Source organism: Sulfolobus sp. A20, from assembly GCF_001719125.1.
Taxonomy (GTDB): Archaea; Thermoproteota; Thermoprotei_A; order Sulfolobales; family Sulfolobaceae; genus Saccharolobus.
The window spans coordinates 1,436,640-1,898,012 of record NZ_CP017006.1 but is presented as its reverse complement, the minus strand read 5'-3'; the positions used below and the strand labels follow the sequence as shown (position 1 = coordinate 1,898,012).

The 461,373-nt window shown below is 34.5% G+C and carries 440 protein-coding genes and 3 pseudogenes (2 of these 443 running past the window's edge); 210 read left to right on the top strand and 233 right to left on the bottom strand.

Translation table 11 applies throughout. The annotated features are described in order from the left end of the window. The 4 genes in view from BFU36_RS09800 to BFU36_RS09785 are tightly spaced (at most 6 nt apart) and all read right to left on the bottom strand, a layout consistent with a single transcriptional unit that may run on beyond the window. Positions 1 to 643, bottom strand: the 5' portion of a protein-coding gene (locus tag BFU36_RS09800; RefSeq protein WP_069283838.1) for a DNA double-strand break repair nuclease NurA. 452 nt of this gene lie to the left of the window's left edge; 643 of the gene's 1,095 nt are visible here — the first part of the coding sequence; the start codon lies at positions 641 to 643; its stop codon lies beyond the left edge, outside the window. Continuing rightward, complete coding sequence (locus tag BFU36_RS09795) at positions 640 to 1,347, bottom strand: hypothetical protein (protein ID WP_069283837.1); 708 nt, start codon at positions 1,345 to 1,347, stop codon at positions 640 to 642. Before BFU36_RS09795 ends, BFU36_RS09800 begins: the two co-directional genes overlap by 4 nt. Next, positions 1,334 to 4,384 carry a hypothetical protein gene (locus tag BFU36_RS09790; protein WP_069283832.1) on the bottom strand — a complete coding sequence of 1,017 codons (3,051 nt, stop codon included), beginning with the start codon at positions 4,382 to 4,384 and terminating at the stop codon, positions 1,334 to 1,336. Before BFU36_RS09790 ends, BFU36_RS09795 begins: the two co-directional genes overlap by 14 nt. A 6-nt stretch (positions 4,385 to 4,390) precedes the next feature. Further along, a complete protein-coding gene (locus BFU36_RS09785) occupies positions 4,391 to 5,995 on the bottom strand; it encodes an ATP-binding protein (RefSeq protein ID WP_069283831.1) in 1,605 nt (534 codons plus the stop codon). Positions 5,996 to 6,261: 266 nt separating this feature from the next. On the opposite strand from BFU36_RS09785, the gene BFU36_RS14090 reads away from it, so the two are divergent. Further along, positions 6,262 to 6,408, top strand: a complete 147-nt coding sequence (locus BFU36_RS14090; RefSeq protein WP_197490527.1) for a hypothetical protein — start codon at positions 6,262 to 6,264, stop codon at positions 6,406 to 6,408. Between the two features lie 74 nt (positions 6,409 to 6,482). Next, complete coding sequence (locus BFU36_RS09780; protein WP_069283829.1) at positions 6,483 to 7,061, top strand: hypothetical protein; 579 nt, start codon at positions 6,483 to 6,485, stop codon at positions 7,059 to 7,061. Here BFU36_RS09780 and BFU36_RS09775 read toward each other — a convergent pair. Continuing rightward, positions 7,047 to 7,700 (bottom strand): 16S rRNA methyltransferase, encoded by a 654-nt coding sequence (locus BFU36_RS09775; protein WP_069283828.1) that lies wholly within the window; start codon positions 7,698 to 7,700, stop codon positions 7,047 to 7,049. The two genes, BFU36_RS09780 and BFU36_RS09775, sit on opposite strands and share 15 nt — an antisense overlap. Before the next feature lie 41 nt (positions 7,701 to 7,741). Between BFU36_RS09775 and BFU36_RS09770 the strand changes: the two genes are divergently transcribed. From BFU36_RS09770 to BFU36_RS13615, 3 genes are read left to right on the top strand one after another with little or no spacing between them, the layout of a single operon-like run. Beyond that, a complete protein-coding gene (locus BFU36_RS09770) occupies positions 7,742 to 8,062 on the top strand; it encodes a ribonuclease P protein component 4 (RefSeq protein WP_069283824.1) in 321 nt (106 codons plus the stop codon). Further along, positions 8,016 to 8,276: a YhbY family RNA-binding protein gene (locus BFU36_RS09765; RefSeq protein WP_069283822.1), complete on the top strand. Its 261-nt coding sequence runs from the start codon at positions 8,016 to 8,018 to the stop codon at positions 8,274 to 8,276. The genes BFU36_RS09770 and BFU36_RS09765 overlap by 47 nt, the downstream gene beginning before the upstream one ends. After that, positions 8,269 to 8,754 carry a DUF371 domain-containing protein gene (locus tag BFU36_RS13615; RefSeq protein WP_083216383.1) on the top strand — a complete coding sequence of 162 codons (486 nt, stop codon included), beginning with the start codon at positions 8,269 to 8,271 and terminating at the stop codon, positions 8,752 to 8,754. The genes BFU36_RS09765 and BFU36_RS13615 overlap by 8 nt, the downstream gene beginning before the upstream one ends. On the opposite strand, the gene BFU36_RS09760 is transcribed toward BFU36_RS13615, so the two are convergent. Together BFU36_RS09760 and BFU36_RS09755 are read right to left on the bottom strand one after the other, a co-directional pair. After that, on the bottom strand, positions 8,677 to 9,423 hold the full coding sequence (locus BFU36_RS09760; RefSeq protein WP_069284710.1) for a methyltransferase: 747 nt from the start codon (positions 9,421 to 9,423) through the stop codon (positions 8,677 to 8,679). The genes BFU36_RS13615 and BFU36_RS09760 overlap by 78 nt on opposite strands. 61 nt (positions 9,424 to 9,484) lie before the next feature. Then, complete coding sequence (locus tag BFU36_RS09755; protein ID WP_069284709.1) at positions 9,485 to 10,483, bottom strand: NAD(P)/FAD-dependent oxidoreductase; 999 nt, start codon at positions 10,481 to 10,483, stop codon at positions 9,485 to 9,487. A 48-nt stretch (positions 10,484 to 10,531) separates the two neighbouring features. On the opposite strand from BFU36_RS09755, the gene BFU36_RS09750 reads away from it, so the two are divergent. After that, positions 10,532 to 10,921 carry a hypothetical protein gene (locus BFU36_RS09750; RefSeq protein WP_069283820.1) on the top strand — a complete coding sequence of 130 codons (390 nt, stop codon included), beginning with the start codon at positions 10,532 to 10,534 and terminating at the stop codon, positions 10,919 to 10,921. Here BFU36_RS09750 and BFU36_RS09745 read toward each other — a convergent pair. Beyond that, positions 10,899 to 11,969 (bottom strand): MFS transporter, encoded by a 1,071-nt coding sequence (locus tag BFU36_RS09745; RefSeq protein WP_069283818.1) that lies wholly within the window; start codon positions 11,967 to 11,969, stop codon positions 10,899 to 10,901. The two genes, BFU36_RS09750 and BFU36_RS09745, sit on opposite strands and share 23 nt — an antisense overlap. 138 nt (positions 11,970 to 12,107) lie before the next feature. On the opposite strand from BFU36_RS09745, the gene BFU36_RS09740 reads away from it, so the two are divergent. From BFU36_RS09740 to BFU36_RS09725, 4 genes are read left to right on the top strand one after another with little or no spacing between them, the layout of a single operon-like run. Continuing rightward, positions 12,108 to 12,857 carry an NAD(+)/NADH kinase gene (locus BFU36_RS09740; RefSeq protein ID WP_069283816.1) on the top strand — a complete coding sequence of 250 codons (750 nt, stop codon included), beginning with the start codon at positions 12,108 to 12,110 and terminating at the stop codon, positions 12,855 to 12,857. Continuing rightward, positions 12,841 to 13,320, top strand: coding sequence for an NOB1 family endonuclease (locus tag BFU36_RS09735; protein WP_069283815.1), 480 nt, complete (start codon positions 12,841 to 12,843; stop codon positions 13,318 to 13,320). The genes BFU36_RS09740 and BFU36_RS09735 overlap by 17 nt, the downstream gene beginning before the upstream one ends. A 37-nt stretch (positions 13,321 to 13,357) precedes the next feature. After that, positions 13,358 to 15,058 (top strand): AMP-binding protein, encoded by a 1,701-nt coding sequence (locus tag BFU36_RS09730; RefSeq protein WP_069283813.1) that lies wholly within the window; start codon positions 13,358 to 13,360, stop codon positions 15,056 to 15,058. Continuing rightward, a complete protein-coding gene (locus tag BFU36_RS09725; protein WP_069283811.1) occupies positions 15,039 to 16,172 on the top strand; it encodes an aminotransferase class V-fold PLP-dependent enzyme in 1,134 nt (377 codons plus the stop codon). Before BFU36_RS09730 ends, BFU36_RS09725 begins: the two co-directional genes overlap by 20 nt. Here BFU36_RS09725 and BFU36_RS09720 read toward each other — a convergent pair. After that, positions 16,162 to 16,536, bottom strand: a complete 375-nt coding sequence (locus BFU36_RS09720; protein WP_231961120.1) for a hypothetical protein — start codon at positions 16,534 to 16,536, stop codon at positions 16,162 to 16,164. The genes BFU36_RS09725 and BFU36_RS09720 overlap by 11 nt on opposite strands. A 35-nt stretch (positions 16,537 to 16,571) precedes the next feature. On the opposite strand from BFU36_RS09720, the gene cobT reads away from it, so the two are divergent. Beyond that, positions 16,572 to 17,609, top strand: a complete 1,038-nt coding sequence (cobT, locus tag BFU36_RS09715) for a nicotinate mononucleotide-dependent phosphoribosyltransferase CobT (RefSeq protein WP_069283808.1) — start codon at positions 16,572 to 16,574, stop codon at positions 17,607 to 17,609. A 55-nt stretch (positions 17,610 to 17,664) separates the two neighbouring features. Here the strand turns inward: cobT and BFU36_RS09710 are convergent, their stop codons facing one another. From BFU36_RS09710 to BFU36_RS09695, 4 genes are all read right to left on the bottom strand, one after another. After that, complete coding sequence (locus BFU36_RS09710) at positions 17,665 to 18,378, bottom strand: hypothetical protein (RefSeq protein WP_069283806.1); 714 nt, start codon at positions 18,376 to 18,378, stop codon at positions 17,665 to 17,667. Between the two features lie 25 nt (positions 18,379 to 18,403). Next, entirely contained in the window at positions 18,404 to 19,459 is a 1,056-nt protein-coding gene (locus BFU36_RS09705; protein WP_069283804.1) for a radical SAM/SPASM domain-containing protein, read from the bottom strand. A gap of 24 nt (positions 19,460 to 19,483) precedes the next feature. Next, positions 19,484 to 20,047 carry a hypothetical protein gene (locus tag BFU36_RS09700; protein WP_069283802.1) on the bottom strand — a complete coding sequence of 188 codons (564 nt, stop codon included), beginning with the start codon at positions 20,045 to 20,047 and terminating at the stop codon, positions 19,484 to 19,486. Between the two features lie 129 nt (positions 20,048 to 20,176). Continuing rightward, positions 20,177 to 21,226, bottom strand: a complete 1,050-nt coding sequence (locus tag BFU36_RS09695; protein WP_069284708.1) for a glycosyltransferase family 2 protein — start codon at positions 21,224 to 21,226, stop codon at positions 20,177 to 20,179. A gap of 51 nt (positions 21,227 to 21,277) precedes the next feature. Between BFU36_RS09695 and nucS the strand changes: the two genes are divergently transcribed. Then, entirely contained in the window at positions 21,278 to 21,997 is a 720-nt protein-coding gene (gene nucS, locus BFU36_RS09690) for an endonuclease NucS (RefSeq protein WP_069283801.1), read from the top strand. A gap of 68 nt (positions 21,998 to 22,065) precedes the next feature. On the opposite strand, the gene BFU36_RS09685 is transcribed toward nucS, so the two are convergent. The 5 genes from BFU36_RS09685 to BFU36_RS09665 are packed head-to-tail and all read right to left on the bottom strand — an operon-like array spanning position 22,066 to position 26,749. Further along, positions 22,066 to 22,728, bottom strand: a complete 663-nt coding sequence (locus BFU36_RS09685) for a hypothetical protein (protein WP_069283799.1) — start codon at positions 22,726 to 22,728, stop codon at positions 22,066 to 22,068. A 1-nt stretch (position 22,729) separates the two neighbouring features. Continuing rightward, entirely contained in the window at positions 22,730 to 23,365 is a 636-nt protein-coding gene (locus tag BFU36_RS09680) for a TenA family transcriptional regulator (protein WP_069283797.1), read from the bottom strand. Between the two features lie 5 nt (positions 23,366 to 23,370). Continuing rightward, the gene (locus tag BFU36_RS09675; RefSeq protein WP_069283795.1) at positions 23,371 to 24,090 is read right to left on the bottom strand and encodes an SDR family NAD(P)-dependent oxidoreductase; all 720 of its coding nucleotides are present in this window, start codon (positions 24,088 to 24,090) and stop codon (positions 23,371 to 23,373) included. A 12-nt stretch (positions 24,091 to 24,102) separates the two neighbouring features. Next, entirely contained in the window at positions 24,103 to 26,049 is a 1,947-nt protein-coding gene (locus BFU36_RS09670; protein ID WP_069283793.1) for a thioredoxin domain-containing protein, read from the bottom strand. Positions 26,050 to 26,089: 40 nt separating this feature from the next. After that, positions 26,090 to 26,749 (bottom strand): hypothetical protein, encoded by a 660-nt coding sequence (locus BFU36_RS09665; protein WP_143576934.1) that lies wholly within the window; start codon positions 26,747 to 26,749, stop codon positions 26,090 to 26,092. A 170-nt stretch (positions 26,750 to 26,919) separates the two neighbouring features. Here BFU36_RS09665 and BFU36_RS09660 point away from each other — a divergent pair, with 170 nt between their 5' ends. From BFU36_RS09660 to BFU36_RS09650, 3 genes are all read left to right on the top strand, one after another. After that, positions 26,920 to 27,780 (top strand): hypothetical protein, encoded by an 861-nt coding sequence (locus BFU36_RS09660; protein WP_069283789.1) that lies wholly within the window; start codon positions 26,920 to 26,922, stop codon positions 27,778 to 27,780. Between the two features lie 117 nt (positions 27,781 to 27,897). Continuing rightward, entirely contained in the window at positions 27,898 to 28,380 is a 483-nt protein-coding gene (locus tag BFU36_RS09655) for a hypothetical protein (protein ID WP_069283787.1), read from the top strand. An 88-nt stretch (positions 28,381 to 28,468) separates the two neighbouring features. Continuing rightward, positions 28,469 to 28,870, top strand: a complete 402-nt coding sequence (locus BFU36_RS09650) for a transposase (RefSeq protein ID WP_231961301.1) — start codon at positions 28,469 to 28,471, stop codon at positions 28,868 to 28,870. A gap of 189 nt (positions 28,871 to 29,059) precedes the next feature. On the opposite strand, the gene BFU36_RS09645 is transcribed toward BFU36_RS09650, so the two are convergent. Continuing rightward, entirely contained in the window at positions 29,060 to 29,656 is a 597-nt protein-coding gene (locus BFU36_RS09645) for a Holliday junction resolvase-like protein (protein WP_069283785.1), read from the bottom strand. Between the two features lie 482 nt (positions 29,657 to 30,138). Continuing rightward, positions 30,139 to 30,705 (bottom strand): DUF5591 domain-containing protein, encoded by a 567-nt coding sequence (locus BFU36_RS09640; RefSeq protein ID WP_069283783.1) that lies wholly within the window; start codon positions 30,703 to 30,705, stop codon positions 30,139 to 30,141. Positions 30,706 to 30,799: 94 nt separating this feature from the next. Here BFU36_RS09640 and BFU36_RS09635 point away from each other — a divergent pair, with 94 nt between their 5' ends. Beyond that, positions 30,800 to 32,038, top strand: a complete 1,239-nt coding sequence (locus tag BFU36_RS09635) for an NADP-dependent isocitrate dehydrogenase (protein ID WP_069283781.1) — start codon at positions 30,800 to 30,802, stop codon at positions 32,036 to 32,038. Between the two features lie 625 nt (positions 32,039 to 32,663). On the opposite strand, the gene BFU36_RS09630 is transcribed toward BFU36_RS09635, so the two are convergent. The 9 genes and pseudogenes from BFU36_RS09630 to BFU36_RS09590 form a co-directional block, all read right to left on the bottom strand. After that, positions 32,664 to 33,080, bottom strand: a complete 417-nt coding sequence (locus BFU36_RS09630; RefSeq protein ID WP_069283779.1) for a type II toxin-antitoxin system VapC family toxin — start codon at positions 33,078 to 33,080, stop codon at positions 32,664 to 32,666. Then, the gene (locus tag BFU36_RS09625; protein ID WP_069283777.1) at positions 33,071 to 33,322 is read right to left on the bottom strand and encodes a hypothetical protein; all 252 of its coding nucleotides are present in this window, start codon (positions 33,320 to 33,322) and stop codon (positions 33,071 to 33,073) included. The genes BFU36_RS09630 and BFU36_RS09625 overlap by 10 nt, the downstream gene beginning before the upstream one ends. A gap of 210 nt (positions 33,323 to 33,532) precedes the next feature. Beyond that, the gene (locus BFU36_RS09620) at positions 33,533 to 33,880 is read right to left on the bottom strand and encodes a hypothetical protein (protein ID WP_069283775.1); all 348 of its coding nucleotides are present in this window, start codon (positions 33,878 to 33,880) and stop codon (positions 33,533 to 33,535) included. Positions 33,881 to 33,933: 53 nt separating this feature from the next. Beyond that, positions 33,934 to 36,225, bottom strand: a complete 2,292-nt coding sequence (locus BFU36_RS09615; RefSeq protein ID WP_069283773.1) for a hypothetical protein — start codon at positions 36,223 to 36,225, stop codon at positions 33,934 to 33,936. 242 nt (positions 36,226 to 36,467) lie between these two features. Beyond that, entirely contained in the window at positions 36,468 to 37,076 is a 609-nt protein-coding gene (locus tag BFU36_RS09610) for a hypothetical protein (RefSeq protein ID WP_156770074.1), read from the bottom strand. Between the two features lie 328 nt (positions 37,077 to 37,404). After that, positions 37,405 to 39,758 (bottom strand): annotated as a pseudogene (locus tag BFU36_RS09605) (M1 family metallopeptidase). 242 nt (positions 39,759 to 40,000) lie between these two features. Continuing rightward, positions 40,001 to 40,660, bottom strand: coding sequence for a hypothetical protein (locus tag BFU36_RS09600; protein ID WP_069283769.1), 660 nt, complete (start codon positions 40,658 to 40,660; stop codon positions 40,001 to 40,003). Positions 40,661 to 40,737: 77 nt separating this feature from the next. Further along, positions 40,738 to 41,178, bottom strand: coding sequence for a DUF973 family protein (locus BFU36_RS09595; RefSeq protein ID WP_069284707.1), 441 nt, complete (start codon positions 41,176 to 41,178; stop codon positions 40,738 to 40,740). A gap of 727 nt (positions 41,179 to 41,905) precedes the next feature. Further along, positions 41,906 to 42,346, bottom strand: coding sequence for a DUF973 family protein (locus tag BFU36_RS09590; RefSeq protein ID WP_069284706.1), 441 nt, complete (start codon positions 42,344 to 42,346; stop codon positions 41,906 to 41,908). A gap of 251 nt (positions 42,347 to 42,597) precedes the next feature. Between BFU36_RS09590 and BFU36_RS09585 the strand changes: the two genes are divergently transcribed. Continuing rightward, a complete protein-coding gene (locus tag BFU36_RS09585; protein WP_069283767.1) occupies positions 42,598 to 43,272 on the top strand; it encodes an IS6 family transposase in 675 nt (224 codons plus the stop codon). Between the two features lie 345 nt (positions 43,273 to 43,617). On the opposite strand, the gene cutA (BFU36_RS09580) is transcribed toward BFU36_RS09585, so the two are convergent. From cutA (BFU36_RS09580) to BFU36_RS09565, 4 genes are all read right to left on the bottom strand, one after another. Continuing rightward, positions 43,618 to 45,807 carry a glyceraldehyde dehydrogenase subunit alpha gene (gene cutA / locus BFU36_RS09580; protein ID WP_069283765.1) on the bottom strand — a complete coding sequence of 730 codons (2,190 nt, stop codon included), beginning with the start codon at positions 45,805 to 45,807 and terminating at the stop codon, positions 43,618 to 43,620. Between the two features lie 31 nt (positions 45,808 to 45,838). Beyond that, positions 45,839 to 46,204, bottom strand: a complete 366-nt coding sequence (locus BFU36_RS09575; protein ID WP_069284705.1) for a DUF2203 domain-containing protein — start codon at positions 46,202 to 46,204, stop codon at positions 45,839 to 45,841. Positions 46,205 to 46,269: 65 nt separating this feature from the next. Next, entirely contained in the window at positions 46,270 to 47,100 is an 831-nt protein-coding gene (locus BFU36_RS09570; RefSeq protein WP_069283763.1) for a hypothetical protein, read from the bottom strand. 326 nt (positions 47,101 to 47,426) lie between these two features. Then, positions 47,427 to 47,819, bottom strand: a complete 393-nt coding sequence (locus tag BFU36_RS09565) for a hypothetical protein (RefSeq protein ID WP_069283761.1) — start codon at positions 47,817 to 47,819, stop codon at positions 47,427 to 47,429. 749 nt (positions 47,820 to 48,568) lie between these two features. On the opposite strand from BFU36_RS09565, the gene BFU36_RS09560 reads away from it, so the two are divergent. Together BFU36_RS09560 and BFU36_RS09555 are read left to right on the top strand one after the other, a co-directional pair. Beyond that, positions 48,569 to 48,994, top strand: a complete 426-nt coding sequence (locus tag BFU36_RS09560; protein ID WP_069283760.1) for a DUF973 family protein — start codon at positions 48,569 to 48,571, stop codon at positions 48,992 to 48,994. Positions 48,995 to 49,138: 144 nt separating this feature from the next. Next, entirely contained in the window at positions 49,139 to 50,653 is a 1,515-nt protein-coding gene (locus BFU36_RS09555) for an APC family permease (RefSeq protein ID WP_069283759.1), read from the top strand. Between the two features lie 18 nt (positions 50,654 to 50,671). On the opposite strand, the gene BFU36_RS09550 is transcribed toward BFU36_RS09555, so the two are convergent. Further along, entirely contained in the window at positions 50,672 to 50,974 is a 303-nt protein-coding gene (locus BFU36_RS09550) for a hypothetical protein (protein WP_069283758.1), read from the bottom strand. 272 nt (positions 50,975 to 51,246) lie between these two features. On the opposite strand from BFU36_RS09550, the gene sul7d reads away from it, so the two are divergent. The 3 genes from sul7d to BFU36_RS09535 all read left to right on the top strand — a co-directional run bounded on the left by sul7d (position 51,247) and on the right by BFU36_RS09535 (position 57,801). Continuing rightward, positions 51,247 to 51,441 carry a Sul7d family chromatin protein gene (gene sul7d / locus BFU36_RS09545; RefSeq protein WP_069283757.1) on the top strand — a complete coding sequence of 65 codons (195 nt, stop codon included), beginning with the start codon at positions 51,247 to 51,249 and terminating at the stop codon, positions 51,439 to 51,441. 580 nt (positions 51,442 to 52,021) lie between these two features. Further along, entirely contained in the window at positions 52,022 to 55,954 is a 3,933-nt protein-coding gene (locus tag BFU36_RS09540; RefSeq protein ID WP_069283755.1) for a protease pro-enzyme activation domain-containing protein, read from the top strand. Further along, positions 55,951 to 57,801, top strand: coding sequence for a peptide-N4-asparagine amidase (locus BFU36_RS09535; RefSeq protein ID WP_069283752.1), 1,851 nt, complete (start codon positions 55,951 to 55,953; stop codon positions 57,799 to 57,801). The genes BFU36_RS09540 and BFU36_RS09535 overlap by 4 nt, the downstream gene beginning before the upstream one ends. Here the strand turns inward: BFU36_RS09535 and BFU36_RS09530 are convergent. From BFU36_RS09530 to BFU36_RS13875, 4 genes are all read right to left on the bottom strand, one after another. Further along, positions 57,722 to 58,738, bottom strand: a complete 1,017-nt coding sequence (locus BFU36_RS09530) for an amidohydrolase family protein (RefSeq protein WP_069284704.1) — start codon at positions 58,736 to 58,738, stop codon at positions 57,722 to 57,724. The genes BFU36_RS09535 and BFU36_RS09530 overlap by 80 nt on opposite strands. Before the next feature lie 58 nt (positions 58,739 to 58,796). Next, positions 58,797 to 60,086 carry a glutamine synthetase family protein gene (locus tag BFU36_RS09525; RefSeq protein ID WP_069283750.1) on the bottom strand — a complete coding sequence of 430 codons (1,290 nt, stop codon included), beginning with the start codon at positions 60,084 to 60,086 and terminating at the stop codon, positions 58,797 to 58,799. Positions 60,087 to 60,411: 325 nt separating this feature from the next. Continuing rightward, complete coding sequence (locus BFU36_RS09520) at positions 60,412 to 61,167, bottom strand: hypothetical protein (RefSeq protein ID WP_069283749.1); 756 nt, start codon at positions 61,165 to 61,167, stop codon at positions 60,412 to 60,414. Between the two features lie 323 nt (positions 61,168 to 61,490). Further along, complete coding sequence (locus BFU36_RS13875; RefSeq protein WP_156770073.1) at positions 61,491 to 61,655, bottom strand: hypothetical protein; 165 nt, start codon at positions 61,653 to 61,655, stop codon at positions 61,491 to 61,493. Between the two features lie 181 nt (positions 61,656 to 61,836). On the opposite strand from BFU36_RS13875, the gene BFU36_RS09515 reads away from it, so the two are divergent. From BFU36_RS09515 to BFU36_RS09505, 3 genes are all read left to right on the top strand, one after another. Then, entirely contained in the window at positions 61,837 to 62,208 is a 372-nt protein-coding gene (locus BFU36_RS09515) for a hypothetical protein (RefSeq protein ID WP_069283747.1), read from the top strand. 97 nt (positions 62,209 to 62,305) lie between these two features. Continuing rightward, positions 62,306 to 63,517, top strand: coding sequence for an MFS transporter (locus BFU36_RS09510; RefSeq protein WP_069283745.1), 1,212 nt, complete (start codon positions 62,306 to 62,308; stop codon positions 63,515 to 63,517). Positions 63,518 to 63,555: 38 nt separating this feature from the next. Beyond that, positions 63,556 to 64,791: an NAD(P)/FAD-dependent oxidoreductase gene (locus BFU36_RS09505; RefSeq protein WP_069283743.1), complete on the top strand. Its 1,236-nt coding sequence runs from the start codon at positions 63,556 to 63,558 to the stop codon at positions 64,789 to 64,791. On the opposite strand, the gene BFU36_RS09500 is transcribed toward BFU36_RS09505, so the two are convergent. Together BFU36_RS09500 and BFU36_RS09495 are read right to left on the bottom strand one after the other, a co-directional pair. Continuing rightward, a complete protein-coding gene (locus tag BFU36_RS09500; RefSeq protein WP_083216381.1) occupies positions 64,788 to 65,330 on the bottom strand; it encodes a hypothetical protein in 543 nt (180 codons plus the stop codon). The genes BFU36_RS09505 and BFU36_RS09500 overlap by 4 nt on opposite strands. Positions 65,331 to 65,467: 137 nt before the next feature. Beyond that, entirely contained in the window at positions 65,468 to 65,761 is a 294-nt protein-coding gene (locus tag BFU36_RS09495; RefSeq protein WP_069283741.1) for a hypothetical protein, read from the bottom strand. A 239-nt stretch (positions 65,762 to 66,000) separates the two neighbouring features. On the opposite strand from BFU36_RS09495, the gene BFU36_RS09490 reads away from it, so the two are divergent. Both BFU36_RS09490 and BFU36_RS09485 read left to right on the top strand, forming a co-directional pair. Beyond that, the gene (locus BFU36_RS09490) at positions 66,001 to 67,098 is read left to right on the top strand and encodes a VIT1/CCC1 transporter family protein (protein ID WP_069283740.1); all 1,098 of its coding nucleotides are present in this window, start codon (positions 66,001 to 66,003) and stop codon (positions 67,096 to 67,098) included. Positions 67,099 to 67,112: 14 nt separating this feature from the next. Further along, entirely contained in the window at positions 67,113 to 68,099 is a 987-nt protein-coding gene (locus BFU36_RS09485) for a hypothetical protein (RefSeq protein ID WP_069283738.1), read from the top strand. 144 nt (positions 68,100 to 68,243) lie between these two features. Here BFU36_RS09485 and BFU36_RS09480 read toward each other — a convergent pair whose 3' ends face one another. From BFU36_RS09480 to BFU36_RS09470, 3 genes are all read right to left on the bottom strand, one after another. Continuing rightward, positions 68,244 to 69,092, bottom strand: coding sequence for a DUF929 domain-containing protein (locus BFU36_RS09480; RefSeq protein ID WP_069283736.1), 849 nt, complete (start codon positions 69,090 to 69,092; stop codon positions 68,244 to 68,246). Between the two features lie 169 nt (positions 69,093 to 69,261). Beyond that, a complete protein-coding gene (locus BFU36_RS09475; protein ID WP_069284703.1) occupies positions 69,262 to 69,855 on the bottom strand; it encodes a hypothetical protein in 594 nt (197 codons plus the stop codon). Positions 69,856 to 69,863: 8 nt separating this feature from the next. Then, positions 69,864 to 70,250, bottom strand: a complete 387-nt coding sequence (locus BFU36_RS09470) for a helix-turn-helix domain-containing protein (RefSeq protein WP_069283734.1) — start codon at positions 70,248 to 70,250, stop codon at positions 69,864 to 69,866. Positions 70,251 to 70,407: 157 nt separating this feature from the next. Between BFU36_RS09470 and zfx1 the strand changes: the two genes are divergently transcribed. After that, positions 70,408 to 70,722 (top strand): zinc-containing ferredoxin Zfx1, encoded by a 315-nt coding sequence (gene zfx1 / locus BFU36_RS09465; RefSeq protein ID WP_069283733.1) that lies wholly within the window; start codon positions 70,408 to 70,410, stop codon positions 70,720 to 70,722. A gap of 127 nt (positions 70,723 to 70,849) precedes the next feature. Next, a complete protein-coding gene (locus BFU36_RS09460) occupies positions 70,850 to 71,155 on the top strand; it encodes a hypothetical protein (RefSeq protein ID WP_069283731.1) in 306 nt (101 codons plus the stop codon). A gap of 16 nt (positions 71,156 to 71,171) precedes the next feature. On the opposite strand, the gene BFU36_RS09455 is transcribed toward BFU36_RS09460, so the two are convergent. The 4 genes from BFU36_RS09455 to BFU36_RS09440 all read right to left on the bottom strand — a co-directional run bounded on the left by BFU36_RS09455 (position 71,172) and on the right by BFU36_RS09440 (position 74,775). Continuing rightward, positions 71,172 to 71,939 (bottom strand): winged helix-turn-helix transcriptional regulator, encoded by a 768-nt coding sequence (locus BFU36_RS09455; protein WP_069284702.1) that lies wholly within the window; start codon positions 71,937 to 71,939, stop codon positions 71,172 to 71,174. Between the two features lie 70 nt (positions 71,940 to 72,009). Next, positions 72,010 to 72,543 (bottom strand): hypothetical protein, encoded by a 534-nt coding sequence (locus BFU36_RS09450; RefSeq protein ID WP_231961115.1) that lies wholly within the window; start codon positions 72,541 to 72,543, stop codon positions 72,010 to 72,012. Positions 72,544 to 72,623: 80 nt separating this feature from the next. Continuing rightward, positions 72,624 to 73,796, bottom strand: a complete 1,173-nt coding sequence (gene agl3 / locus BFU36_RS09445) for a UDP-sulfoquinovose synthase (protein ID WP_069283727.1) — start codon at positions 73,794 to 73,796, stop codon at positions 72,624 to 72,626. A gap of 52 nt (positions 73,797 to 73,848) precedes the next feature. Continuing rightward, positions 73,849 to 74,775, bottom strand: coding sequence for a lactate/malate dehydrogenase family protein (locus tag BFU36_RS09440; RefSeq protein ID WP_069283725.1), 927 nt, complete (start codon positions 74,773 to 74,775; stop codon positions 73,849 to 73,851). A 97-nt stretch (positions 74,776 to 74,872) separates the two neighbouring features. On the opposite strand from BFU36_RS09440, the gene BFU36_RS09435 reads away from it, so the two are divergent. The 5 genes from BFU36_RS09435 to BFU36_RS09415 are packed head-to-tail and all read left to right on the top strand — an operon-like array spanning position 74,873 to position 79,003. Further along, positions 74,873 to 76,183, top strand: a complete 1,311-nt coding sequence (locus tag BFU36_RS09435; protein WP_069283724.1) for an MmgE/PrpD family protein — start codon at positions 74,873 to 74,875, stop codon at positions 76,181 to 76,183. Continuing rightward, entirely contained in the window at positions 76,158 to 77,015 is an 858-nt protein-coding gene (gene prpB, locus BFU36_RS09430; RefSeq protein WP_069283723.1) for a methylisocitrate lyase, read from the top strand. Before BFU36_RS09435 ends, prpB begins: the two co-directional genes overlap by 26 nt. 24 nt (positions 77,016 to 77,039) lie before the next feature. Continuing rightward, the gene (locus tag BFU36_RS09425) at positions 77,040 to 77,468 is read left to right on the top strand and encodes a CBS domain-containing protein (RefSeq protein WP_069283722.1); all 429 of its coding nucleotides are present in this window, start codon (positions 77,040 to 77,042) and stop codon (positions 77,466 to 77,468) included. Next, entirely contained in the window at positions 77,468 to 78,601 is a 1,134-nt protein-coding gene (gene gltA / locus BFU36_RS09420) for a citrate synthase (RefSeq protein ID WP_069283721.1), read from the top strand. The genes BFU36_RS09425 and gltA overlap by 1 nt, the downstream gene beginning before the upstream one ends. Positions 78,602 to 78,634: 33 nt before the next feature. After that, complete coding sequence (locus BFU36_RS09415) at positions 78,635 to 79,003, top strand: hypothetical protein (RefSeq protein WP_069283720.1); 369 nt, start codon at positions 78,635 to 78,637, stop codon at positions 79,001 to 79,003. Here the strand turns inward: BFU36_RS09415 and BFU36_RS09410 are convergent. Beyond that, the gene (locus tag BFU36_RS09410) at positions 78,986 to 79,498 is read right to left on the bottom strand and encodes a DUF429 domain-containing protein (protein ID WP_231961114.1); all 513 of its coding nucleotides are present in this window, start codon (positions 79,496 to 79,498) and stop codon (positions 78,986 to 78,988) included. The two genes, BFU36_RS09415 and BFU36_RS09410, sit on opposite strands and share 18 nt — an antisense overlap. A gap of 29 nt (positions 79,499 to 79,527) precedes the next feature. On the opposite strand from BFU36_RS09410, the gene tpiA reads away from it, so the two are divergent. Next, the gene (tpiA, locus tag BFU36_RS09405; RefSeq protein WP_069283718.1) at positions 79,528 to 80,214 is read left to right on the top strand and encodes a triose-phosphate isomerase; all 687 of its coding nucleotides are present in this window, start codon (positions 79,528 to 79,530) and stop codon (positions 80,212 to 80,214) included. On the opposite strand, the gene BFU36_RS09400 is transcribed toward tpiA, so the two are convergent. Next, positions 80,206 to 80,532: a hypothetical protein gene (locus BFU36_RS09400; RefSeq protein WP_069283717.1), complete on the bottom strand. Its 327-nt coding sequence runs from the start codon at positions 80,530 to 80,532 to the stop codon at positions 80,206 to 80,208. The genes tpiA and BFU36_RS09400 overlap by 9 nt on opposite strands. A gap of 593 nt (positions 80,533 to 81,125) precedes the next feature. Between BFU36_RS09400 and BFU36_RS09395 the strand changes: the two genes are divergently transcribed. Further along, positions 81,126 to 81,575: an EVE domain-containing protein gene (locus tag BFU36_RS09395; protein ID WP_069283716.1), complete on the top strand. Its 450-nt coding sequence runs from the start codon at positions 81,126 to 81,128 to the stop codon at positions 81,573 to 81,575. Here the strand turns inward: BFU36_RS09395 and BFU36_RS09390 are convergent. From BFU36_RS09390 to tenA, 3 genes are all read right to left on the bottom strand, one after another. Further along, complete coding sequence (locus tag BFU36_RS09390) at positions 81,565 to 81,912, bottom strand: hypothetical protein (protein ID WP_069283715.1); 348 nt, start codon at positions 81,910 to 81,912, stop codon at positions 81,565 to 81,567. The genes BFU36_RS09395 and BFU36_RS09390 overlap by 11 nt on opposite strands. Before the next feature lie 77 nt (positions 81,913 to 81,989). Beyond that, positions 81,990 to 83,144 (bottom strand): alanine--glyoxylate aminotransferase family protein, encoded by a 1,155-nt coding sequence (locus BFU36_RS09385; protein ID WP_069283714.1) that lies wholly within the window; start codon positions 83,142 to 83,144, stop codon positions 81,990 to 81,992. A gap of 13 nt (positions 83,145 to 83,157) precedes the next feature. Further along, positions 83,158 to 83,829 (bottom strand): thiaminase II, encoded by a 672-nt coding sequence (tenA, locus tag BFU36_RS09380; protein WP_069283712.1) that lies wholly within the window; start codon positions 83,827 to 83,829, stop codon positions 83,158 to 83,160. A gap of 118 nt (positions 83,830 to 83,947) precedes the next feature. Here tenA and BFU36_RS09375 point away from each other — a divergent pair, with 118 nt between their 5' ends. The 3 genes from BFU36_RS09375 (at position 83,948) to BFU36_RS09365 (ending at position 87,165) form a co-directional block, all read left to right on the top strand. Further along, positions 83,948 to 84,673, top strand: coding sequence for a protein-L-isoaspartate O-methyltransferase (locus BFU36_RS09375; protein WP_069283710.1), 726 nt, complete (start codon positions 83,948 to 83,950; stop codon positions 84,671 to 84,673). A 402-nt stretch (positions 84,674 to 85,075) separates the two neighbouring features. Next, positions 85,076 to 85,804 (top strand): ABC transporter ATP-binding protein, encoded by a 729-nt coding sequence (locus BFU36_RS09370; RefSeq protein ID WP_069283708.1) that lies wholly within the window; start codon positions 85,076 to 85,078, stop codon positions 85,802 to 85,804. After that, entirely contained in the window at positions 85,801 to 87,165 is a 1,365-nt protein-coding gene (locus tag BFU36_RS09365) for a permease (RefSeq protein ID WP_069283706.1), read from the top strand. Before BFU36_RS09370 ends, BFU36_RS09365 begins: the two co-directional genes overlap by 4 nt. Before the next feature lie 10 nt (positions 87,166 to 87,175). Here BFU36_RS09365 and BFU36_RS09360 read toward each other — a convergent pair whose 3' ends face one another. After that, positions 87,176 to 90,061, bottom strand: a complete 2,886-nt coding sequence (locus tag BFU36_RS09360) for a hypothetical protein (protein ID WP_231961112.1) — start codon at positions 90,059 to 90,061, stop codon at positions 87,176 to 87,178. A 536-nt stretch (positions 90,062 to 90,597) separates the two neighbouring features. Here BFU36_RS09360 and BFU36_RS09355 point away from each other — a divergent pair. Beyond that, the gene (locus BFU36_RS09355) at positions 90,598 to 90,792 is read left to right on the top strand and encodes a hypothetical protein (protein WP_069283704.1); all 195 of its coding nucleotides are present in this window, start codon (positions 90,598 to 90,600) and stop codon (positions 90,790 to 90,792) included. 181 nt (positions 90,793 to 90,973) lie between these two features. On the opposite strand, the gene BFU36_RS09350 is transcribed toward BFU36_RS09355, so the two are convergent. Further along, entirely contained in the window at positions 90,974 to 91,468 is a 495-nt protein-coding gene (locus BFU36_RS09350) for a zinc ribbon domain-containing protein (protein WP_069283702.1), read from the bottom strand. A gap of 289 nt (positions 91,469 to 91,757) precedes the next feature. Here BFU36_RS09350 and hsp14 point away from each other — a divergent pair, with 289 nt between their 5' ends. Further along, entirely contained in the window at positions 91,758 to 92,132 is a 375-nt protein-coding gene (gene hsp14, locus BFU36_RS09345; RefSeq protein ID WP_069283700.1) for an archaeal heat shock protein Hsp14, read from the top strand. Positions 92,133 to 92,143: 11 nt separating this feature from the next. Here hsp14 and BFU36_RS09340 read toward each other — a convergent pair whose 3' ends face one another. Together BFU36_RS09340 and BFU36_RS09335 are read right to left on the bottom strand one after the other, a co-directional pair. Beyond that, positions 92,144 to 93,622 carry an AarF/ABC1/UbiB kinase family protein gene (locus BFU36_RS09340; protein ID WP_069283698.1) on the bottom strand — a complete coding sequence of 493 codons (1,479 nt, stop codon included), beginning with the start codon at positions 93,620 to 93,622 and terminating at the stop codon, positions 92,144 to 92,146. Positions 93,623 to 93,639: 17 nt separating this feature from the next. Then, the gene (locus tag BFU36_RS09335) at positions 93,640 to 94,545 is read right to left on the bottom strand and encodes a mechanosensitive ion channel family protein (RefSeq protein WP_069283696.1); all 906 of its coding nucleotides are present in this window, start codon (positions 94,543 to 94,545) and stop codon (positions 93,640 to 93,642) included. A gap of 106 nt (positions 94,546 to 94,651) precedes the next feature. Between BFU36_RS09335 and BFU36_RS09330 the strand changes: the two genes are divergently transcribed. Beyond that, positions 94,652 to 95,905, top strand: coding sequence for a TM1812 family CRISPR-associated protein (locus BFU36_RS09330; protein ID WP_069283694.1), 1,254 nt, complete (start codon positions 94,652 to 94,654; stop codon positions 95,903 to 95,905). 42 nt (positions 95,906 to 95,947) lie between these two features. Here the strand turns inward: BFU36_RS09330 and BFU36_RS09325 are convergent, their stop codons facing one another. The 9 genes from BFU36_RS09325 to BFU36_RS09285 all read right to left on the bottom strand — a co-directional run bounded on the left by BFU36_RS09325 (position 95,948) and on the right by BFU36_RS09285 (position 105,033). Continuing rightward, positions 95,948 to 96,568 (bottom strand): hypothetical protein, encoded by a 621-nt coding sequence (locus BFU36_RS09325; protein ID WP_069283692.1) that lies wholly within the window; start codon positions 96,566 to 96,568, stop codon positions 95,948 to 95,950. Positions 96,569 to 96,924: 356 nt separating this feature from the next. Continuing rightward, positions 96,925 to 97,992 (bottom strand): hypothetical protein, encoded by a 1,068-nt coding sequence (locus BFU36_RS09320; protein ID WP_069284701.1) that lies wholly within the window; start codon positions 97,990 to 97,992, stop codon positions 96,925 to 96,927. A 65-nt stretch (positions 97,993 to 98,057) separates the two neighbouring features. Further along, a complete protein-coding gene (locus BFU36_RS09315) occupies positions 98,058 to 99,263 on the bottom strand; it encodes a glycosyltransferase (protein ID WP_069283690.1) in 1,206 nt (401 codons plus the stop codon). After that, a complete protein-coding gene (locus tag BFU36_RS09310) occupies positions 99,260 to 99,916 on the bottom strand; it encodes a DUF5752 family protein (protein ID WP_069283684.1) in 657 nt (218 codons plus the stop codon). The genes BFU36_RS09315 and BFU36_RS09310 overlap by 4 nt, the downstream gene beginning before the upstream one ends. A gap of 110 nt (positions 99,917 to 100,026) precedes the next feature. Then, entirely contained in the window at positions 100,027 to 100,233 is a 207-nt protein-coding gene (locus BFU36_RS09305; RefSeq protein ID WP_197490526.1) for a hypothetical protein, read from the bottom strand. Between the two features lie 186 nt (positions 100,234 to 100,419). Continuing rightward, a complete protein-coding gene (locus BFU36_RS09300; protein ID WP_069283680.1) occupies positions 100,420 to 100,923 on the bottom strand; it encodes a DUF4382 domain-containing protein in 504 nt (167 codons plus the stop codon). Positions 100,924 to 101,011: 88 nt separating this feature from the next. Beyond that, entirely contained in the window at positions 101,012 to 102,658 is a 1,647-nt protein-coding gene (locus tag BFU36_RS09295) for an ABC transporter permease subunit (RefSeq protein WP_069283678.1), read from the bottom strand. Next, the gene (locus BFU36_RS09290; protein ID WP_069283676.1) at positions 102,659 to 103,603 is read right to left on the bottom strand and encodes an ABC transporter ATP-binding protein; all 945 of its coding nucleotides are present in this window, start codon (positions 103,601 to 103,603) and stop codon (positions 102,659 to 102,661) included. A gap of 5 nt (positions 103,604 to 103,608) precedes the next feature. Next, positions 103,609 to 105,033, bottom strand: a complete 1,425-nt coding sequence (locus BFU36_RS09285; protein WP_069284700.1) for an extracellular solute-binding protein — start codon at positions 105,031 to 105,033, stop codon at positions 103,609 to 103,611. A 283-nt stretch (positions 105,034 to 105,316) separates the two neighbouring features. Here BFU36_RS09285 and BFU36_RS09280 point away from each other — a divergent pair, with 283 nt between their 5' ends. Together BFU36_RS09280 and BFU36_RS09275 are read left to right on the top strand one after the other, a co-directional pair. Beyond that, a complete protein-coding gene (locus BFU36_RS09280) occupies positions 105,317 to 106,210 on the top strand; it encodes a S1C family serine protease (RefSeq protein WP_069283674.1) in 894 nt (297 codons plus the stop codon). Between the two features lie 58 nt (positions 106,211 to 106,268). Next, a complete protein-coding gene (locus tag BFU36_RS09275) occupies positions 106,269 to 106,736 on the top strand; it encodes a peroxiredoxin (RefSeq protein WP_069283672.1) in 468 nt (155 codons plus the stop codon). 1 nt (position 106,737) lies between these two features. On the opposite strand, the gene BFU36_RS09270 is transcribed toward BFU36_RS09275, so the two are convergent. From BFU36_RS09270 to BFU36_RS09220, 11 genes are all read right to left on the bottom strand, one after another. Continuing rightward, positions 106,738 to 107,145: a PH domain-containing protein gene (locus BFU36_RS09270; RefSeq protein ID WP_069283670.1), complete on the bottom strand. Its 408-nt coding sequence runs from the start codon at positions 107,143 to 107,145 to the stop codon at positions 106,738 to 106,740. Further along, positions 107,087 to 108,058, bottom strand: coding sequence for an ABC transporter ATP-binding protein (locus BFU36_RS09265; protein WP_069283668.1), 972 nt, complete (start codon positions 108,056 to 108,058; stop codon positions 107,087 to 107,089). The genes BFU36_RS09270 and BFU36_RS09265 overlap by 59 nt, the downstream gene beginning before the upstream one ends. Beyond that, on the bottom strand, positions 108,051 to 109,022 hold the full coding sequence (locus BFU36_RS09260) for an ABC transporter ATP-binding protein (RefSeq protein WP_069283666.1): 972 nt from the start codon (positions 109,020 to 109,022) through the stop codon (positions 108,051 to 108,053). Before BFU36_RS09260 ends, BFU36_RS09265 begins: the two co-directional genes overlap by 8 nt. Positions 109,023 to 109,025: 3 nt before the next feature. Continuing rightward, positions 109,026 to 109,922 (bottom strand): ABC transporter permease, encoded by an 897-nt coding sequence (locus BFU36_RS09255; RefSeq protein ID WP_069283664.1) that lies wholly within the window; start codon positions 109,920 to 109,922, stop codon positions 109,026 to 109,028. Beyond that, complete coding sequence (locus BFU36_RS09250) at positions 109,915 to 110,946, bottom strand: ABC transporter permease (RefSeq protein ID WP_069283662.1); 1,032 nt, start codon at positions 110,944 to 110,946, stop codon at positions 109,915 to 109,917. Before BFU36_RS09250 ends, BFU36_RS09255 begins: the two co-directional genes overlap by 8 nt. A gap of 115 nt (positions 110,947 to 111,061) precedes the next feature. Continuing rightward, positions 111,062 to 113,170, bottom strand: coding sequence for an ABC transporter substrate-binding protein (locus BFU36_RS09245; RefSeq protein ID WP_409349241.1), 2,109 nt, complete (start codon positions 113,168 to 113,170; stop codon positions 111,062 to 111,064). Between the two features lie 209 nt (positions 113,171 to 113,379). After that, complete coding sequence (locus BFU36_RS09240; RefSeq protein ID WP_069283658.1) at positions 113,380 to 114,327, bottom strand: AbrB/MazE/SpoVT family DNA-binding domain-containing protein; 948 nt, start codon at positions 114,325 to 114,327, stop codon at positions 113,380 to 113,382. 192 nt (positions 114,328 to 114,519) lie between these two features. Beyond that, the gene (locus BFU36_RS09235) at positions 114,520 to 115,530 is read right to left on the bottom strand and encodes an aminobenzoate oxygenase (protein ID WP_069283656.1); all 1,011 of its coding nucleotides are present in this window, start codon (positions 115,528 to 115,530) and stop codon (positions 114,520 to 114,522) included. 115 nt (positions 115,531 to 115,645) lie between these two features. After that, a complete protein-coding gene (locus tag BFU36_RS09230) occupies positions 115,646 to 116,014 on the bottom strand; it encodes a hotdog fold thioesterase (protein WP_069283654.1) in 369 nt (122 codons plus the stop codon). Between the two features lies 1 nt (position 116,015). After that, positions 116,016 to 116,765: an enoyl-CoA hydratase-related protein gene (locus tag BFU36_RS09225; RefSeq protein WP_069283653.1), complete on the bottom strand. Its 750-nt coding sequence runs from the start codon at positions 116,763 to 116,765 to the stop codon at positions 116,016 to 116,018. Next, a complete protein-coding gene (locus BFU36_RS09220) occupies positions 116,746 to 117,528 on the bottom strand; it encodes an enoyl-CoA hydratase/isomerase family protein (protein ID WP_409349222.1) in 783 nt (260 codons plus the stop codon). The genes BFU36_RS09225 and BFU36_RS09220 overlap by 20 nt, the downstream gene beginning before the upstream one ends. A 73-nt stretch (positions 117,529 to 117,601) precedes the next feature. Between BFU36_RS09220 and BFU36_RS09215 the strand changes: the two genes are divergently transcribed. From BFU36_RS09215 to BFU36_RS09205, 3 genes are read left to right on the top strand one after another with little or no spacing between them, the layout of a single operon-like run. After that, on the top strand, positions 117,602 to 118,765 hold the full coding sequence (locus BFU36_RS09215) for a thiolase domain-containing protein (protein ID WP_069283651.1): 1,164 nt from the start codon (positions 117,602 to 117,604) through the stop codon (positions 118,763 to 118,765). 4 nt (positions 118,766 to 118,769) lie between these two features. Next, positions 118,770 to 119,165, top strand: coding sequence for a Zn-ribbon domain-containing OB-fold protein (locus BFU36_RS09210; protein WP_069283649.1), 396 nt, complete (start codon positions 118,770 to 118,772; stop codon positions 119,163 to 119,165). Further along, positions 119,158 to 120,456, top strand: a complete 1,299-nt coding sequence (locus tag BFU36_RS09205) for a phenylacetate--CoA ligase family protein (protein ID WP_069283648.1) — start codon at positions 119,158 to 119,160, stop codon at positions 120,454 to 120,456. The genes BFU36_RS09210 and BFU36_RS09205 overlap by 8 nt, the downstream gene beginning before the upstream one ends. A 56-nt stretch (positions 120,457 to 120,512) precedes the next feature. Here BFU36_RS09205 and BFU36_RS09200 read toward each other — a convergent pair whose 3' ends face one another. Beyond that, complete coding sequence (locus tag BFU36_RS09200) at positions 120,513 to 120,875, bottom strand: DsrE family protein (RefSeq protein WP_069283647.1); 363 nt, start codon at positions 120,873 to 120,875, stop codon at positions 120,513 to 120,515. Between the two features lie 392 nt (positions 120,876 to 121,267). Between BFU36_RS09200 and BFU36_RS09195 the strand changes: the two genes are divergently transcribed. From BFU36_RS09195 to BFU36_RS09175, 5 genes are all read left to right on the top strand, one after another. Continuing rightward, a complete protein-coding gene (locus BFU36_RS09195) occupies positions 121,268 to 121,501 on the top strand; it encodes a sulfurtransferase TusA family protein (protein WP_069283645.1) in 234 nt (77 codons plus the stop codon). A 10-nt stretch (positions 121,502 to 121,511) separates the two neighbouring features. Next, positions 121,512 to 122,669, top strand: a complete 1,158-nt coding sequence (locus tag BFU36_RS09190) for an NAD(P)/FAD-dependent oxidoreductase (protein ID WP_069283644.1) — start codon at positions 121,512 to 121,514, stop codon at positions 122,667 to 122,669. A 1-nt stretch (position 122,670) separates the two neighbouring features. Next, positions 122,671 to 123,051, top strand: coding sequence for a DsrE family protein (locus tag BFU36_RS09185; RefSeq protein WP_069283643.1), 381 nt, complete (start codon positions 122,671 to 122,673; stop codon positions 123,049 to 123,051). 2 nt (positions 123,052 to 123,053) lie between these two features. Continuing rightward, positions 123,054 to 124,178, top strand: coding sequence for a DUF1641 domain-containing protein (locus BFU36_RS09180; protein ID WP_069283641.1), 1,125 nt, complete (start codon positions 123,054 to 123,056; stop codon positions 124,176 to 124,178). A gap of 67 nt (positions 124,179 to 124,245) precedes the next feature. Beyond that, a complete protein-coding gene (locus tag BFU36_RS09175; protein ID WP_069283638.1) occupies positions 124,246 to 124,596 on the top strand; it encodes a hypothetical protein in 351 nt (116 codons plus the stop codon). Here the strand turns inward: BFU36_RS09175 and BFU36_RS09170 are convergent. Together BFU36_RS09170 and BFU36_RS09165 are read right to left on the bottom strand one after the other, a co-directional pair. Beyond that, on the bottom strand, positions 124,593 to 124,829 hold the full coding sequence (locus tag BFU36_RS09170) for a helix-turn-helix domain-containing protein (protein ID WP_069283636.1): 237 nt from the start codon (positions 124,827 to 124,829) through the stop codon (positions 124,593 to 124,595). The two genes, BFU36_RS09175 and BFU36_RS09170, sit on opposite strands and share 4 nt — an antisense overlap. 73 nt (positions 124,830 to 124,902) lie before the next feature. Continuing rightward, entirely contained in the window at positions 124,903 to 125,319 is a 417-nt protein-coding gene (locus BFU36_RS09165; RefSeq protein WP_069283634.1) for a rhodanese-like domain-containing protein, read from the bottom strand. Positions 125,320 to 125,462: 143 nt separating this feature from the next. Between BFU36_RS09165 and BFU36_RS09160 the strand changes: the two genes are divergently transcribed. From BFU36_RS09160 to BFU36_RS09120, 9 genes are all read left to right on the top strand, one after another. Continuing rightward, the gene (locus tag BFU36_RS09160; protein ID WP_069283632.1) at positions 125,463 to 126,857 is read left to right on the top strand and encodes a SelD-related putative sulfur metabolism protein; all 1,395 of its coding nucleotides are present in this window, start codon (positions 125,463 to 125,465) and stop codon (positions 126,855 to 126,857) included. A gap of 213 nt (positions 126,858 to 127,070) precedes the next feature. Beyond that, entirely contained in the window at positions 127,071 to 127,919 is an 849-nt protein-coding gene (gene cutB / locus BFU36_RS09155) for a glyceraldehyde dehydrogenase subunit beta (protein ID WP_069283630.1), read from the top strand. Further along, entirely contained in the window at positions 127,919 to 128,410 is a 492-nt protein-coding gene (gene cutC / locus BFU36_RS09150) for a glyceraldehyde dehydrogenase subunit gamma (protein ID WP_069283629.1), read from the top strand. Before cutB ends, cutC begins: the two co-directional genes overlap by 1 nt. After that, complete coding sequence (cutA, locus tag BFU36_RS09145; protein WP_069283627.1) at positions 128,407 to 130,656, top strand: glyceraldehyde dehydrogenase subunit alpha; 2,250 nt, start codon at positions 128,407 to 128,409, stop codon at positions 130,654 to 130,656. Before cutC ends, cutA (BFU36_RS09145) begins: the two co-directional genes overlap by 4 nt. A 110-nt stretch (positions 130,657 to 130,766) precedes the next feature. Then, on the top strand, positions 130,767 to 131,093 hold the full coding sequence (locus BFU36_RS09140; protein ID WP_231961110.1) for a hypothetical protein: 327 nt from the start codon (positions 130,767 to 130,769) through the stop codon (positions 131,091 to 131,093). Next, positions 131,086 to 131,574, top strand: a complete 489-nt coding sequence (locus tag BFU36_RS09135; protein WP_069283625.1) for a hypothetical protein — start codon at positions 131,086 to 131,088, stop codon at positions 131,572 to 131,574. The genes BFU36_RS09140 and BFU36_RS09135 overlap by 8 nt, the downstream gene beginning before the upstream one ends. A gap of 82 nt (positions 131,575 to 131,656) precedes the next feature. Then, complete coding sequence (locus BFU36_RS09130) at positions 131,657 to 132,091, top strand: rubrerythrin family protein (protein WP_069283624.1); 435 nt, start codon at positions 131,657 to 131,659, stop codon at positions 132,089 to 132,091. Further along, on the top strand, positions 132,091 to 133,278 hold the full coding sequence (locus tag BFU36_RS09125; protein ID WP_069283622.1) for a heterodisulfide reductase-related iron-sulfur binding cluster: 1,188 nt from the start codon (positions 132,091 to 132,093) through the stop codon (positions 133,276 to 133,278). The genes BFU36_RS09130 and BFU36_RS09125 overlap by 1 nt, the downstream gene beginning before the upstream one ends. Continuing rightward, positions 133,271 to 133,840, top strand: a complete 570-nt coding sequence (locus BFU36_RS09120; protein WP_069283621.1) for a DUF3501 family protein — start codon at positions 133,271 to 133,273, stop codon at positions 133,838 to 133,840. Before BFU36_RS09125 ends, BFU36_RS09120 begins: the two co-directional genes overlap by 8 nt. Positions 133,841 to 134,481: 641 nt before the next feature. Here BFU36_RS09120 and BFU36_RS09115 read toward each other — a convergent pair. From BFU36_RS09115 to BFU36_RS09105, 3 genes are all read right to left on the bottom strand, one after another. Further along, entirely contained in the window at positions 134,482 to 134,823 is a 342-nt protein-coding gene (locus tag BFU36_RS09115; protein ID WP_083216379.1) for a DUF4898 domain-containing protein, read from the bottom strand. 111 nt (positions 134,824 to 134,934) lie between these two features. Further along, a complete protein-coding gene (locus BFU36_RS09110; RefSeq protein WP_069283618.1) occupies positions 134,935 to 135,738 on the bottom strand; it encodes an ABC transporter permease in 804 nt (267 codons plus the stop codon). Further along, a complete protein-coding gene (locus BFU36_RS09105; protein ID WP_069283616.1) occupies positions 135,729 to 136,664 on the bottom strand; it encodes an ABC transporter ATP-binding protein in 936 nt (311 codons plus the stop codon). Before BFU36_RS09105 ends, BFU36_RS09110 begins: the two co-directional genes overlap by 10 nt. 198 nt (positions 136,665 to 136,862) lie before the next feature. Here BFU36_RS09105 and BFU36_RS09100 point away from each other — a divergent pair, with 198 nt between their 5' ends. Further along, positions 136,863 to 137,312 (top strand): hypothetical protein, encoded by a 450-nt coding sequence (locus BFU36_RS09100; protein ID WP_069283615.1) that lies wholly within the window; start codon positions 136,863 to 136,865, stop codon positions 137,310 to 137,312. An 80-nt stretch (positions 137,313 to 137,392) separates the two neighbouring features. On the opposite strand, the gene BFU36_RS09095 is transcribed toward BFU36_RS09100, so the two are convergent. From BFU36_RS09095 to soxA, 9 genes are all read right to left on the bottom strand, one after another. After that, positions 137,393 to 139,600 carry a cation-translocating P-type ATPase gene (locus BFU36_RS09095; protein WP_069283613.1) on the bottom strand — a complete coding sequence of 736 codons (2,208 nt, stop codon included), beginning with the start codon at positions 139,598 to 139,600 and terminating at the stop codon, positions 137,393 to 137,395. Next, positions 139,593 to 139,757: a YHS domain-containing protein gene (locus tag BFU36_RS09090; protein ID WP_069284698.1), complete on the bottom strand. Its 165-nt coding sequence runs from the start codon at positions 139,755 to 139,757 to the stop codon at positions 139,593 to 139,595. Before BFU36_RS09090 ends, BFU36_RS09095 begins: the two co-directional genes overlap by 8 nt. A gap of 96 nt (positions 139,758 to 139,853) precedes the next feature. After that, positions 139,854 to 140,339: a TRASH domain-containing protein gene (locus BFU36_RS09085; RefSeq protein WP_069283611.1), complete on the bottom strand. Its 486-nt coding sequence runs from the start codon at positions 140,337 to 140,339 to the stop codon at positions 139,854 to 139,856. Between the two features lie 212 nt (positions 140,340 to 140,551). Continuing rightward, on the bottom strand, positions 140,552 to 141,238 hold the full coding sequence (locus BFU36_RS09080; RefSeq protein WP_069284697.1) for a phosphatase PAP2 family protein: 687 nt from the start codon (positions 141,236 to 141,238) through the stop codon (positions 140,552 to 140,554). A 615-nt stretch (positions 141,239 to 141,853) separates the two neighbouring features. Next, a complete protein-coding gene (locus BFU36_RS09075) occupies positions 141,854 to 142,048 on the bottom strand; it encodes a hypothetical protein (RefSeq protein ID WP_069283609.1) in 195 nt (64 codons plus the stop codon). A 2-nt stretch (positions 142,049 to 142,050) separates the two neighbouring features. Continuing rightward, positions 142,051 to 142,173: a hypothetical protein gene (locus BFU36_RS14405; RefSeq protein WP_255446811.1), complete on the bottom strand. Its 123-nt coding sequence runs from the start codon at positions 142,171 to 142,173 to the stop codon at positions 142,051 to 142,053. Positions 142,174 to 142,179: 6 nt separating this feature from the next. Further along, positions 142,180 to 143,886 carry a proton pump complex cytochrome B SoxC gene (gene soxC, locus BFU36_RS09070; RefSeq protein ID WP_069283607.1) on the bottom strand — a complete coding sequence of 569 codons (1,707 nt, stop codon included), beginning with the start codon at positions 143,884 to 143,886 and terminating at the stop codon, positions 142,180 to 142,182. Next, on the bottom strand, positions 143,879 to 145,405 hold the full coding sequence (gene soxB / locus BFU36_RS09065; RefSeq protein WP_069283605.1) for a proton pump complex quinol oxidase subunit SoxB: 1,527 nt from the start codon (positions 145,403 to 145,405) through the stop codon (positions 143,879 to 143,881). The genes soxC and soxB overlap by 8 nt, the downstream gene beginning before the upstream one ends. Further along, a complete protein-coding gene (soxA, locus tag BFU36_RS09060; RefSeq protein WP_069284696.1) occupies positions 145,402 to 145,911 on the bottom strand; it encodes a proton pump complex quinol oxidase subunit SoxA in 510 nt (169 codons plus the stop codon). Before soxA ends, soxB begins: the two co-directional genes overlap by 4 nt. A gap of 1,247 nt (positions 145,912 to 147,158) precedes the next feature. On the opposite strand from soxA, the gene BFU36_RS09055 reads away from it, so the two are divergent. From BFU36_RS09055 to BFU36_RS09045, 3 genes are read left to right on the top strand one after another with little or no spacing between them, the layout of a single operon-like run. Continuing rightward, positions 147,159 to 148,085 (top strand): Rieske 2Fe-2S domain-containing protein, encoded by a 927-nt coding sequence (locus BFU36_RS09055; RefSeq protein ID WP_069284694.1) that lies wholly within the window; start codon positions 147,159 to 147,161, stop codon positions 148,083 to 148,085. Between the two features lie 5 nt (positions 148,086 to 148,090). Beyond that, the gene (locus BFU36_RS09050) at positions 148,091 to 148,525 is read left to right on the top strand and encodes a hypothetical protein (protein ID WP_069283603.1); all 435 of its coding nucleotides are present in this window, start codon (positions 148,091 to 148,093) and stop codon (positions 148,523 to 148,525) included. Position 148,526: 1 nt separating this feature from the next. After that, entirely contained in the window at positions 148,527 to 148,928 is a 402-nt protein-coding gene (locus BFU36_RS09045) for a hypothetical protein (RefSeq protein ID WP_069284695.1), read from the top strand. Positions 148,929 to 148,951: 23 nt separating this feature from the next. Here the strand turns inward: BFU36_RS09045 and BFU36_RS09040 are convergent, their stop codons facing one another. Both BFU36_RS09040 and BFU36_RS09035 read right to left on the bottom strand, forming a co-directional pair. Continuing rightward, on the bottom strand, positions 148,952 to 149,515 hold the full coding sequence (locus BFU36_RS09040) for a DUF1404 domain-containing protein (protein WP_069283601.1): 564 nt from the start codon (positions 149,513 to 149,515) through the stop codon (positions 148,952 to 148,954). Positions 149,516 to 150,052: 537 nt separating this feature from the next. Then, complete coding sequence (locus BFU36_RS09035; RefSeq protein ID WP_069283599.1) at positions 150,053 to 151,252, bottom strand: mandelate racemase/muconate lactonizing enzyme family protein; 1,200 nt, start codon at positions 151,250 to 151,252, stop codon at positions 150,053 to 150,055. Between the two features lie 189 nt (positions 151,253 to 151,441). On the opposite strand from BFU36_RS09035, the gene BFU36_RS09030 reads away from it, so the two are divergent. Then, positions 151,442 to 151,927, top strand: coding sequence for a hypothetical protein (locus BFU36_RS09030; protein ID WP_069283597.1), 486 nt, complete (start codon positions 151,442 to 151,444; stop codon positions 151,925 to 151,927). Continuing rightward, positions 151,924 to 152,448 carry a hypothetical protein gene (locus tag BFU36_RS09025; RefSeq protein ID WP_069283595.1) on the top strand — a complete coding sequence of 175 codons (525 nt, stop codon included), beginning with the start codon at positions 151,924 to 151,926 and terminating at the stop codon, positions 152,446 to 152,448. The genes BFU36_RS09030 and BFU36_RS09025 overlap by 4 nt, the downstream gene beginning before the upstream one ends. Here BFU36_RS09025 and BFU36_RS13870 read toward each other — a convergent pair. After that, positions 152,420 to 152,596, bottom strand: a complete 177-nt coding sequence (locus tag BFU36_RS13870; protein ID WP_156770072.1) for a hypothetical protein — start codon at positions 152,594 to 152,596, stop codon at positions 152,420 to 152,422. The genes BFU36_RS09025 and BFU36_RS13870 overlap by 29 nt on opposite strands. Beyond that, the gene (locus BFU36_RS09020; protein ID WP_069283593.1) at positions 152,593 to 153,594 is read right to left on the bottom strand and encodes an ABC transporter permease; all 1,002 of its coding nucleotides are present in this window, start codon (positions 153,592 to 153,594) and stop codon (positions 152,593 to 152,595) included. The genes BFU36_RS13870 and BFU36_RS09020 overlap by 4 nt, the downstream gene beginning before the upstream one ends. A 95-nt stretch (positions 153,595 to 153,689) precedes the next feature. Here BFU36_RS09020 and BFU36_RS09015 point away from each other — a divergent pair, with 95 nt between their 5' ends. After that, entirely contained in the window at positions 153,690 to 155,780 is a 2,091-nt protein-coding gene (locus BFU36_RS09015; RefSeq protein WP_069283588.1) for an ABC transporter substrate-binding protein, read from the top strand. Positions 155,781 to 155,826: 46 nt separating this feature from the next. On the opposite strand, the gene BFU36_RS09010 is transcribed toward BFU36_RS09015, so the two are convergent. Beyond that, entirely contained in the window at positions 155,827 to 156,699 is an 873-nt protein-coding gene (locus BFU36_RS09010) for an ABC transporter permease (protein ID WP_069284693.1), read from the bottom strand. A gap of 652 nt (positions 156,700 to 157,351) precedes the next feature. On the opposite strand from BFU36_RS09010, the gene BFU36_RS09000 reads away from it, so the two are divergent. From BFU36_RS09000 to nagA, 4 genes are read left to right on the top strand one after another with little or no spacing between them, the layout of a single operon-like run. Beyond that, on the top strand, positions 157,352 to 158,305 hold the full coding sequence (locus BFU36_RS09000) for an ABC transporter ATP-binding protein (RefSeq protein WP_069283584.1): 954 nt from the start codon (positions 157,352 to 157,354) through the stop codon (positions 158,303 to 158,305). Next, complete coding sequence (locus tag BFU36_RS08995; protein ID WP_069283583.1) at positions 158,286 to 159,272, top strand: ABC transporter ATP-binding protein; 987 nt, start codon at positions 158,286 to 158,288, stop codon at positions 159,270 to 159,272. Before BFU36_RS09000 ends, BFU36_RS08995 begins: the two co-directional genes overlap by 20 nt. Positions 159,273 to 159,300: 28 nt before the next feature. Next, positions 159,301 to 160,266 (top strand): SIS domain-containing protein, encoded by a 966-nt coding sequence (locus BFU36_RS08990; RefSeq protein ID WP_083216378.1) that lies wholly within the window; start codon positions 159,301 to 159,303, stop codon positions 160,264 to 160,266. Continuing rightward, positions 160,263 to 161,354: an N-acetylglucosamine-6-phosphate deacetylase gene (nagA, locus tag BFU36_RS08985; RefSeq protein ID WP_069283581.1), complete on the top strand. Its 1,092-nt coding sequence runs from the start codon at positions 160,263 to 160,265 to the stop codon at positions 161,352 to 161,354. The genes BFU36_RS08990 and nagA overlap by 4 nt, the downstream gene beginning before the upstream one ends. On the opposite strand, the gene BFU36_RS08980 is transcribed toward nagA, so the two are convergent. Further along, the gene (locus tag BFU36_RS08980) at positions 161,343 to 163,799 is read right to left on the bottom strand and encodes a GH116 family glycosyl hydrolase (RefSeq protein WP_069283579.1); all 2,457 of its coding nucleotides are present in this window, start codon (positions 163,797 to 163,799) and stop codon (positions 161,343 to 161,345) included. The two genes, nagA and BFU36_RS08980, sit on opposite strands and share 12 nt — an antisense overlap. Continuing rightward, positions 163,796 to 165,751: a GH116 family glycosyl hydrolase gene (locus tag BFU36_RS08975; RefSeq protein WP_069283577.1), complete on the bottom strand. Its 1,956-nt coding sequence runs from the start codon at positions 165,749 to 165,751 to the stop codon at positions 163,796 to 163,798. The genes BFU36_RS08980 and BFU36_RS08975 overlap by 4 nt, the downstream gene beginning before the upstream one ends. A 51-nt stretch (positions 165,752 to 165,802) precedes the next feature. Between BFU36_RS08975 and BFU36_RS08970 the strand changes: the two genes are divergently transcribed. Continuing rightward, positions 165,803 to 168,160, top strand: coding sequence for a M1 family metallopeptidase (locus BFU36_RS08970; RefSeq protein WP_069283575.1), 2,358 nt, complete (start codon positions 165,803 to 165,805; stop codon positions 168,158 to 168,160). A 749-nt stretch (positions 168,161 to 168,909) separates the two neighbouring features. Here the strand turns inward: BFU36_RS08970 and nrfD are convergent. From nrfD to BFU36_RS08935, 7 genes are all read right to left on the bottom strand, one after another. Further along, a complete protein-coding gene (gene nrfD / locus BFU36_RS08965) occupies positions 168,910 to 169,947 on the bottom strand; it encodes an NrfD/PsrC family molybdoenzyme membrane anchor subunit (protein WP_069283573.1) in 1,038 nt (345 codons plus the stop codon). Between the two features lie 72 nt (positions 169,948 to 170,019). After that, positions 170,020 to 170,415: a DUF2299 domain-containing protein gene (locus BFU36_RS08960; RefSeq protein ID WP_069284692.1), complete on the bottom strand. Its 396-nt coding sequence runs from the start codon at positions 170,413 to 170,415 to the stop codon at positions 170,020 to 170,022. 3 nt (positions 170,416 to 170,418) lie between these two features. Next, positions 170,419 to 170,937, bottom strand: coding sequence for an HAD hydrolase-like protein (locus tag BFU36_RS08955; protein ID WP_069284691.1), 519 nt, complete (start codon positions 170,935 to 170,937; stop codon positions 170,419 to 170,421). Next, positions 170,934 to 172,445 carry a ferredoxin family protein gene (locus BFU36_RS08950; RefSeq protein ID WP_069283571.1) on the bottom strand — a complete coding sequence of 504 codons (1,512 nt, stop codon included), beginning with the start codon at positions 172,443 to 172,445 and terminating at the stop codon, positions 170,934 to 170,936. The genes BFU36_RS08955 and BFU36_RS08950 overlap by 4 nt, the downstream gene beginning before the upstream one ends. Positions 172,446 to 172,503: 58 nt before the next feature. Next, positions 172,504 to 173,250, bottom strand: coding sequence for a lipopolysaccharide assembly protein LapB (locus tag BFU36_RS08945; RefSeq protein ID WP_069283569.1), 747 nt, complete (start codon positions 173,248 to 173,250; stop codon positions 172,504 to 172,506). Between the two features lie 80 nt (positions 173,251 to 173,330). Then, a complete protein-coding gene (locus BFU36_RS08940; RefSeq protein WP_231961108.1) occupies positions 173,331 to 174,215 on the bottom strand; it encodes a hypothetical protein in 885 nt (294 codons plus the stop codon). Beyond that, on the bottom strand, positions 174,190 to 174,825 hold the full coding sequence (locus tag BFU36_RS08935) for a hypothetical protein (RefSeq protein ID WP_069283567.1): 636 nt from the start codon (positions 174,823 to 174,825) through the stop codon (positions 174,190 to 174,192). Before BFU36_RS08935 ends, BFU36_RS08940 begins: the two co-directional genes overlap by 26 nt. A gap of 226 nt (positions 174,826 to 175,051) precedes the next feature. Between BFU36_RS08935 and BFU36_RS08930 the strand changes: the two genes are divergently transcribed. The 4 genes from BFU36_RS08930 (at position 175,052) to BFU36_RS08915 (ending at position 183,047) form a co-directional block, all read left to right on the top strand. Beyond that, entirely contained in the window at positions 175,052 to 179,422 is a 4,371-nt protein-coding gene (locus tag BFU36_RS08930; RefSeq protein ID WP_069283565.1) for a twin-arginine translocation signal domain-containing protein, read from the top strand. Between the two features lie 8 nt (positions 179,423 to 179,430). After that, positions 179,431 to 180,264: a 4Fe-4S dicluster domain-containing protein gene (locus BFU36_RS08925; protein ID WP_069284689.1), complete on the top strand. Its 834-nt coding sequence runs from the start codon at positions 179,431 to 179,433 to the stop codon at positions 180,262 to 180,264. A gap of 17 nt (positions 180,265 to 180,281) precedes the next feature. Next, on the top strand, positions 180,282 to 180,938 hold the full coding sequence (locus tag BFU36_RS08920; RefSeq protein WP_069283563.1) for a molecular chaperone: 657 nt from the start codon (positions 180,282 to 180,284) through the stop codon (positions 180,936 to 180,938). Positions 180,939 to 181,325: 387 nt separating this feature from the next. After that, on the top strand, positions 181,326 to 183,047 hold the full coding sequence (locus BFU36_RS08915; protein ID WP_069283562.1) for a protein kinase domain-containing protein: 1,722 nt from the start codon (positions 181,326 to 181,328) through the stop codon (positions 183,045 to 183,047). Between the two features lie 6 nt (positions 183,048 to 183,053). Here BFU36_RS08915 and BFU36_RS08910 read toward each other — a convergent pair whose 3' ends face one another. Further along, positions 183,054 to 183,446, bottom strand: a complete 393-nt coding sequence (locus BFU36_RS08910) for a HEPN domain-containing protein (protein WP_069283561.1) — start codon at positions 183,444 to 183,446, stop codon at positions 183,054 to 183,056. A 629-nt stretch (positions 183,447 to 184,075) separates the two neighbouring features. Here BFU36_RS08910 and BFU36_RS08900 point away from each other — a divergent pair. Then, on the top strand, positions 184,076 to 185,914 hold the full coding sequence (locus BFU36_RS08900; protein WP_143576907.1) for a DUF4352 domain-containing protein: 1,839 nt from the start codon (positions 184,076 to 184,078) through the stop codon (positions 185,912 to 185,914). A gap of 698 nt (positions 185,915 to 186,612) precedes the next feature. After that, positions 186,613 to 188,151, top strand: coding sequence for an APC family permease (locus BFU36_RS08895; RefSeq protein WP_069283556.1), 1,539 nt, complete (start codon positions 186,613 to 186,615; stop codon positions 188,149 to 188,151). Here the strand turns inward: BFU36_RS08895 and BFU36_RS08890 are convergent. From BFU36_RS08890 to BFU36_RS08850, 9 genes are read right to left on the bottom strand one after another with little or no spacing between them, the layout of a single operon-like run. Continuing rightward, the gene (locus BFU36_RS08890; RefSeq protein WP_069284688.1) at positions 188,148 to 188,552 is read right to left on the bottom strand and encodes a thioesterase family protein; all 405 of its coding nucleotides are present in this window, start codon (positions 188,550 to 188,552) and stop codon (positions 188,148 to 188,150) included. The two genes, BFU36_RS08895 and BFU36_RS08890, sit on opposite strands and share 4 nt — an antisense overlap. Positions 188,553 to 188,563: 11 nt before the next feature. Next, on the bottom strand, positions 188,564 to 189,229 hold the full coding sequence (locus tag BFU36_RS08885; RefSeq protein ID WP_069283554.1) for a cobalt-precorrin-7 (C(5))-methyltransferase: 666 nt from the start codon (positions 189,227 to 189,229) through the stop codon (positions 188,564 to 188,566). A 1-nt stretch (position 189,230) separates the two neighbouring features. Next, positions 189,231 to 190,220, bottom strand: a complete 990-nt coding sequence (gene cbiG, locus BFU36_RS08880; protein WP_069283552.1) for a cobalt-precorrin 5A hydrolase — start codon at positions 190,218 to 190,220, stop codon at positions 189,231 to 189,233. Then, positions 190,217 to 191,005 (bottom strand): precorrin-4 C(11)-methyltransferase, encoded by a 789-nt coding sequence (cobM, locus tag BFU36_RS08875; RefSeq protein WP_069283550.1) that lies wholly within the window; start codon positions 191,003 to 191,005, stop codon positions 190,217 to 190,219. Before cobM ends, cbiG begins: the two co-directional genes overlap by 4 nt. Beyond that, on the bottom strand, positions 191,002 to 191,673 hold the full coding sequence (locus tag BFU36_RS08870; RefSeq protein ID WP_069283548.1) for a cobalt-factor II C(20)-methyltransferase: 672 nt from the start codon (positions 191,671 to 191,673) through the stop codon (positions 191,002 to 191,004). The genes cobM and BFU36_RS08870 overlap by 4 nt, the downstream gene beginning before the upstream one ends. After that, entirely contained in the window at positions 191,670 to 192,272 is a 603-nt protein-coding gene (cbiT, locus tag BFU36_RS08865) for a precorrin-6Y C5,15-methyltransferase (decarboxylating) subunit CbiT (protein WP_069283546.1), read from the bottom strand. Before cbiT ends, BFU36_RS08870 begins: the two co-directional genes overlap by 4 nt. Continuing rightward, positions 192,269 to 193,321 (bottom strand): cobalt-precorrin-5B (C(1))-methyltransferase CbiD, encoded by a 1,053-nt coding sequence (cbiD, locus tag BFU36_RS08860; protein WP_069283545.1) that lies wholly within the window; start codon positions 193,319 to 193,321, stop codon positions 192,269 to 192,271. The genes cbiT and cbiD overlap by 4 nt, the downstream gene beginning before the upstream one ends. After that, positions 193,318 to 194,064 (bottom strand): precorrin-3B C(17)-methyltransferase, encoded by a 747-nt coding sequence (locus BFU36_RS08855; protein ID WP_069283544.1) that lies wholly within the window; start codon positions 194,062 to 194,064, stop codon positions 193,318 to 193,320. Before BFU36_RS08855 ends, cbiD begins: the two co-directional genes overlap by 4 nt. Positions 194,065 to 194,068: 4 nt before the next feature. Then, positions 194,069 to 195,073, bottom strand: coding sequence for a precorrin-8X methylmutase (locus BFU36_RS08850; protein ID WP_069283543.1), 1,005 nt, complete (start codon positions 195,071 to 195,073; stop codon positions 194,069 to 194,071). A gap of 166 nt (positions 195,074 to 195,239) precedes the next feature. Between BFU36_RS08850 and BFU36_RS08845 the strand changes: the two genes are divergently transcribed. The 7 genes from BFU36_RS08845 (at position 195,240) to BFU36_RS08815 (ending at position 202,534) form a co-directional block, all read left to right on the top strand. Continuing rightward, positions 195,240 to 195,983 (top strand): zinc ribbon domain-containing protein, encoded by a 744-nt coding sequence (locus BFU36_RS08845; RefSeq protein ID WP_069283542.1) that lies wholly within the window; start codon positions 195,240 to 195,242, stop codon positions 195,981 to 195,983. A gap of 107 nt (positions 195,984 to 196,090) precedes the next feature. Next, positions 196,091 to 196,522: an archaellin/type IV pilin N-terminal domain-containing protein gene (locus BFU36_RS08840; protein ID WP_069283540.1), complete on the top strand. Its 432-nt coding sequence runs from the start codon at positions 196,091 to 196,093 to the stop codon at positions 196,520 to 196,522. Between the two features lies 1 nt (position 196,523). Then, positions 196,524 to 196,901 (top strand): hypothetical protein, encoded by a 378-nt coding sequence (locus BFU36_RS08835; RefSeq protein WP_069283539.1) that lies wholly within the window; start codon positions 196,524 to 196,526, stop codon positions 196,899 to 196,901. Positions 196,902 to 196,940: 39 nt separating this feature from the next. Then, a complete protein-coding gene (locus BFU36_RS08830; RefSeq protein WP_069283538.1) occupies positions 196,941 to 197,369 on the top strand; it encodes a hypothetical protein in 429 nt (142 codons plus the stop codon). Positions 197,370 to 197,422: 53 nt separating this feature from the next. Then, positions 197,423 to 198,973, top strand: a complete 1,551-nt coding sequence (locus tag BFU36_RS08825; protein ID WP_069283537.1) for a type II/IV secretion system ATPase subunit — start codon at positions 197,423 to 197,425, stop codon at positions 198,971 to 198,973. Next, a complete protein-coding gene (locus BFU36_RS08820; RefSeq protein ID WP_409349221.1) occupies positions 198,966 to 200,936 on the top strand; it encodes a type II secretion system F family protein in 1,971 nt (656 codons plus the stop codon). Before BFU36_RS08825 ends, BFU36_RS08820 begins: the two co-directional genes overlap by 8 nt. Positions 200,937 to 200,989: 53 nt before the next feature. Beyond that, complete coding sequence (locus BFU36_RS08815; RefSeq protein WP_069283535.1) at positions 200,990 to 202,534, top strand: hypothetical protein; 1,545 nt, start codon at positions 200,990 to 200,992, stop codon at positions 202,532 to 202,534. On the opposite strand, the gene csa3 is transcribed toward BFU36_RS08815, so the two are convergent. Beyond that, positions 202,531 to 203,145, bottom strand: coding sequence for a CRISPR-associated CARF protein Csa3 (gene csa3, locus BFU36_RS13610; RefSeq protein ID WP_083216377.1), 615 nt, complete (start codon positions 203,143 to 203,145; stop codon positions 202,531 to 202,533). The two genes, BFU36_RS08815 and csa3, sit on opposite strands and share 4 nt — an antisense overlap. A 93-nt stretch (positions 203,146 to 203,238) precedes the next feature. Between csa3 and BFU36_RS08805 the strand changes: the two genes are divergently transcribed. After that, positions 203,239 to 204,324 carry a M28 family peptidase gene (locus BFU36_RS08805; protein WP_069283534.1) on the top strand — a complete coding sequence of 362 codons (1,086 nt, stop codon included), beginning with the start codon at positions 203,239 to 203,241 and terminating at the stop codon, positions 204,322 to 204,324. Here BFU36_RS08805 and BFU36_RS08800 read toward each other — a convergent pair. After that, on the bottom strand, positions 204,310 to 205,086 hold the full coding sequence (locus BFU36_RS08800) for a hypothetical protein (protein ID WP_069283532.1): 777 nt from the start codon (positions 205,084 to 205,086) through the stop codon (positions 204,310 to 204,312). The two genes, BFU36_RS08805 and BFU36_RS08800, sit on opposite strands and share 15 nt — an antisense overlap. Positions 205,087 to 205,567: 481 nt before the next feature. On the opposite strand from BFU36_RS08800, the gene BFU36_RS08795 reads away from it, so the two are divergent. The 4 genes from BFU36_RS08795 to BFU36_RS08780 all read left to right on the top strand — a co-directional run bounded on the left by BFU36_RS08795 (position 205,568) and on the right by BFU36_RS08780 (position 208,431). Next, complete coding sequence (locus BFU36_RS08795; protein WP_069283530.1) at positions 205,568 to 205,960, top strand: hypothetical protein; 393 nt, start codon at positions 205,568 to 205,570, stop codon at positions 205,958 to 205,960. Positions 205,961 to 205,986: 26 nt separating this feature from the next. Beyond that, the gene (locus BFU36_RS08790) at positions 205,987 to 206,247 is read left to right on the top strand and encodes a DUF504 domain-containing protein (RefSeq protein ID WP_069283529.1); all 261 of its coding nucleotides are present in this window, start codon (positions 205,987 to 205,989) and stop codon (positions 206,245 to 206,247) included. A gap of 816 nt (positions 206,248 to 207,063) precedes the next feature. After that, complete coding sequence (locus BFU36_RS08785) at positions 207,064 to 207,336, top strand: hypothetical protein (protein ID WP_069284685.1); 273 nt, start codon at positions 207,064 to 207,066, stop codon at positions 207,334 to 207,336. 54 nt (positions 207,337 to 207,390) lie between these two features. Next, positions 207,391 to 208,431, top strand: coding sequence for an AIR synthase family protein (locus BFU36_RS08780; protein WP_231961106.1), 1,041 nt, complete (start codon positions 207,391 to 207,393; stop codon positions 208,429 to 208,431). Between the two features lie 6 nt (positions 208,432 to 208,437). Here BFU36_RS08780 and BFU36_RS08775 read toward each other — a convergent pair whose 3' ends face one another. Then, positions 208,438 to 210,138 (bottom strand): MFS transporter, encoded by a 1,701-nt coding sequence (locus tag BFU36_RS08775; protein ID WP_069283527.1) that lies wholly within the window; start codon positions 210,136 to 210,138, stop codon positions 208,438 to 208,440. Positions 210,139 to 210,284: 146 nt separating this feature from the next. Next, a complete protein-coding gene (locus tag BFU36_RS08770; RefSeq protein WP_069283525.1) occupies positions 210,285 to 210,668 on the bottom strand; it encodes a hypothetical protein in 384 nt (127 codons plus the stop codon). A 113-nt stretch (positions 210,669 to 210,781) separates the two neighbouring features. On the opposite strand from BFU36_RS08770, the gene BFU36_RS13865 reads away from it, so the two are divergent. Further along, positions 210,782 to 210,940, top strand: coding sequence for a hypothetical protein (locus BFU36_RS13865; RefSeq protein ID WP_156770071.1), 159 nt, complete (start codon positions 210,782 to 210,784; stop codon positions 210,938 to 210,940). A 32-nt stretch (positions 210,941 to 210,972) separates the two neighbouring features. On the opposite strand, the gene BFU36_RS08765 is transcribed toward BFU36_RS13865, so the two are convergent. After that, a complete protein-coding gene (locus tag BFU36_RS08765; protein ID WP_069283523.1) occupies positions 210,973 to 211,581 on the bottom strand; it encodes a YkgJ family cysteine cluster protein in 609 nt (202 codons plus the stop codon). Between the two features lie 231 nt (positions 211,582 to 211,812). On the opposite strand from BFU36_RS08765, the gene BFU36_RS08760 reads away from it, so the two are divergent. Then, positions 211,813 to 212,175, top strand: a complete 363-nt coding sequence (locus tag BFU36_RS08760) for a sulfolobus mercury resistance protein, MerI (RefSeq protein ID WP_069283521.1) — start codon at positions 211,813 to 211,815, stop codon at positions 212,173 to 212,175. On the opposite strand, the gene BFU36_RS08755 is transcribed toward BFU36_RS08760, so the two are convergent. Both BFU36_RS08755 and BFU36_RS08750 read right to left on the bottom strand, forming a co-directional pair. After that, a complete protein-coding gene (locus BFU36_RS08755) occupies positions 212,172 to 213,008 on the bottom strand; it encodes a M48 family metallopeptidase (protein ID WP_069283519.1) in 837 nt (278 codons plus the stop codon). The genes BFU36_RS08760 and BFU36_RS08755 overlap by 4 nt on opposite strands. A gap of 376 nt (positions 213,009 to 213,384) precedes the next feature. Next, positions 213,385 to 213,699, bottom strand: a complete 315-nt coding sequence (locus tag BFU36_RS08750) for a GYD domain-containing protein (protein ID WP_069283515.1) — start codon at positions 213,697 to 213,699, stop codon at positions 213,385 to 213,387. Between the two features lie 136 nt (positions 213,700 to 213,835). Between BFU36_RS08750 and BFU36_RS08745 the strand changes: the two genes are divergently transcribed. Both BFU36_RS08745 and BFU36_RS08740 read left to right on the top strand, forming a co-directional pair. Next, positions 213,836 to 214,969: a thiolase family protein gene (locus BFU36_RS08745; protein WP_069283513.1), complete on the top strand. Its 1,134-nt coding sequence runs from the start codon at positions 213,836 to 213,838 to the stop codon at positions 214,967 to 214,969. After that, positions 214,966 to 215,241, top strand: a complete 276-nt coding sequence (locus BFU36_RS08740; protein ID WP_069283511.1) for a hypothetical protein — start codon at positions 214,966 to 214,968, stop codon at positions 215,239 to 215,241. Before BFU36_RS08745 ends, BFU36_RS08740 begins: the two co-directional genes overlap by 4 nt. 205 nt (positions 215,242 to 215,446) lie before the next feature. Here BFU36_RS08740 and BFU36_RS08735 read toward each other — a convergent pair whose 3' ends face one another. Together BFU36_RS08735 and BFU36_RS08730 are read right to left on the bottom strand one after the other, a co-directional pair. Further along, positions 215,447 to 215,767, bottom strand: a complete 321-nt coding sequence (locus tag BFU36_RS08735; protein WP_069283509.1) for a TA0938 family protein — start codon at positions 215,765 to 215,767, stop codon at positions 215,447 to 215,449. Next, positions 215,764 to 216,678, bottom strand: coding sequence for a C2H2 type zinc finger domain-containing protein (locus BFU36_RS08730; RefSeq protein WP_069284684.1), 915 nt, complete (start codon positions 216,676 to 216,678; stop codon positions 215,764 to 215,766). Before BFU36_RS08730 ends, BFU36_RS08735 begins: the two co-directional genes overlap by 4 nt. Before the next feature lie 157 nt (positions 216,679 to 216,835). Here BFU36_RS08730 and BFU36_RS08725 point away from each other — a divergent pair, with 157 nt between their 5' ends. Further along, positions 216,836 to 218,029, top strand: a complete 1,194-nt coding sequence (locus BFU36_RS08725) for an MFS transporter (RefSeq protein WP_069283507.1) — start codon at positions 216,836 to 216,838, stop codon at positions 218,027 to 218,029. Between the two features lie 691 nt (positions 218,030 to 218,720). Here the strand turns inward: BFU36_RS08725 and BFU36_RS08720 are convergent. After that, the gene (locus BFU36_RS08720) at positions 218,721 to 220,496 is read right to left on the bottom strand and encodes a S9 family peptidase (RefSeq protein WP_069283506.1); all 1,776 of its coding nucleotides are present in this window, start codon (positions 220,494 to 220,496) and stop codon (positions 218,721 to 218,723) included. Positions 220,497 to 220,747: 251 nt separating this feature from the next. On the opposite strand from BFU36_RS08720, the gene BFU36_RS08715 reads away from it, so the two are divergent. Both BFU36_RS08715 and BFU36_RS08710 read left to right on the top strand, forming a co-directional pair. Next, positions 220,748 to 222,151: an MFS transporter gene (locus tag BFU36_RS08715; protein WP_069283504.1), complete on the top strand. Its 1,404-nt coding sequence runs from the start codon at positions 220,748 to 220,750 to the stop codon at positions 222,149 to 222,151. A 232-nt stretch (positions 222,152 to 222,383) separates the two neighbouring features. After that, positions 222,384 to 223,244 carry an SMP-30/gluconolactonase/LRE family protein gene (locus BFU36_RS08710; RefSeq protein ID WP_069283502.1) on the top strand — a complete coding sequence of 287 codons (861 nt, stop codon included), beginning with the start codon at positions 222,384 to 222,386 and terminating at the stop codon, positions 223,242 to 223,244. An 11-nt stretch (positions 223,245 to 223,255) separates the two neighbouring features. On the opposite strand, the gene BFU36_RS08705 is transcribed toward BFU36_RS08710, so the two are convergent. Together BFU36_RS08705 and BFU36_RS08700 are read right to left on the bottom strand one after the other, a co-directional pair. Continuing rightward, positions 223,256 to 223,969 carry a purine-nucleoside phosphorylase gene (locus tag BFU36_RS08705; RefSeq protein ID WP_069283500.1) on the bottom strand — a complete coding sequence of 238 codons (714 nt, stop codon included), beginning with the start codon at positions 223,967 to 223,969 and terminating at the stop codon, positions 223,256 to 223,258. Between the two features lie 81 nt (positions 223,970 to 224,050). Then, positions 224,051 to 224,395 (bottom strand): helix-turn-helix transcriptional regulator, encoded by a 345-nt coding sequence (locus tag BFU36_RS08700; protein WP_069283498.1) that lies wholly within the window; start codon positions 224,393 to 224,395, stop codon positions 224,051 to 224,053. A gap of 1,175 nt (positions 224,396 to 225,570) precedes the next feature. Between BFU36_RS08700 and BFU36_RS13605 the strand changes: the two genes are divergently transcribed. Further along, on the top strand, positions 225,571 to 225,774 hold the full coding sequence (locus BFU36_RS13605; RefSeq protein WP_231961105.1) for a transcriptional regulator: 204 nt from the start codon (positions 225,571 to 225,573) through the stop codon (positions 225,772 to 225,774). A gap of 10 nt (positions 225,775 to 225,784) precedes the next feature. Continuing rightward, on the top strand, positions 225,785 to 227,149 hold the full coding sequence (gene merA, locus BFU36_RS08695) for a mercury(II) reductase (protein ID WP_069283496.1): 1,365 nt from the start codon (positions 225,785 to 225,787) through the stop codon (positions 227,147 to 227,149). Here the strand turns inward: merA and BFU36_RS08690 are convergent. Continuing rightward, on the bottom strand, positions 227,146 to 227,526 hold the full coding sequence (locus BFU36_RS08690) for a PaREP1 family protein (RefSeq protein WP_069283494.1): 381 nt from the start codon (positions 227,524 to 227,526) through the stop codon (positions 227,146 to 227,148). The two genes, merA and BFU36_RS08690, sit on opposite strands and share 4 nt — an antisense overlap. After that, a complete protein-coding gene (locus tag BFU36_RS08685) occupies positions 227,483 to 227,869 on the bottom strand; it encodes a PaREP1 family protein (RefSeq protein WP_069283493.1) in 387 nt (128 codons plus the stop codon). The genes BFU36_RS08690 and BFU36_RS08685 overlap by 44 nt, the downstream gene beginning before the upstream one ends. A 131-nt stretch (positions 227,870 to 228,000) precedes the next feature. On the opposite strand from BFU36_RS08685, the gene BFU36_RS08680 reads away from it, so the two are divergent. The 7 genes from BFU36_RS08680 to BFU36_RS08650 all read left to right on the top strand — a co-directional run bounded on the left by BFU36_RS08680 (position 228,001) and on the right by BFU36_RS08650 (position 237,192). After that, complete coding sequence (locus BFU36_RS08680; RefSeq protein ID WP_069284683.1) at positions 228,001 to 229,215, top strand: Zn-dependent hydrolase; 1,215 nt, start codon at positions 228,001 to 228,003, stop codon at positions 229,213 to 229,215. Positions 229,216 to 229,462: 247 nt separating this feature from the next. Next, positions 229,463 to 230,809 carry an aspartate aminotransferase family protein gene (locus BFU36_RS08675; protein ID WP_069283492.1) on the top strand — a complete coding sequence of 449 codons (1,347 nt, stop codon included), beginning with the start codon at positions 229,463 to 229,465 and terminating at the stop codon, positions 230,807 to 230,809. A 3-nt stretch (positions 230,810 to 230,812) separates the two neighbouring features. After that, positions 230,813 to 231,883: a saccharopine dehydrogenase NADP-binding domain-containing protein gene (locus BFU36_RS08670; protein WP_069283490.1), complete on the top strand. Its 1,071-nt coding sequence runs from the start codon at positions 230,813 to 230,815 to the stop codon at positions 231,881 to 231,883. Between the two features lie 293 nt (positions 231,884 to 232,176). Next, complete coding sequence (locus tag BFU36_RS08665) at positions 232,177 to 234,333, top strand: ABC transporter substrate-binding protein (RefSeq protein WP_069283488.1); 2,157 nt, start codon at positions 232,177 to 232,179, stop codon at positions 234,331 to 234,333. A gap of 30 nt (positions 234,334 to 234,363) precedes the next feature. Beyond that, the gene (locus BFU36_RS08660) at positions 234,364 to 235,374 is read left to right on the top strand and encodes an ABC transporter permease (RefSeq protein WP_069283486.1); all 1,011 of its coding nucleotides are present in this window, start codon (positions 234,364 to 234,366) and stop codon (positions 235,372 to 235,374) included. Next, on the top strand, positions 235,367 to 236,257 hold the full coding sequence (locus tag BFU36_RS08655; RefSeq protein ID WP_069283485.1) for an ABC transporter permease: 891 nt from the start codon (positions 235,367 to 235,369) through the stop codon (positions 236,255 to 236,257). Before BFU36_RS08660 ends, BFU36_RS08655 begins: the two co-directional genes overlap by 8 nt. After that, positions 236,257 to 237,192: an ABC transporter ATP-binding protein gene (locus tag BFU36_RS08650; RefSeq protein WP_069283484.1), complete on the top strand. Its 936-nt coding sequence runs from the start codon at positions 236,257 to 236,259 to the stop codon at positions 237,190 to 237,192. Before BFU36_RS08655 ends, BFU36_RS08650 begins: the two co-directional genes overlap by 1 nt. A 108-nt stretch (positions 237,193 to 237,300) precedes the next feature. On the opposite strand, the gene BFU36_RS08645 is transcribed toward BFU36_RS08650, so the two are convergent. Then, positions 237,301 to 237,765: an Lrp/AsnC family transcriptional regulator gene (locus BFU36_RS08645; RefSeq protein ID WP_069283482.1), complete on the bottom strand. Its 465-nt coding sequence runs from the start codon at positions 237,763 to 237,765 to the stop codon at positions 237,301 to 237,303. Between the two features lie 173 nt (positions 237,766 to 237,938). Between BFU36_RS08645 and BFU36_RS08640 the strand changes: the two genes are divergently transcribed. Beyond that, the gene (locus BFU36_RS08640; RefSeq protein ID WP_069283480.1) at positions 237,939 to 239,261 is read left to right on the top strand and encodes an aspartate aminotransferase family protein; all 1,323 of its coding nucleotides are present in this window, start codon (positions 237,939 to 237,941) and stop codon (positions 239,259 to 239,261) included. On the opposite strand, the gene BFU36_RS08635 is transcribed toward BFU36_RS08640, so the two are convergent. Continuing rightward, entirely contained in the window at positions 239,258 to 240,592 is a 1,335-nt protein-coding gene (locus BFU36_RS08635) for an aspartate aminotransferase family protein (RefSeq protein ID WP_156770070.1), read from the bottom strand. The two genes, BFU36_RS08640 and BFU36_RS08635, sit on opposite strands and share 4 nt — an antisense overlap. A 95-nt stretch (positions 240,593 to 240,687) precedes the next feature. Further along, complete coding sequence (locus BFU36_RS08630; RefSeq protein ID WP_069283476.1) at positions 240,688 to 241,662, bottom strand: metallophosphoesterase; 975 nt, start codon at positions 241,660 to 241,662, stop codon at positions 240,688 to 240,690. 1 nt (position 241,663) lies between these two features. On the opposite strand from BFU36_RS08630, the gene BFU36_RS13860 reads away from it, so the two are divergent. The 3 genes from BFU36_RS13860 to speB all read left to right on the top strand — a co-directional run bounded on the left by BFU36_RS13860 (position 241,664) and on the right by speB (position 244,563). After that, positions 241,664 to 241,807 (top strand): hypothetical protein, encoded by a 144-nt coding sequence (locus tag BFU36_RS13860; RefSeq protein ID WP_156770069.1) that lies wholly within the window; start codon positions 241,664 to 241,666, stop codon positions 241,805 to 241,807. A gap of 149 nt (positions 241,808 to 241,956) precedes the next feature. Further along, entirely contained in the window at positions 241,957 to 243,564 is a 1,608-nt protein-coding gene (locus tag BFU36_RS08625; protein ID WP_069283474.1) for an APC family permease, read from the top strand. Positions 243,565 to 243,645: 81 nt separating this feature from the next. Then, positions 243,646 to 244,563 carry an agmatinase gene (speB, locus tag BFU36_RS08620; protein WP_069283472.1) on the top strand — a complete coding sequence of 306 codons (918 nt, stop codon included), beginning with the start codon at positions 243,646 to 243,648 and terminating at the stop codon, positions 244,561 to 244,563. Here the strand turns inward: speB and BFU36_RS08615 are convergent. The 6 genes from BFU36_RS08615 to BFU36_RS08590 all read right to left on the bottom strand — a co-directional run bounded on the left by BFU36_RS08615 (position 244,560) and on the right by BFU36_RS08590 (position 251,254). Further along, positions 244,560 to 245,474, bottom strand: coding sequence for a metallophosphoesterase (locus BFU36_RS08615; protein ID WP_069283470.1), 915 nt, complete (start codon positions 245,472 to 245,474; stop codon positions 244,560 to 244,562). The genes speB and BFU36_RS08615 overlap by 4 nt on opposite strands. An 8-nt stretch (positions 245,475 to 245,482) precedes the next feature. Beyond that, positions 245,483 to 247,042 (bottom strand): amino acid permease, encoded by a 1,560-nt coding sequence (locus BFU36_RS08610; RefSeq protein ID WP_069284682.1) that lies wholly within the window; start codon positions 247,040 to 247,042, stop codon positions 245,483 to 245,485. Between the two features lie 67 nt (positions 247,043 to 247,109). After that, positions 247,110 to 248,435: an aspartate aminotransferase family protein gene (locus BFU36_RS08605; RefSeq protein ID WP_069283468.1), complete on the bottom strand. Its 1,326-nt coding sequence runs from the start codon at positions 248,433 to 248,435 to the stop codon at positions 247,110 to 247,112. A gap of 490 nt (positions 248,436 to 248,925) precedes the next feature. Next, on the bottom strand, positions 248,926 to 249,816 hold the full coding sequence (folK, locus tag BFU36_RS08600; RefSeq protein WP_069283466.1) for a 2-amino-4-hydroxy-6-hydroxymethyldihydropteridine diphosphokinase: 891 nt from the start codon (positions 249,814 to 249,816) through the stop codon (positions 248,926 to 248,928). Beyond that, the gene (locus tag BFU36_RS08595) at positions 249,813 to 250,544 is read right to left on the bottom strand and encodes an SDR family oxidoreductase (protein WP_069283465.1); all 732 of its coding nucleotides are present in this window, start codon (positions 250,542 to 250,544) and stop codon (positions 249,813 to 249,815) included. The genes folK and BFU36_RS08595 overlap by 4 nt, the downstream gene beginning before the upstream one ends. A 44-nt stretch (positions 250,545 to 250,588) precedes the next feature. Then, positions 250,589 to 251,254: a uracil-DNA glycosylase gene (locus tag BFU36_RS08590; RefSeq protein ID WP_069283464.1), complete on the bottom strand. Its 666-nt coding sequence runs from the start codon at positions 251,252 to 251,254 to the stop codon at positions 250,589 to 250,591. Positions 251,255 to 251,722: 468 nt separating this feature from the next. Between BFU36_RS08590 and tldD the strand changes: the two genes are divergently transcribed. The 7 genes from tldD to BFU36_RS08555 all read left to right on the top strand — a co-directional run bounded on the left by tldD (position 251,723) and on the right by BFU36_RS08555 (position 261,652). Next, positions 251,723 to 253,063, top strand: coding sequence for a zinc metalloprotease TldD (gene tldD / locus BFU36_RS08585; RefSeq protein ID WP_069283463.1), 1,341 nt, complete (start codon positions 251,723 to 251,725; stop codon positions 253,061 to 253,063). Next, the gene (locus BFU36_RS08580) at positions 253,056 to 254,312 is read left to right on the top strand and encodes a TldD/PmbA family protein (protein ID WP_069283461.1); all 1,257 of its coding nucleotides are present in this window, start codon (positions 253,056 to 253,058) and stop codon (positions 254,310 to 254,312) included. Before tldD ends, BFU36_RS08580 begins: the two co-directional genes overlap by 8 nt. A gap of 310 nt (positions 254,313 to 254,622) precedes the next feature. Further along, complete coding sequence (locus BFU36_RS08575) at positions 254,623 to 257,343, top strand: ABC transporter substrate-binding protein (protein ID WP_069283459.1); 2,721 nt, start codon at positions 254,623 to 254,625, stop codon at positions 257,341 to 257,343. 12 nt (positions 257,344 to 257,355) lie between these two features. After that, positions 257,356 to 258,402: an ABC transporter permease gene (locus BFU36_RS08570; protein ID WP_069283457.1), complete on the top strand. Its 1,047-nt coding sequence runs from the start codon at positions 257,356 to 257,358 to the stop codon at positions 258,400 to 258,402. Further along, positions 258,402 to 259,757, top strand: coding sequence for an ABC transporter permease (locus tag BFU36_RS08565; RefSeq protein ID WP_069283455.1), 1,356 nt, complete (start codon positions 258,402 to 258,404; stop codon positions 259,755 to 259,757). Before BFU36_RS08570 ends, BFU36_RS08565 begins: the two co-directional genes overlap by 1 nt. 1 nt (position 259,758) lies before the next feature. Further along, positions 259,759 to 260,697 carry an ABC transporter ATP-binding protein gene (locus tag BFU36_RS08560; protein ID WP_069283453.1) on the top strand — a complete coding sequence of 313 codons (939 nt, stop codon included), beginning with the start codon at positions 259,759 to 259,761 and terminating at the stop codon, positions 260,695 to 260,697. After that, positions 260,669 to 261,652, top strand: a complete 984-nt coding sequence (locus BFU36_RS08555; RefSeq protein ID WP_069283451.1) for an ABC transporter ATP-binding protein — start codon at positions 260,669 to 260,671, stop codon at positions 261,650 to 261,652. Before BFU36_RS08560 ends, BFU36_RS08555 begins: the two co-directional genes overlap by 29 nt. Before the next feature lie 4 nt (positions 261,653 to 261,656). Here BFU36_RS08555 and BFU36_RS08550 read toward each other — a convergent pair whose 3' ends face one another. Further along, a complete protein-coding gene (locus tag BFU36_RS08550) occupies positions 261,657 to 261,842 on the bottom strand; it encodes a hypothetical protein (RefSeq protein ID WP_069284681.1) in 186 nt (61 codons plus the stop codon). Positions 261,843 to 262,067: 225 nt separating this feature from the next. Between BFU36_RS08550 and BFU36_RS08545 the strand changes: the two genes are divergently transcribed. The 11 genes from BFU36_RS08545 (at position 262,068) to BFU36_RS08495 (ending at position 274,364) form a co-directional block, all read left to right on the top strand. Then, positions 262,068 to 263,414 carry an MFS transporter gene (locus BFU36_RS08545; RefSeq protein ID WP_069283449.1) on the top strand — a complete coding sequence of 449 codons (1,347 nt, stop codon included), beginning with the start codon at positions 262,068 to 262,070 and terminating at the stop codon, positions 263,412 to 263,414. Positions 263,415 to 264,130: 716 nt separating this feature from the next. After that, a complete protein-coding gene (locus tag BFU36_RS08540) occupies positions 264,131 to 264,391 on the top strand; it encodes a hypothetical protein (protein WP_069283446.1) in 261 nt (86 codons plus the stop codon). Between the two features lie 32 nt (positions 264,392 to 264,423). Next, positions 264,424 to 264,663, top strand: a complete 240-nt coding sequence (locus BFU36_RS08535; protein ID WP_069283444.1) for a hypothetical protein — start codon at positions 264,424 to 264,426, stop codon at positions 264,661 to 264,663. A gap of 238 nt (positions 264,664 to 264,901) precedes the next feature. Next, positions 264,902 to 266,092, top strand: coding sequence for a hypothetical protein (locus BFU36_RS08530; protein WP_069283442.1), 1,191 nt, complete (start codon positions 264,902 to 264,904; stop codon positions 266,090 to 266,092). Positions 266,093 to 266,141: 49 nt separating this feature from the next. Continuing rightward, positions 266,142 to 268,628, top strand: coding sequence for an ABC transporter substrate-binding protein (locus BFU36_RS08525; protein WP_069283440.1), 2,487 nt, complete (start codon positions 266,142 to 266,144; stop codon positions 268,626 to 268,628). Between the two features lie 94 nt (positions 268,629 to 268,722). Continuing rightward, complete coding sequence (locus BFU36_RS08520; RefSeq protein WP_069283438.1) at positions 268,723 to 269,706, top strand: ABC transporter permease; 984 nt, start codon at positions 268,723 to 268,725, stop codon at positions 269,704 to 269,706. A 7-nt stretch (positions 269,707 to 269,713) separates the two neighbouring features. Next, the gene (locus BFU36_RS08515) at positions 269,714 to 271,282 is read left to right on the top strand and encodes an ABC transporter permease (RefSeq protein WP_069283436.1); all 1,569 of its coding nucleotides are present in this window, start codon (positions 269,714 to 269,716) and stop codon (positions 271,280 to 271,282) included. Then, positions 271,279 to 272,265: an ABC transporter ATP-binding protein gene (locus BFU36_RS08510; protein WP_069283434.1), complete on the top strand. Its 987-nt coding sequence runs from the start codon at positions 271,279 to 271,281 to the stop codon at positions 272,263 to 272,265. The genes BFU36_RS08515 and BFU36_RS08510 overlap by 4 nt, the downstream gene beginning before the upstream one ends. Continuing rightward, positions 272,240 to 273,211 carry an ABC transporter ATP-binding protein gene (locus tag BFU36_RS08505; RefSeq protein WP_069283432.1) on the top strand — a complete coding sequence of 324 codons (972 nt, stop codon included), beginning with the start codon at positions 272,240 to 272,242 and terminating at the stop codon, positions 273,209 to 273,211. The genes BFU36_RS08510 and BFU36_RS08505 overlap by 26 nt, the downstream gene beginning before the upstream one ends. Continuing rightward, a complete protein-coding gene (locus tag BFU36_RS08500; RefSeq protein ID WP_143576825.1) occupies positions 273,192 to 273,893 on the top strand; it encodes a hypothetical protein in 702 nt (233 codons plus the stop codon). The genes BFU36_RS08505 and BFU36_RS08500 overlap by 20 nt, the downstream gene beginning before the upstream one ends. 198 nt (positions 273,894 to 274,091) lie before the next feature. Further along, a complete protein-coding gene (locus tag BFU36_RS08495; RefSeq protein ID WP_069283426.1) occupies positions 274,092 to 274,364 on the top strand; it encodes a hypothetical protein in 273 nt (90 codons plus the stop codon). 4 nt (positions 274,365 to 274,368) lie between these two features. Here the strand turns inward: BFU36_RS08495 and BFU36_RS08490 are convergent, their stop codons facing one another. Then, positions 274,369 to 274,767, bottom strand: coding sequence for a HEPN domain-containing protein (locus BFU36_RS08490; protein ID WP_069283423.1), 399 nt, complete (start codon positions 274,765 to 274,767; stop codon positions 274,369 to 274,371). A gap of 828 nt (positions 274,768 to 275,595) precedes the next feature. Then, a complete protein-coding gene (locus BFU36_RS08485) occupies positions 275,596 to 277,647 on the bottom strand; it encodes a xanthine dehydrogenase family protein molybdopterin-binding subunit (RefSeq protein ID WP_069283421.1) in 2,052 nt (683 codons plus the stop codon). Between the two features lie 86 nt (positions 277,648 to 277,733). Between BFU36_RS08485 and BFU36_RS08480 the strand changes: the two genes are divergently transcribed. Continuing rightward, positions 277,734 to 278,087 carry a hypothetical protein gene (locus BFU36_RS08480; protein WP_069283419.1) on the top strand — a complete coding sequence of 118 codons (354 nt, stop codon included), beginning with the start codon at positions 277,734 to 277,736 and terminating at the stop codon, positions 278,085 to 278,087. Here BFU36_RS08480 and BFU36_RS08475 read toward each other — a convergent pair. From BFU36_RS08475 to BFU36_RS08465, 3 genes are all read right to left on the bottom strand, one after another. After that, positions 278,084 to 278,281, bottom strand: a complete 198-nt coding sequence (locus BFU36_RS08475) for a hypothetical protein (protein ID WP_069284680.1) — start codon at positions 278,279 to 278,281, stop codon at positions 278,084 to 278,086. The genes BFU36_RS08480 and BFU36_RS08475 overlap by 4 nt on opposite strands. A gap of 77 nt (positions 278,282 to 278,358) precedes the next feature. Further along, positions 278,359 to 278,883 carry a hypothetical protein gene (locus BFU36_RS08470; protein ID WP_069283417.1) on the bottom strand — a complete coding sequence of 175 codons (525 nt, stop codon included), beginning with the start codon at positions 278,881 to 278,883 and terminating at the stop codon, positions 278,359 to 278,361. Positions 278,884 to 279,089: 206 nt separating this feature from the next. After that, entirely contained in the window at positions 279,090 to 280,055 is a 966-nt protein-coding gene (locus tag BFU36_RS08465; RefSeq protein ID WP_069283412.1) for a glycosyltransferase, read from the bottom strand. Between the two features lie 47 nt (positions 280,056 to 280,102). On the opposite strand from BFU36_RS08465, the gene thrS reads away from it, so the two are divergent. The 3 genes from thrS (at position 280,103) to BFU36_RS08450 (ending at position 283,101) form a co-directional block, all read left to right on the top strand. Further along, positions 280,103 to 281,734: a threonine--tRNA ligase gene (gene thrS / locus BFU36_RS08460; protein WP_069283410.1), complete on the top strand. Its 1,632-nt coding sequence runs from the start codon at positions 280,103 to 280,105 to the stop codon at positions 281,732 to 281,734. A gap of 109 nt (positions 281,735 to 281,843) precedes the next feature. Then, positions 281,844 to 282,311, top strand: coding sequence for a methylated-DNA--[protein]-cysteine S-methyltransferase (locus BFU36_RS08455; protein ID WP_069283408.1), 468 nt, complete (start codon positions 281,844 to 281,846; stop codon positions 282,309 to 282,311). Between the two features lie 88 nt (positions 282,312 to 282,399). Continuing rightward, the gene (locus BFU36_RS08450; RefSeq protein ID WP_069283406.1) at positions 282,400 to 283,101 is read left to right on the top strand and encodes a nucleotidyltransferase family protein; all 702 of its coding nucleotides are present in this window, start codon (positions 282,400 to 282,402) and stop codon (positions 283,099 to 283,101) included. Positions 283,102 to 283,107: 6 nt separating this feature from the next. Here the strand turns inward: BFU36_RS08450 and BFU36_RS08445 are convergent, their stop codons facing one another. The 4 genes from BFU36_RS08445 to BFU36_RS08430 are packed head-to-tail and all read right to left on the bottom strand — an operon-like array spanning position 283,108 to position 285,668. Beyond that, positions 283,108 to 283,293, bottom strand: coding sequence for a hypothetical protein (locus BFU36_RS08445; RefSeq protein ID WP_231961100.1), 186 nt, complete (start codon positions 283,291 to 283,293; stop codon positions 283,108 to 283,110). Between the two features lie 48 nt (positions 283,294 to 283,341). Beyond that, entirely contained in the window at positions 283,342 to 284,088 is a 747-nt protein-coding gene (cobB, locus tag BFU36_RS08440) for an NAD-dependent protein deacetylase (protein WP_083216374.1), read from the bottom strand. Between the two features lie 45 nt (positions 284,089 to 284,133). Then, positions 284,134 to 284,916: a hypothetical protein gene (locus BFU36_RS08435; RefSeq protein ID WP_069283401.1), complete on the bottom strand. Its 783-nt coding sequence runs from the start codon at positions 284,914 to 284,916 to the stop codon at positions 284,134 to 284,136. Between the two features lie 47 nt (positions 284,917 to 284,963). Then, positions 284,964 to 285,668 (bottom strand): sulfocyanin, encoded by a 705-nt coding sequence (locus BFU36_RS08430; RefSeq protein ID WP_069283400.1) that lies wholly within the window; start codon positions 285,666 to 285,668, stop codon positions 284,964 to 284,966. Positions 285,669 to 286,021: 353 nt separating this feature from the next. Here BFU36_RS08430 and BFU36_RS08425 point away from each other — a divergent pair, with 353 nt between their 5' ends. The 3 genes from BFU36_RS08425 (at position 286,022) to sucD (ending at position 288,627) form a co-directional block, all read left to right on the top strand. Next, entirely contained in the window at positions 286,022 to 286,690 is a 669-nt protein-coding gene (locus BFU36_RS08425; protein ID WP_069283398.1) for an endonuclease III domain-containing protein, read from the top strand. A gap of 75 nt (positions 286,691 to 286,765) precedes the next feature. Then, complete coding sequence (locus tag BFU36_RS08420) at positions 286,766 to 287,779, top strand: succinate--CoA ligase subunit beta (RefSeq protein ID WP_069283392.1); 1,014 nt, start codon at positions 286,766 to 286,768, stop codon at positions 287,777 to 287,779. Next, positions 287,776 to 288,627, top strand: coding sequence for a succinate--CoA ligase subunit alpha (gene sucD / locus BFU36_RS08415; protein ID WP_083216373.1), 852 nt, complete (start codon positions 287,776 to 287,778; stop codon positions 288,625 to 288,627). Before BFU36_RS08420 ends, sucD begins: the two co-directional genes overlap by 4 nt. 629 nt (positions 288,628 to 289,256) lie before the next feature. Here the strand turns inward: sucD and BFU36_RS08410 are convergent. The 5 genes from BFU36_RS08410 to BFU36_RS08390 all read right to left on the bottom strand — a co-directional run bounded on the left by BFU36_RS08410 (position 289,257) and on the right by BFU36_RS08390 (position 294,620). Further along, positions 289,257 to 290,348 (bottom strand): hypothetical protein, encoded by a 1,092-nt coding sequence (locus BFU36_RS08410; protein ID WP_069284677.1) that lies wholly within the window; start codon positions 290,346 to 290,348, stop codon positions 289,257 to 289,259. Between the two features lie 19 nt (positions 290,349 to 290,367). Beyond that, on the bottom strand, positions 290,368 to 291,660 hold the full coding sequence (locus tag BFU36_RS08405; protein WP_069283390.1) for an NAD(P)/FAD-dependent oxidoreductase: 1,293 nt from the start codon (positions 291,658 to 291,660) through the stop codon (positions 290,368 to 290,370). A gap of 128 nt (positions 291,661 to 291,788) precedes the next feature. Beyond that, positions 291,789 to 292,652, bottom strand: a complete 864-nt coding sequence (locus tag BFU36_RS08400) for a fumarylacetoacetate hydrolase family protein (protein WP_069283385.1) — start codon at positions 292,650 to 292,652, stop codon at positions 291,789 to 291,791. Between the two features lie 51 nt (positions 292,653 to 292,703). Further along, positions 292,704 to 293,513: an amidohydrolase family protein gene (locus tag BFU36_RS08395; protein WP_069283382.1), complete on the bottom strand. Its 810-nt coding sequence runs from the start codon at positions 293,511 to 293,513 to the stop codon at positions 292,704 to 292,706. A gap of 261 nt (positions 293,514 to 293,774) precedes the next feature. Beyond that, complete coding sequence (locus BFU36_RS08390) at positions 293,775 to 294,620, bottom strand: hypothetical protein (protein WP_069283381.1); 846 nt, start codon at positions 294,618 to 294,620, stop codon at positions 293,775 to 293,777. A 60-nt stretch (positions 294,621 to 294,680) separates the two neighbouring features. Here BFU36_RS08390 and BFU36_RS08385 point away from each other — a divergent pair, with 60 nt between their 5' ends. Next, positions 294,681 to 295,574, top strand: a complete 894-nt coding sequence (locus BFU36_RS08385; RefSeq protein ID WP_069283379.1) for an ABC transporter ATP-binding protein — start codon at positions 294,681 to 294,683, stop codon at positions 295,572 to 295,574. After that, positions 295,567 to 296,400 (top strand): ABC transporter permease, encoded by an 834-nt coding sequence (locus BFU36_RS08380; RefSeq protein ID WP_069283376.1) that lies wholly within the window; start codon positions 295,567 to 295,569, stop codon positions 296,398 to 296,400. The genes BFU36_RS08385 and BFU36_RS08380 overlap by 8 nt, the downstream gene beginning before the upstream one ends. A gap of 5 nt (positions 296,401 to 296,405) precedes the next feature. On the opposite strand, the gene BFU36_RS08375 is transcribed toward BFU36_RS08380, so the two are convergent. Together BFU36_RS08375 and BFU36_RS08370 are read right to left on the bottom strand one after the other, a co-directional pair. Further along, positions 296,406 to 297,644, bottom strand: coding sequence for an NAD(P)/FAD-dependent oxidoreductase (locus tag BFU36_RS08375; RefSeq protein WP_069283374.1), 1,239 nt, complete (start codon positions 297,642 to 297,644; stop codon positions 296,406 to 296,408). A 274-nt stretch (positions 297,645 to 297,918) separates the two neighbouring features. Continuing rightward, positions 297,919 to 298,632, bottom strand: coding sequence for a DUF72 domain-containing protein (locus BFU36_RS08370; protein ID WP_069283372.1), 714 nt, complete (start codon positions 298,630 to 298,632; stop codon positions 297,919 to 297,921). A 266-nt stretch (positions 298,633 to 298,898) separates the two neighbouring features. Here BFU36_RS08370 and BFU36_RS08365 point away from each other — a divergent pair, with 266 nt between their 5' ends. Together BFU36_RS08365 and BFU36_RS08360 are read left to right on the top strand one after the other, a co-directional pair. Continuing rightward, positions 298,899 to 300,014, top strand: coding sequence for a hypothetical protein (locus BFU36_RS08365; RefSeq protein ID WP_069283371.1), 1,116 nt, complete (start codon positions 298,899 to 298,901; stop codon positions 300,012 to 300,014). 97 nt (positions 300,015 to 300,111) lie between these two features. Next, the gene (locus tag BFU36_RS08360; protein WP_069283369.1) at positions 300,112 to 301,851 is read left to right on the top strand and encodes an AAA family ATPase; all 1,740 of its coding nucleotides are present in this window, start codon (positions 300,112 to 300,114) and stop codon (positions 301,849 to 301,851) included. On the opposite strand, the gene BFU36_RS08355 is transcribed toward BFU36_RS08360, so the two are convergent. Continuing rightward, positions 301,813 to 303,411, bottom strand: coding sequence for a hypothetical protein (locus BFU36_RS08355; protein WP_069283366.1), 1,599 nt, complete (start codon positions 303,409 to 303,411; stop codon positions 301,813 to 301,815). The two genes, BFU36_RS08360 and BFU36_RS08355, sit on opposite strands and share 39 nt — an antisense overlap. Before the next feature lie 373 nt (positions 303,412 to 303,784). Here BFU36_RS08355 and BFU36_RS08345 point away from each other — a divergent pair, with 373 nt between their 5' ends. The 3 genes from BFU36_RS08345 to BFU36_RS08335 are packed head-to-tail and all read left to right on the top strand — an operon-like array spanning position 303,785 to position 308,966. Beyond that, positions 303,785 to 304,597 carry an FkbM family methyltransferase gene (locus tag BFU36_RS08345; protein ID WP_069283362.1) on the top strand — a complete coding sequence of 271 codons (813 nt, stop codon included), beginning with the start codon at positions 303,785 to 303,787 and terminating at the stop codon, positions 304,595 to 304,597. Between the two features lie 23 nt (positions 304,598 to 304,620). Continuing rightward, complete coding sequence (gene glgX / locus BFU36_RS08340) at positions 304,621 to 306,777, top strand: glycogen debranching protein GlgX (RefSeq protein ID WP_069284676.1); 2,157 nt, start codon at positions 304,621 to 304,623, stop codon at positions 306,775 to 306,777. Then, positions 306,774 to 308,966 (top strand): malto-oligosyltrehalose synthase, encoded by a 2,193-nt coding sequence (locus tag BFU36_RS08335; RefSeq protein ID WP_069283360.1) that lies wholly within the window; start codon positions 306,774 to 306,776, stop codon positions 308,964 to 308,966. The genes glgX and BFU36_RS08335 overlap by 4 nt, the downstream gene beginning before the upstream one ends. A gap of 2 nt (positions 308,967 to 308,968) precedes the next feature. On the opposite strand, the gene BFU36_RS08330 is transcribed toward BFU36_RS08335, so the two are convergent. Next, positions 308,969 to 311,071, bottom strand: a complete 2,103-nt coding sequence (locus BFU36_RS08330; RefSeq protein ID WP_069283358.1) for a xanthine dehydrogenase family protein molybdopterin-binding subunit — start codon at positions 311,069 to 311,071, stop codon at positions 308,969 to 308,971. Between the two features lie 312 nt (positions 311,072 to 311,383). Here BFU36_RS08330 and BFU36_RS08325 point away from each other — a divergent pair, with 312 nt between their 5' ends. Continuing rightward, positions 311,384 to 312,013: a TenA family transcriptional regulator gene (locus tag BFU36_RS08325; protein WP_069283356.1), complete on the top strand. Its 630-nt coding sequence runs from the start codon at positions 311,384 to 311,386 to the stop codon at positions 312,011 to 312,013. Positions 312,014 to 312,065: 52 nt separating this feature from the next. On the opposite strand, the gene crn1 is transcribed toward BFU36_RS08325, so the two are convergent. The 5 genes from crn1 to BFU36_RS08300 form a co-directional block, all read right to left on the bottom strand. Further along, on the bottom strand, positions 312,066 to 312,602 hold the full coding sequence (gene crn1 / locus BFU36_RS08320) for a CRISPR-associated ring nuclease Crn1 (protein WP_069283354.1): 537 nt from the start codon (positions 312,600 to 312,602) through the stop codon (positions 312,066 to 312,068). Between the two features lie 26 nt (positions 312,603 to 312,628). Then, positions 312,629 to 313,126 carry a hypothetical protein gene (locus BFU36_RS08315; RefSeq protein WP_069283352.1) on the bottom strand — a complete coding sequence of 166 codons (498 nt, stop codon included), beginning with the start codon at positions 313,124 to 313,126 and terminating at the stop codon, positions 312,629 to 312,631. A gap of 101 nt (positions 313,127 to 313,227) precedes the next feature. Next, on the bottom strand, positions 313,228 to 314,157 hold the full coding sequence (locus BFU36_RS08310; protein ID WP_069283350.1) for a metallophosphoesterase: 930 nt from the start codon (positions 314,155 to 314,157) through the stop codon (positions 313,228 to 313,230). A gap of 148 nt (positions 314,158 to 314,305) precedes the next feature. Then, on the bottom strand, positions 314,306 to 315,085 hold the full coding sequence (locus BFU36_RS08305) for a dienelactone hydrolase family protein (protein WP_069283348.1): 780 nt from the start codon (positions 315,083 to 315,085) through the stop codon (positions 314,306 to 314,308). Positions 315,086 to 315,161: 76 nt separating this feature from the next. Beyond that, positions 315,162 to 316,970, bottom strand: coding sequence for a protease pro-enzyme activation domain-containing protein (locus BFU36_RS08300; RefSeq protein ID WP_069283346.1), 1,809 nt, complete (start codon positions 316,968 to 316,970; stop codon positions 315,162 to 315,164). A 254-nt stretch (positions 316,971 to 317,224) separates the two neighbouring features. Here BFU36_RS08300 and BFU36_RS08295 point away from each other — a divergent pair, with 254 nt between their 5' ends. Next, complete coding sequence (locus tag BFU36_RS08295; protein ID WP_069283345.1) at positions 317,225 to 317,698, top strand: peroxiredoxin; 474 nt, start codon at positions 317,225 to 317,227, stop codon at positions 317,696 to 317,698. Here the strand turns inward: BFU36_RS08295 and BFU36_RS08290 are convergent. Genes BFU36_RS08290 through iorA form a run of 3 tightly spaced genes read right to left on the bottom strand, consistent with a single transcriptional unit; the run spans position 317,695 to position 321,930 of the window. Then, positions 317,695 to 319,518, bottom strand: coding sequence for an AMP-binding protein (locus BFU36_RS08290; RefSeq protein WP_069283344.1), 1,824 nt, complete (start codon positions 319,516 to 319,518; stop codon positions 317,695 to 317,697). The genes BFU36_RS08295 and BFU36_RS08290 overlap by 4 nt on opposite strands. A 19-nt stretch (positions 319,519 to 319,537) precedes the next feature. After that, entirely contained in the window at positions 319,538 to 320,104 is a 567-nt protein-coding gene (locus tag BFU36_RS08285) for an indolepyruvate oxidoreductase subunit beta (RefSeq protein ID WP_069284675.1), read from the bottom strand. Continuing rightward, positions 320,092 to 321,930, bottom strand: coding sequence for an indolepyruvate ferredoxin oxidoreductase subunit alpha (gene iorA, locus BFU36_RS08280; RefSeq protein ID WP_069283343.1), 1,839 nt, complete (start codon positions 321,928 to 321,930; stop codon positions 320,092 to 320,094). The genes BFU36_RS08285 and iorA overlap by 13 nt, the downstream gene beginning before the upstream one ends. Positions 321,931 to 322,073: 143 nt before the next feature. On the opposite strand from iorA, the gene BFU36_RS08275 reads away from it, so the two are divergent. Next, the gene (locus tag BFU36_RS08275; protein ID WP_069283342.1) at positions 322,074 to 322,982 is read left to right on the top strand and encodes a hypothetical protein; all 909 of its coding nucleotides are present in this window, start codon (positions 322,074 to 322,076) and stop codon (positions 322,980 to 322,982) included. Here BFU36_RS08275 and BFU36_RS08270 read toward each other — a convergent pair. From BFU36_RS08270 to BFU36_RS08250, 5 genes are all read right to left on the bottom strand, one after another. Beyond that, positions 322,969 to 323,403, bottom strand: coding sequence for a Zn-ribbon domain-containing OB-fold protein (locus tag BFU36_RS08270; protein ID WP_069283340.1), 435 nt, complete (start codon positions 323,401 to 323,403; stop codon positions 322,969 to 322,971). The genes BFU36_RS08275 and BFU36_RS08270 overlap by 14 nt on opposite strands. Beyond that, positions 323,404 to 323,901 carry a Zn-ribbon domain-containing OB-fold protein gene (locus BFU36_RS08265; protein WP_069284674.1) on the bottom strand — a complete coding sequence of 166 codons (498 nt, stop codon included), beginning with the start codon at positions 323,899 to 323,901 and terminating at the stop codon, positions 323,404 to 323,406. Between the two features lie 10 nt (positions 323,902 to 323,911). Then, the gene (locus BFU36_RS08260) at positions 323,912 to 325,090 is read right to left on the bottom strand and encodes a thiolase domain-containing protein (RefSeq protein WP_069283337.1); all 1,179 of its coding nucleotides are present in this window, start codon (positions 325,088 to 325,090) and stop codon (positions 323,912 to 323,914) included. Next, entirely contained in the window at positions 325,087 to 326,220 is a 1,134-nt protein-coding gene (locus tag BFU36_RS08255; protein WP_069283335.1) for a thiolase domain-containing protein, read from the bottom strand. The genes BFU36_RS08260 and BFU36_RS08255 overlap by 4 nt, the downstream gene beginning before the upstream one ends. Before the next feature lie 100 nt (positions 326,221 to 326,320). Next, entirely contained in the window at positions 326,321 to 327,439 is a 1,119-nt protein-coding gene (locus BFU36_RS08250) for an acyl-CoA dehydrogenase family protein (RefSeq protein WP_069283334.1), read from the bottom strand. Positions 327,440 to 327,519: 80 nt separating this feature from the next. Here BFU36_RS08250 and BFU36_RS08245 point away from each other — a divergent pair, with 80 nt between their 5' ends. Further along, the gene (locus BFU36_RS08245) at positions 327,520 to 329,379 is read left to right on the top strand and encodes an AMP-binding protein (protein WP_069283333.1); all 1,860 of its coding nucleotides are present in this window, start codon (positions 327,520 to 327,522) and stop codon (positions 329,377 to 329,379) included. On the opposite strand, the gene BFU36_RS08240 is transcribed toward BFU36_RS08245, so the two are convergent. After that, positions 329,374 to 329,997, bottom strand: coding sequence for a helix-turn-helix domain-containing protein (locus tag BFU36_RS08240; protein ID WP_069283332.1), 624 nt, complete (start codon positions 329,995 to 329,997; stop codon positions 329,374 to 329,376). The two genes, BFU36_RS08245 and BFU36_RS08240, sit on opposite strands and share 6 nt — an antisense overlap. A 115-nt stretch (positions 329,998 to 330,112) precedes the next feature. Between BFU36_RS08240 and BFU36_RS08235 the strand changes: the two genes are divergently transcribed. From BFU36_RS08235 to BFU36_RS08215, 5 genes are all read left to right on the top strand, one after another. Beyond that, positions 330,113 to 331,591, top strand: coding sequence for an MFS transporter (locus BFU36_RS08235; protein WP_069283330.1), 1,479 nt, complete (start codon positions 330,113 to 330,115; stop codon positions 331,589 to 331,591). Between the two features lie 50 nt (positions 331,592 to 331,641). After that, positions 331,642 to 332,115, top strand: a complete 474-nt coding sequence (locus BFU36_RS08230) for a flavin reductase family protein (RefSeq protein WP_069283328.1) — start codon at positions 331,642 to 331,644, stop codon at positions 332,113 to 332,115. A 47-nt stretch (positions 332,116 to 332,162) separates the two neighbouring features. Next, positions 332,163 to 333,107 (top strand): 3,4-dihydroxyphenylacetate 2,3-dioxygenase, encoded by a 945-nt coding sequence (gene hpaD / locus BFU36_RS08225; protein ID WP_069283325.1) that lies wholly within the window; start codon positions 332,163 to 332,165, stop codon positions 333,105 to 333,107. Continuing rightward, a complete protein-coding gene (locus tag BFU36_RS08220; RefSeq protein WP_069283324.1) occupies positions 333,108 to 334,583 on the top strand; it encodes a 4-hydroxyphenylacetate 3-hydroxylase family protein in 1,476 nt (491 codons plus the stop codon). It abuts the gene before it with no gap. 171 nt (positions 334,584 to 334,754) lie between these two features. Continuing rightward, positions 334,755 to 335,228, top strand: a complete 474-nt coding sequence (locus tag BFU36_RS08215; RefSeq protein ID WP_069283322.1) for a hypothetical protein — start codon at positions 334,755 to 334,757, stop codon at positions 335,226 to 335,228. Positions 335,229 to 335,493: 265 nt separating this feature from the next. On the opposite strand, the gene BFU36_RS08210 is transcribed toward BFU36_RS08215, so the two are convergent. Both BFU36_RS08210 and BFU36_RS08205 read right to left on the bottom strand, forming a co-directional pair. Further along, a complete protein-coding gene (locus tag BFU36_RS08210) occupies positions 335,494 to 336,282 on the bottom strand; it encodes a class III extradiol ring-cleavage dioxygenase (RefSeq protein ID WP_069283320.1) in 789 nt (262 codons plus the stop codon). 293 nt (positions 336,283 to 336,575) lie between these two features. Then, entirely contained in the window at positions 336,576 to 336,920 is a 345-nt protein-coding gene (locus BFU36_RS08205; RefSeq protein WP_231961097.1) for a DUF4898 domain-containing protein, read from the bottom strand. A 468-nt stretch (positions 336,921 to 337,388) separates the two neighbouring features. Between BFU36_RS08205 and BFU36_RS08200 the strand changes: the two genes are divergently transcribed. Next, the gene (locus BFU36_RS08200) at positions 337,389 to 338,816 is read left to right on the top strand and encodes an MFS transporter (RefSeq protein ID WP_069283314.1); all 1,428 of its coding nucleotides are present in this window, start codon (positions 337,389 to 337,391) and stop codon (positions 338,814 to 338,816) included. Between the two features lie 432 nt (positions 338,817 to 339,248). Here BFU36_RS08200 and BFU36_RS08195 read toward each other — a convergent pair whose 3' ends face one another. Beyond that, entirely contained in the window at positions 339,249 to 340,508 is a 1,260-nt protein-coding gene (locus BFU36_RS08195; RefSeq protein WP_069283312.1) for a Glu/Leu/Phe/Val dehydrogenase, read from the bottom strand. A gap of 686 nt (positions 340,509 to 341,194) precedes the next feature. On the opposite strand from BFU36_RS08195, the gene BFU36_RS08190 reads away from it, so the two are divergent. The 3 genes from BFU36_RS08190 to BFU36_RS08180 all read left to right on the top strand — a co-directional run bounded on the left by BFU36_RS08190 (position 341,195) and on the right by BFU36_RS08180 (position 344,170). Then, a complete protein-coding gene (locus BFU36_RS08190) occupies positions 341,195 to 341,596 on the top strand; it encodes a vitamin K epoxide reductase family protein (protein WP_069283310.1) in 402 nt (133 codons plus the stop codon). 362 nt (positions 341,597 to 341,958) lie between these two features. After that, positions 341,959 to 343,473, top strand: a complete 1,515-nt coding sequence (locus BFU36_RS08185) for an acyl-CoA synthetase (protein WP_069283308.1) — start codon at positions 341,959 to 341,961, stop codon at positions 343,471 to 343,473. 175 nt (positions 343,474 to 343,648) lie between these two features. Then, positions 343,649 to 344,170: a class I SAM-dependent methyltransferase gene (locus BFU36_RS08180; protein ID WP_069283306.1), complete on the top strand. Its 522-nt coding sequence runs from the start codon at positions 343,649 to 343,651 to the stop codon at positions 344,168 to 344,170. On the opposite strand, the gene BFU36_RS08175 is transcribed toward BFU36_RS08180, so the two are convergent. From BFU36_RS08175 to BFU36_RS13855, 4 genes are all read right to left on the bottom strand, one after another. Continuing rightward, complete coding sequence (locus tag BFU36_RS08175) at positions 344,153 to 345,385, bottom strand: amidohydrolase family protein (protein WP_069283304.1); 1,233 nt, start codon at positions 345,383 to 345,385, stop codon at positions 344,153 to 344,155. The genes BFU36_RS08180 and BFU36_RS08175 overlap by 18 nt on opposite strands. Position 345,386: 1 nt before the next feature. Next, complete coding sequence (locus BFU36_RS08170; RefSeq protein ID WP_069283303.1) at positions 345,387 to 346,667, bottom strand: MFS transporter; 1,281 nt, start codon at positions 346,665 to 346,667, stop codon at positions 345,387 to 345,389. A 271-nt stretch (positions 346,668 to 346,938) separates the two neighbouring features. Next, on the bottom strand, positions 346,939 to 347,733 hold the full coding sequence (locus BFU36_RS08165) for a hypothetical protein (protein ID WP_069283302.1): 795 nt from the start codon (positions 347,731 to 347,733) through the stop codon (positions 346,939 to 346,941). Positions 347,734 to 347,899: 166 nt separating this feature from the next. Beyond that, positions 347,900 to 348,046 (bottom strand): hypothetical protein, encoded by a 147-nt coding sequence (locus BFU36_RS13855; protein ID WP_156770067.1) that lies wholly within the window; start codon positions 348,044 to 348,046, stop codon positions 347,900 to 347,902. A gap of 250 nt (positions 348,047 to 348,296) precedes the next feature. Here BFU36_RS13855 and BFU36_RS08160 point away from each other — a divergent pair, with 250 nt between their 5' ends. Further along, the gene (locus tag BFU36_RS08160; RefSeq protein WP_069283300.1) at positions 348,297 to 349,073 is read left to right on the top strand and encodes an MBL fold metallo-hydrolase; all 777 of its coding nucleotides are present in this window, start codon (positions 348,297 to 348,299) and stop codon (positions 349,071 to 349,073) included. A 203-nt stretch (positions 349,074 to 349,276) separates the two neighbouring features. On the opposite strand, the gene BFU36_RS08155 is transcribed toward BFU36_RS08160, so the two are convergent. Next, positions 349,277 to 349,813: a class I SAM-dependent methyltransferase gene (locus tag BFU36_RS08155; protein ID WP_231961095.1), complete on the bottom strand. Its 537-nt coding sequence runs from the start codon at positions 349,811 to 349,813 to the stop codon at positions 349,277 to 349,279. Between the two features lie 159 nt (positions 349,814 to 349,972). On the opposite strand from BFU36_RS08155, the gene BFU36_RS08150 reads away from it, so the two are divergent. The 3 genes from BFU36_RS08150 to BFU36_RS08140 all read left to right on the top strand — a co-directional run bounded on the left by BFU36_RS08150 (position 349,973) and on the right by BFU36_RS08140 (position 352,263). Then, positions 349,973 to 350,929 carry an acetamidase/formamidase family protein gene (locus tag BFU36_RS08150; RefSeq protein WP_069283298.1) on the top strand — a complete coding sequence of 319 codons (957 nt, stop codon included), beginning with the start codon at positions 349,973 to 349,975 and terminating at the stop codon, positions 350,927 to 350,929. A 240-nt stretch (positions 350,930 to 351,169) separates the two neighbouring features. Beyond that, the gene (locus tag BFU36_RS08145) at positions 351,170 to 351,880 is read left to right on the top strand and encodes a creatininase family protein (RefSeq protein WP_069283295.1); all 711 of its coding nucleotides are present in this window, start codon (positions 351,170 to 351,172) and stop codon (positions 351,878 to 351,880) included. After that, the gene (locus tag BFU36_RS08140) at positions 351,877 to 352,263 is read left to right on the top strand and encodes a putative metallopeptidase (RefSeq protein ID WP_069283293.1); all 387 of its coding nucleotides are present in this window, start codon (positions 351,877 to 351,879) and stop codon (positions 352,261 to 352,263) included. Before BFU36_RS08145 ends, BFU36_RS08140 begins: the two co-directional genes overlap by 4 nt. A 343-nt stretch (positions 352,264 to 352,606) precedes the next feature. Here BFU36_RS08140 and glcS read toward each other — a convergent pair whose 3' ends face one another. Continuing rightward, positions 352,607 to 354,301 (bottom strand): glucose ABC transporter substrate-binding protein GlcS, encoded by a 1,695-nt coding sequence (gene glcS, locus BFU36_RS08135; protein ID WP_069283291.1) that lies wholly within the window; start codon positions 354,299 to 354,301, stop codon positions 352,607 to 352,609. A gap of 327 nt (positions 354,302 to 354,628) precedes the next feature. Here glcS and glcT point away from each other — a divergent pair, with 327 nt between their 5' ends. The 3 genes from glcT to glcV are packed head-to-tail and all read left to right on the top strand — an operon-like array spanning position 354,629 to position 357,399. Next, on the top strand, positions 354,629 to 355,486 hold the full coding sequence (gene glcT, locus BFU36_RS08130; RefSeq protein ID WP_069283289.1) for a glucose ABC transporter permease GlcT: 858 nt from the start codon (positions 354,629 to 354,631) through the stop codon (positions 355,484 to 355,486). Next, complete coding sequence (glcU, locus tag BFU36_RS08125; protein ID WP_069283287.1) at positions 355,483 to 356,334, top strand: glucose ABC transporter permease GlcU; 852 nt, start codon at positions 355,483 to 355,485, stop codon at positions 356,332 to 356,334. Before glcT ends, glcU begins: the two co-directional genes overlap by 4 nt. A gap of 3 nt (positions 356,335 to 356,337) precedes the next feature. Then, positions 356,338 to 357,399 carry a glucose ABC transporter ATP-binding protein GlcV gene (gene glcV, locus BFU36_RS08120; RefSeq protein WP_069283012.1) on the top strand — a complete coding sequence of 354 codons (1,062 nt, stop codon included), beginning with the start codon at positions 356,338 to 356,340 and terminating at the stop codon, positions 357,397 to 357,399. 6 nt (positions 357,400 to 357,405) lie between these two features. Here glcV and BFU36_RS08115 read toward each other — a convergent pair whose 3' ends face one another. After that, positions 357,406 to 358,749: an MFS transporter gene (locus tag BFU36_RS08115; RefSeq protein WP_069283285.1), complete on the bottom strand. Its 1,344-nt coding sequence runs from the start codon at positions 358,747 to 358,749 to the stop codon at positions 357,406 to 357,408. A 157-nt stretch (positions 358,750 to 358,906) separates the two neighbouring features. On the opposite strand from BFU36_RS08115, the gene BFU36_RS08110 reads away from it, so the two are divergent. After that, positions 358,907 to 360,043, top strand: coding sequence for an MFS transporter (locus tag BFU36_RS08110; protein WP_069283283.1), 1,137 nt, complete (start codon positions 358,907 to 358,909; stop codon positions 360,041 to 360,043). A 24-nt stretch (positions 360,044 to 360,067) separates the two neighbouring features. On the opposite strand, the gene BFU36_RS08105 is transcribed toward BFU36_RS08110, so the two are convergent. After that, positions 360,068 to 360,481, bottom strand: coding sequence for a hypothetical protein (locus BFU36_RS08105; protein ID WP_069283280.1), 414 nt, complete (start codon positions 360,479 to 360,481; stop codon positions 360,068 to 360,070). Positions 360,482 to 360,515: 34 nt separating this feature from the next. Here BFU36_RS08105 and BFU36_RS08100 point away from each other — a divergent pair, with 34 nt between their 5' ends. After that, positions 360,516 to 360,707: a hypothetical protein gene (locus BFU36_RS08100; protein WP_069283279.1), complete on the top strand. Its 192-nt coding sequence runs from the start codon at positions 360,516 to 360,518 to the stop codon at positions 360,705 to 360,707. Between the two features lie 515 nt (positions 360,708 to 361,222). Here BFU36_RS08100 and BFU36_RS08090 read toward each other — a convergent pair. The 5 genes from BFU36_RS08090 to BFU36_RS08070 form a co-directional block, all read right to left on the bottom strand. Continuing rightward, a complete protein-coding gene (locus tag BFU36_RS08090) occupies positions 361,223 to 362,617 on the bottom strand; it encodes a selenium-binding family protein (RefSeq protein WP_069283275.1) in 1,395 nt (464 codons plus the stop codon). Between the two features lie 35 nt (positions 362,618 to 362,652). Further along, on the bottom strand, positions 362,653 to 363,078 hold the full coding sequence (locus BFU36_RS08085) for a PaaI family thioesterase (protein ID WP_069283273.1): 426 nt from the start codon (positions 363,076 to 363,078) through the stop codon (positions 362,653 to 362,655). Between the two features lie 75 nt (positions 363,079 to 363,153). Beyond that, positions 363,154 to 365,154 (bottom strand): acetate--CoA ligase, encoded by a 2,001-nt coding sequence (gene acs / locus BFU36_RS08080; RefSeq protein WP_069283271.1) that lies wholly within the window; start codon positions 365,152 to 365,154, stop codon positions 363,154 to 363,156. A gap of 197 nt (positions 365,155 to 365,351) precedes the next feature. After that, positions 365,352 to 365,819 (bottom strand): GNAT family N-acetyltransferase, encoded by a 468-nt coding sequence (locus BFU36_RS08075; protein WP_069283269.1) that lies wholly within the window; start codon positions 365,817 to 365,819, stop codon positions 365,352 to 365,354. Beyond that, positions 365,807 to 367,090: an NADP-dependent malic enzyme gene (locus BFU36_RS08070; RefSeq protein ID WP_069283268.1), complete on the bottom strand. Its 1,284-nt coding sequence runs from the start codon at positions 367,088 to 367,090 to the stop codon at positions 365,807 to 365,809. The genes BFU36_RS08075 and BFU36_RS08070 overlap by 13 nt, the downstream gene beginning before the upstream one ends. Positions 367,091 to 367,503: 413 nt before the next feature. Between BFU36_RS08070 and BFU36_RS08065 the strand changes: the two genes are divergently transcribed. Genes BFU36_RS08065 through BFU36_RS08055 form a run of 3 tightly spaced genes read left to right on the top strand, consistent with a single transcriptional unit; the run spans position 367,504 to position 369,041 of the window. Continuing rightward, positions 367,504 to 368,328, top strand: a complete 825-nt coding sequence (locus tag BFU36_RS08065; RefSeq protein WP_069283267.1) for a DMT family transporter — start codon at positions 367,504 to 367,506, stop codon at positions 368,326 to 368,328. 30 nt (positions 368,329 to 368,358) lie between these two features. After that, positions 368,359 to 368,691, top strand: coding sequence for a hypothetical protein (locus tag BFU36_RS08060; RefSeq protein ID WP_069283266.1), 333 nt, complete (start codon positions 368,359 to 368,361; stop codon positions 368,689 to 368,691). Then, on the top strand, positions 368,688 to 369,041 hold the full coding sequence (locus tag BFU36_RS08055) for a hypothetical protein (protein ID WP_069283262.1): 354 nt from the start codon (positions 368,688 to 368,690) through the stop codon (positions 369,039 to 369,041). Before BFU36_RS08060 ends, BFU36_RS08055 begins: the two co-directional genes overlap by 4 nt. Here BFU36_RS08055 and BFU36_RS08050 read toward each other — a convergent pair whose 3' ends face one another. The 10 genes and pseudogenes from BFU36_RS08050 to sat form a co-directional block, all read right to left on the bottom strand. After that, positions 369,042 to 370,160 carry a 3-hydroxyacyl-CoA dehydrogenase gene (locus BFU36_RS08050; RefSeq protein ID WP_069283260.1) on the bottom strand — a complete coding sequence of 373 codons (1,119 nt, stop codon included), beginning with the start codon at positions 370,158 to 370,160 and terminating at the stop codon, positions 369,042 to 369,044. It abuts the gene before it with no gap. Between the two features lie 6 nt (positions 370,161 to 370,166). Next, positions 370,167 to 370,595 (bottom strand): annotated as a pseudogene (locus BFU36_RS08045) (Zn-ribbon domain-containing OB-fold protein); the annotation flags it as partial. Between the two features lie 20 nt (positions 370,596 to 370,615). Next, the gene (locus tag BFU36_RS08040; protein ID WP_069283258.1) at positions 370,616 to 371,803 is read right to left on the bottom strand and encodes a thiolase domain-containing protein; all 1,188 of its coding nucleotides are present in this window, start codon (positions 371,801 to 371,803) and stop codon (positions 370,616 to 370,618) included. A gap of 24 nt (positions 371,804 to 371,827) precedes the next feature. Further along, positions 371,828 to 373,441 (bottom strand): long-chain fatty acid--CoA ligase, encoded by a 1,614-nt coding sequence (locus BFU36_RS08035; RefSeq protein WP_069283256.1) that lies wholly within the window; start codon positions 373,439 to 373,441, stop codon positions 371,828 to 371,830. 36 nt (positions 373,442 to 373,477) lie between these two features. After that, on the bottom strand, positions 373,478 to 374,680 hold the full coding sequence (locus BFU36_RS08030; protein ID WP_069283254.1) for an acyl-CoA dehydrogenase family protein: 1,203 nt from the start codon (positions 374,678 to 374,680) through the stop codon (positions 373,478 to 373,480). A 189-nt stretch (positions 374,681 to 374,869) separates the two neighbouring features. Beyond that, a complete protein-coding gene (locus BFU36_RS08025; RefSeq protein WP_069283253.1) occupies positions 374,870 to 375,808 on the bottom strand; it encodes an alcohol dehydrogenase catalytic domain-containing protein in 939 nt (312 codons plus the stop codon). Positions 375,809 to 375,842: 34 nt separating this feature from the next. After that, a complete protein-coding gene (locus tag BFU36_RS08020) occupies positions 375,843 to 376,643 on the bottom strand; it encodes an XdhC family protein (RefSeq protein WP_069284673.1) in 801 nt (266 codons plus the stop codon). A gap of 89 nt (positions 376,644 to 376,732) precedes the next feature. Further along, a complete protein-coding gene (locus BFU36_RS08015) occupies positions 376,733 to 377,296 on the bottom strand; it encodes an acetate uptake transporter (protein WP_069284672.1) in 564 nt (187 codons plus the stop codon). 866 nt (positions 377,297 to 378,162) lie between these two features. After that, entirely contained in the window at positions 378,163 to 378,468 is a 306-nt protein-coding gene (locus BFU36_RS08010; RefSeq protein ID WP_069283251.1) for a DUF6955 family protein, read from the bottom strand. Next, positions 378,465 to 379,706 carry a sulfate adenylyltransferase gene (sat, locus tag BFU36_RS08005; protein WP_069283248.1) on the bottom strand — a complete coding sequence of 414 codons (1,242 nt, stop codon included), beginning with the start codon at positions 379,704 to 379,706 and terminating at the stop codon, positions 378,465 to 378,467. Before sat ends, BFU36_RS08010 begins: the two co-directional genes overlap by 4 nt. A 104-nt stretch (positions 379,707 to 379,810) precedes the next feature. Here sat and BFU36_RS08000 point away from each other — a divergent pair, with 104 nt between their 5' ends. The 6 genes from BFU36_RS08000 (at position 379,811) to BFU36_RS07975 (ending at position 385,819) form a co-directional block, all read left to right on the top strand. Beyond that, positions 379,811 to 380,521 carry a phosphoadenylyl-sulfate reductase gene (locus BFU36_RS08000; protein ID WP_069283247.1) on the top strand — a complete coding sequence of 237 codons (711 nt, stop codon included), beginning with the start codon at positions 379,811 to 379,813 and terminating at the stop codon, positions 380,519 to 380,521. 186 nt (positions 380,522 to 380,707) lie between these two features. Next, entirely contained in the window at positions 380,708 to 382,402 is a 1,695-nt protein-coding gene (locus tag BFU36_RS07995; protein ID WP_231961296.1) for a nitrite/sulfite reductase, read from the top strand. A 10-nt stretch (positions 382,403 to 382,412) separates the two neighbouring features. Further along, a complete protein-coding gene (locus BFU36_RS07990; protein ID WP_197490555.1) occupies positions 382,413 to 383,081 on the top strand; it encodes an SAM-dependent methyltransferase in 669 nt (222 codons plus the stop codon). A 447-nt stretch (positions 383,082 to 383,528) separates the two neighbouring features. Further along, positions 383,529 to 384,398 carry a sulfurtransferase gene (locus BFU36_RS07985; RefSeq protein WP_069283239.1) on the top strand — a complete coding sequence of 290 codons (870 nt, stop codon included), beginning with the start codon at positions 383,529 to 383,531 and terminating at the stop codon, positions 384,396 to 384,398. Next, positions 384,395 to 384,643, top strand: a complete 249-nt coding sequence (locus BFU36_RS07980; RefSeq protein ID WP_069283237.1) for a hypothetical protein — start codon at positions 384,395 to 384,397, stop codon at positions 384,641 to 384,643. The genes BFU36_RS07985 and BFU36_RS07980 overlap by 4 nt, the downstream gene beginning before the upstream one ends. 66 nt (positions 384,644 to 384,709) lie before the next feature. Continuing rightward, positions 384,710 to 385,819, top strand: a complete 1,110-nt coding sequence (locus BFU36_RS07975) for an NAD(P)/FAD-dependent oxidoreductase (RefSeq protein WP_069283235.1) — start codon at positions 384,710 to 384,712, stop codon at positions 385,817 to 385,819. Positions 385,820 to 385,904: 85 nt separating this feature from the next. Here BFU36_RS07975 and BFU36_RS07970 read toward each other — a convergent pair whose 3' ends face one another. Then, the gene (locus BFU36_RS07970; protein WP_069284671.1) at positions 385,905 to 386,264 is read right to left on the bottom strand and encodes a DUF1059 domain-containing protein; all 360 of its coding nucleotides are present in this window, start codon (positions 386,262 to 386,264) and stop codon (positions 385,905 to 385,907) included. 86 nt (positions 386,265 to 386,350) lie between these two features. Between BFU36_RS07970 and BFU36_RS07965 the strand changes: the two genes are divergently transcribed. From BFU36_RS07965 to BFU36_RS07955, 3 genes are all read left to right on the top strand, one after another. After that, on the top strand, positions 386,351 to 386,554 hold the full coding sequence (locus BFU36_RS07965) for a DUF1059 domain-containing protein (RefSeq protein WP_069283228.1): 204 nt from the start codon (positions 386,351 to 386,353) through the stop codon (positions 386,552 to 386,554). Between the two features lie 7 nt (positions 386,555 to 386,561). After that, positions 386,562 to 387,332 (top strand): winged helix-turn-helix transcriptional regulator, encoded by a 771-nt coding sequence (locus BFU36_RS07960; protein WP_069283226.1) that lies wholly within the window; start codon positions 386,562 to 386,564, stop codon positions 387,330 to 387,332. Between the two features lie 460 nt (positions 387,333 to 387,792). After that, positions 387,793 to 388,320 (top strand): hypothetical protein, encoded by a 528-nt coding sequence (locus BFU36_RS07955; protein WP_069283224.1) that lies wholly within the window; start codon positions 387,793 to 387,795, stop codon positions 388,318 to 388,320. Here BFU36_RS07955 and BFU36_RS07950 read toward each other — a convergent pair. Together BFU36_RS07950 and BFU36_RS07945 are read right to left on the bottom strand one after the other, a co-directional pair. After that, positions 388,306 to 389,700: a 4Fe-4S binding protein gene (locus BFU36_RS07950; protein WP_231961091.1), complete on the bottom strand. Its 1,395-nt coding sequence runs from the start codon at positions 389,698 to 389,700 to the stop codon at positions 388,306 to 388,308. The two genes, BFU36_RS07955 and BFU36_RS07950, sit on opposite strands and share 15 nt — an antisense overlap. A gap of 89 nt (positions 389,701 to 389,789) precedes the next feature. Continuing rightward, the gene (locus BFU36_RS07945) at positions 389,790 to 390,866 is read right to left on the bottom strand and encodes a hypothetical protein (protein WP_409349220.1); all 1,077 of its coding nucleotides are present in this window, start codon (positions 390,864 to 390,866) and stop codon (positions 389,790 to 389,792) included. Positions 390,867 to 390,969: 103 nt separating this feature from the next. On the opposite strand from BFU36_RS07945, the gene BFU36_RS07940 reads away from it, so the two are divergent. After that, positions 390,970 to 391,761 carry a DUF929 family protein gene (locus BFU36_RS07940; protein ID WP_069283218.1) on the top strand — a complete coding sequence of 264 codons (792 nt, stop codon included), beginning with the start codon at positions 390,970 to 390,972 and terminating at the stop codon, positions 391,759 to 391,761. A 19-nt stretch (positions 391,762 to 391,780) separates the two neighbouring features. On the opposite strand, the gene BFU36_RS07935 is transcribed toward BFU36_RS07940, so the two are convergent. Genes BFU36_RS07935 through BFU36_RS07920 form a run of 4 tightly spaced genes read right to left on the bottom strand, consistent with a single transcriptional unit; the run spans position 391,781 to position 395,488 of the window. Continuing rightward, on the bottom strand, positions 391,781 to 393,322 hold the full coding sequence (locus tag BFU36_RS07935) for an APC family permease (RefSeq protein WP_069283216.1): 1,542 nt from the start codon (positions 393,320 to 393,322) through the stop codon (positions 391,781 to 391,783). A 49-nt stretch (positions 393,323 to 393,371) separates the two neighbouring features. Then, entirely contained in the window at positions 393,372 to 393,917 is a 546-nt protein-coding gene (locus BFU36_RS07930) for a hypothetical protein (protein ID WP_069283214.1), read from the bottom strand. Between the two features lie 4 nt (positions 393,918 to 393,921). Next, a complete protein-coding gene (locus BFU36_RS07925) occupies positions 393,922 to 394,662 on the bottom strand; it encodes a hypothetical protein (protein WP_069283212.1) in 741 nt (246 codons plus the stop codon). After that, positions 394,619 to 395,488 carry an ABC transporter ATP-binding protein gene (locus BFU36_RS07920; protein WP_069283210.1) on the bottom strand — a complete coding sequence of 290 codons (870 nt, stop codon included), beginning with the start codon at positions 395,486 to 395,488 and terminating at the stop codon, positions 394,619 to 394,621. The genes BFU36_RS07925 and BFU36_RS07920 overlap by 44 nt, the downstream gene beginning before the upstream one ends. Positions 395,489 to 395,815: 327 nt before the next feature. Here BFU36_RS07920 and BFU36_RS07915 point away from each other — a divergent pair, with 327 nt between their 5' ends. Next, positions 395,816 to 397,108 (top strand): APC family permease, encoded by a 1,293-nt coding sequence (locus BFU36_RS07915; protein ID WP_069283208.1) that lies wholly within the window; start codon positions 395,816 to 395,818, stop codon positions 397,106 to 397,108. 70 nt (positions 397,109 to 397,178) lie between these two features. Here BFU36_RS07915 and BFU36_RS07910 read toward each other — a convergent pair whose 3' ends face one another. The 6 genes from BFU36_RS07910 to BFU36_RS07885 form a co-directional block, all read right to left on the bottom strand. Continuing rightward, positions 397,179 to 397,826, bottom strand: coding sequence for a hypothetical protein (locus BFU36_RS07910; RefSeq protein WP_069283206.1), 648 nt, complete (start codon positions 397,824 to 397,826; stop codon positions 397,179 to 397,181). Between the two features lie 250 nt (positions 397,827 to 398,076). Further along, positions 398,077 to 398,466 carry an alpha-E domain-containing protein gene (locus BFU36_RS07905; RefSeq protein WP_069283203.1) on the bottom strand — a complete coding sequence of 130 codons (390 nt, stop codon included), beginning with the start codon at positions 398,464 to 398,466 and terminating at the stop codon, positions 398,077 to 398,079. Continuing rightward, positions 398,459 to 399,256 carry a transglutaminase family protein gene (locus tag BFU36_RS07900; protein WP_069283202.1) on the bottom strand — a complete coding sequence of 266 codons (798 nt, stop codon included), beginning with the start codon at positions 399,254 to 399,256 and terminating at the stop codon, positions 398,459 to 398,461. Before BFU36_RS07900 ends, BFU36_RS07905 begins: the two co-directional genes overlap by 8 nt. Beyond that, the gene (locus tag BFU36_RS07895) at positions 399,244 to 400,557 is read right to left on the bottom strand and encodes a circularly permuted type 2 ATP-grasp protein (protein ID WP_069283200.1); all 1,314 of its coding nucleotides are present in this window, start codon (positions 400,555 to 400,557) and stop codon (positions 399,244 to 399,246) included. Before BFU36_RS07895 ends, BFU36_RS07900 begins: the two co-directional genes overlap by 13 nt. A 326-nt stretch (positions 400,558 to 400,883) precedes the next feature. Then, on the bottom strand, positions 400,884 to 401,966 hold the full coding sequence (locus tag BFU36_RS07890; RefSeq protein WP_197490525.1) for a hypothetical protein: 1,083 nt from the start codon (positions 401,964 to 401,966) through the stop codon (positions 400,884 to 400,886). A 146-nt stretch (positions 401,967 to 402,112) separates the two neighbouring features. Continuing rightward, entirely contained in the window at positions 402,113 to 403,147 is a 1,035-nt protein-coding gene (locus BFU36_RS07885; protein WP_069283196.1) for a DEAD/DEAH box helicase, read from the bottom strand. Positions 403,148 to 403,371: 224 nt separating this feature from the next. Here BFU36_RS07885 and BFU36_RS07880 point away from each other — a divergent pair, with 224 nt between their 5' ends. The 3 genes from BFU36_RS07880 to BFU36_RS07870 all read left to right on the top strand — a co-directional run bounded on the left by BFU36_RS07880 (position 403,372) and on the right by BFU36_RS07870 (position 406,072). Further along, positions 403,372 to 404,625 carry an MFS transporter gene (locus BFU36_RS07880; protein ID WP_069284670.1) on the top strand — a complete coding sequence of 418 codons (1,254 nt, stop codon included), beginning with the start codon at positions 403,372 to 403,374 and terminating at the stop codon, positions 404,623 to 404,625. A gap of 227 nt (positions 404,626 to 404,852) precedes the next feature. Beyond that, positions 404,853 to 405,191, top strand: coding sequence for a DUF2173 family protein (locus tag BFU36_RS07875; protein WP_069283194.1), 339 nt, complete (start codon positions 404,853 to 404,855; stop codon positions 405,189 to 405,191). Between the two features lie 92 nt (positions 405,192 to 405,283). Beyond that, positions 405,284 to 406,072, top strand: a complete 789-nt coding sequence (locus BFU36_RS07870) for an aldose 1-epimerase (protein ID WP_069283192.1) — start codon at positions 405,284 to 405,286, stop codon at positions 406,070 to 406,072. A gap of 252 nt (positions 406,073 to 406,324) precedes the next feature. Here the strand turns inward: BFU36_RS07870 and BFU36_RS07865 are convergent, their stop codons facing one another. The 4 genes from BFU36_RS07865 to doxD form a co-directional block, all read right to left on the bottom strand. After that, the gene (locus BFU36_RS07865) at positions 406,325 to 406,693 is read right to left on the bottom strand and encodes a PaREP1 family protein (protein ID WP_409349219.1); all 369 of its coding nucleotides are present in this window, start codon (positions 406,691 to 406,693) and stop codon (positions 406,325 to 406,327) included. After that, on the bottom strand, positions 406,653 to 407,036 hold the full coding sequence (locus BFU36_RS07860; protein ID WP_069283190.1) for a PaREP1 family protein: 384 nt from the start codon (positions 407,034 to 407,036) through the stop codon (positions 406,653 to 406,655). The genes BFU36_RS07865 and BFU36_RS07860 overlap by 41 nt, the downstream gene beginning before the upstream one ends. 67 nt (positions 407,037 to 407,103) lie before the next feature. Then, entirely contained in the window at positions 407,104 to 407,607 is a 504-nt protein-coding gene (locus BFU36_RS07855) for a TQO small subunit DoxA domain-containing protein (RefSeq protein WP_069283187.1), read from the bottom strand. After that, positions 407,601 to 408,143, bottom strand: coding sequence for a thiosulfate:quinone oxidoreductase large subunit (doxD, locus tag BFU36_RS07850; RefSeq protein ID WP_069283185.1), 543 nt, complete (start codon positions 408,141 to 408,143; stop codon positions 407,601 to 407,603). The genes BFU36_RS07855 and doxD overlap by 7 nt, the downstream gene beginning before the upstream one ends. Positions 408,144 to 408,320: 177 nt before the next feature. Here doxD and BFU36_RS07845 point away from each other — a divergent pair, with 177 nt between their 5' ends. Together BFU36_RS07845 and BFU36_RS07840 are read left to right on the top strand one after the other, a co-directional pair. Continuing rightward, positions 408,321 to 410,303 carry a DEAD/DEAH box helicase gene (locus tag BFU36_RS07845; protein ID WP_069283183.1) on the top strand — a complete coding sequence of 661 codons (1,983 nt, stop codon included), beginning with the start codon at positions 408,321 to 408,323 and terminating at the stop codon, positions 410,301 to 410,303. Positions 410,304 to 410,341: 38 nt separating this feature from the next. Continuing rightward, positions 410,342 to 412,021: a thermopsin family protease gene (locus BFU36_RS07840; RefSeq protein ID WP_069283181.1), complete on the top strand. Its 1,680-nt coding sequence runs from the start codon at positions 410,342 to 410,344 to the stop codon at positions 412,019 to 412,021. Between the two features lie 26 nt (positions 412,022 to 412,047). Here the strand turns inward: BFU36_RS07840 and BFU36_RS07835 are convergent, their stop codons facing one another. Together BFU36_RS07835 and BFU36_RS07830 are read right to left on the bottom strand one after the other, a co-directional pair. Then, a complete protein-coding gene (locus BFU36_RS07835) occupies positions 412,048 to 415,875 on the bottom strand; it encodes a protease pro-enzyme activation domain-containing protein (protein WP_069283179.1) in 3,828 nt (1,275 codons plus the stop codon). 464 nt (positions 415,876 to 416,339) lie between these two features. Beyond that, positions 416,340 to 417,644 (bottom strand): MFS transporter, encoded by a 1,305-nt coding sequence (locus tag BFU36_RS07830; RefSeq protein ID WP_069283177.1) that lies wholly within the window; start codon positions 417,642 to 417,644, stop codon positions 416,340 to 416,342. 249 nt (positions 417,645 to 417,893) lie between these two features. On the opposite strand from BFU36_RS07830, the gene BFU36_RS07825 reads away from it, so the two are divergent. The 3 genes from BFU36_RS07825 (at position 417,894) to BFU36_RS07815 (ending at position 421,068) form a co-directional block, all read left to right on the top strand. Continuing rightward, on the top strand, positions 417,894 to 419,369 hold the full coding sequence (locus BFU36_RS07825; protein ID WP_069284668.1) for a glycogen/starch/alpha-glucan phosphorylase: 1,476 nt from the start codon (positions 417,894 to 417,896) through the stop codon (positions 419,367 to 419,369). 141 nt (positions 419,370 to 419,510) lie between these two features. Further along, entirely contained in the window at positions 419,511 to 420,305 is a 795-nt protein-coding gene (locus tag BFU36_RS07820) for an ATP-binding cassette domain-containing protein (RefSeq protein WP_069283175.1), read from the top strand. Further along, positions 420,286 to 421,068 (top strand): hypothetical protein, encoded by a 783-nt coding sequence (locus BFU36_RS07815; RefSeq protein WP_069283173.1) that lies wholly within the window; start codon positions 420,286 to 420,288, stop codon positions 421,066 to 421,068. The genes BFU36_RS07820 and BFU36_RS07815 overlap by 20 nt, the downstream gene beginning before the upstream one ends. A 410-nt stretch (positions 421,069 to 421,478) precedes the next feature. On the opposite strand, the gene BFU36_RS07805 is transcribed toward BFU36_RS07815, so the two are convergent. From BFU36_RS07805 to BFU36_RS14400, 4 genes are all read right to left on the bottom strand, one after another. Next, complete coding sequence (locus BFU36_RS07805; protein WP_069283169.1) at positions 421,479 to 422,138, bottom strand: helix-turn-helix domain-containing protein; 660 nt, start codon at positions 422,136 to 422,138, stop codon at positions 421,479 to 421,481. Between the two features lie 145 nt (positions 422,139 to 422,283). Continuing rightward, a complete protein-coding gene (locus BFU36_RS07800) occupies positions 422,284 to 422,526 on the bottom strand; it encodes a sulfurtransferase TusA family protein (protein ID WP_156770046.1) in 243 nt (80 codons plus the stop codon). Between the two features lie 106 nt (positions 422,527 to 422,632). After that, positions 422,633 to 423,583 carry a glycosyltransferase family 2 protein gene (locus tag BFU36_RS07795; protein WP_069283167.1) on the bottom strand — a complete coding sequence of 317 codons (951 nt, stop codon included), beginning with the start codon at positions 423,581 to 423,583 and terminating at the stop codon, positions 422,633 to 422,635. Between the two features lie 147 nt (positions 423,584 to 423,730). Next, positions 423,731 to 423,862, bottom strand: a complete 132-nt coding sequence (locus BFU36_RS14400; RefSeq protein ID WP_257784667.1) for a hypothetical protein — start codon at positions 423,860 to 423,862, stop codon at positions 423,731 to 423,733. Positions 423,863 to 423,910: 48 nt separating this feature from the next. On the opposite strand from BFU36_RS14400, the gene BFU36_RS07790 reads away from it, so the two are divergent. The 7 genes from BFU36_RS07790 (at position 423,911) to BFU36_RS07760 (ending at position 431,956) form a co-directional block, all read left to right on the top strand. Beyond that, positions 423,911 to 424,504: a class I SAM-dependent methyltransferase gene (locus BFU36_RS07790; RefSeq protein WP_069283165.1), complete on the top strand. Its 594-nt coding sequence runs from the start codon at positions 423,911 to 423,913 to the stop codon at positions 424,502 to 424,504. Between the two features lie 153 nt (positions 424,505 to 424,657). Beyond that, complete coding sequence (gene thiC, locus BFU36_RS07785; RefSeq protein ID WP_069283163.1) at positions 424,658 to 425,941, top strand: phosphomethylpyrimidine synthase ThiC; 1,284 nt, start codon at positions 424,658 to 424,660, stop codon at positions 425,939 to 425,941. 29 nt (positions 425,942 to 425,970) lie between these two features. After that, complete coding sequence (locus tag BFU36_RS07780) at positions 425,971 to 426,531, top strand: ATP cone domain-containing protein (protein ID WP_069283161.1); 561 nt, start codon at positions 425,971 to 425,973, stop codon at positions 426,529 to 426,531. Between the two features lie 250 nt (positions 426,532 to 426,781). Continuing rightward, a complete protein-coding gene (gene ilvD, locus BFU36_RS07775) occupies positions 426,782 to 428,458 on the top strand; it encodes a dihydroxy-acid dehydratase (protein ID WP_069283159.1) in 1,677 nt (558 codons plus the stop codon). 22 nt (positions 428,459 to 428,480) lie between these two features. Continuing rightward, the gene (locus BFU36_RS07770) at positions 428,481 to 429,881 is read left to right on the top strand and encodes a carboxypeptidase M32 (RefSeq protein ID WP_069283157.1); all 1,401 of its coding nucleotides are present in this window, start codon (positions 428,481 to 428,483) and stop codon (positions 429,879 to 429,881) included. Between the two features lie 979 nt (positions 429,882 to 430,860). Continuing rightward, positions 430,861 to 431,238, top strand: a complete 378-nt coding sequence (locus BFU36_RS07765) for a GIY-YIG nuclease family protein (RefSeq protein ID WP_069283155.1) — start codon at positions 430,861 to 430,863, stop codon at positions 431,236 to 431,238. A gap of 22 nt (positions 431,239 to 431,260) precedes the next feature. After that, positions 431,261 to 431,956 (top strand): DUF3834 domain-containing protein, encoded by a 696-nt coding sequence (locus tag BFU36_RS07760; protein ID WP_069284667.1) that lies wholly within the window; start codon positions 431,261 to 431,263, stop codon positions 431,954 to 431,956. A 149-nt stretch (positions 431,957 to 432,105) separates the two neighbouring features. Here the strand turns inward: BFU36_RS07760 and BFU36_RS07755 are convergent, their stop codons facing one another. From BFU36_RS07755 to BFU36_RS07750, 3 genes and pseudogenes are all read right to left on the bottom strand, one after another. Continuing rightward, entirely contained in the window at positions 432,106 to 432,825 is a 720-nt protein-coding gene (locus tag BFU36_RS07755) for a PD-(D/E)XK nuclease family protein (RefSeq protein WP_069283153.1), read from the bottom strand. Between the two features lie 166 nt (positions 432,826 to 432,991). After that, positions 432,992 to 433,108 (bottom strand): annotated as a pseudogene (locus BFU36_RS14260) (hypothetical protein); the annotation flags it as partial. 175 nt (positions 433,109 to 433,283) lie between these two features. Further along, the gene (locus tag BFU36_RS07750) at positions 433,284 to 433,472 is read right to left on the bottom strand and encodes a hypothetical protein (RefSeq protein WP_143577233.1); all 189 of its coding nucleotides are present in this window, start codon (positions 433,470 to 433,472) and stop codon (positions 433,284 to 433,286) included. Between the two features lie 142 nt (positions 433,473 to 433,614). On the opposite strand from BFU36_RS07750, the gene BFU36_RS07745 reads away from it, so the two are divergent. After that, complete coding sequence (locus BFU36_RS07745; RefSeq protein ID WP_069283145.1) at positions 433,615 to 434,358, top strand: ATP-binding cassette domain-containing protein; 744 nt, start codon at positions 433,615 to 433,617, stop codon at positions 434,356 to 434,358. After that, positions 434,324 to 435,385, top strand: a complete 1,062-nt coding sequence (locus BFU36_RS07740; RefSeq protein ID WP_069283143.1) for a hypothetical protein — start codon at positions 434,324 to 434,326, stop codon at positions 435,383 to 435,385. The genes BFU36_RS07745 and BFU36_RS07740 overlap by 35 nt, the downstream gene beginning before the upstream one ends. Before the next feature lie 406 nt (positions 435,386 to 435,791). Here the strand turns inward: BFU36_RS07740 and BFU36_RS07735 are convergent, their stop codons facing one another. Then, positions 435,792 to 436,529 carry a Rossmann-like domain-containing protein gene (locus tag BFU36_RS07735; RefSeq protein ID WP_083216368.1) on the bottom strand — a complete coding sequence of 246 codons (738 nt, stop codon included), beginning with the start codon at positions 436,527 to 436,529 and terminating at the stop codon, positions 435,792 to 435,794. Between the two features lie 96 nt (positions 436,530 to 436,625). Between BFU36_RS07735 and BFU36_RS07730 the strand changes: the two genes are divergently transcribed. The 3 genes from BFU36_RS07730 (at position 436,626) to BFU36_RS07720 (ending at position 439,881) form a co-directional block, all read left to right on the top strand. Then, on the top strand, positions 436,626 to 437,441 hold the full coding sequence (locus tag BFU36_RS07730; protein WP_069284666.1) for a DUF1028 domain-containing protein: 816 nt from the start codon (positions 436,626 to 436,628) through the stop codon (positions 437,439 to 437,441). A 354-nt stretch (positions 437,442 to 437,795) separates the two neighbouring features. Next, positions 437,796 to 439,472 (top strand): MFS transporter, encoded by a 1,677-nt coding sequence (locus BFU36_RS07725; RefSeq protein ID WP_069283139.1) that lies wholly within the window; start codon positions 437,796 to 437,798, stop codon positions 439,470 to 439,472. Next, a complete protein-coding gene (locus BFU36_RS07720) occupies positions 439,453 to 439,881 on the top strand; it encodes a MarR family winged helix-turn-helix transcriptional regulator (RefSeq protein ID WP_069283137.1) in 429 nt (142 codons plus the stop codon). Before BFU36_RS07725 ends, BFU36_RS07720 begins: the two co-directional genes overlap by 20 nt. Before the next feature lie 259 nt (positions 439,882 to 440,140). Here BFU36_RS07720 and BFU36_RS07715 read toward each other — a convergent pair whose 3' ends face one another. After that, complete coding sequence (locus BFU36_RS07715; RefSeq protein WP_069283135.1) at positions 440,141 to 442,018, bottom strand: hypothetical protein; 1,878 nt, start codon at positions 442,016 to 442,018, stop codon at positions 440,141 to 440,143. Between the two features lie 258 nt (positions 442,019 to 442,276). On the opposite strand from BFU36_RS07715, the gene BFU36_RS07710 reads away from it, so the two are divergent. The 4 genes from BFU36_RS07710 (at position 442,277) to BFU36_RS07695 (ending at position 446,025) form a co-directional block, all read left to right on the top strand. Beyond that, positions 442,277 to 442,726: a hypothetical protein gene (locus BFU36_RS07710; RefSeq protein WP_069283133.1), complete on the top strand. Its 450-nt coding sequence runs from the start codon at positions 442,277 to 442,279 to the stop codon at positions 442,724 to 442,726. A gap of 31 nt (positions 442,727 to 442,757) precedes the next feature. Beyond that, the gene (locus BFU36_RS07705) at positions 442,758 to 443,726 is read left to right on the top strand and encodes an NAD(P)/FAD-dependent oxidoreductase (protein WP_069283131.1); all 969 of its coding nucleotides are present in this window, start codon (positions 442,758 to 442,760) and stop codon (positions 443,724 to 443,726) included. Positions 443,727 to 444,167: 441 nt separating this feature from the next. Further along, a complete protein-coding gene (locus tag BFU36_RS07700; protein WP_069283129.1) occupies positions 444,168 to 444,812 on the top strand; it encodes a peroxiredoxin in 645 nt (214 codons plus the stop codon). A gap of 169 nt (positions 444,813 to 444,981) precedes the next feature. After that, the gene (locus tag BFU36_RS07695) at positions 444,982 to 446,025 is read left to right on the top strand and encodes an NAD(P)-dependent alcohol dehydrogenase (RefSeq protein ID WP_069283128.1); all 1,044 of its coding nucleotides are present in this window, start codon (positions 444,982 to 444,984) and stop codon (positions 446,023 to 446,025) included. Positions 446,026 to 446,028: 3 nt separating this feature from the next. On the opposite strand, the gene BFU36_RS07690 is transcribed toward BFU36_RS07695, so the two are convergent. Then, positions 446,029 to 446,760 (bottom strand): transglutaminase family protein, encoded by a 732-nt coding sequence (locus BFU36_RS07690; protein WP_069283127.1) that lies wholly within the window; start codon positions 446,758 to 446,760, stop codon positions 446,029 to 446,031. 65 nt (positions 446,761 to 446,825) lie between these two features. Between BFU36_RS07690 and BFU36_RS07685 the strand changes: the two genes are divergently transcribed. Further along, on the top strand, positions 446,826 to 447,089 hold the full coding sequence (locus BFU36_RS07685) for a hypothetical protein (protein ID WP_069283126.1): 264 nt from the start codon (positions 446,826 to 446,828) through the stop codon (positions 447,087 to 447,089). A gap of 392 nt (positions 447,090 to 447,481) precedes the next feature. Further along, positions 447,482 to 447,895 carry a secondary thiamine-phosphate synthase enzyme YjbQ gene (locus BFU36_RS07680; protein WP_069283125.1) on the top strand — a complete coding sequence of 138 codons (414 nt, stop codon included), beginning with the start codon at positions 447,482 to 447,484 and terminating at the stop codon, positions 447,893 to 447,895. Between the two features lie 7 nt (positions 447,896 to 447,902). On the opposite strand, the gene BFU36_RS07675 is transcribed toward BFU36_RS07680, so the two are convergent. The 3 genes from BFU36_RS07675 to BFU36_RS07665 all read right to left on the bottom strand — a co-directional run bounded on the left by BFU36_RS07675 (position 447,903) and on the right by BFU36_RS07665 (position 450,586). Then, positions 447,903 to 448,214 carry a winged helix-turn-helix domain-containing protein gene (locus tag BFU36_RS07675; RefSeq protein ID WP_069283123.1) on the bottom strand — a complete coding sequence of 104 codons (312 nt, stop codon included), beginning with the start codon at positions 448,212 to 448,214 and terminating at the stop codon, positions 447,903 to 447,905. Between the two features lie 220 nt (positions 448,215 to 448,434). After that, positions 448,435 to 449,637, bottom strand: coding sequence for an amidohydrolase family protein (locus BFU36_RS07670; protein ID WP_069283121.1), 1,203 nt, complete (start codon positions 449,635 to 449,637; stop codon positions 448,435 to 448,437). Between the two features lie 211 nt (positions 449,638 to 449,848). Then, entirely contained in the window at positions 449,849 to 450,586 is a 738-nt protein-coding gene (locus BFU36_RS07665) for a ParA family protein (protein ID WP_069283119.1), read from the bottom strand. A 154-nt stretch (positions 450,587 to 450,740) separates the two neighbouring features. Between BFU36_RS07665 and BFU36_RS07660 the strand changes: the two genes are divergently transcribed. Further along, a complete protein-coding gene (locus BFU36_RS07660) occupies positions 450,741 to 451,226 on the top strand; it encodes a hypothetical protein (protein ID WP_069283117.1) in 486 nt (161 codons plus the stop codon). A gap of 424 nt (positions 451,227 to 451,650) precedes the next feature. Continuing rightward, positions 451,651 to 452,781, top strand: coding sequence for a transposase (locus tag BFU36_RS07655; RefSeq protein WP_231961089.1), 1,131 nt, complete (start codon positions 451,651 to 451,653; stop codon positions 452,779 to 452,781). 313 nt (positions 452,782 to 453,094) lie between these two features. Here BFU36_RS07655 and BFU36_RS07650 read toward each other — a convergent pair whose 3' ends face one another. From BFU36_RS07650 to BFU36_RS07635, 4 genes are all read right to left on the bottom strand, one after another. Then, positions 453,095 to 453,619 (bottom strand): hypothetical protein, encoded by a 525-nt coding sequence (locus tag BFU36_RS07650; RefSeq protein ID WP_069283116.1) that lies wholly within the window; start codon positions 453,617 to 453,619, stop codon positions 453,095 to 453,097. Next, complete coding sequence (locus tag BFU36_RS07645) at positions 453,616 to 454,029, bottom strand: hypothetical protein (RefSeq protein WP_069283114.1); 414 nt, start codon at positions 454,027 to 454,029, stop codon at positions 453,616 to 453,618. The genes BFU36_RS07650 and BFU36_RS07645 overlap by 4 nt, the downstream gene beginning before the upstream one ends. Before the next feature lie 27 nt (positions 454,030 to 454,056). Next, a complete protein-coding gene (locus BFU36_RS07640; RefSeq protein ID WP_069284665.1) occupies positions 454,057 to 455,703 on the bottom strand; it encodes an AMP-binding protein in 1,647 nt (548 codons plus the stop codon). A gap of 287 nt (positions 455,704 to 455,990) precedes the next feature. Beyond that, a complete protein-coding gene (locus BFU36_RS07635) occupies positions 455,991 to 457,277 on the bottom strand; it encodes an MFS transporter (RefSeq protein ID WP_069283112.1) in 1,287 nt (428 codons plus the stop codon). 213 nt (positions 457,278 to 457,490) lie between these two features. Here BFU36_RS07635 and BFU36_RS13845 point away from each other — a divergent pair, with 213 nt between their 5' ends. The 3 genes in view from BFU36_RS13845 to BFU36_RS07620 are tightly spaced (at most 59 nt apart) and all read left to right on the top strand, a layout consistent with a single transcriptional unit that may run on beyond the window. Continuing rightward, a complete protein-coding gene (locus BFU36_RS13845; RefSeq protein ID WP_069283108.1) occupies positions 457,491 to 458,582 on the top strand; it encodes a CaiB/BaiF CoA-transferase family protein in 1,092 nt (363 codons plus the stop codon). Positions 458,583 to 458,609: 27 nt separating this feature from the next. Beyond that, a complete protein-coding gene (locus tag BFU36_RS13840) occupies positions 458,610 to 459,398 on the top strand; it encodes a DMT family transporter (RefSeq protein ID WP_069283107.1) in 789 nt (262 codons plus the stop codon). 59 nt (positions 459,399 to 459,457) lie between these two features. Beyond that, positions 459,458 to 461,373 carry the 5' portion of a xanthine dehydrogenase family protein molybdopterin-binding subunit gene (locus BFU36_RS07620; RefSeq protein WP_069283106.1) on the top strand. The gene runs 406 nt beyond the window's last position, so only the first 1,916 of its 2,322 coding nucleotides appear in the window; the start codon lies at positions 459,458 to 459,460; its stop codon lies beyond the right edge, outside the window.

Below are 461,373 nucleotides of genomic sequence, written 5' to 3'. Positions count from 1 at the left end.
AGTAACTTTCTCTAGCTTTACTCAAAACACTGAATCCATTACTGATAAACTTTTTCGTCATAATTCTATGAGAGAAATTCTTAACTATTCCAAAGATTTTCTTTCGGTTATCCAATAGATTTTTTATGAGGAGAGATCTATACATTGCCAGCTTACCCAAGCTCATAATCCCCTCTAAATCTATATCCTCTTCATAGTAAGTAGGTGGATCAACAATAGGACCATCAAGAAAAATAACATCACACTCTTCACATGTCTCAAGTAATCTAGTTTCTAGACTTAACATAAATAAGATAGACTTGTTAGAAATGATATTTTTATCATAATAATTTTCTATTATTCTAAAATCTTCTAATATACTTGATGGAATTCCTTTATTATCCTTTAAGTGTCCGATAATTCTCACTGCCCTCGCGATAATTAAAGTTATATCCGATAATTCAATTTCGTACTTACTACCGTCAATACTACAAGCAACGTGGTTCGTGTTATCTTTAGCTTCTAAAAATTTGATATTTATATCAGTACTACCATTTACTATGTCATCATATATTAAATTAACGAAAGTCTTTAATTTACTTAGTTGTTCTATATCTCTATTAGCCATTTCATTTATCTTAGCCAAAATATCATTTATATTCAAAATCTCACCTGAATTGTAATACCCCTCTCCGTTAATATCTTTATTACTTTATATATACTTTCTAGATTATTTCTATTTATTTTAACTTCTCCTTTCTCTAGTAGCTCTAACAGTAAATCGAGCTCTGATGGACTTAAACTAATATTCTCATTATTTTCGTTTATTCGCTCAATAGTAAGTTTCCGTATATCTTCTAAGTATCTAATTGCTTGTCTCTCAATCTCACTTAATTTCGATATCGACCTATCTGATGGTACCGGAAACGTCTTTACTTCAACAGGAAGTCTTAAAAATTGTACTAATACTCTAGCAAATATACCCAATTTATTATTTATCTCGTTAATATTTTTAATTTTCTCACTTATTAGCCTGTTCAGCTCATTGTTTATTTCACGTTCTAAGATTTCTAATCTGTTCTTAATATCAGAGGCTAATATTATTATTCTCGTTGGATCGTTGGTATTAGATATTTCGCTAATCAATGTTTTCACCTCATTAAGACCCTTAATGAAATCGTTAGAAACGATGTCCTTGCTTTTATCTTCCAAAACCTTAACTAACTTTAAGGAATTTTCAATAGATTCCTTACTTTTTTCTAACTGTTCTATGAGCTTACTTAATTGATAATCCTCTTCTTTTAATTTATCAAAGTCCAACTCCTGCTCTAAGTCGGTTAACTCATTAATCAATTCACGCAATTTCATGACTCTTTATCACCTCGTGTATTTCGCTAATGAGTTGAGATATTTTCTCTCTCTTCTTTTCAATACTATCCCTTAATCTCGGTAACTCGGGACTAATCTTCTCCAATTCGCCTATCAAAACTTCCAGATCTCTTAGCTCATCCCCTATCTTAGCTAACGAAGTTATTCTCTCCACGACGGTTCCGTTCAACTCATCTATCGATACTCTAACGCCTTTTAACGTTTCACTCATAAGCTTAAACAATAGTAAATATAGATTAAGATCTCCTTCTAAGTTAATTGCACTGATCAAGTAATCTAGATGTTTCTTAAATAGCTCAGTCTCTTTGCTCTCATTTATTTGCTGAACTTTTTTAGATAATTCGACCATATATCTTTCAAAATTTGTTTTTATTGAATCAATCAAATTTCTAATCTGTTTAACTTCGTCTATTTCCTCATTTATCTTAATGTATTTAGTAGCTTTAATTACTATTTCCAATTTATTTTCAATATCATTCACTATTCTTTCTGCCTCATTTACAGCAGCCTCAGTTTGATTTAACAAATCCAAATAAACCTTAGATAATGAAAGATAGCAATAGCATAATCTAACGTCTTTATAAGTAATGCATCCCCTCTTATAACTTTCTAAAACTTCTTTCATTTCAGTTAAGCTTCTAATACCTGCACCTCTTCTCTTGGCTGTAATGAAATAGCCATAGGTTAAGTATGGGTTATTGAGTTTTTCGCTTATTTTTTTAACGTGATCAACCAGCTTCTCGTATACTTTAGAATAATCTAAATTCCTAGCAACTTCTCCAGAAACAATAGATAAATAAGTTAGAAAGTCTAAGGTTGGATTCTGACCTATTTTAGTATCTGGGCTAAATATTTGATAAGAGAAAATTAGCGGATTCGCTTTACTAATATCTTTCCTCTTATCTATAATATCTGCAAAAAACAAAATATAGTTAACTAGCATATCTTCTGCATTATCTTTAAATTTTTGCCTCATAAAGCCGGCTAATAGTTTAGAAAAGTTATTTACATAGTCGCCTAGATAATTGCTAAAATCAACGTAGTTAGCCATGGTCTTTAGAACGTCGTTAGATACAAAGTAGTTGATTATATCTTCTTTGAATGTTTCAGCAGTCTCTATGTCCTCCAAATGAAATTGTTTACTGCCGTAAATTCTAAACTTCTCATTAACTATTTCATTTACCTTCTCAAAAATCACTTCTACATTACTCACTTCCTTATTAGGATAAAATATCAGCCAATTAATTGATTGAATTAACCTTTTATTTTTAGGAATTGGTAACTTTCTTACTTTAATATTACCTAAAATTTTAGAAATAATAACATTTATAGAGTTCTTGACATCGCCTAACCTTAAGTCAATTGCCTCAAACCTTACTCTACTATTACCGTAGATTTTTGAATACAGCAAATATAATAACTGTCTTTTTTTAGGAGTTGACAAATCTATTTTAACGAATGGTATTGCTAAAGAATTTAAAAATTCCATGAGTTTAGTATGATCCGTATCAAGATCAATAATAATACAACCGTGAATGATTTCATTAGACTCCCTAATTTCTTCTATTATTTCGTCTATCTCATTAGAGTCTGTAGCTTTGACTAAAATAACCGAAATAATAACATTATCACTTACTTGAACTTTCAATAATCTTGAATATCTCCCTACCCGCTCCTTGTCTAATATTTTAATGTTATTTAACTCTATAAAATTCTCTATAGCTTCCATTTGCTTATTTATATCAGTGATACTATTATTTACAAATTCTAATGCCTTATCTCTAATCTCTCTGGACTTAAATTCAACTATTAATCCTCCAACGTTAGTATTCACTAGACTTTCAAAGAAACTCCATTGCAATGCGTATGCTTCACTTTCGTAGAGCGGAATTAACTTACGTATTTTATCTTTTATTTTACTAGTATCGACTCCTTCAAATACCACTTTATCTATTTCATCAGAGATAAAAACACTTATCTTATTGTCATTAATCGTTAGTATAAAGTCCTCAACATATCCAACATCTGATCCCTTAGGAAATAATTCTAACCACTTCGAGTAAGGTACTAAAAAACCTTTTACTATGTTCTTTTCGATAGGTTTTATAATTAAGTTCTTATCGGAAAATATCCTACTCATTAGAACTCTTCGAAGCTTTCTTAACTCATTCTCGTCAAGCGAGTTCTCTAAATTTGTTAAGCTATCAAGCTTTACAGTCTCACCCTCAGCGTTTAGTTGAAGACCCTTATCAGATCTTGCTAGCTCATTAAATATCTTATCTACATTAGGATAATTTGTACAAAGGATATCATTAAAGAACCTCACATACTTTCTTCTTTCTGGATCTATAACCCAAAACGGCAAATCCATATATTTTAATATGTCACTATCCTTAACTTCAGATATCTTCAACATGCATTTCAGCATTGTGAGAAATTCCAATTTAGAGGGATTTTGAATAACTACTTTCCTTATCCTACTTGTCAAAGCTGGATACGTCTCTGGTAAAAGTGAGTACAAATGCCCTCCAACACCAAATATTTTTGAATATGCGCTGGGCGTCATAGATAAATATACTACCGAATTGCCTTCAGAATTTGCTAATTCCTTAATGTTATCCCAAAATTCTTTCATTTCTCCATCATACTCGCTATAATAATCAATTAGACTCTCAACTTCATCAATCAAATATACTCCGTTTTTGAAGTTAAGAATAGCTTTAGGGTTTTGGATTATTTCCTTAAACGATGTCTTTATTACGCTAGCATTATTGCTTCTAGCATATTCTTCTATGATATCTAGGAGAGAACTCTTTCCTTGTCCCCAGTCTGCTACTAAAGCTACTATTTCTGGCGATTGCTTATATACGCTTATTCTCTCGATCTCATCTTTAGCTTGCTTAAAGAACTTTAGCCTATCTAAATATTGTTGAGATTCATCAACTACGCATGAAAAGATTTGATAAATGTAAGAGGGATCTGAAGCGGTTTCGCTAACTCTTTTACTACAGCTCACACTCTATCACCTTTCGCTTAATACAATATCAAGTCTCTCCACATTACCAGCGTATGATCCCAACCTAGAATCCCAAGGTATTCTCACTAGCACGGGGCTTTTCATAACTGACATCAGACCGCTCACAACCACATAACCAGTATCAAGACTAGTTAAGTTCTTAACTAGAGATTCTGGTAATCCTCCAGAGGCTGACATAACATACCTTACATCTTCATGATATATTCTATGAAAGAAAAATGTATTAATCATAGATAAAACGTACTTGTCTATGAAAGCCGGTCTTTGGCTTACCAATATTAGGGAAATACCAAACTTCCTACCTTGTGTTGCTAGCGTAACAAGGATATCCTTTGTTAGGTTAGCATTTATTGGGTAATCATTAGACGGGATATAGTTTTGAGCTTCTTCAATAACTAGACCGATAAACCTCTGAGAGCCGTTATACTTTGACTTTGTAAGATAATTATAGACTAGTCTAGCTATGTAACTTACCACTAATTGTTTTGTCGTTATGTCTACTCCAGGTGAGCCCTCGGCCGAGAAGTCAATTATTGCTAATCCCTTATTTCTCCACAATACCTCTAAAGTGTTTTCACTGAACGAAGCAGAATAATTTACCAATTGCAACCTATTTATTACTTTATTTCTAAAAATTTCCAAAGCACTAATTATTCCTCTAGCAGTGCTCGTAGTTATTCCGTAATCTTTAGTTTGAGCCATTGCATTTATTTCTTCCTTCATTATATCTATGCCATTTGTTGTACCAAGTAATCTATTGTACTCATCAGAGTTATGAAGTGCTAATATTTGCTCAAGAAAATTTAGCTGTAAATTATTATAATTCGACTGACCATATTTTAATGACATTATGAACTCAGCCAGTTCACGAGGTGTAAACATCGATAAATCTATCGTTAATCTAAAATCATTAGATTCCTTAGGATCTCTTAGTACATACCTTTTGACCCATCCTCTCCCTTTAGAGACTAAATCCATATTTATCGACACTAAATCCGTATAGTCTCCATTAGCGTCAAAAATCACCATAGGTATTGCAACTACTTTATCACGCAATTTTATGTTAGAGAACTTGTGAATGATATATCTCATATTATAGCTCTTTCCGCTCCCTGTTTCCCCAAATATTCCAATGTGCATTGTTATTGAATTTAGATCTAGTAATAGAGGTATATCTGAGCCGGCTAAAAATCCGTAGTCGATCAACCCATCCTTATTTTTAATACCATAAAACCAGAGTAATTGATTTTCATCTTTAATCTCAGGTAATCTTTTAATTATCGAACCGGGTCTTGGAGTGGAATTATGATTGTATTTTCTGATTATATGTAAGTTTACTTTTATAACAGTATTCATATTTAAAATGTCGTAAACAGAAGGTTCATTAATTATGTTTTTGACAATTTCTCCCTTTTCATCAAAGAATTCATTAATAAATTCAAAATTTTCTACTCTAGTTAGAGTCAATTTTTTGGAATCCTCGACCATAAATAATTGTCCTATACTGATTTCCTCATCAGATCTTAAAAGCCCTTGAAGTGTATTTGCCTCACTCTTCTGAAGAATTACTCCTATGCCCTCTCCTTCCATTATATTATTTGCTTAAGTACTATTTCCCTTTTAAGTGATCATACCACTTTAGTTTTCTGACCTCCTCCCCGCCTTAAAAGGCTAGGTTTGCTGTTCTTTTTATCACGTGATAAAACGACCTTCTCCCTTTGTTGCAATTCACAACGAGATAAATTAATTACTATAATTTAATCGAATTGCCAGGATATTTTTATTAAATATAATTTGTAGTAAATAATGGAGTAAAAGTTATAAACCAGAATTAATACAATATTCTATGATATAATATGACTGAGAAAAGTAAGCGTGATATAACGTGGGTAGACTTAATTAAATCTCTTATCACTGGAGAGAACTGGTATCTAGGATGGTTTATAGTACTTCTAATATTATTTGTAATATTCGATATTATAGCTTTCACACCACATCATTAATTTTTTAAGGCTCTCAACTTCTTTCTCGGGCTAAATATAAATAGGTATCCCTATAATTTTTATTTGGGTACAATATGCCAAGAGTTAATATAGCTGCAGAGGCTGACATAATAGAGCAACTAGAGAATGAGGCAAAAAAGAGAGGATATACAATATACTCCCTGACCAATACAGCTCTGAAAGCTCTTTTAAAACTGTTAAAGGAAAGTGAAGATCCAAACATGTTAGAAAGTCTGGTTGACTATTATCTAATATCAAAGGCATTGGATATCGTACCAGTGACCACGTGGTACTTGGAGAACTTGACTAAATTAGCTTATGAAAAGGATAGTAAGCAATATGAAACTTTATGTGAGGAAGTTGGTCAACAGATAGGTTCATTTTTAAAATCTAAGGCTTCTACCATTGAGGAATTACTTAACTTTTATACTAACATTAGAGAAATTCTACCTATCAGAAATGTTGTAGTCAAAAGTGATGGAGACTTGATGGAGTTTAGAGTAACTGGAATAGGGTTTAGTACAGTATCTACTTTGTGTGCGGGAAGAATATTTGCAAAAATCGCCGAGGCTTATAATTTAAAGGTAGTTAACGTTGAGGCAATTCCGGGAGGGATAGTCATAATAAGGGGAAAATTTTCAGGGCCAGTCTAGAACCATGTTACAAGCTGAAAATATTCTGCAAATAACTTGATTTGTTTCTAATGGAAATTTACTTATTGAATAAGCTTTTTTAGCCATCTTTACAACATAATCTGAGAAATCCCCATGCGGGAACGCACCTATTCCTAAAATCCATTTATTGTCCAACTTACATAACTCCTCAGGCTTAATCTTTTCTCCTTTCTCTGTTAATAACACTAAGTTAAATTCCATTAACAAATCCTCTAATTTTAAATTAAGAATTTCCATTAAAGGCTCATTTGATCCTGGAGGAACCTTCCCATATCTTAATAATTGCTCCATCAATCCTACGAACCTTGAATAGTTTTTAGGGGGTCTCATATTAGGGTTCACTTTTATGATTTTTGACTCAATAGTATGAATGTATACATTTCCTTTAACTGTAGGATCGGTTAGTATTAATAATAAAGCTTGATGCACTATATCTGGCCTTCCTCTCTTGTATTTATTTTCCAAACTCTTCATTGCATGATAATGTAAAGAGATGTCTAATAGCGTATCTTCAGGTTTCTTCCCTCTTCTCTTTGCATTCTTTATTACTGAGGGATGATCTACTATTTCTCTAGGAACTAACTCTATAGCTGATTCTAATAGAATGATATTAACCATTAGGTTATTTTTAAGATAAGAGGATTATAGTATTTACTGTAATGGTAAGAAAGAAGACTATTAAGGCAAGAATCATAGAGCTTATAAAGCTTTCAGTAATTATGGCTAAACAAGGGAATCTCGAATTAGCAAGGAATTACATAAGATTAGCAGTAATGTATTCTAGAAAGGGAAAGGTAAAGATACCATTAGAGTATAAAAGAATGTATTGCAGGAAATGTTACACTCCTCTAATTCCAGGGTTGACTGAGAGAAGAAGAATAAGATCAAAGATTTTAATTAGAACGTGTCTAAATTGTAATTGGCAACGGAGATATGTACTCACAAGAAATAAGAGATCTAATAAAGCAGGTCAAAAGTAAAACGGCTGATGTAAGAATAGGAAAGAACGGACTAAGTGAAAACATATTAAATGAAATAAAAAGAAGATTGGAATATCATAAAGTTGTAAAAGTGAAAATTGGTTACAATATAGAAGAAGATAGAAGAGAGTTTGCAAAGAAAGTAGCATCCCTTGTTGGAGCTAAACTTATAGAAGTGAGAGGTTATACATTTATATTAGCTAAAATTGATTGAAGTTGAAGAGATTATAATAAAAGGTCATAAAAACGTAAAGGGAACCCACAAGACTACCTTCGAAATAACTAGGGATGACTATCTAACACCTAAAGGGGATTGCATAATAGGTATTCTTGCCAGTAAAGGTAGTGCAGATTTATCCCAAAAATTTAAGGAACTTGTAAGAAATGATAATACCTTTATCTACGCTGTAATAAAAGTAGAAAACTTAATTGATATCATACATGGGCGTGGATCTTCGCAACTTGAATTAAACAGCTCAAGAAAAATGGTGTTTAGAAAATCAAATTATGTTGAAGGATCCACAGTGATGATACGTTCTGATAAGGCTGCAAGGGATATAAACCGAATGATAATTCAAGAATTGAAGAAAGGTAAAACTGGCATAGTTTATCTTTTAGCATCTGACAAGACCCTTGAAGATAAAGAGATTCTTAGAATAGTCCTTAATCTTAATCCATTCAGTATTTCCTAATTTATCTCTAGCATCTTCTTCTGAGTTAGTTAAAATGTAAAATACAACGTCTTTAGATACTCTACATAGCTCATGTTTATGATATACTACCATTGTAGGATTGTCAGCAAACGTTATTTCGAAAGCTTTATCCCTAAATGGTAGAAAATTAGCATCATAATTTACGATATCTACCATTCCCTTAAATTTATTCAAGCTAAGTGATTTCTTCAACATATACAAACCATTTATGTTAATATCCCCTGCTATAACATACACCTTCATCTTATGAATTATATTAAGGGCTATCGCACCGTAGCCGGTATAAGCATCTAAGATAGTCTTTTGGTTATTGATCATCTCTAGATTTTTTGCTCTATCTCTGGATAAAGAAGGATTAACGTAGACCTCTAACAAATTTACATAGAACTTTACCCCGTTCTCTTTATATATGGTATCAGATTTTTTCTCACCATATAAGAATTCTAACTCATTTGTTCTGTACTCTCCACTCACTCTTTTCTTCAAATAAACAGCTTTTATTCTTGGGTGATTTTCTATAATCTTCTTCGCTAATTTTACATAATCTACTTCAACATCCTTTGGAGTAATTATGGCTATATCTCCTATGATATAAAAGCTTCTAGCGCCCGGAAATGTTAAGCTAAGCCTTTCAGCCCTCTTCTTAATCACAATTTGATTTAGAAATGTTGATTTTTATACGTTACGTAATAATATGATGAAAAGAAAATCACTTAGCTTTAAACTTATCCATTTCTGAACTATGACCAGCAAACAATGAAGCATTGGGCTCTACATATTTCTTAGCTACACTTACCGCAATTGCCGCTTGTCCAAATCCAGTTGCTATTAATGCTAACTTGGGTGAGCCCTCTACCTGTGCAATATCACCTGCTGCGTATACACCAGGTAGGTTAGTCTCCATTTTACCATTTACTACTATATCCCTGCCTTTCATGGTTACTCCCCATTGAGGCATCTTTCCTAAGTCGCCCTTATATCCTATACTTATAATTATTGCATCAACGTCTAACACTTTCTCTTCCTTTGTCCTGTTGTCAAATATTATTGCTTGAGTAACTCTATTGCCATCACCTTTCACTTCTTTAAGCTCATGCCACGTATAAACAGTAGCAACACTGAATAGTTCTTTTACACTTCTCTCATGAGCCCTAAATTGGTCTCTTCTGTGAATTAACGTTACTGATTTGGCTAGCGGAGCTAATGTTAAAGCCCAGTCTACAGCTGAGTCTCCTCCACCTACAACTAATACTCTTTTTCCTTCAAAATCTTTTTTCCTTCTGACAGAGTAATATACTCCTCTGTTCTCATAATCTATTTCTCCCTTTGCCCCTAGCCTAGAGGGAGTTATTTTTCCAATTCCAGCTGCTATGAGTATGGTTTTTGTCTTATAAGATCCTTTATCGGTCTTTACGGTCCACATATTATCATTACTTTTCTCTATCCAATCAGCCCACTCGTTTATTCTGATATCTGGATTAAACATTTTTGCTTGCTCAACAAGTCTTTGTGCTAGATCATACGCTTGAATACCTGGAAACCCACCAACATCATATACAATTTTCTCAGGATATAAAGAAATTAATTGACCGCCTAATTCATCTTGTGCATCTATTAGTAAAACTTTCATATCTCTTAAACCAGCGTAGAATGTTGAAAAAAGGCCTATAGGACCTCCACCTATAACTACCATGTCATATTCGACCAAACTCTTTTGCACCCGTAACCATCTCGTACTTATACTATTTAAATTTTAATGCAAATTTATATTACCGATTACCTAACATTAAATGTGATTCAATCGTTTCAATTATTTGCTTTAATTTTGATAATTCCATTACCTATTCTATCATATTTGTGGTTTAGGTATTACAATATAATAATAACTGAAGGTAAAAAATATGTTGGTGAAAAATATACTGAAGAGGAGATTCTACTATTACCATCTTCCAGCAAAAAAGTGAAAATATCGGGAAAAACAGTAATAATTGTAAATGGTGTTAATGCGTGGATTACTATAAGGGTAAATGGAGGACCTAAACAAAAGGTTTTCAAAATAAGGCTTTTAAATAGTTCTGGGGAACTAGAACTCATTAATGAAAGTAAAGTATTTCAGCTAAAGGTTATACTGAGACGTTCCGCCTAACCGTAAATATTAGTAAGAGCATCAGGATACCTATAACATTCACCACGTACCACATATAGAAACCAGAATAGGAGGCAATTAATTGAAAATTCATACCTATTAGAATATTTATGGAGTTTACTAATGCTAAACCTACCGTAGTGTTAGCACCTTTCTGAAGTAGGGCAATAATCGAATACATGACAGATAATGCTAACTCATTAAATATTCCTATAATTATAATTCCTATAATATATAAATTTGTATAAAAAATTAAAGATGGCAAAGATCCAAGTAGAGATGAAATTATAAAGAGATTAAACTTACTTATTCCCCTTCTGTCGGCTAGAAATGCAAGACTCCCCCCTATCATTGAAGATACTAAAAGTAAAGATGTAAATAAGCTAGAATTAATTAGATTTATATGAAGATAATAGTACGCAAAAGTAGGGTATAGTTCACCAATTGCGTAATAAATCCCCCAAATCCCAGCAAAGGCAATTCCAATTATTAATATCCTATAGTCTTTAACAATTTTCCAATTAGGTTTCAAATTAGGATTATTTATATTTAATAGCAATGAAATAAATGATATTAAAGAAAGTATATAAAAATTAAGTTTTCCTCCAAGTATTAATGACCAGTTGAGCCCAATTAATCCTCCTAAGGCAAAGGCTGAGTTATAAATTCCTAACACTAGACCCGGAGAATTACTATTCAAAAAGGCTAAGATGCCTCCCCCAGTTGAAAAGAACATAGACGCACCTATTCCATCAATTAAATAGGAGATTAGGACAAGATAAAACGAGTTAGAAAAGCTTATAAATAATGGCGATAGTGACATTATACCTAAACCTAATAATAAAGTATTTCTTAATCCTAATTTGCTAGAAATATATGCCGATGGTAATTGCATAATTCCGGTACCAAGAAAGAAGGAAAAAGGTATTATACCACTTAAATCTACTGGAATATCGAATTTAGTTATAAAGTATGGAATTAATGGAGCAAGATAGAACCAATGAATTGCATAAATTATTCTAGCAACGATTATCCTTATTCCCTTCATAGTTTGTTATCCAACAATTAATTAACTAACATATAAAAGTTAGCCTTTTTTGCATCACTCTTACTATACTCGTTCTAAAGAAACAGAATAACTTAGCTTAAGAATATTATAAGCTTTAAATTAAATTGGAAAGTGAACATGAACATAAAAATAGTTACCAAACCTTCACTACAGACTTCTCCTACAGTAGAAAAAATAGCTAAGATTGCTGAGAACTTAGGATTTAACATAACGAATAGAGACTTCGATTACGTTGTAGCGATAGGGGGAGATGGAACTTTGTTAAAGGCTGTAAAAGAAGGTAAACCTATTATTACAGTGAGAGCTGGAAGAAGAGGTCTCTTAATGGATATTCCAATTGATAGAGTTGAAGAAGCTTTAACGAGACTAAAGAAAGGAGATTTCAAAATAGAGGAATACATGTTGCTTGAAGTGATGGTAGATAATAAGAACGAGCTAGTTTTTAATGAAACTGGAATTCTTTATGATAGACCAGAAGCTATAAAGGTAAGTATATCCTTTGATAATGAAAAGGCTTCCGTTGAAGGAGATGGAGTATTAGTCTCTACTCCACAAGGAAGTAGTGGATGGGGATTATCAATCACAAACTCTCTGCTATATAAAGACTTAAATGCTATTGAAATAATTTTCGTTAATCCGATCTTTTACTATCTAAAATCTATTGTATTACCTCCGAAAAAAATAGTATTGAAATTAGATGACAAAGGCTACATGCAGACAGCCAGGGTCGTTGTCGATGGCGAAATCTTTACTTTGATAAGAACTAACCAAGAGATAATAATTAAACCCTCAGAGAAAAAGGCGAAAATATTAAGGTTTTATAATTTAGATTTAATAGGAGAAGTGTTACATGCATATCGTGTTTGATACTGGAGCGTTCTTAGCCGGACTGCAATTGTCACTAGATAGAGTATATACTACACAAGAAGTTATAGAAGAGATTAGAGACAAAGTATCAAGATTTAATTTAGAGGTTTCTATTTCTTCTGGCAAAGTAATTGTAATGAAACCTTCTATAACTAGCAGGAGAAAACTAGATAAAATATTGCTAAAAGATCTGAACGAGAGAAAATTATCGCAAACTGATAGGTCAGTTATAGCATTAGCAATGGATTTATATCCTGCTATGGTGTTTACAGATGATTTATCCGTACAAAACGTATTAAAATACCTAGGAATCAAATATTCTTCCATTAGAGTAAACAGTACTGTAACTAGCGTTTATAAATTTAAATATATCTGTAAAAATTGCAAAAGAGAGTTTAATGTCCTATATTCAGAATGTCCAATATGTGGTGGAGAGATCATTAAAGTAGTTAATAATACTTAAAAGAAAAATAAATTAGTTTGACTATGAAGAAGACTATATGGACTATGTAACACTTTATAACTATGCCTTACAGAAGCCAGACAAATATTGGGAGAGCTATGCTAACAGATTATACTTCGAGAAGAAGTGGGAAAGAGCAATTCAAAGAAACGAAAAATTACCGATAGCTAAGTGGTTCGTAAATGGTCTAACAAATATATCTTATAATTCATTATCTCATAGCGGTAAGGCGATAATATTCTACCACGAGAACGGCAAAAGAAGAGATTTAACCTTTAATGAGCTAAACGATTTAAGTTCAAGAATAGCCGGATTACTACTCGATAAAGGTTTAAAGAAAGGTGATAGGATCGCAATTTATATGCCAAATATGATAGAGACTATAGCAACAATATTGGCTTCAGCAAGACTAGGAGTAATATATTCATTAATATTTGCTGGATTAGGAATTCAAGCTATTAATAATAGATTAAATGACCTTAAACCGAAGCTGGTAATTTCCACAGATAAGACTATCAGAAGGGGAAAAGAAATCAAGTTGTATACGGAACTGTCTGACATAATAATAAAAAGGAATGACGAGTTTGATTATGATAGAAAGTACGATAATTTTGAGTGGATAGAAAGCAATGAGCCATTAAAAATAATGTATACTTCTGGTACTACAGGTAAACCTAAAGGTATAATTTTGCCTCATGGTTCATGGATGGTTGGAGACTATACGGTTTTTGACTTAATGTTCTCTTTGAAACCTAATGATATAGTCTTAACTACTACAGACGTAGGATGGATAACCTTCTCAAGGATCATGTATGGGACTTTAACTCATGGTTCAACATTAGCTTTCTTAGAAGGAGCACCAGATTTTCCAGATAATAGATTAGCTAATATAATTGATGAGTTGCAACCTAAAGTATTATTCACCTCCCCTACTCTTCTTAGAAATTTACAGAAATTAAATGTAAAACTACCTAAAGTGGAGTTTGTAGCTACTGCGGGAGAGATAATGGATGAGACAGCATGGAAATATGCGTTAAGCTTTTCAGATAAGGTAACAGATGTTTACGGGCAGACTGAGCTAGGATATGTAGTAGGTTATCCATATAGTCTAGAAGGAATATCCCCTAAAGTAGGTTATGCAGGATTACCTTTCCCAGGTTCAGTAATGGACACTTTAGATGAAGCTGGCAAAAGTGTTAGACAAGAAGTAGGCTATTTAGTGTCTAAGACCCCATTCCCTACGCAATTTATAGGAGTTTGGAATGATAACGAGAAATTCTTAAGTTACTTTAAGCGGTTTAACTATCACGATACTGGAGACTTAGCCATAATTGATGCTGAAGGATATATAAAAATTGTTGGAAGAAACGATGACATGATTAAAGTGGCTGGGCATAGAATTACCAGTGGGGAAGTGGAAAGTGTAATAAACTCCATTAATGGAGTTGTTGAGTCGGCAGTAGTTGGTATTCCAGATGAGATAAAAGGTGAGAAATTAGTGGTATTTTATGTAGGAAGTGCTGAGGAAAAAGAAATAATATCTAGTGTCAAGAAGTTATTAGGACCAATATACGTTATAGATAAAGTATATAGAGTTGAAAGACTACCAAAATCGAGAAGCGGTAAAATAGTTAGAAGGATTTTAAGAGATATATTATTGGGAAAAGAAGTAGATGAAACTATATTAGAGGATGGAGAAGTAATAAAGGAGATTAAAAATGAAATTTCAAGATCCTAAAGAATTTAGGGATTTAGTCCCAGTAACTAGGAAATATATTTACCTAAACCATGCCTCTATATCTCCAACTCCTTTACCAGTCTTGTTTGAAGCTTATAGATACCTTTATGAAGTCTCATATAGAGGAAGTATAGCAGTCAATGAGGAAGAAGTTAATGATTTGTTTAACTTAAGAGAGAAAGTAGGCAAATTGATAAATGTTAGCCCAGAAGAAGTTTCATTTATTCCAAATACTAGTTATGGCGTTAACGTCGTAGCTCATGGCTTAGATATTAGACCAGGTGAAAACGTAGTCACTGATAACTTAGAATTCCCAACTGTGGTCTTTCCCTTACTAAAGTTAGCTAAAAAAGGTGTAAAGATAAATATTATCAGAACTAATCCTAATACTTTTGAAGAGGATATATTATCAAATATAAACAAGAATACTAGATTAGTTGCATTAAGCCACGTAAGCTTCAACACTGGTCTAAAAGTTGATGTAAAAAAGATAGTGAAAGAAGCTAAAGAGAATGGTTCTTATGTATTACTTGACGTTATACAGAGTGCAGGTGCAGTAAGAATTAACGCTAAGGAATTGGACGTAGATTTCATAGTAGCAGGGAGTTATAAGTGGTTAATGAGCCCTCAAGGTTCAGGATTTCTATATATTAAAAAAGGTCTCATTGAAGATCCACCATTTTACGGCTGGAAATCATCAAAGAACTACTTAGAGTTTAATTCTAATGAATTTATTTTAGAAGAAGGTCCTAGAAGATTCGAAATTGGAACTATTGATATGTCAGCAACGCTAGCTTTAGCAAAATCTTGTGAAATTCTTTCCGAAAATATGGATTTAGTAGAGAGTTCAGTATTAACTCTCTCAGCAATTACTATTAAACTAGCTGAAGAACATGGGTTCGAGGTAATAACTCCTAAGGATAGAAGGGCAGGAATAATAATATTAAAAGTAAATAAGGCTAGAGAAATAGTGAATTCATTAATTAACGAAAACATCGTGGTATCTCCGAGAGGAGAAGGTATAAGAATCTCTACGCATTTCTATAATACAAAAGATGAAATAAACAACGTTATTGAAAGGATATCTTACTATAACAAGAAATTTAACTCATAAGAGATCTTTTCTCTTTCTTGTATCTATTTATACTAATTATCGCCTCTTCTATATCCTCCATAATTCTTACTAACATCCCATATAAAATCTCATCATCAATCTTATCTAAGTTTTCCACAAGCGAATATATGTCCATTAATTCTTGGGCCAATAGGGGTGAGATAATGTTCATCTTCATTAACTTCCAAATAGCGTCTTCATACGAGCTATAAGAGATAACAATAGAAATTTCATCTCTTAGTACCTTTATCATTCCCAATATACCTTGCTTCACTCTTTCCTTTAATTCTTGATTACGCTTAAACTCTTCTAACTTAACCAAAGTCCCATCTTCAACCATCTTATAATATTCCCAGAAACTCACAAGCTTTTATTTGAACGCCTATCTTAATATTCATAATGATACCATCGATTAAGGAATACAATGGAGCGATAGCAGATGAGTTTAAGAGTGATTTTTTGTACCTTTTAACGATAGGCACTACAGATCTCAGTCTGGTCCCCGGGCTAACTATAGCCGGAGCTACGCCAGAACTAACTCATTTTACGCCTGCTGCAGATGCAGAGTACGTGATTCTGGGAAAATGTAAAAGTATAAAGACCATTCCGGTTAGTCCTTCTGGAATTCCAACGCCTGCTCTAATTACTAGGGCGTCACTATCATTTATAAATCCCGTTAAATTAGTAGTGAATGCTGGAAGTAGAATAATACCTAAAATTCCCTTCATAGATTTACAAGGAGAACCTGGAAAAGATATAAGAAAAGGAGCTATATCGGTTGAGAGTTTAGAAAGAGTCCTAGAGAACGGAATGACATTAGGTGAAGAACTGTCAAATTATTTTAAAACTATTCTCATAGCAGAATCCATACCAGCAGGAACTACTACTGCTATGGCAACTCTATTAGCTTTAGGCTATGACGCAATGGATAAAGTAAGTTCAGCTTCTCCAGAAAATCCTAAGGAATTGAAAAGGAGAGTAGTAGAAGAAGCATTAAAGAATCTACCTAACAGCTTAGAGGGCAAAATAGCTAAAGTTTCTGATCCTGTGTTGATAGCAGTAGCGTCTATCGCTCTAGGGTTTAAGGGCAAAATAATGTTAGCTGGAGGAACCCAAATGGTAGCTGCAGCAGCAATCATTAAGGCTTTAGATAAGAATAAATTAAAAGACATTACTATAGGTACTACAAGATGGATAATTGAAGATAAATCGGCGGATATGTTGGGATTAGTCAAACAAGTTGATGTAAAATTAATGGCAAGTATGATAGATCTTTCGCTCTCGAGTTTTGATGGAATTAAATCTTATGAAAAAGGCTTTGTCAAAGAAGGTGTGGGAGCTGGAGGTGCATCCATAATGGCATTTATAAGAGGTGTATCTAATCAAGAATTAGTTAAAAGAATAGATGAACAGTATAAAAAACTAATAAATAGTTAAGCAGATTACAAGAAAGCCTTGCCCCTTAGGGTGGGGAGTAGGTCAGATTTATAAATTATATATTTTGTGAATCTTTCGGCAAAATTTTGGAGAGTACAAAGTCCTTACTAACTTCCATTACAACATGTATTGAATTAACTAAATCTGATATTACAAAGGGGGCTGAGAATAAAATTACCTTTTCGTCACATGACAAAATCGAGAATGAAACTTTTTTATCAATCTGAATAACATTTAATTTTTCCTTAATCTTATTCCTAACTTGATTTACTTCTTGCATTAGATTTTGTAGATTTTCCCTTAATATATTAATTTGCGAAATCATTTGCTTTCTCCTCTTAAACGCGTAATAATTTATTAGAAGTATTGCGACTACGGAGAGTAATACTATGTAGTAAATATTCAATACCATGTGTTGCATATTTAAGATAAAATATATCATAACATCTGCAATAACGATTAATACGGATATAATTACCCCTAAATATATTAACCGATTATACGTTCTTTGGGCATTACTCAATTCACTATTAAGCTTCGCTTCTTCGTCCTTTTTATAAACTTCTCTTTGTACGCTTAACCAACCCGCCCAATTCTTATCACTAGTTATTATCGTTGTTTTTACACCGCTAGCAGCCTTTAATAACAATTCCTTAGCAGCCTCTTGGTCCATTTCATAAGTAACTAGTAATATTGAAGAAGTAGCAGTGTTTAACATACTTTTAATCATATCTAATAATTTTTCTCCTTCATAAATTTGAAGGCTCATCCATTATATATACTAATACTAGTTTTTAAGGAATTACCTCTGTTGAGTCCAGTATTGGGTTGTAATACAGATCATTCAATTTTATTCTGCTTTTAGCAATTAATTCTTTAACTTTGGGAATTATAGATAATACTATCCTAAGATATTCCTTATTTACCTCGTCAACTACTTTAAACCCTTCTTCACCCCAATATCTCTCCTTCTGGGCGTACAGACATCTTCCACCACAATAATCTCTGAATTCACAATTTTTACAATCTTGAGGCAAAGGATCTTCCATAATTCTGAAGCCATTTTTGACGTTACCTAACTCTGCCCACTTCTCTCTAACTGCAATAGGGCAAGAAAGAACTCTACCATCTGGAGTAACTGTCACTGAAGAATAACCAGCACCACAAGGTGATCCTTTATATCCTCCGAAGAAGTATGCACTTATTACACCTAGAATAGGTATTATCTTAATTATCTCTCCTTCTTCTAGTTTTGACAAGAAAAATTGTACTAACTTCCTAATGCCAGGTAAGTATGAGGAATATGCCCAGCTCTTAAAATCCCATTCTTCACTCCATATTACGTCTAATTGCCAATGAACTTTGTCAAATAATTTGAGATTAATTAGATGCATTACATCTTCATAAATATCAGTATCTTGAGTTACAGCCATTCTGGCGATTGTTTCCACACCGAGACTTTTTAGATGTTTAGAAGCTCTTAATACCGCATCATAGATGCCTTTTCCCCTATGCTTATTAGTTATTTCCTCTCTTCCATCAATCGAAAGGAGGACAACGTTAATTCTCTTCCAATATTCATCTGGTAAAAGCTTATATAAAGTGCCGTTTGTTTGTATACCATATCTCCTAGCTTTAATATTATCTAGAACGCTCATTATGAATTTTGGGTTTAGTAGAGGCTCTCCACCATAAAAAATTATAGTAGAGTCTCTATCTTCTTCTATCATCTTCTTTAAGCTTAATACATCATAGTTTACAGAGTATGGCACGATCTTTTCAGGGAATGATCCGCCACAATAATCACAAGCTAAATTGCATTTCCCTGTTGTCATTAAAATCCATAGCATAATATGAGAGATGAAAAACAGTTTTTATATATTTTTAGCGTAATCTAAAGCTTTCTTTAATGAGATATCCTCTTGCGTTCTTTTCACATCATAATATAATTTTAATGCATAGTAGAGTAATTTAATGTAATCATTTAAAGAAGTGTAGATTAGAGGTCTCTTTATTTCAATCTCTATTACTAAGGAATCGTCTAAAACCTTATAGATGAAACCCTTATTGCTCACTACTGAATTAATCAAGTCAACTCCTGTAATCAGATCAAGATCCAAGCTAGGCATCGTTACGATTTTATTTCCCTCTATTTTAATGTCAATTGAATCCCTCCATCTCTCTGATGCATATAGCACTTCTTTTAATTTATTTACTGAATATAAGTAATGAGAAAACGCTTCCTTAATATCATCTTCTATGTCCTTGTAAGGATATATTATTAAACCATAATCACCATTAAATTCCTCAGCTAAATACAACTCCTTGCTGTTATTTTCTCTCATCGTAATCCAATTATCCTTCTTATCTTCTATTAAGAACCTAGATATTACCTCTCTAAATGAATATATGTTTAAGTAAATTTCAACTATATTCATGGTCTCACTCAGCAGTGGTCCTAATATCACCCTAACTCATGAGTACTCGGCTTCATCATCTCAGCATCACGCCTACAATCATCAAATCATAAGGGGTAGAACTTCAGCATACAGTAATAAATTAAGTTTCTAACTTAAAGGTTTAACTATGTACTTTCTACCTCTCCAATAAACTTCCCTCCTATTCCAATTATATATTAACAAGAATAGTGCATATGGTATTGCAAGTATAGTCATCAACGACGCTATCATCGCATTTTTTGGATAATCTATTCCTCTTATTACGTTTTTAACTATCCATAAAATATAAGGAGTAAACGTTACAAGATTTAGAAACACTATGGAATAAACTAAAATAAACGTGAAGAAAGTCCCAGCAACTAAATATGCCTTAGCCCCCCTTGGCGAGTAAGCTAAAATAGTAATTATCTGCCTACTAGACCACTTAACCAAATCCTTTTCGTCATAAACGTTCAAGGGAACACAGTTCATGAGAAAACCAATTTTCCCATTATTACGTTTCACAATTCTGGTTAAAGTACAATCATCACACCACTCCTTTGAAAGTTCATCAATAACGTCTTTGTTGAAGAAACTCTTCCTAAACGCCATCGAGCCTCCCCATAGAAATCTTGAATTTTCTAACGATTGGGACTCGAAACCTAAAGTCCAAAACCCAGCCCTTAGCAAATTACTTAAACTCAACTTAGAGGGGGAGGGCCATGAGAAGGTGGTAGTAGCGGTAAATTTATCGAGAGGTCTAACTAACTTATACAGCCAATCCTTTGGGTACCAAGTATCAGAATCAGCAAAAACTATTACATTATATGAAGCGTACTTTAAACCAGAGAGCTGAGCTTTAATCTTACCACTACATGCTTCACAATTATAATCTGAATATACAACCCTTACATTATACTTTCTTAAAACCTTCTCTACATCATCTCCTTTATCGACCACATAAATAACCTCGTAGGGGTAAGGATAATTTTGTGATAAAAGGGATAAAATATTGCCCTCTAACCTCTCATCCTCCCCCTTAATAGGAACTATTATTGAGACACTGTCCAAAAAATTGCCTTCTATTCTCCTCATCTTAACCTCGTTAATAATTTGCAAAATTATTAGCAAATTTACCAAAATGACAAGAAGGTAGAGAATGACAATATAAAATTCCATCATTGATGAGAAGTTCAATAAAATATATAAGAGTTACTACGTAGTAATACTGTGTTTACGGTATTACCAGAGCCAGAGGTTTATCAAGCCTACACTTTTCTATCTCAAAAAGTGTATAAAGAACTGATAGTAGTTTTTGCAGATTGTGAAATAGCTTATAGGGGAAGGGCAGAATCAAAAGCTTCATCGTCCCCAAGATTAGTCATTATAAAACCTGATGGAACTATTGTGATCCATGAAAGCGTTAAAAGAGAACCCATTAACTGGCAACCACCTGGTACTAAAATCACGATAATGGAAGATCCTTTAAAGATAATCGCAGAGAGAACTAGACCAAGAGAAGTAATAGAAGTTTATCTCCATAAAATTTACTACATAACATCCTCCCTAGTTATGAATGGAGATTTCATCATCAAGGGTAGAGAAATTGATATTGTGGAAAAAATTATGAGAGAGCCAGAAATCATTGAAAGAGGTTTTAAGCCAATTCAAAGAGAATTCAAAACACCTTATGGAAAAATAGATCTTCTAGGAATTGATAAAAATGAAAGGTACGTTATAGTTGAAGTTAAGAGAAGTAAAGCGCAATTACAAGCTGTATCCCAACTTTATCGTTACTATTTATATTTTAGACAGAGTGGGAAGAACAATGTAAGGGGTATTTTAGTAGCCCCTGAAATAACTAAAAACGCACATGACTTATTAACAAAATTAGGGTTAGAATTCATTAAAATTGAATCTGATAAAGGGAGGATAAACCTCGCCCCTTAAAGGCAAAGCTTACCTCCTCCCCGCCCTAAAGGGAGAGGCTTGTCGTTCTCTTTGTCAGTTAATAACAACTAACTTAGTTTGTTCCTTAGAAATTTTAATAACTCATCGTATTTCTCATTGAACGTTCTGAACCCATATAATTTTCTTTTGAATTCGTCTACACTTGAAGATAAAAATTCGATACAATCTTCAGATATAAGAAAATAATCTGACTCATAAGTACTATCTAAGTTTATTACACTCTTTATACAACCTTCACGCTTATTTCCTAACGTTATCTCAATCTTCTTCTTCACGCTTAGTTGAGCTGACTGCGATGAAAAATCGTTAGTTAGTCTTATCACTAGATTATCAACACTAATGTCTAGACACTTAGAAGGATTTACATTTAAATTACAGATAAGAGATAACATTTCCGCTATCAATTTAGTTGGAATATTATAATTAATACTAAAATTGTATAACATGCTATTTACGTCCTCTTTAATCTCGTTAAGGAGAGATAAAACCTTGCCTCTAGCATCGTTTCCCTTAATAACCCTTAAATTATGCATGTCAAATAACCTATTTCCATCAAACGACACTCTCACACCCTCAGACGAGAATATGGAAAGGTTAAATACGTTATCCCCTTTCAGCTGAAAATCTAAGACATACTTATTTCCATTAATGTTAAATTTTATTTCATCAGAACGACACTCTAATGAATAACTAAGCTGGCTTATCCACAAATTAATACACCGTTTGATCTTTAGCTAGAGAAGAGTCCCAAAATCCTATTTCAAATCTTATACTCCTTTCAAATATCTTTAAAGTTCTATCATTTACAACTATCTTATCTAAGGAGTCTAAAATAGCGTAAACTCTCCTCTTATAATCTTCTGATGCATAAAAGGAAGCCCATAACTTAAACACTTCATTCTTACTTTCAATCACATAATCTCCTATCTCACTATATCCCAACATACAAGGTGTTACTGCAACAAGAAACTCCTCCCAGCCTATGCTGGCATGGTAATATAAATGTCTAGTATAAGCATAATTAATTAAATTATACCCAGTTTTCTCTATTTCCTCTTTACTTATGTTAAGCAATGAATATAACCTCTTATTATTTTCCATACCTTTATCCCTTGAACTAAAAACTGAATTGAGTATCTTAACTACATCTTCTACAGGTCCCTTACTCGATGCCAATAATAAGGCTCTTAACATTCCCTCCACATATTTTGAATCTTGAATCAAATAGTATCTAAAAATATCTAACGGTAAGTTGCCTTCTCTCATTCTGACGACGAACTCATGCCTAACATACTTTTTCCATAATTCTTCAGTACTTCTTAATAAATATTCAATTCTGCTAGTCATCGATTTCACCTAAGCCTAGAACCACCATCCACGGGTATAACAACGCCATCTACCCATTCTGCCTCATCAGATAACAACCATATGACTACTCTAGCAAAATCCTCTGGTGGTGCTTTCGGGTCACCTAATTTCCTAAGAGATTTCCAATCCCTTTCTGGAACGAAATCTCCTTCAATATATGTTGGGGCAATACCATTAACCCTTATCCCTTTTCCTAACAACTCCGAAGCTAAGACTTCGACCGCTTTCGTTAGCCCAGCTTTAGCTATTGCATATGATAATTGCTTTGGAGATGATTTCATCAGTCCGCTTAGAGACGAGATTAATATCACACTAGAACCTTCTCTCAGATATTCTAGTGATGACTTAACCGCGTACAACGGTATCTTTATATGATTTCTTAACATTTCTTCGAGACCAGAAAAATTTTCAATATCGTCCTCAATATATCCTCCTACTGTAACGACCAAATGATCTATTCCACCTAATTTAGATGCGCAATCATCAATTACTTTCTTAGAACTAGTCATCGATGATAAGTCGCCTACTACGTACTCGATCTTACCATATTTCTCTAAATTACCCTTCATCTTCTTTAACTTATTCTCATTTCTGGAATTAATACAAACCGAGGATCCTTCTCTCAAAGCAAAATACGCTATTGCATAACCTAAACCTTCACTAACACCAAGAATTACAGTTTTCTTATTTTCTAACCTTCCCATAATATAAAAAATTCATAGCTTAGTTTTAAGCAATTGTTTAATACTCGATTCATCTGATACTGGCATGCTACAAGTATTACCTATACATACGTAAGCCCTACTCTTTCCGGCATTATATCTCAACATTGCTCTAATTACTGAACTAACATAATCCTTTCTACTGTCATCAACTCTCTCCACAACCTTAAATGGATAATACGTGGTTAAGGCTACCCTATGAAGCTTTTCAGCTAAGCCATCCTTCTCATCAACTACTACCACATGAGCTAGACCATTAACATAAGAGCTTACGGAGTTTATTATCCCAGCTATGAATTGAGCATTCTCATTAGTTAGTGTTGGTGTAATTGACCTAATCCTTTCCTCATCCACCTTGAACTCATCAGATAAAAGCGATAGCTTAAGCAAACCCCTAAGATACATAGAGCTAGATGACTCATTAGGAGTATCCATGAAGTTCTCCGGCTTAAACTCTGAGATAACCTTCCTCCCTAAATCAATAGCAGCGTCATAATATTTAGGATCACATAAAACCTCATAAGCAGATATAATTGACAACAAGGAAGAAGTGTAATCCTCTAACAAGCCATCTTTACCTCCGCCTAACCTCCTACTAATGATACCCCTATTACTCATTATCTTATCTACAACCCACCTAGCCTCATCTATTCCTTTTCCAAGTATTACTGAAGAATATAACAAAGCTTCAGCTATTTTAGCATTAGTATAAGTATAAACGCTATCATCCCTATATGGCATTTTTCTATTTTTCTCTCTATAATGTAGTAACTTTCCTCTTACTTCATTAACCTTATTTAATACCTCTTCCTCTCCTAACTTTAACAATTTAACTAGATCCCTCAGCCCATATTTTCTTAAAAGTACCTTCCTACCTTCTACATCTACTGTATCATCTAAATCAAATATTTTTAACGCAAAATCAAAGTCTTTGCCAAGTGCCTCTCTTAACTCATTCTCAGTCCAAGTATAATATTTTCCTTCAATTCCTTCACTATCAGCATCTAGACTATTAGCAAATCCAGAATCCTTAATGTATAATTCTCTTATTACAAAATCCACAGAATTCTTTAGCCCATCTAAAATTTCTACGTCTAATGTGGCTATATAATAGTTAAAATAATCATAAATTAACTCCGAATTATCTATTAATAATTTCTCGAAATGAGGCAACTTCCACTCTCTATCCACAGTGTATCTGTGAAATCCCCCTCCTACTTGATCGAAAATGCCACCATAATACATTTTCTTAAGAGTGAAGCTACCTAACTTTTTCCCTAAATCGTCACCTTTAACCGCTGAGTAATTTAGGAACAATAAGTCAACCATGGTGTGAGGAAATTTTGCACCATAACCTAAACCACCATATTCTATATCATAGTATGAAGTTATATATGAGAAAGCATCGTCCAATAAATTACGACCTAAACTATCAACACTCTTGTATACAACTCGTATATCAGATAAACTTAAAGAACCAGACTCAATTTTTTCCCTTTCCTCTCTCCAAACTCTCATAATTTCTAATAGAACCTTCCTAAATCCTATCCTCCCATACATGTCCTCTGGAGGGAAATAAGTTCCTCCAAAGAATACCTTCTTATCCGGAGTCATGAAAACTGTTAAAGGCCAACCAGACTCTCCTGTTATAGCCATTACCGCATTTTGAAGTACTCTATCAACATCTGGCATCTCATCCCTATCTACTTTAATAGGAATAAAGTTCTCGTTTATAATCTTAGCTATTTCTGGATTAGAGTACGTATTCTCATCCATTACATTACACCAGTGACACCACGAAGCTCCTACATCGACTAAGATAGGTTTATCTTCTCTCTTAGCAATCTGAAATGCCTCGTCACTCCAAGTGTACCAGTTCACGGGTTGTTCCACTGCCTTCCTTAAATATCCACTATTAGAATTACTTAATCTCTCATTCATTAGAATATTTTTAGAACACATACATATTTAAAATTTCTTATTAGGCATTAGTATCTTGTTCTTTTTTAGAATATATTTTATATAATAAGAAAAAACCTACAGCTACCAAACTGAGAGCTATGTCAGTGTAATTTGTATAAGTATAACTCTTCGGCACTTCCGGGTTTACAAAAGACGAATTGCTGAAATAAGCTATAATAGAAGAGTTGCCATTTACATCATATAAAATGACATTACTGGTTTCACCGTTAGACCATTTTACAAGATTACCTTCAGCTTGAAGAAGAAGAGTAGAACCATTATAAGTTTTGATAATAGTTGAGTTTGAAATCCTAATTACACTTCCATTAGGAAATTCTACATCAACATAACCTTTTCCTATATTTTTGACTAACAGATAAGAGTATATTGGAATAACGTATATTGACAAATTATAAGAAGTATTATTCCCTAACGATAAATTGACCGCGTTCCTCTCAACTCCGTTAATAAAAACTTTAGTAGAATAAGGAGAAATAACAGTAACACTTACAGTTACGTTGCCACTAATAACGAAGCTCTCATTTTCACTCGCTATATCTACCCCTTGATTAGTAATTAACATTACTGCTACAGGAAACGGACTACTAATCCTAACGTTAAGTGTAGCACTATTATTAACTAAAGTTGATGAGAGAATTATTGAAACAATTATAAGCATTATTACACTTAATCTTCTCATGGTAAGGGTTATATTAATTATATTAGGGAGTGTAAAACATAAGTAAAAGTGTAGATGAAGAAACCAACCTTACCTGAGGATGATGAGGGGTTGTTTCACGGATTATGAAACTATTGGTTAAAAAGCCGGTATTACCAATATAACCTGTCATGAAGATAATACTCGGAATGCCAGACCTGAAAGTCCCGGTCTGGGAGTTCAATACTCCATTAATGATAAACCAGTTAAACTGGGATAGTGTTTCTTGGAGTAATGAGACGTGGGTTGACTCTGGTGGGTACCAAATAATGGTAAAAGGCATATCTGTAAATCTAGACAATGTTGTGGAAAAGTATAAGATTTTAAATGCCAATTACTACATGAGCCTCGATATCCCCTCTTCCCCCTGTGGGAAACCATCTGACCTAAACTTTAAACACTTTGAGTACTTATACTCTAGATTAGAGAAAAAGGTAATACCAGTAGTCCACGCTTATGACGTAGAAAATATTAAGAAGGCAGTTGACTTCTACTCTCAATACACTGACATAGTAGCCTTTGGGGGAATTGTACCACCTTCACTAAATGGGGGAGGGGGTAAAAAATTAGCAATAGCAATGTATAGGCTTTTGAGAAAACTATGGAAAGGAAAAATACACGTTTTAGGTGCCGGTTCCCCTTTCATGCGTAAACTATTCTACGATGCTGATAGTGTAGACACGTCAACTTATAGGGTTAAAGCTATTCACGGGATGATAATCATACCGGGAAAAGGCGAAAGATACGTTGGGGAAAGAAAAATAGTTTGGAAGGCTAGAAGGGCTACGCAAGAAGAAATAGAAACACTCTTATCATTCCTAGAAAGGACACACTTTCCGTTCCAGCCTAGACTCGAAGACTGGGTAAGTAGAGCATTAATAAACGCGTGGGTACTCTTACACTCAGAATATGAAAAAGATCACCCTCTGATAAAGTATACTAAAAGTTTAAAAGAACCAGAGGAGGAGTTAACCGAATTGTGCAAGACTTAGATTCTTTTTTGAGCTGAGCTCCAGACGTTGATAGAATCCTCGCCATAGCAGGGAGGAAGTCACTCAGGGTGGTACGACAGTATTGGCGACACGATTTAAAGAGTTAAAAATCTTTAAATGCTCAGACCTCGAAATCGAAGTCAGAATGAAGATGAGGCATGTAATGATGGTAAAATTCCAAGACAGCTCGTCAATAATAGAAAAGGTAAGGGATATAATCATTGTAATCGTATCGATAATAATTGCGTATTTCATGTTTTAATTTTTAGTGGTTCTTCATCAGTTAATATTCCATCAAATGCTCAAATTATCTCAGATATCGATAATGCTTTAAGATTAATCATCGGCCTGCTTATCATAGTTGCAGCAGCCATCACAGCGTGGGTAATATACAATTTTTCCCCAGATCTCGATTATAGTCTAGAAGTAGTCGACCCCCTGCTAATCGTAGTTGCAGCGGTTTTTATAGTATGGGCAATATACACTATTTCAAATCCCGTTTATTTAGGCGTTGCTATAATTATTATAGTTACACCATTCTCAATCGCGCATTTCATAATAAAAAAGTACTTAATAGAGAAATTCGAAGAATGGCCTTGAATTAGCTCAATAGTTGAAATAATAGACTGTTCCTTATCTTCTACACGGTTCTACCGTAAAGGCTGGCTTCTTCTATTTTCAGAATAAGATAGCAGAACTAGACGGGTTAAAGGCTGAAGCTGAGAGAGCCCAAGAAACTGAAGCTAGGGAGGAAGTGTTGAGAGAAAGGGAAAGAGTCTTCACTAAGCTCTACCGTAGGGTCTTTCACTATTATAGGACTTTAGCCTCTCATCTTGCTAAGACGTTATGGCAGTTAGGAGTCTTAACAGTCTATCTCGGATATCCTTATTTTATCTCTCAAGATAAGGGTAATAAGTTCACTATGAACATCTGGTCTTATCGTAAGTTGATTGAGACAATAGTGTATAAGCTCTATGAGTATATGGGATATAAGGTATTTCTCGTGTCGAGTATAACACTTTGCGTTTCTGTGTTTTTCACGACGTTAAGATTGAGAGGAAGCCTAGGAGAGTTATTAACTGCCCTTTAGGTCATAAGCTTCACAATGACGTTAATGGTGCTTTTAACATAATGAAATTAGGAATAGGGAAAATCATGAACACGCTAAAGAAGCCTCTTTCCTTTTTAGTTTCTTCAAACGGAGTAATAAAGGGAAGTAATGCTTTAGACCTTGGCAAAACCCCCCGCCTTTAGGGCAGGAGGAGGTCAGGAAAAAAGACTAACTTTCTTCAACCTCTCTTTCCACTTCCTCCCTCAACCTCTTCTTCGTTTCCTCCAAGACTTGACTGAAGTTTATAACCTCATACCTCACCCTCTTCGCGTTCACTGCGTCCCTCACTTTCCTCTCGTTTGTGTTCAGGTTCTGGTTCCCAGTCTTCACCTCGAAGAAGATTATCTCTACTTCCTTGTCGTCAGACAGTCCCTTGAAAGCTATGAAGTCCACAGGAGATCCGAGGTGCCTGAAGTCTTTCGGATTTACATTATAACGGTCTGCGATGAGAAAAGGGGCAAACTCCTCACCAATCCTCCCTAAGATCGTGTTCGCCGACTTCAACAAGGCGTCCTTCCTTATCTGTTTCTCGTACTCAAGCTTCCACTTCTCAAGTTCAGCCTGAAACTTGACCTGAGTATTCTGCTCTATCTGCTTCCTGAGCTGGTCAGAGTGTTGTTGGACCCACTGTTGAAACATGGTCTGGGTCTGTTGCTCGGCTTGTTGCTGGATCCTCTTGATCTTCCTAGAATAATACACTAGGGTCGCTACTAGCACGAGAAAGAGAATGAGGGCTAAGATGCTACCAATATCGACTATTGCCATTAAATTCTTTTTCCTGTCTAATTTTAAAAAGATATGGGTTTAAAGAGACGAAAGCCTCACCTTTTAGACTGAGGATTTCAACAACTTTGTAATATTATTATAGTTGCATTACTTACAATAATAAAGCGAAAAACGAAAAGTATTTAAATGAGTTTCTGAAGAAGAAGAATTGGGAGTGGCGAGGGATGATGAACGGCTGACACGCAGACCCCATGAAGAGTAACCCGACAGCTGACCCGCCACTCCCTAATTTTCCTATGTTGTTTAAGGTAAAAAAGGTTTTCTCTTTTTGAATAATCTCGAGTAGACCTTCTCTTATAAAAAGAATTAGCTTTTAGATCACTGCTGACTTCCTCTATGCCCTAAATGGCGTTTCGTTGGTTCCCTCTATTGGTTCGGGTCTATATGTCGGGAAGGCTCAGAGAACCCTCCCATCTGCACATAGAAATGATTTTTAGACTTAAAGACTTCGCCATCCCTTTTCATTCAGGCTTTAACAGGGAGTTAAGTACTTCGCTTATCGTCCTAAACACTAACCTCCCATATGGGTATAATTCAATTTTAACCCCGGATAACTCGCTAGCCCTTTTTACCACGTTATAATGATGCTTAGGTAAAATCCCCACTATCTTTTCATGTAGCCTGGATATCTTCATTAAAGGATTAACTAGTAATCTTACAAACTCTTCTTTTTCCTCTTTGCTCATTAAGGAGGGAGGGTAGTCGTAAGAGTTAAAGGGGTAGCACTCCTCTAACTCCCTGGGGACTAGCAACATGGGCTCAGATACTGAATAGACCTGCACGACGTCCTCAAGATCGTATTTCCTTAACAACGCATACGCCAGCCTATGAGTAGCTGACCTAGAGTAAGGCTTAATAGAAGTACATGGTAGAATTATAGCTATCTTTTTATCTGAATTCCAAAATTCCATAAAATACTCATGCCATTTCTTGACCACAGGGTGATTAAATAGGTCATTATCTTTTTCCTTTTTTATTTCAATAAATTCCTTAACATTTAAGAAATTATATAACTCATTGCAATTCATGTCCTTATATGATTGGATAAAGGAAATTAAAAACGTGAATACAGTTGATAAGTTAATCGTTTAATTTTAATTTTGCCTCGAAGTTTATGATATTATGCAAAGGATTCCAGAAGATGGAGAACCAATCAAGTTTGAAAACGGTAAATGGATAGTCCCTAAAAGACCTATTGTGCTATATGTAGAAGGAGATGGAATAGGACCAGAAATAGTTCAATCAACTATTAAAGTAATCAACAAGGCTGTTAGTAAGGCTTATGGCTCTGATAGGGAAATAAAATGGGTTGAAGTTCTAGCTGGAGAAAAAGCAGAGAAATTAACAGGAAACAGATTCCCTAAAGAATCAGAAGATCTTATACAGAAATACAGAGTTGTACTTAAAGGACCTCTAGAGACTCCTATTGGTAAAGGTTGGAAATCAATTAACGTAGCTATTAGGCTTATGTTAGACTTATACGCAAATATTAGACCAGTGAAGTACATATCTGGTATAGAAAGTCCATTGAAGAATGCTGATAAAGTGGATATGATAATCTTCAGAGAAAATACTGATGACTTATACAGAGGAATAGAGTACCCATATGATAGTGAACAAGCGAAGAAGATAAGGCAATTCTTAAGAAATGAATTAAATGTAGAAGTGGAAGACGATACCGGTATAGGAATTAAAGTGATAAGTAAATACAAGACTCAAAGAATAGCTAGAATGGCTATCAAATATGCTATTGAACACAAAAGGAAAAAAGTCACTATAATGCATAAAGGAAATGTGATGAAGTATACAGAAGGGGCCTTTAGGGAATGGTCATATGAAGTAGCTACAAAAGAGTTCAGAGATTACGTAGTAACTGAAGAAGAAGTGACCAAGAACTATAATGGCGTCCCACCCCAGGGAAAAGTAATAATAAACGATAGAATTGCTGATAATATGTTCCAGCAGATAATTATAAGGCCAGATGAATACGACGTAATCTTAGCCCCAAATGTTAATGGAGACTACATTTCAGATGCAGCTGGTGCATTAGTAGGAAACATTGGAATGCTGGGAGGGGCAAATATAGGTGATACAGGAGGAATGTTTGAGGCAATACATGGAACGGCTCCAAAATATGCTGGTAAGAACGTAGCAAATCCGACTGGAATAATAAGAGGCGGTGAATTAATGTTAAGATTTATGGGATGGGAAAAGGCAGCTGACTTAATAGATACTGCAATTATGGAATCTATAAAGCAAAAGAAGGTAACCCAAGATATTGCTAGATTTATGGGAGTAAAAGCTTTGTCGACCACAGAATATACGGACGAATTGATAGGAATAATTGACACACTAAGTTAAAGAGAATACAGTATTTTTCCTCTGTTTCCACACCTTTACATACCCTAAGTGAACTACTCTTTTTCTCTTTATGTTAGACCTAGCTTTTTAAAATGAGACAATATGTGAAAAAATGAAGTCCTCGCTATTTATTTTAGTCAAGAAGTGAGACTGTGTGCATTTCCTGCGTTTCAAATTAATTTTAACCTAAATCTTGATAATTCATTATACAAAGTTGTGTAATGTTAATGATAAAGTATGAAATAAAGAAAACAGAGGAAAAACACAGTGACAAGATTATGGTATTATCCTACCATTGAAGTGATAATACAGCTCGTGTATCATTTTAACATTTTCTTCAAATAATAATAGATAACTATCTTCTTTAGGGTATAAAGATATGAAGAATCGAAGGAAATTTACTGTAAAACCGGGGAGTAAAATTGTAAGGTGATGAGAGTCTCGCAGGGCGGGGATAGAAAAAGAGTCAATATTGTTGAGATGGGTTCTTGACTTCCCCTAAAATGAGAGGGGAAACAGTGAACTGCTAAGGGAACTTTACTGCAGTGAGGAAGTCAGTTTCAGTTAGGCTTTACTCATTTTGTAAAATTGGTTTATGTTAGTAATTTATTTTCAATGAATTAGTTTAAGGTAAATTAAAATCGGTAATATGTTTGACAAATTTCATATCTTTAACTTTTCTTAATAATTTTTCATCTGCAGTATAAACTTCTTCATTAAGTATTTTACCTAGTGCAACATATGACGCGTCATATATTGTTATTCCGTATTTGAGTGATAATGTTATTAGGTCAGGGAGAAGGTGATATAAACTATAGTATGTTATTTGAAAATCTTCAATTACCTTAGATATTTCAATTAGTTCAAGTTCACCTAAACTATAGGTATATTTTAATGCATTTATTACTTCAAAAGGTAGTATACATGGAGCTGACAAATCTATTAATCCTTCAACGTATGCCTTCTTCAGTCTATTTGCATCGTCGCTATATTTCTCGTTAGCAAACCATTTGACAACTACTGAAGCGTCCACTATTCCCAATTTTTATCTCTCCATTCTCTGATTGTCTCTTCTGACCTCTCACCTTCAAGATATCTTGAAAACTCTTCCGCTTTTAATGAAGCTCTTTTTATCCTTTCTACGTCTTTCTTCTTTTTCTTTTTCTCCTCTTCTTCTATTACATTGATTATACTCCTTCTTATTATCTCGCTCCAATTTATATAACTTAATTCATCCATTTTTCTCTTAAGCTCTTCATCAATTCTTATAGTTATAACAGGCATCAATAGTAACACTAACTTTTTTATATAAAAAACTTTACGCGTCGTACTTATATGTATATACGACAAATTGCAAGGTGATGAAAGTCTCGCAGGGCGGGGATGGAAAAAGTTTCTTAAAAGTTAATATTGTTGAGATGGGTTCTTGACTGCCTCTAAAATGAGAGGGGAAAAACAATGAACCGCAGAGAGAACTTTAGTGGAGTGAGGAAGTTAGATAGAGTACTCTAGATGTTTCATTTCATCCCTTAATATTTCCTTTATTTCGACATCTTTTTCAACATCAAAATTTTTAACATAAAAGTCAATCGCTCCCTTCTCTACAATTTCATTCATTTTCTTAACAGCGCTCATTCCTAAAAGTGATGTGAGTACTCCCAATACTAAAAAAATAACATATATTGGACCTTCTAACAAGGATCTCCTGTATCTTTTAAAATACTCCCAATGCCTTTTCTCATTCTCATAAGCTTCTTTAAAAAAGGAGTATCTTATAGAGTACCCTTTAGCAAGCCCTGTAGCTCCTGCTTCTCCTAACAATGCTAACAAATACTTATCCATATCTCTGATTACTCTAACGGAAATTAAATGATCGTATAAAATGTTGTTAAAAATTAGGTTAACCTTTTTGCTCTTATCCTATTTAGTAAGGAGATGAATATAACTAGGAAGAAGGACAAGGTGTTAGTTATCAAAGCTATCGTCGTAGGGTTAAATTCATTTTGGTTTGGTATAACTCTACCAAAAGGGGAATAGGGATAAGGAATTGTGGTTATATTCTTGGTCACGTAGCTTCCTTTAATAGTTATAGGGATTAGCCAAATATTCAAGAAATAGGCTATGTTATGACCAACGTAATACAAGTAAAAGTTTTTACTAAAATACATCTTGCCTAAGTAAGTGAAGTTAAGCGAAACCTTTCCGGAAGCTGAAATTGAAAGATTATATGTCCCATTTCCTACAACGAAATCGCCGCTTCCAGGATAGGAGACGAAAGAGATCACCACGTAGTAATAACCTTCTTTTATTTCCTTATGCAATAGTGATGGTGAAGAAACACTAATTATGGGTGCATTAACATAAGTATTCGTTATGCCAATATCATATACGTTTAGATCAATAGTATCGGTGAAATTTGAAGGGAAATCTAGGTGCTCTAAACGAAAATGAAGAGGGGCGATATTGTTTTTTATCGCATAAAACACTAATTCATCAGCAGTAGTATTACCAATATATCCTCCAACATATGACCCGTTTACAAGCAAGTAAGGAGGCAAAACATTTGGGGTTAAATTCATATCAATTATTTCTTGTAAACCTTCTGGATAATTGAATATAAGGTATATTGGCGAATTTAAATAATACGTGAAATCTTGGTTCCTAAATATTAAGTAATATGTATTATTAAATACTAGGCTCATATTATCCTGGCTCTCAAAATACTTAACAACACTATTATTTTCAGGTAATACAACGTACTCCACACCCAGTGTGTTCAAGATTTTGGCTATTTTAGTAGTGTTGAAGATTAATGAGAAAGGTGGGGAATATTCATTGGGCAATGGGTAACTTATGTTAAAGGCTAATACATTTCCTTGAGAGTGTTTCAGTAAGTATTGAGCAACCTGGTTTAACGGTTCTGGGATCTTAACTGGATCGTACCAACCGAAATAATTTCCAGTAATTATTGCAGGAGAGGAAAACGTTAACTGACTGATAGTCACAAATACTATCAATAATGGGGCTATCTTATTGTTAGTAACGACGAAATTATAAGCTACTAATGAAAAAAGGAGGAAAAGTGGGCATAATATCATCTCACTAATGTATGTCGGTAAAAATAGCCAAAGATATTTGTAAGCCCAAGTATTAGCCAAATATCCCCATACGGGGTAGGAGATATTTAAGGTTATTATTTTATTGAAGAAAACGAAATATGAAGATATGAAGAAGGATAAAAACAAATAAAGGGCTATGAAGTAATTACTAAACCTATTTTTCTTCGTAAAGATATAGCCCAAGAGAGAGAACTCAATAATTGCAAAGGATAAAATGTACTCTAATTCGGCATTTCCTAGATAAAAGGGAACCAGCGGTCTGAATAGTCCTAAACCCCTCAAAGAATCAAGTAATGGAAAGGTATAGTAATTTAACCATAGTTGTATTTCAGATATTCCTTGCCCTATTGAATTATATTGATTAAAATTGAAAAATAGTAAAATAAAAGTCCTAATGTTAATCAACAGATAATAGGGTATTGAGAGAAAGAGCGTCTTAAACTCTTTCCACCTAAGAAATAGGAAAGTTAACGTTATGAGAAAAGTGAACACAAAACCTCTGGGATCCGTGGTAGTCAGGGATTCGAATAAGGCTAGAAGTATAGGGTTCCTCTTATCCAAAGAGTAATCTATACCAGCTATTAAGGCTGGCATAAACGCGTAAAATCCGGCATAATCAGACCAATGGCTGAAGTAAAACGCAGTAGGAGTAATTGCGTAAAGGAACGCTGTTGTTAGGGATACTGATATCAGTTTATAGTAGTTACTTCCTATATCTTCCTTAATCTTCGTATTATATATCTTCTTTATGAAATGTCTTGAAGCCCAGTACATCGAGGGAACGGCTAAGGCAAAGGGAAATAGAAGATACTGGATCCAATAGAAAATCATTGGAGAGATAACATTGAAGTAGAGTAGTAATAAGAGCGGAATTAAGGAGTTATCCATTATCGCTGGAAAAGATAAATAAGACTCAGCTGTTTGCCAAGAGTTCAAATAAAATGGTGGGATGGAATCCCTTTGATATATAAAGCCAACGTGAAATGCAACATCTCTAATTGCGATTATAGGCGTGATGATTGTGAGTATAACAACTAATGCTAACTCTATAAGAATTTTCCTATTCATGCATATAAATATTGTGATAAAGTATTAAAGTTTTTAATTAGTTTCACCCTAAGCATTATTATTGTGGGAAGTTCACTAAAGCTCTTTATAGTCACGCTAATCTCTAGTATATAACCTTGATGCTATAGAGGTAATCATGGAGATGATAAATTAACAGATTTCTTAGATAAATAGAATTTTAAGGATTAAAGATTATCTTTGTATTTGAATTTTAAACTGTAATAAAATCTGGTAACACCCCGTTAGTACTTTCTCATCAATTTCCTCTTTATAACTATCAGAATCGGTATTGCTATTATATTAAATAATACTATGTAAGATCCTATAGTATTTGTGAGAGAAGAGGGAAATAAATTACCTAAATATGTTATTCCACTCGCTGGTCTTAAATTAGGTGGTAAAATAATTTTCTCTTCACTATTGATCAAATTTGAACTAATTAGAGTATAGGTGGAAACACTTACTACTTCACCGTTCTCGCCTATTTGATAAATTACGATCCTTGAGGGAACACCTGTCGAATTTACGTAATAATAGTACCTTAACCCAACGTAACCTATGTAGCTCACACCTTCATAAACGTAATAATTCCCCGTTTCATTTACTAGGGTCAATGGGATCTGTCTATCTACTACTTCCTTACCTGGATGTGGAATGTAGTAGAATAGCATAGGGCAAGTGAGATTATCGAAAATTGTTGAGGGAGAGGATATTTCTGAAAAGTTTAAGAAAACCGTTGTGATGTTAAACTCAAATGTACCGTTACTGTAAACATCAGTTACCTCTTCGATTACCAGATTGTCAACAAACGACTTGGTAGAGACTATATAGGTTTGTACATGATACTCCACAAAAGCGTGAGGGAATATCAATAAAATAAAGATGAATGGAATAAAGCCCATTGAAGGGTTTATATGTTAATAAAAATTAAAAATTTTCTTCTTCTATTTAAAAACTAAGATTATTTAGTTTAAGACCACTTCTAACTAATCCCGTTATGAGGGCGTAGATTGAGTTTGGAATATGAAGAAAGCCCCACTAGTGGGAAAGAGGTCACGTGAGGTGCTTTTAACTGAGCATCAGAACTAGAGTATGAGATAGCAGTAGATACATACTTAATACATTAAATATTCAGTACGAATCTAATAGGATAAAAATTGTTAACATATTATAATGCTATTACTTCAGCTTTGAATATGCTTTTAACATCTCTAATCCCATCTTAATTCCTCTCGAACCCTCTGGCATCTCTATATTATTAAAGAACTCCTCAACCTCCTTTTCAATTCCAATTCCTATTAATGGTATAGCTTCGCCTAGTCTCCTACCTAATATTCCAGTCCCCTTATATGCTTCCCTCAAGAAGTTAAAGTAAGTCTTAATCCAGTTGAAAGTCGCTTCTCTAGCATAGGGATTATACGATACTACACTAATAACATACGGCATATCTTGTTTTTTGACCTCCCCGGTCAATATTAGACTGAGAGAATTAACTACTAAATACGGCTTTCTAAATAGTAGTAAAGCTGTTAAGTACCTTAGCTTCTCTTCATCAAATTTTTCCCTTCTGTATCTACTTAATAACTCGTCCATAGCGTTCTCTTCGTAAGTAATAGCATATGCCACACTAACTCCTTGCTTCATATCAGCGTCAAGATTATCATAAAACTTAAACAACTCTGATAATCCTAATGAGAAGTATTCATCCATAAATGCTAATCTATATAATATGTTAGAGTAAGTAATCTTTCCTAAGTCTGTCTTATCATTCCTCCAATTCCTTAATTGAACCTTGTGGAATTTCTTAGCTATCTCACCATATTTACTAGGATTAATAGCGTAAAGCGTACTTAACTGATTAGAGATCTCATTTACTGCCATAAATTCTCTATCATTAAAGAAGTTGTTGATAATCTTCTCATACTCATTATAACTAATTTTCCCAGCTAATAGAAAAGCCCAATAGTCGTTTATTATTCCCCACTTATCCAGTTCAGAAAGTCTAGCGTTAAGGAAGAGATCGGTATTGTATAGAACTCTGTAGAAACCTGTCTTATCCAGGTTAACCTTAATACTCCTTATATCCTCATCTATATTGATTACAGCCTTCTCCTTATCCAATAGGTAAGTCATACTCTTTCCATTCACTTCCATGGTTATAGGGACCTTGTAAATTAAATTTTCAACATTGCCAAGCAGAGAGAATCTTTCCTGTTCGAGAATTATGCTTCTATTAGTTACACTGACTCTTAACATTGGGTAGCCTTGTTTTGTTATCCAATCTGATACTACATCATTAATGTTTGAACCATAAGACGATGAAATACTACTCCAAAAATCAAAACCCCTAGCATTAGAAAAGGAAAAAGACTTAAGATAAGAAACAACACCCCTCCTAAAAAACTCACCACCAACAAAAGACTCAAACATCCTCAAAACACTAGCACCCTTACCATAACTAATATCATCAAACATCTGCTCAACATCACTAACAGAAGAAACATCAGACCTAATAGGATGGGAAGCCGTTAAGGAATCCTTCTCTAAAGCCCTAGAAGTTTGACTCAACACAAAGTAGTTCCAGAACTTCCACTCTGGGTGTAATTCTGCTAAAGCCTTATGACTCATGAAAGTAGCAAAACTCTCATTAAGCCAAAGATCATCCCACCAATACAGAGTAACCAAATTACCAAACCACTGATGAGCCAACTCATGAGCAACAACCTCAGCAACCCTAAACCTCTGCTGAGAAGAAGAAGAATCATCAGCCAACAAAGCAGTCTCCCTAAAAGTAATAGCACCCCAATTCTCCATAGCCCCCATAAGCGAACTCTGGCACAGCTATTAAGTGAACCTTTGGTAGTTGGTATGGTATTTCAAAATACTTTTCGTAGAAATCTAAGACCTTCCTAGCAATGTTCATTGCGAAATAACCCCTCTTAGACTTACCCTCAGTAGTTGCAAGAATAATAGTAGGCACCCCCACTACTATCAACAACCTCCTCAAAATCACCAATGCCTAAATATAACAAATACGTAGACATCCTAGGAGTCTCATCAAACTCATAAACAACCTTACCACCATCATCCCTAAAACTAACAATAGGCATATTAGAAATAACCTTCAAACCCCTATCAACCCTAACAAACAACTTAAACCTAGCCTTCATATAAGGAACATCAAAACAAGGGATAAAACGCCTAGCATGAGAAGCCTCAAACTGAGTAGTAACAATATAACTTTGGTCGTATTTAGCCTTGTATATTCCTACCAAATGAGTGTCTGAAACTATCCCCTCAAACTCTATTTCTAGCTCGCCTGAAAACTTCCCTGATTTAACGTTTAACTTATTCTCAGATTGTGAGTATTCTACCTCCTTCCCATTAACCTTTACACTATTTATCTTAAGGTCAACTGCATCAATTGACAATACTTCTTGTTCGTCATTCTCCAAATAAATTTTCTCTATCCCCTTATACTTTGCATTCTTGAAATCGAAATCGAGAAAGATCTCATATCTATCTAATTTCATGAGTAAATATAGGGTAAGTCGGATTAAAGGATTTTCCATTAGCTCATCTCAATAAATGTGCTACGCCACATAGATGTTGTGCTAATTTACAGCTGACAGAATGGAGCTTTTTAAGATTGTAATCGTAGTTTTCTAAATTCTAGATTATAACCCAGTATTGACACTAAGACTTAGATAAAAGAACGGCACACCTCGCCCTTTATAGCAGGGAGAAGGGAAAAAAGTGTGTTTATATCAGATACCTACGTCTTCAAGCTCTTTGAAGATGGTCTGATCAAGAGCAATATTATTAGTAAGACAAAAACTACTACAACAAGTATTTCGAATATTTTAGGGACTACCCTAATCACTGAGTTCAGAAAAGAGTACTTTAAAGTGCTTTGAGCTAACGAAAACCCACTCAAGTAAGGTCTAGCTACACTATGATTGACCACATTAGTTAACCACAGTAAGTAAGTAGCATTGCTTACTACGATATTACTAGGGGAGATCTGAAGGGACTCAGCCTTAACGGCTATTCCGTAATTATTGAACCACATCTTAAATAATAATTCAACACCTTGCACGTATGAAACTGAGTAGTATTCGTAAAGATCGTTATACGTTCCGTTAAAGTAAAAAGGAGAATTTGCCCTAGTTACATTATGCCCTAGTAAATTTGGTGAGATGTAGAAGAACGTAGCGGGTATGGATGAGTTTTGCACTGAAAGGGAAGGAGCATAGTAGTAAGAACCATTAAGTACATAAATCGTAAAATTAACGAGAGCAGTTCCGTTTGAGTAAACAGAAACTATCTGTTGAGACAATATAAACTTTATAATACTGATTGAACCATTAGGTAGGACTGACCTTACAGTTTCATTGTATAGTAGAAAGTCTCCGGGTGAAAGAGGAGAAGTCATAGAAGAAGTAGAATTAATATATATGATGGAGAGAAATATGAAAAATATTAAAAATAAAAAAATAATTGATTTCATTTTCATTGTGCTACTACCGCTACTTGCACTGTCGCACCATCAGATAGTCCTAAAGATATCGTATAAGTAGAGCCAGGCTGTAAATTAGAACTAGTACCAAAATCTATACTCACCGTATTAACTCCCGCGGTAAGAGATGCACTAGATTCACCGATAACAGTTATGTCACTACTTCCTACACTTATAGTAGTTCCTACAATACTCGCTGAGACTATTTGAACATTACCACTACTCTTTAAGACAAAAGTAGCACTACCACTACTTGAGCTTATTGTTCCAGTGCCTATTTGTGTTACTGTTGGTGTTCCTCCAAATGCTCCAAATAGTCCAAATGCGAAACCAACAACTACTAAAGCTATTATTACACTAGCAATTACTAGTATTAAAGCAGTTACAGCACCACTAATAGCCCTCCTACTTTTCAACATCTTCCTATTACTCATCAAAAAATAGTAAAGAAAAAGTTCTATATAAACATTACTCATAATAAACCATGTGTGGACAACAATTTCATCTACCCCCATATTCCAACTTATGCCAATAGGTTTCGAGTAAGTTGTGTTGAAGAATATTTTTAACCATCTCTTTATCGTGTTCCCTGTTGAGTTCCATGTGGAGTCCATATTTACTAGTTTTAGGCCTCTGAACACTTACTAAGCTCCTCTTGCCAAAAGTTTCAACATTATGTTTAGACCAAGAGAATACCTTGTAGCCTTATCGTGTAACTTTATCCCTCCAATTCTCAAGCTTAATTTAACATTACGTAGACGTGAAAACCACTCCTACATGAAGAATTAGCCCAGACCCGTAATGCCTAACTCACCATTAACCCTCAAAACCTCATCAACGGGTAAACAATCCTATCCTTAACATCAGGCTTAAGCTCATAATTGACGCTAGGTAACTTGTGAAAAGCAAGTGAGGTAGTAAAGCCCTTTAGCCTAGCAAGTAAAAGGCTAATACGATCTCATCCAAGGAGTGAAACCTAGGGTTAAAAGGGTAGGGATAATTTGGGAAATCAAACCTATTCTCGTCCTAATAAATAACCCTAAAAATACTTTTTCATAATAAAGAAAATTTAATTTTTATCAAAAAACAAACTTTTGTCCACACATAAAATACTGCAAAAATTTTAAGATTAAAATAAAAAAGTTCAAATTACCTTTAATTTTATTGTGCTACTACCGCTACTTGCACTGTCGCACCATCAGATAGTCCTAAAGATATCGTATAAGTAGAGCCAGGCTGAAAACTAAAACCATTAGCATTAGCAGTAGAAAAAGTTATACTCACCGTATTAAATCCTGCGGAAAGAGATATACTAGATGCTACACTTATAGTAGTTCCTACAATACTTGCTGAGACTATTTGAACATTACCACTACTCTTTAAGACAAAACTAGCAACATAGTAGTTATTATTACTACTACCTGGGCTTATTGTTCCAGTGCCTATTTGTGTTACTGTTGGTGTTCCTCCAAATGCTCCAAATAGTCCAAATGCGAAACCAACAACTACTAAAGCTATTATTACACTAGCAATTACTAGTATTAAAGCAGTTACAGCACCACTAATAGCCCTCCTACTTTTCAACATCTTCCTATTACTCATCAAAAAATAGTAAAGAAAAAGTTCTATATAAACATTACTCATAATAAACCATGTGCGATTATGTTGCAGTTTTGAAGATATGAAATAGACTGTAGAATGTATAAATGCAATGTAGGAGTAAATGATTTGAATTTAGCGAAATCTAATGTGTGTGTGGACAACAATTTGGTTGTTTTGATATAAATTGAATTTTCTTTATTGTGGAAAAGTGTTTTTAGGGTGAGGGCGAGTTATTTTATTAGGGCGAGAACATGAACATATTCGATTTCCTCGCCCTCACCCAAATTATCTCTACCCTTTTAAAGTATATAAATGTTAAGCCTAGGTTTCATTCCTTAGACGAGATTGTATTATCCTTAACCTCTTACTTGCTAGGCTTGTCGAGTTGGAGGACTTCATTGCCCCACACTACCTTACTCTACTATTTTCACAAGTTGGCTAATGTTAATTATGAGCTTAAGCTTGATGTTGAGTATGGTGATTGTTTGCTCGTTGATGAGACTAAGGTTTTGAGGGTTAATGGTGAGTATTACTACTTATGGGTTGTTAGGCATTGTGAGTCTGGGCTTGTTGTGTTCTTCATGTTAACTAGTCTTAGGAGTGGTTTCCACGTTTATGTGATATTAAATGGCATTAAGCTTGAGAATTGGAGGGATAAGGTTATCTTCCTACACGATAAGGCATCAGTCTACAAGGCATTTTCTTGGTTTAATGCAAAACACGAGGTTGAAACTTTTGGCAAGAGAAGCTTGGTAGAACTAGTTTTTAGGAGCTTAAAACATAGGCTAGCAAGCATGGACTCACACTTCACGTGGAACTCAACAGAGAACACAATAACGAGATGGCTAAAAATATTCTTCAATACAATTTACTCGAAATCTATTAGCATAAGTTGGAATAAAATTGAATTTTATGGGGATGGATGAAATTGTTGTCCACACACTCTAATGTGAAACTAGGTTAGTTGAGATTTTTATACCCATATAATGGCATTATAAACAGATATCTAGCTGTTGCGTACATTTTTAAATAGAGCTTCTATTCCCTAAGTATTTTACTTAGGATATACTGGCTCGGGAGGAGGAAACTCAGCTTCAATAGTATATTCTAAATTTTATAAGTGTTATAGGGCAATAGGAAATTAATAGCATTTACGCATATAACTTTAGGTGAATTAAAAGGCCTCTTATATCATCGTTTATATTTTAATCATAAACAAATTAAAAACGTATAGGAAAATTTTTGATACATTATTAAAAAGATCTTCTTTATCAAATAATATCTTCCATCTTTACGGGCAATTTCAACATCCTCTTTCCTACAGCTTTCTCTATAGCTCTGATTAATGCTGGAGGTGTTCCTATTGTTGCTCCTTCTCCTATACCCTTAGCGGGTATGGGAGCGTCTGATTTGCCTTCTTCCATATACTCCCACTTTATGTTAAAAGCTTCTACAGCAGTAGGTATAGCATAGTCTGAGAGGTTACCGGTTAACAAGTTTCCATCTCTATCATAAACGATCTCTTCTAATACTGTTTCACCAAATCCTTGAATTACTCCTCCTATAACTTGACCTTCAGCCAACATTGGGTTAATTACTAATCCTATATCATCTATTGCATAATAGTCTAGAACCTTAACCTTACCTTCTTCATCTACCTCTACCATGACTACATGAGAGCCATAAGGATAAGTTAAATTATCGAATCCAAAGTATGCTGTAGCCTCTAATCCAGGCTCTTCCCTATGTACCCAAATCCCTCCCAGATCTGCCATGTTTGCATTAGCTACTTCCTTTAAACTCATTTCTTTCCCGTTCTTAGGATTAATGACTTTTCCATCTTTATATACTAACTCTTGGACATCTGACTTCATGAACTGCGCAGCTAGCCTAAGTATTTTATCCTTAAGTCTCCTACTGGCTAAAACAGCCGCATTACCTGCTAAGGTTAAACTTCTACTGCCATAAGTTCCAAATCCCTCTCCTATCAAAGCAGTATCCCCCCAGATTACCTCAACATTATCTACGCTTATACCCAACTCGTCAGCTACTATTTGGGCTATACCAGTAGCAGTACCCTGTCCATGGGGTGCCGCTCCTATAATGACTTGAACTTTCCCATCAGCCTTAACTCTAACTGAAGCACTCTCCCAAGGTCCAAAATTATTTTGTTCTAGGTAGAAAGAGAAGCCTACGCCAACTCTCCTGCCTTTTTCTTTTAATTCCCTAGCTTTCTCTTCAAATTCCCTATATGCTTTTTCAGCTTTTTCCAATAATTTTAGATAGTTGCCAGAATCGTACTTTAGTCCCAATGGATTGACGTAAGGTAACTGTGTTATTAAATTCCTCTTCCTAATATCTATTGGGTCCATTTTAAGCTCATCAGCTAAGATATCCATAATCCTCTCATAAACGAAGGCAGCCTCAGGCCTGCCTGCTCCTCTATATTGATCTAAGGGTGTCTTGTTAGTGTAAACACCATAAACATTGACCTTAACGTCTCTAACTTTGTAAGGACCAACTATCATTGTCGCAGCAATGTCAGCTAAATAGCTTCCGTGAGATGCCGCACCTAAATCAATTATTATATCATCAACAATAGCCGTTAATGTACCATCCTTTTTAGCACCAAATTTTACCTTATGGATTTGACCTCTTCCATGATACATTCCCTTTATGTCCTCACTTCTAGTAGCAATCCACTTCACTGGTCTCCTATACATTATGCTAGCTTGTACTGTAATTAGCTCTTCAGCATAAGGAAACAACTTAGCACCAAAAGCCCCTCCTACATCTGCTTGTATTACCCTTATATCACTAACCTTATCTCCAAAGACTGATAATAAATACCTCCTCATATAATGGGGAGATTGCGTAGAGGAATAGATGAGTAAGTTACCTTCTTGATATACTGACAAAAGACCTCTAGTTTCCATCGGTGCTGGATAAACTCTACTGATCTCCAATTTCTCCTCTAAAACTACATCAGAGCTAGAAAGGGCTCTTTCAGCGTCTCCACTCTTATATTCTTTCCTATATACTAAGTTACTTCTTCCCTCTACCGCTTTCTTCTCGTCTTTTAATGCATCTTCTGGGTCAATCACTGCAGGTAATTCCTCATAATCAAATTGAATTAAATCCGCAGCGTCTGCAGCAGTATACCTATCGCTTGCTAAAATAGCAGCTATAGGATGACCAACGTATAATACTTCATCCTTAGCCATGGGGAAGTTATTTGGTCTATTCTCGAATTTTATCGTTAACCCTGTTATTACTCCTAATACACCATTTACTCTTAAAGCGTCTGAAACGTCAATTTTCTTAACCTTTGCATGAGCTATAGGGCTCCTCAAAATGTATAAATGGACTGTACCCGGGTATTCTATATCATCAATATATCTTCCAGAACCCGTAATTAACTTTAAGTCTTCTTTCCTTTTGATCCTTTGACCAATGACCATAGTTCAAAATAATGACCAAATCTAAATAAGCTTAACGTAAACTTAAGATATTTTCTTTACCGGTTATCCTCTTCCTACCTATGAACCCCTCATCTGTATAATGCCAATACATTATGTCTTTCTCGTCAATTTTCCAGCACAAGAAAGCTGGTTTATCATTTATTATCGCAGGAAAGTCAACTAATCCTATATCTATATCCCTAATAATTATCCCTTTAGAGATTATCTCATCTATGATCCTTTTAGTCTCAATCGCATAACTTTGTAATGCGGATTTATCTCCAGTAATAAGTAGCATCTCAATCTGATTTTTTATTTCTCTGAGTTGAAGCAATTTCTTCCTAAGCCAAAGCAAATTTTCCCTAGCTGTCTCAAGGTCAAAGTATAAGTATTCCACATTATATAATATACTCTTCAAAGTTTAAATAAGTTCATAATAGTTTTTAACTGGGGAGTAAAAAGCTAGTAGAAAGAATCTGACACTAATACTACATTAGCCTTTGCTGATAATATCAAATTCTTTAGGAACAGCTTGCCCTCTTCACTTAGATGAACTTCAGGGTCCTCTATAATAATTACATTTCTCTCATTAGAAGTCTTTAACAAAAACATTATTGGAAATAAGCTTAGGATCTCTGGAGGAGCATTATAAATAATTTCACTATCACAGAAAATATCATTATCCCTCACATAAACCTGGTGACCTAAGATTTCTTCTCTATAACCTAGAGGGATATTTATCGCATTTATGAAATCTGAGAGTAAACCAAAGGTCTTAGGTATGCCAGAGGCTCCTTCAAATTGATATGGCAAAAATTTATAAAATGCTGAAATAAGACCTGCCCTAGTAGCCAATATTATAAAGGGTTTCTTCCTATCTAGATTAGAAAAATAAAACGAGTCAACCTTCATAAGTCCCCTTATCCCCCTATCATCTTCACTCAGCTTAGGCGTCTCCTTTATCTCAAGGTGAAGAGATATATCATTCTTGCTCACTTTTCCACTTAACTCAAGCTTATTCAGATCCATTCGAAAATCAACATTAAAACTGATCTTCGCCAAATCTATTTCATTACGAATTATATTAGTAAATTGTCTCTCAAACTCCTTTTTCCAATCACTTATAGGTTCAGTTGATTTGATCCCATAAAGTCTAGGGATTGAGTATAGGGTTTTTAACAAGTAGTAGTAAAATCTACCTACGACGTATTTCTTCTCTCCTCCCTTTATCAAAACTAGTTTCTCATCCTTAACTACATACTGTTCATTCTCAAGCCTTATTATAGTCTCCATTACAGTCTAAAGTATAAAAGAGAATATTAAAGCTGTATAAAGAGCTAATTCTTCGTCATAAACTCTAATGTTTTGATTAAACTTAAGCTTTTAAAGAGATTAACTAACTTTATTCTCTTTGATAATGAATACAGCTCTTAAATTTTTCTTTATGGAAAACCATTTCATATATAGATGAAGAGAATATTGATAAAAACTTCAACAATTTAGTGAATTTTTCTGTCTTTATATCAAGGGGGAATATTATTTTAATTATGGTTTAATGTAATATAATAAGTTATAATAACTTTTTATGCTAATTATGAAATTGATATAAGTCTTCAAACTTACACTAATTGAGCGGATACTGGTAAGTAAACTGTGCTCTGTCCATTATTAACCTCTATTATAATTTCTACTGAGACAGGCTGGGAGGAGAATCTGAAATTAGTATTGATTTCATACGTATTAATACCTTGAGATAGGCTGATGCTTTTTTGAAGTTCATAAACAGTTCCATTATATACCACTTGTATAATTTTAGCATCCTGAAAGGTGTTTCTTAGAGTTACTTGTATAGTGCCATTAGTATAAGCATACGCTGTGCCCACTTGCCTAACTTCTCCGCTAGGGTAAAAGCTAAGAAAGTTAAAAGCTATTGATACTACCCCGATTACCATTACGACAGATACTACCAACAGTATAATCATAACCAGAGATTCACTTATTCCTTTTTCCATATAGAAGATTATCCCGGGATGTATATATAAATTAATATGTAAATAGAATATGCTTAGTATCTTCAAATTTAGCTATTAATACTTAATATTTAGGAAAAAACTTATATAGAAATTTAAACGATGGTGTTCATTATATGCTTTTGATAAGCGGAATTGATTGATAGAGGTATTACGAATGGTCCAAGAATAGCCTAACAGACTTTGTAAATATTTGTAATTATACAAATTGTGATACCAAGAGAACTAATAAAGAATTTTAGCCTCTGTACTTATAGAGGATTAAAGCTCCTTATAGGATATAGATAACGCTGTATAGTACTATTTTCTCTATATTAAACTGCGACTTCTTAACCATCTCTTCTGTCTTTCAGATCTGACTTCCTCCCCTTAGAGCGTATCATTGGTTTTTACCATCCTTTCGTGTTTACATCTCTCATGTGTCGAGAGGTGCAGAGAACCCCTCCCATCTACGTACTGAAATGTTTTTGACTGAAAAAACTTTTACCCCTTCCCTAAGGGTGAGGCTTTCATCACTTTGTAACCACGGATTAATGAGAGAGCATACTAAGCGAGAAGTTGGCAAATATGCATCAAGATTTTCGACAAAATATCTGCAAATTCTAGCGTAGACTTGATACTTAGAGGACGTCCTTAGTCTCTTCTCTCATATATCCTCCTTATCGTAAACGATCTACTTATTGTTTATTATGAGTAATGTTTATATAGAACTTTTTCTTTACTATTTTTTGATGAGTAATAGGAAGATGTTGAAAAGTAGGAGGGCTATCAGTGGTGCTGTAACTGCTTTAATACTAGTAATTGCTAGTGTAATAATAGCTTTAGTAGTTGTTGGTTTTGCATTTGGACTATTCGGAGCATTTGGAGGAACACCAACAGTAACACAAGTAGGCACTGGAACAATAAGCCCAGGTAGTAGTAATAATTGTGCTACTGCTACTTTCGTTTTAAAGAGTAGTGGTAATGTTCAAATAGTCTCAGCGATTATTGTAGGGACAACATATAGTGGAACTCCCACTACTATCGATTTAACTGCAGGACCTAATACGGTGACTATAACTTTTAATGGTTTTACTCCACAGGCTGGCTCTACTTATACGATATCTTTAGGACTATCTGATGGTGCGACAGTGCAAGTAGCGGTAGTAGCACAATGAAGATAAAATCAATTTTTTTTTATTTTTGTTCTCATTATTTTCTATTAATGAATTAGCACGTTTTATGCTCATTTTTATTATAAGCTATTTTCCGAACTCATTTTCTGAAGATAAATTTAAATTTTTTAATCATAAGTCTAACTTATGGCTAAGGGTAATGTGAAATTATTTGTTAGGGAGACTTCTGGTCTGGTCAAGAACGTATCTTTGCTTGACGCTACTATGCTTAATGTAGCTAATATGGGTGCTGGTTTGGCAATATTCATTGGTATAAGTCCTTATATAGTAAAGGGTGCTGTATTATGGGTAGCATCCTTACTTACATTTTTGTTCACCTTACCTTTAGTAGTACTTTACACTTACTTCATTCAGAGGATTCCTAGGACTGGAGGTGATTACGTATGGTTGTCTAGGAGGTTAAACGGTCCACTAGGGGCTATAATGGGAATTGCTTTAGCTTTTAATATGCCACCTTTCTTTGCGTTGTCAGCTTTCTTTTCAGTATCTGCTATTAGTACGGTTTTATCAGTAATCGGTTCATTAGACTCTCAACCTTATCTAGTTAACTTAGCGAATAACGTGTTTACTACGAGTAATGCTTATTTAGCTTATGGGCTGGCTGCATTAGCTTTTACAATTATTATCTTAATAAATATTTTTAGACCTAAATGGGGTTATACTTTAACTTCTGCTTTAGGCATATTATCCTTATTGGGCACGTTAGTAGCTATCCTAGTTATAGCGTTTAATGTCAGTGATTTTCATGTGGTGATACAACCTTTTTTAAAGGCTTTTAATCTTACAGCTACACCATATACTGGTCCTAGGTTTAGTTGGTCTTCAACGATTTATATGATTCCTTATTTTGCTTCCTTTGCATACATTTGGCTATATGCAGGGCCTGCTGTTGCCTCAGAGATCAAATCAAAGAGAGGAGTTAGATATAATCTAATTCTAGGTAGCGTGTTGACATTAGTATTTATCACAGTTCCTTTCTTATTGATGGATTTAGCAGGGGGATATGGTTTTAATTACTCGCTCTACCCTACTTACACTTATAATTTCTGGTCAGTTAGTATAGCATTAGCTAAAAATTACGCTTTACAGTGGTTTTTGGGTATAAGTTTAATTGCTTGGGAGTTCTTCGTAATGGCTTTTGGTGTTGTTGTTTTTGCTAGATATGTTTTTGCGTTTTCCTTCGATAGACTATTCCCTGAGGTTTTCTCGAGGTTAAATAGAGAGGGTTCTCCAGTTTATGCTCATCTCTTGGACTTTGCCGTCACCTTAGTATTCTTGGCTGTGCCGATAATTAGTCCTAATGGTTATGAAGCGTTGTATAGCTATACTCCTTTAGCTATTGCTTACCTTATCTTAGTTAGTATTGCAGGAGTTCTTCAATCGTTAAAGGAGAAGAATGCTGGTATGCTTATATCTTCAATCCTCTCAATACTGTTCATGGGTTTCATGGGGTACTATGCGTTTACTAACCCATACTTTGGAGTGATCACTTCAGAAGGTCAGCCTTATCTTCCGGGCATAGCATATATACTTAGCCTAATTGGTTTAGGGGCAGTGATTTTCCTCTCGTCTTACGTTTATAGAATGAAGAAGAACGGGATAGATATAAGACTAGTTTATAAGGAGATACCCCCTGAATGATGTATTAGTTTTTTCGCTTTAGTTTTTAAGGATGGTTGGTTTATGTTCTGTAAACACGTGCGTGTAAAAGTGATATGCTGAGGAGAAAGTTTTTCCACAGACACAATAATATTTATCTTTTGCATATTTTAGTAAATACCTTCTGCTCTCTCCATACAGTTTATCTAGGAAATTGTTCAGTTCTCTTTTTCTCTTCAACATATCTTCTTCTTGTAGGACGTGATCCTTTACTGCTAGTAAAAATGGATAGTAGGATAGCCTTAAATTTGCGCTCTTTTTCTTGTTTTTCATTATTTTGTTTAAAGCTTCAACCATAGTCATAGCTCTCTATATGAGAGTATTCTTTATTATTAAATTTATATTTTTCCCAAATGGTAACGTTATATCAAAGTACTTATTTATTTTTTCAATAATTTTTTCAGTAAATTTTTATATTAGATAAGAAAAATTTACCTTCACGTAAGTGATCGTTATTGAGTTATTTCGGCTAAGGTACTAACTTTAGTTTATCTTAAGGCTTTTCTTTAAGTTGTACTAATCTGAATAGCGTAAAGTTTATTTATGTGAAACCTTCAAGAGTATTTTGAGGAAATATGGCAACGGTCAGGTTTAAGTACAAGGGAGAAGAGAAGTCTGTAGACACTAGTAAGATAAAGAAGGTTTGGAGAGTTGGCAAGATGATAAGCTTCACCTACGATGAGGGTGGAGGAAAGACTGGTAGAGGAGCTGTTAGCGAGAAAGATGCTCCAAAGGAACTGTTAGATATGTTAGAAAAACAAAAGAAGTAAAAGCTAGAAATAAAATAACTGAATCATAAATAATTTTTTATAAGTGATACTTATTTTTCTTCCCGCTGTTTGATCTTCTCCTTTCAGAGTATTGCCTCTTAGATTTATTCTCAAGATTTATTCTCAGAGCGAGTTAATTTTTTGGCGAGAATAAAATTAGTTATCCTATACTTATGAACATAAACTACTTAACACTCTCCCATATGAGGAATTGTCTACAGTTTAACTATAGTGAATATTAATGAAGGATAAGTCTTTTAAGCAGGTTAAAAGGATTTTTAAACCACGAACAACTATCAGAGTAATTTCCGCACAAATGGGGATAGTACTTTAGACCTCAGCAAGACCCTAGCTCGTAAGGAGGTCGTAGTCTTGATGTTGGTATAGCTAGCTCACCTGGCTTTAGCAATGATGTCTGGAAAATAATTTAAATGATAACCTTTATGGCTGTTGAGGTGTTAATGAAGATATGGTAAATTAAGGAGATTTTTGTCGTTCACTCCTAAATAACAAATTTTCAGCTCTTGTGTAGAATTTTATTTAAGTAATCCTTTTATATGTATAAAAATTTAATAATATTATGGAAGGTACTACTCTAAAAGGTATAATATTATCAGCTCTAACATTATTTATTTTACTTCCTACGTCTCTAATTGTATATTCTTCAGTGGGAAATACTTACATATCTCCTACCTATTCTCAATCCCAGGTCATTTCAACGTTAAATTATAATACGCCAATTTACCTTTATATCTTTATTCCTCCTAAGAACCTCAATTCACTTTATTTGATGGCACAAGAGGTTGCTAACCATCAAGTTAAGCCTCTAGCCAACTCTCAATTAATTTCTATGTTTTCGCAGGAGAATAAAGTCTCTCAAGTAGTAAGCTACTTAGAGAGTAAGAACTTTACTGTATTGTATAAAGGTCCGTTTGAGGTCATCGCTGAGGCAACTGCTCTTCAAGTCTCTTCAATTTTTAACACTAAGTTAATCCTAGTTAAATCGCTAAGTGATGGAGAAATATATTATAAACCAGAAGGTAAAGTCAGTATACCTCCAGAACTTAATAACGTCTTGATAGGAGGTCTAACTAATTTCACTAATGTTCAATTACCTATGATTCAATTGGGCAAGATCGTTAACGGTAATTTGTTGTTGGGTAATCAAGTATCTTCATCTTTCACCTATACGTTCCAGTTCTCTGCAACATGGTATACTCCTCAAGATATTGAAGGAGCGTATAATATCACTCCACTGTTCAACGCTACAGCGGATAAGAAAGTTACTATTGCATTAATTGAAGCTTATGGTGATCCAGAGTTATATCAAGACGTTAAGATATTTGATCAGCATTTCCATTTACCTCCTGCTAATATAACTATTTTACCTATTGGTAGATACGAACCTCTCAATGGGCTAATTACGGGCTGGTATGGGGAGGTAGCGTTGGATGTAGAAATTGCTCACACTACTGCTCCTTATGCTAATTTGCTTGTAGTAGTTGCCCCCTCAGCTTCAATACCTGCATTGTGGTCCGGTATTAATTTGGTAGTCAGTGAGGACTTAGCTCAAGTGGTATCTATGAGTTTTGGTCTACCAGAGATTTTATTTGGAGCGTCAGGCTTTTATGCGTTTTTCGAGGGACAACCATTTCCAAATTATCCTTACTTAGACTATTATTTTGAGATTGGAACTGCTGAGGGTATTTCTTTCTTTGCCGCTTCTGGTGATCTAGGAGCTTATAACGATCTTCCCACAGTATATGGTGCTGCAAGCTATCCAGCATCTTCACCTTTCGTAACAGCAGTTGGAGGAACTACTCTATTCCTTAACGTGACTTCAGGTTATATTTCGAATTACAATTCTACTGCAACTTATGGCTATGAAACTGCTTGGAGTGTTAACCCATTATATTTTGGTGAGGTAGAAGGTACTGTGTCGTCTGGTGGTGGGTATAGTACTCTATTTCCTTCTCCTTGGTATCAGTTTTACATTACTCATAGCGATTATAGAACTATACCAGATGTTGCAGCTGATGCTAACCCATATACTGGTTTTGTGATTTATGCCTTAGGACAAGAGGTAGTAATAGGCGGAACTAGTTTAGCTACGCCACTATGGGCTGGGATTATTGCAGATATTGATGGTTATTTAGGCCATCCATTAGGTTTAGTTAATCCGTTACTTTACGAAATTTATCAAAATTCGACATTATATCATGAGGTATTTCATTCAATCAATTTTGGTTATAATGGATATTATTATGCTAATGGATCTTATAATCTAGTTACTGGATTAGGAAGTCCTAATGCTGGTTTACTAGCTAGTACAATTAAGCACTTGATAAGTAAGAGTTTAAGCATATCAGTAAGTACTTTTGAGCCTGGGGTTTCTCAACCATGGTATTTCTATAATTCAACGTTTACGATAACTGCTTATATTTCATATCCAAATGGTACTGAAGTCAGTTCTGGTTCGTTTAATGCTTACATTTATACTCTTAATGGCTACTTAGCTACTGTTCCATTAAGCTATAACGGAAGTTATTGGATAGGTAACTTTACAATATCGAAGGGATATCCTCCTAACTTATGGGAGATTATAGTGAATGGTACTTCTGGGTCATTTGTGGGTACTGGTATTGTGGAGATAGATGTTGGAGAATCAATAAACATTATTCAACCTATTCCTTATCCTTATAACATACCATTACCCTATAATGAACCTTTCCCGATAGAAGCTTGTGTTTACTATCCAAATGGAACACCAGTAGCTAATCAGAGCGTCACTGCCTATCTAATAAGAAATGGTCACATAGTAGCTTCAGTTCCTTTAATTATGTCATCTCCGGGGAACTATCAAGGGGCTTATGCTTTATTACCACCTTTACCTCAAGGTACATATTTGCTTGTAATCAATGACTCTTATGGTTCAGCCACTTCTTATGTATATTTTGGAGAGTATAATTTCGGTGGTGTTTTAACTCCATTAAATGATGGGTTACCTGCTGCGTCTCCAGGGGAAAACGTTACTTTCATTGATTTAGTAGAAACGATAGAGTTTACGGGTCTGTTTACCTCTAATGTCAATGCATTTGTGTACAATCCATCTGGCAAGCTGGTAGGGGAAGTTCATTTAATTCCTGCTCCAGATACTATTCAGTTTGGAGTATATTTACTATTTCTTTTATATGAGGGTAATTTTACTGTTCCAAATAATGCTACTCCAGGGTTTTATAATGTAGTAATTCAGTCTGTTACTAATACATCTGTTGGTCTTGATATTTCCAATTTTACTACAGCCTTTTATGTCTCTCCCGCTAATCTGAATTATAATGTAAAGGTAAGTGATACGGTGTATGAAGGGCAATGGATTAAGATTTTTGCCAATATTACATATCCCAATGGTACTGAGGTAAAATATGGTACTTTCACTGCTACTCTATCGCCTACTCAGTTGAATTATGAGTCCTTGATTATAGGTTTTGAGATAGGTGTTCCTCTTCAATACAATTCCACACTTAATGAATGGGTTGGAATTTATGAATTACCTTCAATTTTTAATGGCTCAATATTCCAAGGTTCAAATCAATATGCCTTATCTGGTCCATGGAACGCTATAGTGTCTGGAATTTCAGGTAATGGTTATAATCTTTATTCAAATAACTATTACTATTTTAATGTTCTACCATATACCTTCTTAAACCAATTACTAATTTCTAAAAGCAGTGACTTACCTTTACTCGCTGAGATAAACTCTTCAGCTTACATGTTATCTTCAATTGCCTCCAATAACATCACCATAATGGGTACAAATGTAGTATTGAATAATGATGTAATAGGTCAACTCGTAATCAAGGACTCGTCAGTCACAATTCTATCTTCAAATATTAAACAGTTGATAGTATTGAATTCTACTGTTAATGTAGTGAAATCAAATATTGGAGGTAGACAAGTGGCTATTATAGCCAATAGTTCTACTGTAAACATAGCTTCATCAGTCATTCAAAATTCCCAGTATGCGTTTTCACAGTCTAATTCGATAATTAATATGAATGGTGTAAGTTTATCTAACGTAACTACTTTATCAACAGTTACACCTCCTAAACTAGCCTATTTACCTTCAAATATTACAGTAGCTCAAAAATCAATTATAGTGAATATAACTGGAGAATATTTGAAATTGATTAATATATTAGTAAATGAAGAGCCTATCAAGTATAATATAATTTCTTCTTCTCCATCAATGATAAGTATTAGTATTCCATTTAACGCATCTACTTTGCCAGACGGGGAGTATGTTTTTACAGTTGAAGTATCTGATGGTTTACCCTATAATTTGACCTTTAACGTCTACAATAGTTATCATACAGTAATGTTAAATGGGAATATTCTATCATTACATAGCTCAGTATTTGAATTAACTATTTTAGCTATAGTATCTTTAGTAATAGCAGTAATAGCTTTAGTATTATCATATATCATAACGAGGAGGAGGGGTGGTGGAAGATGAATGTAAGGGTATTGATACTAATTTTGATACTAGTCTTCGGAACGCCTTTAATCTCTGCTATTACTTTTTCTCAGCAACAGTCCTTAAGTAAGCCTATGTTTTTAGGGAATATAACTGCATTAAACAGTGGAAGAATACTGTATGATCCCTCATATTACTCATTCGAAGCCTATCAAATTCTTCCACCTAATGTAACTCCTATAAAGGTAAATATAGCAACGAATGCTATCTTTAATAATAGTGGTCTAACTCCTTATATTGTCCACGTATATATACCTCCCGGCAACTATAGTATGGAAATACTTAACGTAAGTATAAATGAGTCTGAGGGTGCACAATATGATAGAGCTGCCTACATTTTCGCGGATGGTGTACCAATTTTTTGGGGGTCTACTCAAGAAATGTTAAATTCGACAGCCTCTGTAGATGTTACGCTTTTCGAGAATTTGTTAAGGGGTAATGTGACTTTCCAGCTTGTCATAGAGAACTTTTATGATGCAAAAATAGGAATTACTGGAATATACAAGATGAATGTGACTTTATATCTTTATCCCGGAACTCCACCAAAAGGATTGCCAAACTATTTTATACCATTATTTTTAAACAAATATAATTACTCCTATATAATCCTGAACTCATTAAATGATTATATTTCTCAAAATGTGACAATTCCTAATGGTACTTATAGGTTAGCTATGCTACTATATGAAGAGGGAGGTGGATTAGATGAGTTTTGGTATGCTAATGAACCTGCTACGAGAGAAATACAAGTGTTTTACAATGGCAGGTTAGCAGGGATAGTAAATCCCTATGAGACTATATACACTGGTGGAATTAATTTGCTCTGGTGGAAGCCATTAACTTCAATTAACACACTATCTTTTCATAGCCCATATATTATAGATCTAACGCCGATGTTAGCTTTAGGTTCATCAGGTAATGTAGCTGTTACTGTAACTAATTTAGAAGAAGCATATCTGCTAACTGGCACTCCCGCATATGATTGGGATATTGCATCTGTCTTATTATTATGGGTCAATTCATCAAATCCGCTAGTCAAAGGTACTTTATTATCTCAATATTCGAGATTCATGGACTCATCACCTATATTTAATAGTGGTCTTCTAGGAGAATATTACCAAGAAGGTGGGTCATATTTACTTAACTATTCAGCAGTATTAAAGTTTGAACATGGTATAGAATATTCAGATGTAGTCCAAGAAGGCAGATTTTACGCTTATCAGACGTTTAACCAGATTTACGAAAAAGCTTACCTAGGTGAGAATTTCATGGAAAGGGCTATAGAGATGGGTAATTTATATAATTCTACATTATATTATCACGTGTATTATCCAATATTCTTACAATTTTCTGCAGTTGAAATACCAATAACTAATCCCCATGTAATACCGTTTAACTTAAGTTATTATCAAAACGGTACTTTAACTCTAGGATTATACTATTACTATGAGAACATATTTAATGGGCAAAACACAACTATAAGGACTTCCGAAAATTTGACTGCTATAGGAGGGTTCGGAGGTATTATAGAGGTAATAAACAAATATGGTGGAGCTATCTTAGTATCATTAACTTCAAATAATGCCTTAACTACAAAAACTTTAACGAATTATTTCTTGATTAACGGTAAAGGCTATGAGGAAATCTTCTCTGCTCAAGGTCTTCAGAACTCTACTACTAATTTAGCAGGATATTATGTATATCATAGGGTTCAATTCATTTCAATTAATGTAGATCCCTCATCTTCTAGTCAAATCTATACAGAATTTTTGCGTTATCATATAGGAACCTATTTATTAGCTCATTACCGTCTTCTTCATCTATAATCCCTTTTTCTATTAATTCATTTTTTACCTTCTGAATCCCCTTTTTTGCTAATTTAGCACCAAGCCAAGCTATTTCTGGAATGCTAAAAGTATCGGAACCATGCATAACCTTATTGAGGGGGGCTACTTCAAATATCTCCCTCAGCACGTTAAATGCTGTTAAAGGTGCAAACGGAATTATTTGTGAGGTATCTAAGTAGACTGAGGGGAAAATATATGACATCCAGGCTGATTCCCTATGATATGGATAGCCTGAGTGAACAAGGACTACCTTTCCTTCATACTTCCTTACTAAATCGGTTAAGTACGAAGGTCTTGATAGGTCAAATTTTATGTCCCTATCCCCAGCCCCAGTGTGAATCTGAATTGGCACGTCTAACTCTTTACCTATTCTTAATGTTTCACAAACTAAATAATCTCTGAAGCCTTTAGCTATTCTACCGTACCAATCTTTATCTTCTTTATTAAAGTCTTCCCTTGCCTTGTTAATGTTACACACAACTTTTAAACCAGTCCTATACGCTATAATTGTTTTAAAACCAGCATATCCTTCGTTCTTTATTTTTTCTCTTAACTTCTCCTCAAAATACTCTAAGGCTTTATCAAAGCTTAGGGAGAAGAGCTCATTCACAATACTCTCTATTCTAAAGAGAAGTTTGATCTTAACCGGTATTTCAATTTCTTTTTTCCCAAAGCCTACATCTATTACCATTCCTTCTATTCCTGCATCATTAAATAGAAATTTTATGTAATCTACTGGATCATTCCTAATAAGTTTGTTCCTTTCTTCTATGAAATTATCACCGAGAAGCTTCTTCAATTCCTTCCTCAGATATAAATAAAATGGTCTTAATTTGTTCATTGTAAAAACATCAGCATTTATTTCATCTTCTCTCCATGACTCAGCGGTCTCCATAATTAATTCTTTTTCATTCATTATCTTTGCCGAAAACCAATGAGAATGGGAATCTATTATTTTCATTAAATAAGTTTAGTTATAAGTGCTTATATACTTCATATTCCCAATCAGTTACTAGACTTTCATATTCTTCTACCTCAGCAGTTTTTACTTTTATGAACTCTTCTATTATAGGTCTTCCTATTCTCTCTATGAGTCTATTGTCCTTCTTCAATTCATTCAAGGCTTCTCTTAAATTCCTAGGTATATCCTCAACATCCTTTCTGTAGTAAGCGTTTTCATTTATTGGTTCACTAGGCCTAAGCCCTCTTTCTATTCCATCTATTCCGGCTTCTATTACAGCGGTGAGAAGTAGATATGGATTAGTAGATGGATCTGGTACTCTATACTCTATTCTTCTGTCTAGATGGGAAGACCCGGGGTAAGGTGTGGGTATCCTAATCATGGCAGACTTATTGTTATAACCGTATGTTATCTTAGTTGGAGCCCATGAGCCTGGTACTAGTCTTTTATAGGAGTTTATAGTGGGGGAAGCTATAGCAGTTAACGCTTTTGCGTGCTCCAATAATCCTGCAATAAAACTATACGCTAATTCGCTAAGCCCGTACTTATCATTTGAATTGTAGAATACGTTCTGATTATCTTTCCAAGCACTTATATTTAAATGTAAACCAGATCCGGCTAACTTGTTAAACGGTTTTGGCATAAAATTTGCCTCTACTCCATATTTTTTACTGATTTGCTTCGCCACTTCTTTAAATATTACGACTTCATCGGCACTCCTCAACGCTTCTTTATGTAATATATCTAGCTCATATTGCCCCGGTCCATATTCCTTTATTACTCTTAAAGGCTCAATACCTATTTCTCTTATTGTCTTAGCTATTTCAGGTATTATGGGATTTGTATAATAAGCTGAAGGGTCGAAACATCTAGCATCATCAAAGGGCTTTTTATCTTTTACTAGATAAAACTCTATTTCAAATGCTGACTTAAAGGTGAAGTTGAACTGTTCCTTAATTTTATCTAAAGTTCTAATTAACGTGCTTCTAGGATCGTACTCCCAAGGCTTGCCTTGCCTATACAAATTACAAATTACCATTGCTGAGGGTGGAAAGACTGAGAAAGTCGTAATATCTGGCATTAAAAAGACATCCTCATCTTGTGGTCCGAAACTTCCATAAGGACTTATATAGTCCATAGGAGTGAAACTCATCATTGCCATAGTTAAGCCAATTCCAGTTTTAATTAACTCACTTACGTGATCAATATATGCTCCTTTAGATCTGATATATCCATCTAATCCTACCCATGTAAATCTAAGGATTTCAACTCCTTTATCCCTTAACTCTTTTTCAATGTTCATTAAGGTTAAATAGTCTCCGAGAGTATATTAGTCTTGTTCATTCATTTAGATATACATATTGCTATTTCTGACTTCCTCTCTGCCCTGAAGGGCGAGTCTTTTCTCACCTTTGTAATGGATTTACCTAAATTTAGTTTCTTATTTCTGCACTATACCGTATTGTTTATCCCTTTACTCTTTTCTAAGATAGGAGGAATAGCTTCTTCCTCGTTAAGTTTTGCAACCTAAATTATCTAATCTTTATTGATATAATTATATAAAGAATACTATTATTAATATTATTTCTTCATACTTATCTTTAATAAATCCAATTATTTAGAGAAAATTACTGTTGCACAAAATTTGTGTTAACTTCCTCTGGTTCATTATACCACTTCACTTTCTCCCCTACCTTAGCTCTTAATTTCCATTTCATGCTTTTAGGATGACTCTCAACGATATTTCTTAGCTTTAATAATTTTTCTTCGATGATATTCTTATTGGGATCATTCTTCAAGAAGTCTATAATTCTATCTTGATTTATGGTAAATGTTTTATAAAAACCCCAATCGTCTGAAAGTATCTTTGCGACATAATTTGCATTTAGAGTAGTTTCGTCATCCTTATCTCCTATATTTATATCATACAATAATGCAGATATATCCTTTTTATCGTTTTCAGTTAAATTAACTATCTGCATTTTTGTTAATAGGAGATCTGACGTTGGTATTGTATATTTCATTATTCTTAACCTATCTTTTAGGACTAGCTTATGACACATAACAAACTCGTCAAGGAAAATGTCTATTGTGGAATTTATTACAGGGTCAAAAAACATTAGTCTGGTATGTCCATGTAAAGCGTTAAATCTCTTATTCGGGATTAGGTTTAGGCTCTCAAGAAGTTTGGAAATTTTACTGCTTTGTTCTGATAATCCAAAATAGTCTGCATCTTTGTAAGTTCTAGTATAGATCTCTGATCCCTTCTTTGCAATTAGCGCAATTGCTGCTCCTCCTACCAATCTTAATGTAATGCCGTTTTCCTCAGCTTTCTCTATTAAGGTAATAGCCCTATTAAGTAGTTGCTCTTTTGTAATAGCCATAGGAATAATGTAATTCGATGTTGTAATAAACTTTATCATTAAATTAAACTGACATTGTGAATGCTTTTCAGCAAAAACAAATTTATAAATTATCACTTTGATTAGTACTCCTAATTTTATAGATAAAAGAAGTTTATTGTCATGTTTTCGATTCCTTAATTATTCAAGGTTGAATAAAAACATAATGTAAATCCACATGAAACTTTATAAAAACTTAACATAATCTTAGTTACTTTTAAGTACATGAGACATTTATAAAAGAAAAACAGTTTTCGAAGGTAGGTTGTTCTTTTCAGCTAAAATGATTTTACTATTCGCTATAATTAAATTATGTGGAGAAAAACTTGTGTGTGGACAACAATTTCATCCACCCCCATATTCCAACTTATGCTAATAGATTTCGAGTAAATTGTATTGAAGAATATTTTTAGCCATCTCGTTATTGTGTTTCTTGTTGAGTTAAGTGTTAGGAAATCAAACTCATTCATCTTCTCGCCCCAATAGATGAGTTGCCTCATGCAAAATACTTTTCCACAATAAACAAAATTCAATTCATATCAACCAAATTGTTGTCCACACACAAAAACTTTAGAGGAAATAACGGACTCTAAAAATATTGTTAGCTTTTATTGCCCAAAAGCTTATAAAGGTATATTAGGTTAGTTCACTATGGAACCGCTAATAGCAATAGATCTGAATTCCAATATTAATTTAGAACAGCTTCAAGAGGGCCTAAGAAAGTTCTTTGAAAATTTCGGCTCATTGGACATTGTATTCTTGATAGACGATGACAGTATAGTTGAATTAGATGGAAAGCTAGTCCAAACTTTCTATAATATGAATGATCTTATAGAAAGTTATAAAATATTGAAGGAATTGTCAGAGACAAAGTCTAATAGGCTCAAGGTGACTAGTGTCATAAGATTAGAGAGAGAGTTGAGGAGATTTCCTCTAATAATTATAACAAACAGAAAGATAATAGGTCTTGAGAAGAATCTAGTGTTCGTTTATGATGGGCATAACGTTAAAATGAGATATTGATACGAAACTGAATAGTGGACTTATGTTATTTGCTTTGTCACTTTCTTTCGATAGTTAAGAAGATAACTTTTTAACAAAGTATAAAAACTGAGTCCTTATGAAAGCTGAGAATTGGAGTAATGTGGTAGGGGGGTTTATCTCTTGGGTTATGGATGGTTATGATCTAGGTGCAGTTGTCATAACTTCGTCGATATTAGGTATACTATTCTATCCAACTCTAAAGCTACTAGGTTCAGTATTGCCCATTGTTTTTACAATCATGTCACGTCCAATAGGTGGTTTTGTTTTCGGCTATATTGGAGACAAGTTAGGACGTAGATCTAGTTTATTAGTTACAGTATTAGGCTATTCATTATCGATAGGATTAACAGCAATATTACCTACTTACGCTCAAATAGGTGTTTTAGCCTCAATATTTTTATCATTATTGAGATTTCTTCAAGGTATATTTATAGGAGGAGACGTAGCAGGTAGCTTCACGATAGTAATGGAGAGTATAAATTCCTATAGGGGTATTTTCTCTGGTCTTATGCAGTCTGGGGTGTTAATTGGTTTCGTAGGCGTAGATAGTCTTTTCACATATTTAGCTTCTACGACAGGGAGGGATTTCATTTCATTCTACTGGAAATTAATTTTCATTATTGGTGTAATACCAGCAATACTAGCTGTTCTAATAAGGTTTAAAATGTCTGAGCCTAGCGTGTGGGCTAATATAAAGCATGATATAAACCCACTCAGAGGCTTAAGACAGTTACCTCAGCCACTACTAGTTATGATAGGATTTTGGTTAGCAATATATGCTGGTCCGCAGCTAGTTCCCACAATTTTTGGGCAAGTTATGAAGTTATCTCCTTCATATTATGGCTATCTTGTCATATATATGAATCTGATAGGAATAGCCTCCATGCTAATTTCTGGACTATTTTCTGACTTTATTGGAAGGAAAAAAATGGGAATTTTAGGAATAGTTTTATCAATTATTGGAGGAGTTATTTTCTATCATTTCTTGCCTGTCTATAGAAATTTACTTTACCTAACATTATTATTTGGATTTTTAGTCAACCTGCCGTCAGCTATAACACCGGCTTTTCTATCAGAGAGATTCAAGACATATGCTAGAGCATTAGGCATAGGGACTGCTTATAATGGAGCATATATAATAGCCGGTTGGGCTCCATTACTAGTTTCTGCACTTTCTCAGTTTATGAGCCCATTTAATTCAGCTACAATAATATTCGCTTTAGGCAATCTGATAGCGTTAATAAGTTTGGCTGTAGGTCCTGAGACCTATAAAGTATCGTTAGGCTGAAGAAAGATTATTATTTTTCTTTTCGAGCTAATATTACTATGAGAATAGGAGTTATAGGATCTGGTCCAGCTGGAGTATCCGCTTCCCTTGAACTAGCTAAGAGAGGTCATAAGGTTACTTTGGTAGAGAAAGAGGATAGACTAGGCGGAACTTGTGTATTATATGGTTGTATCCCATCTAAGGCCATGCTTAACCCTATTCACCTATTAACCTCAATGGAAAAAGTCGGTAAGAGAGACGTCTCCTTTAGCCTTGATGAACTGAAGAAGTTAGGTAAGGAAGCCTCTTCAAGAATTTCTAAAGGTGTAGAATATTTGCTGGAAGATAATGGCGTAGAGGTTGTTCATGGAAATGCTTCTCTTAGGTCGGGAGTATTAAACGTCAATAATGAATCATTAAATCCAGATTATATAATTATAGCTACTGGTACTTATAGAGAAAGGACTAGAGGAATTATTTATTCTGAGGATTTACCTTATTTGGATAGGGATTTCAACAGTGTAATTTTGGTAGGAGGAGACGTAGGTGGTATAGAGTTTGGATGGTTATTGAGGAAAATTGGGAAGGAGGTATTTTTGATAGATAAGCAAAATTCTCTTTTACCTTATCTGGATAAAGACATTAGTAATACGATAACTAATTATTTCTCCAGAATAGGAGTGAAATTGTATTTAGGCAGGATTGTCAAAGAGATGAAGGAAAACGAGGTAATATTAGACAATGGCGAGCGGTTAACAGCTGATGTAGTTTATATGACTTTCGGGAGAAAACCATCTATTGATGGCTTCGAAGAGATTAAGCATAACCCTTTCATACAAGTTGATGAATATTTGAGGACAAGTTTGAGTAATGTATTTGCCGCTGGGGATATAATAGGTACTCATACTGCTCATGAAGCTTCCTATGCAGGAAAAATAGCTGCTTTAAATATTGTGGGAGAGAGAAAGGTATTCAATACTCTAGGTATTCCTAAAGTGGTTTACACTCATCCAACAATCGCCTATGTAGGAAGGATGGAGGGGCAATGCGTTAAATTCTCCTTGTCGAACTTGGGAAGGGCAATAGTGGAAAAGGAGACTGATGGTATACTTAAGATTTGTGTAGAAAACGATAGGATTGTTGGTGCTCAAGCGTTTATGAAGGATGCTGAAGAGGTTATTTCTCTAATTTCCCTTATGATCAGGTTTAATATGAGTGTAAACGAGCTAAAAGATTTCGTAGCTCCTCATCCATCTTATATTGAGGCTATAACTGAAGTATTAAGTAGAATTTAGAGCATATTTTTGAATTTTGCCCTTACTCTTAGCTCTTTACCCATTTTTGTTATATCATAGGTTATTCTAATGTTACTGCACTCTCTGGTTACTTCTAGGTGAGACTCGTCTATGAACTTTATATTTGGTTTATTGCAAGTCCTAATGTCTACGTAATGGGAGAGCATTTCATCTAGTTGATTCATGTTACTTATAATAAATTCAGTTTCAATTGAATCTCCTTTTATCTTAGTAAAACTTCCATGTTTACTGGATAAGTAGGATGTGATTACGCATATTAAGCTACCAATTATGTTGAATAATATAACAACACCATGAAATAAGCTATTAATAAAGCTAATTTTTATAAAATTAATTAATATAAATGAGGTTAGAAGAGAAAGCATAATAGAGTAAACTGCGCTAATAATTATCGAGTATCTATAGTTGGTTTTGAAGTAGTAACTAAATAATAGTCCAGTAAGAAACGGACCTAATAGTGGAATCCACCACAGCACTAAAGGAGCTATGAAAGTAATATATTTGAGGTTAAAATTCATCAAATCACTTTATAATCCATTTTATTTAAACCTTTATACCAGTTGGACTTCATATAAGGTTTGATTTTTAGTATAACAGCAAAAAGTTTCGAGAGTTATTATAGATGTAAGGTTATTGTGAAATAACACGATATATCCTAACCAATGTAGGCTATCTCCTTAACTGTATTATCGTCTAAATCCTCAAAGTATACTTTACCATCCTCTCCTATTACTATGTATCCTACTTTTCCTTCACACTTGTAAGGAAAGGCTAAAATTCCTTTAGTCTTTAACCCTGAGACTGCAAAAACTGGCAATAAAGAATCATCGATATTTAACGCTAAACATGTGGGTATTAGTTTGAAAAGTTCGTTTAATACATTATTTAATAGCTCTTCATATTCGTCTCCCAATTGTTTTAATCTTTTAGCTTTATCTAGTAAGCTCATAAGATTTTAATTGAAAAATTTGCTCATATTTTTTGTGTTTCCATAATTTAACAGCTTCTTATGGGTTAGATACAGCGTTATTCATTGCTGAACCATTGATAATTTCAGAAAATTGTATTATACTATTATAAAATGATTGTCAGATAAAAAGCCTTAGTTATGATCAACTTATAGTGAATACTAACTAGAAGTTATTATAAGTTAGTCTTATATGGGAGAAAGACTATATCTATAATGAAATGCAACGATTGGACAGTCTTATATTAAAGAACTATAAGGAAGAGATGTTTGATTACGAGGTTTATAGGAAATTGGCTAGAATCGAAAAGGATGATAAGTTAAGAAGAACCTTAACAAAACTTTCTGAAATGGAAAGATCTCACTCTGAGTTCTGGAAGGAAATTGCTGATAAGAGAGGACTAAGGACTAAAGGGCTATCATTTGTTGACAAACTAAAGATAGGTTTTTACTCTATTATAAGAAGATTGCTAGGTACCAATTTGACTATAATGCTTCTAGAAGCTGGGGAAGAAGATGACGTGGAGAAATATAAAAAATTAGCAGAAATGAAGGAATTTGAGGAAGAGAAATCTAGATTAGAATCAATAATGTTAGATGAGGCTGTTCATGAAAAGGTTCTAGGAAATGTTGAGGCTAAAAATGTTGGTGATTTTGTATATGGGATAAGTGATGGTTTAGTTGAAGTTTTAGCAGCAGTTTCTGGATTGTCTGGAGCGATTTCTTCTCCTATCTTCGTTGCGGTAGGAGGTTTAATAATAGGAGCTTCGGGGACATTATCAATGTCAATAGGAGCTTACTTATCTACTAAATCAGAGAAAGACGTTAAGGAACAAGAACGTAAAAAGTTAGAACTAGAGAAAATTGTTGATCAGCGTCAAATTGAGCTAAAGCTAATAAATTTCTTCACAGAATTGGGTATAAATAGAAATATAGCGAAGAAAGTTTCTCCTTCTTTGGTAGATGTTGCAGAGGACATTTTATATCCTAAAGTCAAAGATAACCCTATCAAGAGTGCTTTAATAACAGGGGCGTCATACATTACTGGTGCTATAATACCAGTTATACCTTATATTGTAGGTCTTTCTGGCTTAGCCGGGGTTATTTCGTCTTATGTTATAGCCGGCTTAGCTACATTTGTGGTGGGATCAGTTATAGGATTATTAAGCGGAGTTAAACCTTTTAAGAAAGGTTTACAAATGACAATATTAGCCTTACTAGCTGCTTTAGCTACACATGGCTTAGGGTATCTAGCATCTAAGTTTTTACCTCATTACTATATAATATTACGAATCTCTAAAGCTTTAAATTTTAGTTAATTCTATTGTTCTCTATGCCATTATTTGGTAAAAAGGTTAAGGTTGTACATCACATAGATCACCTTCATATAAACATGAAGATGGCGATAAAGACTATTTTAGACTCTTATTTACCTGATATAATTAGAGGATATGGATTAAAATATGCTGATCCTAAATGGGGTGAACCTATATTCATACCTTATGGTTATCTTGATGGGGAATACAAGGATCCAATGGAAGCCTTTTCAAAAATATTAGAAGAGTTAAACGAAAGGAAGAGCGACGGATTACCCAAATTTAAAGAGTGGTATCCTAATAATCAATTTTATGACGTATATAGATTCGTTCAATACTCTGTACCTGGTACGGAAGAGGGGTATACGCCTGGTATAGCAGCTGATCCATTAATGAGCTATAATTATTTCAAGGAAGGGTTAGAGGAGGTAAAAGCTGAACTACAAGGTAGAGTGATTGTTGCAAATCCTCTATTATCTTCTATAACTAACTTTATCTTCCTTGATCCAATAATGCCTAAAAGAAACGAAATAATAGATGCTTATGTGTGGTTTAACAAATATTTTCATGAGGAGTACGATAAGGATAAAATGTACGATGAAAAATTAGGAAGACATTATATGAATTTAATATTCGATTTCTTAGAAAGTTTTGGGAAAGATAGACGAACTTCCAAAATAGATGATGGTGATGTACTATTAATACCTTCAATTATATGGCCTAAGAACAAGGTTTTCGACTGCAATAACTCTATCCAAGAATGTTGGAGAAATTCCTATTTATTTAAATCATCTATGTTTCATGAAATTGAAGCATTACCAGTTATTTTAAATAACGTTTTGATAGACAATATAGTAAATAATTATGCTAATAGATTTAAAAAAATTATTATTATAGGTAATAAGAAAATGCCTCAGTTAGATAGATGTGAAGATTGTCCTAAGTCTTTAAAGTCACTAAAGATCGTGAAAGAGAATCAATATTCTAAAGTGTTTATGCCTTAAAAAGTAGAAATAGTTTTTAGTTAAGCATATTTACAAGGTGGGGATAGCCTTAAACCTTAAGGACGGGGAGGAAATCAGAAAAATGTATAAAATTTTTCCTTAACAAAATTAATAAAATCCTTATTATTTATAGTAGGACCACATTCATAACATTGCTTCACGTATTGTGTTATATAACATCTGATAAGAGTCATATATTGATTTATAAACATTTGCATAAATTCCCGATGGTGCTGATTTTCCTGTAATATATTGATATAGCAGTGTAGAATTTAGATCGGCTAACTGTGTAGGAGAAATATTGTTTGGATACCCTATGTCCACCCAAGTTCCCCCTGGGCCACTGATTATTATAAGTGTTACAATATGAGGAGGATTACCTGCATTAACTACGTTTATCATATTCCCATTTATGTTATAAGTGCTATTTATTTCGTAAAATACGGTCAAATTATAAACCCACGATGGGGCTAGTTCTTTAAGTTCTTGTAATCCAAAGCTTACAATATCATTAGTTGGTATTGGTGTATCATTTGTTGTCTCATTTAGATAATTACCATATATGTAAATTGGATGAAAGTAAACTGGTAATATTTTGGTATTATTATATGGCGTGTAATTTGTAAATATCAATCCAGGTATTCTGGCCCCTAAACTACTCTCGTAAATTGAATAGTTAGTCTTTACACTAACGTTGCCAAAGTGTTCTAACGCTAAATACAAGGGCCAGGAAGAAGTTGCTCCATTGGGACATCCGTACCAACTTATGAAATATATTTGAACTGAGTTGTTTCCTGCAAAATTTTGATTACTGACTTTATATATATTAAATAATGGAGTGTTAGCATTAGCTACTGGAACCGAATTTTTAGATGAATGAATATAGGGAAATACTACTAAAATTACAATCACGGCTATTAAAACAGCAAACGGAATATATAGTAGGTTACTCTCTTTTTTCTGCTTACTTTTCTTTTGTTTTGGCTTAGCCATTAATATACATGATAAGCTTAAGAATATATTTGTTTTGCGAAGTTCATGATGAAATATTTTTTATATGATACTACAATTTATAGAAATAATGATGAGTTTGCCGAGTTTTGAAAGATGAAATGATATAACCGCTGATTTACGAATTTCACCATAAATTCTTAGTATATTCCTATATCCTACAGATCCTCATATCTAAGTCTTCGTTTAATTCTTTGCATTCAAGACGATCAGAATTTAGAAATAGTTTGTCTAACTTTTTTAATTGATTGTCAATATAAGGAACCTTATATGCTGTTATCATATACCATATGTTTTGTTTGATTTCATGTATAATTAGCCTTGGCGTCATCTCTTTAAGTACTTTGATGATATGTTCTACATTAGACCCTGTACCAGTGACTCTAAATTCCTTTATTACCACATCGCCTTGAGTTCCATCAATTTCGTACCCATCAACGTAAAGTGTAAATAAAGCTCCTAGTTTGAGTATTAATGAAAACTCTTTAGGCTCTAGTTCAATTTTGTATTTATTAATGTAATTAAGCCATCTATCTCTTTTTCTTCCTCTAGTTTTCATCCTTACTAGAGCCTGTAAGCTTAGTGAACTTAGGATGTCATTTATATTAAAAGAGATAAAATCTTCATCCCTATATATCTCAATTCCTTTACATTTAACTTCAGAAAGTGTCCCATCACATAAGTAGGAGAATTCTCGCAAGGGAGGTATAAATAGATCTTCTAATGTCTTTACCTTTAATTTCATTTTATCAATTACCACCATAGAGTGAGGTCTTCTAATAACATCATTTCGATTAACGACATTGAAATAAGTAATGGTAAAATATCTAAATACTCCTCAGGTATTTGTGACGGGTCGAGTTCACCATTAGCAATCATATTTTTGATTTCATTAGCCTTATTCTGTAAATTATCATAAATTTTCTTGGCTTCTTCCAACCCTCCCGCAGTTAGGTCATAAACAGTTTTTTTAAAGAATATTCCTTTATCCCTCTTTATAACATATCCTTCCTTCTCTAGATGTTTTAAAGTTGCATCTATTTCATACTTGTCTTCGTCCTTCAATGATTTAACTATCTCGTCAATAGTAGACTCACCATGATGGTATAGAAAAGCTAATATTTTGTCTCTGAGATTCATAGCTATATTATCTCATTTTCCTAATTTAAGTGTTATCATAGTGATTTATATATTGTCTTAAATATAGTAAAATTATGAAAAATCTTTTAAAATCTCCCGAACAGTTTAGGGGAAGTATTAATTATCTTAGTATTGCATATGAATAATTGGTGAGAAAATGGGAATAGACCCAAACTACCGAACAAGTAGGCAGGTCGTAGAGGAACACTCTGGGCATAAGGTATATGGTCCAGTAGAACCTCCAGGAAAATTAGGTATACATGGAACGATAGTGGGAGTGGATTTTGATTTATGTATAGCAGACGGCTCGTGTATTACTGCATGCCCAGTTAACGTATTCCAATGGTTTGATACTCCAGGCCATCCAGCTTCAGAGAAAAAAGCTGATCCAGTCAATGAACAAGCATGTATATTTTGTATGGCGTGTGTAAACGTTTGTCCAGTAGCAGCAATAGATGTTAAACCACCATAACAAGGAAGTTTCTTTTTACATCTTTTCCTTTTTTAGTTATAGAAAGTCTAGGTCTCTAATTATATTAGGTAATTGTGTAATATCGAGATGTTTATTTTATAAAGTATAATTGCTAAATTCACTATTCATGGAGCCATTCTATTTCAAGTCATATGATAAAGTAGTGGGCATAGCACATGATGTAAAGGAATTAGAAGCTGAAATGGAGAGAATAGGAAAGACAGATTCTGCTTGTGTCGAATGGCATTTGAAGGAAGGTCATATAGTATCTTGGTTAAATTATATAGGAGAAAGAGGTTTAGCTGAGATGTTGAAGGGTGTTAGTAACGTAAAAGAGGCTCTAGCCAGAATAAAGGAGTACGAGACATTAAAGTCCAAAAATGTAGGACAAAAGGGTAACAAATATTATAGGAAGAAGGTATATAAGTTCTAATTTTTTCTCATTAAGGTCAAGTAAAATCATATTTTGTTGATATCATGACTTCTGCTTCTTTATCAAATTCTTTTCTAAACTTTATCGTTAGATCCCTAGCTTCCTCAATGCTGTCCACAACGTTTACTATTATTCCAGCTTTCTCATCTTCAACCTCAGTGAACATATACTTACCGAAAAATCTTTTGGCATCATCAGTTTTTTTAGTAAATACTGCAAAAATTGACAGTCCAGATTTATTTAAATCTATTATTGGTATTAATCTGACATATCTCTTTCCAAATAAATATCTTAGATGTCTTCTAACAGTTTTAGAGGAAACTCCTAACTCCTCAGCCAGTTCTATAGGTTTAATCAATGGCTTCTCTTTCAAGATGCTCAATAATTTTAGATCGAACTTAGATGGACTGTAGGGCATCTGCGTAGGAACGTATATCATTCTAGGCTCGCCTAATTTTTCGCTCATCTTACTTATCTTATCTTCTAATTCAACTCTGTTCTTAGCGTCTATTTCATAAACATTTAACTCCTCAAGGCATTCAATCTTAGCTATGTAGTCACCTTCCCAGTCATTAATGTTACTAAATGAAACGTATCCGTGATATCTCCCTAAAAAGTTAGGATTTACGTATAATACAAATCTTTTTATAACTTCTCCAAACAGTCTCTCCATTCTATAACTTACGGCTGGTGGAGAAATCCCTAATATCATTGCTATTCTCCTCTGAGGAGTTCTAGCGTCCTTCAGCAGTATTTTCAATATGCCTTTATCTATCGAATCCATAATTATATATCTCATTAATGTTTTATATCCTTTTCTTACAAACATGCTTTAAAAGTTTACACAATATTTCTTATTTATCAGTCAGCTTTTTGATCCCTTCTAATAAAGAGTTTAAGTTTCTTTGATTAAATGGCACTCTAATTATAGTATAATCTCCAGAATATATTCCATATAAGAAAAGTATTACGTCTTTCTCATAAAGGAAGGTGTAAATTAATGCTTGAATTAAGTCCACTTTCTTTAGGTCAGAGTTACTTTTAACTTCTACTACGATTTCATCAGAGCATAGATCTGCTTGACCAGTAACCCTTACGCCATAAATTCTTTCCACTCTTTTATCACAGTAAGAGAATCTCGACTTACTGGTTAAGTCAGATAATATTTTTACAGCATTATTCAAATTATAATTAAATGGATCGTAAGAATCATTTTTTCTTGCTTTTCCTTCTATTAGATAGGACTGTAAGTAATCATGAAGTATTTGCCCTAACTTTCCGTTGCTTGGCATCTTCACTTCCAGCGTATAGTTCTTAGAGACTATCTCATATTCTATGTCCTCATACCTAATAACGTAGCCTAATCTTCTCTTTAGACTACTTTCCAACGAACTATAAGTGATACTACAAGTTTAAATATATTTATCAAAAAATTCCTAATAGTTAAAATCTCAATTTGAAATTAGTATCACTTATTCTCTCTACCTTTCCTCCAATCAGTCTTAGGCATTACAACACGTTTGAAATTTTCCAACCTACTCTTGAACGGAATTAAATCCTCAATTATAAACTTTATCTCATCCTTCATCTTCTTCTTAGGTCTAAAACCTAATGATGGCAAAATATTAGTTTCAACATTATAGTAATGTTCTTCCTTCTCTATCCTTGGATTCTTAACGTTTTGTATATTAATCTTCATCCCTAGTGACTCACCTACTTCCTTAACCATTTGCGCGATTTGCATAACACTATAAACTTCATGAATTTGATTCACTACTCTGTACTCTCCTTGTTTGGGTGGATTTTCTAGTAATAATGTTAATGCTTGCATACTGTCTTCTAGTGATATGAACCCTCTTGTTTGTCCTCCCTTACCATAAGGTGTTAAAGGCAAGCCTAATACTGCTTCCACACAATACCTATTTACCACTGTACCCCATACTTCGTCAAAGTCAAATCTTGTTCTCAACTTATCATCTATAATTTCTTCGGTTCTAGTTCCATATACTGGTCCTTGCATTATATCAGTTATCGTAATTCCCCAAACTTGATTAGCCCATAATAAGTTGTAGGAATCATATACTTTAGACCAATGATACCAGCTACTTGCCCACTTAGGGAATGGTATTTTATCCTTCTTTCCATTTATTTCCACTTCCACGAAGGGTCTTTCTAATATATCATAATTTGGTGTACCATATTCTCCCATCGTGCCCATTTTAAGGATGTGGACGTTAGGGTCTACTTTAATTATAGAATATATTAAATTTATCGTACTAGTGAGATTATTTATGAAAGTGTAGTTAGCGTGATCAACATCTATCATCGAATATGGTGCGGACCTTTGTTCTGCGAAATGTACGATAGCATCAGGCTTATGCCTTTGGATTATCTCATGAAGCTTATAAAAATCTTTAACATCAGCTTTATAAAAAGTTATATCGACGTCAAGTATCTTCTTAGCAAAGGACACCCTTTCCTCTGGATCCGGTAAGGGAAATGCGGAATCAGATCCCACCTCCTTTACTGCATTTCTGGTATAGAGGTTATCGATCCCTATTACTTCATGCCCTCTTTTAGCTAATCTTAGTGCTAAAGGCCATCCTAAATACCCATCTATTCCTAAAATCAGTACTTTCATCATAAATATAACGAGCGTGTGAATAAAAAACTTATGTTGTAAGCAAATAATTTTATTGCTTAATCGTCTGTAATAACTGATCTAAATTCTCTTTGTAAACCTTGTAGAAATCTTCAATAGCTTTATCAAGCCTCTGTCTATCAGCTTCCTCTAATGTAGACTCTATGCTAGGTCCAATTGTTGCGCCAACAACTATAGGTACACTTATATGAACTATTTCTCCTTTATAAGTTCTAGGAGTAGCTATGCTCATGACTCTCCCTTCATTCAGCACTACTGATCTTATGATATCTTTAATTATTGTAGCTGGTCCCCAAGTAGTTCCTCCCATAACTCTTATTATTTCTCCCGGAATAGTTTTAACGTAATTTTCAACTTCTTCTTTAGTAATACCCTTTGCTACTTCATCAAATGGCTTTCCATTAACCTTTACGGTGCTCCATAGTACTACCGCATCTTCTCCGTGCTCTCCTCCAACGTATCCAGTTATCCTATTCACTGGTACCTTAAGCTTCTTTGCTATGAACGACCTCATTCTCATGGTTTCTACCTGGTCTCCAGTACTAATGGTAAACTGCTTAGAGAATCTCATAAATACTGATGCCATCATGTCAACTGGATTAGCTACCATAATGTAAAGAGCTCCAGGATTCTTGGGAGTTAATTTTTGCCCTAAATCTATCATTATTTTAGCATTATCTACGAATAAATCTCTTCTGCTCATACCAGGTTTCCTAGGCTTTCCGGCAGTAATTACTATTATATCGGCGTTATTAACATCATCCAAGGAGTTAGTTCCCATCACTTCTGTCGGGAGACCTCTTGTTGCTAGAGCATGTCTTAATTCATGTTCAAATTTTTCAGGCAACTCCGGAATAATATCGTATAATATGGCTTCTTTAGCCAGTCCGTCAAAAATAGTGGAATAAGCTATTGTCTGTCCAATTTTTCCTACTCCTATAAAAGCGATTTTTAACATTTTATCACAAGTATAAGTATGCGTTCTAAAGTATATTAATCTTATTCAGGTGAAGAATCAGCCTAAATTTTTTTACTTTCATTTCATTCTACTTTTTATGGAAATAGCAGAAAAAATAGCTGATTTTGTAACTTCGTTTAGCTACGAAGACCTAGATGAACCAATTATTAAAGAAGCGAAAAGGAGAATTATAGATACTATAGCTGTAGCTAGAGGTGCGCTTAATTCTCCACCACATTTAGTAAATAAGGAAGTGAGCAAATATTTTCGTGGAGATACTCCACTTCTCTTTGGAGGTAATAGTACAGTGGATTTTGCCTCATTTTATAATACGTTTTTAATAAGGTACCTCGACTTCAATGATACCTACTTATCTAAAGAACCATTACATCCAAGTGATATGATAGGGGCCTTTCTGGCTGTTGCATCAACATTCGACCTAGATGGGAAGAAATTAATAGAGGCGATTGCAGCAGGGTACGAGGTAGGGGTAAAACTATGTGACGCCACTTCGTTAAGGAAGAAAGGCTTCGATCACGTTACTTTTTTGCAAATAGGAGCTGCTGCAGGTTTAGCTAAGTTACTTGACCTAAATAAAGAACAGACAGTTAACGCAATCTCTTTGACCTTAGTACCCAACATCGCATTAAGAGAGACTAGGTCTGGGGAATTGTCAATGTGGAAAGCCGGTGCCGCAGCTGATGCTTCTAGGAAGGCTACGTTTGCCGTAATCTTGGCTAAACATGGATTAACAGGACCTGCTAAACCTTTTTCTGGAAGAATGGGTCTAATAAATATTATAGCCAAGGACTTTGACACATCAGCATTTGATAAATTATCTAAAGGAGGTATTCTTAGCACTAGCCTTAAGAAATATCCAGTTGAATATCACGCTGAAGCAGTAGTAGAAGCTGGTAAAAAGATATCGACTAAAACTGATAAGATTACTAAAATAGAAGTTGAAACTTATGAAGCTGCTAAGACAATCATAGCGGATGAAGAGAAGTGGAATCCCACTAATAAGGAGACCGCTGATCACAGCTTGCCATATATCTTAGCATATACAATACTAAAGAAAGATTTCTGGCTTGAGGCATATACTAAAGATTCCATATTTGATAATAAAGTAAGAGATTTAATGAAAAAAATAGTAGTTTATGAAAAGGAAGATTACACTAAAGTTTACCCAAGAGAATTGCCAGTTAAGGTCATAGTATATACGAACGATGGGGGAAAGGAAGAGGTTGAGATAAGGAATCCGAGGGGTTATTATAATAATCCTATGACAGACAATGAGCTAGAGGAGAAGTATCTAAAACTAAATGGAAGAAAGGAAGAGTTAAATATTTTGTGGAGGATTGAAGAGTTAAAGGTGAAACAAGTTGTCACAAGTATTAAGGGAATCTGAATTTCTTATAGTTCCAGGCGTGTTTAATCCTTTTACTGCTATTCTAGCTAAGAAAGTAGGTTTTAAAGCGGTTTACTTATCTGGAGGAGCTTTAACGTCATCTTACGGCTTACCAGATATAGGATTAATCACTTTAGATGAAGTAGCTGAGATGGTTAGAAGGATAAAGGAAGTTGTTGATATTCCAATTATTGTAGACGCTGACACAGGCTTCGGTGAAGCCATAAACGTTTATAGGACCGTTAAAGTATTAGAAAAAGCTGGTGCTGACGCGATACAGATAGAGGATCAGAGAATGCCTAAGAAGTGTGGACATTTAGAGGGCAAAGAGGTAGTAGAGCCCTTAGAAATGGTTCAAAAAATAAAGGCTGCATTAAAGGCAAGAAAAGATACTCTTATAATTGCTAGAGTTGATTCAAGGGGAGTAATTAATCTAGATGATGCTATTGAAAGGGCTAAAATTTATCTTGAAGCAGGTGCCGATGTGATTTTCCCTGAGGCTCTTACTAGTAAGGATGAGTTTGCCAAGTTCGCTAAGGAAGTTAAGGCTCCTCTACTAGCTAATATGACAGAATTCGGTAAAACACCTTATATTAAAGCTCAAGAATTCAAAGAGATGGGATATAAATACGTAATATTTCCGGTTACGTTATTCAGAGTAGCAGCTAAGGCAATGAAAGAGGCTTTAGAAGTCTTACTAAATGAAGGTTCACAAATTAATTTATTAGATAAAATGATAACTAGGCAAGAGCAATATGATATCATTGATTATTTCTTCTATGAGAGAATGGATAAAGAACTTGGGAGTATAAAAATTCTTAGAAAGCTTTAAAATTTTATGTTCTAAGTTTAAATTATGATGATAACTTCTGAAAGTTTAATAAAGAAACCACCTATTGTAGTTAAGTTAGGAACTAGAACCATTGATGCAGTTAAAGTTATGTATTCGAATAACATAGGCTCAGTCGTTATAGTGGATGACAGAAATCGTCCTGTAGGTATCTTTACTGAAAGAGATCTCATGCGTGCTATAGCTAATAGGAAGGACCTTAATGACCCTGTAGAAAAACTTGGAACTTATGGGAATTTGATTACAGTAAAGAGAAATTCTCCAATAGGGGAGGTAGCTGAGAAGATGATCAAGAATAATATTAGACATGTAATAGTTATAGGGTCAGAAGGAGAATTAGTAGGAGTTATTTCAATCAGAGATATCATAAATGAAGAACATGTGTTAAATTTTTTGATTAAATCTGAATCAACATGGGAAGGGGGTACAGATTAATGAGTATAGTTAGTAAAGGTTTAGAAAATGTTATAATCAAGACAACTAGCCTTACTTTTATAGATGGTGAGAAGGGAATATTGAGATATAGAGGTTATGATATTAATGATTTAGTTAAATATGGAAGCTATGAAGAAACTATCTATTTAATGTTATATGGAAAGTTACCGACTTCGAATGAATTAGAAAAATTAAAACAAAAAATAAACGAGGAGTATGAAGTTCCTCAAGAGGTTATTGATGCAATATATCTTATGCCGAGGGACGCTGACGCTATAGGCTTATTAGAGTTAGCCACAGCTGGATTAGCTTCTCTTGATAAGAACTTTAAGTGGAAAGAGAATGATAAAGAGAAAGCTGTAAGCATAATGGCGAAGATGTCGACAATCGTGGTTAACGTATTTAGAAGAAAGGAAGGGAATAAACCTAAGATACCCGAACCATCAGACAGTTACGCTAAGAGTTTCTTAGCTGCTAGCTTTTCTAAAGATCCTACACCCGAAGAAATTAACGCTATGGATAAGGCATTAATATTGTATACTGATCATGAAGTACCTGCCTCTACTACAGCTGCACTAGTTGCTTGTTCAACATTATCAGATATGTATTCTTCTTTAACGGCAGCATTAGCAGCGTTAAAAGGTCCATTACATGGAGGAGCAGCTGAGGAGGCGTTTAAACAATTCCTAGAAATAAAAGATCCCAATAACGTAGATAACTGGTTTAATGAGAAGATAATTAAACAGAAGAATAGGCTAATGGGGTTTGGGCATAGAGTTTATAAGACGTATGATCCAAGAGCAAAGATATTTAAAGAACTTGCTACTACATTAATTGCCCATAATAGTGAAGCTAAAAAGTACTTTGAAATAGCTCAGAAACTTGAAGAGCTAGGCATTAAGAACTTTAGCAGTAAGGGAATATATCCTAACACTGATTTCTACTCTGGTATAGTCTTCTACGCACTTGGATTCCCAGTATATATGTTCACGGCTCTCTTTGCCTTATCGAGGACATTAGGTTGGCTAGCTCATATAATTGAATACGTAGAAGAACAGCATAGACTAATAAGACCTAGAGCTCTCTACATAGGACCCGAATCATTACAATATGTTCCTATAAGTAAAAGATAAACTTTTATTTTTTGTTTACAGAACATTATTGCTATGGCTTTAGCTGGAGCGTTAGCTTTCATAATAGCTTTCATAATTGTCTGGATAATTGTCTCAATACCTACATGGATAGCTGGAAAGATAATAACACCTAGGACTACTACCTTTGGAAGAGCAATGTTGGCAACCTTAATAGGAGCAATAGTGTTTGACATATTTTCTTTTATATTCTCCTTTATATCACCAATAATTGGCGTAATCATTGGCTTTATAGCGTTTCTGGGATCGTATAAGGTGATTTTTGATACTGGATGGTTGCAAGCTTTAGGTATTGCAATATTAGCAATAATAGTAGCTGCAATAATCCTACTTATTTTGGGGGCATTAGGCATAGCATTACCTCACTTAGGTCCTTTCACATAAAACAAAGGTATCAAAATCTTTTTTCTTCAAACTATAACGAAACTTTTTTGGAAGTAGATAAATTGTTCCGTCATCTGCACTAATTTCCTCTACATCAGAATTATCATACTCCATTGCCGTTATCGCGCATATCGCAGCATCCACATAATCTTTTATACTATGAAGATCTTTCCAATTTAAGCCAATATTTTTTAATGAGGAAGTAGGATGAGTTTCTATTACTTTAAGTTCTTTAGATAACCTTATTGCTCTATCTACTAGACTAACCATGAAAGAAGGTGGTAATACCTTGAATCCTCTCTTAATCATCTCCTTATCTACTTTTCTGAACCCTTTAGAGTGAGATAATGGAGAGTCAATTGCAACTATCTTTGATTGTCTACATATTTCCAGAATTTCCCCATCAGTAGTAGCCTCGATAATCTTTATTTCCTTTCCACGCAGTACGCCTATTGCTGTTTTCCTCTTCACAGCTAGGTCTATTCCACAATACACTTTTTATTTTACCTCTTTTTCTTAAGTATGTGAAACTACCTATTATATTAATTAACTACAAGGTATATGATAACTCTTATGGAAATAAAGCTATTGAATTAGGAAAGAAAATAGAGAAAATAAGTAAAGATCACTCCGTAGAGGTTATACTTTCCGTGCCATCTACAATGATATATAGGATGTCTCAAGAAATTGACTTACCAATTTACGCTCAGCATGTTGATTCAAATAGTTTAGGTGCTTTCACTGGTACTATACCACCAGAATTGATCAAAGATGCAGGGGCAAAAGGTACATTATTAAATCACAGTGAGAAGAGGATGAGAGCTGATGAAATAGATGATGTTTTAAAAAGACTAAAGAATCTCGGTTTAGAAAGTGTTTTATGCGTAGATAGATATGAACTGGTATACCCATTCAGTCTTCTTAAACCAAATGCTATACTTATTGAACCTCCAGAACTTATTGGAACCGGTATCTCAGTATCGAGGGCTAAACCAGAAGTAATAACTAGAGCTGTAGAAGAAATAAGTAAAAACAAAGATGTATATCTGATAGCTGGTGCTGGAATTACGAACGGTGAAGATGTTTTTAGGGCAATAAAACTAGGAGCTCAAGGGATTGGAGTAGCTAGTGCAGTAATGAAAGCCAAGGAACCAGATAAGGTAGTTGAGGATTTAATTATTAGTGCACTAAAAGCGATGGATTTAAGCTAATAAGATATTATGTAGTTTATAAATTAATGAATTTGCTCCGAATTCATTAAGTATGATCTCTTCGCTCTTTTTTACTCCTACAATCGAATATAAGCTAACTAAAAATATAAATGATGAAATAAGTTCACTTTCTCCGCCTGCATCATGGTAGATTTCATCATATTTAAGTATATTGATTGTTACATTTCCATCTTCGTATTTTGATAATCCGTCAACGACTTTCAAGTTAATTTGCTTTACGAAACTTTTTATGCCATATTTTTCCAATACTACATTTATTAAATTTATTATACATTCAGTATCCTTACATCCTATCATTAAAACTACCTATCATCCTTAAAATATTAATGATTTTTCATACTGATAAATAGAGCGATAATACTAAGAGCTAAAGCCAATAATGAAAGTCCCAACGCTAAAAAGGGTAAAATTAAAAGTTTGTTCATTATTATAAAGATACTCATAAATGATTAAAAATCTTAAACGCCCAAGCTTTTTCAGTTTTACTTAAATTAGTCTGAACTTCTTTCCCACCCTAAAAGATAAGGCTAGCCGTTTCTCTGTCATGTCTAAAGTTATTTCATTGGTTTACGAGTGGATTTGTATTGTAGCCTATAATAACGTCAAGTATAAATAAGGTATACTTCTGTAACGTCAATTTAATATTCTCTGTCACTTATTATGAGATAATACCATATATTAATCAAATAAATTTTATTGTTATGAGAGATTAAATATAAAGGACAAAATATTACTATAATTTTTCTAGAAATTGAAGAAAAAGGAAGTAAGGAATATGACAATTATCTAGTAAAACAAAAGGTTAAATATTATTTTTCGTATTATCAAGGCTATTTCGTAACGGTTGAAATTTAGGTAAATCTTATATTCTCAAAATATAATAGCTTTCTGTGACCTACTGGTTAGTGCCAATTCAAGAAGATATGTGGGAAGTTATAAGGGACAAGGGGATATATGGTTATAAAGAGAATCTACAAGATTATATTAAAGAAGGTGATTATATAATAATTTACGTTAGTAAGTATTATGCTAAACGTTATGGCGGAAAGATAGTGGGAATAGTTAAAGTACTGTCTGGCTGGTATGAAGACCATACTCCCGTTTATCCTGAGGAGACGGTAAGAAATAGAGGTATTTATATATTCAGAGTAAAAGTGGAACCAGTAGTAACTGGTGAATGCGATATGAAAAAAATATTGGATAAAATACGTTTCATTGAGGATAAGGGTCAGTTAGCTAAATATCTGAGGAATGCCCCTGCTAACTTAAAGAGACCTGTTCCAGAGTATGATGCCAAGATAATTGAAGAGTGCCTCAAAGAATCAATACTCAATATTTGATTGTTTCTAGTTTCGATATGAACATTTGTAGTAAGTCATAAAGGGTTGATATTAGTTTACCTATTATATACTTATAGATGAAGAATATCAGATATCTTATATTTATTATCACTAACAATCTTTTAGCTACTTTCTCTTGGTTTAAAATTATATCCTTCAGTCTAGAGTCAGTTATAAAGTTCTTAATTTTTCCAATGACTCCTAGTAATTCCTTTATAGTGCTCTTTAAGTTTCTTATACTCTTATTCTTTAATCTAGATATTACGCTTTCATAATAATGTTTAAGTAATTGATAATCCAATAGGTCAGTATAGGTAACATTGTTCTCAGTAGTCATATTTATATTATTGCTTAGTATTACCATAAAAAGTGTGAATGATGATATTTTCGGGGAGTTGGAAAGATGACGTACTTTCAGCGAGCTGATGAGATGACATCCTGTACTGCTTTAACTCCTTCTCCAAACCTTATTGGTTCACCTAGTTTTCTTAAAACCCTTTCTATAACACTTATTGCTACTACTGCATCATTAGGCGTTACCCAACCCATATGGCCTATCCTGAAATACCTAAAAGCAGGATGCACACCTGGAGCAAATTCAACTCCCTCATTTATTGTCTCAGCTAAAACTTTCTGAGGATCTGTTTTTTTAAGTACAACTCCGGTTACTGTATTACTATATGACGCCGGTTTCTTAGCAGTTATTTCAAGTCCTAAAGCTTCAACTCCAGCTCTTATAGCGCTAGAGACTAACGCGTGCCTTTTAACCCTGTTTTCAATTCCTTCCTCTCTTATTAGATCAAACGCTTTAGCTAATTGCAGAATTACGTGAACTGGTAAAGTGGAAAAATATGAAGCTTTTCCTTCTTCCATATTTCTCATTACTGGTAGCCAATTTCTTAAATTCAGATAATAACCAGCAATTGAATCCTCGTTATTTAAAAGTTCATTAGCCTTTGGTGATAGTACTAATAACCCTAACCCAGCTGGACAACCTAAGGCTTTCTGGCTAGCTGTCAAATATACGTCAATATTCCACTCTTCAGCCTTTACTTCCTCAGCTCCTACACTAGATACTCCGTCTACAACTACTAGATCTACGTACTTTCTTATCTTTTCCACAACCTCTTTTACAGGCTCTCTAACTCCGGTACTAGTCTCTACGTGTGTTAAAGTTACCATCTTATAATTCTCTTTTTGCACTTCTTCTAATACTAAATCTTGATTAACGTATTCACCAGGTAAAGGTCTTACTACTTTTACACTTACCGGATATCTCTTGAAAATCTGTTCCCATCTATCTCCAAATACACCATTAGATAATACTAGAACTTTATCATCTTTTTTAAGCAAAGATGTTACGCTTTCCATGGCAGAAGTCCCTCCACCCGGTATTATGAATGGTTGATATTTTTTACTAACACCCATAACGTATCTTAGCCCTTCAAGAGACTTTCTGAAAGCTTCTACGAACTCTTTAGAAGTAAAGCCTACGTTATTATCCAATCCAGCAATAAGCACATCTTCTTTTATTGTAGTTGGACCTACGTGTAGTAAAAGCTTATCCATAAGATAGGCTTAACTACACTCCTTTATTCTTTTCTACATTAAATGGAAATTTTTCTAATCTGTAAGCTGAATCCCAAAACATGTATTCGTAAACTGAAGCTGTTCTAAAATGTTTTTTTAATTCGTTAAACTCTTTCTCACTCACATTTTCATTATCTAAAATTGATATCACTGCTCTAACTCCTCTTTCATATTCTTCTCCACCATACGTATCAATCCACTTTTGATAAATCGGGTTCTTAGATCCTTTCTTTAGTAATTCTTTACCAACTTCCATATAAATCCAATAACAGGGTAACACAGCTGAGACTACCTCAATGAAAGGTCTAGAATATGCTACCGCTAATAGATAGGATGTATATGCTAGATTGGTAGGACTCATTTCATAGTTTTCTAGATTGACTCCAAATTCCTTAATGTAATATTTATGTAGAGCTTTCTCAACCTTAATAGCATCTTGTATATGTGTAATGAATAATGCAGAATGTTCCTCGCTATCAGCTTTAGCTGATAACAGAGCTAAAGCTTTAGAAAATTCCCTTAAATACATGTAATCTTGGACTATGTAATATATGAATTTCTCTTCATCAAGATTACCATTGACTAATTCTACTAGGAAAGGATGGTTGAGAATAGAATTGTAAATATCTAAAATGGAGCTCCAAAGCCTTTCACTATTTTTCATATGGAAATTTACGTTAAGGGATATTAAAAATCTTCAGAGCCGCGACGACTTCTTCACTAAGTCTAGTTGCAGGCCTATCATCATATAATATATTTTTAAAAAGGAAGTATATATAAATATGAGTGCAAGAAACAACATACTGAGCTCAATACGGAATCCAAGGCTAGCAAAGGCTTTCATGAAAGTTAATAGAGAAGACTTTTTGCCAGACGTTTTAAAGAAATTTGCCTATGATCCTGCTTATGTTAACGATGCATTTCATATAACCCCAAACATAACTACCACTGCGTTAAGCTTAGGTATTTTAATGTTAGATGTATTAGATTTAAGAGAAGAGCATAAAGTTCTTGAAGTCGGAACCGGAATAGGTTATTATACAGCTTTAATTGCTGAAATAGTTGGAGACAAAAACGTAGTAAGTATTGAAATAGACGATTATATGTATGATTATGCTAAAAGGCTTCTATCACCTAGGTATCCAAATATGATTTTAATTAAGGGTGACGGTAGTTTAGGGTATGAGAAACTTTCCCCATATGATAGAGCAGTGATTTGGGCGGCTTCTCCTACTATACCTTCTAAAATTTATGATCAATTGAAAGATAAAGGTATAATGGTTTTACCGATAGGATGTGGTAAGGTTCAAGGATTGTATAAAATTGTAAAGGATGGTTATGAGCCTAAACTACAGAGATTAGGGGATGTAGTATTTATGAAAATGAGAGGAGTTTTTGGTTTTTATGAAGATGATAATAATCAAGGTCTAGAAAGAAGGCTTAGGAATTTAGAAGAAAAAGTAAGTAAAATTCTTTCAAAATTAAAAATCGACACTGATTCAACATAGTTAAACTAAAGTATTAATGAGACAATTAGCCTTCGAGATGATAAGTGAACTATTACCACGTTTAGGCCCAATTTAACAATAAAATGTCAAGCCTCGCCCTTTAGGGTGGGGAGGAGGTCGGCTCATTTAGCCCTAAGTGATAAGTAAGATTGACTCCATAAAAAATAGACTAGTTTTGATAAGAAGTATTTCATCTGAATTAAAATTATTTATCATTAAAATTAATTCATTAAAGTAATAGTTCTTCTGTACTAGTTATAGAGACATGGCATTGTTCAAAGATTGCTTGTTTAATATAGATATCAAAACGTAAAATGTATATTTCTTGATTAAAAATCTAAGGATCGATATATTTAATGCTTTTTATAAATTTTAATAACCAGTAGAGAGAATAGGTGTATAATGCTATTGGATGTTAAGAACTTAACTGTAAAGTATGCCTCATTCGTTGCCGTAAACTCCTTATCCTTCTCAGTCAATAATGAGATTTATTGTTTGTTAGGCCCAAATGGAGCTGGAAAGTCTAGTACTCTTAGGGCTATAATGAATATGGTGCCTTTTGAAGGAGAGATAAAGATCTTAGATAAAAGTAATAAAGACAAGGAAGTTAAAAATTTAGTAGGCTATGTTCCAGAGCAAGTTACGCTTTATGAATATATGACTCCAGCCGAAATATTTAGCTTTGTAGCTAGCCTAAGAAAGATAAATGATCTAAATAGAATAAACGCGTTAGTTAGGGCGTTTTCTCTAGAAAATTACATGAACACTCCAATAGCGTCATTGTCAATGGGAAATAAGCAAAAGGTTTCGATAATACTTTCACTATTACACGAACCGAAATTATTAATCTTAGATGAACCGTTCAACGCATTAGATGTTCTATCAGTGAAAGTGTTGAAGGAAATAATTTTAAACCACGTGAAAGCTGGAGGTGGAGTATTATTTTCTACACATATCATGGAAGTAGCTGAAAAGATATGCAATAGGATTGGGATAATAAATAAGGGGATAATGATAATGGAGACTAGCTCTGAGGGAATAAGGGAAAAAGGTAAATCATTAGAGGAAATATTCCTAACAATAACTGGTTTAGAAGAGCAGGTAAAAGAGATACTAAAGGGATTAGAATGAGCGATGTCGAGAAAAAAATCTACGACATTGTTTACAGACAGATAGTATATCTTATTTATACTAGTAGATCCTTTGGTCTAACTCCTAGAGCTGATGTGATAAATAGGGTAAGAAGGAGCGCTACTACCATAAAACTAAGTAATATCATTGCTTATCTAATAGCAACGTTAATTTCTGGATTTATTTCAAAATTTTCTGAAAATGCACCCTTAGCATTTACTTTTTTGGATCTAATAATTTTTGCAAACATGATAACCTCAGGTTTAAATGTAATTTTTTTCGTAAATAATTATGATTTGAGGACTTTTTTACTTACATTACCTCTAACCGAATCACAAGTGAGTAGAGCGATTGTTAGAGGAGTTTTTGAATTCTTTTATCAAGGCTTTCTGATATCTGTGATTTTATCTCCAATTACAACTTTTGTTATGACCTCATCTATTCTCCAAGCTCTTCTGGTTGAACTCGAAGTCTTATTTTTCTTTTCATTGTCGTTTTCGCTGGTCTTATTCTTAGGTAAGAGAATTAAGTTAGGTATCGCATCTACTCTCTTTAGAGTAGGAACTTCGTTTATATGGATTCTTTTTGTGATTTTTCCATCATATCAAATAATTTATAAATCTATCCTGCCCATATATTTTCTGCCAATATTCCCGTTTGATTTTGTGAACACTTATGGCTTCTTACTTTCCATTGTATATGTTTTCTTATCAATTTTGTCCGTTTATAGGCAAGTTGCAAGTTTTGCGAAAGCGAGAATCGAGGTAGCAAAATTCACTAGATACTCAATTAAGTTACGTAAACCCATTTTCGCTTATCTTTACAAGGATGTTAGAGGGTTAATCAGAGTACCTCAAGCAAGTTTCTTATTAGCTATCCCGATATTTGCCATAATATTTACTCTAATTCTTCAGCAATATTCAATATTTTACTTAATTTTTATGATAACTACCTCTTCTATTACAATGATATTAATAGAAGCTTCTGGAATACAACTTCTTTTAACTCTTCCATCAGGTTTAAGGAATTCGTTCCTATCAAAACTAATAATAATAAGTTTAATATATTTTATAAGTGCTTTAATATTTACATTTTTTACGGGAAGATTAACTGGAATTATATTATTACCGTCAACAGTAGCCAGCATAGAGACCAGCTTATTAATATCATATAATAGCGTGCTTAAGGGAAGAGGAATTAGAATAGCAGATCCGATTTCGTTAATAATAAGAGAAATTGAAATAAATGCAATAGTTGGTATAGCTATTGTTTTACTATACATCAATTTGTTGTTGTCTATACTATTTTCATTAATTACATTAATAATAATTAATTTGATTGTAACTAAAAAAATAAGATAATTAATTTAAATTATATTTTAGGTCTTCTTAAAATAAGTATCAGAATTGCAGCTATTATTATTGCTATTACTAAGATTATACCGCCTAGAAAGACACTGCTTATATTTTTAATAAACGTTTCTGTTATCGGTTGACTAACAGTTATGGTTTCCCCGTTACTCACGTTTTCTGTACCAACCCATTTTCCTTGAAGATATATAGGTAAGCTTTCCGTTAATGTTACTTCGCTTCCAACCGGTAACCATTCTGAAACTCCATTTATTGTAACTAAGTATTCCTTTATTGGAGATACTTCAACGTTTAAAGGAGACGTTACATTGTATACGTATTGGGTAGTATTGTAGAGAATTCTTTCATTGCTTGTTATATTGATATACTGCGGTATTTTTATTGCTTGGCCATTATTTACCCACAGTTCACTAGTATTTATACTTAAATTATTTATATATATTACTATTGGAATATTTATCTTAACTAGGAATTGTTCTACAGTGACTACAGAGATATTTATGGGCTCATTAACCGTGAAATTCTGTGGCGAGATTCTCAAAACTACGTACCTAACGTCGGAGGTTGGATAATACGTATTATTCAAAATTACTATTGAACTACCTTTATTATACCACCCTGAAGAGAAAGTAATTAGAGAAGTATTTACAATAGCTTTTATAGGAATATTGGAAACTAGTCCGATATAGTATTGTATTATGTAATATACATCTAACCTTATTGGTTCATTGACACTTATTATGTTTTCGAGGACTTTCGATCCGTTAATTAACAAAACACTTAGATATTGCCTTTCAAGCTGATTGATATACCATATTCTATATATGGTAAATTGTGTTCCATTATTGTACCAATTGGTTTGTAATGTGACGTTTTTACCATTTGAGGAGACGTAAACTGGGTAATTTGAGAATAATTCCAAGTAGTATTGCGTTATCGTAGATATAGAAATATTTAGCGGAGTAATAACAGTAATATTGGATGATGGTAATATTTTAACAATTATTAATCTTGTTACATTATTAACATAATGTGTTACATTAAGTATTTGTAGTCTAGTACCATTATTAATCCACATAAATGAGGATAGGCTTTGGTTTGTGCCATTTATTAACGCGTAAACCGGTATTGGGGACTTAACAATTACTGGAAATTGTTTAACTACGTAGATTCTTAGAGCTATTGGTTTATCAACTACGAACGTGCTTGAAGGTGATATACTAGTGATTATGTATCTGTATTGATTGTTTGGTCCATAAATTGTTATATTTTCTACTTGTATTACCGTACCCGTATTGAACCAGTTACTCTTTAGGCTTTGGTTTGTGCCATTTATTAACGCGTAAACCGGGATTTGTGACACTAGACTTAAATAATATTGTATGAGTTCTTGTACGTAAAAAGTATATGATCTATTTACAATTATGTAGGTAGCTGGAAGTATTCTCGTGTATATGATTCTGGTTTCATTATTTAAATATAGAGTAATGTTAAACACTTTGATAATCGTTCCACTATTGTACCAATTACTTTGTATCGTTGTGTTAGTTCCATTTATTGAACCATAGAGGGGAAATTGTGACGTTACATAAACATAGTATTGTAGTACATAATTAACTGTCAAATTGACTGGAGAGTTTAATACAAATTGCTTAGAAGGATTTACGGAAATAATATAAATTCTGGAATCATTTGAATAATAAGTGTATGGATTAATTGATATTGTTGAAGAAGAATTATACCATCCACTAGATAAGATGGTAGTAACCCCATTAACTGTGGCATTAACATTGATGTTTATACCCACGTAATATTGTAATTGGTAATAAAGTGTTAGATTCCCTACTTTTAACGCCTTTATAGGGGTTTGATTGATCAAGTAAATTCTGCTTAAACCATTAACTATTTCTGTAGGAACAGTAATATTACTGCCAGGATTTACGAATATTAAGGAAGGCATATAGGTGGTTATCTTTTGATAATTAGAGTAATAAGTTACGGGGAGTTTTTCATTAAAATTACCTCCAATTATTTTGTAATTTATGAGAATTGGATAAAGACTGCCAGTAACATAGTATATGCCATTAGACGTCTCGAAAGCTCCACCATAAGTTAAGTTATAAAAAGTATAATTATTTGAAGGAGAGAAATCACTAATAGAATAAAACAAAGTATTTACGTTACCAGAAGAGTTATAAAATTCATTTACGCCCAAAGAAAAGTAACCAGAGAAACTGGGTAGTTTGTATATTACTCCTTCCTCACTACCATAATACGGTCTTAAATGGTACCATTCTGTCATTAACCCAGTAAAGTATCCGTGGTTAACTAAATTAAGACTAGTTACTATTTGGCTTCCATTAGCTGGAACTAAAGCTATAGCCTTAGAATGAGTTACCGTATCATAAGCACATAATACCATATTTCCGCTTAAGAAATACATTTCTAACATTATTTCATCTCCACCCTGAACTACTCCATTAAAATTCAATAGTACTGGTCCTCGGACTGGGCTTCCGTTGCTAGCCCATACCATATAAATCATGTGGAATCCCGGATCAAACGTTCCATTACTAAATGGCCAATTGTAAGCTATACCTAATTGATACCACCAGTCAGTGTTAGTTACAGCATTTATTAAGTAAGCAGGACCATAACCTGATGTACTAGACTGCGCAATAGCATAAACGTAGGCTGTGAAGTTTGTACTTACTGGATAAGTATTAAGCATCATGAATAACTGTTCATCGTAGAAATTTAGCGGGGAATCACCATTTACCATTGATAATGGTAGAGGTTTGCTCAAATATGGTGTATGACTTATGCTTAATATTGATAATTGTGGCATAATTAAAAGTATTAATGCAACTAATTCCCATCTCATCATTTGATTTTTTAATATACAAAAAGATTTAAGCGTTGTGGTAAATTGCCGTTAATTTAAAAATTCTTGAATACAGTCATAGTCTCGTATTATAAATTAACTATAATAAAATATTGAGAGTGTAAACGTATAACATAAAAATATATATTAATAATAATCTAAAATTTTATACATATATAGTAAGATTAAATATAGTATTTTAATGTAAAATTAAAGTCAGAATTCATGCATTAGCAACCTTATCGTGAAGGATGACCTAAAGGTAGTTTTGCTGAGTATCAAGCACATTTTATGTAGTTCACTAACTTTCTTCAAGCCCTAAAGGATGACGCTTTCCTCATGTTGTAAGAAGTATTATCTAAACTTTTATAGATAATACGACGAAATTAATAAATCTTATCCATAATACTCCTATTGTTATTAGGAGGATTAATGACTAGGAATTGTATTACCTTGAAGATATATAAACTCCATAATACTTGCTATGTGTTTAATGAAAGTAAAATATATATTTGTGAACAATAATATGATATATGAGTATGATACCAATAATCATTTTTATAAAAATTTCGTTTGCAATATTAGCTCTAATAATGGCGTTCTTCGGAGCAACTTATGTAGGTATAGCACATTTTAATTTATTTCCAAAAATTAGGAGAGATCTATATACTATCGGTACGATGTTAGTTGTGATTGCAATAGTGTTTATCACACTCACATTTATGATGCTTTAATTTTTTATAATACTCGTCCTTGGAAGTGCTGAAATGACATAATTAGAGCTCTAGAGCGTAGGATTAGAATGTACAAACTATACATTAGAGCAGAAATAAAAAACTTAATATTTTCTCAGCAGGATTAATATATTGGGTGCTGATAAGGGCTCGGCTTGATAGATGATGATCCCGAGCCATTCTAACTGAGTTTATACCCACAATTTGAACAGAATTTAGCAGTTGGGGGATTAAGTACTCCGCACGAAGGACATCTTAATCCTTGGGTCATAGGTTGTTGTGGTATTGAAGTTTGTTGTGGTATTGATGCTTGTTGGGGAGTTTGTTGGTAATAAACTGGCATGTCAAATAGTCCATCATTGATTTGCTTGTCTATATTAGTGAATAATTTGTGGTTTATTAACTCTCTGCCTAGAGGACCAATGTGCTCTTCCTCAACAATTATCTTAAAGTCAGTGGGTTGTCCTGTTACTCTGATAATAATATTTTCGACATGGTGGAGATGTCCTTTTTTCATTGCTCTTATGGTATAGTCATAGTATGTCATTCCAGGCATCATCGGAGGCATTGGATTTTGCATCATGGATGACTCCCATCCTTCGCTTAGTAGTAAATTATTTATTTCTTGTACTAATAAAGGTATATTTATGGATCTACCTGTATATATCTTTTGCATGGGTATATTATTGTAGAATTACTAATAAATTTTTCCATTCAATATAATTTCGTTAAAATGTCAAGATGTCTTTTCTGTTCAATATATTATGTAAAGTTTATCATAAAATTTATATATTAAATATTGTTCCATAAAAATTACTGTAGAAGCTAACTAGAGCTGTAAATTTTATAAGAAAACCTTTATAATGAATTGCAGGAAATAGAAGAATATGAGAAGACTAATAAGATGGTATATGATTTATAGGCTATTAAGGGCTTTATGGCAATGGAGGAGAAGGTGATAATTTTTGATGGACGTAATTATGAGAGAGATAGGTAGAAAATTAAATGAATTAAGTAGAGAGTTTTATGAGTCAGTGGCACCGCCTATTGATATTTATGAGGAAGGAGGAGAGCTAGTTATTATAGCTGATTTAGCAGGCTTTAGCAAGGATAAGATTAATGTAAGACTAACGGCAGATAATGTTCTAACTATATCTGCGACTAGAGATATTCAGTATATTGGGACTAAGTACGTAACACAAAGACCTCTTAAAATTTATAGGCGAATTAACTTACCGGCTAAAGTTAAGAAGGATGCTCAAGTTTCTGCTAAATATGATAATGGTGTATTAACTATCAGAGTACCTATAGAGGGGGCTGTTTCAGTCAAAATAGAGTAATTTTTTTAAACCTACTTTTTACCATAAATGGAGATAGCTAATACGATTATAAGTAAGGTTAGTATGATATTTTTGGTTAGGATATAAACTATTATCGATACAATTATTATGATTTGTGGTAAATAATCAGTTATTGAATTTTTCTTCCTTGTTTGTGTAATTTCTGTTTGATATTGTGGATACGATAGAAGAAAGTTCCTAAACCTATTAATTAGTCCATTTAATAACTCTCTCGCTTGCTCAATTACAACTTTCGTAGTATATCCTTCCTCTTCTAGAAAAGTTATGGATGATTTTACGAAATCAAAATTACTATCTATTTCCCTACAAGTGCCTTCTAAAACATTTATCATTCTAAATGGTAAGACTAACCTGGACGGCATTCTTAAGGGAAATTTGAAGAAAACTTGATCTGCTAGTTGTACAAAATCTTGTAACTCTAGCTCACTTATTTCTATACCTTGCATGGACTGCATAAATAATTTTAATCCCATAGTTAGCACTCTCCTATCGGCAAATGGTTGTATTGCTCCTAATTCATCTAATACTCTGACCAAAGCTTCAGCATCCATTCTTACCATTGCTACATACGCTCTTAACAATAAGGTCCGAGTTTTTTCATCAATTCTACCACTCATTCCGAAGTCATATAAGATTATATTTCCCTCATCGTCCACTGCAATATTACCGGGATGAGGGTCTGCATGGAAGTACTCCTTATTCAATAGCATGTACATGAATAATCTGAAAACCCTATAAGCTAGAATATTCTCATTAATTATTTTTCTGGCAGTGTCACTAGTTACTTTATACCCTTTTATATACTCCATCACTAGAACTCTTTTAGTAGCTTTGATAACGTTAGGAATTCTCAAGGATGGGTAATCAGACAGTTCTTCTCTTATCTTATTTAAATAAAACGCCTCTCTAGTATAATCCATTTCCTCAAATATTCTTTTAGAGAATTCGTCCATGAAAACCTTTATTATTTCTAAGAAACCTTCATCAAAAACTAGTTTAAGTAAAGGAAATAATCTCTTCATAACTTCTATATCTTCACTTACTATTTCTTTTATCCTAGGTCTATTTACCTTTATAGCTACCTTTTTACCTTTATACTCTCCTAAGTACACTTGTCCTAATGAAGCAGAGGAGATGGGTTCCTCACTAACAATGCTTATTTCATCACCTAAATCCTCCTTTAGAATTTCCTTTACATCGTTAAATGGTGCTGGTGGTACCTCGTCTTGAAGCCTAGATAACTCTTTTATGTAAGTTTCAGGCATTATATCTGGTCTTACAGATAAGATTTGACCGAATTTTATAAATGTTGGACCTAGCTCTATCAAAGTATCTACAAACTTCTTAGCTTCTTGACTAACTTCTCTTTCATCTATTGATTTGTCCTCTAAGATCATTTGTCTAAATCTTCTGTAAGCTAATATCCTAGGGGCTAGTTTAAAGAATACTTTTAGTAATCTCCTTATCACATATATACTAAACTTTCCTAAGTATTTACGGCTTTAGTCTTCTCTAATAATTGTTTCTGAATATTTATTAATTTCCTAAGCACTTGATCTCTTATTGGCTCTTCATATTGTCCCTTAGCTAATGCATCAACTACGATTACGTAAGTACTTAAGGTTGTTTCAATAACCCTTACTACGGGTTCTCCGACAAATATGTCTAATTCTGATAATTCAGACTTTACTTTGGTTATAAAAAGATCTGGGTCGATATCTTTACTGACCTCAAATCTAGTTCTTACTCTTCTATAGTCTTCGTCATGAACAAGAACTGCAGCTTGTATCATAATGCTGTTAGGAATTTTCATGATAATATTATCATCTGTCAGTATGGTAGTCCACATTAAAGAAATATCTTTGACTACGCCAGTATACCCAGGAATTAAGAAATCATTATTAAAATACTTAGGAGGAAAAGTTGGAGCTATCAATCCATATTGCCAAGTGGTAAAAGTTATTCTATCTCCTACTCCGAACGGTTTACTTATGAAAAGTACTATGCCTCCAAATATATTAGATAGCACGTCTTGTGATGCTAATCCTAAAATGAGACCAATAGCAGTGCTACCGAATAGTATACTCGTAATGCCTATTTTAAATAATGATAAAACTGCAATAATAGAGATTGTATATCCTATTACTCTTATCATTAGAGATAAACCTTCACTTACTGTAGCTCCAAGAAGCCTAGATAACTTCTGTGATTTGATAAAATCCGAAATTAAGCTCGTTAACACTATTCCAGTTGTCAATATTAGAATAGCATATATAATTAGTGAGATACTTAGTGTAATTAAGTGTAAAATATTAGATAAAACGAAGACTACGGATATGGCTATTACTAATATAATAAATAATGTTAATAATCCGGCAGTCCATCTCCTCATACTAACTAATAACTAAGCCTTGGTTTTTATATGTTTCTTACCTATGCTTTGCCTTTTAAAAAAGATTCAAGAATAGCTTTAAAAATTATAATGAATACAATAGTAAATGAAAATATTAATCATAGCACCTTTAACGGATCTTTCCCAAAGGGTTGAAAAATATATCCCATTAGATATAATTAATTGGGGAAGATCTCCCGTCGAGATTGAATCTAAATATTCATTTCTAGCTGAAAAAACATATTTAAAGCAGGATAAACACGATGTTAAAGTTTTAGTTTTAATTCCCTCAAAACTGAGAGATAAGCAGAATATCACCTTTAACACCTATGAAGAATTATTAAATAAACTATATTCTTTATTTAGAGATCAAGAGATAGAAAAAATAGATGTAATACCATTTGAGGATACGGTAAATTTGGGTACCTCACTATTCTTTAGTTATGTTAGTATTTACAAGACCTTAAGAGAAACCCTACCAAATTTAATTTTGCTTGATATTTCTCATGCAGAATCAGCTTTTTCCTCCCTGGTTCAGCAAAGCCTAGAGGTTGCTATGAATGATATTTTACTTACGTATTCTGAAAAAATGTATTTTGGAATAATCTCTTCTAAAGACACAGGAGAAATACAGACTATTTCACATTTTGTTAAAGATGTTAATAGCGTTAGTCTATTTCAATATTTGTTGCGGGAACTAAAAATATTTAGAACAGAGAAACAAGTTAAACTGCCTCAAATAATGGGAAGGTCTGAGATAAAGAAATTCGCCTTTAGTATTACTAATTGCTTTCCGCTTCTAGCCCTTCACTCGATAGAAGATGTAAAAGATCTAATGAGTGAAGAAGAGTTTGAAAAGTTTCTAATGAGTAATATGCAGATTAAGGATGGAAAAATTTATTTTGATGTTGAGTTGCTCGAGGGGGCTACGTACTACGTATTGGGCGTACATTTAATTAATAGATATAGGGCTAAGAACCCCTATTCCATAGAGAACTTAAGGAATATTCTAACTATCTCACCATTGCCTTGCAGAAGAATCGGTAATGAGATATTAGACGATTTATTAGCTTCTATTAATTATCTTTTAAAAAATGTAAAAATAAGTGGCGAGTATAGTCTTAGTTCAATATCCTCTTTACTTAGATTAACAGTCGGTGAAATTGCTAGAGAAAAAGAAAATATACTTGATTTGATAAGAAGGCATAAAAAGGATTGTAGTGATGAGGTAAACTTAAATGGATTAGGCTTAGATCCAAACTCAACTATCATAAATATAGAAGATAAAATTACTATCTATTATTCCTCTGAATGCATAGATAAGATTATGGGAAAAATAAGGGATTTTCTCAATGAGTAATTGGAGAGATTTATTAGCGATCTTCTTAAATGCATAAAAAGATCAACTACACAGAGAAAAAGAAATACATATTTGAGATTTATCACATCGATCACTCAGTCTTATGATATCAACATAGTTTTCTGAAAATCTTTGTATCATATCATTCAAATACGAAAGCAAGGTGACGTTATTTGTTGGTGAAAATATCTCAATACTTCTAATATCTTCTTCTCTCCCTAATACTCTTAATTTCAATTCACTACCAAATAAACTAGATAATGAAATGATAATACTGCCTAATATTCTTTTCAGCGATTTACATTTTTCGCTCTCACTCTCAACAATAATATCCAACTCTCCTAGGCTACTGTTTATGTAAGATATGATCTTATCGGAAAGGAGTTTTATCATTATTTTATCATTATTTTTCATTAAAAAAATTATTAGATCATTAAAAAAATTTGAGTTAATAAGATATGTTAATCCAATTATCGACTCTTTGAAGTTTAAATCTATAATATCTAAATTACTGTCGATTAATTTTATCGCGCTTTCAATTATTTTATCTGTGCAACGATAAGACTTCTTCATATTCAGTTTCGTGCATATCCTGTCCAGATCCTCCCATATTTTGTTTCCAATCCTCCAGCTATGCGAGGAAGTTTCTGAAGGAGAACTCATATAGGACTTTCGTTTAATTTACATATTATAAAATTTTTCATTAAGACTTTTCTATGTTTAGTATTATCCTCATTCGATAATCAATAGTTTGAGGTTACCCTATATTATATAGTATTTCTACTTAAGCCTCAATTAATATTGATAATGCTTTAACTTTATATTATGTTAGTTTAGTGTTAGGATATCAAAAGATTATACGTAGTTTCTTCTAGTTCATAAATGTAATTTTACCGTAACCACGCATGTTATAACTTAAATATATCTAAGTTTTTTCCTTGAATGCTAAATATCTTGTACAGCTATTAAGCTTAAGGGTACACGCTTATATGAGCATACTTTTAGCTAGTTTTAGATATCTATTGTAAAAATATCTCTGTATCAATCCTTAATCTAACAAAGTTATTATTGGATTCGATTTTTGCAGACTCTCCAAAAATAAAATGTAGAAAGTTTAGGATATATTGTGAATTTTCACTACCAACAGGATATATAATTAATTCTTTAGGATTTATTCGTATTAACTTTAATTTCTGATCAATTAGATATATTAATAATTCTATGTTTCTCTTCATAATTTCTATATCTAATGCTCGATAGTTGATTTCCGGGTGAGTGCTAGTTCTAGGAGCGAGAATATGACTGGTTTTTCTTAATTCCACAAATAGATCATATATTTCGCTTAGCCTATATAATACATCATAGAAAAATAGATTTTTTTTATACAATATCTCAAATATATTTAAAGCTTGATATAATATAATATTGTTTATGGATTTTGGGTTATTTATGTTTAACATAAACTTTTTCACTATATCATCTCTTTTAAAAATTGTTTTATCGCTTATTCTCACACCGTGTTGATTATGCTTAGAGAAGTCTATAATTTCTTGAACTTGTGCTTCTATTTTTACAAAATTATCTTCATATACGATTTTACCTAAGTTGAGGATCTCTATAAACAGATCGATCATTTTGAATGAATATTTAATCACATTTTTATCTATATTATTATCTATCCTTATCTTGTAACTTATTGTTTTACCATTTCGAACAACTTCAAAATTAGATTGTAAGTATGGGAAAAAGTATTCTATTAAATGTCTTAAATGATGCGTGTTTAAAAAGGAGAAATACTTCTTTATTATTGATTCAATTATTTCCTCATAACTATCAAATTCAAATTTTGAGATTTGTGATGTATGAACGAACGTAAAATTGTTATTAATCAAAATATAAGGTATGAGAAAGCACGCATCAATTCCAATTAGATAGTTATCCCTTTGTATCATATTGATAATATTATTAAACACATTATCGTAGAACTCCTTTTCATCCTTTAGTTGGTACAGGCTGATTAACAAATTGGCTCTATCTCTAAGTATCTCACTGATTGGCGTTAGCTTCGTCGACTCTGATTTTTTCACTAGATAACATATACTTAAATATTTATAAGCATTTTTGCATCCATCTGATAATATTTGTAGAAAAATCATTCCGAGAATTTATTTGCCACATATGATATTGTCATTAAATAATCTCTCAGCTCTCTAGTAATCAAGAAGTTTCTTCTCACATGTTCCTTAGCTCTCCTCCCTATTTCCTCTCTAACTTTTTTGTTTCTTATAAGATAGATAATATAATGCGAAGCACCTTGTGGGCTGTTTACCAAGAATCCAGTAATCCCATTAATGACTTGTAATGGTATTCCCCCAGTGTTTCCTCCTATGACAGGCTTCTTTTTCCACATGGCTTCACTAACAGTCAATCCAAAACCCTCCTTTATTGACTTTTGCATTACCACCGTTGAAGCTCTTTGAAAGGCGTTTATTTCTAAATCACTATAGGGTGGTAACAATAATAAATGAATGTCCTTATCACCTTGTGAGGCTTTAACAACTTCATTATATACTTTTTCACCTTCAGGATCATCAGTAGCTGGACTTCCAACATATAATAATTGAATATCCACATGTCTCTTTGCCATTTTATACGCTTGAATGACACCTAAAGGATCTTTAGCGTAATCAAATCTAGATACTTGCGTAACTAAAGGTTTTTCCTCAGACAAATCAAACTTATGTAATATCCTTAATATTGTAGTATCCGGAATAGGCCTATTTTTAATACTCAAGGGATCTATTGAAGGAGGAATTATGAACTGAGGAATTTCTAGATCATCTCTTCCGAATGACGGTACTGATATGATCGCGCTATCATATTGGGAAATATATTTTTTCAAAAAATTCCACACAGGCTGATAAGGGTTTGAAATATCAATATGACATCTCCAAATCCATTTGCTATTGCCTTTCTTAAATCTTACAAGTCCAGCTGGTTGAGGATCATGTATAAACATTATATCGTAATCCATTGGTACCTCAGATAGGTTAGCCTCTTGCCATTTATCATATATTTTAAAGTAATCCTCTGTTATATTACCTACGCCGTTTTGTAGTGCGTTGTGAAAAGATTTCGTAACATTAAAAAAATCGCTATCCCCCTTAATTACCTTCCAATCTACATTGAGCCCTAATTCCTTCATCAATGGAACCATTCTGTTCAATATTTCAGCAACTCCTCCTCCTGCCTTTGTTGAGTTCACGTGTAAAATAGACAAATCCTTTATTTTTTCAGCAATTCTGAATATTGCATCCAGCTCGTGTTCCCCTATAAATTTCTCATATTTTTCTATCATTTTAACAACCCCCTCTCTAACGTTTTGATTATATCTTTCCTAAGAATTTCTTCATTAACGTACGTTTGAGGATCTAATTTGCTCAAAGCCTCAGCTACATCTGTCAAACCAAAATTCATTTCTATCCATTCAGAGAAATCATTTCTCTTAGAATATCCTAAGACCCTTTTTGCCACAAAATGCCATACTAGGGATCTAGATGGAATTTGCTGTATTAAATCAAGAAATTCTGCTAAAGTATTTGCGCTATAATTTGTTTTATATACTATTGGTCTGCAAGAAATGAAAACAAAGGGATATAACGCTATTTTATCATCTGCTCTAGGCTCCAGAATTTCAATTAGATCTTTTCTAATATCTTCAACGGTTCTAGGCTCTGCTCCGGGGATGTCAGAGACTAACTCAGCCAATTCCTTATAGCCAAGGTTTTCGGCTATCCAGTGAGCGAAATCATTTGAGTATTCTTCAGGGATTAAGTGAGAGGAGAAAATGGGATGAAAAACGTGATAAAATAATGAGTACTTATCGGCGTTTCTTATACCTATTACCAGCTCTCTCAAGTTTTTAGCCTTTAGCTTAGAGTATATAGGTGGATAGTAAGCTCCATAGAATTCAAAAGGCATACCTTTTCCTTTAGAATCTAAATCCATCATATACATTTATATGTACATAAACTTTTATTAACCTAACTTCATATCGTATCGTCGAATAATTTTTACCTAATTTGAATAAATTCTTTTTTCTCAGATAAGTAAGAACTTATCTAACTTATGACTACCTCTTCTGCTATATAATTACGTCTTAATAAATAGACTGCTCTTTTCTTCAGCTCTACCTTTATTTCTGAGTCCTTTAAGTTAGTTGAAAGGTACCATAATACTAAATGTTTTTCATCACCTTGTAATGCTAACCTTCTATAATGATGAACTACGTTCTTGCTAACATAATTACAAATTTCACACTTGCTCAAGTGAGATTTTCTAAAATGCTTCTTAAGAGAGGTAATTGAATAAGCATTAGTATTACACGAAGGACAAATATATTGCATAAGATGCCAAAAGGAGTTTATATTTAAAAGTGCTATTAATGTTACAATAGCTTGTCAATTTCAAAAAAATGGAACAGCTTAATTTAGAGTTTTTATTTTGCTGAAAACTTAACTAATGACTTGAGCTGTAATAGACGGGCTTATTATCACTTGACCGTTAGCGTATGCGATATGTGGGAAACTAATCAAAAGTGATTCAGTAGAACCTCCTTTCAAATCCATACCATTTATAATATGTATTTTAAGAACTTCACTAGGCAGTTTAGCTGAAACGTTAACATTTCCTATAGTAACTTGTGCAGCTGATATTTGCAAAAATATTTCATTATATTCACCTGCTGGTATTCTAGCTGAAGTTAAGAACGTCATATTTGAACTGAGTAATACGGTTATTGTCTTATTAGATATTGTTATCCAAGCTGAACTGTTGGTTGAATTAGTTCTATGTATCATGATTGATGAAATTGTTAGGTATATTTTTAGCAACTGTGAACTACTAGGAGCATCTTGCAAGTATATTTTTACTGTTCCAGTAGAAAAATAATAGTAACCATATAACCCTCCAGCTATTAGTATTATTAAAATTACACCTGCAATTAATAGTTTATTCATCAATTCAGTATCAGTGTTTCTTCCTTAAAAAGTCTATCGTTATCTTTAAAGTTTCATTGAGTGAAATTTCAGTATATTATAATCATAGCTATACAAACTTTAATCCTCCCTCATATCCTCCTCTTAATACTCTATCTAATGCTATTAAGGTCAAAATCATAACTGGAAATGATGCAACAAGTGCTGAAGAAGCCAATAGCCCCCAGTTTATACTTTCGTTTCCTATAGCCAGTAATGCAAATATTGTTATAGTTTGAGCCCCTTGTGGAGGAAAAGAAAAATTATACGGAGTTTGAGTAAATATTAATGGATAAAACAATAAATGCCAATTGAATATAAAGGATAATAAAAGTACTGAAAATAAAGTAGTCCTAGATAAGGGCATTATTATTCTAGTCAGCTTTCTCTTAATCGAGAAAACTTCTGCAGCGTCTTCATATGCTTTAGGGAATCCTAAGAAATAGTTAAAGAATAACCAAACTGCGAAAGTTGCAGTAAATATTGGTGTTGAAATTATTAATGCCTCCCAAGTATTCAGCAAATTTGTATTGGAGAAAAATATATACAGTGGTATTACGAAGGACGTAGAGGGTAAAGAATATAGGTAGATTGAGACTGGTAACAACCATCTTAATTTCCCCTTAGATATCTCATAGGCTGAAGGTAGTGAAAGTAATACGGTTATCAATGAGGCAGAAATTGCTACTATTATACTTGAGATCATGTAAGGTATAGAACTTAAAATTGCTTGCATAAAATACTTTGCAGTAAGATCTTCTGGTATTATAATTGGAGGATAGCGGAAATCTAAGGATGCACTTCTAAATGCGACTAAAAACATCCAGTAAATAGGGAAATCCATGAAAAATGTGACAATAGCAAGAAATATAAATATAATTACTTTGAATATTTTATCCGGTATTTTTATATTTAAAGATAACCATCCAGATTTCTTACTTCTCAACAACATTAATAGTGCGATAGATGGTATAGTAGCGAATACACTAAGGATAGCTGCAGCTAAAGCTCCTCCAGAGAAGTTACCTAAAGAAAACATTTCGTCATACACTAAAAGCGATAATGTAGTTGTGGAATATGATGGACCACCTGAGGTTAAAACATATGGCAAATCAAAGTTACCTAAAGCTATTATAAACTCTAAGAGAAACGATATCCAGAAAGCTTTTCCAGCCATCGGTAAAGCTACTCTAAAATAGTATTCAGATAATGGAAGATTATCTATTTTCGAAGCTTCCTTAACATAATTAGGTATTGATCTTAGAGTAGATAACATGATTAAAAAAGGCATTGGTATTGAAGACCAGATACTTACACCGGTTACCGCAATTAGGGCTGTTGAAGAGAAGTAAAGTGGGTCATATCTTAATCCAAATAAATAAGAAAACCAACCATAATTTCCGTAGAGGCTTATTGTCCAAATTAGTGCAGAAGAAGTAAAAGGAATCGTGTAAGGTAACATAACCAAGAGAGAAATTAGCCTCTTCCCCTTACTTAACATATCTACGCCTACTGCCAAGAAAGTTCCAATTATAGAGGAGAAAAATGCTGTTAATAAAGAGAAATATAAAGTATTATATACTATTTTTGGGAATGGTACTAGAGAAAACCCAGTAAAAGCCTTATCAAAATTTACTCCTAAGAAAATAAACGTATATATGAAAGGAAGGAAACCAAAAGCGATGATATAAACCAAATAAGGCGAGGAGTACTTCATTCATTCTAACCTCTTTATACTAATCAAATTGAACTTAATTTCTTGATTAATTTTGAGTTTATTCTTAGAGAAAGCCCTTATTTCTTGATCATTAAACGATATATATATCAAGTATCTATCCCCCCAAAATTCTACGTCTTTTACTACACCCTTATACCTCCCCTCGCCCAAAATAACGTCTTCAGCCCTAATACCTATTTTCCCTTCTAAGCCTATCACCTTACCATCCATTATGCTCATAGGTGGATTTCCGAAGAAAGACGCGACGAAGGAGTTAACAGGATTTTGGTATATCTCTTCTGGTGATCCGATTTGGATGATCTGCCCCTTATCGATTATCGCTATCTTATCTGCTAACGCCATCGCTTCAGTCTGGTCGTGTGTAACGTAAAGGGTAGTGATTGAGTTCTCGATCTGAATTTCTTTGATTAATCTTCTCGCGGACATCCTTTGTGGTGCATCTAAATTTGATAACGGTTCATCCATTAAAAATACCTTTGGTTTTCTAACTAGAGCCCTTGCTAAACCCACTCTTTGTTGCTGCCCACCAGACAACTCTGAAGGATATCTGTCTAGTAACTCATATATTCCTAATCTTTTAGACACTTCAATAATTATGTTCTCTCTCTCTGACTTATCAAAACGCTCTATAGGCATCGAAAGATTTTCATAAACTGTCTTATTAGGATAAAGAGCAAAGTTTTGAAAAACCATTGCTATATCTCTTTTTCCAGGTGGCAAATTAGTAACATCCTTATTATCTATTAATATTTTCCCACTATCCACTTTCTCTAAACCTGCAATGCAACGTAAGAACGTAGTTTTCCCAGAACCAGAAGGACCTAATATTATAAAAAATTCTCCCTTTTCTACTTTTAGGCTTACTTCCCTTATTGCATAATTACTACCATATTTTTTAGACAGTCTCTCTATCTCGACGCTCATAACTTTTACCCATAATACGATGCTTCTGCTTGGACCCAATCTGAGGCTGCTGTCTGTAAAGCTTGTTGAGCTGATGTTTGACCGGTTAAGTAATTATAAACTTGACTATTGAAGTCACTAATTAGTGAGATATAAGTAGGTGGAATATTAGGTGGGTTAGCCCAAGCGTTTAACGACGCATTATAAACCGCTGAAAGCCATTCCCTCTCATAAGTTGGTAGTGAAGTATTTGATATTAAATTTAGGAAAGCTTCTTTCGATACTGGGAACTTGCTGAACTTTAGAAAAGCGATAGTTTGAACCTTAGGAGAGACTAAGAAAGCTAGAAATTCTTCTGCCAATTCTACGTGCGTAGAATATTTACTTATACCTAAGAAGTCAGTCCCGGTTTCAGCATAGCCTCCAGGCAATGGAGCCAAGTAAGTGTCTTGTAACTGAGACGTGTTAAATGATGATAGCTGACTGGTAAAGAGGAAAGCTCCAGCAGCATCTGGATAAAATTGCGCTAGATTATCATAGCTTATTTGAATTGAAGACGGAGAAGGTTCATAACTTATTAGTGATTTGTAAACTTCTAAAGCTTCTAAGCCAGATGTCGAGTTAAAGGACGGAAGGGGGAAGGAGAAACCAGGGGGTATGTAACCTTCAAACATTATGTTAAACCCTGGAATACCTCCGACTAAACCATGGTTCAGTGTATTATTTCTAGCATAATACCACCCAAAAACAGCTGGATAAGCATCTATGATGCCATGAGCTACGTGATCATCTATCAGAAAACCATATTTAGTGATATTGTGGGATACTAAGAATTGATCAGCATCTAATACATCAGTCCAGTTTTGCCATGTAGATGGATTAAAACTTATATGATATTCTTGATAAAATTCATTAGCTAAAGTAGCGTTTTGAAATATAGAAGGTTTGTAAGCCATTAAGTAAACTGCTGTTTCATATGCTATTCCAATTGTTATATTTTTACCTAGAGTAGAGTTGTAGATAATTCCTCCAAATGCTTCTTGTGGTCCTATGAGATCTGTCATATTAAATAATGAAGTATTTAGGGGTAACAAGTATGGAGCTACTCTTTGGGCAGAGGTTGACGTGAAACCTATTATATCATACTCACTTGAATGGCTTTCTAGCGCGGAAAGTTCTTGATCAATATAATTACTGAATGGATACGTAATGACCTTAACTGTTACGCCAGGATGCTCTTGTGAGAATAATTCGCCTGCATATTGAATAAATTGAGCTGATTCACCTGAAAAAGTAACCACAGTGAGGGTAACACTAGATGTTATAGCAGGCGAGGTAGTAGTTGAAGTAGTGGGCTTATGGGATGTTAGAACTAAGTAAGCACCTAATATAGCTATGATGACTATTATAACTATTATTATGGCGATTATACTTTTAGAAATTCCCTTCATTTCTTGTTTCCTTCTCACATAATGCTTAAATTTTTATCTATCCTTATCAACTCTACTCCCGTTTTGTATTGAATTTAAAATTACTTGTATCTAACCTTAGAAGAAACATACTATAACGAAATTTCGAGTTACTAATCTTTGTATTTCTCCGTTAGATGAAATTTAGTAACGGATCTATTTTGCAACAAAACTATGCCGAATTAAGTTCCGGATTAAGAAAAATAGCTAGCTTCTAAGAAACACATAAATAAATACGATTCTTGCGTAATAGTTATGATAAATTATGTATGAAGATTTAGTGGAAAAGGTAACTCCAGCAGTAGTTACAATATTGACTAGACAAGTTACATTAGATGAATTTTTTACACCTCAAGTCGCTGAAGGTATAGGTTCTGGCTTCTCAATAGAGAAAAATCTTCTAATAACGTCCTATCACGTTATTGAAAGCGCTAGAGATATAATAGCAATATCAGAGGATGGTTTCAGAGATGATGTAGAAGTTGTTGCTGTAAATCCTTTTCATGATTTAGCAATATTGAGAACTAGTCTTAGTTTACCCTCTCTTAAGTTATCAACTAAGTATAGAACGGGAGAAGTTGTGTTAGCAGTAGGTAATCCTTTAGGGTTATATAGTGTTAGCATGGGAATAATCAGCAGTGAAGAAAGGACTATTATGTCTCCAATCGGATCTCCAGTTTATGTTATTCAAACTGATGCAGCGGTAAATCCGGGGAATAGTGGTGGTCCATTAGTCAACGAAAAAGGTGAGGTTGTAGGCGTAGTGACAGCGATGATTAGAAATGCTCAAAACATTGGTTTCGCAATACCGTCTAAGCTAGTTATAAGTTTCGTTAATAACGTTATGCGATTTGGTAGATACGTAAGACCTTATATCGGCATATCAGTGACGAAACTAAATAAAGCTTTAGCAACGTATCTGGGTATAAAAAAGACTAATGGGTTACTTGTCGTAAATGTAGATCCAGCTGGAAGCGCTTATAAGTATGGGATAGAAAAGGGTGATGTTATATTAAAGATAGATGATATGGATATTACCTCACCTAGTGATCTAATAGCAATATTAGAAAATAAAGTAGGTTCTTATATAAAGGTGAGGGTATTAAAGGATTCCAGAGAAGCGGAAATTAAAATACCTGTGTTAGCAGTTAATGCTTAAACATTTTAAAATTTTCCATATTTAGCTTTTTATATTCTGAATCATATACGAGTGTAGTATGGTAGAAGTAGGAGATAAAGCACCAGAAGTAGAATTAGTAGATACTGACTTGAAAAAAGTAAAGATACCCAGTGATTTTAAAGGAAAAGTAGTCGTATTAGCCTTTTATCCAGCAGCCTTTACCTCAGTATGTACCAAGGAGATGTGCACTTTTAGAGATTCTTTAGCAAAGTTCAATGAATTTAATGCTACTGTGATTGGTATAAGTGTAGATCCTCCATTCAGTAATAAAGCGTTCAAAGAGCAGAATAAGCTCAATTTTACAGTACTTAGTGATTTTAGCAGAGAAGCAGTTAAAGCTTATGGAGTAGCTGGAGAATTACCAATATTGAAGGGATATGTTTTAGCTAAGAGATCGGTATTTGTTATAGATAAGAATGGGATAATCAGATATAAGTGGGTTTCTGAAGATCCTGGCAAAGAGCCTAATTATGAAGAAATTAGGCAGGTTATTTCTAAACTATAAGTTAAGATAACGAATTTTTAATTTTTTGAAAGAATTCATCAGGATTTTTTATATCCATCAATACGGTTATCTTACCAGAATTTGGTACTATATATATCGATCCACAGCCTAATCTCCTCGCTATAGGACCTTGAGAAACAAAAATATCTTTCAAATCACTAAGCTTAACCCTTTTTTCTGAGAAAGCTGACTTCACTACTACTTCATTTCCATAAATACAATAAGTATGGTTCTTAAACCACAAAATTATCATGCAGAGTATTACATACCAAATGACTACAAATATTAAGTAATTAATTATGCTAGTAATCTCTAAAAATAATGAAAAAATTATTAGTATAATTGTACCTTCAACTAGAAGTCTTCTTCCAGTTGGTTTCGTACAACCAACAAGCGACTTTTCTCCCATTTACTTCCACCAAGGGAGGTTCATTATTTTTACATACCTCCATAGCCATAGGACATCTAGGGTGGAACCTACATCCTTTAGGAGGATTTATTAAGCTGGGTACTTCACCAGATGGTGGTTTAAGTTGTTTTCTATTTAAATCTGGTACTGAATTTAATAAGGCTTGGGTATATGGATGCATTGGTTCAGAAATCACTTCACTACTATTTCCCTCTTCTACTAGCTTCCCAGCATACATAATTATTACTCTATTTGATATAAATTTTGCAACAGAAATATTATGTGTAATGAATAAATATGTTAAATTTCTCTCTTTCTGAAGATCAGCAAGTAAATTTAATATCTGCGCCTGAACTGAAGCGTCTAAAGCTGATGTAGGTTCATCTAGTATAAGGAACTCTGGCTCCTTAGCTAATGCCCTTGCGATAGCAACTCTTTGTAGCTGACCACCGGAAAGCTCTCTAGGATATTTATCCTTAACGTAATCGTAGTCTAGTCCAACTTCTTTCAACAATTCCTTTACCTTTTGATCATTTTTACTCTTCATACCTTCCTTAACAATGTCTTTAACTCTCATTCTAGGATTTACAGAAGTAGCTGGATTTTGAAATACCATGTGTACTTTCTTCCTAACGTATTCTTCATTACCATTGTTAACCGGTCTTCCCATGAAAAATAGATGTCCTTCAGTAGGTTTTTCTAATGTTGCTAAAATCTTACCTAAGGTTGTTTTACCAGATCCGCTTTCTCCTACTACACCTAAAGTTTCCCCCTTTTTAATCTCTATCGAAATACCATCTAACGCTTTAACATAAATTGGTGGTTGCTTACTTATTGATTCTAGAATTCCTCTTTTTTTAGCTAGATAGTATTTCTTAAGTCCAACAGTTTTATAGAGAATGTTGTCACTCATATAACCAACACCTCACCCTTCTACCATTCTTTTCTATTAGAGGAGGCTCCTTTTGTCTGCACACATCCATCACTTTATCGCACCTTGGATTAAATTTACAACCTAATGGTAAAGCAAAGAACGAAGGAGGATTACCTGGTATTGCACTCAGCCTTCCTTGATCTTTACTTCCCTTGGGTATACTAGCTACTAATCCTTGTGAATAAGGATGCATCGGAGACTTTAAAACTTCCTCTATATTTCCATCTTCCATTATTCTGCCTGCATACATTACTATTATCCTATCAGCTATTACATAAGCCAATGAAATGTCATGAGTTATGAAAAGGATGCTTGTACCTAACTCCTTATTTAATTGCTTAAACAAATTCACTACTTGTGCTTGTATTGTTACGTCTAGTGCGGAAGTAGGTTCGTCAGCTATAAGTAATTTAGGCTTAAGGAGCAAAGCCATTCCAATGACAATTCTTTGAACTTGACCACCAGAAAGCTGATGTGGGTATCTGTCAATTATTGCATATGGGTCCGGTAACCTTAAATCCTTCAATACCTCTATAACTTCTTTCATCAAATCTTCTTCACCTACTTTTTTCCCTTCCCTTTGGTGTCTAATTTTACATGCTTCTAGTAGCTGAAAACCAACCTTTTTAACAGGATTCAGACTATTTAGTGGGTTCTGAAATATCATGAAAACCCATGTTCCTCTATACCTCTGTAGCTCACTCTCTTTTAACTTAGCTAAGTTCACATTATCTATTATTATATCTCCACTAATCCTAGAATTTGGGGGAAGTATTCTAGCTATTGCATGACCAAGTGTAGACTTACCAGATCCACTCTCTCCTACTATACTTACTATCTCTCCCTTTTCTACTTCTATACTCGCATTATCTAAAACCTTTACCCATCCGAGTAATGTATTGTAATAAACGTTCAGATTTTTTACCTGGAGTAACAACTTCATCACCTAGTAAACAATTCTACCTGCAATTACGTCCTGTAATCTATCACCAAGCAATACAAATCCCACAACTATAATTAATATAGCTAAACCTGGAAAAACTGCCCACCACCAATATTGCGGTAAGCCGGATAAACCGTCAGCAGCCATAGCACCTAATTCTGGTATTGGTGGAGTTACTCCAATTCCTAGAAAAGCTAGCGTAGAATAGGTTAAGATTACATTTCCAAAGTCTAAAGCTGCATACGCTAATATAGGATCGATAGAGTTTAAGAATATATATCTGTAAAGTAACTGAAATGAAGATACGTTACTTAACTTAGCTGCGGATATATAGTCCATATTTTTTATCCTTAATGTTTGTGCTCTGTAAAACCTAGCGTACGTCGGCCACCAGACTACTGCTAAGCCCAATATCACAGCTAAGAACGTTGCTCTCAAGGGAACTGTTATTGCTATGACTAATATTAATGCTGGCAAAGATAAGAACGCATCAGTTACTCTCATCACTATTTCATCTACTATTCCTCCCAGATATCCCGCTAAAATTCCAAGTATACCCCCTATAACTATTGCTGAAAAAACTACCACCACAGCTACGAGAGCATCCCTAGGCATCGCATATAGCATACGTGACAATATATCCTCTCCTTCTGCATTTGTGCCTAAGAGGAATTGGGAAGATGGGGGTTGGAAAGCCAAGCTGAGATCATATTTAAACGGATTATGTGGTAGCAAAATATAGCCTAATTGTGGGTTCTTGAGATATCCCGATAGTATTTCTAGAATACCTTGAATAAAAGACCATACTAGGAATAGTAAAACTATTATAAGCCCTAGTAATCCAGCCTTGTCTCTGATCAGTGCCTTAAGCATGAACTTAATTCCATAGCTTTCACTCAACTATCCTCACCCTAGGATCAAGTACTCCATAAAGAATATCAGCTATCAAATTAGCTATTATAATTGAAATTCCTACTATTATGGTAGTTCCTAACACCGAAGTATAATCTAAACCTTCAATTGCTTGTGTAATGAAGTAACCCATTCCGTGATATTGAAATACATCTTCTATCACTACAGCTCCAGCGACAGAATATCCAAATAATAAGGCAATTAGTGTAACTAAAGGTATTGAAGCGTTTCGTAATACTACACCATAAACTACTCTTCTTCTACTTAACCCCTTCATGAAACTTAATCTCGCAAAATCTGACTCCATATAATCTAGCATAGAAGCTCTCGCAATTCTAGTTACAATTCCAAACGTTACTAAAGCTATCGCAATTACTGGTAGAACCATATGATGTACTAGGCTCGAAAGATATGGCCAATCAGCAGATAATATCGCATTTAGCAAAGGAAATGGAGTTAATGGCTTCGGTGGGGTAAGAGTGGGATTTACGGTACCTGTAGCCGGTAATAATCTCAAATAATAGGCAATTACCAATTGAAGTATCGTAGCCACAAAAAAAGGAGGAGATGCCCAAGTAACTAAGTAAACTCCACGTACCAAATAATCTAATGGATTATTTCTATTAGATGCAGCTATTGCCCCAGTTATGAGTCCAATAATTACTGACAAGATAGTAGCTGGTATAACTAATTCTAGGGTCCTCGGGAGATACTTTCCTATCAAATCTATAACTGGTACCTTGTAAGTCGGATCAATTCCTAAATTTCCGTGAAAAACATTTATGATATAATTGACTATTTGCACGTATAGTGGTTTATTTAAGCCATACTCCTTAGCTACTTGCTCCAACTGAGTATAAGTAGCATGAGGTCCAGTGTATAGTCTAGCTAGCGCTAATGGATTAGGTGCTATCACGTGAATCATGATAAAAACAAGTATAATTAGCAATAAGAGCGTGATTAAAGCATTTATAATTCTTCTAATAATAAAGAAGACAATATTTAATGACATACCACGCTCATTTTAATACAGTTTAAAGCCATTAATATAATTTACTAGGTATATTAAGCTGGCTTATAAGTTATGGACATATTATTATAGAGAATTAGAATAATAAAAAAATAATTTAGAATCCAGGTCCTCCTCTTCTTCTAAGCAATACAACAACAGCTACTATTACGATGATCACAACTACGATACCAATAGCAGCATATACTAATGTCGAATTATTACTTGTGCTTGTAGATGTCATTGATGGCATTGTCATAGTACTTGTTGTTGTACTAGTGGTAGTTAATGGTGTAGGGCTCGTTGTAGTAGTGGTTTGAGTTATGGTTACAGTGTAAGGTTGATAGTACATTAGATTATAGTAATATCCAATAAATGGATTATACACGAAATTCTTTACATATGGTTGCACGAAATAGTAGTTTACTGGGTTAGGTAAGTAAACATAGGGAACTTCTTGATACAGTATCTTATATACTTTAGCAACCTCTAATGTCTGTTGTGTCTGGTTAGTTAAGAATGGTAATGTATTGTATATCTGTTGTAATGTTGAAATATTAACCCATGCCAAATTGCCAGATATTCCTCCATATAGTACATCGGTTTGTGCTATTAACTCTTGGAATATAGGGTCTGGCCAGTCTGGATACCATCCTAGATCAACTATGGCTGGTGTCCCACTTGGAGTAACCCAATTATCAGTTACCGATGGTAAAACATATTTTATAGAAGTAGAAATTCCTATTCTTTGTAAATTCTCTTGTATTATAGTCAGTTCTTCTTGTTCTAACTCATTAACGGGTGCTAAAGCATAAATGGTAAGAGTCGGTAATTGGCTACCATTTGTATCGCCTATTGCTGTTCCATTTGGCAATACGACATAGAAATGACCTTCGTATCCAGCTTCATTTAAGTAGTGTAATGCTAGTGATGGGTTATAAGTGAATGGATGTAAATCATCAAGTTGCATTACTTCATTATAAACTGGGAATACTGGAGAAATTGGACCTAAATAGTTTATGGCAAGCGTTTGGTTCTGGAATTTGAATATGCTTAATAATGCAGAGTAGTTAATTGCATAAGCGATAGCTTGTCTGAAGGGAGTAATATTAGTTGGGAACACTTGCATGTTTAGTGAGAGATAGAAAACCGCAGCTTGATAGCCTAAATTAAGAAATACCTGGTTAAAGCTTACATATTTATTATATTCATATGCTGAGTACATCTGCTGAAGGAAGGGTAGGGAAACGTATGAAATTTGTGCTTGATTCGTTGCGAAATCTTCAACTCTATCAGTATGAGATAAACCGTACTTGATATCAATAATAGGTATGTGAGCTGGCTCTGCTACTGTTGGTATATTAGCTATATTTTGAGCCCAGTAATGAGGATTCTTGACAAGTAAGATCTCTGATAGACTAGGTCCTACATACTTTATTACGTATGGACCAGTTCCGTTCATTCCGTTATCATTTATATATGAATTTGCACTGTTTGGTTGTACTCCTCCGTGTTGGTCTACGTATACTGGGTTTACTATTGCTCCCCACCAGTTTGCCAAGTCTAGTAGGAAGTCTCTGTAGGGTTCTAGTGTGTTTATTTCTACCTCATATGGTCCTTTAACAACTACTGCTTGGTATGGGTATTCCATTATCTTCTGAATTGTTTGATTGTTTGCGTTGAAGTGTGATAGGATAGATGCTAGGACTTGTGCAGCTAATGTAGCATTTTTAGTAGTTGGTAAACCGGTAACTTGTTGGATTGCATTAGCTACTCCCCAAGGTAAAGCATAGCCAGTTTGACCATACTGTGTGGCATTAAATAATAGTTCTATATAGTTTGATACACCCGGACCTTGACCCATCAATATTGTCCTATATAATGAGAACCATACTGTTGACGCGTTGACTTGTACTCCGTCTGGGAAGTAAACTCCTTGTCTTATGAAGAACGTCCAGTTCTCGTAATTAGATGTGCTCCAATTCTGAGCTATTACCGGAACTACTTGCAAATAATTAGAGCCATTATATTCTACGAGTTCCTGGAATATAGCATTGAACAATGGTCCGTCCTGCACATAAAATCCAGTTGCAGGATCTAGTGCGTCTGGTGGAACTGTCTGTGATACATCAACAAGTATCGAACTATTAGATGGTGCTATAGTTATCGTGGTTGCTGCACTACTTTGAAGCAAAAATATAGGTGATATTAGGAATCCTACTATCATTATTAATATTGGTAAGAAAGCTTTGATGTTCTGGGACATAACCTATCCCATTCTTTTTTCCTTTAGAAATTTAAAAAGTTTATCCTAACGAATTATTGACATTTATTTATCGTTCAATTTTTTAGGGAAATTATTTGAAAATAATTTATTAAAATGTCAGATTAAGTTAGGTTAAATATATAAATGGTTAAATTATTAGAAAACAGTTTTCATAGTTTTACACTCTTATGAACTCCATCATCCATTAGAGCTACACAGTAACTGCCTATTCTGACTAACTCCTTTCCGAGTTCTTTACATTCACCATCTAATGAATCCGCTATCTTGCTAATCTCTTTCATCTTGTCCCTAATTTCCTTAATATAGTTTAAGTTTTGGTTAAAGAAGACTTCTAAGGAGTCTTTGAACATTAGAATGAGCTGAGAAACTATATTTTGGTATTCATGTGAAATATTAGTACATATTGAAAGAATTGTTGATGTGGTTCTTATATGTGACAACATTCGTCCCATATCTCTCATTGCGATCGCGTAAAGAATTAGATCCCTAACTGACGTGATTTTATTTTGTTCAAATCTTTCCTCTTCTTGAGAGACTAAAGCTATCTCTCTGATTAAAATGTTATATACTCTATTCAAATCTTCAGATCTATTTTTAAGATCAATAGCCATCTGTTTATTCGGTTTAGCTATAACTTTTTCTAAATCTTCTAATAAGGTTAGAAGTTTTAATGAAAAGTTTTTCATTTCCTCGATTATGTCAAGGTTTAAGTTATCTTTTACCTTAAGTCTAATATAATTGAAACTTTCATTTTCTACTTCTAATCCAGGTAAATATAGTTGTAATTTTTTCAACTCATTCTTGATTTCAATTGGAATAACAGAGTCTGATGTAAGTTCTATTTGAGACACTCCTTGCATGTAATACACGTTTATAAGGTATTTTATAGTATCGATATCATTGCCACTGTTTTTCAAGTCGATTGTCTTTTTATCATTATATGTTCTAAAAGGTTTTACTACCAATTCTCCATCTCTTTCAATTACTATAACCTCGCTTTTTGCATCTAGACCATTTCGTCTAACCCAATCTGGAGGTAATGTAATAATGTAACTTCCACCTTTGATTTTCTGAATTCTCCTTAAGTTCTTCTCCATTATTTATATCACTTGAGTACTTAGTAAAAAAGTTTATTATGTGAAAATTTTTACAAAAAAACGATAACTTAACTATTTATCTAATTAAAATGGAAACAAGCATATAATCAAGTATTTCAATTAAAATTGAAATATAAGATTAGAAAACTACTTCATGAGTATGGCGTGCCAGTCCCTTTCTAGCTAATATGATTAGAACATGACTGCAACTAATTCGTCTTCTTTAATTTCTACGTCCTCTTCCCCGTTAATACCTATCTCTGGCATTGATGGTACTTTAACGTTAAACCTCTTTAGATTTCCGGCTACTCTTGAAACAGCTTCTCTCCATATCTTCTCTCTCTCCTCTATACTAGGTAATCCTAATCCTGCTGAATTAGCAATTTCCTCCATTTTTTGATGAACCTCTTGATACCATGGTGGTAATTTCCAAAACTCTTTAGGGGCCTTGTAGGTTATTAGAGATAAGAATACAAAACCCGCCCTTATTTGTTTAGTTACAAACTTTTTCTTTTCATCGTTCATTTGAGCTATGTTGTTAGTTAATATAAGGTGTGTAAAGGCATAGTGTCTGGTCTCATCGACCGTTAACCTCTTAAACGCTTCACTAAAAGCAGGTATCCTACTTTTATCCTTCATCCCACTGAAAACTGAAACAGCTGCTGCTTCGCCCATCATGAATGAGGTGAACAATATGTCTAAAGTATACTTGTTGTATGCTTCTAAATATCCCTTCCAATACCTAGAACCATTCCACCAGACCCACTCGACGTTAAGCATAGCTTTTCTTTCTAAATCGTCTTGAGGCTTAAAGTTAAATGGGAATCCTTTCATAGCCTTCTCTATTGCAAGCCCGCATAGTATGTTATGTCTATTCTCATCAAAGGTTATGGTACTCAACAAAGCCTTTACCGTAACTGGTAGTTTCTTCTCGGCAGCTTTGACTAGTGCATAAGCGAATACTGGAGTTGCGTTATCAAAGTTAGATAATAATGCCCACCAATAAGCTAAGGCTAGTCTTTGCTTTCTATCTAAACCAGAGATAATTTCCTCATATCCCTTCCAATCTAAATCCTCTTCGTCCCATTGCTCTTTTTTAGCCCTTCTATATAGTTTCATAGCTTTTTCATCGTCAAAGTTCCACATGGGCGGATATACGTTGTCAGTGGGATATATTGGATCATTTTCATAATTTATATCCATCAGATCACCATATATATGTATTTTTCATGACTTATAAGGATTTCGGTTATAAAATATAATTTGCATACTATTGAAAAATAACATTAATTCACTTTTTTATAAGAGGAGTAATCAATTACTTGTCCAGATGGTAAGCTAGTGCTGTCAAATAAGCAATGGTTTTTCCTTCAGAGTTTTTGACTACTATCCTATACAAAGATGTGGTTTTACCTTGGTTTTCTTCAAATGCTTCTGCAACTATTTTTTCTCCTTTAGTAGCTGGTCTCCTAAAGTCTACATCTACATGAAGAGCCACTGAATCCCGTGAAAAATTACTTACATACTCAAATGCCGTATCAGCTAAGGCGAAAATGAAGGATCCATGAGCGAATCCATGCAAATTAAGTACGTTCTCAGACACTATTGCAGAAACTCTAACATATCCTTCCTTGATTTCTTCCAAATTAATATTCAAAAATTTTGTAAATGGGCTATCTTTGGGCATTTCATATTCCCTTAAACTTAGGCTCTCTTTTTTCTCTAAAAGCCATTACTCCTTCCTTAAAGTCTTCAGTCTTGCCTAAGTAACCTTGGATTGATGATTCGTATTCAAGGAAGCTCTCCAAATCTCTATACAAAACTAAGTTAGCCATTTTCTTTCCTGCCACGTAAGATTGGTACGGTCCATTTACAATCTTTCTTGCAAGGTTTTCAGCGTCCTCGATAGGATTTTCACTAACCTTTAATATCCCCCACTTTTCCGCTTCCTCAGCAGTGAACTCTCCACCTAATACAGCCATCTCATAAGCCTTCTGATCCCTAGCTAATTTCAGTAGAAAGTAGGCTACTCCAGTGTCTGAAGTTAAACCTAATCTTTGAAAAGCTGTCACGAATTTAACATCCTTTTTAGCGAATCTGAAATCAGTTGATAAGGCAATACCTATACATGCACCAGCTGCTACTCCATTTATAGCAGATATGTATATTTTATCCGAGAATCTGATTTCTCTTATTATGGGGTAGAAGGTTTGCCTCAAATCGTCAATTATATCTTCAGGCATTTCGGTAACATCAGCCCCAACGCAGAAAGCCCTTCCTTCACCTGTTATAATTACTGCTCTAGCTGTAGAATTTGAATTAACCTCTTTAATTTTGCTAATTAGCTCTCTTCTCATTTCTAAGTTTAGTGCATTTAATTTTTCCGGTCTACTCAAAGTGATTATTGAGTACCCATCTTTATTTTCCACTTTTATCATCTTCCCACCTCGGTTTTCTCTTCTCAAGAAACGCTCTCATGCCTTCCTTTGCCTCTTGAGTAGTTAACGTTAGATAAAAATTCCTTCTCTCAATATCTAAACCTTGCTGAAGTGTAGTCTCCCAAGCTTTACTTACAGCTTCTTTCGCTAACATTAATGAGATCATTGGTTTTTCTGCTATTTGTTTACCTAACTTTATAGCTTCATCAAGTAGAGAGTTATCTGGTACTACTTTATTTACTAGACCATAAGCCTCAGCTTCTCTGGAACTTATTAGCTTTCCAGTTAATACTAATTCCATAGCCCTATATTTGCCAATTGCTCTAGTAAGTCTTTGCGTCCCCCCTGCCCCCGGTATTATACCTAAGTTTATTTCGGGCTGACCTAGTTTAGCAGACTCTGCTGCAATAATTATGTCGCATGCCATTGCAAGTTCTAGTCCTCCCCCAGCTGCAACACCGTTTAATGCAGCTATAATTGGTTTTTTAAAACTTCGCAATTTTTCCCATAATGGCATATGACCTTTTTTGATAATGTATTCAAGAGAAGTCTCGGACATCTCTTTTACATCTGCTCCTGCTGAGAAAGCCTTTCCATTACCGGTAATTATTACTACTTTTATGCTATTGTTGTTCTCAATTTCCTCCAAGGCTTTTACCAATTCGTCAACCATTTGAAAGTTTATAGAATTTAATTTATCTGGTCTATTCAATTTTATAATTCCTATATTTTCCCTAACTTCTACTTGTATTGTATTATACATATATATGCTATTCCCCCACATATAGTTTGCCCATTAAAGTTTATATAGTTTAATATCTACAAAATGTTTAGTTATGATAAGAAGAGTAGGCATCATAGGAGTTGGCAATTCTAAGTTTGGAAGAAGAGATGATGTTTCTGTACAAGAGTTAGCGTGGGAGTCTATTAAGGAGGCGTTTAACGATAGTGGTATAACTCAAAGAGACGTTAATTTTGTAGTAGTAGGAAGTACAGCTTACAGAGGCATTGAGTTATATCCTGCTCCCCTAGTTGCGGAATACTCTGGATTGACAGGAAAGGTGCCTATGAGAGTAGAGGCTATGTGTGCTACTGGACTAGCCGCAGCTTTAACTGCGTATACTGCTGTAGCGTCGGGATTAGCAGATATAGCAATGGCTGTAGGGGTTGATAAGATGACAGAAGTTGATACTTCAACTTCATTGGCAATAGGAGGAAGGGGAGGAAACTATCAGTGGGAATATCATTTTTATGGAACTACATTCCCTACATATTACGCTCTTTACGCTACAAGGCATATGGCAGTTTATGGAACCACTGAAGAACAAATGGCTTTAGTTGCCGTGAAGGCACATAAATACGGTTCATTAAATCCTAAAGCTCATTTCCAGAAGCCGATAACAGTAGACGACGTTTTAAAATCTAGAGTTGTATCGTGGCCAATAAAACTTTTAGATTCCTGCCCAATTAGTGATGGTTCTGCAACCGCGATTTTTGCATCTGAGGAGAAAATAAAGGAGTTAAAGATTGATACGCCGGTGTGGGTAACTGGAATTGGATATGCCAACGATTATGCTTACGTTGCTAAAAGAGGAGAGTGGACAGGGTTTAAGGCTACTCAATTAGCGTCTCACCAAGCGTACCAGATGGCAAAAATAAATCCAAATCAAGTTGAAGTTGCTACAGTACATGACGCATTTACTATAGCAGAAATCATGGGTTACGAGGATTTAGGATTCGTAAAGAAAGGTGCAGGAGGTAAATTTATTCAAGAGGGTCAAAGCGAGAAAGGCGGTAAGGTGGGAGTTAATTTGTTTGGAGGTTTAAAAGCTAAGGGTCATCCTCTTGGAGCCACTGGCTTATCAATGATATACGAAATAACAAAACAGTTAAGGGATGAGGCTGGTCCTTTGCAACAACCATTAAAGAATTATGTAGGCTTAGTTCATAACGTTGGTGGTACCGGGCACTTCGCTTATGTTATGATTTTAAGGAGGTGAAAAAATGCAGGTTGATGCTATTCCCTTAAATTTGAAATATAAGATTAAATATCCAGAAGAGTTTCTCGAGGCCCTAAAGAGAGGAGAAATACTAGGAACTAAATGTAAGAATTGTGGCTCAGTTTATTTTCCTCCTCAGAAGGATTGTTTTAATTGTGGTAAGAGCGAGATGGACTGGATAAAATTACAAAGTAATGAAGGAGAAATTATGACTTACAGTATAGTGTATCAGAAACCACAGGGATTCGAAAACTATGATAACTATGTCATTGGAATTATAAGAACTAATGATGGAAATAACTTAATGGCATGGATAAAAGGTGAACCCAAGGTTGGAGCTAAAGTTAGAATAACCTCAGATGGGGTTAGGCTAATTGCAGAGGTAGTAAATCATGTTTGAATACGATGAGATAAATCCTAAATCTTTAACTAAGGATGAAATAAAGTACATTCAAAATTTCAGGTTAAGGAGATTAATTAGAAAGGTTTATGAAAGTTCCAGTTTTTATCACAAGATATTTAAGGAGAAAGGACTAAAACCAGAGGACGTTAGAAGTATAGAAGATTTGGCAAAAATCCCATTTACTACTAAGGACGATTTAAGGAAATATGCTTATCCAGATGGAGGTGAATTCTTGACTGTACCTTTTGATGAACTAGTTGGATGGCATATGACCTCAGGCACTACTGGAGTTCCTACAGTAAACGCTTACACGTGGAAGGATATACAAACCTGGACTAATCTAGTAGCGAGATCTCTAACTACAGCTGGTGTTAATAAGAGAGACATAGTTATGAACATTTATGGTTATGGTCTCTTTACTGGAGGTATAGGTTTACATCAAGGTATACAGAGAGTTGGAGCTAAGGTAATACCATGGAGTACCGGAAGAACTGAGGCTTTAGCTAGAGCACTAAAGGAATTTAAGGCTACAGTAATCACGGGCACTCCATCTTACGAGTTACTAGTTGCTGAGACTCTTGTGAGGCTAGGTATAGATGTTGAAAAAGATTTAGAACTAAGGCTAGCAATACCGGGAGCTGAAGCTATGTCTAAAGAGATGTTAGAGAGGATAGAAACTGAACTAGGCTTAAAAAAGAGAGGAGGGAAGGCTTTAGAGATTTATGGCTCAACAGAGGCTTTAGGACCTGGTGTAGCTCAAGAATGCCCTTATGACGATCATGAGTGGATGCATATTTGGACTGATCATTATGTGATTGAGATAATTGATCCAGAAACTGGCGAAAGAGTTTCAGAAGGCGAAGAGGGGGAATTAGTTATTACTACTTTAACTAAGGAAGCTATGCCACTAGTTAGATATAGAACTAGAGATGTAACAACTATGATTGAGAGCGATGATGAAATACCTTACCCTAAGATACATATGTTAAAGGGAAGAATAGATGATGTAATATTCTATAAAGGTGTTAAATTATTTCCCACTGCAATTAATCGGGTCATAATGGAGCATGAGGAAATATCAGAATACCAAGTTATTATTGATAAGAGTACTAGAGATCATAGATTAATAATTAAAGTAGAAACTGAAAAACCATCCGAAGAATTAAGAGAAAAATTAATAGAAGAAATTAGGACAGTTGCATTTGTTACTCCAGAGGTGGAATTTGTAAGTAGAGGAGAGCTACCTAGATTTGAAGGGAAGTCAAAAAGAGTAGTTATTAAGGAGTGATGGATATAATACGAAGATATGAAAAATGATTACTCTCCTCTTTAAGGATAAAAGAATTATGATATTATTATTTGAAAACCCTTGTCGACTAAGTCTGTAAAGGCGTAATGATGTTCTTCATCGCCGATTAACTGAATACTTTTTGGTAATTTATCCTTTATGTTAAGGTGAGGGGGAGAGGCACAATATCCACAAGCTCCTAAGATTATTCCTTTTTGTAACGCACGTTCGTAAGCCGGTTTTAATCCCTTGTAAGGACTGTCACTTATAGGAATTTTAGTGCCTAAACCATCAAAGTAAACGTAAACTTCATGACCCTTCTCTTTTAATTCTACAGCATAGTGTAACGTATGTGCAGCTTTAATAGATTCCGCAAGATTACTTGGATCATTAAGTATTATGAATAATAACTTACTCATAGTGCATCATCTTCTGCCTTACTTATATATAAAGTTTTCCCAAAATCTTGCCCACCGTGTATTATTATAGAAAATATTAGAAAGCTCAAATTAAAATTAGAGATCTATTTCCAATAAGTCATGTGAAAACTACACTTAACTCTTGAATAGATATGGAGTTGCAAATCTATAATTCAAAGGACTCAAAAAGTTTTGTAAATGATATTTTAAAAATTTTTCAGTAATGAGCAATAGTTTAAGATACAAACAGTTTAAATATACTTTTATTGTTATTGGGATATATATTTAGATAAAACTAAATTAAATAATAATATTCTCCAATATATATATTCTTGATGAAAACGTAATATTTAAAAACAACTAAGTAATATATAATATTAGGGATTGGAAAAATGAGCTCCTTAAAGATATATAAAGAATTAGATCTAACAAGTTCATCATGCGCTGGGCCTATTGGAGAACTCTCTAGTGTTATTGATGAGTTAAGAGAAGGTGAAGCTGTTAAAGTTATTCTAGGAGATGAAGCAACTAAGAAGGATATTACATTATGGGCAAAGAAAAGAGGCGTGAAGATTGTTCAAGAATCACAAGAAGGTAACAAATACATTTTATTAGTTTCGAAATAGGTGAAATGGAATGGCTAAAAGGATTATAATTGCAGGAGGAAATATAGGCGGTACGATAATAGCGAATAGACTAGCTCAGAAATTACATCATGAAATTCATAAAGGAGAGGTAGAACTAGTTGTTCTTAATAAAACTGACGAACATATATACTTACCTGGTCAATTGTTAGTGGCTTATGGATTAGAGACACCGGGCGAACTGGTAAAGAAAGAAAGTGAACTATTAGACTCTAGTGTTAAGTTTATACATGGGGAGAAAGGTACAATAACGAAAATAGATCCTGCGAACCATACTGTTGTTACAGCAGATGGTGTATCCCATAGTTATGACTATTTAGTGATTACTACGGGTGTAGAATACACGTGGGATGAGATTCCCGGTTATAGGGCAGGATCAGTTTCATTTTATGAATACGATGATGCTGTAAAAATGAGAGAGGCAATAGAGAAGTTCCAAGGGGGAACGGTAGTAGTAAATACTGCTAGGCTTCCTCACAGATGTCCTGTAGCACCTTTAGAGAATACTCTAATTCTAGATGATTATTTAAGAAAGAGAGGAATTAGGGATAAGACGAAAATTATCTATACTTATCCAGTACAAGGAGTATTCGGTAGACCAATAACTAATAAGTTCATGTTAAAGTTATTTGAGGAAAGAGGGATAGAGGTTCACTCCCCATTTACCGTAACAAGTGTTAATCCGTCAGAGAAGATAATAGAGTCCCAAGAAGGTGAAAAAATTAAGTATGACTTATTAATAGGGATACCTCCTAACATGGGAGCTAAGGTAATAGGAGATTCTGGAATTGGTGATAGAAGAAGATGGATACCAACTGATAAATTTACACTTAGAATGAAAGATCACTCTAACGTTTATGTAATGGGTGATGCAACAGATTTGCCAGTGTCAAAAGCTGGTTCAACAGCAGACTTTGAATCTTACACTGTAGCCCATAATATCGCTAATGACATTAAGGGTAACTTAGGTGTAAAGCACTATGGCGGAGACGTATTATGTTATATAGCCACTGGAACTGACCAAGCTACGTATATTAGATTTAGTTATACTATGAATGAAAGCCCACCACCACCTTCTTACGTGCACTGGTGGGGTAAAATAATGTACAATAAGATGTATTGGACTGTTACAGCAAAAGCTGTGGTGTGAAATGAAGACTGGTATAATAGTGGGCTCTAATGAGAGGTCGAGATTAGCTTATGCTGCAATGACATCGGTGATTATATCATCAATGGGAGATGAAGTTTATGTTTTTTTAACTATGGATGCAGTTAGAGCTTTTACCAAGAACCCCGAGGTAAAAACTGAAGATATGTCATCTAAGACTATGGTGGAGAAAAAAGAAGAGGATTATATAGGCTTATTTAGGAAAGCAAAGAAGAGTGGAAAAGTTAAGATTTACGCTTGTTCCTATGCAAGTAAATTGTTCAACTATGCTAAGGAGGATTACATAGATTTAATTGATGAGATAGCCGGTATAACTACATTTGCAATGGATGTGGAAGGAGGACAAATAGTCTCGGTGTGGTAAATATGCAAGTCATCAACTTAGAGAAGTTAGCATCAAAGATTGATGAGAAGAAGATAGAAGAATTAGCTGAGCTTATTGATCTGACTCCTGCCTTAAATGAAGTCCTAAAGAAAGTCAATGAGCTGAAAGAGTCCGGGGCTCTTGATGTTTTAGTTAATTATGCTTATATTGGTAAGACAATGCGAGATATGTTGAATGATGACGCTATACAAAACCTAGGCACAATTACCTCATCCCTTCTTGAAGTAGGTAAGGTTATTTCACAGCCTGAAGTCTTTCATGATACGATGAAAGTCATTCATAATATGAGCACTTTATCTGATGTTTTGGATAAGGTAAAGATGATGAAGGATGATGGAACTTTAGATGTTCTAGTTAATGCCTCGTACACTCTTAAAACCATGAAAGACATGTTAAATGACGAAGCTATTCAAACTATAGCAAGTACACTCTCTGGCTCACTAGAACTATTAAAGGTAGTTAGTAATCATTTAGATCCATTAAAGCAGGTATTAGAAAAGTCTTCAACGATTTCAGACTTAATTAATAGGTTAGAGCAAATGAAGAGTGATGGTACATTAGATGTTTTAGTTAATTATGCTTATATTGGTAAGACAATGCGAGATATGTTGAATGATGACGCTATACAAAACCTAGGCAAATATGTTTCCAATCTTCTTGAAATCATGAAGGAAATGGATGACACAACAATACATTCAATAAAGAGGGCTATGAAGAGATTAAACTTAGTGAACGACGTATTAGAAAAAGTTGAAGAATTAAATAACAACGGAGCTTTAGATGTAGTACTAAACTTAGCATATGCTGCTAAGACTTTAAGGGATATGTTAAATGATGAAGCTATTACTCACATATCAGAATATGTTTCACAATTTCTGGAAGTCTATCCTAAGGCTATGGACTTTCTGGAATACACGTTTAGTGAAGTGCCTTACAAGATAATGAGGGCTATGACGTCAGAAGAAGTTAAAAAGAGTTTGGAATCCCCTCCTCAAGTTTCTATAGGTGGTCTAATCAGATTATTATCAGATCCAGAAGTTCAGAGAGGACTAGGGGTTTTATTTACTCTAGTTAGAGCTATAGGCAAAGAGTTCACACCAAGATAATTTTTCCTAATTTTTCTAAATATGTTGATCACAAAATATTTAAGAGAAAGATGAAAGAGTGAAACCTATGAGAATAGCTTTAACGTACGATAGAAATCAAGAATTAAAACCTCTAGATCAGGCAGAAATTATAGGAATTATAGATGAGGAGAAGAAAGAAGTAGAACAGTACGAGAATCCTGGTATAGGTAGCAAGGAGGCAACAATGGCAGTTATTCTAGATTTAAACGCCGATGCTATAGTTGTAAGGCAAAAATTCTTATGCCCAGGTTCTTATATGATGTCATACGGTAGATTGAAATATATGCCTACCGGTTATAATAATTTAAAAGAAGTTCTTGAACACTTAGAGGAGATAAAGAAGAATGTAAAAGAAGAACTAGATGAGGAAATGTATGCTGAGGAAATGGAATATTAGTCATTAAAAAGTTTGTAGCATTCTTCAACTTCTAAAAGTGAATATATTCTTTCTCTGGCATCATCTAGGCAAGGTAACGTTTTTACAACTCCTTTTTCTTTAAGAATCTTTAGGGCATAATGTAACGTTCTAGTAGGTAAATGGGTTTCCTCTCTCAGTTCCTTAAATCTTACAACTTTCTTTTCCAGTAGTATCTTTAATACGAGTTTAGCAGACGGGGGTAGTCTCTCCATCAATTTTATTTTTATTACGTCTTTTTTAAGACTATCGATAAGTGCAAAGAATATGTAATAAATAACTTGTCTTTTATTTAGTCTTTCCTAAAAGTAGCTTATACCATAAAGTGCCATTATCATCTATACCCTTATCTACCTCGTATCCCATTCTAATCCATAACTCCATCCCACCTAGCATGTTGTAAACCTTATATCCCTCAAAGAGATAAGGTTTATTAAATATTAACCAAGTAGATCTATTAGCATGTTCACATACTATTGCGAATGAGTTAGTGTTAATTTTGGTAAGGAATAGTGGTAATAAATCATCAATATAGTCTAAAGGTATCAATACTGATCCAGGTATGTGATGATCTTCGTATTCCCAAGGCTGTCTTATATCAATTATTTTAATAGCATTACTTTTAATAAGTCTTCTAACTATGGATGGCGGAACACTTTGGATGTTAGCATAATATGGAGTTCTCCTCTCAGTTATTTGGGTCACAATCTATGCCTTACACATCAAGAATATAAGTATGTCGGAATTTTGTGTTTTCTAAACTATTTTTATTTATAATAATAGATATGATATCTGTTAAAAATTTATCGGGAAAGTTTTTAACCCCGTTAAAGATAAACTAGTACTTGATGTCTATTGATAAATTAATTGATAAGTTTAGAGAGAACCTAGAAAAGTATAAAAAAATGGGATTGAACCCTTTATCTCTAGCAACTGGTTGTGCAGTTAAAGTTGACTTAATAGATACAGTCTATCCGGCTTTAGGGAAAATCAATTCAGAGTTGGCTAAAAGAAATATTGAAATATTACCAAGAGAAGATGCCGATATTTTTGTAACAAGAAAAAATATCACAGTAAAAAGAGTGATAAATTCTGGAGAATTTGATGCCGACAGAGCAATAAGCTTAATTCAAGTAAACCAAGAAACTGCAGGAAGTCCAGAGAAATTCGCTGATTTCTTAATAAGAGTCTATACTTCAATCAAAACCTCTAGGAAATTAACTATAGGAAAAGGGCACTCAATTGTAACTACTAATCCTAAAGGAGAAGTTGCTGTACTAGATTTATTCAGACTTGATGGAGAAAAAGAGAAATCATACACGGTTGCTAATAATGATACAATTCAAATTGTCGATCCCTTAGATGATCCAGGTTCACAAATGCAAGTCGATGTGGGAGTGTCTAATTCGTTTAATGACTTATTTACGAAAGGTGTATTTCAAGATTTGAAGATGATTCCAGTAGCTGATGCTCCAATCGATGAGTTAAAGACCCAGTTACTCAACAATTTTATTAATTATTCTAGGAAATATTCCATCGAATTATTAGATGATATACAACCCAGTACTAAGACATTAATGATAGGAGCTACGACTATAGGGAAATCGGATCATGAACTGCCAACATTCTATAACAAGGTTAATGAGAAGATGGAAATATTAGTTACTAGACCAGTGGGAGAGTTAACTCCAATTAACGTTTATATGTGGCTACTTACGGTACCAGAGCTGATAGAAAACCTAGAAGAGAAGGGAATAACAATAAGTAGGGTTGAAGAGGTTAAAAAGAAAGCCATAAACTTCATGAGAGTTCCCAACATTGAAGTGGCTAAAATCATTTACGAATACTTACCTAATTTTGGGCATCCTTTTGAAGAAGAGTCTCATATAGCTATGACTACCGACGTTACTGGACCAGGGTTATTTGTTATAAAGGAATTCGCCCAAAAGGCTCAAGTAGATGTAGAATTAACTGAAATTCCCGTCTTAGATCCTGATATTCATGAATTCGCAACTGAGAACTTCATTATTCCAAATTCAACTGCTGGCACTAATGGTGCTATAGTAATCTTTGCTCATAAAAAAGTAATAGAAGATTTATATGATGAGTTGAAGTCTAAAGGCTACGAACCCTACATTATTGGTAAAGTTATTGGAAAAGGAGAGGGAAACGTGATTGTACCATCAACCATTACTAAATTTATTCATAGGAATAATGTATTGAGACAATTCAAGATAAGATGAAATATTTCTAGTTCTAAATATTTCTTATTTAACATATTTATACTTACTTACTCGACAAAGTATGTTTATTGAAAAATTTTTGATAGAGTACTTATTAAAGTTGAACTTCTTAATTAAGAATTCATATTGGGAGAAAAAGAATTTACTCAAATTTTACTTTAATTAAACACTTTTAACTCGATAAAATAAATACTCAACACGCATATCTAACATGTGTACCCACCAGATTTTACATATGTGCGTGTAAATAGTGTGGATGAGGCAACAAAATTTTTGGATTCGCAAGACGATGCCAGACCCTTAGCTGGCGGTCAAAGTTTAATACCCATGTTAAAACTTCGTGTAATTTCACCTAATTACATAGTTGATCTGAACCCAATTAAAGACCTTAGTTACGTTAGAAGTGGTTTTAATTCAACTAAAATTGGAGCCTTAACCAGATACTATGAAGTACTTAAGAATGATACTATAAAGATAAACGTTCCTCTCTTATATCAGGCAGTTAGATTAGTTGGAGATATGCAAGTGAGGAATTTAGGAACTATAGGAGGTAGTGTAGGAAACGCTGATCCTTCTTCAGACGTTCCTACTGTTTTAACAGCTCTAGACGCTGAAATAGTCCTCACATCTTCTTCTGGTAGTAGGTCAGTTAAGGCTTTAGATTTCTTTAAGGGAGCTTTCACTACTGATGTAAAGAAGGGAGAACTGATAACAGAAATAGTATTACCTAATTTAGAGGGTTATTATACGACTTACAAGAAAGTTGTGAGAAGGGCTGGAGACTATGCATTGGTATCTTTAGCTTTAGCAATCAAAATGAAAGGAAGGGATATAGAGGATATTAGATTAGCGTATGCTGGAGTTTCCGATAAACCGTTTAGGCCAATAGAAGTAGAAAAAGGTGCAATAGGTAAGTCATTAGATGATTCTTTAATAGAGGACATAGTAAGTAAGGTTTCTAGTCAAGTTAATCCCCCCTCTGATACTAGAGGGAGTTCGTGGTATAGGAAGGAAGTTATGAAGGTTATAACTAGAAAGGCTTTAAAGGAGGTGATGGGCTGATGCAAGTCGTTAACAAGGGAGACAAAGTTAAGGTTAGAGTTAAGGTTAATGGGGTTTGGTATGAAAGGTATGTTAGTCCTAGGATGTTGTTAGTGGACTTCATTAGGGATGAGCTAGGTCTAACCGGAACAAAGGTTGGATGTGATACTACTACTTGTGGGGCTTGTACAGTATTACTTGATGGTAAGTCAGTTAAATCTTGCACAATTTTTGCTGTCCAGGCTGATGGTTCTGAAATCACTACTATTGAAGGCTTATCAGTCGATTCTAAATTACATCCAATTCAAGAAGCATTCAGAGATAATTTTGCTTTACAATGTGGTTTCTGTACTTCTGGAATGATAATGCAAACATACTTTTTACTAAAGCAAAATCCTAATCCATCGGAAGAAGAAATAAGGGATGGTTTACATGGGAATATTTGCAGATGTACCGGTTATCAAAATATAATTAGGGCGGTAATAGATGCGTCCAAGAGGTTGAGAGCATGAGTTATGTCGGAAAATCGGTTAAAAGATTATATGACGAAAAATTCATAACCGGAAGGAGTAATTATGTAGATGATATAAGAATACCAGCATTATACGCTGGCTTCGTAAGAAGTACATATCCACACGCCTATATTAAAAGAATAGATGTTAGTGATGCCTTAAAAGTCAATGGAATTGTAGCTGTTCTAACAGCAAAAGAAATAAATCCATTATTGAAAGGAGGTATAAGACCCTGGCCTACGTATATTGACCTTAAAGCTTTTAGATATGTTGAAAGAAAAGCTTTCCCAGAAAATAAAGTAAAGTATATAGGAGAACCTGTAGCGGTTGTGATAGGACAAGATAAATATGCTGTTAGAGATGCTATCGATAAAGTGGTAGTGGATTATGAACCTATTAAGGCAGTAACTAAAATGGAAGAGGCTGAGAAGGATCAGGTCATAGTACATGATGAGTTGAAGACTAATATTTCATACAAGATACCGTTCAAAGCGGGAGAAGTAGAAAAGGCATTTAATGAAGCAGATAAGGTAGTTAATGTTGAGGCGATAAACGAAAGATTAATTCCAAACCCTATGGAACCTAGAGGTATAATATCTAGATATGAAGGAGGAACGTTAAGTGTATGGTACTCTACTCAAGTTCCTCACTTCATGCGCTTAGAGTTCTCTAGGATCTTTGGTATACCAGAAAGTAAGATAAAAGTTTCAATGCCAGATGTAGGAGGAGCTTTCGGTAGTAAGGTACACTTAATGCCAGAGGAGTTAGCTGTAGTTGCATCATCAATTATTCTCGGGAGGCCAATTAGGTGGACTGCAACAAGAACCGAAGAGATGTTAGCTAGTGAGGCGAGGCATAATATATTCAAGGGAGAAGTCGCAGTTAAGAAAGATGGGACAATATTAGGTATTAGAGGCAAACTACTCTTAGATTTAGGGGCATACATAACAGTAACTGCAGGCATACAGCCATTAATAATACCAATGATGATACCTGGACCATATAAAATACGTAATTTAAGTCTAGAGAGTGTTGCAGTATATACTAATACTCCACCTATAACTATGTATAGGGGAGCTAGTAGACCAGAGGCTACTTACATAATCGAGAGGATAATGAGTACTGTAGCAGACGAATTAGGCTTAGATGACGTTACTGTTAGAGAGAAGAACCTAGTGACAGAACTACCTTATACAAATCCATTTGGAATGAGATATGATTCTGGAGACTATGTTGGAGCATTAAAAGAAGGCGTAAAAAGGCTGCAATATTATGAATTGAAGAAATGGGCTGAAGAAGAGAGGAGAAAAGGACACAGGGTAGGTGTAGGATTAGCGTTTTACTTAGAGGTGTGCAGTTTTGGTCCTTGGGAGTATGCAGAAGTCAGAGTAGATGAAAGAGGAGACGTTTTAATAGTAACCGGCACTACACCACATGGGCAAGGTACTGAAACTGCAATCGCCCAGTTAGTAGCTGATGCCTTCCAAATACCAATCGAAAGGATAAGAGTTATTTGGGGAGATACCGATGCAGTACCTGCCAGCATGGGAACTTATGGCTCAAGATCAGTAACAATAGGTGGTTCCGCAGCGTTAAAAGCTGCCGAGAAGATACTAGATAAAATGAAGAGAATAGCTGCGTCTACTTGGAACGTAGATGTTCAAGAGGTTCAATACGAAAAAGGAGAATTCAAATTGAGGAGTGATCCAAGTAAGAAGATGAGCTGGGATGATGTAGCTAATTTAGCTTACAGAAGTCATGAACCTGGTTTAGTAGAAAAACTGATCTATGAGAATGACGTCACTTTTCCATATGGTGTTCATGTAGCTGTAGTTGAAGTAGATGAAACCGGAATAGCTAGAGTAGTGGAATACAGAGCTTATGATGATATAGGGAAAGTAATTAATCCTGCCTTAGCGGAGTCACAAATCCACGGGGGAGGTGTACAAGCAGTCGGTCAAGCTTTATATGAACAAGCTATACTTAATGAAAACGGTCAGTTAATAGTAAGCTATGCTGATTATTATGTTCCTACAGCAGTGGAATCTCCCAAGTTTACATCAATCTTTGCTGAACAGTATCATACATCCAATTATCCGACAGGTAGTAAAGGTGTTGGCGAAGCTGCGCTAATTGTAGGTCCTGCGGCTATCATTCGTGCGTTAGAAGATGCTGTTGGAGCGAGATTTACCAAAACTCCCACTACACCAGAAGAGATCTTAAAGGTCATTTTAAGTAAGAAATAATATAATTTTTTAAATAAAATTTTATTTTATTCAATACATAGTAAGATTCTTGCTATTTTTTAATTATTTGGAGTAAAATTTTTTAACTTGATTAGCGATATTAATGATTAGTGGGAAATTTGGTACCTATTATTAATATTCCTGGCGTTATTGCAGTTTATAAGCTTGAGGGAGATAAAATTATAAAAATTGATGGTGAGGATGTTAATATCGACTTTAATAAGTTAGTTAGTATAATATTTGAGAATATTAGGATAGGTAAGGAGGAGGCAAAAGAGCTATCATTTCTAGAACCTCTTAAAGGTTTCGCGATGATTTTGGATAATTTAGGATTAGTATTCATTGATGGTTACATAATTTTTACTGACGCAAGGGCTACAAATTGGGATATGTTAATTAAAAATGCATTAAGGGGAGTAGTGATAAGAAATGGTTAGTATAAAAAGGGGAATAGATAAACTGAAGGGGTATGTAGGCCATATTAAGATTGATGAACAAGGGAAGATAATAGAGAGTAGGAATGTTGAAAATCCTGCTAAATTAGCTGAGGTCATTAATTTTAATCTTAAGAGAGGAAATGAAGAGGCAAGAGAGCTGGGATTTAATAAGATGAATGGTTTTGCGATATTCGGTGAAAAGGAATCATTAGTCTTTATGAAAGGATTAGGTGTAGTTGTAGATTCTCAAAAAGTTGATTGGCAGGATGTGTTCACGTATTATACATTTAATGTAGCGTTTTGTGCTACTGGTGTTGTATTAACTGTTTTATCATTAATATTGTTTTATATAGCAATATTTACGAACTTCATGTATTTTCTAGCTCCGGAACCTCGATTCTATATACCTACTATTCTAATAATTATTGGAGTATTTTTCTTAGCTATATCTAAGTCTAAGCTGGCTTATAGATTAGAATAGTTTTTCTCTAATAAACACTTCTATATAGTAATGAGAGAAACTTTTAAAAACTATCGATACTAATTCATTATAGCGTGAAAACATGAAAGAGCTTAAAGGAACCAAAACTGCCGTGAATCTAAAAAATGCTTTCTGTGGAGAAGCAATGGCAAATAGAAGATACTTATATTTTGCAAAAAGAGCTGATGAAGAAGGATATCCCGAATTAGCGGGATTGTTGAGAAGCATAGCTGAAGGAGAAACCGCTCACGCTTTTGGGCACTTAGACTTCATAAGACAAGGAGGAATAGGAGATCCAGCAACTGATAAACCAATAGGAACTTTAGAGCAAATGTTAGAGTCTGCTATAGCTGGAGAGACTTATGAATGGACCCAAATGTATCCAGGCTATGCTAAAGTAGCGAGAGAGGAAGGATTTAATGAGGTTGCAGAGTGGTTTGAGACATTAGCTAGAGCAGAAAAGAGTCACGCAGAGAAGTTCACGAACGCCCTTAATATGTTAAAGGGAGGCAAATAATGTATTCTTTAAATCCAAGTAATCCTTCTTTTTTTGACTCGAATAAGTTATTATCTGAGTTTATAAGACAAGCTAGTATATGTCACGGCTGTAGAAGGTGTTTTAATTATTGTGACGCATTTCCTACGTTATTTGAATACACTGATAAGAAACAACCTAAAAACTTAACATTAGATGATCTCTTTGATGTAGCATCTAAGTGTTTCCATTGTAAGATGTGTTATGTCAATTGTCCTTACACTCCTCCCCATGAGTTTAGCATGGATTTCCCCAGCTTAATGGAGTGGAGCTGGCTATACTACAAGAAAAAGAGAGGGTTAACTCTCAGAGACTTTCTTTTTGAAATGTTAGATGGGGTTGCTTTAGCTAGACCGTTAGCTAAAAATATTATGGAGAAAAGTAAAGAGCTCTTAGGAATTCATAGAGAGGCACCTACATTACCGGTTGCAGAAAAGGGTTTAAGAGAAAAGGTAAAACCCAAGAAAATTGATAATCCCAAAGCAAAAGTAGCATTATTTCCAACATGTCTAGTCGAAAATTTCTTTACTGAAATAGGAGAAGATATAATTGAAGTTTATAATAGTTTAGGTATAGAAGTTGTAATACCCAGATTTTTGTGTTGCGGAGCACCTATGCTAGACTCTGGAGATATAGATAGATTAAAGAAAAACGCTGAATATAACCTTTCTCTTATTAGGCAGCTTATAGAACAAGGTTATGATATAGTATCTCCTATTCCTACGTGTACTTTGATGATTAAGGAATATGAAAGGGTATTAGACCAAAAAGTTCCCAAAGTTTATGATGCTTTGGAATACTTATTAAAGCTCAAAAATGATGGTAAAATAGACCTAAAGGGAAAATTCGAGAAGTCTGTTTACTATCATCCTCCATGCCATCTAAGATATTTACAGCTAGGTTATCCTGGTGTAAGACTATTAAGACAAATGGGAGCTAAAGTCGAAATATCCGATAAGGGTTGTTCTGGTATTGATGGTGGGTGGGGTTTAAGGAACTATGATACAGCTAAGAGAGTTGGAAGTAAAATGATGGAATCATTTAAACAGAGTAGTGCGAATGTTTTTTCAACGGAATGTCCGTTAGCTGGACTTCAAATAGAAAAAGCTTCGAATAAGAAGCCTTTACATCCAATTCAAATCTTAAAAGAGGCGATGAAAAATGGTTAAAATAACTTTAGATGAAATTTTACCATGGCAGACTTATGAAAAGGTCAGATTAGATAGGATAAGAAGAATTGTAGAAGTTAAGAACAAGAGAAGGATAGAGTTAGGAGATAGATTATCTTTATTATTTGAGAATAAGGATACCATTCTACATCAGATTCAAGAAATGGTTTATCTAGACAAAAAGGATAGAAAGGAAGATATCTTAGAGGAGATTAAAATCTACTCTACGCTATTACCATGTGATGGAAAGATAAAGGCATCTCTGTACATTTACGCTCATGATTTTAAGGATTTAGATTGGGTTTATGATAACCTCAAGGGGATATATAATTCGGTCTTCTTAAAAGTAGGAACCAAATTAATTCAAGGAGACCCTGAGGGAGGAAGGGAGCAGGGAAGAGAATTTTCAACAGTTCAGTATTTAACTTTTGACTTACAAGGCGAAAAGAGTACAGACATGGAAGTGCATGTAGTTCATGAGAAGTATAGGTACTCTGCTAAAGTGGATAAAAGCTTAGCGGAGCAATTGATAAAAGAGGCATATGATATTTGTGAAAAATAATAAGGATTTTTTATTAAATATTTTTATAATGAGCTAAAATGATTATTTATATTTTTACCGAGTTTATGAATCTACAAATTATAATCGATTTAATGGTTAGCTTAATCATTTCTAAGCTAAGCGATTTGTTTTCCTAAACCTAGACATACTTGACAATTAAAAATAATACTTTCATCTGTGCTTTTCATAATGTTAAAGTTAAGAGAAGGCCTATTGTAAACTACTCTTAAAGTCATAAACTGCGTTTAGACGTTAATTGTGCTTTAAATATTATGGAACTGGGAATAGATAATGTCATTAACACGTCCAACAAGGCTCTTTACTTTATCTCTATAACATAGTAACTCTTGAAGGGTAGTAACACTTTAGACATAGCCCTTTAGGGCGCAGAGTAGATCATTATGGGAAAAATATTCCAATTACAATTATGCAAATGATTGTAAGTAATTTTATTGTAGTACTAAGTTTACTCACATTCTCTGTTCAAATTTATTAGACAGTTGTCTAGTACTTAGTATTGCAATTATTTATAAGTATATGAGAGTAATAGTTAATGTGATGTAAGATGTTATATAGAGAAAGTATAGATTTAGATGAGTTTTTAACTATAGAAGCATTAGGTATTTATTAATTAAAATATTTTATCTAGTAGATTCAGTTAAACTATCTAAATTCTGTTTAGTTACTTTATCAGTAGAAGAGCAGTATCCTATGTACATTTTTTGATTAATGTTTTTACTGTACATAATGGTGAGTGATGAGGCAGGTCTAACTTTACTTATTGCCTCCTTAATCTGATTGACTAAACGGTTCCCATCTAAAGGTAATACCACTAATATGTTTGTCACATTCTTTGGAAGGATTAATTCTAGGAATTTTTGATAGTCCGAAACTATGCTGATATTATATGCCCTAAAATTAAATATATTTAATGTTCTTGCAATTTTTATGATGTGATCTTCAAGTTCAGTATCAGACATCATGTCTTATTGCCCCGCTTATTAGTAAATTTTGGATGGATGGTTTAAAAATCTATATGTAGAAACAACGTTTAATTATACATCCAAATCTACATTTGTATAATATAATATTCTTTAATATTCACTAAGACTTCCTTTCTCCCTAGCTTTTTTAAACGCATAATTATATGATAATACTCCTAAGGGGATTAAAATCAAATCAAAAATTATCAAGATTATAATTGTATTCCCTAATTTTGAAATCGACAGTCCTTCAAGTGTAGACTCTCTTAATCCCTGTAGTGCCCACGTTAATGGTATCGCATAACTAATGTATCTAATGTATATTGGTAGAACAGTAATAGGAAATACTGTTCCTGCTAGTAAGTTAGTGAAAGTGTTAAAGAATAGTGAAATGGGATTACCTTGTTTGGTTATCATGGTTACAGCTCCCGCGAGCATTCCTATTCCTAGAGTAGATATAAGTAGTAGAACAAGTATTAATAGAGTGCTTAAAATATTAATGTGGTAATCAGCTCCTAAAGCGTATCCTATTGCGAGTATTACGACAGCATTAACGGTATTTAATACTAATCCCCATAAAGCAGAATATAATAGAAAACCAATGGTTCCAGTTCTAGAAATTACATAATACTCTATAGTTCCATAAAGTTGTTCATTTCTCAGTCTCTGGCTTATCGTAGAAATTACAGACGATACATAGCCTTGAAAAGCTAAGCCTACCGTAAAGAATGCTGTATAATCTTTAACTCCTATTTCAGTAACTAATCTATTTCCTAAAGAAGTTCCTACAAAATAATAAGTAAACACTGGCAGAACCCAGCCTAATACCGTTAGGACAGTTTGAGTTCTGTATGAAACCCATACTCTAAATCCTCTAAGGTATAGGAAAGAATATAATTTTCCACTTATTCCCATCCTCTACCCCACCTCCCACCTCTTCTAACGGCTTCTAACCTTGCAGAATCCTCAACGTCTCCTATGAGATAAACGTAAACATCCTCTAATGAAGGATCTTCTTCTTTGATAATTCTGTAGTCCTTAAGTTCATCTAATTCCTTTTCCGGAACTCTCAACACATAATAGTCTCTGCTAGTTTCTATCACATATTTTCCTAACGCAGTAGGATAGTCGCCTACCTCTACCTCAACTACTTTACCCAAATAGTTCTTAAGAGTTTCTCTTGTCCCTTCTACTAAAACCTTACCTTTTTTGAGAAGTATAATTTTTTCAGCTAGTTCCTCTATGTCTTTCATATAATGTGAAGTGAGCAAAACAGTCTTTTCTCTACTAATTCTCCTCACGAGATCTCTAAACATTCTTGCTGAAAGAGGATCCAAACCTAATGTAGGTTCGTCAAGCAATAAAATTGGAGGATCAGTTATTAATGCTCTTGCTAAGGCTAGTTTCCTCTGCATCCCTGTACTAAACTTCATATATGGTATATTAGCCCACTCTGATAATCCTACTAACTCTAATAACTCATTTGCCCTTTTTTTAGCATCTGATAATGATAAGTTCTGTAAACTGGCGAAAAATATTAAGTTCTCCAATGCTGTCAATCTGTAGTAAAACAATCTTTCACTAACAGTTACCAAGCCTATGGATTCTCTAACTTTCTTCTCTTCTCTTGTCACGCTATACCCATTTACTATTGCATCCCCTGTTGTGGGTATTAATAGTGTGGAGAGGATCTTTATCAAAGTAGTCTTACCAGCACCGTTTGGTCCTACAAGGGCTCCTATACTTTTCTTCTCGATTTTAAACGTTACGTCATCTAATGCTTTAATTACTTTTCTTCTTATTTTAAAGATCTTTGAAATGTTGACAACTTCAATCGTCATTAGTTAAATATTTGACGATATCGAAATTAAACTTTTCTTATATAAGCTTAACATTTTACTTATCAGATGTGATAAGATCATTGGTTTGATAATCGATATAATTTCAATTGTATCACTCGTATGATAGTTATAATAGGGTATAAGTATAAAGTAGTTATAATAGAAAGGTTTAAAAACTCCTAGGAGAATATTTTATGTATGACCAATGAGAGTATAAAATACTTAGCAATAAAGATGTTAGCGGATAAAGCATATGTAGTAGATGCTATTTATAGTTATCTAGTTGAAGGAGAAAGACCTAGCGTATTAGCCCACAAATATAACATAACGAAGCATACGATCAGAGGAAATATTATGAGATTCGTGGAGAAAGTTGGAAGTGAAGGAAAAGCTAGAAAGTTAATAAAGTTGATAAAGGAGTCAAATGCAAAAGTGAGCCCTATAGTTTACAAGACAGATACACTTTATACATGCTTAATATGTAACGAGAAGATAGATGAAGCTAAGTTAGAGAAACATATTACTACTAAACATAAGGCTGAGTTACAAAGAGCAATTAATTATATCCTCTCAAAAGTAGAAGCTAAGAAGAAACAAGAGGATTCTGCTAATAATAAGAAAGAAATTGTAGTCAATGCTCAGAGTTAAAGTTTTTAAGTTATTCAAGGTAAGTGTTTTATAATATCTTCTGTTCAACTTTATTTAACTTATTATGAAGAGTGCAGTATCTATATGGGAACTAGGGACCATAAGCTAACTATTACACTACTAAAGCTCATAGCTAGTGCAGCATATTCCGGAGGTAGGAATATATAAGGATATAGTAAGCCAGAAGCTAACGGTACCATTATTATGTTATATCCAAAAGCCCATGCAAGATTCTCCTTTACTTTTCTAATAGCTAAATTAGATTCACGGAAGAGTTCTTCAATATCTTTCAATGACCTAATAATCACTTTTCCTGCACTCTTAGCTAATTCTGTTCCGCTGTATATGGCAACACCAACATCAGCTTCTTTTATCGCTATCGCATCGTTAACACCATCTCCTACAAACATTACCTTATAACCCTCATCTTTGAATTTTCTAACTAGATCAACTTTATCTTCCGGGGTAAGACCTTTATAATACTTAATGCCCAACTCATTCGCTATCTCTTCAACTTGTTCACTATGATCTCCCGTGGCTATAACAACGTTAATTTTCTTATACTTGAGAAAGTTTATCACGTCTTTAGCTTCTTCCCTAATCTTATCTCTAACACTTAGTATTCCTCCCGCCTTATTATTTACGCAAATGAGTATATCCCCTTCTTTATCTTCAACATTCCACTCACAATTATTTAGTACGAAATCCTTATTTCCAACAATTACATCATTTCCGTTAACTCTCGCATATATACCTCTACCAGGAAATTCTTCAAATGTCTCAACTATCCCATTAATTGTGGGAAAAGCCCTAGCTATGGGATGGTTACTCTTTGACTCAGCTATAGAAGCCAATTCAAAAGCCCCTTCAATGAATTCCTTTTTGCTCACTATTGAATACTTTCCTTCAGTAATCGTACCAGTCTTATCAAATATGACTAAGTTTACGTTCTTTAGCTCCTCTAGAACGTTACCGTCCCTAAAAACTATTCCTCTCTTTAATGACCTATGAACTCTAACTAATATAGCCATAGGGGTCGCTAATCCCAAAGCACAAGGACAAGCTACAGCTAAAACGGCTACGCTAAATAGTAGGGAAGATATTATCGTGGAATGTAGTAAGAATCTCCACGTTAGAAAAGTTATAATGGAAATTGTAATTATGGTTGGTACAAATACTTCAGAGACCTTATCTACTAAACCTTGTATGGATACTCTAGCGTTATAGGCTTCCCTAACAGTTTGGGTTAATTGCATTATATAACTTCTATCCCAATTCCTTGTAACGTAGATTTCTAGATAACCATTAGCTAAAACACTTCCCGCTAATACACTGTCACCCTTCTTCTTTAATACTGGTTTCTGTTCCCCAGTTAATATTGATTCGTCGACTTCTCCTTCTCCATTATCTATAATTCCATCAGCGGGGATTCTCTCACCTGATTTCACTATTATCACGTCGCCAACATTTAACTTACTTGAATCAACTAATCTCCCATCCTTTAACCTAGCCTTATATGGTTCTACGATGATATCAGAACTCATCCTAGCTTTGATGTAAGCCTCTAAAGTCTTGCCAATTAATACGAAAGTAATCAGTAAAGCTGAGTCCATGAAGAACGGATGATTAGGTAAAAATATGCTGGATATCCACATTACATTTGATGATAATGATACTAAAACATCCATGTTAGTTGATTTATTTTTCAACGCTCTATACGCTCCTCTATGAAACCTCAGACCAGAGTAATATACTACTGGTATAGATAAAAATAATGAGTAGTGTGTGAATACGAGAGATAGAATCGAAAAAATAATACCAACAATTAATCTTCTTGATAAGTCTTTAAATTCCCTATAAGTTATATCCTTCTCGCTTTTCTCAGAACTTAATATCTCTCCCTTAATCTTAGCTTCTCTCAGTATATCTTCTTTGGTTATAACTAAGGGATTGTATTCTATCGTTATAGTACCTAGGCTTGCATTAGAATTTACATCTATTACTCCTTTAGTTTCGATTAATTTCTTCTCAATTTTTGGTAATTCCTCTGGATTGACTTCAACTCTAATTGTAAATCTATCAGTTGCAACATCATAGCCAGCCTTTCTTACCGCCCTTATCAAGTCCTTTACTCTAACGCTATCTGATAATATGACCTTAGCTGTACCAGTAGCTAAGTTTACTTCAGCATCCCTTACACCTCTTACACTTTTTAATGATTTTGATACTGTTAACACGCACGTTGCACAATGCATTCCTATTATTTTTAGCTCCTCCTCTTTATCCATTGGGCATTCCCTTAGGTCCTCCCCTTAAGTACTCCTCTGGATTTTTCTGAAATTCTCTAAGACAACCTGCTGAACAGAAATAATACATCTTTCCCTTATACATTGTCTTATATTTGCTCTTCTCGTCTACTTCCATTCCACATACTGGATCAATCATAAGATAATATATAGAGTATGGCATTAAGATTTTTATCTTGCGTCATATTGAACGTAAAACTAAAAATTTACGTGCAAAATGAACACATAATTAGCTCTATTTACTAACGATCCTACGTGCAAATTTTTTCTTTATTCCCTCTAGGCAAGAACTACAGCACGCATAGTAAACCCTCCTACCCATTCTAAACGTTATTGGGCTATCATGTATTTCTTTTCCGCAATAATCACATTTTAATGTAAAATCATTCCTAGCTAAGAAAGTAATCTCTTTACCTTTTATCTGACTCAATTTGATTTGCAATTCGTCTAGCGTGTTAGCTCTAACTAGATTCATATACCTTCCATCGAGCAATTTATAGCATTCACCATTGCACTCTTCTGATATAACGAAGCCAATGAACGATTCAGACATAAATTCAATAGTAAATTTAACCCCCTTTTCCCTTAGTCTTGTTATGAGTTTAGTTGCAGTGCTTCTACTTACGTTTAGTCTTTTAGCTAGCTCGCTTGCGCTTATCCTAGAATCTTCTCTTAAAATTTCAAGCGCTCTATACTCTAAGTCAGAAAGTTTCCTTCTCACGTTATAATATATTTATAAGATAAGATAAATTTCTTCCCTCTCTAGATATGTAAGGTATAATAATTCTGTATGGAAGCTTAATTAGATTTAATGGGGATAAACGAGGAAGAGTCTGATTGTCTCTCATGCTATAGTTCTAAGCAAATCTTAAAAAAGTCCTTTTAAATATGATAAATAACTAAGGATAATTAGCAGTAATTAATAAACTTTTACTAATCAATTTGACAATAATTAGTTTTATCATTTTTTCTGTAAATACTATTCTTGTGAATTGAGTTAAGTACACTTACAGAAACTTTATAGTATATTTTATTGATAAAGTTCTCAAGGTTTATGGCAGTTAGTCCTATTGCAATTCCAAGTATCCATCCAGCTAAAACATCTAAGGGCCAATGTACTCCCACATAGACTCGAGAATAACTGACTATTAAAGCTTCAACTAAAAGTGGAATTGAAATATAATATGGTAATGTAAGGAGCACAATTACAGCTCCTACACTCACGATTAGTGCATGGCCAGAAGGATAAGAGAAATCTGTAGGCTTAGGGACCAGCAAATTTACGTGACTTAGTTCTAGAAATGGTCTAGGCTGAGCCATAGCATATTTTGAGATCTCTCCTAAGATAATAGCTATTATGAATCCACCTACGAGTAGTAATGAAGATCTTCTATATTTACCACCAACTATAAACAATATGGCTGTTACAGGTATCCATATATATTCCCTCCCGTACTTGGAGAAGAAAACCATGATTGGGTTTAACGGAGAAATCTGAGCATCATTAATGAGATGAAAGAGGTAAACGTTCCCTGGAAAGCTCTTTTCACCTATCACTTTAATAATTGCCGAAATTACCAAATAAATGGCGTATATTATGAAAACATATTTCCACTTTATGACCATGGACATCTTCTCTATACCTTAGAGTTATATAAAATTACTCCAAAAAATGATTTTTAGAATACCGAATTTTATTGTTGATAAACTGCTTAAATTACCCACTATACGTTAAGACTAGAAACGTAGGATAACTAACTCGTTAACGATAGAGGGCTTTAAGATTTTAACTTTTTCACTATTATTATATTAAGATTTTGTAATAGCATAAAATTGCCTAATTCAGATGATATTTTATAATGATTGCTTATAGATATTTAAGCGAGAATTCCACTCGCCAGCTCGTAAATTTCATAAAGCTTGTTAATTGCCTCTAGTCTTAAAAGAGGAATAATCTATCAAAAATTTTCTTCATTATAAACCTCAATTCACCCTTCCTCATGAGGGTTTATACTATGTAAAAATTTTGTTTATACAATATCAAATAAGTTATTATCTATACTTAAGATGGATAAAATTATTTAGGAAGCGTTATCTATTTAAAGTCATTGCTAAATATTGTTCAATTTAATAGCGAATATGATAGATTTTATTATATAGTACCGAAGCTAATAAGCAAAAAATGTTAATTATTTACGCGTATTAGTTATCAAAAAAATAGAATATATCTTAAATTTATATCTTATTTATACCCCTAAACAGAACTAGAAAGACTATTGCTGTTAATATCATGTAAATGCTAGCCATTATGATGCTTGTTAATCCATCACCTATTGCTCTGGAAGAGACAAAATCCAATGGGACTGATATTGCTATAAAAAATATAGCTACAATACCTGCAATAACTCCTGCTAATGATACTTTATTCATCTTCACCTCACCAGTATTGTGATTAACCTAACTGAGTCCCACAGAAGGTTATACGCCATAAATCCAGCCATGAATGCTGTAGCGCCTAGTATTAAACTTAAAATGGCTATTCCTAGCCTAGTCATCGAGCATCACTCCTTAACGTAGACCTCATAATGATATAATTGAACTCCAATACCCCATAACATAAGTATTACACCTAAGTCCATTCCTGCGTACGTAGCCTTAGGTCCTATACTTGGTAAGGTCCACATCAATCCTAGTAAGAATAGTGAGACTACAAAAATTACTATTATTCCATAAAAGGCAGCCCTCTTCTTCCAGCTGTAACCAACTTGACTACCTACTGCTGCAATGGGCTTTCTACCTAAAATATAAGCTGCAACTCTCCTTAGCATATATGCCACAAATAATCCTAGAGGGATTAAGATTATGCCGTTAACGATTGTTGGAAACTCAATAAAGTTGAATAATGTAGCAGAGAAAGATAAAGCACCAACAGCACCCAATAATATCTCTAATGGCGTAATGTTCATTTTAATTACCTTAGTAGTGTTATGAGCTTTTACCAAGTTAATATTCCCTCCCCCTGCATTATTTGTATTGCCTTTGGTGGGCCATAGATAAACTATTAAGCCTATTATTACTAATGGTGGACCTAAGTATTCTATCTGGGCAGTAGTTGGTTCTGGAACACCAGGTTGTAAGTATCCCCATATAGATAGTTCAATAAGATATATTGCTAGTGTGCTCATTATCCAAGTCCAGAATTTCCTTCTGGCTACACTAATGTAGTCTGAAGGATCTAAGAATGGCAAAAGCATAAGTATTACTAAACCTACTACTAATATTGCCAATACTAGTATCGGCGTAATCGGCATTCCGTTAGGCAATAAGAAGTCTACGAACTTGTATAAGAATAAGAAGAACCATGGAGGATAAGGCTCTACACTAACTGCTTGAGGAGATCCTGCTTGTGGTGCCGGATGAGGATTAATAACGATGGGTAAACCATTTATATTTGCTAATAAGTTGGGTACAAATAATATTATACCCCATGTTAATAGAACTATGGATAGCATGTATACAAAATTCCTAGGCCACCATTCATTAAACCTCATTTGCTCCTCTTTAGTATAATATGCTGGGACCTTAGGCTTATCACTACTTCTAGGCGTCATTCCATACCTCTCAGACAGCATGAAATGGAATAGGAATACAACACCTATTAAGAATACTAGAATTATGTGCCAACCTAACAGCCTATCAAATAACTCAGATCTTACTAATGGATTAGATGAGAGTGCCGCACTTCCACCTGGACCAAATAACCAGCCAACTATCGTTGAAGCGCCGGGTATTCCGGTTCCCACAAGCAATTCGCTTCCTATATCTATTGCATTCACACCTAGTACATCACTTACCAAACTATATCCAAAGAACGAAGCACCTAGTGTTAAAGCAAGTAAAATTACGCCAGTTACCCATTGTAGTTCTCTAGGCTTTTTATATGCTCCTTTATAGAAGTTTCTGAACATATGGATATAGGCTAATAGGATCATAATGTATGCTCCATATAAGTGACTAAATAATAACACAGGACCATAAGGCACGCCGTTAATTATACTTTGAGTAGATTGATAAGCGAAAGCAGGTTGATAATATAATAGTAAGAATAGGCCCGTAATTACAGTATATGCAAATGAAGCTGCGACCATGGCACCTAGCCAGTAGGATATATTGTACATATAATCTGGAGTTCGAAATAATGGCGCTTCATTAATTCCTACTCTATCTAAAATGGTATCTATAATTCCTTTTTTCTCTTGTTCAACCAACTTTTTTCACCTCATTTCCATTAACCTGCATAGTAAGGGAAGAGGAAGGTGGAGGAGCTGAAAAAACTGTTTGCTTAGACGCATAAGCCAGTGCATCGAATATTCCTACGAATAACGTCACAAGTAACCCGGGTATTCCCACTTCAGCCAAGAAAGACTCTATAAGGTTGTACGGCTGGAAAATTATCGGATAGGCTATCATTCTTCTTAAGAATCCTAAATAACCTGCGACAGACATTGCATAACCTACTCCTATGAATGGCACTGTCCACCAGATCATTCCTACTCTCATCCACTTTGAAGCTTGCTCACTAAAGTTATATCCAGTAAGCGTGCTTTTTATCATATCCAAGAATACCGTGGTAAAGCCCATGACTATGAGGGTCCAGATCATTAAGTGAAAATGTCCGACTACGTAATATGTGTTATGAAATATTGCATTTATTGAATTTTCTGGTAAAACTAATGCTTGAACTCCAGCTAATATGAATCCAATAAGTGCAATTAATGCTCCCATCCCTACTGGGTCTTTCCAATTATACTTCTGGGAAGTCAATATAGTTAAGCCTAAATTCATCACCGTTAAACCGGAACCTGAGGCTAGAATTAGGGTAGATAAATTCACCCAGATTCTTAACCCAATAGGTAATGGCCAAGTCTGTAGGTGATGTACCCAAATTAACATAGTACCTATCGACAATAGATAAATATTCCACCTAGCCCATTTTTCACTAAATAATGGTCTTCCAGCATATATTGGTATATAATAGTATAATGCGCCAAATAATGGGAAGGGAACGTAATAAACTACAGGATGACCATAGAACCAGAACAATAATGCCCATAGTAAAGGATTTACTGGAATCCCTGCGAAGAAGTGTAAAACATACCATAATGTGGATGCTGCTAAAGCAGGGAGAGTTATAGCAATAACTATTGCAAATGCTACACCATATGCTGCAAATATGTTTAACCTTTGATCCTTTGGCTTTGTAGCATACGCGTCAACTATCAACGTAATAAATGATGCGGTTTGTAAGACGAAAGCTAAAGTAAGGACTAAGTATGCCATTCCCATTAAGGCTGGAGTGGTATAGAATAGAAAAGCGTGAAACTGACTATTGGATTCTATAGCTAGCGGAGGATACATATACCATCCCATATCCGGACTTCCTGCCATGGCTATACCTAAGAAGAGGCTTGCTAACCAGAAGTATAATGCCATTAATTTTGTATGAACTATTGATAGCTTACTTTTATACATAGAAAAAGCAATAACTGCAGCAGCAGCAAATGGCACAAATGCTAACATACCTGCCCATCCATGAATAGTTAAAGCGCTATAGTACAACTCTCCTACGTTTGGAGAGTTATGGGGATAAGTTAGGAATGTTCTAAGATTCATAGCTGCTATTCCTAGAACACCTAGCCAAAATATAGAGCCTATAGTATATAGCCAAACTACACCTAGGGTATCTTTTGGAATTGCCACATTTTTAATCCTATCCATTAAGCTCATGGTACCACCTCCAGAGTTCCAGTCATATATGAAGAGGCATATCCATCATATTCAGCATTTCTCCATGTGTAATTGCCGGGTTGATTAGGGGTTACAAAATATACATAACTCGTTATCCCGGGAACGTTATTCACATTTATTATTCCATTCGGCAACCTTAAATAAAACCCAGTGTCTACTTGGGGAGAGTTAATTATTAAAATAACTGGTTCACTTTCATTGGCAATTATCACACTGGGTGTCCAGTTATACTGAGTTGCCGTTAGATTTACTATTAACATACCATTTATTACTTCAGAGTACTGCCCTGGGGGTGGTGGGTGAGAATCGAAATACTTTACTGCTTCTTGAGCTTGTTTTGGTAATCCCGTAAAACAAGGTAAACCATATCTTAAACTGAAACTCTTTCCAGTTAGAATATAGTAGACGTTCCAACTAAAGAATACTGCTACCAAAATTAACATAACTATAAACCACGCTTCTTCAGCATGTTCTTTAATATCCAAAAACATCACCTTAAGTATACATCAATGTTAGGGTTTATAAATCTTTATTTTTAAACAATTACATTATGACACATTTCTTGAGCTTAGTAATTAAAAAATTCGGAAAACTAACTTGTGTGCGGGCAACAATTTGGTTGATATGAATTGAATTTTCTTTATTATCGAAAAGTATTTTGTGTGAGGCGACTTATTTATTGGGACGAGTAGTTGAATGAGTTTGATTTCCTAGCACTCACCTAACTCAACGAGAAACACAATAGCAAGATGGCTGAAAATATTCTTCCAAAATAGACTCTTGCACAAGTAAAAAAATTTTACAGTTGGACGAAATTGTTGTCCACACACTGACTAAACTAGAAAACCATTATGTTGGTTTTATAGATTTAATGTAGAAAAATAAATTAACGTATTTATTTAGTTAATATTTTAAAGTTGGACAAGAAAAGGTCAGTGCTTATATATATTTATTTGTTTATTTATTTTCATATTCATAATAAATAAAAAATAAACGCGTTATACCAATTATTAATTTAGCTGACTATCATCGTTCAATAACACCTTTAGAGACTGAAGAAGATTGAATGACTATTTAAGTACTAATAAAAAATAGTTTAACTACGCAATATTAATCTAAAGCTTATTAACTGCAGTATGATTAAATAAGAGCATTAAGGTCTGATATTAATAAATATTCATTTAAATGAGACTACGACGTTTAAATATGGCATTTACCATTGTAAATCTATAAGGTTTCTCTGATACTCGATAATTAAGCGAATGAATAAGTTTAACAAATTTACTAACCCTTATGAGGACTTTATTTAGTAACATTTTACCTATTAGGCACAATAAAAAATTAATAGAGGATGTACAATAATATAACTCTCGTACCTAACAACTTTTACGACGGCTACACTATTAGATACGATCTGTTTAGGATATATTGTAAATTTAACATCTTTCATATTTATTTAGTTTTTAGTTACAAATTGTTATAACAATGTTGGAAAATTTTCCATATTAACCATAGACCTATTGCTTGTATTATTAAAATTGAGTTTCATGTCTATGCCATCAATTAAGACAATCACTTAATTGATTCATTGCAAGCCGTAAGATATTTATTATTCAAATATGACAATGAAACTTTTAAAATAAAATTTTTAAGGATTAGAGCGAAATATGGATTGGTGAGAATTACGGCTAAGGGAATTCCAATAATCAAGCGTGATGACTTAATATTCTCAATGAAGCTTATAAGGAAAATGAGAAACCCTAAGACCAGGTTTGATGAAAAGGAGTTTGTGAAGAAGGGTAGGGACTATTTATTTAATTATGCAGAGAAGAACGTTGGTCCTTTAGATCCTAGTAGGAGGGCTTTCTTGAAGGGTATTTTAATTGGGATAGGTGCTGCGGCTGTTCTAAGCGCAATACCTGTAATTTCTTATTTAAATCAGCCTCAAATATCATTAAGCAAGTTTCCTTGGATAATTATAGTGGATTCTGATGGGCAACCTATAAAGGCTTCTCAAGTTCCAGTCAATAATCCTGAAATACTATTATTCCAATACCCGATGGAGGGTGATATAACCTTCCTCTTAAACTTAGGTGATGAAAATGACAATCCAATTGAAATTCCCCCAACTACAGTTACCATTCCAGAAAATGGTGAAACTTACACATTTCCAGGAGGAGTAGGACCTCATAAGTCAATAGTCGCGTACTCAGCAATATGTCAGCATTTAGGATGTACTCCACCGGAAATTCACTTCTACCCGCCCAAATATATGAAGGTTGGATTACCTACTCCCAATTATATACCTTCAGTTGCATTGCAAGCAGCTCAGCAGGCAAATGCACCCGCTATTATACATTGTGACTGCCATGGATCTACTTATGATCCTTATCATGGAGCATCTGTATTAACCGGACCTACTGTTAGGCCATTACCTTACGTGCAGTTGTACTGGGACTCTAATACTGATTTCCTCTATGCAGTTGGAATGAATCTTAAAGCACCTCCAATTCTAGGACATTCTAGCGATTTGCAAGGTTATGCTTATCTATCATCTTACGATGAAAGCACTGGATGTCCAAAAATGCTTTTAAGCTCTAATCAAACTCCATCAAACTGCTACACGAAGCTTGAGGATGATGGAAATACGTTTGAGTGATCTTTATGGCATCCCCCATAGATACTATTTATCAAAAATATAACGAAATGGCAAAGCTTATGTCAAAGATGAATTATATCCCAGCTATTGCATCTGCTCAAATACTAGTCCTTCTTTTTTTATATGCAGGAGGGATGTTGATGGCAGTATATAACTTACCTTTAGAAGGAGTTCCTCTTATTATGCATTTATACGGAGCTATACTAGTTGCTTTACTAAGCTTAGGATTATTAGCAGCTGCTGTGAGGTATAAGGATAGGGGGATAATCATAATTTCCTTCCTTAACGTTTTGTCAGTATTATTTGCAGCCTTTGCAGGATCGTTTTATTTTGGAGGAATAATTGATATATCATATTTACTGGAAATGGGTATGGGATTTGTCTTAGTACTTATTACTGCGTCTGGATGTATTATATATGCAATTAGGAGGGGAGAGTAAGATGGCAGTTACTCAAGCTAGAATAAGACCAAGCAGGTTAATGCTATATATTTCTCTAGTTGAAACTGTGCTATTGAGCGGATTGTTCTTTGCTGGCCTTTCTACATTATTTTATGATAAGTTTCCATTGAATCAATACTCTGAAGCTCTAATATTATCCAGCCATATAGTTATGGCTATGCTTGTAGCATTTTTTGGAGTCGCAATTTTAGCTCAAGGTGTAAGAGAAGGTATGAAAAGTGTTTACTTGCTTTCAATTCTAAACATGATATTCATAGGAATTGCTGCAGCGGGTGGTTTAGCATTTTATGGCACTCTGGATCCGGACTATTCATATCTAATGGCATTGGGCTTCTTTGGCTCATTATTCTGCACTTCATCTATACTATTTTATGCGATATAAATTCTAAAGTGAAGTTTTATTTTTTACCCTACTAAACTTTTTATATATTTAGACAAAACATACGCAAGGAATACATTCATAGCGATAAACATAGCAATTCCTGCTAAAGGCAAAGATGACGGTGGATAAGGAGAGAAGCTATACTCTGCGTTAGAGTATATAGGATCAGAAACTATGAATATTATAGCTAGAGCACTATCTCCTAACATCCAGAGGGCAAATAGTGAAATCCTTAGTGAGAACCTTATGTATCTAATAGAAGAACCAGCTAAAAGTCCACCTAGAAACAATGTTATTTCTAAAACAGCCCTATAAAGTATGAAAGCGGCTCCTAAAGAAAAGAAATATGGGACATGCCATATTATAGCGGGTATTAGTCCTATAATAAGGCTAGGTATACCTCCTCTGAAATAGTTATAACCTATATAAATCCCTGAAAAATACACTAAGTAATGTGAAATCATGTAAATTGCTGGGCTCTTAAATTCTAAACTTTCAACATAGGGATTAAAGGCGATTACGAGTAGTATCATTGGTAATATTAGAGGTTTAAGGGATAACTTCTTATCTTTAATCAGGCTTATCATCTGTGAATATAATCTTTTTTCATTAATTTATTTGTTATCGTCAAATAGTCGATCTTCGTCATATACACAATTTGCCATAATGTTATTCATGTTTTTCCCATCAACTACTGTGTTAATTCCATTAGTTGAATAAAATTCTGCTTCTCTTCAACCACTGTAGGTAATGTGATTTAAGTCTTTTATATAAATTTTTTCTGATAAGTGTGTATATGACAATAATATGATGCAATCATCTAATTTATAGCTATTTATTTGAGGAGCAAAATATCTTGCTCACTTAGCATGTCCTAACATAAGTTTTCCACGTCGAACACGCGATCTATTAGGTTAGAGTAGCGGTTGTTCACACTTGTTTTCCAGTTATCTTTAAAAATTTTTTATTTTATCGTTGTATTATATTTTCACTTTTTAACGCCCTAAAAAATTATCGGTAAATTCTCCTTGATTTCTCCCTTATTATTGAATTTAAATATAAATCATGAAATGAAATAAAAAGTTTTTATAAAATACACGCTTATAAAAGAAATTGTTTAACGTCTATGTTATAGAATCCTTTGAGAATCCTCTCCACGTTCCCTTAACTACCCAAACAGGCTCATTTGGGTTAAAGTACTCTTCCCCTTTAACCTTTAGCTCCTCTACTAATTTCTCATTTACATCTACACCTATTCCAGGCTTATTAGGTACAATAGCATATCCATCCTTTATTGGAGTACCATCAAAGATTAGCTCCCTTTTCCACTTAGGAAACCAGTCATAAAACGACTCCTGAATGTACAGATTAGGTATTGATGCGTCTAGTTGAAGTGTTGCTGCATTTAATATAGGTCCTTGTGCGTTATGAAAAGCCATCTGAACGTCGAAAATTTCAGCTACTCCTACAACTTTCTTAGCCTCAGTAATTCCACCAATTCTATATAGGTCAATCTGAAGGTAATCTACCAGCTCTTCTTTTAAGAATATTAAGGCTTGATGCTTATTTATTATTCTTTCTCCTAGTGCTATTTTTAGGTTTGTGTTTTTTCTGTATTTTTTTAGTCCTTGTATGTCTTCTGGGTGTACTGGTTCTTCCATGAACCCTGGGTTGTATTTTTCTAGTCTTTTTGCTATTTTTATTGCTGAGTTTGCGTTGAATCTTCCGTGGTGTTCTATTAGTATTTCTACCTCTTCTCCTACTGCATCCCTCACTGCTTTTACCCTCTCCTCAGCTTCCCTTAAACCTTTCTCATCAATATTGTCGAAGTAGTCTCCAAAGGGGTCAAATTTTAAAGCCCTATAACCCATCTTAACCACTTCCTTAGCCCTATTATAAAAATCATCTGGAGTAACACAATTCTCATACCAACCATTAGCGTAAACTTGAACCTTATCCCTAAACAAACCACCAAACAACTTATAAATAGGAGAACCAAACTCCCTACCAATAACATCCCAAGAAGCAATATCAACAGCACTCAAAGCAGTAACAGACTCAAGAGAAATGGTATGATTAAAGTCGTGTTTATACCACTCGAATCTGTTTTTCTCGATATCAAAAACATCTTTACCTTTAAGCACCTTATTTATTTTCTTCACGAAGCTTGAAACAGCTTCAGCTCTTAAAGCACTTACAGTCTCTCCCCAGCCAACTCTTCCGTCGGTAGTAGTGAGTTTTACTAATACCATTAATGAAGCCCATTGGGCACTAGTAACTTCTCTTCCTATAATATAAGCCTCGATTTCAGATATCTTCGTCATACATAAATGCTAATCATTCTTTATTTTAAGTGTTCTCTTTATCTATTAATAGTTGTCATAGCTCAACATAAAGTTCATTTTGAATTTTTGATGTGAAAATCAATCTGATAATAATTTTTACGTTCTTTAGAAGTATTTGCCTATTAATTTGGATAAAGAATTTTTAGGCAAGTAACCACAAATAGTTATGTGAAGAGAAGGACAGTTTTCATGATTTTTCTCGTGTTTCTGTTACTAGGTATAGGTTTAACCTTGTTTACGTATCTATATACTTCAGCTATAACTAGTAAAGTATCTAGTTATATCTCATTATCAGAAGCTAGTGCTCGCTCATATTCCATTTTTACTAAAGCAGGGGATACAATAATAATAAAGGGAAATTCTACTAATCCAGTTGACATTTACATAATAAGCCCGGAAATAGTACCGTTGGCTAACTCAGTTACTTCGTTTAGAATATCGTTTTTGTCTCACATAAATGGTAATCTATATATTCAATTTAGAACTCTCCCGTATACTAACTTAACTAAAGTCTCGCTGGAAATTTTGGTAATTAATACTTGGTTTGAGGGAATTGGATATCTGATATCTGCATTATTTATCATTATTAGCTTATTTACATTTGGGTACTACAGATCTTTAAGTAAAAGCGTAAGGAGGGTGAAGAAGAGATGAAGAGTGTAGCTACTCCTTTCTATAGGGTAAGTGACGATTTATTTATAGATGCCTATTTCATAGATAAACTAACTAGGAGTTATGAGAGAATTTTACTGATAAGGCGTGATGTAGTATTAGAGAATGCAATGGTTGAAAAACCATTGGAGCCTATTCCTATACCAAAGGTAAAAGAGCTAATGGAGGAAGGATATAATGATTTAAATAATATGGAGGGAAATAGAAGAAATATTGACGGTATTGATACCATTTTATCTATTTTCTATAATCCAGGTTATTATTTAAGAAAGCAGGAGAAGGAGATTACCTTATCTTCTATTCTCAGAATATACGAGTTAGCATACAAAATGGTTCTAAGTAAATTAAGTAATAATAAGAATATTGAACTAGTATATTCTAAAATACATTTTATTAATTCTAGTATAAATTTTAATGGTAAAGAAGATGTGGTATATAACTATCTTTTTAATACTGATAATAGGTTTAAAAATGCTATTTTGAGTGTTTTATCTGAACAATAGCATATACTATTAAGAAGATTGATAATATTAGGACTACTAGTTGTGGGAAAAGAACTTGTGCCCCCCTATAGATTATTATTGAAAACAGATCTAAGAGTAGTAATGTATAACCTATAGCTAATAATGTTTTATAGCTCTCTAACATCATTCCTCACCCACCTTAACTCTAGGATCTAAGAACGAGTAAGTAAGATCTGCTATTAGATTTCCAACAATTACTGCTACAATTAGGATGATAAAAACTCCCATCTCGGTTGGATAATCATTTGACGTTATTGCTGTTATCAATAAGTTGCCCACTCCAGGATAAGAAAAGGTTTGTTCAACAAATAAGGATCCACCGAATGAGAATCCTATGGCTATTATTAGACTAGTGTAAAGGGGTAATATTGCGTTTTTACCAATATATTTGCTTTCGATTATATTTTTCTTCACTCCAGAAATCTCAGCAAAATTTACGAAATCTTCACCTAATACGCTTATAGTATTAGCCCTCATATGTAATATCCAACCTACTAGATTAACTAAAGTTAGGGTAACTATCGGAAGAAAAGCATGATATAACACGTTGATAATAAATGGCAAGTTTAACCCCGGTGTTACTTTAATACTATAGGCCCCTCCTGTAGGAAAAACGTGGTAAATGAAGCCCAATACAAACACAAGAAGGGCAGCATATACGTAAACCGGTACAGCCCTAAGAATGGATAAAGATACGGTAGAAGTTGAGTCCGTTTTACTTCCTCTAATATAGGCTAACTTCTGACCTAATCTTATCCCTACGAAGAAACTTATTATTATTGAGGTGGTTACGATAAATAAGGTCCAAGGGAGGGCTTGCGCGATTATCTCTGCCACCGGTACATCAGTTACTATCGATACACCAAGATTTCCATGAAGAATATTGCCAATGTAATTCACTGCGTTGATAAAAGGGTTTCCGTGAGGTCTTAGCGTATTTAGATATTGAACTAGTGATGCATAAAGCCCAGGTTTTTGGGCGAAATCTTGAGGGTTTATGAATTGCATGATGTAGTTGGCTGGAGAATACGGAGAATACTCTAACAGAGCCCAACTTATGACTACCGTTACAAATACTGCAATAATCACTGAGGCAATTCTTCTAATCAACCATTTATAATTCATAAATACTAATACTTTTGAGTAGATATAAGTGTTTTCCTATCGTATAATGAAGTTGTGATAAATTTTATTAATAGGTTAAATGGATATAATATCTTATGAAAAAAGAGTTAATATCAGAAATAGGTATATTGTTTTCAATTTTCGTAGTCTTAATTTCTTTAAGCGGTACACTAGCTATGTCTCAGACTTCAGCTTTCCCATCAACGCTAACGCTATCCTTTTATAACTCAAACATCGAAGCATACTCATCTTTTGCTACTTATAATCCAAACATATTTGCAGGAGGATTAGGTGGCAATACCTACGGTCTTCTGTACGCGTATTCTGCCATTGTGAACGTTACAAATTCCCAGATGATACCAGGATTAGTAGTATCTTGGAACTTTTCTCCATCCAATTGGCAACAAGTATGGACTACACAGCCTATAAATGTAACACTGGTTATTAGAAATGATACTGGCTGGAGTAATGGCCAGCCAGTAACTGCATATGACATATTAGCTGACTGTTTAGTGTTAGACATGTTCGGAGCCCCTCCTTTCCCTAATTATACTGTAATAAATAATTATACTATAGTTGAGACTTGGCCTAAAGATACGTTATCACCAATTTTATATACTTGTACATTAATAAATACGGCTGGACTGGGTTCTGTAGCACTGATTATACCTTATTCTGTTTGGAAACCAATAGTCAATCAGATATTAGGTAACTGGACTAAAATACAGAATACCAGTAACATGAAGTTGGCTAAACAAATAATAAATAACATTAGAACGGAAATAAAGAATTTCAGACCTAATCCCACAACGTATCCCTATAGTGGTCCGTTTTACCTTGCACAGTTATCTTCAAGTGAGATTGTACTTGATAAGAATCCTTATTATTTTGACGCTAAGTATATACCATTTAATCAAGTCATACTATATCAGTATGGACAATCGGATTTAGCTACAGCAGCGATAACAAGCGGGCAAGTATCCTTAGACTGGGCCGGATTTACTGGGCTATCTCCAACACAATTAGAATCTTTGCCTACAACTCTAGAGCTGATCAAGATACCACAGCCTTTTGGATGGGCACTAGCTTACAATTTGAAAGATCAATGGTTAAGGTATTATCAAGTTAGGGCTGCTATCGCATATATACTAAATAGGAGTGCTATTGCAGCTGTAGGCGGTCCGCTAACAGCTCCAGTGTCAATTCCTAACGCAATTCCGAATGAGAGCTACTATTCATTTTTAATGTCTCCTCAGTATTTGTCTTCACTTAATCCTTATAATGTTAATTTCACTAAGGCAGCTCAATTACTAGAGAGTGTAGGCTTATATCAGAAGAATGGTCAATGGTATTATCCTAACGGTACTCCATTTACTCTTGTTATAGGTGCTGGGGCTCCTCCACCTCAAGCGTTAGCTATGATGGAGGAAATTCAGAAGGAATTAGAAGCTTTTGGTATTAGTGTACAATTAAACATTTACTCGGTAGTAAGTCAGTGGCATCAAGCATGGCAGAATGGTACAGGTTATGATCTATGGTTTGAGAACTGGGGAAGCTCCTATTCCCCAGAAACTGCTCCATGGAGTCTAGTTCTGTCGTATTTTGGTGGATATCCATGGAATGTTACACAGTGGGATGAAAACTTAACTCTACCTAACGGTACCGTAATAGATTTCTATAAACTTCTTCAAGAGACTGAATCTCCTAATACAACTCAACAATTGATACAAGCTAATCAAGAGTTATCCTATTACATGAATCAGTACTTATTACCGGTATTACCATTAGTAGAGGTTGATAATTATGTAATTGTCAACCCATCCTTGTTATTAGATGCCCCTCCAGCTAATTCATGGATATGGCAGGAGTCAGAATATGGGATAGGGGGTACGGCAATGTTACAAGCTCTCATAGACTACTGGTATGTTCCGCTTTATAAGAGTACTATCGTTACTACAACTTCTGTAGCTACTACGACTGCAACTACTACAGCAACTGTAGCCACTACAGCAACTGCAACTACTACTTCTGTAGCCACGTCTACTGTTACTACAACAGTGCCAACAACTAGCACTGTAACAGTAACTAAAGCTGTTTCAAACACGCTTGCAATAATAGCTGCTATCATAGTGGTTATTATAGTGATAATTATAGCAGTAGTAGTTTTGCTAACAAGAAGAAGGTAAATATTCACGTAAAATATAAAAGACAAATTTTTAAAAAAGACTTTTTTTAATAGGTTCTAATTCTAGGGTTTGCAATCTCATCTATTCCGTAACTTAGTAGTATAAGACCTGACATGAAACCTATTATTGCTAAAGTTGGGAAGAAGAAGTAGAATATGGCTTTTCCACCTAATGCAGCTCCATAAGAAAGGGCTTGTTGTATCATAGCACCCCAATTATTTGGATTATATGGTAGGACGCCTAGGTAATATAGACCAACCTCAGAGTATACAGCTGATTCAACATTAAATATATAATGTATTGCAATGTAAGAACCTAAGGACGGTACTATTTCTCTGAAAATTATATACCTTCTAGTTAATCCCAACACCTTCAGTAACTCAGTTGCCGGTGAACTTCTCACGACTAGTACTTGCGATCTTACTGACCTAGCTAGACCAGCCCAACTGGTAACGCTTAGTATGAGAGCGAGGAAGAAGGGATTGCTTGTTCTGAATGCACTAGCTATTATTACGGTTAGTATTATACTAGGTAAGGTTAATACAATGTCAGTTATTCCCATTAGAATATTATCTATTATACCTCCAAGATATCCTGCGGTTATTCCCACAGCTATTCCTATTAAGGTCGCGAAGAGACCAGCCAAGAAGCTTACTTCGACTACCGATTTAGCTCCTTGTATGAGTTGTATTAATATACTTTCCGCAAAAGGTCCAGTGCCAAAAATTAGGTAAAAGTTTGAAAGTTGCGGAGGCATAAATATGGTCTGAGAGCTAGCTTGCAATGAGTAAGTTTTGGGAAACACTTCTTGTCCTATAGCAGCAATTAAAATATAGAAAACGGTTATTATTAATCCAACTCTCGATTTCCTATTTTCCCACATTAGATACAAATATTCCAGAAATTTGTTCCTCATAATATAATATGGTTTACCTATACTTTTTAATCTTTCCATAAACTGATCTACTACTCCTTAAGATTTTTCATGGAAAGATAATTACAAAATAAGCAAAGCTTCACCCTTTAAAGTGGGGATGAAAAGTGTGTAAACTCCTTTCTTTTCATTTTAGGGGTAGGGGAGCTAATAAGAAGGGTAGGTTAGGAATTAAGACTACAATTAGCCTTATGATTCCCTTATCCCTCCCTACACAACATTGTTGAAAGATATGAGATGGGTTTAAGATATGTACCTATTTGGTTGAAAGAAAATAAACTGAAGAAGAACTTAGTTAAGGAAGTTCATAAGGCAACTTATCAAGTTTTGAAGGAAAGGTTTAACCTACACCCTAAGCTTGCTCAAGACTGTTATAGGGATGCTTTAGTAATATATAAGTGTTGGTTAAAAATCCTAAGAGGGGTAGGATCCTAGGGTTCGTAAAGCGTCTGTATGGTTAACTCCCAGTATTTCATATAAATTAGATCTTGGGGGAATGATTGTGTGGATTAGGCAAGTTGGTGAGTTACCAATCCAATAACGTTTCTAAAGGAATTAATCACAGCATTTATCATTCAACTAGCTTTTTAAATCAACAGAAAACGTTTATAGTATTATATACATATTATAGTTTCATATGTTATTAGAAGTTTTAAACTTGAGTGTAGTCTATTCAACAAACGATAAGATCATTAAAGCTGTAAATGATGTGAACTTTGATTTAGAAAAAGGCGAGATTTTAGGAATTATAGGTGAAAGTGGATCTGGTAAAAGCACTTTGGCTCATGCTATTATAAGGGCTATAAAACCTCCCGGTAAAATAGTTTCTGGTATGATACTCTTTAACGGAACAGACTTGTTATCGGTTAGCCTAGAGGAGTTTAAGAAGATAATGTGGAAGGAAATTTCATTTGTTCCTCAAGCTAGTCAAAATGCCCTTAATCCTGTTATAAACGTTTATAGTTCATTCAAATATATAGCTGAAAGCCATGGATTGAAGGATGAAAGTGTAATGAGGGAAAAGGTCAATGAGCTAATTAAATCAGTAGGACTAGATCCTAAAAGAGTGCTTTCTATGTATCCTTTTCAACTTTCTGGCGGGATGAAGCAGAGAATTATGATTGCTTTAAGTTTACTTCTAGACCCGAAGCTCATAATAATGGATGAGCCGACGAGTGCATTAGACATGCTTAATCAAGAATTAATTCTTAGGCTAATTAAAGAGATAAATAGAGAGAGACAAATTAGCATAATTTTCATTACTCATGATATATTAAACGTAGCTCAAATAGCTGATAGGTTATTAGTTATGTACAGAGGTTATGTTATGGAGGAGGGGAAGGCTGAAAATATCATTAAAGATCCTTTGAATCCTTATACAAAACTGCTTATATCATCAATACCTCCCGTGAGAGGAGAAATAAGACCAATAAGTATCAAAGAGGATGCTAGTAGTCTTCCAATAAGTGAGAGTTGTCCATTTTTTAGCAGGTGTGAATATGCCTTCGATAGATGTAAGGAATTGCCTCAGCTTATAGGGGTTAAAGATAGAAAGGTTAGGTGTAGGTTATATGAATCTAATGGAGCTTAATGGAGTTTCAGTAATCTTTGAAGATAGGTCAGGTATTTTTAAAAAGAAGGAATTCTACGCATTGAAAGATATTTCTTTAAATATTCAAGAGAATGATCTATTAATTGTTTTAGGTGAGAGCGGAGCTGGCAAGACGACATTAGGAAGAGTAATGGTAGGGTTGCAAAAACCTACTAAGGGTTCACTAATCTATAAGGGATATAATGTGTGGAAGAATAGGAGGAAAATTTATGCTACTTACAGAAGAGAAGTTCAATTAATTCCACAAGATCCGTATTCAACTCTTCCATATAATAAAACTGTAGAAGAGATCTTATCAGCTCCTATCAAGAGATGGATGAAATTAGATAAAGACAAGATTAGAAAAAGGATATTTGAATTGCTTGAAATGGTTAAACTAACTCCACAAGAGGAGATCATTAATAAGTTTCCTCATCAGTTATCAGGCGGACAGAGACAAAGAATTAATATTGCGAGGAGTTTGTCACTTGACCCTAAGTTGATTATTGCTGATGAACCAGTCACGATGGTAGATGCATCTTTAAGGTTGGGTATACTTAATATTTTAGCAGAGATAAAGAATAGATTAAATTTATCAATGGTTTTTATAACACATGATATACCTATAGCTAGATATTTTTATCATTTGGTTAATAAAGGCAAGACAGTAATAATGTTTGCCGGTAGAATAGTTGAAGAAGGAGATTTAGAGGAAATATTGAGAGACCCTCTTCATCCTTATACTAAGGATCTGATAAAGATAACTCCTAGCATCGAAAATGTAATATCTGAAAGAAGAGTAATCGGAGAAAACGTTAAGGTAGACTATACCAGAGTTGAGGTAGGTTGTCCTTATAATCTTAGATGCCCTTTTGTGATGGAAATGTGTAGGAAAAACGAACCTAGTTTAATAAATACTAATGCAAACCACAAGGTTTCTTGTTATCTTTACGGGAAAAACAATTAAAAGGTAGGAGAACAAAAAGTTGAATAGAATGTTTTTCATGCATAAGGAAATTTATGAAGAACCTAAGGTAATAACAGACACTCTGAATGAGGTATATAATAATTATTATAAATATAATCCTCTCATTAGGGACTCTAAAAACATTTATGTAGTAGGTAGTGGTACTAGTTTTCACGCTTCAATGTATTTTGAAATGTTATTTAAAAATGCTAAGGCAATACAAGCTTCAGAGTTTACAAAGAGAGGTTTAGATATAAACGAAAATACACTTGTAGTAGGTATAAGTCAATCTGGTGAAAGTGTTGACACCGTAAATGCAGTAACATATGCCAAGAAATTCGGTGCCAAAATACTAGCGATCACTAATACACGTGATAGCACTCTTTACAAAATAGCAGATCAGCGTATATTAACTAAGGCGGGTGAAGAGAGGGCAGTAGCGGCAACTAAAAGCTACATCGCTCAGCTAGTTTCTATAGCTACTCTTTACTCGTTATATAATAAAAATCATGAACTATTGGAAGAAATAAAAAATCTATCAATGAAAGTTTATGAAATTTTATCCATGGAAGGATTATTTAGGAAGTATGGGCAATTCTTAACGGAAAAGATAGTGGTTTTGGGCTCTGGAATTTTATTCTCTACCTCATTAGAAGCCTCATTAAAGTTGAAAGAGACAGCGAATCTTCTGTCAGAAGCTTATCCATCCAGAGAATTTCTGCACGGACCGATGCAAATTCTAGATCCTCAGACTACTGTAATAATTTTAGGAAACAGTGAAGACGAGATTCAAGTTATAAATAAGATTAAACACTATGATTCAAGATTGATTAGAATATGTGAAGGATGTGAGATAAATATTCCGTTAACTAATGAATTATTGAAGCCAATACTCTATATCATCCCAGTTCAACTTATAGCTTTTTATAAAGCATTAGCTAAGGGTCTAAATCCAGATAAGCCAGAGAAGTTAGTTAAGGTAGTTAGAGAATGATATGTATAAGAGGGTTAGAGATTATAACTCCCTTAGAGACGTTAAGGGATGACATAGTAATTTATGATAATATAATCTCAAGAGTTGGAAGCAGTGGCATATGTAAGGAGGAGATAAGGGTTCCTAACAGTAAGTACGCGATCCCTGGTTTGATTGATATTCACACTCATGGAATAGGTGGGGTTTTAGTTAATGAGATCGCTACTGTTGAAGATTATGAGAGGATGAAGAGTTTTTATTATTCTCATGGAGTTACCACCTTTATTCCCTCTACTATTTCAGACTCTATTGATAGACTGATAAAAGTCTCTAAAATTCTTCACGAAGCCAAAAGTCCTGGAATTCACCTAGAAGGTCCCTTTTTAAATCCAAAGAGAAGAGGAGCTCATAAATTTTTGAGTGATAGGTACAATAACCGAATATTAGAAATTTCAAAACTTTTTAAAATAAAGAGAATTACTATAGCTCCCGAAATCTTAAAAGATAATGAAATAGAAGAATTAGCGGAAAACTTCGAAGTATCACTAGGACACACTGATGCAGATGCAACAATTACTAGGGAAGCAATAGGGCTTGGAGCTACTTCTATAACACATTTATTCAATGCTATGAGGGAATTTCATCATAGAGATCCGGGCATAATAGGAGTTTCACTAACTACTCCCATATACGTGGAAATAATAGCCGATTTAGTTCATGTAAGTGATATTGCAATAAAACTCGTTAGTATGGCTAAAAGTGATGACAGAGTTATTCTAATTACTGACTCTTTACACTCAGCAGGGATAAGTAACTTAGGAAGTTATTATCTATATGATGAAGAAATAATCTGTAATAGCGCTTGTTACTCCAAGGAGGGAAAGCTGGTAGGAAGTAATATAACTCTTGATGAAGGCATTAGGAGAGTTTCAAAGTTTCTGGGAATTAAAAAGGCTATAACATATTCCACTTATTCTCCCGCTAGTCTTTTAGGGATAGACGCCGGAGAAATCATAAGGGGTAAAAAAGCTGATCTCGTTGTATTAGATGAAAATCTAAAAGTGTTGTTAACTATGAAAGAAGGGAGAGTAGTATATTCATCTAATTAGGATTTCGTCACCATCCTTTATTCTTAAGGGAAATCTAGTTTTTTCTCCATTTATTGTTATGTCACCTATCGGAAAGTTTGTTTCGATTGCATTAACATCAGCAACTCCATCTTTAGTTTTTATAACCTTTATTTTTATTAGTCTGTTCTCTTCGTCGTAGTCTATTATCCCCCAAAAAGAGGGTAAAAGTATTATCCATGTGAAATTTTTCTTCTTAGGTCTTATCTTAAGCAGTTTCCTCCCTCCATCATAACTAATACCAGCATACGCCAAGGTTATTGAAAATGCAGATAATGGTCTACTGTAATATGCCCCCCACTCAACATGTTTCCAAAACATTCCAGCTGTCTCATATCTATCGTAGACTTCTTTGAGAATTTTAAGAGCTTCATCTTCCATACCAAGATAAAGTAGATGAGAAGCGAAAGCGAACTCAACTCCAGTCCATGGAGTATCCATCTGACTTCCAACCCTGTTGATTAATCCAGTATTGTTAAAGTAAGGAATATTTCCCACTTCTGATGGTCTAGGCTTATTTATATATCTTCCATTTATTAATCCTTCTCCTTCTATGAAATTGTTTTTAAATATTTCACTCATAATTTTTCTCTCCTTATCCTCATCAAAACAACTCTCCCCAACTAATCTACAATACCAAACTCCCATTAACTGTGATGATAAACAAGCTGTATCTCTGTAACCGCTCTCCGGATCATACCACAAATCATAATATTTTCCATTCCACAATTTATTCAAACCATTTTCGGCTTCTTCTAATAATTTCTGTTTTCCTAACAACTTAATTGCTGAATACCATAATATTGAAGTATATGATACGAAACCTATCATGCTCCAATCATCAAATGTCTGATAACTTATTTCTGAGGTGGTATAGCCTAGTAATGATCTAGCATTATCTCTCATATCTTGATTTCTGAAGAAGTTAAAGGTAGTTTTCCATTCTTGATCTATTCCAGCTGGAGTGAAGTGATATGGTAATCCGTCCTTTAAATGAGTCCTTACGATAGATTGAATAACCTCTTCAGTAGTCTTCATTAGAGAAGTATCACCAGTATATCTACTATACAAGTATACCATTAACAAATACTTTATTGAAGCGTCTAAAAGGTGGTACCCTTGTACCGATCTTCTATTAGGTATTCTGAAGAAATGTGGTATCCTATCCTTTGGATCTTTACCGGTTTTCTTAACAATATCCTTGACTGTTTCGACAATTTTCTTAAAATCAGATAGCAAAGATGGATCTTTCAAAATCGCTCTCTTATACTCTATAAAATTTTCTAGGATCGAATTTGCTATTATTACAAATTCTTCCGTATTATAATCTAGTCTAAACTTGTAAAGTTGTTCCAATAAGTTCTTTAATAGATCAGGATAAAGAATCAATAGTGCGGGGGCATAATGAAAAGCTACATCAGCGGTATTGAAAGCTCCTCTTATAGGTCCGTCAAAAACATCATCATAATATCCCTCCCATATACCTACTGAGAAATCTTTTGTAATTACTGTAATCTTCTTTAACGCTGAAATTTGTGAGCTTATTAAATCAGCAACATAGTTAGGGATATTTTTTGTGTTATAAATACTATTGATAAATTGAAGTGTTTTTTCTACTAAATAATTCATGTTCTCCTTAACGTATATAGCTACTTGTTCTGAATCCTTAAAGAAATTCTCATAGTAATGTCCTAGAACATTCCCATCGTTATCTCTGTAATTTGGGAAATACCATGAGAAAATAATGTTAGACTTAGGTTTAAAGTTTAGAAAGACATAATCCCCCGTTCCTTGATCCTCTACTATTCCATCGTTTCTAAAATCGGCAAAAGCACCTCTTAAATCATTTATCCTACCAACGTTTATAGTATTATCAGACAAAATTGTTAAATTACCATTATACGTCGGGCTATTTTCATTAGTTTCGTCAGAAGATATTGTTAAACCATTTTTAATCTTCCTTAATGAGAATTTAAAGGGAAATTTAAATACTAAAATCGATTCTCCAATTAAGTTGGAATCGACTATGAATGCAGGTATTGATGAATTCTTCAAATCTAATGGAATGGTTGGAGATAAGAATGTAATTCTTCCATAATTATCATAACTAAGTTCTGCTATAGCTCCTTTTCCCTCAAACAGAATTTTTCTCGTGGGTCTAACCCATGGTGTGTTATATGGACTAGAAGTTAGTAAGTAGTTGGTAGAAGCTAGTATTCTAACCTGTCTTAATTTCTCTATTCTAGTTAAAAATACCATATCTTCTGGATTCATTAATTTCTCGTTTCTATTAGTTAGTGAATATGATCCTACGTTAAAAATTGTAGGATCGTAAAATAGACCATCAGATCTTATTTCTACCGTGCCAGTCCCCAATCCTCCCAATGCAATACCGCTAGACAAATTATAAGAATACTCATATTTCATATCAATCCCTTTCTTTCCAATGCTAGTCTAACTAACCATATAGATGTGCTACCAATATAGGACATTAATCCTACGTATTTTCCATCTATTGCATCAATTCGAGACGATTGGTTCCATGGGTTTAATCTTTTTATAGTTTCCCACTCCCTTCTAGCAATCTCTAAACCTTCCCTAACCATCCCTCTCAATATCATGTGAGCGGATATAGCAAATGACACTCTAGGCCAACATGATTTTAACTGATCGTAATTTACGTTTACACTCCCATCCAAATTTACAGCGTTAGTTAGGCAGAAGTTTGATGATTTATAATTTAGTTCGTAAATGCTCTTCAAGGCTCCAACTATCTTATCCTCCTCTACAATAGGAGGTAGGTCGAGTATATCACACCAAAATTGACCTAGCAATTGGGAGTTCAAACAAGATCTGTCCTCTTCTTCTCCCTTCTTCCACATTATAAAATACCTTCCGTTCCACATAGAGTCTAAAGTCTTCTTTCCACACTCCAAAATTTTGTAATATTTCTCATCAACCTTTTTTCCTAAAATTTCAGAAACTCTAATAAATGCGTTTAAACTGCATAAGAACATAGAAGCAACGTATGAAGAAGTTCCATACATGTGGGTACCATCATAGGAGTTGTCGTATCCTCCTTTTGAGTCTGGTATACAATCTCCGTCCTTGTCCTTGTAAATTAGCCAATCTATTATTTCCTTCATCTTAGGATAAGCGTTTTCCAAAATTTTTACATCGTTAGTGAAGAAGTAGTCTCTAAATAACATTAATATGAAAGTAGGTCCTAAATCAGTCCACCAATAAGGATAAGATGCTCCATAAATAGGATCTTCAATACTATCTTCTCCTAAGTCATGGGGAACTTCCCCATTATTTATGAAGTTGAGGAAATAAGAATCAGCCTTTAGCACTAGGTCTTTATATAACTTATGGAGAGTGAAGCCTAAACCATCAAATGTGAGTGAGCCTATAGTGTTCATTAGCTTACTTACGTAAGGGTCTTCGTAAACTGCAAATCTTCCATCCTTAGTTAACCAGCTATTTGAAACCAGTACATATAGGCTATTCAGCATTGCGTCACCTAGCCAATCCTCTGATTCGATTCCTAAATAAGGTTCTAGGTTTAATGCGTATTCAGCAACTTCAACAGAGTTTTTAAAGAAATTCTCATAATAATGCCCATAAGGATAATGATATGGTCTCCCGTTGAAGTACCAAGATAATATAAATGTTTCTTCTCCATTAACGTCTTTCCAAACTATTCCTCCGATTTCCTCCCTAGCATAAGGCTTTATTTCGTATTCGCTATCGTGATTCTCTAACTTGTAGAAGTACGTTATATCCTCTGTCATTCCTCTTTTTCCAGGCTTATAATAAGCATAATTTGTCATCACATTACAGTCTTTACACCCCAGAAATATTTCTCCATAAGATGGGTCTGTTTGCAGTGCCCTCTTGTTCTTCATTATCACACCGTTAATTTTACCCTTATACGGTATGTTAACTCTACCGGCTCTTTTACTGCCAGTGACGTTTGGAAATGAGATAGCAAATCTGCCATTTGCTATAACCCTTATCTTAATAGCAGGAATGGCAGAATCTTTTACGTTATCTTTTATTAAGATAGAGTATACCTCCACCTTACTCACGTCTTGTAGAGGTATGTAATAGGAAATTTTAGGATATTCTACTTCTACGTCGAAGTCCTTTATATGCGTGTAAGGTGGTGGAGATTCTATGTTTTTACCCGGATTTAATTGTAGAAATACTGGGTTATCCCTCATATAATACACTATATGAAACCCTCTAACTACTTTTAAAGGATTAGACCAATTGTTCATAATAGTAATGTCTCCGATTGTTAAGTCTCTATAGAAGTTTATCTTACCAGTACCTATTCCTCCCAAGGGTACACCAAAGTATTCCTCCAACCTCAATCTAAATCCCCTACAAATAATTTTTTATGTATATAGCTATTTTAAAGATGTATGATTACCTTATATAGATATGAAATCTTTCTCGACTTCAATGGACCTGAATATTATGGCAATGAAAAAATCCAGATGGTTTCAGATGAGGATAAGTTAGAAATTGATAGTGTTGGAATAGAAATTTTGGAAGTTAAGGCAGACGGTAATAGTGTAAGATATGATGTAAATAACGATAAGTTAGTAGTATATTCTAAGGTAGGTAAGGAATTAGAAATAAGGTTCAAAGGGAGAGCCTCTGATAAATCAATAGTAGGTATTTATATCGCACCATATGACAATAATAAAAAGTATATTGTTACTACTCAGTTTGAGGCTTCTCATGCTAGGCGTTTTATTCCTTGTTTTGATGTTCCTTATATGAAGGCTAGGTTTAAGTTGTTTGTTAGGGTTGATAGGGGTTTGAAGGTTATTTCTAATATGCCTATTGTTAGTTTTAGGGATGATGGTGGTAAGGTTGTTTATGAGTTTGATGAGACTCCTAGGATGTCTACGTATTTGTTATATTTAGGCATTGGTGATTTTGAGGAGGTTGTTGATAGTAGTAGGGTGCCTACTATTATTCTTGCAACTACTGAGGGTAAGTCTAAGAGGGGTTATTTCGCAATGAACATTGCTAGGAAGGTCTTAGATTTCTACGAAAAGTATTTTGAAATACCATACCAACTACCAAAGGTTCACTTAATAGCTGTGCCAGAGTTCGCTTATGGGGCTATGGAGAATTGGGGTGCTATTACTTTTAGGGAGACTGCTTTGTTGGCTGATGATTCTTCTTCTTCTCAGCAGAGGTTTAGGGTTGCTGAGGTTGTTGCTCATGAGTTGGCTCATCAGTGGTTTGGTAATTTGGTTACTCTGTATTGGTGGGATGATCTTTGGCTTAATGAGAGTTTTGCTACTTTCATGAGTCATAAGGCTTTAGCAGAACTACACCCAGAGTGGGATCCGATAGGCTCTTTTATATATAATGAGACGCTTAGTGCCTTAGAAGAGGACTCTCTCTTCTCCTCTCATCCTATTAGGTCTGATGTTTCTTCTGTTAGTGATGTTGAGCAGATGTTTGATGATATTAGTTATGGTAAGGGTGCTAGTGTTTTGAGGATGTTTGAGTCTTTTGTTGGTGATGAGTTTTTTAGGAGGGGTGTTGTTTCTTATCTTAAGTCTTTTTCCTTTTCTAATGCTAGGGGTTTTGATTTTTGGAGTAGTATTTCCTCATCTTATGGTTCAAACATTAATGATGTAGTATCAGATTGGATAACAAAACAAGGCTACCCCATAATCTTTGTTGACATAAGAGATAGCTCAATTGAATTTCGCCAAAGGAGATTTACTCTATTGGAAAATAATGATAATACTATATACAAGGTCCCATTAACGTTTGAAACAAATGGAAAGTTTAGTACTTTGCTCATGAAGGAGTCATATTATAAATTAAGTGTAGAAGGAGGGATAGAGACTATAAAAGTTAATGTAAATAGGAGTGGTTTCTATAGAGTATTCTATAGTTCCTTAGAGCCAGTGTTTAAAGCTAATCTCAACAGATATGAGGAGCTAGGATTAGTGAATGATTACTGGAATTTTGTCCTAGCTGGTCTTTTTAAAGTGGATCAATATCTTAATATAGTCAAGAAATATGAATATACTAAAAATTCATTCTTAACAAGCGAAATTGTGTCTGAACTCCTCACTTTGTATAATATAAATAAGAATAAATACTATGACGCGATAAGAGAGTTTTTGACTAACCAAGTAAAGATCTATAAGGATTTGAAAGATGACTTAAGCAAAATGGCTTATTCCACTCTAATGAGTTCCTTAGCTTCTATTGATGAGGATTTTGCATTGGGCTTATCTTATCTGTTTCAGGAAAATGACAAGTTAGATAGTAATATTAAGGAAGCTGTCGCGATAGCTTATGGTGTTGCAACGTCAGATTTTTCAACATTACTGAATAAGTATATTTCTGCTAATATTGACGAGGAAAGATACAGATTTCTAAAAGGTATGGTTGCAATAAGAGATAAATCAGTAGTCGAAAAGATTATAGAATTGATATTTAACAGAACTATAAAGTTTCAAGATGCTAGATTCGTGTTTAGCTTATTGGCACATAATCCCTTTGTTAGGGAGGAAATCTGTAATTTCATTATCGATAACTCTGAGAAGGTTAAAGAATTTGTTAACAGTATTGGTGGGGGTCCTTGGGTTTTCGGTTATTTACTTAGGGGTACTATGACGATGTGCGGTATTGATAAGCCAAAGGAGATTCTTGAATTTCTTGAGAGGATAAAATATAAGGAGATCGAGAGGCAGGTTAAATCCACTGAAGAACTTATACAAGTTTACTCCAAATTAAAATAGATTTTTTTTGAAAGCGTTCATTTATAAGATTGAAGACTATCATAGTTGTTTTTCACTTCTTAAATCTTCATATTAAACTATTCTTTAATTTATACTCATTAAGATGTGTGTAAGTTATATCTTTAATTTTTATAAAAATTTATTAAATTAAGAAGAACGAGGATAAGACTTCTTTAGAACGATAGTCATTAATGCTCAAGATGAATTATCTCCATTACTTACTAAGAAGTTTTGGTTAATGATAAAATAAATTTCAGATTAGAGATTACGCAGTAACATTTTAGTAGGATATTGATATTCGCGCCAATTAACGCAAATTGATTATAATTACTAAAGGCAATACAGATGAATTTTATATCATAGTGCCGTTACATAGGTATAAAATATTAATTACAACCAGCTTATTGACGAATTAGATTTTACAAAATTTAAATCCTCATGACTATAATATATTAACAAATTTTATAATTTATTTTATACCTTCAAATGGTCATTATAATTCTGTATTTACCATTTACAAAATGTTGCAGAATTTTTCTCTATGATAGTTTTCTCTTCGTAAGACGCTCTCAAAAATAAATATTATATCACGCAACAAGGATAGAAATTAATAAATTTGGCACCATTGATTAGAAGTTCTTATTTAGCTAATATAAGTTACGAAAAAATTCATTAATTAGTATAGTTTATTTGTATTGAATTGGTTTTCATGATATAGTTAAAAAAATTTTATAAACAAAAAAGAAAAATTAACTTCTCCATCCGAACGAACCAACAGGTATAGGTTGATTACTAGTAGTTTGAAATGGAGTCATCGGAGCTAGCTGATATGCGTATTGCCCAGCAAATAATACATCGGCTCTAGTATAGAATCCCGCTATAAGGGCTAGAATAGCAACAACCAAGATTGCGTATTTAATATATGCTGGAAAGTCTACAATAGATTGTCCTCCGGTCGGTTTAACCATTCTCCATAACATTAAGTTTCCTACGCCAGGGATAATGAAAGTTAAAGCTAAGAAAGCTAAATCTATGATAAATGTTACAGAGGATAGCATATATTCGTAAGCTACTTGATCGAATACGTAGATAAAATTAACGTTAGCCATAAATAAGAACCACGTTGCCAGTTCTGCTATTGCAGAATACATTAAGATTTTTGCGGTTAACCTTCTCGCTCTTATTCCCTCCTCTCCTCTATCTATTAAGCTCATTATGTAACTCCAAGCAGCACCTCCTACAGTTCCAGACGCTAAAAACAGAGCTGGTAATCCTCCATTATTCCAAAATGGTATTCCAGTAGTTGCAGCTAATTCAAATCCGCTATACGTAGTCGAAAAAATGCCCGCAATTAGTCCCAGTATGGCTAATGTCCAATTAGCGACTACGTTTTTATTATTAAGCACTTTTAGTACCATGAACAGAAATGAGAATAATAGTAGACCTCCCACAAATATTATACCTCTCGCCATCCATGAATGGGTTAATTCAAGAAGAGCGTTAGCCGGAGCGAAGAATCCTCTGACTGGATTCCCTAAGTGTATATCGAAAGTTACTAGAGCTAATACTGTGAATATGAATGCGAATATTGAATTCCTTTTGACAAGATTAGGATATTTGCCACTTAACTCTAAAGCACCCGTTATAGCCATTAACATTCCTCCTAGTCCAGTAAAATAGAGAGCTAACGCTACTGTTATATCCCACACTGGATACTGATTAATCTGTATTATTGGCGAGTTTATTCCGAAGTTGGTACCAGGTGCTGGTGCAGTAAATAGACCCATTAAATAGAAAATCACATTAGATTATAAATAAACCTTAATTTCACTTATTTGATATTACTAAGTATACATATTTCAATCATATATAAGGTTATACGCTAGAAAGCCTGCATTCTTCACTAGCGTTACAGCATTAATAACCTCATTTTTAGTTAAACCCTCAGAGTAAAGCAACTTAGCAATCTGTATCAAATTGGGCTTATCTGGAGGGTTCATAAATGCCTCTACGTTCATCTTAGCTAGTTCTATCAAAACTCTCTTTATTTTTTCCGAGGTAACCCTAGAAATATCCAGTTCAATTAACATTGTTACTATATAATATTTGGAATTGGCGTTAGGTCTTATAATAGATACCGCAGGAGCATTACCTACTGGTGGAGAAACTGTTACATGAAAATATAATCCTTCGCCCTTGCCTTTTTCAACCTTCATCCCTAATTCTTTAAACAAGTCTACGATGTCAGAATCCATCACTTAACTACACCTCAATGCCGAGTCACCTATTTTAGAGTCGACATAAGATTTGGAAGTTATCTCAACCAATTTCTTGAGGCTGTTTACACTACTCTTTTTACCATCTCGGTCTAAAAAGATCGTTTTTAAACCAAATGATTTTGCAACACTTATTGAGAGATCATTAGCAGTTATAAAATATCCAGTTTTAAGGTTAGTGATTTTTAATAAATAATTGAAATAGTTTGGATTATTGGTGAATGCTTTAGGTTCTTCAGCGGATATTACATTACTAATGAATGCATCAATGTTGAACTTATTTAATATATCATACGCGGTCTTCTTTGGCAAGTTAGTTGCAATATATATTCTACCCCTATAGGATAACTCTTCTAGATAATATATATCATCATATGGAGTTACGTCATCTACATTAATTTCTATTCTGTAATATTTGTCTGAAGATTTTATCTGATCTATAATTGTATTAGAATTAGGTAACTTCACTAATGTGTTTATAAGAGTTATGATGTAACTCATTTCTTCATCAACACCTTTTCTATCCATCTTTTAGTTAATATCTTTTGTTTACACTCGTTGCATACATCAGTGTAATCCTCTAAATCTTGTATCCCTAAACTCGATAACATTTCACCAACCCTGCTCTTTATCCTAAATGAATCTAATGGCTTTCCACAGTATCTGCATTTAACAATCCTAGATGTAACGACTAATTTTTTACCCAGATCCTTTATTTTCACAAATCCTTTTACATATACTGCCTTTTCTGGGCAGTTTCTAACACATCTCTGTGAACCTATGCAGTAAGAAAGATCATAATATAGATTGGAAGTTTCGGGATTATTTTTCATGTCGAAGACTAACATCTGACATGATCTCACGCAAACGCCACATAATACACATTTATTAGGATCTACTATAACTTCGTACACACCGGGAATTTCATCCTCCTCATTTAATACCATTCTTTTACTAACCTCTGATAACGACCAAAGCATTAGGCTTCTTCTCCTACTCCTACTTAGAGGGAGATCTTGAGGAATGTAACTCCTCTCAAGATTCTGAGAATTGGAGATACCTTTTAATACTAGTTCAAGTTCTTTGAAGTCTTCTACATACGGGAAATTTATTTCAGTACCCGGAAATTTTTTCATCATAGCTTCAGCCCTCAATTTTGCGATATCTCTCAATTCGCATTTATTATCTGGTGAAAATACAACGGGATAAAAGCCGGAGGCAAAGATTATCATTAAGAATGAATCGTGAACTGACGAAATACATGGGGCTATTAGGGGATAAATATGTATTCCGTCTAATTGAGGAATCTTTCCAATTTTATTGCATGTAATTAAAACAACGCTTGGCTTATCATTTGGGGCATATTTAGCTAAAGCATTCAAGTATGCTATTATTTGGTCAGTAGTAAAATTGGGTACTTCCAAATAACCTAAAAACGACATTCCAGAACAGAAACCACAAGCCGAACACGTCTCTGGATTAGAAACTTGTGGTCCTTCCGGCGTTTTAGTAACTAACTCACATAAAGAGGATAAATAGTTCATTTCTCTTTCGAAGCTTATTTCTTGATATAATACTGGATAGGGCTTATAGTAGTACAACTTTCCCCTTAGTAATGATCTTCTCGATAAATTCTTAGATCTTACTGGCTGAACTCTTTTAGCGAGAAAAGATAATGAAGCCTTGCTTATGTATGCTAATATCAATGCCTTAGCTTGTTCCTTACTTTCTAACCATTCAAGATAAACATGTTCGATAGATAATGGATTAATAGCTGTTAGATCATCAATATTTCTCAGAAAATCTGATATATCTTTATTTTCCCTTTCACTCACAATCACTAATGCTTGTATGTCATTATCTCTAAGATCATTAACTACATAGTCTCCATATTCAGCAGCATATGACAACTCACCCTCGCTGAATATTTCTTTGAGGAGCTCATCTCCTAAGTATTCTCTGCCCTTTTTTGACACTAATAAACCAACGTTTAGCCTCATTAGTGACATATAAGTAAATCTATGAATTGTCATGTAATAAACATCTATTTTCAGAAAACTGATATTACTATTTATTCATATTTTTCAACGATTCATAAAATTCTTTAATCTTATGGTTATTAGGATCTATACTTATCGCCTTACTAATATCATTCATTGCTTTATCATATTCCTTGTTCATATACTCAGCCAGTGCTAAATAATAGTAATACTCTGCTGAGGGAGAAATGCTAATTGCTATTTTAAACTCACTTACAGCTAACCTGAAATAGCCAGTTTCCAAATATATCTTACCCTTCAAATAATGTAATAAATGATCTCTATTATTATACTCTAATGCCCTATTTATCTCATATAATGCATCTAAGTATTTGCCAGTCCTATAGAAACATTCAGCCCTCATCATTCTACTCTCAACATCATCTGGCTTTAGTTTATTTACGAAAACTAATACTTCATAAGCCTTCTCGTATTCTTCCATCTTGAATAAAATTTTTGCCTTAAGTTTGTTATAATCATATGAATACGGTATAATTGATAACGCCTTTTCAATTTCATCTAGAGCTCTATTCAACTCATTTTCCATAAAAAATATCAGAGCTAATTCATAATATAAATAGTGCGAATATGGAAATTTCTTTATACCCTCCTCTAATTCTTTTATAGCATTTTCTTTATCTCCTAAGTTATAATAAGCTTTGCTTCTCAGGACATATGCATCTGGCACTTGAATCTCTTTGAGCGTTTTAATCACTTCTAAATTCTCTCTTTTCTCAAGCAATTTTTCAGCTTCCTCAATTATATCTTCTTCCATCTAAACAACCTTTGTGTGTAGAGTTTAAAATGATTAGTAAATATGGATAACTATTCATATCGAAAAGATGAAGGGAAAATTTAAAAAGTATATTTTGGGGGAGTAGAAACCTTTACCTTATATATGTTTAAACCCAAGCTTGTTGCCTTATCACAAATTCTCTCTATACCTACTTTATCCCCTAAAACTAGACCTAGAAAAGGACTAGCTAAAGGGTTTTTCATTATGTTACTAGCGATTAATAAAATTTTCCTATCACGTATAGGTAACTTATTTATTCCAACCAGTTTTTTCTTCATATCTGAATTAAATCCTATATCATCAGCAAAAACTACGTGATCCTCATTTTCCTTTATCGCTTCTCCCAATTCCTTGTAAACTTTTGACGATTTTCGTATTATCTTATCTTTCTCTTCCCTTATGTAGTTTATATCAACATTATTAATATATCCTAGTAAATATCTATTATATAATGATATAAACGCCAATTCTCCTAACGTACCTATTATGCAACAATCCGTAGGTTCAAAATTACCAAATTTTGCCCTTCCCTCACCTATACCCCAGCCAAATACAACGTCTTCTCTCTTAAAGTATATATTATCAACTGCTCCTTTAATTATTATTGGATTCAACACTAATCCTTTAAGTATATCCTCATAAACTTCTGACAAAGGATCTAGGCTTAAATCAACAAATCTTAGCGTAGATGCTGAAACTAGTGAATCTTTTTGTAATGAGATTTCCCTTTCTATGGCTAAACTATGTTTAGGCGAGAAGTAATAAATTAGAATTTGTGAATTTTTATCAAACTTTTCCATTTTAACGGGAGATTTTATTAATGTTATTTTTACTCTCTCACCTTTATTGCCATGGTATATATCTGATTGCTTGCCTAAGTCACAAGTGACAAGGAGAGTTGAAGGATTAAACCCTAATTCAATGTAGTTTTTGTAGTAATTCATTATTCATCTTACCTAAGTATTTTGATATTTCTGGGCAATAATAATTTAATTTTACACCTTCCTTTCTACATCTAGCAACTAATGCGTAGGGTTTTCCTTCATTATCGTACGATATTATTGCTTTACAGCCGTTACTTAAATCAACTGATGGAAAGAAATTCAAGAAGATATCCGCAATTACCCTTTTACTCTCTTCTCGAAGACTCTCTATTCTATTATATAACATTGTAGCCACAGTTACTGGTTGATTAAAACATATTGTAAAGGGGGACAGCTTAAGTGACTTAAGCACTTTACAAATATCTTCTAAGAAACTTTTGAGATCCTCTTCATTACCGTTATAATTCCAGAACTTTTTAAGCAACGACAGACAACTCTTCTTAATATTTTCCTTGTTCGTATGAAGATATGTGATTACCACACCTCTTGGAGTTATTGCAAATCCCTTATCGTTCTTCCTTATTAAACCTAATTCAGCTAGTCTGTTGAAAACTCTCCATGATGTAGCGTTAGGAACACCAGTTATCTTAGAGAATTTGTAAGAGGTCAAATTTAAATATATTATAAACTCTTCAAGCACCATAATATCTATATCGTCTAATTTAATCATTACATTCTATTATTCTCGTCCAATCTTAAAAACTTAATTTATATAGTCTAATAAACCCTTATTTTAACTTATTTCAAAAGAAAGAGATTTTAATATATTAGTTTAAATGAGTAGAGCTTAAAAAAACCTAACTTTACCGTTATTAAAAATATGAACAACTGGTAATATCTACATTTTGAAGTGAATCTTTAAAAAACTTAAGTAAAATTAGTTTTTTAGATTAGGAATGAGCCAATTAAAGCTGACTAGACGTGATTTTCTGAAGATTAGCGGAGCTGTTGCTGTAGGTACTGCTTTACTTTTCGAGGCTCCACCAGTAATAGATAAAATTTTCTCATCAGCTACTAATGACGTTCAATATACACTAAATTATCCCTCAGATGAAATAGTTTATACGAATTGCTTTCAGTGTCTAGGTAGGTGTGCTATTCAAGTTACTAGAACACCAGAGGGTTATCCCAGATTTGTTACTGGAACAATTGGCTGGCACATAAATGATGGTGGTGTTTGCCCAAGAGGAGCATCAGACGTTTTCTATTACTTCACACCAGCAAGATTAAGATATCCATTACTAAGAGCTGGTCCAAGAGGCTCGGGTAAATGGGTAGCTATAGATTATGATACTGCTTATGATATAATAGTTAATGGGGCAAATGCTAGTTCTTGGTCTAAACTTGGATTAAATCCTTCTGAACTAGGAATAGGTAACTTCCCGGGACTACTTAAGATAAGGGAAACGAATCCCCATGGATTAGCATTCTTCCAAGGTAGAGACCAATTAATACCGGGTATAACTGCAGGTTTCTTTGCGGGTAATTTCGGTACAGCTAATGCTGGAGCTCACGGCGGATTTTGCTCAATGAACGTCTATTCTGCTGGAGTTTACGTAACTGGAGCTCCAGTATGGGAATATGCTGGACCAGATGAGGAAAGATCACAATACTTTATACTAGCTGGACTAGCTGGAGACCACTTCCCTAACTGGATGAGAAGAATAATAGCAAGAATTAGGGAGAATGGAGGAAAAGTAGTTACAATAGCCCCAGAAAGGTTTGGATTCTATAGTGTATCTGACGAACATCTGTATGTTAACCCCGCTACGGATGGAGCACTAGCAATGGGATGGATAAGGGTATTAGTTGACTTTCATTATTACGTTTATAAAGTATCTAAAGGGCAAACTGTCTTAAATCCAATAACGCTACAACCAGTTTCACCTGTATATGATCCAAGTACTGGACAGTTAATTATGCAAACTATCTCTCCAAGTGGTCAAGTAGTGCAATTACCTCAGTTTGGAGATATACCAGAGACCGCCGTATTTCCGCATATAGATGAGGAGTTTCTAAGGTATTATACTAATTTATCTTGGCTCGTCATAGTAAATCCAAATCCTCAAAACGGAGATGCACTAGATCCTACTGATCCTACAGCAGGAAGCAATGTGGGCTTACACGTTAGAATGCCAGTGAATAACCCGTTATACGCAAAACCTCAGAAGATAACTGCGACTACCTCAAGCGGTAAGACTGTTTCGATATCTTTCCCTGCTCATCCTTGGCTCGAAGCTGTTATGGGTAATGATGGTAATGTTTATGCTTTTGTAGACACTCCTTGGCAGAAGGGCGTGTTTCCGATACTGACGCTAGACGAGTTACCATCCAATATGTTGTCTCAAATAGTTCAAGTTCCATACAAACTGAAGAATGGACAGACTGTCAAAGTTCCCGCAATACAGATCACTGTCCCTGTATCACCTAACAGCAATAATACCATCACGTTAACAGTTACTACAGCCTTTGAACTACTGAGGGCAGAATTAATGAATTATGATCCTTATACGCCATATGATCAACCTGCGCAATATGGTGCACTTAATGTAGCAAATGTAACGGGCATACCTCATAATACAGTGGTCAGAATAGCTAATGAAATAGCTACAGTTGCCTTCCAGAAAGCTATACAACAGCCAGCTAAATGGGTAGATTATTTAGGGAGATATCACGATTACGTGATTGGTAGACCAGTTTCAATATACTTTATGAGAGGTCTAGCTGCCCATGCAAACGGTTTCATGTCTGCTGCTTCGCTCTACTATTTAGTATTAGTTGTAGGTGCTTGGGATAACCCAGGGGCTGATTTGTATAAATATCCATATCCTCACTACTTCCCAGGGCATGCAGTACCTCCTCATCCATTAGCTAATACTCCATCAATAGACCCAGATCTAGCTTCATTAGGTGTTAAGCCTCAAGCCGGAGGAAGAGCAGGGTTCTTGAAAAATGAGTTAATTTACAATGATGGAACTGTGGATATAGCTAGTGTAAGTGTAGTGCCTGCAGGACCGTATGGCTTTCCAGATGGTCCAGATGACCTAGTTATCTATAAGACTGGAAGGCCATTATTAGTAGATAGAGCATATAGTTGGGAAATACCATTAACTACTCAAAGGTCAATTTCAGCTGTTGCTTATACGACTCATTATATTAATAAATATGCTAGTGCTGGAATATTCCCATATCAGATACAAGCAATGATGTGGTATATCACAGCACCCTACTGGAATAATGCATATACTTTAACTGATTTACTACAAAAAGTCACAGATACCGATTCTAATGGAAACTATTACATTCCTTTCACAATAAGTATAGACTTATTCATGCAAGAGACTAATAACGTTGTTGACCTGATAATCCCAGACTTATCGTTCCTTGAGATTTACGGATTCCATTCCACTTTCGATAGGCCCACTAGTCTTCCACAAGGTCCTTCTGACTCACTAAATTGGCCTTCATTGCCTTCTTTGTATCCCGTGCTAGCTGCAGGCGATTTTCTCCTTACTTTAGCGTGGCTATTAAGAGCTTATCCAAATCAAAAAGCAAATCCAAATCTATCTATATCTCCTTCTAATAATCCTCATTACACTACACAAGATCCAGTGACAGGTCTCCCTCTAGTAAGCCCTATTACGATTCACGATCCAGTAACTGGTCAACAAATCTTAGCTCAAGGGCAACCCGGACTGATATCATCCGGAATGTATATACTGAAAAGTGGAACGCTTTTAGCAGGATATGGTAGTAACTTTGAGTACATACTAACGAATGAAGAAGGGGCACAATCACCCAATCCTCAACAATTAAAACTGTATGCATCTTTTGTACCGAATGGTGCTGACCAAACTACTGTGATAAACCAAATTCTATCCCAAGTACCATCTGGTATGCAATTCTCTACCGCGACAACTTATAAGATTTCCGCAGGTAATAGGAGCAGTGGAATTGAACACTACTTTAGGATACCAGTTAAGTTCCAACCCCTATTACAAGCAATGTTTCAAACGATTATTGAAAATTATGCAAGCGGACAAATGACGTTAAACGATATTAATCCTGGCATGGTGAAAGTAGGTAAAGGAGGGGCAGTATATGTATTGCCTCCATCAATAAGATACATGAGAAATGTTAATATGTTCTATTTCAGAGGCTGGGGAGCGTATATGCCTGGTGGTTACGGCCCTATTGGCTTGCCTTATGTCCACAGAATTTATTTAGAGTATTTGCAAAAGTTTAGGTTAGCTGCAGCTGGAAAATGGAAGGGATATAATGCAGCATATTATTACTACTACAAGCTCACTGGAAACTCTAAGTTCTTGATACCGTCAGTCCTTCCGAACGATAGTTATGGAAAAGCACTGCAGAAAAATCTTTTAGACTATCACAGACCATTTGGTGGTTTCTACCCACCACCCACGTGGCAATCTGATATAACACAAGATGGAATAAACTTATCAGAATATCCATTAACCTTCTTCGTTAGGAGACATGATAGAACTTATCACAGCTGGTCCTTTAACGTACCTTGGCTTACCGCAATAATGCCTTATACGCCAGTGATGTTAAGTAAGGCTGATCCTTACGTCAAGTCAATGGGGATTAATAATGGGGATTTCGTCATATTTGAGGCAGTAAATGAACCTTGGAGTGGAGGATTAAGAACTCAATTAACGGGAATAGCATTTCTAGACGAGGCTACTAGACCTGGATCAGCATGGGTTGTAGTATCCGCTCAAGCTCTACCAGGGTTTAGAAGTCAGACTCCTGATTCACCGCAAGTAAAATACAGTATCCTTAATAACTGGGCTAATATATCATACATGCCTCCATCTAGAGGTGGGCAATTAAGCCCAGAGACAGATAATGCATTTCCTATAATGAATTTAGATCCCATAACTGGGCAGACTGCATGGCATGATTCTAGAATTAAAATTGTTGGAAAAGCCACGGTAAATAAGGTATCTGTAACAGCTAATAGATTCATTTACATGGGGCAGAATTTCAGTAGTCAAGACATTCTTAGTGTAATTTCGTCTCAGTTAAGCGGAGGGCAGATAAGTGTGAGTAATGCTCCTGCTATACCAGCATTTGCACAACCCGTAAATGTTCCACACTTAAGATTTAACGCTAATACGATTCAAAACACTTCAATATGGAGCTTTGTAGCTCCTAGCTCATTAGCTCAGAACGGTTATGTAATCGGTAATTATAAGGTAAGATATGGTTTTGCATCTGAGTCTACTTCGTCAGCGGGGTGATAATAGTTATGTCCTCCTCCAATCAAATAACCTTAAATATATATCAAAATGGAGTAGAGTATCAATTACCCTTTAAGCCAAACACTAATTACGCTATCATTACTGATTTGAATAAATGTTTTGGATGCGGAGGTTGTCAGATGTCGTGCAAGGAATGGAATACTTCTGGTATGTTCGGTCCATTGCCCGATATAAATCCCTATGGAGATCTAGACGTAATGTTCTGGCTTAGAGTATTATATATAGAGGTAGGAAACTGGCCTCAGACTAAGGTTTATAATATTCCGATAAATTGCTTCCACTGCTTAAATGCCCCATGTGTACCAGTTTGCCCAGTAGGAGCCACATTTAAGAGGATTGAAGATGGAATAGTTCTAGTAGATTATACTAAGTGTATAGGATGCAAGTACTGTATATATGGTTGTCCTTACGGAAATAGGCTGTTCGATCCTATAGAAGGTGTAGTAAAGAAGTGTACTCACTGTTTTGATAGGATTTACGATCCTAATTTGCCTCCAGAAGAAAGAATACCCGCATGTATCCATGGATGTATGGTTCAAGCTAGAATTTGGGCTAATATATTAGATCCTACAGATCCAGGAACAATATTGTTTGTTGATAAAGGTGGTTTCGTATTGGGTCCAGAAACGGGTGCTAATCCAGCTAGCGGATATTTACCTTGGAGAAGTGAGTATGCAGCTGACGAGGATGTCGAATTGTTATCTCAGGCTGAATATTATAATGTTTGGACTGGTAATGGTGTAGTTCAGTTAGGAGCTCAAGGAGATAATTCGACGTATACTGAAGGGAATGGTCAAGGAACTAACTCTAGTCAAGAATAAAAGGTAGGTTATTTTTTATGTTTGAACAGACCATTTTAAGGTTCCATATTTACGATTTATTTTCTGAAATTTTTTTGTACAAGATTGATGATAGACAATATCAGCAAATGATTGATAAGATCAATAAGGCAGAGGAAAAGTTAGGAGATTTAGTAAAGGAAATTGCAAAGGTCGATTTATCAGAAATCAGACAAAAGTTTTTCGAAAAGAAGAAGAGTGACTACTTAGTAGAGTACTCAACACTTTTCTTAACTGGTTTGGGTTATAAACCATTGACTCCGGTAGAAAGTAAAAGATTTTTCGTAATTAGCGGTGAAAAGATAGCTCTATTTAAGTATCAAGATATAACTAGATTTTATGGTTCTAGGAGATTATTAATAAAATTTGGAGATAACTTCGTTCATGAACCAGACCATATATCAACAATTTTAGCATTTATGTCGTACTTAGTTAAGGAGGAATATGAGATCAGAAAAGAAAATAGAGACTTATTCAAAATACTAAGCGATGAGTATAATTTCATGACAACCCATATAATCAGCTGGATACCGGACTGGGCTAATGACGTAATAAATGATAATAGAGCTGATATATTTAAGGTAGTTTGTAAAAATCTAAATAATTGGATAGAATATGACTATAGGGAGATATCAAGGAATATTCCAAGGATATAGTACACATGGTTAATTAATCAGCCTATAAGATTGATTATATTATTAATTTAATCTACAGTATTAAAAATCTTAACGTTCAAATTAAGTTTTAGCAATGTGCTTAAATTCGATGGTATCCATCCATATGTTTTCAATTTTAAAAAATAGTTAAGTCTATTTGTAGAGCTTTTTCCGATATTAGATAGGTTAAGGATAGAATTCTTAAGCCAGCTTTAAATTCAGAGTTGTTAAACTTAAATTATTTTCATTAGGCATTCTATTAATACGAAATTATAATTTATGACGTAGTAACGGTGATACTCAAAATAGGCCAGTTTTCTATTGGTCTAATTTAAAGGTCTCATGTTGGAGAAATATAAAAGTGATTAAACGATAAAATCAAATAGGATGGCTAACAAGACGATAGCAAAAATAGGAATAATTATATCAATTGTAATTCCCTTGGTAGGTTACTTAATTTACGGCATAGCACTTGGAAGTCTTATATCAATAGCTTATTCTTTCTTGGCTGGACTTTTCTTCTCTTTTGCACTTTATTCTCCTCTTTTCTTTAACTCGATATTTGCGTATTTATTCTCAATTATTTCCCTTCTTCTTGGTTCCGTCTTTCTTTATAAGGCTTATAGGGATAGTAGGAAAAAATATTCAATAATCCCCTTTTCACTGTCTCTTGTACTATTAATTCTTTATATATATAATGAGTTTATTGTAAAGCCAGAAGTAATAAGCAATGAAATATTAGTGTCACTCATAATCTTGTCTTATGAAATAAGCAATGCCTTACAGCTTTTGGCATGGCAGGGGGTTAGAGTAAACGTTTCTAATTATAACCAGCCGAGGAGAAGGGATAACAAATTCAATAACAGAAGTGTAATTTTTAGAGCTTACGGCTTACCCAGAGGTGTTAGATGGGTTGTTACAATTAATAACGTTAACAAGTACTATACCGATTCCCAAATATTGAAGGTTAATTTAGATAAAAGGAGTAGTAGTTTTAACACGTTTCGAGTAGACACTTTGCAAATAGGTAATGATAAATACATACCTAATCCCAGTGATGGTATAATACGTGAACCAGTAATTGATATATACTTCACAAAGCTTACTCATTTACCATCTGTTAGCAACTGGGACCCAAAAATTTGGATAGGCAGAAACATAGGGGAGTATAAGGTAGAGGAAATAATTGGGATAGGAGGAAGCTCTTACGTACTAAAGGTTAGAAAGGGTGACAAATTCCTAGCCATGAAAATACCTAAGATAGAAGGGAGTAAAAGTGGGCAGACTAGGATTAACGCTGGTAATATAGTTTTAGAATTAGGAAAGGAATTCATCAGTCTTCAAGAGATTTCATTAAAGAGCAATAATATAGTTCAGCTTTATGGGATTAGTGAGATTAGTATAGATAATATAATGAGGATTGAAAAAGGAGATTCTTATCTATATTTGACTAAACCTCCCTTTATAGTAATGGAACTAATGGAAGGAGGAAGCTCTTATGAGCTTATGAGTAGTGTAACTTATCGCTCTAGTGAATGGTATAAGGTAGTTGCGGTAATTATGAGAGAAGTAGCTATGGCTTTAGATATAATTCATTCAGCGGGGTATGTTCACTTAGACGTTAAACCTCAGAACATATATTTCGATAAGCCAGTTGGTAGGGATGAGAGGGAAATTTTTCACAATCTATACACGGGAAGGGTAGCTGTGAAACTTGGCGATCTAGGGTCAGCTAGAAGAATAGGAGAGAAATTTGATCAATTCACAGAATTTTATTGTCCATATGAACAAATAGTTAGCGCTATCCTAAAGACTGATGGTGCAAAACCCTCAATGGATATTTTTGCACTAGGTTCCTCCATGTATAAGTTACTAACTGGATCTTATGTTTTCCCCGACAATTATTACAGTTTAATTGAAAAAGCGATAGATGACTATACAAGAGGAGGAAGGAATTACATTATCTACTTAAGCCAAGCTAAAAACTATATAGTATTACCAAAAATAGTAAATGTTCCAATATGGTTTTCTAATTTACTTTATAGAACATTAAATCAAAATATAACAGCAAGGCAAATATACGAGGTAATTAATAATAATCTAAGATAATTTTTACTAAGTTATTCCTTTTTTCACCTTATTAATAATTTCAAATATCCTTTCTGCGAATAGCATCAACTCTTCTGCCTCTTTTTTATTACTCTCTAAGGGGATAGAATAGCCTAACCTAATTCTAATTTCATTTAAAGTTTTTATAAGGTTCTTTTCAGTTACTCTTATCCTATCTAACTCATCAATGCTTAGTAATCTGCTCGTAGCTCTTAGCAATGCATCAAAGTCGAAATACCACGGTAGTTCGTTCCACCTCTCTATTATGCATGCATTAAGAAATAGATATAGAGCTTCTTCGGTAGCATAAATTGAAATATCATAATAGCCATTATCGTAATTAAATTTAGCTGCCTTCAAAAAATTATATGCCCTCTCATATAGCTGGCTTACATTCATTAGTAATATTCAAGTCTTTGTTATACATAAAAATATTCTTCATATTGCAAAGTGAGGAAAACCTTTCCCTTCAAGGCGGGGTTGTGAAAAGTATACAAAACTCTTTCCTCCATATCCATAATCTATGAGCAAAGGGGTCAGAGACAAGGGTGGGGTCAAAATCAGAGGCACAATTTCGATGAAGATTTCCCTCACCTCCCCTCTGCTCAGCCTTGTTCCAAACTATGAAAAAGGGTAGTTTTCGTCCTTGAATGGTTGAGAGAAAATAAGCCAAAAAAGTTGTTAAAAGACACGCATAAAGGTACCAATAGTAGCCTTAATTTCAATTTCTTTTATTGTGATCTAATCAGACGACAAATACGTAAGTTGACTACGAGGAAAATAAGTTGATCAAACGACCTACCCAAAGAGAAGCATATGAAAACACTATAGGTGGAACTAAAGAGTGATGTAGATGTCTCATATTATATGTATGTTAGGGCAATCCAAGGTGAACTTGTTGTGATAAGTGGAGGATCTGAAAATTCCTCTATTTTTCCCATACCTCTTTTAAAAACGTACTATTTTAAACATAATAAAATTTTTAAATTTCATGGTCTATTAATAAAAAAGACATAGAGGTGAAGAAGATGAGCAAGACACCCATTATTATAATAGATTTGGTGTTATTAGTAATACTTTCTCTCTTCTTCCTATTGTCACCCCTATTACATAAACATGTTACAGAATCAACTTCAACCACTACGTCTACTTCAACAGCCCCTATTTCCTCAGTCACAACTACTACGGCCCCTCCTCCAACCACTACCACCTCAGTTCCTCCTCCAACTACTACTTCAACAATTCCTCCTCCCCAAGTTAAGCTATTACAACTCAACGTCAACAACGTCATAGTAGATCATGAAGACGCTTTAATGTATGCCAACCAACTCATGAGTAACTCAACATACAACTACACCTTTGTAAATGAACTAAAACAAGGCGAATTCGTCATCGTTAACATTTCAATAGTCGACATATCAAACCAAAACGTAACACTATATTATTCAAACTTCAGCATAATTACCAGTAATGGTACTTATGGCAGTGTAGTTGTCCCAACTACTGCCTTCTACGACCTAAACGAGACTGGTGTCTCCCTAACTCCTTTATTCCAATCTACATCTAGTAGTGTTAAGCTCATACCATCTTATGGCGTGAGTGGGAAGCAAGTGATATTCGTAGTCCCCAAGGGCTCAACTATAGAGGGTATAAAGGTCGTAGAGAGAGGTATATCAGTGGGGAGTACTGCAATAAGCAGTTCTACTTTACACTACTTGTCAGTTATAAAGCTGAACTTCATAAGTAACGATTCAAGTGTCTGTATTTCATATAACTCCTCTAACCCAATATATACCATCAGCAACGTATTAAATATCAAAGGAGATATAGTGAACGAACATATCACAGCCACTGTAGCCCTCACAGCTGTAAATATCTCACCCAGCTTCAACTTCACGGTCACTAAGGGGCTAATAGGGAAAGAGCTACCTCTGGTAAGTATTAATTCTGAATTCCTCTCATATTATTATGTGCCTTCTTCAACACCCATCAGCCTTACTATATACTTGCCACCAGAGAACTATGAGGGGGACATTAACATTTCGTTCTATTTCACGTATATACCATCGTGGAGCATAAAGGTTGACGCTTTCATTAACGATACCGCAGAGGCTATGTTTGTCCAAGAGTTTGGCGACTCGTACTTTGTCTATAACATCTCGGTCAGTTTTGTGAATCCCGTCAGCAGTGAGGCTGGAATAGAGGCTCAAGACTTCGTTTTAGTCACCAGTGCCGGCACCTTTAATACCACATATGTTGGTAACACACATTTAGCCACAGTTACAAACGATCTCTACAGCAGCTCCGTACTTAATGGCTCAAAACTCTCCTACCAGTTAGTCTTCTTTGTGCCTGTTAAGGCTAAACCTTACTACCTAGTCTTCAGAAGCCAAAACGGGATAGTTATGGACAAGATTCCTGTACAAGGCATAAAGCCTATATACTTCAGCCTTATAGGTACCATATGTAAAGTTACCAACACTACGTATGTATATATTACAACTCCACCATACCTTTTTATATATCTTTACTCAGGAGAGACGTTTAACATAACAGGTTATACTAACCTCTACGCGGGGGTATATAACTACTCGATAGTAGGTATCAGCGTCACTCCGCCCTTCAAACTGGTAGGGACATATCCTAAGCTGATAGGGGTTTTATTTAATGAGGACGTGCAATTTAATGTGGAAATTATGGCACCTAATGTGTCTTATTATGGAAATCTGACCTTGAAGTTCTACGTCGTGTATAACATCCCACCATATCAATCCTCATCTAATCCCGCCGCGGTAACAAACATTCCAACAATTTGCTTGCCAGCTATTATCCCTCTAGCTGTTAGAGAAAAAAAGAAAGCTGAGTAAATAGCCTAATAGGTTGAATTAACCTAAAACTTTTTAATCTTTTTCTAATCCTTTGCACCATAAGGAAGTAAATCCTCTTTTTATGTTTTTTGGGGAACTCATACGACTGCGGAAAAGCCTCTAGGCTATTGTGAGAAATGCTTAACTATATCTCCTCATCTACTGAGTAAACTTAACACTCTAATAAAAGGGTTAGGGGCGTAGGGGTATCTGAGTCAACTTTATCGTCAGATCAAAAAGGAGAAATAAATGGTTTATGTCTTTTATGAAGATAATTGTCACTGAACTCCTTTTGTCCCTAAAGTGAAAGGCTTTCCCTACTTTGTAATTTAAGTCACACAAACACCTTTAGTAGTAAATGAATGAAAGAATAGCAAACTTCTCCCTTTAGGGCGAGGAGAAAAACAGTATAATACGTTAGGCTAGAGTATATCTATCTAGTTTCGCTAATATTCTTTGTTTTCTAATGATTTGTGGTGAAGATAGGTATTATCTTTACTCATAACAGCATTATGTAAGATATCTATAATTTATTTGAAATTATATAATTTAAAATAAATACTATATTACACTAATACTATACATAAGAGGTTCTTATGAATTCTTGTTTACTTTGCTAAGTAAATATATCACTACGTTAGCAGTTTAAATTTTCTTGCTTAAGGTAATTTTATAAAGCGTAACTAGTTAAGTTTGACATGGAAAAGAAAACTATATTTGTTAGGGAAACTTCTGGTCTAATTAAGCAAGTATCCTTGATCGATGCTGTAATGTTGAACATAGCAAACATGTCCATAGGTATAGCCTTGTTTCAGTCGATCTCTCCATATATTACAAAGGGCGGTGTGTTATGGATAGCTTCTCTGATTGGACTAGTCTTAGCTCTTCCACAAGCCTTAGTCTATACTTTTTTTAATAGGAAAATCGGGAGGACTGGCGGGGATTATATATGGATTTCGAGAAATCTGGGAGGTTCATTAGGAACTATTTTCGCAATAGCTTATTTGATAGAATCAACAGCCTTTTATGCTTTAATTTCATTCTTTTCGGCATCAGCTATCAATTCAGCTCTTCTTACAATAGGCTATTTAAATCATCAAAGTTCTTTAATATACGTAGCTCAAAATATCATTGTTAATCCCTACATTAATCCAACCTTTAATCAAAGGTTAATATTTTACGGAATATCATCGATAGCCTTTATAGCAATAATTTTGATCAATATTTTAAGATCGAAGTGGGGATTTAAGCTTGTTACTGGGTTAGGAATATTCTCTATGCTAACCGTAATTTTAGGTATGATAATAATAGCAATTAATTCATCACATTTTGGTTCTTCCATAACTCCATTATTAAATGATTTCAACGTTAGTGTACAATCAAACTTACCTAAGACAATACTCCCCACTTCAGTATCTTTAGGAGCTACTCTTTTCTTATTACCACTGTTTGCCTTGTATACGTATCCGTGGATGAATGCAGGACCTGCAGTATCCTCAGAATTTAAGGGAGGCAAAGTTTCAAAATACAATGTACTTATATCCTTACTATTAACGGGAACGTTTGTTACGCTGGGATTTTTTGAAATGGATGCTGTTGCAGGATACTACTATAATTTAAATGCCTACCCATCTGCTATATACAATTTCTGGACTGCGGCTATAGCATTATCTAACAATTATGTAATAGAGTGGATATTAGGATTAGGATTAATCTTATGGAATTACTTTGTATTAGCTTATGGTGTAGTAGTATTTTCTAGATACGTTTTTGCCTTATCTTTTGATAGAGTATTACCAGAAATATTTTCAAAACTCAATAAATATGGCTCACCAGTTTATGCTCACACTCTTGATTTAGTATTAACTTTGGTATTACTTCTAGTACCAGTTTTCTCGCTGAACGCTGCATTAGCATTATATGGTGCGTCAATAGTCGGTATGTTATATTTCTTGGCAGTTGGAATAGCTGCAATAGTATATGGTTTGAAAAATAATAATTCCATGATGATTACTGCTGGATTTCTGATGGCTGGATATTTCGTTTACTTAACCTATGAAGCTGGAACTAATCCATTATTTGGCTTTACTACCTCAAGTGGAATTAATTATATTACATTAGCTTTTGTACTAATATCGTTTATAGCTGGAGTAGTAATATGGTACGTTTCAAAAACTATTAATGCAAGAAAAGGTATTGACATTTCAATAGTGTTTAAAGAAATTCCACCGGATTAAGTTACCATTATTTTGCTCAAGATATCTTTTGGAACCTCTGTAGATTTCCAAATTTTTGGATTTATTGCTATTTGGGTTAAGTAACCTTCAGTTGTAAGCTCTCCATTTCTGTATATTTTTAATTCAAATTTAATGATTTTATTGGATATGATCTTAGGGCTTAAAAGTATTGTTAAGTTGTCACCTAACTTTACCGGCTTATGATATATTGCTTGTGACTCGATTATAACAAACCACAACTCATCATTCACAATGGGATAGGGGATACCCACCTTATCGTGCATGAACTTCTCTATCGTGTTGGTAAAAAATCTATAATACGCAGCGTAGTGGGCAATTCCTTGGGCATCTGTATCATATATTCTTACGACCTCTTGAAAGACGTATTCAACGCTCTGCATACTAAAATTATTCATTTAGAAAATATAGCCATTATTGTTAAGTCGCTGAAGTTATGAGAGTCATTTATTAGTGAAATTAAGTTATCATAGTATCTTAAGCTCTCATTTTCATATGTTAACTTCTCAAATACAGCAACTCTACAATTTAATCCATTCTGGTATAGATATTTAGCTACTCTCTGCGGACCATCATTGTAAGGTTCTGGTATTACAATTGCTACTCTACCCATTTCTAATATTTGTAAAATATTCCTTAAGTAATCAGATATATCACCTCTCACATGAAGGGTGACAAATCCGATAAAGTTCATATCTAATCCTAACTTTGCTAAAAGTACATTTAGGGAAGAAACTCCAGATATTATTGTTACCTTTACGTTCTTATCTGCACAAATGTTTCTAATCTTCTCTACGAATTGCCAATCAGAAACAGAAGGATCTCCATGATTTAATATTGCTATGTTTTCTCCTTTAGCTTTTTCAACTACCTGATTTAATTGTTCTAATTCATTCTTATAATCCAATATTACAATTTCCTTACCTTCCAAGATGGGTGAAAATCTATCTATTACACCTTTCCATCCAACTACTATCTTGCTATCTTTTATAGCTTTGTAACCTTTTAATGTTAAATACTCTGGATCCCCTGGACCAACACCGATAATGTAAACGACCATTTTAGTCAGACCTCCCTTCGTAACTTGCCACGGCAATTGTTACATTTTTCCCAATTGCTACTTTTCGTAATATTAATTTAGATTTCTCTCCTCCAGCTATTAAAGCTGAGATTTCAGCAACTCCCTTAAGTCCCAGCTCTACAAGAGTTTTACTAGGTGGAGTTAGACAAGGGTTAGTAAAACTGTTTATTTCTTTCTCACTTACCAGCCTAAACTTAACATTTAGTTCTTCAGCAATCTTGCTTATCCCTTCCCTTATCGACGCAATTACTCCTATTCTGTCTTTGCCTACGTTAAGTCTCTCTAATATTTTGTCTATTCCGTTTTTAATTTCGTCTAAATTGACCTCTTTTTTAGACCCAATACCTATAGCTAGTTTCAAGGGTTTTAATTTTACAACTACCTTATCGTCATAAGTCTTTTCTCGTAATGATATTATGTATTTGCATGAAGAGTCATTTATTACTATATTTTTAGGTAAATCTAAATTTACGTTTTCGTCAATACAAACTATCTCGTCTCTTAATAAGGCTGAATTTACTTTAACTATCGCTTCAGGGTTCTCTATCTTAGCAATAAGCATCTCAGCAATTTTTTCGACGCTTATTTTTCCCTTAAGTTCAGATGCAGTAGTAATTATTGGATTAGCATTTAAAATATTGGAAAGATCTTTCGTAATATCGTTTGCCCCCCAATGTCCGCCTAATAATGGTATAATATAATTAATCTTATCATCGATGCATATTACTGCAGGATCCTCAGTCTTATTCCTAGCGTACTTACAAGAAATTCTTACTGCTCCCTCCAGTGCCATTACGAAAATTACTGCGTCGAAGCATTCCCAAATATTTTCTAAATTAACGTCCTTATATCTATAATGTACTACTGGTACCTCAACCCCCTTTAGCTTTTCTTTTATTATCTCTCCAGCCTTATATCCATCTTCGGAGGCTGAGATTATCGCAATTCCTTTCCATAATCTCTCTATCAATCCTCTTCAACCTTCCATGGTCTATAAGAGTGATTATGCTTGGGATCATATACACTAGATCTTACCATATTCTTTATCGTCTCTGGAGATGCTGCCAATCCAACAATTATCACTGAATCCCTATATATTTTAGCTTCTCTTACTTTGGCTACTATGTCAGCTAAGGTACCTTTGATTATCTTTTGTTCTGGCCAAGTCGCCCTGTACACCACAATCACTGGAGTATCATCAGTTAGACCTCCCTCTTTTAACTCATTAACTACTCTATCAATTACGTGTATTCCAGTATAGATAACCATAGTCGCACCTATCTTAACCATTTTTGCAAAGTCCCTTATTGAACCTTGCATTGGCACTCTTAAGGAAGCTCTAGTAATGATAACAGTTTGTGCTAGTTTAGGGACTGTTAGCTCTATTGGAATTACTGAAGCTGCAGCCAGAGCTGCAGTTATCCCTGGAACTACTTCATATTTTATACCAGCAGCTTCTAAAGCCCATATTTCTTCAAATAAAGCTCCGTAGATTGAAGAATCTCCAGACTTTATCCTCACCACTAATTTTCCTTGACTTGCATTCTTCACCATTAATTCAACAATATCATTTAAGGTAAGAGGTGCACTATTATGAATTTCAGCGTCCTTTCGAGCCCATTTTAGAATTTCTGGATTAACAAGTGATCCAGCGTAGATTATCACATCAGCAATTTCAATATATTTTTTTGCTTTTACTGTAATTAACTCTGGATCTCCCGGACCGGCTCCAATGAAAACTACCTTTCCATTCATCTAGTTTCACCTTTTCTCCTAATTGCGATAATCATAGAAAAATAATCTTTATCTTCTACATTCATACTCAAGGGTACAATTCTCTCTTCCTTCATGAAACATCTCTTAGCGTAAAGCAAATCATAATCATCACCTAGTATTTCTATTAATTCCTTGAGGTTTTCATTAGCTTTAAGAATTATAATAGTCTCAAATTCCTTAGATTTTTTAATTAAATCAAGTCTTGATGCCGGGATGATTGCTATAGAATCTTCTGCATTTGCTAATGACAACTTAGCCCTTGAAGCACAAGCGGTTATTGAGCTAACACCAGGAATGATTTCTACATCAGGGTTACAAGGCATTTTAACCCTGAAAAACGTACTATATAAAGTTGGGTCTCCTAATGTAACAAAGGCGGATTCTCCTTCACCCATTTCTTCACATATCCTCTTCCCTATTTCCCGTAATACTTCATCGTTTACGTTCTTGGACATTGGAAATCCTAACAAAACGATTTTTGTATCTCGACTAACGTAATTTTTAACAATTGTCTCAGCTAAACTTCTATTCGTACCCGTGGAATATGGTATGAATACTGTTTTTACATCAGATAGCGCTTTCATGGCTTTGACTGTAATTAGTTCATTGTCACCTGGACCTAAGCCTATAACGTAAAGTTTTTTCATCTCTTTTCACCAGCAATAATAAATATGGGGTTCCTTGATATCATTGCCGTGCCTACCTTAGTTCTCATACCCTTGGCAATTATTACCTCAGTTATTTCTATATCATTAAACCCAATACTTTCCATAGCCGAAATTGCTTTGTTTACGGTCTCTATTAAAATAGCATCTAGTACTACTCTACCATTTTCATTTAATATTAACCATGATGCCTTTAATATTTCGTCTATCTTTTCAGACCCTCCTCCGATGAATATCTTATCGAACTTCTCGTTTAGGGTAAGTAGCACCTCGGGTGCTTTGCCTAAAATCAACTGTATATTATTATCTTGTAAATTGAATCTTTCAATGTTTCTTTTGGTTAACTTAATTGCCTTCTCTTCCTTATCGATACCATAAACCTTACCTTCTCTTCCAACTAGCAAGGAAGCTTCAATAGTTACGCTACCAGTACCGCATCCTATATCTAAAAATCTGTCACCCCTTTTTACTCTGAGTTTCGATAGTGCTAAAGCCCTTATCTCTTCCTTAGTCATTGGTATTTCTTCTTCCCTTTCAAAATAGTCGTCTGGTATCCCAGGTACGTTAAATTCCCATTTCATTCACAACCAACCCTACATAACTCTTCTTCATCATAATCAAAGATAATTACACAAAAAGATACCTTATCATTTATTTTTCTAATCCTAGATAAGATTCTCTCTGCAACGATCTTCATTACCACTCTTCTCTGTTCTTTAGTCATGTAACTAAACGCCTCCTCTACTGAGGAAGAATTGGCGATTTTGATTAAAGTTTCATGATCAACTACGTTGGAAAGTAACGAGGCGTGAGTCAAAGATTCTATTCTAGCATCTCCAAACGAGTTATGAGTGTTAAAGATGCCCGCGTAAACTTTGAGAAGCTTTGCTGGTAATCCAGCTAATATGATTCTCTGAAATAGACTAGAAGCTATCCTTATTGAATCGCCTATCCTATCACCTACTTTTACAACCGTATTTTTATCGAAAATCTTAGATGCTAGCTTAGCTGCAGTATTACCTGGTGCTAGTACTACGTGCTTGTGTGAAGTTTTTATTGAATTTAGCTCACAACTAATATGCTCGATGTAATCCTCATCACTTACCGGGGTTTCTATTCCAGTAGTTCCTAGAATAGAAATGCCTTCAACTACACCTACCACCTCGTTCATGGTTTTCGGTGCTATCTCCTTTCCATTAGGAACTTGAATTATTACCTTAACTCCTCTGTCAGTAACTTCTCTAATAGCGTTTTTAATCATCTCTTTCACTATTGGATTTATCGCTCTCTCTCCTATTCCTATTTTTAACCCTGGCCTAGTTACTATGCCTACTCCTTCTCCTCCTTCTATCTCAATTTCGTTCCCATTAAACTTTACACAAGATTGTATTATTAGGCCATCTAATATGTCTGGGTTATCACCAGAGAACTTCTTAACTTCGGCGCAACAGAATTCATCTCTTTTCTCCACACTCTCTACGGGAATCTCTAGCCTTAAACCTATTGGGGTGGGAATAGTTACCGATTTAGGGATTTCGTTTCTGACTAGTAAAATAGTTGAGGCTTTAGATGCAGCCGCAGCTGCCGCACCAGTAGTTATTCCAAATCTCTTTAACGTGTTTATTATCATAGGTTATACTTCCTCTCGTATCCTCTTGGAGTTATCATGTAGTTCTTATATCTATACGTTAAAGAGTTTCCTATTATCATAGTAGTCGTCATACCTATTTCTTCTAAATGTTCTTTCCAAGAGGATAATGTAGTGATAATCACTTTCTCCTCATCTCTGTATGCACTCTTTACAATTCCAACGGGAGTATCTGGTTTCCTATGTTTCGACACTATTTCCATGCTCTGGAGTAATAGCTTCTTATTTATTAAGTTATAAAATACTATCGTAAAGTCACCCTCTGACGCTTTTGTAACCTTTTTCAGAATTTCATCAGCTGGTATTAGTAAATCACTTAGACTTATGACCACGAAGTCTAGGGAAAGTGGACTACCCAATTTAGCTGCTGCAGCTAATGCAGCCGTTACTCCTGGAATAACTTCTACCTCAAGGTCTATTTTCTTCTTCGCAATAATGTCAAACACTAATCCAGCCATTCCATAAATTTGAGGATCTCCGCTAGATACTAATGCTACATTATTGTTATCTTCGAGGGCTTTTTCTATTGCAGTATTAGCTCTAAATATCTCCTCTTTCATCCTTGCCCCTATAACCTCTTTTTTACCATTTAATACATCAGAGATCAGCCGTAAGTAAGTATTATAGCCTATAATTACATTTGCTTTCTCTAAAACTTCTTGAGCTTTGATCGTTCTTTGTTCCTTTGAACCTGGTCCAATCCCGACTATGTAAAGCTTACCCATGATTTCACGCCTCTAATGCCATTTTAATTATTTCATTAATTATCGCAACCGCTATTCCACTTCCCCCATAAGTATTTGAAACTACTACTGAGGGTATATTACTATTGACTAGAGCTTCTTTTGCCTCTGCAGCGTTAGTAAAGCCGGGTGGAGATGCTACTATAAATGGTATATCTTTTCCTTCTCTCACTAGTCTAATAGCTTCAATTAAGGCTGTGGGTGCATTCCCTATTACTACTAATTTTCCATCTTCTTTGCTTAATCCAAGTCTCATAGCTGCAGCTGCTCTTGTAATTCCTAAATCTTTAGATAACTTCTTTACCTCATCATCATCTATTAGGCAAATTACTTTATTCCATCTTATACCTGCAGCGACCATTTTAACGTCCGTTAAGATTTCTACTTGTGACTTTATCGCTTCAATCCCAGCGTCTATGTTGTTCACTTTAACGTATTTTGCAATTTCTGGATTCCCAGAAGCAAATACGGCCTTAGCTATAACCCTTTTCTCCCTTTCATCGTTTATAACTAAACTTTTTAGAATTTTGTTCATACTCTCTTCCTCTATTTCTGTAGGATCTTCAATAAAGTCATCTAATGACGGAAAGAGGTTAATCGCTCTAGATAATCTATAAAATAAAGATAAAGCTACTAAGGGAGACGATGCTAAAGGTTCAGTTACGTAAACTTCTATAATACTATCATTAATCTGTGTCCTAGTCCAAGTGTTTAACTTATTTACTTTAATGTAATTCATGATATCTTTAAATACGTGATTTCCTCTCCCTAAGAACACTAAACCAATTATTACTCTTCTAAATCCGCGTTCTACGATAACGTTCAATAACTCTCTCCAGTCTGGCTTAGAAAATTCATTGTAAGTTAAGAAGATTGGTAAGTTTATTCTCTTTCTTATATAGTCTATCATCATTTCTATGTCCTCATTATACGTTTCTCTGCGAGATCCATGACCGACGAGCATGATAGCGGTATTGGATAAGTTATCCATACGAATATATCCCTTCACAAGTATAAAAACGTTTAAACAGTAATGATAGCTTTTAATCTTGATCGTCAAGATAGCTAAATAGATGAGGAAATAGTGCTGTGCCGCCGCCTCGATTGATGAGATACCGGGCGCAAAACTGATAAACTTTAGTTGAGTAACTATACTAATGGCAAAACAGTGTCCTCGATGTGGATATTTAAACCCTGATACTGCAAATTTTTGCTCTAACTGTGGCTATCCCTTACCGCTAACTTCCTCTCCTCAACCTAATTTGCCTCCTCCAACTCAGCGAGATAGGTTAAGCGAAGCATTTAATATATTTACAAAGAATCTTGGAATGGTAGTACCATCAATTATTTTACTGATAGTGGAGATAGTGCTGGCTGTTATATTCTCAGTATTAACTTTAGGGATTTTCTTTGTTTCGCCTATAGCTAGTATAATTTTAGCTGTAATATTTGCCATAATTATGGGGTTGATAAGTGCGATTTTATTCTCTGTAGTCGTTCACACTACTATGTATATGGCAAGTGATGCGAGTAATAACTTACCAATAAATGCTAGCAACTCTTTCTCCAGAGCTAGATCTACTTTATCTCACTTATATTCTATTGTAGGTATTTTAATACTATTAGGAATACTGGGAGGGTTAAGCAGATCATCAGCTGTAGTATGGTTCTTAGTTGGACTAGTAGGTATATTACTATACATAATGTCAGCTTCAGTAGTATTAGGTAAACCTATGAGTTTGACCAGTTCTATAGATTGGTATATCAAGGCTTTTAATAGAGACGCAGGCTCAGCAATAGTTATCTTCATCGGTTCTCTGCTTAGTTTAATACCAGTAATCAATGTCTTTACAATACCTTATACTTCTATCTTATCTTATTTACTTGTCAGAGATTTATAGTGATTTTTATAAACTAAACAAGTTTTTCTAATTTAATATCAATGACTTACGTTCTATCAATTCCACGCTTTAAATATATATTCTAATGTTAAGTGAATAATATTATAATGAATAAGGGAATATCAGAAGCTATAACTGTAGTTTTTTTGATTTTAATTACACTTGTTGCTGTTGCTATAGTTTCTATTTACTATCTACATGTAGTCAGTCTCCATCAATTGAGCTTATCAGAGGAGCTAAGTAATCAATATAAAGATATAGGTCAGCTTTTGACAGTGGTCTATTATTATCAAAAGGGGGGTTGTAGTTATTTCTTTGTAGAGAATATTGGAAACGTCCCAATAAATGTCACTCAAATTTATTTGAATTCAACACAAGTTAGTTCTTCCACACACTTAAGCTATGTAATTTATAATTCAACTAATACAAAGATCAATGTACTTTATCCCCAGTTAGTCTATGTGATCTTAGTCCATGCTAATGTTACTTCTATCATAATTAGAACATCAAATGACAATTTAATTCAATTGGTGGCATAGAATGAGAGGGCAAGCTTCAGTAATAGCCATGATCGTTGTGTTCTTTCTGCTACTCTTAACGATTAGCCTGACGCTTTACGTTACAGCTTCATATCTAAGTCTGCAAAAAGAGTACCTCACTATATCCCAAATAAAGGCAAATCAAGCTAAGGAAAATCTTCTCATAAGCTACTCAGATGGCTCTCTCTCGATATATAACGCTGGTACTGTTGTCACTAAGATTGTTGCAATTTTGTTGATTAATCCCACTAATGTTACAATACAACCGGAAAACGTTAGCATTTCCCCTAATCAGAATATAATAATACATGTCGGGCATGCTCAATCTTACGTAGTAGTTACCTCATATGGGAATAGTTATTATGTTAAATTGAATTAAACGAAAAAGTAAAAAGTAAAAGCCAATATACTATGATATATGAGCAGTAAAAGGCAAAGAAAAGGATTAGAGAACGCATTAGTTACGGTTCTTTTAATACTCATTGCTATAGCTGCAGTAAGTCTGATAAGTTATTACTTTTTTGGTTTGTTAAGGCACAGTTTCGTTAGCAGTGACATTAGCATAAATAATGTTCAGATGGTAGGTGGTATAGTTACTGGGGATATTCTAAATCAAGGAAATAGTAATATAACTGAAATAATTATACAAGTCCATATTCCTGGGAATTCAACTCCTATAGTCAGCTACGCTAATTCTAGTTTGAATATTTCTCCAGGGCAGACGTATTCATTTGTTATAGGTGTTAAAAACGCAGTAAGCGGAAATAACTACGTGATAATCGTCACTGTGAAGTATAATAATGGAAATACTTATTCAACATCTATAGAAGTTACTGACAACGGCTAAAAATAATCATTTTTAAGTTAATGGTTTTATATTTGTCCTTTTTAATATAATATATGGCACTTATTCGCAAAAAGAAATCAGATAATAAATTTGATGAACTATCATATTATTTGCAATCAATAGATGATTCGGGTTTGATTACTCTACGAACTAATTTAGATGGATTTAACGTTTTAGACCACTATACTCTAACTTCTTATAACGTAGATGTTTACATTGCAGAGAGGGAAGGCATAGGATATTATTTAGTAAATGAACCTCCCCTGAGTGATAGGGAAAATAGGATATTAATGGCTTTATTGGATAGCCTTATTTATAGCCCCACTACAGCTTTCTCTTCTAAGGAAATTAACGTAAAGGAGTTGGAAAAGGAGATTTTAAAAATTTCAGCCAAGTTAGGGGTAATTTCTCAAGTTAAGGGCAATTTAGGAAAATTTTTATATTACATTTTAAGGGAGATAAAGTACTCAGTTTTGCAAGTTCCGATGAGTGATCCATATATTGAAGAAATTGAATTAGTATCACCATATAAACCAGTATCGGTAGTCCACAGTAGACATACTGAATGGCCTAGACTTGAGACTAACATTATCTTGAATAGCGAGATAAGAGTAAGGAGATTAGTTGAGCGTTTATCGTCTTTAGGCGGGAGAAGTGTTAGTACAGCTATGCCTTTGCAAGATTTCATGTTACCTGAAGGTCATAGAGTAGCAGTAAGTTACGGTGAGGAGATAAGTAAAGGAACTACCTTTAACGTAAGAAAGTTCCCTGAAAAACCTTTAACTATAGTTGATCTAATATACAAGTATAATACGTTAAGTGAATTAATGGCAGTTTATTTATGGATAATAGCTGAGGCTAAGTTGTTTATGTTTTTGGTAGGTCCAACTGGAAGTGGAAAGACTACCACATTAAATTCATTGCTAATGCTCCTCAACCCTCTATCAAAATACTTAACAATTGAAGATACACCAGAGCTGAAACTTCCGCATAAGTATTGGATTCAGTTCTACACTAGACCATCTTCTTATGGTAGTGGGAGGGAGATTACGTATTATGATCTAGTTAAACTTTCACTGAGGTATAGACCAGACTATATAATCGTAGGAGAGGTTAGAGGTAAAGAAATAGAATGGTTAGTGCAAGCTGTGGCTAGTGGTCATGGGGGACTCACGACCTTTCACGGCTCAAATCATGTTGATGTAATAACTAGGATAAGTGGGTTATTAGGTCCAGATCTTTCACAACAGTTTAGACAATTAATCTCAGTCGTCGCTTCAATAAAGAGAATAGAAGAGCATGGAAACAAAAAAGCTAATAGGAAAATAGTATCGATAGTTGAGAACGTTGGTAATGATTTTAAGGAGATCTTTAAGTACGATTATAGTAAGGACTTTTTCATACCAAATAGTCCAGAGGAGTTAAATAGTGTTCAATTAGATAAGGCGAGAGAATTGTTAGGTTGGACTAAGGAAAGATTATATGAAGAAATTGATAGGAGGATCTTACTTTTGAGGAGATTAGGTGAAAAGGGTATATCAGACTATGATGAGTTAGCTAAGGCTTTAGTAAGGTATTACGTAAACGGTGATAGTATTGGATAGAGGGGGAAAATTAAAATTTGCTAATATAGTATCATACGATTTAATTTTAGTGATACTTTCTGGAGTATTAGACTTAATCTTAACTCTTTTTAAGGGTCATTTCCTATACGTTTTCTCCAGTTTATTTAGATATATTGTGATAAGCTCTTCAGTAGCTCTTGGCGATGCTTTGGGATTTCTTTTGGTATTGCAGGCCTCGTTACTAGGGCTTTTCATAGGAGGAATTGTACTCTTAGCTATTACGTTTACTGTTAATTACACTAGGGTTAGAGGTGAGTATGAAGCTGGAGTTCCGATTTCAACTATACTTCAATCTAGAATAATAACTAGTAGTAGATTAAGTAATCTAGCGTATTGGATAAGGCGTAGAATTGAGAGATATGTTAACGCTAGTGCAGATTTAAAGAGCCCACTGCAAATAGGAATTAGCTTTACAGCTTACTTTCTAATATCATTACTAATTGTTATCCCGTTATCAATTGCCTTGGCATTAGCCTTACTCTCTCCTATTCCTTTCGTACTTCTCCTAGTCCCTATAATTTTTCTACTTTATCCAGACCAGGCTTACAAAAGCAGAGCAAGAGAGATGAGAGATAATCTACAAGATGAACTACCATTTTTTGTTGTTCTAATCACAATAATTTCAGCTGGGGGGAGTAACATTTATGAAGCCATGAAGAAAGTCGTAGAGTTTCCATTGTTTAAAGCCATAAGGAAGGAAGCATTACTAATCTTAAGGGATATAGATTTCTTTGGGAAATCTCCTTTAGACGCTTTAGAGCACAGAGCTAGAATAACGCTAAACAGGGACTATTCGTGGTTTTTAGCTGGATATACTTCAATAATCAGAAGTGGAGGTGAGATTGAGGCTTATCTTTTTCAAAAAGCTAGAGAGTTTTTAAATTGGTTACAATTTAGGTGGAGAGTTTATTCAGAAAGGACAGCCTTTCTTGGTGAATTAATAGTGATATTATTCCTAATTTTTCCGATGTTTCTTATAGCCTTAGCCTTTTTCACGAACGGTGCTGTAATAGTGTTTCTACTCGTAATACCCATACTGTTTGGCACAATTCTTTACGCTATAACGACTGCTAACAGACCTAGGTATATGGACGATATAAGGTTAAGTATTATTCAAGTTCTCATAGCGTTCTTAGCATCATTCGTAATAGGTGGTATTGTAGAAGTATTTATAGGAAAGATTTTCTACACAATTGGATTAAGTTTATTTACTTTTAGCTTATTATTTACAATATTCTCATATAAACAAGTTAAGGAGATAAGTGATGTAGAAGCCTCACTTCCCCAATTTTTGCGTGATGTTACTGAGTTTAGGAAGATAGGTTATGATATGGTTAGGGCTATAAGAACTTTAGCAGAAGAGAAGAGATATAGGGCTGAGTTTAATAGGGTTTTAAATGAACTTGTAAGGCAAAACAACATGGGAATACCTTTAACTAGAGCTAAAATTACAACACGTAGTTGGCTAGGAAAGTTTGCCTTATCTACAGTTCAAATACTAATAGAGAGTGGAGCCGTTAGACCTGATCTTTTAGAGTACTTAACTGAGTTTACCCAGAACTTTATCGAATCTAAGAGGGAGGCATTTTCAAGAATGAGAGCGTATCAAGTTTTAGGAGTTTTAACACCCATACTTCTAATCGCTACAATATTAATTTCAGTAGTGATTATGGGTTCTTTTACCTTATTTGATGTTCCCGGTACTTTCGGTATACAATTTCCTAACATAATTAGTCAAGTAATATTATCTCCAATTAACTTACTAGAGATGTTCTCTTTCATATTCATGTCTTCATTTACGATAGGATTATTGGTTACTAAGGCGTTATACGGAACTGTGAAGTACATGATATTACCAACTATAACTTTAGCAATAGCCTTACTTTCCGTCCACTTCTTTAACGTGTTAGAGCCTATAATACTAAAACTATTTTCTATATAGTTGAAAGAAAAATAATAATATTTATACTCTCTTAATGTATATTTTTATCATAGATGCAGGATACTCTTGGATTAATTGCTTTAGCAATAGTTGTTATCATTTTATTTTCAGTTGTCACTGGAGTTATCATCTTTAACGCCCAAAATGAAAGAGAATATTTAAGCTCTCAAAATGTAGAAAATAACCAAATACTTTCCAAAGCTAAAGTCGGTTATTACTGGGTGGTTGAGGAATTAAAGAATAACACAATATCGTTTATACCTCATGTTTATCTACTTGACATGGAAGGAGTTTACACTATTACAAACGTATTTGAGTATTCCTTCAATGGATTATATCGTATGTTTCCCGTGAAGAGTTTAGTGATATTCACTAACGGATCTATAACTAAGCAAGGAGTAGTTTTAAGTCCCGGTCAAGCAATAGTTATAAGACCTAACATTACCACAGGTCAAATAATATTTGTCACTGAGAGTGGCTCTACCTTTAGTTTAGTCCTATTCCCCCCATCCACTAAGACGTTACAAGCTGGAGAAACGAGCCAAAATTACACTGTTTTTCAAATAGGTAACGATAGTATATTGACTATAAAAAGCAGTTCTTCAAATCTGTTAGGTCCTAAAAATGTCACTAGTGTAGAGTTAATATACAATAAAACGCCTCCATTATTTAATAGTACAATTCCGCCTACTGGTACTCCTCCGACCAGAATTGTGGTAAATTATTATACCGTTAATGTTAAGTATTTCGAAAATGTTACTGTAATTAAGGCAGTCGATATAAGGGATAATAAGGTTTATTTGATTTATGCTGGTCAGGCTAGTTGGAATGGTACCGTTTATGCTAACTATTATCAGAATGGACTGCTAGAATCTCAACCAGTTGGGAGCTTTCATATTTATTACAATACAACTTACAATTACTATTCTTATGGTCCAGTTAATTATCCTGACGGATATGTGATTAATATCAATGTCAGTGAGAGCGGTTATGTTCCATTAAGTATGACAGTTTACACTTATAATGTAACTAATCAGAGCGGGTATTATATAGTAGGAAATTATAGTGAATTATGGGTTAAGCCAACGATTAATAACGTGGAAAAAATACATTCAATTGGTAATAGCTATCTATATTATTACTATTATGTATATAGTATTAACTATAATTATAGCAGTGACAATTTCATGAGAGTAGGAGGATCAAAAATATTTCTAGGATGGCTAGATATGAACGTATCAGTGCTCTTAAAGGGAAGTTCAATTAACCAGTTAAACTTATCTTCGTTTAATATTGAGTATAACGCATCTGAAGGGGAATTCACTAATTTGCCTATCATACTTAACATAACATACAATGTTTCCTCATATTCTCCGCCATTTCTTTTAAACTTCTCATTTACTAATCAGTCCTTACCAGTGATGTTCAATGCCACTGAGAACTTTTTGAATAACTCATTTTATATATACGGACTACCCATAGTGGTTCCGACTAATGATAGTGTTTTGAACGTAAATTATGGTGGATATCCTTACATAGTAGTGTTCTTTATAATAGAATTAAACGGTAAGGTAATAGGAGAAAACTTTCCCTCCTAGTATACTTGTGATATTATTTCTCCTTTCTTGGTTAATTTTATCTCCTTTCCTTTTTCTAAATAACCCTTTTCAGCTAAATTATTAATCTTCTTTGATACCGTAGACAGTGGTATATTCGTTACCTTTGCTATATCTCTGACTTTCTTATGACCACCTTTTATTGCATTTATGATTTCCACTTCCTTTTCGTCTAGCTCATCATTTACTATTTCCTTTAACTCGAACGTAACGACACCAGTTAGGTTTTCTGCCTCAATCTCAACCTTGGCGTCATATCCTAACATTAAAAACGTAGCCAATATTTCGAAATTTAATATTCTCATGCCACTTGACAAGTTTAGTAAGAAATCTCTCTTTTTTATAGATAATATTTTCTTAGATATTTTTACAATTGTAGATATTAGGTCAAGCTGATTAACCTCTAAGATTTCTAAGGGTATAGAAGCTTCATCTAGTAGCTTCTTAAAATTATTTATTGCTTCCCTAGTCTTAGGATTCTCCTCTCCCTCAGGTTTAATTAATATAACCTTATCTATGTTATTTTTACCATTCCTAAGAAAGCATCTTACGAGAAATTTTTCCTCAAATCCGATTGCAGATATCAATATCATTGAAATACAACTAAGTAACAAAATTATAAATGTTTCTTGAAATCATGAACATGTTCAAAAATGTTTATTAATATATTTTGATAGCTTAATTTTGTGCTAGAGTTAACGTCCAAAATATATAGGTTAGGTGAAATAATCCACGGCTCAGAAAAGGAGAAAAAAGCACTAAAAATGATAAAGGATAGCCTAGAGTTTGATGAGGGAATAAGCATTAGACAATTACCAGTAAACACGAAGGAATGGGCTATAAAGTTTCAGAAACTCTTGATTAATAATAAAGAAGTTGAAGACTTTACGTTATTTCCCTATTCTCGTGGAAGTGTTAAGGGGAGAGTGGGTAGTAATATTTTGCAATTTTCTTTTCCAAATCATCCTTTTAAGGTAAAGGATCTGTACAAGGTGGCAATAGAGCAAGGAGCAGAAGCACTAATATTTTATGAGAACTCTTTAAAGAGAAGGATCACTTTAGGAGATGTAAATATCCCCATCTTGATGATACCCCAAAAGCTAGAAAAGGGAACTGTGATAGAAATAGAGGCTGAATCTGAATTAAAAGATACTATATCTTACAATCTTGAAGTAGAATTGAGAGAAGGAAAAGACGATTATATTTTAATTGGTGCTCATATAGATCATTGGCTAACCGGCTATCATGATAATTTGTTTTCCGTTGATACTTTACTTTCTCTTATTTATAGTAAAGAAATAATGGTAAGAAATCATGGTATGAAAGTAGTCTTCTTCTCTTCAGAGGAAGGTCCTAGGTGCTGTGCTGGTTCATTTCAGTATCCTAAGGATGGTGTAAGTATTGCAATAGTTTTAGACGCGTTATTTCCTAATAGAGTTGTCTTCTCTGCAATACCTAGCTTATGGGATTTCTCTAAATATTTTAAGCTAAAAAGGATAGAAATGCCAACACCTTTCTCAGACCACTTTAGCTTTATTCAACATGGTATTCCGGCTGTAGTACTTTACAATGATGATCTAATCCCATATTATCACTCTGATAGGGATGTGGAATTTAATGAAGATGAACAATATAAGTTAAGCATTATTGGTAGTTTAAGGAAAATGTTAGAAGAGGTAGATAAACATAGTGTTGATGAGCTGAGGCTAAATAAGTTTGGTACGAATAAGATTTTACCAGATTATGTTAATCTAACCTCAATGTTTGGTTAGTGTGGAAGTTAAGATATAATTATAATATATTATCATTGATGTTATAATAAGTGCATCATACGGAATAGGATTGATAAGTGTTAGTAATATCGTTAAAGCTAGTGCAGAGTAAATATATCGTAATAATCGCTTAGATGATAATATTCCTAAAGCTGAAAATCCTAATGATAATACAACAGCAGAGTAGAACCAATCTGTATAATTGAAAGCAGTTGGTGGAAATGCCGCTACTCCTATTAATGGAAAGATCTCTCTAAACGTTAATCCTCTTAAGTAGTGAATGAGATAAAACGCTAACATTTCAGCCATCATTGGGTAGAAGAACCAATAACTGTTTACGGAGTTATAGAATGCATCATAAGGGGTAGAAAAGCGTACACTCCCGAATTCTGCTAATCCGAACGTAGTCCCCATTAATATTTCATTTATTACTACTAATATTGAGAAAAATACTACATGTATCCTTTGACCATTAAATCTTATTTTAGCAATTTCTTCAGCTATTATAAAAAAATACGCCAAAGCGGAAATCATTATTGCCATGTTAACTCCGAAAGCTATAGCCAAAGAAGTTGATGATGGCGAGAAAAGATATATCGATGCACCTATAAACATTGTAAGCATCATTGCAAGAGAGAAATATATGAAGAAAACTCCAATGTACGTCTTTATTTTCTCCATATAATATAGTATTATAACTATGATTGCTACCATTAAAGATGCAACTAAAAATAGTGAAATTAATATTAGTAGGTTTATCATGTATAATGAAATATTACATTAAGCGTTAAAAGTCTTATTCAGGGCTTCTAAATTTCACAAAGTGATGAAAGCCTCGCCACTCATGGTGGGGAGGAAGTCGGAAACACAAATATTCACTGGTAGTTATGATACGTATTATTTTAAAGTAATTTTCTAGGGACGGATGTTAACCATATCGGAATTTTTGTATAGTAGTAAGTAAAATTTATATCATTTATGTTAATGTGTTATTTCACTATTATACTTTTCGCATATACAACAGTTGTTATTACGTTAAGATTTCGTATTATTGTAAGCGATCAGAATCTTATGGTTGTTTAAAAATAATTCTATACTCAAGTCTAAAAAGTATTCTTGAAGAAAACCAATTGCTTCAATAAAACTATTTATAAAAAATTAGAGAAATAGTAATAAAAAGATAACCTTTTACCGTTGATGAACTTACGAAAAATTTTAAATATGAATATTATACAATACTAATATGAATCCTTTTAAAAAGGAAAAAATTTATCCTAAACAAGTAGACGTAAACAAATTAGTAAATGAATTCTCAACATATCTTCAAAGCAACGGCTGGAAAGTACAACAAAAAGTAGAAGGAAATAAGGCAATTTTACAAGCACAAAAGGGAGGTATACTACGCGATATTATAGCTGCAGATAGAGCTCTAACTTTCACCTTTGAGAATACACCTCAAGGATTGAAAGTAACGGCAGGAATAGGGAAGTGGATACAGAACTTAGCTGTTACAGCTATTGAGGTACTATTACTTTCTGAATTATTTCTAGTTGTAGATGTTCCGGAAATGCTGTGGAATGTTCATGTAGAGTCAGAACTTATGAAGAAGATAGATCAATTAGTAGCATCAGCTTAAAAATAACTTTTTCCAACTCTAATTCAATGAATATAAGAGATGCCATAAATAGAGTTATTTGGAAAGAAAAAGAAAGGATAAGCGAATACGTATTAATAATCAAAGATAGGATAAGCTCTACAGGTATAAGTGAGATACCTTTTGAAAACATTGACAAAATAGATAGAAACTACATATATTTAAATGATGATACAATAATCCCAATGCATAGAGTCTTAATGATAAAGAGAAAAACCGATTGTAAAGTGGTTTGGAAAAGAGGAGACGACAAGTTTTCTGAAAGTTAAACTGTATGTGGACAACAATTTCATCCACCCCCCATATTCTAACTTATGCCAATAGATTTCGAGTAAATTGTGTTGAAGAATATTTTTAGCCATCTCGTTATCGTGTTCCCTGTTGAGTTTCATGTGAAGTGCATACTTGCTTAAGCTTCTGAACACTTACTAAGCTTGCAAAAAGTTTCAACATCGTGTTTAGACCAAGAGAATGCCTTGTAGCCTTATCGTGTAGGAAGATAATATTATCCCTCCAATTCTTAAGCTTAACATTACGTAAACGTGGAAACTACATGAAGAATACAACTAGCCCAGACTGGTAATGCCTAACAACCCATCTCACCATTAACCCTCATCAACGAGTAAACGATCCCCTCCTTAACATCAAGCTTAAGCTCATAATTAACATTAGCCAACTTGTGAGGAGCAAGGTAGTGTGAGGAAATGAAGTCCTCCAACTTGACAAGCAAGATGTTAAGGCTAATACAATCTCATCCAAGGAGTGAAACCTAGGCTTAAAAGGGTAGAGATAATTTGGGAAATCAAACCTATTCATATTCTTGCCGTAATAAATAACCCTAAAAATATTTTTTCATAATAAAGAAAATTCAATTTATATTAAAACAACCAAATTGTTGTCCACACACGAATATTTAAAGAAAAGGGTGAAAAGACAATAGTGTATCAGACCATTTCGAAGAATTGGATCAGTATTGCTAAAATTTTATTATATGCTTAATAAAGTATAAACTAAAATATATGAATATTTGGTTAATTCAATCTACTTTGATAAAATTTTTATTCTTCAAAGAGAACTTAGTATCTATGAGCAAAAGGGATATATCAAATACTGGTAGATTACCTATAATACCAACTAATCAAGTATTTCCAGGTTTACCCTCGCCTTCTAACATTTCTACTTACGATCAAACAGAATTAATGTTAAGATGCAAATTATGTAATCAGATTCTATCGGTTAATAAAGCATACGAGCATCAAGCTATGCATAAGGATAAGGGAGAAGATCCTTGTTTTACGATAGAGAGTGTGCAAATATCGAATAAGAGGAGTATATGGTACTCTAATGAGATAATTTAAGGAATTTTTTATCCTTTCTTTTTGTCTAAGTTGCAAAAACGATAAAAACTATATATGCTTTTACACTTTATGAGATTAGGCAAGATAAACCAAGAAATTTTTAACAAGATTATATATCCACATCTAGGCTTCTTGCATAATGAAGTAATAGTCAGACCTCAACATGGAGTGGATACTGGTGCAATTGACCTTCAAGACGGAAGAGTACTAGTAGTAAAAACTGATCCCGTTTTCATAGTTCCTCAATTTGGTTTTAAGAAGGCTTCGTGGTTTGCTGTTCACATATTAGCTAGTGATGTCATGACTTCTGGTATACCTCCAAAATATGCTCTTATTGATCTTAATCTACCCCCTAAAATTGGAGATAATGAGTTTGAAGAGATGTGGATAGGTATTCATGAAGCCTTAAGTGAAATAGGTGTTATGGTGGTAGGTGGTCATACTGGAATATATGAAGGTACAGATTACCCTATGGTTGGTGGATTTACGATGTTCGGTATAGGCGAAAAGGAGAAATTAGGAATGCCCTCAAAGGTTCAAGTAGGTGACGATATACTAATGACTAAGGGACCAGCGATTGAAGCTACTGCTCTATTAGTTAACCTTTATCCAGAATACTTCAGAAACAGGTTAGATAAGGAGGTCTTTAATGAAGCCTATAATCTATACTGGGAGATGAGTTGCTGGAAAGATGGTTTAATTGCCTCCAATGTAGGAATACATTTAATGCACGACGCAACTGAGGGAGGAGTGTTTGAGGCATTAGTTGAGATATCTATAGCTAGTGGAAAAGGTATGAAGATTTACGAGGATAAGTTATTTATGAATAGGGCTGTGAGAGAAGTTACTAAATTAGTAAATATAGATCCTTGGGTATCTATAAGTGAAGGTACTATGATTATAATCACTAACAAAGGAGATGAAGTTAAGAAAAGATTAAATGAGCAAGGAATTAGGGCTGAAATAATAGGTAAAATAGTAGATGATGTCAAGGAAGTCAACTTAGTTAAGTCTGACGGTAGTAGGCAGAAAATCGACACTCCTAAAGAGGATCCATTTTGGAAAGTATTCTTCGAATTAGCTAATAAAAAATGAAAAATTTTAACTGTTTTTCTCTGTTTGAGATATAGTACTTGCTTTCATTAGATCTCTCTCATATATTATCGCTTTTCCTCTTAATGCCGAGGCTATAGCTGCACTAAAAGCTAATGCTGAAGCTACAAAGAACGCTATCCTCAGTGACTCCATAAAGGCTGGTGCTACCACTGTTGGGAACCAATATGTACTAGTTATTGTATTTATAGTGGTCGCAGGTATTGAGCTGGTTATAGAAGATGGGAGAGTTGACAATATTGAGCCCACCGGATTATATCCCAAGAATGCTGCAAAAATTGCTGCAGTAGGTGGAATTTTAGCCATTATTGGCGCTAATTGAGGTGCTCCTGCAGCGTTGAGAGCAGATGTTAGTGCTGGTGGTAATGCAACGTATAGCACATCTATTACTATTGTGAAGAAGATTCCTATGCTTAGTGTACTTCCAGTGTTAGTTAACATAGCCCTTATACCAGATGCTGAACCTCTATGTTGTGGTGGAGATGCGTTCATTAATGCTGCTGTATTAGGGGATACGAAAAGCCCATTTCCTACTCCTATGAAGAATACGATCAATGCGAAGTCTATATAGTTGAAATTATAAGGTAACAACGTTAAAGTGAGAAGCCCTATGCCCATAATTACTAAACCCAATGTAGATAAAGGTCTAGCTCCATAACGATCAGAGAGCCTCCCTGCTATGGATCCCATGATTCCAAAGCCAGCTAATAGTGGTAGTAAGTATATTCCAGCCCAAAATGGAGTTACCTCGTAACTATAGCCGTGTAAAGGTAACCATATAGCTTGAAGCAACAATACTAACATTAACTGTAACCCACCAAAAGCTAATTGTGCTAATAGTATTGACGTGGCAGCTGCTGAGAAAGCTCTCACTTTAAATAATTCTATTCTAAACATAGGATCCTTAATTTTTTTCTCAGCTAGGAGAAAGGCGGCAAATAGAGCTAAACCCACTACTATACTCGTTATAACAAATGGATTACTCCAACCAGTCGCTTGAGTACCATAAGGTAGGATACCATAAGTAATTCCTATAAGTATTAGTATCAATGCTACGGCATATAGTATATTTCCAACGTAATCTATTTTTTGATTTCTATTAGGTTTACTCAGTTGTTTCAATGATTTATATGACCATATCGTACCTGCTATTCCTAAAGGAACGCTAACTAGGAATACATCACGCCAATATATGGAGGCAAGGATTCCTCCAATTATTATCCCTGCTACTCCTCCAAAAATTCCGATAACGCCATTTAGCCCTAAGGCAAACCCTCTCTGGTTTGGAGGAAAAGCTTCTGAGAGGATTGCTGTACTGTTAGCCATTAGGAAAGATGCTCCAACACCTTGAAGTATTCTGTAAGAGATTATCTGAAGGGCTGCTATGCTTCCCTTACCTGGAGTGAGGTATAGTAAGATGGAAGCGACAGTAAATATTGCAAATCCTATATTGTACATTCTAACTCTTCCAAAAATGTCAGATATTCTACCAACGTTCACAACTAATATTGCTGATACTATACTATATCCGAATAATATCCATAATAGATACTGAAATGATGTGAATGGATTGATGTTAATACCCCTAAATATAGCAGGCAACGATATTAGTACAATATTAGCGTTCATAAAACCCATAAATACTCCAAGACTTGTGTTAGATAACGCTATCCATTTATACTGAACCATATGGTTAGGAAATTAACTTTAAACTATTAAAACTTTTTCCCCTTGATTATTAAAGCTTTTTTAAAAGACAATAATTTGTTATTATAAATTAATGTCAGCCTTCCCTTTCTCTTCATCAAGTTCTGTAGCGGTCTATCTCCTCATCCTCATTGTATAATATAGATTAATGTTGACATTATAATAAGTAAAATGTCTAGGATAAACGCTATTAATGCCGGACCAGTAGTTACTGGTAAAGGTCTTCCTATAATAGGTGCTGGTAGTATTCTGGTTAAGGTTAACAATAAGTAATTTATCCACCAATATACTATCTCAATTATATAGATAATTTTTAGAGTTACTAATCTAAATAATAGTATAAAGAGTATACCAGCTATAATTGCAAGAACTCCGTCGGCAAGGAAAAACACTCTTATTCCAAAAGGTAGGAAAGATATATTGTATAGCGGTATATGAACAAAAGCCCAGGCAAAGCTTAGTATTCCTGCTATAATACTTAAAACTAACGATAATCTTGAGACTTGTGTCATATAAAGCAACAAGTGGTTTGTTACTAATTAAATTTTTTCCCAATTCATGTATTTAATTGAAAGAATAATATTAGGAAAAAATTTAAAAGAAGTAGTGTCAGAAATAAAATTAAATGAGAATAAATAAAGTTGGAGTTATATTGCTAGGAATATCTATAGCTATATTGATAATAGGTGGCGTATTTTTTGGTATGGCAGCAGTTTCTCATACAGCTATGACTACCTCTGCTCATACGGCTACTCATACTGCAACATATACTTGGGGAGGATAAAGGGTAAGTCTTAAATGATAAAATCTATTTTATTATTTCTTTTTTTTCATTATTGCTTGGTAAAGTTCTTTAGGAGTAGGTTTTCTTCCAAGGCATTTCTCTAAGTCACTGATTATTGCATTAAGAGTTTCTTTTACTTTCTTTCCTGCGATGCAGTATTCTGGCACTTTGAAGTCTGGTATACCTTTTCCATCGTAATTATTAATAATCTCTCTTTGTTCATCTTCAGTAGCAAATGGAAAAGATAAACAAGCATAAGGTTTAAATCTATGGATAGTACAGACCCATCCTTGTTGGAATGGGCAAGGTCTAGGTAATAAATAAATGTTGTCTACTCTCCTCAATTTCTCAAGTTCTTCTCTATTCATTCTTTTAGCTAATTCCTTGTAATCAAATTCATAGACTGGTATAGGATAACCAGATTTGCAACATTTCCCACCACATTTTTCACATTCTTTTGAGACGTCGATAAAAACATTCATAGAAAGTTGATAAATTAAAGAATATAGTCCGAATTTTACTTGTGGAAAATTCTCATATTTTTCTAGTATATTAAGTAGTTTTTCAAAACTTTTTAGATCACCTCCTAATGATCTTTTGGCAAGCTGATTAATGTAATCAAAGTCAATTTTCTGGCTCATAGTTTAACTATAGTTATAGGAGAAAGATAAACTCGTTTTTAATAATATTTTATGAATGAAAAAGGAAGTATCAGTGTGAAAGAAGTAAGATGAAAACTGGGTTTAATCCGTTATCTTAAATTTAGAGGTCTTTGGTTATTAGTGTGTATATAATATTTATATAATTGTAGATAAATAAAAACTAGATAAGGAGAAGAAAGTTTATATATTTTAAAAAGTATAAGTAAGACTATGTACAGGACAAATAAAGTGTATGAAAATGAAAACGTGGAAAAAGTTGTTTTAAACATTGACGATGAGGAAATTGAAATACTCAACAGTAATAATGAGAGTATTGGCAAAATTACTTCCAAGCAAATTGTTAAAACAGCTTTAAAGAGAAAGTCACTCAGGTTTAGAATAAAAGAAGCCCTAGAGGAAAAAATAGATGAAAATGAAAAGTTGCCTAGTTTGAAGGATATCTACTTTGATCAACATTTGCTTCTATATGGCAAGAGGGCTGAAGAAGTCAAAACACTAGGAGTTTCATGTCCAATATGTGGAGTAGAAATAGACGAATATGGTTATTGTGGATGTGGTAGTGGTTCGGCCTAAACGTAGTACAATTTTTGTCCTTCATATTTACTTAAATATTCTAACCTTTCTTTTAAGCTGGGATGAGTTCTAAAGGAAAATGGGCTAGATTTTTCTATATTATTATGCAATATAAAATCTTTTGCAAATAATATTTGAATTGGCATTACATATCTGAGCATATTTACTGGTATATTTCTGCTCAAGTATCCGATTTTTATTAAAGAACTCTCAAGCCAATAGGCTAGTGACGGGTCTTTCTTTACTACTGTTAAGTCAGCTCTTCTTTCTACCTTTCTATGTACGTAAAAGACTAGAGGTAATAGAAGCAAGATGTAAACAAGTATCAATAATGTTATAAAATAGATAGGAATGAAATTCAGTAAAGCCGAGTAAATTAAGTTGACGCATAAAATTGTTACTAACATTGTTTCTGGGTCGAAATTTCTTATGTGGGAAATCTCGTGGGCTAATACAGCTGTTAATTCCTCTGAAGTTAAGGCATCTATTAGTGGAAGTGTTATAGCAATTCCTCTAAATAATACGTTGCCAAAAGCAAAAGCGTTTAAGAAATTATCATTAATAACGTACACTTTAGGTTTTTTTACTTCGAATTTATTAGATAGATTTTCAATTAGTGATATTAGATAGGTATCATTAGCCTTTTTCATCTTAAAAGTTATGATCATGATAAATGGTGAGACGAGATACCATAGAAAGAAGATTAGGAAAATTTGAAGTATAAGGAAGAAAGGTATGTTTAAGGTTAAAGTTGATACAAGCAGAGCTATAACGAAGATTGAAAAAAATGATACCAGATAGTATTTCCACCAGTATGTAGTTACTGAATTCACATAAAAAGTATATTATCATGGCTTAAAATCTATATCTGATATATTTGATGAAAAGACTATCTTGCAATTGTTAGTAAAAACGCAATTGATTGGAAGTTCTCCTCTATCGCCCTTAGAATTAGGCCTTTATAATTTTCTGACTTCTTCCCCCTTAAGGAGGTTCCCCTCATTGATTCGGGTTTACATCTGAGGGGCAGTCGAGAGGCTCAGAGAACCCCTCTGGGTAGAGGGGAGGTAGGGGGAAATCTTCAAACTGTAGCTCTGATTTCGTTCCCACTCTTTTTAGCCCCCCTCATCCATAAATAGAAGCATGAAAAAGAGTTAAATACTTTTCATTCCCGCCATAAATGGCGAGGCTTTCCTCACCTTTGTAAAACTATTTATGTGGGTGTCCTATAGTGGGAGTTGACTTCAAGGCTTTAATAGCATCATCAACTGCAAGTGCTAAATAGGTCTTAGTCCTTACTGTACCTCTACTATTTAATTCGACTAGAGCTTTCAAAAAAGCTTCAACATTCTCTACTTCCACAATATTAATAAAATCAATGTCGCCAAACACCACATATTGTTCTCTCACTTTAGCCCCTATTTTAGCCAGTTCCTCGTTCACTTCCTTAATCCTTTCAGGTTTGTCTGCTATAGTCTCAGCTCCTTTATCCGTTAAGCTTGATAAAACAATAAATATAGCCATATATGTTGATCGTATACCTAGTTTATAGATATTTCTTAGATAGAGATCCAGTCTATTTAAAATGATAGACGAACTTAATTTATATTCTCTAAATATAGAATTTAAATTTATATTCTATTACTAAAGTTGAAATTGAATGGTTGCAATTATCGATGTGAAAATAACTCGATTCGGTAAGAGAAAAGAGAATGTATTAGATCTAGCAGCTGAGGTCTCTCTGCCCTTAGTTCAAAAGTATGAAAATATAGACTTTGCAATAATATCTAATAGTTATTCTGGCGAGTTTAACTCGATATCAGGTTTAAATAATCTAATAACAACTTATATAGGCAAGGATAATTTACCTTCAATAAGAGTAGATAATACAAGCGGAAGTGGAGGTTCAGCTATATTAGTGGCTAAATCATTACTTGACTCTAAGGTAGCTAATTCGGTCTTAGTTATTGGAGTCGAGAAAATGTCTGAAAGGAATACTAAGCAAATAACTTCGATAATAGCTTCATTACTACCATATGAAGAAAGAAGAGCTGGATTAACTTTGCCCTCATTAGCCGGATTAATGGCAAAAGAATATATGAAGAAGTATAACGCACCCAGAGATGTTTTTGCACTAGTAGCTGTAAAAAATCACTATAACGGTTCCCTTAACCCATATGCTCATATACAATCTAAAGTGACTCTGGAAGAAGTATTAAAGTCCCCTATAATAGCGGATCCCTTAACACTTTATGAATTTACACCAATTAGTGATGGAGCTTGCGCCATAGTTATGACGAGAGATGAAGATGCTTACAGCTATAATAAAAAACCTGTCTTCATAAAAGGTATTGGAACTTATGCTGATTCATCTTCAATATCGGAGAGAGAAGATATACTTTCTATCAAAGCCGTTAAAGTAGCTGGGGAGATGGCTAGGAAATCGTCAAAAATAGAAAAAGTGGATTTTGCTGAATTACACGATATGGCAACTGTTTTAGAAATTGTTGAGGCTGAAGAATTAGGACTGCTCAAGAAGGGTGAAGGTTGGAAAGCGTATCTAGATGATTATACTTCAATAAATGGTGAAATACCTATAAATACTAGTGGAGGTCTTAATTCTAAAGGTCATCCAATAGGGGCTAGTGGTGTAGCCCAAGCTATTGAAGCTTTTTATCAAATAAGGGGAGAAGCTGGACAGAGACAAGTTAAAAATGCTAGAACTGGACTCTCATTAAGTATGGCTGGTTTCGGAAATTCAGCCACTGTAATAATATATGGTGATGAGCCATGATATATGTATGTAAGAACTGTAACTATACCTTTTGGGTAAAAAGGGCTAGATGTCCTAAGTGTAACTCATCTGAATTCAGTGAAATTAAAGCAAACGAAGGTGAAGTAATACAGTCGTGGAAATTAAATGCTACTCCAGATGGATTCGAAAATTCATACTTCTTACTCCTAGTTAAAATCGGAAACGCCAGAGTATTTTGTCGTTCTTTAGAACATCCAAGAAGTAATAAGGTAAGGATAGATGAGAATGGGTTATGCAGAGAGATTAATTAATTTACTTAAATTCTTATATAATTTTTAAAGATATTATTCCTAATTTTTTGCAAAGCGAGGAAAGCCTCCCCTTTAAGGTGAGAGCAAGCTAGGAGAAATTTCAATCAGTAAGAATTCTAGTTTAGAATGCTTCTTCCTATATTACTGAGATTAAATTCTAATAAAATTAGAAGCATTTTTGGATGCCGGTTAAAGTTCTAAAATATTAATTTAACTCTTTGAAAGTGCCTATCCCTCCTTCATCGTCAAATTTGACGTAGAATTTATACTCCTTTCCTTGTCGTTTTGCTGTACAAGTTCTTCCAGTGTAATAATTACCGTTAATTTCTAGGTCATCAATTCTATCCCAATTATTTCTCTTTTTAACCTCTTTAATCATGTTAGTGAATTCTAATGCACAAAAGTCACAGCAGAAAAACAGTTTTTCATTATCTATTTCTTCGTAGTACTCTCCCCAAGTAGCCCCACACAGTGCACAACCTTTTTCCTTGGTTCCCGCTTCCTTTCCATTAACGATTATCCTCATCCCTTAAACACCACCTTAACCAGATTAGGTTCTATTTCAAATCCTCTCTCTAATCTAGCTAATAAGTATTTTGAAAAGGCATCAAATGACTTCAGAACTACGACCTGAACTTCTTCCTTCAAGTTTATCTGATCTGCGTATTTCTCCACCATTTCTAATGCTTCTCCAGCATGTGATATATCAGCTTCATAGCCTTCTCTTAAGAAATCTTTAACTTCTTTCGGATATTCATCTGAGGTCAATATAGAGGGATTAAAATAAGTTAACTTGGCTCCGTACTTTGTCAGTGATCTATCTGCAACTAACTCTAAACTGTGCATTGAAGCCATAGTTATCAGCCAATTCCTAGTTTTAGCTATGTTTACCCACGTTCTTATAGCAGATTGAGTCGCAGGAAGTGGAGGTGTGGATAGGATTTTGTCTCTAGGCATCCCTAATGACTCTCCCATTCTCAACAGTAATTCATAATGTGATGGTCTATTACCATATCCTATAAACTCTACTTTGATATTTTCTAACTCATAATGCAATACGTCATCTTTATCAGTATTAAAGACAATTGATGATAGTACTTTCACCCAATTCTTTAAGAAATGTTGATGTTCAATGACGTAACCTAGTAATACTCCTCTAGTAGGCTTCTGCATTGCTATCATGAATGGATGAGGATTATCACCATAAAATTTGTCTATGAATCTTTTTCTTATCCACATTGCTAAACTTTCAGGCTCATTAAAGAAACTTTCTAACCTACGTTGAAGCTCTTCTCTTTCTATCCTCTTTATGGAAATATTCCTATTTAACCACATTACGTGAGAGGGTTCACTTTTTGAGTTAGCCATTTCATCTATATGTTTCGTTAATTCTTCCCAAGAACTAAATTTAATTTCACAAGATGGGCATATAGGCATATAACCTAATGTATCTTTAAACGTGTTATTAAATTTAATCCTCAAACTTAAGATAAAATAAAATCATTTCATTTATATTAACTCTTTTTTCGAATTAGTTAGTTAGAAAGAAAAAGTTTAAGTATTTAATTAACTATTCGTAAATTAGGGGATTTTTTTGAGAGATGACTATGGCTATGTCTTTCTTTTAATATCACGTGTTGCTAGAAGCGTAGGAATAATTTACATAACGCTTTCTTCTTCATTATATCTATCAGCATTAGGAGTAAAACCAGACGTAATAGGAGTAGTGTTCTTGGGAGCAATAGGGTTTTCCTCTGTTCTTACGTTTTCATTAGGTATGATAGGTGACAGGTATGGGTATAAGAAGATTTTAATAGCGACTGAGACATTAGCCTGTGTTGCTTCCCTAATTTTGGGTACTGTAGTCTCTAATTACTATTTAATATTTACAGCTCTAATTATAGGTGGAGTAGGTGGAGCAGCAGGTGGAATTAGAGGGGCTTTTTCACCTGGACTTACCGCGTTAGTAGCAAGTAACTGGAAAGATGAGAGAGAAAGAATTAAGAGAATGAGCTTTTTGATGTCAGCTTCTTCCTTTTCTGGTATAGGCGGAAGTATACTATTAAGTCTTAGAGCCTATATAAACAACACTATTCAAGGGTATAGAATGTTATATTTGATATCCTTTATATTATTATTAATTTCTACAATTTCACTTTTCTTCGTAGGAGAAGTTAAGAGACCCAGAAAGACGTCCAAGATAATGTCAATTTCCAGCTTTAAATACATTTCAAAAGTTATTATATCTAATTCAATAACTGGATTTGGTTTAGGACTAGCAATTCCCCTTTTACCATTGTGGTTTAACTTAGCTTTTCATGCTAACTCATTTATGATTGGATTAGTATTTACTATGTCTTATCTATTCACAGCAGTAGGTTCGTTAGTATCCAATAAGATTAAGGCAGAACCACTGCGTGTAGCTTCAGTGACTAGAATATTAAATGGAGTATTCTTAATAGCCATGGCGCTGTCACCGTGGTTTCCATTAGCTGCGTTAATTTATATTATTAGAGGGCTAAATGCCGGAATTGGTTCTCCTAATAGAACGATGGTAAATGTAAGGGGAGTTTCCGCTGAAGATTTTGGTACTGCCTCAAGTATTCAAGGTATAGCTACTAGGCTATCTCAAATGAGCTCTGGACTGAGCGGATATCTTTTAGAATACGCTTTGCCATTACCACTAGAAGTTGGTGGAGTTCTCCAAGCTATAGGAGGGTATGTATATATGAAATTGTTATCCACGACAAAGAGTTCTAGTAGTTATAAGGATTATAAAACTGAATAGACAATTTATTATGTTTAAGCAGTATTCCTATCTTGACTTCCTCCTCACTCTTAAAGGTGAGGCTTTCCTTACCTTGTAAACTTCTTTATAAAAACTTTTAACTAGACCTATGTGAGACTTATACGCGGATATAGTGTCGTTATATGGGTATAAAAAATACCGATTACGCATTAGATTTTGCTAAATTAAAAATCCTCATGACTACTACTAATTAACACATTTTGTTCTATACCTTCAAAACATCACTATAGACTTGCCTAAAAATATCCCAGAGAGGATCATTCAACGCATTAAGGATAAACAATAGGACAGAATCTATAAGTCTACACTCAAATCTCTTAAAAAGGCTTATTATCAAGAAGGCTAAAGATTTTTGATGTTCCAGTAATCCTTGTTAACCCTTCTCGTTGTCTTTGTCCTAACTTAAAGATTATCTACTCACCTAATGGGGGCTTTACTCTAAGGATAGATTTACAAAGTAGGGAACACTCGCCCTTTAGGGCGGGGAGGAGGTCAGAGTTTAGGGACAAACATAATCTTAGAGGAATAAACTTAAGTAAATCCAGCTTGAATGAGGTTGCAACCAAGTTGATGAGAGAAGGTTACAAAATAAGGAAGAAAAAATGGAGTTTTATCATATAATGAGCAAAGCTATTCATATTTATAAATAAAAATTTTATTTAGTGAAATATTACGTAAGGTATTTCTTAAACCACTCTAATTTAGTATTTAGTCTATCTACCATATTCTTAGGTTTTCCTCTTCTAGCGTGTTCATGACTATCCCCTTGATATCTAACTAGCTCAGTAGGTACACCGTTCATTTTTAATGCCACGTAGAATTGCTCTGCTTGTTCAATAGGACATCTGTAATCTTCTTCCCCATGAATTAGCATAGTTGGTGTTTTAACGTTCTTAACATAGTATATGGGGGACATCCTCATTAGCTTTTCAATACCTTCTTTACTCCATGGGTCATCAATTCCAGACTCTATTACATTAAACCAAAAACCAATATCGCTAGTGCCACACATGCTTACTAGGTTTGATATCCCTCTTTCGCTGATTGCAGCCGAAAAAATATTGGTTTGAGTAACTATCCAATTAGTCATAAATCCTCCATACGATCCTCCAGTAACCCCTATCTTTCCCTTTAGATTATATTTTTGTTTAACAGTATTAACGAAATTTATTATGTCCTCCATGTCTTTCCCTCCCCAATCGCCTACACATGCTTTAGCAAATTCCTCTCCGTATCCTTGACTACCTCTAGGATTAGTATATATTATATTGAAACCATTTGATATAAAGAACTGAAATTCTATGAAGTAGGCATATCCATAAGCCATATGAGGTCCCCCATGGATAAACACTATTGTTGGAGCTTCTGGATTTTTAACTACGTACCATCCTTCTATTTCCATACCATTAGAGTTAATGGCTAGTCTCTCTGGAGTTTCCCCCTTAATGTTAGGATTTGGGTCGTATTCAACATCCTTGTACTTTAAGATTACTGGTTTCTCGGGTGTTGAGTAAAAATACGCTAGTCTTCCATCCTTATAATCGAATCCCCTTACAACTATGTTTCCACTAGTTACTTTATCTACTTTACCATCAGATATTTTATAAATATGGCTTGTTCCACCTTCTTGTCCTAATGTGATTATTTCATCCTTATCAAATACTAACTTATCCTTAACTCCATCGAACAAATCCGTTAAAACCTTACTCCCGCAAGTCTTTCCACATAGATAACTCTTCTCCTCTTCCGGTAAGCTAACTTCTAGAACCGCCCAAGGAGTTAGCCCTTTTCTGTGCCCTAGATACGCAATTTCACCTTTTTGATTCATTGCGATTGCTTGAATTACACCCTCTCCCTTAGTTATTTTCTTCAGTTCTCCCGTGTTTAAATCAACTTCATATAGGTCAGCTAAACCATAATCATCACCATCTTTAGTCGCAGAAATTACTATCCTATCCCCGTTAGTGGCTAAATCAGTAACATCGAAGTTTCCATTAACTATATTCCTTAACTGTTTACCGTCAAATAAATAGAGCGTCTGTCTAGTCCTAAGTAATCCCCTATTATCAAATCTATATTTTAACTTCTCAGTTTTGAAGGGCAAAGTCTTATCTACCTTTTCCTCACCAATGATTAGTACACCTTGTCGATGAAAATCATATTTATATATTTTACCTAAGCTTACTAAGTTCTTGGGCTCACCAAACTGAGAACCCTCTAAAAGTGAAGATTGATTCTCAGATGTTCTAACGAAGTATATTTTATCTTCATAAAACTTAGGCAATGACTCATTACCTTGAAACGTTATCCTATTCAAATTCATGTAAATTGAAGACTTATACTTATCCTCCTCTATCCACGTCTCTACGTGAAGCAGGCTGTACATTTTATCCATTATATAGATGTCTTGTATAACCCTTAACGAGTATGCTTCTTCTGGCTTCATTACCTAATTAATTTAGCTTAACAATATATTTCTTGATTAAACGGCTATTGGATAAGAGAAAGGCAAAACTCTCCATTAAGGGTAGGGAAGAGATAATTTCTTTAACTAGGAAAGTTATTATATTTATAATTTGCGAAAAATGTATTAATGAAATAAAAACTTTTATATTTTTAAGTAATTATGTATAGTCACTATTTTAAAAGATCTATAAGTTAACTTTTTAACTGTATTTTATCTAAACAATAATCGCTATGAACACTAAGCTCATACTATTTGTATTAACCTTAGGTTCTATGATGGCAGCAATAGATACGACTATCGTATTATTGGCATTACCCACTATTACCGTTGACTTACATACTGATTTACTATCATCAATATGGATATTAATAGCATATTTACTAGTACTGTCAATACTCTCTACTCAAGCTGGTAGAATAGGCGATCTAAACGGTAGAGGTAGAATATACAATATGGGATTTGCCATCTTTACTATAGCTTCAGCGTTATGTGGTATCTCTACTAACATTCTATTGCTAATATCATTCAGAGTTTTACAAGCTATCGGAGGTTCTATGTTAACAGCTAATAGTAGTGCAATCATAGCTGATATATTTCCCCCTAATCAAAGGGGAAGAGCTTACGGTATAACGTCACTAGGTTGGAACATTGGAGCATTAGTAGGAATAGTCTTAGGAGGTATCCTTACTACCTTTTTAGGCTGGAGATATATTTTCTATATCAATGTACCAATAGGGATTATAGCAGTACTCCTTGGATTGAGGGAAATTAAAGATATAAATAAGGTTAATAGTAAACTTGACATTACCGGTTCAATTATCTTAGGCATTTCTTTAGCACTGATCTCGTTGGGAGCTATATTCATAGTTAGTTACGGTGTGTCAATTTTGTACATAGTAGAAGTAGTAGTAGGAATTTTGTTAATTCCTTTATTCATATATAATGAGATGAGAGCCAGAATGCCAATAATAAACCTTAATGTCTTTAAGATAAGGCTTTTATCATATTCATTATTAGCCTCACTCCTACAAGGAGTAGGAGCTCTCTCTTTGAATTTCTTGCTCATAATGTATTTACAAGGAGTTAGAGGATTGTCACCACTAAGCTCCTCTTTGTTACTTACGCCGGGTTATGTTATAGCAAGTATATTAGCACCATTTATGGGTCGAATAGCCGATAAAGGAAAACCAGGATTATTAGCAGGAATAGGATTGTCCCTAATTCTGGTATCTCTAATACTTTATTATATTACGCTAACTCCCTTCACCCCATATTACATTATTTTAATAATTTCAGGCATAACCGGTATTGGTTCCGCTATGTTCTGGCCTTCTAATGCTACTGCAATAATGTTTAGCGCTCCTAGGGAATATTACGGCTCAGTCTCTGGTATTTCCAGAACATTAGGAAATGTAGGAACTACCATAAGCTATGTTTTAAGTATATCTGTAGCAACTTTGGTAGTTCCCAGATATGTGGCATTTGAGATATTCTTAGGAACTAACGTTCTAGACGGAAAGGTTAGCATGGCTTTTGTAAATGGATTGCATTTTGCATTCTTAGTATCATCAGTAATAATATTTGTCTCAATCATTCTATCTATTTTAGGCGGTAATACTAAGGTAAAACAGTAAAGAAACATTTTCTTAACTCTTTCAACTTTTTATTGTTTTTAATAACTTAGAAATATGAATAATCTCAAAAGTTGAAGATAAAAAATTAAGACGGAATAGTAGGCGTTAACGATTTTGAGACGATCGCATTTAGTCATAGAAAAATTTTCAAAATATTTAATGAATGCATTCTCTAGATAGTTAATTGTCGTTAAAACATTTTAATTTATACTCTTACTTAACTTGAGCTATAATGGAAACTAAACTAATCGTTTTAAGTAACTATAAGGCAATCTTAGGTGAGGGTCCAGTTTACGACAAAGAGCTAAACAAGCTGTTTTGGGTAGATATTGAAGGTAAAAAAGTAATCACGAATGATTTGAACAGCGGTGCTGAGGTAGTTTATGATATGCCAGATTTGGTCTCTTCCCTATGTGTAATAGATGATAAGAGGGTAATTGCTACAATTAGGCACACATTCTATATAGTAGATCTATCTAAAAATTCGTTTACAAAAGTAGCTGAAGTCGAAAGTGACATGGAGAGTAATAGGTTTAACGATGGCAAATGCGATAAATTAGGTAGATATTGGGCGGGAACCATGAACATGACGGAAAGAAAGCCCACTGGCAATTTCTATAAGTTAGAGGGTAAGAAGGTTACAAAATTATTAGAGGGCTTAACGATATCTAATGGTTTAGCGTGGGATAGCGACGATAAGGTGATGTACTTAATTGATACTCCTACAAGAAAAGTATTCGTATTCGATTTTGACTTAAATAAAGGAGAAATATATAATAAGAGAGTTGCTGTAGATTTCGGAAATGAACCGGGGAATCCAGATGGCATGACAATAGACGAGGAAGGATTAATTTGGGTAGCCCATTGGGGAGGTGGTAAGGTTAGTAGATGGAACCCAAAAAATGGAAAAAAGGTCGATGAAATTAAAGTTCCTGCTACTTACGTTACTTCAATAACCTTTGGAACTCCGGAAATGAGCCAAGTGTTCATATCAACTGCAGGTAAGAGCCCAGATCCCTTGGCAGGAAAACTGTTCACAGCTGAGGTAAACGTAAAGGGATTACCAAATTATAGATTTAAGTTAGAACAGTAATGGTCTTTTTCCTAACCTTTTGTCAAAGCCTCTAAAACTGCATTAGCCCCATCCATGACTTTCTTCTCTAATTCTTCCTTACTTATCCATAAACCTCCCTTAACCAAATTATCACTTATCACTACTACACTAGCACTCCTCCACCCCTTCATTTTACTTAAAGCGAATAGAGTGGCACACTCCATTTCGACAGCCACATTGCCTCTAAAGCTCCACTTCTTTGCAAACTCCTCATCTTCCGCGTAAAAAGCATCACTACTAAAAACGTTGCCTAAGTAAAATTTCAAACCATTCTTATGAAAGGTAGATACTATCTTGTTAGTTAATTCAAAGTCAGGATTTGCGCACAAACATGCACTATCTCTAACGTACTGATAGAATAATCCTCCTTGATTATACGAAGCTCCAGTGACTATCACGTAGCTTCCTATATCTATATAAGGCACGAGAGAGCCTGCAGTCCCATATCTTACAAAAGTGTTTGCACCCAACATTGCTAATTCTTCTAATACTATCGCTATAGACGGACCACCTATACCGTGTGTTGCTATACTAACATTCTCATCATTATATTTTCCAGTATAAACCAGAAATCCCCTATTTTCATTAACCAACTTAACATCTTTTAATAGTGTAGACAATAGTTTAACTCTTCCAGGATCGCCTGCTATTAATACTTTCTCAGCTATTTCTCCCTTCTTTGCCAATATGTGAACTGGATTCATGGTATGAGTTTTGTAAATAATAATTTAAAATCAGCTTTGGCCTAGGAATCTCATTAATTCAAGGATAGCCGGCGTTCATCATCACTGTTTAACCTTTATACCTTTCTCTTCTTCTAAAACTTCACATGACAATATAGATTGGCTATGGTTTCTAACGTGATTTATAGCTATCTTAATTAGCTCAATAACTTCATCACTACTCAGTGAATAATATGAAAACTTTCCTTCTTTTCTAACCTTAACAACTCCGCAATTCCTTAAGCAAGACAAGTGATGAGAAATTAAAGATTGTGATTTTTCCAATTTTTTACTAATCTCATCAACAGTAGCTTCTTTTTTGTCCAATAGAAATAATACTATACTCAGTCTAGTCCTATCGGCCAATGAGGAGAAAAGCATGTCCAACTCCGTCAATAATGACTCCATATATTAAGGTAAGAATAAAAAGATTAATTAATCTTTCTAAAGTCATATGGAGTGTGGATATAATGCAATCATAAAGGTATAAATTCTGGTTGTAGTCTTATTTCAAACGTATATGAGTGTTTTACTGCTTTGTTTCTCTTTTATCTTTTTCTCTCATTGACGAGTTTATGCTCTAGTTTACCGGGTTTTGTGTGTTTTCTCAATGTAGCACGTTGTAATTATAGCTTATCCATGCATCTTAGTTTCCTTAGAAGTTTTTCTCGTCTTTACCTAGATATATTACCTTGGCTGCTTATTATTTTGAATATCTACTTCTATAATCCTTTATGTTCAAGTCTATTAATTTTAATATTGCCTTAGAGGTCTCACAGTTCAACAAACACTTGCCATACCCAAGTGAAGGCATTACCCCTATTTAGAACCCTTGAAATAGCATATTCAAGGCTAACTCCTTAACACGCTTATGCTTTACATCCTTAAGAAACTTTCTATATACCCCCTACTTACCCGTAACAAAGGGATGGCCATTAAAAATAATGCATATCCATATAAACCTTCTTCTTACTCCTTTTACCCATAAGTAATACTAAAGGGGTTAATGTTTTTTAACTTCATAACGGCGCTATATCTACACACATTCATATTATGCAAAACTTTATTGGGCATATATTATTACATCTGTAGATATGAGAATATTTTCATATATTAAGACCGCTTTACGACTTATGTTTTCCACTGTTTATTGCAATACTACTCATTTTAACTCTTGAGCTAGGATATTATTTTCTTTTTTATTTTTTGGTTATCTAATATTTAGAGGCCTCTTTCTATATTATATAGCAATGATATCCGTTATACTTTCAGTATTTATGGGAATGTCCCTTGATTTTTTACTATTTATTCTTTCCCTGGAGAAATTTGAATATCTAAGTCAGTAGTGGGATTAATAATTTCAAATATATTACCCAGTACTTTGTGCTGCTCCTCTATATTACAATGTTGAGGAAAGCGTCTATAGCGGGGAGGAAGTCAGTTTAAAAGGATCTCTCTAGAAATTATGATACCAAAATTGTCATCTGCGTATTAGATCTTATCTTATGTTAATTCATGAACGTAAATTCATATGTTCATATGAAGAATAAACTTATATATATTTTATGTAACAGTAATATTAGGTGAAATGCATGGTAAAACTGAGGATTAACATGAGGCAAGGGTCAGATTTGAAGTGTGAGAATTGTGGAGTAGAGTTAAAGGAGGACAATATCTATGTTAGGCTGATAAATGGGCAAGACCATTACTTCTGTTGTTCTCATTGTGCTGATAAGTACGAAAGTAGATTAGGTAACTTAGATGGGGACGGTTGTTGTTCTCTTTAGGTGACAATTAGTGGAGGATTTAGTAGTTATAGGCTATGGAGCAGCAGGTTTCGCAGCGATAATTAGGGCTAATGAATTAGGGGTTAAACCAGTTTTAGTAGGGCATGGAGAGATAGGTGGCACTTGTGTTAATGTTGGCTGTGTTCCATCAAAGAGAATGCTTAGAATAGGAGAACTATATAATTACGCTTCTAAAATATTAGGTAATCAAATCTATCCGGACTTTTTTAAATCATTTGAAGATAAAAGTGACATAGTATCTAAATTACGTAAAGAAAAATACGAGAACGTTCTGGATAGTTATGATGTAAAGTTAATTAATGGTAAAGCACATTTCATATCTCCCAATTCGATTAAAGTAAATGGGGAAGTCATTGAAGCTAAGAAGTTTATTATATGTACTGGGTCATCTACTTATATACCAGATATCAAGGGTTTAAGGGAAGCTGGATACTGGACTAATATAGAAGCGTTATCTCCAGATAGGAAAATTGAATCCCTAGCAATAATAGGTGGGAGAGCATTAGCCTTAGAGTTTGCCCAAATGTATAAGAGGTTAGGGGTTGATACTATTATATTGCAAAGGAGTAAGTTAATAATTCCAGATTGGGAACCAGAAATATCGTTAGTAGTAAAAGAGTATTTGGAGGAATATGATCATATCCCCATTATGATAGATGTTAGAGTTAAGGAAATAGTTAAGAAAGAACATACCAAAGTAATAGTTACTGATAAAGGAGAAGTAGAAGCGGATGAGATATTACTCGCAACTGGGAGAAGACCGAACGTGGACTTGAATCTACCCTCTGCAGGCGTTGAGCTAAATGAAAGAGGGGGAATAAAGGTTGATGACGAGCTAAAAAGTAGTAATCCTAACATTTATGCCGCAGGGGATGTGATAGGAGATTTAATGTTGGAATCTTTAGCAGGAAAAGAGGGTGCAATAGCTGCTGAAAATGCTATTCTTAATTCTCACAGAAAGATTGATAGACTTAGTATTCCTCAAGCGATATTCATTGAACCTAACGCTGCCAGAGTAGGATTAACCCAAATAGAGGCTGAAAAAAAGGGATATCAGATAGACTATAGAGTAGTTAAAATGGATAATGTAGCTAAGGCTAGAATATTGAGAGAAAGTGAAGGGTTAATAAAGATGGTTATTGATAAAAAGTTTAGAACTATTTTAGGGGTTCAGATGTTTGGTAAATACGCTGCTGAGGTAATAAATGAAGCAGCTCTAGCAATTAAGTTCAGGGCTACTATAGATGATATAATAGATACCATTCACGTCTTCCCCACAATGAGTGAAAGTCTAAAAATAGTTGCCATGTCCTTTGTTAGAGATGTAAGCAGAATGAGTTGCTGTGTAGACTAATAAAATTGCAACAGCTTTTCTATCTCATGTACTAATAAAGACAGTTCTTTGACTCTCTCTTTTTTAATCTTCATTTCATGAAAGCCTAAGATATGTAAGTACCAAGCAGCTCTCCATATTCTTATAACTTCATATTTATTAGTCTTCCTAGCTATTAGTCTTGCAGCCTTAAATAGTATACTCGACTCCCAAGTTTTCCTCCTTCTAACTTTTTCCATTATTTCTTTTATGTCTAGTATTTTTACTAGTAGTTTTATTGATTCTTCTGCGGCTTTATAATATTTTTCGGATGCTTGTGTAATATCACCTTTAGATAATAGATCATCAGCCTCTTTAAGCCATTCCAGAATTAACGATCTCGTCTGCGATTCTGACAAGTTTCCTCACTTCTTTAGCTTCATTCTCCAATTCATCTACTGATAGGTTAGCTGTAAGTATTGCTACAGCTGACATCCAATATTCAAAAACTTCACTTTTCTTTACTTTTTCACTTATTTTTTGTACTGCCTCATCCAATGTTCCCAAATCCCAATATCCATCTTTCTCAACTTTTTCCATTATTTCTTTTATGTCTAGTATTTTTACTAGTAGTTTTATTGATTCTTCTGCGGCTTTATAATATTTTTCGGATGCTTGTGTAATATCACCTTTAGATAATAGATCATCAGCCTCCTCTATGAGAACATCAGAGGCAGTTAGTATCTTACTACTTTCTCCCATCTCAACAATATATTATCTCGAAAGCTTATATACTTGTACCTTTTTCCCAAAACTTAGTGATGGTTGACTAATTTAATTTCCTAAGAAGAAATAATATATATTTCCTAGTAAAAGTTATTTCTATGACCTTAATAAACACTCAAAGATTTCTAAATACCTTCCATTCTATGACAAACATAGGGTGGACAGAAGAAGGCGTAATGAGGATAGCTTTAAATGAGTATGACATTAAGGTTAGGGAAGAAGTTATTAAGCTCTTGTCCAGTATTGGGAGTGAAATTAATATCGATGACGGGGGTAATATAATTAGTAAGGTAAAGGGTAAGTCAGATGAGCTAATAGCAATAGGTTCACATATGGATTCCGTACCTTATGGTGGGAGGTTTGACGGATTTTATGGAGTAATGGCTGGATTAGAGATTTTGAGAGGGATTACAGATCATAAGGTTAGATTAAACCATTCTCTTTGTCTTATAGACTTCACTAATGAAGAAGGAGCTAGATTCCAACCTTCATTATTAGGTTCTGGCTTAACTACTGGGGTTTTTAGCAGAGATTTTGTTTATTCCAGAACCGATAAGAACGGAATATCTTTCGAAAAAGCGTTAATCACTTCAGGTTTCATGGGAGATAAAAGTAATAGACTTGAATATAATAAGCCTAAATATTACATAGAGTTGCACATAGAACAAGGGCCTATATTGGAGGAAGAAGGTTATCAAATAGGCATACCTTTAGGAATAGTTGGTTTAAGCGTATACGAATTTACATTTAGGGGACAGTCGAGTCAAGCAGGACCAACTCCCATGAGCAGGAGAAGAGATGCGTTAATTGGTGCTTCTAAGTTCACTACAAGAGTTAGAGACTTGGTAAGATCTAAGGGGGACAGTGTAAGAGCAACTGTGGGTATTATTAATGTTTTACCGAACGTTTATAACGCTATTCCTAGGGTAGCAACTCTTACATTAGATGTGAGGAGTATTGAGAAGAATGAAAGGGAAAAGACGATTAATGAGGCGATAAATATTGCCAAGGAGATAGCTGATGAAGAAAAGTTAGAAGTCAGTTATAGACACTTGTGGACTGCTGAGGGTGTAGATTTTGACAAAGAAGTCATTAATGCAATAGAAAGAGCATGTAAGGAGCTAAATATAAGGTATAAGTTTATGTATAGTTGGGCTGGTCACGATGCCCAGTACATGACTAGAATTTCTAAGGTTGGAATGATTTTTATTCCTTCCCATTTAGGGATAAGTCACGCTAAGGAAGAGTTCTCCTCAGATCAAGATATGACCAATGGTTTGAACGTCCTAGAAAAGACAATTAACATATTGGGCGAGTCCTAAAAATGCTTTTAAAAGCATTTTCTTATTATGTAGTCAATTTATATTTCTAAATGGTTAAATAAATAGTTAAGTTATATAATACATTCTTCTCTCATGAAAATATATATACCCTATCGGATATTATATATTATAAGGGTGGTTGAATTGAGACCATCGAGAAAAGTTGTAAAATACTCTCATATACTGTTCACGTTTTTAGAAATGTATATGTTATATTCTCCGTAGTGATTAATTTTCGGTGATTCTTATGGTAGTAGACGAGTACAAGAGACGTACTTTAAGATCTCTATCTCTTTATAGAGAAGCGAAAACTGTGATGCCTCTAGGAGTTTCTAGTAATTATAGGTATTTTGACCCTTACCCAATATACCTATCTAAGGGTAAGGGGAGTAGAGTATGGGACGTTGACGGCAACGAATACATAGACTTCAACATGGGTTTTGGTGCATTAGAGGTTGGTCATGCTAATCCTAGGGTTGTTGATGAGGTTAATAGGGCTGTTAATGATGGTAGTATTCTTGGCTTTGAGTATGAGAAGAGTGTTGAGTTAGCTAAAATCATTAAGAATAGGTATAATGTTGACATGGTTAGATTCTCATCAACCGGTACTGAAGCAACAATGCACGCAATAAGACTAGCAAGAGCATACACAAGAAGAAAAAAGATAATAAAATTCGAAGGACACTACCACGGCTCACACGACCAACTACTAATAAATAATACTCCTCCAAATCCTAATGGTCAAAGGGTAATATCGTCTTTAGGCATAGTAGATGAATTAGTTAATAATACTTTGATTGCTGAGTGGAATAATTTGGATTCTGTTGAGAAATTAGTTAAGCAAAATAGGGATGATATTGCCGGTATAATAATGGAACCCGTCCCAATGAACATGTTCTTGTTAACCCCGGATGTTGATTTTCTTAAGGGTATCTTTGATTTGGCTGATGATTATGGTTTTGTTGTTATTTTTGATGAGGTTAAGACGGGTGGGAAGTATTTTAGTGGTGCTTCTGGTTATTATAATTTAAAGCCTGATATTATCACCTTGGGTAAGGCTATTGCTGGTGGTTTCCCCTTGAGTGTTATTGCCGGTAAGAGGGAGATTATGGAGTTGATTGGACCGGGGAAGGTCGCACATGGGGGAACATTTAACGCAAACCCAATATCAGTAAGAGTAGCAATAGTAACACTAAAAGAAATACTAACAGAACAAGGTTTCTATAGAATGAATATGCTAAATTCTGAGCTAGTAAAGGGTTATAAGGATATTTCTGAGGACTTAGATTTAGATTTAGTAGTAAATAGTTGGGGAGTTAGCGGGACTGTTATACCAGCAAGTAATCAGCCTAGAAATTATAAAGAGATAGTCAGTTACAGTGATCTTAAGGCTTATGCTGGATACTTCTATTCAATGTTAGTTCAAGGAATAATACCGATGGCATTTCAAGAGCAATGGACTATTTCAGTGTCTCATAGTTTAGGGGACATTTATGCCCATCTAGAAAGAGCGTATGAATCCCTTAGAAAGATAGATGAGTTAAAAAACGTGAATGAACTCATTAAGATGTCTAGTATTGAAGAAGTGTGGTAAACGATGAGAGTTAGCGTAATCGGAGGTAGTGGACAAGTCGGTTCAGTTACAGTTAAGGATTTGTTAGATAATAACATAGATGTAAAGGTAATTGACGTAGTTAAACCTAAACTGGACGTAGAGTACGTTTACGGTGATTTAAATAATATTGATGAAATTGCAAGAAAAATAAAGGATAGTGACTACGTTATAAACACTGCCCAATATTATTTCAATCTAAACGCAATGGAAGCGTGTTTAAGAGCAGGGGTGAACTATGTTGATTTAGGCGGATTGTTCTGGATGACATTAAAACAGTTGGATAAGAATAATGAGTTCGAGAAAAATGGACTACTAGCGCTTATAGGTATGGGTGCGGAGCCAGGTATAACGAATGTAGGAGCTAGATATCTAGTTGACAAATATGGAATACCTAGAAGGATCAGAATAAGGAACGGCTGGAGGTCCCTTAGTTCCAGTTTTAAATTCAATTGGAGCGTAGATACACAAATGGACGAAATTACGATGGACGCTCCGGTTTGGGAGGATGGAAAATATGTGTATTACAAACCGTTAAGTATGAGTGAAGAAGTCTATTTTCATGAACCGGTTGGTAAAGTAAAGACGTACTTAACCATACATAGTGAGCTAGCTACTTTCCCATTTTCTTTCAGAGGAGTGAAATACGTTGATTGGATGGAAGGAGGTGATGGATTCGAAGTAGTTGCAAATTTAGGTAGGATATTCGGAGATGATGCAGAAGTTTATGGGATAAAGGCTAGGAAATATTTAAAGGAACTTTTAAGGTTAAAGAACTTAATAGGTGCTCAAGGGGATGAGTGGGAGTCAGCTAAGGTTATTTTTGAGTATGACAGCACTTCAGTGGAATTTGAGGTGGTGATACCACCTAAAGGTGGATTTGATGGAACTCAATATGGAGCTGGAGTTCCATCAAGCATAGCTGTTCAAATGAAAGTTAGTGGAAATGGTGTCTTACCACCAGAAAAAGTAGTAAGACCGGACGTTTTCTTCAAGGAACTAAGGAGGAGGGGTTTTGAAATTTATGTTATATATAGAGAGAATCTGGGAAACTAACGTGACCTTTAGTAATATTGTTGTAAAATTTTTTAGACGCGACGCTTTTGGACACGCGATTTGCCTTTAAACTACCTTAATTTATTCATGAATAGGTCAGTGCTGTTGGAATTTAAACGAAATACGTCATTTGATCAGCAATAAATGTATGTGCTCATGAGATTTGATTGAAAACTATCCAACAAATCCTCTTAGTTTGATTAATTGATTAGTAGTTTTTGACCTCTTATTAAAAAATGTTTAACATGAATACATGAAATAAGTTTATAAACGATTTTATTAAGTTAAAACTCATGAAATACTCCTCAAAAAAATTTCTTGGATTTTTACTTACTTCTGTTACCTTATTTACTATTTTGCTTGTTAGCATCTCTGCAGTATCAACTATAGTTCACTCACAAACTATCATTATCCAACCCAAAAATTCCTCAGAGTTAATAGACGTAGCTTGGACATATCCTCCTGATGCATTAGATCCTGCAACGGGATTTTGTGATCCAGATCAAGTTATTTTTAACGTAGTTTACCAACAATTAGTTGAGCCAAATGTAAGTAATCCATTACAAGTTGTACCAGGGTTAGCTTATAATTGGACTACTACTAACTATCAAAATTGGACATTTTATTTAAGAAATAATGCATACTTTAGTGATGGTGTTAAGATAAACGCTACAACAGTTTGGTTCTCTTTTTATAGAACGATATTAATGGGTCAGGGTCCCGGTGTAAATAATTATATTAACTTGTTGTTTAATAGTACACAGTACGAAGACACAGGTTTTGCACTCCCTTGGGGAGTAGGAAATGCGATTGAAAACGTAACTGGTTTGCCCACATCTAATAACGCTAATTTAACTGCCACAATTCTAGCTTCAATACTTTCTCACTTTAACGCTAACAATCAAACCATCTTAAAAATAATGGAATATCCTTATCAAGCTGTAGTGGTTAAGGGTCCTTATGAAGTTCAATTTAACCTATTACACCCCTATAGGTATTTCATATTAGACATAGCTTATTGGTGGGGAGCTATACAAGATCCTGTGTTCATTGACGAACATGGAGGAGTTCAAGCTAATACTCCCAATTCATATATTGATGAATACGGTATGCCGGGTAGCGGTCCATATATGATAAAGTCGGTTGGTTCATCCTATTCAACGGTTGTGCTCGTTAAGAATCCTAATTATTGGGGAAATAACGTAACAGGTTTACCACCTGAGCTACAACCAGCTCATATACCAGTAGTGATAATTTACTATGGTCTTTCCCATGAAACTAGACTAGAAGACTTCGATAATAATTTTGCCCAATTATCTTATGTAAGCCCTCAATACTTGGGCTATCTATACAATAACTATGTCTACAAACAGTACGTGAGCTTCAATCAAGTGTTCTATTTAGCGAATGAGATTCAAGGGTGTATTGATTATATTGGTATGAATACCCAGGTTTATCCCACTAATATAACAGCTCTTAGGCTAGCAATTGTTCATGCAATTAATTATACAGCATTGTTAGATTTATATGAATTTAATGGTACTTTACTAGCTAGGGAAGCTTTAGGACCAATTCCTTCCACTTACCCAATATATTATAAAGTACTTAATATAACTCATTTATCACTTTATAGCTATAATATCTCTTTAGCCTTACACTACTTAAATGAAGCGGGATATGAGGGTGACTTTTACGTTACCTTACCTAATGGGACAATAATAGGTAATCCGAAGGGTAATCCATTACCAACTCTGGATATTTACATAACTGTATCACGTCCGACTGCAATATTAGAAGAGGAGTTACAGATAATTCAAGAAGATTTAGAAAAAATAGGTATCCCAACGGCTATAAAATCAGTATTACCTTCAGTAATAGACAGCTGGACTAACGCTCAAGTATCACCTAACTTGGCTTATGCGATATACTCAGCGGACTGGCCGGATCCAGTATTCCAGCAACTATTGCCTCTGACGGATGCATTCTTTGGAGGTATTAGTGGGAATTGGGCTTGGGTGAACTTAACTATACTACAAAACATGTATAATACTCTTCCCTTCATTACTAATCAAACACAACAGCTTCAATTGGTTGCACAAGCTTATAAAATCATATACAATTACGCACCTTATATATGGATGCCTACACCAACCTTGTATTATCTCGTTCAGCCCTATGTGAAAGGGTTTGTAGCACAAGAACTAGCTTACTACTTCTATAACATGTTGTATTATCAGCCCATAACATTTACTTTAGTATCCCCAACTACGTCAACTACTACTAGTGTTTCAACGACTTCTTCTACAACTATAACAACTCCTACCACAACACTGACAACAACTACTACACATAGTTCTTCATCTATAACATTAGATGTAATAATAGCTGTAATAGTAGTGATAATAGTAATTATCGTTGGAATAATATTGTTCTTGAGGGGAAGAAGGTGAAAGGTAACGCAAGGGAACCTATTTTTATTTATCATTAGGCGTATCATAAATGCAATAATAACTATTATAATGTTAATAGTAGTTATTTTTATACTTATTCACGTAATTGCACCAAATCCACTAACCTTAGCAAAAATATATTCTGGTAATCCTCATCCAACTTATGCGCAATTAATAGTTATAGAGAGGAAGTACGGTCTGAATAAGCCACTATATGTTCAGATAATTAATTATATTTCAAATTTATTTCATGGAAATTTGGGAATGGATCCAGTATATAAAGTTCCAGTTGTAAACCTATTATCAAAATATATTCCCAGAACTCTAGAGATAACGATACCAGCTACAGTTTTATCAGTCATAATTGGCTTAGTAACCGGGGCTATAGGAGCGTCAAACAGAGGTAAGGTTTTGGATTATTTCGTGAGAGGAGTATACTTGGTAACTTGGTCATCTCCAACGTTTCTTATAGCAACTGTTCTTCAGCTAGGAGTAGCATATTACCTCAAGTTACTCCCACCTTATGGAATAGTGAATCCTGCTTTAACATCTCCATCTAGAATTACGGGTTTTCCACTTATAGATTCGGCAATAGCCGGAGATTGGGTTTATTTCGTTAGCGTATTAAGGCATATGATATTACCAGTAACTTCTCTTGCAGTGGCTAATTTTGGTATAGTTACTAGACTTTCAAGATCTTCAATGCTCGTCCATATGAACTCCGATTACGCGAAATTAAGTCTAGTTAAGGGTTTAAGTAGGAGAAGAGTAGTTTATGGAGTCGTGCTAAGGAATGCCTCAATACCCATAGTGACGTTAATAGCATTGTTATTTGGCTCATCGATAGCGGGCTCAGTTGCAGTCGAAGATATTTTTCAGTATCATGGAATGGGCTGGTTTATAACTAATTCCTTACTAAACCTCGACTATGTAGGTATTTTATCGACAACGGTCATTGTAGCGGTATTCATAATTGTTGCTAATCTGGTAGCAGATATTCTATACAGTGTGCTAGATCCTAGGGTGAGAGTAGGTGGTTAGTAAATATAAAACCATTTTAAAATTAATAGTGAAAGACCCCTCTGGATTATTAGGATTGTTAATAGTTCTTGTGTTCATTTCATGGTCTTTGATTCAAGGCATTATTGAGTTAATATCACAATATACTAGAAATCCTAGACTTGGATATTTACTTCTTCCTCATAATCCATTTGCAGTTAATCCTTCAGAGGCTCTTCATCCGCCTAATATAAATTATATAATGGGAACTAATGGGGCTGGAGAAGATGTCTTTTCAAGGATACTTTATGCATTGCCAAGAGACGCTTTAGTTGCTATAGTCGTCGTTTTTTCTTCAATTCTGGTCGGTGGAATAATAGGTATTATTGCTGGATATATTGGAGGTGTAGTTGATGAAGTTTTTATGAGGATAACTGACGCTTTCTTATCATTGCCTCCTCTGATTTTAGTAATAGCTATTTCAGTCCCACTTAAAGCTAGCTATCTAGGAGTAATTTTAGGTTTATCATTAGTATGGTGGCCGACATATGCTAGATTATTTAGAGCCCAGACATTAGAAGTTAAAAACACTGATTATATAATTTCTACAACAATATACAAAGTATCCAGATTCAGATTATTTTATAAATATATATTTTTAAACGTGATAGATCCAATAATAGCTTATGCTACACTAGACTTTGGAAACGTTATACTAACGTATTCTACTTTGGCATTCATAGGGATAGGAATAACTCCACCAATACCGGAGTTGGGAGAAATGGCTTCTAATGGCTTATCAGGATTACCAGAAGCTTGGTGGTGGCCACTATTCCCTGGGCTAACAATACTGTTAATAGTTATAGGATTTTCATTGTTGGGAGATAGAATTCAAGAAATAATTATGGGCGAAGTGATGTATTGATGGATATTTTTGTAGGTAAGAATATAAGGAAGTATTATCCTCTGGGAGGAAGGGGTGTACTAGAGCGTATTTTTTTGAAGGATCATATTTTCCTTAAAGCATTAGATGGCGTTTCAATAAACATAATTAAGGGGGAGACTTTAGGAGTTATAGGAGAGAGCGGTTGTGGAAAAACTACTTTAGCCAAGATAATAGCGACCATTGAGAAACCCAGTGAAGGAGAGCTCTATTTCATGGGTAAGGACGTATTTAAAAATATTGAGTTAGTTAGAAAGAACATAGGGATAGTGTTTCAGAATCCCTTATCTTCTCTTAATCCTAGAATGACAGTTGAGGAAATAATCACAGAGGTGTCTAAAGATATTAATAGAACTAAAGAATTGTTAGAGCTTGTAGGATTAGCTTACGATTATGTAAAGGACAAGTATCCTAATGAGTTATCTGGAGGACAAGTACAAAGAGTCTCGATAGCTAAAGCCTTAGCTAAAAATCCAACTCTTCTAATTCTAGACGAGCCTACATCAGCCCTTGACGCGTCAATCCAAGCACAAATACTTAACTTGCTATTAGATTTAAGAAAAGAATTAAACATCACTTATCTTTTTATTACCCATAATATAATAGTTGCAAATTACATTTCAGATAGAATGATTGTATTATATGCGGGTAAAGTAGTTGAACAAGGTAAGAGCGATGAAATATTAGAAAGACCTCTTCACCCTTACACTCAACATCTAGTCTCATCTGTACCTAAGCTTTATAGAAAAGATTTATCACCTCCTTTAGGAGAAGCCCCTAGTTTAATAAATCCTCCTAAAGGATGTAGATTTCATCCGAGATGCCCATATATGATGGATATTTGTAAAATTGAGGAACCTCCTAATGTTAAGGAGAATGGCAGGATCGTATCTTGCTGGCTTTATTATAAGAGGTAATATCCATAAATAGAGAATATGCAATATATTAAAATTATGGCGTACTTATAAATTACCAATTTTTCCTGCATCACATTTTTTACTGTCTTCATTTATCTAAAGTACTATTTACCATAAGACTGTATTTGGTGTTTCTTTTATTACCTTTACTACTACTTGAGTACTAGATCTTTCAATTTCTGGTAAGTTCATTAACCTCTCTAGGAAATTTCTCATGAACTCTTCTCTATTTCTGTATCTTGCCATCACAATGAAGTCAATATCTCCTAAAACGAAGTAAACTCCCCAAACACCTGGTAATTCAGCTATTTTAGAGCCTAAATTAACGTGGTAGTCCTTTCCGTACTTAGCTCTAATGAGGCTTATAACCGTGTAGTCAAAATTCAATAAGCCAGGATCAAGATGTGCATAGTATCCTTTTATTATTCCCAAGTTTTCAAGCCTTTTTATTCTATATGCTATTGTCGATTTAGGAACTCTTAGTTTTTGTCCTATTTCTTCTAAGGAATACTTAGCATTGTTTTGAAGCATCTTTAAAATCTCAAGGTCTATTTTATCTATTTCCAATGCCATAATAAATGAGATATATTACAAATATATAAAGATTATATTGAACAGAGTTCCATTATCACCCATCATAATTATCTGAAAAACAATCAGCATCCTACTTTTCAAACGATCCATCATATAACGTCCAACTTGAACGTAATACAAGTTTATAATCCATTTTACTTAGAACAAATATTATGGAGGAGAAGAAGATTATTAAGGATCATACGTTTAAGACGTGGAGTAAACAAAGAGGTTGGGATCCTATTATCGTCTCAAGCGCTAAAGGAGTCTATTTCTATGATAACGAGGGTAAAAGGTACTTAGACTTCTCATCACAATTCGTTAACGTTAATTTGGGTTATGGAAATGAAAGAGTAATCAGTTCAATCAAAGAGCAATTAGATACCTTACAATATATAAATCCCTCTTTTGGGGCTCAAATTAGAGCAAAGGCAACGAAAGCATTAATTGAAGTTATGCCTAATAGTATTAGAAAGTTCTTCTTTTCGACTTCTGGTACTGAAGCTAACGAGGCTGCAATTAAAGTGGCGAGGATTTACAAGAAACCAGCATATAAGATATTAGCCAGATACAGATCTTATCATGGTTCTACGTTAGCTTCTATATCAGTTACCGGAGACTATAGGAGGTGGTTTGTTGAGCCAAATATAATGCAAGGAGTAGTTAGAATACCAGAGCCCTACTGTTTTAGATGTCCTTTAAAGTTGAAGTACCCAGAATGCAACATTGCTTGTGCTAATTACGTTGAATACGTTATTAAACAAGAACACAATGTAGCTGGAATAATAATTGAACCTATTACTGGTACTAATGGAGTTATCGTGCCTCCGAAAGAATACATGCCATTAATAAGGAAGATAGCTAAGGAAAACGATATTTTGTTTATAGCAGATGAGGTAATGACAGGCTGGGGTAGAGTAGGAGAGTGGTTCGCCGTAAAATTATGGGGAATAGAACCGGATATTTTAACCACAGCCAAAGGTGCTTCAGCATCTTATGTTCCAATAGGTATCACTGGATTTACAAAAGAAATCGGCGATTTCTTCGAAGAGAATATATTTCCACACGGTCATACATTCGAAGCACATCCGGTCTCCCTCTCTGCTATACCCGCTGTAGTTGAAGAATATAAGAGATTAGATCTACTAGCTCACGTGAAAGCTATGGGGAAGTATCTAGGAGAGAGATTAAATGAACTGAAGAATAGGCATATTAGTATAGGAGATGTAAGAGGAGTTGGATTGTTCTGGGCTATAGAGTTAGTTAAGGATAAAAACAACAGTCCATTTGGCGATTACGAGGATAAGTATGAAGGTAGACCAACGTTAATTGATCTTATAACGAAGAAGTTATTGGAGAAAGGTGTTTATGTATATAATGGTCCGTCTTGGTTAATAATTTCTCCACCTCTTATAATAAATAAGGAAGAGATAGATGAAGGGGTTAATGCTATTGACGATGTTTTAAAAGAAGCGGACAAGGAATTTAGAGGCTAAAAAGCCTCAAATATGCTTCCCTCAGTTTTCTGAACCTTAGCTAATTTAATAGCTTCATTTGAAGCTTCCAGATGTTTATCTATCTCCTCTTCTGTATGCATTACCGATACCGTCCACTGCTCATTGAAACCCGCCATTGGTAATATTCCCTTATATATCATATAGTAGAAATATGTGAACCAAGATTTAAAGTCTAGTTTTATGAATTCTCTATAATTTTTTGGAGCTTTATCACTAAAGTAGATCATCCCACTAGGTCCCCAGTGTGTTACGGCTAAGTCTACTTTTAGATCCTCTGCAATATCTTCATATCCTTTCTTTAGTTTTTCACTCAGTCTGTGCATATGATGAAAAGCTTGTTCTGTTAGTATTTCTTTTAGTGTTACTATTGCTACTCTTACTGATATTGGGTTTGCGTTAAATGTTCCCCCATGTGCGACCTTCCCCGGTCCAATCAACTCCATAATCTCCCTCTTACCGGCAATAACACTCAAGGGGAAACCACCAGCAATAGCCTTACCCAAGGTGATAATATCAGGCTTTAAATTATAATAACCAGAAGCACCACTAAAATACTTCCCACCCGTCTTAACCTCATCAAAAATAACAACAAAACCATAATCATCAGCCAAATCAAAGATACCCTTAAGAAAATCAACATCTGGAAGTACTAGGCCCATATTCATTGGGACGGGTTCCATTATTACACCGGCTATATCATCCCTATTTTGCTTAACCAATTTCTCAACAGAATCCAAATTATTCCACTCAGCAATCAAAGTATTTGAAAGTGTTTCTTCTGGTATTCCAAGAGAAGTAGGGACACGATTCTCTAGCTTTATGGGATTAACGTTTATTAGTAGTTGGTCGTGTGAGCCGTGGTAGTGTCCTTCGAATTTTATTATCTTTTTTCTTCTTGTGTATGCTCTTGCTAGTCTTATTGCGTGCATTGTTGCTTCAGTACCGGTTGATGAGAATCTAACCATGTCAACATTATACCTATTCTTAATGATTTTAGCTAACTCAACACTCTTCTCATACTCAAAGCCAAGAATACTACCATCATTAACAGCCCTATTAACCTCATCAACAACCCTAGGATTAGCATGACCAACCTCCATTACTCCGAATCCTAATATGAAGTCTATGTATTCGTTGCCGTCAACGTCCCATACTCTACTCCCCTTACCCTTAGATAGGTATATTGGGTAAGGGTCAAAATACCTATAATTACTAGAAACTCCCAAAGGTAAATGAGTTGACGCCTCGTTGAAAATATGCTTTGACTTTTTAGTTTTACTTTCATACATATTGATGGGATCGTATCTCAATTCGACCACCTAAGTATAAGATATCATTGATTTTTATATTAAAATTTTGCTAACGATAAGTATGTTTATTATCTAACAATTAATTAGAAAATAAATTAACCAATTACAAATTGATGAACCTTTATCTTGTTATCTTCTAGGACTATATAGGATGCGTGAAGAATTCCCAAATTGTATTCACTACCCGGGTTTAGTACTGTAGTTTTGCCAATCTTATCAAAGCCTCTAGATTCATGGATATGCCCATGTAGACCCAAAATGGGTTGTATTTCTTCCTCAATTTTTCTTACAGCCTTTGATCCAACATTTGTCATTACTATTTCCCCTCCTCTTACCACTGGCTTAAGATTACTATCTAATAATGGCGCGTTATCTAAGTTAGTTCCATACGGCGGTGCATGCAGATTAAATATTGCCTTCTCCGGTCTTTGTAATTTACTTACCTCATTTTTTAAGTATGAATATATTTCCTCTTCACTCATTTCTCTAGGCGTATTCCAAGGAGTGGGATTGACGTATCCAAACGTTATCATTTCGTAACCGTTAATATCTATAACCTCTCCTTCACACTTCACTAATCTTTCGCTCTGTTTGATTGCGTCAAACATGTATAAAGGATCATCATTTCCTAGATTGGTATATATCACTAGATTTGTTCCTTTTAACTTCTCTTCTGCTATTCTGCTCCATTCGTTTAACCTTTCCAATATTACCTTCTTAAATTCTTCCTCTAACTTATTTTTATCTTCTTCTAACTCATGGTATTCTTTCTCGTCAACTATTGTATAATAAGTTCCAATTGACTTATAATGTTTTATTATATCTTCTAAGCCTTCTCTCCCTACAACCTTATCCAAAACCTTGAATTTGCCTTCACTTAGGGCTAATATTGGCACTAAAGATTTTCCAGCTAAATCACCCCCAATTATCAAGACATCAGCCTTTGTCATCAATGCCGTGTTAAGAAATTTTCTAAATGCGGTCTCTGATCCGTGTAAATCTGTGGTAAATAGTATTTTAAGATTTCCTAGCCTATTCGTCTCAGGTTTATTTTTCTTGAAGAGCCCCATTATGATAATTAGTTTTATACCATTAGTTAAAAACTTTTCTAAAGATAAGAGTAATTACGTTGAAAGTAACTTTATGTACATATCAGTAACGTATCTCTCATACATTGATGAGTTTTTAAACTATTTAATAAAAGGGATTATATGATCAAATGAATTACATAAAGATTGGTGTCTTAAATAACTTTTTAAAAATTTTCGAATAAAACGATTTCGGCTAGCAATATTGTTTTAAACACTTTACTAAGCTTTGTCTATTTAAGTTTTTAAACCATTCAATAGTTATTAAAAAATGAAATGTCAAAAAGCAGTTCTGATAAAAATCAATCATTGTTTATTAGGCAATCCTCCGGGTTAATAAGAGAAGTAAGTCCTTGGTCATCATTTTTTGCAGTATTTGGGTTAGTAACGGGAGGTATACCTATTCTTATATTGACTTGGCTTTATTTGTCCCCAGGTGCAAATTGGACTTTATCGTACTTGATAACACTAATTCCTACATTAGGCATGGCATTTTTGTTCTATATTGCCGCAGTCTCAACTCCTAGAGCGGGTGGAGATTACGTTTTTAATACCAGGTCTTCACATCCTATTGTAGGTTTTGTAAACTATTGGGGATTATGGATAGCCTTCGCATTATCTTTAGGATTGTACAGTTATCTAGGGGCACAATGGTTTGCTTATCTCTTTACCGGGATTGGATTGTACTACGATAATGCTTCCTTAGTTAATATAGGTACGTTTTTTACGTCAACTTTGGGTAGTGTGATTGTAGGGATAGTAATTTTAGGCGTCAGTTCAATTGTATCCTCTACTGGAAAGTATGGTTGGAGGTTCATATTATTAGCGGGGTTAATCTCAATTATAGCTACTTTAATAACATTTGTTGAACTAGGTTTAATCAATCCCGTGAAGTTTTATTCATCTTTGTCATCTTTTACCGGAGTTTCTGACGCTTACAAAGATGTTGTAAGCTCAGCTACTTCTAACGGTCTTTCATTCGTATCTCCATTACAAGGGGCGCTACTCGCAATTCCAGTAGTATGGTATTATTACGTGTGGTATAACTTGCCAGCCTCTTGGAGTGGTGAAATGAGAAAGGTGAAAGTTAATGCTTTATTATCAATAATTCTAGGGATACTTTTTGTAGGAATATATTATATATTGTATACTTTTCTTAATTTTCATGCCTTTGGCGAGAATTTCTTAACCTCATGGTCTTATATTCTAGCAAATAATGTAAATAGTTCAGTAGTCTATGATAAGTTAGGGTCAATAGGCGTATTCTCACCTTTCTTTGCTCTATTAGTTAATCACAATATAGTTATCTACATTCTAATGTGGATTGCATTATGGCTACCCAACTTCTATAGTCTGTCACCATTAACGATAGCGTTAACTAGATATCTTTTCGCTTGGTCTTTTGATAGGATATTACCAGAGAGCTTAGCAGACGTGAATGAAAGGTTCCACATTCCATTAAAGGCTACGATAATTTCTATAGGAGTCGGTATATTAGGTCTATTACTTTACGCTTTCGTCCCTGCTATTTCTATCGTAGATGTTACAGTAGTCTTTGAAATTAGTTATGCTATTTTTGCTTTTACCTCAGCCTTAATGCCATTTATAAAGAAAGATCTATTTAATCGTATCGTCCCCGTTAAGATGAGAATTGGAAGAATCCCAATAGTATCGCTCATAGGTTTTCCAGTGTTTGGGTTCCTGCTATATGCATTGACTATGACATGGGGAAACCCCGTTTTGTTACCTATAAATGTGCCAACACTAGTTTCATTAGGGGTGATTTATGTAAGTGGAATAATAATTTTCCTTACATCTTACTTCATTAATTCGAGGCGAGGAATACAAATGAAATTATTATTTAGTGAAATACCACCAGAGTGATATTGAATTTTATCATGATAACTTCCGTTTTTATACCTTCCTCAGTTAATTTCAAATATTTAGATAACAGAAGAATCAATCATGAGGCAGATAGATGCTTTAAAATCCCCTCGGTTTACTCAAATCTCCACTTTTGCAAGATTACCAATATGTAAAGAAGATGAGGAAATTAAAGCTGGATTTATAGGTATTCCATTTGATGATGCTACAACTTATAGACCCGGAGCCAGATTTGGTCCAATGGGTATTAGACAAGGTTCGAGACTACTAAGACCATATAATCAGTTTCTAGACACATATCCTTTTGATAACTTAAATGCTTGTGACATGGGCGATATAAATATAATTCCAGGCTATATTGAGGATACTATGAGAATAATAGAGAATAGTATATATGATATGTTGAATAAAAGAAATTTCGTGCCATTCATAGCTGGTGGTGATCACTCAATAACTTTACCAATTTTGAGAGCATTATACAAAAAATATGGTAGCCTTAACGTAATTCATTTCGATTCTCATTATGATTTCTGGGACTCTTACTGGGGTAAGAAGTATACTCATGGCACATGGCTTAGAAGATCATTAGAAGAGGGTCTAATTAATAAAGCGATACAAGCAGGCATAAGAGCTTCAACCTTTTCTAAAGAAGATTTGGATGATAAGAGAAAGCTAGGAATAAGGAGTTATACTATAAGGGACTTAAAATATAATACAAGAGCTGTTATTGACGAAATAAACTCACTAGAAGGTCCTACATACTTTTCGATAGATATAGACGTTGTTGATCCTGCCTTTGCACCAGGTACTGGTACTCCAGAAGTTGGTGGATTGAGTAGTTTCGAGATAATCGAGATCATTAGACAGTTAAGGTTTAATAAGCTAGTTGGATTTGATGTTGTTGAGGTTTCCCCACCCTATGATCTAAGTGAATTAACTACTATGTTGGCTGCAAACATTATATATGAAGGAATGAGCATCCTTTCCTTAACTCTTTAACCTTGGTAGATACCTTTATTTACAATTTTATATTTGACCGAAAAACTCTCCACATTTTTTCTAATCGTTATTACCGCATATTTAAGTATATTCTCGAAATAGAGACTACCAGGATTTATTAGTACTGTTCCGTTTATACTATCAATACCTGAAGATTCATGAATATGTCCATGTAACCCTAATAAAGGATTATATCTCTCTATTAGTTCCCTTAATGAGGTAGACCCCACATGAACCCATCTCCCATTAATATAAGCGTTATCTAGTTTAGTATTATAAGGAGGGACATGAAAGTTCAAAATAATATTTTTTGTGTTAATAATTACCTTGTTGAGTAATTCAATTCCTTTATTATATATTGTATACTCTGGCACCACCCTAAATGACTTGTAAGGAGTTTGATTAGTAAAGCCATAACTTATTACCATAAGGGGAGATGAGGAACTGTCAATTTCAGTTAATCCTTCAAATTCTATTTTATAAGACTTAAATACATCATCTATTATGAAAGGATCATCATTCCCTACGCTCCATATAACCTTTGTATCCTTGAGTTTTTCATTAACCAAGGATATCCAACGTTCCAACTGGCTTTTTGCTAGATCATAAAAAAGCCTCATTATCTTCTCATTGCTCGATTCAATATCATTAACCTCTTCTTTAGATTCTGAAATGTAAATGTAATAACCATTCTTCTGATAACTTTCTATATCCTCTTTGGTTACAGATTCATTACCAATGTAATACTCCTCTCCTCTCTTTAAAATTATTATCACTCCCTTTCCAGCAAAGTCTCCTCCTAATATAAGGTAATCTGCCTTAATAGCCTTAGTTACATTTAAAGCTTTCCTAAATACGATCTCATTACCGTGAAAATCAGAAGAAAAAACAATTCTTATATCTCTTGCCATTTTTCTTCCTACTCCGGTGGTATTTCTTTAAATATTAAATCGAAATCTATTCCTTGTCTAGCCCTAACAAGCTTAGCGACGTAAAAAATGGCAAATAGTACTATTATTGATCCAGCCAATATTGCATATCCTACTAGGGTGTCTGCACCTATAGCTGGAACTGTTAAGTATTGATAAAATGTGTAGATTAGGTACACTATAGCTAGGCTAGCTATTATTCTCATGACCTTATTTCCTTTTTCCGTCTTTAATACTGCTATAGATACTACAGTCATAGGGAAAATTATCAGTATAGCTACTGCTACGCTTGAAAGTAAGAACGCTCCAGCTGAAGTAACCGGTAAGCTAAATACTATTAGACCAATTAGTCCAGCTATCATCGAAAGAATGATTGCCTTAATTGGAACATGTCTCTTCTCACTGACCTCTCCGACAAAGTCTGGCATTATTCTGTCCATCGCATAAGATAATAGCAACCTGCTTCCTACGAATGAAGCTGCAGCTAGATACATTAGGAGTTGCACAATACTCGCTAACGCGAATAATACTCCCAAAACTACATTACCGCTTGAAATTCCCTCAATCAAATCTAAATAAGGAGTAGGTATTGGAAGACTTGACTGAACTATACTTAAATACATCATCTTTGTTGTAAATCCGTATCCTAACTGGTAATACTCCAAGGCTAGGGCAGCTGTAAAGATGAACCCGGTTATTAATAACGTGCTTAAAATACTGAATGGCATGCTTCTTTTTGGATTTCTAACTTCTCCTGCAATATAAACCGTGTTTATTATATAAGAAAATCCCACTACGTAAACTGGGTTTAATGACAAGATGTTGTTTAAGCTATAATAAGCTGGTACCGCAACGCTAGACGATGTAACATTATTATATAGGTTAGAAACATTAGCATAGACTAATGCGAAGTTATTTAACCTGGATATAGCCAATGTATGAGGTATAACTGCTTCAACTATTATCATACCGATAGCAGCTATAAGAGCTAAAGGTATGGCAACCCACTGTAATGCTCTATAAACCTTATTTCCAAAAATCGAAATTAGTGACATTACTATTATTTCAACAGCTCCTATAGCCATTATTAAGTAAGTGTTGGAATCAATAGCAGAACCCAAGGAGATTAATGCGTAGTTGTGAGTATAGTAGCCTAAAATAGTTAATAAAGGAATTAAGCCAAAGGTTTGGAGTGTTATTCCGGTTATTCCCATAAACAATGGTACTGTAGCCAAGAAATATCCAGCATTACCGACAAAGCCTAAGGCAGGATGTAAGTTTCTGCTAACGTAAACGTAATCTGCAGCTACCCTTGGTATTTTAGATCCTATGTAGGAGAACGTTAAACCTACGAACAAAAACCCTATAAGAGGTAATATCAAACCTAATAGTGGACTTCCTCCTACTAGTGGTCCAGTAGACGCTACATAGTATGTAGAGAACAGTAGTCCTAACAGTGCTATATTAAACCAGAGTGCATCTATCAAACCGAATTCTCTGACTAACCCAGAAGATTCTCTTAGGAACGCACCTCTTTTAGTTTCCGGCATGTGTCTATCTGGATTAAATGGGTATATAAATTTTAAAGCTAAGAAGTTAAAAACTTTACAAAAATCTTTATAAATCATTTAAGGTTTCTTGTAAAATTTTCAACGATTCATCAAGTAAACTCTCAGGAATAGTTAAGGGTGGCATTAATCTTATTACATTATCCCATCTTCCAGCCTTGTATACTAATAATCCTCTTTTCAGTGATTCATCTATCACTTTCTTTGTCCCTTCGCTCCAAGGAGATTTTCCATCACTTACTAGCTCTATCCCTATCATGAATCCTAATCCCCTTATATCCCCTACGTGTTGATTACTTATTCTCGTGGATAACTCTTTTAAGATCTTATTGCCTAATCTTTGAACCCTTGATAGTATATCATATTTTTCTATAAATTCTAATGAAGCTAATCCCGCAGCTAATCCTAAAGGATTTCCTCTGTAAGTCCCTAAATGAAAACCAGTAGGCAATTTATCTAAGTCGTGTCTAAATGCTACCATCGATAGTGGAATTCCCTCCCCTACTGCTTTCGAAATACATACAATATCGGGTTTTATTCCTTCCCATTGATAAGCCCACATTTTTCCAGTTCTTCCCATACCAGTCTGAACTTCATCAACAATTAGTAATATTCCATATTTATCAGCTATCTCCCTTAGTCCTTTTAAGAAACCCTTCGGGGGTATTACGTAACCTCCTTCCCCTTGTATTGGTTCTACAAGTATACCTGCTACGTCGTTTCCCAGATAGCCTGGATTCGATAATGCATATTCTATTAAGCTTAATACGTCATTTAGGCAATCTTTAAATGGACACCTATAGGGATAAGGATAAGGAAACTTCACAACTCTATTATCAAAAAACTCTTGGAATTCTCTATACTTATTTGCCCCCGTAAAACCCAGCGTACCAGCTGTAATTCCATGATAGGAACCCTCAAAGGAAATGATTGTCTTCTTGCCTGTAATCCACCTAGCTATCTTTACGCCAGCCTCGACGGCATCAGCACCTGTCGTGGTAAAGAGCAACTTAGCTTTAAAATCAAGTGTTGATAATAACTTCTTACTGAAATTTGTCCTTATTTCTGTTGGAACCTCAAGAGTGTGCCAAACTTTGTTTAATTGTTCTTCAACAGCACTCTTTACGTAAGGGTTGTTATGACCTAAATTTATTACAGATATTCCGGTTACCATATCAATGTACACGTTTCCATCTACGTCTACTATTGTTGAACCTTGTGCCCTATCTACAGCTATCTTAAAATATTTAGGATAGTTTATTGCTGAAGTCTCATACTCTTCTTGCTGTTTAAGTATTTGCAAAGACTTTGGACCAGGTGGTGAAACCTTTATTAAAGGAGCGTTAAGTATGCTATTATCTAGATTTTCCATAATTACTTCTCCTAACTTAAGATTAAAAAGTGTATTTGAAAAGTGCTTAGTCCTGCATCAGCTTATCTAGATTGTGCAAGAGTGTGAAAAAGTTGTCAGTAGAGTCTAGAGGCAAACTCTACTTTATATATAGTACTGACCTTCTCCCCTAGAGGGTTCCCTTAGAGCGGTTCACATGTTTATGGTTAACTAACTTCTTTTTCATCGCTTCACAGCTAGTGGACATTACCAACCACTTTACTTGTCCAGTGATAGTTCTTCAGCTAAATTACCCCTATCCCTTTTTCCTCACCCTCCTCGAGACTAGTATTGAGGAGGAAGGACACGTTCTCACTACTCATTTTTGACTTTCCTCAATAATAATCCTTCACTAAAAACATTACCCTGCCTTAAAAGGCGAGGTTTGCTGTTCTTTTTTTATCAAAGCGACCATGATATCTTTAACACTATTTTAGGCTAAACGGGTAATAATTATTGATGAAAATTAAAGGGATTAAAAATCTTCTAATATTTCTCTTCTTAACTTCTCAGTATAATCATATAATGGTGTCATATCAATGTTTTCACTGAATTTTTTCACTATTTCCTTAATAGACTTGTTAATTCCGGGTATTACTAAATCCTCATTTAGTTCGTATAATGGCAAAGCTAAGAAGGGTCTTTTCTCGATTTCGGGGTCTGGTATTACTAAATCCTTACTATTTACGATAAGATTACCATATAGTATTAAGTCTAAATCTATCGTTCTAGGGGCGAATTTATCATTAGGATCTCTTACCCTTCCTAGCTCCTTCTCAATACCTCTTAAGATATTGAATTTAATGTTATATGGGTCTAGTGAAGCATTAGTTTCTACAACACAGTTGTAAAAGTTAGGCTGGCTAATGAAGGGAGGAAGTGGCTTAGTCAAATATACAGTTGATATTTTTAATGCTCCTAACCTCTCTTTCAATAACTTAAGAGCCTTTTTGATATTTTCCTCTGGCGATATGTTAGACCCTAAGGCTATGTAGGTTTTAGCTAAATTATCTTTCCTTCTCATTTTTACTTCAACTGAAACGTTTTTGGCGTAGCTTAGTGCTCCTGGTTTACTAACTCTTACTCTGACTTTCCTAATTCTGTGATCTTGTAGCACTACTTTACCTATCTTATAAGTTAATGTCTCTAGCAAATTGAAGGACGAATTCTCAACGTAAGATATTATTTCCTTCTTAATAACTTTATAATCTATCGTATCATTTATCGAATCTGTTATTACACTTTTTGATAAATCGGACCATATATCTACATTAATTGATACTTCTTGTTTCTCTATTCTCTCATTAGGATTAATACCTATTACAGTTTTAACTCTCAAATCTTCTATCGATACTTTATAGATCATAATATCACTCTAGGTTTTAAATGTTCTCCTCCATCAACATAAATTATCTGTCCTGTAATGAAGTCACTCTTGAGGAGAAAGATTACTGCACTTACAATTTCACTAACAGATCCATACTTCTTCAATGGAACTGCATCTTTTAGGGATTCTAAGTAAGAATAATCTTTTCCCTCGGGTGGAAGGATAATCCCCGGTGCGATAGCATTAACTGTAAAGTTGGGTGCTAATTTTAAAGCGAGGGATAGGGTAATAATCTCTAATAACTTTTTACTTAAATAGTAAGCGTATCTCTCAAAATTATAACCAGATACTATTGAATCTAAAACATTTATTATTTTCCCCTCCTTAGTATGAGAAACAAATTTTTTTATAAGAAAAAGCGGAGCCCAACTATTCAACAAAACTGTATTATTTAGATCATTGATAGTTATCTCCTCGAATGTCCTGAGTGGAAATATTGAGGCATTGTTAATTAGAAAATCTATCTCACTAACGATATTAAATCCTTTTTCAATTAGAGTCGAATATTCTTGAGACAAATCACCTTTTATTAGCCAGCAATCCACACCATGACTTTTAATTTCCTCTCGAGTCTTAATCGCATCTTCTTCTGAGGTATTATAATGTAGTAATATGTTAACTCCCTCTTTTGCCAAGCCTAGTGCTATTTCCCTTCCAATCCTTCTAGCACCACCAGTTATTAAAGCAGTTTTATTTCGGATCTCCATATTATTCTATCGATGCCTTAGAATATAAATCGAGTATTCAAAGATTAAGACGAATTGTTTGTAAGTTTCTTAGCCATATTGAAAATTTCTACAAGCATATCTATTGTTAATCTTCCAGTCTTTACGTTTCTGGGACTCGGGTGATAAGATCCAATTAACCATATAATGGATGAGTCCTTTTTCTCAATTTTTATTAATTTTCCATGAGAAAATTCTATAGAATTAGGAACCTTATATCCTAATTCCTTAAATACCTTTAATAGAGAATCCCAGGCTAATCTTCCTAATGCTATGAACACTTTAGCGTTTTTCAACATTTCCATCTCTTCTTTCAAGTAGTCTAGACAATTGTTAACCTCAGAAGAGTTTGGTTTATTGTTAGGAGGGGCACATTTAACTGAGGAGGTAATATAAACGTTATAAAGTGTTAAACCATCACCTTTATCCTTTGAGAAAGGCTGATTTGACAACCTAGAATAATATAATGCTTTAGTTAAGTTGTCTGAACTTTCATCCCCGGTAAACATTCTCCCAGTTCTATTCCCTCCATGAGCTGCAGGAGCTAAACCCACTATCACTATCTCGGCGTTAATATCCCCATTCGGAGGAACAGGTTTTCTCCAATAGCCCTCTGGGAATGAATTCCTATACTCAACTAGTCTTTGACATTTATTACAGTTTATCAACCTATTTATGAAATCGTTCCACATGAATATTATATGTTGTTAAAGTAATCTAAAAAATCTTTTAAGGATAAAGCATCTCGCAAGTTTTCTAATTTAAGCTTTATTCTGGTGAATCCGACTTTCACCCCACCCTAAAGGGCGAGGGTTCCCCTAGAGCGGTTCACAGGTTTATCACCTTCATGACTAGTGGGCGTTTTTGACACCCATCACGCTTCATTTGTCCATTGGTAGACCATTAGCTGGGTCTTCAGCCAAATTATCCCTATCTCTTGGGTGACACTCCACCTCCTTGGTACTCGGGGACATGTATTGAGGAGGGACACACACGTTTAGCCCCTTTTGGGTCTTCCTCCCCTCAATAACATTCCTTTACCGAAAATAAGAACTTTTACCCCGCCTTAAAAGATGAGGCTTATCGCTCGTTTTGTCATAATAATTTAAGCAACCTTCAAGGGAAGTTTTATTATGTTACAAAGTTAATGTCAGAATGTCATGTATGAAATGTTGAGTAAAGCTGAAAAGTTAGGTGCTTCGTTTGTCGACTTACGTCACTATAAAGTCAACTCTATTTCGATACTGGTTACCGAAAATAGGCAATATATTCCTACTAACGGTATGGATGAAGGTTATTCGTTGAGGGTGATTTATGACGGAAACTTTGGTTATTACAGTTTTGTGATGCCGAGGGGAGATGAAGCTGAAAGGGCTATTAAAAGCGCTTATGGAAACGGAAAGACAAACATAGTTTACTTACCTCCTAAACATGACGAGGTAAATATAAAACAAGAGAAAGTAGTGAACAAGAGTGTAGAGGAGATAGTCAAAGATCTTGAAAAAATTAAGAATGAGCTAATTAAAGATAAAAGGATTAAAAGTATTACGATAAGGTACAGTCAAGATGACGTTTATAAGGAGTATTATAGTACGGAGGATAGGGAAATAACCTTACAATATTCATTAAGTAGCATATCAATTTCAGCAGTGGCTAAGGAAGGAGATATTACAGCATCATCTTATGTATTCAATAGAACTTTTCGTGGATATGCATTGGAGATATTTGATTTAAATGAAATGATCTCAATTCTCAAGAGAAGATTGGAAGGTCAAATTAAAGGTGGTCTCCCGAAGAGCGGAGAATATGATGTTATCTTAGCCCCAGAAGTTGTTGGAGTGTTCACTCACGAAGCCCTAGGTCATCTAGCTGAGGCTGACCTAGCAGTAAATGGCATATTAAATCCCTTAAGGGGTAAGAAAATCGCACCAGATTTCGTCTCTGTAGTAGACTCTCCTTTAGTAAATGGTTATGACAATGCAATAGGGCTAACTCCTTACGATGATGAAGGAGTAGAGGGTAGGGATGTGAAAATTATAGATAAGGGAATAGTTTCAGAGTTCCTCCTAGATAGGTTTTACTCAGCCTACTTTGGAGAGAGACCTACTGGTAATGCAAGAGCAGAGAGCTTCAGAAGCCCAATGATAATAAGGATGAGAAATACTTATATGATGCCAGGGGATTGGAGTTTAGACGAGATGATGAAGAGTATTAAGGACGGTTATTTTTTAGTCTCCACTTTAGGAGGGCAGACCAGCCCAGACGGTACTTTTCAGTTTGGAATTCAAGAGGGATATAAGATAGAAAACGGAGAGATTACCGGGTCTTTAAGAAACGTTGGAATTTCTGGTTATACAATAGAAACTCTGAGTAAAATATCGGCAATATCAAAAGAATTTAATTTCAGCTCAGGCTATTGTGGAAAGCATGGACAAAGTGTTCCAGTAGGTGACGGTGGTCCATATGTTAAAGTCAGAATAAAGGTGGGAGGGATTGCTTGACAAGATATTATCAAAAGCTAAATCCTTAGGCTATTCAGCTGAAATTTTTTATATGAGGAGGGATGAATATTCACTAGAATTAGAGAGACAATCACGTTCGAGAGAGTTAACGGAAGAAGGTTATGGTTTAAGAGTTTTTAAAGATAAGAAAATGGGTTTTGCATATTCTACGGTTTTAAGCGAGTCTCTTTTAGATAGGGCAATCAAATCGTGGAAGGTATCTGAGGCAGATAATTCAAATGAGATCCCTAGAGGGGATAAGGTTAATGTAAAAATACCCTTATATTACGACTTTGATAAAGTTGAGGTTTGTAAAGAATTTATCCAATCGTTTAATGATATGAAGGTGAATTTTGTAAACATAACTTGCGAGTCTTACATTAATGAAGTAGGAATAGTGAATACTGAGGGTTTAGATCAGAGAGAATCGAGATCCGGAATTGTTTTGTCGGTATTTGCTAATTATAAAGATGGTAATGTTGTAACCCCAGAAATTCATGAGGTTAAATCGTCTAGAAGACCTTCCTTTGAAATAGTAGAAGAGATGAAGAGAGATTTGGAATTTAAGGTCAATGTAAGTAAGAAAAGAAGCAAGTTGGAAGATTTGATTAGCAAAAGAGGAGGGAAGTTAAGCGTTGTAATCTTTACTCCCAAAGCCTCTTCTATTCTCATAGGTCCGTTATTGGCTCATGCTGTAAGTCAAGAGAACGCATATAGGGGTAAATCTAGCATTAAAGAAGGTATGGAAATAAATGCTGGGCTCAAGATTATTGACGATCCCACCATACCCAATTCAATCTATAGTAGGTCATTTGATGGTGAAGGATTACAATCTAAGGTTAATGTTATAATAGATAATGAAGTGAAGATGTTTTTAAATAATTGGTATTGGTCTTTAAAGGCTGGTAAAGAACCTACAGCGTCGGCCGCAAGAAGTTATACATCAATTCCCTATATATCACCGACGAACATAAAGATAGAGCATAGGGAGAAGCTGAGCGAGGATGAAGATTACCTTGTGGTGGATGAGATTCAAGGAGTTCACACAAGTAACTTTGATACTGGAGAGTTTAGTGTAGTAACTTCTGTTTCGTGGTTTTCTAAAAGCAATGAAGGCGTTAGAGAGACTACACTCACGGGCAGTTTAGTTAACTTATTAAGAGGTATAATAGCTGAAAGCAATAACGTTAAACAATATCGTAATATAATAACCGGTGATCTGTTAATCAGTGGCTTAAGCGTATCTTAAGAAGTTTGTATTATGAATTATCTTTTTGTATCATTATATATTTTCGTTATTATTAAAAATATCCCGAATATATATTGCTTAAATTTTAGTAGTCGTATTTAGAGCGATTTAAGCCTATACTGTCATTTTTAAAATAAGCGTAGAATATTTAATAATAAGTATTTCGAGTATGGAAAATCTTATCATTACTATATAAGAATTAAAATATGCATGTTATCATTGTACTGATAAAATCGAATAATGAAGCAACTTTTCATCCGGATAAATTTTTATACTTTACTCTCGAGTTTAGTTTTGAGATGAATAAGGGATGAAAGCTGGTAACAAATTTGGGAAAGTATTGTCACTTTTAGTATTATTTGCCATGTTAATTAGCTCCCTATACGTAGTGTCCCAATCTGCCAACTCCTTACCGGCATCCACGTCAATAACAATTATATCATATAATGGTAATGATGCAAATGGAATACTAGCGTTTGAACATGGGCAAATAGGGTTTTATGCTTATTCCGTTCCACCCTCTGAATACACTGCTTTACCACCTGGAGCCAAAGCTTATCTGATGCCAGCAACCTATTATGATGTTCTAGTTAATCCTTTAAATACTAGTTTCGGCTTTAATCCTTTCCAATTTCAAGAAGTAAGATTTGCGCTTAATTTTATCGTGAATAGAACATATTTTGTAGACAACATCTTACACGGTTACGGAATACCGTCAATTACACTATACGCTGGCGAGCAAGATGTTTTACATCTTCAAAATACTCTTGCTAAATATGCGTATATACATTATAACTTTACTTATGCTAATGAGACTATATATAGAGTGTTAACTGCTCATGGAGCACAGTATGTAAATGGAAAATGGTATTATAATGGTAAGCCGATTGTAGTGTATGTTTTTGTCAGAACGGATGCTACAGTAAGGCGTGAGTATGCTGAATATTTCATTACACAATTGGAGAAATTGGGATTTACTGTACAACAAGTACAAGGTAATTTGCAAAAAGAAATTTCATTTGTTTACGGTAGCGATCCAGCAAATACAACTTGGGATATATTAATCGAGGCATGGGGAGGAACTTATGGTTATTATGATGCTGGTTTAGCAGAAGGTTTGTACGGAACTTTAGCTGGTGATGCTCCATTTACATCCTATTATGGATTATCTTTTGGAACATATAATGATTCTAAATATGAGCCTCAATTATTACTTAAAGAAGCTAATGAGATAGACAACTGGTCATTAATTTTGGCTCAAAGTCAGTTTACTAGTGAGCAAGAGTACTATCAGTTAGAAAATGATATAGTAAATGTGGGAATAAATATGTCTGTTAGAATTGGTTTAGGAATAAGTTTAATACCTCAGTATGTTCTACCTACGATTTCAGGTGTTTATCCCAGCTATGCTCAAGGGACTCTACTTAACTTCCAAACTTATCTTGAAATTGCTAATGGAAGCTATCCAAATGTTACCATAGGTGTTAGATATTTGAGCCAAGGCTCAGCCAATCCTGGTGTAGGTTTCACAGATGCTTACACTGATGAGATAGCTAATGGACTATTTGCTCCACAGTATTTATATGTCCCCGGATCTGGCTATCAAATACCTTACATTTATACTTATAAGATAGTGTCCCTAAGCCCCAACTCTTCAGCAGTAAAAGTGCCAACTAATGCACTCTGGTGGAATCCATCAAAGCAAGCAGTAACTTATGTATCACCTAATACTACTGCTCAGATGGCTGTAATATATAATCTCGCTCCACTGTTTAATAATGATAAATGGGCTGATGGACAAAGTATAACTATGGCTGATATAATTTATCAATACATTATTGCATCCGAAATGTCACTAAACAGTAGTAACCCAATTTATGATTCTGAGGCATCTTCTGCCTATGGTCCGGGATTACAAACTATCAAAGGATTTAAAATTATTAATTCAACTGCAATCGAAATATGGGGTAACGATTGGTTCTTCGATCCTAATGTTGCCGCTACTGGTTTATTCTTAGCCTTTAATCCGTTAGGATACGCTGAAGAGCCTTATGCAGGATACTTCCCATGGCAATTATACGTAGGTATGAAAGATGTTGTAGCTGAAGGTAAAGCAGCGTGGTCTGAAGGTGCTGCTCAATCTAAGGGAATAGACTGGCTTAACCTGGTTAGTCCAACTGATGTAGGCTATATAATCTCAGCTTTACAAAATGCTTCAGCAATGACTTATATCCCCCAGAGTTTAATTCAGGTTGAAAAGCTGAGTAATATAACATTAGTAACTCCACAGCAAGCATTAGCTGGTTATCAAGCAGCTATTAGTTTTATGAAAACATATGGTAATGCAATGATCGGAGATGGTCCATTCATTCTTGTAGCTTGGAATCCGAGTGCATCTCCGCCTTACGCTAAACTTGTTAAGAGCCCCTATTTCCACTTAATTCCACCGACACAAGCTTTATCACTTCCGGAAATGTTCTCAGTGTCTCTGAGTGTTCCTCCTACAGTATCACCCGGAGAAACTCTAGTTGGGACTGTGATGGGAACTCCTGCAGGAACCACTACTTCACAGCCCACTCCGAATACTACTGTAGTCCTTGAGCTATTATATCCTAATGGAACTGTAATAAGTTCAACGAGAGAACTTACTAATAGCAGTGGTCAATTTGCATTCACGTTACCGTCAGATATTTTACCAGGATCTTATTTACTTAGTATTTCAGCTTATCAGAATACTTCAATACTCATAAATCCAGTGACATACACAATAGTTGTCACTCCAGCCATTACGACTACTACGACAACAAGTACTACAACTAGCACCTCCACTACTACTACCGTTACTACTACTACTTCCGTAAGCACTGTGACCTCAGTAATTTCCTCAGTTTCTACTGTGACTAGCATTATTAGTAGTGTAATAACTTCTACGATAACGAAAGCCGTATCGAATGTCGGCTATATAGCTGCTATCATAGTTCTAGTAATCATTATCATAGTTCTAGTAGCATTATTACTAAGAAGAAGATAAGAGTGATTGTAAATGGGATTCGGAACATATATAATTAAAAAGGTATTAATTTATTTTTCTGTTTTAATTGCTACTTTAACTATTCTTTATATTTTTACCTTTCCCGTTCTTCAAGAGATAATAGCTAAAAGTATTAATTTTCAAGTAGCCCAATTTGCTCAAACATTATTGAAGAGCTCTCATAACTTAAACTCAACCCAAATTCAACTTGCCGAGGAGAAATATAAGGAGACTTTAATAAATGCGTACGGTTTAAATAAACCTGTAATAGATAAATACTTTATTCAGATGTATAACCTCCTACGTCTTAACTTTGGTACGGCATATTTCATACAAGCTCCATCAGGTTCCAGAGATGTAAGTGCTATTATAGCATATTATTTACCTAACACGATTCTTCTGTTTACCACAGCGACAATAATATTTATTGTGATAGGTACTATAATAGGATTGTTATCCGCTAAGTCGCGGTTCTGGGAAAAAGTGATTGCTATTATAGCTGTAATCCATTCAAGTATTCCAACCTGGTGGCTAGGCTTCGTATTAATAGCTGCTTTAGCATACGCAATAAGGGTATTCCCTCCGGGTGGAATGACATCTGTTCCTCCTCCTAAAGATCCATTTGATTATGGGATAAGCGTATTATATCATATGTCCTTACCTTTAATCACAATATTTATAGTGAATGTAGGTGGATTTGCTTATATTGTTAGAAGCTTAGTGTCATCAATTATGAAGGAAGATTTCATAATTACTGCAAAGGCTAGGGGATTGCCCGACTCTAGAATACTATATAGGCACGTATTAAGAACTGCCTCACCCTCGATAGCTACCCAAGCAATACTTGCATTAGCTGGATCCTTAGGTGGGAGCTTAACTACCGAGGTTGTGTTTGAATGGCCTGGTGTTGGGCTATTAACTTATGTTGCAATAACTTTAAATGACTTGCCCGTAATATTAGGAGTAACATACGTGCTAACAATAGTCCTTTTAATAGGTTTATTTTTAGGCGAATTAGTTTATGGAATATTAGATCCTAGAATTAAGGTTGGTGAATAATGAGTAGAGTGAAAGAATCTAGTCTGTATAAGCAATTTAAGGAATTCATTGGTACAAAAATAGGTTTAGCTGGTTTAATAATATTGTTAGTTTTGCTAGTCTTTACTGGGATAGCATTATCTATTCCAAGTAAAGTTTATTCTTCTTGGAATAATCCAGCAGCATGGAGTGAATATCCTGCTCACGTTCCTCCGTCTTGGATTTCAATTTTTTATCCTAATAAATATTTTACTACACAAAAAATTTCACCAACAAACACAACCTATTTTTCTCCATCTAAAAACATTTATATCAATATCATTACGTTTAGTTTTAATTGGACTAAGACTCTTCCGGCATATAACGTTTATTTTATAGTATCAACTAACACTAGTATTATAGAGGAAGTAATATACTGGACAAAACCGGATGGGAGTACTATTCAACTCACGATTCCTAGTGAGGAGTTTAATATACCTTTCGACCTTACGTCAATCAGAAATACCATTCTAAGTTATATAACATCAATAACCGGAAAAACTCCTAGTATAATTAATAGTACTGTATTATCTTCAGCGTTATTCAATTCACCAAAATCTAATTTAACTGTAACAGAAGATGGAAAATATCTAGTTAAGGTAGAAATCATATCTTCCCGTCCCATGAACCAAACTAAAGCTGAGATATTATTGCTGGGCAACTCATATGGATTAATGGGTACTGATTACTTCGGAAGGCCACTAGACTTAGGTATACTTTTAGGACTTCCTAATGCGTTGGAAATAGGTGCATTAACTTCTTTGGTTTCCGTCCTTGTAGGAATATTTGTAGGAGGTATTTCGGGTTATTTAGGTGGGAATAAGGACTCTGTAATTCAGTGGTTTACACTAGTATTCTTAGCATTACCGGCTTTACCATTTTTAGTGGCTGTATCATTCGTAACTGAGCCAAATCTCGTTTTAGAGGCATTATTAATAGCTTTCTTATCATGGCCATTCTATGCAATAATAGCTAGGTCAATGGCTCTATCTATAAAGTCTAATAGTTATGTCGAGGCTGATAGGTTATTAGGTGTTCCCTCATATAGAGTTTTTCTTCTTCACTTTATGCCTAGACTTATTCCCGTAACTATTGCATACATGGCTCTAGGTGTTCCAGCTGGAATATTATTAGCCCAAACGTTAGCCTTTTTAGGTATCGCTCCTGCAAATATTGTAACTTGGGGTGGAATTTTGGATGCAGCTGAAACTTATCAAGCCCAAGTTAACGGTTGGTGGTGGTGGGTAGTGTTTCCGGGAGCTATGATAGTAATTGTTGCAATACCCTTTGTTCTAATTGGTTTTGCAATTGAGAGGGTAGCATTAGGGGAGAGGTAAAATGCTATTAGAAGTAAAAAATTTGAAAGTTTATTTTTACACTAAGAGAGGAGTCGTTAAAGCCGTGGATGATGTTAGCTTAAACTTGGAAGAAGGGGAGATAATAGGGTTAGCTGGAGAAAGCGGATCTGGGAAAAGTACAATAGGGTATGCCATTATGAGATTAGTTCCCTTTCCAGGAAAGGTTGAGGGAGGTAAGATACTTTTCAAAGGAAATGATATTTTGGTGTTAGATGAAAGTGATTTCAGAAGAAATTATAGATGGAAGAGGATAGCAATGGTTTTTCAAGGTTCTATGTCTGGTTTCACGCCAGTCTTTAAGATTAAGGATCAAATAATTGAGATTCTGAAAATCCACGATTGGGAGGGAGATTACGATGAGAGGGTTAAAGAACTTTTTAAAATGGTTAGTATGGACCCTGCTTTAGCTGACAAATATCCCCATGAACTATCAGGGGGGCAAAAACAAAGAGCGTTCATAGCTATGGCTTTAGCTCTGAATCCACAAGTTTTAATTGCAGATGAACCTACTACGGCATTAGACGTTGTTGTTCAAGCACAAATAATTAATCTGCTTAAAAAGCTTAGAAAAGAGCTTAATCTATCAATCATATTTATAACTCACGATTTGGCACTATTATCAGAACTTGCGGATAGAATATATGTTCTATATGCCGGAAAGGTGATGGAAAACGGTAAGTCCGAGATAATATTTAAGAAACCTAGGCATCCATATACACAATTATTAATAGAGTCTATTGCGACCTTAGATAAAAACGTAATAAAAGGAATCCCTGGTTTTATGCCGGATTTATCCAATCCTCCCAAGGGATGTAAGTTTAATACTAGATGCCCTTTCGCTAAAGATATATGTTTTAAAGAGGAACCTAAATTTAGACTATTTTCGGAAGGTGACGAGGTTGCTTGCTGGCTCTACTGATGATTATATAATTAAAATAAAAGATTTGAAGGTATACTTTACTAAGAGGAAGTCCTTATTTGGAGGAAGTAAATTAGTAACGAAGGCATTGGATGGGATAACGCTAAATATAAAGAGAGCAGAGATTATTGGAATAGTAGGGGAAAGTGGATCGGGTAAGACAACATTAGGAAGAGTTACGCTAGGTCTTCAAAAACCAACTAAAGGAGAGGTTTATATCAAGACAAAGAACGGTAAGGAGATCAATGTATCAAAGACTAGGTTAAAGGAATTAGGTAAACATGCTCAAATGATTTACCAAGATCCATATTCTTCAATAGATCCCATTATGAAAGTTTATGATGTACTATCATTACCACTAAAGTATAGAAAAGAGAAGGAGATCGAGAGTAAAATAACTGATGCAATGAATTTAGTAGGACTTCCCTTACAACTTCTGGAAAATAGAGTATATCAGCTTTCTGGAGGTCAGAGGCAAAGACTAAGTATAGCTAGAGCCGTAGTTGTTAACCCAGATTACATAGTGGCTGACGAACCTACTACGATGTTAGACGCTTCATTAAAAGGAGAGATATTGAAGATTATAAAGGATGCGAGAGAGAAAAAGGGGATAACTTTCATGCTTATAACTCATGAATTACCTATAGCTAAAATAATATCAGATAGGATAACTGTGTTATACTTAGGCAAAATAGTTGAAATAGGGAGGGCTAATGATGTAATAGAAAAGCCTTTACATCCTTATACCCAAGGTTTAATTGATGTTTATCCTAAGATAGATCCATCTCAAAAAGATAAACTAAAAGAGATTAAGATAAAGCCAGATATTATAAGGCCAGATAAAGGGTGTGTATTTCATCCAAGGTGTCCTTTTGCTTTAGAAAAATGTAGGGAGCAGGAGCCAAGCTTAAAAGAAGTAGAACAAGGGCATTATGTTGCTTGTTGGTTGTATTAATTCTTTACTTTGAGAATCTGTCTCCTAAAAATTCTATTAAACCTCTTATTCCTACTAAAGCACCAGCAACTGCTAAGATCATTGATAACATTAATATACTTAAACTTTGAAACATATAGCCGACATAATCTATTGCTATAGCAGAAGAAAGCATGAGCAAACCAATGATCACTTTAAATATTGACCTCATTAGATTATGATTTGTAAATAACATTATTAAATTTTCCTTTTTCAAGATGTGTCTAACATTGGTTAGTGTAATTTTGAGTTGCCGTTTCTAGCGGATAAGGATTATGGTAAGATCACATGGATATGTGTTTCTCGATTTAGAGTTTTTCTCTAAAACACGTTTCAATATAAAAAACGCTAATAAATATATGAAAGGCTTATATATCACAAAGGTAAATAAGCATACATGTCGATTGCGGGTAGATTAGAAAGACTGCCTTGGACCTCATTTCACACGAAGTTGTTAGCACTACTCAGTATAGGCGAGTTTTTTGAATTATATGATCTTTTCGTAGGAGGTTTTGTAAATCAACCTATAGCCTCTTTCTACAAAGTGGCTTCGGCAGAGGCTATATATTACAACGTTGCAATATTCTTTTTAGGAGCTTTTGTTGGCTGCGTTATTTTCACCTATATTGGGGATGCTTTAGGTAGAAGAACAGCATTGATATTAAATATGATAATTGCTGGAATAGGTCTTCTATTAGTTCCTTTCTCACCTAACATTTACGTTCTAGGTCTCTTAAGATTCATAATAGGTTTGGGAGTAGGGCCAGAGGCGTTGATAGTTTTAGATGTGATGATTACTGAGTTCTTTCCCTCCGCATTTAGAGGAAAAGCGTTAGCCATAGGCTATACCGCATCATGGACTGCTCCAATAGTAGTTGCGGCATTAGCTTACCTTCTGATACCCCACAAATATGCCTTATTAGGTTGGCAATGGCTATATATCATAGGAGGATTAGGTATATTAACGATAATTCCATTCAGGTTCTTAATACCAGAGTCACCTAGATGGTTAGAGAACAAGGGCAGAATAGATGAGGCTGATAAAATAGTTAGAAGAATAGAAGAGGTAGCTATAAGGGAAAAGGGTAACTTAGGTGAGCCAGTTCAAGTTCAAGTTATTACTTCGCAAAAGGTAAAGATCTCAGAATTGTTCTCGCCACTTTATAGGAAAAGGACAACAATGCTTTGGATCTTTGAGTTCTTACAGGCTGGGGTCTATTACGGCTTTGCGTCTTTAGCCCCTTCAGTATTATACGCAAAAGGATTCACTCTGGTTCACACCTTACAATACTCTATGTTAATTTATACGTCATACTTTCTCAGTTCTTTAGCTTCGATATTTATAATTGACAGCACTAAGTTTGATAGAAAATGGCAGGTAAGCATAGTGATGCTATTAATGGGAATAACTGGTCTAGCTTTCGGTTTTTCCATAACACCTGTGGAGGTTATAATTACTGGTTTCATATTTGGTTTTCTCTCGAACATCTTCTCTAACGCATTTCATCAATACGGTGCAGAGCTGTATCCAACTAGGGTAAGAGCCTTCGCTGATGGCGTACAATATTCTTTAAGCAGACTTGGAAATTACATATGGTTAACTATACTTCCCATAGTTCTATTTTCTAAAGGTCCTATTGCAATGTACACGATAGTTTTTATAATGTCAATAGTGGTTATGATAGACGTAGCTATCTTAGGACCTAAGGCATCTAAGATCGAGTTAGAGGAGTTATCTAAATGATTAAGATTTTTTATTTAGATAATATGAAGGAATATATGTTAGTTATGCGGAACATTAATGAAGTATACAGAATTAGTCTAAATACTAAATTTTTAATAATTCAGTTATTAAGATAGGCGCATACATTGGGTCTCTAAAGAATTAAAAAATCTCTATAAACTCTAGTTTTTGATATATACTAAGGGGTTTGGGTTTCATCAGATCTCATATATATCAACCCTTGGGCTTCACGGGAGTCAAGCGAAATTTTCGCCTTCACCCTCCTCTGTCCCATTAGCGGGATAACCCCAACCCACAGTGGGGATCCCGCACATCTCAAGTTGTCTTACCTCCCTTTCGGGATATATGCCCACATCTGGGGGTAAGACCTTTTTCATCCAGTGCCATGTAAGATATCAATTATAAACTTAATTTTCTCACTGAAAATGCTTACCACGGCATTGTCAAACTATGAATCGTGGAAGGATTACTATATTTTTCGCAAATACTGAAGAGTGTGGATATGATGAAATCATGAAGCTATAAATTCTGGTTATGGTCCCGTTTAAAATGTATATGGTGTGTACCCTTTATTGCGATCCCACTCTTATTATTAACTCCCATTTTCATGAAATAAAAGAGAACTTAAAATTCTTTCCCGCCCTAAAGAATGAAAGGTTTCCTCATGTCATAAAGAGCCAAAATCCTTTTATATAAAATATGCAAATTTTCTCCTCATGTTAAGTTCATTAAATGATATAACGAATAGTAAACTACTTTTATACTTGTGTAAAAATGGTAAAGCTTTACTGATTGTGGTTGATAATGAGCGAAATGGAGTTTTTGAGGGTAAGCTAATAGATGATAAAACGGTAATACTAAAGGAGAGAGGGGGTGATGAAGAATATATCTTGAATGTAAATGATATGTTGAAAGTTAATGATTACATTTATATACGTAATTTTGATAGTAATTTATTATTAGATGACATAAGTTAGATTTTATATTCCCTATTTTCATTAATTTTTGTATGGGATTAGCATTATCTGATATTAAAGATCTCATAGAGACGCCACAAAAATTTGGCTTTAAGATTGAAAGGAAGAAAAGAAAGCCAAGAGATTTAGTTGATAAGGTAAAGGAAAACGGTATAAGGATAGATAACCTTTGGATAGAGTGTGATAGGGAAAATGGAGAATGCGTTGTGGTTGATGATTCGAATAAATTATTTATTATTAACTTTAATAATAAAATTATTATAATGTTTTAGGACTGAAGTAAAGATACATATTTTAATTTTTCTGATATCTACTCTTATACAAATAATAATGACTTCTTTAATTTTATTTTTATATAAATTCCCTAATCAATTTTCTTTATATACACTATATTATTACCATCTAATGATAATACGTTTATTGCCTAACCATTTTTACTGAGGAAGGCATAAATGCATAAGTTTCCCCTTTTGATAAAATTTATAAACGGTTTATAAGTAGTAATTAAGTATGGATATAAAATATGTTTTAGTGATCTTGATTATAGTACTTTTTGTAGTAAATATAGCATTTATATTTTATTTAAATTCAGAAGTAACTACTTTACAATCCGCCTATAATACATTATATATGGATTATGGAAGTCTTAGTAATCTATATAATAACCTTAAATCTAATTATTCTACACTTTACTCCTATTACACTTCTATTGTAAGTGATTATAACTCTCTAGCATCTAAGTATACTACATTGTATATAGACTACACTAATTTATCCGCAAAATACGCTACACTTTCATCAGAATATAATAATCTTTCTCAGGCTTACTCCAATCTATCTAATAATTACATTACACTCTCCGGTGTAGCTGACGCTCTCTCCGTATTTAACTATTTATCTCAAATTAATACTCAATCAATCGAAAATATGATGATTGGCCCCTATCCAGTGTTCTATCAAATTACTTCTCCTCCTGGTAACGCAACATTTTATCTAACCCCATCTAACGCATCAACTGTAATAGGAGAGCTAGGTGCTTCAATATCAGCCTTCTTCGACTATATCTCAGTAAGGGAATTTGATAGGGCGGTAATAATATTTCCATTCGGCAATTATACATTAGGAGAGGGATTAATAGCTTTTCAGGACACTCTAGCTAATGGTAGTATTATTAATACTTATGCTATAGTAACAGTAACATTAAGACATATTAACTCAACTAATTGGCAGATAGTTTACTTTAAGGTTGATAACGCTATCTCACAATATCAGTATAGGATGATAGAAACTGCTTTAACAGTTGTTCAAGATATGGAGACCAAAAACTTAGGACAGCTACAGTCGATATTAATAGGACCTTATCCAACTTACGTTTATATAGCATCTCCCCCATACATGGGTAATTATACTCCATCTACCGTCGTATTAAGTAATTTTATCGATACGATTTTGCCAAAAGAGATAAAGTCCCTTTCATTTGAACCCTATTATTTCAGCATTTCGTATACCTCTAATGAGCAAGGTACAGTTAGCGTTTATGGAGAGTTAAATATTATTCTATATAATGGTTCAACGTACACGGAATATACTAATTTACAGTTTAATGAAGTATTATTACCTCAAGGAGTTTTCCAAGTGACGGGAGTTAATATAATCAATGACTTGACTTTTAATCAGATTATAACTATTTTACCAAGATAAAGCTTAAAGATGGGAAAATATTTTTTAACCCTTAATCTAATTCGTTTATATGCAAAAGGGTATAATTTTAACTGCTTTGTTAATGTTTTTTATGCTAGGATTATCATCAGTAATAGTAAGCAGCGGATATGCAGTGATAAGCAATTTTAATGTACCAGTTCTTCCTGCCGCAGAATATAGAAACTTAACTCCTTATGTTGCAGTATTAAATGAGGTATGGGACTACACTTCGAACACTGCACTTTATGAAGCACTAGTAGCTGGTCAAGTTCAAATGGCTGGTATTGTTCATGAGAGTCAAATACTTCAAGCCGAACATGATCCTAACTTATATCTATATGATCAACCAGTCTACGGTTTTGGTCCAATAATTCAGTTCAACTTCAATAGATACCCTATGAACAACACTTATTTTAGATGGGCTATTTTTAGCTTAGTTAACTACCAGTTAGTGCAACAGCAGGTTTTCGATAATGGGCTATTAGGCACAGCCATGCCTTGGTATGTTGATCCTTCACTATATGCTTACTTCTTCAATCCTAACGCAACCATATTCTATCAGACTCATGAGAGTTTTAATTTAACTAGGGCTAGAATTTATCTACAAGATGCTGGTTTAGTTTATAGTTCTTCCTTAGGAACGTGGACTTATCCGAATGGAACACCAGTAACTATAACTTGGATAATACCAGCAAACTCTCCACCTGCACTTAAATTAGCAGAAATAGTCACGCAAGCTGCAAAAGAGATTGGATTAAATATACAATACCAAGTTGTTCCTTTCACGCCTACTTTGATACAAGATTTATTAACGGAAAATTATGATCTCATAACGTTTGGTTGGAGTGTAAACGCTATAGCCCCTGATTGGTTATATTTCATTGATGGTCCATTAGCTCCAAGTACTAGTGATGATGCTTTCGTTAACGCCACTATTAATCAGCTTTTAACTCAAGCTTATGTTTTATCATCAAATCTTAACCAAAGTGAATATTATACTAAACAAGCTGTTTATTACTTACAAGCTGCGGTACCCGAGATAGTAGCAGGTTGGGCTAACGATGTTATTGGAGCTTATTTACCAGGCTATGCCAATTATGTTCCTACGGTAGGTGGAGGAATTTCATTAATAGATGTTCATGTATCTAACTCAACTCATGGTAAGTTTAACTGGGGATTAGCTCCAGAGAGTGCTGCTCCAACTACATATGACGTTTATACCGCAGAGACGGTGTGTGAGTTTGACGGATTAGGAGAAGTTTATGATACACCATTAACAAGCCCTCCATTTAATGCTTTACAACTATTGCCATGGATTGTTTCAAACTGGACTGTCATTAGCCACTTAAACGAAACAATTCCGGGTACTAATATAAAAATAGTTAATGGTCAAGAAATTATACTGAACTTAGTTCACAATGATACTTTCCAGAATGGATTTCCATTAAATGCTTTAGCCATAAACTTTACTATGTGGTATTTCGATATGGGTGGATATGCTTCTAATCCATTCAATCCGTCACAAGATACAGTATATATAGGTACATATTATGGAAAGCCAGTTATACTTAACTATACAGCTGAGGCAATGTTCCCATCATTTGAGTGGTTTGGTACTCTGCCAAATCTAGTTTATTCCTATGTTCCCTCAAATAATCCTTATACAATATACATATACTTTAATGATAGTAGTTATTGGAATATTTACAGCCTATCTGGAATATATATAGTTCCTCCCTCGATATTCGAAAATATACCTCCACAGTACTTGGGAGCTGACGTATATTCCGTTTCAACCAACGGTCAAGTTATAGGATCTGGTCCTTACTACTTATATGCTTGGAACAAGAGTGTGGGCTCTACCTTTATAAGAAACGACGGTTATTTCAAGCTAGATCCATTAGCTAATTTCATCGCTAATATAACTTATGGGAGTACATCAACGTATACTTTCACGTTTAATATAACTCAAGTATATGCTGCCCCAGCGTATATAAACGGTAAACCTACAGTAAGTCTACCTTTAGTTCCAATAACAAACGCTACAGGTAATGCTTGGATATGGATATATGGTAGTACAACTCCAATGATGAGTGTTCCAATAACTCATGTTATGGGTAACGAATATGAGGTATCAATACCCGTTAATCAATTAAAACCTGGTTTTACTTATGTGTTGTTTGTTAACGCTACTTATACGGAACCTTTAGTACTCAACATGAGTGCTAACAGTATTGGATCTGGAGTTAGGATTGTGGATGTTCCTCATGTTTACTATGCATATTACACATTTAACATACTATCTCCAGTAACTCCAGTGACTACTACGACTACAACTACTACGACTACAACTACTACGACTACAACGACTGTGGTGTCAACTATTTCTCCAGTAGCGAGCTACACTCCACCATCTCCACCGGCAGTTAGCACGGTAGTCATAACCACCTCCACTGCAGTGTATGGATCACTTGGAGTTGGGATAGTTGTAGTTATAATAGCACTAATAGTAGCCTTAGTGTTTAGAAGAAAATAATTTAAAAAATAACCTTTTTTTTACATACAATTTTTAATCTACTCCAATCACGATAGGAAAAAAATTTTTAACTGTGGCGTTCTGTAATAAACATATGGGATTTGGGACCTATGCTGTGAGGAGAGCTGTGGATAGACTATTATTACTTATCGCCTTAGTAATTTTAAACTGGTTTCTATTAGAGGGTCTTCCTGAGGCGTTAGGGATAGATCCAGCCCTATGGTTTTTACCCATAGGTCAAATAGGTAGATCTTCACAGTTTCAACATAGCCTATTAGTTGCTCTAACAAATCTTTATGGATTTAACAAACCGATTTACGTTCAATTTGCACATTACTTTTATCTTCTTTTTACCCTAAAGTTTTACGACTTCCAACATCATGAGTATGTTGTTGGTGAAATTATGAGAGCTTTACCCTACACTATAGTTCTTACTGTACCTCCTTTAATATTTCAAACCATATTGGCTATTCTTTTAGGTTCATATGCAGCTATAAAGAGAAATAAATTGGTTGATCACATAATTTCCAATTATTTAGTACTTCAATATAATATTCCAGGGTTTTTCATCTTGGTAATACTTTGGGTATTATTAGCAATTTATGTCAAAGTAATACCTATATCTGATGTGTCCGTAATAAACTGGTCTAGTCCAATAACTATCTTAAAAGCATACTGGTTACCGTGGGTAGTTATTACCTTTATATTTGGCTTCCCTGTTAGGGGTATTCTTATGAGGAACACAATGATAGACGTACTTGATTCTGATTTCGTTAAGTATGCCAGATTAGTAGGTTATAAGGAAAAGATTGTTAGAGGGATAGCACGTAGAAATTCTCTTATACCAGTTATTACCAGAACTGCAATCGATGTTGCATTTATATTATCCGGAATATTCTTCGTAGAATACATTTTTGGTATACCAGGTATGGGATATCTCTTAACTTATGCTGCATTGGAACTTAACTTACCTTTACTTGAGGGATCTTTCTTCATATTAACAGCCTACGCTTTAGCTATCCTTTACGTTAACGATTTAATATATCCCCTTGTAGATCCTAGAATAAAGTTGAGGTGAGTTTAACTTGAATCCAATATTTAGATCAAAGTACTTCATAATATCATTAGCTTTTTTAGTCATACTTGTTGGTCCTATTGTAATAGGCTACTTCACAATACCAAAAGCTAATCCTTACACACCAGCAGGTCAAGAAGCCGCTGCTCCTTATGCAGTACCAAGCTGGGCTAATGCATTTTATGGCAATTTACCACCTGATATTATGGTACCCTCTAGCTATTCACTAATAGCAGCCAAGAGTCCTTCAGTAATCACTTATTGGAATCTCCGTAATATGTCTATAAACGGGGATCAAGTAGAAGTCTTATGGGTTAGTAATTTTGGTCCTACGGGTGAATCCTTTGAAAAGACAATGTCTACCTTTGGTAATACCGGGAATGGTAGCATAGAAGTAATAATTAAAGGTGATAATCCAGTTAATATTACACTATATCATACTTTTTATTACAATTATCTATTGCCCTCCAGTTTAGACTCTTTTTTAATGCAGGCTAGTATTTACTATGAATCTTCTGGGTCACAATTCTTGTTTAATGGATATATTGTTAATTCTAAGAATGAAACCTATTGGATGTTAACTTCTGGGAATTACATAATACCGACTTTAGCTACTGTAGAGAAATATATTTCCCCTAAGACATGGATATATGTTTTAGCAACATCTGGTGATGCCTCACTAACTCCTTGGTATTATACTGCTAATCTTCCCCCTTCTGAACAAGCTTTCGCCAATTCTATATTCTTACATTCAGTTTTTAACCTTACTGGGACTTATACTGTGCAATACCAAATATCTTATATCCCATCAGGTAAGAATTCCAGTATAATCATATATCTTTCAGATCTATTATTCAAGTTCCTAGGTAGTAGGTATGGGTTATTGGGCACGGATGATAATGGAGCTAGCGTTTTTGCGGAATATGTGCAAGGAGGTGCATTTGATCTAATTTTAGCTTTAATAGTAGGTGCTGTGATAGTTGGGGTTGGAGCCATAACTGGACTTTTAGCTGGTTATTATAGCGGAAAGACTGACCAAGTTTTGATTTCCATTTCCGATTTTATCCTACTTTTACCTGGCTTAGCGTTACTAATAGTTTTAATAACTATATTTCAACAGATATTTATTTCAAGTTCCAAAGTACTACTAATTGCAGCAGTTTTAGTTCTTTTGTCATGGCCTCCTACTGCTAGAATAATCAGAGGACAAACGTTAAGTATTAGGAATATGGGTTTCGTAGAGGCGGCTAAAGTATTAGGAATGTCTAACTTTCAGATACTGAGAAAGCATGTTGTAAGACATGTAATACCCATCATTATAGCTCAGCTCATATTTGATATACCTGCGGTTATAGGTATAGAAAGTGGGCTTGATTTCTTAGGGATAGGTATAATAACTTTCCCTACATGGGGAAACATGTTAGGTTTTTCAGCTCATGCAGCTACCTCAGCACCTTATTTTGCTTGGTGGTGGATTTTACCACCTGGTATTGCATTGTTCCTTTTGGGGATTTCATTGTATTATATCGGAGAAGCTATAACGAGATTTTATGGTTTGACAAGTGGTGAAAGTCGTTGACATTACAAGTAAATGATTTAGAAGTTAAATACTATTTAGATGATAATACGTACGTTAGAGCTGTTAGCGGAGTATCCTTTAGCCTAGAAAAGGGAGAAGCATTAGGCATAATAGGTGAAACCGGTTCTGGAAAGACTACTATAGCATCTGCCATAATGAGGGTTTTACCAGAAAACGCTGAAGTTAGAGGATCTGTCCTGCTTGACGGTAAAGATATTCTTAGTATGGACAAAGAGGAATTTAGAAGGAGTATTAGGTGGAAGAGAATATCTATAATACCTCAATACTCTATGAATTCTTTTAATCCTATAAAAAGGGTGGGGGATCAATTAGTCCAAATAATCCTTGAACATACTGAAATGGATGTACATCAAGCTTTCGAGAAGGTAATGAAGCTATTTGAGCAAGTTGGTCTTCCTCCAGAGACTTTTAGAAAATACCCTGATGAACTTTCTGGAGGACAGAGGCAGAGAGCAGTTATAGTTTCAGCTCTTCTATTAAATCCTGAAGTTGTGATTGCAGATGAACCTACTACTGCCTTAGACGTTATTAACCAAGCTAGAGTTATTAGCTTAATAAGGAGAGAGATTCTAAATTCATCAAGAAGTTTGATTTACATAACTCATGATATAGCCTTAGTAGCCAATTTATCTACTAAGGTGGCTACGCTTTACGCGGGAAAAATTATGGAATTAGGTGATGTTAGGAAAATATTTAAGGAACCTTTACATCCCTATACAATAGGTCTATTATCATCAGTACCTGATATAAGGTACGGTAGAGTTAGGAAGCTTAATTACATACCGGGCGATCCACCAGATTTAACAAAGGAAATTAAGGGATGTCCTTTTGCGCCTAGGTGTAAAATGGCTGAGAGCATATGTTTTACGAAGGAACCAGAATTACGATTAGTAGATGGAAGACTTGTTTCGTGTCATCTAGTAGGTGAGAGGAAGGATGTCGGAACCACTAATAAGAGTTAATAATTTATATGTCAAGTACCCATTTGCAAGAGTTGGACTATTTAAGAGACTCTATGTTAATGCAGTAAATGGAGTGAATGTTGAAGTTGGTAAGGGAGAAATATTAGGAATAATTGGTGAGAGTGGTTCCGGCAAAACAACATTAGGGAAAGCTATTCTAAAATTAATAAACATTCATACCGGCTCTATTTACTGGGAAAACGTAGAAGTGTCAAAAATAAATGATAAGCAATTAAGACCTTTAAGAAGATATTATCAAATGATACAACAAGATCCATATGGTTCATTAGATCCTAGGTACACAATTTATGAAATTTTGGCAGAAGGAATTAGGCTTCATGGGTTAGCTAGTAATAAAGAAGAAGAAAAAGAGATGATTTATGAAATGCTAAAAACTGTTAAACTATCTCCTCCAGAGGCCTTCATAAACAAGAGACCATTTGAACTTTCTGGAGGACAGAGACAGAGAGTAGTGGTTGCAAGAGCTTTATTGCTAAGGCCTAAATTTATAGTAGCTGACGAACCTGTATCGATGTTAGATGCTTCCACGAGAGGACAGATACTTGAGTTTATACTTCAAGAGAAGGAAAGGAATGGCACAGCATTCCTCTTTATAACTCATGACATATCTATTGCTAGCTATGTTTCCGATAGAATAGGTGTTATGTATTTGGGAAAGATAGTAGAAATAGGATTAACAGATAGAGTGATCAATAAACCTCTGCATCCGTATACTCAGGCTTTAATGCAAGCAGTTCCCATACCAGATCCAGATGTAGGAATAAAAGAACCTAATATTAAGGGGGAGATACCTAGTCCTATTGATCTCCCAAAAGGTTGTGTATTCTATAATAGATGTCCTTTTGCCATGCCAGTATGTAAGGATAAGGAACCTGAGTTTAAAGAAGTAGAAGGTGGGCATAAGGTTGCATGTCACTTATACTAGTATTCTATTATTATTTTTGTTATTTATGACTATAGCTTTTCATGGATCACAATTAGTAGGGTATAAGGGTATTTTTTCTGGTCTGGACGTGTCTTTAAGTATTAATTTGAATTATGTTAAAATCTCACAGAACGAATATAACGTTACAGTATATGAGGTAGGAAAGGGGTATAATAGTTCTTTAGGTATAAGTGAAACCGTGAAAGGCTCTTATTATTACTTAATAGACCTCAATAATGATACGCTAAGTATAAAGTATTATTCATATAATTACTCTAACGTATTTGTACTGTATCCTTTCTATATGCCTTACAATTTCAATAAAAATTCTTCAGTCTATGTCGTTATCGACGTAATGAATCTAAGCGATAATAAGGTAACGTTTCAAGTGATGAGTTACGGAAATATTACAATTAACAATGGTATTATATCATTAAGGTTTTCAGATCTTAATCTAACCTCCATTCCTGTATATTATGAATCTCAATATATAATATATAAAAATGGATTTATTAATTATATTCAATCAAATTATTCTAACAGTGGAGAAGTATTTTTAGAAACTACTTTAACTATATCTCCTCCTAACACATACTCAAATACCTCATTGTTTATCCTTATACCTATTTTAGTAATAGTAGTAATAATATTTTTCTTGTATACTAGGAAGAAAAGACATTAACCTAGCGTATATCTATAAATTTAATTTATATCAAAAATTCTTTATTTTATAATAAAATTTTAGTAAAAACTATATAAGCATGGAGTAAAAAGCTAACATACTTTATTATATGAGATAGTTTAAACTGTATCATGTTTAAAATTTTTATACGTTGAGATAGACTAAAAATTAAATATAACCTATAATATAATTAAATCCATGATGGAACATTCTATATCTATAGATGGCTTAGACACTTGTAAATTAATGAATAGTTTACTGGAATTTGCGAGTAAAAATAACCTAAAAATTGATATATACTATGATAACCGTGTGATTAACGTATTATTATATAATAATTTGACTAAAATTCACTTAAACATAAAGTATGAAGGTAATAATGTAATAATCACACCTATACATATAAGTAATGACGTAAATCTTGAAAGCATTTTTAATGAAAGAAATGAGATGACTACCCGTGCACTATGAGCAATCAATTCTCTAGAACGTATTCTAAGTTTTTGTATGAAGACAAATAATCTATAACTAATCTAGAAAAATTGTAAATCTCATATAATATTTTATTATTTACTCTTATTAATTGCATATTTTCAAATCTAACCTTATCCAGGAGTCTAACCTTATCCAGATTCTCATCAACTATTTTATGAAATTTTTTATCCATTATTTTTTCACTTAATACTTTAAATATTTGTTGAAAATTATAGGACCACGGATTATTGATATCCAGTTCTGAAAGTAAACTACATAGGTATAAGTACAAAGCTTCAGAGATTAGGACGATCGCAGTATCATATGACATCTTTTGAGCATCAACGAACAAAACGTCTAAGAGCTGTTTAGCCCTATCTTTGAGCAATGATGGATCCATAACATTATATATATGATGGTGAGATTATAAGCTTTTGTAAAAGAAGTTTGGATTTAAAAGAAGTTTTTTAAAATTACACATTTCAATATAGATATATAAAATTTATATTGTAGGTTAATAAAAATTTGATTAGAGAGAATAAATATCTTTTAGTGCAAAGTATACATATAATAAAATATGTTTTTTATATTAAGCATATTTCGAAATATCTGACCTCCTCTGCGTCTTGAAAGGCGATGGTTCACCTAAGAATATTCATAGGTTTACCACCTTCATAGCTAGTGGGCGTTTTTAACACAAACTCAATTCGTCCAGCAAAGGCTAGGTTCTCACTCACATTACCCCTTTTCCCTACCCTCCTTGGTGATTAAAGATATGTATCGAGGAACATTCTCATTTGTCCTTTTTTAGGCTTTCCTCAACGTTCTTCACATTCCATGAAGGGCTAGGCTTGCCTTTCCTTTATCATAAGCTTAACAGTAGTGACGTTAATCGTGCTACGAATATGATGAGGTTAGGGGAAAAAGTTATTAACGTGTTGAGGAAGCCTCTTTCTTTCCTATTCTCTTCAAATGGAGTAATCTCCATAAAGAGAGATGACGTCAAAAACCTCAGCGGAACTTCCACCTTTTAAGGCAAGGAGGAAGTTAGTAGGGGTGAGATTATCATAAAGAGAAGTTATTCTCGTTGTTTAAAGAATTTTCCTCCTCCTTAAAAAGTTAGGCTTACAGTTATTTCATCAACTTAATGTGTTTTTGCCGTTATTTTGCCACTTTTTGCTAATTTCTATAACACAAGCCTTATCTCTTAAGGGATTGTAATACTGATCTAGCCTATTATGTCCCAAGGTAGGATTGGTGTTTTATTGAATTTCTTCTTGGTCACCTTCTCCAGTGCTATGAAAACTGCTGGCAATGCTCCTGTCGTTCCTGCTTCTCCTACACCCCTACTTTTAGCTGGTAATGCTGAGGGAAACTCTATTTCATTCAAGGTGACTTTATATTTTGCTTCAACTGCTGTAGGTACCCCAGCTTCAGCTATCGATGAGAACAGGGGATTTCCATTATCATCATAGGGTGTTTGCTCCCATAATACTTGTGAAACCCCTTGTAGAACCCCACCAATTATTTGTCCTTCTACCTCATCCTTAACCAATACTCTGCCAACATCATCTACAGCAAAGATTTCTATAACTTTTGGAAATCCAGTATCCTTATCATAATCAACTACTGCTACATAAGCTCCGGGAGAGAATATATCATCTGACTTATAGAATACCTCAACCTCAACTCCATCCATCTCCTTTAAAGCCTTATTTATGTCCTTCACTTTATTTAGCAGTTGCCTGCTAGCCTCAATTACTGCTGATCCTGCTATAGTGCCACTTCTAGATCCAAAACTTCCTATTCCTTCCTTGACGTATTCTGTACTGTTACTATACACCTCTATTAAGTCAGCAGGTATTCCTAGTACTTCCGATGCTAATTTAGAGAAAGTATCATAGTAAGCTTGTCCATGAGGACCACTACCAACATATATTTTAACCTTCCCGTTTTCTATCTTAACTCTAGCCCCCTCTCCTGGAGACAGCCTTACTATATCAGTAAATACTACTATTGAGATACCCTTATCATTATACTGTTCTTTTGCCTTTCTATAATACTTTTCAGCCTCATTTAATACCTCATAATATCCAGCAGGATCAATTCTAATTCCTAAGGGAGAAACGTAACCGTTGTCCCCTACTAAATTTCTCCTTCTTATCTCGACAGGGTCCATCTTCAACTCTTCCGCTAAATCTTCAATTAGTGTTTCGTGGATTAATGCCGCTTCAGGTCTGCCAGCTCCCCTATAAGGACCAGTAGGAGGTAAATTGGTAAATATTCCATAAGCCCTTATTGAGGCAAATTTTACCTTATAAGGACCGGTTAATAGTCTAGCTATGAATAAGGGAGTAGTGGGATTAAGTGTAAAATTATACGCTCCAATATCATCTATAACATATCCTTCTAGGCCTAGTATTTCACCCTGCTTAGTAGCATATAGCTTTATATCTGAAACCACTCCTCTCCCAAAAGTAGGGTTTCTTAAATGTTCAAATCTGGTTTCTATCCACTTAATAGGTCTTCCTAATTTCATCGAAGCTATAGATGCTAAAACGTACTCCGGGTAAGCTGGTACTTTGTTTCCAAAACCGCCCCCTACGTTAGGAGATGAATAAACCTTGATTTTCTCTGGCGAAATTCCTAGTACTTCTCTTAGATCATTTCGTATTCTAAAGGAGGACTGAAAAGATCCATAAATATTTAATATATTTCCGTCCCAATGAGCTATTATTCCTTTAGGCTCCATCGGGTTAGAGATTATCCTATTCTGTTTTAGTTTTCTTCTGACTACTACTTCAGCTTTGCTCTTAGCACTAAGTTCACCGCCCTCTAATAGTCTATCAACGGAAATATTACCCTTTACTCCGGAATGAATTTCCTCATTACTATTCATTGCTTCCTCTACATCTACAATTGGCTTCAATTCTTCATAGTCAATGGATACATCTTCTGCTATATCTTCAGTTTCGTACCTATCTTCTGCTACGAAGGCTAATACTGGCTGTCCTACATAGTTAACCCTTCCATCGGCTAATACTGGCATCTTAACTATTTTTGATTGTTTCAAAGTTTCTGGATCACCGCTTACTGGCATATATAGCTTTACATCTTCCCAAGTTAATGTTAGAAGAGCCTTACTAGGTTTTGATATATTTTTTATTATACCTCTTGCTATGGGTGATCTGACAATATATAAATACGCCAAGTTTTTAGGATTAATATCATCTATATAGGAAGATTTACCAGTTATTTTGGGAAGATCTTCTTTAATCACAGTATCGTTATATTTTATTTTATGCTTTAATAGTTTTCCTTTAAACCAATTTTAGGTTTATACGTTCCATTTCTATATTTAAATATGTGAAAGGAAGAGCTATTGCTTTGAGTAATGATGGATATTACGTGGTGTCAATAATTTCAGATCAATTGCTGGCATACAGAAAGACTTCGATTTTAAAATTCTATTATGTTCTTTTAGTATCTTCTATTATTATAATGATAACATATGTACTGTTAAATAATCCTTACGTCTTATTATTAATTTTAATTGTATTATGCGTATATGCTGTAAAACTTTATATAGAGATAAACAAATATAATTATGATAAATATGAGAAAATTATTGGTATCGAAGTGAACAATAAAATTATCAAAATAATTACAGAGAGTAGAACTTTTATAATTCATAGAAAAATATTTGGTCTTGAAATTTAACTGCTCTTAGGTTTTATTGTTATTGTACCACTATCTTCATCGACTTGAAGCATGTATTTCTTTCCAAACTTCTCTACCATAGATTTAGGTAGATACAAGTTGAGTGGTAAGGTATAATACTCATATTCGTATACTTTACCTCTAACATTTTTCTTTCCCACTAATCTTTTAGCCTCAACTTCTCTTTCTTTCATAAGATAATATACGCTATCTCTCTTTTTAAAACTTTTCCATAAGTAGCTTAACATTTTATCATTAAGTATAATCTTTTCTATGATACTTTAAACTTATTGAGTAATTTTTCAATAATGATTTCATTAATTAATAAATTAAAGTTAGTAGAACGTAATCTGACATTTACGTTGTAATCCAAACTTAAGTTTAATACATAGTGATAAATATAATTATTCAAATTAAATATCGCGTCATATCTGCAGTCATTCAGTGCACATGTAAGCTTTCGTTCGTTCTTTATCCTTTCACCGTTAATAAGTGTTAGAATTTTTTGTGAGTACATGTCTATAATCGACTCTATACTCACTTCAGAGTTATTTATATGTATAATCATACCTTTTTCAGAGTTATATACATTAATCCTTTTAATTTCTATGTCTTTTCCTATTTTTTCCATTATAGATAAGAATTCTTGAAAACTTAACGATAATAAAAGGTTATTTTCTTCAGAATAAATATAAAGTTCATCTAATAACCAAGGCGAAAAGTGATATCCATTAATGCTAAAAGTCTCCTCATATTCGTCAAAATGTACCTTATCTTGTATTCTTCTGATTTCCACAATATTTATTATACATTTACTCTCATAAAAATGTAATACTCATAGATCGTTCTGACCTCCTTCCGCCTTAAAGGATGGAGGTTCCCTTATGGTGCCTCATTGGTCTCCCTTATTGATTCTCGTTAAAGGAGCTTTCAAGAGGCTCATAGAACCTATCTTTATTTATAATAGTTTTTTAGTATCAAAAACTTTTTATTACTCTCTCCCTAAGGGATGAGGTTTTCCTCATCTCGTAAATAATGAATTAGCTTAGGCGTTCCCGGCTTAATTTCCTTAGGTTTACCAACTTTTTCTAACGCGTTGTATAAAATTTCGTCACTATTCCATGAAATTGGATCGTCTAAGAATGTAGCACCTAATACTTCCGCATATATTTTAGCATCCTCATAAGTCGTAGCACTTTTCCAGTCCTTATTGTAAACGATTATGACCGGTTTCTTATACATTACTACTGCTTCCATAGCTGTCTTTCCTTGATGGGTGATAACTAAACTTGAATTAGCTATCCACTTTTCTAGGTCCGGGTCGAATGAAAAAGACGTTACATTCTCCTTTTTATAAAGCCTTGGATCGACTTTACCGGTTTGAATGACTATTTTCTTCCATGTAATTTTAGAGGCTATGTCAAATAACCTCTTAAATCCCAAGCTACCAGCAGTTATTAAAATATAATCATTATCTCTAGGCTCATACCTTGGTCTTTCAACTATGGGACCAACTACTATACTTTTATCTTTATATAACTTCCTTTGCTCTTCCCAGTGTAAGAAAACCCCTTTTGAGAACTTAGATATTATGTCAACGGCCTTTCCTTTAGTAATAAATCTATCTTGACTCTCTATGGCAAAGACTTTACCTCCTTTCAAGAATTGAAAGAAAGAGGGAAATATTGAATGATTACTTCCAGTAGCTATTATGATATCGTATTTTGGTAACTTGGAGCTCTCATATAATATTTTCATAATCCTTTTAGCGAAATGGATGCTTGACTCATTAGGCTCTCTGCCCTTTTGTACCTCGTAAATTATGTTTGCGTAATCTCTTATCATTAGTTTACTGTACTCATCGTTTTTGGGTATCACGAAATCTGCTTTTTCTGGCAAGTATTGAGCAATGGCTCTAGCAAAACCGGTGTGACCACCACCACTGGCAATTATTAGAATTCTCACAATTGTATTTTAACAGCTAAAGATATAAGCTGAGCTTTATACTTAACTTTATGGAAAATTATAAGCCGTTATGGATTAAGGGTGCTATAATTCTGGCGATAAATTTTGCGAAGTCAGGTTATAAGCCAGTGAATGTTGGATTAGGAGAAAGGGACTTTTATGTTGATATTGAATCCGATAGTAGTATTAGTTTAGAAGAGGCGAAAAAAGTAATCAAGGAGACCGATATAGCCTTTGAGTTACGTGGAGATACTGTGGAGTATAATGGAATGAAAATTAAGATAGAAGCAAATGAGCCAATTTCTTCATTAATCCCTAAGTATTTCGAAATATTAAACATATCAACTCATCATCCTCAGCCTGGAATACAATACGTTAGGATCAGAGGAGTAGCCTTTGAGACTGAAGAGCAATTGAAAGACTATTTATCATGGCTAGAAAAGGCTCAAGAAACTGATCATAGACTTATAGGAGAAAGGCTTGACTTGTTTAGTTTTCATGAGGAAGCTGGTTCAGGGTTAGTTTTGTTTCATCCTAAAGGGCAGATAATAAGAAACGAACTAATCAATTTCATGAGGGAGATTAATGATAGCATGAACTATCAAGAAGTCTATACTAGCCACGTTTATAAGTCAGATCTATGGAAGATATCTGGTCATTATACATTGTATAGAGATAAATTAATATTATTTAATATGGAGGGGGAGGAATACGGAGTTAAGCCAATGAATTGCCCGGGTCACATCTTAATATATAAGTCTAAGCCAAGGACCTATCGTGATCTTCCAATAAGGCTATCAGAGTTTGGTCATGTGTATAGATGGGAAAAAAAGGGAGAACTTTACGGGCTTTTAAGGGTTAGGGGACTAGTCCAAGATGATGGTCACATTTTCTTAAGGGAAGATCAACTGAAGGATGAGGTTAAAACGTTAATAAAGAAAGTATTAGAGGTTTGGGGTAAGTTTGGGTTTAAACAAGATGATATAAGGGCGTACGTTAGCACTAGACCAGATGAGAGTATTGGAACTGATGAGCAATGGGAAAAGGCGACAAATGCTTTAATTGATGCATTGAAAGAGGTAGGAATGAATTATGGAATAAAGGATAAAGAGGGTGCATTTTACGGTCCCAAAATTGACTTTGACGTTAGGGATAGTTTAGGAAGATGGTGGCAGTTATCTACTATACAGGTTGACTTTAATTTGCCTGAGAGATTTAAGATAGAGTACACTGACAAAGACGGCTCTAAAAAGAGACCAGTAATGGTACACAGAGCGATTTTAGGCTCTATAGATAGATGTATGGCAATACTTTTAGAACACTTCATGGGTAAGCTACCTACTTGGCTTAGCCCAATTCAAGTTAGAATATTGCCGATTACTGATGAAGTAAATGATTACGCCGAGAAGCTATTTAATGAATTAAAGAGTAATAAGATAAGAGTGGAGATAAGTTATGCAGGAGAAACTTTGAGTAAAAGGATTAAAACTGCTTATGATGAGGGAGTACCTTATTTGCTCATAGTAGGAAAGAAAGAGGCTAATGAGGGAAAGGTCACAGTGAGAGGTAGAGGAAATGTAGAAATTAGGAACATTAAATTTGAAGACTTTCTTAACGCTCTTAAAGCTGAGATAAATGACAGAGATGTTGAACAGAGCGCCCTAAAGAAGCTTAAAGGTTAAACAAAAATATGCTTAATATTTTGTTATAGCAAAATTTTTTGAGCTAGGTAATACTATAATTATAAAACGAATAAGAAAGATTGTCTTATAAGGATGGAGGAGATAGGATATGATAGTTTATGGGCTTTATAAAAGTCCATTAGGTTACATAACTATAGCTAAAGATGAAAAAGGTTTCCTAATGTTAGATTTCTGTAACTGTGCAGAGAAAGAGTCTATAGATAATGACGTATTTACAGACTTTTTTCACAAGCTAGACTTGTATTTCGAGGGTAAACCAGTAGACTTAAGAGAGCCAATTAGTTTAAGGACGTATCCTTTTAGGCTATCAGTATATAAGGAGGTTATGAAAATACCTTGGGGAAAGGTTGAGACGTATAAGCAGATTGCCGATAGATTGAATACTTCCCCTAGGGCTATAGGTATGGCATTGTCAAAAAACCCTATTTTATTGATAATTCCTTGTCATAGGGTAATATCTGAGAAAGGATTGGGAGGATATTCTAGAGGGGTTAAGTTAAAGAAGGCTTTATTAGAACTTGAAGGAGTGAAAATAGAGGGTAATTCAAATTCATAAGCATTATGTTAAAGAAAGCGTTAAGATTTGATTCCTTTCCTAATGTACTGAAAAAATTTATTATTTATTTTGGAAGTTAAATAATCTAATGCATGCTGTAATCTTAGCTGGAGGTTATGGGAAGAGATTAAGACCTTTAACCGAGGACAAACCTAAACCTTTAATTGAAGTTGCGGGAAAACCTATAATAGAATGGCAAATTATGTGGCTTAAATCTTATAATATAACTTCATTTATTATATTAACCGGTTATAAATGGGATGTTTTAGTAAAATGGGTTAGTGAAAACGAAAGAAGACTAGGCATTTCCTCATACTTCTCTATAGAAGAGGAACCTTTAGGCACTGGTGGAGCTCTGAAGAAAGTAAAGAAGCTGTTAGAGGATGAGGATGTATTTTTAGTGATGAATGGAGATATAATAACTGACTTAGATGTATCAAGGCTTAAAATAGATAGAGAGCGTGTTGTCGCCATGGCATTAGTTCCTTTGAAAAGTCCTTATGGAATAGTGGAGACTAAGGATGGTAAGGTAATAGACTTTAAGGAAAAGCCAATACTAGAAAATTACTGGATAAATGCTGGAGTTTATCTTATGAACAGTAGAATATTTAATTACTTGCCAGAAAAGGGAGATATGGAAAAACTTACCTTTCCAAAATTGGCGAAAGAGGAACTAATACTAGGAGTTAATTTTAGTAATGTTTATTGGAGATCAATAGATACTATAAAGGACATAGAGGAAGTAAGCGAGGATTTAATTAAGACAAATAAGTTTAGTAATTCCAAATGAAATATTCTATTCCAATAGTATTACCTCCTCTTTATCTTCATCCTTTTCTTCCTCATATAACCACTTTTTTATGGTTTCTTCAACCCCTAAATTTAAGGAATCTTTAATGAGCCTCTCCTTTATTCTCTTTATTATTAATTCTCGGCAATCTTCCGGTACGTTATCCTCTATTATAAGAAATATTTTTTTCATAAGGGAAATCTCATCTATCATGTATTTTTTAGTTTTTATTATCCACTGTTAGTTAGCTGAAATTAATTTCTTTATGGAATCTAAAACACACGGTAAAAACGTCTCAACTTTCTCCCTAATTACTATATCAGCCATGTTATCCATAGGAGTTTCCTCCATGTTTATAATTATTAGTTTACCTCCTCTATGTTTTACTATTATCGGAATTTGATTTGCAGGATATACTGTTAATGAAGAACCTATGGACATCACTAAATCAGAATCATAAGCTATACTTAAGGCATCATAGATTTGTTTAACTGGTTCACCAAATAACACTACATCTGGTCTGATAATTCCTCCACAAGAACATTTAGGAGGAATCTCACCTTGCCCTATCTTCTCAAGAACTTCCTTTGAGTCATAAACTCTATAGCATGAAGAGCAATAGGATCTCCTCATAGTTCCATGAAGCTCTATTACGTTTTTAGATCCAGCCTTTTGATGCAAACCATCTATATTTTGAGTAATAACAGCCTTAACTATACCCATTTTTTCCAATTCAGCTATCGCGTAATGAGCACTATTAGGCTTAGCTTCAAATAGGCTTCCCATTCGGATTGAATAAAATTCCCAAAATCCTTTAGGATCCTTTTCAAAATACTCTATCGTAGCGAGTTCTGGTGAATATCTTTTCCACAGTCCATTAGGACCTCGAAAATCTGGAATTCCAGATGCAGTGCTTATTCCCGCCCCCGTAAACACTATAGCATGAGTGGAAGATAATAACATTCTTGCTACTTCTTCACATTCCACAATCTATTCTTTCATGTATATCAATAAAAGCCTTTTCATTTAAGATTATTCTCTTCTCCCAGTTATTCCTTTTCTGGCAATCTTACCTAATAATTTATCCGTAACTACCAAGTTATGAAATAAGATTATTGCTGAGATTACTGGTAACATGTAATACGCTAAGACGAAATAAACGTAGTTTGATAATATTGACAATATAGTTGAAGTTAAAGCGGTTATTGATAACGCAATCGAGTACATAATAATACTGGGTAGAAATACGCAACAAGATGAACCTGAAATCACCCCAATAGAAGGAACTAAGACTACAGCTTTACTAGCCTTATATCTTGATAATCCCCAAAGTTCCTTTATTTCAATCACGTTTAATCCTATTAATATTGCTAAAAAAATTCCAATAATAGTGGAAAAAGGTATGATATCACCCTCATAAGGTCCTATGAAGAACCAGATTGCTGGGCTTGTCGAGACCCATTGCAAGAAATAAGGTAAAGAGGGAGGAATTGAATAACCTATCCCAGCATTAAACGTAAATTGAAAGCTTAATGCCTTTATTGATCCTGGCAATAATAGGTAAAAGAAGAAGGAGTAAAGAATTACGTGATATGTCATGTAAGCTCCAATCACTGCCCACAATGTTTTATGAGTTTTAAAAGCCACAATTCTCCTGTGGAGAAAGCTGTAAAATGATTTTGGCAGTAAAAGTAGTATGGACGTCCAGAATGAGATAGTTGATATTGTAGACCATAGTAACGTATCAGAATGACTAGAGAAATAAGCTACTAGCGATAAAAATATAAGAATAGTAGCAAGCACATATCTAATCATATATTTAAGATATGAAGTAAAAAATAAAAATTTTCTCATAACTTAGATTATCCCCATGAAGGTGGAGATGATGTAGAGGTAGAAGTCGTTGTCGACGCTGAACTGCTTATAATGGAATAAGGTACCGAGACGGAATTGGAAACTATTAAGTCTACCCACATTCCGCTTTCTGCATGAGAGTAAACTCCACAAGCTATCCAGTAATAGCCAGGCTGTATATTTGTTAACATTGCAGATGCTGTACCTTGTGAAGGTACTCCATTAGAGTAATAATCTGAGGGATTATCTCCAACATATAATAATATCTTACCGTCTTGAGTTATGTTAGGACTATTAGGAGTCAGTGTATCGTTTAGCACTATATTAGCGTTATGAGGTATGGGTTGATCATTAGTCAATATTACCATTACATTCCATCCGGCTGGAACATAGATTTTCATTTGTCCATACGAGGTTCCATTATAGTTGAATTGAGGTCCAGTTACGGAAACTACTAGATAGATAAATACGGTCTTATTATTAGGATTATAAGGCAATTCACTAGCTCCTGGAGGTAATTTTACTGAACTAGTTGTCGTAGTGGTAGTAGTCGTAGATGACGTTGTACTAGTGGTTGTTGTAGGAAGCATAGTACTTGTTGTCGTCATCATCATAGTTGAAGAGGATTTATGGAATAACGCTAGATAAGCTCCAACTGCAGCTACTATTACTACTACTACAACTACTATTGCGATTAATGCTGTAGTGTTCATTAAAGAGTATCGCGTATAATCTCGTCTTTAAACTTTTTCCCAAAACAAAATATTTAGTTTAATATTTTAAAAATTCTATCTAAGGATCTTTAATAACTTGTTTAGAAAACTTTCTTACAAATATATGTATATTTGATATTAAAATGGTAATATTGAGTAAAATAAATATAACCTCATATCAAACTCAAGACGGTATGAATACAGTGCAGTTATCAATATAATTTACTCGAGATCCATAAACATAAGTTAGAATAAAATTTTATGGAAGTGAATGAAACTGTTGTCCGACATTGTGATGTATTCAGATACTCTTTAAAGATCAACTTAAAACTGGTTGAAATGTTTGTATTAATATGAGAGAAAGTTTTGAGCTAATGCTAGACATTTTTCTTAAGGAGAAGGAATTATTAAGGAAGAAGGGCTGGATAGTTTCTTCACCTTACTCTTATGAATGGTGGGACGGTTTGAAGAGTGCGGAAGAAATAATAATATCTGCTATTTTGGTTCAAATGTCTAGATGGGAAAACGTTAAGAGAGTGATACAATCGATGAGAGAGGTTGGACTAACTAATTTTGAAAAATTATATATGACAAGTGATGAAGAATTATATTCTCTCTTTAAAAGTATTAATTTCTATAGAACAAAGGTTAAAAGATTAAAGTACTTAGCGAAGATAACAATAGACTTAGGTAGTCTAGAGAAGTTGTATGATAGGGATATTCTACTAAGTATAGATGGTGTAGGCGAGGAAACAGCAGATTCTATTTTATTATTTGCTGGGCATAAATTGCATTTTCCTCCCTCAGAATACGGGAAAAGAGTTTTGTCCAGATTATTTGGTAGAGAATTGAATAATAAAAGAGAAGTTAAAACAATGGTTGAAAATAACCTAAGGAAAGGCATTTTTGAGTATAAACTTTTTCATGCGGGTATAGTAACGGTTGGAAGAGCGTTTTGTTTTAAGGAGCCAAAGTGTGATAATTGTATCCTAAAGGATATATGTAATTATGCGATGAAATAAGTATGTTTAAGTACTTTTACAAAATTTAAGTATATTATAGGAATGTTTAAATTCCACTGAATAGACTATTCTCTTATGAAGTTGTACGAATATGAGGGTAAGGCTCTTTTTAAGAGGGTTGGAATACCTATACCCAATGGTGTAGTAACTTCTGAACCTATTAAGTGGGAAGGTAAAGCAGTAGTGAAATCGCAATTGTTAGAGGGTGCAAGGGGAAAGAGAGGGTTAGTAAGGGTTACTGAAGATGTATATAATACTATATTAGAGTTAAAGAAACTTGGAGTTGAAAAATTCCTTATAGAAGAATTTGTTCCACATGAGAAAGAATTTTACGCTTCAGTTTTACTAGACAGAGAAAGCGGAGAACCGATGCTAGTGTTGTCGAGAGAAGGTGGAATTGATGTTGAACAGGCTAAGGATGTGAAGAAAATAATTATACCTTTAGAGAGGGGTGTAAGAAGTTATGATATAGTAGAGGCGGAAAAATATCTAGGTGTTAAGGGACTCTCCCCAATTATTAATGGGCTATATAAGCTGTTCGTGGAATACGACGCTGAATTAGTCGAGATCAATCCGTTAGCGTTAACGAATGATGGAAGATTATTAGCTTTAGACTCTAAAGTAATTCTCGAGGATAATGCATTATATAGGCATGAGGATTTATTGAAAGAGTTAGGTAGACAAGAACCACGTGATACGTATGTAGAATTAGAGGGAGATATAGGTATAATAGGTAATGGCGCTGGTTTAACAATGGCTACTATGGATTTAGTGAAGTTGAGCGGAGGTAATCCAGCTGACTTCTTAGATGTAGGAGGTGGAGCTAATAGGGAGCACGTTAAAGATAGTGTTGTAAGGGTTGGAAGTAATCCCAGGGTGAAGAAGATAGTTATTAATATTTACGGTGGAATTACTAGATGTGATGAGGTAGCGTTAGGAATAGTTGATGCACTAAAAATCGTTAAAAAACCTATATTCGTAAGACTTTTAGGTACGAATGAAGAACAAGGAAAGGAGATATTAAGGAAAAATGGAATAAACGTATATGATGATGTATTAAAAATGATAGGTGATGCGGTACGCTCGTGAACAAGAATACTAAGGTAATAGTTCAAGGTATAACGGGAAAAGAAGGCTCATTCCATACCCAACAAATGCTGAGGTATGGTACTAAGATAGTAGCTGGAGTTACGCCCGGAAAAGGTGGTACTGAAGTTCAAGGAGTTCCAGTTTACGATACTATGAAAGAGGCAATGAAGGAACATGACGCTGAGGCTTCAATAATATTTGTTCCAGCTAGATATGCAGTAGATGCTGCGTATGAAGCAATAGACGCTGGTGTTAAGGTATTAGTAATAATAACTGAGCATATACCAGTGTTAGATATGGCTAGGTTAGTTAAGTATGGTAAGAATAGAGGTACAAGGATAATTGGACCAAACTGCCCCGGAATCATAGTGCCAGAAGAGACGTTGATAGGAATATTACCGGCTAGATCATTCAAGAAAGGTAAGATAGGGATAGTATCTAGGTCTGGAACACTAACCTATGAAGTTTCAGAATTAATTAAGAATCATGGCATGGGACAATCAACTGTTATAGGAATAGGAGGGGATCCTATAATAGGCACTTCTATACTTGATGTAGTAAGATTATTTGATCAAGATCCTGAGACTGAGAAGATAATTGTAATAGGTGAAATAGGAGGAACTATGGAAGAGAGATTGGCTGAAGCTTACAAGAAGGGAGAAATAAAGAAAAAGGTAGTTGCTTACATAGCTGGAATGACTGCTCCTAGGGAGAAAAGAATGGGACATGCAGGAGCTGTAGTTTATATGGGAATGGGCACTTTCGAAAGTAAAATAAAGGCGTTCAAAGAAGCTGGCATACCAGTAGCTAACACGCCATACGATATAGTTAAATTAATATCATCATAACAATTTTTTTATTAACTCCTATATACTCATCATAACATTTTCCATTTAATTTTCTGGGTTTTATCTTCATGTTCACGTTTTTACAAAATGAGTAAAATCTCGCCCTTTAGGACGAGAAGGCAGAGTGTTTATTGTCTTAAAGCATAATGAAAAGATTCGAAATCTCTTGAGATAACACAAATTTTATGGTTTTATTTATTAAATGAAGGCAGAAATTTATAAAGAGAGAGATGGCTAGGTGAGAACTGACCCCTCTCAGCTATAAATGCAGAAGGTTACCTTAGGGCGGTTCACAGGTTTCCCACCTTCAACACTTCATAGCTAATGGGCTCTTAGCACTCACCCCATTCGTCCAGCAGTAGACCATTGGCTGCATCTTCAGCCAAATTGACCCTATGCCTTGGGTGAAGAAGCCCTCCTTGGGACTTGGGAGATATGTGTTAAAGGAGGAGATATACACAAGTTTAGCCCCTTTTGGATCTTCCTCCCCTCAATAACATTCCTTTACCGAAAATAAGAACTTTTACCCAGCATTGAAGGGCGAGGGTCAACATTTTATTGTCGGAAAGTAAGCAAAGCTTCACTATATTTGGAGAGGAAGTTTAGATTTTTTATCGTAAAACTACACTTTATTTCCTTCTAAGTTTATACGTTATAAATGATACAATAGCTACTATAATCACTACTGAGATTATATAGAGAGGAGAAAATGTATTTCCAATGTCTTCAGTACTCACGGTAGCAGTAGGATTTATAACAGTTCCGTTTATCTTTGGCGTGTAGTAGTTGTTGAAAACTATGGTGAGATTAGCTGAGCTTGGTACTGATATCATGTAATAATTAGTTCCAGGGATGTAAGATCCTACCAAGGGATTTGACGTATTAAAATATGTTGAAGTGGCGTTATAAGTGAAGGCTACGAAATAAGCAGAATTATTATAGATGAATTTTCCGATACCGAACATGTCATTGAACGTCGTTATAGGAACAAGTAATGCTACAAAATCTTTGCCTATTATGTTAAAGCCTAAAAGATTAGAGTAGTTCACTATGTGAATCTCGGCATCAGGGGATGCTACTAGAAAATTCAAGGTAACGGGATAGTTATCATAAGCATAATTGAATGAAACACTGTAAACCTTATAAGAGCCAACGTAAAAGGATAAATCTGCGTTTTTCATCTCAATTAGTGAGCTGAACGTTACGTTTAATTGGGGATTTAGGTTAACGTAGTAGTAGCTTTTTAAAGGTATCATATATTGTAATGAGAAATACGTGTAATTATTATAATCAGTGAATTCTATTGCAGGTATCCCGTTATATGAGGTGAAGACTTGATTTGGCGCTAAGAAACCGTTAGGAGTTCCCGCAGAAACAATATAGCTCCACATACTTAATGGATAGGGATAAGCTCCACTTACGTTTTCTATTGTAGTGTTCGAATTTATTTGAGGTATAGTGTGAACTACTGATTTTCCACTTACTTGAAAAGCTGTTCCGTTCCATTTCAAGTTAAGACTGATATTAAATGTAACGTAAGTACCTATACGTGAAGTAGTTTCATAGATGTTATAATTTATCGTAGTGCCTAAGGGTAAAAACCCTAAAATATTAGTAGGTAAGGAGTAAGATAGTAAGGCAAATGAGGACGTTAGAACTAACGTTGCCAATAAACTAACTAATAATAAACTTTTTCTTTTCGACCTAATGCCTTTCTTCATCCTTTCCAGTTTCATCTTATTAATATTTAATATTTTTCCTCACATCTTCCAAAACGGCAAAAGCTGCATTCCTACCTGGAACTCCAGTGACTTGTCCACCTGGATAAGCTCCAGATCCACCAATATACAATCCTTTTATTGGCGTTCTATATCCCCATCCTTTCTTAGGTCTATCGTTAAAAATAAGGGAAAGAGGCAAATGGTTAGGGTTCCCTCCAGGATTATTGTACAAACTTTCTACGACTTTCCAATTTACCTTATCAATATGTAATGTCTTTTCTTTTATATCCGGAAAGAAATCTTCTAATCCTTCAATACTTCCCATTAAAGTCATCACGTCACCACCCAACGAATTATCTACAGCTGAGGGAAGAGTTATTTCTCCTTGAGGTAAGACTATTAGGCTGTCAAAATAGTCTGGTTTTAATGGTTCATTGACTTTTAAGTTATCCCTAAGTATGATGTTATATCTACCGTAACCTGCGCGATACAATGGTAGTTCCATCTTGATTTCATTGTTGGTCAATTTTTCTAATAATACTGGATTTCCAGTAAATATTATGTTATTACTCTCTATTATCTTCCCGTTACTGAGCTTTACCCCTTTTACAGAATTGTCCTTTATTAATATCTCTGAGACTTCGGAATTTGTGAAAATGTCTACTCCTAATTCCCTTGCCCTATTAGCTAATACTCTACCTACAGTTCCCATACCTCCTTTCACGATTTTCCATTGTGTTGAGAAAAAGTAAATGAATAGATATGCTGGCATATTAAGTATGAAATCATAAGAGAATATTGGATACAATTCCTCGAAATTATCTAAATACTCTCTTAAAACTTTCTCAGTCTCCTCCAATAACATACTATTACTTTCCTTAACTTCCTCAATAGTAGGTGGTCTCGTAACATACGTAAATCTTTCCTCTAGTAACCTTTTAGAATCTAATATGAAATCATCTAATTTTCTATAGTTTTTCTCTCCAATCTTCTCAAATTCCTTTATCCTCTTTTCCTTTTCTCTCCAAACCTTTATTATATTTTTTCTTTCAGTAACAAAAATTTCTATATAATCTGAATTAATAGTAGGAAAGTCTACTGAGATTTCAGTTTTTATTTTATCCGGTAAAAGTCCCAATACATAAGCTGCTTTAGAGAACTTAACTCCTTTGTACTCATCTGTATCTGCCATACCTCCCAATTTTTCCCTTCTTTCTAAAACAATTGTTTTCAAGCCGTTCATAGCCAGATAAATTGACGCTATTAAACCATTATGCCCTCCACCGATTATGATTACATCATATTTTTTCAAAAAATTCACCCATAAAACAAGTATGATTTATCTTACAACATATAATAAGTCTTTCCCATAAAAAACGCTTTTTAAAAACTTTAATCATGAAAGAATGACAAACCTCACTCTTTAGGGCGATGAGGAAGTCACTGGTAATCAACAATAGTAGGATTTTCTAGTCTGCCTATATTCTCTATCTCAGCTACCATTAATGCGTTACTTATTGGTTTTAAATGGAATTCAGATTGATCCTCCACATTAACGTATCCTACACTACCGCTTGTCACTACACTCATAGGTGGTATTGTTACGATCTTCGATAATTCTAATAATATTTCTTCAATACTAAATATGAAATCCTCTGAATTGCCATCTTGTATTAATTTACCATCGTAGTAACTTCTCATACCTAATGAGTTAATGTCACCTACTTCATCTTTAGTTACAATATAAGGGCCTAGAGGAGCGAATGTGTCTCTAACCTTATTTCTGAAGTGAGTTCCTCTCATTAACATCTTTTTAACCTTTCCATCTGCAGGATCTCTCCTATAAGCGTAATAAGAATCTTCTTTTAAACCAGGCGGATATGTGATATCATTGAAGACAGAGAATCCCAGAATATAATCGTACAACTCATCTTTATTTTTTACCTCTTTCATTTTCTTCTTTATAATTACTGCTATTTCTACTTCTGGTCTTATTGCATCCTTAGGTGATATAATTGCTTTCTTATGGGCAGTTATAATATTAGGTAGTTTTAAGAAGAATTTGGGGCTTTTCACCATCTCCTTAGCCTCATCCTTTCTCTCAACGCCTAACATCCGAGGTGTATTTACCAACGTGCAAATTATGGCAGATGGTATTACCGGTACATCAAAAATGACCTCATCTAACCTATACGCTCTTCCCTTCGCCTCCTTATCAAAGTCATCTATCTCATGCACATAATTCCCTTCCACTACACCTAACTTCCTCTCCCCCTCTAGTTGAAAGGCCAAATATTTTGTCATTTATTTAGAAAGAATGGAGTTTCAAGAAAAAAGTTAAACATATAACCAGTTTTATTTAATCTTTATTAACCTCTTTATATTCGAACTCATTATTCTATCGTCTCTAATGACCTTATACACTTGTGAGGCATAATCAGCTAAGTCTTGACCTTTGAATGCAGGAAAATCACTCCCATAGATAACCTTACTAGATATTTCTTCTAAATTTGGTAATACGTTAAGAATGTTTTTTGGAGGTATCGAAGATATCTCTAGATAAACGTTACTGATATGCTTAGCCATGTAAAATGCGGAAGAGTACCAAATTGGTCTCCCAGCATGTGCTAGGATTATTTTAAGCCTCGGAAAATCCTTTGCTACATCGTCAACGTAAATGGGATCAGCATATTTGTTCCTACTTCTCACACCTATGCTAGTGCCAGTATGTATCATTACCGGTAAATCGTGATCTTCCGCGAATTCATAAACATAAAGTAATTCCTTTAAACCACCCTCTTCCTCCCTATACGCATTAGGTTTGAAACCGTGATGAGGAGGATGTAATTTTATGCCAATGATTCCCAAAGAGTATTGCCTTTCTAGCTCATGTCTAACATCACACGTTAATGGATTAACCTCTCCCCATTGCAAATAGATTTCTGGATTTCTTTTTCTCTCCTCGTAGTCTATATAGAAGCCGTCATAACACTCTTCGGAGTAACATGGATGGGATGGGACTAATAAGATTTTCTCAATCTCCACCTCATCGTTACGGAGACTCATCCTCGTTTCCTTAACGTTCTCTAGGAACTCCTCACAATGTTTAGGTATTTTCCCAGCGTAAATATGATAATGTACGTGAGCGTCAACTACTTTAATCATAATAGAAAAGATAAATAAATTAGTATTTAAATTTATTCTTGATAAACAGATAAAAATAAACAGATATTTTCATTTAAAGAAAAGCCTCATCTTTAAACGTATCCCCTAGTTAATGAGGAGGATACTCGACCTTTTAGGGCATGTAGGAAGTCAGTATAAAGTGGTCTAAAGTTATTGAAAATGAAGAATCATTCAAAATCGAGTAATAGTTCATTGAATAATTATGCTAAGGAAGAAAAACCAAAAAAAGTTCTAGAATTATCATAACTCATTTAGTACTTCATTAACACTTATTGGGCTAGTGGATAAAATAGTTACTTCTTGATTATTACTTATTCCTAACATTACGTAAAGTTCTTTACCATCATACGTTGAATTTACAGAGTAAACTATTACACTAGAATTCTTATAGACTACTTTCCCAGTAGCGGAAAAGTTTCCTATGGTTATATTAAAGAATTTGAATATTTTAGTTAAATTGCTAAACATGTTTCCTATTGTGTAATTTGATTTCATTAATACGATAGAAGAATTAGCTATTAATTTGAAGTTAGTGTTATTGTATGTACCATAAATTATTATATCTTTAGAGGGTTGTGACGCAAAGATTTTTGGTGAGACGTATAAGTACTTTAGTAGATAAATAGTTGTATTAGTGGAAGAGTTGTCTTTCACTAAATAGAAGTAATATCCGTCAAATCCTATAGCAGTATTATTCTTATAATCATACAACAAAGACTTATATTGAGCGTAAGTAAATCCATGTTTTACCAAGGTCTCATTAATGGCATAAAACGCTAATGAGGAAAGTGGACCAACAGCCTTAACATATCCTATTAAGGCTTGAGTATTATTAAATGAAATGATGTTAAAAGTGCCATTGCCTATAATTTGAGGTAATAATGATATGTTACTATTGTTATAATAGTTTTGTATGAAAGCAATTAAGGGCGACGTATTATATAAATGAATAACGCCGAGACTGACATAATGGAAATTATTATCACTACCGTTATTGGTATTGTGAGAATTAGCGTAGGCTAAAACGCCAGCGACCACAGCTATCATTATAATAATTGCTAAAATAATAGGTATTTTGTAGTTCATATTCACCCTTTATCTCATCTATTAATAAATATTTTTTCCTTTGTTCTTTAACATTAGGATATGATATCAGTGAGAAACGTTGTGAAGAGATATGGAAGCAAAGTAGCATTGAATAAAGTCTCATTGGAGGTAAATAAAGGGAAAATCGTCTCCCTTATAGGACCAAATGGTGCAGGAAAGACTACTTTAATTAGAATTTTACTAACACTAATTAAGCCGGATGGAGGAGAGGTTGAAATATTAGGGAAAAACCCTTTTAAATATAAGGGGGTTTTTAGAGAAGTAGGTTACGTACAAGAAATACCGAACTATCCTCCATTTCTAACGGCTAAGCAATTACTTGAACTTTCGGCTAAGATAAAGGGGATTAATAAAGATCAGGTTAAGAGGGTTCTAGAGTTAGTTGAAATGGAAAACTCTTCAAATACACCAATTATAAAATACAGTAAAGGTATGGTTCAGAGAATAGCAATAGCTGAGGCGTTATTAGGGGATCCAAGTGTCCTAATCCTCGACGAGCCTTATATGGGGGTAGACCCAATATTTTCACTAAAATTTAGGGATATTCTTACAAATCTTAAGAAAGAAGGTATTTCTATATTAATGACATCTCACGAAATGGAAGAAGTGAAAAAGCTTTCTGATTACATCTACATGATATATAGAGGAGAAATCATATTTCAAGGAAGTGTTGAAGACATGGTAAAGAAGTTCTTAGGTATCCAAGTGATAGTAGAAACCAGTGACGTTAATGAGGCTAAGAGACTTCTACAAGATATAAATTACGTCACTAACGTTTATGAAGAAGGTGAAAACAAACTAGTTATAAAGATGCTTGAGGATAGAAGAGAGGAGTTACTGAAGTCAATGATACTTAACGGGATAAGAGTAAAAGGCTATTATCTAGATTTAGATATAGAGGAAGCGTATAAGAGGGCGTTGAAGAGTGTTTGAGATAACATTATATGAGATGAGAAGGGCAATAGCGAGGAGAAAAGTCATAGTGCTAACTATTATCTCATTCATATTTGAACTCGGCATCTACCTGGCAATATACTTAGCTCCGTCAAAATCCTTAAAAACTTTAATAATTCCATTATCCCCATACTTGTGGGCATTAGGAGCACTATTACCTCAAGTTATTCTAATTCACTTTCTCGCAATTTCTATATCGTCTGGCTCAATGGCAGAGGAATATGAACAAGGTACCGTAGATTATTTCATATCTAAACCTATATCTAGGTATAGATTCATAACCGAAAAGTTCCTAGGATCTCTTATTTTATTAACGCTTATATATGTGTTGATGATCGTAGTAGCCGTAGTTATGTCTTTTGTTTTATTTGGGTATCAAAAGTACCTTTTCTTATTACCAGAGGTAATAGGGTCTGTGATATTTTCTACTTTAGTTTTCTTGAACATGGCTTTCGTAATAGGAGAAGTATTAAGGAGAAGTAACCTATCCTTTACTATTAGCGGTTTCGTACTAATAGCAAGTATAATAATCACTAACGTGCTATTCTTCGTCTCACAATTTACTCACAATCCAGCTTACGAGAATATATCAATATACTTACCAACGTGGGGGGCAACAGAATTACCATTCATTCTGCTTCAATCCTCGCCGTTTTCTACAATAGTCAAGGGTTTAAACATATTTCCACCAATTAATAATAACTTATTTTTAGCCATTGTTTCCATTTTACTTTACTCATTAATTCCCCTAATATTAGCCTATTTCAGTTTCTTAAATAGAGATATTCCGAAAAAGGTAAGTTGAAAAGTTTATTGTAACAGACTCTTCAAGTCAAAGTTTTCATCAGCTAATGACGATTTCTTGTTCGATATATCTATTCCCTTTTCTATTAATTTGTTTAGTACGTCTAACTCATCATATTCTCTATTAATTGCTAGATAACCTTTGACCAGACCATCCTTTAAGTAAATTACATTAAAGTTAGGCTTTGTTATCTCAAACTTGCCTCTTATAATGTATTCGTCATAATTGGTAGTCTCTCCCGCTGATTCTATGTGTAAGTCAAATATATCTGACCATATTGATGATACGAAATTATATTGTTCATGAGAACCAGCCATATTTCTAGCAGCTAATTTCCCCGTATATTCAGCGTTATTCCAGTGTTCTATTCTCTTTCTCCTCTTCTCAATAGGGTCATAGATGTTTGCGACATCTCCCGCAGTATAAATATCCTTAGCACTTGTCTCTAAATACTCATTAGCTATAATTCCATTGCCCGTATCAATTCCGCTTTTCTGAGCTATATCTAGATTAGGTGAAATTCCTACAGCTAATAATACTAAATCTGCATCTATTCTTTTCCCACCACTAGTTACACCAGCCTTTACCATTTTATCCCCTTGGAATTCTTTCACACTTTCATTTAGAATGAAATTTACTCCCTTACTTTCAAAATACTGCTGTATGAATCTTGAAATTTTTTCATCCACAAAGGTATTCCAAATATAACTTTTAACCTCAATCACAGTAACTTTCACTCCTAACATTGTTAAACTAGACGCTACCTCCATTCCTATGAATCCACCTCCGACAATTAAAGCAGTTTTACTTTTACTTACATCATCTCTTATTGAGTCAGCATCGTCTAACGTCCTTAAGTAGTGCACTCCTCTCAAGTTCTCTCCCGGTAGGTTTAATTTTCTAGGACTCCCCCCAGTCGAAATCAATGCCTTTTCAAAATATATATTATCGCCGTTATCTAATACGGCAACCTTCTCGTTCTTGTCTATTTTAGTAACGCTTCTTTGTAATATTACCTCTAAGTTTTCTCTACGATAAAACTCCTCTTTCTCGAAAAATAGTTTTTCTCTAGGAAACTTTCCTCTTAAATAGTGTTTAGACAATGGTGGTCTATCGTATGGATAATATCTGTCGCTTGATACTATAATCACCTTTGAAGTGGGTTTAATCTTAGTCAACTCTTTAAGTGCATTATATCCCGCTATTCCACTTCCTATAATTAAGTACTCGCATCTTTTGTCCATACTAATATATCTGGGATAACGCATATTTAATTCTTATTTCCCGTAACTTATTTATTTGAACTATTTCTAATAAAATTGAAACTTGCTAAGAATAGTACGATTACTGACCTCCACCCTAAAGTTTTTCTTCATTTTCTGACCTTTTCTCCACCCTAAAGGGCAAGGCTTTCATCACATTGTAACCTTTGTCCCATATTAATATATAAACATGTTGAGACTGCCGATTTAGATAATACTCTTGACGCAGATAAAAAGATACTAAGTTACGTCCACATCACTGTTTAGATAAAAAGAGTGTTTTAAATTTTAATGCATCATCAAATGAGTGAACATTATTAAAGAGTACGTAAACTTCACCTCTCTCGTTTATTACCATTTCCTTTAATCTACTTAAATCCTCATCAGTATACTTGTAAGAATAATTGACCTCACCTTTACCTATTCCGTGAAGTCTGTAGTACTTAAATTTAGTTAAAGATTTATGTTTAAATGGGTCTACGACGTGAACTATGTTTGTCTCTTGAATAATTCTCATAATTGCATGCTCACTCCAAGAACCTCTGGGTTCCCAACCATAAATGAAACTTTTATCCAAAGTGGAAAAGTAATCAATTACTCTTCTAATATTTTCATCAGTATGGGAGAATGATGTGGGTGATTGAAATATAATTATCCTTGATCCAAGTGTCTTAGCTTCCGATAACGTTATTTCTGTTGCCCTCTCAACCTCTTTAGTGTTTTTGAATGACCCATAATTTTCTACATTTCCTTCTGTAAAATTCTTCATCCTCTTATAAGTCATTTTATTGTAATTATGGGTTATAACTTGAAGTGCCTTCAAGGTCAGTTCAACGTGGTATTCTTCTGCCAACCTTCTCCATTTATTTAGTGTCTCTTCTTTGACCACATCGTAAAATGTCTGCTGAACTTCAAGTACATCGAAATATTTAAAGTGTCTCGTTGTAAAACCGCAAGTTCCGACTTTCATATATTGAATATGTGTATTTAACAATATTTAACTTAGAATACTGCTAAGTTTCTCATCAATCTTAAGATCAAAACGAAAAGTTGTATCCTATAGCACTCTGACATCCTCCCTGACAAAGGGCTTTCTTTTTCGTGTATAATATCAATTTATGTTGTAATCAGCATTAATTAACCTATAAAAATCATGATATTATAAATACATAATTTCAACACACTATTAAACTCATAAGCGATATATTTTTAATATTAAATTTGCTTAATTTTCTCATGCGGACTATTTTTCCAGGGAATCACACGTATAAAATGCTATTTGATTATGATTTATCTAATGCGCTATATAATCCGGTTGATGAGAATGAGATCATAGCCGATGTTCATGCTAGAGAAACGCCTGCTAAGAAAGCTCTCGTCAAACTCTACAAGGGAAAAATCGTAGAGAAGGTTTTCGTTGACTACCCTTGGAAATCAGCTAACGATATGAATGTTTACCCTGAAGAAGACGAATTATTAATAGCATATTATCAAACACCTATCATTGAAGTTAGAAAATTAAGTAGTTTAGAGTTGAAGAGAAAAATAAAGATTGAAAACGTAAATACTGTCGCATCAGCTTCATATGATAGTAGAGGGAATGTAGTCTATGTGGGAGATAACGGAGTCTATAGGATTAGAGATGACGGTAGCACTGAGTTGCTATTAAAGGTTAATCAAGGTTTAAGTATAGACTGTCAAAGGTCTCCCTTTGGTCAAAACTGTGCCGTTGTATCCCATAAGGATCACCAAATACTAGTTTTTGCAGAGTGGGGAGAAATAATGAGCAGGATTTACTTTCCTTTTCCCGGTGGAGTAAGGTATACTCCGGATGAGAGATTAATAATTTCCAGCGGTAAGGTAGATAAACACGTTCAACTCACTGTGATCTTGGGAGCTACACATTTAAGACCAGATAATGGATGGTCTGGATATCTTCATGATTATTCAACATTGCCATCAAATAGGGCTGACTCAGTAAATCTTGATAAGTATCTTTTTCAATGGTATTTAGGAGCGTTTGAAGTAAAAGCACCTTTACCAAAATTTAAACCATATCTAGTTAAATTAAGTGACAGAGCTAAGGATGATTATCTTAAACTTAACGATTATAATTCCTTCACACCTTTGCCCGTTTTCCATGAATGCGATATAATTTTAATTGCAAATTCTAATGTTGAAGCGATTGTTGAGGCAAAGAAAATGAGCTATGTATTTTATGGTACGATTAACGATTGGTTCCTCTTCGATACGTTTAACAATAATAAATACAAGTTGCGTACTCCAGGTTTATATAGGTTTAAAGTAAAAGGAGAAGTAGAAGAAGCTTACGCTATTTGTAAACCTAAATGACATTCTTTCCTTTATACTCTTTAGTGTCTTCGATTCTCCTTTATAAGATGCTTCTGTTTAAGAAAGAATAAAAAATCCTAAATATAAGTATTATTTAATGAGTATCAGTATTGGCATAATAAATAGTAACTTGTTGTCACTCTTAGGTCAAATAATACTTTTAATATTGTTCTTTGCGTTGCCAATAATCTTTTGGGCTTACTTTTCAAGGCGAATATTTGTAGGAAACAGATCTTTTCACAAAGAAAGGACCAGAGTTTATATTCCTAACGTTAGATGGGACGAAGTTTATGATTTAAGGAACGTTAAAATGAGATTAGAAGAAATAGTGAAAATTGTTCAAGAGGGTAGAACTTATGGTGTTATTCTCTTTGGACCACCTGGTACTGGTAAAACGACAATGGCAAAGGCTTTAGCAAATAAATTAGGCTGGGCTTACTTTGAACTCAGACCTAGTAAGATAATGAGTAAATGGTACGGAGAGAGCGAGTTCCTTTTAGACTCATTTTTTGATCAAGTTGAAGTATCTACACCAGCTGTCGTCTTTATTGACGAGTTGGATAGTCTAGCTATGAGCAGGCAAAACGATCTTCATGAGGTTACGCATAGGCTAGTTAATATTTTATTAATGAGACTTCAGGATCTTCATGATAAAGGTTTAAGAGTGTTAATAATAGGAGCTACAAACGTCCCACAAGAGATCGATGAAGCTTTCTTAAGACCAGGTAGATTTGACGAGATCATTTACGTTTCCCTGCCAGATGAAAATGGTAGAAAGGAAATATTTAAAGGATATATAAGGAGGGAGGGAATTGATTATGATTTATTAGCCAAGAAGAGTGAGAGATTTTCCCCTGCAGATATTAAAAATGTAGTTGATAAGGTTATGTCTAAAAAAATAGATCCAACTACTGAAGATTTTATTAAGGAAATAGAGAGCTATAAACCATCAGTACAATTATCTACTATAATAAAATTTGAAAATATTGCTAGAAAGTATGAAAGGAGTAAATTGATTATTAAGAGCTATGGTATTCCAGAAATAACTTGGAATGACTTAGGAGATTTAGAGGAAGTTAAGAGGATAATAAAAGAGTCCATAGAATTACCACTCATAAATAAAGAGTTCGCTGAAAAATTAGGAATATCACCAGTTAAAGGTATCCTACTCTATGGACCGCCTGGAACTGGAAAGACTAGTATAGCAAAAGCCATAGCTAATGACTTAAAGTTCACTTTTATTGAAATTTCGGGAGAGGAAATTAGTTCAATAGGACCTTTAGAAGCTCCTAAGGTTATAGCAGAGAAGTTTTACACGGCATTAGATAATACTCCTGCAATTATTTTCATTGATGAAATAGATATGATAGCTAGAAATAGGATGACTAACGAATGGAGAAATGCTTTAACTGAGTTACTAAGACAAATGGACGGTTTAAGAGAAATACATAACGTAATCGTTATAGGAGCCACAAACAGACCTTGGGATTTAGATCCAGCAATCTTAAGACCAGGTAGGTTTGATAAAGTAATTTACGTTCCCCCTCCGAGTAAGGAAGGAAGAGAAAAAATCATAGAAGTATTATCCAGAGGATTGCAGATCAGTAAGGATGTTATAGTTAAGATAGCTGAGATTACAGAAAACTACACTCCCGCTGACATAAAGCTAGTGATAGAAGAGATCAAGAGGAATTTGCTAAAGGAGGCTTCTATATCCGGAAAATTAAGAATAGAAGTAACGTTACAAGATTTTCTGGAAGTTTTGAATAAAGTGAAGCCTAGCGTAGATAAGCAAACGTTATCGCTTTATGAGAGATTTGCCTTCGAAAGAAAGTAGCAATAACGCGAAGGGTAGAATGAAGAAGACTAAACTAATGTAGTATAACCTATTTACTAGTAACATTAGAGTGTTATAACTAGTATTTGTAGACAGTTCCAACAAGTTGCTGTAGTTTAATGAATTAGTCCAGTATTTACTATATGGTATTGAGATTACTACAGGATTATTAATATTATCAAATATTTTTATCAAAATATAACTTATCATGTAGTTATTTATGGGCGTTCCGTTCAGATAGTGAACTAATCCGGTATAATTAGTATTGTAATAAAGGTATATCGGACCGTACTTATTAACTAATCTTAATGAAGAGAGGTTTAGAGATTTACTGGATACTATATACTTAATCCCATAAAGTGGACTAAATGAGGTATAGTTTGAAAGGAATCCCATAAAACCTGGTAAGGAGGAAATGCATCTGGAATATGAGGTCGTAACTGAATAAAGGTTGTACGGATCGGTATGAGACAAATAGTCATATAGTGAAAAATACCACGAAGGTATTGTAGCTGGTTTAACGAAGAACAAGCTATAAGTATTTACACTTAATCCCCCAGTGTTAGGAAGTAAAACGATGAGGATCAAGAATATAAGAGGAGGGATTAACTCTCTATTTTTCTTAACATATACTAAGCTTAAAGTTAGTAAGCCAAAACTTAGTAGAAAGACCTTAGTCTGAAAAGTAGTTATGGCAGCCAATAACGCACCAACTATAGGAATATAGAAGTGAAAGAGTTGTGTATAGGAATATATTAGTAATAAGAAGGCAATTGATGAAATAATCGTTAGTGATTTTATATTTTTATAGACGGAAAATGTAGTAACACTTAACGCTATTAAAAGGAGGGATATTATCGTTGAGTAATAAAATAAGCCTAGATTGGCTAAAGTATTAGACGGGGATACTAAAACATTAGGTACTATGTTCAGATATATGTAAATCTCTTGAGAGAGTTCGGATAAGAAACCGAGCATATCAGCCAGTATAGGATAAATCACAAAAGAATACTTCTTATTCCGTAATCCGATCAAAATCACTGGCAGTTGAAAGAAAAAGGAGAATAGAAACATTTGAAAGAATGCTATTTGCCCTATTACCTCAACTATGGATAAAAGGGCGAAATACTTCAATGATTTGTTTTCAAGCAATTTGTAAGTGAGGTAAAACACTATGGGTTGAAGTGAGTAAATGAACAATATATCCTCGCCATTTCCACTGAAGAATATCGAGACGGATAGAGGATTGAGTGTATATATTATTGGTAAAACTGTTCTTTTAATTATATTTTCATCATCTCTTAAAATAAAATAGATAGAAAATGGTCCTAGTAAGAAGGCTAAAAAATTTAACACTTTAATAGTATTATTCTCTCCTAGTATAAAATAAAGTAAGTTGATGATAGTGTATTGTGGTGAGATTTGTGGGCTATTATATATTGGGAATACAGCTGTGTCACCCATTATGTAGGGAGGTGATATCAGATAGTTCTTTAGTGCTATGATAAAAATTGCTAAATATAAGGATAAAATTATTATATCACTTTTTCTTACTTTCATTACTCTTGCCTCCTAGAAAAATGGTAAGTAATAGGGACATAAAATAAAGCAGTGAAAAGTAAAATAAAGCTTGATAAGAATAGGGATAGATACTATAAATCATTAATCCTGCTATAAAGATTAGAAATGTTGAAAGCAGAAGAAGCGCTAGCGTAAATTGCATAATTAATATTTAGTGCCTGGGTATTTAAATAAAATAAATGTTTTATGCTTTTAATGACTTCTGAAAGATAGAATTTTCGAGTTTAGTAGACACTTTATTCTAATGAAGTTAGGCATAAATAATTTAGACGTGGAAGAAGACTGATACGGGTCTCTTATTTCTCACGTATATGACGCAAAAGATTTTATCTCCTACAATGAGTTTAAGGAAGTGAGCATAAATTACTTATTTAGGATAAAGCCTGTAAATAAGAGGCTTAGGTACTATTACCTATTATTTAAGGTCTTACTCTTTAACAAGGATAATGAATATACTAAGGTAATAAATCTGTTTAAAAAATTATATAACGAGAATATACTTGTGGAAATTGATGGAGTAAAGTTTAGTCCTTCTCCTTACATAATTGATTGGGCTCATGAGGTATTCATAGGAGTATTAGAACCGAATACGTATAATTATTTTAACAATACGCGAGGCAATTTGTTCGTAAACGTTGGTGCTAACCTAGGAGGATATTCTTTAAGGGCGGGTAAAAAATATTCTAAAGTCATAGCTATTGAGGCAAATCCTCATATTGCTGAAGAACTGAGAAAAAACGTTGAACTTAATAGATTTTTTAACATAGAAGTATTGAATTTGGCAATATGGAAAAGTAAGGATAAGGTTAAGTTATATAAAAGTATAGATGATAACAATCTAGTATCTTCGCTCACTCCTTATAGAATGAAGGAATACGAATATAGGGATTACTTTGAAGTAGAAGCTGATACTCTCGATAATGTGCTAGTAAATTATGATAGGATTGATTTGATATTGATAGACGCTGAGGGATCAGAGGTTGAGGTTCTGGAGGGATCAGTTAATACACTAGAGAAAACTAGAAATGTTATCGTTGAGGTAAAGCCTGGTATAACAGACGAAAAAGTTATTACTATCCTTAAAAATAACGGCTTTTCCGTCTCATTTCTAGACAAAGAAAAATATTATGCAAACGTCTTAGGTAAGAAGGAGAAAAACATTTGATTGTAATAGGAATAATTCTTATTATGTCCTTTTATAGAAGTAGAGACAGACCATTAAGACCTGGCGAGCCCTTTCCTTTAGGTGCTAATTGGATTGAAAGTGAAGATGGAGTAAACTTTTCAATATTCTCTGAGAATGCGGAAAAAATTGAACTATTATTATATACTCCTTCTAATCAAAAGTATCCTAAGGAGGTAATAGAGTTAAAGAATAGAACTGGGGATATATGGCATACATTTGTGCCAGGCTTAGGACCAAAACAACTATACGCTTACCGTGTTTATGGGCCGTATAAGCCAGAAATGGGATTGAGATTCAATCCTCATAAAGTGCTCATTGATCCTTATGCTAAAGCTATAAATGGCAACGTAATATGGAACGATGCATTATTTGGATATAAGATAGGTGATCAGAGCCAAGACTTGTCGTTTGATGAGAGAGACTCCAGTGAATTCATGCCGAAGAGTGTAGTAATCGACCCACATTTTGACTGGGATGATGAAAGTTTTTATAATAGGGAGAAAAGAATTCCATTAAAGGATACGGTAATTTATGAGGTTCATGTTAAGGGATTTACTAAGCAAAGACTTGATTTACCGGAAAATATAAGAGGAACCTATTCTGGCTTAGCCTCTACTCAAATGATAGATTATTTGAAAGATTTAGGCGTTACCACAGTAGAAATAATGCCAGTATTTCATTTTATTGATCAGAGGTTTCTAGTAGAGAAGGGATTAGTAAATTATTGGGGTTACGACCCTATTAACTTCTTTTCTCCGGAATGCAGATATTCAAGTTTGGGATGTTTAGGAGATCAAGTTTTAGAATTTAAGAAGATGGTAAACGAATTACATAATGCTGGAATTGAGGTGATAATAGACGTAGTTTATAATCACACAGCTGAGGGAAATCATCTAGGACCTACATTAAGTTTCCGAGGTATTGATAATCTAGCCTATTATATGCTACAACCTGATAATAAGAGATACTATTTAGATTTCACCGGAACCGGAAATACGCTTAATTTGAGTCACCCTAGAGTAATTCAGCTGGTTCTAGACAGCTTAAGATATTGGGTTACTGAAATGCATGTTGACGGGTTCAGGTTTGACTTAGCAGCTGCGTTAGCAAGGGAATTATACAACGTAAATATGTTAAATACATTCTTTATAGCTATCCAACAAGATCCAATATTATCTCAAGTTAAGCTCATAGCTGAGCCATGGGATGTCGGACCGGGAGGATATCAAGTAGGCAACTTTCCATATACTTGGGCTGAGTGGAACGGGAGATATAGGGATACTATTAGAAGGTTTTGGAGAGGAGAAGCGTTGCCTTATAACGAGATAGCTAATAGGCTTTTGGGATCACCAGATATTTATTTAGGAAATAATAAAACGCCTTTTGCCAGTATAAATTACATCACTTCTCATGACGGTTTCACGCTAGAGGATTTAGTAAGCTATAATCAGAAGCATAACGAGGCGAATGGCTTTGATAATAAGGATGGGATGAACGAGAACTATAGTTGGAACTGTGGTGCCGAAGGTCCTACCAATGATAATAATGTGATTTTATGTAGAGAAAAACAGAAAAGGAACTTTATGATAACTTTATTTGTTAGCCAAGGAGTACCAATGATTTTAGGAGGAGATGAATTAAGTAGGACGCAAAGAGGAAATAATAACGCTTTTTGCCAAGATAATGAAATAAGTTGGTATGACTGGAATTTAGATGAGAGGAGAGTTAAGTTTTTAGAATTTGTAAGAGGATTAATTCACTTTTATAGAGCTCATCCAATCTTTAGAAGAGCTAAATATTTTCAAGGAAAGAAGCTTTTTGGCATGCCTCTAAAGGACGTTACGTTTTTGAACATTGATGGAAGAGAAGTCGATGAGAAAATTTGGAATTCACCAACTCAGACTGTTGCATTCATTTTAGAAGGAAGTGTAATGGACGAAATAAACGAGTATGGAGAGAGAATAGCTGATGATACCTTCCTAATAATACTTAATGCTAATCCTAACAATATTAAGTTTAAGTTTCCTAAAGGGAAATGGGAATTGGTAGTTAGCTCTCACTTAAGGGATATAAGGCAGGAGGAGAGGATTGTAGACTCTGAAAGGGAACTGGAAATAGAAAGTAGAACAGCGTTAGTATATAGAAGGGTTGAGCTATGAACGAGAATATAAATTCTACATACAGATTACAGTTAAACAAGGATTTCGATTTCGAGAGAGTAATAGAGTACTTAGATTATTTTAAGGAGTTGGGCATTTCTCATTTATATTTGTCCCCTGTACTTCAAGCTAGACCCTCAAGTAGTCACGGTTATGATGTGGTAGACCATAGTAAGATAAATGATGAATTAGGGGGAGAAGAGGGATACTTTAAATTAGTTAATGAGGCTAAGAAAAGAGGTTTAGGTATAATTCAAGATATAGTCCCTAACCATATGGCAGTTCATAGTAACAATTGGAGACTAATGGATGTTCTCGAGAATTGGAAAAATAGCAAGTATTATAATTATTTTGATATTTATGATGAAGATATAATAATATTACCAATTTTAGAAGACGTTCCGGATAACGTTATAAGAAATAACCTTATTGAAGTAAAGGATAGTTACGTAAAGTACAGAGACTTCCTCTTTCCTATAAATAAAGAAGGTATTGAATACTTAAAGAAATTAAATTGTTTTCAAACCTCGTGTTTAAGCAAAGATGATATAAAGAAGTTACTTGGGATGCAGTATTACGAATTGAAGTTCTGGAAAGAATATCCTAACTATCGTAGATTCTTCGCTGTAAATGATCTTATAGCTATTAAAGTGGAGTTAGAAGAGGTATTTAACGAGTCACATAGTGTTATTTCAAGGTTACCTATAGACGGATTAAGAGTAGATCACATAGATGGGCTTTATGATCCGAAGCAATACATAGACAGACTAAGAAAAATTTTCCCAAATAAAATAATATACGTAGAGAAGATACTATCCCTCGGTGAGAAACTACCAGAAAACTGGAACGTTGATGGAACTACGGGATATGATTTCTTAAATTACGTAAACCTATTACTGGTAGATAAGAGTGGAGAGGAGGAACTGACAAAATTTTATGAAGAATTTGTAGGTAGGAAGCTTGATATAGAGAGTATAATAACTGAAAGTAAGAAGTTAGTAGCAAAAACTCTGTTCCGTGGAGATATTCAAAGACTAGCTAAATTGTTTGGAGTCAATGAAGACTATTTAATTGATTTCTTATCATGCCTTAAACGATATAGGACGTATTTACCTTATGAGGATATGAACGTGATAGATGAGTGTGATAAAGAGAAGAAGCTAAGGGATGAAAAAGCATTAATTAGGTTACAACAATACATGCCAGCAATATTTGCTAAAGGTTATGAAGACACTGCACTATTCATTTATAATAGGCTTATATCCTTAAATGAAGTTGGTAGTAATCTGAGAATGTTTTCCATCACTTTAGACGAGTTTCATGATTTTAATTCAAGTAGAGTGAATTCAATAAGCCTCAATGCTACTTCAACTCATGACACTAAGTTTAGCGAAGACGTCAGAGCAAGGATTTCCGTATTGTCTGAGATTCCTAAAGAGTGGAAGGAAAGGGTTATTTATTGGCATGATTTATTGAAGCCAAAAATAGATAGAAATGATGAGTATAGGTTTTATCAAACAATTGTGGGTAGTTTTGAGTCTTACAACGAGGAATACGTAAACAGGATTAAAAACCATATGATTAAGGCTATAAGAGAGGCTAAGGTAAATACTACTTGGGAAAACCCCAATGTAGAATATGAGAAAAGAGTGTTAGCGTTCATAGATGATACATTATCTAATGATACTTTTAGAAGTGATCTGATTAATTTTCTGAAGAAAGTCACATATTATGGTTATATGAAATCTTTAATTACAATTACTTTAAAGTGTACTTCTCCCGGAATTCCTGACATTTACCAAGGGACTGAGGTGTGGAGATATTTATTGACCGATCCAGATAACAGATTACCTGTCAACTTTAATTATCTGAGAGAAACCATGAAAAAGTTGCCCGATAGTATAGAAAAAATAACAATTTCTGACGAGAGGACTAAAATGTTAGTAATAAAAAAGTTGCTTTCGATTAGAAGAGATTTACAAGGCTATCAGAAGTTACAATACGGATTTAGGAGAGGTAAAATAATGGTATTATTCTCCCCCGTCGTAACAAAAGAAATAAATGATGAAGTTGACTTGCCTAAAAGTTTCGATGTTCTAAGAAATGTTGAAATATCACAAGGAAAATATAAACTAAGTGATATAATAGGAGAGCATAAAATAGCTGTACTGCAAATAAAAAATGATTGATTTCATTCATTTAAAACGTCTTCCAATGTAATTGGGACTTTAGTTATCCTTTTCTTTATTACGTCCTCAATCGCACTAGTTACTGCTGCAGCAGCCACGCCTACTGGAATTTCTCCTATACCTTTGGCTCCGAAAGGTGTTACTGGAGAAGGCGTTGGTACTATATTCACTTCGATATCAGGCAAATCCGCAGCTGTGGGTAATCCATAATCTGCTAAACTAGTTGTTAATAGGTTTCCACTATCATCATATAAATATCTCTCATATAATGCTATAGATATGCCTATTGCAGTTCCTCCAATAACTTGTTCTCGTACTAAATCCTCGTCTATAGGATTACCAGGATCAATGTATACTACGTGTTTGATAGGCTTTATCTTACCATCTTCTATCCTAACAACAGCTAAATCGCAAGCAAATGGATAAGCGTTGAACCTATATTTTCCTTGAAGAGTGTACGTGAAGCTTACTTCTTCTCCTTCAAACTGAGTAATCCTAACTTTTCCTCCATTCTCGCCGATGAAATAACCCTCTTTATAATCTATTATCTTATCGTTTAGTACTGCTTCAGCCCTCTTTCTAAGCTTAGCTTTTAATTCTTCAACTCCACCGGCAACAGCACCATAAGAGTATACAGCCATTCTACTCCCACCGGGACCAAATGATGAAGGTAATTCTGTGTTATCTAGTATTTCATATTTAACATCCTCTTGTGGTATTCCCAATAGCTTTGAAGCTAGCAAGACAGCAGTGTGTTCATTTCCTTGTCCTTCTGGACCAAAACCTAATCCAATTACAATCTTCCCGTCCTTTATCTTAATTTTAACTCTCTCACTTCCTGAAGGTGTACTTGGATCTGTAGACAAAGCAAGACCTATCCCAGTATTCTTATCTCTCATAGAAAAGATATCCTTCCTCGATAACGCTAACTCTAACAAACCTTTGGGATTACCCGAATCATAATATGCAAATCCCGAATCATATGGGAAGCTATCAATAGCATTAGTTTTTCTCACTTCTGCTCTATCAATACCTAACTCGTCAGCTATCGCATCCATCACTCTCTCCAGAGCCCACGTATGCGGAGGAGTTCCAGCTCCTCTAAAAGCACCCGGAGGATTCTTATTCGTCGCAACTAACGTTCCGGTATATTTTACATAAGGTATTTTATAAGGCCCAGTTAAGTGTCCTAATGGTTTAAATGGTTGTCCAGCATCTCTTGAAGCCCCAACGTCTTCCCAAATGTGAATATCTAAGGCGTTAACTTTACCGTCTGAAGTATAATTCGCGCGAATCTTAAATTTCCTCTCTGGTCCACTACTATTAGAAGCCATTAAATGCTCTGTTCTAGTTTCAATCCACTTTATAGGTACTCTAAACTTTAAAGAAGCATAGCTTAATACTGCTAGATATCTGACTAAAGAGAACTTAGCTCCAAAACTACCACCTTGCCTAGCGTTTTTATGAATTACCTTTATTCCCAATGCTTTTTGTATTTCATCAGATACTAAATTACCCGCTTGTTGATTAGATATTATAAGCAAGTAATCGTCCATTGGAATAACTTGAGCTCCATAAGGTTCAATCGGATTACCGGAACTTCTTGACCAATACAGTTCTAACTCCAATTCCCTACCTCTACTATTGTTTTTTCCGAATTCGAAAGTTTGCTCTTTTACAACGTTACTCTTTAAGTCATCAAACAATATTACTTTATTCTGGAGAGCCCTATCGATGTTAGGCACAGCTTCCAAAGGCTCATAGTCTACTTGTACGTACTCAGCTAAATCTACAGCCTCATATGGATCATCAGCTAGGATTAATGCAACAGGTTGACCAACATACAACGCTTTATTTATTGCTAGTAATGGACTTGTTAATCCAGCACCTTCTCTTTCTCCTGCTTGTTGAACTGTCCTAGAAAGCATGTCTTTTCCGGTTAACACTAAGGCTCCTCTCCTCTCTGCTTCACTAGAGTCAATTTTACTTATCCTAGCATGTGGATAGGGACTTCTGAGAAAATATGCGTATTTCCCCCTAAATTTGAAATCGTCAATGAACTCTCCTTTGCCTAATAATGCGTTATAAACGTCGATCCTTTTCATAAGAATTAGATTGGTTAGTTCACAAATAAAATTTTCTACGATATCAGACTCAGCTGATGAGTATATTGCTAAATCAAAGATAATGAGAATAAAGAATATACTATCATGATATATTAATTATACTTTGTGGTAAGTGCCTTATTTTTCCACGTATTGAATATATAGTGTAGTTATTCTTATTATATACTTCAAATAAACTTACATAGGGGATATGAGATTTACAAAATGAGGAAAGCCTCATCCTTAAGGGCAAGGAGAAAGTAGGTTTACCATTAAGATAGTTTATAAGTAACTTATATTTAATATTTAATAATGAACCCGCTTCAAATCATAAGAAAGGAACTAGAAAATCTTAACTTACAAATACTTAATAATCCTATTTTAAAATTGGTGGAGGAAGGAAAGCTGAAAAGGGATGTTATTAATTATTTTGTAATTAACCAATGGTATATAGTGAATCATGATCTAAGGTCACTAGCATTAGGTTTATCAAAGAGTAGGTCTATTGATGAGCTAAGCATATTTAAGGAATTAATTGATGGGGATTATCATGCTCTAGGAGAACTCATGAAATTAATGAAGGAGTTAAATATTGATATTAAGGATCCATTAACGTATAATATATCTCCTAAGGCTGTAAACTATACACATTACTTATCTTGGTTGGCAAATTATGCGGAACCAAAAGAGTTTTTGTTTGCTACAGTAGTTAATTTACCGGTATGGGGTACTGTTGTGACAAGGTTTGGAGAAGGCTTAAGGAGGAATTACGGTATTAATGAATTAGGATTTTTTGATACGTTTAAGGGCTCTTATGATGAGCTAGAGAATAAGGTAATTAGTCTTTTGGAAGTTAAAGACATGAATAGACTTAAAACTATTGCATACATGATTCAATATTACGAAAAAGAGTTCTGGGAATCTCTGTTAGAGTTTCGATAAAATATATCTAAGTTCCATGATAAAGTCGTAACTCTTTAGACGAGGAGGAAGTTTAGATGTCAAATACTATAGTTTTTGCATCTTTAGATATCAGCTCACAATAATCCTTCTCTAATTGCTCATTGCATTCTTCTCTCCTCTTAAGTTCTGGTATATTAGTTAAATTTCTTATCTTATCATTAATGCTTCTATACGATTGTTGTGAAATTATAGAAGTTATAATCTTAGCCCCAACAGCTTTAGCAGCTAGTGCTGCTGCTACGCTCATCCCTTTTCTACCCCCCGTTATATCCATGTAGTCATCTGGTTGTAAATGACCTTCAATGAACTCTTTAAACTTTCTTAAGTCGTCTTCATTGTTAATATCATCTATATCGATCTGATACTTAGCAATCTCAACCTTTGGATATTTCTGTTTGACGCAACATAAGAATAATACGTTTAAAATTCTCCAAGCCTTTTCGACCTCTGGATTCTTAGTAGTTATTACTCTTATCTCCGTTATCTGTACTCCATTTTTCATTAAATATTCAAACGTTTCTAAAACTCCTCCAGGTGACGTACCTAAAGTAGAAACTAATTTTGGCATATTTTACATAATAAAAAACTAAGTTTTTATTTCTTTCTGGACCTTAGATATAGTATTATTCCTACAATTATTATTATCACTCCTATTATTCCAAAAAAGAAACCAAGCCCGGTAAGTATAGCTCCATTTAACAGTGAAGAAATCTCAGCATTACTCATGGCATATTTTACCGCAACTGGAGTTGTGAAATTGTTAACAATGTAAGCCTGATACTTAGGTTGTAGCAATGCTGCAACATATCCAACTTCTGATATTTGGCTAGCTGATGTATTGGTTCCATTAACGTTTTGTAGGACTTTCAATGCCTTACCTAAACTAGTATTGTATAGCAAAAGCGTTAACTTAGCTGGAGTCCCCAAACTAATTGAAGAATTAGGCTCCAACGTGATTGGAGAGGCTGCAGATAAATCCGTTTGGAGGCCCTTAAGGCCAGAAGCAGCCGTGAAACCGCCTATGAAGAACAAAGCAATACCTATGATCAATATTACAGCTCCCGCAATTAGAACAATTTTACCTATAGCCATTTCTTATAATAATAAAATTGTACTTATTAAATCTTTTCCAAATGATGACTGTATTTCGTGATTGTAAAATGATTAAAAAGTTTTTATCCTGAACAAAATAATTACGTTAAATCTAGAGGATTTGTTGAAACGAATTCAATGTTCTTAACTATGTACTGTCCTATACTAATAGAACCAACACTTTTAATCTCTTTATAAACATCAAATATCACTACCGATGGCTCACCCAGTTGATATAAACTACCAGGGTTAATTATAATAGTATTATCTATCTTATCAATCCCTGCGGCTTCATGAACGTGCCCGTGTAAAGATACTATAGGCTTAAATTCTTTTATTAAGTCTAACACTGCTTTAGATCCTTTATGGATTTTCTTAAAGCCTTGTTTTACAATATCGATTTTAGTATCATAAGGGGGCATGTGAAAGTTCATTATAGTCATCCCGGCTTCAGCATCTTTAAATAGAGATTTTCCTTTCAAATATATTTCTGAATCAGAAACTTCTCTGAAGTTATTAGATGGAGGCGATCCTAGCCCTAAAGAAATTAGTTGAATATCGTCTAATGATACTACGTTTTCATTTACTAGTCTAGTGCCTAAACCTCTTAATATATCATCTAATTGAGGGACATCACCGTGACCTGGGCTCCAAAATATTTTCTCTAAACCATAAATCTCGTCAGCTATTTTAACCCATCGTGACATCTGTTCAGCTACTATCTCAACTAGAATTTTCTGTAGTTTATTCTTATCTTTACTTATGTCCTCTATAACCTCTTTCTTATTCACTATAAGATACTTACCCGATCTTAGCGAATCCTCAGTCAAGTTTTTTAGGTTAACCTTTTTCCCATTTACTAAATAAATACCTCCTATCTCTTCTACGAAAACTATGTCTTTGCTCATTAACCCTCCACTTATAATAAAATAATCCACCTTTCTAGCTCTAACAATATTTAATGACCTCCTAAAAGCATATTCTGATCCATGAACATCCGTCGAGAATGCAAGCTTAAACCTAAAAGGCATTCCATTCTATTATAAAGATTTATAATTTTAAAAATCTACCCTTTCTTTTCCTTCTCCTCTTTATCTTTAACATCTTGCTTATCTAATACCTCTAGCAGATGTACCCAGGCTAGAAAGCATGGATCTACTTTTTTCTCGCTCTTACTACTCATTTAGATAGCCTCTTCAAGAAGTTCTTTACTCTTTCCCAAGCATCTTCAGAAGCTGTCTTATTATATGAACGACCCCTATCGTTAAAGAAAGCGTGGTAAGCCCCAGGATATATTTTTAATTCTAAATCTTTCTTATATTTAATTACAGCAGAGATTAGATCTGTTAATCCAGCATTTATAGGTGGATCCTCTCCAGCATATAGACCTAATATTGGTCCCTTAATCCTCTCAATAGCCTCTATTGGTTGTGGATTTCTGCCATAAAACACTATTACACCATCTAATGGGACTTCAGTAGATAACTGGAAAGCTAGTCCTCCTCCCATACAGAACCCCATACTTACCACTTTCTTCACTCCTTGAGAATTTAGATAGTCGTACGCCTTTATAAGGTCCTTAACCATCTGCTCTTCTAACGCTCCTCTGTTTATTACCAGCAAATCCACAACTTTCTTCTCGACCTCATTCATCGAAGACATTATTTCTTTATACGCATTAGGATCAGTCCTCTTCTCTGGTGGTAAACTCCATACCTTGTACATTACCTTTTCTATATTCTGTGGGCTAAGTACGTCCTCGTTTCTAGTATAAAGTTGGGGGGCGAATGCTAAATAACCTTCATTAGCTAATCTCATACTTATATCCTTAATATTATCATTCAAACCCCAAATCTCATGTACTACTATCACTCCTAACTTGGAACTTGTAGAACCAGCCATAAAGGCTCTTACTTTCCCGCCATCTGACTCATAAAAGATTTCCTTAGTTTCCACCATATATTAACTAATAATATAAGCAGATTAAAAGTTAACTATCTAAAGGTTTTGTAAAGAAAAAAAGGAGTAAAAAATTTTAACTTATCACACCAGAGTACAACAAGAGATCATATACCATTGCATAAGCGTTATAAGTGCCTGGACCAGTTACATAATTCCAGCCATAGTGGGCTGGTAAGGGATTATTTCCGCTCGTTATTGGTATCCAAGCTTCTTTCCCAATAAATATTCCTAGAGGCGAAACTACCAAACCGCTGTATGATATATGATATAATGCGAAATTCAGAGCTCCTAACCTTTGTCCGGTTAAAGCTATCATTGCAGCAGTCATGGGAGCAGCCCCGCTCGTACCGTACCATAAAAATAATTGACCTTGAAATACCAGTGGTAATCCAAATCCGAATTCTGGAATGTTGTATCCTCCTGCTGATACAAAAGCTATATCTGGGTATGTTCTAGCAATTACTGGAGTAAATGGTATTAATGAGGTAACCTCATAAGACTGTGCAGGGAAAACTACACTATTACCACCAGTACTGTAATCCCAACCACTTATTCCAACTATACTACCGTTTGAAGAAGCGTTTAAGAATATCCCACCAACTGAAGTGACATAAGGATCTGACTCTGGATACCAAATTGTATTATAGGTCCCTATATGGAAATTTGGAGGAGGATGGTCACTTTCATACCCCCAATCCCCTGACGCAGCTAGAACTGAAATACCCTCAGCAGCTGCTTGGAGCATCATGTTATGTATCATGTACAACATTGCTGGATAATAAGCAGCTAAAAATGACTCAGGTACTGTAACTGAGACAGAAATTTCTGTGGGGTCTAAGTAATTTACCATGTAGTAATACTCATACCAATAGTTAAGCAGATTACCAACTAATGGAGGACCACCTACATAGCCATTGCTAAATACTACAGTTATATTCGCAGCAGGGGCAAATGCACCAGACCATTCAGCATCTAACTCATTTTCTCCAGATTGCCCACCTGAAGTATCGTTACCGAAAATTATAACTTGTAAATGTCCAGTCCTTGGTATTTCATATAATTGCCAAAACTCGTAAACATCAGACACATTTATATAGGACTCTGGAACCCCCTCAATTGCAATATCACTAGAATTACCATTATAACCCTTAGTGTAGGCCTCGGTAAAGTTAAAATATTGTTGAATAGTTATTGGTGAAATTACGGCGCTAGAGATTAAACTATTTTGAGCCTTCACTTTTGCCATCGATAAGTGCCATGATTCTCTAATAACGTTTACCACTTTAGGATCTAAACTATCTATTCCAACTATGCCCAGCACGTATTTTCCAACATTATATGGCAGAGAAGCTGTAACGTTATTACTGTAATAGTAGAATGGACCTATATTTTCAATTCCTACTAAATCAAACCAATATAAGTTCTTAAACGGATAGTAATAAACGTTAATGTATGTATTAAATGCTTGTTCAATATTACCTACACTACCATTAAATACTAAAGCTAATCCATATTGTCCTAAAAACTGAAGATGATATGATTCTAGATATTCTACGAGGGACTTCACATATGATCGTGAAGGATAATAGTTGCTTCTGAACTGTGAGGGAGTAAGCCAATGATGAAAGTTATTAGGAGAGAAATAGATCTGGTTTAGATAACTTTGCAATGATGAAATATCAGTAAAGTTGAGCAATACGGCAATGTATAGTGTCATACTAGTATTAAGAGGCTCTATAAATATTGATCCTGGTACTATTGAATATTGCGGAGATGTAGTTTGTATGTAATATATTTGTTGACTTTGAGCTAGAGTTACAAATCCCGCTATACTTGTTAATAATATTATACTGAATAAAATGAACTTATACTTTCTTACCATGCTATACTTTTTATATTAACCCATATAAATTTTTACTCTAATTCAGAATTAAGTATGGTATAGTAAATAAGGTTATTAAGTCCAAAAAACGATAGGGGAAACTTCTACCATATTAAACTAGAAAATGAGGTCAAGTCTCACCCTTTAGGGCTGGAAGAATGTCAGACACGTTTTTGTAAAGTTAACCAAAAAGTTTGGTATCTAACTAAGATTTTTTAAATAACTTTTTAAACTTAACAAGATATATCTAAATTATGGTAAAGATTGGAGATAAAGCTCCTATGTTTGAAGCTATAGCTGATTCCGGAGAAAGAGTATCATTAGCTGATTTCATAGGAAAGTATAACATAGTTTTGTACTTTTATCCTAAGGATGACACCCCTGGTTGCACGAGAGAAGCGTGTGCTTTTAGAGACAATTGGGATTTATTGAAAGAATATGATGTAGTTGTGATAGGCGTGAGTTCTGACGACGTTAACTCTCATAAGCAATTCAAAGAAAAGTATAAATTACCATTTATACTCGTTAGTGATCCAGACAAGAAGATAAGAGAATTGTATGGTGCTAAAGGTTTTATATTACCGTCAAGGGTAACCTTTGTAATAGATAAGAAGGGGATAATTAGACATATTTACAATTCTCAATTTAACCCTGCTAATCATGTTAATGAGGCTCTAAAAGTCTTGAAGAAGATAAGGGAGGAAGAACAAGGGTCAATAAAGAATTAGCTAAAAACTTTCCTTATTTCTTCTAAACTTGATGGATTTTCTAATGAGGAGATATCTCCAAGAGGTTTGTTTAAATACACTGCCCTAATTAATCTCCTCATTATCTTTGCATTTCTAGTTTTCGGCAATTCCTTTACTATTTTAATCTCTGAAGGGGCTAACGCTTTGCCTAGTTTATCCTCAGCGTATTTCATTATCTCTTTTTCTATGTTATTATTCTTAGTGACCACTAGGCATATGACTTTTTCTCCCTTCATTGGATCGGGAACTCCAACGCAAGCTGACTCAACTACTTGCGGATAAGAATTAAGAACGCTTTCAATTTCAGCAGGACCTACTCTCTTTCCTGCAACCTTAATAGTATCATCGCTTCTACCAACTATATAGAAATAACCTTCTTCATCTCTAAAGGCTAAATCTCCGTGAACCCAGACATCTTTCCATGTTGACCAGTAGGTTTCTAAGTATCTCTCAGGGTTTCTCCAAAAACCTCTCGTCATACCTGGCCATACGCTTAGAACCACTAGCTCCCCTTCTTCATTAGGTCCAGCTTCCCTTCCTTCCTCATTAAAAACTGATGCATTTATTCCGGGGGAAGGACCATTAAATGAGGATGGTTTTATTTTCTTGATAACATAATTTCCTAAGATTCCTCCGGAAATTTCAGTACCCCCGGAGTAATTTATAATTGGCTTTCGGTCAGTATTATAGAATAACCAGTACCAACTCTCTGCATCTATGGGTTCTCCAGTATTACCGGTAAGTCTTACGTTTAATTTCATACTATTGCCTTGACTTCTTAAAGCCCTAACTAAACTGGCTGACAAGCCTAATACATCAACTCTCATATCTTCTGCGAATTTCTCTATGACCTCTTTATTAGTATATCCCTCAATCATTCCAATTTTACCTCCTAAAAGTAGAGAACCGAAAACCATCCAAGGTCCCATCATCCAGCCCATATCAGTTATCCACATTAATGTTTCTCCTCTTTTTAAATCGAATTGAAAGTAAATGTCTGCAGAAGCTTTGATAGGGAATCCGTCATGTGTATGTACGCAACCTTTAGGCTTCCCTGTGGTTCCAGATGTATATATTATCATCATAGGATCCTCAGTTCCAGTTCTCTCTAGACCATCTCCCCCAGTTTTTATAACTTCCTTGTATTCGTAAAAATCACCCTTAATACCTTCCCTACTTATTACAACCTTTTGTACATTCATTTGCTCTAAATTCTTTAGCATTTCAACTTCTTTCCCTCTTCTAATTGTCTTGTCAACTGTAAAAATAACCTTAGCCTCACTATCCTCAAGTCTAACCTTAATAGGTTCTGGTCCAAATCCAGAGAATAAAGGAACTATTATCATACCAGCTCGTATAGCCCCTAACATTACTGAAACTATCTCCGGAATCATGGGCATGTAAATTGCTACTCTATCACCCTTTCTTAATCCTATCCTCTTTAGCCAACTAGAAATTGCCTTACTTTCGCTTAAAATCTGACTATAGCTGACCAATCTCGTGTTAAAATTTTCGTCCATCCACTTTATGAAAACTTCTGAATTATCTGGGATTTGATCACCAATGTTTAATTCTCCGTTAACAAACCATTTTGGCCACTGTTTTCCATTAGATAAATCAAGAATTTTATCATATGGTTTTGAAAATCTTAGCCCAATTACCTTTACAAAATCTTCCCAAAATTGCGGATTCTCATAACTATATTTGATGAATTCATCTAATGAGCCTAAATTCTTGTCCACCATGAATTTGTAAACGTTACTATTTTCTATCCACTCTTTATCAGGTTCGAAAGTCATAATTATTTAATTCTATTAACTATTTAATAAAAACTTTCATAGATTGACCTAATTTAAATGCCTTAATATTGCTCTCATATTTTAACGCTTTTACGAACGAATCTTCAGAAATCAATCCCTCAAAAGCACCTAAGCCAAACATGAAACCCAGTATTGCTGCATTTAAGGCCTTAGGATTACCTGCTTTTATAGCGATTTCGTTAGCATTAACGACATATACCTTCAAACCCCTTAATCTTTGAAGGATCTCGTTTAAGCTTAATATCCTCACTTTCGGTAAAACGGGCCTCACAACGTAGGAGTTAATTATAATATTAGTAGACTTAGAGGCGTAACTTAAATTCCTTAAAACTTCAGTAGCTTCTAATCCTACTAGGTAATCGGCTTTCCCTAGCGGTATTAATGGTGAATTTACCTCTCCAATCCTAACATGAATATTAACTCCACCACCTCTTTGAGCTAGTCCATGAGTTTCAGCTACTAAGACTTTAGTGTTTGAATAACTACCAGCCTCAGCTATTATCTTACCCATAGTAATTATGCCTTGCCCACCTATTCCTGCAATTAGGATGTTCAGCCTAGCCATAATTCATCCCACTTCTCTGGCTTGTTGCCGGTAAGTGAGATTGCCTTAAATGGGCATATTGGAACGCATGCCCCACATCCTATACAGTTATAGACATCTATCTCAGCCTTCTTATCGTTTCTAGGAATTATTGCGGGACATGTGAAATAATCATAACAGATACTACAACCAGTGCACTTATTCAAATCCACAACAGCTTTTGGTAACTCTTCCTCAACTTCATCTAAAACTAGAAGCGCACAAGCTCTTTTAGCTATTACAACAGCTGGCTCTCCATTTTCTTTAACCCACTTCAATGCGTCTGTTAAGACTTTAACTGATGAATTGGTTTCAAAGGGATCTATGTATTTTACATACTTTACGCCAATACCTTTGCAAACTTCTCCAATATCTATATCTTTAGATGGACTAGGCTGTTGACCCGTCATTGCCGTAGCTCTATTATCTAGAATGAATACCAGCATCGGAGTCTTATTGTATACCGCGTTTACTAATGCTGGTATTCCACTATGAAAGAACGTAGAGTCTCCTATAATCGCAATAGGAATTTTCCCCGTAGCTCTATAAACGCCATTAGCAATACCAATACTAGAGCCCATGTCTATTGACGCGTCTTGAGCATCAAAAGGAGGAAGTAAACCCAATGTGTAACATCCAATATCTCCGGAGAAGAATGTTTCATTTAAATTATAGGAGGCCATAGGTATAGCCTTTCTTAAATCTATGAATGAGTTTCTATGTGGACAACCTGGACATAAAGCTGGAGGTCTCATAGGAATATCAGATGGGGTTTCTAAATAATCACTGACTAAGTTCAAGTTGAAAAACTCATCAAATGCTCTATAAACCTTATCTAAACTCATCTCACCTACCCTACTTATTAGATCCTTTCCGTGAAGTTCAACTCTAATACCTTGGTCATAAAGCAAGTCTTTAATTTGCATTTCAACAATTGGTTCACCCTCTTCAACAATTAATAACCTTTCAGCCCTACTCACTGCTTTTAGTATTAACCTTCTTGGTATTGGAACCGGAGTGGATATTCTTAAAACATTAGCGTTAACTTTCAATTCGTTGATTGCATCTGTTACGTATGCGAAAGATATGCCAGAGGCAATTATTAAATTTTTACTACCGTTGTCGATAAATTCGTTTAATCTTTCAACTTCGTCTTGTATTTTCTCCCATCTCTTAAGCTGCTCAATCCTATTTCTTCTAGCGTTCTCCGGAACTAGAACGTACTTCTTAGGATCTTTAATTAGCTTACCTAAAACTGGTTTAGCTGGAGGCTTTAACTCAACCTGACCTCTGACATGACTTATACGAGTAGTCGTTCTTAGTATTACGGGATGCTTTACGCTATTACTCAATCTAAACCCTTGAATCGTTAAGTCATAAGCTGATTGAGGATCATATGGTTCTAAAACCGGTATAAGGGCATGAAGTCCATAATATCTATTATCCTGCTCGCTTTGTGAGGACCACATTGATGGATCATCAGCTGAAACTATAACGAAAGCTCCCTCTACTCCAGTATAGGAGGAACTCATTAATGGATCTGCTGCAACGTTAAGGCCAACATGTTTCATCGTTGTTAAGGCATAAGCCCCATTTATTGCCGCACCATAAGCTGTTTCAAAGGCCACTTTCTCGTTGACACTCCACTCAACGTGAATATTATTTCCGTACTTCATTAGTGTTTCTATTATTTCAGTTGAAGGGGTGCCGGGATAGCCTGTGGCAACCCCCACGCCAGAAGATAAGGACGCAAAGGCTATCGCCTCATTTCCCAAAATTATTCTCCTTGTTGAAGAAAGTTCAATCATGATTATAACTATGTTAAACCTTGTTAATAAACATTCCTTCGTAAGATTTAATATTTTAAGAAATTCTCAAGCTCATAAAGTAAAGTTTATTTAGTTATATGTTTTGTTTAAACTTTTTAGCTTTAAAACATCATATTTACATTATGTCTCAAGATTATAAGATACTAGAAAAAGCTTTGGCAAATGTTATTAAATTAGTAATCATTAGTGAAATACTTGGCATCGCATTAGATTATGATGAAGTGGAAGAGCTTGGAAGAACGTGTTCTACATTAACCTCAAATTTAGCTAGAAAGATATTGATTAAAAGAATAGGAGTAGACAAGAGCAAGAAAGTTAATGAAAGTATTGAAAGGTATTACAAATTACTTTATCAATCATCAGGCAAATTAGAAGCATACTTTCATTTCGTTGAGACTCTCAGTGAGGTAGCCTTTATTCAAGACGAGAAAGAGATATGGAAAAGACTGGAGGATTTAGAAAATTACTTGATAAAGACTTCTAAAGAAAAAAGTTCCGAAGAGTTTGGATTGACGATTTACACAATTTCTGACTTCAAGAGATTACTTATTTCCTACTTAAGTAAAATTGATAAAGATAATGTGCAAAGTGTTATCATAAGGAAAAATGAGAGATATTATCTATTATTAGGAGATAAAATATACGAACTCCAGATAAAGGAATTAAGTGATGATGAAAGAAATTCTAAAGATAGCCTTAGGTTACAGTCAGCATTAGAACTCCTATTAAAGGAAGAAGAGAAGATACTAAACTCTGGATATTTAGGAGAAATATTCACTGTTGGAAAAATAATGAAGAAAGGAATTGTAACTAACGTAATGATAAGTTTTGCTAACGCCAAACCAATATTACCCTTGAAACCTGAAGTTAAAGTTAGATTATTGAATAAATCTGACGATATTTGTATTTTTGTTTCAGAGGATGATAAAGATAATTTATATGCAGTGTCTTCGTGCCAATATCAATTAGAAAAAGACAATTTATATGTATATAAGGGGGAGAACGCTTTTGAAAAAATTAATCAACCTTAACTTTTAAGGGCCAATCAAAGCTCACTATCTTAGCCTTAGCACCGGGTCTAACATTACCATCTGCATAACATAGTAAACCTCCTTTTGCGTTCTTAAACCTTATGAGTGCTATATAGACAGGGTTTTGAAGCTTATTTCCTTCATCGTCTTTGTAGATGATTGTGTATGAGTCAACGTATACTTCATTAGCGTCTATTTCAACATAATTCTCTATCTTAATGAAACATTCCTCGCAATATAGTCTAGCTGGAACAAATACTTTTCCACACTTAGGACATTTACTTCCTATTATCTTGTTTTGCTTTAAACCATTGAAGAATTGCTCTCCTGCAGGTCCCACTGTATACTCATACTTTTCAACTTCCATAACGTCGTACCATCTTAGCAACTTTCCATCTCTACCAACTTTTTCCCAAGACATTTATATCACCTTAAAACATTGAATATCTTCTATGCTTCCTTTTCTTTCTTCTTTAGGTTTCCAAACTGCCTTAACTCTCTTCCCAATAATATTCATATTCTTTACCTCTTCATACGATGTACATATTCTATGAAATATCCCTGGAAATACGAAATCTCTATCCGTAGATGGGAATAGTCTAATAACACCGACAATTTCAGGCTCTTCAAGTTTAGCTCTGGTCCAACTTATGAAACTAGCAACGGCCGTCATTACTATTCCCTCATCCTTTACTTCAACCCACTCATCCGTAGGTCTGAAGCATTCTTCACAGTACATTTTTGGAGGGACGTAAATTTTACCGCAATTATTACATTTCCTACCATAAATTTTACCTTCTTTAAGACCTAACAAGTATTTGCTTTGAGCCTGTCCAGCAGTGTATGCGTATTTAGCATTAGGCTTATATGAGATAACCATATGTTTATTCAATTCTTCTTCTTTTAATGGAGTAACCATCTTTATCACCTCAATTGCGTAAAACTATCACAGTTCCTGCTTGCATTAAATCTCCCCAAGCTTGAGCCAATCCAGTATGAACTGGTCTCTTAACTTGCATTTTTCCGGCTGTTCCCTTAAGTTGCCAATAAATACTAATTACTTTCATAAGTCCAGCAGCTGCTATTGGGTTACCTACTCCTAATAAACCTCCACTTGGACTACTCGGTATATCTCCATCAATATCAAATACTCCTTCCTTTAACAGTTTTGGCGCTTCGCCTTTCTTAGCTAGTAATAATCCCTCTAAATGATGAAGTTCTTTGTAATCAAATGGATCATAAGGCTCTACCACATCAATCTCTTTATCTGGTCTTTCAATCCCAGCCATTTTGTACGCCATTCTTGCGGCGAACTCAACATATCTAGGATAAGCTAAGTCTCTACCAGGCCATTCAGTATTATCTAGCGTCCAACCAACTCCTTCCACCCATATTGGAGTGTCTGTATATCTCCTAGCCACGTCCTCTGAAGTCATAACTATTGCGGCTCCTCCATCACTCACTGGGCTTACGTCAAGAAGCTGTACTGGCCATACTAATACCTCGCTGTTTAAAACATCTTCAACAGTTATGTTAGCCCCTAACTGGGCATAAGGATTATTTATAGCATTCCTCTTATTTTTAACTGACACTAAAGCTATCTCCTCTTTCTTTATTCCGTATTTAGCCATGTATCTATGCATTTCCATCGCGAAGATCCATATTAAATTGGGATTTAACGGTTTTTCTAAAATAGGATCCCAAATGTATCTAAAAACTGCTTGGGGATGAGGTCTATCTGGACTCATTTTTTCTTCAGCTACTGCTAAGACTTTTTGGCATAACCCACTAGCTACGTGATACCAGCCTGCAATAGCTGTCATTACTCCAGTAGCTCCTCCCACAAAAACTCTGCTAACTGGTTTTTTTATTCCACCGGAGCCATGGGCTAAGTACTCTCCTTTAAGATGCACACCGTCAAATGCATCTGGAGCACTACCAATAACCACACAGTCTATATCTTTTAATTCTAACCCAGCCTCTTCTAAAGCCTTGTTAGAGGCTTCCCACGCAATTTCTTGAGGTGTTTCCAGCAATCTTCTTCTAAATAGCGTCATTCCAGCTCCAATAATTGCTACTCTTTTATTAAGGTGGATATTTACCTTCATGGCTTCTCCACCACCAACACACTACCAGTGAAAGTTGGAATTCCCCTCCATGAGGCAACTAATACCTTCTCACCTTTACCTTGTCTAATATAATCTATTGCATCTAGAAGTAAAGAGAAACCAGAGGCTTCTAGTGGAACACCCTTAGCTAAATGTCCACCAAATGGATTTACTGGAATCTCACCTTGAGGCGAAAAATTTCCCTCTCTTAGGTCTTTAACTGGTTCTTCGGAAATCCTAAGACCTTCTAAGTGTTCTAATTCTTTATAACTGTACCTATCATCTACAAATACTGCATCGAAATGCTTTCTTGGGGAGTTCACTTTTGCCATCTTATATGCCATTTCAGAGGCTATTCTCATATATTCAGCTTTGCCTAATTCAGCTGTTTCCAAATTATTCGAGTCAGTCGCATATCCTATACCACTTATTAACAAATAGTCATCCTTTTTTACCTTCTTAGCTGTTTCCTCATCAGCTACCACTACCGTTATAGCCCCGTCTACAAATGGAGCTATGTCCAACTCTGTTAATGGGTAAACTACAAAATCCTTCATTAAGACGTCGCTAGCCTTTATGTTGCTGGCATATGACGATCTAGGTGAAGAAAGTCCGTTTTTCTTATTCTTCTCCACAACTATTGCTAAGTCTTCTCTACTAACTCCTTTTCTTTCCATAAATTTCACGGCATCAAGACCAGCTATGAAGTGCATGTTTTGAGGATTTATTGACCTAACATAAATTGGATCCATTGAAAGTTTTACAATATCACTAAAAGTTAATATGTCACTTACCTTAGAGTGTGCCTCTACTGATACTATATCGGCAATGCCAGAATTTATGTGCATGAGCGCGTGCGCTAAACCTTGTAGTGAATCCCCGGTAACAGTCATTGTTGGTCTCATTGCTCCACCTATCTGATCTGGAGCAAATTCGTCAGCAATCCCTATGCCCTCCCAAAAATCTTCTTGACATGATATGAACGAATCTACATCATTTCTAGGATTAATATTCCCAGCATCTGCATATGCTCTACTAGATGCCTCAAATACCATTTCCCTAAATGATACTTCCGGCGTAGTTGGTCTAAAACCATACCAGCCTACTCCAATTACTGCTATCCGATTCAAAAAAGATCACTCACTTTAAGATACATAATTTTTGTTATTAAAGTTTTCCTCTTCTTTTTGTCATATTTACTTTTTATAAATTATCTATATATTTTTAAATTTAGTCTAATAATGGAATTCCGAATTGATCAATATATTTAGATATAATATGCCTTTGAACCTCATCGCTTCCTTCACCTATTCGCATTAATCTAACGTCTCTGTATATTCTTTCAATTTTTGTACCTTTAGCATAGCCCATACCGCCTAATATCTGAAGAGAAGTATCAACTACCTCATTAGCCATTTGAGCGGAGAGTAGTTTTAACATAGAAACGTACACTCCCTTATCTTTAGAATTTTCATCGAATTTCTTACTAACCTCTTTTGCCAATGCCCTTATCGAATTAATCTTAGCTACTGAGTTAGCAAAATACCACCTAATTCCTTGAAAATCATAAAGCTTATTTCCAAACGCTTCTCTAGATCTAGCCCAATTTAGAGCCTCTTCCAATGAAGCCTCAGCTAAACCAATAGCTATTCCCGTTATAGCTAACCTACCTACTTCTAGGACAGAGTTGACCATATTCCAGCCATTATTTATCTCCCCTATCACGTTATCGTTAGATACTTTGCAATCGTGAAAGATCACCTCAGCAGTACCGGTTCCCCTATTACCCATTACTTCAATTTTTCTCGTCTCAATGCAACCATCCCTAGGTACTAAAAAAACTGATAATTCTCTCCTAGTATCCCCTGTTTTAGCTATAGTAACGAAAACATCTGCGTAAAGACCTTGCGTTATCCACATCTTATGTCCTTTAATCTTCCACGAACCGTTATCCTTCTCAGCCTTAGTTTTCATATTTCCTACATCGCTTCCACCGGAAGGCTCTGATAATGCAAAACTACCTATCATTTCCCCCTTTGCTATCGGATCTAAGTAATTCTTCTTTTGACTTTCATTACTGTAGAGTCTTAACATCTCTCCAGCTAGCTCTCCTTGGGCATCCGCTATTAACGCTAAAGATCCGCTAACCTTTGCAATCTCCTCTAATATAATTAACATGTCGTAATGCGATAGACCATTATATAGGGGTAAAAGAAAGCCTAGTTCTCCTAGTTTTTTAACTAGATCTCTGGGGAAACGATCATCCTCATCTATTTTACTTGAAATTTTTTCAACATCTCTTCTTAAGAATTCTCTTAACGTGTTAACTATAATTTCTCTTTCGCTCATATACTAATTTATTCTTGCACATTTTTAAAATCACTTGTTAAAAGTATTTAAACTACTTAATACAAAAGTTAAATGAAAACATGAGTTGGAAAATATACTCTTTAGATCAAATAAGATCACTATCGAAATTCGCTATAGAAAATCCAAATGCTTTTTGGGAAGATAAGGCAAACTTAATAAGCTGGTTTAAGAAGCCAGAAAAGATAATTGATGGGGAACCTCCCAAGGAAAGGTGGTTCGTAGGAGGAACTACTAACATATCATATAATGCAGTTGACCGACATATCCCTTCAAAGAAGGATAAAGTAGCATTCTACTGGACGAATGAGAAATTAGAAAGTAAAACAGTATCTTATCAAGACCTATATCAAGAAGTCAATAAAGCCTCTTATGTGTTAACTCAGTTAGGAGTTAAGAGGGGAGATGTAGTATCCATGCTAATGCCTAGCATTCCAGAAGCAGTATACTTCTCCTTAGCTGTGCATAGATTAGGTGGAGTTTTGGCTATACATTACTTAGGTCTAAGCGAGGAGACATTAACGTATAGGTTAAATGATTGTAACTCAAAGGTCATGATAGTTGCGTCAAAATCCTTTAGGAACGGCAATGAAATTAGAATAAAGGATTTCGTAGATAAGTTGCTAGAATCTCATACAACACCAGTAGAGAAAGTATTAATAGTCAGTAGGGGTTTTTCCGATTTTAACGTTAAGGGTCAAAGAGACGTAGTATATGATGACGTTAAGCCGAGAGGAAAGGTGTATGTTAAGCCGGAAGAGGTAGAAGCTAATGAGCCTTCAACCATTTATTATACTTCTGGTACTACTGGAAGACCTAAAGGTTTGTATCACACGAATGGTGGTTACGTAGTAGGATTAAATTGGGCGTTTAAAGCTATATTCGGTCCTAAGGAGGAAGATGTGTGGTGGACTATTTCCGAATTAGGCTGGCCTGTTTGGCCTATGGCCAACTTATATACTATCCCAGTCATGGGTTTAACTGGCGTACTATTTGAGGGATATATAGGTTATAAGAGAGACTTGTTTTCTAGGATAGTTGAAAGATTTAACGTAAGCTTAGTTTGGAGTTCAACAACTACCTTATACACTTTGAAGAGTTTGGGAGAGGAGTCAGTAAAGTCTGGAGATATTTCGAGCTTAAGAATAGTATTAAATACTGGTGAGCCTCTAAACGTAGGCGCATGGAATTGGCTTAATGATAACTTACCTAACGTTAAGATTGCTGACGCATATTGGATGACTGAACATTTGACCCCAATAGCGGCCACTCCTTACGGAATAGGAGAAATTCCATTTAAGGCAGGTTCTGCAGGAATTCAATTTCCCAGTTCCTATTTCTTAGTAGTAGATGACGAAGGTAAACCCCTTCCTCCAAAACAAAAAGGATATATCGTGTTGAAACCGTTATCTCCTGCGTTAGCTAAAATGTGGAACGATCCGAACTATGAGAGGATAACAAAGCAGTATTGGTCAAGATTTCCGGGGTACTTCTATACTGGTGACTACGGTTTTACGGATGAAGATGGATACTTGTATGTCTTAGGAAGAGCAGACGATGTAATAAGAGCTGAAGGAGAGAGAATAGGTACTTTAGAGGTTGAAAGTGTAATAGTTTCTTATCCCAGTGTGGCTGAGGCAGCTGTGATAGGCCAAGGAGGTAGTATTATAGCTTTTGTAGTACCTAGACAAGGTGTTGAAGCTAACGATATTTTGAAAAATGATATAAAGAATTTCTGTAGGAACGCTGGGTATATTGTTGATAAGGTTGTATTTGTGAAAAGATTACCTAAGACAAAGAGCGGTAAGATAATGAGGAGGTTATTGAAGGCTTTAGTTTCCAACGAGAATCCTGGAGATATTTCAACTCTTGATGATATTAAAACAATGGAGGAGATTAGAGAAGCTTTAAAAAGTTCATAGCATGTTCTCTATAAAGTATTTCATTAATTTTTTCTGTGAGTTTCTAAGATGATAAAGGAATGTTACCTTACTCATTTTTAGTTTTTCCGCTAACTCCTCAGCACTTGCCCTCCTCGGGTAATCTAAATATCCTTGATTAAATGCCGCTATTATTACTCTTTTCTCTATATCCGTTAAGCTCGGATGAAGCATTGGATTATAATCTGTTACCTTATAGTCCACTACTTTGCTCGTATTTCTTATATCATCTAGTATTTCCCTTATGCTTTTACTAGAAGTTACGAAGCTCCACTTCTCTTTCTTTTCGGTTATAGTATTTCCTAGTATTAATACCTCTCTATCATATAATATTCCAGCAATCGATCCCTTATATACATTTAAAAAATCTATATAGTAACTGTTATTATTTGTAAACTTACTTACTTTATTTAGCCTAACAACACTCCTATGATTTTTCATAGAATTTACCATATCCTTATCTAGGTTTTCAACCAAGATCCTACTCCTCAAATAGTTCTTATGAGGATAAACCTCTAAATTTATTGTATAGGCATTAAACGGCATATGAAAAGTCCAACAATCCTCATGTTCAACTAGAACCTCTACCTTTTTTAACATAATTAATACTATAATCTTTAAACGATATAAAACTTTTGATAATTTAATCTAATCTACATGCTATATTAAACTAGTTTAATAATGAATATTAAATTCTAATATCCAAATTTTGTTTATGACAGAGAAGGCTGAATTGAAAGCTGGAGAGATAATTGCTAGAATGGATAGAATACCTATTTGGGGATTATCATATATTTTTATAGGTATTTTAGGTATCGGATTCTTATTTACCTTTTATGATATTTTTGATATAAACGTCTCTTTTATACAGACAGCCTTAACAATATTTCACGTTTCTAGCCCCTCCTCTCCTATAATTCCAGTATTACTAGGACCTGCAGTATTACTTAATCTCGTAGGTTACGTAATAGGATCCCTCTTTTTATCACCAGTTTCTGATTTGATAGGGAGAAGAAGGATGCTAATGATCACAATGATAATTACCGGATTGGGAAGTTTATACAACACCTTTGTTAATAATTACATCAATTTTGTTATTGCAAGAACTATAACCGGTATAGGCGTTGGCGCTGATTTAGCGATCGTTAACACTTATATTGGTGAGGTAGCACCTATAAACGGTAGGGCTAAGTACACTAGTCTAGTATTTTTATTCTCGACATTAGGTGCTGCAGTAGCTTTATGGTTAGGATTATTACTTACCACTCCTCCTGCTCCATTTCCCCTAGGATTACCTTTTGCCTTAGGGGCTTCTGGCTTCTTTGCTTTAAATGGTTGGAGGGTTATGTATGGGATAGGAGCTTTACTTTCCTTGGTAGGATTACTATTAAGATTTAGTCTGCCCGAATCACCAAGATGGTTAATCTCTAAAGGTAGAATATATGAGGCAGAAACGATAGTGAGAATAATGGAGACTAAAGCCAGTAAGAAGCTTGGGCAATTGCCTCCACTGCCTAGTATAATTAGTCCCTATATTCCAGAAAAACATTCTTATGTTGATGCTCTAAAGACTATTTTTGGAAATTCAAGGTATATCAAGAGGTTTGGTATTCTATTTTCCATGTGGTTTTTTGGCTATATGACGGTGTATACATTAGCTGCCGGTTTAACATCAGTTCTAGCTTCTTTAGGATACCCTCCTCCCGAAGCAGGGATTATAGCATCTGTTGGGGTGATAGGGTTTATATTGGTCCCCATAACAGCATTCTTTACTGGAGATAGGTTAGAGAGAAAGGTTTGGACTATAATATCTGTTGTGTTCACCTTCTTGGGAGGTATATTAATAGCATTAGCGGGGACAAATGTTGGTTTATCATTCCTAGGCTCAATAATATTGTTTTATGGATTTAATTTATGGGTACCTATATCGTATACGTGGACGGCTGAAAGCTTTCCCACTAGGGCTAGGAGCACTGGGTTTGCTATGTGTGATGGTTTAGGGCATATAGGTGGAGGGATAGGATTAATAGCAGTAGCCTCTTTCGTTAGTTCATTAATATCATCAGGTGTTACTACGAGCTTAGTCATAGAAGTGTTTATAATAATTGGAGTATTTCAATTAATATCTACAATAATAGCTATTTCTGCTGGGCATAAAACAGCAAATAAGAGATTGGACGAAATTTCACCTTAAATTTGTTTTATATAAAACTTATATATTCTCTTTATTAAAAATATACACAAATGAGCGAGAAGATAAAGAGTGTAATGAGATTGTTTCCACTGGGTGTTGTAGTAGTTACTACGAGGTGGAAAGACACCCTCGTGGGAATGACTGTAAATACATTTAATTCCCTATCACTTAACCCACCATTAGTCATGTTTTCAGCTGATAAGGTTAAAGGTAACGATTTACCCTTTAAAGAAAGTGAAGGTTTTATTGTAAATTTTGTAGATAAGAAGGAGATTTTGGATATATTCGCTATGAAACCGGTTAAGGAGAGATTTAATTACGTTAAGTATTTTGAGGCAAGTAATAAGATGCCAGTAATAGCAGATAGCTACGCTTACATAGAGGCTAAAAAATACTCCGTAGTTGATATAGGAGATCATGCCATCATTACGGGTGAGGTAATTAATTCAGTAATTGTGAGGAATGATTTTAAGCCAATAATTCACTTCAACAGGGCTTATAGGCAAATATGCGATGTCATTTAACAAGTTTAATATATAATTTAATTTTTTAAACGCCTATCAATTACCTAATGATAGATGTATTACGTGTTTCTCACGTTCAAGTTAGGGTTACCGATCTGGAAAGGGCTATATATTTTTACTCAGAACTATTAGGTCTTGTTGAAACCGAAAAAGATGGAGATTACGTTTATTTAAGAGGAATTGAAGAGGGTCAACATCATAGTTTAATACTAAAAAAGGCTGACTCAACTGGACTATCTTATATTGGTTTTAGGGTTAGGAATCCCAGTGAGATAGATAAGGCTAGGCAAGAGCTGGACAGTCTTGGAATCAAGAGCTATAAGCATAAAGAAAAAGGTGTAGAAGAAGGATTATTATTTGAAACTCCACAAGGTATTCCTATCTTTCTATATTATGATATGGAGTACGTTGGAGATCTGAGGTTAGCCTTCTATAAGCATAAAGGGGTTTCCCCAGTTAGGATAGCCCATGTGAATTATATGGTCAGAGATCTAGAGGAAGAAGTTGATTTTCTGAAGAAATTCATGGGATACTATGAGACTGAGTGGTATTTAGATAAGGATAATCAGAGACAAGTCGTTTGGTTAACTAAGAGGGGAGATTCTCATGAAATTGCAATAGCTAAGTCTTCAAAAAACGTACCGGGTTTCCATCATGAAACTTACTACGTTCATGATGTGAGGGATGTTATTAGGGCTTGTGATATTTTAGCATCAGTAGGTCTTTGGGACAGTATCGAGAGAGGTCCAGGGAGACATGGAGCTACGGAGGGATATTATATTTACCTTAGAGATTATGATAAGAATAGAATAGAGTTTTTCACAAACGACTATGTTGTGTTAGATCCAGATAAATGGAAACCAGTTGTTTGGAATTATGAACAGTTTAGATATAGGAGTGATTATTGGGGTAGACCAATTCCCGAGTCTTGGTTAAAGGAGTGGGTTCCCGTGGAGGACGTTTCCACGGGTAAATTAAAGGGGTGGTCTTAATTGATAAGAAGAGGAATAGATTATATAAAAAGTATAAAGGAAAATCAGCCTGAGGTATATTATGAAGGTGAGAGAGTAAAGGACGTAACGGAACATTTCGCCTTCAAAATACCAATATCCACAGTTGCCAACTATTATGATTTACACTGGAAGGACGAATATAGGGAACATTTAAGGGTATATAATCCAGATGTAGGAGAAGAAACTAGCATCAGTTTTCTTAGGCCTAAAAATAAGAAAGATCTAGCTAAGTTGAGGGACGGTTTGATAAAAATATACGACTATTATAGGGGTTTCTTCGGTAGGAGTCCAGATTATTTGAACCTCTGGACTATGGTGTTTTACGCTCACGCTGAAGACTATTTCGGTAAGTATTTTGGCTCTAAAATGATGGAAAACACTATAGAAATTTACAAGGAGGCTACGAGAAAAGATCTGTTCTATACTCATGCAATAGTAGCTCCTATGTATGATAGATCTAGACCTCCATCCCAATGGGAAGATCCTTACATACAAATTGGAATAGTTGAGGAGAAGCCAGAAGGAGTAATAGTGAGAGGAGCAGCGATGATATCTACGGCAGGACCATATGCAGAAATGCTCTGGTACCTTCCGAATGTTAGAAGAGATACTGATCCGAGGTATGCGTTATACTTCTCTATACCTACTAATACTAAAGGAGTGAAGTTTCTAGCGAGAAGAGGATTCCAGCCAAGGGAAGGAGGAGAGTTTGAGTACCCAATTTCATCTAAATTCGAAGAGAGTGATGCAATATTAGTCTTAGATAACGTCCTAGTTCCATGGGATAGGATAATATTTTATAAAAAGCCAGAGCTCATTGAGGACTTAATGTGGCATACAGTGAGTTTGAGGGGTTGGTTTAATTGGCATTTCGTTATACAACATTACAGTAGACTTAAGTTCTTAGCTGGGTTAGCAATGGCTATTGCAGAAGCAGCTGGTACCAGCGGTTTTATTAATGTTCAAGAAAAGATAGGTGAAATATTAATTTATGTTGCATTGAACGAAGCGGCACTTTACGCTTCGGTAGAAAAAGCTGAGGAATTACCTAATATAACTAGGCCAGATCCTTATATATCAATAAGTGCCAGTCACTTTAACATGAAGGCTTTACCTAGAGCAAATGAAATATTAAGGTCAATTTCGGGAGGAGCATCAATACCAATACCAGCTGGAATAAAGGATTTTGAGAATCCAGAAGAGAGAAAGCTATTAGATAAATATATGTCAATGAAAGGACTAAGCGCTTTAGATAGAGTAAAATTATTTAACCTACTATGGGATGTTATCGGTTCGGAATCTGGAATGAGATATGAACAATATGACAGATTTAGTAGAGGCGATCCCACAATTAGATGGGCGCAAACTTACACTGAGGTATTCAGAGATAGAAAGCATGAGTTCGTAAAACTGGTTAGGGACATCTTAGATCAGATGCCAAATCCTAAGGCTTAGAGAATTTTATAATTTTTTATATATTTTTCTATTATATAAATGGAATTCATTTTTCAACCAGCTGGGAAGATTGCAAAGTGGGGAAAGCCTTGCCCTTTATGGTAGGAGGTAGTCAAAAGCTTGTAGAAGTTTAAAAATCTCTTAATTTATTTTAATGGATAGTGTTATTTTATGAGACTCCTCATGATCATGATTATACTCCTCGGAATCATAATTACTAAGACGTTTATGTTGGGTAATTCAATTATAATGGTAGAAGTTAGCCAAAATTCAAAGGTAATTGTCAATATTCAAAATTCCTCAACGGGAATCGATTTTCTATTAAACTCGTCCAACGATACGGTCTTCCCTAAATATCTTCAAAATTACATGATTAATTCTACGTGGCTTATAATTCCCTATTATTTATTGTACAATAATCTAACTTTTTCGGTAAGTGATGGTATAAACTATGCTAACGTAAGTATAAACGTTTATTTTAGATCATTTTCTTATCCAACGATACCTTCTCTAACAACAAGTAATTCATCTAACTCACGAGGTATTATTGGATTAAAGTTTGTGATTTTGTTTTTAGCAGTTATTGTCTCATTAATTGCCTATATTTACTTAGTATGGAGAAATAAGGGAAAAAGAAGCAACTAATTTTACACCTTCTACATGAAAAATCTGACCTTATTACAAAGGAAGGAAAGCCCTTTATAGCGTGGAGGAAGTCGGCTTTTGGACTTAAATATATATTATTGATAAATTGGGATTGACTAAACATCCTATTGTAGAACAAGATAGAGTACTCTGAGAATTTAACTTCTCATCCAATGATGAGGCTTCCTTTTTCCCATTTTTGGAAAATTTTTAAGACATTATAAGTAAAAGTTGTGTAAATCCGGGTACTTAAATAGTAAATTCATTAGCTAGACTCTCCGTAAAAACTTGAAGCTAACATGCTTACTCCAGTCCAAGGGTTATCATAGCCCAACACTTCTGCCCTCTTAGGACGAACATAACCTAGGAGCATGTATAACGTGTTTAGATCGCCTTCTGGCATAGCGCCAACGTACTCCTTAGGATATAGCTGTTTAATGTTTAATATTTCATCAAATTTATTGTTTTTTATCAAGTCAATTAATATCATGTCAAATTTAGTTGGTTTAGGAGGAATTTTAAAGTAGAATAGGTCTAACCTATGTGTTGGTGAACCCGTAGCTAAAAATACCGCCTTCCTATTCATTTTTTCCGTAGCTTTCCTTATAATCTCACCCAATTGATAATGCTCCTTTGGAGATCTATCGGTTATGGATATTGTAACTACCTTTGGTTTATCTTCAGGGAACATGTAATATAGTGGTATCCATGCTCCATGATCTAGACCCCATTTATCATCTTCCCTTATTATACCATTACTTTGTTTAGCTATTTCTTTTGCTAATTCAACATCGTTCATAGCATCGTAGCAATATTTATATAATTCGTCAGGAAATCCATAATAATCTTGTATACATTCTAATTTTTCACTAACCTCAACGTAGTGAATTCCAGACCAAGTATAGAAATGAGGACTTGACACTATTATTGTTTCAGGATTATATTTTTCCTTTACCTCTTTCCCTATTTTCTTTAGCAAGTCCTTCCAACGGTTGTTTTCCTCAATTAATATAGTAGGTGAACCATGAGATACGAATAGCCCAAAAGCCTCCATATTTAAACTTATATATTATATGCTAAAATACTTTTTAGTACTCCCTCCCCTTAGGGGTGTTCCCCTCATCGACTCTCATTTAAGGGGAAGTCAAGAAGCTTATAGAACCCTCTAATCTGCATATAGAATTTACCTTAAAAACTTTTTATCGTCCCGTCTTAAAGGGCAAGACTTTCATCTATTATAGGACTTTAAGCTTCATTTAAATAAAACGTTATGGGGATTGGGAGTTTCAATAATCTATTTGGGCTATCTTTACAATTTGAGGAAAGAATTGTAGGATGAGAAAGAAGTTAGCTGGGATTTGTCTGTGTTATTGGGATTTTTTCGTTGTCCTTTGGTCTGTTTAAGATTATTAGTATTCTTCCTTTAGGTAATTTTGATGATAGGAAGCATTTTACGTTTAGTGGTTCTTTAGCCTTAATTAGTGAGTTCTTTATTGTAGTAATTGGTATGTCTGATGAGACGAAGCATGTGTATTGTATGGAGTCTGGTAGGAAGTTTTCGAAGAATTTTTCGTAGTTGGAAATTAGGTCTGTATTTATCAAGTATACTGATGATATTTCTTCTTTAATCATTTCCGTTAATAGATCTTCATCAACGAACGATGGTAGGTCCATTACACTTAATCTCTTCACAATATATGATATACCTTAACTAATATATTAATTTAACTTGACTCTATATAATCAACTATTCGAGTAGTTATCCAGCTATTCTCTATCAGCTAATCTATATAAGAATAACCTAAATCGTTAATTAATAGCTAAGCAGACTTTTAATAGGAACTAAATCTAATATTTATAGTTATGTTTTATTTGTTAACTATCCAAATTTAATGCTGATTTTTTCCTGCCCTAAAGGACGAGGCTTGCCTTTCTTTGTTAAGAAATTTATCTGAAATTATGAAACCAACGATAAAGAAGATAGGGCCCAAGTAAATAACTATCCACATAAATATTAATAAAAATCTTTAAAATAAGAATTTTTCTCTTTTCGTTTAAATGAAACGTATTTTAGGATTTCATACTCAACTTTTGATTATATATCTCTTTCAAAAAGATATATCGAAAAATTTATTTACCATTAGCTTACTACTTAGATTTATGAGCTATAGGGGTGCAATGAGGACATTAGCCACTCTTTCCCTTATGCTAATTGTCGTAAACTACGTCGAAACTATGGTTATACCAGCATTACCTAAGATAGAGGATCAGTTTTCAGTTTCAGCTACTACAGTTGCATGGATTACGTCCGCTTATCTTATTGTAGGTGCAGTTGCATCTCCTATATTCGGTAAGTTGGGCGATAGATATGGTAAGAAGAGAATATATTTATTGGCAATAGGCTTTTACTCTTTAGCTGTATTACTAGCTGGCTTTTCAACTAATATATATATGTTAATATTTGCAAGGGCGATACAAGGTTTAGGATTTGCAGTCTTTCCGATAGCTATAGCAATCATAACTGATCTCTTCCCTAAGGAGAGGGTAGCCTGGGCTCAAGGAATTCTAAGTGCTACTTTAGCATTAGGACCGGCATTAGGACTTCTCATAGGCTCGTATATAGTCGAAGATTTAGGATGGCCTTACGCCTTTCACTCAGCCTTCGTACTCTCACTAATACTATTATTCCTTTCCATGAAGTTTGTTGAAGATATACCTTCAAAGACCAAAGAAAGGATTGATTATTTGGGAGCTACATTTCTAATGATAAGTGTAGTATCATTTTTAGTTTATTTGACCGATGGTCCTAATTCTGGTTGGCTGTCATTTAGCCAAATCGTTTTGCTAATAATTTCTATAATTTCGTTAGGAGCTTTCATAGGGGTTGAAAGAAAAGCAATAGAGCCTCTAATGAAATTAGATTTATTTAGGATAAGAAACATAATGGTGGCTAACGTTGCTGGTTTAATTTCGGGTATAGCAATGTTCCTAATGTTCATAGGGCTTACCTATTATGCTCAATTACCAACACCTTACGGACTAGGTTTATCGATTATTGGAGCTGGTCTATTGATGGCTCCTGTTGCATTGACTATGATGGTTGTTGGACCAATTGTTGGTAGGTTAATTAATAATGTTGGTCCTAAGCCATTACTAATTTTAGGCTCCTTAATAGGAGTAATAGGCTTCATACTTCTAAATACTTTTAATAGCACAGACGATCAAGTGCTAATGGATACGGTAGTGGCATCAGTAGGCGTAATTTCGATAGTGATACCACTGGTCAACATGGTTGCTGTCTCTCTCCCTGAGGAGCAACGAGGAGTAGGAATAGGTATGAATACATTAATAAGAACTATCGGAAGTTCTATTGGTCCAGTTATTGCAACAGTGTTCATGGATACTTATACAGCGTGGATTGTTGATATTGTTAATAATCAGTTCATTCCAATAGCGTCAGTACCTTCATTTACAGCGTTTCATTGGATATACATTACCGGAATGGTGTTAATGATCTTGAATTTAATAGTTTCACTAGCGACTAGGAATTACGTTATTAAGACAAGTGTTAGAACTGCTGGACATTAGTTTTTAATGAAAATCTTTTTATAAATTTCCAAGTTGCATTGCAAGATGATGATAGGTTTTTCCTTAAAGAAGGGAATGATAAAATGCCCATAAACCTTTTTTCTAGGCATCAAAATAGAAGTTAGTAAGATTATATCCTCAAAATGGCTTAGCATTAGCATGACGCCAAATCCCTAAAATACTTACTCTATACTTAGCATTATTAGACAACTTCTTATCCACATATACTCCTTGTTGATTTCCTCCAACCCCTTAAGGTTACCTTAGGGCATCTAATTGTTTCCCCTCATCGATTCTCACATAAGAGGCAGTCAAGAGGCTCAAGTAACCCCTCCCATCTACATCTAAAATTGGCTTTAAAAAACATAATTTGTAGTGTGATATTATAAACAAAAAGTCTCTAACAAATAAGTTTAATATAAAATTAAAGAACTACAATAAACTCCTAGCTTTCATTGCGCTTACAACTCTATCAACAGCTAGAGCCATAGCAGCTGTTCTTAAGTCGTGGTCTTCCATCTTTCTTTGATGATATTCATAAAGTGTGCTAAATGCATTAGTCATTCTATCTACGATTAGCTTCTTAGCCTCTTCGTCCTTTATTATTTCACCCATTTTATTGTTAGCCCACTCTACATAACTCCCTACGACTCCTCCCGCATTTGCTAAAATGTCTGGTATAACAACTATTCCTCTTTGTTTCATTATATCGTCGGCATCAGCGGTTAAAGGTCCATTAGCACCTTCAACTATGATTTTAGCTTTAACCTTTGGTGCATTAAACTTATTTATAACGTTCTCTATAGCTGCGGGTATTAATATGTCACAGTTAGAGATCAGTAGTTCATCATTAGTTACTTTCTTACCTTCAGGATAGTTTACTACGCTTCCGGTCTTATCTCTAATCTCCATCGCCTTCTCTGGATCTATCCCATTTTCATTAATAACTCCTCCTTTTGAATCGCTAATTCCGATGATCTTTGCACCCATTTCATGTAGGAACTTAGCAGCAAAGGATCCTACATTTCCATAACCTTGTATAATTACTCTAGCTCCTTCAATTCCTCCAATGTACTTCTTACTAGCTTCCTTAGCTATAGTAGCTACTCCCAGCCCAGTACTGTATAATCTAACTCCAATCCCTCCTAACTCGACTGGTTTTCCAGTAAATACGGCAAAGTCAATTCTTCCAGTAATTTTGATATACTCGTCTAGAAACCACGCCATTGTTTGAGGATTAGTATTAACATCGGGTGCAGGAATATCTAAGTCACTTCCTAAATATTTATATATAGCTTGTATATACTTTCTAGATAATTGTTCTATTTCGTCTTTAGTTAATTTTTGAGGATCAACCCTAATTCCTCCTTTTCCTCCTCCATAAGGTAGTAGTAAGAGGGAGTTCTTCCAGGTCATTATCATTGATAGTGCTACTACTTCGTCCTCAGTTACGTTAGGATGGTATCTAACTCCACCCTTATAAGGTCCTAAAGCAGAATTATGCTGGCTCCTCCAACCCATAAAAGTCTTTATTTTTCCATCAGATCCCCTTATTTGTATTTTGACTTGAATAACTCTTTCTGGCTTAGACAAGGTATCTAAAGTTTCATTATCTAAGCCTAAAATTTCCCCTACCTTATACAATTTCTTAACTTGTTGAGTATACAAACTAGAACTGAGAACTTCTTCCATCATTATCTTATTGGAATAGTAGATTATAAATTTATTCCAACTTTATTTTAAAATCTTTGGTATATAGAATTACTTATAATGAAGAAGTCAAAATGATATAAAGTAAGGATATATTAAATGTTATTCTACAAAAATGTAATAGAAACTTTTTATTCGTCATCGCGTTCTAAAATAAATAATTCAGTATAATGTGTATCTTAACTGTAACTTTTCATTTTATCATATATTTCTATGATTTAACGCCGTTCTGTAGAGGATAAAATTTAGTATAAAAAGTTTTCATGACTATTCTCATACTTATATATTGAATTTATGTCCTTCTAATCTGAAATATTATTGAAAAGAAGCTCATAATGGTTGATTTTACGCCCTCATAATAATAAGTTTTAAACCTACTCATATATTCAATTATATTCAATTATAATTTTCTATTTATTATACTCCTTATGTCATTTTTACGCTTTTACAATTTTGTACTCATTTCTCGATCAAGACATATTCCAACTAAATTGTTTATTTGGTATTATAAAAGGGGTTTAGAAAAGACTTATGGTAGTTATCATTGGTGGGTAATTTAACTATAGCTTACAAAGTTGAGGAAAGCCTCTTTGGCGGGAAGGAAGTCAGGGTAACTGTCAAAAAGATTCATACGAGTCTTTAAAAATCACGATGTATTTGATTCATTAATGTCATCAAGATCGTTAACCCTCGTCTTCGTTTTACTTTCAACAATAGGTATACTAATCTCTTCTTATTTAACATATGAAACATTGTTTCAAACTCATCTAACTGGATACTGTAATGTCAACTCCTATGTTAGTTGTAGTACTGTAGCATCAAGTCCATACTCAAGATTTTTCGGCATACCTGTTTCTGTTTTAGGATTAGCTTGGTTTATACTAATGATGTCACTTTGGATGATAAAGAGGGAATTAACAATTTTCCCATGGGTGGTAGGTATTATCTTCGTAGGATATCTAATTTATACTGAAATTGATCTAATACATGCTATTTGTATTTACTGCACTTCAGCACACGTGATAGCAATTATCATGGGATACTTCGTAATCAAAGTATCTCGTTTTTGATTCAATTATTAACTTGTATTTTAAATATTCATTCTCAAAGAAACGAATATCATGAACATTAATAAATTTCCTAGATAATTATGAACAGTCTTTAGAAGACGTTATATCCTTATAAGATAGTTGCTCATCGGTAATTCTCTCAGTCAATAAATTTTAAAATAAAAAATTAATGGAAAAAATACTGTAACGTGCTTATAAGAAATAGACTGATTTAATAAGCTGGATTCGGTTAATATTTTCATAACCACGTAGCACCAATATGAAAGACAGCTAGCATATGGAAAATTTATAATATTTTCATACACATAGCCAGATAAATGTTTCATTATATCTTTATATTTCTCCGTATACAATAAAATAATATGACATCTTATAGCGAAGTGAAGGAGAAATTTAATTTGAGAGAAGCTATAAATTTTGTAAAGGAAGATAATCCAGTATTTTCCTTAACTTCTCATGAGGGAGAGGCAGTAATAAGGATATCTAAAGATGGAAGAGAGAAAATAACTTTTTATGACCTAAAAATTAAGGCATTTAAGTTAGGGCTTTACTTAAAGGAAATTCAAGGAGTAAAGAAAGGAGACGTTATATCAGTTTTGGCTTCTAAGAAAATAGAGCAGATTATTGTCCTATTAGCAACGTTAAGTATAGGAGCTATATATCAGCCACTATTTACCGCATTCGGACCTAAAGCCATAGAAATGCGAATTAATGATATTAAACCTAAGGTTATATTCTGTCAAGATGATCAAAAGGAGAAAATATCATGTACTCCTTTCTCTAAACTAGATGATATGTTAAGTTACGGAGAATTAAAAGAGCCAAATAAGACCTCTTGGGACGATCCGATAATTCTCCTCTACACATCTGGAACTACTGGTCTTCCTAAGGGAGCGTTAATATCGAAGAGACTACTTCTTAACACATATGTTTATATGAAGTACGGGATAGGGCTGAGGGAGAGAGACGTTTTTTGGAATCCAGCAGATCCGGGCTGGGCATATGGACTATATTATGGGATTATTGGTCCTTTGCTCTTTAGAAAGACAGTAATCTTCCTTGATGAACCGTTTCAGCCAGATAGGACAATGGAGTTTATGGAAGAGAACAAGATAACTAATTTCGCGTTTGCTCCTACAGCATATAGGATGATAGCTGGGACTGTGAAGAAGAAATATGATTTAGTCTTAGAGAGAGCTAGTTCTGCGGGAGAGCCTTTAAATCCAGAAGTAATAAGGTGGTTTAAAGATAACTATAACGTTATGATCAAAGATCATTACGGTCAGACTGAAGTAGGAATGGTAGTGTACAACGGTTGGGGATATGATGCTGAGGTAAAGATCGGTAGTATGGGTCTACCTGCTCCAGGCTATGATGTTGACGTGATAGACGACATTATCGCAGTAAAGAGAACTTCTCCAGGTTTTCATTTTCTAGGTTATATAAATAACCCTGAGAAGACTAAAGACTCATTTAGGGGAGATTGGTATCTAACTGGGGACAATGCATACAAGGATTCCGATGGATACTTCTGGTTTGTAGGTAGAAAAGATGACGTAGTTAAGATTTCTGGATATAGAGTTGGTCCGTTTGAGGTAGAGAGCGTACTATTAGAATTTCCAGCAGTTCTTGAGTCGGCAGTAGTTGCAGATGAAGATCCTGTAAGAGGTCATATTCTTCATGCGTACGTGGTATTGAAACCAGGTTATGAACCAAACGAAAAATTGAAAGATGAGATAATGAAGTATGTCTCTACTAAATACTCTAAGCACGTACATCTAGAAAAAGTGGACTTCGTCGACAAATTACCCAAGACTGAAAGTGGGAAAATACAGAGATATTTATTGAGAAGGAAGATCACGGAAGAGAAAAGATAACACTTACATTCTTGTCTACACTATTGAGGTGATGCATTGATTTAAAACATTGCGATAAGAATTTTACTTCATCTATAGGGAGTACAAGATTTTTAAACCTTTTATCTTTTTGATAAAACTTACACAGAACTTAAAACCATTAATCTTTATATTTATTCATGGTCTATAATTTTTAATGCACGGCCATTTTTATCCCCCAGAAGAGTTTAGAAGGAAATATGAGAGACCAGAAGAGTTCTTACCTAGTGTCATTACGAATAAGGGCGTTGTAATAGTAGACTACGGCTGTGGTAATGGATTTTATTGCAAATATCTAGTTCAGTACGCATCTAAGCTTTATTGTATTGATGTTAACGTTATAGCCTTAGAAGAAGTTAAGAGGAAAATTAGTAATGCCATTACTCTTACGGACTCAAAAACAATCGAAAATAAATCGGTAGATTACATCTTGTTCGCTAATTCGTTTCACGATATGGAGAACAAGGAGGAAATAATTAACGAGGTGAATAGAATACTTAAGGATGATGGAAGAGTTATAATAATTGATTGGAAAAAAGAAAATACTAATTTCGGACCCCCAGTCAGTATAAGGATGAGCGAGAAAGAATACCTATATTGGTTTAAGGGATTTAAGATCGTAAAAAGGTTCAATCCAACACCTTACCATTATGGTCTAGTTTTAGAGAGAATCAGTTAATCGTTTATTTTCAACTACTAAACTACCATCTTTTATGACGTGAACAACCTTGGATATATCCCTAATATTTTCAGAAGGATTACCGTTAATTACAATAATGTCAGCTGGTCTTCCAATATCTATAATCCCAGCGTCATTTCCTATTGCAATTGCTGAATTATACGTTGAAGCCCTTAATGCCTCTACGTTAGATAAATTACCTCTTTCTACGAGTAATACAGTTTCCATCCAATTCTTACCCATGTCAATTTCATCTAAACCAGTCTCAAACCCTAGATCAGTTCCATTAATGATTAACACTCCATACTCTTTAGCCTTTCTAACAACTTCAGCTACACTTTCTCTGACTGAATTTATCTTTTCTAGTCCCCACTCGTCAACGCCTATTTGTTTACCATATTTATATATTAATTCTTGAATAGTTAAAGTAGGTGTCAAGCTAACTCTCTTTTCTACCATTAACTTTAGAGTATCATCACGTAGTAAAGTACCATGTTCTAAAGTTTTTACACCCGCTTCGATAGCTATTCTCGCCCCTTTATCACCATGAGCATGTGCAGCAACATACGTATTTACTTTCTCAGCCTCATTAACTATTGCCTTAATTTCCTCATAACTTAGTTGAGGATTTTCTGGTTTGTCCCGCTGTGACAGTACACCTCCAGTAGCGAATATCTTTATGAAATCAGCTCCTTCCCTTAACACTTTTCTTGAAGCATGGATACACGACTCTACACCGTCACAAAATTCAGAGAAGCTTAAGGCTTTGGAGAACTCTAGTGGTAAGTCATGGCTTAATTCACCGTGGCCAAAAGTTTGTGAAATTGGTCTTCCAGCTGCAATGATCTTAGGTCCTTTGATTATTTTCTCATTTACAGCCCTTTTTAATGCTATTGAAATACTCTCTCCACAATCCCTAACCGTAGTGAAACCTGCTAGTAGTAATCTCTCTAACCACTTTGAAGCTCTCAAAACTCTGTACTCAGGTTTCTCAAACATAGTTTTCAGCAGACTTCCTCCTTTGACTCCACTTAAGTGTATATGGGCATCTATTAAGCCTGGCATTACAAACATATCCTTGGCATTAACTTCAACTTCAGCTTGTTTATCTTCTTTAGAAATTTCCACAATTTTCTTATCTTTAATATAAATGTTAAACTTACCTAATAGTTCTTTTCCGGTAAATAATTCCCCTCCCTTAATACTTATATCCAATTTAGCTCACCTTTTCTTGACCTTCAAAAACTATGCCTTTAGTTTCCTTATATAAACTATAAGCTATTAATGTAACTATCATTCCAGCAATTCCCCAAAACACTGGAGCCAGCTTATATCCAGTGGCAAGAATTAGATAAGTAGCTATAAATGGAGTAGTTCCTCCAAATATTGCGACACCTACATGATAGTCAAAAGATAGTGCAGTATATCTCACTTTGGTAGGAAACATCTCTGCTAATGCAGCAGCATACGCTCCCGTGCCCATTGAGCCTATGATTGAATAGATCACTTGTGCTAATACAATCAGTGAGAATAGACCAGTAGAGATTAGGAAAAAGTAAGGATAGACGAAAATAAGCAATCCTAGGGCTGTAGCAATCATCATGGGTTTCCTCCCTACCTTGTCTGCAATTTTTGCAAAGACATATATTGCAATGATTTCTACGACGTAACCTATCACTAATGCTAATGACACTAATCTAGCTGGAACTCCGATAATGTCCTCTAAGTATGAGGTAGCAAAAACACTAGTAGCATAAGTGAGCGTGGTTCCACCTACTATAAAACCTAATCCTAATAATATTCTTCTCCAATATTTTTTGAAAGCCTCAGCTAACGGAATTTTAGATACCTCATTAGTATCTCGTATTCTCTTGAATACCGGTGATTCGTTAATCTTTAGTCTAATAATGATACCTATAATTGCTATGAAAGCTCCTATTACAAATAGAATTCTCCAACCTATTGAGGAAAATGATGGTGGAGACATTAATGACGAGAATATAAATATAAGCCCAGTAGCCATGAGCGGACCTATACCTTGGGCCATCTGAGCTATTCCTACATAAGTAGCTCTTTCTGATGGTTTAGCGAACTCAGCAGTTAAGGTTATCCCTCCTCCGAATTCCCCGCCTAGTGAAAACCCTTGAAGGAACCTCAGCAACACTAATAGGGTTGGGGCAAGAATGCCCAAAATAGCATAGCCTGGTAATAGACCGGTGAAAAGAGATGAAAGTCCCATTATACTCATTGTGAGGATCAGAGTATATTTCCTGCCTATCTTATCACCTAAATGTCCAAAAACTATAGCTCCTAGAGGTCTGCCAGCAAAACCTGTAGCAAATGCAGCGAAAGTAGCTAAGAGTGATGCTATCTTATTAGATGATGGAAAGAATAGTTGAGCTAATATACTTGCTACGAATCCAAATATTAAAAAATCATAAAATTCAAAAGCAATCCCTATACTTGATGCTATTGAAACTTTTACCTCTTCTTTCATGCAATCGTCTTAAGTGTTTCTCATTTATATTCATTAATTGGGTGATCATTAAAACTTTTTAATCTATTTTCCAGATTCTGGTACTTTATAACTTGTTAGTGTTGTACTTTTTTCATGAAACGAGGATTCATTAAGATTGTTAATAACATAAATTATTTAGATTGGTTGGACAAAATTTATGTATATTAAACATCTGTTAGCAAAAAATCTTAATATCTAAAAGCTATTTTAACGTAAAAATTAGACAACATACTGCATTCGCTTAAATCTCTCAAGGTAACTCGTTTATTATATAAGTAAAGAACGTGAATGATTGAGGAGTCTCGGATTGTATGAAGACTAAATAATTATCCTTAATTCCCACAGTATAATAAACTGAACCATAGAAGCTCGTGAAGCTTATATTGAAATACTTTGCATTGTCAAAAGTGGAAATGGTTACATTCTTACCGGCAGACGATAATAATTGATTAAATAGGTTACTAATATTTGAAGATACAGCTAAATCAATATATGTGAAAGTTTTGTTATATTCTATTGATTCAAAATAAAGCGTATAATTTCTCGTTGTTGCATTTCCAAACTCCAATAGTGTGATGTTTTCCTTGACTGGGATTAGCAGAGGGTTAAGCGTAGGAGATAAACCTTTGCCACTCCTCAGCGAGCTCAGTTCCAAATTTTCTATACTCTTAAGATTTATTGGCGTTGAATTACCAGTGATATTTGCTGTAATCAAGTACTTCCCTACCTTAATTCCTTGGATATTAGTAGTAGAGTTAAGGAGTAATACAGTGAGAGTTATGGTTTGATTACCATTCTGAATGTATTCTTGGTATAACGTTATAGCACCAGGATATTGACTATATACTGCGTTGCTAAAGTTCTCTTCTAGAATACCAGTTACATTCCAACCACTTCCCAGAGCAGGGGTAATTTGATCTTGAGTTGGAAAGACAACCTTTGATATATTTCCTTGCTGAGTTATTAAAAGATTCCTTTCCAAAAATAATATGCCAACTACAATTAATACAACAGCTATTATTGCAATAATTATTTGATACTTCATTATTTAATCTATGTTCTTGAGTATAATAAATTCATTGTTAGCACACATAAAGGTCACTGAATAAATTAAATCGATTTTATGAGTCTAATTCAATAAATTATATCCCTAAGTTCTTTGTTATTTTAATATAAATAAAATCTTTTCGAGAGCATGTATCTTGTATCCGTTAATTAAGAGTTAAATACCACCTAAAAGCACTTGATGAACTTTTTAATGCTATGGAGGATTTCTCCTTCATGGTTGCTAGTAGACCATAAGTAAATTCTGGGTTGAAACCAACTTGTCTCTCCATAATTAGAGTATCAACTCCCATATTACTTACTGCGTCATACTTACAAAAAACCTAAGTATTCTGACTTCCTCCCCTTATAGGTCTCCCTTAACGATTGTCATATGACAGTCAAGAGTGTAGGAGAGCCCCACCCATCTGCATATAGAGTTGGCTTCAACGATTTTATCATTCCTGCCATAAACGGCGAGGCTTTTCCACATTTTGTAAATTCTAGGACCGAAATGTGACTTTTAACATAATCTTTTTTATTGGTAAATAATTCTTAATACTTATGCCTTGTAGAGGTCTTCACGCAGTCCCAGCTGGTCCTCCAGAATTTCCAGAGATTGTTACAGTTTATGTAGTTTGTGGGGATAAAATGAACGTAATGATAGATGCTGGAGTTTCAAACTCAATCATGGATTCATCTTTTCTCGACAAGCTGGACTTAGTTATTTTGACGCACATTCACATAGATCACATAGGACTACTGCAAGAGATAATTAATATGTATAAGAACGTTAAAATCTTGGTGAAAAGCGGTTTTAAGAAATATTTAACCTCTGATGAGGGCGTTAAGAGACTTAACGAATCAGCAAGAAATGTCTTAGGAGATCTATATTATGTTTATGGAGAGTTCACTAAGATAGAACAAGATAAAGTCATAGAGGTTGATGGAGGAGAAAATTTTGATCTGGGAGAAGGGAGAATTTTGCAAATTTATCATACTCCAGGTCATGCTAAGCATCACATTTCAGTAATGGTTAACGATGTATTATTCACCGGAGATAGCGCAGGAGCTTTCTTTAATGGTGTGGTAATACCAACTACACCTCCCCCATTAGATTATGATGAATATGTCAATAGCCTTAAATTCCAAATAAACTTGAAGCCTAATATGGTAGGATTAGCTCATGGTGGCATTGTTAGTCCCAACGTGTTAAGCCGTCATCTGGAACAAATGATTAACAAAGATTTTAGTATAGGAGAAATAGACATAGGGGGTACAGCAGGGGAAATACTTAGGAAACAAATTGAGGTTAATCTAAGAGGGCTAAAGGTAATATAAGGTCAGCACTTAAAGGATTCATCAATCGTTCAGTCTGGGGAGTTCTCCTCACCACGTTTAATTGTGACGATTCGAGCTAAAAAACTTAAAGGTATTTCAAAGTTGAGGAAAGCCTCTATAGCGGGGAAGAAGTCAGAAAACTAGAGTCTAATACAAGCGTCTCATAATTTACTCTATTATATACTATAATCAACTATCGAATATTAGTCAGTTCTTTTCATATATAATACTAGTGCCGTAAACACTCCATCCCTTTTAATTAAACTGTCTGGAAATAAGGAGAATAATTCTTTTGATGTAATATTTCTAGGATCAGAACCAAAGCCCTTTCTTATGGTAATAAAGGCTAAGCCGTTAGGTTTAAGAACCCTTTTTATTTCCTCTGCTAACTCTTTATGTAGAACTGTGCAACATAAAACGTCCTTTGATAACAAAAAATCAATAGTGTTAGATGGTATCTGCGATAAATCCCTAGAAACTATTGTCTTCACATTATTGATATTTAACCTTTCTAATTTTCTCTGCAACACCTTTATCTGCTTTTCATCAGAGTCAACAGCATAAACGAATCCTTTATCTCCAACTTTTCTAGCGATAGGAATAGTGTAAAATCCAGGGCCACATCCATGATCTAGAACGGTCATCCCACTCTTAATGTATTTTAATACCTCATTAACGTTATCAAATATTTTCCTTATCGGTAGGGATAATAAGAATGGGCTAATTTTTCTATCTTCCATGTCTCTTACTAATCCTTTATTGTTATTTAAATTTTTTCGAAAAATATTACATAATCTAGGGAGCATGAACTGGCAAAGGCAAGCCATTTAGGAAGGAGGTCAGTATTAAAGTATTCGAAAACTTCCAAACTTATAAGGTTGAAAAGGTAATGAATATCGATGCAATACACTATACATGCTATAACCCACAATAAGTGGGATAACTCATTACAACCTATAATGAGTATAAGTGATGGGGACATTATAACAGTAGAGACTAAAGAGGCGTCTGATGGTCAAGTAACTCCATCATCTATAGAAAAAGATTTACTAAAGCTTGATTTCTCCAGAATCCATCCACTAACTGGACCTATAGAAGTAAAGAACGCTGAGCCTGGAGACGCTTTAGAAATAGAGTTCCTAGAGTTTAAGAATAAAGGTTGGGGATGGACCGGAGTTTTGCCAGGATTTGGATTCCTCGCCGATGAGCAATATACTTCACCAATAGATGTTTTAGGGCCTGCCTTAAAAATATGGAAGGCTGATGATAATTATGCTTACGCTAAATTTGGTGATCTAGAGGTTAAAATACCGTTGAATCCATTCCCTGGAGTTATAGGCACGGCTTTACAAACTAGAGGGAAGCTTAGTACTATTCCGCCTAGAGAAAATGGAGGTAATATGGATATTAAGCATCTAACGGTTGGGACTAAATTGTATTTACCAGTTTTCGTAAAAGGAGCTTTATTATCAGTGGGGGATACGCATTTAGCACAAGGCGATGGAGAAGTTTGTGGTACAGCAATAGAGGCTCCAATGGAAGTAACTATGAAGATTAAATTACTGAAAAATGTAGGATTATCACAACCCGTGTTCGTAACTAAAAAGGTTAAAGAAACTGAGTATAATGAATACATAGCCTATCCAGGTATCGATAACAATTTATGGATAGCATCGAAAAAGGCTATAAAAGGTATAATTTCGATCTTAAGTAAATATATGACTCCAGTGGAGGCTTATATGCTAGCGAGCGTAGCTGTGAACTTAAGGGTTAGTGAAGTAGTTGACGTACCTAACTGGATAGTAACAGCGTATTTACCTAAGGATATATTCAATAAGGAAATCGAAATATTGTAATCTTTTATTAAATTATTTAAATATATTTTTATTAGACTCTAAATTTAATCTACATGTCCTTGAATAATTTTCCTAAATCTTTAAAGATTTAGATGGAAAATTGCTTTAACAATTTACGTTATTCTGTTCAAGTTAATTGAGATCCTTAGTGTTACAAGATGAGGAAAGCTTGACCATTCATGCCAGAGAGAAAGTTGGAAAAAGCAACAAATAAAAACGTCCTATAATGTATACATATCAATGAAGTTAGTGGAAATAACAAAAGATGACATAAGGAGTGATTCGGTAGGAATTATTCCGATAGGAAGCATCGAGCAACATGGTCCTCATCTACCTCTAGGCACTGACGGAATTATTGCAGAATATATTTCTGTCAAAGTAGAAGAGGAGTTAAAGGATAGGGTACTTTTATTTCCCACAATATTCTATGGAGTTTCCATCGAGCATAAGGGATTTCCTTTCGTTACGCTGAGTTTTGCAACAGCAATTTCCCTAGTAAAAGACATTTTGTATAGTGCGAAAGATAACTTAGGTTTAACAAGATTTGTTATAGTTAACGGTCACGGAGGTAATAATTATTTTTTACCGTTAGTTCAGAGGGAATTTAACATGAATAATGATAAAGCTAAGGTGCTAATCTTTAACGTATTTGACGATAAGGATAAGGAAGTCTTCAAGGTTAATGATCTTCATGCAGGCAGTATTGAGACATCAAGGATATATGTAATTAACAAAAGTTTAGTTAAAATAGATAAGATAAAGGAGATAAAGGATTATAACGTTAAAACTGGAGTTTTCACCTTATATCCTTCAAAAGAGGGAAACATATATGGTGTGTTAAATGATGGAAAGCCGATCATTATTGATGAGCAACTAGGAGAAAATGTATTAAGACAGAAAATAAGAGAGTTAGTGAATGTAATTCTATCCTTTTCTAGTGATAAGATATGATAAGTTATAATAGGGCTATACAAGAAGAGGAACTAGTTAGGGATATTATCATCACGTTAAATCTGAACTATATCGATGTTGATAGAGTTAGAGTTGTGTACTCAACTGGTAGTAAAAGTAGAGCAATAGCTAGAATCTGGAGTATTCCTAAGGTTATCATAAACGCATTTGAAATGAAACCAGTCTATGTAATAGAGCTAATATCTGAGAGATTCTTAAAATTAAGTTACGAAGATAAAATTAGAGTCTTGATACACGAAATTCTTCACATCCCTTATAATTTCACCGGTGGGCTTAGAAGTCATGGAAGGAAAGTTAACTCTAGAGAAGTTAATAAATTATATAAAAAATATTTTAAATTAAAGGCAAAAAACTCTTCTTAACTTAGCTGGTAGGTAAAGGTGCTACAACCTTCTGTTTTCTAGCTTTTCTCTGTTGTATCATAGTTTTCTCATATTTTTCATAACACATAGTTAATTGTTTGTCTTGATAACTTATAAATATTCCTTATTAATGAATTAAGTTTTAGTTAAATACACTTCAAATCTTTTTTATACTACCTCGCCATGACTTAACGTATATATTATATTCAATTTCAGTAAATTTATTGAGGATAGTAATTATATAATTATTTAGAAGCGGTTGGCATCAGTTTAAATTGAATTAGAAGAATTCCATACTGAGTTAGAAAAGTATAAACAAAACATAAATAGAAAAAAATCTTATTTATAATTTGATTAATCTTACAATCATTTCCTTGCTTATGAATTTTTTGTTTATTAATACTTCAGTTGCCAATATTGTTGAGCCTAATAGTATTAGTATTAGTGGTAAGCTTGATGTATCACTATTTACGCTTTTACTACTCTTTAACCCATATGCCATTGGGTTCATTACCCATGGTGGATAATAGTTTGCGAATGGATGGTTTGGAAATCCTAAGTATCCTAAGCCTAGTTTTGCTGCTGCTAGCCATTCACTCTCCTCTTCATGCATTGCTGAGACTAGTGTTGAGTTCCAAGCTGATAAACCTGCATTACCGACTTGTTGTAGTGTTAGTAATCCAGAGTCTATTTGTGCGAAGACATCATCAAATACTCCACCATCAGATAATTGATATACGAAGTCTTGAGGATTCTTAGAATCATTTATCAACTGTTGATAATCATACCATTGAGCAGGAGTGTTGAAGTAATCAGTGGCGTTCTTATAATATGTTACAGCCTTCCACTTAGTCCATATTTCCTGCCCTTGGTATGATGACCAGAAGTGGGCTAGTTGTAGAGCTTGTTGTTCTTGAGGACCTACTGGTATGCCTATGGAGTCAATTACTAGTGCATAGTAGTTTTGTGTTCCTGGGAATGGGGATTCTATTAGTGTTATGCTTGTGTTGTTTATGTATTGTGGTAGTGGTGGGTATGCTGATGTGTTTAGGAAGTCATATGCGTAGTTTGTTAGCCAGTTTCCATTTGCTTGGAATGCTACTTTTCCTTGTACGAGTAGTGTTAGTCCTTGTGTCCACGTCATTGATTGCCAGCCTGGGTAATCGTAGGATGTGAAGTTTAGGAACCAGTAGTTGGTCTCGTTTATTAGTTTTTGGACTGTAGCGTTGTTTAAGTTTATGGTTCCATATATCATTTCGTCATATAGTTGTGGTCCAGCTAGGGATAGGAATATGTCTTCCCATAGGTTGAATTGGTCCCATCCCCCGTCTCCACCGGGTATTATCCATGGGTGAATTCCGTGGTTTGCCAACTGTACTGTATCATAAATTAGTGTACTCAAATTGTAGGGGAATGGTAAATTATACTCCCTTAATAACTGAGCATTAACATATAATAATGCTCCTCTATGAACATTTACTGGAATAGATAACAATGTTCCATTAAACGCTCCTGCTTGTAATACTTCGTATACTGCATTGTTGAATAGTCCCCATTGTTGGGCATAGGGTGTAACGTTAACAAATGAATTTACACCATTAGGCGCAGCCTCAACATAACTAATCATTTCCGGACCAAAATGTACCTGAAACGCTGCTGGTGGTTTTCCAGCTTCTATTAGAGCTAATATTGCGTATTTAGCGTTTGTCCCACCAGCTCCAGGCACAATATAGGGTTGCATTTGTAATCCAGTAGCGCTTTGGAATGCTGGTACTAAGTGTTGTAGGGCTATTTTTCCTTCTGTTGCCCACCATGTGTAGAATACTATTGGTCCTGTTGTGCTTGTTGTCACTACTGGTGTTGTTGTGCTTGTTGTTATTGTGCTTGTTACTGTTGTTGTTACTATTGTTGTTGTTGGTTTTCTTGTTAGTAGTACTCCTGCTACTGCCCCAATAACTACAATTATTACTACTACAGCAACAATTATAGCTATTTGTGTTGATGATAAACCCTTAACTAAACTATAATTATATTTCATGGTAAGATAACGTATGAAAAAAAGATTAATAAAACTTATGTTTAACTATTAAAGCATCAATGTTTAACTATTGAGGCAAATGAAATTAATTATAATAATCTAGTATGTAATTGCATATGCTAATATCTGTATTAAAAGTATAGTTGAATTAGTTCTATTCTTGAGATCTGATTTATCATACTCTTTTAGATTCCAAAAAATTTTTACGATGGCATTAGATCATTTACAGACCTCTTAATGTTTATGTTTCAGTCTTGTTGAAGTTTTTCCTACTATCCGTACACTTAGAAAATACATTTATACCCCTAAAAAATAAAAATTATAATTATGAAGAGGGGTACTGTAATTTTAGTTCTTCCTACTGCAATATTTTCTGCAATATTATTATATCTAGTTTTATGGAACGCAGCGATGTCATTTATGAATTGGTCTCTCTTAAATCCTAAGCCCACACTAGTAGGATTGAAGACATTTATAACGGTTGCGAGTTCATTTGAGTTCAAGAATTCTTTAATCCATTCCTTAGAATTGTCAGCTATTTTAGTCTTAGTAGGTAATGCTCTGGGTATATTATTAGCAGGTTTGTTATACTTTTTGACATCAAATAAAGCTAGATCAGTATTTCTTTCAATCATAATATATCCTCTTGCCATATCAATGGCTGTAAATGCATTAATTTGGCTATGGCTGTATAATATTAACATAGGTATAGATTGGTTATTCGTCAAAATAGGTTTGCCACAATTCCCCTGGTTATCATCAACTTCTACAATGTTTCCAAGCTTAATTATCGTGTCAATATGGGCTTATACTGGAATTGCGGCGTTATTCTACTTAGCCGGTTTCATGAATATTGATAAGACGATAGTGGAGGCAGCCAGGTTGGATGGCGCTAATTCTTTTAAGATTTTATATAAGTTCTTAATTCCTAATTCTACAAACTCATTTATCATATCGACTGCCCTATTGTTCTTATTTTCATTTAGAATATTTAGTCTGCCTTACATATTATCTGGAGGACCTACTAATGTTTTCCTCCAAACTTTAGTAGTCTATATGTATTACTTATTCACTGTAGAATTCTTCTCTCAAGCTACAGCAGTTGCCACAATAATAACAGTGATAGCTTCGATCATTATAATACCGTACGCTTTAATCATAATTAGGAGGTGGATAAGGAGATGAGGCCAGTCGTAAAGGCCACATTACATTACCTAGCATTAGCAATAATAAGTGTGATATGGTTAATACCAGTCTATGCAATGCTCATAAACGGATTTAAGAGTAATTTAGAGGTATTATCTAGTCCAGTATTAGCGCCTCCGACTAAATTTTCAATAAGTGCTTATATTACAGTTATCAGTGCATTATCGAAACCGTTACTTAACAGTCTAATAGTCGTAATTCCAACTTCATTAGTGTCAGCGTTTCTAGGTGCTATGGGTGCATATTTCTTCTACACTCTCTCTTACTCCTTTAGTAGGTTTTCCTCAACAATAAGCGATGTATTATTTTCCTTAATAGCATTAGCGACTTTCATACCTTATCAAGCTACCTTAATACCCCTAACAAGGTTAATAGTAAGTATGGGTATTTTAGATAGTTATATAGGCATAATTTTTGCCATGCTAATATTTTACATCCCTACTGGAGCATTGTTAATGTCAATGTTTATTTCCGTGATACCCAGAAGTTTAATAGAAGCTGCTAAAATGGACGGAACTGGAGATTTAAAGATATTCATGAGGATAGTGTTTCCTCTCTCTTTGCCAGGTTTTATATCAACGTTAATATTCATTATAATACAATCATGGAATAATTTCTTCATACCTCTAATTTTGGTTACAACTCCGGGTATGAGGTTAATCTCTGTAGCCGTAGAATCGTATACTGGAGGATATGGCACGTTATATAATGACACATTCGCTGCTGCTATGTTAGCGAGTATAATACCACTAGCAATATTTATATTCCTTGGAAGATACTTTATAAGAGGGTTAATTGCCCTAGGAGGAGGAGGTAAGGGGGTGTGATGTTTGGTTAGGATTGTTGCTAGGAGTATTAGTAAGGTTTTTAAGAGGGGTTCTGTTGTTGCTTTGGATAATGTTAGTTTGGTTGTTGAGAGTGGTTCTAGGTTTGGTGTTTTGGGTCCTAGTGGTGCTGGTAAGACTACTTTTATGAGGATTGTTGCTGGTTTGGATGTTCCTTCTAGTGGTGAGCTTTTGTTTGATGATAGGGTTGTTGCTTCTAATGGTAGGCTTGTTGTTCCCCCTGAGGATAGGAGGATTGGTATGGTTTTTCAGACTTGGGCTTTGTATCCTAATCTTACTGCTTTTGAGAATATTGCTTTTCCTTTGACTAATATGAGGCTTAGTAGGGGTGAGATTAGGAGGAGGGTTGAGGAGGTTGCTGAGATTTTGGATATTTCTCATGTTTTGGGTCATTATCCTAGGGAGTTGTCTGGTGGTCAGCAGCAGAGGGTTGCTTTGGCTAGGGCTTTGGTTAAGAATCCTTCTTTGCTTTTGTTGGATGAGCCTTTTAGTAATTTGGATGCTAGGATGAGGGATAGTGCTAGGGCTTTGGTTAAGGATGTTCAAGGGAGGTTGGGGGTTACTTTGCTTATTGTTAGTCATGATCCTGCTGATATTTTTTCTATTGCTGATAGTGTTGGAGTTTTGGTTAAGGGTAGGCTTGTTCAAGTTGGTAAGCCTGAGGATGTTTATAATAATCCTGTCTCTGTTGAGGTTGCTAGTTTGATTGGTGAGATTAATGAGTTGGAGGGTAAGGTTACTGATGAGGGTGTTGTTGTTGGTAGTTTGAAGTTTCCTTTTGTTGGTGGTTATAGTGGGGATAGGGTTGTTGTTGGTGTTAGGCCAGAGGATGTTAAGTTGGCTAAGGATGTTTTGAGTTTGGATGATTGGGTTTTGGTTGGTAAGGGTAGGGTTAAGGTTGTTGGTTATCAAGGTGGTATGTTTAGGATTACTGTCATGCCTATTGAGGGTAGTGATGAGATTGTTACTTATGTTGATCATCCTTTGAGGAGTGATGAAGAAGTTTTAATATATGTTAGGAAAAATTCAATAAAAATATTCAAATAAAATTTTTTATTGTTTTGTCGCGCTAACCTCTTCTGCCAGTTTGGTTCCTAATGTCTCTGGTCCTAAATACTGTCCTATGCCTACTAGAACTGCACCTATCATTAATAGTATTGCAGTAGAGAACCACACATTTGTCGGAGTGTCGATACCTTTAAAGAGATAGTTGTGCATTAAAGGTACGTAGATACTAAACCAACCTCCGATAAATATCCCTGAGGAGTATCCAAATCCTACTCCAGAAGCCCTCATAGAAGCCTTAAACCTTTCTGATAAATAAATTGGTATTATTCCCCAAGGACCTTGAGTTATTATTCCTATGAGGATAGATGCAATTGAAGCTAAAATTAAGTTACCAGAGGAAGCTGAGGTAATCAAAAGGTAATACACTGGAATTGAAACTATGAACGTCATGATAGCCCAAATAATTGTTAGTCTCCTTCTTCCTACGTACTGAGATAAAGCACCGAAAAGAATAGCACCTATAAAGGCTGCATAGGTTCCATAAGTATATACATTAACTGCTGTAACGTAAGGCAATTTAGAAGGAGCGTGTTCTAAAATGGCTGGTACAAATGCAAATAGGCTATAGGCGAAGAAAAACATACCAGTCATGTAGAGCATCACTTGGAAAAAGTCTCTTCTATAAGGTTTTCTAAACAAGTCGAGGAATGGAGTCCTCCTCACTAAATTTTTCTTCTTAACGTCTTCAAATACTGGTGTTTCCTTCATTGCTAGCCTAATAGCTAAGGCCAGAAACGCTGGTACTAATGCAGTTAAGAAAATATATCTCCAAGCAAATTCTTGTACTCCAGTAGTACCATAAATGGCTAGGAATATACCCTCTACAACTGCAGCTAATGCAGCACCGAATGAGAAACCGCCTTGAACTATACCGCTAACTAGACCTCTCCATTTAAATGGAGTCCATTCCATCGCAAATGGGTGTCCAGCAGAATATTCACCACCGGCAAATATTCCTACTGCTATTCTAATTATTACAAATAATATAAATGATAGTATTCCTGCTTCCGCATATGTTGGCAAAGCAGATGTTATGGCACTAGCTAAGCCCAATCCTATGACAGTAATTATCAGATCAGCTCTCCTTCCTATCTTATCTCCCAAATTTCCAAATATTGCTGAACCTAATGGTCTGAATATTATTGTAAGAGAGTATGCTAAGATCACATTAAACGTTGCCAGGAGGGGAGACTCTGGAGGTAACAGTACTTTGGCTAAGGTCGGAGCTATAGTTAATATCATAGTTAGATCGTAGGAGTCTAAGAGGAAACCTATGAATTGAGATACAACCGCCTTGACTGAATCCGAATTAAATCCTTGTGGCTCCATAATTATAAAAATGATTCTGCTTAATAAAAATCTTTATACTAAATATGAAAGAATCGAATTTATTTCTGGAATCTCTAATTTAAGGACTATTTGAAACTTCATTAAGAGTGGAGAAGTAATTTTATTATTTAATATTCTTTCTGAAAATGGACGTGAAATGCATGATATAAATAAGGTAGCCTTGATTGGTGGCTTTAGAGCTTTAGGTGGATCAATAATTTGGCCGTTCGTAGGTTTCGCCTTGTTTAAAGTGTATGGATTCTCATTATCCTTCGTTTCGGCATTTTACTTATTGCAAGCGTTAGTAAACGTAATTGCCTCAATCTCTGGAGGTATTATAGTAGATTATGTAGGAAGAAGAAATAGTATGACTATTTCTATAATACTCTCCTCTTTATCTTTATTTCTAGCATACTTAATAAACAAATCCATTTATGTCGTATCATTGGTATTAATTCAAACCTTCTTCAATACAGTTTATAACGTGTCGTCCACGACGATAGTAGGAGATTTATATAAAGGAACTAGTAATCTAGTTAAGGCATATAGTAGGCAAAGAGTCGGTATAAATGCGGGATGGGCTTTAGGACCTTTAATTGGTGGTTATATCTTTACCTTTTATGGCTTTAGAACCTTGTTACTAATATCCGCGTTGATAGTGTTGCTAGTTATACCACTTGTTAGATTGTTGCCAGATTTTAAAGGTCTAGGGAAGAGTATCCTAGATTTTAATGTGACAAAGGACTTCATAATTTTTCTGATACCTACATTTTTAACGTTTGCAATAATGGGTCAGTTAGGCTTTTCTATACTTACGTATTATAACTCACTCCTGCATTTCACAGAATTTGAAGTCGGTATATTATTTGCTATAAACGGATTGTTAATTGTTGCCTTCCAAGATTTGATGGGAAGGCTAATAGAAAGTAAGATTAGACTAATAGTTTTAGGAATGATAATCTATGGTTTTGCGTATTTTGCGATAGCTTTTGTGACTAATATTTATCTAGCATCAATAGATATAGTGTTTATAACTATAGCTGAGATGATAGTTTCTCCTATTTCACAAGCCTTAGTTAATTTGATGGCTAAAAGAGAGACGAGAGGTAGGCAGGTTGGATTATATAGCATGGTAACTGGATTAGGAAGAATAATTGGATCATCAGTATCTAGTGAGTTATTGAACTATTATTTATATTATCCAGTAACTTTATGGGGGGTTATATCATCATTTGGGTTTGTGTCAGCAATTCTTTATTACTTTTTCTTGAGGAAAATGAAGAATCTCATGTGAACATGTTATTTATGGTTTTTAATATTATACACTCTTTAATTTTCCCAAGTTCTTTCTCAGTAACATTATAACAAGAATTAATATACCTATTACGTCATCTATAGGAACGTTATAGTACACCGGATAAAACCACGACCAAGAATAAGGTAAATGGAAGTCTAATATCCAATAAACTATATCTTCTATTGTCGAGCCATAAATTAAGTACCATATTGTCTCTAATGATATAAGCTTCTGAGAAGCTAGATAGGAAGGGAAGGAGAACAATAGGATGTATAGGACTCTGTAGAAATAGAGAGATACAGTAGGTGTAAAAATACTTTTCATCCAATATGGGGAATTTGGTATAGCTGAGGGATCCCATCTCATCCCTAGTTCTAATATACTATATATTATTGCGAAGATCGTCATTATTATTATCCCTCTTTTATTTATCATAAGTTTATATAAGTCCGTCAACGAATTAAAAATTATGTTAAATGCTGTGAAAGAAGTGGTAAATAAGTACGATAATGAGGCTTCAGTTGAAATTATTAATAGGAAAGATGGTTATATCGAAATTAAGGTGAGAAGTTATAATAAATATTGTGATAAAGCTAAAATATGGATATCACTCCATGAAATGTTCAAGGATATGGATAAGGTTATTATCGAAGTACTATGATCACGATTGCTAATAATACAACCAAAAATGAGTATATATAATCGAAGTTAAATTTTGTTAAATTTATTAGAATGCTATGATTAATTTTTGAAGTTAGAAGAAAGATCAGTTCTCTAGTTATAGTAGTTATTGAAACGAGGATGATAAAAGCTAGCTTAAAAAAGATCGAAAGAGAAAGAATCAATATTAAGTTCATTTGAATTATGGAGTTTACGATAGCCCACTTGACTACGTTAATGAGGAATGGCTTCATACTCCCGGTGTAGTGTAATACTTTTCCCATTAGAACTTTAATAATAGCATGCGTTATTAACAAGTAAAAAATTATTATCTTTAAAATACTAATATTATAAACTATTAAAGCGTTTAGTAGCATTAGTGTTATAAGTATCCCCAAGGCATAGTAGGACAGGGATGAAACAACTGGGACTAAGTATGATTCTCTCACCTTATTAAATTTATAAAAATAGTAAGAAAAAAGTAATCCTTTATAAGGATCCAAACCTTCAATTACGCTAAGGATAGCAATAAGAATCGGAAGAAGCATCTCCTCCCCTTAGCCTAACTTGATGAGACCTAGCCTCTCTAAAATCAACAAAGAATTCCTTATCTATATCCAAACCTCCTTCTGGATTAGCGTTTAACTTAACCATCCATCCCTTTAGTCCTTCTGGGTAAAACTGATTATCCCATGTACTATATAACGAGTTAGTAACGTAAACTCTTCTACCATCTCTACTTATCTCGATCATTTGAGGTGCTCCAGTTAACCTATGCCCAGAAGGATGATCAGCTCTATGGAATATTCCTCCTAGTTTAGCCTTCCCCGTTAAAACTGGCTTAAATGGATTTGTAACATTATATTGCCTTACCTCGCCTATTCCCCACAGACTAACGTAAAGGAATTTATCATCAAGGCTTAGGTCTATATCAGTTACCAAAGGTGGTACAGCCTTAAATGGTTTTAATATTTCTGGTAAACTACCCTCTGCTGGCTCAGCAGGTATCTCTATAACTTTCTCAGCGTTCCATTTACCATCTTCATAAAACCATAGCCATATTGAACTACTTAAATCCTTTAAGCTAACTACCATATTTATGAATCCCATTATCTTTGTTGGATCATGAAGTGGTCTAAGCTCCAGAGCCATTCTATTCTCTTCTCCTAGTGTAAGAGTATTTATCTTCTTTCTCTTTCTCAAGTCCCAGAAGTGAATTTTATTACCATATTTATCCTTGAGATGTTCTAGTTTTAATCCATCTTCAATGGTGTTGGGAACTGCCCATTCACTACTAACCAATACTTCATTAGGTAAGTTCCACCAGAAGTCATAGGCTAAGTACTGGTCTCCTCTATCTATCTCCCATCTTCCTAATGGTTCAAAGCTGTAATGATCAAGCATTAATATACCTCCTGGACCTTCTCCCTGCTCATTACCTAAAGCACTTATGTAAATTGCATCTGGTCCACAGTGTACAGTATGCAGTCTGCTGTAACCACTAACCTTCTTAACTTCATTAGGCTCTATTACTTTTATTATGTTAGGTTCTCTGGGATTAAGCTTAGTATCTATTATGTAAATTCTTGACGATCTCAGTCCCGGGACTATTAAGAATCTTCTTTCTGCGTTAGGTCTACCGTTAGGGCATAAGGATGAACTGCAAGCGTTCCAGCCAAAGTGATGGAGTTCATCATTAGTATAAGGTAATTCTACTCGATGTATTATCTTGGAATAAGTCTCTGAGCTCGGATTAACGTCAACCACAGCTATAAAGTCTGGTCTATTTATTCCAGTACCGGTGTAAAGGCAAGCCACGTAAGCTAAATCCTCTGGTGGTGAGCTCATAGCCATTTTTGGACTAGGGTAAAAAGTTGGATCCCTCTTAAATGGTGCGAATATTGATGCCATTATATAATTTTCTATCTAAAGATTTTAAAGTTTTATTACTTGTGCAAATTATCATTAACTCCAACTTTTCTATCCCTAATTATATACCACGTACCTAATCCTATTGCTCCTACTCTACCTTCATTATCTTTAAATGTTATCTCTACTACTACCGTAGTTTTCCCTTTTCTTACTACTTTGCCTTCCACAATAAAAGGACCCTTGTACATCGGTTCTAAAAAATTAACCTTTAGTTCTTGTGTGACTTGATCTACCCCATCATTGACTGTCATGGTAGCTAAACCTCCTGCGAAGTCCATTGAGGTCATTATCACACCTCCGTTCATTACATTACCTCTCCTACATAACTCTTTTCTATAAGGTATTTCAATTTTAGAATATCCTTCCTTCAATTCCAATACTTTTACTCCTATATACTTAAATACAGGGTCTCCCTCTTCTAATAACTTTTGAATGTCCATAAGTTGACTAAGCTAAAGTGCTTTTTAAGATTTTATTATGAAAAAAGGAATATAGGGAAAAAACTTATCAAAAAACTACTTATTAACTTTCTCAAACTCAGCCTTGAATTCTTCTAATGCTTTTCTAATCTCATCTACAGAAGCTTCATCTTCTAATGTAGTTATATCACCTACTTCGGCTTTAGTAGCTACAGCTCTCACAACTCTCCTCATTATCTTACCACTTCTAGTCTTGGGCAGTTTTCCTACGAAGAAGATTTTATCAATAGTAGCTATTGGTCCCACTTTATCCCTAACCGTTTTCATTATTTCCTGCGTTAACTGAGAAGAAGGAGAGTATCCTTGTCTCAGTATCACGAAGGCGTAAGGTACTTCCCCTTTAACAGGGTCTGGGACCCCTATTACTGCTGCCTCAGCAACTGCTGGGTGTTCAATTAATGCTGACTCTAATTCGTAAGTTCCTAATCTATGCCCAGCAACCTTTATCACCTCATCAGCTCTTCCTAATATCCAGAAGTATCCATCCCTATCCTTAACTGCGTAATCTCCGACATAAAACATTCCGGGAAATCTGCTCCAATAAACTTTCACATATCTCTCTGGATCTTTATAAATTGTTAAAGGCATACCGGGCCATGGATTCTTTATTACTAGGTAACCTCTTTCCTCTGGATTAGCCGGTTTTCCATCTTCATTTACTACATCCGCTTCTACACCCAATATCGGCATACCATTAGTTCCTGGCTTCATCGGTATCATGTATAAACCTGGTAAATGGGATATCAGTATTCCGCCAGTCTCAGTCATCCACCAAGTACTTCCAAACGGCACTTCTTCTCTTCCAACTAATTTCCATAACCACTCTTGGGCTTCTGGATTTATTGGTTCTCCTACTGAATGAATTAGCCTGATTGTTGAGGTATCATGGGCTTTAATCCAATTATCTCCATATTTCATAAAAGTCCTTATAGCAGTTGGCGAGGTATATAAGATATTTACTCCATGTCTTTCAATTATTGAAACCCATCTATCTGGCTGGGGATAATCTAAAGCCCCTTCATACATAACTGTTGTAGCTCCCTCCATTAATGGACCAAATACGATATATGAATGCCCGGTAACCCAACCAATGTCCGCTGTACACCAATATACGTCATCATCCCTTATGTCGAAGACCCATCTCATAGTCGCATGTAATAATGTCATATATCCTCCAATGTCATGTACTATTCCCTTCGGTTTACCCGTTGTTCCGGAAGTGTATAGTATGTATAATGGATCTTCTGACTTTAATCTCTCTGGTTCTACATATACGTTCTGAGGAATATCTTTCATCACTTCATCGAAATACTTATCTCTTCCCTCGACCATATTCACTTTATGTCCTATTCTCCTCACAACTATTACATCCTTAACTGTAGGAGTCTTTTCTAATGCCTTATCCACAATTGCCTTTAGCTCCACTATCTTTCCTCTTCTCCATCCTCCATCAGCTGTTACTACTAATTTGGCCTCTGCGTCGTTTATCCTGTTAGCTAATGCATCTGCACTAAATCCAGAGAATACTACTGTAAATACTACTCCTAATCTTGCCGCAGCTAACATGAAAATTGGTAGTTCTGGAATCATTGGTAAGTATATCGCTATTGTGTCTCCTTTCTTTAGCCCATACTTATTCTTTAATAGATAGGCTACTCTATTTACCTCTCTATATAAATCATAATACGTTAATTTCCTTATTTCTTTTGGATTTCCTTTCTCGTCAACTGGTTCTCCTTCCCATAAGACGGCTACTTTGTTTTTTCTCCAAGATTTAGCGTGCCTATCGACTGCTAAGTAAGCTGCGTTGATTTCTCCTCCAGAAAACCACTTATAGAATGGAGGATTACTATCGTCTAGTACTTTTTCCCATGGTTTATACCAATCTAATTCTGAGGCTACTGAAGCCCAAAAATTCTTATAATCCTTAACTGTTTGGCTATGTATCTCCTTATAGGTATTTATACTAACAATACGATTTGAATTCAACTTAGGGATTATCTTAGTTTCGAATGGTAGGGCCCACGTTACTGACATAATATATATAAATTACTTAAAGAATATAAGGTTTTTTATATAAATCTCATTCCTTCTTATACAAATGTTTATTGTAAGGTATAAATTACATTTAGTTATCTTACAAAGTATTCATATTTCAACTTTTTAAAGCTATGACCTAATAAATTGGCTAGTTTTAAGATTATGATATGTTAAAGTGAAAAAAAGTAACATGATTAATATATTTTCTTTATAAATTTACAATATATCTCTCTAAAACCCATTTTTTTGTAGAAAGACGCTGCTATTAAGTTTCTAGCTGGAAAATTAGCTGCAATTAACTGTATTCCTAACTTTTCTAATTCTCCTTGAATGAAACTTACTATTTCCTTCCCTACACCTTGTCTTCTATATGAAGGGTGGACATAAAATTCTTCAATCACAGCTTCCTTCTCTGGAACATAGAATATCCTATCATATGCTATTACTCTAGCTGCCCCCACTACTTTCCCATTATCCTCAGCTATTACTATTATTTCGTTAGGACTTTCTAAACTTTTTTCAATGACTTTACTTACCCTCTCCTCTAAATCTTCCTGGGTGGATAGTAACGGATCAAACTCACTGTTAAGCCTATACATCCTGCTGAAGAAGTCTGTTATCATTTCAATGTCTTCTTTTTTTGCCCTTCTTATGGTGACCATGTGTTTATCACCAGATTCATTATTTTTCTAGCCCTTAATATTCTATGCTTAGCAATTTCCTTAAACTCATCCCTAGTTCTTTTAACCCTAGCTAAGCCTAATTCTACTGCCTTACTCGCTACAGCTGCAGCTACTTCGTAATACACTTCCCATTCATCCATTCTTGGAATAATGTAATTATCGTTTATACCCTTATCCCTAGCAAACTTAGCAATAGTCTCTGATGCTGTTATAATCATTTCATCAGTAATCGCTTTAGCTCTACTATCTAGAACTCCTCTAAATATGGCAGGAAATACTAGCGAATTATTAACTTGATTAGGGAAATCACTTCTTCCGGTAGCTATAATTCTTGCCCCAGCTTCCTTAGCGTCTTGTGGCAATATCTCTGGAACGGGATTAGCTAATGCAAAAACTATAGCGTCTTTATTCATTAAGTTTATCCATTCCTTCTTTATTACGTTAGGTCCAGGAGTGGAAGCTGAGACAACTATATCTGCCCCCTTAAATGCGTCTTTTATTTCTTTTGCTTCCCATTTATTAGTCTTTATTGCTAATTCATACTTCCACTTGTGATATAACATTAAATGGTCTATATCTTCTCTAGTAGGATACAATGGACCTTTACTATCTATCATGATCATGTTTTCATACTTAAAACCATATTTAGCTAATATTCTTGCAGTAGCAATATTTGATGCACCGGCCCCATATAGTACTATCTTACTTTCCTTAGGATCCCTATTAGTTAAGATTAAAGCATTTATTAGCCCTGCTAATGTAGCTCCAGCTGTACCTTGTTGATCGTCATGCCACACGGGTATATTTAAGACTGATTGTAGCTTCTCTAATATATAGAAACATTTCGGGGATTCTATATCCTCTAAGTTGATTCCACCGAATGATGGTTCTATAGCTTCGACAACGTTCACAAAATCATCAGCATTTTTAACGTTTATTGGCAGGGGTACTGCATCAACTCCCCCTAGATACTTAAATAATAATGATTTTCCCTCCATAACAGGCATCGCAGCTGTGGGACCAATATTGCCTAAGCCTAGTACTCTCGTACCATCTGTAACTATTGCTATCGTATTCCATCTACTCGTTAATTCGAAGCTTCTGTCCGGATCCTTATAAATAGCCCTAGATACTTCAGCAACTCCGGGAGTATATATAAGGGCGAAGTCATTATAAGAGGTTATAGGAATTTTTGGGTAAATTTCTATTTTACCCTCATATTTCTTCGCAAGTTCAATAGGATCTGGCATAATAGAAAAATAATGATAACACACTTATAAATAAATGCGTTAACATCTTATTTTATCCCCTAATATGTTTTTCCCAATGTTTCCAAAAAGTTTTAAAAAGTTGAGGAAATCACGTAAGCTGTATTTTAATAGCTGAAAATATCCGTTATGGAACCTTTATTAGTTGTATTAACTCGCTAGCTATTTAACTTGATTGGGAACAAAAACAATAACTCCAGATTTTTAAAAGCTTTATAAAACGAGAGAAGCCTCACCATTTATGGCTGAGAAGAAGTCTAGTCTAGAGATATGCTGATATATCCAGAGCATAAAAAAGCGGAAGAGATTTAAGGAAAAAACTTGATTTTCATGAAATAAAAAACCAAGAATTTTCATTAGCTAACTTTAAAAGTTCAGTGTTGAACGGTTAGAGTGTGAAAGTAATAAGATATCTACTACCTTATGTTTTAATAAGCTCTTTCAATTACTATTTCGCTAAGGACGCTATACTTTCTTCTTCGCCGATAACCTTTAACTTAATTAGATATTTGATTTCCTCAGTTATATTCGTTTCTTTAAGTAAGGGCAAGATAATTTTGAATAAGGACGTAGTTCAGCTCAGTATATATACTACGTTTAGCTCTTTACTATGGGCTTTAGGATTAAAGTATGTTACGCCAGCTGAGTCTGCAGTATTAAGCTACTCTATGCCTCTATTTGCCTTACCAATAGCGTTTTATATAATCTCTGAAAGTCCTACATTAATTGAAATAGTCGGATTAGTAGTTGGATTTTCTGGCGTAATTTTATATGGTCTTCCGTTAGTCAGAGGATTTACGTTAATTGGAGCAATATTGACTTTAGTAAATGCAGTATTTTGGGCTCTATTTACGGTTTTCTATAGAAAACTGAGAAATTATGATCCGATTAGAGTTAATGCAAGTCAGTTCTCAATTGGTAGCTTGATATTAGCTTTAATATTACCTCTAAACCCACAAATTGATCCTAGTACGGATTTCATAGAAGGCATAGTATATACTTCAACTTTAGGTGGAGCTTTATCCTTCTTCCTTTGGAACATGATGGTTAAAGTGGAAAAGATTCCGAAAGTAACTGTACTTAGTTTCTCAGTTCCCATCTTGACCACATTCCTAGAGTTCGTAATTTACCGCGTTTCACCCTATCCTATTCAGCTAGTTGGAATCACATTTATGTTCTTGGGAATCCTTATATCTAGGGCGAGATCAATTAAGGGATAAGTTTTTTAACATGTATGAATTGATTAACATATGACAAAAGTTCTCTTCCTAATAATGTCTGGAGACGAAAAGTTTGACTTAGGTATGAGAATGGCATATAACTCAGTTAAGAATAAAAGATATGAAGACGTTAAGGTAATTTATTTTGGTCCAAGCCAAAAAAGGCTCACACAGCTTGATGGAGAATTAAAGAATATGTTCCAAGAGCTTCTTCAAAATAAGATAGTAGATTCTGCGTGTATAGGAGTAGCTCAAGCAATGAATATTAAGCCCCATCTAGAAAGTTTAGGATTAAGTTTACTGCCTGCTGGGGAGAGGGTCTCTTACTACGTTAACAATGGTTATGAGGTTATAACGATTTGAAAAATAGCCTTCTATGGCTTTTAGGTGCTGGAATAACAGTAATTCAACTCGTAATAGGAAATGTAATTGTTTTTTATGGTGTCCTTCCTGCTTTAATAGGTGCTCACGCTCTTTTAGCCGCAATTCTTCTAGTAATAGCTATATTAGGTTACGCCAGAGTTAAACTTCCTATTGAGAAAAGAATCTTAATAGGCAACATAGTATTAGTAGTTATAGTAGGAATCTTAGGTTACTTGTATTTCTCCTTAGCCAGCCCAATTTTAGTGATTATACATTTCCTATTAGCTTTAGGAGTACTAGCCAACTTTTCAGTATTATATGGCTTTGATGTAGGGCAAAGATATAAGTGATCAAAAAGAAGGGGAATACTCTTCTCTTCCACCGGATATTCTGTAAAGATAATCCAATGCCTTTATCACCTTATCCCTTCCCATTTCCTTTAAATAATCCGTTATTCCTTTAGGAAAGTTAAGCCCTAACTTAACGCCTATATCAATATCTTCTTCACTAGCTACGCCATTTCTAACCATCCAATAAGCCTCGTTTATTGCTGGAGAAATTATATATAATGGATCTAATTTCGATCCTAACTCTTCAGGAAGGCTAACTTTAACGTACTTCTTAGATGGATATTCATAAAATCCCTTTCCGCTTTTGACACCTAATTCATTACGCTTTGTCATCTCCTCAAGAGTTTTACAGTAATACGCTTTAAAGCCTCTTTCAATCATCGCACTACTAACATAATAGTTAACGTCCACTCCAGTATAATCCACTAGCTCAAATACTCCCATTGGAAAGCCTAATTTATATCTGGCTGTAGCATCTATCGTTTTATAATCCGTTATTCCCTTTTCTACTAACATACAACAAGTCGTAATAATTCTTAACAGTATTCTGTTAACAACGAAACCAGGCACATCTTTATTTACCATAATAGGCTTTTTATTGAGTTTTATAATGAAATTTCTAGTTTCCTTCACAACTTCATCAGTAGTATAATTCCCCCTTATTATCTCAACCAATTGCATTATTACGGGTGGATTAAAGAAATGAGTTCCGATAATTCTTCCCTTATTTCTCAAACCTTCTGATATTTCAGTTATAGGTAAACTGCTAGTGTTAGTAGCTAAAATAGCATCTTTAGGTAATAACTCTTCTAATTTCAAGAACACTTGCTTCTTTAAATCAATTCTCTCTGGAACAGCCTCAATCGCCATATCAGCATCATTTATCTCCTCAGTTAAACCAACAACCGTTTTTATTCTTGATAGAACATTATCTACACTTTCCTTTATTTGACCTTTTTCATGTAATTTTTCTAGACTCCATTTAATTTTTTTAATAGCCGAATCTAAAATCTCACTAGAAACGTCACTTAAATAAACTTGATAGCCAGAGATAGCAACTATCTCAGCTATTCCATGCCCCATTGTGCCCGAGCCTATAACTGCTACTTTATTTACCATTACAGATCACGCTGGGAAAAATTCGTAAGTTAGATAACCTTCTGGTTCTCTTTTAACTACCTTAAGCTTCACTTTCATACTAACTTTAACTTCTTTAGAATTAACCCATGCAAGAACGTTAACCCCATTCCTCATCTTGGCTATCCCTACAACGTAATCTTGATTTTTAGAAAATGACGGAGGTTTAACATTAATTACAGTAAATGCTATTATCTCTCCCTCTTCTGGCATCTCCACCCAATCAAGATTAGACATTTTGCACTTAGGACAATCATCTTGAGGAGGGAAATATATAGTATTACATTTTGGACATCTAGTGGCTAACACTTTACCTTGTTTTAATCCCTCAAAGAATTTTTGAACCTTCTTTACCGGAATTTGATATTTCAAGTTTAGTTCTCTAACGTCTATCCATAAAGGGTTATTGCTCTTTGGATCATACACTAGGGGTAAGCTCATGATGAGGGCCTCCTAGTTGAGTATATTGTTACGTATGCGTAATGTCCTGTTCCTCCTACGTTGTGTGTTATTCCCATTCCGTTCTTTACTTCTACTTGTGTTCCTTTATGAGCCCTATATAGTAGTTGTCTTGTTATTGATACTGCCATGCTTACACCAGTAGCCCCTATTGGGTGTCCTTTAGCCTTTAACCCACCGTCAACGTTTACTGGTATTTTACCTCCAATATATGTCTGTTCTTCCCTTGCTAGTATGTGCCCTTCCCCTCTCTTTGCGAATCCTAAGTCTTCATAAGCCATTATTTCCGCAATTGTGAAACAATCGTGAACGTCAGCTACATCGAAATACTTCCAAGCATTATCAAATTCAACATTAGCCCTCTTATAAGCTTGCTGTGCAGCTAAATAAGCTGCCTCAATATGGGTGTAATCAGTCCTCCTGCTTAAGTTCGCTGTTCCACTAGCTACTCCTTGGGCTACTATCCAGACTGGTGAATCTGTAATTTTCTTAGCTATTTCCTCTGAGGCTAATATGATAGCAGCAGCTCCATCAGTTATTGGGGACGAATCTAATAACTTCAAAGGATAAGCAACAGGTTTTGATTTCAAATACTCCTCCATTGTTATTTCTTTTTGAAATTGAGCATATGGATTCCTCGCCCCGTAGTAGTGATTTTTAATCGCTATCTTACCTAGGTCCTCCTCTTTAGCGTTGTACTTGCTCATGTAAGCTGACGCATGTAATGCATAATATCCTGGAAAGGTTAGTCCAAAATTTTCAAACTCCCAAAAGTAATCTCCAGCTCTTCCAATTAATTCAACTACTTGAGGATTTGGTGCTTGATGCATTTGTTCAACTCCCACAGCTAATGCAATATCAGCTTCACCAGACTTAATGGCAAGATAAGCCTCTCTTAACGCAGCACTACCAGTTGCACAAGCAGCCTCAACTCTCATAGTACCTTTGGGCGTTAAATCGCAATATTCTCCTACTACCACAGCGGGTAGTTCCTCAGAGCTCCAATTTCCTACATTTCCTACAACAAAGTACTGTATATCCTTTTGTTCTAAATTAGCCTCTTCTAATGCTTGCTTAATAGCCTCCCACGCAAGTTCTTGTAAATTTACATCAGTTCTAACTCCAAATTTAGTGTGCCCGGTTCCAATAATTGCTACGTTTCTCATAAAAAATATTTTTAACTTGATTACTTATTTAGTTTTCTGTGCCATATCCCTAAGTACCTTTTTATCTATTTTATTGGTAGAAGTTAAGGGCATGGAATCGACAAATATGAACTTATCTGGAATCCACCACTTTTGTATCTTTCCTTCATTAGCTAAGTTCTGTAGGAATTGCCTTATCTCCTCCTCAGTCATTTTCTCCTTGGGTACTATGAATGCTATAGGCCTCTCTCCCCATTTCTCATCTTTAATTCCAACAACGGCAACTTGTGAAACTTTTGGATGGAGAGATATCGCATTTTCTAGTAATAAAGAAGGTATGAATTCTCCCCCGCTCTTTATAGCGTCTTTCTCCCTATCTACTATATGTAAATAGCCGTATTCATCAATATACGCTAAGTCTCCAGTGTGTAACCATCCTCCCTTCCATAACTCCTTAGTCTTTTCTGGATTTTTATAATATTCTTGAGTTAGCCACGGGGCTCTAACTACTATTTCTCCTATTTCTCCTACCTTCTTGTCTTTTCCTGTAGTAGGATCAATAACCCTTATTTGAACTAATGGTATCGGAGAACCAGTTGAAATTTGTTCAACAAATTTCTTCTCCTCGTCCAGATTCTCTACCAAGGAATTGTAGTATCCAGTGGTTAATACTGGACAAGTCTCCGATAATCCATAGCCTGCAATAACAGTTATTCCTAGCTCTTTTGCTTTCTTTGCTAGACCTTCTGGTAGTGCTGATCCGCCAATTGTAACTTTCCATCTTCTAAATACGTTTAAATATCTTGGAGCATCTTGATGTGTTAGTAATAAGTATAATATAGTTGGTACCATGGCAGAGTAAGTCACGTTCTCCTTTTCCATTAATTTGAGAATTAGACCATAATCATATTTACCGGGTAAGACATACTTAACGCCGTTTAGCATAGCTACATAGGGATATCCCCAGGCGTGTACATGAAACATTGGGACTAGGATCATATAAACGTCGTTAGAAGTTAGACTTAACGGCGGTCTACTACCTACTAATGATACGCTTAACGCGTGTAGAACTATTTTTCTGTGAGTGAACCACACTCCCTTAGGTTCGCCTGTGGTGCCGGAGGTATAGAATATGGTTGCCATATCGTTCTCTTTGACGTCAAACTCCTCAGTGGGCTCATTAGTTTCGGTTAATTCCCAAAAATCGGCTGACGAAATTGAACTTTTTACCTTTTCTTTAGTATCGCTATAAGTTATTACTTTCATTCCAGTCGGAATGAAGTTTTTAGCTTTCTCGACTAATGGTAGGAACTCGTCCCTTACAATTAGAAACTTATCCTCTGCATGTAGTATGGTTTTCATAATCAATTCTGGGGGATATCTAATGTTTACAGTATGAATAACTGCTCCAGCCATTGGTATAGCATAATATAAGTGCATGTATACATCTGTATCCCAGTCTATAACTCCTATTCTATCTCCTTTTTTAACGCCTAGCTTTCTTAAGCCTGTGACTAATCTTTTTACCGATTGAGAGAATGAAGAAAAACTATATCTTCTTATATCTCTGTAGACTATTTCTCGAGTTGGAAAGCTTCTAGAACCAGAATCTAATATTTTATCGATAGTTAACTCATATTCGTAATATTCGCTACTCATATTATAATACTTATAAAGAATCATAAATAAAGTTTATCATAATCTTAAACCTAGCAATCTACGAGCAGTTTCCTTTAGTATAGTGAGCTTCTGTATGTCATTAGCACCTTCATATATCTTCATTACCTCAACATCTCTCAATAGTCGTTCAACTCCAGTAGATGTTGCAACTCCGTAACCTCCATGAACTGTAATAGCTCTTATAGCCACTTTTTCAGCTACTTCAGTGGTATATAGTTTTGCCATTGAAGCAGCTACTATCGCCTCGTTTTCTAATCCTCTGTCAAATAGGCTAGCTGCCCAGTATGTTAATAACCTAGCTGTATTAACTTCAACTAATGATTCAGCTATCTTCTCTTGAACCATTTGAAATCCTATAAGCGGACTCTGAAAGGCAAATCTCTGAGTAGCATAAGTTACCATTTTCTCTAATGCTGCTTGTGCTACACCTAATCCTTGTGCAGCTACACCTACTCTAGTCCTATCAAAAGTAGCCATAGCGTACTTGAAACCCATTCCTTCCTCTCCAACCAGATTTTCGGCTGGAACTTCAACGTCCTCAAAAGATAATTCAGCAGTATTAGAAGCTTTTAACCCAATCGTTTCAATTCTATTAAGAACTTTAACTCCCTTCCAATCCTTCTCGACTATAAACATCGATATTCCTTTCCATCTTGCATTAGGATCTGGGGGTGAAGTTCTAGCTGTCACAACGTAATAATCTGCTATTCCTCCATTTGTAATAAAGATCTTTCTTCCATTTATAACGTACTTTCCGTTTATTTTCTTAGCAATGGTCTTTATTCCTGCTACATCAGATCCAGCTGATGGTTCTGTATTTGCAAAAGCAGCAACTTTATCTCCTCTTGCAACAGGTGTTACATATTTCTTCTTCTGTTCCTCATTACCAAATAACAATATTGGTGTCATAAACAATCCTCCTACTGATACTCTGGTAGATAATGATGGCCAAACTCTAGAAATCTCTTCTTGGGCGATAGCGGTCATTAACGTGTCTCCACCTTGACCCCCATACTCTTCTGGCACACCTACTCCATAAAGTCCTATCTCTTTTGCCTTTTCTAACACCTCTTTAGGAATCGTACCTTCCCTTTCCCCTTTTTCAACGTATTGGGCAGCTGTCTTTTCCATGAACTCTCTTACAGCTCTTCTGAATAACTCGTGCTTTTCAGAAACATTTACTGAAAAGACTTCTGAACTATTAAAAGGTAAAACCATAAGTCACTTTAATCTACTAGACTGGTTATATTACTTTTTCATATGAAATGAAATAAGCATTAACATTTTACAGCAATTTCACAATGCTTATACTTGTATATATTATATTTTATAGATGAAAGTTAACGAAAAAAGATTTATATCTAGGTAAAAACCTCTGAAAAAATAGATGAAGAAGAGAGGTGTAATTCATCTGACTTTTATCACTGCCCTTCCAAAAACCTGCCTACTCATCATTCTTTTGTATGCCTCGTTTATCTGTTCTAACTCAAACGTTTCGTATATAGCCTTAATCTTATTTTCTCCAATGATCCTTATTGCTTCCTCATATTCAGCTTTAGTATAAGACGCTGAGCCTATTATCTTTTGCTGTCTCATTATAGTTAATGCCGGTCTTAATAATGTTATAGGCTCACCTTCTATATTACCTATTAAAATTAACGTACCCTCTTTCTTTAAGGCTCTTATGGAATCATTAATGGTCTTTGAACCAACTAATTCAAATATGGCATCAAATTTCTCATTTCTCAAGTCACTTATCGCTTTTATCCCTAATTCTTCAAGCTTTCTTCCCTTAGAACTCAGTCCATAAACCTCTTTGACTCCAATATATTTCAAATACTGAGATAAATGTATTCCAACACCTCCACCAGCTCCCGTTACCAATACTTTACTGTCTCTCTCTAGCTTAACCAATTTCGTAGCGTGAATTGCAGTGGCTAAGGGATCCATAGTAGAGGCATATTTCTCAAACTTATCATCAGGTAATGGAATTAGATTTCTCTCCGGCACTATAACTTGTTCAGCATACCCACCAGTAAATTTCTCAGTCTCCCCTAAAATGATACTATTTTCACACAAGTTTTCCTTGCCGCTTTTACAATATTCACAATTACCGCAAAATATGTTAGGATAAACTGCAACAGGTTTGTTGTCATAATATCCAACTATCTCATGACCTAAGATTAGCGGAAGCTTAGCGTTCCTAAACCCTCCCTTCCAAATGACTAAATCTCTCCCACATACTCCAGTAGAAACTACGTCAACTTTGACACCCTCTCCTTTAGGCTGTGCATCTTTAGTTATAACTAGTGGTGAATTAAATTGAGTAAGTAAGGCTGCTCTCACAAAACATATAACTTGGTTGAAAATAAAAATATTATCATTGGCTTAATGATTTAGGAACGAACATACATTTGTCCTCTATTTTTCTCTCTAAAGCGTCTTTTAACAATAAATATGGATTCTTTACCTCCATTAAGTGTTTTCCGCTTCCTCCTCTGATGAACTTCACTACTTCAGCCAATATACTTAAAGCTATTTCTTCAGCGGTCTTTGACCCTATATCCAATCCTAACGGGGAGTGAAACCTTTGCTTAATTTCATCTAATGGAATACCTCTCTGTATTAACAAAGCCATCATTAACGCGGCTCTCTTTTGACTAGCTAAAAGCCCTACAAATCTTGCTCTTTTCTTCATTGCTATATACAATGCATCAATATCATATGGTTTGCCTCCCTCATTAGCCACGATTACGATAGAGTCTTCTTGAATTATCTGCTCTAAAACGGCTAGATCATTAGATATTGCGAAAACTTGCGGAAATTCATCTTCTTTAATATCGCCACTTCCAACTACAGCAACGTAATAGCCTAGATCAAAACCTATTTTAGCTAAGAATTTAGCTATTATTCCAGAACCAACAATTATAATTGATGGTCTAGGTTCGATTGGCTCAATGAAGATCTTAGCGCCCTTATACTCTCTTTCAATCACCTTTCCTTCTTCTAAAGCCTCATTAGCTAGATCCAATATTTCTCTATCAAGGCTTCCCAATAAAACTTTACCGTCTACCACAAGTGTTCTTTCTAACCTATTCTCCTTGTAAATAGATACTACAGCAAATCGCTTTCCTTCTGCACTAAGTTTTGAAATTAAAGGAAATATCTCGCAAGAACTCATAACTAAAAATAGTAAATTCTCTAATAAATCTCTTTTGGCCGACATAGAGAACAATATTTTAAGAAAATAAATATAAAAATTTTTATCTTTTATGACATTGGAGCTTTTCCTAATGGAGCCTTTGCTCCTAAGCTTTCCGAAACTACTATTGCTAAACCAGTATACCATGCTGCTATTGCCGTTAATATTCCTACATAACCTCCTGCATGTGTTAATCCTACATTTCCAGTCATAGCTCCTACTCCTAGAAGGAAGAAGGTTATCCACAATAATAGGAACGTCATAAATAATCCCAAATTACTCTTGAATGTGCCAAACCACATTATAAGCGTGAAGATACCAAACGCTATTAAGACTAGGCCAATTCCAGCTGCAGTAACATTTCCAAATACTCCCATAGCCGTAAGGAAATACCACTCCCAGAACGCTCCATATGTGAAGAAAGCTGTATATCCGAATGTATTACCCGCTCTCCACTCTAAGATCCCAGCTAATAATTGGGCTAACCCGCCGTAAAACGCAGCTAACCCTAAGACCACTCCAACTCCAGAAGAGGATAGTAGTCCTGCATTGAAAGTACTTAGGACCAGTGTAGTTAAGGCGAAACCTGATAAACCAAGCGGAGCTGGGTTTGCTCTTTTTTGCTCGGTCATATGTATTAGTATATCCTTTCTAAAATATAAAATTTTCCCATAATCTATATACATAATAATTATTTGTTTATTAAAGGGTTTCTACTAATAAATGCTTATCCTAGTAATAAAGAATCTAACATATTTTTAGAATAATTTATTAATCGTCTATAAAGTTCTAATAGCATATAATGGTAGTTTTTCCATCTAACGGGGTAGTATGATTATTCAAAATCTTTGAATATATCTAATTTAAAGAAACTTGGTATTTTATAAATTATAATACTTACTGAACGATATTAACTTCGTCAGAAAATCTACTAGAGAATATTTATAGTGTAATGACCTCCTCTCTGCCCTAAAGGGCGAGGGTTCCGCTAAGGTCTAAAGCATTATGACCTTTTTACAGAGGTCGCTCCGTTAGAAATAAAAAATGCTTTGAATATCTTAACCACCTTAATTTATTCCTAGTATCGAGTAAACCTAGTGACTGTGTAGCTTATGACCTAAAGAGTGATTAATTACAACTCTTCTAGCACTTCTCATGGTACTTGTTCCAATACTTCTCAGACTAACTTTCTTATCTCAGAAGAATTATTCTCATTTTTGTGTATGGACAGCAATTTCATCCACCTCATAATTTATATCAAAAACAACCAAATTGTTGTTCACATTCCCTTAAGAGGCGAGATTTGTCCTCTTTTTATCAATAAACTATGAAAATTGCGTTATTCATCGAAAAAATTCTCGACTCATTTGGGTACTATAAAAACTGAGCTATAGAATGTTTATCAACAAGATTTATTTTAATACTAAACAGACAAGAATTAAATTCAAATATATTAGGAGAAATAATTTTTATACATGTCACAAAATATTTAAAAACTTCACGTTGATGAATTATCTTTAAATATTTGGATAGCCTTAATCAAGGCTTTAAATGGCTCATCTCTTTCCTCTATTATGATTTTCAATACAGTATCTTTAAAGGACTTTGGTAATAATTCTATAGAGTTAGTTGTTGACGTATCCACTTTTGCGTAAGGAAATATTTTGAGTAACTCCCTTATTATATTTTCATTGACCTCTATTTCGATTCTCTTAATTCCACCTAGTACCTCCTTAGCGTAATTCAATCCCAACTCATCTAACCTTTTTGCATTTTCCTCACTTAGCCAAATATAAATTTTCATTTCTTCTCACCTAATTCGAATATATTTCTCCTCCTACGTAGATATTCCTTAGTTACGAATGGACTTCCAAAACCATAATCCCTTGACGACTCAATCAAGACATTATACACCTCTGGTCTCATAACCATTTTTGTCGGTTTGACCTCGTCCATAATTATACTCCGAAGTAGGCTACCACTAAACTCTTGTTTTTCTCCTTTGTGATCGCACAATATATCGTTCTCTATACTCCCACACTTAGGACAATAGTAGTTTTCTCTAATAAAAATTGGTTTAATTAATAAATCGTCTTCATTTATCTTCTCAAATATCTCATGGGCTTCATAAGGCGAATAATAGTTTCCTACACCAGCGTGATCCCTGCCGAATACGTGATGAGTGCACCCTAAATTACTCCTTATTATGGCGTGTAATATAGCCTCTTTAGGTCCTGCATACCTCATATCCCAAAGTGTAAACGAAATTGTATGGACTTTACTACTAATGTATCCATACTTTGATATAGCTTCATGAGTCAAGAGTATAGCCTCATCAATGTAATCCCCTATCCTCTTTTCTCCAACTACTACGTTAACTAGGATTCCAGTCTTAGGAGAGTCGTTAACGCTTAACCCATCATTTGCCGAAAACCAAGCATATTTCATTAAATATTCATGCCCAGTATGAGGAACATTTCTGGTCTGAAAGGCAACAACATTCTTCCAACCTTTACTCCTAAAAATTTCTCTATGTCTCCTTGGAGTTAACCAAAATTTATTATAAGGGTCGTTAAATTTTGGCTCCTCTATAAGGCTTATCTCACCTGATAAGAAGTAGTTATCATACTCTAAAGTTCTCTTTACTCCAGGATGTTTAAGGTCGGTAGTCTTATACACTTTTTCAGCAATTTCTTTTTTATCATACTTGAATATCTGCTCAACTTTCATTATGGCTAAAGGTTTGTTATCATATGTTATGCCTATAATGTCCCCTTCTTTTATCCCATTAATTTCACCTATATCAAATAGTATAGGTATAGGCCAAAGTGTGCCATTGGGTAACCTCATTTCGTTTATAACATGAGAGACTTCTTCATAGTTCATGAAGCCTTTCAGAGGAGATAGAAAGCCATATGCAATACTTATTATTTCATGAGCTATTTGCCTTCTTACGTTGATCTTACTTAACTCATTGAAGTCGTTAACCCTCGTGATCCTCTCTTTTATCTCTATTCTTCCATGACCTATATCTTGGATCATTACAAGATGATTACACCTAGCTGTAACTTATATTCATAGCTATTTGTGCAAAAATTGCACCTATCGAAATATTAAATTATATATAGCCCTTACATATTATCTAAATGATCTTAGAAGACGAAATAAGGCATCTGAATGAAAATGGAGGTCCTTTAGATGTTTTAAAATGGGGTATTGAGAGGTTTCATCCCAATATTGCCCTAGCCTTCAGCGGTCAAGCTGAGGACGTGGTAATACTCGATATGCTGAATAAAATAGTGAAAGTGCCTAAAGTATTTGTTATAGACACGGGAAGACTACATCAAGAGACTTATGATCTGCTAGAAGAGGTAAGGAACAAATATGTATTAGACTTAAGGATCTATTTTCCGGATCATAATGAAATTGAAGAAATGGTAAATAATTACGGAATTAATTTATTCTATAAAGGTGTAGAATATAGAAAATTATGTTGTAATCTGAGAAAGGTCAGTCCTTTGAAGAGAGCTCTAAGTGGTCTTAGCGCTTGGATAACTGGATTGAGAAAAGAGCAAAATTTCACTAGGGAAAAGGTAAATAGGGTAGAGATTGATGAGATTAATGGAGGTATAATAAAATTAAATCCCTTAGCTGACTGGACATGGGACCAAGTTTGGGGTTATGTGAAGGAAAATAATTTACCTTATAATAAATTATATGATAGAGGGTACAAGAGTATAGGTTGCCAACCATGTACTCGCCCCGTAAAACCTTGGGAACATCCTAGAGCGGGAAGATGGTGGTGGGAGAAAAGCGGAGACAGAGAATGTGGTTTACATTTTAGAGAGAAGAGGTGAAAAATTATCCCAATTAAACCTATCTTTAACACTGATCAAAAAGACTATAGTGAAGAAGAGAGAGTTAAGCTAAAGACTAAGGGATTGACAGAGGATAACGTTAACGCTAGACGAGCATTAAAAGACTTAGGTAGAGATGATTTAGAGTCAGAAGTTTCATTGATAGCTAAGAGTTTTGGAATATATATGGAATTCAATAGAGATAAAGCTAGGGCTAATCAAGTTAAGGACTGGATTTACATGGTAAGAGTTACAATTCCCGGTGGAGGACCGATATTACCTAAACAATGGAGAATTTTAGATGATATTTCAAATAAATATACTATAAGTGATGCATATACTGGTTATCCCTCTCCTAGCCTTAAGATAACGACCAGACAAGATATACAGCTTCATCATATAAAAAAGAAGGATTTGGTAAATGTTATAAGAGAAATTGGCGAATCTGGATTTTTGACGTTAAATGGTTGTGGAGATAACGTTAGGAACACTGTAAGCTGTCCTATAACGAGATATTTTAATGTGTTTGACCCTAACGGATTAGCTAGAAAAATTGCCAATTACTTTAAGCTTCCAACTGGAATGTATATTCAAGTATTTGAAATAGATCCTGAACAAGTAAAAAAATTGGATGAAAGACCGGTAGAAGGACATTTCCACTATCCAGATAATTTGTTACCCAGAAAGTTCAAGATAGGAATAGCTGGAATAGTTAAGCTAGGTGATAAGTATTACGTAGATGATTGTATTGATGTTAGAGCGAATGATGTTGGTATAGTTCCAATAGTCTCTGAGGAAGGAAAGGTAGGGGAATTTCAGATCTACGTTGGGGGAAGTTTAGGCGAGAATAATACTAATCCCTCTTTTTCAGCGTTAGCACTTCCTTTAGGCACTGTAAAAGAAAGTGAATTAATTAAGACCTTGGACGCAATAGTTAAGATTCAGGCTGAATGGGGGGATAGGAAAAATAGACATTGGGCTAGATTTAAGTACGTTGTTTACATGCAAGGAATCGAGTGGATAAGACGAAAAATCAAGGAATATAGCGGAGTTGAAATAGGTCCTATAAAAAATATTCACTTAGTGAAGGATTTACACTTAGGCTGGTATACGTTAAACGATAAATGGGCTTTTGGCATGTTTATAGAGAATGGGAGAGTAATTGATGGCAGAAATGGCAAAATAAAATCTATTATTAGATATATAGCTGATAATTTCGAAGACGTAAAATTCTACACGACGTCAAATCAGCATCTCATTATAGCTGAGATCTACGATGAGGAGAAGGAGAGAATTGACAAAATAATAGGCGATTTGAATAAAAAATCTAACTTAAGAGTATATTCAACTGCATGTGTGGGTTTTCCTACATGTAAGCTCTCCTTCACCGATTCTGAAAGATATTTACCTAAGGTTATTGATGAGTTAGAGAAGAGAGGATGGGGAAACTCATTAGTATCAATAGGGCTCTCCGGATGTGTTGCCCAGTGTTCCAGACCATCTCTTCATCCAATAGGATGGATAGGAAGCGGGTATGAGTTATATATGTTAAAGGTAGGAGGAGATAATCAACATTGTGGCGAGCCATTAATTGACTACGACGAGAACGTGATATATCTCTATCAAGTACCATCACGAAGAGTAGTTGATGTAACAGAAGCTTTAGTAGAGTTATACGAGAAGAATAAGGACTTGGGAAAGACCCCAAGTGAAGTATTTAGAAGGTTAGGCAATAAGAAAATAATAGAATGGTTGAAATCTCATGAAAAAACTAAAGACTTAATGAGACCTCACAAATTTGATAGGAAAGTTGAAGGATATAAGGAATTTCATGATTTACTGATTAGAAGATTAGAGGAGGTGAGGAAGTTCAGTGAGTAGAGTAATCGTAATAGGAGCAGGACCGGGAGATCCAGAGTTGATAACACTTAAGGGATTGAGATATTTAAGGGTAGCAGATGTCGTGATATATGATAAACTCACAAAGGAATTAGTTGAATATGCTAACCCTAATAGTATAAAATATTTCTTATCTCCAGATGAAGACGAAGTTGATGTTGTAATTAGGTTTATCAAGGAAGGTAATAGGTTAATTGTTAGATTGAAGAATGGAGATCCTTATGTATTTGGAAGAGGTGCGAGATTATGCCAAGAATTATTCGGCATAGTAGAGTGTGAAGTTATCCCAGGTGTGTCAGCAGTTAATTCGGTTCCTGCTTATGCTGGTATACCATTAACTTCTCCAAGATATTCTAATATGATAACAATTATCTCAGCAACAGACGAAGGTGGGAAAATGTTTAACTTTGAAAAGATTCCCGATGCGGGTACTTTAGTTGTTTTAATGGCTGGGAAGAAACTTGGGGAAGTAGGTAAAGCTTTGATGAGTAAAAGGTCTCCTCTTGAAGAGGTAGCAATAATCGAAAGAGGAACTTACTATGATCAACGAGTTTACATTACTAGACTTGAGGATTTAAACGAGTATAAGCCTAACTCTCCTTCCATGTTGGTGTTAGGTGAGGTAATCAAATTACGGAAATTTTTGTGGAAGTTGTCATGATTGTTAAACCTTCTCCACCCCAAATAATTAAAAGTATACAGACTACGATGTAACGGTAAACCTTGCATACAAAGAAAGGAGGTATGATCTCCCTTCTGTCACAAATGGTGAAGTCTATCTTTTCTATTTGAAATACACTTTAGCATCATCACAAATTTTTAGGTCATGCACGAAAAAGAAAACCTAGCCTTTTAAGGCGGGGAGGAGGTCAGACATAGTTTAAAAAGAAATAGAAGACAAGTTAATTTTATGCAGATCTATCTCGCATTTCAATTTTAATTCTAATATTATGACTTTTTTTAATTCATCTTATAGTCAAATTCTTCTACCATGAAATTTAAGGGAAAAATTAAATACATAAAGATATTTTTTTATGTTACATGCAAAAGTTGCACTATTCAATAGATATATAAACATATCTTATTTAATAAGATATAGGTAGTGATAATGGAGCAACAAGTAGTAGTAGATACTAAATGGGTTTTGGAGCATCTAAAGGACGAGAATGTAAGAATAGTGGAAGTAGATTACGATCCTAACACTTCATATTATGTTTGGCATGTACCGAGTGCAGTATTAATAAGGTGGAGAGAGGATTTGAGACATCCAGTACTGAGAGACTTTATAGGTCCAAACGATTTTGAAAAACTGATGGAATCTAAGGGGATTAGTAATTATACTACAGTAGTACTTTATGGTGATTACAATAACTGGTTCGCCGTCTATGCTTTTTGGCTATTTAAGGCTTATGGTCACAATGACGTTAGAATTATGAATGGTGGAAGGACAAAATGGGCAAAGGATAATTTACCAGCTGAACAAGGACCTAAAGAGCCTCAATATCCTAAAACTACCTATAAGGTTAATAAAATTGATTGGGGTAGTCATAGAGCGTTTTTCTGGGAGGTGTTACAAAGATTAACTAAAGGAGACGTAGGAAAATCAGTAATATTAGTAGATGTAAGATCACCTAAAGAGTATACTGGTGAGATAAGAGCGCCACCAGAATACGCAGATGAGCAAACACAAGTTGGAGGTCACATACCTGGAGCAATAAGCTTTCCTTGGGCTCAAGCTGTAAATCAAGAGACCGGAGAGTTTAAGCCTATAGATGAATTAAGGAGACTATTCCAAAACGCTGGAGTATCCCCAGATAAAGAGATAATAACATATTGTAGAATTGGTGAAAGGGCAGCACATACATGGTTTGTATTAAAATATCTACTAGGTTATCCAGCAGTTAGAGTATATGATGGTTCTTGGGCTGAATGGGGTAACGTTGTAGGGGCTCCAGTGAAAAAAGGAACTGAACCATGAGAATAGTAGAAAGGGTCAAGTTAGATAAGATAGAATCTTGTGGATCCAAGAGCCCAGTCAGTATTATGATGGACGCAATAAGGAAAATAAAAGAATGTGAGGAAGGAGTAGAGATATTGCTAAATGATTACGATTGGTTATTAACGTTGAAATACTTATTGAAAATGAGCGATATGCAAATGAAGATCGAAGAGAAGGGAAGAGATGGAGATTTTGTGAAAGTCAATGTATTCAAAGATTGTTAGTAAGTAATATCTTTTTTAAGTTCATTTAAGATTAAGTTTAAATTATAGAAGATATTATGTGGTATTATGAAAAAGAAAATAGTTATTGTAGGAGGAGGTAATGCAGGAAGCGTGATTGCTAATTTACTAGCTGAAAAACTTGACGTTACCGTAATAGAACCTAATGATTATCACGTTTATCAACCAGGGTTAGTTGACTACATGATAGGATATGTTAACAGGGAAAAAATTATTAAGCCTATTAATGTATTATTAAAACCTTCGGTAAGATTAGTCAAGGCAAGGGCGAGGAAGATAATACCAGAGGATAGGGCTGTAATTACTGAAGATGAGAAGAAATATGAGGCTGACTATTTAGTTATAGCTACTGGTGGAGAGAATAAGGCATTATTTAATATAAGAGGATATCATACATTAGCTGAAGGAGACAATATTAGAGAGATAATAAATAGTCCTAAAGGCAAAAATTTCGTTATAGGCTCGTTACCCGGTGTAATAAAGTGCCCTGCAGCTCCATGGGAGATATCATTTTTATTGAAGTCTAAGTATCCAGAAGCTAATGTGACAATTTTAATTCCCGCTAAACAGCCCCCACCTATACAGCTTCCAATATCTACCTTATTTTCAAAGATAGCGTCATCCTTAGGTATAAAAATATTGAAAGGGTTTGTCATAGGTGAAGTAAATTATGATAGTAAGACAATTATATCTACGGAGGGAGAGAAGACTAGTTTTGACAATTTAATAATAGATACTCCTATAATGACAACTTTCCCTGATCTTGCCGATAACTCTGGGCTAATACCAGTAGACAAACATACACTCCTTCATAGTGACGGTGTTTTCGTTGTCGGAGACGCTAATAATACACCAACACCAAAAACTGGAGCAGCAGCTCATCTACAAGCTGAAACAGTTGTAAATAACATTTTAGCCGAAGTTGAGGGTAATAGAAGTAAAGAACTTTATCGTGGAGATGCTATGTGCGCATTATATACTAGTAGAAGAGAAGGCGCATTAGTTTGGCTAAATTACGATAGAAGTAAGGTATTAGGTCCAAGTACAATTTATCGTTATATGAAGGAGATGTTCATTAACTTATATTGGTCGAGTCTTAATGGTAGCATTGACGTATTATTAAAGCCTATGATTTCTGCAATCGGAAGGGGTAAATGAGAATAATGATAGAGCTTAGACCTTAACAAAAAATATAATTGACAAATTCGGCAAATAAAAAAGTTAGTATCTTTTTTTAATTTGTTTACATTGCCTTTATGTTTTGTTTTATCTTATTTAGGGTATCTTGTGGAATAGATGTCATTCCATGTGACATCTTGGCGTGAAGAGAAAGTTCTTCTAGCAATTCTTGTTCTGATGATGCACCAACAATTTCAAATCCACAGTTCATTCCTACACTAGCACAAGCAAAACTGTATTTAGCTGATTTCTTTATGTTTTGCTTTATTTTATTTACGAGTTCAGGAGGGATGGAAGTTAGTCCATGACTAGCCTTAGCGTGAACTTTAAGCATCTCTAATAGCTCATCTTCAGTCCCAGCGTTTTGTATTTCGAATCCGCAATCCATTCCTACATCCGCACATTTGAATGAGTACTTTGCCATATATGAATATTCTCTATTGAGTATATAAGTTGGTGTATGAAAAATTCTAATCATAAGATATATACTCGGGTAGACAATTTTAATACATGGTATTTGGTTTAGGTAAGAAAAAGAAGTTCAACTTCAGTTGTAGCAGTGTTGGTATGAACTGTGGATTTGAAATAAGGGGAGCGAGTTCAGAACAAGAATTGTTAGAAATTCTGAAGGTTCATGCTAAAACAGTTCATAATCTGAGTGAGATACCGGATGATGTTTTAAATAAGATAAAACAGAATATAAAGAAAGTGTGAAGAAGTTATGGATATTGTTGACAAGAGGATTCTCTACTACCTGCTGAAAGATGGAAGAATTTCTCAAAGGAGAATAGCCTCTTTACTTAATCTAACACCTGCCAGCTTAAATTACAGATTTAAGAAATTGATGGATAGTGGGATCTTAAGAGGTTTCAAGCTTTATATAAATCCTAATTTTTTAGGAAAGTATAATCTTTATATAGCGTTTAAGAATTATAATGATATAGACGCGGACTGGATTTCTTTTAAGCTTAAGTGTTTAGAGTGGTTAAACGTTTATGGAATATATGCCTCCAATCATGACGAATTGAAGGACAAAATCACGTTCATGTCAAAGGAATTAGGTGAGCCAGTACTATCATATTTTCCGGTACAATCTATATTTAGACCATCCAACATAGATAAAATGATAATAGAAGTATTGAAGAAGGACCCTAGATTACCTTCTTCGGAAATAGCTAAAAGTTTGAACATAAGCTCAAAGATTATCGAGAAACATATACGATATTTAAGACATAAGGGTTTGATATTAGTAATTCCAGACATAGACCTAGGAAAAACTGATATAGTCATATTCTCTATGTTCTCTAAAAATATAGATGAAATAACAGTTGTTCTCCAAGAATGCAAATTATGGCAATTTACTGACGGTTACGCTGGGATTACCGTTTGTTATTCTGACAACATGGAGAGAGCTAGAAAGATAATAGCTGCAGCTAGGCAAATAGATAAATCTGCCGATGTTATGATAATTTATGACTATCTTTTTAAATAGTTCTGAATAAAAATTTCTTCTTATTTATTCAGAAAACTATAAGACAAAAAGGACGAACAAACCTCGTCATTTTGATAAATGAAGATTTCGGATTTCTTCTAACCTAGGCATGTCACCACTTATCCTCATAGTAACAAGCTACATTATGAATTAATCGTGCTTCAAATATTGTGAAACTGGGAATGAATAATGTAGTTACGTGTTGAAGAAACCTCTTTGCTTTTTCCCCCAACGTAATAAACTCCCCCAAAGGGGAGTAACGCTTTAGACCTCGATGGAACTCTCGCCCTTTAGGGAATGAGGATGCCAGAGTACTGAAAATTACTCCTAAAATAATATAGAATATAGTTGATATTTATTTTATATAAAGTAAGCTTACCATATATAGCTTATCCCGTAATTGATAATCAAAAGAATTTTGACATAAAAATTTTTACTAAGTTCTATTTAAGGTTGTATCATGGCTTATGAATGTTGTGATACGCAGTTCAATAATTTAAATGAATTCAAAAAGCATATTAAGAGTAGAAATTGGCATAAATTAAATTACTCTAACACATTTAGACTGAAATTAAGTGAAGATTTACTGAGAAAAATAATCGGGAATAAAAAACTCCTTTTTGGAATTACGAACCTCATATTTCCCGCTCAGGGAAAAGGCATACTTTATCTACCTTTTTCAAAGCCGAAAAGTGGTCTGGTTTTAAAAAGAAGTATTGTAGGCGATCTTGAGGGACCTATTTATGACCCTGTAAGTATAAAGTATAAATTCAATACTAATAATCTAATTTATCAGATAGAATTTAGAATTAAGAGAATAAATGAGGAATACTCTGATTTAATTGTGCTTTCATCCATGTCAGTAAACATAGGATTACTGGGTAGGTTAATGCCAGATAATGTATTAAAGACGTTACAAAAGATGGTAACTCCTCAAATATTAGTAAATGAGTATATAGGAAAAAATATAAGTTTACTTGAGCGATAAGCTCTTAATTTTACCTTTTATGTAACTCCTTACATCATAAAATTGAATATTGTCATGAGGGCATGCTTCAACACAATCTCCTACACCTATGCATCTAAATGACTTAAACTCACCCTTTTTTATAAAAGATGCTCTCATATCCGTAAGACCTACTGGACAGGCTAATGCACAATCAACAGTTTTGCACTTTAAACAGAGTTGAGGATCTTTTACTTTTAGTTTAAAGAAGCCTAAGTATCCGAAGAATTGGTTGAAGCTACCCCATGCGCAAATACCCGTGTTTACACAAGAATAGTTACCTAAAAATGGCATCAGCATAAACTGAAAATACCATAAAACGTTAAAGTATAAACTGGCATAGAACATTGTTGGATCGTTCCCAAATATCGAGAAAGTAAGAATCTTCTCATAGTTCAAATAGGAAAGTATAGCAAACACTATTAATGAAGTCCACGTTATTAGCATAATCCACTTATACCACGTATTAACCCTTGAGGTAAGAGACTTCCTCCCTATTTTGGAAGTTCTATTGAACTTCTTGAGAGAATCTAAAAAGGTTCCTTGTAACATATAAGGAGCTGTGCAAGTAACAGAGCATATTTGTCTACTACCAAACATAAACGATATTATTGCAGTAACCACGAAAGTGCCAATAATGCCTGTCAATAGGTAAGATGGTTCTACTGGTCCATACGTTCCTAATCCATTGAACCACATATAAGGGACGTACTGCACTTCATTTGCTATGGGAGAAAACGAGGGAAGCCATATACTATAAAAAGCATATGCAAACATCATTAGTAAAAACCTTATTTTATTTTCTAGTTTATTCAGCTCCAATAGTCTAAACAATCCTAGAATACCCAACCAAATACCTATATTTATCATGAACCAAGGACTAGATGTCACTGTAGCAAAGATAGATAAGAAATCGATTATTATATTAATAGGACTATTTGGTGTTAAAAAGCCGAAATTACTAAAGAAGTTGAAATTGCCTATTATTTTATAATCTATTACTGCACTTCCTAGCCAAATCACTACAAATGCTAGTGCTAACATAATGAAGGCTATCTTAGGGTTTCTGAGGTAATTCGCCTTTTCTCTTATTCCCCTTTTAAGCCTATAAGCAGATAGCGGAATTGATAAAAGAACAAGGTAACTAAAATTAGGAAAAATGAGAATAATGAAATACATACTACTTAATATAGTTAAAAACTCTATCACAATAAGTGGATAGTTATTTTCTATATTCCTCTTGATGTAAACTCCCTGGAAAAGTAGACCTACTATTACTGTAGAAAATATAATAGTCAAGAATAAAAATAGAGTATTCGCATGATAGAAGAATAAAGTAATACTTATAGTTGAAAGGATCAAATAGGAGTACCTTACGATTAAATCTAAAAAATTTTGAAATTTATTAACAAAAAAATAATAATTTTGCCTTTTCATGTTGTTACACCGAATTAAATTGGGTATGGATATACTGGAGGATCACTGAAGTATAGTATCATGTTAGAGTTAGTCGCACTGAACAGTTCAGATGGTGAGGTAATACCGGGAACTACTACTTCTAAACCTGGCTTGCCTAGAGCTAACCATATTGGATTCTTCGCATTAGCTACTGCAACCGCACTGTCATAAGTAGTCATCGCATTCTCTAATGCTGTTATATTATTCAAACAGTTAGCTGTTGGGTTAGTCAAGTTGGAAGGTACTATAGCTTGGCATTGTCCAGTTATAGGGTTAGGGAATATATTGGGATCGAAAACTAATACGACTACAATGTACCATGGGATGGACTGGTTAGTGGTAAACGTGACTAAATGCTCGTGTGCCGGAGTTGGCAATACTCCCTCTGGCAATCCAAACACTCCGTTCTTAATTCCTAGGTATTGTTCTACTACCGTGAAAGCAGGAGAATATATTAAACTCATGTGGTCTGGGCAGGCTGTTTCGGTTAATGCTGCACCACATTGTGTCAATATAACGTAGGTCTGATTATTATATGTGAATGTGGGGAAACCTTGTGGAGTAGCACCTAACTGTGGAACACCAAATATTGATAAGCCTGCAAATGCTGGGACTAATACAAATACTGGAGCAGCACCCTTTGGAAAAGCTGAAATGTTACCAGCTCCAACCTCGCATCCCATAGCTACCTTACTCTGATTTACTGCATTGGGGAAGAACACTGTTGCATTAGGAGTACACATGAATTGTGCAGTATACATGAACGTTATAACTTTTCCGTTGTAGAATGCACCGCTAGAATTGACAGTAATTGGTCTAGTAACAACTTGAGTAGTTGTTGTCGTTACAGTGGATGTTGAGGTTGAAGTAGATGTAACTGTGGAAGTAACAGTGGAGGGTGGTAATGTAGATGTTACGGTAGAAGTAACAGTTGAGGTCATGGTAGTCGGAGGTGCAGTAGGCTTAGTGGCATAAAGGGCAAATCCCACTGCTGCAATTATTATTAGCACCACTACTACTGCTGCAAATACTATATTAGATACAGCTCTCTTTACTTTTTTATTTTTCAATTTTTTTAGCACCTAATCATCCAATAGTTAGAGCTCATTTTAAGGATTTGTCAAAATTTTTCTAACGTTAACTATTATACCACCGTTTTCAGTATAATCATTCATGAGTTATAGAAAGTTTAGAAACATAGGCTTTATAGTAATTTTAGCCGTAATTATTCTTGCAATAATTGTATCCTCTTTATATAAAAGTACTCAATCGTCTTCAATAATTGGTCAACAAATACCTAATACTCTTTACGATAATCTAATAAGCCTAAGTCAGCAAGGATATAATGTAACTGTGTCTCCAATTCACCTAGGAGTTTTACCTTATAATTTCTCATCAAATGGGAAACCTGCTGTGATTTTTGTTGGAGCGGAATGGTGCCCTTATTGTGCTGCCGAGAGATGGGCATTGATTATAGCATTACTGAGATTTGGGAATTTTACAAATTTAGAGTATATGTTATCTAGTTCCACTGACGTTTATCCAAACACTCCAACTTTTACATTTGTTAACTCGACTTACACTAGTAAATATATAGCATTCGTACCTATAGAGTATGAGAATAGGGAACACCAACCTCTTGAAAAAGTACCACTAAACATTTATGATATGTGGACTGAGTATGGAAATGGGTCAATACCATTTATAATTATTGGTTACTACTATGAAGTGGGCACTACTATAGATCCTGGACTTTTAGCTGGTAAGAATTGGTCTTATGTGATTTCTCAATTAAATAATCCAAATAGCCAAATATACAAGGAAATATATGCTCAAGCTAATCTTATAACTGAATATATATGTAAGATAGACGGAAATAATCCAGTATCAGTATGCTCTCATTTCATGGACAGCAATCAAGTTGAGAATGAAAACGTTTTTATGATAACTGACTCCAAAATCTGACCTCCAGGTTTATCGTCTATCACTCTAATTTTTGCTTTAGTTTTATCCCTGAGATGTAGCCTAAATAGAAAAACGCCAAGGATATTATTATGACAGTTACTAAGTCAAACGGATAAGGAATCACATCTATCCCACCAAAAGATCCGAGTACAGAAATCAATAGTATTGAAATTAGCCATCCTACATACCATACTCCTCTAGAAAGCTCTGTAAAAACTACCTTCCTACCTTTTCGTAATTCGTAGAGCAAATAAATTGGTATTCCAACTAAAACTGATCCTATAGTATAAAGTGTAGTGGGGTAAGTTGCCCAGTAAATCATAAGACCTCCTGCTGCGAAAGCTATTGGAGCAATAATATTGGCATAATTAAGTCTATAAACTCTATTTCTACTGGGATCTAATACTCTTAACACTAGTAATGAGACTGCAGCGGGGGCGTAACTCACTACACTTGCCACAGAGAATATTCCAGCTTCACTTAAGAATTGAGGAAAAGCTAACATGTAGATTACTCCAATAACTAATGAGACTATTAGAGATACGTATGGGACACCACTACTATTCAACTTAAGGAAAGATTTGGGCATATATCCATTTTTAGCATTAGCGTAGAGAACTCTAGCAGCTGAGCCAAAGTATACTAAAGTTGAGGAAATCGTTGCTATTACTGCAATCACGAAGAAGTATACCCCTAAGGTAGCTAACTTTCCGCTAAATTCTTGAGGTATTGGTGCTGATAGCGTTGAAATATAAGTCCAATTAAAAGGAGCAGTTCCAATGACATTCCAGTTTAGAGCTCCTAAAAATATTATTGATAAACCTAAGTAAATTATAAAGGATAAAATTATAGACAATATTACAGCTCTTGGAATATCTTTCCCGGGGTTTTTCATTTCCTCAGCGTAATCTATTGGTTGCCTAAAACCGGCATATGCATAAACTGTAATTGAAGAAGCTATAAGAGAACCAGATAACCCATAGGGTGCTATTCCTCCATACTTTGGGGGAGGAGAAAAGTTATTTGGATGAAACACTAGGATAGGTGTAATGATCATGAAAGCTACTAAACCAATCACCTTAATCCAAGTCATAATATCATTAGTCCTCGCAACCAGTTTTACCCCGAAGTATTGTATCAAGAAGAAGGCTAATAAAAAGCCTAAAGTTACTAATTCACCTTGTATTGTTAACCTACCATTTAAGTAAAGGGAAGGGTAGAAGAAGGCGATATATTCAACTATTGCAACAGTTTCTGAAATTATTGCCATAAAGTAACCTATGAAAGTACCCCAAGCATTAAAGAAGCTGGCAAACGCTCCATGCGAAAAATGTAAATACCTTACAACTCCTCCAGTCTCAGGATAAGTTGAGCCCAGTTCAGCAAATACTAGACCTAATAAAGATATTATGACTAGTCCTATTATCCATCCCAGAATTCCTATTGGACCTCCATCTGCGAAAACTATAGCTGGTATGAATGGGACAGCTGAACCTAATATCCCTCCTAAAGCTAAGAAGGAAGCAGATATTGGACCTATCTCTTTCTTAAAACTTGCCATAATAATTTTTCATGGAATCAAGTATTTAACCTTTTTTAGTTAAAAAACACTAACACATTTTAGAACTTCTTATCTTAATAAACCTATCAAAGATAAGTGATATCGCACCAACTAAGGTAAGGAAAAGTCCTAGTACTCTATCTAGCAAGACGTATTGTATTAGATTCACCTTATTAATGTCTATCTGAAGTAAAGCGGGATAACTTCCATTTCTCGTAGTAATTATCCTAGTATAGCTCACTGTTTTTTGATATATGAAGATACCTTTAGTTGTGTTTACGGTAACGTTTACTAACTTGGTAAAGATCTTAGGATATGTCTCATTATATATTGAAAATTGCCAATACCCACTTGATAACGTTAAATAGAATGGAACTTTCTCAATTACTGAGCTTCCATTATTATATGTTATCAATACGTAAACTGTCACGTTACTATCGTTCTCATATGCATTCAGAGTAGGATAGGCTATCGGCGGGATGTAAATGCTGTAGTGGTTAGTGAGAAATATAGTTTGATGGATTGGGGCATTAATTGAAAAGAGAGATAACGCTAGTAAAGCTATACCTATTGAAACTAAAATACTTCCTTTCAACTCTCTACACCTCTAACTCCTTAAACTTAATAATGGAAATCACGAGAAGAACTAATGAGGTGATGAATTCAATGATCACTCCGAAATTGAAATAGTTAATATTAGAATTTCGTATAGCTTGATACAGTAATATTACATAAGGGTTAGCAAATGATATAATATTAGCTAAGGAAAGATTATTGCTTATTATTTCATAATACTCTGCAATCCCTCCGAATACGAATAGAACACCTAATACGAAACCTGAAAATAGTGTAACTAAACCAGAACTTCTCATAGTCAAGGTTATTAATAGTATGAGGTTTAGTGAGAAGAAGTATCCAATACTGTATAATAATATTAAGCCTTGAGGTACATCAATACCGGAAAGTAGGATATAGATTTCCGTTGAACTTAACCAACATAAGTACGGAACTAACAAGTCCGTAATATAAATGAAGGAGAAGAGCTTAATTCTACTTATGGGAAAGGTTAGAAATGAGACTATCGTTTGTCTGGCTATGTGGTCTCCAGTAACGAAAATTATGTTCCTCATTCCTATTGCAAAGGCAATAGTTTCAGATACACTTATCAAAGGAATAAACGCTAGGACTATTCCATATAGAGAGAATAAAGCCCTAGCGTAAAAGGCTGTTATGAAGACGTTCGATACTATCATCGTAGAAAAAATTACCTCTAAGGTTGGTTCCCTATACCTCTCTTTAAATATCATCTTTAAAATCTGAAAATCTCTTGAAAGTCTCATCTAATGACGACCTCCAAACGCTCAGAATTTCGACTCCATTGTCATACAGCTTATTAACTATCTCTCTAATATCCCCTTTTACTCTTATATAAGGACCATCGATTACACCACCAATAACCTTTATCCCTTTCTCCACATCATTAACCAGAACATAAACTTCTTCCTCCTTTGATAGGTCTAGAGCCTCATTCATTTTACCGCTATATATTATTAAACCGTTATTAATGAATACTACGTCCGTCAATACCTTCTCTAACTCTGACAATATATGAGACGATATAAAGAAAGTAATACTCTCCTCCTTATTTAGCTTCTTAACTATTTCATAAAATTTTATTCTAGAAGTAGGATCTAAGTTCGCGGTAGGCTCGTCAGCAATTATTAACTCGCTATCTTTAAGAAGAGATGATGCTAGTTGGACCCTTTGGGCTAGACCAGAGGATAACTGCTTTATCTTCACCTTCAGATAATCTCTTAAATCCAGAAGGTCTATCAATTCATGATAATCATTTCCATATATGTTACTTAAGTCCTTTAGATACTCTTCTACAGTATTTTCGCTAGGTATTATTATGTTGGTGAAAATAACTGATAATTTTTCCATTACATTAGGGTTATCCCAAGGTCGTTGACCAAACACCTTTACTTCTCCCGAGTCCTCTTTTGTTAACCCAGCGAGTATTTTTATCGTAGTAGTTTTTCCACTACCATTAGGTCCTATGAAACCAGTAATAGAGCCTTTTCTGACCTTGAATGTAATCCCTCTTAATACCTCCCTTTTTCTGTAAGTTTTTCTCAAATTGTTTACTTCAATTATATAAGACATTATTAAGAATCTTCTAGCTTTTTATGGCGTATAAATTTTTTCCTAGATTTTTACAAAGTGAGGGAGGAAGGGCTTAGAAGTTATAAATAATACCAAATAACATAGATTCTATAGGTTAATTGAACTTTTTGACTAAGGTTACTGACCCCTTCTTGCCTTAAAAGGCGAGGTTTATCGCTCTTTCTATCATAACTAATATGCCTTCTCCCATGCTTCGACCGTTAACTCTAATCTAATGTAAGACCTAAGATAAAACTCTTTTGTTTCTATATTGCTACGTCTATATCGAGAGATTAAACTTATTAATATTCTCTCAAGGATAACTATATGGATAGCTTATCCAAGAAGCTTGAACCTAAGGAGGGCTCCTTACCAAGATATCTAATTTACGCTCAGTCCTTAGCTTCAATAGCCCCATTAGGATCAGCATCAGCTTACCTCACTTATGCCTTCTACAGCTCATATGCCTCAACGTTTATTGCTGGAATTCTGGGTTCTCTTATTTACTTCATATGGGTCTTAATTGGTTATAGATACTCTAAGATAATTGCAACTACTGGAGGTATATATGATTTTGCTAGATCAGCTAGTGGTGAAATGCTTGGTAAGATAGCGGGTTGGTTGTACTGGATAAGTTATGCGATATACTTACCTTCAGCGACTACATACTTAGTAGGAATAGTAATACCCTCCGAGTTTAGTTTTAACATAGTATACTTATCTATTTTAGAAATAGCTATACCAATAATTTTAACTTTACTATTGATCACTGGAATAAAGCCCCCGTTATTTTACGCTCTAATTACCTCGACCTTAGAAGTTATACTGATAGTCGTACTAGGAATAAAGGTACTAAGTATTACCGGACTATCGGTTAAGCCCTTACACGTCTCAGTAGGCTTATCATCATTAATGGCTGGTGCTCTAGGTGTCGGATTTACATTAGCTGGAGGGGGAGCCTCTTTCTTTCTAGGATATGAGGCAGTAGGAAAGGGGAGATCTGTTGGTCTTGCCTACATTATAGCTTATTGTGTAGCTAGCTTTGCAGTACTATTTGCCTCATATTACGAAATAGCTTTCGCTGGATTCACAAACACCGGTGTGGCAAGTCTTTTAAATGCTACCTCATACCCAGGTTTCTACATATCTCAAAAAGTTATGGGAAACACTTTTGCTCTAATATTCTTCATTTTTACTATTAATAGTCTCATTGGTTCAGTTACCGCGGCTTATGTTGCGTTATCTAGACTAACATATACTTTGGTAAAGAAAGATATGTTATTGTCCATAATCATTGTTGCTTCATTCTTCCTTGGGGTTAACTTAATAGGAAGTGTTACTAGACAATTTTATAATTTATATAATGTAACAACCACGATATCTTTAGTTACATTGTATACTTCTCACATCATAGTCTCTGGAGGTTATCCATTATTTGCTAAAAAGAATTACAAGCTAAAGATTTACGATATACTCCTAGGTATCCTAGCCGTACTATTAATGGGTTACGGGATCTATGAAGAGATAACTTCTTACTTTCTCATAAGTATCTTATCGATTTTGGCTGGAGTAATTATAGCTGTAGTTCACAACCAGATAAGATTAGAAAGGTTTAAATAAGCTATCTATGATGAGATAAAAATCTGGATTGTAGTAGATAAGAATAGTGTGGCGATCTAAAATCATTAAATTAATTAGAAATCCTTCCCTTTTCGTATATGATTATTGGTAGACAGCTTATTGCTATTATGAGTAGTATACTCGATAATAACACTGGTGGGATGGCTCTAGTTAGGTCAATATATGCCGTTAATGAGTCAACCATACCGTAAGGCATAGAAATTAAGAGATATTTAATATCTTTTTTCATTATTGCTAAAACAGATGAAAATCCCCAAAACAAATGAAGGATTAGCGAAGATAACCTGTCCATAATGTGAGAAATTAGGAGGGTAAGAGAAAATGGTATATTTAAAATTAAATAATCAGGGAAGAGTAGTAATCCTAAAAGAATAGCGTTTTCGTAAAAGGCTAAGTAAACCCCATACGATAGTCCTAGTTGAATGTCTAATTTTGGTTTGAAGACTACGAGATAAATATAGGCGAAACCTGGTTCTAGAACTGCAGTTAATAAGCCATAACTTAAATATGTGGGAATCGATGGCGTTATGAAGAAGCTGTGAAAGGACAGTTGTGTGATCTCCTTAGCTGTTATTGCAGTGAAATAAGATGCTGCAGCTATTCCAAAAAGAGATTTACTCTTTTTAAAGACCAATACGGGTAGGACTCCTATTATAATCGACACTAATGGAGAGAGTAATGATATTATATTTGTCATATAACAAATATAACAAGTCACTTTATAAAGTTTTCGTCCAGAATAGGGTGCACTATCAGTATAGCTTGTTCTAATCGTTTCCAAAAATTATGCCTTAAAACTAAACATTAAATTCAGTTTTATAGTGATGGAAAGAGCGACAAACCTCGCCCTTTAGGCGGGAAGGAGGTTAGTTTAAGGAAACGGTTTAGATAAATTGTTCTAGCTATCTATTATAGATGCGCAGACGATTTCAACTTTAGAACTTAATTTATTGAGAACGAATTTCCTCTTGTTTTTTCGGCATTATAGAAATAGACTTAGGCTTAAGATTCTCCTCAATTACGTTTAAGACATATAATGCGGAGTTTAAGACGTTCATGAAATAACTTTTCAGATCATTATTTTTGGCATAGATGCTAGCCTCTAATGCCGATAATGCGTTAATACTTGCCTCATCTCCAAATGCTCTAATGTCCTCTCTTAATATTTTGAACTCATTAAAAAGGTATGAGAAAACGTCATCAATACCTAGAATCTTATTCATATCTTCAATTGGTATTCCCTTCTCAGCAAAATATACGCCAAATCTTGCGATATTTTCTATTCTCTCTAAATATCTCCCAGCCCAATAGACTTTATATGCTGTACTCTTAATCAATCTGTTTCACCTCTACTATGATTTGCTTTAACCATCCCCTACCCTTCGAGATAAACGTACCAACTATTGGAGCTACATCATTATAATCTCTACCTATAGCAAACTTAACATATTGTAAATCATAGAACTTATTCCTAGTAGGATCTATAGGTATCCATCCATCCTCTGATTTTACCTCAACCCATGCATGTGTAGTCTTAGGTGTATCATTCACTAAACCCATTACGTACCTTGCAGGAATTCCAGCAGCCCTTAATATACCTATAGTTATTTGGGCGAAATCTTGACAAACTCCATAACCTAATTCGAAACTCTCATGAGCCTTAGTAGAGACATCAGTTAATCCTGTCTTATATTTTACCCTATCTTTAACCAGGTTAACTGTAGCTCTAAGGAATTCATCGAGAGTCGTATTACTTTTTAGTAATTCTGACGCAATGTTCTTAAAATAATCAACATCTATTAAGCTAGAGGAAGAGGTAAAAACTAGGTCCTCAGAGCAAGGAATTCTACAATCCTTAAATACCTTAGGATACACTTCCACCATACTCTTGCTTCTAATTATCATCTTATTATGTGGATCCAAAATCTTTTCTCTATACACTATATTTCCAAAGTTGTCCTTAAATCTTATAATATAACCTTTAGGCTCAGTCTCTAGAATCTCTTCAATTACACGTTGATTATCCCCATCATAAGGAACTATTCTCAATGTATTATCGTTAAGTATAACAACGTCCTCGTATTCATATTCTGCCTGATAAAACACCTTATATTTTAAACTACCCATACTGGTTTCACCAGCCCGCCAGATGAGTTATTCGTAACCCTACTTCCTAAAGGCGCAACTCTACTTAAAATAGTATTGGAAGCTACATCTATAAAGACAAAGAACCTTAAATCTGCATAGGTTTCATAAAAATTATCATTTATGGCTGATAATACAGTATCAAAGTTTAATAGCTCTTGAGCCATGAACTCCTCAGGATAGCTTAGAACTTCTCTTAAAATCTTCATCTTATCCTCTTCCCTTAAATCTTTGATGACGAAAGTACCAGACCCACCATAACCTTCTCTTCTCTTCAAAACCATGTTTTCAACTTTATTTATCACATCTTCCTTTGAAGCACCTAAGGGAATAGAGAAGGGTTGTCTTACTCCTTCCTTTATTCCAAAATAATCCATGATCTGGGGCATGTAACAGAAGGTTATCTTATCGTCAGCAATACCTGTACCGGGTGCATTGACTATGTTCACCCAACCTCTAAGGTATGCTTTCATCAACCCTGGGGTTAGAACGTCTAAATCTTCTATTCTTCTGTAAATAACATCTATGTGAATTTCTCCATCTAACGTCTTAGCAACTACTTCTCCATCTTTTATTACGAGATCAGACGGTTCTATGAGGAGAAGATCTAGATTGTCAGAGTAGAACTTATGCTCAAAATAGGCTGAATTTAAAGTTCCATCCGTTAGTATAGCAATTACTGGATCTCTCGTATCTGAAGCGTACTTAAGTGTTTTTCTTAATAATATTAATCCATCATCTTCTTGCTTAGGTATTGATATTGTTTTACCTAAAATTCTATTGACCAATTCAGAAGCCTTTATCGCGTAACTCATACCAGATGGTATTCTAACATTATCTTCTAGGATCAAAGGAAGTCCATTAACTTTCACAATATCTTCTCCAAAAATATACACGTATATCCCTTTTGGGGGATCAAAATCCATCATCTCTGGTCTAAAATAAGGAGAAGACGTTATGATACTTTTTGGAACAGGTGTATCTTCACCATGATAAGTGGCGTAAAGAAACTTGTTTATTGCAAGGGCTCGATTTTTCAACCCATTTGATATTTCTCTAAACTCTTGATATCGTAATATTCTCGGAATTGGATCAATTTTTATTGATCTAAAATAGGTTTGCGTGTAAAACGTAAATCCTTCTTTATACGCTAACTCATTTATTAAATCGACATACTCGAAAAAATTTGAAATTTTACCTATTTTATCTATTAAACTAGAGTAATAAGGCTCATCATACTCAAAGAAGGATCTAGCCTCAGACATCTTTCTTGGTTTAATCATTATATCATTATTTAATTTTAGTTAAAATACTATAAAAGCATTTCAGATTTTTGATTCAAAAGTTTTTAAGTATATGGGGTAAATATATTAAAAAGGTATAACCGCTTAATCAAGAATGTGCGAAATAACTGACTTCCTTCCGCTAGTCAGGCTTCATTTTTGTAAACAAAAGATAGACTACAATACTCCGAAAATTGATATTTGGCATTTAAATATAAAATTATGAAAGCTGTAGCAGAGACGTCTCTTTAAATCTAACTGGATAGTATATTTGTTATAATTTTTTGTAATTTATGAAATATAAATATAGATATCTAAGTAAATGTTTAAGCGCACAGCACTTTTAGCTCGTTATCAATTATCCTTAAAGAGGAACAAATAACCTTCCTCTCCATAGGATTATCTACCATCTTAAGTAAATAATACGCGTAATCCCTATAAGCGACATCGAACCCTTGTATTGGAATCCATTGGGCAAAGGTCTTGACATGCTGATTTATTTTTCCTCTATCTCCTCTTAAGTACTCAAATTGTATACTTAATGCATTAGCTAAATGATATTGCCCGTGTTTTTGTAGAGATTTTTGAGCCTCAGCTATTGATTTCATTGCTTTCTCTTTAACTCTTTCACTTTGTTCTATGTTAAATAGATCTAAATCGTTCACCTCATCACTTATTCTCGTCATCTCCCTAGATGCAAAATACAAATCTAAGGCTTGTACGAATCCGAAGACAACGTGTTCAGATAGCTTCTTAATAGTTTCTTCAAGGATTTCCATTACGTCTAAAGTGAAAAATGTAGTTAACGCGCCTAAAATTGGTAGGTCTTGGTTAACTACACCCTTTACCATTGATAAGAGATAATTTGCGTAATCGTACAAGGGCTGATAATAAATTGTAATTTGTTTCTCCACTTCTTTAAAATACCTCTGTAAATATTTCTTATGTTCATAATCGTAAGATCTATTGGCAAATGCTTTATACAAATAGTAAGCTGGTATACCAGCATGTAATGCCTTATCTATCTCCTTAGACGCGTCCTCATTCCCTTCATATATAAACCTATCATTCATATTAACGTAGTCCTTTGTAAGCAAAATTACTGACGCTAAAGCGTGTTTCCAACTATCCATATCAGGCATGAATGAGATGGACTTGAGCATATGATCGTAACAGTTTGCGTTAGTTAATCCGTGAACTTTTAAGGAGTAGGGGTTAATGAAGGGCGAGTCCCTAGCAAATTGAAGAGAATATAGAGCATTATTGTAATCTCCGTTACAAGCTGACTTGTAGGAAACTAACGCTAAATATAGCGGTCTTAATTCTGGGACTGCTTGTTGAAGAACTTGCTGTTCATTCATGTTTAGGTAGGGATAATAGTTTACCATATCAACAGATAGCTTAACCAAAAAATAATATTTTTCATAAGAAAAGTCGATCCTATATTAAATTAGGAAAGCTTTATCCTTTAGGGCTAAGTAGAGTTATAAAACGTTACGGCTTCCCTAGATCTATTCAATCTTAAAATTTCACATAGGAGGACTAGAGAAATCATCTATCTATCAATTACCTTTCTTATATTCTTCACTATTTCAATCTCTTGATAAGTGTAAAACGTTATAGCCTCTCCGCTTCTTCCCATTCTTCCCGTTCTTCCTACCCTATGAATATATGTCTCAATATCTCTAGGAATATCAAAATTTATTATTTTATTTACATCAATTACATCAATTCCCCTCGACGCTAAATCCGTAGCTATTAGGATATTATACTTACCGTTTTTAAATCCATAGAAGTTTCTTAATCTCACTGGCTGTGGCATTTCGCCACTGAGTAAACCAGTTCTCATACCCTTGTTATTTAGAACGTAATGTAACTTTCTAGCCCTGCTTCTAGTCCTAGTGAATATTATTACCTTCTCATCCCCTTTGACTTCCTCAATTAACTTAAATAGCTTATCACTCCAATCATTTGTTACCTTAATGAACTTGTGGTTAACCTCTTCTACTGGCTTATAATCGTCAAGAATTATTTCTTCGATTTGTGGTGAAAACTCCTTTGCTAATTCCATTATTTTATCTGGTATTGTTGCGGAAAAGAATCCTATGATTTTTGGATTAGTATGATTTAATATCATTCTTATATCATCTATGAACCCCATATCCAACATTCTGTCAGCCTCATCAACTACAACGATCTGAAAGGCTGAAAAATCGATGCTTCCTTTACTCCATAAGTCTAGTAGTCTACCTGGAGTTCCAATGACGATATTAGCTTGCCTTTGTCCATCATAACTTATTCCCCCTATAACTAGACTTGCATTAACTTGTTTATACTTACCTAACTTTCTGAGTTCATCGAGTATTTGAGAAGCTAATTCTCTAGTGGGTGAAAGTATTAGTGCAGTAGAATTTAATTCAAGAATTGGTATTAAATACGAAGCAGTTTTACCAGAACCAGTCTTTGCTTGAACTATAACGCTTTTACCATTTAACATCCTAGGTATGACTTCTAGTTGCACTTTAGTAGGTTCCTTATATTGAGCCTCTTTTAAGGCACTCTTGAGCTCTGTACTTAGATTTTCGAACATAATTAGGGTAATGAGTATCTCTAGAATATAAATCTGTCATTTTTATAAAGGTTGTAGATTTATTATGAAGTATTTTAAGTATAAAATAAACGTTTTGAAAAAATCTGTGGTTATTTTAGAAGCTTATATGTATATGATTATAATAGTTTAAACTTGTATAAGGTAGTATCTAACTAAACTTTTCAGTAAATTTTTTTAATCTAACCATATTGCCAAAGATGAAAATGATAAAGTACAAGGACACACGATGGATGTTTTTGGTAATACCCTTTAACACTGCGACTGGACCTTTATCAACTCTAATAACTTTGCAGATTCTCTCCTTGGGAGGGAATGCAATAAACGTAGCCTATGCTATTTCGCTAAGTAATGCTATCTTAATTCCTGCCTCAATGATTTGGGGATTTATGGCAGATAAATTCGATAGGAAAAAGCAGATACTTATCAGTTTTGGCGGAACTTCAATACCACTAATATTTATGCCATTTATGAGGTCAATTCCAGCAATTTCATTAGATTACGCTCTTATTACTTTTATGAGTACAGCATCGACTACCCCTTTTAATTTACTTATTATGGAATCTGCAGAGAAGAAGCATTGGGGTTCACTTTTTTCTAGATACTCTTATCTCTCATCAATAGGAGTATTAGTAGGATTGTTCTTATCGACCTTTCTTGTATTGATTCTTAGGATAGATGTCATCGAGGAGATCTTGGGATTTTTAATGTTGTTGACACTATTTGCTGGAGTTAGATTAATTCCTAAACCAATAGTTAATTTCGAGAGAACTGCTATTATTCATCATAAGGAATCCTTCTTTACGAGAATGATGCACTTGCCGTTAATGTTTCTACATTTACCTAATTTACATAATTTTAAGATGTTCTCCTTAAAGAGATTAACTAAGAAACCAATAAATTACATTCCACTACTTTACATAGCCATAGTAATATTTTATATAAGTAGCGGAATATTTAATACGGTTTATCCAGCAGGTTTATACGTTAAAGGGCTGAATAAGGCTGAGGTATTAGCGGTAATAGGTGTTGGCATGATTTTCCAGATATTAGGTTTTAAGTTAAGCTCTAACTTATTAGAGAAGTCTAAGGAGAGCCATTTAGCCCATATCGCTCTAATTCTTAGAGGATTTTCATACATTGCATTAGGTGTTTTTGCTCAGCTATTTCTAGGTTTACCCATTTTAGTAACCGGGTTAATCTTTTATCCTTTAGCTGCTGGAATAGCTTATTCAATCTTTTACTCTTCATCAACTACAATGATATTCAAAGTAGTCGGAGAGAGGAGACAAGGAACTGGTTTAGGAGTTTATAGCACTGTTGTAGGAATAGCATTGTTTGTAGGCTCCTTAATCTCTGGATACATTACTCACTATATAAGCTATGGTATAGATTTCATTGTCGCAGGTATACTTTTACTAATTAGCTCCTCGATATTTAAATATTTAGAAGAAGGATAACTAAATTAAATATTGTCTTATTTAACTATTTATTTAATTATGATCATGAATATATAAGCTTTTTCTTATTTTAAAGCGCGTAAGTTATCATTCTCTTATATAAAACTTTTATCAAAATTAAAGGAGAAAAGATAAAGATTCAAATTATTAATAAGCTTATTTTTTACATTGTTTAATCATAAAATTTATTAATATGATTAAACTAATATTTAGTAGAGGTAATAAAAATGAGTGAAAAACTAGACAAGCTAATGCAATTAAAAGGAGCTATAGCTGCTGGGCAGTATACAAATGACGGTAGGTTGGTTGAGTATAAGGGTAACTTAACAAGAGAGATGGCTGAGATGGTAGCTAAGATGGTAGCAGCTAATACATTAATGGGTACAGTTGAAGCTGAATCCTTCACGAAAATATCTGGGATGAAGTGGACTCCATTCTTAGGATGGGCAGTAGCAGCTGGGGATTATGCAGTATGTGTAATGGGTAACTATGGAGTTTTCGTGAGGTTAGCTGAGGCAGACTTTAACCAGATATTTAAGACGCTAAGGGAAGTAGCAGGTATTTAAATAAACTTTTTTTCTTCCTTTCTTTGTTTTCCTATTTAATAATTACTATTAGTGATAAGTATATAAGTTCACATCTCTTATATTCTTACTATATGAAGATTAAGAAGGGTAACGTGGAAGCAGAAATTTTGCCGAAAGGCGCTTATCTATACTCCTTTAAAATAGATGGGAAAGAGCTCATTCTAAGAGGCAATTTAGAGAGAGTTACGCGAGGGGGTATGGCTGTTTTAATACCATTCGCTAATAGAATAAAGGGAGGGGAGTATATATTTGAGGGAAAAAGGTACGTTTTACCTAAAAATAATGAGGGAAACGCGATACATGGTTTAGTTCTAGATAAAGAATTTGAAGTCTTAGAAGTCCAAAATGATGGTGTCTCTCTTAAGCATGAGTTAGAACACGAAGGTTATCCAACTAAGTTAGCTTGCGTACTAATTTATAAATTATTCAGAAATGGCTTTAGAGTAAAGATAAGCGTTAAGAATGTAGGAAACAATAGAGGTCCATTAACAGTTGGACTACATCCTTACTTCATAGTATCTGAGGATTGGAATATTGAAGTAAAAAATAATGTTAAGAGATGCGTAACTTTTAACAAGATACCAACTGGAGAGTTAGTTAAAACTAAAATAGAACATGGAGAATATGATGATTGTTTTTTCGTAAATGATACCATACTATTGAAATCATCTTATTCTATAGTTAAAATTGTGAGAAGAAATATGCCATTTATACAATTATATACAGGTGTAAGAGGAGCTTTGGCAATCGAACCTATGAGCGGTGCTCCAGACGCTTATCACAATGGCTTAGGGTTAAGGATAGTTGAGCCTAATGAGGAAGTCAACTACTCTTTTTCGGCAAAGTTTCTCAAGTTCTAGGTAAGTGATGAAAACTTGCTCTTTAAGGCAAGAATTAAAGAATTTCCTACTTTAAACTATGAGTTAGCTGGTTGCGATTCTAATTAGCCTTATGTTTTCCCTTTACTCACTCAACGTTATGAGATTTTATTTTGTTCTAGAGTGATTGGGAAAGAATCTTATTACCCTTAGAAATTCAAGGCTATTTACGAAATTATTATGAAAAGGAAGAGAGGGGTCTCTTTATCGGACCTTTTAGAATTTCATTAGACGTTAGGTTAGATATTTGTTTAATATGTCTATTATTTTGTGAATATTATTGGATAATTTCTTCACTTCGTCGTAGTTAAGTCTCATTTCATGAAATCCATAAACGTGTAAGTACCATGCATCTACCGATATTAGATATATATCTGGAGAAATCCTTCTTGAAGCTTCGAATAATAAGGAAGAGGTCCATCTTCTATTAGCCTTTACTTTTTCTATTACGTCTTTTAGGTTTAGTGTTTTTACTAGTAGTTTTATTGCTTCTTCAGCTGCTTTGTAGTATTTCTCTGAAGCTTGTACAACATCTCCCTTCTCCAATAACCTATCAGCTTCCTTAATCCACTCTAAGATTAGCGATTTTATCTGAGAGTTCAACAAGTTTTTTCACTTTTTCAGCTTCTATGACTAGAATATCTTTAGGTAAATTTACAGTTAAAATTACTATGGCTGATTTCCATAGATCAATGATTTCCTCATCATGCAGTCTCTTAGCTATCTCGATTACAGCATCGTGTAAAACTCCTAAACTCCAATAACCTTCCTCCTTTACCTTTTCCATTACGTCTTTTAGGTTTAGTGTTTTTACTAGTAGTTTTATTGCTTCTTCAGCTGCTTTGTAGTATTTCTCTGAAGCTTGTACAACATCTCCCTTCTCCAATAACCTATCAGCTTCCTCAATTAAAACATCTGAAGCAGATAATAGATTAATACTTACCATCAAAATGAATGTAGATTATACCTTAATAAATTAAAATCAAAAATAGTCAACGTTGTGTAAAAAAAGGCTAACTTACTGTAATTGTTGTAGTTGCCCATCTGTTTGGATTTATAGCTGGTGTTACTATAGTTATTTTATATGTCCCGGGCGATAGGTGAATTGGAATTATAAGTTGGAACTGTGCTTCACTGCCTAATATTACTACGAAGCCAGAATAGTAGTTTACGTAGTCCTTCTTGTTAGCATTCCACGGAGCTTGTATCACGTTCACTGTATATTTAGCTATTTCTGTTGAGTTTAATGTTAGAGACCACGTCGAATTGCTAATCATCATCATTGTACCAGAGGCAGGATAAGCGTCAGGACCATCAACATCAGTTATATTTAATATTATCTTAGTCCCATTGGAAACCGGAAAGGCGTTAGCATAGGTTATTTCTAGTTTTGGTAGCTTAGAGTTATTGACTAGAGGTCCAACTACGTTACCGTAAGCCCACTGACCAGTTCCTAAAATCCATCCTACTACAATTAAGCTAAAGATTATTCCAACTATTGTAACCTTGTTCACCATAGCTTAATCCACCTCAATATAGGTAAATTCGCAATAGGTCTATCACCAAACTTCTTAAATAAGAAGTAATCTAATCCCCAAACTCTACCAGATGCTGTTAGCATTAGAACTATTGCCCCTGCCGTAAGTAAGGATCCAATTTGCCACTCATCTTCACATGTCGAACCTAGCCAATATGCCGGAGCCATTCCAAAAGCCATTACCGCAGCTCCAAAAGAAGCCAATCTAGTAAATAAACCTATAATGATTAAAAATCCCGCTATTATTTCTACATAACTAAATATAGTTAGGAAGGTTACATTTAAGGAATGATTTTCTAATACCATTAATAAAAACTGCTTGAATGGACCAGCATGAGGAAGGAAGTTTACCAGCTTTCCTCCAACAAAGGATGGGGAAGTAGGATCTAATTTTGCTGGCTTTAGTACTGCTTTTCTTAGTCCTCCGTCTAGGAACATCCATCCTACAGCGAATCTTAAAGGCCATAAGTATTCAAGCCTTGTCGAATTCCCATCATTCAATACAACTTTGGCCATAGCACTTCACCAACTTATATATTTGGTTTTATCATTAATAACTTTTTCTACTATAAAGTTATAAAAATATTTATAGTTTGAATTATTTTAATTAAAGATTTCAAAAAGGATTATATATACTAATAAGGGTTCCACAGATCATTTTTTATCCCCCTTCCCCTAAAACTATCTATTGTCATGCTTGAGGAATTTGAGGAGATTGTTAGAAAGAAACTTGGTTTCGAAATTTATGCTTACCAGAAGAGTATAAGTCAAGAGATTATGAAATCATTGGATACTAACAGATTTGTGGTGGTCTCAATGCCTACCGGGAGTGGTAAGACTCTGATAGAGGTATTCATAGCCTATTATTTGATAAAGAAAGGTCATAATGTGATCATATTGGAGCCAACCAGACTTCTTTGTGATCAGATGTATCATAGGTTTTGGAAAAGGATATTTGAGAGTGATAGCGGTGTAGAGTACGAGGGTGATTGTAAGTCCTTTGAGGAAGGTAAAAGGGTAATAGTTTCAACGCCTTTTACAACTTCTAAGTGTATAGGTAATGCGGAAGCTTTGATAGTAGATGAAGTTCATCACGCGTTCGGAGATATTCGTTATGAACAAACTTTGGCAGACTTAGAGCCTAAATACCTAGTTGGTTTTACGGCATTATTACCTTCCTACAAAAAATATATGGTAGATCCAAGGCTAGTTGAAAACTTAGGTAATCCCCTTTTCCTCACCTATGATTTCAAAGCGTTATCTGGAATTGACCCTACCTTTAAACTCCCTAAAGCTATAGCTGACATTTTTGACGCTGAATTTAACAGTTTAGAGGATAACGTATATGAAAACTTTTTTAGAGGTAAGATAAATGGCGATAAAAATACTTTAAAGTTTCTCGAAATCACACTATATACTTATGGTAAAGAAGCTTTTTGTGAAAGCTATAATAGGTTACTAGGGAAAGTTGAAGAAACTCCAATAATAGAAACTCTTTGTGAACAGAGGGAATTAAGTCACAAGACTAGAGCTTTGAAGGACGTTTTAAACATATATAAGGTTGAGGAATTTAAACCAGTTTTGATATTTACCTCTAGAAAGTCAACTGCGTACGAATTTGAAAAGGTAGTATCTAGTTTCAACGTTAAGGCTAAAGTGCTAACTGGTGATCTCTCAAGATATGAAAGGCTTAAGCTAGTTCAAGATGCTAGGAAGGGAAATGTAGATGTTATAATATCTACATTAGTTGGAGAAGAAGGGATCGATATACCAGAAGCTAAACTCTTAATTATGACTGATGTTCCTCAAAGTCCCTTGAGATTCTATCAAAGGCTAGGAAGGCTAATTAGGGGAAAGGAGAGTAATACCAACGATTCAAGTGTTTTGAAGTATTTAGTTGTAACCTTAACTCCAAAAACTCCAGAATACGACAACTTAGACGATGCACTAAGGAATCTATATGCTGAAGGAGTAGATGTAAGTTATATAATTGAAAAGCGAGAGGATAAGGGACCTGTAGCAAGAGTAGTTGATATAGTAAGTAAAGCAGGGGGTAAGGTTTTAGTAAGTGGTATTGAGGGGAAAAATGAGACTCTTCCAGATCTCTTTTCTGATAATCCTAAGTCTCATGTTAGTGAATATGTAGAGAGGGCTATAAGGGACGGGAAAGTAATATATTATTACGAGCCAGCATTGTTAGGAGAGGCGTTAAGTAAAGTGTTTATTGCGAGTTATTGTAATGTAGGTTATGGTGAAAGTTACGTTAAACTATGTAACGATTATATGAAAAATATTGGTAGGAAACTGCTACAGAGTAAAAGTACATTAAGGATTGATAGGAAGTCAATATTATATAACTACATGAAGTTGGTTTTGCCTAATGAACTCGATGACGTAATGAAAGAGTTGAAAAGTGAGGAGGAAGAATATATTAAATTATTAGAGGGAAAAGATTATAGAGTCAGTATTTCATTAAGTAAGTATAAAGCGAATATTAAAGTTCAAATATCTATCAGCGCTGGTATTGAAGGAGTTACAATCAATCCAAGAATTCATTTAAGTTATTATGATATTCCGACTAACGTTAATGAAAAATTCATCAAGTTGAATTCTAATGTAGTAGCTTTATATGCTTTAGTTAAATTTTATGGAAAGTTTAGCGTAAACAATATTTAGATAACCTTTTTAAGTGTAAAAAATCTAATTTCGGAACGATGCAGAAGGTAAGTTCTATCCTCATTTTGGTAGCTTTCATACTGTTATCTTCAATGCCGGTCCTTTCTTTACCTACTGGTATATCAACGAATAATGGACCTATATTTACTAGAGCAGTCCTAGGTTATGTTAATATAACAGACTTACTAGCTTATAATGCATCGTCTGATTACCCTTATGGTGCTTCATTGCAACTTAACGTTATGCTTATGGCTAACACTTCAGAGGGAAACTTGTATTATTTTTGGCTTCAAAACGTGGCTGAATTTCTAACTAATGAAAGTCGGATGAATTTCGTTGATAACATTTGGAATGCAACAAATCCATTTGCAGGAATTTCCAACGTTAGTGGTAATGGGGAGACTTATCCATTATTAAACGTTTTTTATCATTCTAGTTATTACGCATACGGAACGCCTGAAATAAACTATACTTTTCCTTTTGCTTTTTACTTCTTAATAAGCGAAAACTATAATTCTTCTGGAGTAAAAATCAATTTCTCTTATGTTATTCTTCAGAACGGAAAAATATTACCTCCAAATCCTGTTACATACGACAGTGTTTTTATACCTATTCAAAATTTACAGACAGCTTATATAGTAATTAATGATTCTATGACTCCTAACGCTAGCGTTGGTATTATAACGTATCTAGGAAATCTGCTTGATGCAGAGTTAGTATGGGGAGGTTATGGCAATGGAGAATCTACCACTTTCCAAAAAATGTCATCATATTTGGGCTTATTCTACTTCTCAGATAAACAGTTCGTACCTTTTGACACCGTTTACAATTATGGTTTCGATACTGAGGAATCCGCTAATGATTTACAAGTTACTCTGGCAAATAATGGAGATGCTTATGTTAGTTTAGGAAATCCGAACTATGGCTTATTAACTGATAACTTCCATCCTTATATTCCAGGATTTACATTCGTCAACATAAGCAGTAAGATACCATTCCTTATTAACAATACATTTTTAACAACAAATTATACTGGGTATATAACTTCACCACTTACAATATTTTTCTACAAAAATTACTCAGTGAATTCTTCATCTTTCGTCTTACTCTCTTATCCTACATCTAACATAACAATTTCATCATCTAATAATTTTAGAAATGTGTCAATTACTCCTAAATACACATACTATTATTTAATTAAGATAAATTCTAATATACCCGTTTTGCTAAACGTTAATGGCAATTTAACCTTGACGAATAAGCCAATATGGGTAGTTCAGAATAGTAATATTAATCTCGTTAATTATACTTATTATATTTCCAGTGGAGAAAGATTAGTAGTTAACAACACTTATCCCAGTTTACCTATCATTGTGAAGAGTCCTATGACTATAAATGTAGGATTTATTAAACAGTACAGAGTAGAAATAAATTCCACTCAAACAGTGATAGGAGCAGTTAATGGTCAAAAATTACAGTTTAATGGGACAAACTGGATTCCTCAAGGCTCACAAATTTCTTTAAAGATTAATCTGCCCATTTATGAACAAGGTAAGTTTATAGGCACTTATAATGTTTCACCCGGAGAAAAAATCGTGGTGAATGGTCCAATATACGAAAAGCTAGTTGTTTATCCTAACTATTATTTCATAATTGCAATCGTAATATTGATAGTACTAGGTGTCGCTATAATAATATCATTAAGAAAAAGGAAGTAAAAATTTTTAAGCTATTTTTAGTTGTTTTATTTCCTTCTCCTAGTTAATAGCACAGCTATTATGATAGCTACTATTCCAACAACTATGCCAATTATACCTATGATTTCATCCATCATAGCTTTACTTGATAATATAGTGACGTAATTATCTAACTCATTTGATACGTTACTTATGTTTGATGATAAGGTAGTTATATCTGATTTAACTTCCTTTAAGTTATTGTAAAAGTTTATATTAATAGTATATGAGGCATAAAGTCCATCAGTCTGATAGGCTATTACAGTTAACTTGTAATTTCCATCTGGATATTTAGAAGTATCTAACTGGAAGGTTATAGTACCATTTGTACGTGAAGTATATATGGGAACTCCGTTTAGGTAGAACGTTACATTATCAATGTTAATACCTACAACGTTTGCAGTAACATTTATCACTCCAGTATAATTCCCTTGAGGGGTTGTCAAGCTTATGGTTGGAAGTTGCGGTGAAACTTTTATCACTTTACTTGAAATAAGATGCACTTTACTGTTAATTAGATTTATTGAATAAAGTGTTGAAGATATTATATTAAGGGTAGAATTTACTGCTGTGATATTGTTAATGAAACCACCTATCATCGTTATATTCGAGTCATAAATTATCAATTTCCCGCTTATGTTATCATCTATTAAATTAACGTTTCCATGAAGCCTATTTAAACCTAACATTATAACATTCTCCAAAGTCCCATTGTAAGTTATGTTATCATTTTCTAAGACAGAGTTGACTGGAATTATAGAATCTAAATTCTGATTTTCTATGAGAGTATATGGTAATACTACAAAAGATTTAGCGTTACTTAAAGCTGTTGTAGTCGGTATTCCGTTATATGACAAACCTTCAACATATACTTGAAAATCTCCAGTATAGTATCCGGAGTTGAGGTAAGTTAGATTTCCGAGATCGTTAATAGAAGGTAATATAACACTTCCCTCCCACTCGTTAAGTTTAGGATTGTAAGTTAACATTACTTGACTTACTGATAAACTTTGGGAGAGCGAAGAATAATCTCCAGCTACTTGTTTTGGAAAGACCAATGCTGTGAATATACCATAATTTACTTCACTTCCGTTAGGATAAGTAATATTAGCGTAGAACGTTACATTCTGTCCTTGAAATGCGTAGTTAGTGATTTTAACTATTGGCATCACCTCGTATGGAGCTACGTATATTTGGAATCCTTCATAACCTACAAGAATGCTCTCATTATTTATCATTCCGGTCACATTAAGATAAATTGTATAGTAGCCCGGTTTAGTATTAGGAGGTACGTATAAGTATCCTATGGGTACTGTAATGTATAGATATGGTGGAATAAGTTCGTATTGAGAGGATAACATCACTGATGAGATGATTTTCCCATTAGGTGAAATTAGCGATGCTGAAACGTTATATCCACCCAATAATACGTAGTCTAATGATAAACCTAAATCTTCAATGAGTATTGACTCATTAGGAGATACGGTTATAGGGGAAGCTAACACTGGAGACAATATGTAAGATCCTACGCTATTTATTCCAAGGAAAACTGGCAGGTAACCGTAAACTTGTCCTCTACCCGTTATTAGAGTCGCAGTATATTGTAATGTATAATTAGTTTCACCCTCCCACTGATAAAGATTAAAGAAAAATGTTCTTGACCTAATTAATGCAAGGGTCATATTCACGTTAGTCTCGTAGACGTATTTATTAGTTAATGGATTATAATAATACAAGTTAATTGGAAAGCTTTTCACATTAGTTGCTAAACTTCCATTAAGGTAAAATATGCATCCAGTGAAAGATGTTATTGTAGTATTATTTACGTTATATTGATATGCTTGAGTAATTGTAAACAAATAACCTACGAATATACTTATTAAGTTAACCCCTTCTATACCGTTATAACTACCGTTTACTATCACGTATACTATCCCAGAGACGTTATTTAATGTTATGTTACCAATCCATGATGTTCCATTAAAGTGCAATGGATAAACTTCTTCACTATTCAAACTTTCTATTATAGCGTAAAATGTACCATTGGTTATAGAATTACCTTTATAACTAATGTTAGCTATTACTTGAATTTTATTACCATCGAAGTAGTTTGATAGAGGTGGTGAAACGCTTATGTTAATCTCAAGAGCGGGTCTTGATGATATGTTGCTTAATAATATCGACCAATAACCTATGTTAGGAGCTCCCCAACCTGTGACTAAGTTATAACCATATTTTGCTATCCAAGGTGAATTGTAACCAAAAGTGATTGGGTAAAAGGCTTTATTATAGTATTTTTGAGCTAAATAATATATACTTGGATTTAGAAGCCCTAATCTGTTATGGAACTTCGAGATAAGTAATGATAGCAGACCAGCAAACAGTTGTGAGGATTCACTAGTACCTCCTACTAAAATCGAGGAATTACCGGGTAGAACTACGTAAACTCCGGGATAGATATTAGCGTTAAGTGCGATATCTGGAGTCATCCTACCATTTATAGAGCTGAAAGGCTCACTAAGATTACCCTGATACCAAGGTTTCGGGAACAGTACGCTGACTCCTCCTGTAGACCCTCCACCTCCTGGTGAACATGACCACGCTTCTTGTATCGATGAATTATCAGAAAGGTAAGTTGTAGTACCTCCAACAGAGGTTACAAAAGGTGATACTGCAGGATATGAAGTATCAGCTAATGGTTGGGCAAATGAGTAGAGCTCTCCTCCGCCATCTCCGGAAGACGCTACGAAAGTGATTCCTTCTAGACTACCTATCATGAAGTAATACTCAGTTTGTATTATCATTGGTAATAAAAATGAAGAATAATACTCTATTTCAGACTCAGATATGCCGAAGCTCATAGAAACTACGTCAACTTTATTTTGTTGATCTACATAACCAATTATTGTAGCTAAATCGCCGACCGAAGGATTATAGATCGTTATATTAGCATAAGGTGCCATTGAGTGTACTGCCTCTACATCCAGACTTTCCTCAATAGCCCATCCTGATATTATTCCTAGGTTTGGCTCATAAGGACCTATGGGGACTATGTTTATTTTCGCGGGGGGTAAATTATATAAACGGTCAAAGTAGGCTATTTGTTGCAATATTTCTGGATCTCCGTAAAAGTCAATAATTCCTATATTAGTTCCATTTCCATAATACCCTTGTCTATACAATACAGAAGCATTATAAGCAATACTTAATTGGGGTAAGTTGTATCCAGCTAGTATTTCCGTAAAGTTCTCAGCCTCCTTGGCAATATTTTCCACTTGTTTTTGTGTTATTAAGAACTGAGGATTAGAAAACAACAGAGTAGTGTAATTTGTTGCTACCACGGAAATTCCCGGTAAGCTAACGCTACCAACTCCAGTATAATATTCTTCACTATCGTTAGACAAGAGTAAGAATCTGAGCCCTAAAGCCTTCTCAAATTGACTAACAGTTCCTTGAACAACTAGGGAAGAGTACAAAGATGATGCAATAACAGTTAGATTATATCTTTGCAGGTAATTAATAACACTGTAATATTCATTTACGGGTAAGAATAAGCTTTTTACTTGTGCGTAAGTTAAAAACTTATGATATAGAGGACTCCCTGGAGTCGAAAGTTGTATCACTAAGCTTTGAAGCAGATCTACATTTCTTAATGGAATGTATATGTATACTTGAACTACCGCATTACTAGGCAATACTCCAATTACTTTATAACCCTTTACAATTATTGGTTGGACTTCATTGAGCGTGGGTTGAGCTTTCGTGGTAAATGAACTACCTACTAGAATACTTAATAGAAATGTAGTTATAATAATCAGAGAAATTACTTTTTTCATTCATCCTCCTACTCACTATTGTGCGAAAGTTTAAATATTTTTTCATAATAAAATAATAATGTATATTTAAGCAAAAGGCTTTTCAATTATTTTGTCTATCACACCGTTACATACTTATAAAGTTGAGGAAAGCCTCTATGACAAGGAGGAAGTCGGTGAAATACATTCCAGTGAAGCCTTTAGCATTCCATACATTCTCTCATCAGTATTTTTTGTCAAACTTTCGTATATTATACTAGGCCAACTAGATAGAAAAGGTTCTCTTAATACTTCTCTTTTATTAACGTATTAAGAAAATCAATATAAAAATTGTATTTTAAGTCACTTATAATGAATTCAATGAATCGTAGAGAAATTTTCAACTACTCATTAAAGAGTATTACATAATAAAATCTATTGAGTTATGTATACAAAATATATAAATAAAAAATTGCAGTAGTTTATAACAAAGTTAATATGAGAGGTTACCTTTTGCTTAGCTTCTCAAGCGGAACTAAGTTGGTGTCAACTCCTCTGAAGTACCATATAATAGTTGTAACTCCACCTATTGCCCACAAAATTGTATTATAAATTAGGAATTCGGTTAAACTAAATGAAGATGTTAGGTACGTTGATATTGCGTAAGCGGTGATGGGAACAATCCTTATTAATCCAATTAGAAACGCCCTAACATTACCGGGCATTAAAACCGGTTCGTATATTGTTCTTACAGCCCATCCGAATTCACTAAACAGCATGTTAACGAATAGCAGGGCATAAAATAATGCAAAGTTAAAGTTAGTTGTAAGAAATATTATAGGTAACATGCTAAGCGTACCTCCTAAATAAGACAACAAGGCAAATTTCCTTGTAGCTAAGTTCTTGACTAGTAGTGTTGCAATGAAACCTGAGACAGAAGCCCCAAGATTTGCTATGAATATTATGAATGGTATTTGAGACTGTGAAAAGAAATAATCTGCTACTACGAAAGCCATTAATCCGTAAGTTAGATATTGTGATAATCCAATTAACGCTAGGAAAGTATATCTAGACTTAAGGCTTAATTTACTATTAGCTTCCCTCTCCTTTACATCTTTGGTCTCCTTCATAATCTTTTTTATCTCTTTTTCAGCCTTATCAAGATTACCTTTTACAACCAACCATCTTACTGACTCAGGCAGAAGTAATCTTATTATTATAGCAAAAATTATTCCGATTATTGCTACTATTGAGATGGCTATTAATTCTATACTGAAGGAATTTGTTAAATTGTAAGTTAAAAAGCCTATTAGGGCAGCTACCATAGCCCCTATGTTATCAAAATTAGGCGCTAACACTAGTATCATATCCCTATACTCTAATGGAATCATTTCAGCGGTATAGGATAACATTATTGGAACTTCTCCCTCTACTCCAAACTCACCTAATATTATACCTACAGCTAAAAGTATAATGAAAGGTAATTTTGCCAAGGTAGAGGAGTTAAAACCAGCCATAACAACTGAAGCTACTATGATTATAGTTCCTATAGAATACAGACTCATTGTGATGAAGAAGGTAGTCTTTCTTCCCAGTCTTCTATCTGAGAATATTGGTAACACTAAATCTCCGGCAAGAGTTGCAAAGGTTGGAGTTAGTAAAAATAGTACACTGTTCACGTTAGGATAGAATAAAGGTGCTATTGAGGAAATAACTCCCCACATGAAGTATCCTACGGCTAATGAGGCGAACATTAGAGTGTGAACTGCGGTCCATTTAGACTTATCAACGACTTTAAAAAGTTCCTCCATAAACTAAAATCTATATTAGAAGGTTATAAAGTTGATTATATTGTAAATTTGGTGTAATGATATTTTATAATGATTTTGGCTTACTCGAATTTTATATTATAATGAAGGATTTTTATATATTATAAATAATCTTTCCTTGGCAAAAAAGATAACGGAAAATATCTACTCAATTCAGAAATTTAATATTTAACATGTTAGTTAACTATGGGGTTTAAGGCTTAAAACATGAAGTATAACTATGTATTGATTATGATAGTTTCAGTGACTCCAGAACTAGCATTGGATGAAGTTCCCATATATGCTGGGGGTTTAGGAGTATTAGAAGGAGATAAGTTTATTGAAGCGTCAGAAAGTAAATTACCCTACACAGTAATCACGTTATTTTATCCGAAAGGCTACGCTAATTATTTCGTAGACGATGAAATAAGGGAAGAACTCTTAGATTATTCTGAAATAGAGAAAAAATTAAAAAGTGAAGGAGAAATTGAAATCAATACTAAACCGGGAAAGGTAAGATTACGAGTACTTACTTTAACTAAAGGTAATGCAAAGGCAGTTTTCTTTAAAGCTTTATCCCCAGATTGGGCTGTAAGAGTCACCAGCAGGTTATACGTTGATGAGGATAGATTTGATTATGAATACACTTACATCATATTAGCGAAGGCTTCTGTTGAGTATATTAATAGTTTGAATAATGTGAAAGCTGTTTACGCCCAAGAATCTTTAGCCGGTTTATCTCTAATACCACTTCACGGTAAGTACGAGACTCATTTAACGACACATACTCCCGGACCTTGGGGTCATCCCTATTTTTCTTCCCAAACACTTAAGGACGAATTTGGAATAGAGGCTCAAGGGGATGTAATGCTTACAAGACTCTTACTGAAATACGCTGATTATGTTCACACAGTATCATATAAACATAACCATTTAACTAAACTTATGTTGCCTGAAGCTAATCCAACGCCTTTAACCAATGGAGTTAGTTTTACCAGATGGATGCATGATGAGATTAGAAAAATCTACAGTCAGAAAAAATATGAAATGCTAGTCAATGCTAAAAAGAAGGCTAAAGAAGACTTGTTGAAGCTATTAAACAATTATAAAAAAGTGAACGGAGACTTCATTGTTGTCTGGGCTAGAAGGATAACCAAGTATAAGAGACCATATTTTATTACCAGACTGATAAGGGAAGTGGGAAGGGACTTAAACGTCACGTTTATAGTTGGTGGGATAGCTCACCCTAAAGACCCAGAAGGAATAGGATATATGAGAGAGTTCAACCAATTGCAAAGGGAATATAAAAACGTAGTGTACGTATATGACTATAACCTTAGCAACGCGAAGTATGTTTTATCAGGTGGAGATTTATTATTATTCACTCCATTTTCGAGTTGGGAAGCATGCGGAACTAGTTATATGAAAGCTGGGATTAATGGAGTACCTACATTATCGTCCAGAGATGGTGGAGCTTTAGAAGTAATCATTGACGGTTATAACGGTTGGCTATTTGGAGATGATATTAGGGAGTTCGTTGATATATATAATTCTCAAAAGGCTAAGGAAATTGATGAGAGGGATTATAAGGAATTTAAGAGTAAATTTTTACGTATTTTAGAAAAGGCTGAATCAGATAAGGATTGGTATAACGAGGTGATCAAAAACGCTTTTACTTCCTTTACGTCATACACTAACATTAAGAGGGTACTAGATATGATATATTAGATTATGAGGAACGAACTTTATACACGAAAAAGAGAACACTTTAGGGAGGAGGTCAGTTTTATTAAGTACCTAGGAGTAACCCTAAGCTAAGTGTTGAAAAAGTATTTATTTTAAGGCATGAATAATGGTTAGGAAAAAGTTATGATTAGAGCTAAAAATGTGTTTATTGGTTACAGTGACACTAGACCTATTTTAAGGAACATTAATTTAGAAATTAATAAAAATTCTGTACTTATAGGACCAAATGGCTCTGGTAAGACAACTTTCATTAACGCCATTCTAGGAATAGCTAAGGTGATAAAAGGAGAATTAACTGTTTTCAATAAAGAAGTATCAAAACTCCGTAATTTCATCGGGATTTCCTCTAATAACATCGATTTTTACAAAATAATTTTAGGAAAGGTAAAAGACATAATAAGAATATATGCAAGCCTTAACAATACAAGCGATGAAAGTATAATAAGTTTTCTCAAGTTCTTTAACTTCGATTCTTTTAATAATAAGATAAACGAGTTAAGTCTAGGTCAGCAAAAGATTTTAGGTAATGCACTAGCTTTATCTTTCAACTCTAAGCTAGCTTTATTAGACGAGCCGTTTGAGAACCTAGATCCTCTTAGAAGATTGAAAATGGTTAAGGTTCTTAATCAAAAGAGGGATGGAATTGTATTATTGACCACTCATGAGATGGATTTAGTTAAGAGGCTAAAGGGCTGGGACTTATACTTAGTATATAACGGAAGTATTTACGGTCCGTTCAATGCTGAGAAGGTAAATAGTCTCTACGTTAACAAGGGTAAGGTTGATAAGGCTTTGGCGATAATAGATACTAATACGTATTGTATATCAATAACAGAAGGTAATGGAGAGCTTCCACTTTCATCTATAGGTGATATTGAAAATTTGGAGGTTATAATTAATGATTATGGAAATGATTAAATCAGTGATAGCTTCAAAGCCAATTTGGCTTTGGGGTCTAACGTTTAGCCTGCTTTGGTTAATCCTAGCAGTTTTTGTGTTTTCTCAAAGTGTGCCTAAGACATACGCTCTATACTTCTCAAGTATAGTCGTAAGTGCATTGATTGTTTGGGTTTTTACAAATATTATTTCTAATATTAGTACTAACCTAATAATGTCCTCAACCTCCCTTTATTACGCATTCAAATTCACTAAACTGACACCCCAGAGGTATTTATTATACTACATTATATCCATCAGTATAGTTACTATCCTAATGAGCTCAATAGTACTTATCTTCTCAATAGTATTTTTTACAATTCAGTTTAAAACTCTTCTCCTACCACCAAATGTCCTAGGATTTCTCGGGGTGATAATTTTATCATCAATTTTCGTAATAACATTCTCGATATTCTTAGCTTTATTATTACCACCTAAATATATCCAGCTCTCTTCTCTTCTTCCTCAAGTACTCTATTTCATCTTAGTATTAGGACAAATTTTCATAGGGTATCCATATTTGTTTACCTATACTTCTCCTTTTAATGATATGCAACTTCTACTCTTTCAACAGTACAGTGGATATCCCCCTCCATTAAGTTTTATCAACCCTTATAGTAGTACACTTAACACTAATTTCCTCCTCACGTCTATTGTAAGTTGGGACTCAGGATTATATATAATAGATGTAAGCCTATTAAGAAGAGTAAAGGTAAGAAGCATAGATGAGATGAGGCAGTTTTAAATCGTATTATATTTCATGTTTACAAAATAATTGGATTTTGTATTTTAAGTGTGAATCTGATCGCCATGGTAAGCAGTTTCAGTGTGACTATTAAGTTTATACAACTCCATACTAATATTTTTTACATAATGCCAGATGTATCCCGAAAGGCTAGCATAGCCCAAGATGTTTCCCCACTGTGGGTTGGGGTTATCCCGTTAATGGGGCGGAAGAGGGCGAAGAATTCGCTTGACTCCCGTGATGCCCAATGGTTGATATATATGAGATCCGATGAAACCAAAACCCCTAGAATCAACAATCATGAGTTATAATACTGTTATAAAGCTAATTTCTTTATTTCTCACTTCCGTTACAAGATGAGGAAAGTCTCGCCCTTCAAGGCGAGGAGTAAGTCAGTCTAAGATACGTTTTCAATCGAAAACAGTTTTTTTAGCAATTTTTGCCATAGCTTTTCTCAAGATTTGCATTATTGCTGATTTGGATACTCCTAGCTCTTCAGCTAATTCCTCTAACCCAACTCTTTTGGGTGTATCGAAAAATCCCTTATTTACAGCTAATTTCAAAATTTCCATTTCTTTATGTGTTAATTCGTTTTGAATTGATAGGATAGGATCATAGGTATTTTCAACTACTTTAAACTCATAAGTTAACTCTCTTATCTTGGGTAAAACTTTCATAAAGGAGGAAGATTCAGCGACGATATTCCACTTTTCAATTCCACTCATGATGCTCTCCTTCATCTCATAAACTAGGCAATCCTTAAATAACATTCCCGCTATTCTTCCATCAATCCTCTCTACTGAAGCATATACAGCCTTTATCCCATTTTTATTCTTATATTCATTCACTAGATCAAATCTCAATATCATTTTATTCTTGCTTATCATCTTCAATACCTTTTTATATACGTCCTTATCCCTAGCATATATTATCCCTATGATGTTTTCCAATGTATCATTCATGTAAGGTAATCTCTTAATTACCTTTACGTATAACTCATCTTCACTAAACTTCTCAGTGTAAAGTGTCCAATCATCATGCGTAAGCGTTATGGTGTAACTTTTTATCATTAGTATATCTAATTTGTCATGTGAATTTAAAGATCTATAGAAGTTTGACAGTAATTCTTATTTAATTAACATCTAATTCTTTCGCCTTATTGAGTTTTTTATATAACGTTAGTTGGAAAAAAGGGAATTAAAATATTAAAAAGTTTTACTTCACTCTTTTAATTAATATTCTAGTTACACCATTATCTTGCTTAATATCCAATATCTGATTACCAGTCCTCCTAGCCCAAGCCTCAATATCTGGCTTAGCAGCAGGATCAGTAGCTAAAACCTCCAAAACCTCACCAACATTAATCTGCTTAATAGCCTTAGCAGTCTCCAAAACGGGACCAGGGCAATACATACCCCTAACATCCAAAGTCTTAGAAATCCTAAGCTCTGACACCAAGAAACACCTATAATTAAATAGTATTTAAGGTTTAAAAATTATTCCGTAGATGTAACTTTTAAATACAATAAAGCGATATAATATTTTTTCTAAATATAATTTTTTCTCACTCATATTTCACTATTTCAGCATTATTGAAATCTAGAAACTTCTTCATTAAATCTTCACTATAGTAATATAATCTAAAGAAATTATGCCTTGATTTCGATAAGGCCTTTTTTACGTAAGGTATTTTATGGCAAAACTCTGAATTTAGGTCCACCTTCATCTTTCTTTTTATGATCGCTAAATCCCTTAACAACATAGAGAAAAACATATCGTTTCTATTAAACCCAAAGTCAGTTGGATCTTTAAGATTAGTTATGAATAAATAAATACTGTACAATCTATTGCCTATTCCCTTCTGATTCATATATCTACCTTTAAGCAATGCTGATATATAGAATGGTAGGTAAATAGGAATTCTTCTTAACCTCACTTCGTCCAAATTGTTACCAGCTCTAAAATGATCCGTTTGGATTCTCCATATCCTCTTTAACTTACCTATCTTGGAAGAGGCATATCTACCTTCTCTTAGTCCAATTACCTTTGAGTTATATCCTACCACTAAGGGAAAAAATGTGTTTACTCCTATTCTGGTCACTAACTCGCTATCCTCCCCTGCGTTTAAGTCTTTCCATCCTCCCTTCTCAACAATGGTCTCTTTATATGCAATGAAAATTGGTTGAAACCCACTTATACTTAACTTATCTATGTTTAATTCCATAGCTTTTTCTAGGTTTTTATTATATATTACATCCAAATGAATATATGCTGTTATGGAACCATCTGGACAATACCTAATAGCATAGTCCATTCCTTTTCCTCTAGAAGATTTATATCTCAATATTGTTAAATTGTATTCTTTTTCCATTTCCTTTAGAATCTCGTAAGTTCCGTCTGTGGAAAACGAGTCAACTATAACTATCTTATCGTATATAGGAGAGAAGAAGGATTTAATACTGTCCCTAACGTAGTTAGCGTTATTATAAACTGTACCATATAGACAATATTTCATTAGGAAAAAAGGAATAAGGTAAATTATTAAAGTTAATTCTATATATTTGACTCGCTATGAAATTTTTATAAACGGAAAAGAAAAATCATCCTTTAGGGCAGGGAAAAGGGGAGATCTGACTTCCTCCCCGCCATAAATGGCGAGGCTTTACCTTACTTTGTAAAAAACCTTGTTATCTAGCTTGATTTCCACCTTTAAGGGCGAGGATTCTCCTCCCTTTATCGAATTTCTTGACTTCCTTCCCGCCCTAAATGGTGAGGCTTGTCGTTTCTTTGACATCTATGCCAAGCAATAAGATTAAAAATATTATGAAAGTTAATTATTGTTATGGAAATATTAGAAAATATATTTAAGAGGAGCCTACGTGAATACTTAAAAGAGGCTGATGAGGTAAATGATAGGATAGAAAAAATTTTACGTAACTCTTTCCCTTATGCTTTAAGTAAAAGTAAGAGGGGAATACTTTATGCGATAGTAAAGCATGTTAATCCAAGTATAGTCATTGAGACTGGAATAGGTCCAGGTGTGTCCTCAACTATAATACTTTCAGCCCTTACTAATGGAACTCTTTACTCAATAGATGTTAGAGATAAATTAGAAAACGGTAAACCAATCGGTTTCTTAGTACCAGAGGAACTTCGCCATAAATGGAAGGTTTACATTGGGGAGAGTAGAATAATGTTACCTAAGATATTAAACGAAGTAAAGAAAGTCGATATTTTCCTACACGATAGTGAGCATACGTTTGAAAACGTAATGTTTGAGTTAACTACGGTTTGGGAAAAGTTGGAAAAAGGAGGGATAATACTCATTGATAACTTAGATTTCACTGAAGCGCCCCGGGTGTTTTCAAGAAACATGGGTATCAATTTGTATAGATTGTCAGATGAAGCAGGAGGTCTAGGATTGATAATAAAATGATTTTTAAACTAAGTTTCTAATTAAAAACTTACCATTATATTTTAGTGAACTATAATATTTTAAAATTTTTAACCTAATTAATATAATAAGAGAAGTGGGAGTATTTTAGGTTATAATAATGTTTATAAGTTACTTTTTATCAAATTACTTATAATGAGTATAATAGATGAAGCGAGAAACGGAATCATAACGGATGAGATAAAAAAGATAAGTAAAATAGAAAAAGTAAGTCCAGATAAGATAAGAAGGAGAGTAGCTGAAGGAAAGGTCATTGTTATTAGAAACATTAGGAGACCCAGTAAGAGAATAATTGCCATTGGTAAGGGATTGACAACAAAGGTTAACGTGAATATTGGAACTTCGAGCGAAGTTGTAAACTTAGACATGGAATTAGAGAAAGTTAAGATTTCCAATAGATGGGGAGATACGTTAATGGACTTATCGACTGGCGGAGATTTAGACTACATAAGGAGAAGAATTATAGAAGCTAGTGATTTACCTGTGGGAACAGTACCAGTCTATCAAGTGTTCATAGAGTCATTTAAGAAGAAGAGTGGTGGGGCATATTTCTCAGAAGATGATTTGCTAAATACCATAGAGAAACACTTGAAGGACGGAGTTGCGTTCATGACTATCCATGCAGGAATAACTAAGGAAATGGGTATTAAAGCGTTGAAGAGTAATAGGATAATTCCAATAGTGTCTAGGGGAGGTGATATGATATTAGGGTGGATGATACACAACAACTCTGAGAATCCTTATAGAAAGAACTGGTCCTATGTGTTAGAAATGTTTAAGGAGTACGATGCCGTAATATCGTTAGGAGATGCTCTAAGACCTGGGGCTATTGGTGATGCACATGATGAGTTCCAGATAGGAGAGTTGATAGAGACCGCTAGATTAGCTAAAGACGCTATAAACAAAGGTGTTCAAGTTATGATTGAGGGGCCAGGTCATGTCCCCTTGAATGAAATAGCCTGGGACGTTAAGCTGATGAAAAAGTTAAGCAACAGTGTCCCGTATTATGTTCTCGGTCCCTTGCCAATAGATGTAGGAGCACCTTATGATCATATCGCATCCGCAATAGGTGCAGCAATAGCTTCAGCCTCTGGAGCAGACTTGTTATGCTACTTAACCCCAGCTGAACACTTAAGTTTACCTAACGTTAACCAGGTAGAGGAAGGGGCAGTAGCTTATAGAATAGCTGCCCACGCTGGAGACGTTGTAAAACTGAAGAGAAGGAAGTGGGACGATGAGGTAAGTTACTATAGAGGAAAATTGGAATGGGATAAGATGATAAGTAAGCTGATATATCCTGAAAAAGCTATGGAAGTTTATACTCAGTTTGGGAAGCCTAACGTAAGGGCGTGTACAATGTGTGGAGGTTATTGTCCAATGATGTGGGCCATGGATCAAGTTAGAAAGTTAGGTCTATAATTTTTATTCTACTACTTTACATATAAATTATGGTAAGGATAAAGAAAAGAAATGGAGAATATGAAGAGTTTAACGAGACTAAACTATATAACTCAATTATTGCAACCGGAGCGTCTCCAGAAGTGGCTCACGATATCGTAGAGGAGGTTAAAAAGAAGTTAAAGGAAGGTATGTCTACAGATGAGATAAGGAGGATAGTCATGATTAAGCTTAAGGAATTAGACCCTAACGCACTAGAAGCTTGGAAGTTTTACGATAGAATAATGAAAGGGAGAATAACTTTTGATGATGGAAAAGCAATAGTTGTGGAAAAGGGACATTTATATCTAGGAAGGAAGGTCTCAGACTTTGGCGGTAAAGGACTCATAAATTCTGATCAAGTAAAGGAGATATTAGATGAGTTACAAGAAGACTTAGATTACGGTTTAAGTAGAGCAACAATTAATGCTAGACTATACGCATTATTTATGGGAGTCTTGAGAAGTAAACAGATGCCTAAAAACGAGAAAGAGAAATCAGTCAAATTGATTAATGAGTTTAGGGAGAAATTAGGATGGAAGCCTTACGAGTTAAAAAGACCAATTGAATAATCCATATACCACGGAAAAAGTATTAGACTAGTTCTGTTATATTAATCTGTGCATTCAGCTGACTTCATTTTCGTCATAAATAGCGAGGCTTTCTTCGCTTCATAATTCTTCTATGGTATACGCTGAATGAGAACCATTATGAAATGAAAACCTTTTCCTTCAAAGCTTTCTTCACTTTCACGTTAATTAACTAGTTTAGTCTAAACTTTTTAACATATTTGCTTATTTACTCCAGAAAATTATTTAACATATGCCTAAGTTAAATAGTCCTTCAAGATATCATGGAATATATAATGCACCTCATAGAGCGTTCCTCAGATCTATAGGTTTAACTGACGTCGAAATACAAAAACCATTAGTTGCATTAGCTACAGCATGGAGTGAAGCTGGACCATGTAATTTTCATACATTAACCTTAGCCAGAGTTGCAAAAGAAGGTGTTAAAGAAGCTGGTTTAACTCCATTAGCTTTTCCCACGATGGTAGTTAACGATAACATAGGTATGGGAAGCGAGGGGATGAGGTATAGTTTAGTTAGTAGAGACTTGATAGCTGATATGGTTGAGGCTCAATTTAACGCCCATGCATTTGACGCATTAGTAGGGATTGGTGGGTGTGATAAGACAACTCCAGGCATTTTAATGGCTATGGCTAGGTTAAATGTTCCATCAATCTACGTCTATGGAGGCTCAGCTGAGCCAGGGTTTTTCTTAGGAAGGAGATTAACCATAGAAGATGTTCATGAAGCTATTGGTGCTTACATAGGGAAAAAGATAGGCGAGTATGAATTGTATGAAATAGAGAAAAGGGCTCATCCAACTTTGGGCACTTGTGCTGGTTTATTTACGGCAAATACAATGGCTAGTATGTCTGAAGCCTTGGGAATGGCGTTACCGGGTAGTGCTTCTCCAACAGCTACTTCGTCGAGAAGAGTGATGTATGTCAGAGAGACTGGAAAGAGTATAGGCATACTCTTGGAAAACGGAATAAAATCAAGGGATATACTTACATATGAAGCCTTTGAAAACGCAATTACTACCTTAATGGCTATGGGAGGTTCAACAAACGCAGTATTACATTTATTAGCAATAGCTTATGAAGCAGGAGTAAAATTAACTCTAGACGATTTTAATAGAATTTCTAGAAAAACACCTTATATTGCTAGTATGAAGCCCGGTGGAGAATATGTAATGGCTGATCTAGATGAAGTTGGAGGTGTTCCTTTAGTTTTAAAGAAGCTACTAGAGCATGGTTTATTGCACGGTGACGTGCTCACCGTTACTGGGAAGACTATGAAACAAAACCTAGAAGAGTACAAATTACCTAATGTCTCGCACTCTCATATAGTTAGAGATCCCAGTAATCCGTTTAAACCTAGGGGAGGTATTGTAATATTAAAGGGATCATTAGCCCCAGAAGGTGCTGTCATAAAGGTTGCCGCAACTAATGTGACTAAGTTTGAGGGAAAAGCAAAGGTATATAACTCAGAGGATGATGCATTCAAAGGAATACAAAATAATGAGGTTAAGGAGGGAGAAGTGGTAGTAATAAGATATGAAGGTCCTAAAGGCGCCCCTGGTATGCCAGAGATGTTAAGAGTTACTGCTGCAATAATGGGAGCTGGATTGAATAACGTAGCAATGGTAACTGATGGGAGGTTTTCTGGGGCAACGAGAGGACCTATGGTAGGTCATGTAGCCCCGGAAGCTATGGTCGGAGGACCTATAGCTGTAGTTCAAGATGGAGATACTATAGTAATAGATGTGGAGAATGAGAGACTCGATTTAAAGTTACCAGAAGAGGAAATAAAGAATAGGTTAAAGAAGTGGTCTCCACCAGAGCCTAGATATAAGTCTGGTTTATTAGCGAAGTACGCCTCATTAGTTAGTCAAGCATCAATGGGAGCTGTAACTAAACCAGTTTTTTAAACTATTATGTACTTTTTTATATATGTACGAAGATATTTGGTCGATCGAGCACGCAATAAGTCTACTTGGGTGGGATATACAAACCTACATGCCACCTTCTGGAGCTAATGCTAGGGGAGAAGCTTTAGCGAGATTGAGTAATATTAGGAGGAAATTATTGTTAAGTATTAGGAAAGACGTAGAGAAATTAGAACCAAAAAATGAGAGGGAAGAGGGATTAAAGAGAGTGTTAGAAAGGGAATATAAGTACATTGATAGTGTACCGGAAGAGTTAGATATGAAATTGAATAAGATAACTTCAGAAGCTACTGTAGTTTGGAGAGAAGCTAGGACTAAGAACGATTTTAAATTATTTAAACCCTACTTAGAGCAAATAATTGAACTCAATAGGGAAATAGCCCAAAGATTAGGATATAATGATCACATTTACTCAGCATTGTTAGACTTATATGAAGAGGGGTTTACTACAAATGAAGCTGATAGGGTTTTCAATGAACTTTTGCCGAATTTATCTAGAATTTTAAATAAGTTAGATGACAAATTTACTAGAAAATATCACTTCGAGGATGACAAGTACGACATTAGTGTAATGAGCAGAATAATCGAGAAAATAGCTTTTGAGATTTTGAAGATGCCTAGGGATAGGTTTAGGATAGATATTTCACCTCATCCTTTTACAACTTCAATGAGTAGAGATGACGTAAGAATCACTGTTAGATATGAGGGATACGACTTCAAGAGGGTAATATTTTCATTAATACATGAAAGTGGACATGCCATATATGAACTACAAATTGACCGTGAACTGGAATACACTCCATTAGCTAGATCTCCCTCAATGGGCTTACATGAGTCACAGTCTAGATTTTGGGAAAATGTAATAGGAAGGAGTTTAGAGTTTACCAGGTTAATCTACCCATACTTAAACGTAAAGGACCCAGTCGAGGATGTGTATTATTATTTCAATAATGTGAAAAGGCAACCAATAAGAGTTGACGCTGACGAAGTTACATATAATTTCCACATAGCTATAAGGTATGAGATAGAGAAGAAGGCTATTGAAGGGAGTATTAACGCAAGCGACTTTCCTTCACTATTTGATGATCTAATGGAAAAATATTTGGGAATAAGACCTAGAAATGTAGGAGAAGGAGTTTTACAAGACGTTCACTGGAGTCAAGGATCGTTTGGATACTTTCCAACTTACACTCTAGGAAACATTATAGCTGGAATGACTTACTATCATTTAAAAAGGGAAATTGGGTTTAACGTAAATGACATAGACGGTATTAAGGAGTGGTTAAGGAATAAAATACACAAATACGGTGCAATTTACCCGCCTAAGGAACTTCAGCTTAAAGCGTTTAACGAGGCATATAATCCTGCTAGGCTTATACAGTATTTAGAGGAGAAATACGTTTAAGTTTTTTAAGACAAGTTTATCTGTCTCCAAATTTGAAGAGCTCTCACGTGAGCTTGAGCAATTTTCTCATTGACTAGAGGACTTCATAGGGGGCTTCGAGAGGTAATAACAATAGACCAAATAGCCTAATACGGACCAACGGGACTATGGCGTTCTCAATAGCCATTTACGACCCCTAATGAAGAAGCTTAGAGAGTGGCGAGATGGTGAGTTTGTACCCTGGTTGAAGCCTAATGTTGGTGCAATAGCTACACGAGACTTAGCTAACAGAGGGTTAAAAATACTTAAGGAGGTGCATAACGTAAACTAGATTGTAAACATCTCAACACCTTCTGATCCTCTAATTGGTAAACTTTAAAGGGAATTCAGCTACCTTTACTGGAAAAGAGTACATCTCACATTTTAGGGAACAACTTCACTTTGACATACTACCTAAGAGTAAGTTCTAGAGGGGTTTGGGTTTCATCGGATCTCATATATATCGACCCTTGGGCTTCACGGGAGTCAAGCGAATTCTCCACCCTCATCCTCCTATGCCCCATTAGCGGGATAACCCCAACCCACAGTGGGGAAACATCTCGGGCTATGCAAGCCTTTCGGGATACATGCCCACATCTGGCGTTTTGTAAAAATATTAGTATGGAGTTGTATAAACTTAATTCTCTCACTGAAACTGCTTACCACGGCAATGACGAGAAAGGCTAAAACTCGCTTGAATTTTAGCTATAGTAATTATCCTTAGCTTGTCCAAACATGCTCCTATCATGTTGCACAAGCATCTATAACAGTAGATAAGCTTGAGAGGATGGGATTAGTAATAAGAAGAGTAAGGACTCTTGAAGATAGAAGGGTAGTTTTGGTTGAAATAAAGGATTAGAGGTATATAAAAGAGGTTGGAAATCTATTGCCCAACTTGCAAATGAGGTGTCGAAAGAGTTTAAAGACGATGAAATGATTTATCTCCTAAATTGTCTAAGTTATGAAGAGAAGTTATGTAGTATTTTTCGAGTGTGAAGACGGAAAGATTAAAGTAAAGAGTGGAAGGGAGTTTGAAATAGATAAAGGGATTTACGCTTATGTAGGTTCATGTGGAAGATATTGTGATAAAAGGATTTCTAGGCATCTGACGATAGAGAAAAAGAAGTTACACTGGCACGTTGATTACTTATCATACCTATGTGAACCTTTAGGCGTTATTGTATTACAGAAGGGTGAGAAGGAGATTGCGTCAACATTATCCTCAATATTCTCATCAATTAAAGACTTCGGATCCACTGACGATAAGGTCAATCGAAGTCATTTGTTCAAGGTAGAGATTGACAAGGCTATTAAAGTTTTACTCAAGAATACATATTAACGCGTTAAGTAATAATTTCATTATGCTTATAACGGCACCTTTTGCAGGTCCGGTATCATTTCCTTTACTAGTAGCTAAAGTGTATGGAAAGTTAGACTTCACACTAAAAGACATATCTGAAACTAACAAACCGGGGGATGTTATACTAGATTCGATAACTAACTTACCAGGTTATAGTGTAGACTATAAGATAGTAGCAGGAGTATATGTGAAGATGTACTCTTTAGTTGGGAACAAAAGCTCAAAAAAGATATTCACAATAAGGAAAGGTACTCTGGCTGATTATAATGCTAGACTTTACGCACTACTCACTGGCAAGGATGAAGTGATTAATACTACACCAGACGAGGCTATAAGGGAAGCTAGAAGGGAAAATTTAGCGTTAGTTGGAATTGAGGTTGAGGTTGGAGATAGTTTTGAGGAAGAGATGGCAAGACTTAACTCTTGGGTCCCATCTTGTATGATATACTCTAAAATTGATGCGGAAGATGTTCTGAAAGCTTACAAAGAGGGGATAAGGATAATTAAAGAGGATCCAAAAGGTTCAGCTCTAATTATATCATCACTTTCAAAGTACTACACTCAAGAAGTGATGGAGAGGATAATAGGCATTTACAATCACGCTCTAACGCAAAAGAAAGAGGATTTACTAAGGTCAATTGAGGTTTATTCTAAAGTATTACCAAGCGTGAAAAAGTTAAAGATTGATAATACGTAAGTTAGCTAAGAAGTGACCGTTATGAATTCGTGTTACCCTCTCGACTGTCCCTCAGATAGAAGCGAACGAGGGTAATCTCACTAAGGGAAGCAGCAAAATAATCCCCAAACAGTAACTCTGCTGAGGAAACATAACAATCCAGTGAACACTCAGTCGATATCCCCTGGTGTAATAATTCTTATTCCTAAACTCTGTGCTCTGGCAATAATCCTATCTGGGTATTTATCATCAACTATAGACGTTATAACTAAAATTTCGTCAATTTTTACATTCTTTACCTTTTCATAAAATTCCTTCTTCTTAAGGAAAGTATGTATATCACCTCTCTTTAGACCAGAAGTAATTTCTACCATTATTGTCCTCCCGTCTTTTACAACAATGTCTATCTCTACATCTGAGGGTTCATCATATACAAAGCCAGAACTATCATAAAGTAGTTCTCTCTTTATGGTAAATCCTGCATCACTTAGCAGTTCTAGAACACCTTTTCTGAAGACCTCTTCCGTTTTTACTCCCCACCTACCTCCAATACCGTTCACAAAGGTCTCAAACTTTTTCTCTATGTTCTTTAATTGTGTCTCGAAATTCTCTCTAACCTTCTTTATGTCTTCCTTAGTAGACATTCTATTCTCAATATTTCCTGTTCTACTCTCTATTTCTTTCCTAAGGTTTTCCAGATCTTCTTTAGTAGACATTCTCCTCTCCAACTCTCTCCTGAGGTTCTCTAAATCGCTCTTAGTAGCCAAATTCTGCCATGGTGTTAACTTCGCTAATGCCTCATAAATTATTTCAGGCTTCGCAGTGAGGACATCAACTAGAATCGATGGGTTTTGTAGTAATACCTTCTTTATCTCTTCAGCTTCTACCACAAGATAATATGGAGATACAAAGTTTATAAACCCAAACGGTAATATCCATCTTCAGCTTTTACCACAAGATAATAACAGGCTTAAAAATATTTGAGTTCCTCCCCTTAGATCCCCTTATCGATTCTCACTTGAAAAACAGTTGAGAGGCTCAGAGAACCATATAAGTTCATGATAGCAATGACATCACGACCGTTCTCATAACCACACTTTGCACAACGATAGTACCTATAACTAACCTCTTCCAGCCTTTCCCACACTTAGGACAATTTATAGAGGAGAAACTAGGGTCAACATAAGCAACTTTAAGACCATACTTCTCAGCCTCCTATTCAATCCAATACTGAATACGACGATATTGCATCAGATAAAGCCTATCCCTAAAACTTATTGCTAGCTTTTTCACTCTTCTAATCAAATCCTCTAAGAAGATGGCTTAGCGACTTAGCCGTATCAACAACTCACTTTTCTGGCAGAGTATTTTCCTTAGCCCTTCTGTGAAAATGTTTAACCTTGTTAGTTATCTTTTCGTTTTCCTCCCACCTCTTTTGCAGTCCCTCAGCTAAACTCTTGAGATGGTAAGCGTCATCTAGACGAGTTGGTATCCTAACGTATTTTTTATCATCCTTACCAACTAGAACCTCACTCATATTCAACAACACCATCTTTAGCTTTAAGCTCATGATAACCCTTCAGAAGGGAGACCTTAAGGAAGGCTTTGTTACCTCTTAAAACAAGCCTCCTTTACTTCCCAATTATCTTTTAATAGCTCTGAATGAAGATAATACTCATGTGCTACAAGCGATTAATGTTAATTTGATAATAGATAGAAAATCAGTTATAAAGAACGTCAATCTGAACGTTAGTAAAAACGAGAGGATAGGAATTGTTGGTTTACATCACGCTGGTAAAACCTTATTGATGGAAGTATTAGCTGGGGATATGAAACCTTCTAAAGGAAAAGTATTATTGGATGGAGAGAAAATTGATAAGCGAAAGATATGCTATATTCCTCAGTTTCCAAAGTTTCCTTTAGTTCTGAAGGCTAAAGAGATAATGAGTTATATAGGCAAAGATTTTCTCAGTTTGCTTGATGAAGTCGAAATCGATAAGGAGAAGAAGGTAAAGGACATGTCATTTGATGAAAAAAGGAGGCTCTATTACGCTTTATCGTTACCTTTCTCTCCAAAATATTTATTAATAGACGACATCTCATTTATTTCACGTTCGACTAGGGAGATAGTAAGTAGGTTCAAAGGAGGAGTAATTATAGCTCATCATAACCTAAGAGATGTTTGGGATTTAGTTGATAAAATTGCAGTAATGTCTGACGGTAAAATTGTCTTTTCATCCCTTAAGGAAGACTTTGAGTATAAGATAATAAAATATAAGGATGAGAACGAGAAAGACGAGGAAGCTTGGGTGAAATTAAAAGATGATAGTTTAAAAAAAGTATTAATAGAAAGGGGTATAAAATTTCAAGAGATAAATGTGACGCCAGATGAGGTTTTCCTACATTTTTACGCTAGAAGTTAGACGTATCTTGATAACCTTTTCATTTATATTACTTATAGGACTAAGTTCCTCAATTCTTCTCGTACAACTCCCTACATTCTCCGCAAACATTGTTGGAGTTTCCGAAGCCTCAGTTTACGGAATAAGAGTTGTTGGTTATGTATTTAATTCTCACGGGGAAGGTTTACCTTCTAAAATAATAATACAATACTATAAACATGAGTATACTTTTACTACTTTTAACGGATCATTTAATATCTTTCTTAATGTGACGTATATAGATGGGAGCACAATAAAGTTAAATATAGAGCCGATAATATTTTCACCTATCTTCTCCTATCAATTTACACTAGTCCCAAATCACTTTATCACCTTTTCTCATGTCTCCTCCGCTATTGAAGGAATTAATACACAGACATTATCCATGATAAGTGTTAAGGGAAAAACGTTCATTGCGGCTGATCCTAATTTGTATCAATATCTAGTGTCTAATGGAAAATATGTAAGTTTAAACTATTACCTTCTTGAAGTCAACTCAGATAACGTTTCATTACCTTACGAAGCTCCCTTGATCTATTATGGTAATTCTTTAATTTTGCAATCTCTCTCTCCTCACCTCACTGTGCTCTTAGTCACAATCTTTGCCTTAATTGACGTTTTTAATTACTTTGAACTATCAGTATTTCCTAGAGGAGAATTAAAGGGCATAATTAGATTTGTTGGAATTGAAAGGATATATTTTAGTAAGTTACTGGCTGGATTAATCCTAACGTTAATACTTTCAACTATATCATTTATCACTTTTCTTGAAATAAGTGGGATTCTAGAGATGTCAATACTCGTCAAATACTTAATTGATAGCTTAGCATTTTATTTAGGAACTTTTGGTTTATCTCCATTTGGATCTAAAAATATGATTTACTCTTCAGTGACTTTAGGTATATATATTATTGGATTAACGTACTATGTTAACTATGCCTATGTTTTACTAACTTCATTACTTATAATAATTGGGTACCTAAAGTTGAAATATAATATTTTTTCATAAGGATACGTTAATAAATTTAAAGTCAGTATAATAATTTTCACTTAACCTAAATAGTAATTTAGGATAAAATTAGAGAATCATAAGCAGTTTTAATGGATTCTCGTCAATGCTTGAATCAAATATTTAAAATTCAGACGTTACCTTAAGATTTGATTTCCTGCTCTAAATAGCGACGCCTCCTTATTTTCTCATCTCTAAGCGAGTTATATCTTACGTGAAAAATGTTTAGGGTGATAAATTATTTCGTTAGAAATTCGCTAAAACTCATTTAAATTAGTTTTTTGGAATAAACTTCTGACCTTCTCTCTAAAGGGCGAGGTTTTCTTTTTTCGTGTATAAAACACGTAAAACTTCGCTAGTAAAGAGGAAGTCAGCCCTTAGACTCTTAACCTTTAACTCTAACGTATTACCTGAATTTTATAATGAAAGAAAGATCTCCTTCCAATTTTTTTGGATCAATCATTCCTAATCCTTGCCTTATCTTCTTCATTAGCCTTTGTGCGTTATTCACCTTAATTCCAGCTAACGCATCAACCCCAAACTCAAACAGTGTATCTAACATTGGAGTACTTGGACCAACTAGTATTGTATAAGCGTTTCTAGATAGTTCTAATAGCCTGTCTATGGACTTGTTTATTATAGCACTTGCAGTAATTATTACTACATCAGCATTAGGAATAAAGTATTCTGATGCAGTTGATAAATACACTTCGTTTGATGGGTCAACGAGGTAAGGGTTTATCTCTAATACTACAAACTCCCTTGCTACCTTCTTAAACTCCTCTATTCTAGGGAACTTTCCTATCATCACAATCCTCTTCCCCTTACCTACTTCCAAAGCTAAATCTAAACCACTACCCTCTCTATCACCTTTCGGGTCTATTATAGAATTTATTGATGCTAAGCCTACGCTAGCCTCTAATAAGTTCCACGATTTCAATAACTCTGCAAGTTCTCCAACACTCTTCTCCTCTAACTTGCCGACTTCTCTAATTTCACCTCTTCCTCCAGAAATGTATGTTAAAGCTAAGCCTAGATTTTTAGATAAAACATAAGTCCATCCTACGCCAATGGTCACCTCTTTTATACTCGTATCGTTTTCCTTTGCATAAGATATCAAATAATCTATTATTTTACTTTTCATAATTTGTAAGGAGTAATTCGCACTTATATGCTTAATCCGAAATATTTCTGACTATCAACAAGTAACCCTTATAACCTATTATGAGGAAATATGACTGTGACGTTCTCAATAGTCATTTACGACCCTAATGAAGAGGCATGGGGAATTGGAGTAGCAAGTAAGTTCTTAGCAGTTGGAGCTTTCGTGCCTTGGTTAAAGCCTAATGTAGGAGCAATAGCTACGCAAGCTTTAGCTAATTTAGAGTATGGAAGTAAGGGGCTAAGGCTTCTTGAGGAAGGTAAGTCAGCTAAGGAAGTAATTAACATTTTAATCTCGTCTGATCCCTTAAGAGAGAAGAGACAAGTTGGTGTAGTTGACTCTAAAGGTAATTCTTTCGCCTTTACTGGTAAGGAGTGTTACCCTTATGCATCTCACATAATAGGAGATAACTTCACGGTTCAGGGAAATATCTTAGCTGGTGAAGAAGTATTAGAGGCTATGGCAAGAGAAGCGGAAGGTAAGGGAAAAATCTATGAGAAAATACTAAGGGCGTTAAAGGCAGGAGAGAGCAAGGGTGGCGACAGAAGAGGTAAACAGAGTGCTTCCATAATTGTTGTGAAGAAACCTAGGGGGAGTGAAAACGAGTTTGATCCATTAGTTGTGGGGAAATATTTAGATCTGAGAGTTGACGATAATCCTGACCCTTTAAAAGAGATCGAAAGACTATTGGACTTATGGATAGCTACATTTCTTGATGAAGAGATGATAGAAATTAGACAATACTCTCAAGAGATAAAGGAAGCAATAAAGAAACTGGGTTATAATGATTTGAAGAGTTGGATAGAAATGAACAATTTTGAAGCAAAATTTACGGGAGATAAGATAGGTAAGAGCGTATTGAAAGTACTATTAGATCAAGCAAAGAGAAGTTAACTTACGGCAAAAGGTAACTATTTTTTAAAGTGATTTTATAACGTTGATCAATACTCCACCTTTAACAAGAAAGCCCAAATACATGTTGGAAAATCTATCCCTTCAATAATAATTTATTAATCTTACTAATTTTTCCAAATCGAACCTACTTCGAGTTTAAGCTTTAATATTTTACAAACAAGGATCGTATTATGGAGATGGTTTAAAAAAGTAAAATGTGCATTATTTTCCAGTCAATCAAGGAATCCTAATTAGTAATACTATTTCCTTAACAAATTAGTTAATGCATTAAAAATCAAGTCTCAATACAGTTAAAACAAAAAAGTTAAATACTTAAACTTTTAGTCTTTAATTATGCAGTACAAGTGGATTGCGTTAAGTAATACGACAATAGGAGTTCTAATGGCTTCAATAAATGGTACCATAACGTTAATCTCACTTCCTGCAATTTTCAGAGGTATTAACATAAATCCGTTCGCCTCTTTTCAATACTTACTATGGATTTTAATGGGATATAACGTAGTAACGGCAACTCTTCTAGTTACATTTGGTAGATTATCAGACATTTTTGGCAGGGTTAGGCTATACAACTTAGGCTTCCTAATATTCACCGTAGGTTCCATATTACTCTCCATCACTCCCAACACTGGCAGCCTAGGTGCACTAGAATTAATAATTTTTAGAATAATTCAAGGAATAGGTGGTGCTTTCCTTTTCTCCAACAGTGCAGCTATAATAACAGATGCTTTTCCCTTTAACGAGAGAGGAAAGGCATTAGGTATAAATCAAATAGCGGCCTTAGCTGGGTCATTAATAGGCCTAATTTTAGGTGGAATTCTTTCAGTTATAAATTGGAGGCTAGTCTTTCTAGTTAGTGTACCAGTTGGAATTGCTGGAACTATTTGGAGTTATACTAAATTGAAAGAGCTAAACAAGCCTAGTAGGAATGAAGGATTAGATTGGCTAGGGAATACTACTTTTGGATTAGGGCTAATATTAGTACTTGTAGCTATAACTTATGGTTTGTTACCATACGGTAGCTCTCAGCTAGGTTGGGGTAATCCATTTGTGATAGGCTCTTTAATAGCAGGATTAGCATTAATAGGCTCTTTCATCTACGTTGAGACTAAGGTAAAATTCCCGATGTTTAGATTAGAGTTATTTAAGGTAAGAATGTTTGCAGCTGGTAATTTTGCCAGCTTCTTAAGATCAGTTGCTTATGGAGGTTTGCAAATAATGTTAATAATATTCCTTCAAGGTATATGGTTACCATTACATGGTTATAGCTATGCAGAAACTCCCTTCTGGGCTGGAATATACATGATACCATTGATGATTGGCTTCGTTACAATGGGACCTATAAGCGGTTGGCTTTCTGATAAGTATGGCGCTAGGGTTTTAGCAACACTAGGCATGATAATTGTTGCTGTTGGATTTCTTTTACTAACTACTCTGCCATACGACTTCAATTACTTTGAATTCGCCCTAATAATATTCTTTATGGGATTAGGAAATGGGATGTTTGCCTCCCCAAATACTGCATCAATAATGAATAGTGTTCCACCAAAGTATAGAGGGTCAGCCTCTGGTATGAGGGCTACTATACAAAACACTGGACAAACTATGAGTATAGCGATATTCTTCACAATAGTTATCATCTCTCTAAGTTCAACTTTGCCCTTAGCGTTGGCTAATGCGGTAACACAAGCGGGAGCCCCTCAGTTGGCAAGTTATATGCAGAGAATACCAGTAACCGGTGCGTTATTTGCTGCATTCTTAGGTTATGATCCAGTGAAAACGATTATATCTTCGTTACCATCTCAAATATCGTCTTCAATACCCGCCCAAGCGATTGCAGTTATGGAACAACACACTTGGTTCCCTACAGCAATTGCTCCTTCATTCATGTTAGCTTTGAGAGAAGCTTTCTACATAAGTTCAATTTTAACGTTCATGGCTGCTATAGCTTCAGCCTTAAGAGGCAAAGTAAAAATTATTGATGGTGAGGTAAATGCAAGTAACAATAAATGAGAAGTTACAAGTTATAAGTACTATAGCCAAAATTCATAGGGCTATCCAAAGGGAGTTAAACAGAAGGCTAAAGGACTTAAATCTATCTTACCTAGATTTTCTAGTATTGAGATCAACTATCGAGGGACCAAAGCCTATGGTATATATAGCTAATAGATATTATGTCACGCAAGCTACTATCACTTCTTCAGTAGATAAGCTAGAGAACATGGGACTAGTAAGGAGGGTAAGAAGTTCAGAGGATAGGCGTGTGATTCTCATAGAAATAACCGAAAAGGGTAAAGAGATTTATGAGGAAGGTCTAAAATTGTATCGTGAGCTTGTTGAAGAGATAATGAAAGAAATAAGAGATAATGAAGTCCTAGATCTTCTAAATAAACTTAATATGATACTTTCTAAGTTAGGGTAAAACACTTTTTTGTTCTGATTTCCTCTTTGCTATGAAGACTACGTTCCCCTTAGAGTGATTCATAGGTCTATCATCTTCGTAAATAATGGGCATTTAATACTTCATCAATCTAGTGGTAGACTAAAAGTTAGGTCTTCAGCCACTTCACCCATCCAATGAGACGCCTTGTAGGAGCTCTCTTCCTTTAGGGCGCGGAGGAAAGTCAGTTATTAAATGAAGACTCAGCCCTACCATAAATTGCAAGACTACCATATTATTGTTATGAAATTCTATCTTTGATTTTATATATTATAATTGCTGTAATAATGAGCAGAGTTATAGGAATAATATAATAATATAATGGGAAGTCTTCATGAGAGAATGTTGTATTGTTTAGATTTTCTGGAAGGGAAGATAGTGGAAGAATAGTTGACGTGTAAAATTTTCCCTTGTTATATAAAATTATCTCATTTTCCCATATTCCAATTACGTAATAACCTTTAGGAATGTGAAATATCTGGGATAAGTTATAAGGATTAATTACGTTGTTGTCTCCAGTTAAGATTACGTGACTATTTTGACTATAAAGTGAAATAGTTGAGATAGGGTAACCTATCAATGGAGAATATAAAAAGTTATACACATTTCTGTCAGAATAAAGATAGTTTATACTTCGATTTATAATCTGAATACCATTAGAAATATCTATTGAACTAGGTATTTTAAAGATTCCATTATTAATTAACGCATATGCAGTTGAGTTACTCACATATACCAAAGGATAGTTTCTGGAGTTGAATAAAACTGTTGAGACATTTAACGTAGTGTAGCTATTATTTCTAGATGTGATTATTACCTCAGGGTTGTAAATTGTCGCAGGAAGTATAGGAGAAGCGAAAATGGGTGAAACCGACGTTTTCAATGAGAAAAGAGAAGGGGTTAAAATTATCAAGTATTTATCGTGATAAAGAAAAACATATGTTGGTTGAGTAAAAGAAATGTTTTCTATACTTATATTATATCCTAAAATAATAAATTTACTAAATAGTGAGACATTAGCTTTTTGCAGTTGATTTAAGATCGACAATTGGGTTGAATTTAAGGTTAGAGGAGGCAATAATATATATGAAAAGTATGATGATTCTAGCTCTTCAAATTGTCTAGATGGCAGTGTAATTATATTTTCTCCATTTAGACTATATATAGAAACATTAGATGCATTGTAGAACGTGAGGAAAGGCTCTCCATTTTGATCATATATTATGTTGTTGTCTAAATAACCTCTAAAATTAATATAATTAACCTTATGTGTTGAATTACTTAAATCTATTATGTATACAATATATTTTTCTACTCTTATTTGATTATAATCCAGTGATATAAGAAAAATCTCATTATTGTAGTGAAGAACTAATAAATTACTCTGAAAAAGGTCATAATTGATGGTATAATTACGATAAAGCATATCTATTTGGCGTGGAAAGAGCGTTATATTATCTAAAGTCATATTTAATTTCTTGCCAGTTAATATATTTTTAGCTGATATTGTTACATTTACTATAGGTATGGCAGCCCTAAGCGTAATATTTCCATCTATATATGTCCATGAGATATTTCTTATAATCCTATAGTTCATGAATACTACGTAGCACCCCGTTATAATAGGGCTATTTGAAATATCCGAATTGATGGATACATTTTCTATATTTTGCTCTCCTTCTAACACTAGGTTAGGGTTGAGAATATAAATCTGGTAATTAACCTTAAAATATGCATTAGAATTATTTAATGTAACAGGATAAAATAATACATAAGGATTAAAATAGGTGATATTCTTTACTACAACGAGTATGTAACTATTATCGATTGTAGTGACAGAAATGTTTATTGATTCTAACTTGGTAGAGGTTATAAAAGGACCTTTAATGATGAGGCTAAAGTTACTATAATCATTAAGGTTTAATAGTGTTAAATTCAGCGTGTCTTTATAAGACGTTAAGATTTCTAAAATAGGTTGAGAAGAAAAGTCTAAAACTGAAATATATTCATAAAATCCTGACGTTTTAGGAAATATAACTGTAGAATTAGAAATTAAAGGTAAAGTTAAGGTTAAAACAACGATAAGTATCAGAAACAACGATCTTAGTCTATCCTTCATTATTAACACTTTTCTCGCAATACATGGCTATAAACTTTCTCAAAAAGGATCTCTAAAGTAAGTTAACGTATTCTCAGAACTTATTGACTACTTAAAATTCTCCAAAAATTTGAAAATGATAAAAGAACGACAAACCTTGCCTTTAGGGAGAACGTCAGATTGTTTTTAGGGCAAGAGAAATTTACTCAATTAATTAGACTTACTGATTAGGTTATCTCTTTATTTATTTTAGAACCGCACTGTAACATGTGATAGAAAATGTTGGCACAAGTCTATATACTTCCACCTTGGACAAGTGAAAATAACAGAAAAAACGTAATAAAGAAGACCCTCGAAGTTCCAGTAGGAGGTAACATATTTTACTTTGAGATTCCAGACAATCCAATGGTATACGTAAGTGAAATGAATGGAGTATTATATATTAATGGCTTATCTTATTGGGATTCTGAGTTATACATGTTTCAAGATTTAAAAGATGAATTCGTGGAGAACGTATTAACGTTAGCTAAAGCCGTAAATAAGGAAGTTGTAGAAGCAAACGACATACTTCTCTCCTTTGACGATAAAAAACATTTAGAGAGGAGAAGATTCTATTTAACACTGAGCGATGGCATCGAAGTCGGATTTTATTATAATCTATACTTACCTGATGGTAAAAGAAACGGTATTATAGAAATTATACCATATTATAAGAAATATAGCACGTAGTTTTTAAAGCTTTTAAGCGTAGATGATTCATATGAGGATTGTAATCTTAGGAGGAGGTTTTGCAGGCTTATCTGCATTAAAGGCTAATAATGATGCTATAATGATAGATAACAAAGACTATTTTGTCTTAACCCATAGATTAGTTGACGTAGTCAAAACTGGGAATCCAGATCTGGCAATCATTCCATATAAGAAAGTCTTTAGAGCCACTGTAAGAAATATCGATTTTAAGAATAAAAGGGTTATAACAGATAGGGGAGAGATCAGTTATGACAAGTTGATTATAGCTTTAGGCTACTCTCAAAGACTCTTACCTAATACCGAAAAATTGGAGACTGTTGAAGATGCCTTGAGAATAAGAGAAAAAATGCTGAAGGCTAGAAGAGTGGTCATTTTAGGAGGAGGACTGTTAGGAGTGGAATTGGCTAGTCTAGCGAGGGAAATGAATAAGGAGACGTATTTAATTGAAGGTCAAAGTAAGCTGTTAGGATTCATGAGTAAAGATTCCTCAGAATACGCTAAAATGAAGTTAGAAGATATGGGAGTTAATATCCTACTCAATACTAAGGTAGACTCAATAGATGGGAATGTAGTAAAAACCAATAAGGATACGATAAAGGCTGACTTGATAATCTCCTCAATAGGCTTTAAGGGACCATCATTGATCTCAGATTTGAAATTATCCAACGTTAATGACAGGATGATAGTAGATGAGTATTTGAAATCTATCGACTATGATGAGGTTTATGGTGCAGGGGACTGTGCTACTAATAATAAGAAATTCATACCTATGTCTGCTCAAGTTGCAGTCCAGGCTGGAACTAGGGCAATGCTTAACGCTTTGGGTCAGGAAGAAAAATTCTCCTATAAACAAATAGCAATAATTGCAAAAATAGGGGAAGAATATTTTGGTGACTTCATGGGCAAATTTGTTAAGGGAAGATTAGCAGAATTAGCAATGAGATTTGGATTATATAGGGCAATAAGGTTGGTTAACTGAATACGTAACCTATTCACCTCATAGATTCCATAAATCGATTTACAATTATTCGCTCTAAAATTTGATGTTATTGTGGACTCTCGAATTTTAGCGTTATTAGTCCAATTTTTTGAAATATAAATGTAAAGTAATCTTTTATAAAAAAGATTATGAATACTTGATATCTTAAATCTAAATACAATCGTTTAACTTTTCTACAAATAAGAAGAGTATTTTAAGGTAAGAAGGAAATAAAATCTGAATACTTTTTAACTATATGTCAGTATATGCCAAACAGTTTTTTAAAACTTTTCTAAAATGATATTTCGATTTTTTAAATAATGCTTATACATTGATTGCGGAATAAGGTTTTGAACTACCTTACCCAAGAGGGTTTCTTTTTATAATTGCATTCATAAGCAACCTTTTTTATGTCTGGGACATAATATTTTATGAGCAGAAATGAAGTTGTATCAAAAGTTTCCGGATGTTCAAGTCCTAACAACTAAAGGACCTATTGATTTCTATAAGGATATTTTCGGTAAGGGAAAGTGGTTATTCCTATTTGCTCATCCAGCAGACTTTACTCCTGTTTGTACCACAGAGTTCGTAGGTTTTGCTAAGGCTTATGAAGAGTTCAAGAAGTTGAACGTTGAACTAGTAGGCATGAGTGTAGATAGTATTTATTCTCACATAGCATGGCTTAGTGATATAGAACAAAGGTATGGCATTAAAATTCCATTCCCAGTGATAGCTGATCCAGATAAGAAATTAGCAAGACTATTAGATATTGTGGACGAAACTAGTGGAGTTACCATAAGGGCAGTGTTCTTAGTGAACCCAGAAGGTATAATTAGATTTATGGCTTACTATCCCATAGAGTATGGAAGGAAGATTGATGAGTTGTTGAGAATTACTAAGGCGGCAATAGTTAATTATAAGGCAAAAGTCTCATTACCGGTAGATTGGGAACCTGGTCAAGATGTGATAGTTCCAACAGCTACTACCATAGACGAGGCAGAGCTTAGGATGAAATTACCAAATGCTAAAGCGTGGTATTTAGTTTTCAAGAAATATGAGGAATTACCACCGGATCAAAGAATATAACATTATTTTTTATTAATTGTTACTTTTTTCTTCTGTATTATAGTTTATATTACTATTAACTCTTCAAATAACTAACCGTATATAAATTATCCTTTGATACCTTAGTTCTAAGCTAAAAAATCATAAAAAAGTTTATCAATATAATTATCGATTATTATTATACGAGACTATGCGTGCAATGAGATTAGTCGAAGTAGGAAAGCCTCTTAAATTACAAGATATAGAGGTTCCAAAACCTAAAGGACCACAAGTTCTAATTAAAGTGGAAGCTGCAGGGGTATGTCATTCAGATGTTCATATGAGACAAGGACGATTTGGTAATTTAAGAATAGTTGAAGATTTAGGAGTTAAATTGCCCGTAACATTAGGTCATGAAATAGCTGGGAAAGTTGAAGAGGTAGGAGATGAAGTAGTGGGCTATTCCAAAGGAGATACTGTAGTCGCAAATCCATGGGAAGGAGAAGGAAGTTGCTATTATTGTAGAATTGGAGAAGAGCATTTGTGTGATACTCCTAGATGGTTAGGAATAAACTATGATGGTGCCTATGCAGAATACGTTTTAGTACCTCATTATAAGTACCTCTTTAAACTAAAAAGGTTAAATTCAATAGAGGCAACACCCCTAACTTGCTCTGGAATAACCACTTATAGGGCAGTAAGAAAGGCGTCATTAGATCCTAGTAAGGTAATAGCTATTATTGGAGCTGGAGGAGGATTAGGAACCATGGCTGTTCAAATAGCTAAAGCCGTTAGCGGTGCCGTGGTGATAGGAATAGATGTGAGAGATGAGGCTGTAGAAGCAGCTAGGAGAGCTGGTGCTGACTACGTAATAAATGCGTCTAGTCAAGATCCTTTAGCTGAGATAAGGAGAATAACTGAAGGAAAAGGAGTTGACGCAATAATAGACTTGAATAACTCTGAGAAAACTCTCTCAGTATATCCCAGAGCTTTAGCTAAACAAGGTAAATACATAATGGTAGGCTTATTTGGAGCTGATTTGCACTATCACGCTCCATTAATAACTTTAAGTGAATTTCAGTTCGTAGGTAGTCTAGTGGGTAATCAAGCTGACTTCTTAGGGATAATGAAATTAGCAGAGGCAGGTAAGGTTAAGCCTATAGTTACGAGAACGATGAAATTAGAGGAAGCTAATGAGGCTATAGATAATTTGGAGAATTTCAGAGCAGTGGGAAGGCAAGTTTTAGTTCCATAAAACCTATATTTTTTTAATGTGAAAATAATTAGTTATATTAATTTTTTCCGTATGAAATATTTTACTTTTCACGTCATGATCGTCTCTACCAATAGCCCATTTAACGTATCTAACGTTTTTAACTCCTGCAGTGGGATCTATTCCAATCCACTTCTCCCCGTTCCATATCTCAATCCATGCATGAGCTTCAGTGTTAGAGAACGGCGTTATACCTACCACATATCTTGCTGGAACTTTGTGTGCTCTAAAAAATCCCAAAGCAACGTGACTATAATTGACACACTTACCATAACCCAAGTTATAAAAAATTGCTGAGGCAGACTTAATGTCAACTTCCTTAGAATATTTTATTCTTTCGTTAATTATTTTAAATACTGAATCAATTAATTCATCTATTGTAGAATATTTTATTTCAATTTTAAACTTTTCTATATCAACATACTTACTGGAGTTGAGAAACAGATCAAGATTTCGATTATAAGTTGGTAAGCCTTCCATATTAAGATTATACTCTACATATATCTGGAAATCATCAGTGGAATTACACTTGAAGGATAGATAATTATTTTTGAATCTATCTTCATTTACACTTTTATTACAAAATGTCGGCAGAGAAATTTCCAAATTACTTACCCTTTGGTCCTCGTGGTTATAAGGCAAAATATAGAGTTCTCCCCATATCTTAGTCCCCTTATTAACGTAAAAGTTCACTTCCGTGGAAACGTGAAATTTCATTAATTACATAATAGTACTTTAGCCCCAAAAAGTTTAAATATTATGATATCGAAATCGATATTGGCATGTGGGGAAGAATATTTAGAATCTGGGAATATCAAGTATTGAACGAATTATCAAAAGGTAGAAAGAGTGCGGAGGAGTTAAAGAGAACTTTACCAATTTATGGTTCTTTGTTCGATTTTATTATAAGTGAATTACTTACCTTTGGACTCATAAATAGAACATTAGAGGGTAATGTAGAATACTTTGAACTCACTCAGCTTGGCAAGAATATACTAAGTGGATATGTGGTATTCCCGTGGAGACGAATAACGAGAATGTGTTAAAGGAGCGTATAATTCAGCAATACCGTGTTAAGGATTTTTAGTCTTGAAAATTATTTGGTATGATAAAAGAAAAGAAAACCTTGCAGGTAGGAGGAGGTCAGAACCTAAACCTTGGACTAGAATTTCCCCATCATCTCCTCATTTGGATTACTCTTAGGCTTCTCATCTTTTCTCCTCATAGACTTTGAATTACATCTCTCATATGTCGAGAGGCTCAGAAAACCTTTCTATATTTAGCTTAGAAATAGTTCCCGCTCTAAAGGGTGAGACTTTTGTAAAATTAATCATATCTCTCCTCTGGGCATATGTGCTCACAGCTCTAACTAAATTTCACGTTAAGAGAAAGGTCTAGTTTTTTAGGTTAAACAATATATAAGAAAATGTGATATAAGATGAAAGTTTACTTTCATGATATTTCAGTTTCAACTAATAAACAGTTTGAGTTAGTAGATATAACGGATCAAGTGGAGGACGCTGTGAGGAAAAGTGGAGTAATAAATGGTATTTGTTTAATATTCGTTGCCCATTCCACTGCAGCCATTATAGCTAATGAGCATGAAAGAGGCTTAATGGAGGATATTCTCGCTAAGATAAAGGAATTAGTAGAACCAGAGAGGAAATGGAAGCATAATCTAATTGATGATAATGCTCACGCACATTTAGGATCAACCATACTTGGGGCTGATAGAGTATTCCCAGTTAGAGATGGGAAGCTTGTTAGAGGAACGTGGCAAAACATCTTCTTGGTAGAGTTAGATGGACCTAGGAGAGAACGAAATATAACTGTAGAAATAATAGGTGATTAAAAAATCTTTAATCCTCTATATCTAGAAGTTCCCTTAACTTTGTTTTCTTTTCCTCGAGGTGTTCCTTAAGTTTAATGAATTCATCAAGATGATTTTTTAATAGTCTACCCTTTTCTGTGAGTTCATAATACTTTTTGTTCTCATTTATTTTAACCTTTAAAACATCCATTTTTGTTAACTCATCGATATATTTTTGTGCTACAGAATAGTTTATTCCAGCTCCATAAATGATCTTGGTTACGCCACAGCCCTCTTCACAACTCTTCAGTATGTCTAGTATTATCTCTAATGAACTTCTTTTCCTTTGTTTATACTCCATACTTATAGAGTACTATATCGAATTTATAAGCTTTACTGGAAAATTTTTTCCATGTCTAAATTTTATATCATTACTTTGAAGTTTAGACTTTCTGTTAAAATTTTATCGCAGTTAAAAGGTGCTAGTATTACATGTTAAGAAACTAAAATACCTTATTTAGCAAGGAGTTTAGTCTATAAAACTAGGAAGAAGATTTATAAATACTCGTTATGTCAAAAGACTAGTCTAACTCCTTATATAGCCCATAACCCTTAAATACCTTGCCATCCTTAACTACATAAAGAATGTGACTAGGAGACAGGTCTTCTACATTACTTAATGGATTACCTTTAACAACTATTAAATCAGCCTTATATCCCTCCCTAACATATCCTCTACTTCGTAATCCAATGCATTCCGAGGCTACACTAGTAGAAGCCTTAAGTACTTCTAAATTACTCATATATCTCGACAGTATTACCGCCTCAATATAATTTTGTCCATGTGGTCTTTTCTTAGATCCAACATAATCTGTGCCCGTAGCAATCTTCAATTTATGTTCCATTGCTATCCTCATATCATCAGTGAAATGCCTTTTTATCATCTCTTCCCTATAAACTTTAGCTTCTGGATTGACGGATTCAAAAGGTATTTGATAAGTTGCTAACGTTGGAATGTAACATATTCCTCTTTCCTTTATCATCTGTGCAGTTTCCTCATCCAAGCCTAAGCCGTGTTCTATCGTATCTACACCAGCTAGTATTGACGTCATTATCGCCTCTCTACCGTAAGCATGTGATGCCACTTTTAAACCCGCTCTATGCGATTCATCAACAATTGCCTTTAACTCATCTAACGTGAAACCGGGTAATATTATGCCTCCTTGAGAGAATGCTCCGGAAGCATAAACTTTTATGACAGTGGCGCCTTGTCTTATAGCCATTCTTACTGCTTTCCTACATTCATAGGGGGAATCACAATAGAAAGAATAGGAAATCCTCTGAGCAAAATCTATTGGTAATTCCTTAGGATCATCATTTCCGCCAGTTATTGCTAGGGAGAAACCTGATGATATAACAGTAGGTCCAATTATTTCTCCTCTCCTCTGCAATTTATCTAACCTTACTGCTACTTTACTGCCTAAGTCTCTGACGGCTGTGAAACCAGATCTTAATAAAACCTCCATATCTCTTGTACTCCTAATTGCTACGTCTATTTCATTAACTAAGTTCCACGCCATTACGTTATCTTCCTCTACACCGAAGAAATGCATGTGTGCGTCAACTAACCCAGGCATTATGAAATCTCCTTCAATTATCTTTGCATTATCAACTTTTTCTATACCTTCTAAGACCTTAGTTATCTTATCATCTTCCACTATAATTGTCCCCTTATCGATTATTTTCTCTCCATCAAAAATTTTACCCACTAAAACTAATTTCATAGGTAATTATTTTCTACTTTCATGCTTATAACATTAAGTATTATTCGTAGTCAAACGCATCCTGATAAAAGAACAGCAAACTGTCTTCTAGGACGGGAGGTAGGTCAGAATAGTATGTCTGAAGCATCTTAATATTTTCAATTAGTATGAGAAAATGAGGATAAGCGTAACCCCTAGGGCAGAGGTCAGATAAGCTATGTATCTAGTTTTTTCAAGATTTAAGTAACTTTTCTAATTTTTTCCCTACTATTGATAACTCGGACTCTTCTTTTATCTTAGAGTAATGTAAGAATTCATTCTTATAAGGTATTAAAATGATATCGGGGGAAAAATCATGACTTATATCATTAATTAGATTTTCAACTTCTTCTTTTGCCTCCCAAGATTCAGGTACCATGTTTACAACAAGCGCTATAGGTTTAGCAGCTATTTTGTTTATAACATATCTGAAATATTCAACACTATTTAAAACATCCTCTTTAATTGGATCCGTAACAATAACAGCTCCTATAACATATTCTGGGAAATTTTCGATAAATAATTTGTATTCGTCATATACTAATGGATTATATGGATCAAAAATCATACCGTAGTCTATTATTATTGCATCGTATCCCTTAGAAACCACATCTAAATAAGATTTAACGAAACCTTCTTTTTGAACACTTAGCCTATGCAATTCAATTTCCCTTACAGGGCTACTAAATAGTTTAAATAATGTTAGATTCTCACTAACCTTATATTCATACTCCTCTCTTCCTAAATTCTCAACTATTGCCCTACGAAAACCTTTACCGTTAAAACCTAGAATTGAGGAACCTACAGATAACAAATCCTTATCGATGTAAAGAACTTTAAATTTTTGTGATAAATAAAAGGCTGTTGATAACGCTATAGTTGTTTTTCCAACGCCACCTTTAATCCCTATAAATCCTACTCTAAGTTTCATTAATAATATAGGTGATGAATGTGTAAAAAAATTTACTATTAATTAATGTTGATAGTCATTATGAATATCTTAATATCTCTTTAAATTCTTCTATAACTCTCTAAAGATTTAACGTAAAATAGTTTTATACTTCAAGCAAAATTAAGAAGATAGTATGAATAAGGAAGAAACCCTTAAGAGATTAAGGGGATTAGTCAGTAATGAGTTATCCTTTGATTTACTTACCTCTCTTCTCTCCAGCTCTGATAAGGATATTAAACATGAAGCATGGAATTACGTTTTAAAAAATATTGATAAGTTAAAAAAGGAGGAAATTTATTTACTCCTATCATTTCCCGATACCGGAACTAGGTATAGGGTTTGGAATGCAATACCTGACCTAGTACAAAAGGGTGTATTAACAAGAGACGAAGTGCTATCTCATATATCATACTTTAAAGATATGTTAAAGGATAATAACATGACAGTTAGGTTTCTCACCTGGTTTGTAACTTTGAGGATGATACTTGATATGAGATTAATTGATGAAAGCGAGATAAAAACTTATAAAGATTATTTGTGTGAATTACTAAATTATACAGACTTTAAAGATTTTGTAATACAAGTCGCTGAGGAATATTTGATCACATGCGGCAAGTAATTTAAGACTATTGTAGAGTTTCTTTTAATTCAAGACGATTATAGCATTTAGATTAAGCTATAATCACATTTAAAGCGTAGATTTAAGACGTGAGACTTACCAGTAGTCTGATAAAAGAACGGCAAACCTTGCCTTTTAAGGCGGGGTAAGGTTTTTAAATTACTTTTCTCTCTTTCTTCTGTAACACTCCCTTCTGGTCAACTTTATAAAGATGAGGAGCGGGAGCCGACCATTACTCCCGCAATACCAGAGGGGAGTGTTCGTACAATCGTAGTTAGACTATTTCCAAACGGATATCAGCAAAGAAAAATGAGAAAGTTAGCAGATGCTTCAGCAAAACTATGGAACGAGGAAAACTACGAGAGAAGACAACAGTTCTTCCAATAGAATAAAGTAGACCTAAAAGGTACTTAGGACAAGTATTATGAAAAGTATAAGGAGGTACTTGTGGTTAATGCACAAAGCCGTTTTACAGAAGAACAATGAAGCATGGTCTTCCTTTTTCTCATCACTGAAGAATAAAGATAGTCTACCGCAATTCGTTAATCATATCTCACCACCGGGGTATTGGAAAGACAAGGGGAAGAGGAAGCTAATCCTAGTCATTAGGCAAGACCGCTATGAAGTCGATGAGGAAAGGCATTTGCTGAAGGACTGGAAGATGGAAATACCCTTTGCTGGTAGGTTAAGGTGGTTTGGCACTCAAGGTAGGCTGGAGATATACATAGACGGAAACAAGTTCTACGCTCAAATACCAGTTGACGTAGGTAGGGTTACGGCAAAGAAGAGCAAAAGGCCAATCAAGGGATCCTTAATCATTCACGGTGAGAGGGATAAAATACAAATAGCTTTACCTAAAGGTAACAAGGTAGCTTCAATAGACTTGGGCATAAACATGTTAACAACTGTTACAGTAGATGACGGTACTGTTCTCTTTTACCGTGGTTCCCTCGTTAAGAGTGATTACTTCTATTTTCAGAAGAAGATAGGAGAGTTAGATAGGTTAAAGGCTGAGGATGAGAAAATTCACGAGACTGAAGCTAGGGAGGAAGTGTTGAGAGAAAGGGAGCGATTATTTAAGAAGCTTTATCGTAGATTAATACACTACTATAGGACTTTAGCTTCCCATCTTGCTAAGTCATTGTGGGAGTTAGGTGTATCAACAGTCTACCTTGGTTACCCTTACTTCATCTCTCAAGATAAGGGTAATAAGTTCACTTCTAACATTTGGTCCTATCGTAAGTTAATTGAGGCAATAGTGTATAAGCTTTACGAGTACGGTATAAAGGTGTTCCTAGTTGTTGAATATAACACTTCACGACTATGTGCTTTTCATGATGTTGAAGTGAGTAGGAAGTCTAGGGGAGTTATTAATTGCCCTTTAGGTCATAAGCTCCACAGTGACGTTAATGGAGCTTTAAACATAATGAAACTGGGGATAAGGAAGATTGTTAACGTATTGAAAAAACCTCTTTCCTTCCTCGTCTCTTCTAACGGAGTAACTCTCGTAAAGGGGAGTAACACCTTAGACCTCGGTGGAACCCTCGCCCTTTAGGGCGGGGAAGAGGTCAGTTCAACTACAACTGAATTTTAGGTTTAGTGATGAAATGAGGGCAAACCTTTCCCTTTAGGAAATGAGTAGGTCAGCTTGCTATTCAAAAGTTAAAGAGTCCACAATTGGAATTCTCTCTTACTGAAGATAGTAAATAAAAACTTTACCCGCCCTCAAGGGAGAGGTTTGACATTTTATTGTAAAACAATTAGAAATCCCTCTTTTAGCTATTTATACTATGTTGAGTATTTTATGTTGTTATAATATTTTGTTATAATTTAAATAAGTTTCATATTATTTGATAACTAATTAAGGTTTATTTCTTTACAAATCTAGTTATCAAGTTTAGCGTTCCAACTGCTAAGGCTATCCAGTAATAGATGTATGGATAACTTTGGATTAACATGGATACTTCAACTCCCTTATCCTTAACATTTATCGATTCACTTCCTATGATGAAGAAAGGATAATTCACCTTTATGAATAATCCTAAGAGATAATTTGATATTAAGTAAGCTATGATGGGATCCAATATGTATAAGTAGCTTGCCCACATGATGAGCATGTAGTTATATCTTTCTCCTAAATAGGCTTTATATAAATAGTAAGCTGAAACAGTAATAACATAAGACCTAAAGGCAAAAAGAAAAACGTTTATTAAGTTGATGATTTCATATTCTCTTCCTAAAAACTGTAAATAAATATCAAATAGACTATCCTTTATGGTAACTATACCTCCTACTGAGTAATACCACCAATATCCCGGTAATAACGCTACTATGATGTTACCTAACATGGCCGACATTAATAGATAATATTTTCTTTTCCCTGACTTACTCATAACGTCTCACTTTGAGAGAAAGTGGTATTATATATTTCAAAGGTTAAGGTAATATTATAGTCATTATTTTTTGCTTCTTGTATAAAACTTTGCCAGTTTGTGATAATTATTGTAGCGTTAGTGGCAGTATGAGGAATAAATGTTACGGGATGTTTGATGTATGTATATTTTCCACTAACATTTAGTAAAGTATATGGGAAGTTATCAGTATTATTAAAAGACAATATTATACTACTATTGTAAATGTAAAATTTTATAATAGGTTGAGGTAAGTTAAAAGAGAAGAGTTGGATTACGCTATCCTTTACTAGTGAGGGAACTTCAGCTAGATTATGGTCAGTAATAAGAAATAACTGAAGAATTATAACTATGAGAAATATTGCTATTCCAAGCAATTTGCCAAAGTTCATTTCATTAAAATTTTTAGTGATAGCAATTTATCTTTTGCTTTCCCTCTCCCTTAATACATGTCTCTTAATCTTACCAGTCTCAGTCCTAGGTAATTCCTTTACGAACTCTATCTCTCTGGGGTATGCATAAGACGCTAGCCTTCTCTTAACAAATTCTTGTATATCTTTATCTATATTTTTCTCATCAACGTTCTCCTTTAAGACGATAAAGGCTTTTATTATGTGTCCTCTGACAGGATCAGGTTTTCCTATTACTGCTACCTCTTTTACTGCAGGATGTTGCAAAATTACACTTTCTATCTCCTCTGGACCTATCCTATATCCAGATACTTTTATTACGTCATCTGCCCTTCCCTTGAACCATAAATATCCATTCTCATCCTTATATCCTAAGTCTCCTATTAAAAACCAGATTCCTCTAAATTTCTTTCTGGTAGCTTCCTCATTTTCCCAATATCCCAGAAATAATGAGGGATCACCTATCCTTACAGCAATTTCTCCTACTTTATGAGGTGGAAGAGAATTACCTTCCTCGTCTATCACATCAACAAGATGTCCCGGAGATGACTTGCCTAAAGAACCTATCCTAAGCCATAAGGAATTATTAGTTGTAACTAAGTTCGCTTCAGTGCAACCGTAAAATTCATTTATGGGTACATTAAATTCGCTCATACCCCACTTTATCAGATCTTCTCCCACAGCTTCTCCAGCGGAACTGATAGCTCTCAGTTTGAGATCATACTCCTTGGGAGAAATTTTATTTTTTATTATTCTTAATGCAGTAGGAGGTATGAAGGCACAAGTAACTCGGTAGTCTTCCATGATTCTCATTGCCTCCTCAGGGGAAAACTTACCTTCCCTCTTGTAGGCTACTAATGGTTTCCCAAAGTATAGGGATGGAAGTATAACGTCTCCTATTGCTCCAATCCATCCCCAATCAGCAGGAGTCCAAAAGACATCCTCTTCTTTTGGTGCTAGTTCAAAGTATAATTGAAAAGTAGGTATATGCCCTAGGACAAATCTATGTGCATGTAATACTCCTTTAGGAGGACCAGTAGTCCCTGAGGTGTAAAATAGTTGAGCTGGTTCCTCACTATTGGTTTCAGCTACCTCAAAACCTTTAGATGAAGATTTTATTAAATCCCAAAATTCAATTTCCTTAGTAGCATTAGCTTCCCCTTCAACTACGATTATATGATTAAGTGATTCTATATTCTTTATTTTATTTCTAACATCAGTTCTATTACCCTCCATAAATATGACTTTAGCTTCACTATGCTTTAGTCTATATTCTACAGCTTCAGTACCCATTAACGGAGAGATTGATAATGCTATAGCACCTACCCTATAGATGGTTAGAAGTGTTATTATAGTCTCTATTCTAGGCTGTAAATATATTGCTACTCTATCTCCTCTCTTTATTCCTAAGTCCTTAACTAGCGCATTTCCTAATGAATCTGATAGGTTCTTTAGTTTGGAAAAGGTTACACTATCCTTTTTACTGCTTTCATCAGAGTAATATACTGCTATTTTCTCACCGTTTTTAGGAACGTTCTTATCTAATATTGAATAGCCTATGTTAAACTTTGAAGGTACGTTGAGTGAGAAACTTCGAATTAATTCATCATAATTTTTGAAGTTTAGCGCGCGTATGTCTATTTCATAATTATTCATATAGTATATATTGATAGTAATGTTATAAATCTTATGTGGAAATATAAATATCTTAGTGATATTTCTGCTCATTTTAATCAAAGATATGAAAAGTTAAGATATAAAAAATTTTGTAACATAATATTATTCAAAATTTTTACTAAAACTTTGGATGATGATGAGGTAGGATGATGATAATTTAGATTTTATAAAAACTTTTCTTCTGCATATACTTAGCTGGATTTTTGGTTTAAATGAAAAATTCTCCTCTTAAAACATTTATTTAGAAAAATACATTAAAATATTAATTACTCTAGCGTAAGCCCAACTCTATCTTTAGGTGAGAACAGAACTATTATCCCACCCAATATTGCAGCTATTGCGTCAAAGGCTGTAGTACCTATAACCGGGTTTTTAAAAACTATTGATAAAGCAGTCACTATATAAGGAGCAAATGAAGATAGGGCAACTCCAAGATTTATAGAAAAAGCTATATAACTATATCTAACCTTAGTAGATATGTTTTCAGAAAGCCATGAAGGAAATATAGAATATTGAAAGGCGAATATGAAGCCTAGTAGAAGACCGGAAAATATTGAGAGTATGTATGATCCAGTATATAATAGCAAAATAATGGGATAGATAAGCACTCCTGCTACGAAGCCAGTTAATGCTATTAAAAGCTTTCTATACTTCAAGATATCACTAATTAATCCAGTGAGAGGCGAAATGAATAGCCATATTAAGTTTGTAGCTAGTACTACGTTATCTATTTGATAAGGTGACAATTTAGTATATAAGCTTAGAAATGTTGGCATGTAAGCTATAATTCCATAGTAAATAGACCCACTCGAAAACAATACTATAGTAGCTATTATAACCAATTTCCAATATCTTTTAAAAATAGTTATAATTGGAATCTTCTCCGGACTCGGTTTAGCTTTTATTAGCCATTCTAAACTCTCTCCTATTTTCCATCTCACCGCTAAGGCGATTACTAAAGGGACTATGCCAAACCAAAACATTATACGCCATCCTATTACCGAGAATTCATTACCTGGAGCAATTGCTAGAGCTAATTCGTTTGCGATAACGGCAAATATTAACCCTAGAGCTGCTCCACCTTGTTGTAATCCGCCTAATGCTCCTCTATAGTTTGATGGAGCTACCTCTGTTACTAACGTCATTCCTCCTCCCCATTCTCCTGCTAAAAAGAACCCTTGTAATATTCTTAAAATGATTAAGAGTACAGTAGCTAGTACCCCAATCTGGTAATAAGTAGGTAAAAATCCTATTAAAATAGTTGCAATACCCATTCCTAGTAGTGATATAAACCACATTCTTTTTCTACCGAGCTTATCTCCATAATGTCCAAAAAATATCCCTCCTAAAGGTCTTGCAAAATATCCTATAACTATTGTTAATAAGAACTCAAGTAAGCTAGCGATTCTACTGGTTGATGGAAAGAAAAGTGGGGCAATAGTTGTAGCAACATATAAATAAACTACTAAATCAAATAATTCAAAACCCCAACCTAAATTAGCTGAAATTGCTACCTTTATCGCTTCTGATAATTTTTTATCATTATTTGCCATGATTTTATATCTTAGTAAGATATATATAAATATTTACTAAAACTTGATCTATGAATATTTTATATATAGTATACAAATAACTGACTCATCCTCACTCTAAAGGGCGCGGCTTTCATCACTTTGTAAGAACTCTAAACGCTCGCAATAGGAAAACGTTTCCTATATTAACATACTTGCGTTATTTATATAATCTAGAATGCTAAATGATAATTTATCATGAGAGTAATTGAGCTAGGACACGTAATTGCGGCGCCTTTTGCTGGATTAATCCTTGCAAATCTAGGATTTGAGGTGATAAAGGTAGAACCTCTTAATGGAGACCCAAGTAGACGAGATGATGTATTGAAAGATTCGATGTTCCTCTTTAACAATAGAGGGAAAAAATCAGTTGCTTTAAATTTAAAAAGTGAAAAGGGAAGGGAGATTTTTCTTAAGCTAATTAAAAGTTCAAACGTACTCATAGAGAACTACTCAGAGGATACTATGGAGAAATTAGGCTTAACAAAGGAGGTATTAATGAGAGAAAATCCATCATTAGTATACTGCTCAATTAAAGGATTTCCTAAAGGTAAATACGAGAGAAAACCTGCTTTTGGAACGATAATAGAAGCTATGAGTGGAATTATGAAAGCTAATGGTAACGCTAGATTACCAGCTTCTATTACTGATATGGGTACGTCATATTCTTGTGTAATAACTGTGTTGTGGGCTTTGCTAATGAACAAGCCCGGTTATTATAGAATTGATATACTTCAAAATGAAGTAACGTGGTTAGGCTATTATATTATAGCTTATCAAACTTTGGGAAAGCTCTTTTATGGAGGTAGGGATGAGCTACCGTTCTGGGCTCCATATGAGTTGTTTAAAACTAAGGACGAAAAGCTGATATACATTGCTATAAACAACAATGAAAAGTGGTCATCTTTATGTAAAGTGCTCGGCTTAGAGAATCTAATAAACGATTCTAGATTCGAGAGTAATGAGAAGAGAGTAAATAATAGGAAGGTATTACATGAGTTAATACAAGATAAGATTAAGGGTTATACGTTAGACGAGTTATTAGATGACTTGTCACGTTTTGATATACCTGCGTCACCATTGTTGGATATTCCAGATCTAATTAACGAAAATCTAGTGGAATGGGAAGAAGTAGATGGTTTAAAAATACCCAAACTTCCCTTACCTGGAAGTTTGAAATCAAAAGCTCCAAAGTTGGGAGAACATACTATTTCTATTCTAAAAGAGCTAGGATATAACGAAAATGATATAAAGGAAATGATTAAAGATAGAGTGATATTAGTTTAATCAATAACGTAATAGGAAGATAAGAAGATGAAAGAAAAAGTTATTTTATTCTTAGGAGGAGTAGCGTTTGGAACTGCAGCTATATTTGTGAAGTTAACTAGTCTATCTCCTCCTTACATTACCTTTTTTAGATTCATTTTAGCTGGTCTAATATTACTACCTATAAGAAAAAAGGTGAAAAACAATACTAACACGTCAATAAAACTTCTCATTATCCCATCACTATTTTTAGCTCTCCACATGCTGTTTTTCGTGTCTAGTGTATTTCTGACTACAATAGCTGCTTCTACGATACTGGTCTCTACTAGTCCTATCTTCGCAATGTTGCTTAGGAAAAGGTTTGACGTGTTTATTATCACAGCTATTATTGGTATTATTATAATGAATTACACAACGTCTTTTGGAAGTTTATTAGGGAATATGCTAGCACTGCTCTCAGCGATTTGTTTCGCTCTCTATACGTACTTCCTCTCAAAAGTAGAGTACAGTTTCCTTTCAACTGCACCTTTCATTTATATCTTAAGTTCCTCATTCATGATTCCCATAATTCCATTCTTCAGTATAGGTGAAGTAAATTTAGTTTCCATATTAGCAATTCTAGGGCTAGTCCTCATTCCTACCCTTATAGGTCATGGTTCAGTTATCTATACTGCTAACAAACTACCTATAAGCTTGGTTACCTCAGCTGAGTTAATAGAACCAGTAGTAGCTACGATTTTAGCTTACTTAATCTTCAATCAAGTACCGTCGTTTCAACAAATCATAGGCGGTGCATTGACATTAGTTTCAATATATTTTGCTTTTACGAAGGCATAAATACACTTCTAACATAATTTAAGCTACTTTTTTAATGTTTATACACAGATATTTAACTGATGCCAACTCATTATATCGAGGGTTTTAGATCAGTAAGGGGCGCTGGAGAGTACATTTCTGACATTCCTAGTCCTCAAGGCACTCTATTCATGGCAATTTATAGGAGTTATTCCCCCCACGGGAAAATAAAAAAGGTGGACGTAAGTGACGTATATAAGCATGGCGGTATTGCTTACACTAACCAAGATATACTCAAGGTAATTAAGAACCCTTTCCCTCTTGGTGTTTCAGCAAATATATCTTATTATCCAGTAGCTAAGGATAAGGTCAGATACATTGGAGAACCTATAGCAGTAGTATTAGCTGATGATCCGTACAAGGCAATAGACTTACTGGATTACGTTAATGTAGATATTGAGCCATTAAAGCCAGTTATTACGATTAGAGAAGCGTTAGAAGGGAAGGTATTAGTTCATGAAGAGTTAGGTACTAACGTAGTAGCTCATAGGAGAATGACATTTGGAAATGTGGAAGAGGCATTTAGAGAAGCTGATGTCATAATTAAAAATGAATTCAAAGTAGCTAGACATTCCGCATTACCATTGGAGACTTATGGAGTATTAGCTTATATGAACGATAACTTAAACATTATTGCAAACATTCAAGGACCTTTGTTACAAGCTTATTTTATAAGTAGAGCATTAGGCATTCCAGAAACACAAATCAGAATAACTACTCCGAGGGATATTGGAGGAAGTTTTGGTATTAAGTACTCTTTGTATCCATACGTTACGTTAGCCTCAGTTGCCTCGATACTCTCTCATCACCCTGTTAGGTGGAATGAAACCAGAACTGAGAGTTTTATAGCTTCCTCATCTAATGCAGATAGAGAAGGCTATGTAGAAATAGCTTCTAATAGAGATGGAAGAATAAGGGGGATAAGATACGTATTTTATGAAGACGTTGGGGCTTATCCTAGACCTCCAGAACCTGGAGCATTGTTTAGAGTTCAAGGTAACTTAAATGGTGCGTACGATGTGAGAAACATTGAAGCAGATTACACTGTAGTTTTAACTAATAAATCCCCGACGGGCTTAAATAGAGGTTATGGTGCTCCCCAATTTTACCTCGCATTAGAAACTAGTATAGATAAATTAGCAGAAGAGTTAAAGATAGATCCATTAGAATTAAGGAAAAGAAATCTGATAAGGAGTTTTGATAGACAAATTAATGGATATTATTTCTACGAAACTGCCTCTGGAGGGCTTTACCCAAAACAAGACTATGAAAGAGTAGTTAAGGAATTAGAGGAGGAGTATAGAAAGTTTAAGAAGGAGGAACCTTATATAGGCGTAGGAATTAGTATATTCGTTGAGCCAAGTGGTACTAATTTAGGTTACGTTGATCTAGCAATTGAGGGCTCTAAGAGAAGACATAAGCATTCAGCCCATGGAGATTACGTAATAATGAGCGTAAATTATGACGGTTCAATAAGCGTTTTCGTCAATGATACAAATGAGGGCTTGGGTCACGAAACAGTAATAACTGAAATAGTCGCTAAGGAATTCGGTATTGACCCCTCTAGAGTGAAAGTCGAGACGAGGATAAATACATCCATGCCATGGACCTTAGCTAGTGGAAGTTACTCGAGTAGATTCTCTCCTATCGTGATGAGTGGAGTAATTAAGGCTTGTCAAGAGCTTAAAGAAAAAATGAGCGAATTAGCTAAGAGATACTTAGAGGCAAAGGAGGTAGGATTCTCTGACGGCAAGTTTTATGATAAGGAGAATCCCAACAAAAGTGTAGATATAAAGACTTTAGCCTCTTCCTTCCACTGGGATCCATACTCTAACCAAGGTAATTTATCAGTAGTAACGTTTTATTCATATCCTTTCTTGAAACCAGCAGAAGGAGATAAGATAAACTCATCTCTAGGATATGCAATTCAAGCGCATCTAGGAATAGTTAAGGTCGA

Excerpts from the sequence above, each read along its gene's own strand:
- BFU36_RS09795 (WP_069283837.1), bottom strand. The coding sequence starts at position 1,347 with ATGAAATTGCGTGAATTGATTAATGAGTTAACCGACTTAGAGCAGGAG.
- BFU36_RS09785 (WP_069283831.1), bottom strand. The coding sequence starts at position 5,995 with ATGGAAGGAGAGGGCATAGGAGTAATTCTTCAGAAGAGTGAGGCAAAT.
- BFU36_RS14090 (WP_197490527.1), top strand. The coding sequence starts at position 6,262 with ATGACTGAGAAAAGTAAGCGTGATATAACGTGGGTAGACTTAATTAAA.
- BFU36_RS09780 (WP_069283829.1), top strand. The coding sequence starts at position 6,483 with ATGCCAAGAGTTAATATAGCTGCAGAGGCTGACATAATAGAGCAACTA.
- BFU36_RS09775 (WP_069283828.1), bottom strand. The coding sequence starts at position 7,700 with ATGGTTAATATCATTCTATTAGAATCAGCTATAGAGTTAGTTCCTAGA.
- BFU36_RS09770 (WP_069283824.1), top strand. The coding sequence starts at position 7,742 with ATGGTAAGAAAGAAGACTATTAAGGCAAGAATCATAGAGCTTATAAAG.
- BFU36_RS09765 (WP_069283822.1), top strand. The coding sequence starts at position 8,016 with ATGTACTCACAAGAAATAAGAGATCTAATAAAGCAGGTCAAAAGTAAA.
- BFU36_RS09750 (WP_069283820.1), top strand. The coding sequence starts at position 10,532 with ATGCAAATTTATATTACCGATTACCTAACATTAAATGTGATTCAATCG.
- BFU36_RS09745 (WP_069283818.1), bottom strand. The coding sequence starts at position 11,969 with ATGAAGGGAATAAGGATAATCGTTGCTAGAATAATTTATGCAATTCAT.
- BFU36_RS09740 (WP_069283816.1), top strand. The coding sequence starts at position 12,108 with ATGAACATAAAAATAGTTACCAAACCTTCACTACAGACTTCTCCTACA.
- BFU36_RS09735 (WP_069283815.1), top strand. The coding sequence starts at position 12,841 with ATGCATATCGTGTTTGATACTGGAGCGTTCTTAGCCGGACTGCAATTG.
- BFU36_RS09730 (WP_069283813.1), top strand. The coding sequence starts at position 13,358 with ATGGACTATGTAACACTTTATAACTATGCCTTACAGAAGCCAGACAAA.
- BFU36_RS09725 (WP_069283811.1), top strand. The coding sequence starts at position 15,039 with ATGAAATTTCAAGATCCTAAAGAATTTAGGGATTTAGTCCCAGTAACT.
- cobT (WP_069283808.1), top strand. The coding sequence starts at position 16,572 with ATGATACCATCGATTAAGGAATACAATGGAGCGATAGCAGATGAGTTT.
- BFU36_RS09710 (WP_069283806.1), bottom strand. The coding sequence starts at position 18,378 with ATGAGCCTTCAAATTTATGAAGGAGAAAAATTATTAGATATGATTAAA.
- BFU36_RS09705 (WP_069283804.1), bottom strand. The coding sequence starts at position 19,459 with ATGCTATGGATTTTAATGACAACAGGGAAATGCAATTTAGCTTGTGAT.
- BFU36_RS09700 (WP_069283802.1), bottom strand. The coding sequence starts at position 20,047 with ATGAATATAGTTGAAATTTACTTAAACATATATTCATTTAGAGAGGTA.
- BFU36_RS09695 (WP_069284708.1), bottom strand. The coding sequence starts at position 21,226 with ATGGAATTTTATATTGTCATTCTCTACCTTCTTGTCATTTTGGTAAAT.
- BFU36_RS09680 (WP_069283797.1), bottom strand. The coding sequence starts at position 23,365 with ATGACTAGCAGAATTGAATATTTATTAAGAAGTACTGAAGAATTATGG.
- BFU36_RS09675 (WP_069283795.1), bottom strand. The coding sequence starts at position 24,090 with ATGGGAAGGTTAGAAAATAAGAAAACTGTAATTCTTGGTGTTAGTGAA.
- BFU36_RS09670 (WP_069283793.1), bottom strand. The coding sequence starts at position 26,049 with ATGAATGAGAGATTAAGTAATTCTAATAGTGGATATTTAAGGAAGGCA.
- BFU36_RS09665 (WP_143576934.1), bottom strand. The coding sequence starts at position 26,749 with ATGCTTATAATTGTTTCAATAATTCTCTCATCAACTTTAGTTAATAAT.
- BFU36_RS09660 (WP_069283789.1), top strand. The coding sequence starts at position 26,920 with ATGAAGATAATACTCGGAATGCCAGACCTGAAAGTCCCGGTCTGGGAG.
- BFU36_RS09655 (WP_069283787.1), top strand. The coding sequence starts at position 27,898 with ATGCTCAGACCTCGAAATCGAAGTCAGAATGAAGATGAGGCATGTAAT.
- BFU36_RS09645 (WP_069283785.1), bottom strand. The coding sequence starts at position 29,656 with ATGGCAATAGTCGATATTGGTAGCATCTTAGCCCTCATTCTCTTTCTC.
- BFU36_RS09640 (WP_069283783.1), bottom strand. The coding sequence starts at position 30,705 with ATGAATTGCAATGAGTTATATAATTTCTTAAATGTTAAGGAATTTATT.
- BFU36_RS09635 (WP_069283781.1), top strand. The coding sequence starts at position 30,800 with ATGCAAAGGATTCCAGAAGATGGAGAACCAATCAAGTTTGAAAACGGT.
- BFU36_RS09625 (WP_069283777.1), bottom strand. The coding sequence starts at position 33,322 with ATGCCTGTTATAACTATAAGAATTGATGAAGAGCTTAAGAGAAAAATG.
- BFU36_RS09620 (WP_069283775.1), bottom strand. The coding sequence starts at position 33,880 with ATGGATAAGTATTTGTTAGCATTGTTAGGAGAAGCAGGAGCTACAGGG.
- BFU36_RS09615 (WP_069283773.1), bottom strand. The coding sequence starts at position 36,225 with ATGAATAGGAAAATTCTTATAGAGTTAGCATTAGTTGTTATACTCACA.
- BFU36_RS09600 (WP_069283769.1), bottom strand. The coding sequence starts at position 40,660 with ATGACTTCTCCTCTTTCACCCGGAGACTTTCTACTATACAATGAAACT.
- BFU36_RS09595 (WP_069284707.1), bottom strand. The coding sequence starts at position 41,178 with ATGAGTAATAGGAAGATGTTGAAAAGTAGGAGGGCTATTAGTGGTGCT.
- BFU36_RS09590 (WP_069284706.1), bottom strand. The coding sequence starts at position 42,346 with ATGAGTAATAGGAAGATGTTGAAAAGTAGGAGGGCTATTAGTGGTGCT.
- BFU36_RS09585 (WP_069283767.1), top strand. The coding sequence starts at position 42,598 with ATGAACATATTCGATTTCCTCGCCCTCACCCAAATTATCTCTACCCTT.
- cutA (WP_069283765.1), bottom strand. The coding sequence starts at position 45,807 with ATGGTCATTGGTCAAAGGATCAAAAGGAAAGAAGACTTAAAGTTAATT.
- BFU36_RS09570 (WP_069283763.1), bottom strand. The coding sequence starts at position 47,100 with ATGGAGACTATAATAAGGCTTGAGAATGAACAGTATGTAGTTAAGGAT.
- BFU36_RS09565 (WP_069283761.1), bottom strand. The coding sequence starts at position 47,819 with ATGGAAAAAGGAATAAGTGAATCTCTGGTTATGATTATACTGTTGGTA.
- BFU36_RS09560 (WP_069283760.1), top strand. The coding sequence starts at position 48,569 with ATGAGTAATAGGAAGATGTTGAAAAGTAGGAGGGCTATCAGTGGTGCT.
- BFU36_RS09555 (WP_069283759.1), top strand. The coding sequence starts at position 49,139 with ATGGCTAAGGGTAATGTGAAATTATTTGTTAGGGAGACTTCTGGTCTG.
- BFU36_RS09550 (WP_069283758.1), bottom strand. The coding sequence starts at position 50,974 with ATGACTATGGTTGAAGCTTTAAACAAAATAATGAAAAACAAGAAAAAG.
- sul7d (WP_069283757.1), top strand. The coding sequence starts at position 51,247 with ATGGCAACGGTCAGGTTTAAGTACAAGGGAGAAGAGAAGTCTGTAGAC.
- BFU36_RS09540 (WP_069283755.1), top strand. The coding sequence starts at position 52,022 with ATGGAAGGTACTACTCTAAAAGGTATAATATTATCAGCTCTAACATTA.
- BFU36_RS09535 (WP_069283752.1), top strand. The coding sequence starts at position 55,951 with ATGAATGTAAGGGTATTGATACTAATTTTGATACTAGTCTTCGGAACG.
- BFU36_RS09530 (WP_069284704.1), bottom strand. The coding sequence starts at position 58,738 with ATGAATGAAAAAGAATTAATTATGGAGACCGCTGAGTCATGGAGAGAA.
- BFU36_RS09525 (WP_069283750.1), bottom strand. The coding sequence starts at position 60,086 with ATGAACATTGAAAAAGAGTTAAGGGATAAAGGAGTTGAAATCCTTAGA.
- BFU36_RS09520 (WP_069283749.1), bottom strand. The coding sequence starts at position 61,167 with ATGGCTATTACAAAAGAGCAACTACTTAATAGGGCTATTACCTTAATA.
- BFU36_RS13875 (WP_156770073.1), bottom strand. The coding sequence starts at position 61,655 with ATGAATGAGTTTGATTTCCTAACACTTAACTCAACAAGAAACACAATA.
- BFU36_RS09515 (WP_069283747.1), top strand. The coding sequence starts at position 61,837 with ATGGAACCGCTAATAGCAATAGATCTGAATTCCAATATTAATTTAGAA.
- BFU36_RS09510 (WP_069283745.1), top strand. The coding sequence starts at position 62,306 with ATGAAAGCTGAGAATTGGAGTAATGTGGTAGGGGGGTTTATCTCTTGG.
- BFU36_RS09505 (WP_069283743.1), top strand. The coding sequence starts at position 63,556 with ATGAGAATAGGAGTTATAGGATCTGGTCCAGCTGGAGTATCCGCTTCC.
- BFU36_RS09500 (WP_083216381.1), bottom strand. The coding sequence starts at position 65,330 with ATGAATTTTAACCTCAAATATATTACTTTCATAGCTCCTTTAGTGCTG.
- BFU36_RS09495 (WP_069283741.1), bottom strand. The coding sequence starts at position 65,761 with ATGAGCTTACTAGATAAAGCTAAAAGATTAAAACAATTGGGAGACGAA.
- BFU36_RS09490 (WP_069283740.1), top strand. The coding sequence starts at position 66,001 with ATGCAACGATTGGACAGTCTTATATTAAAGAACTATAAGGAAGAGATG.
- BFU36_RS09485 (WP_069283738.1), top strand. The coding sequence starts at position 67,113 with ATGCCATTATTTGGTAAAAAGGTTAAGGTTGTACATCACATAGATCAC.
- BFU36_RS09480 (WP_069283736.1), bottom strand. The coding sequence starts at position 69,092 with ATGGCTAAGCCAAAACAAAAGAAAAGTAAGCAGAAAAAAGAGAGTAAC.
- BFU36_RS09475 (WP_069284703.1), bottom strand. The coding sequence starts at position 69,855 with ATGAAATTAAAGGTAAAGACATTAGAAGATCTATTTATACCTCCCTTG.
- BFU36_RS09470 (WP_069283734.1), bottom strand. The coding sequence starts at position 70,250 with ATGAATCTCAGAGACAAAATATTAGCTTTTCTATACCATCATGGTGAG.
- zfx1 (WP_069283733.1), top strand. The coding sequence starts at position 70,408 with ATGGGAATAGACCCAAACTACCGAACAAGTAGGCAGGTCGTAGAGGAA.
- BFU36_RS09460 (WP_069283731.1), top strand. The coding sequence starts at position 70,850 with ATGGAGCCATTCTATTTCAAGTCATATGATAAAGTAGTGGGCATAGCA.
- BFU36_RS09455 (WP_069284702.1), bottom strand. The coding sequence starts at position 71,939 with ATGGATTCGATAGATAAAGGCATATTGAAAATACTGCTGAAGGACGCT.
- agl3 (WP_069283727.1), bottom strand. The coding sequence starts at position 73,796 with ATGAAAGTACTGATTTTAGGAATAGATGGGTATTTAGGATGGCCTTTA.
- BFU36_RS09440 (WP_069283725.1), bottom strand. The coding sequence starts at position 74,775 with ATGTTAAAAATCGCTTTTATAGGAGTAGGAAAAATTGGACAGACAATA.
- BFU36_RS09435 (WP_069283724.1), top strand. The coding sequence starts at position 74,873 with ATGGAAATAGCAGAAAAAATAGCTGATTTTGTAACTTCGTTTAGCTAC.
- BFU36_RS09425 (WP_069283722.1), top strand. The coding sequence starts at position 77,040 with ATGATGATAACTTCTGAAAGTTTAATAAAGAAACCACCTATTGTAGTT.
- gltA (WP_069283721.1), top strand. The coding sequence starts at position 77,468 with ATGAGTATAGTTAGTAAAGGTTTAGAAAATGTTATAATCAAGACAACT.
- BFU36_RS09415 (WP_069283720.1), top strand. The coding sequence starts at position 78,635 with ATGGCTTTAGCTGGAGCGTTAGCTTTCATAATAGCTTTCATAATTGTC.
- BFU36_RS09400 (WP_069283717.1), bottom strand. The coding sequence starts at position 80,532 with ATGATAGGATGTAAGGATACTGAATGTATAATAAATTTAATAAATGTA.
- BFU36_RS09390 (WP_069283715.1), bottom strand. The coding sequence starts at position 81,912 with ATGACTACTGAGAACAATGTTACCTATACTGACCTATTGGATTATCAA.
- BFU36_RS09385 (WP_069283714.1), bottom strand. The coding sequence starts at position 83,144 with ATGGATAAGCTTTTACTACACGTAGGTCCAACTACAATAAAAGAAGAT.
- tenA (WP_069283712.1), bottom strand. The coding sequence starts at position 83,829 with ATGAAAAATAGTGAAAGGCTTTGGAGCTCCATTTTAGATATTTACAAT.
- BFU36_RS09375 (WP_069283710.1), top strand. The coding sequence starts at position 83,948 with ATGAGTGCAAGAAACAACATACTGAGCTCAATACGGAATCCAAGGCTA.
- BFU36_RS09370 (WP_069283708.1), top strand. The coding sequence starts at position 85,076 with ATGCTATTGGATGTTAAGAACTTAACTGTAAAGTATGCCTCATTCGTT.
- BFU36_RS09365 (WP_069283706.1), top strand. The coding sequence starts at position 85,801 with ATGAGCGATGTCGAGAAAAAAATCTACGACATTGTTTACAGACAGATA.
- BFU36_RS09360 (WP_231961112.1), bottom strand. The coding sequence starts at position 90,061 with ATGATGAGATGGGAATTAGTTGCATTAATACTTTTAATTATGCCACAA.
- BFU36_RS09355 (WP_069283704.1), top strand. The coding sequence starts at position 90,598 with ATGATACCAATAATCATTTTTATAAAAATTTCGTTTGCAATATTAGCT.
- BFU36_RS09350 (WP_069283702.1), bottom strand. The coding sequence starts at position 91,468 with ATGCAAAAGATATATACAGGTAGATCCATAAATATACCTTTATTAGTA.
- BFU36_RS09335 (WP_069283696.1), bottom strand. The coding sequence starts at position 94,545 with ATGAGGAGATGGACTGCCGGATTATTAACATTATTTATTATATTAGTA.
- BFU36_RS09330 (WP_069283694.1), top strand. The coding sequence starts at position 94,652 with ATGAAAATATTAATCATAGCACCTTTAACGGATCTTTCCCAAAGGGTT.
- BFU36_RS09325 (WP_069283692.1), bottom strand. The coding sequence starts at position 96,568 with ATGAGTTCTCCTTCAGAAACTTCCTCGCATAGCTGGAGGATTGGAAAC.
- BFU36_RS09315 (WP_069283690.1), bottom strand. The coding sequence starts at position 99,263 with ATGATAGAAAAATATGAGAAATTTATAGGGGAACACGAGCTGGATGCA.
- BFU36_RS09310 (WP_069283684.1), bottom strand. The coding sequence starts at position 99,916 with ATGATGGATTTAGATTCTAAAGGAAAAGGTATGCCTTTTGAATTCTAT.
- BFU36_RS09300 (WP_069283680.1), bottom strand. The coding sequence starts at position 100,923 with ATGAATAAACTATTAATTGCAGGTGTAATTTTAATAATACTAATAGCT.
- BFU36_RS09295 (WP_069283678.1), bottom strand. The coding sequence starts at position 102,658 with ATGAAGTACTCCTCGCCTTATTTGGTTTATATCATCGCTTTTGGTTTC.
- BFU36_RS09290 (WP_069283676.1), bottom strand. The coding sequence starts at position 103,603 with ATGAGCGTCGAGATAGAGAGACTGTCTAAAAAATATGGTAGTAATTAT.
- BFU36_RS09285 (WP_069284700.1), bottom strand. The coding sequence starts at position 105,033 with ATGAAGGGAATTTCTAAAAGTATAATCGCCATAATAATAGTTATAATA.
- BFU36_RS09280 (WP_069283674.1), top strand. The coding sequence starts at position 105,317 with ATGTATGAAGATTTAGTGGAAAAGGTAACTCCAGCAGTAGTTACAATA.
- BFU36_RS09275 (WP_069283672.1), top strand. The coding sequence starts at position 106,269 with ATGGTAGAAGTAGGAGATAAAGCACCAGAAGTAGAATTAGTAGATACT.
- BFU36_RS09270 (WP_069283670.1), bottom strand. The coding sequence starts at position 107,145 with ATGGGAGAAAAGTCGCTTGTTGGTTGTACGAAACCAACTGGAAGAAGA.
- BFU36_RS09265 (WP_069283668.1), bottom strand. The coding sequence starts at position 108,058 with ATGAGTGACAACATTCTCTATAAAACTGTTGGACTTAAGAAATACTAT.
- BFU36_RS09260 (WP_069283666.1), bottom strand. The coding sequence starts at position 109,022 with ATGAAGTTGTTACTCCAGGTAAAAAATCTGAACGTTTATTACAATACA.
- BFU36_RS09250 (WP_069283662.1), bottom strand. The coding sequence starts at position 110,946 with ATGTCATTAAATATTGTCTTCTTTATTATTAGAAGAATTATAAATGCT.
- BFU36_RS09245 (WP_409349241.1), bottom strand. The coding sequence starts at position 113,170 with ATGATAGTAGGATTCCTAATATCACCTATATTTTTGCTTCAAAGTAGT.
- BFU36_RS09240 (WP_069283658.1), bottom strand. The coding sequence starts at position 114,327 with ATGGAGAAGAACTTAAGGAGAATTCAGAAAATCAAAGGTGGAAGTTAC.
- BFU36_RS09235 (WP_069283656.1), bottom strand. The coding sequence starts at position 115,530 with ATGGATATAAATTATGAAAATGATCCAATATATCCCACTGACAACGTA.
- BFU36_RS09230 (WP_069283654.1), bottom strand. The coding sequence starts at position 116,014 with ATGCCCAAAGATAGCCCATTTACAAAATTTTTGAATATTAATTTGGAA.
- BFU36_RS09225 (WP_069283653.1), bottom strand. The coding sequence starts at position 116,765 with ATGATAAAAGTGGAAAATAAAGATGGGTACTCAATAATCACTTTGAGT.
- BFU36_RS09220 (WP_409349222.1), bottom strand. The coding sequence starts at position 117,528 with ATGTATAATACAATACAAGTAGAAGTTAGGGAAAATATAGGAATTATA.
- BFU36_RS09215 (WP_069283651.1), top strand. The coding sequence starts at position 117,602 with ATGATAAGAAGAGTAGGCATCATAGGAGTTGGCAATTCTAAGTTTGGA.
- BFU36_RS09210 (WP_069283649.1), top strand. The coding sequence starts at position 118,770 with ATGCAGGTTGATGCTATTCCCTTAAATTTGAAATATAAGATTAAATAT.
- BFU36_RS09205 (WP_069283648.1), top strand. The coding sequence starts at position 119,158 with ATGTTTGAATACGATGAGATAAATCCTAAATCTTTAACTAAGGATGAA.
- BFU36_RS09200 (WP_069283647.1), bottom strand. The coding sequence starts at position 120,875 with ATGAGTAAGTTATTATTCATAATACTTAATGATCCAAGTAATCTTGCG.
- BFU36_RS09195 (WP_069283645.1), top strand. The coding sequence starts at position 121,268 with ATGAGCTCCTTAAAGATATATAAAGAATTAGATCTAACAAGTTCATCA.
- BFU36_RS09190 (WP_069283644.1), top strand. The coding sequence starts at position 121,512 with ATGGCTAAAAGGATTATAATTGCAGGAGGAAATATAGGCGGTACGATA.
- BFU36_RS09185 (WP_069283643.1), top strand. The coding sequence starts at position 122,671 with ATGAAGACTGGTATAATAGTGGGCTCTAATGAGAGGTCGAGATTAGCT.
- BFU36_RS09180 (WP_069283641.1), top strand. The coding sequence starts at position 123,054 with ATGCAAGTCATCAACTTAGAGAAGTTAGCATCAAAGATTGATGAGAAG.
- BFU36_RS09175 (WP_069283638.1), top strand. The coding sequence starts at position 124,246 with ATGAGAATAGCTTTAACGTACGATAGAAATCAAGAATTAAAACCTCTA.
- BFU36_RS09170 (WP_069283636.1), bottom strand. The coding sequence starts at position 124,829 with ATGGAGAGACTACCCCCGTCTGCTAAACTCGTATTAAAGATACTACTG.
- BFU36_RS09160 (WP_069283632.1), top strand. The coding sequence starts at position 125,463 with ATGTCTATTGATAAATTAATTGATAAGTTTAGAGAGAACCTAGAAAAG.
- cutC (WP_069283629.1), top strand. The coding sequence starts at position 127,919 with ATGCAAGTCGTTAACAAGGGAGACAAAGTTAAGGTTAGAGTTAAGGTT.
- cutA (WP_069283627.1), top strand. The coding sequence starts at position 128,407 with ATGAGTTATGTCGGAAAATCGGTTAAAAGATTATATGACGAAAAATTC.
- BFU36_RS09135 (WP_069283625.1), top strand. The coding sequence starts at position 131,086 with ATGGTTAGTATAAAAAGGGGAATAGATAAACTGAAGGGGTATGTAGGC.
- BFU36_RS09130 (WP_069283624.1), top strand. The coding sequence starts at position 131,657 with ATGAAAGAGCTTAAAGGAACCAAAACTGCCGTGAATCTAAAAAATGCT.
- BFU36_RS09125 (WP_069283622.1), top strand. The coding sequence starts at position 132,091 with ATGTATTCTTTAAATCCAAGTAATCCTTCTTTTTTTGACTCGAATAAG.
- BFU36_RS09120 (WP_069283621.1), top strand. The coding sequence starts at position 133,271 with ATGGTTAAAATAACTTTAGATGAAATTTTACCATGGCAGACTTATGAA.
- BFU36_RS09115 (WP_083216379.1), bottom strand. The coding sequence starts at position 134,823 with ATGATGTCTGATACTGAACTTGAAGATCACATCATAAAAATTGCAAGA.
- BFU36_RS09110 (WP_069283618.1), bottom strand. The coding sequence starts at position 135,738 with ATGGGAATAAGTGGAAAATTATATTCTTTCCTATACCTTAGAGGATTT.
- BFU36_RS09105 (WP_069283616.1), bottom strand. The coding sequence starts at position 136,664 with ATGACGATTGAAGTTGTCAACATTTCAAAGATCTTTAAAATAAGAAGA.
- BFU36_RS09100 (WP_069283615.1), top strand. The coding sequence starts at position 136,863 with ATGACCAATGAGAGTATAAAATACTTAGCAATAAAGATGTTAGCGGAT.
- BFU36_RS09095 (WP_069283613.1), bottom strand. The coding sequence starts at position 139,600 with ATGGATAAAGAGGAGGAGCTAAAAATAATAGGAATGCATTGTGCAACG.
- BFU36_RS09090 (WP_069284698.1), bottom strand. The coding sequence starts at position 139,757 with ATGATTGATCCAGTATGTGGAATGGAAGTAGACGAGAAGAGCAAATAT.
- BFU36_RS09075 (WP_069283609.1), bottom strand. The coding sequence starts at position 142,048 with ATGAATAAAGTATCATTAGCAGGAGTTATTGCAGGTATTGTAGCTATA.
- BFU36_RS14405 (WP_255446811.1), bottom strand. The coding sequence starts at position 142,173 with ATGACTAGGCTAGGAATAGCCATTTTAAGTTTAATACTAGGCGCTACA.
- soxB (WP_069283605.1), bottom strand. The coding sequence starts at position 145,405 with ATGAGCTTAATGGATAGGATTAAAAATGTGGCAATTCCAAAAGATACC.
- BFU36_RS09055 (WP_069284694.1), top strand. The coding sequence starts at position 147,159 with ATGAAGCTTATAAGGAAAATGAGAAACCCTAAGACCAGGTTTGATGAA.
- BFU36_RS09050 (WP_069283603.1), top strand. The coding sequence starts at position 148,091 with ATGGCATCCCCCATAGATACTATTTATCAAAAATATAACGAAATGGCA.
- BFU36_RS09045 (WP_069284695.1), top strand. The coding sequence starts at position 148,527 with ATGGCAGTTACTCAAGCTAGAATAAGACCAAGCAGGTTAATGCTATAT.
- BFU36_RS09040 (WP_069283601.1), bottom strand. The coding sequence starts at position 149,515 with ATGATAAGCCTGATTAAAGATAAGAAGTTATCCCTTAAACCTCTAATA.
- BFU36_RS09035 (WP_069283599.1), bottom strand. The coding sequence starts at position 151,252 with ATGACGAAGATATCTGAAATCGAGGCTTATATTATAGGAAGAGAAGTT.
- BFU36_RS09025 (WP_069283595.1), top strand. The coding sequence starts at position 151,924 with ATGAAGAGTGTAGCTACTCCTTTCTATAGGGTAAGTGACGATTTATTT.
- BFU36_RS13870 (WP_156770072.1), bottom strand. The coding sequence starts at position 152,596 with ATGATGTTAGAGAGCTATAAAACATTATTAGCTATAGGTTATACATTA.
- BFU36_RS09020 (WP_069283593.1), bottom strand. The coding sequence starts at position 153,594 with ATGAATTATAAATGGTTGATTAGAAGAATTGCCTCAGTGATTATTGCA.
- BFU36_RS09015 (WP_069283588.1), top strand. The coding sequence starts at position 153,690 with ATGAAAAAAGAGTTAATATCAGAAATAGGTATATTGTTTTCAATTTTC.
- BFU36_RS09000 (WP_069283584.1), top strand. The coding sequence starts at position 157,352 with ATGTTATTAGAAGTTTTAAACTTGAGTGTAGTCTATTCAACAAACGAT.
- BFU36_RS08995 (WP_069283583.1), top strand. The coding sequence starts at position 158,286 with ATGAATCTAATGGAGCTTAATGGAGTTTCAGTAATCTTTGAAGATAGG.
- BFU36_RS08990 (WP_083216378.1), top strand. The coding sequence starts at position 159,301 with ATGTTTTTCATGCATAAGGAAATTTATGAAGAACCTAAGGTAATAACA.
- nagA (WP_069283581.1), top strand. The coding sequence starts at position 160,263 with ATGATATGTATAAGAGGGTTAGAGATTATAACTCCCTTAGAGACGTTA.
- BFU36_RS08980 (WP_069283579.1), bottom strand. The coding sequence starts at position 163,799 with ATGAAATATGAGTATTCTTATAATTTGTCTAGCGGTATTGCATTGGGA.
- BFU36_RS08970 (WP_069283575.1), top strand. The coding sequence starts at position 165,803 with ATGATTACCTTATATAGATATGAAATCTTTCTCGACTTCAATGGACCT.
- nrfD (WP_069283573.1), bottom strand. The coding sequence starts at position 169,947 with ATGGGTCTATTTACTGCACCAGCACCTGGTACCAACTTCGGAATAAAC.
- BFU36_RS08960 (WP_069284692.1), bottom strand. The coding sequence starts at position 170,415 with ATGGATTCTGACATCGTAGACTTGTTTAAAGAATTAGGGATGAAGGTT.
- BFU36_RS08955 (WP_069284691.1), bottom strand. The coding sequence starts at position 170,937 with ATGAGTTACATCATAACTCTTATAAACACATTAGTGAAGTTACCTAAT.
- BFU36_RS08950 (WP_069283571.1), bottom strand. The coding sequence starts at position 172,445 with ATGTCACTAATGAGGCTAAACGTTGGTTTATTAGTGTCAAAAAAGGGC.
- BFU36_RS08945 (WP_069283569.1), bottom strand. The coding sequence starts at position 173,250 with ATGGAAGAAGATATAATTGAGGAAGCTGAAAAATTGCTTGAGAAAAGA.
- BFU36_RS08940 (WP_231961108.1), bottom strand. The coding sequence starts at position 174,215 with ATGAATTACTACAAAAACTACATTGAATTAGGGTTTAATCCTTCAACT.
- BFU36_RS08935 (WP_069283567.1), bottom strand. The coding sequence starts at position 174,825 with ATGATTAAATTAGACGATATAGATATTATGGTGCTTGAAGAGTTTATA.
- BFU36_RS08930 (WP_069283565.1), top strand. The coding sequence starts at position 175,052 with ATGAGCCAATTAAAGCTGACTAGACGTGATTTTCTGAAGATTAGCGGA.
- BFU36_RS08925 (WP_069284689.1), top strand. The coding sequence starts at position 179,431 with ATGTCCTCCTCCAATCAAATAACCTTAAATATATATCAAAATGGAGTA.
- BFU36_RS08920 (WP_069283563.1), top strand. The coding sequence starts at position 180,282 with ATGTTTGAACAGACCATTTTAAGGTTCCATATTTACGATTTATTTTCT.
- BFU36_RS08915 (WP_069283562.1), top strand. The coding sequence starts at position 181,326 with ATGGCTAACAAGACGATAGCAAAAATAGGAATAATTATATCAATTGTA.
- BFU36_RS08910 (WP_069283561.1), bottom strand. The coding sequence starts at position 183,446 with ATGAATGTAAGCCAGCTATATGAGAGGGCATATAATTTTTTGAAGGCA.
- BFU36_RS08900 (WP_143576907.1), top strand. The coding sequence starts at position 184,076 with ATGAGCAAGACACCCATTATTATAATAGATTTGGTGTTATTAGTAATA.
- BFU36_RS08895 (WP_069283556.1), top strand. The coding sequence starts at position 186,613 with ATGGAAAAGAAAACTATATTTGTTAGGGAAACTTCTGGTCTAATTAAG.
- BFU36_RS08890 (WP_069284688.1), bottom strand. The coding sequence starts at position 188,552 with ATGCAGAGCGTTGAATACGTCTTTCAAGAGGTCGTAAGAATATATGAT.
- BFU36_RS08885 (WP_069283554.1), bottom strand. The coding sequence starts at position 189,229 with ATGGTCGTTTACATTATCGGTGTTGGTCCAGGGGATCCAGAGTATTTA.
- cobM (WP_069283550.1), bottom strand. The coding sequence starts at position 191,005 with ATGAATGGAAAGGTAGTTTTCATTGGAGCCGGTCCGGGAGATCCAGAG.
- BFU36_RS08870 (WP_069283548.1), bottom strand. The coding sequence starts at position 191,673 with ATGAAAAAACTTTACGTTATAGGCTTAGGTCCAGGTGACAATGAACTA.
- cbiT (WP_069283546.1), bottom strand. The coding sequence starts at position 192,272 with ATGAAATGGGAATTTAACGTACCTGGGATACCAGACGACTATTTTGAA.
- cbiD (WP_069283545.1), bottom strand. The coding sequence starts at position 193,321 with ATGATAATAAACACGTTAAAGAGATTTGGAATAACTACTGGTGCGGCA.
- BFU36_RS08855 (WP_069283544.1), bottom strand. The coding sequence starts at position 194,064 with ATGGGTAAGCTTTACATAGTCGGGATTGGACCAGGTTCAAAGGAACAA.
- BFU36_RS08850 (WP_069283543.1), bottom strand. The coding sequence starts at position 195,073 with ATGGATAACTTATCCAATACCGCTATCATGCTCGTCGGTCATGGATCT.
- BFU36_RS08845 (WP_069283542.1), top strand. The coding sequence starts at position 195,240 with ATGGCAAAACAGTGTCCTCGATGTGGATATTTAAACCCTGATACTGCA.
- BFU36_RS08840 (WP_069283540.1), top strand. The coding sequence starts at position 196,091 with ATGAATAAGGGAATATCAGAAGCTATAACTGTAGTTTTTTTGATTTTA.
- BFU36_RS08835 (WP_069283539.1), top strand. The coding sequence starts at position 196,524 with ATGAGAGGGCAAGCTTCAGTAATAGCCATGATCGTTGTGTTCTTTCTG.
- BFU36_RS08830 (WP_069283538.1), top strand. The coding sequence starts at position 196,941 with ATGAGCAGTAAAAGGCAAAGAAAAGGATTAGAGAACGCATTAGTTACG.
- BFU36_RS08825 (WP_069283537.1), top strand. The coding sequence starts at position 197,423 with ATGGCACTTATTCGCAAAAAGAAATCAGATAATAAATTTGATGAACTA.
- BFU36_RS08815 (WP_069283535.1), top strand. The coding sequence starts at position 200,990 with ATGCAGGATACTCTTGGATTAATTGCTTTAGCAATAGTTGTTATCATT.
- csa3 (WP_083216377.1), bottom strand. The coding sequence starts at position 203,145 with ATGATATTGATATCTGCAATCGGATTTGAGGAAAAATTTCTCGTAAGA.
- BFU36_RS08800 (WP_069283532.1), bottom strand. The coding sequence starts at position 205,086 with ATGATAAACCTACTAATATTAATTTCACTATTTTTAGTTGCATCTTTA.
- BFU36_RS08795 (WP_069283530.1), top strand. The coding sequence starts at position 205,568 with ATGAATCCTTTTAAAAAGGAAAAAATTTATCCTAAACAAGTAGACGTA.
- BFU36_RS08790 (WP_069283529.1), top strand. The coding sequence starts at position 205,987 with ATGAATATAAGAGATGCCATAAATAGAGTTATTTGGAAAGAAAAAGAA.
- BFU36_RS08785 (WP_069284685.1), top strand. The coding sequence starts at position 207,064 with ATGAGCAAAAGGGATATATCAAATACTGGTAGATTACCTATAATACCA.
- BFU36_RS08780 (WP_231961106.1), top strand. The coding sequence starts at position 207,391 with ATGCTTTTACACTTTATGAGATTAGGCAAGATAAACCAAGAAATTTTT.
- BFU36_RS08775 (WP_069283527.1), bottom strand. The coding sequence starts at position 210,138 with ATGGTTCAGTATAAATGGATAGCGTTATCTAACACAAGTCTTGGAGTA.
- BFU36_RS08770 (WP_069283525.1), bottom strand. The coding sequence starts at position 210,668 with ATGACACAAGTCTCAAGATTATCGTTAGTTTTAAGTATTATAGCAGGA.
- BFU36_RS13865 (WP_156770071.1), top strand. The coding sequence starts at position 210,782 with ATGAGAATAAATAAAGTTGGAGTTATATTGCTAGGAATATCTATAGCT.
- BFU36_RS08765 (WP_069283523.1), bottom strand. The coding sequence starts at position 211,581 with ATGAGCCAGAAAATTGACTTTGATTACATTAATCAGCTTGCCAAAAGA.
- BFU36_RS08760 (WP_069283521.1), top strand. The coding sequence starts at position 211,813 with ATGTACAGGACAAATAAAGTGTATGAAAATGAAAACGTGGAAAAAGTT.
- BFU36_RS08750 (WP_069283515.1), bottom strand. The coding sequence starts at position 213,699 with ATGGCTATATTTATTGTTTTATCAAGCTTAACGGATAAAGGAGCTGAG.
- BFU36_RS08745 (WP_069283513.1), top strand. The coding sequence starts at position 213,836 with ATGGTTGCAATTATCGATGTGAAAATAACTCGATTCGGTAAGAGAAAA.
- BFU36_RS08740 (WP_069283511.1), top strand. The coding sequence starts at position 214,966 with ATGATATATGTATGTAAGAACTGTAACTATACCTTTTGGGTAAAAAGG.
- BFU36_RS08735 (WP_069283509.1), bottom strand. The coding sequence starts at position 215,767 with ATGAGGATAATCGTTAATGGAAAGGAAGCGGGAACCAAGGAAAAAGGT.
- BFU36_RS08730 (WP_069284684.1), bottom strand. The coding sequence starts at position 216,678 with ATGCCTATATGCCCATCTTGTGAAATTAAATTTAGTTCTTGGGAAGAA.
- BFU36_RS08720 (WP_069283506.1), bottom strand. The coding sequence starts at position 220,496 with ATGAAGCCAGAAGAAGCATACTCGTTAAGGGTTATACAAGACATCTAT.
- BFU36_RS08715 (WP_069283504.1), top strand. The coding sequence starts at position 220,748 with ATGAACACTAAGCTCATACTATTTGTATTAACCTTAGGTTCTATGATG.
- BFU36_RS08710 (WP_069283502.1), top strand. The coding sequence starts at position 222,384 with ATGGAAACTAAACTAATCGTTTTAAGTAACTATAAGGCAATCTTAGGT.
- BFU36_RS08705 (WP_069283500.1), bottom strand. The coding sequence starts at position 223,969 with ATGAATCCAGTTCACATATTGGCAAAGAAGGGAGAAATAGCTGAGAAA.
- BFU36_RS08700 (WP_069283498.1), bottom strand. The coding sequence starts at position 224,395 with ATGGAGTCATTATTGACGGAGTTGGACATGCTTTTCTCCTCATTGGCC.
- BFU36_RS08685 (WP_069283493.1), bottom strand. The coding sequence starts at position 227,869 with ATGGGAGAAAGTAGTAAGATACTAACTGCCTCTGATGTTCTCATAGAG.
- BFU36_RS08675 (WP_069283492.1), top strand. The coding sequence starts at position 229,463 with ATGGTAGTAGACGAGTACAAGAGACGTACTTTAAGATCTCTATCTCTT.
- BFU36_RS08670 (WP_069283490.1), top strand. The coding sequence starts at position 230,813 with ATGAGAGTTAGCGTAATCGGAGGTAGTGGACAAGTCGGTTCAGTTACA.
- BFU36_RS08665 (WP_069283488.1), top strand. The coding sequence starts at position 232,177 with ATGAAATACTCCTCAAAAAAATTTCTTGGATTTTTACTTACTTCTGTT.
- BFU36_RS08650 (WP_069283484.1), top strand. The coding sequence starts at position 236,257 with ATGGATATTTTTGTAGGTAAGAATATAAGGAAGTATTATCCTCTGGGA.
- BFU36_RS08645 (WP_069283482.1), bottom strand. The coding sequence starts at position 237,765 with ATGGCATTGGAAATAGATAAAATAGACCTTGAGATTTTAAAGATGCTT.
- BFU36_RS08640 (WP_069283480.1), top strand. The coding sequence starts at position 237,939 with ATGGAGGAGAAGAAGATTATTAAGGATCATACGTTTAAGACGTGGAGT.
- BFU36_RS08630 (WP_069283476.1), bottom strand. The coding sequence starts at position 241,662 with ATGGGGCTCTTCAAGAAAAATAAACCTGAGACGAATAGGCTAGGAAAT.
- BFU36_RS13860 (WP_156770069.1), top strand. The coding sequence starts at position 241,664 with ATGATAATTAGTTTTATACCATTAGTTAAAAACTTTTCTAAAGATAAG.
- BFU36_RS08625 (WP_069283474.1), top strand. The coding sequence starts at position 241,957 with ATGTCAAAAAGCAGTTCTGATAAAAATCAATCATTGTTTATTAGGCAA.
- speB (WP_069283472.1), top strand. The coding sequence starts at position 243,646 with ATGAGGCAGATAGATGCTTTAAAATCCCCTCGGTTTACTCAAATCTCC.
- BFU36_RS08615 (WP_069283470.1), bottom strand. The coding sequence starts at position 245,474 with ATGGCAAGAGATATAAGAATTGTTTTTTCTTCTGATTTTCACGGTAAT.
- BFU36_RS08610 (WP_069284682.1), bottom strand. The coding sequence starts at position 247,042 with ATGCCGGAAACTAAAAGAGGTGCGTTCCTAAGAGAATCTTCTGGGTTA.
- folK (WP_069283466.1), bottom strand. The coding sequence starts at position 249,816 with ATGATCTATAAAGTATCGATAGAAGATTTGAGAGTTAAAACTGTAATA.
- BFU36_RS08595 (WP_069283465.1), bottom strand. The coding sequence starts at position 250,544 with ATGGAGATCCGAAATAAAACTGCTTTAATAACTGGTGGTGCTAGAAGG.
- BFU36_RS08590 (WP_069283464.1), bottom strand. The coding sequence starts at position 251,254 with ATGTGGAACGATTTCATAAATAGGTTGATAAACTGTAATAAATGTCAA.
- tldD (WP_069283463.1), top strand. The coding sequence starts at position 251,723 with ATGTATGAAATGTTGAGTAAAGCTGAAAAGTTAGGTGCTTCGTTTGTC.
- BFU36_RS08575 (WP_069283459.1), top strand. The coding sequence starts at position 254,623 with ATGAAAGCTGGTAACAAATTTGGGAAAGTATTGTCACTTTTAGTATTA.
- BFU36_RS08570 (WP_069283457.1), top strand. The coding sequence starts at position 257,356 with ATGGGATTCGGAACATATATAATTAAAAAGGTATTAATTTATTTTTCT.
- BFU36_RS08565 (WP_069283455.1), top strand. The coding sequence starts at position 258,402 with ATGAGTAGAGTGAAAGAATCTAGTCTGTATAAGCAATTTAAGGAATTC.
- BFU36_RS08560 (WP_069283453.1), top strand. The coding sequence starts at position 259,759 with ATGCTATTAGAAGTAAAAAATTTGAAAGTTTATTTTTACACTAAGAGA.
- BFU36_RS08550 (WP_069284681.1), bottom strand. The coding sequence starts at position 261,842 with ATGAGGTCAATATTTAAAGTGATCATTGGTTTGCTCATGCTTTCTTCT.
- BFU36_RS08545 (WP_069283449.1), top strand. The coding sequence starts at position 262,068 with ATGTCGATTGCGGGTAGATTAGAAAGACTGCCTTGGACCTCATTTCAC.
- BFU36_RS08540 (WP_069283446.1), top strand. The coding sequence starts at position 264,131 with ATGTTAAGTTCATTAAATGATATAACGAATAGTAAACTACTTTTATAC.
- BFU36_RS08535 (WP_069283444.1), top strand. The coding sequence starts at position 264,424 with ATGGGATTAGCATTATCTGATATTAAAGATCTCATAGAGACGCCACAA.
- BFU36_RS08530 (WP_069283442.1), top strand. The coding sequence starts at position 264,902 with ATGGATATAAAATATGTTTTAGTGATCTTGATTATAGTACTTTTTGTA.
- BFU36_RS08525 (WP_069283440.1), top strand. The coding sequence starts at position 266,142 with ATGCAAAAGGGTATAATTTTAACTGCTTTGTTAATGTTTTTTATGCTA.
- BFU36_RS08520 (WP_069283438.1), top strand. The coding sequence starts at position 268,723 with ATGGGATTTGGGACCTATGCTGTGAGGAGAGCTGTGGATAGACTATTA.
- BFU36_RS08505 (WP_069283432.1), top strand. The coding sequence starts at position 272,240 with ATGTCGGAACCACTAATAAGAGTTAATAATTTATATGTCAAGTACCCA.
- BFU36_RS08495 (WP_069283426.1), top strand. The coding sequence starts at position 274,092 with ATGATGGAACATTCTATATCTATAGATGGCTTAGACACTTGTAAATTA.
- BFU36_RS08490 (WP_069283423.1), bottom strand. The coding sequence starts at position 274,767 with ATGGATCCATCATTGCTCAAAGATAGGGCTAAACAGCTCTTAGACGTT.
- BFU36_RS08475 (WP_069284680.1), bottom strand. The coding sequence starts at position 278,281 with ATGAAAGAAAGAGAAGTTGAGGCTAAAAGATTAGTGGGAAAGAAAAAT.
- thrS (WP_069283410.1), top strand. The coding sequence starts at position 280,103 with ATGGAAAATTATAAGCCGTTATGGATTAAGGGTGCTATAATTCTGGCG.
- BFU36_RS08455 (WP_069283408.1), top strand. The coding sequence starts at position 281,844 with ATGATAGTTTATGGGCTTTATAAAAGTCCATTAGGTTACATAACTATA.
- BFU36_RS08450 (WP_069283406.1), top strand. The coding sequence starts at position 282,400 with ATGCATGCTGTAATCTTAGCTGGAGGTTATGGGAAGAGATTAAGACCT.
- BFU36_RS08445 (WP_231961100.1), bottom strand. The coding sequence starts at position 283,293 with ATGAAAAAAATATTTCTTATAATAGAGGATAACGTACCGGAAGATTGC.
- BFU36_RS08435 (WP_069283401.1), bottom strand. The coding sequence starts at position 284,916 with ATGATTAGATATGTGCTTGCTACTATTCTTATATTTTTATCGCTAGTA.
- BFU36_RS08430 (WP_069283400.1), bottom strand. The coding sequence starts at position 285,668 with ATGAACACTACAGCATTAATCGCAATAGTAGTTGTAGTAGTAGTAATA.
- BFU36_RS08425 (WP_069283398.1), top strand. The coding sequence starts at position 286,022 with ATGAGAGAAAGTTTTGAGCTAATGCTAGACATTTTTCTTAAGGAGAAG.
- BFU36_RS08420 (WP_069283392.1), top strand. The coding sequence starts at position 286,766 with ATGAAGTTGTACGAATATGAGGGTAAGGCTCTTTTTAAGAGGGTTGGA.
- BFU36_RS08410 (WP_069284677.1), bottom strand. The coding sequence starts at position 290,348 with ATGAAGAAAGGCATTAGGTCGAAAAGAAAAAGTTTATTATTAGTTAGT.
- BFU36_RS08400 (WP_069283385.1), bottom strand. The coding sequence starts at position 292,652 with ATGACAAAATATTTGGCCTTTCAACTAGAGGGGGAGAGGAAGTTAGGT.
- BFU36_RS08395 (WP_069283382.1), bottom strand. The coding sequence starts at position 293,513 with ATGATTAAAGTAGTTGACGCTCACGTACATTATCATATTTACGCTGGG.
- BFU36_RS08390 (WP_069283381.1), bottom strand. The coding sequence starts at position 294,620 with ATGAACTACAAAATACCTATTATTTTAGCAATTATTATAATGATAGCT.
- BFU36_RS08385 (WP_069283379.1), top strand. The coding sequence starts at position 294,681 with ATGATATCAGTGAGAAACGTTGTGAAGAGATATGGAAGCAAAGTAGCA.
- BFU36_RS08375 (WP_069283374.1), bottom strand. The coding sequence starts at position 297,644 with ATGGACAAAAGATGCGAGTACTTAATTATAGGAAGTGGAATAGCGGGA.
- BFU36_RS08370 (WP_069283372.1), bottom strand. The coding sequence starts at position 298,632 with ATGAAAGTCGGAACTTGCGGTTTTACAACGAGACACTTTAAATATTTC.
- BFU36_RS08365 (WP_069283371.1), top strand. The coding sequence starts at position 298,899 with ATGCGGACTATTTTTCCAGGGAATCACACGTATAAAATGCTATTTGAT.
- BFU36_RS08360 (WP_069283369.1), top strand. The coding sequence starts at position 300,112 with ATGAGTATCAGTATTGGCATAATAAATAGTAACTTGTTGTCACTCTTA.
- BFU36_RS08355 (WP_069283366.1), bottom strand. The coding sequence starts at position 303,411 with ATGAAAGTAAGAAAAAGTGATATAATAATTTTATCCTTATATTTAGCA.
- glgX (WP_069284676.1), top strand. The coding sequence starts at position 304,621 with ATGTCCTTTTATAGAAGTAGAGACAGACCATTAAGACCTGGCGAGCCC.
- BFU36_RS08335 (WP_069283360.1), top strand. The coding sequence starts at position 306,774 with ATGAACGAGAATATAAATTCTACATACAGATTACAGTTAAACAAGGAT.
- BFU36_RS08330 (WP_069283358.1), bottom strand. The coding sequence starts at position 311,071 with ATGAAAAGGATCGACGTTTATAACGCATTATTAGGCAAAGGAGAGTTC.
- BFU36_RS08325 (WP_069283356.1), top strand. The coding sequence starts at position 311,384 with ATGAACCCGCTTCAAATCATAAGAAAGGAACTAGAAAATCTTAACTTA.
- crn1 (WP_069283354.1), bottom strand. The coding sequence starts at position 312,602 with ATGCCAAAATTAGTTTCTACTTTAGGTACGTCACCTGGAGGAGTTTTA.
- BFU36_RS08315 (WP_069283352.1), bottom strand. The coding sequence starts at position 313,126 with ATGGCTATAGGTAAAATTGTTCTAATTGCGGGAGCTGTAATATTGATC.
- BFU36_RS08310 (WP_069283350.1), bottom strand. The coding sequence starts at position 314,157 with ATGCCTTTTAGGTTTAAGCTTGCATTCTCGACGGATGTTCATGGATCA.
- BFU36_RS08305 (WP_069283348.1), bottom strand. The coding sequence starts at position 315,085 with ATGGTGGAAACTAAGGAAATCTTTTATGAGTCAGATGGCGGGAAAGTA.
- BFU36_RS08300 (WP_069283346.1), bottom strand. The coding sequence starts at position 316,970 with ATGGTAAGAAAGTATAAGTTCATTTTATTCAGTATAATATTATTAACA.
- BFU36_RS08295 (WP_069283345.1), top strand. The coding sequence starts at position 317,225 with ATGGTAAAGATTGGAGATAAAGCTCCTATGTTTGAAGCTATAGCTGAT.
- BFU36_RS08290 (WP_069283344.1), bottom strand. The coding sequence starts at position 319,518 with ATGACTTTCGAACCTGATAAAGAGTGGATAGAAAATAGTAACGTTTAC.
- BFU36_RS08285 (WP_069284675.1), bottom strand. The coding sequence starts at position 320,104 with ATGGCTAGGCTGAACATCCTAATTGCAGGAATAGGTGGGCAAGGCATA.
- iorA (WP_069283343.1), bottom strand. The coding sequence starts at position 321,930 with ATGATTGAACTTTCTTCAACAAGGAGAATAATTTTGGGAAATGAGGCG.
- BFU36_RS08275 (WP_069283342.1), top strand. The coding sequence starts at position 322,074 with ATGTCTCAAGATTATAAGATACTAGAAAAAGCTTTGGCAAATGTTATT.
- BFU36_RS08270 (WP_069283340.1), bottom strand. The coding sequence starts at position 323,403 with ATGTCTTGGGAAAAAGTTGGTAGAGATGGAAAGTTGCTAAGATGGTAC.
- BFU36_RS08265 (WP_069284674.1), bottom strand. The coding sequence starts at position 323,901 with ATGGTTACTCCATTAAAAGAAGAAGAATTGAATAAACATATGGTTATC.
- BFU36_RS08260 (WP_069283337.1), bottom strand. The coding sequence starts at position 325,090 with ATGAAGGTAAATATCCACCTTAATAAAAGAGTAGCAATTATTGGAGCT.
- BFU36_RS08250 (WP_069283334.1), bottom strand. The coding sequence starts at position 327,439 with ATGAGCGAAAGAGAAATTATAGTTAACACGTTAAGAGAATTCTTAAGA.
- BFU36_RS08245 (WP_069283333.1), top strand. The coding sequence starts at position 327,520 with ATGAGTTGGAAAATATACTCTTTAGATCAAATAAGATCACTATCGAAA.
- BFU36_RS08240 (WP_069283332.1), bottom strand. The coding sequence starts at position 329,997 with ATGTTAAAAAAGGTAGAGGTTCTAGTTGAACATGAGGATTGTTGGACT.
- BFU36_RS08235 (WP_069283330.1), top strand. The coding sequence starts at position 330,113 with ATGACAGAGAAGGCTGAATTGAAAGCTGGAGAGATAATTGCTAGAATG.
- BFU36_RS08230 (WP_069283328.1), top strand. The coding sequence starts at position 331,642 with ATGAGCGAGAAGATAAAGAGTGTAATGAGATTGTTTCCACTGGGTGTT.
- hpaD (WP_069283325.1), top strand. The coding sequence starts at position 332,163 with ATGATAGATGTATTACGTGTTTCTCACGTTCAAGTTAGGGTTACCGAT.
- BFU36_RS08215 (WP_069283322.1), top strand. The coding sequence starts at position 334,755 with ATGAGACTCCTCATGATCATGATTATACTCCTCGGAATCATAATTACT.
- BFU36_RS08210 (WP_069283320.1), bottom strand. The coding sequence starts at position 336,282 with ATGGAGGCTTTTGGGCTATTCGTATCTCATGGTTCACCTACTATATTA.
- BFU36_RS08200 (WP_069283314.1), top strand. The coding sequence starts at position 337,389 with ATGAGCTATAGGGGTGCAATGAGGACATTAGCCACTCTTTCCCTTATG.
- BFU36_RS08195 (WP_069283312.1), bottom strand. The coding sequence starts at position 340,508 with ATGGAAGAAGTTCTCAGTTCTAGTTTGTATACTCAACAAGTTAAGAAA.
- BFU36_RS08190 (WP_069283310.1), top strand. The coding sequence starts at position 341,195 with ATGTCATCAAGATCGTTAACCCTCGTCTTCGTTTTACTTTCAACAATA.
- BFU36_RS08185 (WP_069283308.1), top strand. The coding sequence starts at position 341,959 with ATGACATCTTATAGCGAAGTGAAGGAGAAATTTAATTTGAGAGAAGCT.
- BFU36_RS08180 (WP_069283306.1), top strand. The coding sequence starts at position 343,649 with ATGCACGGCCATTTTTATCCCCCAGAAGAGTTTAGAAGGAAATATGAG.
- BFU36_RS08170 (WP_069283303.1), bottom strand. The coding sequence starts at position 346,667 with ATGAAAGAAGAGGTAAAAGTTTCAATAGCATCAAGTATAGGGATTGCT.
- BFU36_RS08165 (WP_069283302.1), bottom strand. The coding sequence starts at position 347,733 with ATGAAGTATCAAATAATTATTGCAATAATAGCTGTTGTATTAATTGTA.
- BFU36_RS13855 (WP_156770067.1), bottom strand. The coding sequence starts at position 348,046 with ATGGGAGTTGATACTCTAATTATGGAGAGACAAGTTGGTTTCAACCCA.
- BFU36_RS08160 (WP_069283300.1), top strand. The coding sequence starts at position 348,297 with ATGCCTTGTAGAGGTCTTCACGCAGTCCCAGCTGGTCCTCCAGAATTT.
- BFU36_RS08155 (WP_231961095.1), bottom strand. The coding sequence starts at position 349,813 with ATGGAAGATAGAAAAATTAGCCCATTCTTATTATCCCTACCGATAAGG.
- BFU36_RS08150 (WP_069283298.1), top strand. The coding sequence starts at position 349,973 with ATGCAATACACTATACATGCTATAACCCACAATAAGTGGGATAACTCA.
- BFU36_RS08145 (WP_069283295.1), top strand. The coding sequence starts at position 351,170 with ATGAAGTTAGTGGAAATAACAAAAGATGACATAAGGAGTGATTCGGTA.
- BFU36_RS08140 (WP_069283293.1), top strand. The coding sequence starts at position 351,877 with ATGATAAGTTATAATAGGGCTATACAAGAAGAGGAACTAGTTAGGGAT.
- glcS (WP_069283291.1), bottom strand. The coding sequence starts at position 354,301 with ATGAAATATAATTATAGTTTAGTTAAGGGTTTATCATCAACACAAATA.
- glcT (WP_069283289.1), top strand. The coding sequence starts at position 354,629 with ATGAAGAGGGGTACTGTAATTTTAGTTCTTCCTACTGCAATATTTTCT.
- glcU (WP_069283287.1), top strand. The coding sequence starts at position 355,483 with ATGAGGCCAGTCGTAAAGGCCACATTACATTACCTAGCATTAGCAATA.
- BFU36_RS08115 (WP_069283285.1), bottom strand. The coding sequence starts at position 358,749 with ATGGAGCCACAAGGATTTAATTCGGATTCAGTCAAGGCGGTTGTATCT.
- BFU36_RS08110 (WP_069283283.1), top strand. The coding sequence starts at position 358,907 with ATGCATGATATAAATAAGGTAGCCTTGATTGGTGGCTTTAGAGCTTTA.
- BFU36_RS08105 (WP_069283280.1), bottom strand. The coding sequence starts at position 360,481 with ATGATAAATAAAAGAGGGATAATAATAATGACGATCTTCGCAATAATA.
- BFU36_RS08100 (WP_069283279.1), top strand. The coding sequence starts at position 360,516 with ATGTTAAATGCTGTGAAAGAAGTGGTAAATAAGTACGATAATGAGGCT.
- BFU36_RS08090 (WP_069283275.1), bottom strand. The coding sequence starts at position 362,617 with ATGGCATCAATATTCGCACCATTTAAGAGGGATCCAACTTTTTACCCT.
- BFU36_RS08085 (WP_069283273.1), bottom strand. The coding sequence starts at position 363,078 with ATGGACATTCAAAAGTTATTAGAAGAGGGAGACCCTGTATTTAAGTAT.
- acs (WP_069283271.1), bottom strand. The coding sequence starts at position 365,154 with ATGTCAGTAACGTGGGCCCTACCATTCGAAACTAAGATAATCCCTAAG.
- BFU36_RS08075 (WP_069283269.1), bottom strand. The coding sequence starts at position 365,819 with ATGGTCACCATAAGAAGGGCAAAAAAAGAAGACATTGAAATGATAACA.
- BFU36_RS08070 (WP_069283268.1), bottom strand. The coding sequence starts at position 367,090 with ATGCCAGATCCTATTGAACTTGCGAAGAAATATGAGGGTAAAATAGAA.
- BFU36_RS08060 (WP_069283266.1), top strand. The coding sequence starts at position 368,359 with ATGACAAAAGTTCTCTTCCTAATAATGTCTGGAGACGAAAAGTTTGAC.
- BFU36_RS08050 (WP_069283260.1), bottom strand. The coding sequence starts at position 370,160 with ATGGTAAATAAAGTAGCAGTTATAGGCTCGGGCACAATGGGGCATGGA.
- BFU36_RS08040 (WP_069283258.1), bottom strand. The coding sequence starts at position 371,803 with ATGAGAAACGTAGCAATTATTGGAACCGGGCACACTAAATTTGGAGTT.
- BFU36_RS08035 (WP_069283256.1), bottom strand. The coding sequence starts at position 373,441 with ATGAGTAGCGAATATTACGAATATGAGTTAACTATCGATAAAATATTA.
- BFU36_RS08030 (WP_069283254.1), bottom strand. The coding sequence starts at position 374,680 with ATGGTTTTACCTTTTAATAGTTCAGAAGTCTTTTCAGTAAATGTTTCT.
- BFU36_RS08020 (WP_069284673.1), bottom strand. The coding sequence starts at position 376,643 with ATGAGTTCTTGCGAGATATTTCCTTTAATTTCAAAACTTAGTGCAGAA.
- BFU36_RS08015 (WP_069284672.1), bottom strand. The coding sequence starts at position 377,296 with ATGACCGAGCAAAAAAGAGCAAACCCAGCTCCGCTTGGTTTATCAGGT.
- BFU36_RS08010 (WP_069283251.1), bottom strand. The coding sequence starts at position 378,468 with ATGAAAATTTATATTTGGCTAAGTGAGGAAAATGCAAAAAGGTTAGAT.
- sat (WP_069283248.1), bottom strand. The coding sequence starts at position 379,706 with ATGATCCAAGATATAGGTCATGGAAGAATAGAGATAAAAGAGAGGATC.
- BFU36_RS08000 (WP_069283247.1), top strand. The coding sequence starts at position 379,811 with ATGATCTTAGAAGACGAAATAAGGCATCTGAATGAAAATGGAGGTCCT.
- BFU36_RS07995 (WP_231961296.1), top strand. The coding sequence starts at position 380,708 with ATGGAATTCAATAGAGATAAAGCTAGGGCTAATCAAGTTAAGGACTGG.
- BFU36_RS07985 (WP_069283239.1), top strand. The coding sequence starts at position 383,529 with ATGGAGCAACAAGTAGTAGTAGATACTAAATGGGTTTTGGAGCATCTA.
- BFU36_RS07980 (WP_069283237.1), top strand. The coding sequence starts at position 384,395 with ATGAGAATAGTAGAAAGGGTCAAGTTAGATAAGATAGAATCTTGTGGA.
- BFU36_RS07975 (WP_069283235.1), top strand. The coding sequence starts at position 384,710 with ATGAAAAAGAAAATAGTTATTGTAGGAGGAGGTAATGCAGGAAGCGTG.
- BFU36_RS07970 (WP_069284671.1), bottom strand. The coding sequence starts at position 386,264 with ATGGCAAAGTACTCATTCAAATGTGCGGATGTAGGAATGGATTGCGGA.
- BFU36_RS07965 (WP_069283228.1), top strand. The coding sequence starts at position 386,351 with ATGGTATTTGGTTTAGGTAAGAAAAAGAAGTTCAACTTCAGTTGTAGC.
- BFU36_RS07960 (WP_069283226.1), top strand. The coding sequence starts at position 386,562 with ATGGATATTGTTGACAAGAGGATTCTCTACTACCTGCTGAAAGATGGA.
- BFU36_RS07955 (WP_069283224.1), top strand. The coding sequence starts at position 387,793 with ATGGCTTATGAATGTTGTGATACGCAGTTCAATAATTTAAATGAATTC.
- BFU36_RS07940 (WP_069283218.1), top strand. The coding sequence starts at position 390,970 with ATGAGTTATAGAAAGTTTAGAAACATAGGCTTTATAGTAATTTTAGCC.
- BFU36_RS07935 (WP_069283216.1), bottom strand. The coding sequence starts at position 393,322 with ATGGCAAGTTTTAAGAAAGAGATAGGTCCAATATCTGCTTCCTTCTTA.
- BFU36_RS07925 (WP_069283212.1), bottom strand. The coding sequence starts at position 394,662 with ATGAGACTTTCAAGAGATTTTCAGATTTTAAAGATGATATTTAAAGAG.
- BFU36_RS07920 (WP_069283210.1), bottom strand. The coding sequence starts at position 395,488 with ATGTCTTATATAATTGAAGTAAACAATTTGAGAAAAACTTACAGAAAA.
- BFU36_RS07915 (WP_069283208.1), top strand. The coding sequence starts at position 395,816 with ATGGATAGCTTATCCAAGAAGCTTGAACCTAAGGAGGGCTCCTTACCA.
- BFU36_RS07910 (WP_069283206.1), bottom strand. The coding sequence starts at position 397,826 with ATGACAAATATAATATCATTACTCTCTCCATTAGTGTCGATTATAATA.
- BFU36_RS07900 (WP_069283202.1), bottom strand. The coding sequence starts at position 399,256 with ATGGGTAGTTTAAAATATAAGGTGTTTTATCAGGCAGAATATGAATAC.
- BFU36_RS07895 (WP_069283200.1), bottom strand. The coding sequence starts at position 400,557 with ATGATTAAACCAAGAAAGATGTCTGAGGCTAGATCCTTCTTTGAGTAT.
- BFU36_RS07885 (WP_069283196.1), bottom strand. The coding sequence starts at position 403,147 with ATGTTCGAAAATCTAAGTACAGAGCTCAAGAGTGCCTTAAAAGAGGCT.
- BFU36_RS07880 (WP_069284670.1), top strand. The coding sequence starts at position 403,372 with ATGATAAAGTACAAGGACACACGATGGATGTTTTTGGTAATACCCTTT.
- BFU36_RS07875 (WP_069283194.1), top strand. The coding sequence starts at position 404,853 with ATGAGTGAAAAACTAGACAAGCTAATGCAATTAAAAGGAGCTATAGCT.
- BFU36_RS07870 (WP_069283192.1), top strand. The coding sequence starts at position 405,284 with ATGAAGATTAAGAAGGGTAACGTGGAAGCAGAAATTTTGCCGAAAGGC.
- BFU36_RS07860 (WP_069283190.1), bottom strand. The coding sequence starts at position 407,036 with ATGGTAAGTATTAATCTATTATCTGCTTCAGATGTTTTAATTGAGGAA.
- BFU36_RS07855 (WP_069283187.1), bottom strand. The coding sequence starts at position 407,607 with ATGGTGAACAAGGTTACAATAGTTGGAATAATCTTTAGCTTAATTGTA.
- doxD (WP_069283185.1), bottom strand. The coding sequence starts at position 408,143 with ATGGCCAAAGTTGTATTGAATGATGGGAATTCGACAAGGCTTGAATAC.
- BFU36_RS07845 (WP_069283183.1), top strand. The coding sequence starts at position 408,321 with ATGCTTGAGGAATTTGAGGAGATTGTTAGAAAGAAACTTGGTTTCGAA.
- BFU36_RS07840 (WP_069283181.1), top strand. The coding sequence starts at position 410,342 with ATGCAGAAGGTAAGTTCTATCCTCATTTTGGTAGCTTTCATACTGTTA.
- BFU36_RS07835 (WP_069283179.1), bottom strand. The coding sequence starts at position 415,875 with ATGAAAAAAGTAATTTCTCTGATTATTATAACTACATTTCTATTAAGT.
- BFU36_RS07830 (WP_069283177.1), bottom strand. The coding sequence starts at position 417,644 with ATGGAGGAACTTTTTAAAGTCGTTGATAAGTCTAAATGGACCGCAGTT.
- BFU36_RS07825 (WP_069284668.1), top strand. The coding sequence starts at position 417,894 with ATGATAGTTTCAGTGACTCCAGAACTAGCATTGGATGAAGTTCCCATA.
- BFU36_RS07820 (WP_069283175.1), top strand. The coding sequence starts at position 419,511 with ATGATTAGAGCTAAAAATGTGTTTATTGGTTACAGTGACACTAGACCT.
- BFU36_RS07815 (WP_069283173.1), top strand. The coding sequence starts at position 420,286 with ATGATTATGGAAATGATTAAATCAGTGATAGCTTCAAAGCCAATTTGG.
- BFU36_RS07805 (WP_069283169.1), bottom strand. The coding sequence starts at position 422,138 with ATGATAAAAAGTTACACCATAACGCTTACGCATGATGATTGGACACTT.
- BFU36_RS07795 (WP_069283167.1), bottom strand. The coding sequence starts at position 423,583 with ATGAAATATTGTCTATATGGTACAGTTTATAATAACGCTAACTACGTT.
- BFU36_RS14400 (WP_257784667.1), bottom strand. The coding sequence starts at position 423,862 with ATGTCAAAGAAACGACAAGCCTCACCATTTAGGGCGGGAAGGAAGTCA.
- BFU36_RS07790 (WP_069283165.1), top strand. The coding sequence starts at position 423,911 with ATGGAAATATTAGAAAATATATTTAAGAGGAGCCTACGTGAATACTTA.
- thiC (WP_069283163.1), top strand. The coding sequence starts at position 424,658 with ATGAGTATAATAGATGAAGCGAGAAACGGAATCATAACGGATGAGATA.
- BFU36_RS07780 (WP_069283161.1), top strand. The coding sequence starts at position 425,971 with ATGGTAAGGATAAAGAAAAGAAATGGAGAATATGAAGAGTTTAACGAG.
- ilvD (WP_069283159.1), top strand. The coding sequence starts at position 426,782 with ATGCCTAAGTTAAATAGTCCTTCAAGATATCATGGAATATATAATGCA.
- BFU36_RS07770 (WP_069283157.1), top strand. The coding sequence starts at position 428,481 with ATGTACGAAGATATTTGGTCGATCGAGCACGCAATAAGTCTACTTGGG.
- BFU36_RS07765 (WP_069283155.1), top strand. The coding sequence starts at position 430,861 with ATGAAGAGAAGTTATGTAGTATTTTTCGAGTGTGAAGACGGAAAGATT.
- BFU36_RS07760 (WP_069284667.1), top strand. The coding sequence starts at position 431,261 with ATGCTTATAACGGCACCTTTTGCAGGTCCGGTATCATTTCCTTTACTA.
- BFU36_RS07750 (WP_143577233.1), bottom strand. The coding sequence starts at position 433,472 with ATGAGTGAGGTTCTAGTTGGTAAGGATGATAAAAAATACGTTAGGATA.
- BFU36_RS07740 (WP_069283143.1), top strand. The coding sequence starts at position 434,324 with ATGAGGTTTTCCTACATTTTTACGCTAGAAGTTAGACGTATCTTGATA.
- BFU36_RS07735 (WP_083216368.1), bottom strand. The coding sequence starts at position 436,529 with ATGAAAAGTAAAATAATAGATTATTTGATATCTTATGCAAAGGAAAAC.
- BFU36_RS07725 (WP_069283139.1), top strand. The coding sequence starts at position 437,796 with ATGCAGTACAAGTGGATTGCGTTAAGTAATACGACAATAGGAGTTCTA.
- BFU36_RS07720 (WP_069283137.1), top strand. The coding sequence starts at position 439,453 with ATGCAAGTAACAATAAATGAGAAGTTACAAGTTATAAGTACTATAGCC.
- BFU36_RS07715 (WP_069283135.1), bottom strand. The coding sequence starts at position 442,018 with ATGAAGGATAGACTAAGATCGTTGTTTCTGATACTTATCGTTGTTTTA.
- BFU36_RS07710 (WP_069283133.1), top strand. The coding sequence starts at position 442,277 with ATGTTGGCACAAGTCTATATACTTCCACCTTGGACAAGTGAAAATAAC.
- BFU36_RS07705 (WP_069283131.1), top strand. The coding sequence starts at position 442,758 with ATGAGGATTGTAATCTTAGGAGGAGGTTTTGCAGGCTTATCTGCATTA.
- BFU36_RS07700 (WP_069283129.1), top strand. The coding sequence starts at position 444,168 with ATGAAGTTGTATCAAAAGTTTCCGGATGTTCAAGTCCTAACAACTAAA.
- BFU36_RS07695 (WP_069283128.1), top strand. The coding sequence starts at position 444,982 with ATGCGTGCAATGAGATTAGTCGAAGTAGGAAAGCCTCTTAAATTACAA.
- BFU36_RS07690 (WP_069283127.1), bottom strand. The coding sequence starts at position 446,760 with ATGAAATTTCACGTTTCCACGGAAGTGAACTTTTACGTTAATAAGGGG.
- BFU36_RS07685 (WP_069283126.1), top strand. The coding sequence starts at position 446,826 with ATGTGGGGAAGAATATTTAGAATCTGGGAATATCAAGTATTGAACGAA.
- BFU36_RS07680 (WP_069283125.1), top strand. The coding sequence starts at position 447,482 with ATGAAAGTTTACTTTCATGATATTTCAGTTTCAACTAATAAACAGTTT.
- BFU36_RS07675 (WP_069283123.1), bottom strand. The coding sequence starts at position 448,214 with ATGGAGTATAAACAAAGGAAAAGAAGTTCATTAGAGATAATACTAGAC.
- BFU36_RS07670 (WP_069283121.1), bottom strand. The coding sequence starts at position 449,637 with ATGAAATTAGTTTTAGTGGGTAAAATTTTTGATGGAGAGAAAATAATC.
- BFU36_RS07665 (WP_069283119.1), bottom strand. The coding sequence starts at position 450,586 with ATGAAACTTAGAGTAGGATTTATAGGGATTAAAGGTGGCGTTGGAAAA.
- BFU36_RS07660 (WP_069283117.1), top strand. The coding sequence starts at position 450,741 with ATGAATAAGGAAGAAACCCTTAAGAGATTAAGGGGATTAGTCAGTAAT.
- BFU36_RS07655 (WP_231961089.1), top strand. The coding sequence starts at position 451,651 with ATGAAAAGTATAAGGAGGTACTTGTGGTTAATGCACAAAGCCGTTTTA.
- BFU36_RS07650 (WP_069283116.1), bottom strand. The coding sequence starts at position 453,619 with ATGAGTAAGTCAGGGAAAAGAAAATATTATCTATTAATGTCGGCCATG.
- BFU36_RS07645 (WP_069283114.1), bottom strand. The coding sequence starts at position 454,029 with ATGAACTTTGGCAAATTGCTTGGAATAGCAATATTTCTCATAGTTATA.
- BFU36_RS07640 (WP_069284665.1), bottom strand. The coding sequence starts at position 455,703 with ATGAATAATTATGAAATAGACATACGCGCGCTAAACTTCAAAAATTAT.
- BFU36_RS07635 (WP_069283112.1), bottom strand. The coding sequence starts at position 457,277 with ATGGCAAATAATGATAAAAAATTATCAGAAGCGATAAAGGTAGCAATT.
- BFU36_RS13840 (WP_069283107.1), top strand. The coding sequence starts at position 458,610 with ATGAAAGAAAAAGTTATTTTATTCTTAGGAGGAGTAGCGTTTGGAACT.